The sequence below is a fragment of the Bradyrhizobium sp. LA6.8 genome (assembly GCF_040547935.1).
In the GTDB taxonomy this organism is placed as follows: Bacteria; Pseudomonadota; Alphaproteobacteria; order Rhizobiales; family Xanthobacteraceae; genus Bradyrhizobium; species Bradyrhizobium barranii.
On record NZ_JBEPQQ010000005.1, the window covers coordinates 1 to 456712 of the forward strand.

Sequence of the window (456712 nt, forward strand, 5' to 3'; positions counted from 1 at the left end):
AGGGCGACAACTACAGATCTTGGCAGGCAATTGCCGCGACCAGGGCATTCGCTCATGACGTCTTCAGCCTCAAGAGCCCATAACGCAACAGGCCCACAGGGGGAGAAGGAAGAAAGCGTAACTCACCTGAAAATATGCAGCGCCGCGTATTGCAGCAGCATGATCGCCTTGGCGTCGATGATGCGGCCGTCCGCGATCATCGCCAAGGCCTCGTCGATCGAGAGCTCCAGCACCTCGATGTCCTCGCCTTCGTGCTCGAGGCCGCCGCCGTCGCTGACCCGCATCTCCGGCTCGTATTCGGCGACGAAGAAATGCAGCTTCTCGGTGATGGCGCCGGGGCTCATGAAGGCCTCGAACACCTTGTGGACGTGGTGCAGGCGATAGCCGGTCTCTTCCTCGGCCTCGGCGCGGATGCGCACCTCGGGGGAGGCGTCGTCGAGCACGCCGGCGGCCGCTTCGATCAGGAGATCGTCGTAGCCGCGGATAAAGGCCGGCAAACGGAACTGGCGCACCAGGATCACCGTACGCCGTGCGCGATTATACGGCAGCACGGCGGCGGCGTTGTCGCGCTCATAGGTTTCCCGGTGCTGCGTCTGCCACTCGCCATTGGCGCGCCGGTACTCGAACGTCGTGGTCTTCAGCGTGGTCCAGCCGTCCGAGAGCACGCGGACGTCCTTGATGCGGACGCGGTCGGAAATGGTCATTGCTGTTTTCCGGCTACGTTGTGGAAGCGCGGCCGTCGAGCCACTTCTGGAACATCACCGAGGTGGATTCCTCGAAACCCAGCGACTGATAGAACGCATTGGCTTGCGCGTTCTCGCGGCGGACCAGCAGTTGCAGCTTCAAAACGCCGGACTGGCGCAGCCAGTCCTCGGCCGCGGCCATGATGACGCGACCATAGCCGCGTTTGCGCCCATCGGGATCGACCGCGACGTAATAGACCCAGCCGCGATGGCCGTCATGGCCGACCATGGCGGTGGCGACGATCGTGCCGCCATCGCGGCCGATCAGCACGGTGGAATTGTCGCGCCGCCGCGCCAGCGCGATGTCGGCATGCGGATCGTTCCAGGGCCGCGTCAGGCCGCAGCGCTGCCACAGCGCGACGACGGGCTCGACATCGGCGTCGGTGATCGCATCGATCGTAAGGGAGACGCTCACAGCACCTTCCCCGGATTCATGATGCCGAGCGGATCGAGCATCGCCTTGATCGCCCGCATCAGCTCGATCGCGGTCTTGTCCTTCACCTCCGGCAGTTCGTCGCGCTTGAGCACGCCGATGCCGTGCTCGGCCGAGATCGAGCCGCCCATGCGCAGCACGATCTCGAACACGACCGCGTTCATCTCGTGCCAGCGCGCCAGGTAATCCGCGGTGTTGGCACCGATGGGCTCACTGACATTGTAGTGCAGATTGCCGTCGCCGAGATGGCCGAACGGCACTGGCCGCGCGCCGGGGATCAGTTTCACCACGGCGGCATTGGCCTCGTCGATGAAGGCGGGCACGGCGGCGACCGGCACGGAGATGTCATGCTTGATCGAGCCGCCCTCCGGCTTCTGCGCCGACGACATCTCCTCGCGCAGCTTCCAGAAGCCGTTGCGCTGGGTGAGGTTGGCCGCGATCACGGCGTCGTCGACGATCTCGTCTTCCATGGCGCGCGTCAGGATCGTCTCCAGCGGCGTGCGGGCATCGTCGCCGGGCGAGGACAATTCCATCAGCACGTACCAGGGATGTTTTGCTTCGAGCGGATCGCGCACGTCGATGCCGTGGCGGACCGAGAAGTCGACCGCCATCTCCGACAGCAGCTCGAAGCTCGTCAGCGCGTTCGCAGCTTCGCCCTGCGCGATGGTCAGCAGCTTCAGCGCCGCGGCCGGGGATTTCAGCCCGACGAAGGCGGTCTCGACCGCCCGCGGCTTCGGAAACAGCTTGAGCGTGGCCGCGGTGATGATGCCGAGCGTGCCTTCCGCGCCGATGAAGAGGTTGTGCAGATTGTAGCCGGTGTTGTCCTTCTTCAGCTTCGACAGCACGTTGAGCACGCGACCGTCGGCGAGCACCACCTCGAGCCCCAGCGCCATCTCGCGCGCGACGCCATAGGCGAGCGCGGCGGTGCCGCCGGCATTGGTCGAGAGATTGCCGCCGATGGTGCAGCTGCCTTCCGCGCCGAGCGAGAGCGGAAACAGCCGGTCCACGTCAGCCGCCTTCTGCTGCGCGACCTGGAGCACGACGCCGGCCTCGCAGGTCATGGTGTTGGAGGCGGTGTCGACCTCGCGGATCTTGTCGAGCCGGCGCAGCGACACCACCACTTCGCCGTTGTGCGGCGTCTGGCCGCCGACGAGCCCGGTGTTGCCGCCCTGCGGCACCAGCGCGATTCTGTGCGCCGAGGCGAGCTTGCAGATCGCCGAGACTTCCGCGGTCGAGCCCGGGCGCAGCACCAGCGGCGAGCGGCCGTGAAACAGGTTGCGCTCCTCGGTGACGTAAGCCTCGATGTCGGCCGCGTCGGTGATCGCGTGGCGGTCGCCGACGATCTTGCGGAATTGTTCGATCAACTCGGGCGCAAGCGGAGGGGTGGCTGGCTTATTGACGTTCATGCTCTTGTCTCTTCTTCGCTCTTATCTCTTGCGCATGATCTTATCGGAAAACCGCTGCACACTTTTCCGGATCATGCGCTATCGGGCGACCGCGGCCCGGCGCAGCCGGTCGTTGATGGCCTCGCCAAGTCCTTCTTCCGGCACCGCCATCACCGCGATCGCTCGCGGGCTCTTCGCATCGAGGGCGCGAAGATAGCCGAACAGATTGGTGGCGGCTTCATCGAGATCAGCCGCGGGCGACAAATTCATGACAGCGGCGGCGGCCTCCAGGCCCGGCAGGCGATCGGGGCCGAACGCGAGCAGCGCTTCGCCCGCGGCCACGTCGCGCGCATTGAGCCGCACGCTGGCGCGCGGGGCGTAATGCGAGGCCAGCATGCCCGGCGCCAGCGGCTGGCTGTCGTCGCTCTCGGCCTCTACAGGTGGCCGCGCCAGCGGCGCGCCGAGCACGGCCTCGATCCGCTCGCGCGACAGCCCGCCGGGGCGCAGCAGCATCGGGGCGTCGAAACAGCCGACGATGGTCGATTCGACGCCGACCGTAACAGGCCCGCCGTCCACGATCAGGTCGATCCGCCCGGCAAGGTCGCTCTCGACATGGGCGGCCAGCGTCGGCGAGACATGGCCGGAGATGTTGGCGGACGGCGCCACCACGGCCCCACCGAAGGCGTGCAGGATCGCCTCCGCCACCGGATGGGCGGGAATCCGGATCGCGACCGTGTCGAGCCCGGCGGTGGCCAGCTCAGCCACCGGACAGTCGTCCGTTTTCGGCACCACCAGCGTCAGCGGCCCCGGCCAGAACGCCTCCGCAAGCCTCAACGCACGCGCGTCGAACCGCCCGATCCGGCGCGCGGCCGAGAGGTCGGCGACATGGGCGATCAGCGGATTGAAGGCCGGCCGCCCCTTGGCGGCGTAAAGATGGGCGATCGCGGTGGCATTGGCTGCGTCCGCCCCGAGCCCGTAGACCGTCTCGGTCGGAAACGCGACCAGCCCGCCGGCGGCCAAAATCCGGGCGGCAGCTTCCGCGCCGGCCTGGCCGGCCGGTAAAATCAGCGTTTCAAGACCCGTTTTCACAGGGACAAAATTCCTCATGCCGGCCGCTTGCGGTGCGTCAAACCCGACGCTATAAGCCGCCTTCTTGTCGGAGTGTGGCTCAGCCCGGTAGAGCACTGCGTTCGGGACGCAGGGGTCGCAGGTTCGAATCCTGCCACTCCGACCATTCTTCCAAAAGTCGACGTTTTCCAGAGGCTTGGCGGACCGGCCGCCAGCGCCTCGGGAGCGCCTTTTTGCAACGATTTTCGGGGCGGGTCCACGGCCGATTTGGCCGGGCAGGGGCATCTGCCGCGGCGGCATGGCTCTACATTCGCCGGCCGATGGTCCGATGCTGGACAGTAGGTCAGTAGACTACCGCCGCGCCACCAGCACGCCCACCAGGAACGCCACCATCAGTGCCGGCAGTGGCGCCTCGCGCACCATGCCGCGAATGATGTCCGGCCAGTGCTGCTCCGGGACGAGGCTTGGAGACCTGACTTCAGCCATCGGTGTCATGCCCCAGTCCGAGGCAAGTTCGGCGATCTCGCTCGAGGCCAAACGCACGTCGTCGCGGACACGGAAGATGGCGGCGTCGGATCGCTCGCGCGGCGCCAGCGCCATCAGCGTCGCGACAGCAGTGCGCAACGTCATCTCACCAAAACCTTGCAGCCTCACCGACTCCTCGGGATCGGATGTCATGCAAAATCCCTCACAGCGCGAAGTGGTGCGCGATGGTGAATGCCGCCGTCGCGCACAGGACCAGCGTGGACACCGCGCCGGCCGCCCCGCGCGCGAGATGGGCTCGCGTCAGGTGCCTGGTCATGATTCTGCTCCATGCTCAGCATGGCAATGGCGTCGAGGAAGGTTGGTTCCTTGCGCGTCGCTCGAATCGCCCGAAGCTCTACTTCCGCAAGAGCTCGCTCAAGGCCGCCGTCGCCTCGGCGCAGCGGATGTCGTCGATCTCGCGCGACAGGCTCAGCGCGCTGGATCTCAGTTCTTCGAGCCTCCAGCTCGCCGGATGCTGGCTTTCGAGCTGACCGAGACGCTTGTTCAGGTCATCCAGTCTCGATTGGAGCTGCCCGATGCTGGCGGCCCCATTCACTTTCCAAACGCGCTGTGCACGCATCGTAGTTCCCCTGCTAGTCTCACGGCGTTGTGAGCGGGGTTCGTGGCTGGAATGGGAGTTTCTTTTGTCCGGCTTCAGACGGTGGGGAACCGTTGCAAAAGGGCAACGCGGGTTCCTGCGCGTTGACCGGCGCGGACAGGGCTATCGCCCATCGCCCGCGCCCTTCTGTAGATGCCGTCGCGGTGCCTGGTCGGGCCCGGCACGATCCGCGTCAGGCGGCGCTCGGCCACTCGGTTGATCGCTTTTCGATGCGGCTTTCCAGGATCGCGATGCTCACCTGGAGATTGTCGCGCCGGGCTCTCAGGTTCTGCGCGAGCATCGGGTAGGCGAGATTGTTTGGATCGGAGATTCCGGCCCTCCGCTCTTCCTCCTGAATGTCGGCGTCGAGCATTTGCGTGCGCCAACGCAGATCGGAGATCAGGACGTGGAGCTGTGTCGGGATGGTCGCTTCGAAACGGGACGTCGATTGCATGGGATCGCCTCACTATGAAACAGACCCACTGCGGGTCTGAGGGATTGGCGGGCGAGCAGCAAGGAGAGTGCCAGCGCGTCCGCTGAGGGCGAAGGCCTGCCGGGCGGCCGAAGCGGTGACACTCTCCCCTTCGTCATTCCGGGGCGATGTGCAGCATTGAGCCCGGAATCCATCGGGCCGCAGTTGCGCGGCGACATGGGATCTCAGATGCGCAATTGCGCATCATAGCTCGCCGCTTCGCCGCGCTCCGGAATGACGGTGGCATGCCCGGGTGTTTCGCTTTGCTGTCAACCCAATCGCGCCAAATATTCCACTTTACCGAAATTCGGAAATGGCGTATGTGTAGCCCATCCCGGCTCATTCGGCTCGTAATGTTTGGCTGGCTATTCCCGAACGAAAATGTGGGACTTAACCTTCCATTCGCCGTTGGACTGGTGTTCGTAAAGCTTAACGGTGCTTCCGGACAGCTTGGTTGTTTCCTCGCCTTTGACCAAGGAAGCTTTGAAGCGGGAGGTCACGTATGCGTAGTCCCCCATTGGCAAAACCTCAACAAGTTCAAGCTTGTGATTTCTGACGCTCGTTCCCCTTTTGGCAAAGAAGTCGCGTATCGCAGTCGCACCCGAAACGGGCGGTGCGCCGGGCGGGATTAGACTGGCATCGGTGGCATACATTGGCAGCAAGGCATCGAAATTTGGATCGTTGATCGCTGCATCCCATTGCGCATTGAGTTTCGTCATGTCCTCAGTGAGCGGGTCCGCCCGCGCATGGCCGATAGTGACGAACAACAGCACCAGCAGCAGCGATAAGCTTTTGCTCATGACTTTGCCCTCTTTGATCTGATCGTGTCCGCCAGTCGGGCGCGCCTATGCGACGCGCACGCTGGTGATCTATGAATGGCTGGTTCTGAAGATCGCGCCTGCCAATGGCACCAAGGCTGCAATTTGAAGAGAAGCGGAGAGTTCGGCGTTTCTCCGTTTTGTGGGCAGCAGCTTCCGGCAAGCAAAGAGCGTGACGGTGCGGGGAGGCTACACGGTTCTCAGAATAATGCCTACGGTTGTTTTGGGTCAGAAAGCCAGCGAATGTCGGCCCCGAACGCGGCATCGTCGATGGCTCGCACCGTGTCGTGGTGATGACGTGATGTCCGCGATGGCTGGCGGCGACCGTCGAAGGATGGGCGGTCCCTCCGCTATCGGTCGTCAGGGTCCTTCAGAGGGCAAAAAGAAACGCGGGGACCGCGCGACCGCATCTATTGAGAATATCTGGTGCGAGAAAACACGTGGTTGCAGTTGCAGGGGACGCCGGAACGTTCGCTATGCGCCGATAGCGAGCAGCCAGCGCTTTGCAGCGAAATGACGCGATGGGCCCAAAGGTGACACTGAAGAAAAGCCGCCAAGCGAGGCGGACTTAGACCGGCGTCTCCCGGCGGACTGGCGGTAAGAGTGCCAACGCAATGTAGGGGAGTGGATAAAACAATCCGCCCCAGATGAACCAGGCGGCCCTAGAGCGTCCCCTCTGTTCGGCATAGTTCGCAGTATAGTGCCCGCACGCAGAGATGAGGCTGAGATAAAGGATTGCAGCAACAATTAACGGAAACATGGGCCGGCTCCGATCACTGCTACGAATAAACATAAGGGATTTGGGTCACGGGGCAATACACGCCCTCGTCAACGAATGAGTTCAAGACCGCATGGCAAGGTCCGGTTAGGCGCAATCGCGCCCAAGGTCGACCAGCAGCAAATCTGGATATGGTCCGCTCTGCCGCCGGAAGCGAAAGTGAGCTATCCCGCCGCGATGCAGCAGGAATGACGCTGATGACCGAAACCGTCGCGCCCGTCGCCAAGCCTGTTCCTCGACCGCGATCCAGAAGCGTCGAGACCGTCAGCGCGTCGGCGCTGGCGCAGCACCTCGATTGCAGCCGGACCTACATCGGCAAGCTCGAAGCCGAAGGCGTAATCCAGCGGCAAGGTGACGGCTTCCCGCTCGATCAGAGCCGCGTCGCTTATCTGCGATACCTGCGGCGCGAGCGGCGGCAATCGTCGCGCAGTGAAGCCGATGCTGCGCACGGCGCGGCAATGACAGCGTGTTTGCGAGAACGCTGCAATCTCCTCATGCTGTTGCCGAAAGGCAACTGATTTATTGTTTCTTCGTTGAACTGTTCCATTTTGCGTTTACGCCGCAACAAACAGTTTTAGATTTGCGGTCTCCGGGCTGGGGCGTGTTTTACGACAGCGAATTTTCGAACCCGGAGGCTTTTCGAAATGATTTTGGAATTCCTCGCAATTTTTTCTCTCGTTCAGTTCGCCAACATAATTTCGCGACTGATCGGTCAGCGGAATGACGTACTCTCCTACGTTTCAAGATCAGGTCCTCACCGGTAAGTGTGGCTAAAGCGGCATTGCTGGCACCGTTTTGATGGCATCTATCCTGCACGGTGCGCGACGTAGCGATCTTGCGACCCGGCGCGCCATCGAGCGTGTGTGTTCGAGGTGCGCACAGAGATTGCCAAGGTCTAACAGGAGATGGCCGACAAGTGAGGTGAGCCGCCACTGGATGACGACACATGATGACCGCCGCTCAAGTCGCGACACAGGTCCTACGTCGCCTCCGTTGTGCCGGCGTGCCGGCACGCCATCCACCGCAATCTGTAGCGGCGTGCTTGTCCATCGTAGGCCGGGTGGAGTTGTTTGCTATTTCTGCTCCCCGCGATACTCTGACAATCGGCTGGGGGCCTTAGAATGTTCGATGTGTATCTTAACACCAGGCGAGATCTGTTGGTTGTGCGAAATGGTTTGCCAATTCCGCTTTCCGACGCGTCAGGCAGATGGCATAAGAAGAAAAAAGTAGCGAGCGTCAGTGAGAACATTAAGCTCGCCGTTCAGCGACAAGGCTACTACCTCCGCAAGCTAACGGACTTTAAAAAGCGTTAGCCCGCGAAACGCATGTGCAACCTCTACAGCATCGCGACGAACCAAGCTGCGTCGCCGCACTGTTTCGCGTCGCCAACCGATACGTCGGCAACCTCGCACCGATGCCCGGCGTGTTTCCCGACTATCCTGCGCCGGTCGTCCGCAACACAGACGCAGGATGGTGTTGATGCGGTGGGGCATGCCGCCGCCACTTCGCACAGGCGTGCTGCCAGTCACGCCCCGCTGACCCCGGCCGTCGGGCAAAACACCGGGTCATTCCGATCTGCGCCGGTGTCAAGTTGCGCTTGCAAGAATATTCCACTTTACCGAAATTCGGAATTGGCGTATGTGTCACCCATCCCGGCTCACCAAGAGGGGCGATCTTGTGTCGTCATTGTCGAGAGCTGGGCTTGCGGTGGACGCGGCAGCGTCGGGCGCGAGAGGTCAAGGGCAGGGCGGATTGCTCTCCGTGAGCCCAAAACTTCGTGCTGGATGGGCGGCGCTGTCAGGTTCGTCTCGTCTGTAAGTTTCCGGCTCCGTCGACAGGGCTGGAAAAACTGCGACGAAATGGCGGGCCGTGCGTACGGCAAAACCGTGTGGTCCTGGCCGTCGTTGCTACGGTCAAGTGCTTTGCGAATGCGGCAGTCGCGTCAACCGGCGCGGTGTCGGTGACTTTCGCTAGCGTGAGGGAGACCAGAAGGAATTCGGCTCCCGGGAGAGCACGGCATAAGCCGTCCAACCACTGCGCAGGGAAGGCCGAGTGATTGGCACCACCTGTATGCTGCTGTGCGGTTTCCTTGCGCTACCTTTCGCGCAGCGGACCGCGGGTGCGAGGTCAGCACCCGGCCTTCCCTGCGCCCTCTTGGCTTCGAGGGTGGAGAGATCAAGCAAAGCTCGGGCGAAATGCGCTGCGAGGATGCGAAGGTGTGTCTGCAACACGCGCTGTCATCGCCCGGCTTGACCGGGCGATCCAGCATTCCAGAGACGGGTGTGATTGAGCCGAGAGGCCGCGGCGTACTGGATTCCCCGCTTGCCGCCTACGCTAAAGCTTCGGCGGCCCTGGACCTCAGCCCCGGCGAAGCCTTGGCGTAGCCGGGTCGCGGGGAATGACGGTGGTACTTGGAGGACGACGCCGATGCCCCCTTGCTCCGTCATTGCGAGCGCAGCGAAGCAATCCAGAGCCTTTCCGCGGAGGGATTCTGGATTGCTTCCGCCTTCGCTGAAGCTTCGGCGGACAAGTCGCTACGCTCGCAATGACGATGGGGAGAGAGCGTGCCCTCCATCCACCCCCATTCACAGCCACGTGCCTTGATTCGGGAACAATCATTCCCTATTATCCCGCAATGCAAAAAGCCGCGCGCCGTCCCCAGCCTGCTGCCCGTCCACCCGGCCGTCCCCGGGAATTCGACATGGACACTGCGCTCGACCGCGCCGTACGCGTATTTTGCGAGCGGGGCTATCATGCCACCTCGATCGGCGACCTGACCGCCGCGATGCGGCTTGCCACCGGCAGCGTCTACAAGGCGTTTCGCGACAAGCAGGCCGTGTTCCTGGCCGCTTTCGAGCGCTATGCCGCGGTGCGCCGGGAGCAGACCCGCAGCGCGGCCGCGCGCGGCGCCAACGGTCGCGAGCGACTGCGCCATATGTTGCTGTCCTATGTCGAGCACTCCCAGGGGATCGAGGGCCGTCGCGGCTGCATCGTGGTCGGCGGCGCGGTCGAGCTCGCCGCGCTCGATCCGGACGTCCGCGCCCGCGTCAACGCCCAGCTCGAGACCAACGAGACCTTCATCGCCGGCCTCATTCGCGAGGGCCAGGCCGATGGCTCGATTCCCGCCCATGTTGCGACCGACGACACCGCGCGGCTGATGATCTGCATCACGCAGGGAATGCGCGTCGTCGGCAAGGCGCGCCTGCCGCTCGACGGCGAGCGCCTGGTCGGCGTCGCGATGAAACTGCTCGCCTGAATTTGTGTCCTATTAGGGAATGATCATTCCCGATATCTGGAGTCTGTTGGAATGACGATGAATGCCACGATCGAGACCGCACCCGGGCCGGATGAGGTGTCGCAACGACTGACCTTCGTGCTTGCCGCGGCCTGTGGCATGGTCGCCGCCAACATCTACTACGCCCAGCCGCTGATCGCCCCGATCAGCGCCGCGCTCGGCCTCTCGCATGCGGCGGCCGGGCTGATCGTCACCATGACGCAGATCGGCTACGGCGTGGGGCTTCTCTTCATCGTGCCGCTCGGCGACCTCATCGAGAACCGCGCGCTGATCTGCTCCGTCATCACGCTCGGCGCGGCTTCGCTGCTGGCCGCCGCGTTCACCACCCACGCGCTGCCGTTCCTGATCGCCGCGCTGTTCATCGGCCTCGGCTCGGTCGCCGTGCAGATCATCATTCCCTATGCGGCACACCTTGCACCGGAAGCCATTCGCGGCCGCGTCGTCGGCAATGTCTCGACCGGATTGATGCTGGGCATCATGCTGGCGCGACCGGTGTCGAGCTTCATCACGGCAGCGCTGTCATGGCACGCGGTGTTCTTCATCTCCGCCGCGCTGATGATCGTGCTCGCGGCGGTGCTGTGGACGACGCTGCCGAAGCGCAAGCCGGTCGCGCGCATGCATTACGGCACGCTGCTGCTGTCGATGCCGCACCTGGCCCGGACCACGCCGCTGCTCCGGCGCCGCGCGCTCTATCAGGCGAGCCTGTTCGGTGCCTTCACCCTGTTCTGGACGGTGGCGCCACTCCAGCTCGCCAGCGAATTCGGCTTCTCCCAGCGCGGCATCGCGCTGTTCGCGCTGGCCGGCGTCGCCGGCGTGTTCGCCGCGCCAATCGCGGGACGGCTCGCCGATCGCGGCCATAGCCGCATCGCGACGCTGGTCGCCATGCTGCTCGCGGCCGCCGGCTTCCTGGTGACCTATATCGGTGCGGCCGGCTCGACGCTGAATCTCGCCTGCTTGGTCGTGGCCGCGATCGCCATCGATATCGGTGTCCAGGGGAACGTCGTGCTGGGCTTCCGCGCCATCTTCGCGCTCGGGCATGAGCACCGCAGCCGTCTCAACGGCCTCTATATGGCGACGTTCTTCGCCGCCGGAGCTGCCGGCTCTGCGGTCGGCGCCTGGGCTTTCGCGCAAGGCGGCTGGACGTTGGCGTCGGCCATTGGCCTTGCTCTGCCCGTCGCGGGCCTGCTCTATGCGGCGACAGAGTAGCGGTACGATCGTGCCCGCGGCCGTTTACCAAGCCCTGGATACGCAGCCCAGCACCGTGCGATTTCCGTCTCGCGGTTTCCCTGCGGCTGTAGTACTTTGGTCGCAAGCGAGCCCGGTTAACGGGCGGCAGGGGGAGGCTGATGAGGCGTGCGGGACTGGTTGGCGTACCGCGAGTACGGCCATGGTCGTGGCAGGCGTTTCTGCTCGGATTTGTCGTCGTCGCCATGTCGGCAGCGCTTCAAGGCGTCTGCGTCGCACTCGGCGCAAAGCTCTATTTCGCGGCGTTCCTGCCCAGCCTGTTCGTGCTTGGAATCGTCGCGGGCGCGCCGGCGGCGGTGTTCGCCGCGCTGCTCACCGTTCCGCTGGTGTGGTGGGCGTTCATCCCGCCATTCTTCCAGTTCATGCCGCTCTCCAGCGCGGGCGCGGATTCCATCAACCTGTTCTGCCTGCTCGCGGTGCTCTTGATCGGCCTTGCCGATCTCTGCCGCGAGACGATGGCAATGATCAGCCGCGGCGGGCTGAAGCCCTCGGGCGAGAGCACGGCAACGAATTCGCAATAAATCCGCCTCATGCGGAAGCGGCGCGTTGCGCCAGCGCAACAGTCCGGCAACCATCCGCGAGCTTGGTGCGCGCCGCTAACTTTTCGAAAAAGATTTGGACGCAATTTCTCCCCCGGGAATGACGAGGGAGTTTTTGAACATGAACGGTCACGCCATCTTTGAGAACGTGCGCCGCTATCGCGGCATCGCATCGCTCTATCGCCAGACCGCTGCATTCCGCCCGGGCCAGAGCTGGTCGCTTCTGGAGCAGGCGAGCGAGTGGGAAGCGCGGGCGCTGTCGGAGCTGGAAGCCTATTTCGCCGCGCGCGCGGATTACGCCGCCGTCCAGCGCGCTGCCTGATCGTTAACCATCAGAGGTATTCGGATCGATGACGAACGGCGCGAACGACACGCGATGGGACGCAGACGTTCGCGCCATAGCCGTCAGAACCGGTAGCTCGCCTGGACCCTCACGGTGCGGCCCTGGCCGGGCGAGATGTTGTTGTTGCCGTCGGCGGACGCCCAATAGCCGCGGTTGAAGATGTTCTCGACCGTGAGCTGCGCCCGCCAGTTGGCATCGATCGTGGCGTAGACGCCGGCATCGAAGCGCACGAAGCTCGGCAGTCTCACCGTGTCATCCGACGATGCAAAGGAATCGCCGAAATAGATGATGCCGAGCGCGGCCGCCCACATCGGCGTGAACTGGTACTTGTTCCACCAGGCGAACTGATTGTACGGCACGAGCTGCACGCGATTGCCCGGCACCACGGTCGCCGACGTCGCGCTGGTGATCTTCGCATCGGTATAGGCATAACCGAGCGTGGACTGCCATTGCTCGGTGACGTAGCCGACGAGGCTCGCCTCGAAGCCGCGCGTCAGCGTGCTGCCGGAGGGCAGGAAGAAGCCGGGATTGTTGCCGTCGGCGATCGGCTGGTTGGTGCGGTTGAGATTGTAGATCGCGGTCGAGAACAGCAGCCTCGGATTGATGTTCCACTTCATGCCGACCTCGGTGTTCTCGAACTTCTGCGGCTGCAGGATCAGCGTGCCGTCGTTGAGCGAGGAGAACTGGTCGCCGGAGGCGGGCAAATAGGAGATGCTGTAGGCGGTGTAGACCGACATCGTCTCCATCGGCTTGAGGAGGACGGCCGCTTGCGGCGAGACCAGATTGTCGGTGCGGTTGCGGTTGAGGTTGGTGTTCATGTCCAGCGCCGACATCTCGAAGCGGTCGAACCGCGTGCCCACGATGAGCTGGAGCGCGCGCGAGAACTCGATGGTGTCGCGCAGGTAGCCGGACTCGACGTTCAACGCATATTTGCTGTTCGAATCCGGTGTCGTGACGCCATCGGTGTTGGTGCCGGTGAAGTGGTGGACGAAGGTGACCGGTCCGAAATAGGTCGGAGCGAACGGGTTCTGCACGATGGTGTTGGTGCCGTTCGGGAAGACGCCGGTGTTGCGGATGTCGACACCGGTCTGGCGGCCGAACTCGGTGCCGAAGCCCACCGTGTGCGCGATCGGCCCGGTCCAGCCCTTGTAGGTGAAGTCGGTCTGGTTGAAGACGTTGTCGCGGTTGGTCGTGTGCTGATAGGCGCCAAGGTTGACCGCGGTGTCGGCTGCGTTGACGGCGCCGGCGAGCGGCCCGCCGGTCGGATAGACGTTCTGGTAGAACTTCTGGTAGTCGGCCGCCATCGTGCCGTTGCGCACCGACAGTCCGTTCTGGAAGTCGTGCTCGATGATCGCCATGCCGGTCTGCACCGTGGCTTGCGCGGTATTGAGGCGGGGGCTGCCGAAGAATGTCTGGAGATTGCCGTTCGGCGCAAACGGCGTCGTCGGATTGAATCGCGTGACGCCGCCGGGAAGGCCCTGCGAGGGATTGCCGCGATCGGCGGTGCGGCCGTCGTGGTAATATTCGTAGGACAGCTTGATCTTGGTGAAGTCGTCGGGCTTCAGCGTAACGGTCGGGTTGATGCCGTAGCGTTCGAGATGGTTGAAGTCGCGGAACGCATCGCTGCCCTCGTAGAACACGTTCAGCCGTGCTGCCACGTTGTCGTTGACGGCTTGGCCCGCGTCGAGCGAGACGCGGCGGTCGCCCCACGAGCCCGTCTGCCCCGTCGCCTGGTAGATGCGGGTGCCATCGGCCTCCTTGAGGGTGCGGTTGAGCACGCCGCCGCCAGCGCCGCGGCCGAAGGTCAGGGCGCTCGGGCCCTTCAGCACCTCGATGCTTTGCGCGTTGTACAGGTCGCGGAAATATTGCACGTCGTCACGAAAGCCGTTGACGAAGAAGTTGGCGCTGGAATCGACGCCGCGGATGACGAGCTCGTCGCGATTGCCTTCGCCCTGGTGGACGGCGACGCTCGGAACGTAGCGGGTGACATCGGTCAAGCCCTGATAATTCTGGTCGCGGATCTGCTGCTGGGTGATGACGGAAAGCGATTGCGGGATGTTGACGATGGGCGTGTTCGACTTGGTGGCGACGGAGGTGCTGTTGGTGAAATAGCCGACGGTGCCGGTGCGCGCGTCCTGCGATGGCATGAAGGGCTGTGGCGCGGCGGTCGTCCCTGGCCGCCGTGCCGTTTGCGTCCGGCGGCTCCGCGTGCCGCTCGACCGGCGTACGGCCGAAGCGGGATTGGTACGGCGCTGTGCGTCCGGCGCGGTCACGGTGACGGATGGAATCGTCACGCCTTGTGCGGGCGTGGATTGCGCAAAGGCCTGCGGACTTGCGAAGAACGCAGCTGACGTCATCAGCGCGGTCAACACGCCTCCGATACCCGAAAAATTGCGCTTGGACATGTAGCTTGCGGCAGACAAAAGCTCTCCCGCGGCGGCGATGTGGCTCATCGCGCCCTCCCTGACTCTTTCAAAACTCGCCCGGATTCCCCATTGCACGGCCGGATGCGGGGCAAGGAGCATCCGTGCACGCGAAGTCACTGTGTGCATGAACAAAGTGACCGTGCGGCCATTCCGCGCAGGATGATTTGAATCGTTCGAAACTTGTCGGGTTCCAGGCGATCACATGTTTCTGCGCGCCGGCAGGGCCCGTGGCGACTACGGAGTTATCTCGGCGCCCGCGTGTGCTAGCACCGGACCGATCGAGATCTCCTAAGTCGGCCGGGACCAGCGATGACCACCTTCAACCGTGTCTTCACGACGGAGCGTCTGCTCCAGATCATCGTCATTCTGGCGGCGACGGTTGCGATGAAGCTGATGGGGTGAGTATTGGCGGGCTATTGCCCGCCGAACTCGGGCACGTCGGGCAAATAGTTCGAGCCCTCGGAGCCCAGGAAATCGAACATCGCCTGCGCCGGTGGCAGCAGCACCTTGTCGCTGCGGCGGATCACGTACCATTGCCGGACGATCGGAAGGCCGGCGACATCGAGCACGATGAGGCGGCCTTCGGCGAGCTCATGCGCCACCGTGTGGGCCGAGATGAAGGCGATGCCGAGCCCGGCGATGACGGCCTGCTTGATGGTCTCGTTGCTGCTCATCTCCATGCCGATGATCGGCTCGAGATCCGATCTCTGGAACATGCCTTCCATCAGCGTGCGCGTCCCTGATCCCGGCTCGCGGGTGAGGAAGGTCTCGTGCACGAGGTCGGTCAGGTTGAGGCCGGAATCCTTCCCCAGCCAGTGTCCCTTGCGCGCGACGATGATGTGCGGATTGCGCCCGAGCTGACGCACGTCGACGCTGACGTCGGCCGGTGGCCGACCCATCACGGCGAAATCGAGATCGTAGCCGTGCATGGCCTCGCGGATCTCCTCGCGATTGCCGATCGTGAGCTTGATCTCGATCTTCGGATGCCGCTTCGAGAACGCCGCGATCGCATGCGGCACGAAGTATTTCGCGGTCGACACCGCGCCGAGATGCACCGTGCCGCCGGTCCGTCCAGCGAGCAGATCGAGCGCGCCCTGGCAGTCCATGATCGCGGCCTCGACGCGTTCGGCGAGCGCCAGCACCTCCTTGCCTGCCTCCGTCAGCAGCATGCCGTCGCCGGTCCGCTGCACCAGTGGCAGGCCGGCGAGGTCCTGAAGCTGCCGAAGCTGCTGGGTGACGGCTGGCTGGGTCAGGCCGAGCTGGCTCGAGGCCGCGGTGACGCTGCCCTTCGCTGAGAGCGCCGCAAGCGAGCGCAGCTGCCGGATCGTCAGATGCCGGAGCTGGGCCGCCGCGTGGCTGGGGCCATTATAAGAAAATTCTTTGGCACTCATTATGAATAGAAATTTTCCTTATTAAGCCGCCCCTGTCAATCTCCTCGTGTTGGGACCGACCGCACCGACCTCCAGCGGGGAGGGAACTGGATGCGGCGCCCGCAAGGGGATGGACGCAGATGACCGGGCAACTCAGGTTGGACGACCACCTTCAACGGTATTCCGAGACGGCGCCGCATGCGCTGGCCGTGGCAGCCGCAGTCGACGCCATCGCGGCGGCAGCGATCGAGATCGCCGACCTCATCGCCACCGGCGATTTTGCGGACGCGTCGGGCCTGACCACCGGCCGCAACAGCGACGGTGATCTCCAGCGCGATCTCGACCTCCAGGCGGATGCGATCCTGCGCCGCTGTCTCAGCAGGCTGCCGATCGCAGCGCTCGCGTCGGAGGAGATGCGCGAGCCGCAAATCGGCGACCGCGAGGCAAAAATCTGCGTCGCGATCGATCCGCTCGACGGCTCCTCCAACATCGACATCAACATGACCGTCGGCACGATCTTCTCGATCCTGCCTGCCCCGGATGACCTGGCTCTCGCCTTCCATCAGCGCGGCTCGGCGCAGCTTGCCGCGGGGTTCGTCACCTATGGGCCGCAGACCTCACTGGTGCTCACGCTCGGCGACGGCGTCGACATCTTCACGCTCGACCGCAGGGCGGGCTGCTTCCGCCTCGCGCGCAGCGCCGTGCAGATCTCCGAGATGTGCGAAGAATTCGCGATCAATGCGTCGAACCGCCGCCACTGGGATACGCCGGTCCGCGCCTTCGTCGACGAATGTCTTGCCGGCGTCGAAGGGCCCGCCAACCACAATTTCAACATGCGCTGGATCGGTTCGCTGGTTGCGGAGGCCTACCGAATACTCACCCGCGGCGGCGTGTTCCTCTATCCCTCGGACGCGCGCCCCGGCTATGGCGACGGCCGCCTGCGCCTCACCTACGAGGCGCACCCGATGGCCATGATCATCGAACAGGCCGGCGGCTCCGCCACGACCGGGCGCGAGCGCATCCTCGAGCTATCGGCGCAGAGCCTGCACCAGCGCGTGCCGCTGATCATGGGCTCGAGCAACGAGGTGCAGCGCGTCGAGGAACTGCATTGCGATCCGCTGCTGGTCGCCAGCATCTCCGCACCGCTGTTCGCGCGGCGCGGCTTCTTCCGGCTGTGAGCGAGGCGACCCATGTCCAGGAAGCATCCGATCATCTCCATCACCGGCTCCTCCGGCGCCGGCACCACCTCGGTCAAGAAGACGTTCGAGCAGATCTTCTTCCGCGAGAAGGTCAACGCCGTCTACATCGAGGGCGACGCCTTCCATCGCTATGATCGTGCCGAGATGCGCACGCAGATGGCGAAGGAGGCCGAACGCGGCAACAAGCATTTCAGCCATTTCAGCCCCGAGACCAACCTGTTCGAGGAGCTGGAGCGTGCCTTCCGCGACTATGGCGAGACCGGCACCGCGACGACGCGGCACTATGTCCATGATGCCGAGGAGTCCGCACTGCACGGTACGGCGCCCGGGACCTTTACCGAATGGGAGCGGCTGCCGGAAAACTCGGACCTGTTGTTCTACGAGGGCCTGCACGGCGCCGTCGTCACCGACAAGGTCAATGTCGCGCGCTACGCCGATCTCAAGATCGGCGTCGTGCCGGTCATCAATCTCGAATGGATCCAGAAGCTGCACCGCGACCGCAGCGCCCGCGGCTATTCGACCGAGGCCGTCACCGACACCATCCTGCGGCGGATGCCCGACTACATCCACTACATCTGCCCGCAATTCACCGAGACCGACATCAACTTCCAGCGCGTGCCGACGGTGGACACCTCCAATCCGTTCATCGCGCGCTGGATCCCGACGCCGGACGAATCGATGGTCGTGATCCGCTTCAAGAATCCGCGCGGCATCGACTTTCCCTATCTGCTGTCGATGCTTCCGCACAGCTGGATGTCCCGCGCGAACTCCATCGTGTGTCCCGGCGCGAAGCTCGATCTGGCGATGCAGCTGATCCTGACGCCGCTGATCATGCAGCTGATCGAGCGCAAGCGAAATCTGAAGTGAACAGGGAGAGAATCCGATGAACATCTCCGTCCACGCTGAAGCCGACATCACGGCAGTCACACACGGCGATCTCGCCAATGCCGTCCGCTTCCTCGCGGTCGATGCGATCGAGACCTCGCAGTCCGGCCATCCCGGCCTGCCCATGGGCATGGCCGATGTCGCAACCGTGCTGTTCTCGCGGTTCCTCAAGTTCGACTCCGCGCATCCCAACTGGCCGGATCGCGACCGCTTCGTGCTGTCGGCGGGGCACGGTTCGATGCTGCTCTATGCGCTGCTGCATCTCACCGGCGGCGACGTCAGCCTGGACGACATCAAGGCGTTCCGGCAGTGGGGCTCGAAGACGCCGGGCCATCCGGAATACGGCCACACGCCGGGTGTCGAGACCACGACCGGCCCGCTGGGGCAGGGGATCGCGACCGCGGTCGGCATGGCGCTCGCCGAGCGCATGGCCAATGCAGGGCACGGCGACGGCCTGGTCGATCACTTCACCTATGTGATCGCGGGCGACGGCTGCCTGATGGAAGGCATCAGCCAGGAGGCGATCTCGCTCGCCGGTCATCTCCAGCTCGGCCGGTTGATCGTGCTGTTCGACGACAACGGCATCTCCATCGACGGGCCGACCTCACTGGCTACTTCCGATGATCAGCTCGCGCGCTTCGCGGCGTCCGGCTGGTCGGTCCGCCGTGTCGACGGCCACGACCCCGAAGCGGTTGCGCAGGCGATTGCCGAAGAGCGTGAGAGCACAAAACCGTCGCTGATCGCCTGCCGCACCATCATCGGCTATGGCGCGCCGGACCGTCAGGGCACCGAGAAGGCGCACGGTGCGCCGCTCGGCACCGAACAAACGGCGGCGGCGCGGCGGACGCTCGGCTGGGACTATCAGCCTTTCGTGGTCCCGATCCCGATCCTCAAGGCATGGCGGATGATCGGACAGCGCGGGCAGGTCGAGCGTCTTGCCTGGCTCGACCGCTACGAATGCGCGACGGCCGCGCAGCGCGAGCTGTTCATCGAGGGCAAGGCCGTTGCCCTGCCGGAGGCCTATGCCCAGGCCTCGGCGAAATTGCGCGAGCGCTTTGCCAGCGAGCGTCCGAAGCTGGCGACGCGGCAAGCCTCGCAGCAGGTGCTCGACGGCATCGCCGGGACAATTCCCGGACTGGTCGGCGGCTCGGCGGACCTGACGCATTCGAACCTCACGCATGCCAAAGCGCAGACTCCGGTGGCGCGTGGTGCGTTCGCCGGCGGCTACATCCACTACGGAATTCGCGAGCACGGCATGGCCGCCGCGATGAATGGCCTCGCATTGCATGGCGGATTCATCCCCTATGGCGGCACCTTTCTCGCCTTCTCCGACTACAGCCGGCCGGCGATCCGTCTTGCGGCGTTGATGCGGCTGCGCGTCATCCATGTGATGACCCACGACTCCATCGGTCTTGGCGAGGACGGTCCCACGCATCAGCCCGTCGAGCATCTCGCGGCGCTACGCGTCATCCCGAATCTTCTGGTGTTCCGCCCCGCCGACGCGGTCGAGACGCTGGAAGCCTGGGACTGCGCGCTTGAGGCGGAAGATCGCCCCTCCGTGCTGTGTCTGTCGCGTCAGGCGCTGCCGACATTCCGCAGCGACGTGCGCGGCAGGAACCGTGTCGCGCGCGGCGCCTACCTCATCGTCTCGCCGGACGGCGGTCGCGACGTCACGTTGATGGCGACCGGCTCCGAAGTCTCGATCGCGCTGGAAGCCGCTCGCCTGCTCGCGACGGAACATATCCGCGCTGCTGTGGTCTCCGCGCCATGCTTCGCGCTGTTCGAGGAACAGCCGGAGGACTACCGCGCCTGTGTGCTCGGCACCGCCCCGCGCGTCGGCATCGAGGCCGCCGTAGTCGGCGATTGGCATCGCTGGATCGGCACTGACGGCGAGTTCGTCGGCATGCGGGGCTTCGGCGCCTCTGCGCCGGCGTCCGTGCTCTACCGCGAATTCGGCATCACGCCGCAAAGCGTTGCCGAAGCCGCCCGGCGGACGATCACCCGCGCCGGCAAGCCATAACAGGAGGAACTTTCGTGGCCCGTATCACCCTTCGTCAGCTGCTCGATCACGCCGCCAACCACGGCTACGCGGTGCCGGCGTTCAACATCAACAACATGGAGCAGGGTATTGCGATCATGCAGGCCGCGGCCGAGGTCGATGCGCCCGTGATCATCCAGGCCTCGCGCGGCGCACGCAGCTATGCCGGCGATCTCATGCTCTCGCACATGATCGACGCGCTGGAGCGGACCTATCCGGACATTCCGCTCTGCATGCACCAGGACCACGGCAATGACGAGGCGACCTGCGCCTCCGCCATCGCCCACGGCTTCACCTCGGTCATGATGGACGGCTCGCTCAAGGCCGACGCCAAGACCGCCGCCGATTACGACTACAATGTCGACATCACCCGCCGCGTCGTCGATCTCGCGCATTGGGTGGGCGCCTCCGTCGAAGGCGAGCTCGGCGTGCTCGGCTCGCTCGAGCATGGCGGCGGCGAGCAGGAGGACGGCCACGGCGTCGAGGGCAAGGTCAGCCACGACCAGCTCCTCACCGATCCCGACCAGGCCGTCGACTTCGTCCGCGCCACCAAGGTCGATGCGCTCGCGATCGCGATGGGCACGTCTCATGGCGCCTACAAGTTCAGCCGCAAGCCTGATGGCGACATCCTGGCGATGCGGGTGGTCGAGGAGATTCACCGCCGCCTGCCGAACACGCATCTTGTGATGCACGGCTCCTCTTCGGTGCCGCAGCCGCTCCAGGACATGTTCAACCAGTTCGGCGGCGAGATGCCGCAGACCTGGGGCGTGCCGGTCGAGGAGATCGTCCGCGGCATCAAGAGCGGCGTGCGAAAGGTCAACATCGACACCGACTGTCGCCTCGCGATGACCGCGGTGTTCCGCAAGGTCGCCGCGCAAACGCGCTCCGAGTTCGATCCGCGCAAATTCCTCAAGCCTGCGATGGATGCGATGCGCGAGCTCTGCCGCGATCGCTTCGAGCAGTTCGGCACCGCGGGCCACGCCAGCAAGATCAAGGTCATTCCCTTGAGCGAGATGGCGCGGCGCTATCGCGCCGGCGAGCTCGATCCGCGCATCGGCGCCCGCGAGTCGGTCGCCGCCTAATCATTCAGAGAGAGAAGAGCAGGAGAGAGCCATGAATGCACACGCAGGAACCGTCCGGGGCAAAGAGCGCTATCGATCGGGCACGATGGAATACGCGCGCATGGGCTATTGGGAGCCCGACTACACGCCGAAGGACACCGATGTCATCGCGCTGTTCCGCGTGACGCCGCAGGAGGGCGTGGACCCCATCGAGGCGTCAGCGGCGGTTGCCGGCGAATCCTCGACCGCGACCTGGACGGTGGTGTGGACCGATCGCCTGACCGCTGCGGAGAAGTATCGCGCCAAGTGCTACCGTGTCGATCCGGTGCCCGGCACGCTGGGCTCGTACTTCGCCTACATCGCCTATGACCTCGACCTGTTCGAGCCCGGCTCGATCGCCAACCTGTCGGCTTCGATCATCGGCAACGTGTTCGGCTTCAAGCCGCTGAAGGCGCTGCGTCTGGAGGACATGCGCTTCCCGGTCGCCTATGTGAAGACGTTCCAGGGGCCGGCGACCGGCATCGTGGTCGAGCGTGAGCGGCTTGACAAGTTCGGCCGGCCGTTGCTGGGCGCGACGGTGAAGCCGAAGCTCGGCTTGTCCGGGCGCAACTATGGCCGCGTGGTTTACGAGGCGCTCAAGGGCGGGCTCGACTTCACCAAGGACGACGAGAACATCAACTCGCAGCCCTTCATGCATTGGCGTGACCGCTTCCTCTATTGCATGGAGGCCGTGAATCGCGCGCAGGCGGCCTCCGGCGAGGTGAAGGGCACCTACCTAAACATCACCGCGGGGACGATGGAGGACATGTACGAGCGCGCAGAGTTCGCGAAAGAGCTCGGGTCGTGCATCGTCATGATCGATCTCGTGATCGGCTACACCGCGATCCAGTCCATGGCGAAATGGGCACGGCGCAACGACATGATCCTGCATCTGCATCGCGCCGGTCACTCGACCTATACGCGGCAGAAGAGTCACGGGGTGTCGTTCCGCGTCATCGCGAAGTGGATGCGGCTCGCCGGCGTCGACCACATCCATGCCGGCACGGTGGTCGGCAAACTCGAAGGCGATCCCAACACCACGCGCGGCTACTACGACGTCTGCCGCGAAGACTTCAACCCGACAAAGCTCGAGCATGGCCTGTTCTTCGACCAGTCCTGGGCGAGCCTGAACAAGATGATGCCGGTCGCCTCCGGCGGCATCCATGCCGGCCAGATGCACCAGCTGCTCGATCTCCTTGGCGAGGACGTCGTGCTGCAATTCGGCGGCGGCACCATCGGCCATCCCATGGGCATTGCGGCTGGCGCGATCGCCAACCGCGTGGCGCTGGAGGCGATGATCCTCGCCCGCAACGAGGGGCGCGACTACGTCCATGAAGGTCCGGAGATCCTGGCCAGGGCGGCTGAGACCTGCACGCCGCTGAAGGCTGCGCTCGAGGTCTGGAAGGACGTCACCTTCAACTATGAATCCACCGACACGCCGGACTTCGTGCCGACCGCGCTGGAAACCGTTTGAGGAGTTTTGACATGAAACTGACCCAAGGCTGCTTCTCGTTCCTGCCTGATCTGACCGACGACCAGATCACCAAGCAGGTGCAGTATTGCCTGGCCAATGGCTGGGCGGTGAATATCGAGTTCACCGACGATCCGCATCCCCGCAACACGTATTGGGAGATGTGGGGCCTGCCGATGTTCGACCTCCAGGACGCCGCCGGCGTGATGATGGAGCTCGCCGAGTGCCGCAGGGTCTACGGCGACCGCTACATCCGCATCAGTGGATTCGACTCCAGCCATGGCTGGGAATCGGTGCGGATCTCGTTCCTCGTCAACCGCCCGCCGCAGGAAGCCGAGTTCGACCTGGTGCGGCAGGAGGTGGGCGGACGTGCGATCCGCTACACCACCGTGCGCCGGCCGGCCGCGCACGCGTCGACCTAGTTACTCCTCTCCGCGCGGAGCACTCCCTGCTCCGTTTCCTTGGCGGACCACTGCTTCGCCGCTCCCCCCGCGGCGAAGCTCTTTTCTTCGAGGTGCCGATGCTTGATGTCCCTCATGCGACGACCGCTGAAACGAGCGAGACCAGCTTCGATCTCCGCAAGGAGGCCGAGGCGGCCGGAATCACTGACACGCTGCAACAGCTCGAGCAGGAGCTGATCGGCCTCCGGCCGGTCAAGAACCGCGTGCGCCAGATCGCGTCACTGCTGCTGATCGAACGCATCCGCCAGCGTGCGGGACTGGCATCGTCGCCACCGACGCTGCACATGTCGTTCACCGGTAATCCCGGCACGGGCAAGACCACGGTGGCGCTGCGTATGGCGAAGATCCTGCACGGTCTCGGTTTCGTGCGGCGCGGGCAGGTGATCTCGGTGACGCGCGACGATCTCGTCGGCCAGTATATCGGCCATACCGCGCCGAAGACGAAGGAGATCTTGAAGAAGGCGATGGGCGGCGTGTTGTTCATCGACGAGGCCTACTATCTCCACCGGCCCGACAACGAGCGCGATTACGGCCAGGAGGCGATCGAGATCCTGCTCCAGGTGATGGAGAACCAACGCGAGGACCTCGTCGTGATCCTCGCCGGCTATGGCGAGCGAATGACGAGCTTCTTTGCCTCCAACCCGGGCTTCCGTTCGCGCATCGCCCATCACATCGACTTCCCGGACTATGCGGAAGCCGAGCTTCTGGTCATCGCCGAGCTGATGCTGAAGGAGCGAGGATACCGCTTCTCGGCTGCGGCACGCGAGGCCTTCGAGAAATACATCGAACTGCGCCGGACCCAGCCGTTCTTCTCCAATGCGCGCTCGATCCGCAATGCGGTCGACCGCATCCGCCTGCGGCAGGCCGACCGCCTCGTGTCTGATCTCAACCGGATGCTCGATGTCGCCGATCTCGAGACGATCGATCCGACGGATGTCCTTGCGAGCCGCGTTTTCAGCGGTGGTGCGGACGCGCAGAGGAGTGCGACGCCATGACGGGAGAAATCCTCATCGCGCCTTCGATCCTGGCCGCCGATTTCGCGCGCCTCGGGGAGGAGATCAGGGCAATTGATGCCGCCGGCGCCGACTGGATCCACTGTGACGTCATGGACGGACATTTCGTGCCGAACATCAGCTATGGCGCCGACGTCATCAAGGCGATCCGGCCGGCGACGGCGAAGATCTTTGACGTGCATCTGATGATCGCGCCTGTCGATCCCTATCTGGAGGCATTCGCAAAAGCAGGCGCCGACGTCATCACGGTCCATGCCGAGGCCGGCCCGCATCTGGACCGCTCGCTCCAGGCCATCCGTGCGCTCGGCAAGAAGGCTGGCGTCAGCCTGTGTCCGGCGACGCCGGAAGCTGCGATCGAATACGTGCTTGATCGTCTCGACCTCGTGCTGGTGATGACGGTCAATCCCGGCTTCGGCGGCCAGTCCTTCCTCGACTCCCAGATCGAGAAGATCAGGCGCATTCGAAGCATGATCGGCGACCGGCCGATCCGGCTCGAGGTCGATGGCGGCATCACGCGCGACAATGCCGCCGCCGTGGCTGCCGCGGGCGCCGACACCCTCGTGGCAGGATCGGCCGTGTTCCGCGGCAAGGGCAGCGCCGATTATGCCGGCAACATCGCCGCCATCCGCGCTGCTGCGGAAGCCGGCAGGGTTCCGAAGCTGCAACATGGTTCGGCGCAGACGATCCGGGCCGGCGAGACCGCGCTCACCCGGTAGAATACTGCATACAGGCGTGGCAGAGCCGGCGTCGCGCTGGTTGTGCTATGGCGTGCCACTTCCGTCCGGGGTTCTACAGGGCACGCTGCACGGCGCAGCGGGCCTTCCGCGCGCGAGAGTTCTGCGCAGAAATGCAAGGCAATCTCATCGGGTGGCCAGAATCGATCGAACGGTATCTTGATCTGATCGGCATCTCCGTCGCGCGCCAGCACTACGCCTGGCCAATGAGTTCCACGTGGAGTCCTCCGATAGGAACTAATGGGGGCCTGCGCGTTTCCCAGACGTTAACCCAGCTTGCGCGGGGCGCTTCGCATGCAGTAAATGTTTTGCATAACCGCCATCGGCCTGACGTAAATCAGGGCAATAAGCTCAGTGAATGCGAGGGAGGGTCTCATGGAGAACGTACGTCGCTACCGGGCCCTGGCGTCTCTCTGTCGTCAGCAGGCGGCCTATCGGCCGCTCCAGAACTGGCAACTCCTTGGCCAAGCCGAACATTTCGAATATCTCGCCGAGATTGCGCTGAAGGCGCATTTCGATGCGTGCAATGCGCAGCCCGAGGACGACGCCATCGCCACCGCGCCATTTGAGACCCCCGCCGCGGCGTGAGCGCGTCGGTCCGTTGCGGATCATCTCTCGATCAATGCGACATCAGCGTCGGGACCGTCATGGCTTCCAGCATGGCGCGGGTGACGCCGCCGAGGAAGCGTTCCTGTAGCCTTGAGTGGCCGTAGCCGCCCATGACCAGGAGATCGAGGCTCTCGTCGGCGGCCTGCGACAGGATGGTCGGCTGGATGTCGGCGCGCGCCGCTGACAGGCTGACCGTGCGGGTCGACAACCCGCGCCGGCCGAGGTGTCTTGCCAGATGGCTTGCCGAGACTTCGTCGGGAACCGCGTCGGCTTCGTTGATCGTGATGATCACGATCTCCTCGGCGCGGGCCAGGAAGGGAGCGGCGTCGCGCATCGCGCGGGCGGCGAGGCGGCTGCCATCCCAGCAGATGCCGATCCGGTTCGCCCTGAATGACCCACGAAAGGTGTAGGGCAGGAACAGCACCGGTCCGCCCGCCTGGAACAGGATCTCGCCGGGCATATCATTGTCGAATGAGCCTTGCGCCGGATCGGGCTGCAGCACGATGCTGAGATCGTGGAGCCGCGCCATCTCGCCGAGCGAGCCGGCTGCGTCCGCCGGGATTGCGCCGAGCGGGTGGCAGGTGCAGGAGATGCCGGCGTTCGTGGCTTCGCTCCGAAATATCGCCAACGCGGCCTCGGCACGCTCCACCGCGCGCTCGCGCTCCATCTCGAATACCGCCGCTACGGCGGCACCGCCATCCAGGACGTAGGCAGTGCTGCTCGCGACGTACCCGACGGCGACCGCGTCGACGTGTGCGTTGAGTCTCGCCGCGAGCGAAATCGAGCCGTCGATCACCGCGCTCATCGGGCGCTCGGTCGGGATGTGGACGAGAATGTCTTTGTACATGGCGCGCCTCCGGTGGACATCATCCAGTGGCCGCAGTCTATCACGGCGCACGGGGCCTGCGTTGAGCCGCATCAAATGTGCAGCCCTGATTTTCGCGGCACCTTTGCCAAGATTTAATCGGACGGACGGGACGCCGTAAGGTGACGATGTCCATGTTGGTTGCAAGGCGACTTACCCAACATGGACATTTCGACATGAACGATCACGTCAATTCCGACACCACCACGTCCCGCAAGATCTTGAAGCCGCGCCGGCTTGCGCTGCTGGGCACCGTGGCCGCGCTTGGCGTGGCCGTGCTCGCTGCCTCTCCCGCCTCTTCGCAGTTCGGTCTGAATTCCTTCATCGGGCCGGCCCAGGCGGCGGAAGCCGCCGCGACGCCGCCGGGCTTCGGCGATCTCGTCAGCAAGGTCAAACCCGCCGTCATCTCGGTGCGGGTCAGGATCGACCAGGACAATGACAAGAGCGCGATGCTGCAACAGAACCGGATGGATTCGGACGAGGATTCGCCGTTCGACCAGTTTTCGCGGCAGTTCGGCTTCCGCGGCCAGGGTGGCATGAACGGCATGCCGCGCCAGCGCCACCAGATGATCACGGGCGAGGGGTCCGGCTTCTTCATCTCCGCCGACGGCTATGCGGTGACCAACAACCACGTCGTCGATCACGCCGAGTCGCTGCAGGTGACCATGGATGACGGCACGAGCTACACCGCGAAGGTGGTCGGCACCGATCCGAAGACCGATCTCGCGCTGATCAAGGTCGATGGCAAGAGGGACTTCCCGTTCGTCAAATTCTCCGACCAGAAGCCGCGGATCGGTGACTGGGTGGTCGCGGTCGGCAATCCCTTCGGCCTCGGCGGCACCGTGACCGCCGGCATCGTCTCGGCCAACGGTCGCGACATCGGCAACGGTCCCTATGACGACTTCATCCAGATCGACGCGCCGATCAACAAGGGCAATTCCGGCGGTCCGGCCTTCGACATGAACGGCAATGTGATCGGCGTGAACACCGCGATCTTCTCACCCTCCGGCGGTTCGGTCGGTATCGGCTTCGACATTCCGGCTTCGACCGCGAAGCTGGTCGTCGCGCAGCTGAAGGACAAGGGCTCGGTCACCCGCGGCTGGCTCGGCGTGCAGGTGCAGCCGGTGAGCGCCGAGATCGCCGACAGCCTCGGCCTCAAGGAGGCGCGCGGCGCGATCGTGGACAATCCGCAGGACGGCAGCCCCGCGGCGAAGGCCGGCATCGAGGCGGGCGACGTCATCACCGCCGTTAACGGTACCGCGATCAAGGACTCCCGCGATCTCGCCCGCACCATTGCCACCCTGGCGCCGGGCACCTCCGTGAAGCTCGACGTCTTCCACAAAGGCGCGAGCAAGACGGTGACACTCGCCCTCGGCGAGTTGCCGAACGAGCGGCAGGCCAAGGCCGGCGAGGGCAAAGCGCAGCCGAACACCGGCACGCCGCGCCTCGGTCTCAGCCTGGCGCCGGCAGGCGACGTCCAGGGCGCGGGCCAAAAGGGCGTCGTCGTGACCGAGGTCGATCCGCAGGGACCCGCCGCGCAGCGCGGCATCCAGACCGGCGACGTCATTCTCAACGTCGGCGGTAAGGCCGTTGCCAATGTCGGTGACGTCCGCTCCGAGCTGGCGCAGGCCAAATCATCCGGCAAGAACAGCGTGCTGTTGCAGGTGAAGAGCCAGGAAGCGACGCGGTTCGTCGCGGTGCCGCTGGCCTAAGCCTCGGGCTTTCGGCGGCAAACTCAAAAGGCGGCCCGCGGGCCGCCTTTTTCGTGCGCGTCTGGAAGATTCCCACAGGTGCCGATAACATTCTCGTTAACGGCAGCGTTGATGACGGGTTCGTCCGAAAAAGCCGCGTTCGCTCGTCACAGTTGGGAATCACGTGTTGGGCTTTGGCGTCAATGAAGACGCCCAGGCGAATTGCAGGAGTGGAACTTCGAACGCCCGGCCTTCTTGTGGAACCGGTGGTTCGCATTTGATCGGTGCCGACATGGATCGATTGAAGCTCTCGCTGAGGTGTGCGCTGCTTGTGGCGCCGCTTGTCCTGACGACCGGAAGCGCCTTGGGGCGCGACGATGGCCGCTACGCCAACTCGCCGCTAAAACCCTGGTTCGACAGTTTGCGCAGCCATCTCGGGCCCTGCTGCTCGGATGCAGATGGCTTTGCTGTATCCGACCCCGATTGGGAATCGCACGATGGGCACTATCGCGTGCGGCTCGACGGGCAGTGGGTGGACGTGCCTGATGAGGCCGTCATCACCGAGCCAAACCGGGCTGGCCACACCATGGTGTGGCCGGTGAAGACTGCGTTCGGGATTTCGATCCGCTGCTTCATGCCGGGGAGCATGATCTGACGCGGGTGGGCGTTACCGCTTGCTGGATTTGCGCTTCGCGGTCTTCTTCGCTTTCTTGGCCGTCTTCTTGGCCGTCTTCTTCTTGGAGGTCTTTCGCTTCGACGCCTTCTTCGGGACCTTCTTGCCCTTCGCGCGCGCTTCCGACAGGCCGATTGCGATCGCCTGCTTGCGACTCTTCACGCGTCCGCCACGACCGCCGGGGCCGCTTTTCGCGGTGCCCTTCTTATAACGGCGCATCTCGCGCTCGACATCACTGCTGGCGCTGCGTGAGTAGCGGCGTTTCTTTGCCTTGCGTGCCATCAACTCTCTCCCTTGGCCCGGGAAAGAACCGCATCACTGACCCTACGTTCCAAATGCGCTGGCCGCGCTCCTCAGAAGGAGTTCGCCAACTCGATCTCGTCTTCCAGCGCTCGAATGCGGCGCGCAGCCTCAGTCGAGGACAAAGCCCGATCGTATTGAGTGGGCTGATAGGCCTCCTCGCTCAGACGCTTCAGCCTCAGCCCCTGCGCTCGCGTCATCTGCTCCGTGAGGAAAACCCTGGCGTCGTATTTACCCTGAACCTGCATCTGGCCTCTCCGTTCTCAAATCGTGACTTGACTATATGTTCTTATTTTGTTCTAACAAGTCATGGACAACAGAATTAATGAAATTCGACGCAAAATCAGTGCCTTGAGGCTCGAAATGGCCGACATCGAGGTGGCTGTGCGCGACCTCGTCGATCGCGACCGCGACTGCACAGAAAAGGCCCTGGCGCAGATGGATCTGCGCCGGAAAATCAACCTGCTGATCGGCGAATGGAAGGCGGCCGGTGGCGGCGATGTCCTGCCTGACGTCCGCGAGCGGGTACGCCTTCGTCCTGCAACGACATCCGGTAGTCCGCTGCGCGTGATCGCGCGCCGCTGAGAATTTTGGGAGCGTGCGGTGGAGGAAGACCCGGACACGTACCGGATTCTAAAACTGCGCGCCGAAATTCTCGAACTCGGCTCCGTCATCCGGCAATTGCAGCGCGAGGGTCTCGACGATGCCGCAGCCCAGCTCCTGATCGCACGCAAACGTGCACAGCTCGAGCATCTCGTGAAGGCGAATGCTGCGGGACGGCCGCTTTAGCGATCTGATGCTGGAAGGATTCCCAATCCAGCTCCAGGCTCCAGCTCCAAAGCGAAAGGCCCCGCGTCACCGCGAGGCCTTTGATTGTCGGCGCCGGAGCTCACTTGGTGTTGCTCATGCCGCCCTTGTTGTTCGTCATGGTGCCGCCTTGGTCGGAGCCGGGGCCAGAACCACCTTGACCGGAGGGATCAGCGCCCTTGGAGGACTTGGTGTTGGCGCCCGTGGTCTGCGACGAGGACATCGCGGATCCATGCTTGGCCTTATGCGACTTGGCCTGCACGGCGAACGGAGCGGCGGCGAGGCCAGTTGCCAACATCACGGTAAGAGCGAGCTTGGTGGTTTTCATGCGCGGGAACTCCCTGAGTTGAATTGACGCAGGCAGCCAACCGCCATTCGCTGCAGGAGTTCCGCACGAAAGCGCCCGGTGCGCGTCACGCGCGCTTCAAAATTCCTTGTCCTCGGCGAGGATGAACACGAGGCCCGTGAGCGTCGCGCCGATCGCGAACGTCGTCACCAGTGTGATGATGAAGACCATGGCGGCCGAATGTCCGCCGTGGCTCAGCAAATTTGCGACCGCCGGATTGAACAGGACGAGGGCGAGCCCGAAGACAAGGCCGAGGGCTGCGCCCATCATCGCATGCGTCATCAGCTTGATGACGCCGGTCGGAGAGATGAGGCTCGGCGACTTTTTCCCGCGCATGGAACCGCCTCGCGGTGTGGCATAAAACGCGCACGACGATTGCGGGTTCCATTGTCATGACGATTTTGTCATTCCCCGCTTCATCCGACGTTCATGGCGGTCTTGCGAGGATGAATGCCATCAACACGGGAACATTCGATATGGGTAAGGTCGTCTTTCTCTATCGCTCGCTGGCCTATCGCAACGCGGCTGCGGACATGCTGCGCAAGGCGCGCAAGCTGCCGCGCGGCGCCGAGCGGAGCGCAGCCCGCCGTTACGCGCGGGCGCTGCGCGAGCTTTCGCAAACGGAAGCCTGGCTGGAAGGACGTGTCGCTGACGAACCGCAGGCGATGCAGAGCATGAGGGTCGCCGCGGCGCGCTAGATCATGATCGGTTCTGAGTGAATCAGGGCCGAAGCTCCAGATTCCTATCTTTACGCGCGAACCGGAGCCCACTTCGCTCGCAAACGCGCTAGCCTGAGGCCCGCTGAAGGGGTTCGGACGGAGCCACGTCGAACTTGCTCGCGGCCGGCGGCGCTACGGTCTTCCGCGTCAGCGGCACCTCAAGGCGGCACAACAGGCCTTCGGCACGCCAGTTGAATTCCGCCTGTCCGCCGAGTTGCGATTCCACACTGGCAAGCAGGCTCCGCGTGCCGAAGCCCCGGGATTTCGGCGTCCTCACCAGCGGGCCGCCGGTTTCGTCCCAGGTCAGTGTGAGGTGGTCGTCCTCGACTTGCCAGCCGATCGCGAGCCGCCCCGACCGCGTCGAGAGCGCGCCATATTTCGCCGAGTTGGTGAAAAGCTCGTGCAGCGCCAGCGCCAGCGTCTGCGCTGTCGCCGGCGCCAGCTGAACTTCCGGACCGGCCAGCTTGATCTGGCCGCCGAGCGAGTAGGGCGCGAGCTCCTCGTCGATCAGCCTCGAGAGTTCGGCGCCCTGCCAGCTCGACAGCGACAGGATCGTGTGTACGCGCGCCAGCGCGTTGATGCGCCCCTCGACGGCGTTGACGTAAGCCTTGACCTCGTCGGCGCGGGTGAGGCGCACGATCGATTGCGCCAGCGCCAGCGCGTTCTTGGCGCGATGATCCACCTCGCGCGCCAGCAGGTTTTGTCTCTCTTCTGCGCGTTTGCGTTCGGTGATGTCCACGGTGACGCCGCTCACGCGCACCACGCGGCCGCCCTGGTCCACCGTCGCGGCCGCCGTGCCGACGCACCAGCGCACCTCGCCATCGGGCCGGCTGACGCGAAACTCGCCTTCATAGGCGTGCGCGCCGGTATTGAACGCGGCAATCGCCTGGCTGAACTGGTCGACGTCATCAGGGTGCAGCAGCGCCTGGATGTTGGCTGAGGTGACATTGAAGGTCTCCGGCGTCACGCCGAAGATGCGGTACTGGCCTTCGTCCCACATCCAGTCGCCGTTGACCCAGTCCCAGTCCCACGATCCCATCTTGCCGGCGGCGATAGCCATGCTGCGCCGCTCTTCGCTCTCGCGCAGCTTTGCGGTGGAATTCTCCAGCTCGGCCGTGCGTGCGCGAACGCGGTCCTCGAGCTCCCGGTTCAGCCGTTCGAGCTCGCGCGTCTTGCGGTAGAGTTCGGCAAACACCTTGATCTTGGCGCGCAGCACCTCCGGCACCACAGGCACCGGCACGTAATCGACCGCGCCCATCTCGTAGCCGCGCAACCGGTCGATGTCGCTCACCTGGATCGCGGAGATGAAGATCATCGCGGTCTTCTGGAAGCGCGGATGCTCCCGGATCATCGCGGCCAGCTCGAATCCGTCGAGCTCGGGCATGCAGACGTCGACCAGGATCACCGCGATCTCGGTCTTGAGCAGCACCTCCAGCGCCTCGCGGCCCGATGATGCGATCACGAGGTTCTCGCCGAGTTCCTTCAGGATCACCTCGTAGGCGAGCAGCTTGGCCGGCTGGTCGTCGACGAGGAGGATGTTGACCTTTTCGTGGTCCATTCGCGGATCCAAACTCAGCGGTGCAGCCACATGCGGATTGCAAGCAGCAATTGATCGGTGTTGACGGGTTTGGCGAGGTAGTCGGACGCGCCTGCTTCCAGGCATTTCTCACGGTCGCCCTTCATCGCCTTGGCTGTCAGCGCGATGATCGGAAGGCGGGCGAAGGCCGGATTTTCGCGAATGACGCCGATGGTCTGATAGCCATCCATCTGCGGCATCATGATGTCCATCAGCACGATGGCGATCTCCGGATTGGATTCGACCAGCGTCACCGCCTCGCGGCCGGTCGTGGCCGTCAGCACCTTCATGCCCCGACGTTCCAAGACGCTCGACAGCGCGAAGATGTTGCGGGCGTCGTCGTCGACGAGCAGGGCGGTCTTGCCAATCAGGTCTTCGTCGGAACTGTTCAGCTTCTCCAGCATGCGCTGCTTCTCGACCGGCAGTTCCGTGATCACGCGATGCAGGAACAAGGCGGTCTCGTCGAGCAGGCGCTCCGGCGATTCCACGCCCTTGACCACGATGCTGCGCGCCATGGTGTGGAGTTCCGCATCTTCCTCCGCCGAGAGCTCGCGGCCGGTGAAGACCACCACCGGAACGTTCGACAGGCTCTCGTCGTTGCGGATCTGGTCCAGCACCTCGAAGCCGCTCATGTCGGGCAGCCGCAGGTCGAGCACCACGCAATCGCAGGGTGCCTCGCGCAGTGTCGAGAGCGCGCCGGCGCCGGTATCCGTCGTCACGATCTCGATGTCGTCGTGATGCAGCAGCTCGCGGATCGAGAGCTGCTCGGCCTCGTTGTCCTCGACGATCAGGAGCCGCTTGCGCCGCGGCCGCGCATATTCCTTGATCTGCGTCAGCGCGGCTGAGACGCCCTCGGTCGTGGTCGGCTTGTTGACGAAGGAGAAGGCGCCGCGGGCCAGCGCATGCTGGCGGTCCTCGTCGAGCGTGATGATCTGCACGGGGATGTGGCGGGTCAGCGGATTGTGCTTGAGCTGGCTCAGCACCGTCCAGCCCAGCATATCAGGCAGGAACACGTCGAGCGAAACGGCCCGCGGCTGATACTGCTTGGCAAGCTCCAGCGCCTCCGCGCCGCGCGCGGCGACCAGAACCTTGAAGCCCTTGTCGCGGGCGAGATCGACCAGCACGCGGGCATAATGCGGATCGTCCTCGACGATGAGCAGGATGGTGTCGCCGGGCTCGAGATTGAGCCTGTCGTCGGCAATCTGCTCGATGACGCGCTGCTGCTCGGGTGCGGCCGCTTGCAGCGCCGGTGGCTGACTGTACTGCTGCGGCGCGGGCGCACGCGGCGCGAGCGTCGGGCCGGAATATTTCAGCGGCAGATAGAGCGTGAAGGCCGAGCCCTTGCCGGGCGCGCTACGCAGATGGATCTCGCCGCCGAGCAGGCTCGCGAGCTCGCGGCTGATCGCAAGTCCGAGACCGGTGCCGCCGTATTTGCGGCTGGTGCCGGCGTCCGCCTGCTGGAACGCCTCGAAGATCAGCTTCTGCTTCTCCAGGGGAATGCCGATGCCGGTGTCCGTCACTTCGAACGCGATCACCGCCGGCGCGGAGTTCAGCACCGGATGATCCGTACCCCAGCCGCCGACCGCGGCGACGACCTTCAGGCGCACCTCGCCCTCGGCGGTGAACTTGAAGGCGTTGGAAAGCAGGTTCTTGAGGACCTGCTGCAGGCGCTTGGAGTCGGTGACGATGCTGCGGGCCAGGTTCGGGTCGACGTCGATCTTGAACGACAGGTTGCGGTTTTCCGCCTCGTGCCGGAACGGCCGCCCGACGGTCTCGAGCAGGTTCGCAGTCAGAATCTCCTCGGCGTCGACCGTCACCGTGCCGGATTCGATCTTGGAGAGATCCAGGATGTCGCTGATAAGGTTGAGCAGGTCGGTGCCGGCGCCATGGATGGTGCGGGCGAACTCGACCTGCTTGGCCGAGAGGTTGCCATCCGGATTGTCGGTGAGCTGCTGTCCCAGGATCAGGATCGAGTTCAGCGGCGTGCGCAGCTCGTGGCTCATATTGGCGAGGAATTCGGACTTGTACTTCGAGGTCAGCGCGAGCTCAGTCGCCTTTTCCTCCAGTGCGCGGCGGGCCTGCTCGATTTCCTGGTTCTTGCGCTCGACCTCGACGTTGCGCTCGGCGAGCTGCTGCGCCTTCTGCTCGAGCTGGTCGTTGGTCTGCTGCAATTCGCGCTGCTGGGTCTGAAGCTCGCCGGCAAGCTGCTGCGACTGCTTGAGCAGGCCTTCGGTCTGCATCGTCGCCTCGATCGAGTTGAGCACGATGCCGATGGAGTCGGTAAGCTGCTCGAGGAATGTCATCTGCGAGGTCGTGAACGAGGTCAGCGAGGCGAGCTCGATCACCGCCTTGACCTGGCCTTCGAACAGCACCGGCAGCACGACAAGGTTCTTTGGCGCGACGCGGAACAGCGCCGAGTTGATCGGCACCACGTCGGATGGAATGTCGGCGATGACGCGCGGGCGTCTGTCGAGGGCGCATTGGCCAATCAGGCCGTCGCCGAGCGGGAGCACGCGCTGATAGGGATAGACGCCGTCGCCGGCATAGGAGGCGAGCAGCAGGAGCCGCGGACTATCCTCGTTCTCGACCTGGTAGATCACGCCGGTATGGGCGTTCACCAGGGGTGACAATTCGGTCAGCAGCAGCCGGCCGACGGTGGTGAGATCGCGCTGACCCTGGAGCATGTTGGTGAATTTGGCGAGGTTGGTCTTCAGCCAGTCCTGCTCGGTGTTCACGTCCGTCGTGAGACGGAGGTTCGTGATCATCGTGTTGATGTTGTCTTTCAGCTCGGCGACTTCGCCGCGGGCGTCGACCTGGATTGACCGCGTCAGGTCGCCCTTGGTCACGGCGGTCGCGACTTCCGCGATCGCGCGCACCTGCGAGGTGAGGTTCGCCGCGAGCAGGTTGACGTTGCCGGTTAGATCCTTCCAGGTGCCGGCGGCACCGGGCACGTCGGCCTGGCCGCCCAGCCGTCCCTCGACGCCGACCTCGCGCGCCACCGACGTCACCTGATCGGCGAAGGTCGCGAGCGTCTCGGTCATGTTGTTGATGGTGTCGGCGAGCGCCGCGACCTCGCCCTTGGATTTCACGGTGAGATTTTGTTTCAAATCACCGTTCGCAACTGCGGTCACCACCTTGACGATGCCGCGGACCTGCTCGGTCAGGTTCGCCGCCATGAAGTTGACGGTGTCGGTGAGGTCCTTCCAGGTGCCGGCCACACCGGGCACCTGGGCCTGGCCGCCGAGCTCGCCTTCGGTGCCGACTTCACGCGCGACGCGGGTGACTTCGCCGGCAAACGCGTTGAGCTGGTCCACCATGGTGTTGATGGTATTCTTCAGCTCGAGGATTTCGCCCTTCACGTCCACGGTGATCTTGCGGGACAAGTCGCCGCGCGCGACGGCGGTGGTGACCTCGGCGATGTTGCGGACCTGCGTCGTGAGGTTCGCGGCCAGCAAATTGACGTTGTCGGTGAGATCCTTCCAGGTGCCGCCGACGCCGGGCACGACGGCTTGACCGCCGAGCCGGCCCTCGGTGCCGACCTCGCGCGCCACGCGCGTCACTTCGGCGGCGAAGGAGCGGAGCTGCTCCACCATCGTGTTCAACGTGTCCTTCAACAGAAGGATTTCGCCGCGCACGTCCACCGTGATCTTCTTCGACAGGTCGCCGCCGGCGATGGCGGTCGCGACCTCGGCGATGTTGCGGACCTGGGCCGTCAGGTTCGAGGCCATGAAGTTGACGTTGTCGGTGAGGTCCTTCCAGGTGCCGGCAACGCCGGGCACCTCAGCCTGGCCGCCGAGCTTGCCCTCGGTGCCGACCTCGCGCGCCACGCGCGTCACTTCGCCGGCAAAGCCGTTGAGCTGGTCCACCATGGTGTTGATGGTGTTCTTCAGCTCGAGGATTTCGCCCTTCACGTCCACGGTGATCTTGCGCGACAAGTCGCCGCGCGCCACGGCGGTGGTGACTTCGGCGATGTTGCGGACCTGTGCGGTCAGGTTGCCCGCCATCGAGTTGACGCTGTCGGTGAGGTCCTTCCAGGTGCCGGCGACGCCGGGCACGTTGGCCTGGCCGCCGAGCCGGCCTTCGGTGCCGACCTCGCGCGCCACGCGCGTCACCTCGCCCGCGAAGCGGTTGAGCTGGTCGACCATCGTGTTCAGCGTGTCCTTGAGCTGAAGGATCTCGCCGCGGACGTCCACCGTGATCTTGCGCGACAGGTCGCCGCCGGCGATGGCGGTTGCGACCTCGGCGATGTTGCGGACCTGGGCGGTGAGGTTGCCCGCCATCGAGTTGACGTTGTCGGTCAGGTCCTTCCAGGTCCCGGCGACGCCGGTCACCTGGGCCTGGCCGCCGAGCTTGCCTTCGGTGCCGACCTCGCGCGCGACGCGGGTGACTTCGCCGGCGAAGGCGTTGAGCTGGTCCACCATGGTGTTGAGTGTTTCCTTCAGCTGAAGGATTTCGCCCGACACGTTCACGGTGATCTTCTTCGACAAGTCGCCCTTCGCAACGGCGGTCGCGACCTCGGCGATGTTACGGACCTGGCCGGTCAGGTTCGAGGCCATCGAGTTGACCGAGTCCGTCAAGTCCTTCCAGGTACCGGCGACGCCGCGCACTTGGGCCTGGCCGCCGAGCTTGCCTTCGGTGCCGACCTCGCGCGCGACGCGGGTCACTTCGCCGGCGAAGGCGTTGAGCTGGTCCACCATCGTGTTGATGGTGTCTTTCAGCTCCAGGATTTCGCCGCGCACGTCCACGGTGATCTTCTTCGACAGATCGCCGCCCGCGACCGCCGTCGTCACCTCGGCGATGTTGCGGACCTGTGCGGTCAGGTTCGACGCCATCGAGTTGACGCTCTCGGTGAGGTCCTTCCAGGTGCCGGCGACGCCGAGCACGTTGGCCTGGCCGCCGAGCCGTCCCTCGGTGCCGACCTCGCGCGCGACGCGCGTCACTTCGCCGGCAAACGCATTGAGCTGGTCCACCATGGTGTTGAGCGTTTCCTTCAGCTGAAGGATCTCGCCCGAGACGGTCACCGTGATCTTCTTCGACAAGTCGCCGCCGGCGATGGCGGTCGCGACGTCGGCGATGTTGCGGACCTGCGCGGTCAGGTTCGACGCCATGAAGTTGACGTTGTCGGTGAGGTCCTTCCAGGTGCCGGCCACACCGGGCACCTGGGCCTGGCCGCCGAGCTTGCCCTCGGTGCCGACTTCGCGCGCGACGCGCGTCACTTCGGAGGCGAAGGAGTTGAGCTGGTCCACCATGGTGTTGATGGTGTCCTTCAGCTCCAGGATCTCGCCGCGGACGTCCACCGTGATCTTGCGCGACAGGTCGCCGCGCGCCACGGCGGTCGTCACGTTGGCGATGTTGCGGACCTGGGCGGTGAGGTTGCCGCACATCGCGTTCACGGAGTCGGTCAGGTCCTTCCAGGTGCCGGCGACGCCGGGCACGATCGCCTGGCCGCCGAGCTTGCCGTCGGTGCCGACCTCGCGCGCCACGCGCGTCACTTCGGAGGCGAAGGAGCGCAGCTGGTCCACCATCGTGTTGATGGCTTCCTTGAGCTGAAGGATCTCGCCGCGGACGTCGACGGTGATCTTCTTGGACAAGTCGCCGTTGGCGACCGCGATCGTCACCTCGGCGATGTTACGAACCTGGTTGGTCAGGTTGTTCGCCATCGAGTTGACGCTCTCGGTCAGATCCTTCCAGACGCCGGTCACCTCAGGCACCTGGGCCTGGCCGCCGAGCTTGCCTTCGGTGCCGACCTCGCGCGCCACGCGCGTCACCTCGGAGGTGAACACGCCGAGCTGTTTGATCATGGTGTTGACGATGGTCGCCGACTGCAGGAATTCACCGCGCAGCGGGCGGCCATCGACGTCCAGCTTGACGGTCTGGAGCAGGTCGCCTTGCGCCACCGCGGCGACTGCGCGCGTCACTTCGCGCGTCGGCCACAGGAGGTCGTCGATCAGCGTGTTGACGGAGCCTTCCATGTCGGCCCAGGAGCCGCTGGCGAGGCCGAACTTCACGCGCTGGCGGGTCTTGCCCTCGCGCCCCACGACCTGACCGACCAGCTCGAGCTGCTGCGCCATGCGCTGGTTGGCGGCGATGATTTCATTAAAAGTGTCGGCGATCTTGCCGTCGATGCCGAGATAGTCCCCGCTCATCCGCACCGAAAAATCGCCGCTGCGCATCGCCTGCAAGGCGAGCAGCAATTCCGGCCGCGAATCCGGGTCCGACATACCGTTGGTTTTTGGCTTTGGGACGCGACGACCGGAGCGTGATGCAGTTCCGGGATCGAGGTCGCTCATACTGATTCCCCCGCGGCGTCGGCCGAATCCAAGGCGTGACGCAGTTGTCAAAATAGACCGTCAGCCAAATTCGAAATCAAGCGCCAACGTTGCAGCGCTTGGAATTGGAACCTGCCGTGCTCAGCCCGGCCAAAATAACGGTGAGGAGTGACGATGGTTCCATCCCGCTCAGGAAAAAGCCGGCCGGCCGCTGCACCAGAGCTCCGAGCCGTCCTAGGAGAGGGGGCTGGCGCGCCCAGCGGGCGCGGGGCTGTGACTGGCGACCCTGCCGCAAGCTCCGCCACGTCACGCGCTGATTCGCTGACCACGGGGACCGCGACCAGCGGCCGGAGAGCCAGCAGCATCATCCGGAAGACAAATAGGGCTGCTATTTGTCTGCCATGGTGCGCTCCGCATCTCTCACCTGCGTGCGCAGCATCGGCAATTGCTCGCGCGCGAAGGCGGCGAGCGCAGGATTGTCGGGCGCTTTCAGATAGCGCTCGAGCAGGCTGATGGCGGATTCGTAATCGGGGATTTGCGCGGCATAGAAGCTTCTGACGTAAGTTGGTCCATCCGCATTTTCGGGCTCGACGAGGCTTGCGCTCACTGACGTCGTCTTGCCGGCGTGCGGCTCCGCACCGATCGCGTCCTGAATCTGCTTCAGGGTTTTGTCGCGCTTGCCCGCCTCCTCGGCGCGCAGGGCCGCGAGATTTTTCACCTCCGCATTGCCTTTCAGGTCGGTGCTCTCCAGCAGGCCCTGCTGGAAACGGCTGAAGGCGTAGAGGCCGGTGATGACATCGGTTGCGGTCGGCACGCGGTCGCCGGCCGTTCGCTCACCCATATTGTCGGCGAACGCCGAGGTGCTGATGAAAGCCAGGGTGATCGCGACGAGAATCCTCATGCATCTCCAATGACCGATGGCGTGCGAAGTTCCCTCGCGTTACGATCCGGTAAGGGCGATTGCGGAGCGGGAGTTCCGTTCCCACATCTTCTGTATGAAACAGTCTGACATCTTCAGGGATAACGCCGACAACTGCCTTCAGCTCGCCGAGCGCGCGGGAGGGCAGCCCACCCACAAGCGTTATTTGCGCATGGCGGATGCCTGGACGGCATTGGCGAACGAGCAGGACTGGCTGGACGGTGAAATCCCGCCCGTAAAGGTCCGCGTCCTCCGAACGCAGGATGCGTGAGCGCTCTCATCTCTGTGAATCTGCATGTGAGACTGCTCACGGAATGCAAGCAACCAATCCAGGATCATCCACGAACTGTCGATCGCGTTGATTTTGATTCCAGAAGGAGGTTTTGCGATGGCTCCACGTCTGGCTCTTCTTTCGCTCATTCTCGCCTTTGGCGTCTCGGTCGCGTTCGCGACAGTGACGACGGTGCGGCAGGTGCATCTGGAGAATGCATCGGCGGCAATCCACGCCACGCATAGTTAGCGCTGCGGGCCTCGCGCGCTGGAACATTCGTTGTGCCGGCGCGTAAGCGCTTCAGGACATCTGGAGAGGCGAGAGGACATCATGGCGCATTCCGACCACGGCATCGTCAAGGACAAGCGGGCGGAAGATCAACCGCGCGACAAGCAGCGCGCGCAAACCGTGCACAAGACGGATTCGAAGGGCTCGCCGTCGCGCGAAGCGACGCGCGATCCCAAGCTCAACGACAACACCAAGACACCGGGCTCCGGCGTGATGCCGGACGATTCCGGCGACGCGCCGACCGGCTAGTTCTCGCGAGGAACGAATCCCTTCGCGACGAGTCGACGGATTGCTTCCGGCTGTCATGCCCCCGGTGCGCCGGAAGCAATCTCCAAGGACGGCCCTGGCACCCACTGTGCCGGGGTCGTTTTTGCTTGGGGGAGACTCAATCCTCGGTGTCGCCCTCGGGCTTCGCGGGCGCGTGTCCTTCGGGACCGCGACCAAAGACACCAAACTCGCTTGATTTGATGCCTGCCGACGGGTCGATGCTCGTCTCGATGCCCGCGGCTGCGAGCCCGAATTTGAGGAGCTCGCGGACCGCCGCAGCGCGCGTCGGCATGCGGTGCTTGAATCGGAAATCATCGACGGCGGCCAGCTCTTCCGGCGAGAGCATGACCTGGAGGCGCTCGGCGCGAAGGTCATTCATGGTCGATCACGCAAAGTGAGTAAGTTGAGTAGTTTGCTCAACGAACGAGTTTGGTGCGAGTTCCACAAGAGTCGGAAAAATCGCCAGATGAGTAAAAATATCCAGTAAAATCAACAAGTTATTATTGAAACAAGTCTGGCAGTGGCGCATTCTTTCGGTAGAGAGGGAGAACAGGCCATGACGGAGGAAGTCAGGTTACCCCGCAAGCTTTCCGAAGAGCCCGAGCCGCCCAAACCGGTGCGTCCGAGTCACCAGAAGGTCATCGAGCAAGTCGAGCGCTGGGCCAACAGCTCGGGGCTGCAACCACCGAGGACGGAAGATGCGAAGACGATCTGAGCCCCACACGTTCGAACAACGTCTCAAGGCAGAGCAGCTGCGGCTCGAGCACGAACTGTCGGGCTTGCCGGATGGACAGCAGCGCGATTCTGTTATGGCGCGCATCGATCAGCTTCAGGCCGCTGCCGCGATGCATGATTTCCTGATGCTACGGGAGGCCGCCGCCGCTCGCTGATCGCCCCTGGCGTCCGCGCTCCGTGCGGCGAGAGGTGATGCGAAGCTCTCGCCTCTCGGTTTGGCGGGTATTTGAAACTCAGAGAACCGCTCGTTCCTGACGCGAGCACCGGAACATGCGCCGGAACGTTCGCTCGCCGACCCGGTTGGTCCACACGTTGGCCGAGTGGAGAATTGGAATGCTGAAACAAGGCGAGTTGGACCGCAGCGAGATGGACAGGTTGATCGGCAGCGACAAGGTCGAGGGAACATCGGTCTATGGCGCCGATCGCAACAAGATCGGTTCGATCGAACGCGTGATGATCGACAAGGTCAGCGGCAAGGTGTCCTACGCCGTGCTCGGTTTCGGCGGCTTCCTGGGCCTCGGCAACGATCACTATCCGCTGCCCTGGCAGTCGCTCAAATACGATACGGAGCTCGGCGGCTATGTCACCGGGATCACCGCCAAGACGCTCGAAGGCGCGCCGAAATACGGTGAACGCAGCGATTGGAACTGGGGTGACGACGCGGCAGTCCGCGGCATCAACTCGTACTACGGCGTTCCCTTCGCGTAAGCCCCAACGGAAAGCGATCCGATGAGCAAGGAACGGCCCACCGACTGGATGCCCCGGTCGAGCCGGGGCACGACACCTTTTGCTTGGCGCACTCTACCTCACCGCCTCCTTCCGCCCCGGCCCCGCATGCACATGCACCTGTTTCGCATGCAGCGGCTCACCGCATTCCGAGCAGACCATCACGGGGTCGAACTCCTTGCCGCAAGTCTTGTGCTGGTGCAGCAGCGGGCGGCCGCGCTCGTCGCCCATGTGGGTGTCGCCCCAATGCACCATCGCCATGATGATCGGGTAGAGGTCGAGGCCCTTCTGCGTCAGGATGTATTCGTAGCGCTTGGGCGCCTCGGAATAGGGGACGCGGCGCAGGATGCCGAACCGCACCAGCTTCTTCAAACGCTCCGAGAGCAGGTGCCGCGTGATCTGGAGCGAGGACTGAAATCCCTCGAACCGGCGCACGCGTAAAAAACATTCGCGCAGGATCAGAAGCGTCCAGCGGTCGCCGACCACGGCGACGGTGCGGGAGAGCGAGCAGGGCTCTTCATCCAGCGTGTCCCACTTCATGTCGCGATCTCCGGCAAAGGGTAGTAAGTCAGAAAAAGGAACTGACTTGAATGATCAGCGCTATTCTTGCTGCAGGCTACCATTCACCCCCGTAGTTTGACAGTTCTATTTTAGAACTATAGCCTCCGGCCCAATCACATGCCGTTCTCACCGGAGGAGGTGACCTTGCCCAAGCGAAACGCGACAGCCGCCGTGATCGGGGCCGGCGATTTCATCGGCTCCGAGATCGCCAAGAAATTTTCCGCGGAAGGTTTCACGGTCTTCGCCGGCCGCCGCAACGGCGACAAGCTGGCGCCGCTGGTGAAGGACATCGAGGCCGCCGGCGGCGAGATTCACGCGCGCTCGCTCGATGCACGCAAAGAGGAGGAGGTCATCTCCTTCCTCAATGACGCCGACCAGCACGCGACGCTCGAAGTCTGCATCTTCAACGTCGGCGCCAACGTCAATTTCCCGATCCTCGACACCACCGAGCGCGTGTTCCGGAAAGTGTGGGAGATGGCCTGCTATTCCGGCTTCCTCGCCGGCCGCGAAGCGGCACGGCTGATGCTGCCGCGTGGTGGCGGCAACATCTTCTTCACCGGCGCGACGGCGAGCCTGCGCGGCGGCAGCGGCTTTGCTGCCTTTGCCAGCGCAAAATTCGGACTGCGCGCGGTGGCGCAGGCGATGGCGCGCGAGCTCGGGCCGAACAACATCCACGTCGCCCATCTCATCATCGATTCCGGCGTCGACACCGAGTGGGTGCGGCAGCGCCGGCTCGAAGCGCTCGGGGCGAATGCGCTTGATAATCCCGATCTTCTGATGCCGCCGTCGTCCGTCGCGGATGCCTATTGGCAGCTCTATCAGCAGCCGAAGAGTGCCTGGACCTTCGAGATGGAGATCCGTCCCTTCGGAGAGAAATGGTGACCGCGGAGCAAGACTGCGGCTAGACTGATCCCAATACAAACTGAAATCCGGGAGGCCCCTACGTGAAGACCGCGATCACCGAACTGTTCGGCATCGAGCACCCGATCATCCAGGGTGGCATGCATTTCGTCGGCTTTGCCGAACTCGCCGCTGCCGTCTCCAATGCCGGCGGGCTCGGCATCATCACGGGTCTCACGCAGAAGACGCCGGAATTGCTCGCGAAGGAAATCGCGCGCTGTCGCGACATGACCGACAAGCCGTTCGGCGTGAACCTCACCTTCCTGCCGACCTTCTCGGCGCCGCCTTATCCGGAGTACATCGCGGCCATCGTCGAAGGTGGCATCAAGGCGGTGGAGACGGCGGGGCGCAGTCCAGAGCAATACATGCCTGCGCTGAAGGCCGCCGGCATCAAGGTGATCCACAAATGCACGTCCGTGCGCCACTCCCTGAAGGCCGAGCGCATCGGCTGCGACGCCGTCAGCGTCGACGGCTTTGAGTGCGGCGGCCATCCCGGCGAGGACGACATTCCCAACATGATCCTGCTGCCGCGCGCGGCGGAGGAATTGAAGATCCCGTTCGTCGCCTCCGGCGGGATGGCGGACGGGCGCAGCCTCGTCGCGGCGCTGTCGCTGGGTGCGGCCGGCATGAACATGGGCACGCGCTTCATCGCCACCAAGGAAGCACCGGTGCATCAGAACGTGAAGAACGCGCTTGTTGCGGCAACCGAGCTCGACACCCGCCTGATCATGCGCGCTCTGCGCAACACCGAGCGCGTGCTGAAGAACGCCAACGTCGATCGTCTGCTCGAGATCGAGCGCGAGAAGGGCGCCAAGCTGAGCATCGACGACATCCACGACCAGGTCGCGGGCGTCTATCCGAAGATCATGCTGGACGGCCAGATGGACGCGGGTGCCTGGAGCTGCGGCATGGTCGCAGGGCTGATCCACGACATCCCCTCCTGCAAGGAGCTCGTCGATCGCATCATGGATGAGGCGGAAGAGATCATCCGCAGCCGCCTGATGGGGTTCCTGGAAGGGACGGGTGCGGCGCGAAAGGTCGCCTGACACCGCCAAACTTCTTAACCACGGCGGCACTTGGCCGCTGGAATTGCGCGTGACGCCTCCTAAATAGGAGTAAATTACCCCTTGAAATAAGTGATTTCAGGAGGCGTCCGTGGTCCTGAAGAGCGTTCCTTTTGCAGTTGCCGTTGCCCTCGTGCTCGCATGGGGCGGCATTGCGCGCGCTGACGACTACAAGCCTGACGAATATCTCGGTCTCGATCTCTCCAAGGCGGTGCTGTCTCCGAAGCGGCTCGGGCCCGAGACACAGTTCGCCCCGGTTGCGTTGGAGGCGAAGGGAGGCAACGAGGCGCAGGCGCGGGCCGAACCCATCGACGTGCCGAAGAAAGTTGCCGTCCGGCGCGTGCACGTGGCCGAACCGAAGGTTGCTCATGCCAAGAGCGTCCAGCCACGCGGCGCAGCGCGCACCAAGCTTGCACATCGTCACGGCAATCCGCTGGACGCGCAGGCGATGGACACCCGCATCCAGACCTGGCCGTGCCGCACCGGCGGCATTTGCGACTGGAAGCGCTAGCCGGGTCTGTCGCGTCATCCCCACGTCGCAAAACCGTAGGCGTGGAGTCAAGAAACCATCAGGATAGGAGTCAAGGAGCGCAGGCACCTTCCGTCGCGATTCGACGAAGGTTTCCTGAATGGCAACGCTCCGCGCCTCGCGCGCATGGACCCGGCGGCAGTTCCTGGTCCGTTCGACTTCAAGCCTCGCCGTTGCCGCGCTCGGCTCACTCGCAAAGCCATCCATCAGCCGCGCCGCCGATCGCCCGCAAATCGCAGGTGGCATTCAGTCCGGCGATGTCTCGGATGGCTCCGCCGTGATCTGGGCGCGCGCCGACCGGCCCGCGCGGATGCAGGTGGAATGCGCGACCGTCGAGAGTTTCAAGACGATCATGGCGTCAGCTTCGCGCGACGCGCTGCCCGATGCCGACTTCACCGCAAAACTGCTGCTGAACGATCTGCCGTCCGGGCAGGACATGTTCTATCGCGTGCGTTTCCACGACATCGCCACCGGCATTGCCGGCGAAAGCCGCGTCGGCCGTTTCCGCACCGCGCCGGCCGCGGGGCAGTCGATCTCGTTCGTGTGGTCGGGCGACGTCGCGGGGCAGGGCTGGGGCATCGACATCTCGCGCGGCGGCTATCGCAGCTATCGCACCATGCTCGAGAATCGCCCGGACTTCTTCATCCACTCGGGCGATCACATCTACGCCGACTGCACGATTCCCTCCGAGCAGAAGCTGCCGAATGGCGAGACCTGGCGCAATCTGGTGACCGAGGAGAAAGCCGAGGCCGCGCACACGCTGGCGCAATTCCGCGGCAACTACAAATACAACCATCTCGACGAGCATTTTCGCGCCTTCCACGCGGAGGTGCCGATGTTCGCACAGTGGGACGACCACGAGGTCACCAACGACTGGTCGCCGACCGGCAGCTACGACGACGCCGGCTATGAGGACGACGGCACGCCGCGCCTGGTCTCGCGCGCTCGTCGCGCCTTCTTCGATTTCATGCCGATCCGCGACGTCGGCGCGCGACAGGGCCGGGTCTATCGCAAGATCGCTTACGGTCCGCTGCTCGACGTCTTCATGATCGACATGCGCAGCTACCGTGACGACAGTTGGAACAAGGGCGAGGACCATCGCGGCTGGATTCTCGGTGCCGAGCAGCTCGCATGGCTGAAGCGGGAGCTCGCCGCGTCGCGCGCGACCTGGAAGGTGATCGCCGCCGACCTGCCGATCGGCCTCGTCAGTCTCGATGCCGTCGCGCTCGGCAACGGAGCGCCCGATCGGCGTGAGCACGAAATCGCCGATCTCCTCAGCTCCATCAAGCGCGCGGGCGTGCGCAACATCGTCTGGCTCACCGCCGACATGCACTACACTGCCGCGCATTATTACGATCCGAACAAGGCGCAATTCCAGGATTTTGAGCCGTTCTGGGAGTTCGTCTCCGGCCCGCTCCATGCCGGCACCTGGGGTCCGGGCGAGCTCGACAATACGTTTGGCCCGGTCGCGATGTACCAGAACGGCTGCAGCGAGGCGCAGGGGGAGAACCTCGCGCCGTGCTTCGGCCTGCAGTTCTTCGGCAGGGTCGATATCGACGGTGCGAGCGGCGTGATGACCGTGACCTTGAAAGACGTCGACAACCGCGACCTCTGGTCGGTCGACATCGTGCCGCAGCCGCAGGCGCGCCCGGCCGTGGTCGCGCAGCATTCGTGAGTGGGCAACTCTCTCCGTCGTCATGGCCGGGCTTGACCCGGCCATCCATGCCCTGCTGCTCGGCCCTGAGAACGTGGACGCCCGGGCATAGGCGAGCGGAAGCGACGCCGTCCTTCGGACGGCTATGCCCGGGCATGACGGTGGGGACGGATCGCGCATCCCAGCACTAACCCGATCTTGATTGGCCGCCTCGCGTCTCCTGCGCTATAGTCTCTATTCCCGCCACCTCTTTTCCATCACCGAAGAGTCTTCCCTCGCGGCCCCACCGCGTGTTCGGCGGCTGAAATACGTCAGGAGTTAGCTCATGGATCATCTGAAGACACAGGGCATCAGCATGCCCAAGCTCGGCCTCGGCACTTTCCGCATGCAGGGCGATGCCTGCCGCGCGGCGGTCGAGAGCGCGTTGTCGATCGGCTATCGCCATATCGACACCGCCGAGATGTACGCCAATGAAGAACCGATCGGTGCCGCGCTCGCCGCGGCCCGGCTGCCGCGCGGCGAGCTGCATGTCACGACCAAGGTCTGGCACGAGAATCTCAGCCCCGATGCGATCCGCCGTGCCTTCGACGCCAGCCTGACCAAGCTCCGGCTCGACCATGTCGATCTCTACCTTGTGCACTGGCCGTCGAAATCCGCGAACTGGGGCGCGGTGTTCGAGACCCTGATGAAGCTGAAGGAGGAGGGGCGTACGCGGGCGATCGGCGTTGCCAATTTCACCACGGCGCTGCTCAAGACCGTGGTCGAGGACATCAAGGCCCCGATCGCCTGCAACCAGATCGAATATCACGCCATGCTCGATCAATCGAAGGTGCTGGCCTATCTCAACGCTAGGTCGATCCCGCTGGTCGCCTATTGCCCGCTCGCGCAAGGACGCATCGCGTCAGATCCGGTGCTGGCCGAGATCGGCGCTAAGCACAACGTGACCGCCGCGCAGGTCGCGCTGAAGTGGCTGCTCGACCAGGACGGTGTCGCTGCGATCCCGAAGGCCTCGCGCCGCGAGAGCCAGCAGGCCAATCTCGATGCGCTGAAGATCACGCTCGACGATGCCGACCGTAAGAAGATCGCGGCGTTGCCCAAGGACAAGCGTTGCGTCAATCCAGGCTTTGCGCCGGTGTGGGATTAAAACTCGACGCTGAACGCACCGCCCTTACCCTCTCCCCTTGCGGGAAAGGGTGGCTCGCCGCGTAGCGGCGAGACGGGTGAGGGGTCTCCATCCGCGAGTCCAATTCTCATTGAATGCGCTGAAGCAACCCCTCATCCGGCGCTTCGCGCCACCTTCTCCCACAAGGGGAGAAGGAAGAAAGAGCGCAAAGAAATGGCCCCGCGAGGGGCCATTTCCATAATGCGTTACGCATTAATCCCAATGGTGACGGTGACCGCGCTTGACCACGACGACCCGGTCGTGATGGTGCCAACCGCGATGCCAGCCGTGGTCGCGATGCTCGCGCATTTCGGCGCGGGCGCCGTAGCCATGATGGTAGCCGTTCTTGATCACCACCGTTTCGGCATTCGCCATCGTCGGTGCAACGATCGCGAGCGCGCCGAGAGCCGCAACCACATAACCGAGCTTCTTCATGATGTCCTCCTCCAATTCAATGCACATGAGAACGGCGCATGTGTGCGAACGTTCCGGAGGAACTGGAAGAGAATTCTGAATGGATGTTCAGACAGAGCATGATCCGGAAAAGTGTGAAGCGGTTTTCCGAGCGATCATGCTCAAACGTGATGCTCAATCGCAGCGTTGCTGTGAAGGTGTCGGCGCGCCTGTCGCGACGTATTTGCCGTCCCTGATCGTGTACACACCGCGCTCGCTGCGATTGTAGATCGCGCGCAGGCTGCCATCCTTCGCCAGCAGCAGCCCGAATTCACGCGCCTGGTGCAGCGAGGGGAAGTAAACCATCACATTGAGCAGGCCCTCGGCTTCGACCGTGGCGGACAACACTTCGTTCTCGTCCCTGGCCTCGCCGAAATCGCGCCGGTACATCACCCGGCCGTCTTTCCTGATCTCGTAAGTCAACAGCGAGCCCTTGTCGCGGTCCGGCCTAGCCGCGCAATCGACCGCCCATGAGCCGAGCAGGCCCCATTGCTCGACCGTCGCCGCAAGCGTCTCGGCGCCGGCCGCTGGCGTGAACGCAATCCACAGCATCGCCGCCGCGACCCAGCAGCCCAGACAACGCGTCATGTCCTGAAAAACCCCACCTCGAACAAGTCCAAGTGTAGCATCCCGCGCGCGATCGTCTACGCGAGCTGGCAATCGCGCGCGAATTTGATCCGCGTCAATGAGGCCGGTCGTATCAAGGGTAGGATGGCGCTCCCGAAGGCGAAGTTGGTGAGAGCGATGCTGAATCAAGTCGTGGATTTCGCGGGCGAGGTACTGCCGGGGAGCTGTGCCGTGCCGCCTTATTCCGAGACCGCGTTCCTGGCCGAGCTGGGCGAGCGCTTGAGGTCCTCGCGCGCGCGGTGCGAGCTGTCGCGCCGGGAGCTGGCCCGCCGCTCCGGGATTTCCGAGCGCTACATCGCCCAGATCGAGGCCGGCAAGGGCAACGTCTCGATCGTCCTGTTGCTGCGGCTGGCCTCCGCGATCCACGGCAGCCAGCCTCAGGTGGCCTAGAGCGAGCCTTAGGCCCGCTTCTCCACATTGGCGCTGCGGGCCGGCACGCCGAACTCCTTGCGGCAGACCTCGGCCAGCACGGCGACGCCCTCACGGATCTGCTGATGCGAGGGGCTCGCAAAGCACAGCCTGAGCCGCGAGCTGGAATGGGGCTTGTTGGTCGACCATTCCGGCCCCGGATTGATCGACACGCCGGCGGCGAGCGCGGCTTGATAGAGCTTTAGCGTATCGACCTGGTCGGGCAGCTTCACCCACAGGAAGATGCCGCCTTTGGGCTCCTCGAACTCGGCCGCCGTCCCGAACTGCTCGTTCAGCGCCTCCATCAGCGTATCGAGCTTGGTGCGCAGCGCCTTCGTCAACGCGGGCACGTGGGTCGAGAAATGCGGCTTGCAATAGGCGGCCAGCACCATCTGCTCCAGCGCGCCGGAGCCTGCATCCGTCTTCAGCGCCAGCATCCGCGACATCACATCCCAGGGCGCGACGATGAAGCCGACGCGCAGCGCCGGTGCGATCGATTTCGAGAACGAGCCGATATGGATCACGCCGCCGTTCGGGCTCATCGCGTAGATGGCCGGTGGCCGCTGCCCCGACCAGACGAGATCGGCGTAGCAATCGTCCTCGAAGATGGGCACGCCATATTCGGCCGCGAGCCGCACCAGTTCAGCGCGACGACTTTCCGGCATGATGCTGCCGGTCGGATTCTGCACGGTCGGGATGGTGTAGATGTATTTCGGCCGGATGCCGCGGCTCTTCAAATCGGCCAGCGTCGAGGCCAGCACGTCCATGCGCATGCCGTCCTTGTCGAGAGGGATGCCGACGACGCTGACGCCGAGCCGCGCCAGGCGGGTCAACGAGCCCTGATAGCTGTCCTGCTCGAAGATCACGGTATCGCCGCGCGTCAGCAGCGTCGCGTTGACGAGGTCGAGTGCCTGGAGCGAGCCGGAGACGATCAGGAGGTCGTCGACCGTGCAGTTGATGCCGGCGTCGCGCTTCAGTTTTGTCACCAGGAATTCGCGCAAGGGCAGGTAGCCCTGCGGCCCGTGCGCCAGCCCGTAAGTGGCAAGCGAGCGACCTTCCTTTTGCAGGGCGGAATTGGTCGCCTCGATCAGGCCGTCGAGCGGCAACTGCTCGGAGTCGTTGTTACCGCCGACGAAACTGTACTTGGCGAGGCCCGTCCAGCGCGCGGAAGGGGCCGGCAGCCCTGCGGGAAACAGGGGCGCGAAATCGAAGCTGGACGTCATGGGAGCGTTCCTCGTTTTGTTCTTGTTGAGCGGCCGGCCTTGCGCCGGCCTGCCTTACTTCTTGCCGGCCGTCCTCGTCGGACGACCCTGGCTGATGAAAGCGTAATGCGCATTGGCGACGCCGCCAACCATCAAGGCTTCGACCACGGGCTCGGCGATCTCGCCTGTTGCGGCCCAGTCGACGAGGAAATTGGCCCCGGTCCCGCCGCGCACGTCGTCGGTCGGAATGAAGATCGAGACGGTGGCCAGAGGCTTCAGCGCCACCTGACCCTTCAGGTAGGTCTCGACCTGCTTGCCTGCGGTGTCGAAATAGGCGATGCGTTTGACCACCAGCGGCTGGGTCTCGGAGGCGTTGTGAACGCTCAGCGTCACCGAGAAGTCGACACGTAGTTTGCCTTGGCTCATCGCGACGCTGGAATAGGCGGGCACATAGAACCCGCCGGAGACGGCGAGTTCCTCCTTCGGCAGTGTGGTGAGCGAATCGGCAAAGTTTTGTTCGATATTGACCTTGGATTGCGCGGCTGCGGGCGCGGCAGAGGCGAGGGGACATAGCAGCATTGCTGCGAAAAGCCCTGCTCGCATGTGACGAATTGCTCGCTTGCCGCGCCGCAACCTGGCCCTAGGGTGCGGCAAAACGGACCAATTTGGTATGCACGAACTCATTCGCGACATCACTCTCTGTATTCTGTTTGCCTGGATGCTGGGCCTGCTCGCCCATTTCTCCCGGCAGCCGCTGATCCTGGCCTACCTTATCGCCGGCTTCTGCATAGGTCCATTCGGTGCGGGCTGGGTCAAATCGCAGGAATCGATCAGCGTCATCTCCGAGCTCGGCCTGATCTTCATGCTGTTCATGATCGGGCTCGAGATCGACCTGAAGAAGATCGTGCGGGCGGGAAAGGTGATCCTGTTCGCGGCGGGCGGCCAGCTCATCGGCGGCTGCCTGCTCGGGGTGCTGTTCTTCGTCGGTATCGGCTTGTCGCTCGGCGGTGGGCATTTCGATGCGGTCTATCTCTGCGTCGCCTGCGCGCTGTCGAGCACCGTGATCATCGTCAAGGTGCTCTACGAGAAACGCGAGCTCGACACGCTGCCCGGCCGCATCACGCTCGGCGTGCTGGTGCTCCAGGACATCTTCGCCATCCTGTTCCTGGCGGTGCAGCCGAGCCTCGCCAATCTCGAGGTCAGCGTCATCCTGCTGTCGATCGGCCGTGTCGCGGTGCTGGTCGCCGCCGCACTGCTGGTCAGCCGCTACGTGCTGCCGCGCCTATTCCATCAGATTGCCCGCCGCCCCGAGCTGATCCTGCTTGGCGCGCTCGCCTGGTGCTTCCTCGTCGCCGAGACCGCGGAGCGGCTCTCACTCTCGCGCGAGATGGGTGCGCTGATCGCCGGCGTTTCGCTCTCGACCTTCCCTTACGCCCTCGACGTCACCGCCAAGGTCACCACGCTCCGCGACTTCTTCATCACGCTGTTCTTTGTCGCGCTCGGCATGACCATTCCCGTGCCGGGCCTCTCCGTGATCGGGCTTGCCTTGATGATTGCGGCGTTCACGGTGGTGAGCCGCCTCGTCACCACCTTCGCCCCGCTCTACCTGATGAAGCAGGGCCTGCGCGCCAGCCTGTTGCCGGCCCTTAACCTCGCGCAGATCTCCGAGTTCTCGCTGGTGGTGATCCAGACCGGCGTCGCCGACCATCACATCGCGGCCGAAACGGCGAACGCAGCCTCCTTCGCCTTCGTGGTGCTGGCGGTGCTCTCGACCTTCGTGATGACCCGCAGCGACGAGATCACCCGCTGGGCGATCGGCCCCCTGAAGCGGATCGGCCTGCGCGACCTCGACCATGGCAACGGCCATGCCGAGGAGGGGCACGAGGGCGGCCATGGCGAGGCCCGCCGCATCGTCATCCTCGGCTTTTTCCGTGCGGCGAGCGCGCTGCTGGCCGAGATCGAACGGCAGGCGCCGGTTTTGCTCGAGCAGATCACCGTGATCGACTTCAATCCCAATGTGTACAAGACGCTGCTGTCGCGCGGCCTGCACGTGATTTATGGCGACATCAGCAGCGCCGACACGCTGCTCCATGCCGGCGTCGGCACGTCCGAGATGATCATCCTCAGCGTGCCGGACGCCCTTCTCAAGGGCGCCAGCAACGAGAAGCTGGTCCGCCACGTCCGCACCCTCAATCCGACCGCCATGATCGTGGCCACGGCCGATCTCTTGTCGGATGTGGGCGAGCTCTACGCGGCCGGCGCCAGCTACGTCACCGTGACCCGGCTCAGCGACGCTCATGAGCTGTTTACCGTGATCGAAGCCGCCCAGGCCGGGCTGCTGCCCGACAAGCGGGCCGAACTCGATGTCCGGCTCGGCGAGCGGCGCGAAGTGCTGCCCTGAAGGCGGCGCGGCCGCTTTCCGTCCGGGCCGTGTGCGCCTATATCCTTGGTATCTTCGGTGCAAGCCTCAGACCCGCGGGCCGGCCCGCCATCAGGCATATGCTGTTGCGTCCAGGACACTAGCGCTTGGGGCCAAGTCCGGCTAAGGCGTCCGGCTAAGCCTCCCGGCCATAACCGATAGAGATTGGGAAATGCCCGATAACGTTCAGGAAGTCTTGCAGGCCTTTGCCCGGGGTGAGCTCGTGGTCGTCACCGACGACGAGGACCGCGAGGGAGAGGGCGATCTGATCGTCGCAGCCTCGCTCTGCACCGCCGAGAAGATGGCGTTCATCATCCGCCATACCTCCGGCATCGTCTGTGCGCCCGTGACGACCGAGGACGCGCGCCGCCTCCGGCTCGATCCGATGGTGGCCCACAACGATTCCGCGCACACTACTGCATTCACGGTCTCGATCGATTACAAGCCCGACGGCGGCACCGGCATCTCGGCCGAAGAGCGCGCCTCGTGCTGCCGCGCGCTGTCCAATCCCAATGTCGGCGCCAACGATTTTGCCCGCCCGGGCCACATCTTCCCGCTGATCGCCAAGGACGGCGGCGTGCTGCTGCGCTCCGGCCATACGGAGGCTGCGGTGGACCTCTGCAAGCTCTCCGGCCTGCCGCCGGTCGGTGTCATCAGCGAGCTGATGAACGACGACGGCAGCGTGATGAAGGGCGAGCAGGTTGCGCAGTTCGCCGCCAGGCACAAGCTCAAGCATGTCACCATCGCCGACATGATCGCCTACCGCCAGGTGCGCGAGAAGTTGATCGAGCGGGTCTCGACCTTCGTCACCGACAGCCCAATCGGGCCGCTTCAGGGCTATGCCTACCGCTCGCCGTTCGATTCCATCGCCCACGTCGCGTTCGTCTATAACGGCGTCGGCGACGGCAAGAACGTGCTGACGCGCTTCCACAAGCCCAACATCGTCAAGGACATCTTCACCGGCCACAAGCGCATGGCGGCGGTGCTCGAGCACTTCAAGAAGTCCGGCCGTGGCGTCTTGGTTTACCTGCGTGACGGCGCCGCCGGTGTCCCCGTTGCTCCGCTGCCCGATGAGAGCGCGAGCGAGGCGGACCGCAACCGCCAGTGGCGCGAGGTCGGTGTCGGCGCGCAGATCCTGCGCGACCTCGGCGTCACCTCGATCCGCCACCTCACCTCTTCGGTGCACGACTACAAGGGCCTGTCAGGCTTCGGCATCGAGATCGTCGCCAACGAGCAGCTTGAAAGCTAGCGCTGTCATTCCGGGGGCGCGCGCTGCGCATCCCCGGGGTTCACGCAGAGCCATCCATCTGCAACGCAATTGCACTTGTTGCCGCGGCGCTTTACTTTGTCGGGCAAATTTTGACGGAACCAGACGAAAGGACGTTTCATGAGCGTGCGCCCTCAGACCAAGGACAAGCCGGCTGCGGCTTCTTTCCAATGGGACGATCCGTTCCTGCTCGACGAGCAGCTCACCGAAGACGAGCGCATGGTGCGCGACACCGCGCGCGCCTATGCCCAGGACAAGCTGCTGCCGCGCGTCACCAAAGCCTATCTCGAGGAGAAGACCGACCGCGAGATCTTCAACGAGATGGGCGAGCTCGGCCTGATCGGCATTACGCTGCCTGAGGAATATGGCTGTGCCAATGCGAGCTACGTCGCCTACGGCCTGGTCGCGCGCGAGATCGAGCGGGTCGATTCCGGCTATCGCTCGATGAATTCGGTGCAGTCCTCGCTGGTGATGTACCCGATCTACGCCTATGGCGACGAGAACCAGCGCAAGAAGTACCTGCCGAAGCTCGCTAGCGGCGAGTGGGTCGGCTGCTTCGGCCTCACCGAGCCCGACGCCGGCTCCGATCCGGCCGGCATGAAGACCCGCGCCGAGAAGGTCTCGGACGGCTATCGCCTGACCGGCAGCAAGATGTGGATCTCGAACGCGCCGATCGCCGACGTCTTCGTGGTCTGGGCCAAGTCGGCCGAGCACGACAACCAGATTCGCGGCTTCGTGCTGGAAAAGGGCATGAAGGGCCTCTCCGCCCCGAAGATCGGCGGCAAGCTGTCGCTGCGCGCCTCGATCACCGGTGAGGTCGTGATGGACGGCGTCGTGGTTCCCGAGGACGCACTGCTGCCCAACGTGTCTGGCCTCAAGGGCCCGTTCGGCTGCCTCAACCGCGCCCGCTACGGTATCTCCTGGGGTGCGCTCGGCGCCGCCGAGGACTGCATGCACCGCGCCCGCCAGTACACGCTCGACCGCAAGCAGTTCGGCAAGCCGCTCGCCGCGACCCAGCTCGTGCAGAAGAAGCTGGCGGACATGGAAACCGAGATCGCGCTGGGCCTCCAGGGTTCGCTTCGCGTCGGCCGTCTGATGGACGAAGGCAAGTTTGCCCCCGAGATGATCTCGATCATCAAGCGCAACAATTGCGGCAAGGCCCTCGATATTGCCCGCGTCGCGCGCGACATGCACGGCGGCAACGGCATCTCGGCCGAGTACCACGTGATGCGCCACGTCCATAACCTCGAGACCGTCAACACCTACGAGGGGACGCACGACGTCCACGCCCTGATCCTGGGACGTGCGATCACGGGCATCCAGGCGTTTTTCTAGTCGCAGCGTTCTTCGGCCGCGGCTAGTTTGCTCCGCTGTCATCGCCCGCGAAAGCGGGCGATCCAGTATCCCAGAGACCTCGCCTTCGCCTCAGGCGCCGCGGCGTACTGGATACCCCGCTTTCGCGGGGTATGACGGCGAGGGTTGGGGCTGCAGTGCACAGGAAGTCCCATGTCCGACAACGACGACATCCCGTTCAACCGCAACTTTCCGCTCAAAGCCGGTGTCGTCGAGGAAGTCCGTCCCGGCGTGCGGCGCGTGCTCTGTAACAATCCGAGCCCGTTCACCTTCACCGGCACGGTCAGCTACATCGTAGGCCAAGGCAACGTCGCGATCATCGATCCCGGCCCGGACGACGAGGCGCATGCGGCGGCGCTGCTCGCTGCCGTGCGCGGCGAGACGGTGAGCCATATCTTCGTCACCCACACCCATCGCGACCATTCGCCGAACACCGCGCGGATCAAGCAGGCGACCGGCGCGCCTGTCTATGCCCAAGGCCCGCACCGTGCCTCGCGCCCGCGCTTCGAGAGCGAGAAGCACAATCCGGAGTCCGGCGCCGACCGCGATTTCGCGCCCGATATCAGGATCGCCCATGGCGACGTCGTCGAGGGTGCCGGCTGGCGTCTGGAGGCCGTGGCGACGCCCGGCCACACCGCCAATCATCTCGCCTTCGCCTGGCCCGAACGGAAATTCAACTTCGTCGGCGATCACGTGATGGGCTGGTCGACCTCGATCGTGGCGCCGCCCGACGGCTCGATGATCGACTACATGGAATCTCTCGACCGCCTCGCCGCGCGCGAGGAGGATCTGTATTTCTCCGGCCACGGCCCGGAGATCCCGGACGGCCAGCGCTTCGTGCGCTTCCTGATCCGCCACCGCAAGGCGCGCGAAGCCTCGATCCTGCACCGCCTGGCCAAGGGCGAGGCCGATATCCCGACCATGGTGCGCGCGATCTATATCGGCATCGATCCCAGGCTGACGACGGCCGCCGGCTATTCGGTCCTGGCGCATCTGGAAGATCTGGTCGCGCGCGGCGTGGTGGCGACGGATGGCGATCCCGTGATCGGCGGTACGTATCGAATGGCGGGGGCCTAGCTTCTCGTCATTCCGGGCTGGATGCTGCGCATCGTCCTGGAATGACAGCAAGGCTACTTCTTCACCGTCTTCGCCGGTGCCTTCGGCGGCGCGACCGGCGTCTTCTTCACCGGTTTCAGCGCGTCGGCGTCGGCGGCGGTGTTGAGATCGTCGATGAATTTTTTGACGCGCGCGGCGTTGCTGCCGAGATCACTGTCGAAATAGCGCGACGCCGAGCGGATATCGACGCGGGAATCGTCACCATCGGGCACGACCCGGATCGAGATGTCCTCGCGGAACCCCATGATCGGCGTCCGTGCCACCGCCTCGATGCGGCCGATACGGCGCGGCGGTTGCGGCTCGCGCTCGTCGATGACGAGCCATTTGCGCTTGATGACGAGCTGGCGCGCGATCGCATAGGCCCGATCGACCGGGATCTCCAGCTCGATCGGCTCGATGTCCGGGTAGAACTGGCGCTGCTGCTCGGCCGAATAGAGGCCGGCATAGACCGCGGTGTTGGTGCCATCGCCGGTGCGCAGATGCGCGAGCGCGTCGAAGCGCGGCGGGTCGATCGGGTTGGTGGTGATGTCGTAGATCGGCGGCAGCTTGCGGTATTGCAGGGCGAGATAAGCGGGATAAGCGAGGATCGCGCCGTTGATGAGGAAGGCGAGCAGGATGCGCCCCATGCCGCGCGAGCCGTTCTGCCAGATCGCGGCAAAGCCCGCGAGCCCAAACAGGATCGAGAGGCCGGCGATCGCGAGCCCGCCGAAGAACGTCATCAGCGCCGGCCTCATCTCCAGGAAGTCGAAGCGGACGATGATGATCGAGACCACCACCACCACCACCGCGAACACGGCCAGATTACGCGCCCAGCTCGCGAGGCTGGACACGGGCTCCGACTGATAGGGAGCGGAAAACCTGCGGGCCATCGGGTGAAGCTCTGCCGGGGTTTTGGGCGATGTCGGCCGATTTGGCGCGACGATGGGCCGTTGAGACCACGGCCCGGGGGCAAATTCAAGGGTTCCGCATGCGCCCCGACCGTCATGCCCGGGCATAGCCGTCCGAAGGACGGCGTCGCTTTCGCTCGCCTATGCCCGGGCATCCACGTTCTCCGTGCCGCGGGGCAGGGCGTGGATGGCCGGGACAAGCCCGGCCATGACGTTGTGGAGGCTTCAATGCGTCGAGCGCTCACGCCCTCCAGGGGAGGCGGTACCGAGGGTTAAGCCGCCGCGTTCGGGAAACGGTAGTCCTTGAACTGGTCGCGCAGTGCGGTCTTCAGGATCTTGCCGGTCGCGGTGTGCGGAATGCCTTCGACGAAGGCGACGTCGTCGGGCATCCACCATTTGGCGATCTTGCCGTCCATGAACTTCAGGATGTCCTCGCGGCTGGCCTGCTGGCCCTGCTTGAGCTGCACGATCAGCAGCGGACGCTCGTCCCATTTGGGATGATAGATGCCGATGACGGCGGCCTCCGCCACGGCGGGATGGCCGACCGCGAGGTTTTCGAGGTCGATCGAGGAGATCCACTCGCCGCCGGACTTGATCACGTCCTTGGAGCGGTCGGTGATCCGCATGTAGCCGGCCTCGTCGATGGTCGCGACGTCACCGGTGTCGAAGAAGCCCTCCTCGTCGAGGATGTTGCTGTCGACGCGGTAATAGGCCTTGGCGACGGCGGGGCCGGAGACCTTGAGACGGCCGAAGGTCTTGCCGTCCCAGGGCAGCTCCTTGCCGGCGTCGTCGGTGATCTTCATCTCCACCGCAAAGGGCGCATAGCCCTGCATCTGCAGCACGTCGAGCCGCGCCTCACCGGTCGCATTCTGGAACGGCGGCTTCAGCGCCGCGACGCTGCCGATCGGGCTCATCTCGGTCATGCCCCAGGCGTGGCGCACGTTCGAGCCCATGTCGAGGAAGGCCTTGATCATCGAGCGCGGCATCGCCGAGCCGCCGCAGATCACCATCTTCAGAGCCGGCAGCTTCAGATTGTTGGCCGCCATGTGCTGCAGCAGCATCAGCCACACCGTGGGCACGCCCGCCGTGTGCGTCACCTTCTCGGTCGAGAGCAGCTCGTAGACGGAGGCGCCGTCGAGCTTGGCGCCGGGCATGACCAGCTTGGTGCCTTGCGAGGGGGCCGAGAAGGCGATGCCCCAGCTATTGGCATGGAACAGCGGCACCACCGGCAGCATTGTCTCGGACGCGCTGGTGCCGAGCGCATCGACATTGTTCGCCATCAGCGCGTGCAGCACGTTGGAGCGATGCGAATACAGAACACCCTTCGGATCGCCCGTGGTGCCGGATGTGTAGCACATCGCGGCGGCCGTGTTCTCGTCAAAGTCCTTCCATTCGAATTTGCCGTCGGCCTCCGCGATCCAGTCCTCGTAGGCGACCACATTCTTCAGCGTGGTCTCAGGCAAATGCGCCTTGTCGGTGAGCACGACGTAGCGTTCCACGCTTGGCAGCTTGTCGGCGATCTTCTCCAGGACCGGAACGAAGGTGAGGTCGGTCATCACGATGCGGTCCTGCGCATGGTTGATGATCCAGGCGATCTGCTCGGGGAAAAGGCGGGGATTGACGGTATGGCAGATGGCGCCGATCCCCATGATGCCGTACCAAACCTCGAGATGGCGCCAGGTGTTCCAGGCGATCGTTGCGACACGGTCACCGAGCTTGATGCCGTCTCGCTCCAGCACCTGCGAGACCTTGAGCGCCCGCTTGTGGATTTCGCCGTAGGTGGTGCGATGGATCGGTCCCTCGACCGATCGCGTAACGACCTCCTGCTTGCCATGAATCTTGGCGGCGTGTTCGATGATCCGGTGGCAGAGCAGGGGCCAATCTTGCATCAAACCAAGCATTCAGACATTCCTCCGAGGTGGGCTGGACTTTTTATAGCTCTCAGCGCTGGGCCAAAGAATTGTCATGAGTTTTAGCCTGCCGGACTTTCGCCGCAAATGGTCTTGTCGCGGCTATATGTCCGCGGGCGCGGCAATGGTTACCGCTGCGCTCGGGCTGTCGCTTGTGCTGGCGGAGCGGGCAGAAGCGCGAAAATATGCTGCGCCGCTGGATATCTTTGGCCTCGGGACACCACGGCCACGTACGAAGGTGCACTCCGCCAGGATACCGCTACCAAAGCCCCGTCCGGAGGAGGCCCCCCAAGCAACGGACGAGGCCGCGCCGGAGGCAGAGGGGAAGCCTTCCGCAGACAAGCCCAGTGCCAACAAGCCCGCCGAGGCTGCGCCGCCGCCCGAGAAGCAGCTCTCGGCCTGCCGGCTGGCGCTGACCGAGGAGATCGCCGTCGCGCCGTCCATTCCCGATATCCGCGGCCCCGGCGCCTGCGGCGGCGAGGATCTGGTGCGGCTGGAGGCGATCGTGCTGCCGGACAAGCGCAAGGTGGCGGTCAAGCCGGCGGCGATCCTCCGCTGCACCATGGCCTCCGCGATCGCCGATTGGGTGCGCAAGGACATGGTGCCGCTGGCGGCGAGCCTCGGCTCGACCATCAGCGACCTCGACAATTTCGACAGCTTCGAATGCCGAGGCCGTAACCGCATCGCCGGCGCGATGCTGTCCGAGCACGGCAAGGCCAACGCGCTCGACGTCCGCGCCATCAAGCTCGCCAACGGGCGGTCGATCGGCCTGACCGACCGCGGCATGCCGCGCGATGTGCGCGAGCGCGTGCTGCATTCAGTCTGCGCGCGCTTTTCCACCGTGCTCGGTCCGGGCTCGGACTGGTATCACGAGGACCACATCCATCTCGACCTGGCGCAGCGGCGCAACGACTACCGGATTTGTCAGTGGAACGTCTGGGATCCCCTGCCGCAGGTCGCCCCGTTGCTGCCGGCGGGACGGCCCGAGGAGGCGCCGCCGCGCGAGGTCGCGGCCAGGCCTGAGGCCAAGGATGGAGCCAAGGACGGAGCTGATGACGAGCCGGCGCAGAAATCCCCTGCGCCCGCGGACAAGTCGGCCGCCGATGGCACCAAAGCCGAGCCGCACAAGCCGGCAACAAAAAAGCGCCGGTAAAACCGGCGCCTTTGAATATCCGAGAGCAGGAAGCGATCAGTAGCTGCCCGCCTGACCCGTCTGGCTGCCGCCGAGCGCGAGGCGCGAATTGTAGGGCGAGTCGCCATGCTTCGGCTCGAGCACCACGACGATGGTGCCGACCTTGACGCGGCCATAGAGGTCGATCGCGTCTTCGTTGGTCAGACGGATGCAGCCCGACGAGATCGAGGCGCCGATATATTCCGGCTGGTTGGTGCCGTGAATGCGGAACAGCGTGTCCTTGCCGCCGGAGTAGAGATACATCGCGCGGGAGCCCATCGGATTGTCCGGACCCGGTGCAACGTAGGTCGGCACGCCCAGTCGCGAAATCTCGCCCGGGGTCGGATGCCAGGCCGGCCACTCGGTCATGCTGCCAACCTTGGCAATGCCCGACCATGCCATGGCTTCTTCGCCGACGGTGATGCCGTAGCGGATCGCCTTGCCGCCATCCATCACCCAGTAGAGGTAATGGTTGTCGGAATCGACCACGATCGAGCCCGGCGATTCCTTGCGGTGGTAATCGACGATGGCGCGGCGGAACGGCTCGGCAACCGGGGTGTTCTCGTACCGGACCTTGGCGAGGAGTTCCTTGTCCTTCGGCTTGAAGGCCTTGGTGTCGGTCGCTTCAAAATGTGTGGCCTGCATGCAGCCCGACAGCATCAGGCCAGCGGCCAAAATACCCAGCATAACTTTCAGCGACGACATGATTAGGTTCCAATCGACAACAACAAGCTTTCGCGGGGCTTGAGACGCGCCCAAACCACGACTCCGTTGGGCCCTATTATCGTTGAAATCTGCCACAATTCCAGCGTTTCGGACCTTTTCCCGCGCTGCAAGAGCCGAGCTGTGGCTTTTTTGCCGCAAGTTTTGCGCTCTTGTGCTGGTTTTTAGGCAAAGCACGCCCGACTGTCGATTCCGTGCCACGGTTGGGCCACGGCGCCGCCACAAATGCAAACGCTCCGTTAATGTGCTTGTCATCATGAACTTGTCAGAATCGCGCTAAGGGCTGTCAGTCTGTCGCAGGCCCCTGCTGGAGTTGTGCATGTTTTCTGTGTTCGTTCCCTCCGACTCCTCCCTCAAGAAAGCGGTCGTCGAGGACCTCGCGGCGGTACCGGAGCACGCCGTGTGGATCGACCTGGTCAACCCGACCGCGGCTGAGGACAAGGCGGTGGAGCGGCTCTCGGGCATTGCGATCCCGACCCGGGAGGACATGCAGGAGATCGAGATTTCAAGCCGCCTCTATATCGAGAACAGCGCGCGCTACATGACGGCGACGCTGATGTGCCAGTCCGACACCGACATGCCCCGGACCACGGCTGTGACCTTCATTCTCGGCGACCATCGCCTGGTGACGGTGCGCTACGACCAGCCCAAGCCGTTTGCGCTGGTCGAGGCCAAGCTGGCCCGTTCCTGCACGCCCGCGATCACCGGCGAGATGGTGCTGATGGAACTGCTGGACGCCGTGATCGACCGCTGCGCCGACATCCTGGAGCGCTGCGGCGCCGAGATCGACCAGGTCTCGCACGACATCTTCGAGCCCGAGAGCGAGCGCCACGGCCACGCCAAGCAATATTCCCAGATCCTGATCTCGATCGGCCGCAAGGGCGATCTGACCTCGAAGGTTCGCGAAAGCCTGGTGTCGATCGGCCGCGTGGTCACCTTCCTCTCCGCGGTGGTGGAGGGCGTGAAATGGTCGAAGGACATGCGCGAGCAGCTCAAGACCATGCAGCGCGACGTCGCCTCGCTGACCGACCACGCCTCCTATCTCTCCAGCAAGATCACCTTCGTGCTCGACGCCATGCTCGGCGTCGTCAATCTCGAGCAGAACAACATCATCAAGCTGTTTTCGGTCATGGCCGTTGTCCTGATGCCGCCGACGCTGATCGCCTCGATCTACGGCATGAATTTCAAGGCGATGCCGGAACTCGAATGGGTCCACGGCTATCCGATGGCGCTGGTGATGATGCTCGCCGCCGCGATCGTCCCGTACTGGCTCTTCAAGTGGAAGAAGTGGCTTTGATACCTACCGAGACCTTACGCCGTTCAACGAGACACGGTGGTTGGTGTCGCAGAATAGAGCGGGATTGAGGCCGCGCCGTGATGTGTGCCCGCCGCCCCAATTCCTCCGGTAAAATTTGAGCGGTGGGCTGAACGTTTGCGCGAAACTTGTCTGCGATAAGCAGCATGTTAGCCGCGAGGAACAGCCATGGTTGAAAAACACATAACGTCGCCCCGCAACGTCATCGATCTGGCGAATTATCGTCAGGTCCTGGCGAGCGGCAAGGCGTCGTCGATGTCGGCACGCATGTGCCGGCACTGTGGTGCTCCGCTGCTCGACGGTGAGAACGACGACGACTGCTCGACTGCGTTCAGCACGGCCGCTCCGCGGCTGCGCGATCGGTCGCGTCGGATTCGAGTCGATTGAGGAACGGAAGGGTAAAGGCGATCCAGGTCCTGCGGCGGCGTTGTCTGGATCGCCTTGCTTCCCGCCCTTCGAGCGGGCAAATCATCTAGCGCTTCACGATCTGGGCCGTCGAGACGACGGTCTCGGCGATGGCACCGTCGCGACTGAAGGGAGCGAGATGCTGCCCGACATCGCGCAGCATCGCGTCGGCATTTTCGCCAAGCGCTTCCGGCGATGACGACGAGTAGGTGAGGGTGCGGCGTGTCAGATCCTGCACACTGATTGTGTGGCTGGTCTCAACCGTGACGAGCTCGGTGGGCTGAAAGGCGCTGCCGCGAAAGAACGCCGGCAAGTCGCGATGGGTGCGCGTGCCCATGCCTGCCTCCTCCCAGAGCTTGGTCGGTGACCAGCGGCGGCGGACGTCGTTGTAGCCGTCAAGCCACGGGTTGCGGCCGTCGGTGGCCGAGAATGAGGCGCAGATCAGAATTGCGCCATCGCGCGCGACCAGTCGATCGAGCCGCGCAAGCGTCGGCTCACGATCCATCCAATGCAGCGCGCGGCCGATGGTCACGACGTCGAATGCGCCGATGTCGGGGCTAAGCGTCTCGACCTTGCCTTCGATCAGCGTGAGCGCGTAGGCTGCGCTCGCAGCCGCGCGTCGCGCTGCATCGAGCATGGCAGGTTCAGGATCGACGCCGACAACGCGGCCGACGTAAGGAGCGAAGCCGAGCGCCAGGAGTCCGGGTCCGGTGCCGAGGTCTATCAGGCTGCTCTGTTTGGTAAGACCAAGCTTGTGCGCGACGCTGCGAAAGAATTCGCTCGGGTAGGGCGGCCGCAAATGCTCGTAGAGTGACGCAGTGCTCGCGAACCGGCCCATGCTTCGCCTGCCTGGCCTTACACGTGCTGGCCGCCGTTGATGTGGATCTCGGCGCCGTTGACGTAAGAGCTGGTGTCCGTGCACAGCACGTAGATGATCTTGGCGACCTCGTCGGGCGTGCCGAGACGGTGCATCGGGATCTGCTGGTCGACGATCTTCTCGGTGCCCGGCGACAGGATCGAGGTGTCGATCTCGCCCGGCGCGATGGCGTTGACGCGGACGCCGACGCGGCCGAAATCGGAGGCCATTTCGCGCGTCAGGGATGCAAGCGCGGCTTTCGATGTGGCATAGGCGGCGCCCGCAAAGGGATGCACGCGCGAGCCCGCAATCGAGGTGACGTTCACGACCGAGCCCCTGGCCGCCTTCAACTCCTCGATCAATCCCCGCGCGATCATGATCGGCGCGAAGAAATTGACGTGGAAGACGTGCGTCCAGGTGTCGAGGTCGGTGTCGACCGAGCCAAGCCGCGAGCCGCCCGGACCCTTTGGCGAGATCGCGGCGTTGTTGACGAGCGCATGCAGCATGCCGCCTTCGAGCCGGTTGCGGATGTCGGTGATCGCGCGCGCGGTGTCCAGGGGGTTGCCGAGGTCGACCTGGATGTGATCCTCGGGCCCGGCGTCCCACGGACAATCCTCGGGGAAGGGATGCCGCGAGCAGGTGATGACGCGCCAGCCCGCCGACGAGAAGCGGATCACGGTGGCGTGGCCGATGCCGCGGCTCGCTCCGGTCAGGAGCAGCGTGCGGCGCGGCGCATTGGACGAATGCGGCATGGACATCTTTCAGGTCGGCCTAAGCTCAGGGATACATCCGCGTCTTGGACCATGGCTGGCCGGCCGCGTCACGGCGAAATTCGATACGGTCGTGCAGGCGGAACGGGCGGTCGTGCCAGAACTCGATACGCGAGGGCGTGATGCGCCAGCCGCTCCAGCCCGGCGGCCGCGGCACCTCGCCGATGATGTGCTTGGCCGCGACTTTGGCGATGGCTTGTTCGAAGGCGAAGCGGCTTTCCAGCGCCTCGGACTGCTTGCTCGCCCAGGCACCGATCTGCGCCTGCTTGGGGCGGGTGGCGAAGTAAGCGTCGGCCTCGGCGTCGGTCACTGGCGTCACGTTGCCGCGGATGCGGACCTGACGGCGCAGCGACTTCCAGTGAAAAAGTAACGCCGCCTTAGGATTTGCGGCGAGTTCGCGGCCCTTCTGGCTCGCGATGTGGCTGTAGAAGACGAAACCGTCGGCATCGAAGCCCTTCATCAGCACCATGCGCACGTCTGGCAGCCCGTCGGGGTCGACGGTTGCGAGCGCCATGGCGTTCGGATCGTTCGGCTCGCTCTTGATCGCCTCGTTCAGCCAGGCCTCGAACAGCGCAAATGGCTCGTCGGCGGCGGTGAAATCACCGGATGTTAAGGGTGTCTGGTGTTTCATCGAGGTCGTGTCGGTCATGTCCGGAGTCCGAATTGCGTCCCGCGGCCCAAAACGCGTTGTTGTCCGCTACCGCCCTATATAGGGCATGGGGACGCGTTGGCCTATCGGCGATCCGGCCGTCCGGCTTTGTCATGACAATGATTCTGATCGGGCTCGGCTCTGGCGGCTGCAGCTTTTCCCGCAACGACACCAGCGCCTACGCCAAGGCCGACGACAGCGACCTGACCGGCTCGATCGCGCGGCCGGCAAAGGACGCCCCGCCGACCGACACCGATCTTGCCTTCGCCCGTAACGCCGCCTCCGACGTGCTGAGCAAGGGCGACAAGGATTCCAGCCAGCACTGGGAAAATCCGGAAACCGGAGCGCGCGGCTCGGTGACGCCGATCGCGCAGTCCTATGCCGCCGAGGACGGCCGCAAGTGCCGGGACTTCCTGGCGAGCTACGTCAATGGCAGCACCGAAAGCTGGCTCCAGGGCGCCGGCTGCCAAAGCAGCCGTGGCCGTTGGGAGATTCATACGCTAAAGCCGTGGCGGAGCTAGGAATCGGCTCCGCGGCTAGTTGCAAAAATGCCACTCGCCTCCCACATGACCAGCAGATGGGGCGGGGAGCCCTTTGAACAATTCGATTTCTCTTGAAGGAGACGTGACGGATGCGCGACCCCTATGAGGTCTTGGGGGTGCCGCGGAGCGCCAACGCTGCCGCGATCAAGAGCGCCTATCGCAAGCTTGCCAAGAAGCACCATCCCGACAGCAACAAGGATGACCCCAAGGCCGCCGAGCGCTTCTCCGAGATCAATTCGGCGAACGAGATCATCGGCGACGAGGACAAGCGCAAGCAGTTCGACCGCGGCGAGATCGACGCCGACGGCAAGCCGCGCTTCCAGGGTTTTCCGGGCGGCGGCGGGCCACGCGGCCGTGCAGGTCCCGGCGGGTTCGAAAGCTATACGTTCCGCAGTGGCGGCGCGGGCCCTGGTCAGGGCGGCGGCGCGTTCGAGGACATCCTCAACAGCATGTTCGGCGGGACGCGTGGTGCGCGGCCCGGGGCCGGCGGTGCCGGGCAGTTCGAATTCGACACCGGCGGGATCGGCCTCGATCTCGACGTCAATGTCGCCATGTCCGTCTCGCTGGAAGAATCGGTCAAGGGCGGCGAGAAGCGCGTCCGGCTGCCGACGGGCAAGGAGCTCAACGTCAAGATTCCGGCCGGCGTCACCGAGGGCCAGCAGATCCGGTTGCGGGGGCAGGGCGAGAGCGCTCAGGGCCATCCGCCGGGCGATCTCCTGATCACGATCAGCATCGCGCCGCACCCGTACTTCAAGATCGAGGGCGCCGACCTCAGGATCGACCTACCGGTCACGCTCTACGAGGCGGTGCTCGGCGGCAAGGTCCGCGTGCCGACCCTCGGCAATGCCGTGGAACTGTCGGTCCCGAAAAACACCTCCAGCGGCCGGACCTTCCGCCTCAAGGGCAAGGGATTGCCAAAAACTGGCGGAACCGGGGATCTCTTCGTCACCATCAGGATTATGCTACCGGACGGGAACGACGCCGAGCTTGAGGCATTGATGGAGAAGTGGCGGGACCAACACCCCTACAATCCACGTAGCGGGCTTGGCTAAAGTATGATCCGGACCGGTGGGCGCGTGAGCGCGAGGCGTTCATTTGGCGTTCAGCGGCTTTCCGAAAAGATCATGCGCAGAGAAAACTGCTGAAGCGTGAGCCATCGCGCTTTAGGGCGAAGTCGCAACTGAAGGGGGTTCTCCCAACGGTCCAGAGCATCTCTCGACAGATGATGCTCGTCATATGCCTGAGGCGTGAGAGCGCCTCCCGGCCCATGTGGTTCGACGTGTCGGCTGTCCGGCGGGGCAGTCGATAATAGGTGCGGCCTCGAGAGGGGGACCAGCGCGGTACCAAAAACCCCAATCGAGGCCGCCCGCGTCGATCGGCGGATCGAACGCTACTCATTTTCTCGTGAGCATCCGGTGCGATAATGAGACGCACCCATGTCTTGATTCCAAATTTTCAATGTCGGAATCGAGGCACCGCCTTCAAGCGGTTGCTCAGGTACCGTTTTTCTCGGCTTGGTCGTAGACCGCCTGCGCGACCTTGGTCAGGCGATCGCGATCGCTGCCGCCGCTGACGACGTAGCCGACGCCGCGCTCGGCCCAGAACAGTGCGCCGTCCTTGTCGGCTTTGGCGTAGCGCATCTGAGTCGCACCGGCCTCGGTCTTGGCGGTGTAGATCGTGTACCGCTCGCCCGAGGCGCCCTCATACATCAGGAACGACGCCGGACCGTTCGGCCCCGGCAAGAGCCGGCCGCCGACGAGCTTCAGCCCGCTTGCCTCCAGGTTCGGCGCGAACACGGTCCAGCCGCAGCGCCTGGTCAGCCAGGCCTGGAGATGGTCGCGCTCGTTGCCGCCGACCTCGACCGGGTGGCGAACCTCGACGACATAGAGGCGGTGGGCGTCGAGCGCGTCCGCCGTAAAGCTCTGGAAGGTCGAGGGGGCGTTGGCGGCGCCATGCGCCACCCAACCGGCGGTGCCGCCGGCCACGAAGGCGACCAGCACAGCCGCCGCGGCGCCATAGAACCATTGCCGGGGACGGCGCTCCAGCCGCTCGAGCTCCAGCCGGGCCGGCACCGGCTCCTGGACGACAGAGTCGTAACGCGCGTGAAGCATCTCGGCCATGGCGCGCCAGGACTGCACGCGTCCGGCATCGTCAGGGTGTGCGGCAAGCCAGGCCTCGACGTCGGCGCGGCGCTCGGCCGGCAGCTCGCCGTCGACATAGGCGTGCAGCTCGTCTTCGGTAATGGGAATATTATGGTCGTTCATATCGATCGTCTCTGGCTCTGCGGCCCAAAATGTCTTTCGCGGTTCAACTGCGCTGCTTCCCGCTCCATGCAGGCGAAGCGACCTGCGCGATGCATCAACACTGCCATCACTTCACCCGCTTGAGCGCCGGGCGCTCACCTTCCAGCGATGCTTTAACGTGGGCTCTCGCCCGCGCCAGGCGCGACATCACGGTGCCGATCGGCACGCCCTGGATGTCGGCGACCTCGCGGTAGCTCATGCCCTCCAGCATCACCAGCAGAAGCACCGAGCGCTGCTCCTCGACCAGCGTCGCCAGCGCCTTCTCGATGTCGCGCCCTTCGGCCTCGGTCCCGCTGGCATCCGGATTGTTCTCCGTCAGCTGCGTGAATTGCGGGCGCCTTGCCAGCGAGCGCCGCCGGTTCTTGTTGAGATTGGTCAGGATCGTATAGAGCCAGCTCCTGACATCGCCTCCGAGGAACAGGCGCTCCGAACGCAGCGCCCGCACCAGCGTATCCTGCACCAGGTCGTCGGCCGCATCCGCATCGCGCGTGAGCGCGCGGGCGTAGCGGCGCAACGCCGGGATCATGGCTTCCACACTCTGGCGAAACGCACTCATGCCGTCTTGACGTCCTGGTGTCCGGCGCGAGCGCCTCAATCATCATAACACCCGAACGGAACGGCTATTCCGGCGCTTGAAACAGCGTTAACGCCGCGTATTAGGACTGTACCGCGAAGGAGGGCTGGTGTACCTCCAGACCTCAACGAGAGCTCGACGGGACGTTAGCAAATGGCGCAGAATTCAGGTCTGATGCAGGGCAAGCGCGGGGTGATCCTCGGCCTTGCCAACAACCGCTCGATCGCCTGGGGCATCGCCAAGGCATGCCACGCAGCCGGCGCCGAGCTCGCCTTCACCTATCAGGGCGATGCGCTCAAGAAGCGCGTCGAGCCGCTCGCCGCCGAGATCGGCGGCCTCGTGCTCGGCCATTGCGACGTCACCGATGCCGCGACCATCGACGCCGCTTTCGCAGTGCTGAAGGAGAAGTGGGGCAAGATCGACTTCCTGGTGCATGCGATCGCCTACGGCGAGCAGCTCGACGGCCGCTACGTCGACACCACGCCGGAGAATTTCTCCAAGTCGATGCTGATCTCCTGCTACTCGTTCACGGCCGTGGCGCAGCGCGCCGAGAAGCTGATGACCGATGGCGGCTCGCTCATCACGCTCAGCTATTACGGCGCCGAGAAGTGGATGCCGCACTACAACGTGATGGGCGTGGCGAAGGCTGCGCTGGAGGCCAGCGTGCGCTATCTCGCCGCCGATCTCGGCGAGAAGAACATCCGCGTCAACGCGATCTCGGCCGGCCCGATCAAGACGCTCGCGGCGTCCGGCATCGGCGACTTCCGCTATATCCTGAAGTGGAACGAGAACAACGCGCCGATGCGACGCAACGTCTCGATCGAAGACGTCGGCGGCAGCGCGCTGTATTTCCTCTCCGACCTCGCGCGCGGCGTCACTGGCGAGGTGCATCACGTCGATTCCGGCTATCACGTGCTCGGCATGAAGCGCCCGGACGCGCCGGACATCTCGTTCGGCGGCAAGGACTAGCTCATAAATCTGGAATGCCCGTGCCCACGATCTATTATCTTCGCCACGGTGAGACCGAGTGGAATGCGCTCGGGAGGCTTCAGGGCACCAAGGACGTTCCGCTGAACGCGCGTGGACGCGGTCAGGCCGTGCAGGCCGGCGGGGTGCTGGCGGATCTCTTCAAGCGCGACGGCAAGGACAAGGCGGCGTTACCCTACGTGTCGAGCCCGCTCGGGCGTGCACGGCAGACCATGGAACTCGCGCGCGGTAAGCTCGAGCTGCCGCTGGCGGACTACGCGCTCGACGATCGCCTGCGCGAGATCGGCTACGGCAGCTGGGAAGGGCTGACGCTGGCCGAGAGCGAGGCGGCCGATCCGGACGTCTATGCCAGGCGCCTCGCCGACAAATGGACGGTCGGCCCCGCGGACGGGGAGACCTACGCTGATGTGCAGGTCCGCGTGCGGGCCTGGTACGACGAGCTCCGGACCGACACCGTCGCGGTCGCCCATGGCGGGACTTGCCGGGCCCTGATGGTTTCGCTCGGCCTTGAAACGCCGGCCAGCGCCGCCGAGCTCTATATCGAGCAGGGCGCCGTCTACGTGTTTCGGGACGGGCGGCTGGAGAAGTATAGTTAAGGGCGCCGCCCCGTTCTCCGCCGTCATGCCCGGGCTTGTCCCGGGCATCCACGGACTTTTTGCTTCGGGCGGTCAAGAACGTGGATGGCCGGGACAAGCCCGGCCATGACGACTGTGGCGCGTATTTGACCCCAATTTCAGGGCGCGTTACGACACAAGTCAGAACTGACTTACAGGCTAGCGATGTCCTTCAACACCTTCGGCCACATGTTCCGCGTCACCACCTTCGGCGAGAGCCATGGGGTGGCGATCGGCTGCGTGGTCGATGGCTGCCCGCCGATGATCCCGCTCACCGAGGCCGATATCCAGCAGGACCTCGACCGCCGCCGGCCCGGCCAATCGCGCTTCACCACCCAGCGCCAGGAGCCGGACCAAGTGAAAATCCTGTCCGGCGTGATGGCGCATCCGGAGACCGGCGTGCAGGTGACGACGGGCACCCCGATCGGCCTGCTGATCGAGAACACCGACCAGCGCTCGAAGGACTATTCCGAGATCAAGGACAAGTTTCGGCCCGGCCACGCCGACTTCACCTATGAGGCCAAATACGGCCTGCGCGACTATCGCGGCGGCGGCCGCTCCTCGGCGCGCGAGACCGCGATGCGCGTCGCCGCCGGTGCGATTGCGCGAAAAGTGCTGCCCGACGTCAAGGTGCGCGGCGCGCTGGTGCAGATCGGCCCGCACAAGATCGACCGCGATAAATGGGACTGGGACGAGATTGCGAAAAATCCGTTCTTCTGTCCGGACAAGGACAAGGCCGCCTTCTTCGAGACGTATCTCGACGGCATCCGCAAGAGCGGCTCGTCGATCGGCGCGGTGATCGAGGTCGTCGCCGAAGGCGTGCCGGCAGGCTTAGGTGCCCCGATCTACGCAAAACTCGATTCTGATCTCGCGGGCGCGATGATGACCATCAACGCCGTGAAGGGCGTCGAGATCGGCGCCGGCTTTGGCGCGGCCGAGCTCACCGGCGAAGAGAACGCCGACGAGATGCGTACCGGCAATGACGGCACGCGCTTCCTCTCTAACCATGCCGGCGGTGTTCTGGGCGGCATCTCTACCGGACAGCCGGTGGTGGTGCGCTTCGCGGTGAAGCCGACCTCGTCGATCCTCCAGCCGCGCCTCACTGTCGATCGCAAGGGCGCCGACACCGAGATCTTCACTAAGGGCCGCCACGACCCCTGCGTCGGCATCCGCGCCGTCCCGGTCGGCGAAGCCATGATGGCCTGCGTGCTGGCCGATCATTTCATTCGGGATCGCGGGCAGGTTGGACGCTAGCGCACGGTCCTATCGTCGCGGTACCAGCCCACCGCGCAGCTTGACGTCCCCACAACTTCGTCCGCAAATGCGGACATGCAAAACTCCGAGATCCAGCGCATCACCAACTGGCTGATCGACGGTGCGAGGTCGTCCGGGACCCCTTCCGAGATGATCGCCGAGGTCTGCGAGCATCTGGTCGCGGCCGGCCTGCCGCTGTCGCGGTTCGGCATCTTCATTCGTACGCTGCATCCGGAAATCTTCGGCCGCAATTTCATTTGGCGGGAAGGTCAGAAGGTCGAGATCGGCACCGTCGATTTCGAGATCCTGGACACGCCCGAATTCGCCCGGAGCCCGCTCCGGATCGTGTTCGAGGAGGGGCTCGAGGTGCGGGGACGGATGGACGATCCGGACAGCAAGCGGTTTCCGTTCCTCGACGACATGCGCGCCGAAGGCGTGACCGACTACCTCGCGATGCCGATGCACTATCTCGACGGCTCGATCCACGCGACGAGCTGGGTCACGCGGCATCCCGGCGGCTTCAGCGACAACGACATCGCGGCAATCCGCTCCATCGTGACACCGCTCGCGCGCGTCGCCGAGATCATCAGTCTGCGCCGCACCGCCGAGATGCTGCTCGACACCTATGTCGGCAACCGTGCCGGCGCGCGTATCCTCGGCGGCCAGATCCGCCGCGGCCACAACGACACCATGCAGGCCGCGATCTGGCTCTCGGATCTGCGCGGCTTCACCGCACTATCGGACCGGCTGCCGGCCGAGACCGTGGTCGAGATCCTCAACCAGTATTTCGACTGCCAGGTCACCGCGATCCGGGGCCATGGCGGCGAGGTGCTGAAATTCATGGGCGACGGCCTGCTCGCGGTGTTCCCGATCGACGAATATATCGGCGATGCCGCGCATGTCTGCGCGCGCGTGCTGGAGGCCGCGCGCGAATCCCGCGCCAGCGTCGAGGCACTCGCCTTTCCGGTCGGCGACGTCGTCGAGCGCTTCCGCTTCGGCGTCGCACTCCACGTTGGCAACATCCTCTACGGCAATATCGGCGGCGGCAATCGCCTCGACTTCACCTGCATCGGCCCCGCCGTCAATCTCGCGGCGCGACTGGAGAAGATCACGGGCCGGCTGGGGCGGACCGTCGTGGTCTCGGAAGTCTTCGCGAACGCCTGCCGCCATGACTGGCGCGAGCTCGGCGAATTTCCGATCGCCGGATTTTCCAAGGCGCAGCGCGTGTATGGGCTCGCCGAAGAGACGCCGGTGGTGATGGCCTGAATCGCGATGAGGTGAAGATCATTCATCGCCGCAAGATGAAGCCCTATTCCTCGGGCTCCGTCGTGAACAGCAGCGGATAGCCCTTGGCGCGGCCGGCGTCGGTGGCGCGGGTGGCCTTGGTTTCGGCGACGTCCCTGGTGAACACGGCAACCACGCAGGCGCCCAGCTTGTGCGCGGTGATCATGACCTTGTAGGCCTGATCCTCGGTCATGCGGAACTCGGCCTTGAGGATCATCGTGACGAATTCGCGTGGCGTGAAGTCGTCGTTGATCAGGATGACCTTGTGCAGCTTGGGCCGCTCGACCTTGGTCTTCGTCCTGGTTTTAGGCTTGGTAACGGTGTCGTTCATTCCGCCTCCCGGAAACGGCGGGCTCGGTTCAGCCGCGGTGCTCAGTGTGCGGTCCTCTCACCATATTGCAGGACCTGCACCTTCTCCAAGGTGATCAGGCCGCTCGACATCATGCCATCCAGGATGGGCAGGAATGCGTTGATGCTGTCCTCGCTGTCGACGATCTCGATCAGCAGCGGCAGGTCTTCCGACAGCCGTAGGATCTTCGAGGTGTGTAGCCGGCTCGACTTGCCGAACCCCATCGGGCCGCGCAGCACGGTGGCGCCCGCGAGATGCCGCTCGCGCGCTGTCGTGACGATTGCTTCGTAAAGCGGCTTGCCGCCGAAATGGTCGCTCTCGCCGATGAAGATCCGGAGCGAAACAGCCTGATTGGGGATTTGCATGGTCAGCTCCTCGTCAAGCGGTTGTAGCGGCTTGCCATCATATGACCGAGCCACACAGACACCAGCCAGCAGATGACGGATGCCGCGATATAGGCGAGTGCCGTGTATTTCATGCCGCCGTGGAACAGGCGGAAGGTCTCCAGGCTGAAGGCCGAGAAGGTGGTGTAGCCGCCGCAAAACCCGGTCATGACGAATTGCCGGTGCTCGGGCCGCGCCAGCATGCGGCCGTCGGGGCCGGTCAGCGTTGCGTAGAAGCCGATGATCAGCGATCCCGTGGCATTGATGAACAGCGTCGCGACGGGGAAGCCCGGGCCGGTGTCGAGCACGAGGGAGACGAAATAGCGCGCGAGGCCGCCAAGGACGCTGCCGAAGGAAACCCAGGCATAGAGCATCGCGCTGCGCCAGCGGTCGGTGGAGGAGGGAACGGTCATCCGCCTCTAGCCTCCAAGACCGTCAGCGAGGACAAAGCCGCAACTGACGGCGGCAAGGCAAAGCCCGACCGAGAGCGCGACATTGCCGAGCGCATGCATCGGCTCGCCGTTGCGCGCGAGCGTCAGCGTCTGCAGGCTGAACGAGGACACCGTGGTGTAGCAGCCGAGGAACCCGGTCACCGCGAACAGCCAGGGATTGGGGGAGGCGAACACCGAGCCGGGATGGGTTGCCAGCGCGCCGAAAATGCCGATCAGGAAGGCGCCGGTGATGTTGATGGTCATGGTGCCCCAGGGAAAGGTCTCTCCCAGCCGCCGCGCGATCGCGCCCGAGACGAAATAGCGCGCGCAGCCGCCGAGAACGCTGCCGACCACGATTGCGATCACTCCGCTCAACACGACGAACGCCCCTCCATCATCATTTGTCCTCCGCTGCCAGACCATTGCCGACGGCGAGCAGCCCTGCGAGCGCGACCAGCGCGAAGCCGAGCCCGGCCAAAAACGTGCCCGCCGGACCGTAGGCATCCCACAGCGCGCCGGCGATCACGCTTGCGGCCAGCAAGGCCAGTCCCGTGAACAGGTTGAAATAGCCGAATGCGGTGCCGCGCAGGCTCGGCGGCGCGGCGTCGGCGACGAGGGCCGACAGCAGGCCTTGGGTCAATCCCATATGCAGCCCCCACAGAACGACGCCGAGCGCGAGGCCCGCGAGGTTCGGCAGCAGCGCGAGCGCGAGGTCGGCGGCCGCGAGGAAGACGAGGCCGAGCGCGAGCAGGCCGGTCCGGTTGATCCGGTCCGACAGCACGCCGGCCGGATAGGCCGACAGGGCATAGACCACGTTCATCAGTACCAGCACCGCCGGCACCCACATCGCAGAGAGGCCGATGTTCTGCGCGCGAAGGATCAAAAAGGCCTCGCTGAAGCGCGCGAGCGTGAACACCACGCCGACCGCGACGACGCGCCAGTACACCGATCCGAGCTGCCGCATGGCGGAGGTGTTCAGCGGATTCTTCGTAGTCTCCCGGCTTGGGTCCGGCTCCGGCTCGCTCACCGCGAATGCGATCAGGCCGAAAGACAGGAAGGCCGGCAGCACCGCCACCCAGAAGACAAGGGCAAAATTATCTGCCGTCCACCACATCAGGCCGATCGCCACGAGCGGTCCGACGAATGCGCCGATGGTGTCGAGCGACTGCCGCAGGCCGAAGCTCGCGCCGCGCAGACCCGCAGGTGCGATATCGGCGATCAGCGCATCGCGCGGTGCGCCGCGAATACCCTTGCCGACGCGGTCGATGAAGCGCGCGGCAATCAGCCAACCGACGCTGGGGGCAAGCGGGAACAGCGGTTTTGTCAGCGCGGCTAGGCCGTAGCCGAGCGCCGCGAGGAGCTTGCGCCGGCCGAGCCAGTCGGACAATGCGCCGGAGAAGATCTTCGTGATCGAGGCGGTCGCCTCCGCAATGCCCTCGATGAAGCCGACCGTGAGCGTGGAGGCCCCGAGCACGGTGACGAGATAGACCGGCAGCAGCGCGTGGATCATCTCGGAGGAGACGTCCATCAGCATCGAGACGAAGCCGAGCACCCAGATCCCCCTGGGCAGCCCCGCACGCGCAGCATTCGGTGTCGTCGTCGTCACGCCCTGACCTTCGCCTTCAGGCAACAAAAAACCCGCCATCGGCGGGTTTGTCCATGCTCCCGCCAAAGGCCGAGGCTTTGAGATTGCCCCTCCTCGAGCAGGAGTCATCAGCCCACTACGGTCACAGGCCGACGGGCGGTTGTCGGGGGACTCCATCCCCATCTGTACATCCAACCTAGCATGGAAATCGCACCGGACAAGTGGGCGGGGAAGGTCTGTCTTCGGCTCGATGCTGCTGGACGCTCCGGAATGATGGCGTGAGCGATCGCGCATGTCCCCGTGGCGCAAGCGCGGCAACACGGCGGCAGCTTTGCGTGACGTGCGCATTCCCAACTCGCGAATTCCTAACCGGAATGTGAAGCGCAAGCGATCTTCGGACTTTGCGGCAAGGCGATTGCATGTCACCATCGCGTCATACGACGGGAGACTGCGATGCGCATGCTGTTCTCGATCGGGGCTGTGCTGGTGGCCGGCGTGCTCGCCGGAGGGGACGTCGCGGGCATCGCGGCACCAGGGCCCAAATTTGAACCGAGCAAGAGTTCGCCACAACGGCTAGCGGCCGATCGGGACGCGCAGACGGTCGATGTCGAGCTGGTCCTCGCGGTCGACGTGTCCTACTCCATGGACATGGACGAACTCGCAATCCAGCGCGAAGGCTATGCGCAGGCGATCCAGTCGAAGGAATTCCTCCAGGCGCTGAAGCTCGGGCCGAATGGCCGGATCGCGGTGACTTACTTCGAATGGGCCGCTTCCAGCGATCAGAAGATCATCATCCCGTGGCGTCTGGTCGACGGACCGGAGACGGCGGACGCGGTCGCCGCCGAGATCTTGAAGACGCCGATCCGGCGCGCCTCGCGCACCTCGATCTCCGGAGCGATCACGTTCGCGATGCCGTTGTTCGACGAGGATCCCTATCGCGGCTTGCGCCGCGTGATCGACATTTCCGGTGACGGCCCCAACAACAATGGCGGCCCGGTCACGGCGGCGCGCGACGCCGCGCTCGAGAAGGGCATCGTCATCAACGGCCTGCCGATCATGGTCAAGGAGCCGTCCTATTCGACCATGGATATCGACAATCTCGACTACTACTACGAGGACTGCGTCATCGGCGGTCCCGGCTCCTTCGTCATCACGATCAAGGATCGCGACAAGTTCAAGGAGGCGATCCGCACCAAGCTCCTGATGGAGGTCGCGGGCCGCATGCCGGAGCGCCCCGTGAGGCGCGTTGCCGACAAGGAGCCACGGGTCAGCTGCTTGATCGGCGAGAAGATCTGGTCGGACCGCTGGGGGCGCTGATCCGCACCACCCCGAATGAGACCTTTTGCCCTGTCCCGCCCGCGGTCGAATTTAACCACGCGTTAACTGCTGCGTGGCCCTAATCGGCCTGCTTCCCGTTGTTTCCGGATAAAGTTCTGACTTCGCCGTCCGGCGCGTGAACAGAAGCGGGTCTGTCAGACAAATCCGCCGAGCAATCCAATGGCCATCGTCACATCGAGCACCAGCCAGATTTCGCCCGCCAACGAGCGGGTGTATCACCAGAGCAGTCTGGTGGGTGACTGGAAGGGCAATTGGGCAGGCAACAACCAGGCCGTCGGCTTCAAGGTCGTGAACATCCGCGGGGCCAGGGCCCAGATCGAGTACACCCATAACGGGCACACCGAGCGCGGTATCGGCGAGGTCAATGGTGCAACCATAAGCTACGGCAACGTCACGGTCGGCACCAAGGACGGCAAGAACCTGGTGCTCCTGTTCTCCTCGGGCGTTGGCAAGCAGAGCGCGACTTTGCAGAAACAGGCGCCGGCAGGTTCCGACAGCATCCTCATGGGAAGCTGGGGCGGCTATTCTGCCGACATCGGCAAGAGCGCGAGCTTTCGCGTGCTGGCCATCAACGGCAAGGAGGCGACGGTCAGCGTCACCACCGACGGTATCACCCGCCAGGGCACCGGCTACGTCTACAGGAACGTCATCATGTTCGGGCAGTCGCAGATATCGACCGACAACGGACAAAACGGCAAGATCATCTACCAGGTCGGCTCCAAATCCTTCACTGTGCCGGTGACGAAATATCCGCCTGCGGATTCGTCGTCCTCGGTGGACAGGACGGCCTGAACGTCAGCCTCCCTGGGCGGCCGGCGGCCCCCTCACCATTTCGGCGCCCGCTTCTCCACGAACGCCCTCAAACCCTCCTGCGCTTCGTCCGACGTCGCGACATTGCAGAAATCGTCCACTGCACTTGCGATGCTGCGCCGGTAATCGAGATCGATCTGGCGCATGAAGGCGGCGCGGCCCATCCGCAGCACGGCGGCCGACTTGCTGGCGAATTGCGCCGCGAGCTTCAGCACCTCGGCCTCGAGCCCGGCATCGTCGACGACGCGGTTCACCACGCCGAGCTCGCGCGCCTCCGCGGCGGTGAAGACGCGGCCGGTGAACAGCAGCTCGAAAGCGCGATGACGTCCGACGATGCGCGGCAGATGCGCGTAGTGGATCGCGGGAATGACGCCGACGTCGATCTCGGGATAGCCGAACGTCGCGCTCTCGGCTGCCAGCACCACGTCGCAGGACACCGCCATGGTCATGCCGCCGCCGCGCGCCGCACCACCGACCGCGGCGATCGACGGTTTTCCGAGCCCGTACTGGGCGTCGTAAAGGTCGATATAGAGCGACTGGAGGAATTCGCGGATCTCGGCGCCGGATTTGCCAAGCAGGATGTCGAGGTCGAGGCCGGCCGAAAAGCGCTTGGCGATCGCGCTCGCCAGCACGACAACGCGAGCTTCCGGATCGTTCGCTGCGCGACGCAGGGCCGCGACCACCGCACGGATGACCTCGAGGCTCAGGGCATTGACAGGCGGGCGGCGCAGCGTGATGCGGGCGATGTTGCCTGCGCGTTCGTAGGCGACTGGATTGTCAGATGTCACCGGGTTCTCCATGCTTTCGGGAAACGTGCGGCATCGATCGCGGTGGTGGCGCGGTTATTTCGCGACGAGCGGCGGCAGCAGCGGCGGGATGCTGTCGTTCGGCGCTTCCGCCTTGTCCGGGCGACAGCTTACGGTGCGGCTTGGGCCGTGCAAGACCTCCAGCGCGCATGCTAGGCTGCGTGCAGGAGATTGCTTGCCGGATGGAGGGACCAATGACCGACGAACACCCGATGATGGCCGGCTCCGCCACCGTCTTCGTCGTGTCCGACATCACAGCCAGCCTCGCCTATTACCGCGATGTGCTCGGCTTCGAGGTCACCTTCGAATACGGTCAGCCTCCGTCCTACGCCTGCCTCTGCCGCGAGGAGGTCGGCCTGCATCTGCTTGCGGCGGGGGTAACGAAGCGGTTGCCCGGGCACGGCGGCATCTGCATCTTCGTCAGGGACGTCGATCAGATCTATGCCGAACTATCGGGACGCGGCGCCAGGCTGCTGAACCGGCCGGAGGACCGTGACTATCGCATGCGAGATTTCGACGTCGTCGATGCCGACGGCAATCAGCTCACGTTCGGCATGGGGACGGACGACGCGGCCTGACATCGCCGGCCGCGCGCGTCCGCCGTTGCATCAGATCCGGGCCTCCAGGATCAGGTTGAAGGGTGTTTCGGCGGCGCGGCGGAAGCGCGACAGGCCGCCTTCGCTGGCGACCTTGCGCAGCCTTGCCTCGCCGGCTTGAGCGCCCAGCGCGAGGCCGACCTCCTGATCGAGCGAGGCCGGCGTGCAGATCATGGTGGACGCCGCATAGTAGACCCGCCCGACAGGATTGAGGTTGTCTTCGAGGCGGTCGCCTGCGAACGGCTCGACCAGCATGCAGGTGCCGTCCTTGGCCATGGTCTCGCGCACGTGACTGATGGCACCGACGGGATCGCCCATGTCGTGCAGGCAATCGAAGAAGCAGACGAGATCGTAGCCCTCGGCCGGATAGGTCTTCGCCGAGTGAACCGCGAAGCTGACACGATCGCCCAGCTTCGCCTCAGTGGCCGCCTTTCGTGCGGCCGCAATCGAGCCCTCGTGATAGTCGAAGCCGTAGAAGCGGGAATTCGGGAAGGCCTCCGCCATCAGCCGGGTCGAGACGCCGTGCCCGCAGCCGACGTCGGCGACCTTGGCGCCGCGCTTCAGCTTGTCCACGACGCCTTCGAGCGCGGGCAGCCACTCCTGCACCAGATGATGCATGTAGCCGGTACGGAAGAACCGGGCGGTGCCGCAGAACAGGCACTCGCTGCGACGATTCCAGCCGACGCCCTTGCCGGTCTTGAATGCGTCCGTAATTTTCGGCTCGTCGAGGAACGCCGCGGCAATGACATTGCCGACCGCGCCGAGGAAGACCGGGCTGTCATCATCGGCAAGCGCCATCGCCTGCTCAGGCAGCATAGAGAACTTGCCGGAAGTGGAATCGTATTCGACGTAACCAGAAGCCGCCTGGCTCGCCAGCCACTCGCGGACGTAGCGTTCGTTCGTTCCGGTGGCGCTTGCGAGTTCGGCAGAGTTCATGGGTCCCTTGGCGGCGAGGGCGCGGTAGAGGCCGAGCTTGTCGCCCAGCAGGACCAGCGATGCGTTCATCGCCGCACCGACCTCGGTGATCATCTTGCCCATAAAGGCATTCAACCTGTCGGAATCGACCTCCATGACAGCCTCCATGTTGTGTCTGGCATTTTCAAAGGTCTGCGCAATTGCGTCTTGCCGGACTGCCCCGGCCGATCAGGATCGAAGCGACGGCTCGCGTTCGCGCGTCCTCTATGTGGGTCAATCCGTCGCGCAGGAGGTTCAACACGTCAGGATAACGTAATTTTGGAACTCGATGGCGCGACCACCGGCATCGCGTCACTGGTATTCGCGTGATCCCCGGCATATAATTTCCGCTCTTTTTGACGGTTACCTGAATGTCCAGCCTTGCACGTTCCTGCGGTCTCGCAACTCTCTTCGTGGTGCTCTGCCTCGGCGGAGCGCCGGCTCATGCGCAAGTCGCGCCCCTGCAATATTGGATCCCGGGCGGGCCTTTCGGCTTTGGCGGCAGCGCCAGCCAGAGCTCCGATGGCTACGGCAATTTTCCGAGCTTCAAGGGTGGCGATGCCAACGCAGGCTATGATTTTCGTCCCGGTTTCTTCGTCGGAAGCGAACGCGGCAATCTAGGCCTGGGCGGCCTCAGCCAGCCTGCGCCAGCCGGCAATTTCAGCGCGCTCTCTTATGATGGCACGCAGTTCGGTTACAACTACAAGACCGCGGGCGGCATGCCCGTCACGTTCTTTGCCGGTTTCGACACGTTGAAATACAATGGCGGCATCGGCAGCTCGCTCGCCCCGCTCACCTCCAGCGCCTCGCCCGGCTACGGCGCTTTCGCGGGTGTCGAGTTCAAGCCGACCTCCAACCTCAGCCTGTCGTTCGGCGCCGGTTTCACCCAGCAGCAATCGGGACGCATGGACAGCGACATCAATTCGTCAATGCTGCCCGGCGAGTCGCCGGCGTTGGGCGGCTTGCGGCGTTGAGCGGTCACGCGTCCGTTTCGCCGCCCGCTTGACCGCGGCCGCGTTGGCCTACGACAAGCCCGCCACCAGCGGGCGTTGCAGGTGCTTCGCCATCAGCTCTGCCGCTTCGGCGTAACGCCGCGTTTCCAGAACCTCGAGCAGGCGCAAATGCTCGCGCACGTGCCGCCGCATGCCGTCGCGGTCGGCGAAGCTGCGATAGGCGAACAGGCGTCTGATCGAATTCACGCGCCTGAGCGATTCAAGAAAGAAGGGATTGCCGGCGCCGCGAATGATCTCCTCATGGAATTCGCAACCGGAAAGAAAGACCTCGCCGATCGTCATCTTCTCGAGCTCGCCTTCGAACACGCGCAGCTGACGCTCGCGCAAGCGTGCAATCACCTCCTGCGGCAGCGCAAAGCCGGGCTGCGCGATTGCCGCAGGTTCGATCACCGCGCGAAACGCCATGGCCTTGGCGTGAGCTTCGGGGTTCGAGACCGTCTCCGCGAAGCGCCAGCCATAGCCCGGCAGGCGTGCAATCCAGCCCTCGGCAGCGATCCGGTCAAGCAGCCGCTGCAACTCGGCCCGGCTGAGGCCATAGCGGCGCATCAGCTCCGCCTCGGTGACGTCAGCCGGCAGCCGGCTTGCGAGCACGTCGCCTGCGATGGACGTATAAACCTGCTCGCTGCGCCTGACCGCCGCGAGGGCCGGCTGGGCTGCGCCGCTGGTCGGATGCTTGGCCAGCACGAACCCGCGATGCGGCTCGCCGCGTGCGAGCCCTGCCGCTTCCAGAGCCTTGAGGCCGAGCCGGATCGGCGCGCGTGAAAGATCGAGCGCGTCGGCAAGCCTTTGTTCGATCAAGCGATCGCCAGCCTTCATGCCTTCGCGTCGGGCGAGCGCCATGATCAGCCCGGCGAGGTGCTCGGCGCGCTCGGAACCGCCTTTGCTTGAAGCGGGCGGTCGGGAATTGTCGGAGGCGGTCATTGCAGTGCACGCGGATTTTGAGCTTGACAGACTGTCCCACGGATTGTTCTTTTACGCAATAATATACAATCGAACCAGGGAGAGCCTGATGGCGCATGCGCCGGATGTCCTGATTTGCGAGGTCGGCCCCCGCGATGGGCTGCAAAACCTGGACGTGTTCGTTCCCACCGAAGCCAAATGCGCGCTGATCGATACGATCGCCGCCGCCGGCATGCGCGAGATCGACGCGGGATCCTTCGTGCCGCCAAAGGTCGTGCCGCAATTCGCCGATGTCGACGCGGTGATGGCGCACGCGCTCGCGCACAGGACCGCGACCATCGGTGCACTTGTGCCGAACGTGAAGGGCGCCGAGCGCGCCATCGCCGCCGGTGTCGACGCCATCTACTTCGTCATCTCCGCCAGCGAGACGCACAACCGCGCCAATGTGCGCCGCTCGATCGAAGAGCAGCTCGACGGGTTTCGCGCGGTCCGTGCCGCGATCGACGCCTGTCCGGCGGGCCGGCGGCCGCATCTGATGGGCGCGATCGCCACCTCCTTCGGCTGCTCGCTGGAAGGCGAGGTGAGCGAAGCCGCCGTGTGCCGGGTCGCGCGCGCCTTTGCCGAGGCCGGTGCCGACGAGATCGGGCTCGCCGACACCGTCGGCTATGCCACCCCGAAACTGATCAGGCAGATCGTCGAAGCCGTCAGGCGCGAAGTCGGATCGCAGATGACGCTGCGGCTGCATCTGCACGACACGCTCGGTGCGGGCCTCGCCAATGCCGTCGCCGGCCTCGAAGCCGGCATCCGGCGTTTCGACGCCGCGGTATCAGGACTTGGCGGCTGTCCTTTCGCGCCAGGTGCCCGCGGCAACATCGTCACCGAGGATCTCGTGTTCATGCTGGAGCGCATGGGACTTTCGACCGGCATCGACCTCGATCGCCTGATGCAAACGCGCGAGATTCTGGCCCGCCATATCCCGGCACAACATCTGACCGGGCACCTGCACGAGGCCGGCATTCCCAAGGTGCTGCGGAGGGCGGCATGACGGCGGCGGCGCCCGAGGCGGCAACGGAGCTGCGTCCGCTGGCCGGCCTTCGTGTCATCGAGTTCAGCCAGATGGTGATGGGGCCGAGCTGCGGTTTGATCCTCGCCGATCTCGGCGCCGACGTGATCAAGGTCGAGCCGCCCAAGGGCGACCGCACCCGCTATTTCAAGGGACCGGCTGCCGGCTTCTTCGCCACCTACAGCCGCAACAAGCGCAGCATTGCGCTGGATACGTCGACCGCGGAAGGCCAGACCATCGCGCGGCGGCTGATCGAGAGCAGCGACGTCCTGATCGAGAATTTCCGACCCGGTCTGCTGAAGCGGATCGGTCTCGACTACGAGTCGGTTGCCGCTTTTGCGCCACGCCTGATCTACTGCTCGCTCAAGGGCTATTTGCCCGGCCCCTACGAGAATCGCCTCGCGCTCGACGAGGTCGTGCAGATGATGGGCGGCCTTGCCTACATGACCGGCCTGCCGGACCGGCCGATGCGCGCCGGCGCCTCGGTCAACGACATCATGGGCGGCATGTTCGGCGTGATCGCGATCCAGGCTGCGCTGGCCGAGCGGCAGCGTACCGGCCGCGGTCGCTACATCCAGAGCGCGCTCTACGAGAACAACGTGTTCCTGATGGCGCAGGCCATGATGTGCGAGGTGGTCAGCGGCCAGCCCTCGATCCCCTATTCGATCAAGGACAGCCCCTGGCCGGTCTACGATCTCTTCGACACCAGGGACGGCTCGAAGCTGTTCGTCACCATCGTCGGCGAAGAGCAGTGGGAGGCGTTCTGCCGCGCCTTCGATCGCGAATCCTGGCTTGCCGATCCGCGCTTCGCGACGAGCAACGACCGTGTCGACCATCGCGGCTGGCTGATCCCGGAGATCGCGAAGATCTTCAAGCAATGGGACAAGGCCGATCTCGCGGCACGCCTCGAGCAGCTCGATCTGCCCTACGCGCCGGTGAACAAGCCCGGCGATCTCTTCGACGACCCGCATCTGAACCAGTCGGGCGGGCTGACCAACATTCACCTGCCTGATGGCGGCGAGGCAAAAACGCCGCTGTTGCCGATCTCCATCGACGGCCGCCGCCTGCCCAACCGCTACGATCCGCCGCAGATCGGCGAGCAGACGCGCGAGATCCTGAGCGAGATCGGCGTTTCGTCGAGCGAAATCGAAGCGCTGCGAAAGGCAGGAACCATCCGGATCGCGCCTGAGCCGTCCTGACGAACGGATCGATCAAACAAGAATCAAGGGAGGAGCAGATGAACATCACCAGGCGCCAGGCGCTGATCGCGGGCTCCACATTGGCCGGCGCATCGATCCTGCCCGGGCAGCTCCGCGCCGAGACCAAGCAGGTATCGCTCGCCTTCGGGCCGGTGTCGCCGGTCTACGCCATCGGCATGATTGCCGAGCTGAAGGGTTACTTCAGGGACGAAGGTCTCGACTCCAAGCTCGTCACCGGTAACGCCGGCACGTTCGGCCGTCAGACGCTGGCGGCGGGACAAGCCCTGTTCGCGCATGGCGATGCCAGCCATCCGCTCCAGCTCAGTGCGCGCGGCAAGCCCTGCAAGATCCTGCTCGCGACCGAGATGGTGTGCTCCTACGCCAACATCGTGGTCCGGCAGGACCTTTACGACGGCGGTATCAATTCGGTCGAGAAGCTCGCCGAGCATAAACGGCCTGACGGCGCCAAGCCGATCGTCGCGGCCACCGCGATCGGGTCGGGCACCTGGGTGTTCGGCACCTATGTGTTCGAAACGCGCGGGCTCGGCGACAGGGTGAACTGGGTCGCCGGCGGCGGACCCAACACGATGTTTCCGTCGCTGCAGACCAAGCAGTTCGACGCCATCATGGCGCCGCCAAGCTGGATCGTCGAGGTCGAGAAGAAGGGCTTTGGCAGGACGATCTACGACACCTCCAAGCCCGGCGTATTCGAGAAGGATTTCGGCGGGACGCTGCCCGTGCTCGTGATCTACACGCTCCAGGACACGGTCGAGCAGGACAAGGCGATGGTGCAGGCCTATGTGAACGCGATCCACCGCGCGATGGCTTTCGTGAAGGCGACGCCGCTGGCGGACGTGCAGGCACTGGTCACGCCGAAATATTTCTCGGGCATCGACCCCGATGCGGTCAGCGCCGAGCTCGGCTTCGACAAATCGACCTGGGCCTATGACGGCGTCATCGACACGTCCTCGTTCGAACGCGGCGCCAAGCCCTGGTACCGCAAGGGAACGGATATTCCCGAGACGAAATACGAGGATGTCGTCGACATCAGCTTCCTCCAGGCGGCGAGGGCGAAATACAAATGATCGCTGCGCCAGGCCCGGGATTCGCGCTCGCGCGAGACGAGGTTGAGAGAGCGGAGGCGCGAACCCGCATCGCGGTGCGAGGTCTCGCCAAGCGTTTCAACGCGTCCGGCCGCGAGTTCGTGGCGGTCGATGACGTTTCCTTCGAGGTCAAGCAGGGCGAGTTCGTCGCGCTGCTCGGTCCGTCCGGCTGCGGCAAGAGCACCATCCTCAACATGGTCGCGGGGCTATTGCCCCGCTCGGGCGGACGCATCCTGATCGATGAGGACGCGGTTGAGCCCGGCAAGGTCAACCCCAGGGTCGGCTATGTCTTCCAGCGCGACACGCTGTTTCCCTGGCGAACCGTGGAGCGGAACATCGGCTATGGGCTGGAGATCGCGGGGCTGCGAAAGGCCGAGCGCGCCGGGCGTGTCGCTTCGGCCGTCGAGAAGGCCGGGCTCTCCGGCTTTGCACAGAGCTTCCCCAGCACGCTGTCCGGCGGCATGCGCCAGCGCGTCGCCTTGATGCGCACGCTGATCATGGAGCCCGAGATCCTGCTGATGGACGAGCCGTTCGGCGCGCTCGACACCCACACCAAGCTCGAGATGCACAAGACGCTGCTGGAGATATGGGAACGCGAGCGGCAGACCGTGCTGTTCGTGACCCACGATCTCGGCGAGGCCTTGACCTTGGCGAGCCGCATCATCCTGCTCTCGGCGCGGCCCGGGAGGCTCAAGGAAGATTTCGACGTCGCCATCCCGCGGCCGCGCGATCCCGTGGACGTGCGCGAGACCGCCGAATTCGGCCGCCTCTACTCTCACATCTGGCATTCCCTCGGCGAAGAATTCCGCCGCACCAGGGCCGAATGATCATGTCCAACAGCCGTAGCGCCGTCCTGTTCTGGCAAGTGGCCATTCTCGTGGTGGTTCTCGTCGTCTGGCAGTGGGGCTTCGAATGGAGCAAGGCGCTGTTGCCGAAGGCCTATGTGCCGAAAATCCTCGATCCGTATTTCGTCGCCAAGCCGTCGTTGATCTGGCAGAGCTTCCTGCGGCTTGGCTGCTTTGCCGATCCCGCCGGCTTCGCCGCCTGCATCAACGGCAACGACAACAATCTGTGGCTCGCCACGCTCGTCACGCTGAAGAACACCTGGTGGGGGTTTCTTTTCGGGTCCGCGAGCGGAATCGCGGCCGGCCTGGTCCTCGGCCGTTCGGACTTCCTTGCCCGCGTGTTCGGGCCCTATGTCGTGGCGCTCAACTCGATACCGCGCATCGCGCTGGTGCCGCTCGTCATCCTGATCTTCGGCCTCGGCGATCTCTCCAAGATCGCCACTGCCTGGCTCGTCGTGTTCTTCGTGGTGTTCTTCAACACCTTCGAGGGAACGCGTGCGGTCGACCGCGACCAGATCGCTGCCGCCCGTCTGCTCGGCGCCAGCGAACTCACCGTGCTGCGCACGGTGGTAATCCCCTCCGCACTGGCCTGGGTGTTCGCGTCGCTGTTGCCGGCCGTGTCTTTCGCGCTGATCGGCGTCATCGTCGGCGAATTCATCGGCGCCGAGCGCGGGCTCGGCAAGCTCATCATCGAAGCCGAGGCGCGCGCCAATGCCAGCGAGATGATGGTCGCCATCTTCGTCATGATGTTCGTCGGAATCCTGTTGGCGATCGCGGTGCGCTCGCTGCAGTCCTACCTGCTGCGATGGCAGCCGCAATTCGAACCGTCGGCATAGCAGTCTGGAAGGGTTCGGACGGTGAGCGGCAGGTAGCGCGTCAGCGCGTGAACCGCGCCACCAATTCCACATGCGGCGTGTGGCGGAACTGATCGACCGGGACCACGGTCTCGATCCTGTAGCCGCCGTCGATGAGGAGCCGGGCGTCGCGAGCGAAGGTTGCGGCGTTGCAGGACACCGCGATCACGACGGGGACCTTGCTCGCAGCGAGTTTCAGCGCCTGCGCCTGCGCGCCCTGGCGCGGCGGGTCGAACACCACGGCGTCGAAGTCGCGCAGCTCCGGCGGCACCAGCGGGCGGCGGAACAGGTCGCGCGGTTCGGCCTTGATCGGCTTCAGCCCGGGTGTGCGCGCAGCCTTCACAAGCGCCGCGACGGCGCCGGCGTCGTTGTCATAGGCGGTGACGCGCGCCTTCTCGGCGAGCCTCAAGGCAAACGGGCCGACGCCGCAGAAGAGGTCGAGAACCTCCTTGGCCTTGCCGACGCGCTCGGCGACGAGCGACGCCAGCGTCTCCTCGCCCGCGACCGTTGCCTGCAGGAACGAGCCGGGCGGCAGTGTCACCTCGGCGCGGCCCATTCGCACCGTCGGAGGCAGGCGTTGCAGCACCAGCTCGCCGTGCCGCGTCAGCCGCGCCAGCCGATGCTGCTCGGCGACGCGCGAAAGCGCCGTGACCAGCGGCGTCGGCAGCGGACCAGAGCCGCGCACGTCGACATCGAGGCCGTTGGCGGTCGCGGTGACCTGGATGTCCAGCGGCTTCGTCACCGCCATTCTGGACGTCAGGGATTCGGCAAGCGCCCAGGCGGCATCGAGCGCACCCTCGAGCCCGGGATCGAGGATCGGGCAGCGATGGATCGGGATGACGTCGTGCGAGCTAGCGGCCGAGAATCCGACCTTGAGGACGTCATGCGTGCCGAACCGGCCGTGCAGCGTGACGCGCCTGCGGCCGGCCCCATGGGCATCGACCAGCGGCGCCACCTCGCAGTCGATTCCGGCCTGGGCCAGCGTCTCGGCCACGATGCCGCGCTTCCAGGCGTGGTACGGCTCAGCCGCCCAGTGCTGGATGGCGCAGCCGCCGCAGATGCCGAAATGCGGACAGAACGGCGCGATGCGATCGGGGCTGGCGACATCGACCGCGAGCAGCTTGCGGCGGTCGGGATGGTTGCCGGCGACGTGGTCGACCTCAACGGTTTCGCCGCCAAGCGTGTAGGGCACATAGACGGCATCGCCCGCAGCGAGCGAGACGCCGTCGCCGCGATGGCCGACGTGATCGATCCTCACGCGCTCAACCACGGCGCGCGCCCAGGAAGAATTCGATATTGCCGTCACCGCCCGTGATCGGGGAGGGGAACACCTCGATGTCGGTGCAGCCGAGCGAGGCGGCGAAGACCGCGATGTCGTCGCAGATCTGCTGATGCACGGCGGCGTCGCGGATGATGCCCTTCTTGTTGTGCTTTCGATCGGCCTCGAACTGCGGCTTGATCAGTGCCAGCAGGCTCATCGGCGCCGCTGCCAGTGACAGCGCCACGGGCAGCACCGTCTTGAGCGAGATGAAGCTGACGTCGATGACGACGACGTCGGGCCGCGCTGGCAACCGTTTGCCGTCGTAGCTGCGGATGTCGGTCTCCTCCATCGACACGATCTTGGGATGGTTGCGCAGCGAGGGATGCAACTGGCTGGTGCCGACATCGATGGCGAACACCAGGCTGGCGCCGTTCGCCAGCAGCACCTCGGTGAAACCGCCGGTGGAGGCGCCGACATCGAGGCAGACATGGTCCTCGATCTCGATGGGGTAGCGCTCCAGCGCGCCTGCGAGCTTGACGCCGCCGCGCGAGACATAGGGATGCGCAGGCTCGGCCTGGATCACCGCGTCCTCGGCGATCGTCTCCGAGGGTTTGGCGACCTGCTTGTCGTCGGCGGTGACGAGCCCGGCCTCGATCGCCGCGCGCGCCCGCGCCCGGCTCTCGAACAAGCCGCGTTCGACCAGCAGAACATCCGCACGCTTGCGGGCAGGGGACATCGGATCTCCGGAGGCGACTGAAGCGTCGAAGCGTCTATGTAGCGATCAATCGCGCGGCCGCCATCCGGACGCAAGTCTCGAACGCGGCCAGATCGTGCCAGACGTCGATCGGCATCTGCGCCGGCGTCACCAGCGGGCAGCCGTGCAGCTCCAGCGCATGGATCATCATGAGGTTGTCGACGAGGCCAAAATCCTCGACCGTCAGCCCCTGTGCATCGACCAGCCGTCCGTCCTCGGAGGTCACGTCAATGAAGCGGCCGACGCGGTCGGCATAGATGGCGCCGTCGTTGGAATAGGCCAGGCAAAACTTGCGGCGGCCGGCCATGTAGCCGAGCTCGTAGACGGTGCCGGGGTCGGCGCCGGCACCGCGGAACGGGGTGAGGTTGGCGATGATGGCATCGGCTTCGTCCATCATCGCCTCGTTGCCGCAAAAGATCTGCCGCGAGGCGTCGGGCGAGGTGAGATCGATGGCGTTGTCGAGGGGATAGAGGCCGGTGAGCCCATGCGCAGCGCAGATCACGGCCTTTTGCCGGCCGATCTCAACCGCATCCGGCAGGAACACGTCGGGCCCTGCCAGATAGATTTTCATGAAGGTCGCGCTGGTTCGCGAAGGTCGAAGCTCGCCGTCAGGCGAGCTTGACCGTCTCGGTCTTGACGTCCTTGCCCAGCGCCTCGAACACCTTGGCGACGATGCCCTTGGCGTCGAGACCGGCACGGCCGTACATCGCGGCCGGCGTGTCGTGGTCCTGGAACACGTCGGGCAGCACCATCGAGCGGAACTTGACCATGCCGCCGTCGAGCGCGCCCTGATCGGTCAGGTACTGCGCGACATGCGAGCCGAAGCCGCCGACCGAACCTTCCTCGATCGTGATCAGGATCTCGTGGTCGCGGGCGAGCTTGAGAACCAGCTCGGTGTCGAGCGGCTTCATGAAGCGCGCATCGGCGATCGAGGTGGAGAGGCCGTGGGCGGCGAGTTCGTCGGCCGCCTTCTCGCATTCGGCGAGGCGCGTACCGAAGGAGAGCAAGGCGATCTTGCTGCCCTGGCGAATCATGCGGCCCTTGCCGACCTCGAGCGGAACGCCGACTTCGGGCATCTCGATGCCGCGGCCTTCGCCGCGCGGATAGCGCAGCGAGCTCGGACGGTCGTCGATCGCGACCTGGGTCGCCACCATGTGCACGAGCTCGGCTTCGTCGGCCGCGGCCATGATCACCATGTTCGGCAGGCAGCCGAGATAGGCGTTGTCGAACGAGCCGGCATGCGTCGCGCCGTCGGCGCCGACGAGGCCGGCGCGGTCGATGGCGAAGCGGACGGGCAGGTTCTGGATCGCGACGTCATGCACGATCTGGTCGTAGCCGCGCTGCAGGAAGGTCGAGTAGATCGCGCAGAACGGCTTGTAGCCCTCGCTCGCAAGACCGGCGGCGAACGTCACCGCGTGCTGCTCGGCGATGCCGACGTCGAAGGTGCGGTCCGGGAAGGCCTTGTTGAAGATGTCGACGCCGGTACCGGACGGCATCGCCGCGGTGATGGCGACGATCTTGTCGTCCTTCTGCGCTTCCTTGACGAGGCTCTGGCCGAACACGTTCTGGTAGGCCGGCGCATTCGGCTTGGCCTTGGCCTGGGTGCCGGTCGCGACGTCGAACTTGACGACCGCGTGATACTTGTCGGCGGACGCTTCCGCCGGGCCGTAGCCCTTGCCCTTCTGCGTCACGACGTGGACCAGGATCGGGCCGGTCTCCATGTCGCGCACGTTCTTCAGCACGGGCAGCAGATGGTCGAGGTTATGACCATCGATCGGGCCGACGTAATAGAAGCCGAGCTCCTCGAACAGCGTGCCGCCGTCCATCATGAAGCCGCGCGAATATTCCTCGACGCGGTTGGCGCGGTTGGCGATGATCTTGGGCAGGCGCTTGTTGATCTGCTTGGCCGCATCGCGCAGCGTGCGATAGGTCTTGCCGGAGTAGAGGCGCGACAGATAGGCACTCATGGCGCCGACCGGCGGCGCGATCGACATGTCGTTGTCGTTGAGGATCACGATAAGGCGCGAGTTCATGGCGCCGGCGTTGTTCATGGCTTCATAGGCCATGCCGGCTGACATCGCGCCGTCACCGATGACGGCGATAACGTTGTTCTTGCCGCCGGAAAGGTCGCGCGCGACCGCCATGCCGAGGCCGGCGGAAATCGAGGTCGAGGAATGCGCCGCGCCGAACGGATCGTAATCGCTCTCGCTGCGCTTGGTGAAGCCGGACAGGCCGCCGCCGGTGCGCAGCGTGCGGATGCGGTCGCGCCGGCCGGTGAGGATCTTGTGCGGATAGGCCTGATGGCCGACGTCCCAGATCAGCCGGTCGCGCGGCGTGTCGAAGACATAGTGGATCGCGGTGGTGAGCTCGACCACGCCGAGGCCGGCGCCGAAGTGACCGCCGGTCACCGAGACGGCATCGATGGTCTCTTGCCGCAGCTCGTCGGCGACCTGGCGAACCTGCTCGATCTTGAGCTTGCGCAGGTCATCCGGCGTATGGATGGTGTCGAGAAGCGGCGTTTTACTGTATGCGTTCACGGCGATTTCCAATTTGTCAGCGCCGGAAGATCGTTCCGGTGCGCGATGGGTTTGCACAATATCGGCGCAGCGCGAGTCCTTAAACCGTCGGAGCCACCTGCATGGGGCACGGCCCCGTCTTCAAGCTTAGGTGAGCTTAGGTGCGCTCCGGTTCAGTCCCTGTGATCCCTGTCACTTAGATCGGCTTCGTCCGTCCCAGCCAATTTCATTAGCAGTTTGAAGCGCTTGTCGTCGGTAATTTGTGCCCACGCAAGGCTTGCAAAAAGCCACACTCCGCGCAGCTTTACACCAAAGCTTGGGCCAAAGCCAACCCGCAGGGTCGTTTAGGGGTATGCACCTGCAACCCGCGGGCCAGCTTGGTTAATCCTGGCGCCGGCGGATGGGTTCCAGTCTTGCCCGGTTCCTCGCCTGCATTTTGGGCGAGAGGAAGGCCGTTTTGGCCAGATTCGCGAGCCCGAGAGGCCCTGGCCGGGGGAACTCTTCGATGTCAGTGCCTGGCCGCCGAGGGCTGTAAGCCCAAACAGCGGCGTGCGATCATGAAAAACTGCAGATGGCCGATGCTTGAGGCGGGCGGCTTGAAACGGGGACCTTACTGCACGTCGAGCGGTGCGGTGCCGGTGGCCTGGCCGCTGGCATCGGTGGTGATCTTGTCGACGCGTGCCTCGGCTTGGCGCAGCAATTCCTCGCAGCGGCGCTTCAGCGCCTCGCCGCGCTCGTAGATCGTCACGGATTCCTCGAGCGGCACCTTGCCGTCCTCGAGCCGCTTCACGATGGTTTCGAGCTCCTCGATGGCGCGTTCGAAGGTGAGCCTGGAGACGTCGACTTGGGTATTTTCGGCCATATCCGTTTCCGATTGCCCGCTTCACGTGAGAAAAAGCGCAGTTTTGCGGGCGTAATGTGGCGGGTGCGTCAAGCGCCCATCAGGGCGCCGACATGCGCCGTAACAGATTCTTTCAATCCTTGCAGGTCATAGCCGCCCTCGAGCACCGAAACAATGCGGCCCCCTGCGGACTTGTCGGCAAGGTCCATCAGCTTGCGCGTGACCCAGGTGTAGTCCTCCGCGCGCAAATTCAGCGAGGCCAGCGGATCGCGGTAATGCGCATCGAAGCCCGCGGAGATGACGAGAAGCTCGGGGCTGAATTTTTCGAGGCGCGGCAGGATCAGTTGCTCGAACGCGGCGCGGAATTCTGGTCCGCCGTCTTCGGAAGCGAGCGGCGCATTGACGATGGTGTCGTGGTCGCCGCGCTCGCCCTTCGCGCCGGTACCCGGAAACAGCGGCATCTGATGCGTCGAGCAGTACATCACGGTCTGATCGGACCAGAAGATGTCCTGCGTGCCGTTGCCGTGATGCACGTCGAAATCGACGATGGCGGCGCGCTGGATGCCGTATTTGCGCTGCGCATGACGCGCGGCGATCGCGGCATTGTCGAAGAAGCAGAAGCCCATCGGCTTGCCGATCTCGGCGTGATGTCCGGGCGGGCGCACCGCGACGAAGGCGTTGCGATGCTCGCCATTCATCACCGCTTCGGTCGCAGCCACCGCGCCGCCGACGCCGCGCATCACCGCTTCCCACGTGCCTGGTGACATCGAGGTGTCGCCGTCGATATAGACCTGACCGCTGGTCGGCGCGATGTGGCGCAGCTCGGTGACGTAATGCTCGTTGTGGCACAGCGTCACGAGATCGAGATCGCCTTCCGGTGCCAGGTCGCGCGCCAGGAACTGGAAGCGTTCCTGCGACAGCGCTTCCTCCACCGCCCGCAGGCGGTCGGGCCTTTCAGGGTGTCCTGGCGGCGTGACGTGGTCGAGGCAGGCCTTGTGGGAGAGGAGAAGCGTGCTCATCAGGTCGGCCTCACAGGGAACGGGCTCTTGACGTCGCTTGGCGCATCCCGAGCCAAAACGCAAATGCAAAACGCAATCTAAGCGCTTGGGCGGGGATGGCAAAGGGTGGTTCCGGACAAGTCCGTTTGATCCGGATCAATTCACGCGCAGGATGCGCGTGGGCGGCAGCGGACCGATCGGTCCGTGTGCCCTGAAGAAGGCGAACAGCGCGTCCGCATCGTAGGCGCCATATTGCTGCGCTGTGCCTTGTTTGGCGGCCGTAAAACCGTCGCCGCCGACGGCGAGGTAATCGTTGACGGTGACGCGGTAGCCGCTCCCGGGCTCGATCGGCTTGCCGTTGAGCGTCATCTTCTCAAGGCTGATTCGCTCGCCGAACGGTTTCGTCGCATCCCAGGTGTAGCTGAATCCGTTCGAGACCTGGAGAATCCGCGGGCGCTTCGGATCGAGCCATTGCTGCTCCAGCATGTCCTTGAGCTGGCTGCCCCTGAGCGTCATCGTAACGAGGCGATTGCGGAACGGCTGGCTCGCGAACAGTTCGCCGAACGACACCGCGCCGTTCTCCTTCGGAACAATGTCGGTGCGGATGCCGCCGGGATTGGTGAGCGCGATGACAGCGCTGCCATCCTTGGCGTCCTTCGTCGCGGCGAGCTGCGCGTCCGCGATGACGTCGCCGAGCGCGCTCTCGCCGGCCTCGTTCGGCACGCGCGACAGCGTCTGCGTCACCGATCCGGCCGGGCGATTCGCAATCGGTGCCGACAGCTTGTCATAGGCTTCGATCAGGGCGGTCTGTTCGGGATCCTTCGCCAGCGAGGCATTGGCAACGATGACGTTCTCGGCTTTGGCGCTGACGATGTCGCGGGTTACGGGATCGAGCTTGAGGTCGATCGCGGTGACCAGCGTGCCGTATTTGTCGCCGCTGGTGACGAGCCGCCCGTCGATGTCGCAGACATAGGCGCGGTGGGTGTGGCCGCTGACGACGACGTCGACGGCGCGGTCGAATTTCTTGACGATGTCGACGATCGGCCCCGTAATGGCAGGGCATTCATTGTAGTCGCCCGAGGGCTCGCCACCCTGGTGGATCAACACCACGATCGCCTCGACGCCACGCGCCTTCAGCTGCGGCACCAGCGCGTTCACCGTCTCGGCCTCGTCGCGGAATTCGAGCCCGGCAATGCCTGAGGGCGAGACGATGCCCGCGGTCTCTTTCAAGGTCAGGCCGATGAAGGCGACGGGGATGCCCTCGAACTCCCTGATCTCGTAGGGCGGCAGCACGCTCTTGCCGGTCGCGGTCTCGACCGTGGAAGCCGCGAGATAATGGAATTTGGCGCCCATGAAGGGATGCGGCCCCTGGCAGCCATCGACCGGATGACAACCGCCGTTCTGCATCCGCAAGAGCTCGGTCTTGCCCTCGTCGAACTCGTGATTGCCGACCGAGGTGATCGCAAGTCCCATCATCGAGAGCGCCTCGACCGAGGGCTCGTCGTGAAACATTGCCGACAGGAACGGGCTCGCGCCGATCAGGTCGCCGGCGGCAACGAAGATCGTGTTTGTGTGCCCCTCGCGCAGCTGCTTGACCAGCGTCGCCATGTACTCCGCGCCGCCGGCCGCGACCGTCACCTTCTTGCTCTTGTCCTCGGGATCCCCGATCCGGATGCCGCCCGGCGGCGGACGCAGATTGCCGTGGAAATCGTTGATCGCGAGAATGCGCAGCTCGACGGGCGCGGCGGTCTGGGCCGAGGCGGGGAGGGTGGCGAGAGCGAGTGTAAGGACGGTCAGGCGGAGAAAATGTCGCATGGAGCCAGATTAGTCGTTCCGCGCGAAGATTTCACGAAGCTTTCTTCCTTCTCCCCTTGCGGGAGAAGGTGGCGCGAAGCGCCGGATGAGGGGTTGTCTCCGCGAGGTTAGATGTGAGTTCGAGGAGAGAGGGGAAGACCGCCCTACCTCTTCTTCCGGTTTGCAAACGCCTTGAACGCGGCAATCGCCTCGTCCGACTTCAACCGCTCGCCGAACAGATGGGCCTCCTGGTCGATGCGGCGGGTGAGCTCCTCGGGCGCGGCGCGCAGCAGCTTGCGCGAGGCCGCGACCGCCTCGGCCGGCAGCCGGCAGATATCGCGCGCCACCTTGCGCGCCTCGACCTCGGTATGTCCCGGCGAGACCACGGTGTTGACGAAGCCTGCCGCGTGCGCCTCCGCGGCGGTGAAAGTCCGCCCCATCACCAGCATCGCGAAGGCGCGCTGGTAGCCCATCGTGTTCGGCATCAGGAGGCTGGCCGCGCCGACCGGAACGAGCCCGAGATGGATATAGGGCGCGGAGAAGGTTGCGGCGTTCGAGGCGAGCACGTAGTCGCAATGAAACAGCATCACGGTGCCCATGCCGATCGAGGCGCCATCGACGGCCGCGATGATCGGCTTGACGTTGAGGGCGAGCGAATAGAGAAATTTTGCGCCGTCCGACAGCGTCTCGGAATTCGGTTCGGCCTGCAAGAAGTCGTCGATGTCGTCGCCGGCGGTGAACACGCCGGAGCCGCCGGTGATGATCATGCAGCGGATGTCGGGATTGTTCTGCGCGGTGTCGATCGCGCGGCTCATCTCGCGATACATGTCCTGCGTGATCGCGTTCTTCTTGCTCGGGCGGCGCAGGGTGATGACGCGCGTTCCGCGCTCTTCGGTGACGACGATATTGCCATTCGGCATGAGAGCCCCCTGCGGTCGCCGCGACGCTTGCCTTGGCGAGTCTCGCAAGCCTCAGCCTACATCATCTTGCAGGCGTGCCAATCCGCCCGCTCGACCTTTTCGAGAACGTCCCCGTGAGTCCGCCGCATGGCGCGCTGTCGTTTTTCTGATCGGGAACCGCACCGCACCGGATCATGCCGGTTGTATTGCTTCGCACATGCAGTTGCGCATTGCAACAAATGGCTACAATGTTTCATTTGAAAAACCGGGGGTTGTAGGGCACGATTGCCCAATGCCGTTCCATTTGGCCGATTGCTCGATTGATGATTGCCGCAGCGGGCGTTGACGAATCCTCGCTGCGTTATCGCGGCTGGCGCGTCGTGCTGGCCTGTTTCCTGATGGCCTTCTTCATGTTCGGCTTCGGCCTCTATGGCCAGGGCGTCTATCTCGCCGAACTCCAGCGCGCCCATGGCTGGCCGGGCACGCTGGTCTCCGCGGCGAGCACCTTCTCGTTTCTCCTCACCTCCGTGCTCGTCATCTTCACCGACGATCTGCTCGCCCGCATCGGGCTGCGCGCGCTGATCCTGAGCGGCCTGTCGGCGCTCGGCGCCTCGACCGTGCTGCTGGCGCTGATGCAGACGCCCTGGCAGCTTTATCTCGCCTATGCGCTGATGTCGGTCGGCTGGACCGGCATGGGCACCGTGGTGATCGCCACCGTGCTGAACGCCTGGTTCGAACGGCGCCGCGGGCTCGCGCTCAGCCTCGCCTTCAACGGCGCGACCTGCGGCGGCATCGTCCTCGTTCCGCTGTTGTTGTCGCTGACCGGCAGCATCGGCTTCCAGTCCGCCATGCTTGCCGCCACGATGGCGATGGTGGTGCTGGTGCTGCCGGTGGTCGTCATTTTCATCGGCTGGCCGACGCAGATATCGCCGGCATCGGGCGGCCGCTCGTCCGCTGGCATGGCCGCGCCGGCCCATTCCCGCAAGACGCTGCTCGCCAACGCGGCGTTCTGGACCATGGTGCTGCCGATCGCGATCGCCCTGCTGGCACAGATGGGATTCATCATCCACCAGGTGACGTTCCTCGAGCCGCTGATCGGGCGTTATGCCGCAGGCCTTGCGGTCACCATCATGGCGGCGATGGCGGTGGTCGGCCGCCTGTCGCTCGGCCTGTTCGTCGACCGGCTCGATCCGCGGCTCGCCTGCGCGGCGTCGATGACGAGCCAGGCGGCGGCGCTGTTCGTGCTTCTCCAAAGCACGAACCCGACCGTGCTGCTCGTCTGCTGCGCCGTCTACGGCTTCTCGATCGGCAACATGATCACGTTCCCGCCTTTGATCATCCAGCGCGAGATCGGTGCTGCCGCCTTTGCCGCCGCAATGGGACTGGGCACGTCGATCAGCGGCGTCGTCAGCGCCTTCGGCCCCGGCATCATCGGCCTCGTGCGGAGCTTCACCGGCAACTACACGATCGCGTTTGCGATATGTGTGATGCTGGATCTCGTGGCGGCGGGAATCGTGCTGTGGCGGCCGGGGAGAAGGGCGAAGCTCGCAGCTTCGTAGCCACCCTTACCCCAGCAACACCGCATCCGCCGCCGCGACCGACTCCGCGCTCTCCGTCACCGTGCGCTCCAGCGCGCCGGCCTGCACCGTGATGTTCTCGGCGAAGAAGCGCGCGAGCGAGACGTAGCGCGCGGCGTCGGTGTTGCCGTCGGACTTGGCGGCGAGCGCCTCGGAGGCCAGCATGCAACCGCCGAGCGTCGAGCCGAACTGTTGCAGATACGGCGTCGCGCCGGCGAGCGCCTCGTTCGGCGCAGATGCTACGCGTTCAAGCAGCCACTTGCTGGTGCGCGTCAGCGCGTCCAGCGCCTCGCGCAGCTTGATACCTGTGGTGCCGAAAGCGGGATCGTTGGAGGCTTCGACCTGCTTCACGGTGGCCGAGAGCTCGTCGAGCAGCGCCCACACCGCAGCGCCGCCATTGGCCGCGAGCTTGCGGGTGACGAGATCGATCGCTTGAATGCCGTTGGTGCCCTCGTAGATCGCGGTGATGCGCGCATCGCGATAATGCTGCGCGGCGCCGGTCTCCTCGATGAAGCCCATGCCGCCGTGCACCTGCACGCCGAGATAGGCGACCTCGTTGCCGATATCGGTGGAATAGCCCTTGGCCATCGGCGTCAGCAGCGCCGCGCGCGCGGCGGCGTCCGCGCGGACCTTCGGATCCTTGGCGCGCGTGGAGACGTCGATCGCGACCGCGGTCGCATAGCAGATGGTGCGTGCGGCCGCAGTCTGCGCCCGCATCCGCATCAGCATGCGCTTGACGTCGGGATGCACGAAGATCGCGTCCGAGCCGTCGCCCGTCTTGCCGATGGCGCGGCCCTGCTTGCGCTCCTGCGCATACGCCAGCGCCTGCTGGTAGGCGCGATCGGCGACGCCGACGCCCTCCAGCCCGACGCCGAGGCGGGCCTGGTTCATCATCGTGAACATGCAGCGCATGCCCTGGTTCTCTTCGCCGACGAGGAAGCCGATCGCGCCGCCATGATCGCCCATGGTCATGGTGCAGGTGGGGGAAGCATGCATGCCGAGCTTGTGCTCGACGCCCGATGCATAGATGTCATTGCGCGCGCCGAGCGAGCCGTCGGCATTGACCATGAACTTCGGCACGAGGAACAGCGAGATCCCCTTGGTGCCGGCGGGCGCATCGGGCAGGCGCGCCAGCACGAAATGCACGATGTTGTCGGTCATGTCGTGCTCGCCATAGGTGATGAAGATCTTCGTCCCCTTGATGCGATAGGTGCCGTCGGCCTGCTTCTCGGCGCGGGTGCGCAGTGCGCCGACGTCGGAGCCGGCCTGCGGCTCGGTGAGCTGCATCGTGCCGGTCCATTCGCCGGAGACGAGCTTTTCCAGATAGATCTTTTTCAGCTCGTCGCTGCCATGCGCATCCAGCGCCTCCATTGCTGACGCCGTGAGCAGCGGGCAGAGGCCGAAGGCGACGTTGGAGGCGCTCCAGATCTCGGTGCAGGCGGCGTTGATCGCGATCGGCAGGCCCTGGCCGCCGAAATCCTCGGGGCCGGAGACCGCGTTCCAGCCGCCCTCGGTCCAGCGCTTGTAGGCGTCCGGCCAGCCCGGCGCAGTCGTGACCTTGCCATCGCTGAGCTTGATGCCGTGCTCGTCGCCGACCTGGTTGAGCGGCGCCAGCACGTCGGTTGCGAACTTGCCGGCTTCCTCCAGCACGGCGCTCACGATGTCGCCGTCGAAATCGCCGTAATGGCCGGCCTCCACGGCAGCCTTGAGGCCGGCGCCATGGTTGAGCGACAGCAGCATGTCTGAGATCGGCGCGCGGTAGGTCATGGCTCACTCCCGTGGACAGGTATTGGCGCCGTATTCCCATGAAACGGGGGAGGTCTCAACTGCCCGAACGCCGGGACTGCGCCGGCCCGGAACGGCGCCGCCGCCGGGCCTATAATAAAGGGTGGCACGGCCAGCGCCGGCCCCGGTCCTGGACCTCAGGTATTTTGCCCCTCCAGGCGGTTGAAATGCCGCGCCGCTCCCTATAGACCGGCTGCGACCAGCGGGAATCTGCGGTAGCCGGTTCTTCCGCCCGTTCCCTGGTCGCCTGTTGGGGCGTAGCCAAGCGGTAAGGCAGCGGATTTTGATTCCGCCATTCGGAGGTTCGATCCCTCCCGCCCCAGCCAATTGATATTGCTTATCAAATCGACGTCATAGTTGCCCCATTTGGAGAACGATGGCGCTGTCCGCTGGAGACGTTGCTGTTTTTGTTCGCCACCATTCACTCAGAACATCTTCCAGAAACTCGAGATCAGTTACCCGGACGGTGTTCGCGAATTTCGCACAACGATCGCGCGGGTCGCTGAAGACAAGCTGACCACCTGTAGGACTGAGCGCAGTACGAGTGACTGTCGTACCTTGTGACAGGATCGCATCAACTGCCGCCGCGCTGAGCGAGTGAGTCATTTCAGCGGAGCCAACTAGCTGTTGGCTTGAGCCGATAGCGCGGGTGAGCCGAGAGGACTACCACTGAAAATTTATTGCAGCGACGATCAACAGCCCGAAGAAGATCACGAGGCTGGTCGTCACTTAATTTTCGTGGGCAGTTGTAATCCGATTCCAGAGTAGCCATTTACGGTTTAGCGCAGCCGGGTCGCTTTCAGCATCTGTTCCCGTTGTGCGAACTTGATCGGACCCAACCATGATCGAGTTTCCAAATTATAGTCGTTCATATGACCGAACGCGGCACGCCGTGCGTTTTTGGGGATACGATAGCGCGTTAGAGGCATCGTTCTTCATAGAGGAAGACGCGCTGAGGCGACTTCAACCGGACGCTCACCCAAATAATGAATCCGGTTTCCTGAACGCATTCGATTCCAATCGTGATGTGATATGTGCCGCCGCTGCCAGGGTGTACGTCCGCGGCAGCAGGGGGTCTTACGATCTGGTCGCCGCCAATTTTTGAGACGAAGCCTCACGTCTTGATGGAAGCGGAAGACTTCGTTTACGGCACGTGCTTCATTACGACTGCCAATCCAGAAATAATCACAAAAGCCAGGGAGGATCGCATGAAATTCCGTCCGCTCCATGACCGCGTCGTGGTCAAGCGCATAGAGGCCGAAGACAAGACAGCCGGTGGCATCATCATTCCGGACACCGCCAAGGAGAAGCCCTCCCAGGGCGAAGTCGTCGCCGTCGGCCCCGGTGGCCGCGACGAAGCCGGCAAGCTGATTCCGATCGACCTGAAGGTCGGCGACCGCGTGCTGTTCGGCAAGTGGTCCGGCACTGAAGTCAAGATCGACGGCGTCGACCTGCTGATCATGAAGGAAAGCGACATCATGGGCGTCCTCACGGATCTGCCGGCCACCAAGAAGAAGGCCGCGTAAGCGCCAGCCGGTTTTCCTTACCCTGAGGATTCGGCGTAGCCGGGTTCTCGAAGGATGAGGCCCGCAATTCAAATCTCATCCCTCAAGAGCTCGCCAGTTGCGCGGCCTTTGGGATCTGACCAGTTGAAAACGGAGATCGCCATGTCAGCCAAAGAAGTCAAATTCGGCGTCGATGCCCGCGACCGCATGTTGCGCGGCGTCGAAATTCTCAACAACGCGGTAAAGGTGACGCTCGGTCCGAAGGGCCGCAACGTTGTCCTCGACAAGTCGTTCGGCGCTCCCCGCATCACCAAGGATGGCGTCACCGTCGCCAAGGAGATCGAGCTCGAAGAGAAGTTCGAGAACATGGGCGCACAGATGGTGCGCGAAGTCGCTTCGAAGTCCGCGGACGCGGCCGGCGACGGCACCACCACCGCCACCGTGCTCGCGGCTGCGATCGTGAAGGAAGGCGCCAAGGCGGTTGCCGCCGGCATGAACCCGATGGACCTCAAGCGCGGCATCGACTTGGCAGTGGACGCCGTCGTCGCCGACCTCGTCAAGAACTCCAAGAAGGTCACCTCGAACGAGGAGATCGCCCAGGTCGGCACCATCTCGGCCAACGGCGATGCGGAGATTGGCAAGTTCCTCTCCGACGCCATGAAGAAGGTCGGCAACGAGGGCGTCATTACGGTTGAAGAAGCCAAATCGCTCGAGACCGAGCTCGAAGTCGTCGAAGGCATGCAGTTCGACCGCGGCTACATCTCGCCCTACTTCGTCACCAACGCCGACAAGATGCGCGTTGAAATGGACGACGCCTATATCCTGATCTACGAGAAAAAGCTCTCCAGCCTGAACGAACTGCTGCCGCTCCTGGAAGCAGTCGTACAGAGCGGCAAGCCGCTCGTTATCATCGCCGAAGACGTGGAAGGCGAGGCGCTCGCCACCCTGGTCGTGAACCGCCTCCGTGGCGGCCTGAAGGTCGCGGCCGTCAAGGCTCCGGGCTTCGGCGATCGCCGCAAGGCCATGCTGCAGGACATCGCGATCCTGGCCGGCGGCCAGGCGATCTCGGAAGATCTCGGCATCAAGCTCGAGAACGTCACGCTCAACATGCTCGGTCGCGCCAAGAAGGTGATGATCGACAAGGAGAACACCACGATCGTCAACGGCGCCGGCAAGAAGGCCGACATCGAGGCGCGCGTGGCCCAGATCAAGGCGCAGATCGAGGAGACCACCTCGGACTACGACCGTGAGAAACTCCAGGAGCGTCTCGCCAAGCTCGCAGGCGGCGTCGCGGTGATCCGCGTCGGCGGCGCGACCGAGGTCGAGGTGAAGGAGCGCAAGGATCGCGTCGATGACGCGATGCATGCGACCCGCGCGGCGGTCGAGGAAGGCATCGTCCCGGGCGGCGGCGTCGCCCTGCTCCGTGCCTCCGAACATCTCAAGGGGCTGCGCACCAAGAACGACGACCAGAAGACCGGCGTCGAGATCGTGCGCAAGGCGCTGTCGGCTCCCGCTCGCCAGATCGCGATCAACGCCGGTGAAGACGGCTCGGTGATCGTCGGCAAGATCCTGGAAAAGGAACAGTACGCCTACGGCTTCGACTCACAGACGGGTGAGTACGGCAACTTGGTCGCCAAAGGCATCATCGACCCGACCAAGGTGGTTCGTGTGGCGATCCAGAACGCGGCCTCGGTCGCGGCTCTCCTGATCACCACCGAAGCCATGGTGGCCGAGGTGCCGAAGAGGAACGCCGGCGGCGGCGCGCCTGCGGGTGGCGGCGGCATGGGAGGCATGGGCGGTATGGATTTCTAGGTCAACCCGCTCATGGCCGAACGGCAGACAAGGAAAGGGATGGCCGATTCCTTGCTTCATTTGGAAATAGCGCAGTCCGCTGCCTGTTAAAGAGAGATCGGGCAGCGACGGCGGCACGGTGAGGTCGTTGGCGATTGACGATCAACTCGGCGGTCGCAGCTTGCTGCTGTTTGATGATGGGACCGCTGAGGCTTGCCGTTCCTTCGCTTCGTAATATTCGGCCGAGAACTTGATGGACCATCGCGCGAAGAACGAACGCAATTCCTGAGTGGGCTTCTCGACGCCGAGATGCTCTGCGACATGTGCCTCACGCAACCACCGCACCGCCGATGTGAGGCCGGCAATGCGCTCGAGCCTCTCGACCGCCGCGGTCCCGGCGATCTCTGCCTGCCGATAGCGAAGGCCGACTTTTCTGATCACATGCACGCGCTTGATGATGTCGTAGCCCTTGAAGACGAGCTGAACGAGCGGGTGTTTTCTGGCCTGCGGCCAGGCTGCCGGATAGACCGGTAGCACCAGAAGCTTGCTCTTCGCGATGACCGTTGCGAGCGGATGTAGGAGTTGCATCCAGGCTGGCCAGGATGTGACCTTGGCAAACAATACCGCGTGCATCGCCGTTGCCGCACCGAAAGAGATCGGCAGCCAAAGGACCGCGCACAGGATCACGAGCAATGCGGCATTCGGCGTGAGATGCCGGCATGTTCTGAACACCCATGCCATGCCGCCTTCAAAGGCATCATGCACAGCGTGTTCGAACGCCCGATAGCTGATCTTCCGCCGGAACCACAACCAGTTTCGCCGAATCGATCTACCCCACTGTCGACGCTTCGACGCGGACAGGGGAAGCAAGCGCACCGCGCCATTGATGACAGTTACGATGACATCGCCGACAACCCGGGCCGCGAACAGCGGCAGCCAGACAATCTGCATTGCAAAAGGGAAGGCGTAGTCAAGCATCCGCATCAAGATCGCAAGAACGAAACGCAGGATCTTGTTCGTGGCGAGCGCAACAACAACAAGTGGGATGATAATCACATCGTCGAGCGCACCGCGAAAGCGGCTTTCCTCGGTCCATGCCGGGTGACGACCATCGGTCACGGTGCACCGTCCGGGCTGAGTGCCGGCTCAGACTAGCACATTGCGCGCTCGAGGGGGGCCTCAGGTACCAGTCGGTGGGCGACAGCGAGCACTCCGCATAAGGGGCCAGTTCGCATGACCCGCGTTAACCCTGTCTCTGATCTTGTCCCGTCGCCGCGACGGCTGGTTCGGTTCTGCCGCCAAGCCGCCTTATTGGATCTCTGCAATTGGTCTCCGATTTTCGGGAGCTTATTTTTCGGCAGGCTTTGAACGAGGCGTCTCGTTCGGGAAGCGTGAAATCAGATGAAAGCGGCTCTCATCCTCGTTGGCTTCAGTACACTCGCGGTGATGGAGCTTGAGACGGCGCCGCGCATGACCAAGCCCGTGAACGCGCCGCCCGTTCAGGCGGCCGTCGGGTTACGCGTCTCAGCCGATACGCTGACGACGGCAGACCGGCTCGGGACCCCGCACATGCACATGCAATTTGAAGCGCCTCCGCAGCCGGTCTCCTTGAGTGAACCGATGCCTCCGCCGGATCAAACGGCGAATGTTGCGCCAGAGCCTTTGAAGATCATCGCGCCACGCCAGCGCACCGCAAGCGGGAGAAAATTCGCGGTCATGCTGCCCAGACCTCGGCCCGTGCAGGAAACGTCCAAGGCATTTGCGAATGCCAAGCGCGCCAAGCCAGTCGCGGAGGTCAAGCCCTGCCGGTCAGGTGTCTTCGATGGCCTGTTCAAGGCATTGAACCTGTCAACGGGATGTCAGAGCTAGCCCCAAGATACCTCTCTATCAGCGATATCGTTTCCGCCACGCCGGGTTCACGCGGCCACGGTATCAATCGAGCGGCGGATCACCTGGCGCACCTCCGCGTTCGACAGGAACAGGTCGTGGTTGATAACGCCCCAGCCTGCCTCGGACGCATCGACCACGCGCACCCCGAGCCCTTCGATGGCGGTCTTCTCGGCAGCGCCGACCCGTGTCATCCCACCGGCGATTTGCCCCGACAACGCCAGCGCGCGGTCGTTCGTTGCGGCGATGACGGTGATCTTGCGCGAAAGCGGACCGATGCGGTTGATCGACGACGAGAACACGTCCATGTCGATGTCCGGCGCGGCGAACACCACGGCCCCGATCTTGCCCGCAACGGCGTCACCGGATCGCGCATAGAGCTGGCGCAGGCTTTCGAGCGTGAGCATGGTTCCCATGCTGTGCGCGACGATGTGGACGCGGCCGGCGCTTGAACTCGTCACGACAGATTGCAGCACGCGTTCGAAGCCATCGCGGGACCACATTGCGCTGTCGCGGTCATAGGCGTAGTCGAACAGTCCAGCCTTCGAGGGCCAGGAGAATACCATCGTCTGGCCGCGGAACCTGATGCCATCGGAGAGATGCGCAGCATCGAGCGCAGCTGTCTCGAACGTCTGCTTGAAGCCGTGCACGTAGATCAGGACATCTGGTCCGCCGCCGGCCTGCGCGACAAGACTGCCGACATCGCCCGATACCGGCTCGACCCCATCAAGACGCCAATCGTCAAGTCCCGCTGCAGCCAGAGAAAAACGGCTGTCACCAGGCGCCACAAGCTTCGCTCGTGCGACGGTCATCGTAGAAGCCCGCTCCGGCCCGAACCACGGCTTCGACCGGCCGCCGTTCACTGGCTTACGCGTCGTTACGACGAGCAACGTAGGGTCGACCGAGAGCGATGAAGCGTCGTAGCGTGCGCCGGTAGCACCCAGGCTGGCGCATCCGCCCAGCGCGACAACGCAGGCTGAGGACGCAAGCCCGCCAAGGAGCGCACGGCGGGACGCAATCACTTCGTGTTGCACTAAACGTCGGATGATCACGCAGAACCTTTGGGAACTGCCCCCTGGAGGAGCCCGCCCCCTGCGCGCGTTCCTGAAGGATGATGGCGGCGAGAATAAGGGCGGGGCGCCCCACGCCGCTTGTTCCAAATGCGGATTGAAATCGTCGAACAATCAAACAGGTTTTGGTTCCGCCATGCGGAGGTTCGATCCCTCACTGGCCTAGTCAGGTCGCAACCCGACGGATGCGCCGGGCTGCCAGCCGGATCCGGCGAACTCAGGACTTCGTGGGGCTTCGGACCGCCACGCCGGGATCGATCGTCTGCGACGGAAGGCGGCGTTCGGCGGGGCGCGCGACCAGCAGATAGAGAACCAGAGCGAGCAGCGAGGTTGCCGCCATCACCGCGGTCATCGACAACGCGGTCCGTCCGTCGAAGCGAAGTGCGACCAGCCCGCTCGATATTGCGCCGGCGGTGAGCTGAATGCTTCCGGCGGCGGCGCTGACGGCGCCCGCGATCTCCGGGAGACGCTGCATCGTCGCGCTCATCACGTTCGGCACGCTGAACCCGAAGCCGAGTGCGACCGCCATCAGCAGCGCAACCACGAGTGACGTGGGCATCCACCCGGCCAACGTCATCGCGAGCAGGGCGGTGCTGGCGGCGGCCGACAGCGTCAGCCCGGTTGCGAGCATGCGGGCGGACTCTACGCCGCGCCGGCCGAGCTGGCCGTCGAGAAAGGCGCCGACCATGACGGCCCCCGAGCATGCGCTGAAGATCAGGCCATATTGCTCCGGGCGCAGTCCGATGGCGCCGACGAAGAACAGCGAGGCGCCGGTGACGTAGGCAAACACGGTCGCGCCGCCCGCGGCGCCGACCAGGATGAAAGGCAACGACACCGGATGCGTCAGCACCTGGCGGTAGCTGTCGATGACAGCAGAAAGCCCCAGGCGGCCGGCGCGGTCGGTCGTCGCAGTCTCCGCGAAGCGAAACATCACCACGACCAGCAGCATGAGACCGATCCCCGCCTGGGCGGCATAGATCGATCGCCAGCCGGCGATCGCCAGCAGGGCGGCGCCGGCCGTCGGTGCGATCACGGTCGCGACATTGACCGTGACCATGACGTTGGCGATCTTGCCTCGCGCGGCGTTGCCGTCGAAGAGATCGCGAATGATGGCAAAGGTCGTTGCGGTGGCGGCGGCGCCGATGCCCTGGACGAAGCGGCCCAGCAACAGAACCGGCAGCGAGGACGCTTTCGCGCAGGCAAGGCTTGCTGCGACGAACAGTACGAGGCCGAATGCCAGAATCGGCTTGCGGCCCAGGCGGTCGGAGATAGGTCCGTAGATCAGCGGCGCGGTGGCGAGGCTGAGCATGAAGGCGCTCATGGTCAGCCCGACATCCGACGCGCTCGCGTCGAGCGTCGCGCCGGTCGCTGCCAGCGCCGGCAGATTGATGTCGATGCCGGAATAGGGCACGGCCGCCAGAAAACCGATCAGCAGTGTGAAGGCGAAGGATGCGGGGTCGATTTGCATGGACAGATTTCCGGTTCCGGCTTGGTCGATGTGCATGAGGTGATGGAGGCGCGGTCGCCCGCCCTCCATCGCCGCGTTCGCGATTACGCGCGCCGTTCGGCGCGCCGCCCCCGGGTTGCCGCCATCGCTCCGGTGTGCGAGCTCTCGTCGGCCACGAGCTCGCCGATGACCCGGAGGATTTCGGCCCGCGTGTCGATCCCGGCAAATTCGTCCGCGATCTGCGAGGCTCGCGACTGGAAGCGGGATTGATCGAGCACCGTCCGCACCGCGTCGCGCAGCGCCTTCGGTGTCGGCTCGTTGGTCGCGAGGTTGATGCCGACCCCGGACCATGCGACCCGCGCGTTGACGTCGGCCTTGTCTTCGGTCAGCCCCGCGGTGACCAGCGGGATGCCGAAGCTCATGGCCTGGTTGACGCTGCCATAGCCGCCGTTGGTGACGAGCACGTCGACGTTCGGCAGCAGCCATTCGAACGGCAGATAGCTGGCGATGCGCGCGTTCGACGGGATCTTGCCGGGGATGGCGTCAATCGGGCGGCCGCCTGCCGTCACGATCACCAGGATGTCTTCCTCGTCCGCGAGGGCCGCCAGCGTCGGGGCAACCAGCAGATTGAAATTGTGATTGGCCACCGTTCCCTGCGTCACCAGAACGATCTTGCGCGATCCGTCGAGCTCTTCGGCCCAGGACGGCGGCGGAACCTGGTTGGCGATGATCGGCGGGGTGCCGACGAAATGCACTGAGGGCGGAATCTCGCGAGGAAATTCGAAGCTTGGCACCGACAATTGCAGATAGGCATCCCCGAGAGCGACCACGGAATGGAAGAGCGGCATCGCGATCGGCCCGACCCCGAGAGACTTCAACGCCCGGTTCAGGCGCATCGACACCGGCTGATCGACTGCCGCATCAAATTCCCGCGCCATGGCCGCATAGCGATCGCGCTCCTCGTCGGTCTTTGCCGGCGGCAGACCGAGGAAATTGGGCCCGCCGTCCTCGCGCGCCCAATGCAGAAACGAGGTCCCGCAGAGCGCGATGGGAGGCCGCTGCGAGCGCGGTCCGAGCAGCATCGGCAGCACACCGAACAGCATGTCGTCGGCGACAATGATGTCGGCGGGGAATTGCCGCAGGATTTGCAGCAGCCCCTGGTGCTGAGCCGGAATGGCGTCGACGAAGATGCGCTCGCAAGCAACACGGAACCACTCCAGTCCCGGCGGAATGGTCTTGAGTTCGGGGAATCGCGAGAAGACGTCGTTCGGATCGAAGTCCGCGTCCTCGGGAAGGGGAAAGAACTTCACGCCGCTGGCTTCGACGCGGGCACGAAAGGCGGTGCCCGTCAGGAAAGCGATCTCGTGACCATCGCCACGCAGGATTTGCGTGATCGCCAGCATCGGATTGAGATGACCCGTCGCAGGTGTCGAAGCGATAAGAATCTTCATGTGAGTTGACCTCTTGATGATCGATGCACGGTCGCCCCAGAGCGTCCGGTCGAGTGAGAGGCAATTGAAGCGATCGCCGTTACGCCAAGACTTCCGGCGGCAGCGAAAATGGTTACGGCGGCAACGCATCGTGGCGCTGCCAAGGCCGGGCAAAAAGGCCGGTGCAAAAACCGGTGACATCGCGCCGGAAGCCGATAACTCGCACAGGATTACAATTGTAACGCGAGCGGCGGGCGATGAAACGGCACGGAAACACCGCGCTGTTAATCCGGCAGACCTCCGCATGGCACACCTTCGCAGATATTGGCGCGTTGGCGTCGGCCGAAATTCATTTTTGACGATCCGGATGTCGCGCGGCATCGGTCGCGCCCAATTCATTGAGGACTGGCATGGAAAATATTGTCGCCCTGATTGCGATGGTTGCGTTCATCGCGTTTCTGGCCTGGCTGGGCGTTCGCGCCTCCCGGACGAAATCTGCTCTGGCGAAGTGGAGCGGCATGGTGCTGACGGCCATGCTGGCCATCTCAGTGTTCGGCGTTGCCGCTTTGACCGCGGTCGGTATCGTCCGGCAACACGTCCGTTCTGCACCGGTCCCGGATGTGAAGATCGAGGCGACACCGGACCAGATTGCCCGAGGCATGGCCGTGGCCGACGGCTTTTGCGCCGCATGTCACTCGCAGACCGGGACGCTGACCGGCGGCGGCGACGTGGCCAAGGATCTCCCGATTCCCATCGGCTCGTTCGTGCCGGCCAATCTCACGCCCGCCGGCGTCTTGAAGAATTGGTCCGATGCCGAGATCTTTCGTGCCATTCGCAATGGGATCGACGCGAGGGGGCGCTGGCTGGCGATCATGTCCTTCACCAATGCCGGCCGGCTCAGTGACGACGACACCAAGGCGGTGATCGCCTACATCCGCAGCCTGCCCGCGAGCGGTACGCAGACCCCGGATCCGCCGGATCGCTTCAGCCTGCTGGGCATCGTGATGCTGGGCGCCGGACTGTTGCCGGATGCGAAGCCCGTCTTCACCGGCGTGATCACCGCGCCGCCGAAGGCGCCGACGGCGCTCTATGGCAAGTACCTGCTGTCCTATCAGGATTGTCGCGAATGCCACGGCAGGGATCTCGGCGGCGGCGTGCCGGGACAATTGCCGCCGCTCGGACCGGACCTCGGTATCGTCAAGAACTGGAGCCTTGCGCAATTCGTCGACACCATGCGCACAGGCGTTGATCCGAACGGGCATCGGCTCGGCGAGCAGATGCCGTGGCGGCCGATCGGGCGGATGGATGACGACGATCTCGCCGCGATCTACCAGTACCTGTTGGCTCTGCCGGGCTCCTGATGATTCCGTGAAGCCCGCAAACGATCGCGCCCTGCGGGGGCGGGCAACAGCCTGCGCAGCACATCGCAGTCGCTGAACGACAGCGCAGGCCCCAGGCTTCCTATCGCCCCAAAGTAGTAAGCGTTGGGATCACAATTATTCACGTATGCGACATCCGGCGGAATTAGCCGCAGAATTACCCTGTTGCGACGTCATCACGGCATCATAGATAGGCTCAGTGTGTGCCGATGGCCTCGGATATTACATTCTATTTTGAGCGATTCCAATTCGGACGACATCAATATCATTTCACCACAGCCGGACGTTGACGTTCGCAATTCTTAAGTACAGCTCACTCGGCGGACGGCGAATTTTGAGAGTATGGAATGCTTGCAGATATTGGCCACATCGTCGTCGTCGATGACGATCCGACGTTAAGGCAAATGGTGATCAAATATCTCGAGGAGCACAATATCCCGACAAGGGCGGCCTCCAACAGATCGGAATTGAACCACTATCTCGATGGCAGCCAGCCGAGCCTGATCATCCTCGATCTTCGGCTTGGTCAGGATGACGGTCTGGACCTGTTGAGGGAAATTCGGTCGCATTCCGACGTGCCGGTCATCATCACGACGGGCCATCGCCCCGACGAGATCGATCGCATCGTCGGGCTCGAGCTCGGCGCCGACGACTACATCATCAAGCCGTTCTCCCTGAGGGAGCTGCTGGCGCGCGTCCGCGCGGTGTTGCGGCGGCAGGAGATGGGACGGGCCGCGCGCGCCCGCGATCCCGAGCGCGGGGGCTATCGCTTCAGCGGCTGGAAGCTCGAACGCCGCAGCCGAAAGCTGACCGATCCCGACGAAGCGCCGGTGCCGTTGAGCAAGGGAGAATATGCGCTGCTGCTGGCCTTTCTGGAGGCGCCGCAGCGTCCCCTGACCCGCGAGCATCTGCTGCAGGCGACCCGTATCCATGAGGATATTTTCGATCGCAGCATCGACGTCCAGGTGCTGCGGCTGCGGCGCAAGCTGGAGACCGATCCGAGCGCGCCGCGCGTCATTCAGACCGAGCGCGGCGTCGGCTATGTCTTCGCGGTGCCGGTCGATCCGTTCTAGAAGCAATTGGCGGATTGCAATTGTAGCCAATTTGCCGATGGCGGTGACCTTGGCGTAACAGCGGGCCGTCAGATTGCCTCCCACCAACAGCGTGTGGGAGATTTACGATGGAGAAGTATTCTCACAGTGTGAGCCGCGTTGCCTTGCCGGGTCACATGGAACTCGACAGGGCGAACTGGGTCGCACGATCTGACGGTCGCGGCATGGTCCGTCTCGGTGCGGTTGCCGCGAGGCATCGCGCGCCGGACATCGCTTCGCCTCCGGACGTGCCGCCTGCCGGGCAGGATCAGCCCGTCACCACATTCTGGTGGGCGGTCTTCGCCTCCTTGATGGAAGGCTTTGCCCTTTACGGGGCGGCCTTGCATCCGACCGCAGCCGCGCCGGTTCAGGCGATGCTGGAGGCCACGAGAGATTGCCGGTCGCCCTCGGTGGGGCGCGAGCCCGCGGAGAAGAGTGGCAACGATGGAGCCGACAACAATGGGAATGACAACAATGGGAATATCGTCAGGTTCGATCGCGCCGAGCCACGCGATGCGCGACTGGAGCGGAGCTGGAATCGGCTGGGGTCGCTCGGCGCGACCCTGGGGACTCTGATGGACCTGCCTGCGTACTGGCGTCGGGAACGTGAGATCAGGAAGGCCGTCGCTGCGTTGATGGAGTTCGATGACCGGACCTTGCGGGACCTCGGGATTTCCGGCAGGTCGGACATCGAGCGGGTGGTGAGGTACTGCCGTGATTGCTGACACCATCGCCCGGAGCATGTGGCGGCCACCTTCGCGAAATCATCCAGCTTCGATCAAAATTCCTTGAGCAGCCGCGACAATTCTCGCTTCACCCCCACATTGCTGGGCGTGCAGCAGTTCGCCAGATTTCTCGGGGCCGGACGAGGTGCCGGCCTTCGACGTTGCGCGATCGTGATTTGCGCACTGGTGCCGTGCTCTCTGAAGGTCTCTCCGGCACCGTCGCAGTCGCCGTCTGCCTTCGTGTCGGTCCGCAAGGATGAGCCCATCACGCCCATTCCGGCACCGCCGGCAATCAATCCGCTGAAGGTCAAGCTCGGCGAACGACTGTTCTCCGATCGCAGGCTGTCGCACGACAATTCACGCAGTTGCGAATCGTGTCACGATATCGCGACGAACGGCGCGAGCCCGAGGCAGCACGATGTCGGCCCCGACGGGGCGGCGATCACGCTCAACACGCTCACCGTCTTCAATGCGGCGCTCAGCTTTCGCTTCGGCTGGGAAGGAAAATTACGCAACATCGAAGCCGATACCAGGGCATCGCTGGAAAGCCCGCGCACCATGGCGAGCAGCTCGGTCGAGATCGCAGAGAAGCTCAATGCCGATCCCGACATGCGCGAGAGCTTCTTCGCGGCTTACGGCCATCGCCCGGAGCGCGGCGATGTCGTCGACGCGCTCGCGAACTTCCAGCGCACGCTGGTCACGCCGGGCGGCAAGTTCGATCGTTGGCTGGCGGGTGACGCCGCGGCGCTGTCGGAGGACGAGCTGGGCGGCTACCAATTGTTCAAATCGCTGGGCTGCGCGTCCTGCCATCAGGGCGTCAATGTCGGCGGCAATCTGTTCCAGCGCCACGGCATATTCCACCCGCTCGCATCGCCCGAGCCGAAAATTCTGCGCGTGCCGAGCCTGCGCAACGTCGCGACCACGCCGCCGTATTTCCATGACGGCAGCGCGCCGACGCTCGATGACGCGGTTCGCAAGATGGCCTTTGCCCAATTGAACGCCACGTTGACGGAGAAGCAGGTCAAGGCGCTCGTCGCCTTTCTGAACAGTCTGACCGGCACCTATCGCGGCGCGACTGTCGGAGGCTCCCCATGAAATTTGCCCCCGCCGTGATCGGCGTAACCTGCGTGCTGGCCCTGCTGACCTGGCTGTTGTTGAACGGGCTGAACTTCAATTCGGTGCGTTACGACCGTCAGCTCCAGGCGCTTGGCGACTTCACCCGCTTCGAACGCGCGATGACCAGGGAAGTGCTGACCGCGCGCGTCGGCCTGTCGCGCAACTATGACAAGCTGGTGCAGATGACCGATGCCTATGACGACGCCCTGACGCGGCTGCGCGAAACGCCGGGTCTCAATGCCGAAGAGACCAGGGCCATCGATGTGCTGTCGGCACGCGCCCTCCGGCAGGAGGACCTGGTCGAACGGTTCAAGAGCCGCAACGCGCTGCTCCAGAACTCCTTTGCCTATTTCGGTCTGTTCAGCGACAAGCTGGCCGAGTCGGATCAGCGGGCGCTGGTCACGGCCGCCTCCGCATTGGCGGCAGCGATGCTGCGCCTGACGCTCGATACGTCGGACGTCGTGGCGCGTCAGGTCCAGGATCGGTTGGAAGAGCTATCGCTCGTGCAAACGCCGCCGCAGGACACGGATTCGGTCCGCGCGTTGCTGATGCACGGGCAGATGCTGCATGACCTTCTGCCCGACATCGACACGATCGTGAAGACGCTCGTCGCCGAATCGAACAACCGCGAGCAGGATGCCGTATTGGCATTGATCACCAGGCGTCAGCTCGCTTCTCGGGCGTCGGCGCGCCGGGTACGCCTGTTGCAGTTCATGACGTCGCTGTTGCTGCTCTGCGGTGTGGTCTATTTCGGATTGCTATTGCACCGGCGCGCGGTCACGCTGCGCCGCCGTGCGGCGTTCGAGCACGTCATGGCCGGCATCTCGATGCGGTTCATCGATTCGAGCCGCGAGAGGATCACCGCCGACGTCGAGACCGCGCTGCAACAGCTCGCCGGATGCATCGGTGCGGATCGCGCCTATTTCGTCGGCGTGACCGGAACGACGACAAGCACCTATCGGTGGTCCCGCGACGGGATCGCATTCGAGCCGGGTTGGCCGGATCGCGCGCTGAGCCTCGCGCCACGCTTCGACGGCGGCGAAGGCGGTATCGTTTATATTCCCAAGGTCAAGGCCGCCCATCCCGACGACACGATGAACCTGCTCGAGGACGCCGGCGTCGGTGGCTGGCTGTGCGTGACGGCGGTCAGGGGACATCGCGATGAAATCCTCGGCTTCGATACCGTGCCGGCCGGGGCGCTCGCATACTGGTCCGAAGTCTCGTTGTTTCGCATGGCGTTCGACGCCATCGGCAACGCGATCCGCCGAGTGCGGCTCGAAGGCGAGAAGGAGCGCTTGCAGGCGAGCCTGCAACAGGCACGCCGCATGGAAACCCTCGGCACCTTTGCCAGCGGTATCGCCCACAACTTCAACAATATCGTCGGCGCGATTCTCGGCTATGCCGAGATCGCCGAGGCGCGAATCCGGTCGGGAGGCCGGCCGGCCGGCAGCCTTGCGGAGATCCGCCGTGCCGGCGAGCGGGCGCGAGAACTGGTCGAACAGATTCTCGGCTTCGGCCGCCGCGGCGAGGGCAGGCGGGAGCGTGTCTGCGTCAGGACCCTGATCGACGAAACCAGATCGCTGCTGGCGGCTTCGTTGCCTTCGCACGTCCAGTTCGAGGTGAACGAGTCGGCCGAAGAGGCCACCGTGATGGGCGAGCCCGCCCAGTTGCAGCAGGTGATCCTGAATCTTTGCAACAATGCGGCTCAGGCGATGACGGAGCCGGGTTGCATCGAACTCGGCATCAAGGTGCGCGATCTTCAACAGCCATTGTCGATCGGCCGCAGTGAGGTCGGCCCCGGCCGCTTCACCGTGATTTCCGTCACCGATCCGGGGCCGGGAATGGACGAGGCGACGCTGGAGCGGATCTTCGAGCCCTTCTTCACGACGCGTCCGGACGGCAACGGCATCGGGCTCGCAACCGTTCGCGAGATCGCGGAGCAATATGGCGGCGCCGTCGCCGTGCAGAGCGAGCCCGATGCGGGCACGCGCTTCGACGTCTGGCTGCCATCCGGCGACCCCGACGAGGTGGTGCCGGTTCAGCACAGCCCCGATCTTGCGTTCCGTGGCGCGGGCGAGACGGTGCTGGTGCTCGACACCGACCGCCGTCGCCTGTTGCGCCATGAGGAAATCCTCGCGGCGCTGGGTTATGAGCCGGTCGGGTTCACCAGGCTGGCGGAGGCGATCACTGCCTGCCGCGCCGCGCAAACGCGTTTCGATGCGGCGCTGGTGTGTCACATGCCCGGAGGCTCCTCGATCGAGCTGGCGGCGGCATTGCACGCGGCGGCGCCGACCTTGCCGATGATTCTGGCGAGCCCATCGACGCGCGAGCTGGCGGTGCCGTCGCTGGAGACGTCAGGGATCACCGAGCTCGTTCATCACCCGCTGATATCGGCGGAGCTCGCCGGCGTCCTGGCGCGGAGCGTCGCCTCGTCGGCCGCGCGACGACGTGTAAGGCGCGCAGCCGCGGCGCGGTAGAGCGTTTTCGAGCGAAGCGGATACCGGCTTCGCGCGAAGAAAGCGCGTCAAAACAGGAATCCAGAGCTGGCGCACGACAATCGGCGATCGCGGTTGCAATGGTAACGCGATGTCGCCGCGGGCGAAATGGTCGAGTAGCCGGGACCTCCTATCCATCGCATGCGCATCGTCGCAACGTCACCGCGATAGGAGAATGATGATGTCAATCAGACTTGGCGTGACCGTCGTCGCAGCTACGTTTCTGTTCGGATCGGTTTCCAGTCTCAGGGCTGCCGGAGGCGCAAGCGCGCCTGTGACCATGTCCTCGCCTGGCAGTGTGGACGCAATGAAGTTCGCGGACCTGTCCCGGCAGGCTCCCATCGGTCACCGGCAGCCGCGACGCAGCGACGTGCCCGGGTCGACGCAAGCCTCGCCCCAGGACGCGGAGCTGCAGCGGCTCGACAGGGAGATCGACCGCCGGCTGATCATCTGCCGTGGCTGCTGATGGCCGACCGAGGTCATGGATCGCGCGCGCCGCCAGGCGCGCGTTCGCCGCTCCCTATCCCTCGTATTGATCCGGCCCCATCGCCCAGAGCGACTGATCGTGGCCGAATGCGTAATTGCGGTTGTTGATCGCCGGATTGCGATTGACCATCGGCCGCATGAACATCGGATGGGTCGCGCTGCGGACCTCGTGCTCGACCGTGAAGAGATGCCTGCCGCTGTCGAGATCGACGATGTCGCAGAAGCGGTACTGGTATTGATTGTCCTCGCGCGAGATCAGGTCGCGCGCCAGGAGTTTGCGGTAAGGGCCGGAGAAGTCGGTGATGTACATCTGCACGTGGTGGCCGTCGTAGTCGCCCTGGGGCCTATCGGTCTCGCGGAACAACAGATGCTGGTCGCGGCCGGTCTTCACGGCGGCGACCTGGCCGTCGCCGTTTCGCAAGCTTGCGGGCATGCCCATGATCTCGGGGTAGAAGGCGCAAATCGCCTTCGTGGTGCCTTCCGGCACGTCGAACTCGACATAGGGAATCCCGAGCGCGATGCGCCCGAAGCGCGCGGCGTCCGGCTCGTAGCAGCGCAGTCGGTTGCCCCACGGACAGGTCGCCTCGACATGATCGTTGTGCTCGGCGAATGCGAACGCCGTGCCCTCGAGCTTCTTCGCGACTGACGCGAGCCGCGCCAGCAGCGCCTCACGGCCCTCGATGACCAGTCCGACATGGCCGCGCAGCACCTGCGGCCTGCCGCTCGGCAGGTGAAACTGGCTCCGTCCGGCATTGATCCACATGTTGGTGTCGGACACCATCAGGTAGGGATCGCGGGTCAGTCCAAGCCCGGTCACGTAGAACAGCGTGGCGAGGCGCTGGTCCGGGACCTGGATGTTGACGTGCTCGAAATGGATCGCGTTGCCGAGATCTTCTGCGGATCGATCGAATTGTTGCGGCATGGATGTGCTCTGGCTGGGGGGACTGAGAGGTCGATACTAGAGCAGAATTTCCGCCAGCCGAAACAGTCAGGCGATCACATCTTGGGGGCAGGGGCATGATGTCCTCTGCCGCCTTGCCGTGGCAGCCAGTCCCTGTAATCTGGCCAGAACATACGAATATGGGAAGGGATCGATGGGAGGAGTTTTGGAGGGCGTGCGCGTCCTCGATTTCGGGCGCTATATCGCAGGGCCCTATTGCGCGACCTTGCTGGCCGAATTCGGCGCCGAGGTCATCCGCGTGGAAAAGCGCGACGGCAGTGAAGACCGCTTCGTGGCGCCGGTCGGCGAGGGCGGCGAAGGCGCGCTGTTTCTTCAGGTCAACCGCAACAAGAAGTGCATCACGCTCGATCCGATGAAGCCGGAAGGGCAGGAGGTGATGCGCCGCCTGATCGCGACCGCAGACGTCGTCGTCGCCAATCTGCCGCCGCAGACCCTGCGCGCGATGAAGCTCGACTACGACTCGCTGAAGGCGATCAAGCCCGACATCATCCTGACGACCGCCACCGCGTTCGGCGGGCCGGGGCCATGGTCCGACCGCGTCGGCTTCGACGGTGTCGGCCAAGTCATGTCGGGCTCGGTCTACATGACCGGTGCCGGCGACCCGCCATATCGGGCCGCGGTGAACTGGGTCGATTTCGGCACGGCGCTGCATTGCGCGTTCGGGACGCTCGCGGCGCTGATGGAGCGCGCGAAATCCGGGCGCGGGCAGATCGTCGAGGGCGCGTTGCTTGCGACCGCGCTGTCCTTCACCAATGCCACGCTGATCGAGCAGGCGGTCATCAACGTCAACCGTGTTCCGACCGGCAATCTCGGCCAGACTGCAGCGCCGGCCGACATCTACCGCACAAAGGACGGCTGGGTGCTGTGCCAGGTCACGGGGCATCCGCTGTTCAAACGCTGGGCGAAGCTGATGGGTGAGGAGGACCAGTGGCTGAATGATCCGCGCTTTGCCGACGACATCAGCCGCGGCAACAACGGCCCCGTCATCAGCGCGCGGATGGCGCGCTGGTGCGCCGAGCGCACCACGCAGGAGGCTGTCGACACTCTGGGCAAGGCCATGATTCCGACCGGGCCCGTGCTGAGCCCGCAACAGGCGCTGGACCATCCGCATATTCGCGCCGCCGGCTTCATGCAGGAGGTCGAATATCCCGGCCTGCCGAAGCGCGCACCTGTCGCCCGCGCTGCCGTCCGGCTGTCGGAAACGCCCGGCGAGATCGCATCGCGTCCGCCGACGCTCGGCGAGCATACTGACCTCGTCCTGACGGAGCTTGGCTACGACGTGGCCGCGATCGCGGCGCTTCGGCAGGGCGGGATCGTCTAGGAAGCGCGGGCGCCTCACACCAGGAGATTTTCATTGAGGACTCCGGTGGTCGTCAATACCATGGCAAGGTATTGATCGATCAAGCGTTCGACCGACGTGGCGGGGATGGTGGCAGGTTCAAAGAGAGCGCGTGGAGGCAGCGGCCGCGTCAAGCTCGAGGAGGTCGCCCGCAAGGCCAATGTCTCGACCGCGACCGTCTCGCGCGCCTTCAACGAACCCGACAAGGTTTCCGAAGAAGTCAGGCAGCGGGTCAAGGACGCCGCACGCGCGCTGAACTGGATTCCCAATGCTGCCGGACGGGCGCTGGCTTCGCGCCGGACGCATATCGCCGGCGCCATCATCCCGACCCTGGACGACGAAATCTTCGCCCACCAGATCGGCGGCATGCAGACCGTCTTCAGCGAACGCGGCTTCACGCTGTTCCTGGGCTGCTCGAACTATGATCCGGACGAGGGCTTGCGGCAGGCCGAAGCGATGCTTGCGCGCGGTGTGGAAGCAATTGCCGTGGTCGGTGAAAATCATCCCCCCGAGCTCTTTGACGCGTTTAACTCGCGCGGCATTCCCTATGTCGTGACATACTCCTACAACAAGCTGTCACCGCATCCGTGCATCGGCTTTGACAATCGCGCCGCGTTCAGCCGCATGACGGAGCATCTGCTGTCGCTCGGCCATCGCCGGTTTGCCGCCATCTTCCAGCCGGACACCAACAACGACCGCGTCAAGGAAAGGCTTCGCGGCGTCAGCGAAGCGCTCGCGGCCGCGGGTTTGGAAATCGCGGCACAGGATCTGATGATGGGTCCCTCGACGCTGGAGTTCGGCGCGGCCAGCTTTGCCGGATTGATGACGCAAGCCGTCGACATCCGGCCGACCGCGATCGTTTGTGGCAACGACAATCTGGCGCTCGGTGCGTTGATGGCTGCGCGGGAATGCGGCCTGGACGCGCCCGGGGATTTTTCGATCACCGGCTTCGATGATCTTGCGATTTCATCGCGCTTTTCTCCGGGGCTTACGACGATGAAGGTCGACAATCAGGAGATCGGCGTCCTCGCGGCCAACGAGCTTCTCGCCGTGATCGCGGGCCGGCAAGCGCAGGCGCAGTCCCGCGAAGTCGTGCCTGTTCTGAAAATCCGCGACAGCGCAGGTCACGCCAGGGGCGCCTGATCCCGCAGAGAGCGGTCGTCTCTTCGATAGCGCGCCTGGTCCCGCCAAGAGGGCGGCTTCCGTCTCAAAGGGTCGCTTGACTCCTCATATGTAAGCGCTTACATAGCCGCGTTTTAAACGCCATGAGAGCAACCGGCGGGCCCCTCGCCGGATGAGACGGAGAGGAAACGACAATGCGGAATAGCGTTTTGCGGTGGGCGAGAAACTGTTCGATGGCGGTTTCGCTGCTCTTGCCGATGATGGGAACGGCGAGCCCGGCAGCGGCCGAGGAGAAGCTCGTCGTCTGGTGGAACAAGGGCTACTACAAGGCCGAGGAAGACGCGCTGCTCGCCGTCATCAAGAAGTTCGAGGCCAAGACCGGGGTCAAGGTCGAGCTGTCGCAATATGCGACGCAGGACATGATGCCGAAGCTGGTGGCGGCGCTCGATGCCGGCAGTCCGCCCGACGTCACCTATGCGGACACCTACCATTTCCAGGGCGCCGGCAAGTGGGCCTCCGAGGGCAAGCTGGTCGATCTCGGCTCCGTGCTCGCACCGATCAAGGGCGAGTTCTCTCCGCAGTCGCTCGAAACGGTCATGCTGTACAACGACAAGACCAAGGCGAAGGCCTATTACGCCTTCCCGCTGAAGCAGGCGACGCTGCATCTGCACTATTGGAAGGACATGCTGGAGGAGGGAGGTCTCAAGGAGACCGACATCCCGAAGGACTGGAAGGGCTATTGGTCGTTCTGGTGTGACAAGGCGCAACCGGCGGTGCGCAAGGCGTCCGGCAAGCGCATCTACGGCGTCGGCCATCCGATGGGCGTCGACGCCACCGACAGCTTCATCTCGTTCCTGGTGTTCATGGACGCCTACAACGTCGTGCTGGTCGACGACAACGGCAAGCTCCTGGTCGACGATCCCAAGGTGAAGGCGGGCCTCGTCGCCGCCATGACGGACTATGTCGAGTTCGCCGCGAAAGGCTGCACGCCGCAATCGGCGACGAGCTGGAAGGATCCCGACAACAACGTCGCCTTCCACAACAAGACGACGATCATGACGCACAATTCGACGGTTTCGCTCCCCGGCAAATGGCTCGACGATGCCGGCAACGAGACGCTCACCGCCGAGCAGCGCGATGAAGCCAAGAAGAACTATAATGACCGCATCCGCACCATGGTCTGGCCCAACAAGCCGGATGGCACGCCGGTGCACACCCGCGCCTCCGTGGTGGTCGGCCTGATCTTCGAGCAGGCCAAGAACAAGGACCGGGCCAAGGAGTTCGTCTCGTTCCTGCTGCGCGACGAGAACCTCCAGCCCTATGTCGAAGGCGCGCTCGGCCGCTGGTTCCCGGTCAAGACGGCCGCGCAGAAGTCCGCCTTCTGGGACGGCGACGTTCATCGCCGCGCCGTGCGCGACCAGTTCTTCGCCGGCGTCGGCGGCTACGAGATGAGCAAGAACTACAAGTTCACCACCCTCAACAACGAGAACGTCTGGATGAAGGCCGTGAACGCCATCGTCACCAACAAGGTGCCGGTCGACAAGGCCGTCGACGACATGATCGCGCGCATCAAGGAAGTGGCCGGCAACTGACCGCCGGCCCGAACAGCTACGCTCACGCGTTGCAAGACGCGTGAGCGGCAGGCTCCTGCCTGTCAACGATTTCAACGCCTGGGAGCCGATTTGTGACCGCAACCATCAAGGGCATCATTCCGGTGATGCTGACGCCGTTCACTGAAGCCGACGCGATCGACTATGCGGGCCTCGAAAACCTCGTCGAATGGTACATCGCCAATGGCGCGGATGCGCTGTTCGCCGTTGCCCAGTCGAGCGAGATGCAGTTTTTGAGCCTCGAGGAGCGCATCGCGCTGGCGCGCTTCGTCGTGCGGCAGGCGGCGGGCCGGGTGCCTGTCATCGCGTCAGGCCACGTCAGTGAATCCCGCGACGATCAAGTGACCGAGCTGACCTCCATCGCCGCGACCGGCGTGGACGGATTGGTGCTGGTGACGAACCGGTTCGATCCGAAGGGGCAGGGCGGCACGGTCTTCATGGACAATCTGCGCCATCTGCTCGATGCGCTGCCCGCTGATCTTCCGCTCGGCCTCTACGAATGTCCCGCGCCGTTCCGGCGGCTCATGTCCGACGACGAGCTGGCGTTCTGCGCCGAGAGCGGGCGCTTCGCGATCCTCAAGGACGTGTCCTGCGACCTCGAGACCGTGAAGCGTCGCGTGGCGCTGACGAAAAACTCCTCGCTCGCCATCGTCAACGCCAATGCGGCGATCGCCTTCGACGCCATCAGAAGCGGATCCGCCGGCTTCACCGGCGTGTTCACGAACTTCCATCCCGATCTCTACAAATGGCTGTTGACCGACAGCGCGCGGCATCCGGCGCTGGCGGACGATCTCTCCGTCTATCTCGCGCTCGCGGCGATGGCCGAGCCGATGGGATATCCCAAGCTGGCCAAGCTGTACCATCAGAGGCTCGGCACGTTCGCCTGCGCCCACAGCCGGACCATCGATTTCGACATCCGTGAGCGCTTCTGGGCGCTCGATGCACTGCTCGACAAGATCATGCAGGGGCAGGCGAGCTTCCGCGCAAGGATCGCGGCCACGCGCTGATGGCGGCCGTTGCCATCTCGATGATGTGAGGGTAACCGCCGCGCGAGGGCTCGCCCTCGTGCAATTGCGGGCCGACCGTGATTGCGGCCGTGCGCCTAGAGCGAGCTGCCGCCGCAGATGACGAGTTGCTGTCCGGTGATGGCGGCCGCTTCCGTCGAGAGCAGGAAGGCCACGGCGGCTGCGACTTCCTCCGGGCGGATGAAGCGGCCGATCGGCGGCAGCTTTGGCGTGACATTGGCGCGCGAGGGATCCTTCAGCATCGGCGTCTCGGTTGCGGCGGGGGCAACGACGTTGACGGTGATGCCGCGAGGTGCGAGCTCGAGCGCCCAGGACCGCGCCAGCGCGACCAGCGCCGCCTTGGTCGCGGCATATTGCCCGCGGCCCGCGGCGCCCGACGCAGTGCGGCTGCCTATGAAGACGATGCGTCCGCCGTTCGGCAGGCGCGGCGCCAGCGCATTGGCGAGGCGCCCGGCGACGTCGACATGCAGCCGCCACATCGCCGCGCCGTCGTCATGGTCGAGCGATCCGAGCGCACCGACCTTGAGCAGGCCCGCGGCATGAACCAGCGCGGTCGGCGTGAAGCCTGCCAAGGCGTCGGCAATGCTGTCGACATCATCGAGGTCGAGCGACAAATGATCGAACGCCGGATGGTCGAACGTCGCAAGGCGGCGGCTGATCCCGGTGACGCGCCAGCCGTCGCGCAGCAGTTGCTCGACGATCGCCGCACCAATCCCCGAGCTTGCGCCCGTCACCAGCGCGTGAGGCCTCTGGTCCATGACCTCAGCCCCGCGTGGTGCGCTTCACCCATGGCTCGGTCACGCGCACATATTTGATCGCGCGGCGATGGAAGGTGAAGGCCATGTGGATCGCCCCGTCGGCGGTCTCCTTGACCGAAGGATAGGACAGTTCGCGATTGGTCTGATCGCGTGAATTGTTGGTCATGCAAAAGCCGTCACCGGTTTCGACGTTGCGCTTGCTCCACGTCCGCCCGCCGTCGCCGGTGACGGCCAGCGTCATCGGCGCCCGCGGCGCGCCCCAGAACGCGGTGCGTTCATCCGTTCTTTTGCCGTCGCCGGCGAGCACCGGCGGCAAATCGTCCTCGATCTCGTCATAGAGCGAGAGGCGGCGCCCGGTCGCATCCCTGGCGCTGGAGTCGTTGAAGACCAGCGCGAGATGACCGTTGCCGAGCCGCGTGACCTGGATCGAGGAGTTGTTGTTGGGCAGCACGGTCCGGACCGGCGCCGACCAGGTGCGGCCGTGATCGGTGGACCGGCTCTGATAGATGTTGTCCGCCCAGCGGCTGCGGTAAAGGGCAATCAGCGAGCCGTCGTCGAGGCGCGCGATGCACATATGCACGCAGCCGCGGCTGCCGGGGACGTCGACGTCGCGCCAGGTCGCGCCGGAATCGGACGAGATCTTCACCGCGCTGGTGTCCTCGTCGCCGTTCCACTTCCGTCCCGGCGTGCTGTGGCAATAGAACACGGGCAGCAGCCAGTCGCCATTGTCGAGCACGACGATCGGCTGCCGGATGAAGGTGCCGCGGCCGCGCTGCTCGGGAAACAGCGTCTCGATTGGGCCCCAGCTCCTGCCGTTGTCGCGGGAAAGGCGGCGGCGGATCAGCGCGGTGTCCTGGTTGCCCGCCAGCTGCGCCGTCCACATCAGCCACAGCGTGCCGTCAGGTGCGGGAAACAGCACCGGGTTCTGCTCCGAACGTCCCTTGTCGTCGGACAGCTTTTCGGCGGGAGACCACTGTGTCGCGCCGCGCGCGAGGCGCGAAAAATAGACCGAGATGTCCGACATGCCCTCCTGCGTGCCGCCGAACCAGACGCAGGCCAGATCGCCGTTCGCGAGCGGCATCAGATTGGCGGCGTGGTTCTGCACGCAAGGCGAGGGAATGAAAGCGTCGGACCGGTCGGGATCGCCGGCGGCCGGGCGAACGACGCCGTCGGCGGCGATCCCGATGTCGGTGGTCACGATCCCGGTATCGATGATCATGTCGAAGTCCTTTCCATCAATGCATTTGGCTGCGGCGTCGTGGCGGCGGCCGGAGCGCGGCCCATCACCAGGCGCTCGACCGCCATCACCACCAGCGGTGTCGCGGCCGCGACATACATGTTGTCGATGCCGAAGGGGTTTCCGAGCATGTACCAGGCCGTCGTCGAGATCGCGGCGCCGATCAGGCCCGCGGTGGCGCCGCGGTTGCTGGCAAACAGCGGCAGATAGAATCCCATCATCGCGATGATGGTGATCGACAGGCGCAGCGCGCGCGTGAAGAACGACAGCTTGAGGATTTCCGGGATGAAGAAGACGAAGACCAGCGGCGCGATGCCGATTGCCACCGAGAACAGGCGGGTCATCTTCAGCTCCCGTTCCGGCGTCGGCTTCCAGTAGGGGACGTAGAAGTCGCGCACCACCAGCGAGGCGATCGCGAGCGCTACCGTGCAGACGCTGACGAAGATCGAGGCGACGAGCGAGGTCGTCACGAAAGCCGAGGCCAGCGGGGGCATCTTCTCCAAAAACACCGGCAGCGCGTAGAGGCTGTTCATGTCGGGATAGAGGAATTTCGCCGCGACGCCGATCAGGGCGAGCAGGAATCCGAGCGGCAGGCAGAACGCCGCCGCATAGAAGGTGGCCCTGCGCGCGTCGTCGGCGCTCGGCGTCGAGGAGATCGCCTGCACGATGAACTGGGTCGAGAAGATCGCGCCGACGGTGCCGAAGGTCCAGGCGAAGATGGTCGCAAAGCCGATCTTGCCGTCCCAGCTGAAGTAATAGGCGGGCAGCTTGGCCTGGATCGGCGCGATGCCGCCGGTCAGCGACATCGCAACCGAGAATATGATGACGATACCGACGACCTTGATGGCGCTGTGCAGGATCGTCACCCAGGCGACGCCCTTCAGCCCGCCGAACACGTAGTAGAAGGTGCTGACCACGGCGATGATGCACATCGCAACAGGCATGCTGACATGCAGTGCGGTGGCGATTGCGGCCGCGCCGCTCACATAGTTGCCGACGTTCACGAGCAGCAGCGCGTAGATCATGATCACCGACACCGTGAGCATGGTCGACTTGCCGTATTTCTGCGCGATCGCCGCCGAGATGGTGTATTCGCCGGAACTGTAGAGCTTCTTCACCATCAGGAACCCGAACAGCAGGAAGCCGATCGAGGCGCCGAGCACGGCCCACCCCGCCGCTATGCCCGACTGAAACGCTTCCTGCGCCGTGCCGACGGTCGATTTGGCGCCGACGAATTCGGACATCATCAGCACGCCGACGACCACCGCCGGCATCGCGCGTGCGCCCGTCATGAACTGATCGCTGGTCCTGCTGCGCAGCCTGAACGTGAGCCAGGACGTGAAGGCGATGTAGGCGACGATCATCGCGACGATGAGCGTGCTGTCGCCATTGAGGATGGCTTGCATCGATGACGTTTCCTCTGGTGGTGCGGATGCGGCGTTGTGAGCCCGCTTGGTCCCGCTGCAGTTTGTTCGGAATGCGAACAATTGTTCTTTAATTTCATTATTCCTGCCCGCACGTCCCGCGTCAAGCGCGCGCAGCGGTGCGGTGCTGCAACGCGCCCGGTCGGGCAGTCATCGCCGCTGCATGTTCAAAGGGTTGCAGGCCAAAGAAAAAGTGTCGGTGGGACAGTGCGGCGGGACGGTCGGCGCACGGCCGACGTCATGCGCAGGGAATCCGAGGTCCTGCCGTTCCGGGGTCAGTTCGACTTCAGCGCCACCTTGGCGACCTCGGCCATCCAGCTCGAGGCGACCGGCAAAATCGCGTCGTTGAAATCGTAGCGCGGGCCGTGCAGCTCGGCGCCGTCGCGCAATTCACCGTTGCCGATCCAGGCGAAGGCGCCGGGGCACTGCTTGAGGAAGAAGGCGAAATCCTCGCCGGCCATGCTCGGCGCGAGATCGCGTCGCACCTCGGTCTGCACCCTCTCCGCGGCAAGGCGCGCCAGGCCCGCCTCGGCAGGCGTGTTGACCACCACGCCGACGCCCATGACGATTTCGGGCGTGACCTTGACGCCGAAGGTCGTTGCAATGCCTGCGCAGACCTCTCCGATCCGCGCCAGGATGACGTCCTTCACCGCGTCGCGATGATACCGCAACGTGCCGCCGATGGTGACGCGTCCCGCGATCTGGTTGCGCGCCGTGCCGCCTTCGAGCGTACACAGCGAGAGCACGGCGGTGTCGAGCGGATCGATGCTGCGCGACACGACCGATTGCAGCGCCACGATCAGGTGTCCCGCCGCCATGACGGGATCGCGGGTCAGATGCGGCATGCCGGCATGTCCGGCATGGCCGTCGATCGTGATGCTGACGCGTCCGCCGGAGGCCATCACGACGCCGTCGTGGACCGCGATGGTGCCGGCTGCGAGCCCCGGCCAGTTGTGGAAGCCGAACACCCGCGTCATCGGAAAGCGGTCGAACAGGCCCGCCCCGACCATCGCGCGCGCGCCGCCAAGGCCTTCCTCGGCCGGCTGGAAGATGAAGTCGACGGTGCCGCTCCAGCCGGTGTCGGCCACCAGCAGCGCGGCCGCGCCGAGCAGCGAGGCGGTGTGCCCGTCATGACCGCAGGCATGCATCACGCCTGATGTCGTCGAGGCGTAGGGCAGGCCGGTGTCCTCGGTGATCGGCAGCGCATCCATGTCGGCGCGCAGGCCGACGCGGCCCTGCGCCGCCCCTCGCGTCAGCGTCGCAACGACGCCGTGGCCGCCGATGCCCGCTTCGAAGGGAATGCCGAGCTCGGTGAGCTTCTCCTGCACGAAGGCCGAGGTGGCCTTCTCGTGGAGGCCCAGTTCCGGGTGCGCATGCAGATGCCGGCGCCACTGGGTCAGTTTCTGGTGCAGCTCGGGGGGCAAGGCGGGGATCTTTCGTAAGGAGGGCCGGCTAATGCCAGCATAGCCGAATATTGAGCCGACCCGTCAAGCGCCTGCGAGTGTCTCGCGTGCAGCAACATCGTCATGGCCGGGCATAGCCGTCCGAAGGACGGCGTCGCTTCCGCTCGCCATAGCCGTCCGAAGGACGGCGTCGCTTCCGCTCGCCTATGACCCGGCCATCCACGTCTTGCTTCGGCCATGACGGATTGCCCTACGGCGAGAGCTTCGCCAGTCCTTTCCAGTCGAAGCTGATGCCATGGCCCGGCCGGTCCGGCGCCAGCGCCTTGCCGTCCGCGAGCACCAGCGGGTGCTCGATATACTTGTCCAGCCCGAAACCATGCGCTTCCAGATACGAGCGGTTCGGGCAGGCCGCGAGCAAATGCACCGTGATGTCGTGCGCGCCGTGGCTGGTGACCGGGAGATTGAACGCCTCCGCGAGCCGCGCGATCTTCATGAACGCACTCACGCCGCCGCAATTGGTGACGTCAGGCTCGGGGTAGGATACCGCGCCGGCGACGATGTAGTTCTTGAACTCCCACAGCGAGCGCAAATTCTCGCCGGCCGCGATCGGCACGCCGCCGGCCTGCATGATGCGGGCATGGCCCGCGACGTCGTCGGGGATAACAGGCTCCTCGAGCCAGGTGAGGTCGTAGGGGACGAATGCGCGGGCGGCGCGGATCGCGTCCTCCACCGTCCATTTCATGTTGGCGTCCGCCATCAGCGGAAAGCCGTCGCCGAGATGTTTGCGCATGGCCGCGACGCGCGCGACGTCGGATTTGAGATCGGGCCGGCCGACCTTCATTTTGATGGCGCAAAAGCCCTTGGCGAGATTGCCGTCGGTCTGCGCGAGCAGCGCCTCGACGGAGAGATCGAGGTCGATGCCGCCGGCATAGCAAGGCACGTGCGCATCGAAGCCGCCGAGCAGGCGGAACAGCGGCAATTTCGCGCGCCGCGCCTTCAGGTCCCACAACGCGATGTCGAGCGCGGACAGCGCCAAGACCGCCGGTCCGCCGCGCCCGCCATAATGCAGGCCCCACCAGACGTGATGCCAGATCGCCTCGGTGTCGTCGGCCTCGCGTCCCTCCACGAGCGGCGGAATCTCGCGTTTGAGGATGTCCGCAGTCGCCCCGCCATTGCGCCCGACCGTGTAGGTGTAGCCGACGCCTTCGGCGCCGTCGGCATCGCGGATGCGGCAGGTGATCAGCTCGAACGCCGCGATCTCGCCATGCGTTGAGTCGGACAGCGTGACGGGGAGGGGAATCCGGTAGAATCCGGTCTCGATTGTCGAGATGCGTGCCATGTTTCCTTCCTGCTTTTCCTTGCAGGCTAGGCCGGCAGGCATCGGCGGGCAACCGCGGGCGATGCAGGGCAGTTCTGTAGGATGGGTAGAGCGCAGCGAAACCCATCATCTTCATGATCGCGGCGATGGGTTTCGCTGCGCTCTCCCCATCCTGCGGACGACGTCATGCGAAGAAACGACGCAGCTCCGCCGCGACGCGAATTGGGTCGCCTTCGTTGTCTGCGGCGATGTGTCCGGCGCCCTTGAATTCAACGCGCGTCGCGTTCGGCAGGATCGCAGCGAGAGCATCGAGAGCGGTGGCGAGATAGCCCTGGCTCCGATCGCCGCCAAGCAGCAGCGTTTCCGTGCTCAAGCTCCTGAAGCAGTCAAGATCGCCGGCTTTCTCCGCAATCAGCTCGATGTCGTAGTGGACCGTGGGGATGAGCGTGGCCAGAGGCGGCCCGTTGCCAACGGCCGCGTTGGGACGGAGCCGCATCAACATGGCGAAGAACGATTTAAGGACAGGCGCAGGGAGCCTTGTCATGATCTCGTTGTCGCCGGTGCCTTTGAGCACGGCAACAAGGGCGCCCGGCAGATCCCCCTTCGCCAGGGCCGCCTCATAGCCAGCGGCCCAGTAGCGCGGCTGGACCCCGCCGAATTCGAGCGGCGGCTCGTAAAGCGTGAGGCGCGCGATCGCCGGATTGGCGAGCGCGGTGTGCATGGCAACCAAGGCTCCGGCGCTCAATGCAAACACATTTCGTGCGCCCGTCTCGGCGAGAAGCCGGCCGAGATCATCGATCTCGGTCGCCATGCAGTGGTCGGGCCGGAACGGTCCGCTCAGACCACGACCGCGCCGGTCCGGGATGAGAATGGTGAAGCGGTCGGCCAGCGCTGCGCCAAGGTCAGTAAAGCTCGCTGCGCTCTGCAGCGCGCCATGGAGCAGCACCAGTCCGGGGCCTGAGCCCAGTTGCCGATATCCAATGACGGTGCCGTCATTGGCGACAAATGATCTCTCCGAGCTCACGCGCGACGCGCCTCAGCGCATCGTCGCGAGCTGCACGGCCAGCGCGCAGGCGCGGTCGTATTCGTCGAGATTGATCCACTCGTCGATCGTGTGCGCCTCGTTCTGGCCGGCGCCGAAGGTCACGGTGGGAACGCCGTGGCGGACCATCCAGTTGGCATCGAGGCCGCCATTGGCGGTGCGGACGTTCGGGGTGCCGCCGACCGCGGACACTGCCTCGACCGCCCGTTTGACGACGGGAAGGTTGTCCTTCATGCGGAACGGAAAATAGTCAGTCTCGGCCTTGAACTTGACCTTGCCGGATTTGCCCTGCGCGTTCGTCACCTTCTTGGCGGCCTTCTCGAACGCGGCCTTGTAGGCCTTGGTGATCTCCTTGAAGAACTTTCCGTCGTGGCTGCGGCTCTCGCCGCGCACATGGACGTAGTCGGTGACGACGTTGGTGGCATCGCCCGCCGGGCGGCCCTCGCCGCCGGTGACGGGGCCGACATTGCTGGTGCCTTGGCTCTTGCCCTTCACCACCTTGCCGAACCAGCCGCCGGCCTTCACCTCGGCGAGCGCGAGCGCCATGATCATGGTCGAGGAGATGCCGCGCTCCGGTGCAACGCCGGCATGCGAGGCGCGGCCGAAGATCTCGACATTCCAGCGGTCCGCGCCGACGGCGCCGATGATGACGTTGGAGGCCGAGCCGCCGTCATAGTTGAAGGCCATCGCCGGCGAGCCGAGCTCGTCGAGCTTGACGTGGCGCGCGCCGTAGAGCCCGCTCTCCTCGCGCACGCAGAACAGCAGCGTGATCGGGGGATGATCGAGCTTCTGCTTGGCGAGCTCGGCAGCCAGCGTCACCAGCACGCCGCAGCCGCAGCGATTGTCGCCGCCGAGCGCGGTCTTGGCCTCGTTGACGATTCTGCGGCCGGATTTCTTCGGCTTAGCGCCGGCGCACAGCGGCACGGTGTCCATGTGGGTCATGAACATGATGCGCGGCTGGTTATGCAGCGCGCCGCGGCCGGGCAGGTCGACGATCAGGTTGCCGGTCTCGGTCGGGACGGGAATGCGGGTGTTGGCATCGTCGAGCCGGATCGCCTTGGCCGGCACGCCGCTTTCCTTCAGCGCGGCGGTGAGCTCACGCCCGATCGCCGCCTCCTGTCCGGTGACGCCCTCGACGGAGAGGAAGCGCATGAGGCGGTCGGTGGCGGCTTTGGTATCGACAGGCATGAGATGGTCCTTTGATGCACGGTACGCGTCAGCATCCTTCGCTGCGCCGTGTTTCGCAAGGCCTCTCGGACAGTCCGGTGAGTTTTAGGGCGGGGCAGGGACGACCGCATCAAAGCCACGGCGGCTGCATGCGGCGGCGCGCCGAACACGACGCGCCGCCGACGCTTTCGGCACACCAATCAGTATCGCGCGACGAGCGGGGCGACAGCCGTGTTGAATCGCCAATTCACGCCGAGCATGACGGTTTGCATGTTCTGCCGGACGCTGGCCGGGAAGAAGGGAGTGCCGGCGCAGCCGGGATTGCCGGAGCAGTTCAGGGTGTAGCCGTTCGTGCCAAAGTCGAAATAATTGTATTCGGCCTTCAACGACAGGTTTGGCAGCAGCGCATATTCGAGGCCGGCACCGACGACGAATCCCGTCACATCGCGCGAACCCTTGAAATCAGCCGTGAATCCGGCGAAATCGGTCTCCGTCATCTGATGGTTGAAGTGGGCGAAGGCGGCGCCGCCCTTGGCGTAGAACAGCACGCGATCGAAGGCGTAGCCGATGCGGCCTGTCGCGGTGGCGACGCGATCGAGCCGGGTCGTCAGCTGGAAGCCGAAGCCGCCGCCCGGAGTCAGTGTCGTGGCGGTATCCTTCATGTCGGCCCAATCGAACTGGCCTTCGATGCCGACCACCAGGGAGCCGACCTGATAGTCGCAGCCGCCCTGCACACCGGCGAGCCAGCCGCTGTTGTGATCGGCATTGAACGTCGTCCCGGCGATGGGCTGCTGCTCGTTGACCCCGCGGCCGCCGCCGCCATTGCCGCCGACATAGCAACCGGTCCAGGAGAAGGCCGGGGCCGCAGGCGCAGCCTTGTACGGCATCGACACGTCCGCCGCCATGGCCGAGGTCAACGTCGAAACGGCCAGCGCAATGGCGCTGAAAAGGGTTTTGGTGGTCATGCGAGGATCTTCCTTCAACTAACGGCAATGGCGCCTGAGGCGCATCGTGCGTGTCGGCATCGCACAGGCCAGCGACTTCATCTGGTGAGTTGTCCGACTTCGCGATCCGGTCACAATATCCGGCGAGTCACGCGGCGGCTGTAACCACCGGGTCACAGTGGAAATAACGGCCACTGCAGGTTGCGACTGTTCACAGAGGCTGGCGCGACAGGAAGAATCGGGAGCATCCGCTGCGCCACGCTGTCGTGCGAGGCTGCTTCACGCAGTGCGCGTATAGGCCAGGAAGATCAGCGCGCCCAGAAGTAGCGCCGCCGCCATGAACAGCAGCACCGCCGGCAGCCCCGCGAACGCCGCCACCGCGCCCGTCATCGACTGCATCAGGGCGGCGCCGAGGAAGAAGGCGAGGTTGATCGCCGCGAGCGCCTTGCCCGCGGTTTGCGCATCGACCAGCTGCCGCGACATGCCGAACAGCAGCGGCTGGGCGGAGGTCGCAAGGCCGATGAGCACGAACAGCACGAGATCATATTGCGGCGGCATCACGGGAACGCCGAACAGGATCGAGACCGCATAATGCGGCGCCCCCAGCGCCATCAGCGCCAGCAGCAGCGCGCCGACCATATGCGTGCCCGCCACCAGCTCACGGCGGCGACTGAGCCTGCGGTCGATCATGCCGATGCACAGCGGACCTGCGATCATCGCCAGCGTGAACGCGCCGAGCTGGTTGCCGGCCTCGACCCGAGTCAGTCCCTTGATCTCCATCAGCCAAGGTCCGCCCCACAGGCCGCGCAGCACCAGCGAGGTCGCAAGCGACACCAGCGCCAGCGCGATCAGGCCACGCAGGGGGCGCGAGAGTCCGAGCCTGAGCACCTCGATCATCTGCGACAGCGGCGAGGACTCGTCCTTGTGCTCGGCCGGCTGCCTCGGCACCAGCAAGAACACCGCGAGCGCGACGAGGACGCCGCCGAGCGCGGAGATCCAGAATCCGGCGCGCCAGCCGTAATGATCGACCACGAAGGCGAGCGGGCTCGACGACAGCAGCATGCCGATATTGCCGATCGAGAGGATCGCGCCGGACCACAGCCCGAACCGCGCCGCCGACAATTGCTTGGCCGCCAGCGTCATCGGGCACATCAGCATGCCTGACGTCGCGATGCCGAGCATCACCTGCCCGACCGCAAAACTTTCCGGCCCCGTCGCGAATCCCGACGCGATGGCGCCGATCACAGTTCCCATAAGCAGGCTCAGCGACACCGGCCGCACGCCAAAGCGATCCATCGCCGCGCCGACCGGAATCTGCGCAGCGGCAAAAGCAAAGGGATAGACCGAGGTGAGGCTCGCCAGCGCCTGCGGCTCCATGTGGAAATCCGCCGCCATCAGGTCGAGGCTGACGGCGGGAATGGTGCGCAGCAAGGTCGAGAGCATGTGCCCGCAGGCGAGCGCAAGCAGCGCAAAGATCAGCGCGCGGGTGCTATCTCCCGCGTTATCAGTGGCAACCGCACTCATCAGCGTCCCGTCCCGGCGAGGGTTTCGGCCGGGTTACACGATTGGCGGGACGGTGCCAATGGGGTCTTCCGGACCTTCGTTCCTCGTTGAAGGCAAGCCGGACATCGCTGACATCCGTGCGAACGCCGGTTGGCCGACACGCTTGCCGCTGAAACTGCGATTCGTCGTTACATCGTCAGTTGATGACGAGCACTGTTCAATTCCTGCATTCCGATTTGTCGAAGCAAAGGTTCGATTGCTCGAGTCTGGAAAAGTCCTCTGTTGCGATGAATACGAGAAGTCCGAGCAGAACCATTGCCGCGATGTTGGAACGCATGCTGGGGCGGTTCTCGACAGCTGGGCGATGGTGTTCGAACTTCGAGAGGTCGAGCATGCGCAAGATGTTGTCGGGCCGTGCATCATCAACCGGATCTCTGCCGCCTCCCGATCGCGTTCGAAACGGTACGACATTTCCCCGGTGGTTCGGTTGATCAGCCTTCATCCCGCGCCTCGTTCCCATCAAGCAGCGCTTGCTGAGTTTCAATGATAAGGCCTGACTTGAGGCGAGCGATCCTGAAATTCGCGATCGCCGGCGCAATTCAGCGTGATGCCGCGGTGACCTCTCACGTCTCTCCATTTCGTTTCTGTTTGTTTCTGCCTGTCCTTCGTTGGACGGCTTTGATCGAGCGACTGCGTTTTGCGGCGAGCGAACATGAAAATTTGTACAGATTTTCGCACGCGATCGTCATTTTGACGCTGGGATTTTGTCCGCGATACTTCCAATCCGAGGCGGCGGTTTCACCTGCAATCAGTCGGGTCACCCGTAGGCAGGTACAAACAGTTAGAGGGCCATCAATTTGTCAACGCGACCGAAGCTCAGCGTTGCGCTGTTTGGAATCCTTGCAATAGCCGCGGTGGCCTATGGCGTATGGTATGAGCTCCTCGGGGGCGTCAAGCCAGCCGCAGCGGCCGCCCAAAGCGCTGCCAGTCAGGCCGCGGCGAAGATTCCCGTCACCTCGTTCGTAGTGAAGAAGGCCGACTTTCCCGTGCGCGCCTACGGTCTCGGAGTCGTCTCGCCGTTCAAGACGGTGACGGTCAAGAGCCGCGTCGACGGTCAGATCATCAAGGTGTTCTTCAAACAGGGGCAGATGGTGAAGGAGGGCGATCCACTTCTGGAGATCGATCAACGCCCCTTTACCGCGGCTCTCGAGCAGGCAGTGGCGAAGAAGGCCCAGGACGAGGCCAATCTGAGGAACGACCGGTTGAACCTGGAGCGCTTTCAGAAGCTCGCGAAGCAGCAATTCGAGACCCAGCAAAATCTAGATACCCAGCAGGCCCTGGTCGATCAGATGATCGCGCAGGTGAAGGGCGACGAGGCCGCCATCGACAATGCGCAGACCAATCTCGGCTACACCTCGATCAAGGCGCCGATCAGCGGACGAACGGGTTTCCGGCTGGTTGACCCCGGCAACATCGTGCATGCCGCGGATACGACGGGGATCGTCACCATCGCCCAGCTTCAGCCGATCGCCGTGCAGTTCACGGAGCCTGAAGAGCAATTGCAGGCCATCGACAAGGCCTTTGACGCCGGTGAGGTGCCCGTCGAGGCGCTGACCTCGGACGGAACCAGGACACTGTCGCAAGGCAGGCTCGTGGTCATGGACAATTCGGTGAACCAGGCCACCGGGACCATCAGCCTGAAAGCGCGCTTCGACAACAAGGACAATGCGCTGTGGCCCGGCCTGTCGGTCACCACGCGGATGCTGATCGATACGCGCAAGGACGTCATCGTCGTGCCGCAGGATGGCGTGCAGCACGGGCCGTCGGGTCTGTTCGCCTACGTGATAGGCGACAATGGCAAGGTCAGCGCGAGGCCGATCAAGGTCAGTCAGAGCGGCGATGCAAATGCCGTGGTCTCCGAAGGGCTGAACGTCGGAGACAGGATCGTGGTGGCCGGACAGTCACGCCTGTTCGATGGCGCGTTGGTCGAGGAAGCGCCTGCGGCTGCGCCGATGGCGGATGCAAGCGCCACTGCCACTCAGGCCACGAGCGGAACCAAGAGCGGAACCAAGACCACCGGATCGGCTGACTGACATGGCTGGCGGTATCTCGGCTCCCTTCATTCGCCTCCCCATCGCGACGTCGCTGCTGATGGTCGGCATCGTCTTCGTCGGGATCATCGCCTACCCGCAATTGCCGGTGGCGCCGCTGCCGGAAGTCGACTTCCCCACCATCCAGGTCTCCGCCAACCTTCCGGGCGCGGATCCGGAAACGATGGCGTCATCGGTGGCGCAACCGCTTGAATCGCAATTTGCGCTCATTCCCGGCGTTTCGGAGATGACGTCGCAGAGCCAGACCAGCTCGACCCAGATCGTTCTGCAGTTCGATCTCTCGCGCAACATCGATGGCGCCGGCTCCGACGTGCTCGCCGCCATCAATGCGGCGAGCGGGCAATTGCCCAAGAACATGCCGACCCCGCCGACCTACCGAAAGGTCAATCCGGCCGACTCACCCATTCTCACGCTCGGTGCCACCTCGACGACGCTGCCGATGACGCAGGTGTCCGACGAGACCTACACCAAGCTCGCGCAGGCGATCAGCCATATCAGCGGCGTCGGCCAGGTCAGTGTCGGTGGACAGCAGGCGCCGTCGATCCGTGTCCAGATCGATCCCGCCAAGCTGGTCGCCAAGGGCCTGTCGCTGGAGGACGTGCGCACCCCGCTCTCGGTGATCACCGTCAACAATCCCAAGGGAACCCTTAACGGCGACACCCGCACTTACACCGTCTATGCCAACGACCAGTTCACCAAGGCCGAGGCCTGGAACGACATCGTTATCGCCTATCGGAACGGCAGTCCCGTCCGTGTCGGCGACATCGGCCATGCCGTGAGTGCACCGCTGGACAATACCCAGTACGGCTGGGTTGACGGCAAGCCCGGCGTCTTCCTGGTCATCTTCAAGCAGCCGGGCGCCAACGTCATCGACACCGTCGACAGCGTCATGAAGCAGCTGCCGCACCTGCAGGCGGGTATCTCGCCGGCCATCAAGGTCTCGGTGCTATCGGACCGCACGCAGACGATCCGCGCGGCGGTGAAGGACGTGCAGTTCACGCTGCTGCTGACGATCGGCCTCGTCGTGATGGTGATCTTCGTCTTCCTGCGCAGCGTCTGGGCCACCATCATTCCGTCGATCACGGTGCCGCTTGCGTTGCTGGGCGCCTGCGCGCTGATGTGGATCGCCGGCTACAGCCTCGATAATCTGTCCCTGATGGCGCTCACCATCGCGGTCGGCTTCGTGGTCGACGATGCCATCGTGATGCTGGAGAACATCACCCGCTACATCGAGGAGGGCGAGACGCCGATGGCCGCCGCGCTCAAGGGCGCGAGCGAAATCGGGTTCACGATCATCTCGATCTCCGTTTCGCTGATCGCGGTCTTGATTCCGCTATTGCTGATGAGCGGCATCATCGGCCGCCTGTTCCGCGAATTTTCGGTGACGCTCGCGATGACGATCGCCGTGTCGGCCCTGGTATCGCTGACGTTGACGCCGATGATGGCGTCGCGCTTCCTCAAATCGCACGACGAGGAGCATCACGGCAGGCTCTATATGCTCAGCGAGCGGATGTTCCAGGCCCTCGTGAACGGCTACGAGCGCGGCCTCGACCTCGTGCTGCGTTTCCGCTTCATCACCTTGATGGTGTTCTTCGCGACGATCGCGCTGACGGTCTATCTCTTCGTGATCATCCCCAAAGGGTTCTTTCCGCAGCAGGATACCGGGCTGATCACCGGAATCGTCGAAACGTCGCAGGACGTGTCGATCGCCGATATGGCGAAGCACATGCAGGAGATCGGCGCGATCGTGCTGAAGGACCCTGCGATCGACCACATGGCGATGCGGATGGGCGGAAGCGGCAATACGCTCAACGACGGCACGATGTACATTACGTTGAAGCCGCGGGATGAACGCACCGACTCGGCTGACCAGGTCATCCGTCGTCTGCAGGTCCAGACGGCGAAGGTCCAGGGCGCGCGGCTCTACCTCCAGTCGGCGCAGGACGTACGTGTCGGCGGCCGGGCCTCCCGGACGCAATTTCAGTTCACGCTGCAGTCGACCGATATGGACCAGCTCAACACATGGGCCCCGAAGCTGCTCGCGAAGATGAAGGAGATGCCCGAGCTTCGCGACGTCGCGTCCGACCAGCAGACGTCGGGCACGACGCTGACGCTGTCGATCGACCGCAATCAGGCCGCTCGTTTCGGGATCACGCCCGACGTGATCGACGCGACCCTGTATGACGCATTCGGGCAGCGGGAAATCGCGACTTATTTCACCCAATTGTCCACCTACTATGTCGTCCTCGAGGTGCTGCCCTCGCTCCAGAAGAATCCGTCCACGCTGGAGCAGATCTACCTCCGCTCACCGACGACGGGGGGAGAGGTGCCGCTGTCGGCGTTCACCAAGTGGACCACGGCTCCGGTGCGGCCGTTGGCCATCAATCACCAGGGCCAGTTTCCCGCGGTGACGATCTCCTTCAATCTCGCGCCCAACGTCGCGCTCGGCCAGGCGACGCAGGCGATCGACGCGATGGAAAAGCAGATGAACGTGCCGGCCGCGATCACCTCGACTTTCGCAGGCACGGCGAAGGCATTCCAGGAGTCTCTCTCCTCCGTGCCTTTGCTGATCGTGGCGGCGCTGATCGTGGTCTATCTCATTCTCGGCGTGCTCTACGAGAGCTACATTCACCCCTTGACGATCCTGTCGACCCTGCCGTCGGCCGGTGTCGGTGCTCTGGCGACGCTCCTCATCTTCCATTTCGACTTCAGTTTGATCGGGTTGATCGGCCTCGTCCTGCTGATCGGCATCGTCAAGAAGAACGGCATCATGCTGGTCGACTTCGCGATCGCGGCGGAGCGGGATCAGGGCCTGTCGCCGGTTGAGGCCATTCGCCGGGCCTGCCTGCTGCGCTTCCGTCCGATTCTGATGACCACGATGGCGGCGGTGCTCGGCGGCGTGCCGCTGATGCTCGGCCACGGGACCGGTTCGGAGCTGCGTCAACCGCTCGGCTACGCCATGGTCGGCGGTCTCTTGGTCAGCCAGGTCCTGACGCTCTTCACCACGCCGGTTGTCTATCTTTATCTGGACCGTGTCTCGCAATGGTTCAGTCCGAAACCACACGCAGGAAGCGATCCTCAGGAAGAGGACGTTGTCGACGACGGCGATCTGGACGTCGTCGAAAAGCTGGACCCGAAGAAATCAAGGGTCTTTGCGGCGGAGTGACTGTTTGACATCCGCGCCGACGACGGCGAGCGCGGCGCGTCCGGCTGAATCCGTCGAAAATGACCGCGCCCTCGACCACGCCTCGCACCATCGCCTCTCGACCTTTGGGCGTCAAAGGCGCATTCTTGTGGACGTTCATCTGGTCTCTCCTTGGAATACTGAAGCTTCGCAACCTCGGCTTCCTCGGTTCAGAGCAGATGGAAAACCTCCTGAGAGACCAAACCTAGCCCACCGCAAACGAGAAACTCGATCGCAGTCATTCTATCTGCCACCGCTAATTTCCCGCTGCCGGACATCTGGCTCATGTATGCATGGCCAACGTGCGGCGGCTAACCATGCGCAAATTCGGACTGGTTGTACCTGATTTTCGTGATTGTCGGACCGTTTGACGATCAGCATTTCAGCTTCCGTCTGACTGTCTCCCCTGCATCACGCCACCGCCTGGGCAATGAAGTTGCGGACGATCTTCGAGGTCTCGCCACGCCGGAACGCCAGAGCCAAGCGCACGATTGGAGCGTCCCCTTTGACCTCACGATAGGTGACGCCGGTTACATGAAGCTGGCGCATTGCCGCCGGCACGAGCGAAAAGCCAAGCTCAGCTGCCACCAGGCTGACGACAGAGCTGATCTGCGGCGCGGACTGCCCGAGGGTCGGCTCGAAGCCCGCCCGCCGACAGGCCGCGATGACTGTGTCAACCCAGGCCGATCCGCGCGGCGTCAGAATGAGCGGATCCCCCTTCAGCCTGATAAGATCGATTTCAGTCGACTTCGCCACCGGATGGCTTGCGGGCAATACGACGAGCATCGGCTCGTTGGAGAGACGCCGAAACTGTAGATCGTCCTCGCCCTCAGGCGTTTCCATCGACGATCGCAACCGCTGCCTGGCTCGTGGAAACCATGTCGCCAGTTTGAATGGCAAGATGCGTCACGAAACCATCAACGGGCGCCACGACTTTGGTGCGGCCCAAGCGCCATTCGGCGAGAAGACGTGCAGCGTGGGCCGATGAGACGGCAGCCTTATCCAGGCTGAGAGTCTCGTTCTCCTTCTGCAAGGCAGCTTCGGCAGCATGTTGCTGGGCCGCGCTTTGCTCCTCGGTGGTACGAGTCGTGTCGAGGGCCTGCGCGGAGATCGTACCGGACTGGGCAAGCGGCGTGTCACGGCGGAGGTTTGCCGCGGCGAGCCTCTCGGCAGCACCCGCCGCTTCCTTCTGCGCCTGCAGAACCTGCAACTGCGCCCGGTCGACCGGCAGCTGAGCCTCAGTTCGCGCCTCCTCCGCGCGCGCTTGCACTGCGGCCAATCTGAACGGAACCGGATCGATGGTAAAGAGGAGGGTTCCCCGCTTCACCCATTCGTTGTCTTTCACAAGAACCGCTGCGATCGGACCCGTAACTTCCGGCGTGATCGACAGCCCAGCGCACAGTGGCCGATGCCATCATGTCGGGGCCGCGGGTAGCATTCCTGCAATGCTACCGTTGAGCCGTTAAACTGCAAGGATACGCCCACCAATCGATTATGTCCGTTCCCGGCCGGTAGCTGACCTCCGCGTCGGGCACCGCAATGACCGGCTTAGCGGAAAGAGGCCTTGTCCGACAAAGCGCTGTCAAAAAAGATTGATGGGCGAAATCGCTTGCAGCCAAGCCGAATACTAGACGATCGGTCTAATTTATGGCACCTCGGAAAGGCGCGGTGAAATCAGCTTTGGTTGGGGCTCGGTCGCTACCGAGCGCTGACTGGTTGATGAGGGAATCTTCAACAAACATCGTCCGACCATATCTTCATGGTTGGGTGGATTTCAGCATGAGAGGTCACGCATGTTTCGCAGTATCGCGCTTGGAATGATGATCACTCTCGCAATGGCTCTAACCGCGCCGGTGGCCATTGCGCAGCAAAAGCACCACGTCAGCTATGATACGCCGGCAACTCAGACGGTATACACCCAACAACACGTCATCGACGTTGGCGACATTCCGGGACATCAAGCTCGGCTCTTCGAAATTCGGCGGACCTATGGTGACGATGCCCCCCTCATCAACGGATCGAGGTTGAAGGAGCAGTGGACACGCGGCATGTCGGACTACATCGACAACAACGGTCCGGCTCTCATCTACAACGTTTGGATACTGGAGAACGGGGAGAAGTTTTTTGTCAGGACATCTCTGGTCGCTCAAAGCAGTGGAGATGGGAAACTTACGAACATGACATCGGGCGTCATTACCGGTGGCACGGGTAGCCTCGCCAGAATGCGTGGCATCATCAGCAGTCATGGCCCGTCCGAGCCGAAGGCCGGCACCAATGCAAATCAGACGGACATCGACTATTGGATGGAGTGAGAAGGCCTTCGCGATAGGCGATGGAGCGGTGAAAAAGTTGCCGGTCCATCATGTCCGTTCTGACACGGCGTGTCGTGATCAAAAAATGCTCGAAACCAGCCGCTATCCCCTATGGAGAATTCCCATGCCGCACCGTCGAAACGGGCGAATTGTGATGTTCTTGTTTTGCTTGTTCAGCCTGATCTCTACGGCGCGGCCAGTGAGCGCAGAAGTTACCCGGATCGAGTTCACGTCGAAGCAGCCTTACGGCACATTTCGCGCCGGCGACTATGTGATCTGGCAGGGCAAGATCCGCGGCGATCTATCGCCGCAAGAAGCCATCCCTGGGATCAACAAGGCGCCGCGCAATGAACGCGGGCGCGTCGACTACGCGGCGAAGGTCATTCTCATGATGCCGGCGGCTCCGCGCGGGGAAAACGGCGCGTTGCTGGTGGACGTACCCAACCGCGGGCAAGTCTGGGCCGAGGCGATCTACAACTCGCCACGCGACGTGCGGTTTCTCCCGGGCACGCTGGAGCAGGGCACCGGCTTTCTTCAAGACCATGGTTTCGCGGTTGCGGAGGTATTTTGGGAGCTTGGACAGAGTGCGGACCTGCCTTCGTTCGCTGACGCCGATGGCAAGACACGGTTCGTCGAGGGAGTGGGCTTTGCGATCGTCCGCGATGCCGCGGATTTCTTCGCGCATGCAGCTTCTGACAAGGGTGGAACGCCCAACCCGCTCAAGGGAGCGATCAACCGCGTGCTCGCGAGCGGCAGGTCGCAGGATGGACGATTCCTGAAGACCTTTCTCCTGAACGGCTTCAACATGATGGGCAACCGGCGCGTCTTCGACGGAATGCATGTGTTCGTCTCGGCCGCTGGCCTTCTACCGATCCTGCAGACGGGCCTTGGACCAATGTCGAGCGCCGAGGGGGCTCCAACATTCGACAACCCGGATTTTCCCGGCGTGAATGACGGACCGCTCACGATCGGGGAGATCACGGCCAAGGTCGAGGCGCGCGGCGAGGTGCCTCCGAGGATGATACTCGTGAGCTCCACCACGGACTACTATTCGCTGCGCGCTTCGCTTGGCCGCACGGGCGCGTCCGGAACCGCGGATCAGCCACTGCCCGCCAATGTGCGGATGTACGATATCGCGGGAGGCCCGCATATACCCGCCCCCAAGGCACCGGCCTGCACACTGACGCCAGGCCGCCTCGATTGGTCGCCGCTGTCGCGGGCCCTCCTGCTGCACCTTGATGCCTGGGTAAGCCGCGGCACCAAGCCGCCCGCCAGCGAGCTGATGTCGCTTGAAGCCGCGGGCGGCGAGCCACCTGCGCTGCGCGCCCCGACTCGGCTTTCCGCCGCAGTGATACAAGTGCCAAAGCGCGATCAGGACGGCAATGCGCTCGGCGGCGTGCGGCTGCCGGATGTCGCGGTGCCGACCGGCACCAATGGCGCCCAGAACCAGCCGCAGACATTCACCTGCATGCTGATCGGGTCCTTCTCGCCATTCGCAGCGACGAAAGCGGAACGAGAGCGTACCGGTGACGCCCGCCCGTCGATCGAAGAGCGCTATCACGGCCGCGACGATTACGTGAACCGGATCCGGATCGCCGCCCAGGATCTGCTAGCGCGTGGGTTTCTGCTGCCGGAAGACGCGGCAGTGATCGTTCAGGAAGCCGCGTCGACTAACCTGTTCGCGCCCGCACCAACGAATGCCGAGCCACGTTGAGTGAGCCAAGCCGGAGCCTAGGCCTACCACCGAACTGGTGGATGGAGTGAGAGGGTTTCCGCCACCTGCAGAACGCCGCATCACGGGCAGTTTGCTTCTTCTAGACGATCGGTCTATTACGATCTGCATGAGCAAGACGCTGCCTCGCCGCCGTCGCGGGCGACCTCCTAAGGAACTTGCCGGCACCAGCGCGACCCGTGACGCGCTTGTCCGTGCAGGTGTCGTTATGCTGACGGAGAAGGGCTATTCCGCGACGGGGATCGAGGAAGTCTTGCGGAGCGTCGACGTGCCAAAGGGGTCGTTCTACCACTACTTTCCGAGCAAAGAGGCATTTGGAGCGGAGCTGATCGACAGCTACGCTGGCTACTTTTCGCGGAAGCTCGACAGCTTCTTCCTGAACCAGCAGCATTCCCCGCTCGAAAGGCTCAGAAGTTTTACCGACGATGCTACGTCCGCCATGAAGCGCTTCCGTTATGCGCGAGGCTGTTTGGTGGGCAATCTTGGGCAGGAGATGAGCGTACTTCCACAATCATTTCGCCAGCAGCTGTTCGATGTGTTCATCGACTGGCAGCAGCGCACTGCCAAGTGCTTGAGAGCTGCCCAGGCTACTGGTGCAATCTCTTCCAACCAAGATTGCGACTGGCTTGCCGAGTTCTTCTGGATCGGTTGGGAGGGCGCGGTTCTTCGCGCCAAACTCGAACGCCGTTCCGAACCGCTTCATTCCTTCTCGAAGGGCTTTTTCAAGCTCCTCGGTGAATGAGTCGTTTTTCGTGTAGATGGCCGAAGGCACAATCCACCACACTATCTCCGCGCCATCATTTCAACCGACTTGATCAGCCGCTCGCGCTCGGCCGCGAGAGCCTGTCGATCTAGAACATCCCGTTGAGCTGATCGATCTCATGCTCGTGGCAAACGGCGCTAAGGTTGCGATTCTTGGTTTTGCAAGCGCATCCCCGAGTTGATCTGAATAAATGTCGCCTTCTGGCCCATCGCGACCCCTTTCACTGCCGCAAGAACCTGGTCGCTATTGGGGCAAAGCAGACGTAGCCTTCGTCGCATCACGCCGCGGGGTATATGGGTACACGGCCTAGCCCAGCTCTTGCAGCAGCTTCCGCGTCTCGCCCAGCAGCGCCCGTATCGCCCTTCGTTCTGCGATCCGGTCTTGCGTGAATAGCCCATGCTTCCGCGCATTCTGATTTCCCCTTGGCGCGCCTGATCTCGCGGCGCTGCCATGCATGCGACAGCGGGTCTTGCCGTGCACCGCCGGCGCGAGGCAGGCGGTGCCGCTGCGTGTCCTGGCGCCGCAGCGCGGACTCGCCAGCATCGCAGCCATGTTGCGGGGGTGGTCGCCGCTCATGCGCTGGCGCCTTGTGCGGCATCGACCAGTTCATGTTCGTCTTCGGCGGCTTCGTGAGGCGAGATCGATCCTGCTCCCATCGGCGTGTCCGCGACGCCTTGCTCCGTTACGATCATTCCAGCGTGCTGTACGGCGTGGCTCGCGGTGGCTCCCGCGCCATCCTGCACCGTCAGACTCTCCACCGTGATCGCCCGCTCGCCATTGTTGCGGTACCGGTTGAGCGCCTCGACCTGGGCCGGAAAGATTCGCGCCAGCTTGGCGAGCGCGCGTGAGGCGCTGTCCTGCCGCGCGATGTCGTCGGCGAAGGCGAGGCGATGGGCGCAGCGCATCGCCAGGACGTGAATGGAGACCATCTGCGCCGCCAGCATGGCCTCGATGGAGTCCCTCGGCGCGATGCTCTTCATCATCGAGATCATGAAGGCGAGATTGGCCTCGTCCGGCTTCTGCGCAATCACGCTGGCTTTCACCAATTGCTTCAAGATGCCGTGCAGCGCATCGCGGTCGACGGCACCGAGCGCGTCGGCCAGCAGCCGTTCGCCGGTTTCCGGGTCGGGATGGTCGATGGCAATGCGCCGTCTGTAGAGTTTGATGCGTGGGCTCGCAGCCGGGTCGCTGCGATCGGTTGCCGCAACCGGTGGCGTGGTGTGGCGATTTGGAGATGTCGTCATGTGTCGTGTCCTTTGCCGGCGCAGGTGCGCGAACGACCGCTCGCGTGCTATGCGCGACTACCAATTTCGAGATGTCGATGAGAGGCTTACGCGCGATCGCGGCGAGGCGCCCGAGGAGCGGGCGGCTTGGACGCTGGCGATTGTTGCGATGATGCCATCATGCCGGTGTTTTGCCCGACGTGTCAAAACTGCATTTCGTGGTATCCGAAGGTGCTTGTCCTGCGCAAGTCCTTGTCCTGACAGGGGCCGGCTACTGTGCATGGGGTTGTTTTCGCATTTTTTGTTTGGATGCGGCTCTCGCGTGCCGCGCGACGGAATGACGGCGCGCAAACGCGATTGCGAAATCCGGCGCGACCGCTAATCATGATCTCCAGAGGCGCCGCACCATGCAAAAGCGGCAGCGCGGGTCCGGGGAGAGAACGAATGCAACGAACGCTTCGCCTGCTGGCGATTGTCGCCGGATTGTGCGTGACGACCGAGGCTCTCGCGCAGAAATATCCGACGCGTCCGGTCAAGATCATGGTCGGCTTCAGCGCGGGCGGCCCGGTCGATGTGGTCGCGCGCATCGTCGGCGACCGGCTGAGCAACAAGCTCGGCCAGCCCTTCGTGGTCGAGAACCGCGCCGGCGCCAACGGCATGATCGCAGCCGAGGGCGTGGCGCGCGCCGACGCGGACGGCTACACCATCCTCGCCTGCAACTCGTCCACGATCACGCTCAACAAGACGCTGTTCAAGGACGCCCGCTACGATCCGCAAGGGGACTTTGCGCCGCTCACCACCGTCATCTCGGCGCCGCTCGTTCTCGTGGTCAATCCCGAGAATCCCAAGACGGCCAACATCAACACCGTCGCCGATCTGGTCGCGGCGGCGAAGGCCGCGCCCGGCGCGCTCGCTTACGGCTCGGGCGGCAACGGCAACCTCGCTCATCTCGCCATGGAGCTGCTCAGCCAGAAGGCCGGCATCAAGCTGATCCACGTGCCCTATCGCGGCGGCGCGGCATCCGAGGTCGGCATCCTCGCGCAGGAGGTTCTGGCAGTGTTCGATCCCTTGTCCGCCGTCCCGCTGGTGAAGGCCGGCAAGCTGCGCGCGCTCGCGGTGTCATCGGCCGAGCGGCTGCCGGCGCTGCCTGAGGTGCCGACCGTCGCGGAGGCCGGCTATCCCGGCTTCGACATCTCGTTCTGGGTCGGCTTCTTCATGCCGAAGGCCGTGCCCGCGCCGATCCGCGAGACGCTGCACCGTGAGATCGTCGCCGCCGCCAGGGATCCGGCGGTGCAGGAGCGGCTGGAGTCGCAAGGCGTCGTCAGCGTGCTCAGCCCGGCCGACTATGCCGCGAAGATCGCGAAGGAGACGACGGAGCTTGCCGAGGTCGTCGCGGCCGCGAACATCAAGGCGGAGTAGGAGGCGTCGCGGCGAGAGGATCTGCTTGCGGTAGCGGATCAGCGCTCGCTCGATGCAAGGCGGATGGCGCGGGCCTTCGCGCCGGTCGTCTTCCTCGATGCGCCGACGGAATCCTCATTAAAGCAGCAGGGAAAACCGGCCGCGAAGCGGGCTTCGAGCTAGTCCTTGGGAAAGTCTTTGCGCATCGCGATCTCGGCGGCGTCGCCGGGCGACAGCACGGTCTGCTCGAACGCCGCTTGCGGCTTCGTCATGATGTCGTAGAGCGAGATGCCCTTGATCGGCTTATCCATGAGCACGCGAACGCAGTCGGCGAGCGTGCCGTTGTAGACGAGATAGGGCGGACCCCGGTCCTTCTGTCTCTCGCCTTTCAGCGACGGCCACTTCTTCAGTTCGGCCGGCGCGTCATAGGCGATCGGCGATTCCTCTTTGAACATGCGCTTGGCCTCGGGCGGCGTGGAAAGCCGAAAGTCCTAGTGCCGCCGGGTAAACGCACGTTAAAGAATTAGTTAAAATCAGCCGGCAACGAAGGCGAGCAGGGTGCCGTTGGCCTTGGCCGGCGGCACGCAGATCGCGGCCCCGCTGCGCAACGCAGCCGGACCCAGCGCCTTCTCGGTCGCCGCGAGATCGCCGCTGACGAGCACCAGCGCCGCGCCGCCGCGCGCGGAAAGACCGGTGAGCGGCACGCCGGGATAGCGTTTGCCGAGCTGCTCCAGCGTCAGATAGACGAAGTCGGCGCGGTCGCCGCCGGACGGCACGGCGACTGCACCGTCGGCTTCCGCCTTCGGTTCGCGGTCGATCAGGCGGCCGAGATGCGCCGCTTCCTGCGCGGGCTCGGGCGTTGCGATCAGCGTCTGCCTGATCCGCTTCGCCGCATTGGCGTGCTTCATCAATTCAGGGATCCACACGGTCTCGCGGGTCTTGTGCTGGCAGGCGAAGATGCGCACGCCGCCGGGCGCCTCCGCGGTCGGCCACATGAAGGTGCGGAACTTTGCCGCCGAGATCGTGCCATCGGGCAGCGTCACCGGCCGTTCGAAATCGGTCGGGCCGATCGGCGTCAGGCCGCGCGCACGGATCTCCTCGGCGCCGGCCGCGCTGTCGACCGCCGTGAAGGCGATGCGCTCGATGCCCTCGCCGTGCCTGTCGACGAAGGCGCGGGCCGGTGCGTTGTGCTCGGTCGCCACCAGCACGCCGAGCAGCTCCATATAGTCGGGGTCGAACATGATGGTGTAATTGCCGGTGCCCATATGCGCGCTGTGGGTGCCGCGCGGCGACAGGGTGAAACCGAGCTGCCTGTAGTTTTCGGCGGCCTTGTCGAGGTCCCGAACCATGACCACGGCGTGGTCGATACCGATGATGTTCTTGAGGGCCACTGTTCTTTCCCCGCAGCAAATGCGAACTTGGATCTGGACCGCGCCAGCGGCCGCTGGCCCTGTCTACGCCGGATAGGCGATCAAGTCATTTTCAAATCGGGGGCGGATGCGGAATTTCATTTCGCGAAATGCGGTATCGACGCGTGATGGCGTCACTGCGTCTGCTCGATATAGGCGGCGAGGATGGCGCGCTCCTCGCTGGTCATGTCGGTGATGTTGCCCGGCGGCATCGCATTGGACCACGCCGCCACGCGGCCGATCAGGCGGATGTTGCGATGGATGTGCTCGGGCGCGTCGAGCAAGATGCCCTTGGGCGCGGTCACGATGCCGGCCCAGACCGGCTCGGCCGCGTGGCACATGCTGCAACGGGACATCACGATCTCCTCGACATTGGCGCGCGTCGGCTGTGCCGACAGCGCGCCCGTCTTGACCTCGCGTGGGCCTGCCGCGGAGAGCAGGAGGATCGCGATCACGCCCAACGCGGCGACACCCCACACCCACCACGGCGATTTGCGCCCCGCGTGCCGTTCGTTGAAGAAGTGGCGGATCACGGGGCCGAGCGCCAGAATGATCGCGACGATGATCCAGTTGAAGCGCGTCGCGTAGAGCAGAGGATAGTGATTGCTGATCATCAGCACGACGACGGGCAGGGTCAGGTAGTTGTTGTGAACCGAGCGCTCCTTGCTGGCCTTGCCGAGCTTCGGATCGGGCGCCTGGCCCGCGATCAGGCTGGCCACGATCTTCTTCTGGTTCGGGATGATCAATGCGAACACGTTGGCGACCATGATGGTGCCGATGATCGCCCCGATCTGGTTGAAGGCGCCGCGACCGCTCAGGACGTGGGTGAAGGCGTAAGTGAGCGCGACCAGGAACAGATAGCCGCCGATGGCAAAGGGCAGCTCGCGCTGCGCAAGCCCGGTGCGGCAGGCCGCTTCATAGAGCAGCCATGCCAGCGCCAGGCTGCAGAAGCTGAACAGCCCGGCCTGGATCGGTGAGAGGTCGAGAATCGACTTGTCGACCAGGAACAGGTCGGCATCGAGATAGTACACCACCACCATCAGCGCGAAGCCGGACAGCCAGGTGGTGTAGGCCTCCCATTTGAACCAGGTCAGCTCCTCCGGCATCTGGCTCGGAGCCACCAGATATTTCATGATCCGGTAGAAGCCGCCGCCATGGACCTGCCAGGCTTCGCACTGCACGCCGTCCGGCAGGTCAGTCTTTGGCTTCAGGCTGAGATCGAGGGCGATGAAGTAGAAGGAACTGCCGATCCAGGCGATCGCCGCGACCACGTGCAGCCAGCGCAGCAGCAGGCTCGCCCATTCCGATATGATGGATCCCCACATGATCACCCCATCAATTGCGACCTGGATGCCGCAGCTTTGATGACCGCAACCGGCGGTCGCGCCCTTACAATGTGTCGCACCGATCTGCCGCATTTTCCAGTACGATGGGCTCCGGCTGATGCACATCGTGCGGGCATGAGCTGACGTGGGATTCGGCAGGTGTTTGTACTGCCGCAGAACATTTGCGGACCTATAAGCGTCGACGTTCAGGACGCGCAGGCTGGGAGGAAGACGACGTGAAAAGCAGGATTTCGTCCGCAGCAGCGGCTGCGGGATTGCTGGTCGCGCTTGCTGCCAGCGCGCAGGCCGAGCCGGTTCTGCAAGGCAAGGACGCCTATGGCGATTGGCAGGCCGACAAGCCCGGCACGGTCAGGTTGATCCGGCCGCAGGACCTCGTCAGGCCCGGCGCGACACGGTCGGTTGCGAGCACCGCGCGTGTGGCGTCGCGACCGCCGGAGGCCACGCCACGTGTGCCGGCGGGTTTCAAGATCGAGCTGTTCGCCGAAGGCTTGCGCGCGCCGCGCATTGTGAGGGTCGCGCCGAACGGCGATGTCTTCGTCGCGGAGACGCGGGCCGACGCCATCCGCGTGCTGCGCGCCGGGGATGGCGGCAAGGCCGCGACCAACGAGGTGTTTGCCAGCGGATTGAGACGGCCGTTCGGCATCGCCTTCTTTCCGAACGGCGACAATCCGCAATGGGTCTATATCGCCAACACCGACAGCGTCGTCCGGTTTCCCTATCAGGCCGGCGATCTCAAGGCGCGCGGCAGGGCGGAGACGATCGTGGCAAGCCTGCCGCAGGACGGCAGCCATTCCACCCGCGACATCGTCTTCACGCCCGACAACAAGCGCATGCTGGTCTCGGTCGGCTCGCTCAGCAACGTCGCCGAGGGCATGGGGACGCCGCCGGGCGGGTTGGATGGCTGGTCGAAGACGCAGCCGCTCGGCGCGGCGTGGGCCAGTGAGCTCGAGCGCGCCACCGTGATGGCCTTCACGCCTGACGGCAAGGACCGGAAGATTTATGCCACCGGCATCCGCAATTGCGTCGGTCTTGCGATCGAGCCGCAGAGCGGGCTGCCCTGGTGCTCGACCAATGAGCGCGACGGGCTCGGCGACGATCTCGTGCCCGATTACGTCACCAGCGTGAAGGAGGGCGCGTTCTACGGCTGGCCGTGGTTCTATATCGGCGGCAACGAAGATCCGCGTCACGCCGGCGCGCGGCCGGATCTCAAGGACAAGGTGACGGTGCCCGACGTGCTGATCCAGCCGCACTCGGCTTCGCTCGGCATGACTTTCTATCAGGGCACGCAGTTTCCGTCCGACTATCAAGGCGATGCCTTCGCCGCTGAGCACGGCTCCTGGAACCGCTCCAAGCGCACCGGCTACAAGGTGATCCGTATCAGGATGAAGGACGGCAAGCCCACCGGCGAGTACGAGGATTTCGTCACGGGGTTTGTCGTGAGTGACACGGAGGTCTGGGGAAGGCCGGTTGGTGTCGCCGTGGCGAAGGATGGATCGCTGCTGGTGTCGGAGGACGGCAATGGCACCATCTGGCGGGCGACGCGCGCACCGCAGTGACGCTGTTTCCCTCCCCCTCCAGGGGAGGGTAAGCAGCGCGCTCGAATTACCCCCGTCTCACACTCGCGCCACCATCCACCGGCAGCGTCACGCCCGTGATGAAATTCGCCTCGTCCGACGCCAAGAACAGCGCGGCATTCGCGACGTCCCAGCCGGTGCCCATCTTCCTGCGCAGCGGCACCTTGCTGTCGCGCTCGGCTTCGACCTCGGCGCGGGTCTTGTGCCACTCGCGGGCGCGGGTGTCGACGGCCATCGGCGTGTTCATCAGGCCGGGCAGGATGACGTTGGCACGGATGCCGTATTCGGCGTTCTGGTAGGCGAGCTGCTCGGTGAAGGCGATCATGGCCGACTTCGTCGCCTTGTAGGCGACGTAAGGATAGGTCGTGATCGCGGCCATCGAGGAGATGTTGACGATGGCGCCGCTTCCTTGCGCGCGCATGACCGGGATCACTTCCTTCGCTGCCAGAATACAGCTCTTCAGATTGATGGCGACGACACGGTCGAACGCCTCCTCGGTGATTTGAAGCAGCTCGGCATCGCCACCGGACAGGCTGACGCCGACATTGTTGTGCAGCACGTCGATGCGGCCCCAGCGCGCCAGCGCATCCGCGACCATCGCCTTGATGTCCGCGGATTTGGTCACGTCGGCCTTGAAAGCCGCAGCGGTGCCTTGCTCCGCTGCGATCAGATCGACGGTTTCCTGCGCCGATTCCAGGTGGTGGTCGACGCACAGCACTTTGGCACCCTCGCGCGCGAAGGTCAGCGCGGTGGCGCGGCCGTTGCCCATGCCTTCACCGGGGCTCTGGCCGGCGCCGACGACGATCGCGACCTTGTCCTTCAAGCGCATGTCACTTCACTCCCGGGATCGGGTACTGCTGGAGCACCTCTTTGTAATACGGTTCGTTGTCGATCTTCATGGTGGCGAGCACGCGCACCATGCCGCAATAGAAGGCGATGGTGAGCACGAGGTCGACCATGTGCTCGTCGGAGAGATCTCTCTTGATCTCTGCGAAGGTCGCGTCCGACATCGCGAGCTCGCGCACCATCTCGCGGGCGCCTTTCAGGATCGCTTGTGCCAGCGGCTCCAGCGTCGACGGCTTGCCTTCGGTCTCCGCCATCAGGCCTGCGATGTCCTCGTCTGTGACGCCGAACTCCTTGCCGATCTTCACATGGTGGGTGAATTCGTATTCCGACTTCTCCATCCAGCCGACCTGGAGGATCGCGAGCTCCCGCAGCCGCGGGTCGAGCTTGCTCTTGAAGCGAATATAGCTGCCGATGCCGTTGAAGGCGCGCGCCATCTCCGGCGAGTTGACCAGCAGCTTGTGCAGGTTGGTGTTGCGCTTGAGCATGTCGCGATAGTCGGGCGCGACCTGGTCGGCCTCGAGATAGGGCAGGCGGGCCATCCGTGTTCCTTTCAGTGTTCCTGTGATTCACGTTCCGGCGCTTGCAGCGTCACGCCGCCGTCGACCACCAGCACCTGGCCGGTGATATAGCGCGCGAAGTCGCTGAGCAGGAATTTGACGGCGTGGCCGACATCCCAGCCGGTGCCTTCGGTCTTGAGCAGGGAGGCCCTGGCGCGGTTGGCGCGCGCCTGTTCGCTCATGCCGCGGGCATAGACCATCGGCGTGTACATCGGTCCGGGGCAGATGCAGTTGACGCGGATGTTGTCGCGGCCGTGATCGACCGCCATGGCGCGCGTGAGACCGATGATGGCGGCCTTCGACGTCGTGTAGGTCGTGAGCCCGCGCGGCCTGAGCGCCGAGATCGAGGAGATATTGACGATCGCGCCGCCCTTGGCGGTCTTGATCATCGCGGGGATCGCGTGCTTGGAGAGCAGGAACATGGTCTCGACGTTGACCTGCATGACGCGGCGATACTGCTCGGGCGTCTCGTCGACCACGCTGCCGCGGCTGCCGATGCCGACATTGTTGTCGAGGAAATCGAGCCGGCTCCAGCGGTCGAGCGCGGCCTCGACCAGTGTCTTGCAATCGGCTTCGCTGGTGATGTCGCCGCCATGCGCTGATGCCGTGCCGCCCTCGGCCATGATCATCTCCACGGTGCGCTCGGCGAGCTTGAGGTCGCGATCGGCCACCAGCACTTTCGCGCCGGCGCGGGCCAACAGAATTGCTGCAGCGCGGCCGTTGCCGATGCCGTCGCCAGCGGCGCCACCGCCGCTGATCAGCGCCACCTTGCCGGCGAGGCCGGCATCGTCCTCGGGGCCCTGCATGTCGTTTCATCCCAATTATTTTCGTGCAGATTAGCAATCGCCCTGACAGGAGAGAAGGCCGATGGTCCCGCGCAGATGTCATTGACATCGCATGGAATTGCATGCCGCCGGGCGGCACGGCGCGCGATTAAGCGGGCATATCACGGAACCGTTCTGCCGAGCTTGCGTTTGTTGCGGGGGCTTTTCCGCGCTAGGCTCTCGCTTGGGGTTTCCCAATCGTCAGTGGCTTGCCGATGAATCTGCTCGATCCACAAGGGCCGGTGGCTGCCGCCAACAGCACCATCCTGGTCGATTCCGTCTTCATCATGCTCGTGATCGTGGTGCCGACCATTTTCGCGATCTTGGCCTTTGCGTTCTGGTTTCGCGCGTCCAATCCGAGAGCACGTTACCAGCCTGACTTCGTCTATTCCGGCCGCGTCGAGATGGTGGTGTGGGCGATCCCAGCGCTCACCGTGATCCTGCTCGGCGGCGTCGCCTGGATCGGCTCGCACCAGCTCGATCCCGCCGCGCCCGTGCCGGGCACCGGCAGTCCGGTCCGCATCCAGGCGGTCTCGCTCGACTGGAAATGGCTCTTCATCTATCCGGACCAGCGCATCGCCACCGTCAACACGCTGACGGTGCCGGCCGGTGCCGAGCTGAATTTCCAGCTGACGTCGTCGAGCGTGATGAACGTGTTCTTCATCCCGCAGCTTGGCAGCATGATCTACACCATGAACGGCATGGTGACGAAGCTGAACCTGCGTGCCGACAATGAGGGCAAGCTGCAGGGTCTGTCGGCGCATTTCTCCGGCGACGGCTTTCCCGACATGATGTTCGACGTCAACGTGATCTCGCCGCTCGCCTTCCCGGGTTGGGTCGCGACCATTGCGAAGACCGATGCCGTGCTGAACGAGGAGAGCTACACGAAGCTGATGCAGCAGGGCATCGAGAAGAACAGGCTGACCTTTCGCCTGGACGATCCCCGTCTGTTCGACCTGATCGCAACCCAGCACATTCCGCCAGGGCCCGGCCCGGAGCTGCTCTCCGATGCCGGCAGGCCGCACAGTGGAGGTCACGATGCTCGGTAAGCTCGATTGGTCGGCGATCCCGTTCGACCAGCCGATACCCCTCGTCGCGGGTGCCGTGGTGCTGGTCGCGATCCTCGGCGTGCTGATCTGGGTCGTCGTGAAAGGGCATTTGCCGTATCTATGGCACGAATGGATCACCAGCGTCGATCACAAGCGCATCGGCGTGATGTACATCCTGCTCGCTTCGGTGATGCTGCTGCGCGGCGGCAGCGACGCCATCATGATGCGGCTCCAGCAAGCGGTCGCTTACCAGTCACAAGGCTATCTCCCGCCGGAGCACTACAACCAGATCTTCTCGGCGCACGGCACCATCATGATCTTCTTCACGGCGATGCCGTTCGTGATCGGGCTGATGAACCTGATCGTGCCGCTTCAACTCGGCGTGCGCGACGTTGCTTTCCCAACGCTGAATTCGGTCGGCTTCTGGCTGACAGCGACCGGCGCGCTGCTGGTCAATATCTCGCTCGTGGTCGGCGAGTTCGCGCGCACCGGCTGGCTGGCTTTTCCGCCGCTGTCGGAACTGTCCTATTCGCCGGGCGTCGGCGTCGACTACTACGCCTGGTCTCTCCAGATCTCCGGCGTCGGCACCCTGGTCGCCGGCATCAACCTCGTCACCACCGTGCTGAAGCTGCGCACCAAGGGCATGAACTATCTGCGCATGCCGATGTTCTGCTGGACCACGCTGGCCTCCAACCTGCTCATCGTCGCCGCCTTTCCGATCCTCACCGCCACGCTCGCGATGCTGCTGCTCGACCGTTACCTCGGCTTCCACTTCTTCACCAATGAAGCCGGCGGCAACGTCATGATGTTCATGAACCTGATCTGGGCCTGGGGGCACCCGGAGGTCTATATCCTCGTATTGCCGGCCTTCGGCATCTTCTCCGAGGTGGTGTCGACCTTCTCAGGCAAGGCGCTGTTCGGCTATCGCTCGATGGTGCTCGCGACCATGGCGATCTGCGTCATCTCCTTCATGGTCTGGCTGCACCATTTCTTCACGATGGGCGCTGGCCCCGACGTCAACGCCATCTTCGGCATCGCCAGCATGATCATCGCGATACCGACGGGCGTGAAGATCTACAACTGGCTGTTCACGATGTATGGCGGCCGCATCCGTTTTGCGACGCCGATGCTGTGGGCGGTCGGGTTCATGGTCACCTTCATCATCGGCGGGCTGACGGGCGTGCTGGTCGCGGTGCCCCCGGCCGACTTCATGCTCCACAACAGCATGTTCCTGGTGGCGCACTTCCACAACGTCATCATCGGCGGCGTGCTGTTCGGCGCCTTCGCCGGCTTCGAGTACTGGTTCCCGAAGGCGTTCGGCTTTCGTCTCGACGAGCGCTGGGGCAAGGCCGCGTTCTGGTTCACCTTCCTCGGCTTCTACGTCACCTTCATTCCGCTCTATATCGCCGGCATGCTCGGCATGACCCGGCGCATGCAGCACTACGACGTCGCGGCCTGGCGGCCATGGATGTTTGTGGCCGCCGCCGGCATGGCGGTGCTGTCGATCGGCGTGATCTGCCAGATCGTGCAGCTCGTGGTCAGCATCCGCAACCGCGAGGCCCTGCGCGACCGCACCGGCGATCCCTGGGACGGCCGTTCGCTGGAATGGGCGACCTCGTCGCCGCCGCCCGTGTTCAACTTCGCCTTCTATCCGGATGTGCGCGGCGAGGATGCTTATTGGGATCAGAAGGCCCATGCCAAGCAGCAGCAGCTCGAGCATGATCGGCCGGAGTATCAGGATATCGAGATGCCCAGGAACTCGCCGACCGGATTCGTCTGCGCGTTCTTCGCCACTATCATGGGCTTCGCCCTGATCTGGCACATCTGGTGGATGGTGATCCTGGGCGGCATCGGCGCATTCGCGACCTTCGTCGTGTTCGCCTGGCGCGACCATGACGAATACGTCATTCCGGCCGACGAGGTCGCAGCGATCGATCGCATCAATCTCGAGGAACGGCGCAGCCTCGTCAGCATGGCGGGAGCGCTCTGATGTCGATGACGGCGACCGCCGGCCGCGCGCATGCCGACCCCCACCATATCGGGCTCGTCGTCGAGCATCCAGGCCCGGCATCGAAGCGCATCGTGACCGCCTACGGCTTCTGGGTCTTCCTGCTCTCCGATATCGTGATGTTCTCCTGCTTCTTCGCGGCCTATGCGGTGCTGTCCGGCCAGACCGCCGGCGGCCCCAGCGGATCGGAGATTTTCGAGCAGCGCAACGTCGCGATCGAGACGGTCTGCCTGCTGCTGTCGAGCTTCACCTGCGGCATGGCCAGCATTGCCGCCGACGTGCGCAACCGGTTCTGGTTCTATTTCGGCATGACCGTGACCTGCGTGCTCGGACTGATCTTTCTCACCATCGAGTTCCGCGAATTCGCTAATCTCGTCGCACGCGGCTATGGCCCGTCGCGCAGCGCGTTCCTGACCTCGTTCTTCTCGCTGGTCGGATGCCACGGCCTGCACGTCTCCGCCGGCGTGCTCTGGCTGCTCACCATGATGGCCCAGGTGTTTGCAAAGGGCTTTCGCGCCGACGTCCTGCGCCGGATGATGTGCTTTGCGCTGTTCTGGCATGCGCTTGACATCGTCTGGGTCGGGGTCTTCTCCGTCGTCTACCTGCTTGGGAGTGCCGTATGAGCGATCAGACGCATGTGCGGACCGGACACGATCTCGCACCGGGCGAGGAAGAGCAGCACAGCGTCGGCGAGCGGGTGCTCGGCTATGTCGTTGGGCTCGGCCTGGCGCTGCTGCTCACGGCAACCTCGTTCTTCATCGCCGGCACCGACCTGGTCTGGCAGCCGTCCATCCCCGTCGCTCTGATCGTGCTGGCGATCGCGCAGATGGGCGTGCACCTCGTGTTCTTCCTGCACATCACGACGGGGCCCGATAATACCAACAACGTGCTGGCGCTCGCCTTCGGCCTTCTGGTCGTCTTCCTGGTCGTCGGCGGCACCGTCTGGATCATGGGGCATCTCAATGCGAACATGCCGCCGATGGACCAGATTATGCCGATGCGGAAATAGGGCGCACAAAAAAGAAGAGCCGCTTGTTGTGACAAGCGGCCCAAGTCTAGGGAGGAAACGCCCGAGCAAAGCAATCGGACCGAAGCCGGATTGCTGCCAAGGAACGCTCGCGCAAAGCGCTTGCGTACATATTAGATGTAGCAACCACCGAGAGAGTTCAATTCCGGATCAATACTGTCTCCGGCTACCGCTCACATGCTCGTGACGGGCTTCTTCATTTCGGCCGGCGGCAATTGTAGGCCTTGCGGAAGCCGGCGGCCTGCGCGTCGTCCTCCGAGCAGAACCAGCGGTCCGGCTTGGTGGTTGCGGGATAGCTCGGGCAGCCCCTTAAGTGATAGATGCCGATATTGCCGGTGACGCGTGCGCGCACGGCGAGCTTGCCCTTGATGCTGCAACTCGGCGGCATGGTCAGCTCCTCCGGAAACAGCGCCGCGCGGATTTCCTTGTCGCGGTCGGCGCGGCAGGCGGCGCCGAGCAGCGTGCCGTCCTTCTTGCCCATGCGGAATTCTTGCGGTGCAACAAAGCAGCCCTTCCAGATGCCGGCTGACGCGGTTTTGGCATCGGCCGCGGCAGCCTTGACGTTCGCCTTGATCGGCTCGCGGGCGATGGCATAGCCAAGCTTGACCAGCTGCTCGTTCAACGAGACCTTGTCGCCCTCGGCGGTGCAGATCGCCCGGTGCCGTTTGCCGAAGCTCTTTTCCGGCCCGACATCGTCACAGCGCACGCTGCGTTTGTTGATCAGCTTCGCCAGCTGGTCGCGGGCCTCGATGCCGCAGGTCCAGGGATCGGCGTGATCGTCGATGCAGACCTGGTCCAATTCGGGCGCGTCGACGCCGTCGAGGCGGTAGGTGACGTCGCCGAGCTGGATCGAATTGGCGTCCCGGACGGTCGCGGCCGCCGTCAGCGCGGAGGCCGGCCCGGACGAGGCCAGAAACCCGGACAGAGCGAGACACGAAACAAGCGCGAAGGCGCGGGCGGCGGCAAATGAATTCCTAAAGGACATAACGTCTCGCTATCGATTGCTCTGGCGCCTCGTTCCTAGCATCCGGAAGTCGCGATACCAATGGTCTGCGCCCTGCGAAGTGCGACATTCGCGCGCCAGCCTTTACTGACTGGCCGGTCTGCCCCTATCGTTCGGCACGATCAAAACCTGCGTAGACCGAATCGCCCTTGAAGCGGCGAGGGCGGGAGGAAGAAATTTCGATGAAAGACCCCGTGGACGTCCTGATCATCGGCGCCGGCGCTTCAGGTGCCGCGATCGCGTGGTCGCTGGCCGAGACCAAGATGCACGTCCTTTGCCTGGAGCAGGGCGGCTGGATGAACCCGGCGGAATATCCCAGCACGGGCCGCGACTGGGAGGCCAAGTTCTACGGGGAGTGGTCGTCGAGCCCGAATGTCCGCGGCCGGCCCGAGGACTATCCGATCAACGACGACAATTCGCCGATCAAGGTCGTCAACTACAACGCGGTCGGCGGCTCGACGGTGATGTACACCGCGCACTGGCCGCGGCTGCATCCCTCCGATTTCAAGGTGAAGACGCTCGACGGCGTCGCCGACGACTGGCCGATCGACTACGACGCGCTGACGCCGTTCTTCGAAGAGAACGACCGCATCATGGGCACGTCAGGCCTGTCGGGCGATCCGCTGTCGCCGCTGACGCATCCGCCGATGCCGCAGCAGCCGATGGGATTGTCCGGCGCCATCATCGGCAAGGCCATGAACAAGCTTGGCTGGCACTGGTGGCCGTCGGACACGACGGTTGCGACCACCGACTATGAGGGCCGCGCGCGTTGCATCAATCTCGGCCATTGCACGCCGGCCTGCGCGCAAGGCGCAAAATCCTCGACCGACATTACCTATTGGCCGCACGCGATCCGTGCCGGCGTCGAGCTGCGCACGCATTGCCGGGTGCGCGAGATCACCACCGACGAGAACGGCATGGCCTCGGGCGTGGTCTATTACGACAAGGACGGCGTCGAGCAGTTCCAGCCGGCGCATGTCGTCATCATCGCCTGCAACGGCGTCGGCACGCCCCGGCTGCTGCTCAACTCGGCATCCAACCGCTTCCCGCACGGTCTTGCCAATTCGTCGGGCCTCGTCGGCAAGAACCTGATGTTCCATCCCTATGCGCAGATCTACGGCTATGTGAAGGAGCCGACCGACAGCAACCGCGCGCCGCCGACCTGCCTGTGGAGCAAGGAGTGGTACGACACCGACCTGTCGCGCGGCTTCGTGCGCGGCTACGGCGTTCAGTTCGTGCGCGGGGCAGGGCCGGTGTTCGAGGCTGTCGTGAGCGAGCAGAGGGGAATTTTGCCGTGGGGCGCGGATCATCACCGCGTCTTCCGCAAGCTCAACGGCCATCGGCTGGGATTCTCCGCGATCTGCGAGGACCTGCCGGAGGAGCACAATCGCGTCACGCTCGATCCTGTCTTGAAGGACAGCCACGGTATTCCCGCGCCGAGGATCGACTACACCATCAGCGAGAACAGCCGGAAGATGATGGAGCATGCGCTCGCCCGCGGCCGCGAGGTTCTGGAAATGGCGGGGGCGACCGACATTTGCGTCAACTCGCCGATCCCGTGGGGCGGCTGGCATCTGCTCGGCACCGCGCGGATGGGCACCGACCCCGAAAAATCCGTCGTCAACGAATGGGGCCGCACGCACGACGTGAAAAATCTCTTCATCGTCGACGGCAGCATCTTCGTCACATCGGGCGGCGTCAACCCGACGTCCACCATCCAGGCCCTCGCGCTCTACATCGCCGACCAGATGAAGCAGCGCCTCGCAAACTTGTTCGACTGAGGCCGTCATGTCCGCTGACAATCAACTCAACCGCGCCCAACGCGACGACCTCCGCACCATTGCTGCGATGATCGTGCCCGCCAGCGACGAGTACAAGGTGCCCGGCGCCGACGACCCTGCGATCCAGGCCGATATCCTTGCGACCCTCGGCCGCGACGCCAAATTGGTGGCGGCGGCGCTGGACCATCTGGCCCGGCTCGCAGGGCAACCGCTCGCCGAGCTCGATGCCGCCAGGCGCGATGCGGTGGCGCAGGAGTTCCGCAGCTCCGGCGGCGCCGCCGCCGCAACGCTCGTCCGCGTCGTCCTGCAATGCTACTACCGCGACGACCGGGTGCTGCGCTCGCTCGGGCTGGAGCTGCGCGCACCGTTCCCCAAGGGGTACGCGCTCCCGGACGGCGACTGGTCGCTGCTCGACCCGGTCAAGGCGAGGGCGGGCACGCTGCGGCGCGCGCCCTAGCCATCTTGGTAGTCAAGCGCTGGCAGCCCAGCCTTGCGCCCCAGGCGGGTCCCTTGCGCTGGCAGGAACAGGCCACCATCTGTGTGAGCCTCAAGGACTCTTGCCATGCTGGATTTTACCTCAGACATCGTCGATGACGCCGCGTCATCGCGAGCGACAGCGTCTGCTCCGGTCGACGACCGGGCCCTGCTGGACGCCTATTCCAATGCCGTGATCGACGTGACCGACCGTGTCGGTCCCGCCGTCGTGCGCGTCGAGACCGGGCCAAAGGTGCCGAACGGCCGCGAGCGCGGCGGGCTCGGCTCCGGCATCGTGATCTCGCCGGACGGGCTCGTGCTCACCAACAGCCACGTGGTCGGTTCCTCCAAGGAGATCCGGCTGCGGGACGTCGAGGGTAACGTCGGTGAGGCCCGGGTGCTCGGCGTCGATCCCGACACCGATCTGGCGCTGCTCCGCGCCAACGGCGTGCGCGACTTGCCCTATGCCGCGCTCGGCAACTCCAAGACCCTGCGGCGCGGCCAGCTCGTGATCGCGATCGGCAATCCGCTTGGCTTCGAGTCGACCGTGACCGCCGGCGTGGTTTCGGCGCTGGGGCGCTCGATCCGCTCGGTGAGCGGCCGCACCATCGAGGACGTGATCCAGACCGATGCTGCGCTCAACCCCGGCAATTCCGGCGGTCCGCTGGTGTCGTCGAATGCCGAGGTGATCGGCATCAACACCGCCATCATCAACGGCGCGCAAGGCATCTGCTTCGCGGTCGCCAGCAACACCGCGCAGTTCGTGCTGTCGGAGATCATCCGCCACGGCTATGTCCGCCGCGCCTATGTCGGCGTCGCCGGGCAGACTGCACCGGTGCCGCGCCGGCACGCGGTGCTGGCCGGCGTCGACAACAAGATGGGCGCGCTCTTGATGCAGATCGAGCCGGACGGACCGGCGGCGAAGGCGGGCCTGTTGCCCGGCGACGTCGTCATCAAGCTTGATGGTGTCGAGATCAACGGCGTCGACGATCTGATCCGGGTGCTCGACCGCGACCGGATCGGCCGGCGGCTCGCCATGGACGTGCTGCGGCTCGGCCGCTTGCGGGCGATCGATATCGACCCGATCGAACGCAAGCCGGCGCGCTAGCGTTGGTGCCTCCGGGCGAGGTATGACGGTGTCATGCCTCGTTCCCGGACCGTTGCCGCATGATGCCGGCGCATGAGACCTACGATGTCATCGTCGTCGGCGCCGGTGCCGGTGGCATGACGGCCGCGGCCGTTGCCGCCGCTGAAGGCTTGCGCGTGCTGGTGATCGAGAAGACGGCGTACGTCGGCGGCACCACCGCCTGGTGCGACGGCATGGTCTGGATCCCCGCCAATCCCAAGATGAAGGACGTCGGGCTGTCCGACAGCATCACGGACGCGGTCCGGTATCTGTCGAGCACGGTGCCGGAGCCTGCCAATGCCGGCTTGCGCGCCGCCTTCCTCGCGCGCGGGCCGGAGGCGGTCGCCTATCTCGAAGCCAACACGGAAGTGCGCCTCCAGCCGGTGAAAGCCTGTCCGGACTGTTATCCGGAGCGGCTGGGCGCGACATCAGGCGGGCGCGTGCTGGAGCCGGTCGCGTTCGACGGCACCCGGCTCGGCGCGCTTTTCGCGCGGCTGCGCGCGCCGCTGCCGGAGCTCACGCTGTTCGGCGGGATGATGGTCGATCGCCTCGGCATCCCGCATCTGCGCCGGGCCGGAAAATCGTTGCGTTCGACCCTGCGCGCGGCGCGGCTGGTTTCCGAATACGCGTTGCAGCGGCTGCGCAATCGGCGCGGCACGACGCTGCATCTCGGCAACGCGCTCGCGGCGCGGCTCTATGCCTCGCTGCTGGCGCGGCAGGTCGAGATGCTCTTCTGCGCCGATGTCGAGGACCTGTCGATGCAGGGCGATCGCGTCGGCGGCGTTGTCATCCGCCACGGCTCCCGTGACCGCCTGATCACCGCGCGCCGCGGCGTGGTGGTCGCGACCGGCGGCTTTTCGCACGACGCTGTGTTGCGCAAACGCTTCTTCCCCGCCGCGGCCGGTTTCGTCTCGGCGGCCAGCACCGCTGTCACTGGCGACGGGCTCCGGCTTGCAACCACGGCCGGTGCCGCGCTCAACACGGAGGCGACGAGTCCGGCCTATTGGGTGTCGGCCTCGCTGTTCCGTCGCGACGATGGCAGCCGAGGCGTTTTTCCGCATACCGTGACCGACCGCGCCAAGCCCGGCGTGATCGCCATCAACGCGGCCGGCCGTCGCTTCGTCAACGAGGCGCAGTCCCACCATGAGTTCGTGCTGGCGATGTTGCGCGACGGCAATGGCGAGCCGGACCGGCCGTTTTATCTCGTCTGCGACCGTCAGTTCCTGTGGAGCTACGGCCTCGGTCGCATCAAGCCGTTTACGCTCAACCTCCGGCGCTATGTGGTGAGCGGCGAGTTGCTCAAGGCTCCCGACATCGCGCAGCTCGCGGCGAAGATCGGCGTCAATCCGTCTGTGCTCACGGCGACGATCGCAGGTTACAACGTTGATGCGAAGCAGGGCCGCGATCCCGAATTTGGCCGCGGCAGCACCATCTATCAGCGCCACCTCGGCGATGCCACGCACAAGCCCAATCCTTGCGTCGCGCCGATCCTCCGCGCGTCGTTTTTCGCGATGCGCATCCATCCGGCCGATCTCGGCACCGCCATCGGCATGAAGGTGGATGCCCAGGCGCGCGTGCTGCGCGAGGACGGCACGCCGGTCGCGGGTCTCTACGCCTGCGGCAACGACATGGGCTCGATCATGAACGGGAACTATCCGGGGCCGGGGATCATGCTCGGGCCGGCGCTGACGTTCGGGTATATCGCGGGGCGGCATCTGGCGGAGGGTGGTGCGGCGCGTGAGACGGCTGCCGGCGTGTCAGCTTCGGTCTAGCCGCTACCTCCACCGTCATGCCCCGCGAAGGCGGGGCATCCAGTACGCCGCGGCCTATCGATTCAACCACAACCGCCTCGGAGTACTGGATCGCCCGCCTTCGCGGGCGATGACACCGAGAATGAGGCGACAGCTCCCCCGCTACTCCGCCGCCGCCGCAAAGCGGCTGTTCTCCAGCTCGGCCTCCAGTCGCGCTGTCTCGGCCGCCGCGAGCTTGATGTTGGCTTCCTTGACGTGGCCGAAGCCGCGGATCGTCTCGGGCACGCGGGCGAGTCGCGCCAGCAGCGGGATCTGCTCCGCCTTCAGCCCGGACATCCGCTGATCGATCATGCCGACATAATCCGCGACCAGCTTCCGCTCGGTCCGGCGCTCCTCGGTGCGGCCGAACGGGTCGAACGGGCCGCCGCGCAGGAACTTCAGCTTGGCGAGCAGGCGGAAGGCGTGGATCATCCAGCCGCCGAACTCCTTCTTCTGAAGATGTCCGGTCGTTTTGTCGCGCTGCGCGAAGATCGGCGGGGCGAGGTGGTATTTCAGCGTGAAGTCGCCGTCGAACTTCTCGGATACCTTCTTGGCAAAGCTGCCGTCGGTGTAGAGCCGCGCCACCTCGTACTCGTCCTTGTAGGACATCAGCTTGAACAGGTTCTTGGCGACCGCCTCGGTCAGCTCCGTGGATGCGGGCGAAGCGGCCATCTCCGCCTTGCGCACCTTGGCGACGGCCGTGCGGTAGCGGTCGGCGTAGGCCTTGTCCTGATAGCCGGTCAGGAATTCGGCGCGGGTCGCAATGACGTCCTCGAGCGACTTCGTCGGCGCGGATGCCCGGCTCTTGAACTGCAGTACGCTGCGGACGCGCGACATATCGTGAGCGGCCAGGCGTCCCCAGGTGAAGGCGAGCTTGTTCATCTCGATCGCCGCGCCGTTGATCTCGATGGCGCGGAGCAGGGCCTCCAGCGACAGCGGGATCGCGCCCTTCTGGAAAGCGAAGCCAAGCATGAAGGGATTGGTCGCGATGCTGTCACCCATCAGGGCCGAGGCAATACCTGTCGCATCGATGATGTCGAGGTTCGTGTCGCCGACGGCGTCACGCAGCACGGTCTGCATCGTGCCCATCTCGAAGTCGAGATCGGGATTTTGCACGAAGCTCGCGGTCGGTTGTAGGTCGGCATTGATGTAGGCTTTGGTCACACCGCGTTCGGCACGGCTGAGCGCGGAGGGACCTGCCGAGACGATCATGTCGCAGCCGAGAATGACGTCGGCGCCGCCGGTGGTGATGCGGACGGCAGAGATATCCTCCGGCCTCCGTGCGATGCGGACATGGCTCATCACCGCGCCGTTCTTCTGCGACAGGCCGGTGAAGTCGAGCGCCGAGCAGCCGCGGCCGTCGACATGGGCCGCCATGCCGAGCAGCGCGCCGATGGTGATGACGCCGGTGCCGCCGATGCCGGTGACGAGGATGTTGTACGGCGTCTCGAGCTCGCGGGCAGGAGGCAGCGGCAGGTCGGCGAACAACTGTCCGGAATCGACCGCCGACGTCTTCATCCGCTTCAGGCTGCCGCCATGCACGGTGACAAAGCTCGGGCAAAAACCTTCGACGCAGGAAAAGTCCTTGTTGCAGTTCGACTGGTCGATCTGGCGCTTGCGGCCGAACTCCGTCTCCAGCGGCTGCACCGAGACGCAGTTGGAGGCCTGCGAGCAGTCGCCGCAGCCTTCGCAGACCAGCTCGTTGATGAAGGCGCGCTTTGCCGGATCGGGATAGAGCCCGCGCTTGCGGCGGCGGCGCTTTTCGGCGGCGCAGGTCTGGTCGTAGATCACGACCGTGAGGCCCTTGATGTCACGCAGCTCGCGCTGCACGGCATCGAGTTCGCGGCGGTGATGGATGGTCGCGCCCTGCGGGAAGTAGTTGCCCTCAGGGTACTTGCTCGGGTCGTCGGAGACGATCGCGAGGCGCTTGACCCCCTCGGCCCAGACCTGGTGCGCAATCTGCGCGACGTTGAAGGCGCCTTCGGCCGGCTGGCCGCCGGTCATCGCGACCGCGTCGTTGTAGAGGATCTTGTAGGTGATGTTGATGCCTGCGGCCGATGCCGCGCGCAGCGCAAGCAGGCCGGAATGGGTGTAGGTGCCGTCGCCGAGGTTCTGAAAAATGTGCTTCTCGGTGGTGAAGGGCGACTGGCCGATCCAGTTCACGCCCTCGGCGCCCATATGCGAGATCAGATCGGTACGGCGGGTCGGCATGCTCAAGGCCATGCCGTGGCAGCCGATGCCGGCCATGGCGCGGCTGCCCTCGGGCACGCGCGTCGAGGAGTTGTGCGGGCAGCCTGAGCAGAAGAACGGCGTACGCGCGAGCTTGATCTGCGTGCTTGATGTGACGGGATTGTCGAAGGCCTCGAGCCGGGCAAGACGCTGCTCCAGCACCGGGCTGTGATGCCCGAGCTTGCGCAAGCGCGCCACCAGTGCGCCCGCGACGATGGTCGGCGTCAGCTCGCCTTCGCTCGGCAGCAGCGGCGCGCCGCGCTCGTCGCGTTTTCCGGTGACCGTCGGCCGCCTGGAGGCATCGATATTGTAGAGGATGCGCATCAGCTGGTCTTCGATGAAGCCGCGCTTCTCCTCGACCACGAGCACATCCTGAAGGTCTTCCGCGAAACGCTTGGCGCCGCTTTCCTCCAGCGGCCAGGTCAGTGCGACCTTGTAGATGCGCAGGCCCAGGTCCTGCGCGTCCTTGTCGGTGATGCCCAAATCGGCCAGCGCCTGGCGCAGATCGAGATAGGCCTTGCCGGTCGCGAGAATGCCGAGCCGTGCCGGCTTGGAATCGAGCACGATGCGGTCGAGCTGGTTGGCGCGGGCGAAGGCCTGTACCGCGGCCATCTTCGGGCCGAACAGCCGCCTCTCGGCGTCCAGTGGCGGATCGGGCCAGCGGATGTTGAGGCCACCGGGCGGCATCTCGAAATCATCGGGAAGCTTGATCTGGATGCGCGCGGGATCGCTATAGATCGAAGCCGAGCTCTCCACGGTCTCGCTGATTGCCTTGAAGCCGACCCAGCAGCCGGAGAAACGCGAAAGCGCAAAACCGTAGAGGCCGAGGTCGAGATAATCCTGGAGCGTCGCCGGATTGATCACGGGGATCAGCGCCGCCGCGAACACCTGCTCGCTCTGATGCGCCAACGTCGAGGACTGGCAGCCATGGTCATCGCCGGCGAGCGCGAGCACGCCGCCATTGAGCGAGGTGCCGGCCGCATTCGCATGTTTGAGCGCGTCGACCGAGCGGTCGACGCCGGGGCCCTTGCCGTACCAGATGCCGAACACGCCATCGACCTTGGCGCCGGGGAACAGGCCGACCTGCTGGCTGCCCCAGACGGCGGTCGCCGCCAGGTCCTCGTTCAAGCCGGGGACGAAGGCGATGTCGTGCTGCTGGAGGTGCGACTTCGCGCGCCACAGCGCGTGGTCGTACATGCCGAGCGGGGAACCGCGATAGCCCGAGATGAAGCCGCCGGTGTTGAGGCCCTGAAGCCGGTCGCGTTCGCGCTGCAACATGGGCAACCGAACCAGTGCCTGCGTGCCGGACAGGAAGATCCGCTTCGATTCGAGCCGGTATTTGTCGTCCAGCTCGACCTGCATCAGCGTCATTTCAGGAGTCCTCGTCTCTCGTTCGGCGTGGGGGTTTGCGCTGCGGGAGGGATAGCGGCGGCGCGACGCGAATTGTGACAGTCAAGAGCATGGGCCGGCGAAGTCAATACGGCTAGCCGCATCCGTGGCGCTCCTGCTAGTCATGGCTGCCTGTGGAGGACACCATGGCTGCAAACGCATTCGACACCGAGATTACAGAGACGGCCGAGGCGCTGATTGGCCCGTGGCGCCAGCCGCGCCAGATGCTGCACGCGCAAGTCTACGACGCGCACGCCTCGATCCACGACGATGCCACGGCGCAGAAGCTCGGCTTCAAGGGCGGCACCATCGAAGGCCCGACGCATTTCAGCCAGTTCGCCCCGCTCGGCGCGCGGCTGTGGGGGCAGGCCTGGTTCGAGAACGGTTGCCTGTCCGCGCATTACCGCAACGCCTGCTTCGAAGGCGAGGAGGTGCAGGCGATGCTATCGAAGCCGCTGCCCGGCACGAGCCAGTGCCAGATCCAGATGGTCAAGCGCGACGGCACCGAGGTGCTACGGGGCACGGCCTCGGTCGGCGAACCGCACGCGGCAACCGCGCTCGAGGCGCGCCTCACCGAGCTCAAGCCGCTCGCCTATCCCGTGATCCTGCGCGATGTGAAGGTGGCGCAGACGAGCAAACGGCAGGCGGTGCGGATGGCGTTCGACCAGAACATGGGCGACCTCTATCCGTTCTCTCTCCGGCAGAAGCTCGCCGTCATCACCGAGAACTCGCCATATTATTCAGGCGCCGACAATCCGTGGGGGAAGGCCATCATCCCGATGGAGATGTTGAGCGTACTCTTCCAGTACCGCTCCAAGGACGATCCGCTGCCGGCGAAGGGACCGGCCGTCGGCCTGTTCGCCGACCAGGAGATCAGGCTGATCAAGGGACCGCTCTTCGTCGATGAGGAGTACGAAATCGAGCGTGAGGTTGTCGCGCTCTCCGGCAGCCGCCGCACCGAGAGTGCCTGGATTAGAACGCGCGTGTTCGGCAAGACGGGCGCGGTGGTGGCCACCATGCTGCTCAACATGGCGACGCTGAAGGATTCGTATGCGCCGTATGAGATGGAGTATCGGCAGCTGTACGGCGCGGGGCGGTAGAGGCAAGGCGTTGCCACACACTCCCTCGTCATTCCGGGGCGCGCGTCGCGCGAGCCCGGAATCCATTTCACCTCTCGTGCTGCAGCCCGATGGATTCCGGGCTCGACGCTTCGCGTCGCCCCGGAATGACGACGGAGAGCGCTCATCCTTTAAGCAAATGCACGTCGCAAAGTCGTCGCACAGCGAATAAGCAGGCGCGTGCTTTTCCGATAACATTCTGACAGCGCAGCAAATTTCCTCGCGCGGTCCTCTCGATCTCAATTGTACACAATGGCACGGCGCTTGCAGAACTCCCGGCGAAGAGAGTTCTCGCGGGGGCCTTGAGTCATGTTGAACTCAACCAAGCCGAAACTGGGCGTCATCAGCGCCGAGCCCGAGCCGATCAGGCTCGACTGGCCTGCCACCGCGCTTCTCATCATCGACATGCAGCGCGATTTCATGGAGCCCGGCGGCTTCGGCGAGACGCTTGGCAACGATGTCAGCCAGCTCGCGCGCGCGGTGAAGCCGATCGGCGCGGTGCTGAAGGCGGCGCGTGACACCGGCATGCTGGTGATCCACACGCGCGAGGGGCATCTGCCCGATCTGTCCGACGCGCCGCCCGCAAAAGTCGAGCGCGGCGCGCCGTCCTTGCGCATCGGCGATCCCGGCCCGATGGGGCGCATTCTCATTCGCGGCGAGGCCGGCCACGACATCATTCCCGAGCTTTATCCGCTCGACAGCGAGGTCGTGATCGACAAGCCGGGCAAGGGCGCGTTCTACGCCACCGAGCTCACGGATGTGCTGGAGAAATACGGCATCGAGAACTTGCTCGTCTGCGGCGTCACGACGGAAGTGTGCGTCAACACCACCGTGCGCGAGGCCAATGACCGCGGCTATCGCTGCGTCGTCATCTCGGACGGCTGCGCATCCTACTTCCCGGAATTTCACGAGATGGGCCTGAAGATGATCAAGGCCCAGGGCGGCATCTTCGGCTGGGTCGCGGACTCAGCCGCAGTCTTGGAGGCAATGAAGACTTCGACCACACAGGGGTAGCATCATGAGCACATTGACAGGGACGGCCGGCAAATCTGATCTGAGCAAGTCCGAGTTCAAGCCGGCACTATGGACATCGGGCGACTGGAACGCGTTCTTCGGCTTCGGCACCAACATCCTCGTCAACATGCTGGTGCTCACGGGCCTGCTGCGCTTCGTCCTGAAGATGCCTGATAGTCTCGTGTTCGGCCGCATCCTGCCCGCGCTCGGGCTGATGATGTGTCTCTCCACCTTCTACTACGCGTATCTCGCCTATCGGCTGGCGCAGAAGACGGGCCGCAACGATGTCTGCGCACTGCCCTCGGGCGTCAGCGTACCGCACATGTTCATCGTCACCTTCGTGATCATGCTGCCGATCACGATCATGACCGGTGACCCGCTCAAGGGCTGGTCGGCCGGCCTCGTCTGGGTGTTCTTCCAGAGCTTTATCCTGATGATCGGCGGCTTCATCGCACCGTTCATCCGCAAGATCACGCCGCGCGCGGCGCTGCTCGGCACGCTCGCCGGCGTCTCCGTCACCTTCATCTCGATGCGTCCTGCCTTAGAGATGTACATGACGCCGCAGATCGGCCTGGTCTGCTTCGCCATCATCCTGGTGAGCTGGTTCGGCGGCGTGAAATATTGGCGCGGCATTCCCGCGGGCCTTGTCGCCATCGCGGTCGGCATGGTCATCGCCTGGGGCTCGAACCTGTTCGGGCTCGGCCTCGGTGGGTTGAGCGTCAAGGGAGTCGGCGACGCTTTCGCGAATTTCGGCTTCTCGGTGCCGATCCCGGCGGTGGGCTATGTCTTCTCGGGCTTCGAGTTCCTCGGCATCATCCTGGTTACCGCCATTCCCTTCGGCATCTACGACCTCGTCGAGGCCATGGACAATGTCGAGAGCGCGGAAGCGGCCGGCGACGAATATCCGACCACGCGGGTGCTGACCGCCGACGGCGTCGTCAGCCTGATCGGCTGCCTGATGGGCAACCCCTTCATCAACGCCGTCTATATCGGTCATCCCGGCTGGAAGGCGATGGGCGGCCGCATCGGCTATTCGGCTGCGACCGGCATCATGGTGGTGGTGCTGGCCTGGTTCGGTATCATCTCGGTGCTGCTGGCGCTCGTGCCCGTCGTCGCGATCTCGCCGATCCTGCTCTATATCGGCATGCTGATCGGCGCGCAGGCGTTCCAGACCACACCGGTCAAGCACGCGCCCGCGATCGTGCTGGCGCTGACGCCGCATCTTGCCGCCTGGGCCAAGCTCCAGATCGACACGATGCTCGGTTCGACCATGATGGCAGCGACCAGTGTCGGAGGACTCGCCGCCGACAAGGCCGACGCGGTCAAGGCCGCGGCGATCGCAGCATTGCCGCAGCAGGGCGTGTTCTATCACGGGTTAGAGGTGATGGGCGGTGGCTCCATCCTCGGCGGCCTCATCCTCGGTGCGATCGGCGTCTTCATCATCGAGCGCGATTTCGAGAAGGCCTCGGCCTTCGCGCTGGTCGGTGCGGTGCTCACCTACTTCGGCTTCATGCACGGCGAAGCCGTGGGCATCGGCGGTGGCTTCGGCGTCACGCCCGCGGTGGCGTTCGCCTACGCGGTGATGGCGGCGGGACTGTTCGCGGCCAGCAGGCTCGGCACCACCGAGCACTACGCCGCCCATCCGGAGATGCACGCCGCGCCGGCGGAGTAGGCATCGGCCAGTATTGATCGCCGCCGGGTGGCACCATGTCGCCCGGCTGCGTTTTTTCAGGCGACGCCCAGATCGGACAGGATATCGGCCCCGGCACGAACCTCGTGACTGGATCCCCGGAAATCCTCGCCAACGGGCTCGCAGGCGCCACCCAGATGCCGTGCAAAGAACGCCTCGGCAATTGCGAGATAGGAGAGCTGGTTCGGCGGCCTCTGGAATCCGTGCCCCTCATCGGGATAGACGATGTAGGTCACGGGAATGCCTTTCGCCTGCATAGCCGCTGCGATGGTGTCGCTTTCCGCGATCTTGCAGCGAACGTCGTTGGCGCCATGAAAGATCAGCATGGGCTTCTTGATGTTGTCGACCTTGTTGATCGGTGAACGTTCGGCGAGCAGCTTACGGCCTTCCTCGGTGCGGGGATCGCCGTAGCTGCGATACATGAATTCCGCAAAGCCGGCCCAATAGGGTGGCATCGACTCCAGCAGGGTTTGCAGGTTGGAGATGCCGACGACCGGCACGGAACAGCAGAAGACGTCCGGCGTGAAGGTTGCGCCGACGAACGAGGCCAGGCCGCCGTAGGACAGGCCGAAAATCGCGACTTTGTCCTTTTGCGCGATGCCTTCGGCGATCGCCCAATCGACCATGTCGATGAGATCGTCGTGCATCTTTCGCGCATGCTCTTTCTCGCTCGCCGCGACAAACGCCTTGCCGAAGCCCGTCGATCCCCGATAGTTGACCGAAAGCACGGCGTAGCCGCGATCGGCCAGCCATTGGTGATCCCTGCGATAGCCGTAGATATCCCGTCCCCACGGACCGCCGTGGACGATGAGGACCATCGGCAGTGGCCGAGGCGGGCGATCGCCATCGATGTCGGCGGGCAGCGTGAGGTACGAGACGAGGGGCAGGCCGTCGCGCGATTTGCCTTGCACTTCCTGCATCGAAGCGAGGCGGTAGGGCTTCAGCTCGGGGCGCGCCGAAAACAGCTCGGTGATGGTCTGCTTGTCGCGGTCAAGGAGATGATATGTGATGGGTTGATCTGGCGCGTGGCTCGCCACGATCCATCGGCGGCCATCGTCGCTTTGGCTCTCAACATAAAACGCGTGGTCGCGTAGTCGCGCCTTGATCAGATCAAGCTCGTCCGCAATCGCAGGTGTCAAAGCCGTCCATTCCTGCTGACCGGGATCGATGCAGACCGCTTCGGGTTCGAGTGTCCGGGTGTTGAATATGGCTCCCGTCACATCGGCGCGGTCGCTTGCGAACAAGACACGTTCGTCACCCGTCGACCAGTTGATGCTTAGCAGGGCCGACTTGTCGTGCGTGACGCTTGAAGTCATATGGAGGTAGTTGCCCTCCGCGTCGAAATTCCAGGGCCGGGTGCTGATGTAGGCCTCGTATGAGGTATCGCGCCAATGCGTGACCTCGCCGTCGTCAATACGCCAGAGCCGTGTGCCTCCGTCAGGCGCGTTGCTGTGCGCGTAGCGCGGCTTCAACTGCCAGTCGAGCCCGACGTAATGGAACTCCTGGCGATTTTCCCAAATCAGGCTGCGTTCGCCGGTTGCGAGGTCGAGCACGTAGACATCGTGCCAGCGCGGGTCGCGATCGTTGAGGCTGACTGCAATCTTGTCAGGAACCATGTGCGACCAGTGCGTCGGCATCGCTCGGACATTGGCAAAGGGCGTGAGATCCCGGAGCTCTGAACTGCGAGGATCGACGACGAACAGGCGCAGATTCTCATCGCCGTTCTCGTCGTTGAGAAACATGATGTAGCGGCTGTCCGGGCTCCAACTCTGCCAGTTGATTGGTCGGCCCGTGGTGCGTGTCACGGGCCGGCCCGCCGCAATGCTGTCGACCGGAGAAACCCAGACGTTCAGAACGTCATCGACAGGGCGAGCCAGGACAGCCATTGCCCATCTGGTGACGACTTGGCGCCGACGTAGGTCGGATTGCCAAACAGTTTTCGGCGCGGAATCAGAGGGCGAGCTGACATGTGGCGTCTCGTACGCAGGCGCGACTTCCATCACGCATCGTAGTGCTACGGTATGTAGCATATACGCGCGAGAACCTTGCGTCAACTCCAAGTAGAGCGCGTGCTCGTGGCGCGGGAAGCGCGCAAGAGTGCGCTCCCCAGAGGATTGAGATTGGCGCAGCTACCCGCCCTTGACCGCGCCCGCGGTCAGCCCGGCCACGATCTGCCGCTGGGCGAACACTGTGAGCAGCAGCACCGGGAGGGTGACGATCAGCGCGGCGGCGGCCAGGGGGCCCCAGCTCAACTGGTCGAACGAGATCATGTTGTAGACGGCGACGGGCAGCGTGCGCGTCTCGCGTCCGGCCAGCACGATGCCGAACACAAAGTTGTTCCAGGAGAAGATCACGGCGAGGATGAAGGCGACCGCGATTCCGGGCTTGGCGATCGGCAGGGCGACATGGCGAAAGACCTGCCAGCGCGTGGCGCCGTCGATGAGAGCGGCTTCTTCCAATTCCAGCGGCGTGGTCTCGAAATAGCCGATCATGATCCAGATCACGATCGGCACCGTCACGACGAGATGGATGATGATCTGCGGCACCAGCGTGCCGAGCAATCCCAGCCATTGGAACAGCAGGAACAGCGGGATCAAATAGGACAGGCCGGGCGTGATGCGCGCGATCAGGATCACGATCGCGGATTTGTGCGCGGCCATGCGCGCGATGCCGTAGCCGGCGGGAACGCCGACGAGCAGGGCCAGCGTGGTCGAGCCACCGGTGACGATCAGGCTGTTGACGAAATAGGTCAGGAAGCGGTTGGAAGCGAGCACGTCGGCATAGTTCTTCCAGGCGATGCGATCGGGGATGAACACCGGCGGGTAGGCGGCATTGTCGACCTCGAACTTGAGCGACAGCGACGCCATCCAGAGGAAGAACAAGATCGCCGGCGAGACGATGACGAACACCGAGAGCCACAGACCGATCCTGCCAATGACCTGACGTAGGTTGATTTGACTCTGGTTCATGCGCCGCTCGCAATTTCGGTCCACAGCATGCGCTGGCGGGCATAGAGCATCACGGCCGCGAGGGCGACGATGAGGAGGAAGAACACCACCGCGATCGCCGAGCCGTAGCCGAGGTCGTAATAGGTGAAGGCGACGCTGTAGAGATAGATGTTGATCGTCTCCGACGCCGAGCCCGGTCCTCCCTGCGTGATCGCGAAGATGATGTCGAAACTCTTCACGGCGTCGATCATGCGGATCATGCCGGCGATGAACAGGAACGGCATGATCAGCGGCAGCGTGATGAAGCGGAACACCTGCCAGAAGCTGGCGCCGTCGATCTGCGCGCTTTCATAGGGCTCGGTCGGGATGGCGGCGAGGCCGCCGAGCACGATCAGCATGACCAGCGGCGTCCATTGCCAGGTCTCGACCAGCACGAGCGAGGGAATGACGGTTGCGGGGTGGAAGACCCAGAGCTGCGCGGGGATCCCGACCAGCGACAAGAGGTAGTTCAGCACGCCGAGCTGCGGGTGGAACATCATGGTCCAGACCAGCGCGATCGCGACGGGGGTTGCCATCATCGGCATGATGAAAATACCGCGCAGAAAGCCGCGGCCGGCGAATTTCTGGTGAAACACGACGGCTGAGGCCGTGCCGAGGATCAGGGGCAGCGCCACCGACAGCACGGTGTAGACCAAGGTGTGGCCCACTGCCTCGAGGAAGCGCGGATCGCTCGTCAGCCGCAGATAGTTGGAGAACCCGACGAAGGTGGTCGGCGAGCCGACCTTCCATTCGTTCAGGCTCATCCAGATCGTGAAGGCCCACGGAAAAATGATGATCGCGACCACGACGACCAGCGTCGGCACCACGAATGGCCAGTAGGACGGCGGCCGCAATTCCTTCTCCGGCGCGGCATCGGACCGTGCCGCGGCCGGAGTCGATTGTGTCAACGCACTCACGCTTTTTCGCTGCGCTCCAGGATCGGCCGGTACTGATCGTGAGCCTTCTTCAACTCGGTCGCGGGATCGGCGCCCGATAGTGTCGAGGTGAGGGCCGCGCCGACGAGATCGCGGAATTCGGCGACCGGGATCACGACGGGAAGGCCGAGCTTGCTGATCTTGGCGGAATCGATCACCGACTGCAGCCACTCCTTGGGCATCTTCACGCCGTTCTGGACCTCGGGATCGCCGAGGATCGAGTTGCGGAACGGCACGCCGCCGCCGGCCTGCAACAGCCGCGCGCCCTGCTGCTTCGAGACCGCCCACTGGCAGAGCAGATAGGCGGCTTCCTTGTTTTTGCTCGCCGCGGCAATGCCGATGCCGTCGCCATAGGTGGCCGAATATTGCCCCTTCGGTCCGGCCGGCACGACGGTGTAGCCGACCTTGCCTACGACGCGCGAGGCGGCGGGGTCCTCCAGGGGCGGCGCCCAGCCGACGCCGTCGATCCACATCGCCGAACGTCCTTGCGTGAACGAGGCCATCGACTCCATCCAGTTGAAGCCGGCGACGCCTGGCGGGGCGACCTTCGTCAGCAGCGTCTGGTAGAGCTTGGTCGCGGCTACAGCCTCTGGACCGTCGGTCAGGATGTTGCCCTTGGCGTCGAGGAATTCGCCGCCATAGTTGAGGAAGAAGTTGGTCCACAACGTCATGTTGGCGTTGCGCAGGCCCCGTCCAACGAAACCGTAGGTGCCTTCCTTGGTGTCGGTCAGTTTTTCGGCGGCCGCGACCATCTCGTCGAGGGTCTTGGGGACGGCGACGCCCTTCTTCTGGAACAGCTCCTTGTTGTAGTAGAGGATGAAGTAATCGACCGACCAGGGCAGCGACAGCATCTGGCCCTTGTCGTTCTTGGCGTATTGCAGGCCGGCGGCCGAGAAATCGCTCTCGACGAGATCGGGCGCCGTCAGCGTCGGATCCTTCATGAAGGGCGTCATGTCGGCCAGCCAGCCGCCCTTCTCGAACTGCCGCTTCTGCACGTGATAGCTGAGATGGACGACGTCAAAGCTCGGCCGGCCTGAGGTCAGCTCGATCACCACTTTCTGGCGCTGCTGCTGCTCCGGGATCTGTTCGGATTCCACCTGGATGCCGGTGAGCTCGGTGAACTCCTTGATGTTTTTTTGCAGGTTGTCGCCGCGCGGACCCTTGGCGAGGATCACCTCCAGCTTGGTCCCGGCGTATTTCTTCCAGTTGACCTCGGCGCGTGCCGGTAGTCCGGTCAGGCTGAGCGCGCCAGCCGCGGCGGTCCCCGTCAACAGCGTGCGGCGCGAGATGTTATGGTTGGCCACGTCAAATCCCTCCCTCTGATTGATTTTCTTTGGGAGGGATACTAACGGCCGTGCCACGTCTGCCTAGTCCTAATCTGGGGACTCAGGGACGCACGGCAGGCGTCTCCATCGGCAGGCCGCGCGCCCGCGACATCAGGTAGAGTTCAAGCGCGACCAGCTCGGGCGCGCCGTAATCATAGGCCTGGGCGCGTACGCCGGTCATGCAACTGCGCAACCTTCGCTCGATCGACCCCAGCGTCTGCCACTCCAGGCGGTAGAGCGGATAGCCGGTCGGCTGTCCTTGCGTGATCGGCGCGCCCGCAAGACGCTTGTCGAAATTGTCGTCGTGGCAGTTGGTGCAGGCGAGGTTGAGCTGGCCCTCGCGCCGCATGAAGAGGTCGCGGCCCTGCGCCACGAAAGGCTTCAGTTCCGGATCATCGCCAGCCGTGATCGCGACGCCGCGGGACTGGTGGGCGATGAAGGCGGACAGCGCCAGGAGGTCACGGCTCTCGTAGGGCAGCGCCGGCGCCTGCTGATGATTGGCGCGGCAGAGGTTGATGCGCTGGTCGAGGGTGACGGGGCGCGCCAGCGCCTTGTCGAAGGCCGGATAGCGCGCCGCGACGCCCTTCATGCTGGTCGTTGCATCGCCGTGGCAGTCCGCACAGGCCTTGTCAGCGCTGCCGGCCTTCTTCGCCCAGAGCGCCCCGCCGTCGAGCACGAAAAGCATGCCCGGATTGGACGTGTCGTCATCCTGCATCGCGCGCGTGTCCGGCCCCATGAACGAATAGCCGGAGCGGCGCGCGTCCGGCGGAATCTCGCCGGCGAGCAGGGCAGGGGCCGCGGCCAACAATGTTGCCGCCGCTATCGCGCGCCAAAAGATCATTCGACCGTGATCGAGGCCGATGCGGTCGACGAATAGCCGTTGTCGCCGATCCATTCGAATTCGAACTTGCCGCTCTCCTTCGCGACCGTGAAGAAGGAGAGATATGGGTTGGCCGCGATCGCCGGAAACAGGTCGGCGCGGAAAACTTCGGTGCCATTGTAGCGGCACGTAAAGCTCGTGATGATGTCGCGCGGCACCAGCGCGCCGTCCGCGGTGTGGCGGAAGCCCGTTTCCATGATGTGCGAGGTCAGCGTGCGGATCTCGATGATATCGCCGCGTTTGGCTTTTGCCGGAACGTTGATGAGCGCGGCCATCAGTTCATCTCCTCGGTACAGGCGGCCAGCGTCACGACGACGTCGGCGGTGACCTGCCAGAACGTGTCATCGGACATGCGTGCGATTGCCACCACCTTCTGGGTGTCGGCGAGCCGGATCCGGGTCGAGATCTGGGCGCGGCCGGAGGCGGGGTTGAGATAGAAATTGCCGATGTTCGGCTGCGGGTTCTTCTCGTTGAAGACGTGGATGCTCTTGACGTAGTCGTTTGCCGTCATCGGGCTTGCGACGCTTACCGTCATCGGCACCGTGTTGCCGTTCTCGACCAGCGGCGGAATGTCGAGCTTGATCTTGCCGGTGCGAATCTGGGCTTCGCCGACGACGTTGCGGATCGCGGTGCTGAGCATCGCGGGCGTCGCTTCCAGCGGTCGCAGCGTGACGATCGGGATCGTCCCGGCGACCGTCGCGCCGCCTGCAATACTCAGGAATTGTCGTCGCGTGGTTGGCATGAAGCTAGTTCCGAAGCGTTACAAGAAAGGCCACGATGTCTTCGATCTCCGCGGCGGATAATATCGGCTTGCCGGCAAAATTGCGCCCGACCCGGACCAGCCCGTGGTTGCGATAATAGGACGGCATGATGGTCTGCGGGTTGTAGCGCGATGCATCGACCAACCGCAGCCGCAACTGGCCAGCCGACCACCAGTTCCCGGTGCCGGTGAGATCGGGTGCGAGGTCACCCTGGAACCGCGCCTCCGGGAACGGACCGGAATGGCAGAGGATGCAGGTCGTGGTGCGCGCCACCACCAGCGCGCGTCCGCGCGCGGCATCGCCCGGCGTGCCCGTGAGCGGCTCCGGGATGGTGTCACCGATGATCTTGTAGGGCACGAGCTCGTCGGCTCTTGCGCCACAAGCCAGGGCAACGCCGGCGGCGATCAGCGCTGCGATATGAAGGAATGCTCTAGCCAAAGGTGTCCGCCGTGATGGTTTGAAACCAGCGCTCGGCTTCAGCCGCCTCGCGGGCGCGGAGCTCGCGTGGTGCATCGACCGGGCTAGTCGCGCCGCCTTCGACCTCGGCAAAGATGTCACCCCTGGGCTGGTAGTTGCCGGCGAGCGAGAAGCCGTAGCCGGGCGCGGCCGTTGTATAGCAGACGCCGGTCAGCCGCGGCGTCTCCGGCGCGCGGCCCGCGAACAGGTTGAGGATGGCGGCGGCGCAGGCCTTGCCCTGTGCGCTCGCGGCCGACGCCGATTTGGGAATGCCGCCGCCGAGGCAGGCATCGCCGATGACATGGATGTTCGGGACGAGCTTCGACTCGAAGGTCACGGGATCGATCGGGCACCAGCCGGTCGCATCCGCCGCGCCCGCGATCTCGGCGATGCGGCCGGCGCGTTGCGGCGGGATGACGTTGGCGACATCAGGCGTGTAGTTGCCGAACTCGGTGATGATGGTCCTTGTCGAAGGATCGACCGAGGTGACGCGACCACCCTGCGACAGCGCGATGCGCTCGATCATGTCGCCGTAGAGCTCCTTCCACGCCTTCTCGAACAGCCGCTGCTGCGAAAAATTGTCCTTGGCATCGAGGACCAGGACCTTCGAGCGCGGCTTCTTCGTCTTCAGGTAATGCGCGATCAGGCTGGCGCGTTCGTAGGGCGCGGGCGGGCAGCGCGAGGGATTGGCCGGGATCGCGATGGCGACCGTGCCGCCGTCCGCCATTGCCTCCAGCTGCCTGCGCAGCAGCAGCGTCTGCGCGCCGGCCTTCCAGGCATGCGGCATTTTTTCGGATGCCGCTTCGTCATAGCCGGGCAGCGCCTCGAAATGGAAGTCGATGCCAGGGGAGAGCACGAGACGATCATAGGGCAGCGCGACGCCGTCGGTCGTCACGACGCTGCGCCGCTGCGGCTCGATTGTGGTCACGGCCTCGCCGATCACGGTGATGCCCTCGGCGGCCAGCTTGTCATAGTCGAATTGCTGCGCGTCGATCTCACGCAGGCCCGCAATCACCTCGTTGCTGAAGGGGCAGGAGGTGAAGACCGCGTTCGGTTCGATCAGGATGATTTGCAGGTTTTCCTGCGCGCGTTTCAGCGCGCGGGCGCAGGCCGCGCCGCCGAACCCGCCGCCGACCACGACGATACGTGCTGCCGATTGCGCACGCGGGACCGATGGCCGCGCCAGCGTTGCGGCGGCCGCGGTGATGCCGAGCACGGCATTCCGCCGTGTCACCGGGCGCGTGGTCATCAGGATCATCCAGGCAAAAATGCCGCGGCGGCCGTTGCAGCCGCCGCGGCGTTTCTCAGGCGAAGGTGATGTTCTGGTCGCGCAGCGGCACCGAGCGGATGCGCTTGCCCGTCGCCGCGAAATAGGCGTTGAGCACCGCCGGCGCCGCGACGCCGATGGTCGGCTCGCCGACGCCGCCCCAGAACCCGCCGCTCGGCACCATCACCGATTCCACCTTCGGCATCTCGTTGATGCGCATCGAGTTGTAGGTGTCGAAGTTGGTTTGCTCGATCTTGCCGTCCTTGACGGTGCAGCCGCCGTAGAACAACGCGGACAGGCCATAGACGAAGGAGCCGGCGATCTGCCGCTCCACCTGCGCCGGATTGACGACGTAGCCGGGATCGGTGGAGGCGACGATGCGATGCACCTTGATCTTGTTGCCGTCGGTCACCGAGATTTCGGCGGCGCCGGCGACATAGCTGCCATAGCCCATGACCTGCGCGATGCCGCGATAGACGCCCTGCGGCGCCGGCTTGTCCCAGCCGATCTTCTCGGCCACGGCATTGAGCACCGCCAGATGCTTGGGATGGTTGCCCATCAGCTTGCGGCGGAATTCGAGCGGGTCCTGACCTGCGGCCTGGGCCAGCTCGTCCATGAAGCATTCCATGTAGATCGCGTTGTGATTGACGTTCACGCCGCGCCAGAAGCCGGGCGGAACGTGCGGATTGCGCATCGCATGCTCGATCAGGAGGTTCGGCACCGAATAGCCGAACGCGGCTTCGCCGGACTGGGCGACGCCCTGGAATGCGGCCGGATCCATGCCGTTCTGCAGCGCTTCGGGGCGCAGCGAGAACAGGATCGATTGCCCGGACAGGCGATAGTGCAGCGCCACCAGATTGTTGTTGGCGTCGAACGCGCCGGTCATCTTGCACTGGGTGATCGGGTGATACCTGCCGTGCGCCATATCCTCTTCGCGCGACCACAACAGCTTGATCGGCGTGCCCGGCATCTGCTTGGCGATCATGACCGCCTGGCGGACGTAGTCGGTCTGGCCGCGCCGACCGAAGCCGCCGCCGGGCATCACCTTGTACATGTCGCACTTCTCCGCCGGCAGGCCGGAGGCTTCCAGCACCGCCGCGAAGACGGCCTCGCCGTTCTGCGTGCCGCACCAGACCTCGCATTTGTCGGCCGTGTAGAGCGCAGTGGCGTTCATCGGCTCCATCGTGGCGTGGTTCTGGTAGGGGTAGTTGTAGACGGCTTCGACTTTCTTCGCTGCGCCGGCAATCGCGGCTTTGACGTCGCCGTTCTTGTTGCCGACATAGGCCGGCTGCGAATCGTCGAGGCCCTCAGCCAGCCACTTCGCGATCGACTCGCTGGAGACCTTGGCATTCTCGCCCTCGTCCCAGACGATCGGCAGCGCTTCCAGCGCGGTCTTGGCGTGCCACCAGGTGTCGGCAACGACCGCAACCGCGGTGTCGCCGACCTTGACGACCTTCTTGACGCCTTTCATGCCGGTGACCTTGGCTTCGTCATAGCTCTTCAGCTTGCCGCCAAACACCGGGCAGTCCTTGATCGCGGCGTTCAGCATGCCCGGCAGCTTGACGTCGATGCCGTAGGTCATCGTGCCGGTGGTCTTATCGGCGGTGTCGAGGCGCAACAGGCCCTTGCCCGCGATGGTCCAGTCCTTGGGATCCTTGAGCTTGACGTCGGCCGGCGGCGTCAGCTTCGCGGCGGCTTCGGCGACCTTGCCGTAAGTTGTCGTCTTGCCCGACGCCTTGTGGGTGATGACGCCCTTGGCGACGGTGCATTCGGAGGCCGGCACCTTCCATTCGTTCGCGGCGGCCTCGATCAGCATCACGCGCGCGGTGGCGCCGCCCTTGCGGACATAGTCTTGCGACGAGCGGATGCCGCGGCTGCCGCCGGTCGAGAAATCACCCCAGACGCGCTTGCGGGCGACGCTCTGGCCGGGGGTCGGATATTCGGTCGTGACCTTCGACCAGTCGCATTCGAGTTCCTCGGCGACCAGCTGGGCGAGGCCGGTGAGCGAGCCTTGGCCCATCTCGGAGCGGGCGATGCGGATCACGACGGTGTCATCGGGCTTGACCACGACCCAGGCGTTGACTTCCGGCGAGCCGTCGGCCGCGCGGACCACGGCGGGGCCACCGAAGGGGAGATCGAGCCCGATGGCGAGGCCGGTGCCGACAGCGGCGGTGCCGATGACGAAGGCGCGACGGTTCATCTTGGGAGAAACATGCTTGTTCATGGGGCGGCTCCTCAGGCGCTGGCGATCGTGTGGATCGCTTCGCGCACCTGCTGGAAGGTGCCGCAGCGGCAGATATTGGTGATGGCCTCGTCGATATCGGCGTCGGTCGGCTTCGGCTTTTCGGCGAGGAGTGCGGCCACCGCCATGATCATGCCGCTCTGGCAATAGCCACATTGCGGAACGTCCTTGGCGATCCAGGCTGCCTGCACCTTGTGCAGCGTGTCGCCGGATGCGAGCCCCTCGATCGTCGTGATCTTCTTGCCTTCGGCCTCGCTGACCGAAATCCCGCAGGAACGGATGGCGACGCCGTCCATGTGAACGGTGCAGGCGCCGCATTGCGCAATGCCGCAGCCATATTTGGTGCCGGTCAGGCCGGCATTCTCACGGATCGCCCAGAGCAGCGGCGTATCCGGCTCGACGTCGAGCGTGAAGGTTTTTCCGTTGATTGTTAGGTTTGCCATCGCAAGTCCCCTGATTGGCCCAATCCACCGATCGGACTCAGGGCGCAATGTGTCTGGCAAATTGGAACTGTTCAAATCAATAGTCCGAGGGGTGGCCAACAGCGAGGCTGGCATGCGCGGGGAAGAATGTCGGGCGCGCGGTGTTGCGTTGTGAACGGCGGTACAAATCCGCAGCCTTTGGTCGTATCGAATTCGTTTGACTATCTGAGGGTATTGTACAACCTTTGGTTTGATGGATCATTAGTCCATCCTAAGGGAGAATCTCCATGGGCCGCATCGTCACGATCGATCTCGAAAAAGTTCTCGCGTCAGGTAACGATCTCAAAGCCAAGTCACCGTCCGGACTCACCACCCACGCCGATTTGCTCAGCCTTGCCAGCGACGTCAGCAAGGACCCGGTCTCCTATCTGAGCAGCGTTGGCGTACAGCTCGACGACCAGACGGCGTCGATGCTGCGGAACAAGCTGGCCACGCGTAGCGGCGGCGTACAGGCCGGTACGATCCATATCGACATCCTCTGATCCCGCATCTGCAGATCATGATGGCCGGCTGACCGGTTCGCCGGGCAGCCGGGATATGAGGTCGTCGGCCATGGCGTTCGGCGCACAATTTTTATCCGATTTCCGCGCGGCCAGGGTGACGCCTACCAATCTCGTTCTGAACGTCACTCTGAAATGCCCGCTCAAATGTTCGCATTGCTGCTTTTCATCTGACATGTTTCACGGCGGGCACCTGTCCGCCGCGGACGTTCATCGTTGCATTCAGCAGGCCGCACAGATCCCGTCGATGGAGATCATCCATTTCGTCGGGGGAGATCCGATGCTGCATGCGGACATCGTTGCCGACGCCGTGGCACTGGCCGCGTCGCTGGGCTTGCGCGCGGGTATCACCACGAGCGCGTTCTGGGCCAAGTCGCCCGCGCGGGCAACGGCGGCCGTTCGGCAATTGCGCGCGGCCGGGCTCACCGAAATGACGTTGTCTTACGACGATCCCCACGCCGAGTTCGTGCCGCTGAATTTCATTGCCAACGCGGTCGCCGCTGCGCGCGAATGCGGCCTGCTGCTTCGGATCGCCGTGGTGGTCGAGGCGGGTTCGAAGATCACCGCCGCCAGCCTGCGCGCCGATCTCGGCCTTCAGGACGAGCCCGGCATCAACATCTATGAGACCGTCGCCAACTCGACCGGTCGCGGCGAGGGCACGGACGAGGACACGCAGGCGGGGCGCGTTCGCCATGCCTCGGCCTATCGCGGTCCCTGCGAGTCCGTTCTCCACACGGTCACGGTCGACCACGAGGGTGGCATCCGGCCCTGCTGTGGCGTGCTTCCCCATTACGACTCGCTGAAGGTCGGCCACATCGCGAAGGAAGGGATCGAAGCCGCGATGCAGGCGGCCGCGGACGATCCGCTCTACAGATGGATCAGGCTGGAGGGACCCGTCGCCATCCTCGCCGCCGTCACGGCCGCCGATCCCGTGCCGATGCGCGTCGAGGATTTCGACGGCATCTGCACCGCCTGCGATCGCATCTTTCGCTCGCCAGAGCTGCTGGCGCGCGTGCGCGAGGCCGCCGAGGCGCGCCGCGGCCAGATCGAAACCTGCGAGATCCTGCTGGACGGGCAAGCCGCATCGGCCAACCTCGTGGCCGCACAATGAGCGTTGATGTCCTCTTCTGCTCGGCGCCGGTGATGTCGGTGGTGCGGCCGTCGGCGGCGCTCGGTCTGTTGCAGGCGCTGCTGCGGCAGAAGGGCATTCGGGCCGAGACGCTCTATCTGAACCTGCTCTTCGCCGACCGCATCGGGCTCGATCTGAACGAGCAGCTTGCGGAGAGGCTGCCGAGCCACCTCCTCGCCGGCGATTGGCTGTTCGGCGATTGCCTGGGCACGCGGCCCGGACGGCCGCAGGCGCAGCGCCACCTCAGCGAGCTCAGCGCCGCCATCGAGCGCAAGGGGCTGGACCAGCTCTACGAGATCCGCCGCAACCTGATTCCGGCCTTCGTGGCGGAAGCGGCCGACCGACTGCTAGAACGCACCCCCAAGATCATCGGTTTCACCTCGATGTTCGAGCAGACGGCCGCTTCGCTCGCGATCGCGGCCGCGGTCAAGGCGCGCGATCCGTCCGTCGTGGTCTGTTTCGGCGGCGCCAATTGCCATGGGCCGATGGGCGCGGTGCTGCTGAAGAACTTTGCGCAGATCGACTATGTTTTCAACGGCGAGGCCGATACCGTGTTCGGGCCGGCCGTCGAGGCGATCCTGCGCGGCGAAGTGCCCTGCGGCCTCCCGGGATGCCTGTCCCGCGACCAGCCGGCTGCTGGCGCAGCAGCCGGTCCGACCGCGATGGATGCGCTGCCGATCCCCGACTACGCCGACTATTTCGCCCAACTGCCCTGGATGTCTGAAGCCGCGCGCGTGCGTCCCTCGATTCCGTTCGAGTCCTCGCGCGGTTGCTGGTGGGGACAAAAGCATCACTGCACCTTCTGCGGCCTCAACGGCGAGGGCATGGCGTTCCGGGCCAAGTCGGCGCCGCGCGTGCTCAGCGAGATCGAGACGCTGCATGCGGAGTTCGGCATCGGGCGCTTTGCCGCGACCGACAACATCCTGGGCATGTCCCATATCGACGGCGTGCTGGGCAGGCTCGCCGAACGCCCGGCGCACGGCTTTCGCTTCTTCTACGAGATCAAGGCCAATATGGACGAGGCGCAACTCGAGAAGCTGGCGCTCGCGGGGACGGTCTGGTTGCAGCCCGGCATCGAGAGCCTGTCGGATCCGGTGCTGCATCTCATGCGCAAGGGCGTGAGCGCGCTGCTCAACCTGCGCCTGCTGCGCAATTGCCGCGAACTTGGCGTCGGGCTGGTCTGGTCGATCCTGTACGGATTTCCCGGCGAGCCCCGCGACGCCTACGACGCCGTCGCCAAGATGGTCCCGCTGCTCGAACATCTTCAGCCGCCGGTCGGCTGCGGCCGTATCCGGCTCGACAGGTTCAGCCCCAATTTCGAGCGTGCCGCCGAGATCGGATTCCGCAATGTCACGCCGATGCCGGCCTATGGCGCGATCTACAATGTCCCCGACGAGGATCTTTTCGACCTCGCTTATTTCTTCGAGGGCGACGCGCCCGATGCCGCGCGCGAGCAGGATCTGGTGTCGCTCAAGGCCGCGAGTGCGGCCTGGCGCGCGCGCTGGTTCGACCAGCCCTTTGCGCCGCAGTTGACGATGACGGCGGTTGGCACGGCGCATCTCGTCAGCGACACCCGGGCATGTGCGCTCCAGCCGTTCTATTGTCCGACACCGGCCGAGATCGCCGTGCTCAATCTGCTGCGCAACCCCTGCACGCGACCGAGCGTCATTGAACAGCTGGCCGATCGTTTGGATGCGGCATCAGTCGAGGCCGCACTGGATGCGATTCTGGCGCGACGGTTTGCGATCGAGATCGACGGCAGAGTGTTGTCGCTCGTCACCGCGGCCGGCCGCGAGATTTTTGACGCCGACGCGCGCGCCGAATTTCCACTCGGATTCGTCCTGCCACGCGAGCGTATAGCGCTGCCGGAAGAAGTCGGGTTGCACGCGGCCTTGACGAACGCCCGCTACGAGCCGGCTGACCTCGAACGGGTGCAGCCATGACCGTCGAAGTCCGCCCCCTTGGCGACAAATGCAACATCAAGTGCCGCTACTGCTATCAGGAGGGCATCCGCACCGCCGGCAACGTGCCGACGCGTTACGATCTCGATGCGATCATGGCGACGCTGGACAGATTGGCGGAGCCCTTCAGCCTGTTCGGCGGCGAGATCATGCTGACGCGCCGGCCCGATCTCGAACGCCTGATGCAGCTTGGCTTCGACCGCCATGGCGGCGTCGGCATGCAGACCAACGGCACGCTGATCGAGGAGCGCGACATCGCGCTCTTCAGGAAATACCACGTGCGCATCGGCATCTCGATCGACGGGCCGGGACCGCTCAACGATGCCCGCTGGGCCGGCAGCCTGCCGGCGACGCGGCGTGCCACCGCGCGCATCGAGGCGGCAATCGAGACGCTGTGCCGGGAGGGCATGCCGCCGAACGTGATCGTGACGCTCAATCGGATGAACGCCGCGCCGGCTCGGCTCGGCGTGCTGTGCGAGTGGATCGGGTTTCTCGGCGGCCTCGGCGTGCGCAAGCTGCGCCTGCACCTGCTGGAGCAGGACGAAACGCAAGGGGGCGAGGGTCTCGCACTCACCGCGCAGGAGAACCTTGCGGCCTTGAGGCGACTGCGCCGGCTCGAACAGGAGCTGCCGTCGGTCCAATTCGACATCTTCGCCGAGATGGCCGCGATGCTCAGGGGCAATGACGCGCAGACCTCTTGCGTCTTCCACGCCTGCGATCCCTATGCGACCCGCGCCGTGGTGGGCGTCGAGAGCGATGGCCGGCTCGGCAATTGCGGCCGCACCAACAAGGATGGTGTGACCCATCTGCGTGCCGGCCGCGAGGCCTTCGAGCGCCAGCTCTCGCTTTACCGGACGCCGCAGGCCGATGGCGGATGCGAGGGTTGCCGGTTCTTCCTCGCGTGCAAGGGCAATTGTCCGGGCACCGCGATCGACGGCGACTGGCGGATGCGCTCGATCGATTGCCCGGTGTGGTTCGGCCTGTTCGAGGACATCGAGACCGAGCTTCAGGCGAACGACGAGGTCGCGATCAGCCGGTCGGAACGCCGGTCCGATCTCGAAGCGAAGATGATCGCCGCCTGGTCGATCGGTGACAATCCGACCCTGCATTCATTGCTCCAGCAGGCGGACGCACCATGACGTCCGCCTGGCCGACCTGCTGGCTGACCTGGCCCCGTCCTCCGCTCGCGGCCGCGCCGCGGGAGCCAGCCGTCGCCAAGGCAGCGACGCAGCGCATCAGCTTCACCGGCCCGCAGGCGCGCGCGCTCTGGCAGCCGCGTCTGGATCGCCTCAGGCATGCGGCGCTAGCGATCGAATTCGAGATGGTGCGCCGGAAGCGCATTCCGGCCACGCTGGTGTGGACTGGCTATGATGGCATCGCCGCCCTGACCGAGCGGGCGCGCGCGACCGGCCTGGAGGCCAAGCCGGTCAAGGCGTCGCTCGGCTATGCCGCCGACTGGCCGCTCGAGGCATCGATCGCGGAACCGAAGCGGCTGCTCGACTATGCGTTCCTGATCGGCGCTGCGCCGCTCGACACATCGATCGCTGAGCCGGCGGCGGACGGCCTGGAGCAGGCGACGATACGGTTCGGCTATCCCGCATGCTGCGCAAGATCCTGGGCGGACTATCTTGGGCGCGGCGGAAGCGATCCGTTGGCCGGCATCCTCGCATGCGCGGACAAGGCGGCCGTGCCTGTCCATATCGCACTCGCGGTTCTTGGACTGGGGCCGGTGAGACACGCGCCTTGTTCTGCGGACTGTTCCGCTACGCGCGATCTTTCACGTGGGTTCATCGATCTCGGCCGCCAGCTGGGATTGGCCGAGGAAATGAGTTGGCTGGAAGAGATGGCGGATTGGACGGTGGGTGCGTCGCTGGTCAATGGCGTTGCCGAGATTGCGACGGCCACCTTCCGCTGCACATGGCTGTCGGACGAGGGCACACCGTCGCATCGGCGGCCTCGTCAACGCGCGGCGGCGCACCTGGACAAGCGAAAGGCCGCAGCGGTCGAGCCCGCGGACAGCGCCGATATCCTCACCGAACTCGGCGGCGGATTTGAAGCGGCCGGTTTCGAAAACCCCTTCGCCATGCGCTCGCGCTTCAGCACGGTGGTCTGGGAGCAGACCGCTGCGCTGCGCCGCGCGGGATCGGCCGTGCATATCGGATGCGGCGATGGCTTGCTGCTGGAATTGATCGCGCAGGCGAGGCCAAAGCTGAGATTATACGGCACCGAGGAAAATGCCGCGCTAGCTGAAGCCGCGCGCCGGCGCCTGGGTGCGTCATTGCCCGTGCTCGGCGGGACCAGCATCGCGGCGATCGCGGCGCTGTCGCGTCTTGCACCAGATGGCATCGACCTCGCTTTCGTCGATCCGGAACGGCTTGGCGGCCGCGAAGCGCTTGCCGCTGTCCGCGCGATCGCGAAATCAGTGATCGTGATCGGCACCGACCGATCGCTGCACCGGCTTGGGGATATGGACACGCTTGCGGCATCGATGGGATTTGCCTTGCTGCCTGGACGCGCAGGGCGGGTCTCCGCGGCCCTCTCGGCGACGAGTGGTCGCCCGCACTGACCGGTTCGAAGGAGAGATCGCCATGGACGCGACGTCGATTGACTGGGAACGCACGGCACGACCGCAGGCCGACGGCTACGATACCGCCGTCGCCCTCGACCTGATCGACACCGAGCCGACGCCGTGGCGGCCGCTGCCGCCGCAGCGTCCCCCGGTGAACGGTGCGCCGGCCATTGCGGATGGCAGGGTTGCCCTGCGCACGGAGGATCCGCTGCTGCCGGCGCCGCGGTTTGTCCCGGACGCGCAAGCCGTCCCTGCGCTGGAGCAGGCGCTGCATTACGTCCGCCGCTGGCCGCTCGCTGCGAAACAATGGCCTGATATCGTGCACACCATCCAGTGCTATCACGACACCGAGCAGCCGACCGAAGGGCCCGGCCGGCTCGGCTCGGCCAGCCACTCGGTCGACGCGCGGTTCGGCGTCATCGGCCTCACGGTCAATTGCCCGCTCGCGACCGCGCAGGCGATCGTCCATGAAATGGCCCATCACAAGCTCCGGGCATTCGGCGTCGCCAACGAGAATGCGATCCGGATCATCAGCAATCCGCAGGACGAGCTCTATCCCAGCCCGATCGTGGTCGACCGGCCGCGTCCAATGACCGCAGTGCTGCACGCGCAATATTCGTTCATCCACGTCACCCAGCTCGACGTGCACATGCTGGAGCAGGAAGACGACCCGCAGGTTCGCAGCGACATCCGCGCCCTGCTCGCGCGCAATGCGTCGCGGATGGAGCAGGGGTTCGAGACGCTGCGGCAGCACGCCCGCACCGATGCGGCCGGCCGGGCGTTTCTCGGCGCGTTCTTCGCCTGGTGCAGCGACGTCCTGGCGAGCAGCCGGAAGATGCTTGCCAGCGAGCGCGGCTGATTGCCCGCTCTGCCCAGGACCGGGTTCCAGCCCTAAACGCCAGCTACGCGGTTTGAGGCGACTTTCGGCTGTGAGTGCCGGTTCCACGGCCGATCGGCGCTGCATTGCGGCGACAGTTTGTCCTTTTTACCGGGGTGCAAGACGAACGCGCTCTGGTACACTGGGACGAAGCAAAAAGGGATTCCATGAACGTACCGCAGCGCTGCAACGTATTGATGCTCTATCCGCTGTTCTTGGCGGAGTCGTTCTGGAGCTTTGGCGAATCCTGCGAGCTGATGGGTGTGAAGCGACCCGCGGCCCCACTCGGCCTGATCACGGTGGCCGCGATGCTGCCGAAGGACTGGACGGTCCGGCTGATCGACTGCAACACCCAGCCCCTTGGTGACGAGGATCTCACCTGGGCCGACGTCGTGTTCACCGGCGGCATGCTGCCGCAGCAGGCCGATACGCTGCGCCTGATCGAACTCTGCCGCGCCGCCGGCAAGCCGGTGGTCGTCGGCGGACCCGATCCCACCTCCAGCCCGCACATCTACGAGAAGGCCGACTTCCGGGTGCTCGGCGAGGCCGAGAGCGTCATCGACGAGTTCATCGCGGCCTGGGAAAGCGGGGCCCGCTCCGGCGTCTTCACTGCGCCGAAATTCCAGGCCGACGTGACAAAGACGCCGGTGCCACGCTTCGATCTCCTGAAGTTCGAGGACTATCTCTACCTCGGTGTGCAGTATTCGCGCGGCTGTCCGTTCACCTGCGAGTTCTGCGACATCATCGAGCTCTACGGCCGTGTGCCGCGCACCAAGACGGTCGAGCAGATGTTCGTCGAGCTCGAGACGCTCTACCGGATGGGCTACCGCGGCCATCTCGACTTCGTCGACGACAATTTCATCGGCAACAAGAAGTCGCTGCGGCAGTTCCTGCCCCAGCTCGCCGAATGGCAGCGCGCGCACGGCTATCCCTTCGAATTGTCCACCGAGGCCTCGGTCAACCTGGCCGACGATCCCGAGCTATTGGAGCTGATGGGCGCGGCCAATTTCTTCGGCATCTTCGTTGGCATCGAAAGTCCGGACCCTGCAACGCTGGTCGCGATGCGGAAGAAGCAGAACACGCGGCGCAACATCGCCGAGAGCATCCACAAGATCTATGCCGCCGGCATGCTCGTCACCGCGGGCTTCATCGTCGGCTTCGACACCGAGAAGGTCTCGATGGCGGAAGCGATGATCGATTTCATCGAGGAGGCCGCGATTCCCGTCGCCATGGTCGGCCTGCTCTATGCGTTGCCGAACACGCAGCTCACGCGCCGACTCGAGCGTGAAGGCCGGCTGCATCCGGGCCACGATCTGGCGCCGACCATCGGCGCCGATCAGTGCACGGACGGCATCAACTTCGATCCGGTCCGCCCGTTGCGCGACATCCTGACGGACTACAAGCGGGTGCTGGAGCACATCTACAGCCCCGCCGCCTACGCAGGACGCGTCGACCGCCTGATGACGCTGCTCGACCGATCCAGGCAGCGCCCCGAGCTCGCCGAGGGCGACATCCGCTCGCGGGTCGGGGCGATGGAGACGGTGCACCGCGTTGTCACCGCCCTTCCCGAAGCGCGCGGGCCGCTGTGGCAGACCTTCATGAACTGCGCCAAGCGCGACACGTCATCGGCACGGATCGCGGTGCAGATGATTGCCGCCTATGCGCATCTCGGGCCGTTCTCGCGCAAGGTCATCGAAGCCATCGACGGGCGCCTCGCTGCGCTCGATGACGAGACGGGCATCCCGACCGCTGCGACGCTCGACACCACCGCAGCCCGGCACCTGGCCTGAAGGCTTACTTCACCGCCAGCCGCAAGAAGCTCATGACGCTGCCGAGCGCGGCAAAGCCGGCGCCGAGGGCCAGCGCGACGGTTGCGCCGTCGTGGCCGGCAAGCGCAAAGCAGAGGGCGGCGAGCGCCGCGCCCGTGGTCTGGCCCGTCAGGCGTGCGGTCGCGACGATGCCGGAGGCGCTGCCGCTGCGGTGCGGCGGCGCGCTCGACATCACCGCCTTCATGTTCGGTGCCTGGAAGAAGCCGAACCCCATGCCGCAGATCACCATCCGCCAGATGATGTCGGGAATGGCAGGATTGGACGGGAGCATCGCGAGCAATGCCATGCCGAGGCCGAGCAGCACGAGCCCGATGCCGCCGAGCAGGCCGACGGCATGGCGGTCGGAGAGGCGCCCCGCGATCGGCGCCATGATGCCGACCACCAGCGGCCAGGGTGTCATGAAGAAGCCGGTCTCGACCTGCGAACGCCCGAGCACGTCCTCGAAATAGAACGGCAGCGAGACGAAGGCGAGGCCCTGCACGGCGAACGAGCACACCGCGGTCGCTGCCGACAGCGCGAACATCGGCCGGCTGAACAGGTCGATCGGCAGCATCGGCGCGGGATGGTCGGCATGCCGGCGCGTCAGGATGAAGCCGAGTGCGAGGGCCGTGATCAGCTCAATGCCCACGACGACGGGCGACAGATTGTGCGCGGCGCTGCCGATGCCCGTGATGAACAGGCCGAGGCAGGCAGACGCCAGGACCGCGCCGAGGAAGTCGAAGCCGTGATCGGCGCGCGGCGTCTTCGGCAGCATTGCATAGCCGATGCCGATCGCGACAAGACCGAACGGGATGTTGACCGCGAACAGCCACGGCCACGGGCCGACTGCGAGAATGGCGGAGGCGATCGATGGACCGATGGTGAAGGCGGTCGCGACCACGAGCGCGTTGTGGCCAAAACCGCGGCCGAGCATCCGGCCGGGATAGACGAAGCGCACCAGCGCCGTGTTGACGCTCATGATGCCGCTGGCCCCCAGGCCCTGCAGCGTGCGCGCGACCAGCAGGCTGTCCAGCGACCACGCCACCGCACAGAACAGCGAGGCGATGGTGAACAGGATCAGGCCGCCGAGATAGATGCGCTGGTGCCCGACGATCTCGCCGAGCGCACCGAGCGGCAGCAAAGTGGCCACCAGCGCGATCTGGTAGACGTTGACCACCCAGACCGATTGCTCCGGCGTGACGTGCAAATCGGCGGCAATGGCTGGCAGCGCGATATTGGCGATCGCGGTGTCGAGGGAGGCCATCGCCAGCGCGGTGAAGATGGCGGCGATCGCCCAGCGCCGCTGCGTGGCCGGAAGGCCGTCGGCAATGGGATGGTCGGGCTCGCGCGCGGCGGCAGGTAACGTGATTGTCATTGCCTGGCGCGTTGCTCCGGCGGCGTGGTGAAAGTGGACTTTCGGCATGTACTACGCCGATGGCCGCTTCCACAGGCATATGCTTGCATGCTGTGTATGCGCGAAGGTCAGGCGATGCGGCCGGCGGCTGGCGTATGATCGCGCCAGCTGCTGCAATCTTGGGGGATCACCATGCAAATCGTCGTTCTGCCCGGTGACGGCATCGGACCGGAGATCACGACCGCGACATCGGGCGTGCTGCGCGCGGCCTCCGAGCGATTCCAGCTCAATCTGCGCCTCGAGGAGCACGCGGTCGGGCATGCGAGCCTGAAACGGTTCGGCACGACGGTACGCCCCGAGCTGCTCGACATCGTCCGCGCCGCCGACGGCCTGATCCTGGGGCCAACCGCGACCTTCGACTTCAAGGACGAGGCGCATGGCGAGATCAACCCGTCCAGGCACTTTCGCAAGAGCCTCGACCTCTACGCCAATGTCCGGCCCGCGCGCACCTATGCGGGGCGGCCCGGCCGGCTCGGCGAGTTCGACCTCGTCGTCGTGCGCGAGAACACCGAAGGGTTCTACGCCGACCGCAACATGGAACAGGGCAATGGCGAGATGCTGGTCACGCCTGACGTCGTGATCTCGCTGCGCCGGATCACGCGCCTCTGCTGCGAGCGTATCGCGCACGCCGCCTGCCGTCTGGCAATGAAGCGGCGAAGACATCTGACCATCGTGCACAAGGCCAATGTGCTCAAGCTCGGCGACGGCATGTTCCTCGACATCTGCCGCGCGGCGGCGAAGGGCTATCCCGGCCTCGAAGTCGACGACATCCTCGTCGACGCCATGATGGCGCATGTCGTGCGCAATCCCGATCGCTTCGACGTCATCGTCGCCACCAACATGTTCGGCGACATCCTGTCCGATCTCACGGCCGAGCTCTCCGGCAGCCTCGGCCTCGGCGGCTCGCTCAATGTCGGCGATCGCTACGCCATGGCGCAGGCGGCGCACGGCTCGGCGCCTGACATCGCGGGGCAGGACGTTGCCAATCCGGTCTCGCTGATCCTCTCGACGGCGTTGCTGCTGGCCTGGCATGGTGAGAAGAGCGGCGCCGTGCGCTACGAGGAAGCCGCGCGTGCGATCGAAGCCGCGGTGGCGAAGGCGCTTCGCGAGGGCCGGGCGACGCGCGACGTCGGCGGCAAGCTCGGCACGATCGCGGCCGGTGCTGCGATCGCGGAGATCTTGCAGGCGGAGTGAGAGGTGCTGCGTGTCCTTCCGCTTTTTTGGGGGGCAACACAAAAACTCGAAAAACAACCCCATGCACAGTAGAAGGCTCCTTGATCGATAAGGGATTTTCGGAGCGCGTCGCGACGACCTTCGTGACAGTGATCACGTTGACCCGTCGGGCAAAACACTGGCATGATGCTATCGTGCCAGCGGTCGGGGACAAGGGCGCATTCTCATCATGCGCGACGTCCGCTTCCTGACGTCCAGTGGCCCGTCTCCTCTGGCCCGCTTGAGCCAGATCAAGACTCACCCCGCGGCGCCGCCGGACCTTTCCATCAACGCATCCATGGAAAGGGCGGCCCATATGACAACCCTGCTCAGGGAAATCCGGGATACACCCCTGCTCTGGATGCTGGTCTTCGTGCCCATCGTGCTGGTGGCGGAGGCGGTCGCCCCGCATTCCCACACGCTGCTGTTCGTGCTCGCCGTGCTTGCGATCGTGCCGCTGGCGGCGCTGCTCAGTCACGCCACCGAAGCGGTCGCCGCCAGAACCGGCGATGCCGTGGGTGGGCTGCTCAACGCAACGCTCGGCAATCTGACGGAGCTGATCATCGCCATCACGGCGCTGCGGGCAGGCGAGTACATGCTGGTGAAGGCCTCGATTGCCGGCGCGATCGTCACCAACGCGACATTCATGCTCGGCGCCTGCCTGCTGCTCGGCGGCCTGCGCTACCACGTGCAGGAGTACAACCGCGCCGGCGCGCGCCTGTCGTCCGGCCTGTTGCTGATGGCGACAGTCGCCCTGCTGGCCCCCTCGGCAGTCGCCGACCTCGAGCATTTGCCGCAGGACGGAAGCGTCATTCACAAGCTTAGCGTCGGCATTTCAGTCCTGCTGATCGCGGCTTACGCGCTTGGCCTGTGGTTCTCGCTCGGGACGCACAAGGAATTGTTCGCAAGCGCCGATCACGGCGAGCAGGAGGAAGCGCACTGGCCGATCGGGCTAGCCGTTGGGACGCTGCTGGCCGTCACCGTGCTGGTGGCGCTGGTGAGCGAGATCTTCGTGGAATCGGTGCAGAAGGCGGCGGAAACCTTCGGCATGAGTCCGGCTTTCGTCGGGTTCATCATCGTTTCGCTGGTTGGCGCCGCTGCCGAATTTGCAGTTGCCCTTGCCGCTGCGCGCAAGGACCGCCTCGACATGGTCGTCAGCATTGCGCTCGGCAGCGCCTCCCAGATCGCGCTGTTCGTTGCACCCGCGCTCGTGCTGCTCAGCTATGTCGTGGGACCGACGCCAATGAACCTTCAGTTCTGGCCTGGCGCCGTCACCATGGTGATGATCGCAACGGTCACGGCGACCTTCATCACCACCAGTGGACGCTCGGCATGGTTCGTCGGCGCCCTGATGATTTTCATTTATGCGGTGTTCGCGCTGACGCTGTATGTCGTCCCACCGGCGGGCGAGGGATGAGGTGCACTCGCCCGCCGGCACAGGGGTGAATTGGCCCATCGGAGAATGGCGGCCCGTGGCGAGCCATCCTCCGAAGCGGCGAATACGTTTCCCGCTAGTAGGCCCAGTAGCTGCCGGTGGGCGGGCAATTGTCGCCGCCGTAGCCATAGCCGTAGTTGCCGCCGCCATAACCGTAATACGATGCGGCCGGGTAGCCGTTGCCATAGGCGGGATAACCGCCATAGTAGCCACCGTAGTACCCGCCATAGCCGCCGTAATAGGCGCTCCGCGCGATTGCGCCGCCGACGACCGCGCCGGCGACCACACCGTAACCGAGGCCGCGATAGCCGTAGCCGCCGCCGCGCCAGCCGCCGACCCAGCGCACTTCGGTGGTGGTCTGATCGACCATCGATTTCATCGTCGAAAGATGCGTCGGGATCGGCCCGGCCTGAGCGATTGTGCCTGATAGCAGGGCGCCGGCTCCGGCGAGAACGAAGGTACGCAGGGAATTCGAGGATGTCATGATCGATCATCTCCTTGGCTTACGGGCGGCGCTTTCTGCGCGGCCGTACCCATTCCGGGATGGCAATGCCGCGGCGGGTTTGATCCAGATCAAGCGTCGACGGCGTATCCGGCCTGGACCTCGACGGGATCAATGTGCGATGCCGTCGGTAAGCACGCGCAGGCTCGTGGCGGGCGACTACTTCAAGTCGACCGTATCTTCCGCGATGATTTCTTCGTCGAATCCGGTCGTCCGCAACACGCGTACTGCGGCACGTTTGGCGCCGGCGAACTGATTGCGATCGACGTCCACCTCGGGGGTGGGACGACTCACTGCGATCGTGTCCCACGTCGACCTGTTGTCCGGCTTGACCTGGACCGAGTAGGTTACGCCGGCGACGGGCTGCAATCCGCCGAGCTGGTCGATCTTCAATGGTCGCCGGCTGGCTGCCGCAGCCCCGGCGAGCTCAAGTCCGAAGGTGGCGCCTGCAGCCGGCCCGGGAGGTGCCGCCCCGGCCTCGTACCTGCTGATCTCCTTCCCCTTGAGCTGGAGGCTTACCGACTTCATGCCGCTCACCCGCGGAAGGTCCGCCTGAATCAGACCGACTTCGTTCGGCCGGTCGGGTTCAGCAGATGACCGGCGGATCACGACTGGCTCACGGTAGACTTCCTTGCCGGTGCCGTCGTAAGCCACGAGTTCCACATCCTTGTCGGTGGCGGCGTCCGACGCGATGGTGGAGACCGACGGGTTCACATACATGATCTTGCCGTCACCAGCGGTCTTGTTGATGGTGGCGACGACGTGAACGAATGATCCGGTCTTGATTTCGGTCTTCATCGGATCCTCCTAGGCGACCGGCGGACCGAGGGCGTCCTCTTCCAAAAGCCGGGTCATTATCGCCTGGTAAGTGTACGCCGATAGCCACTGGTTGTCTGCATAGGTCATCACGTCATGATATGTGAGCCCCGGCAACGCAGCGGCCGGCAAGCCGAGTTCGTGATCCCCGGTGTCGACACCGACATATTTGTTGTCCGGCTTGCTGATACAGCCGTTCTCATAAGGGAATGTCGGATCGCTCGCGTCCTGCGCGGCGGGGGGAAATCCCGGATGAAACCGGCCGAACGTATGTCCGAGTTCGTGAGCACCGTACCAGTCGGCGTATGACGCGTCGCGATCGCCGGCAAAGCCGTTCGGCACGCCCGCGGGTCCGGAAGCGACGGTGTCCGGCTGGGGCGTGCCCGGAATGGCGAACGCCTTTCCTCGCATGAAGTTGTTGGACGCGTTATCGTCGACGAGACCGTAATAGTGCGTGCGCGGGTCGACGCCGCTGCTCACCTCGCGGCTTCGCAGCGCGGCGATCTGGGCATTGGCGAGATCGACCGTCGAGTCGTCGAACGGTGCGGCAAAATCCGCGTCCACCACCATGTGGGACCATTCGAGCGCGGCGACAGGATAGGCGCGGTTGAGAAACGACTTGAGATACGAAAAGTGGACCGCAGCGGGGGTGACGGTCGTCGTGCCCGCCCTGTATCGAAGACCGATCACCCGGATGCGCAGCGGCGGCGCCGCCGTGAATGTGACGGGCGCGATGTTGAACGCCGCCGCCGGAAGGTCGCCGCCTCCGGGCTGAAAGATGCGGCTGATGCGCAAGCTGAGTGTGCCCGCGCCGATGGCCGCGGCCGGCAGGCGGAAGTTCAGGCTCTTGTCGATGTCTTCCCGCTGTTCGCGGAGACTGAAGGGCGAGCCCGGGTCCACCCGAAGCGAGTTGAGGGCCGGGACGAACGTGTCGCCTCCGCCGCTCCGGCTCCACGCAATTTCCGCGGCGATCTGACCGGGCTGCGACACCGAAGTCGGCTCAAGATAGAGGCGAACGAGCGTCGCCTTATCGGCGACCAGCGGCACCGAATTCGTCACGTCCTGAACACACTGGACGATCTCGACGCCGCGCACCTGCACGCCGGTCTGCGGCTGAGCAAGGCCGAGCGGGCGGCGCTTGCGAGGTTTGAGTCTGGGAACGCCCGAGCCGCGATGCACGCACATCATGCACATGGTGTTGTTCCGGCTTTGATGACCCGTAACGCGAGCTTCGCTTTGTCGCGTGGACTTTAGGTCTACGTTGATACTATACTACTCGCTATAATTGAACAAAGCCAACCCTGCGGATCGGTCATTTGGACGCAGCGCGGTTGACATAGCCTGTTGTCGGAGCCGGTCGCGAAAGGCCCCCGTACAGCAAGTTCTGCGGCGAATTATTTGCGCGGAGGACGTTCGATGCTGCATCGCTTTCAGTCGCGTGGGCTCGGCGCGGCAGCTGCTCCGCAGAGCACCGCGCCGCCACGTTCGGAGTTCGAGCCGATCGAGGACATCCGCGCCTCGTTCATCGACAAATTCCAGAGGCGGCGGATCGAGGCCGGCGAGAAACCCGCCGCCGCGAGGCGCAGCCTGAACGGACAGCCGATGGACGAGCCGGACCATCCGCGCTGATGGCCTCGCGGCAAGTCTCGTGCGACGCCTCCGTTTTTGGACAATCCCTTTTGATATCGAGGTCAGACGATGATCGATCCAAACGCAATTGCAGCGCTGAAAGTCTATCCGCCCATCGGCGTCGCCCGCGTTGGCAACGCGCAAGGCGCCGGCGACTACGTCATCGGCCCCGAGATGATCGGCGGTGCGTCGACCTTGCCCAGCACGACGCCGGAACAGCCGGCTCGCTTTGTCGAGGACTTTCGCACCGCGAATGGAGAGATCAAGCGGCAAGCCGCGCGCTTCCGCATCTACGCCCACATGAAGGACGGCAGCGTGCAGGAGGTGACCGCTGCATCCGCGAAGATCGAGTGGCGCGTCTGCATCGCAAACCTCAAGGCCGGCTGGTACGAGTTCAACCAGGCAATGGACCTCGGCCCGCTGAGCCAGAACGCGTTGCAGCGAAATCGCGAGCTGGTTTTGCCGGACGCCAGGTGGAAGCTCGACATCACGCCAACCCCGCGAAGCATCGCGGGGCAGGGGGCTGGCCCGATCAGGCTGGACGATGGCGCGTTCTGGGCTTCGCCGGTCTATCTCGGCGAGCTTCGTACCGATGAGGAGGGGCGGCTGATCTTCCTCGGCGGCAATGGAGTTTCGCGGCCTTTCCGCAAAGGGACCCGGCCCCTGACTTTCGCCAACAATCCAGGTTGGCACGATGACGTCAGCGACGGGCCGGTGCGGGCGCAAGTGACATTTGCGGGGCATGCACCGATCGATGCGGAGCCCGGCTATGTCTGCGTTACGCCGCCGAATTACGCGCCGGGGCTGTTCGGTCTCGTCACGATGGACGACGTGGTGCGGGAAGTGTTCTACGACAAGGGCTGGATTCCACGACCGGTCAAGACCTCGTTCGTCAACGACGTGCAACCAATCTTTCAGCGCCTGACCGGACTGCAATGGGTCAACCACGGGCTCTTCGTCGTTCATGGTTTTGGCTCGCCGCTCGACGCGCAGAATGCGCAAGTCCTCGCCAAGCTCAACGACGCGTCTGCTGCGAATGCGGCGTGGCGCGCGGCCGTGCTGGCGTTGTTTCGCGATCCAGGCGCGAGCGGCGCACTGATCGAAGATCAGATAGCGCAGGTGTTCGGCGATGCGGTCGACCAATTCTTCGAAGGTCCGCCGAAGCCTTCGAATTCGCTGCTTGCCGTGACGAAGACCCAGTACGCGCACCTCAAGCGCTGGGCTGCTGGAACATTCGACGCCGACGGGCCGTCGCACCAGCCGCCGCAGGCGCAGGACTTCGATGCCCTGCCTCCCGAGGTCCAGGTCAAGCATCTCGAGCGCGCATCCTTGCACGATTGTCTCGGCGGCCCGTTCCATCCCGCGATGGAGATGACATGGGTGATGCGGATTCCGCTGATGTGGACATCGGCGTATCGGCTGAAGGTCCTGGCCGGTGAGCAACCAGCGCGGCAGGACTTCGGGGGGACTCTCACGCCGGCGGTCTGCACCGGCGCGAACGGCCCACACGACGGTGTTGCCGCAGGCTGCCTCACCCGTTTCCTCGGCGTGCCCTGGCAGACCGATCATACCTCGTGCAATTCGGCCGCCGACTACTTCCCGTCGACGTTCCTGTCGATGCCGACGTTCTGGGGACCGCGTGCCCCGGATCAGGTTCTGGCAGACGGAAACTATCTGCGTGCGGCCGCCATCGCGCCTCTCGGCCAGGCGACGCAACAGCAGACCTTCAAGCACCTGATGAACCGGGTCGACTGGTTGCGCGACATCCGCGGCAACGATTACTATGACCGCCTGTCGAACATGATTGCGGAATGGTCCGAGCTCGGCATGGTGTTGCCGGTGAAGAACGCGCCTGCATCTCTGCCGGTGCAGGATCTGCGGGTCGAGCAGGGACGCCGCGACAACAGCGGGCCGATCGATGTCACGGCCGATCCGAAGTACCACGCGGTCGAAGACATGGAGAGCCTTTTCTTGCCGCAGACGACAGCGGGCCTGGCGCAGCGGCGCGGCGCACGCAAGACGGCTCCCCCGCCGAAGCGGACCTATCGCCCGGGCGAGATCTGACCTTGGACGTGCTGCGCACCGACTGTCTCGTGGTCGGCGCGGGGCCCGCCGGCCTGACCGCCGCACGCCTGCTGGCCCTTAGGGGCCGCACGGTTATTGTCGCAGATTCCGGCGTCACGCCGACGACGCGGCTTGAGCTCCTTGCCCCGGCCTCGCTCGCCACTGTTGCGGCGGTAGGACTTGATCATCTGCTCGACGATCCGGCGATCGCCCGAGCCTGTCTCGGGATTCGGCGAACTCACCGTTCGGGCGCGTCGGACTACGAGGACTTTCTGCGTCATCCCTGCCGCGTCGGGTATGTGGTCGATCGCGTCCGTTTCGACGAGCGCCTTCGCGACGAGGCTGTCGCCGTCGGGGTTACGTTTTGCGGGCTGCGCGCAATCGGCGTCACGCCGGACCGCGGCGTTATCTGTCGTGCGAGTGATAGCGCTGGGGCGAAGCTCGTCCTTGCGGAGATCGTTGTCGATGCAACGGGGCGCGCCGCCGCGATTGCGCGGCGCCGGGGCGCGCGCGTGGCCGTCCGGGATCGCATGGTCGCCGAACTGGTCGAGGATGCGGCTGATGGCGCGCCGGCCGGTTCCGCATCGTGGCTCGAATACAGCAGCGATGGACCGACCTGGTCTTACCGCATCCGTGGGCCGCGAGGGCGTGTGCAGACTTGGCGCATTCGCAGATCCGGCACACCGGCTGGAGATGCGCTGCTCAGCGTGGACGCGTCCGCTTGCCTCCTCTCGGAGGCCGCGGGCGAAGGTTGGATTGCAGTGGGCGATGCGGCGATGGCGTTCGATCCGATTGCCTCTCAGGGCCTGTTCAACGCATTGTCGTCCGCTTTGGTCGCGACGGGTGCGCTGTTGTCGGCCGATCGGCTGAGCCCGACCTCGGCGCGATTGTATTCCGACGCGGTCGCCACAACATTCCTTCACTGCGAAGCAGGCCGTAGCAGCGTCTATGGCACCATGCCGCGTCCTCCGGCGCCGCAGTCATGGGCCGATCCGGCAAAAACGATCGCGCAATGAAGCATGATTTCGCAGGCCGATCGGGCTCCGAAGCCCGCTCTACGCTTTTCGGGATGATCCTCTAACCCTGCAGCCGGGGAACGAGACGTGTCGCGTTCCGATGGCCGATCGCATCGAGATCGTCTGTCGAGAGGCCAAGCTTCTGCAACTGCGCGAACTGGCCAAGGCTGAAGTACGGATAGTCGCTGCCATAGGTGATCTGCGAGGCGGGCACGAGCTTGAGCAGCGCGGCCATGGACGGCGCGAAAGTCGCATTCGCGGTGTCGTAGTGAAGCCGGCGTAGCTCGCCTTCGATCCCGTCCGGCGCAAACTCCTTCAGGTCGGGCCGCGCCCCATAGAACGAATTGATGCGCCCGGCCATCATCGGAATCGTGCCGCCGGCGTGCGAGAATAGCCATTTGATATCGCGATGGCGGGCAAATGCGCCGCTGAGCAGAAGGCTCGTCACGGTGCGTGTGGTGTCGTGCGGGACTTCGATCACCGCTGGAAACGTTCCGACGCTGAGCGCGCTACAGCAACTCGCGACCAGCGGATGCACATAAACGACCGCCTTGCGACGGTTCAGCTCCTCGAACACCGGCCTGTAGGCGGCATTGCCGAGCCATTTGTCGCCGTAGCTGCTTTGCAGCCCGATCCCATCCGCCTTCAGCGTGTCGAACGCATATTCGATCTCCCTAAGCGTGGCATCGACGTCCTGCATCGACAAGGTCGCGAACAGGCCGAAACGGCCCGGATGGTCGCGCATCATGTCCGCCGCGTACTCGTTGCAGGCGCGCGCGAGCCGGCCGGCTTCCGCCGGCCCGAGGTCGAACCACACGCCAGGCGTGGAGGCGACCGACAGGATGCCTGTACGTATGCCATTGCGGTCCATGTCCTCGACGAGCTTCTCGCGGGTCCAGGCCACCTGGCCGGGAAAGTGCGGCTGCTTGCGTGCGTCTTCGTAGCCAAGCCAAAGCTTTTGATACTCAGGCGGATAGAAATGAAGATGGGTATCGATCAGCACGGGCTTGGTCTGTCCGTGTACCGCAACGGCGGGGATGGCCGAGGCAAGGCCAAGCGCACCGACGCCCGCGAGGAAGCCGCGGCGCGACGAGGGCGGGCCGTAGCAGGTGGGGCAGGCGTGATGCCCTCGAGATTTTTGATCCCATTTGTTCATGTTGCACGTCTCCCGTGACGAACTGGCAAAGCCAAGGCCTGTGGTGCTTCTATCGGCAGAACGTTTCGTCCCTCCGCTGTCTGTGGTGCGGCCGCAGCGGGGCAATGATTGTTGGGGATTGGAATACGCCGATTTTTCGTCGCCGAACGATGCCTCGCGTCACGCCTGTGCATCGCCGCCGCAACTTTGTGTGAACGCCTCTCCAATTCTCCCGCGAGATGCTCCCTGATGTCGCGAGGTTGACCCGTCGGGCGAAACACTGGCAAAATGCGATGGCGGCGAAGATTTGCGATGACCGCAATCACTTTCAGTGAGTGGATCGATGAAGTCTGACAGGGATGGCATCAACCTCGCGGCCAAGCCAAGCGGAACGGGTTGCGTGGAATGCTCGGCTGCTGGCGGATGGTGGTTTCATCTTCGCAGATGTGTCGAATGCGGTCACATCGGCTGCTGTGATACGTCACCCAATCAGCATGCAACGAAGCATAACGCGGCGACGGGTCACCCGATCATCACGAGCTTCGAGCCGGGCGAACGGTGGTTTTACGACTATCGCACGGGACAGCCCTTCGCGGGCCCGAAGCTGCAAGGCCCGCACGCGCATCCGTTGGACCAGCCGGTGCCCGGGCCGGACGGCGCGGTGCCTCCGGACTGGCAATCGCTGCTGCATGAATAGGTCGCAGCCTCTGGCAACTGGTCCATAGCCGACGAGCGCGTTTAGCAGCGGGGCTGCTTCCGGGCATCGCGCGTGAACTCACGGGCGGACGTCTTGCGCGAACTCTCGGCACCCGTGAATCCCCCATTGGAACCCTCACTGGTGTCCGTGGCGCCGGATCAGCGACATTGCAAATGCAACGCGATCCTCGCGAAGATGAAATTCTCACGCAACGTAGCATCGAGATATTGCCCTCCCGACGTTCTGCAGGAGCCTCATTGCGCGAGAGGACTACAGATCGTTTGCGTCGATCGCCGCCGCCTCAGCCGGGCCTTCGCGGATATCGAAAGGAGAACGCCTGTGCAGCCTGCTCTCGACCATCCTGCTTCCACGCCATATTGTTCTATGCCTTCACCACCGACCGACATCGAGGTCACGAGAAGGGATGACGGCACCCTGATATTGCGATCGCGGATTGTGCTCGCTGGAGTGAGCGGGACGATTTGCGCATACCTTCCCCACTGGGCTCAGGAAACGCCGGACCGCGTCTTTCTCGCGCAACGAACCCGCGACAATGCATGGCAGTCGATCAGCTATGGCGAATTCTGGTCTCGAGTGCGCTCGGTCGGGCAGGCGCTGATTGATCGGGGTGGCTCAGCGGGCGATACGCTGGCCATCCTGTCCGGTAATTCGATCGAGAATGCGGTGATCCAGTTCGCCGCGATGTCGATCGGTCTGCAGGTTGCGCCGATCTCGCCAAGCTACAGTCTTCTGCCAGGTGGCCTCAGCCGCATCGAAGACATCGCGAAGGTCCTCACGCCGAAGTTTGTGTTTGCCCAGAAGGCGGATCCCTTCGTGCAAGCCCGTGCCATCCCCGGCTTTGCGCAGGCCGAATGGATAACGGCGGAAGAGGCGGCAGATACCACGCCGCTGTCGGAGCTATCCGCCGCGACACCGGGTCACGCGTTTGAGGCGGCGTTCGCAGCACTCGGACCGGAGACCGTCGGCAGAATCCTGTTCACGTCGGGATCGACCGGCTCTCCCAAGGGAGTGATCAATACCCATCGCATGATGTCGAGCGTGCTGCAGATGGCCGCTCAGGTCACGCCGGTCTCGCAGCCCCTGGTTCAGATCGAATGGCTGCCCTGGCATCATACCATGGGCTGCAACGTCATCCTGAATGGGATTCTGAAGAACGGCGGCTCTCTCTATATCGACGATGGCCGACCGACGCCCGAAGCGTTTCATCGAACAATCGCCAATCTGCACGACGTTTCTCCGACGGCCTCATTCAATGTCCCAGCCGGTTACGCGTTGTTATGTGCCGCGCTCGGCGAGGATCCAGACCTGAGGCGGAAGTTCTTCCATCGCATCGACAGAATGATTTTCGGGGGCGCGGCGATCCCGGCGTCCGTAATGGCAACGCTTCAGGAATATGCAATCGAAGTCCGCGGCGAGCGAGTTCCGATTTTGGCCGGATACGGTGCCACGGAAGCCGGGCCGACCATCTGCGTGTCTTATCGACCGTGCGAAGCGCCGGGAGAGATCGGATTGCCGGCACCCGGCATCGAACTCAAGCTGGTTCCGGCGATGGACGGTTACGAGGCGCGGGTCCGTGGCCCGAACGTCATGCCCGGTTATCTCGGATTACCCGAATTGTCCGCAGCGGCATTCGACGAAGAGGGCTTCTATCGGGTAGGCGACGCGGTCTCGTTCATCGATCCCGCCGATCTCTGCCGCGGCCTGAGGTTTTCCGGGCGTCTCTCGGAGAATTTCAAAATGATGACAGGCACGTGGGTGCTCGTCGGCGAGCTGCGTGCCGCCATCCTGAACCGGATGGGCGGCGTGCTGCAGGATCTGGTCATTGGAGGCGAGGGCCGCGATTCTCTCGTCGCGCTGGTATGGCTCAATCCGGACCGTGCAAGGCGACATGCTAACGGCGCAGCAGGCGCGGATTCCGGTGACACCCTTTCATTGGATTCCGGCGTTCGCGCATACGTCCATCGGGTCTTGACCGAGCATAACCTGGCGGCAGCGACCAACGCGCGGATAGCGGCCGTTGCCATCCAGATCCAGCCGCTGTCGCTCGCGGCAGGCGAGACAACGGACAAGGGCTACATCAATCAGCGCGGGGTCCTGAAGAACCGTTCCGCCATTCTCGACAGTCTCTATAGCGGAGCAGCCTCGCCGCACATCATCCGGTTTGCCTCTCATCCACGCGCGTTGTCGACGGCAGGAAATGCAGTCACGTCGACTGATGCATGACCAGAGAGCCCGGCCGCCGACCTTCCGAGCGTGTTTCTTAAAGGGACCGCCTCTGCGTCATTGACGGCGGCGACGCCAGTAGATGTGGACGAGTGTGCGGCGAACGCCGCAACCCCAACGCGCCGCCGCGGCGATGCCGCAGCCGGCCCTGCCTTTCATTCAACCCGCGAAGCCCAAATTCTCACCATTGGCCTCGGCCTGCTCATTTCGGCGGCTTGGAATATGTATAGACATGCGGTCCATCATCGCGGCCGCAACATCACGTCAGTCAACACCGAGGTCGGCCCCGATGTGATCCTGATGGACGAACCGTTCGGCGCTCTCGATGCCCAGACCCGTATGGTGATGCAAAGCGATCTCCAGACGTTGTCGATGGAAGCCGGCGCCACCGCTAGGTCCAAAGTCAGAGCGCAAAATAGACGGTCATCGCTGTAACGATCAGGCCCAGCACAACGGCGAGCACCAGTTCTGTCTTGATGCCGCCGGCGGAATGAGATTGTGCATCGTCAATCATTCGGCCAGTCCTGATGAAGCGAAAGAGCGAAATCACGATGATTGCGATCCCGATCGCGATCAGCGCGAGGCCGTCATAGTGACTGAACGCTCCCGTGAAGCGATCGAATTGCAGTCGGGACCCGATCTCCGTCCTGTTGGCTTCAGCGATAGTTCGGACGAAGAGGTTGAATTTCTCGACGACAAAGCCAAACGCGATGATTGCGATGCCCGTCCTGACCCAGGCGAGAAAAGTCCGCTCGTTTGCCGCGTGGTCTGAGTATCTCTCAATCATCGAGACCTCTCTGGTTGCTGTCGATGGGGTTCGTCGCGCGCTATTCCCGCAGGAGCGGAGCGGCGGGGCGCACTGTATGCGAAGCCAGCCCACGCCCTCAGAACTGATACCGCCGCAGCCCCCCATCCACCGGGATCACCGTCCCCGTGATGTACCGCGCCACCGGCGAGGCCAAAAACACCGCGAGCGCCGCGAGGTCCTCCGGCTCGCCCCAATAGCCGACCGGGATTTCTTCCTCGGCAAAGCGCTCGCGATAATCCGGCGGATAGTTGCGGCGGATCTGTTCGCTCATGATGCGGCCGGGCGGGATGCAGTTGATGGTGATGCCGTGCTCGCCGATCTCGCGCGACAGGCCCTTGGCCCAGGCGTGCACGGCGGCCTTTGCGGCGAAGGCAGCGTTCAGGCCCTCCGGCTCGGACTTGCCGGTGATGTTGACGATGCGGCCCCATTTGCGCTCGATCATCTGCGGCAGCAGCGCGTGCGCGATGCGGCGGTAGCTGGTGAAGTTCAGCGCGATCGCCTCGTCCCATTTGCTGTCGGGCGCATCGACCGGCAGCGGGCGGCTGCCGCCGGCATTGTTGATGAGGATGTCGACATGGCCGAGCTCCTTTTGGGCAAAGGCCGCGATGTTCTCCGCGGCGTCCTTGGCCATCACGTCCTGCTCGAACGGCGTGATCAGGCCGGAGCCGACTTCTTTCACCAGCTCGGCAAGGAGATCAGTGCGCCGCGCCACGCCGACGACGCGGACGCCTTCGGCAGCCAGACCCTTGGCGATGGCGCGGCCGATGCCGATGCTCGCCCCTGTCACGACTGCGGTTTTCGATTTGAGCCCGAGGTCCATGGTCACACGCTCTCTTGTTTGCTTTTTGCTTCTTGTCGTTCGTTTCCTGCCCGTCCCGCGGGCTTCGCGAATTGCCTGAGCGGGACGAGCAGTGGTAACCAAGAGCCTCGACGAAGGAAACACGAAAAAGAAAAGGCGTTGAGCAATGGTCTGGGATCCGCAGCAATACCTGAAATTCTCCGGCCATCGGCTTCGGCCCGCCGTCGACCTGTTGATGCGGATTCCGGATTTCGCCCCGCGCGCGATCGCCGATCTCGGGGCAGGGGCCGGCAACGTGACAAAACTGATCAAGGAACGCTGGCCGGACGCGACCGTGACCGGTGTCGAGGGCTCGGCCGAGATGGTGGCCGCCGGCCGCAAGGCGGCGCCGGATGTGGAATGGTCGCACGAGGACCTCGGCCATTGGCGCCCCGCCAGGCAATACGATTTGATCTATTCCAATGCCGCACTGCACTGGCTGCCCAATCATGCGGCGCTGTTTCCGTCGGTCATGGAGAAGGTGACGCCCGGCGGCATGCTTGCGGTGCAGATGCCGCGCAACTTCCTCGCGCCATCGCATGTGCTGATCGGCGAGACGGCGCTGAACGGTCCGTGGCGGTCAAAGGTCGAGCATCTCGTCACCCCGCCGCCGGTCGAAGGGCCGGCCTTCTATCATGATTTGCTCGCGCCGCTTTCCCAGAACGTTGACATCTGGGAGACCGAATATCTGCAGGTGCTCGAAGGCGACAATCCCGTGAAGGAATGGACCAAGGGGACCTGGCTGACGCGTTATCTCGACATCCTGCAGGGCGATGAGAAGGCCGCGTTTGAGGCCGCCTATGGCGAGCGGGTGGCGAAGGCCTATCCGAAGAATGCGGCGGGGCAGACGCTGTTTCCGTTCCGGCGTCTGTTCATGGTCGCCCAGCGCAAGAGCTGATCGCACTGCCGCAATGCGACATATACCGTTCGCAACCCGGGACCGGGAGCGGGTCCCGGGTTGCGCGGACAACAGCCATCAAGCTAGCTTGCCTGCGGCAAATTGGGCTTAGGTCTAGTTGTTCGGGTGGTGGATTGCTGCCACTACTGGGCTGCAAACCGGGCTGCAAAACAAAAAGAACCCGGCTTTAGAGGTTGTTGGGAGGTTACTTCATGCGCAAGCTGCTTCTTGCGGTCGCCGCCGCAGCTATTCTCGTGGCCCCAGCCGTGGCACAGGCCCAGAGCCCGATCGTCATCAAGTTCAGCCACGTCGTCGCCAACGACACCCCGAAGGGCAAGGGCGCGCTGAAGTTCAAGGAACTCGCCGAGAAGTACACCGACGGCAAGGTCAAGATCGAAGTCTATCCGAACTCCTCGCTCTACAAGGACAAGGAGGAGATCGAGGCGCTCCAGCTCGGTTCGGTGCAGATGCTGGCACCCTCGACCGCGAAATTCGCGCCGCTCGGCATCAAGGAATTCGAGGCGCTCGACCTGCCCTGGCTGTTCAAGGACGACGAAACCTATTCCAACGCGATGAAGGGCACGATCGGCAAGTGGCTGTTCCAGAAGCTCGAAGCCAAGGGCATCACGGGGCTCGCCTATTGGGACAACGGCTTCCACATGGTGTCGTCGAACCGCGCGTTGATGAAGCCTGAGGATTTCAAGGGCCTGAAATTCCGCATCTCCGGATCGAAGATCGCCGACCAGTATTTCCGCCTGATGGGCTCGATCCCGCAGATCATGGCGTTCTCCGAAGTCTACCAGGCGCTCCAGACCGGCGTGGTCGACGGCTGCGAGAACACCGCGTCGAACTACCTGACCCAGAAGTTCTACGAGGTGCAGAAGGACATCACCGTGTCCTACCACGCGCATCTGCAATATGCGGTCATCGTCAACTCGAAATTCTGGTCCGGCCTGCCGCCCGACATCCGCACCCAGCTCGAAAAGGCGATGGTGGATGCAACCGAGTACACCAACCAGATCGCGCACCAGGAGAACGAGGACGCGCTGGCCGAGATCAAGAAGGCGGGCAAGACCAAGCTGCATTATCTGACTGACGCCGACCGCAAGGCGTGGCAGGAAGCGATGCGGCCGACTTATACATGGGCAAAGGGCCGGGTCGGGCAGGAGGTGCTCGATCTCGTCGCCAAGGAACTCGACGTCAAGATGAACTGACGCGTTTTCCGCAAGGACAATACGAACGGTCGGGAGTGTGCGCACTTCCGGCCGTTTCGCATCGATAGGGGGACTTTGATTTGCTTCGCGTGCTCAATCAGGCGCTCAACCATCTCGAAGAATGGCTGATCGCGACGCTCATCGCGGCTGCAACCGGCCTGATCTTCATCGCCGTGGTGCACCGTTACGGCGCAGGCGAATCGATCGTCCTCTCCAGATGGGCGGCCGCGCACGGGATGAGCTGGCTCGCGACGCTGTCGATGGCGGTGTTCACCTTCCTGTCCGAGCTCGACCTGTCCTGGGCGCAGGAGCTCTGCATCTACATGTTCATCTGGATGGCCAAGTTCGGCGCGGCCTATGGCGTGCGAACCGGCATCCATGTCGGCGTCGACCTGCTCGTCAACCGCCTGCCCGAACATTCGCGCAAGCACGTGATCCTGTTCTCGCTGCTCTGCGGCGCGCTCTTCACCGGCATGATCGCCGCCTTCGGCGCCTCCTTCGTCTCCGAGATGTTCAAGACCGGCCAGCAGTCCAATGACCTGGAAGCGCCGATGTGGTTCGTCTATCTGGCGATCCCGCTCGGCTCCGGCCTGATGTGCTTCCGCTTCCTGCAGGTCTGTTGGTCCTACTACTGGACCGGCCATCTGCCGCATCATGACGAGAGCCATGTCGAAGGCGTGGAGGCTGACGTCTCGCCCGCGCTGCATCCGCAGCCCGCCGGCGCGGCGACCAGGGCCGCCGCGCGAAAAGTGTCGCCGCTCGGCGTCATCCTGATCATGGCGCCGATCCTGATCTTCGCAATGTGTCTCGCCGAGAAGTTCGGCGTGGTGGTGCTGCCGCACTGGATGCGTGCCGCGACCGTGTTCGCGCTGCTGATCGCGCTGATGCTGACCGGCATCCCGGTCTCGATCGCGCTCGGCCTCACCGTGATGACGTTCCTGTTCACGCTGACCACGGTGCCGATCGAAGCCGTCTCGATGAAGCTCTTCACCGGCATCGAGGGGTTCGAGATCATGGCGATCCCGTTCTTCATCCTCGCCGGCAACTTCCTCACCCATGGCGGCGTCGCGCGCCGCATGATCAATTTCGCGACCTCGCTGATCGGCCACTGGCACGGCGGTCTCGGCCTTGCCGGCATCGTCGCCTGCGCGATGTTCGCGCTGGTGTGCGGCTCGAGCGTCGCCACCGTGGCGGCGATCGGCGCCATCGTGCTGCCGGAGATGGTGCGGCACGGCTATCCCATGCATTTCGGCGCCGGCATCATCACCGTTGCCGGCTCGCTCGGCATCCTGATGCTGCCGTCGATACCGAAGATCGTCTATGCGGTCTCCACCAATACCTCGATCGGCGCGCTGTTCGTCGCGGGCCTGCTGCCGGGCATCATGCTGACGACGATGCTCTGCATCGTCACCTGGTGGCTCGCACGCAAGCGCGACTATCCACGCCTGCCGAAGGCGAGCTGGGGCGAGACCGTCCGCACCTTCCGCGAGAGCATCTGGGGATTGATGCTGGTCGTCATCATCATCGGCGGCATCTACAGCGGCCTGTTCACCGCGACCGAGGCGGCTGCGATGGCTGCGGTCTACTCCTTCGTCATCGCGGTGTTCGTCTACAAGGCGATCAAGATCGTGGACGTGCCGCGGGTGCTGCTGCGCGCCGCCAACACCAGCGCGATGCTGCTCTATATCGTCACCAACGCGGTGCTGTTCTCCTTCGTGCTCTCCAACGAGAACCTGCCGGCGACCTTGGCCGACTGGATCGCGGCGCAGAATCTCGGTTGGGTCGGCTTCCTGCTGGTCGTCAACATCCTCCTGCTGCTCGCCGGCAACTTCATGGAGCCGAACTCGATCATCCTGATCATGGCGCCGATCCTGGCGCCGGCGGCCAAGAAGCTCGGCATCGACCTCGTGCATTTCGGCATCGTGATGGACGTCAACATGGAGGTCGGCCTCTGCCATCCGCCTGTCGGGTTAAATCTCTATGTCGCCTCGATGATAGCGCGCATGCGAATAACCGAGCTCGCGGTCGCCGTGTTGCCGTGGCTCATCACCATGCTCGGCTTCCTCGTCATCGTGACCTACTGGCCGGATCTGACGCTGTGGCTGCCGCGGGTGCTGGGGATGCATTAGCCTATGCACCACCGGGACATGGCTAACGCGCGGTAAATCCGCGCGCTCAAATGCCATCGCTGCGCTGGGAACCCATTTTTACGGGTCTGCGGTAGAAGCATGCCAGCGGAATGGGGCTGGCATGTTCTTCAACAGAATGGAATCCGGACGGGCGTCGATTTCGGACGCCGTCTATATGGAAGTGATCACGGGCCTTCACGGCACGACGATGCCCACCATTCTTGCGGCCGCCTGCCAGGTGATGGTCGGTGCGATCACGACCTATGAGACCGGCGACATCGTGACGGCCGGCCTGACGGTCGCCGGCGTCTTGGTGGCGATTGTCCGTCTGTTCGAGATCTTCGCATTCCGTCGTCGCCTCGCGCGTCTGCCGCAGCTCGGCCGGGCCGAGGCTGTGCGCTGGGAGCGGCGCTATGTCGCCGGCACCGTCGTCACGGCCTTGGTGCTCGGCGTGTTTGCCGCGCGCAGCATCGTGCTGGGTGATGCGCTCTGTTCCGTGATGGCGATCGGCATCGGCTTCGGCTTTGGCGCCGGCGTGGTGGCACGGCTGGCGCTGCGTCCCGTCGCGGCGCTGCTCGATCTCGCCGCTATTGCCGCGCCTGCTGCGATCGTGACCTTCATGCAACCAGATCTCCGCCATGTCGGGCTCGGGCTCCTCATCCTGATGTATGTGGCCGCCAGTTTCGAGATGGTGCGGCTGAGCTTCAATGCCTCGATCAACCAGATCACGCTCAAGCGGCAGTTCGAGCAGCTGTCGCGCCTGGACCCGATGACCGGCGTGTCCAATCGTTCGGTGCTGGCCACGGACCTGCCGCAGATGCTGGCGGCCGGGATGATTGCCGTCCATACGCTCGATCTCGACCGCTTCAAGGAGGCGAACGACCGGTTCGGCCATCCCGTCGGTGACGCACTGCTGAAGCAGGTCGCCGGGCGGCTCAAGGCGCTCGCCGCGCAGGATGACCTCGTGGTCCGGATGGGCGGCGACGAGTTCGTCCTGGTGCAGCGCGCGGCGGCTGATGCGGAAGCGATCGCGCAGCGCATCGTGCAGTCGATCAGCGCGGCCTATGACATCGACGGACAAATGATCGAGCTCGGCGTCAGCGTCGGCGTTGCCGTCGCGCCGGACGACGGGCGCACCGCAGAAGCGCTGCTGTCGCGCTCCGACAAGGCGCTCTATCGGGCCAAGCAGGAACGCGGCGGTTATGTGCTGGCGCGGGACTTGCGGATGGAGGATGCGACCGCATCGGGCCAGACCTTGGCGGAAGAGCTCGCTGCGTAAGCCACGCGAACGGTGCACCCTCTACCCTTGTGGGAGAGGGTGGCTCGCCGCGCAGCGGCGAGGCGGGTGAGGGGTTTCTCTCCGTACAAACAGTCTTGCGGGCGGAGATATACCCCTCATCCGGCGCTTCGCGCCACCTTCTCCCACAAGGGGAGAAGGGAAGAGGCATCTCGCTCGATTTCGGCAGTCTCCTCCGATAGCAATCACCCGCGAGATGCGGTTAGATGTTCGCACAGGCCGGGAGGAAACAAGAATGACCAGCAACGAGCCGAAGGACGCAACACCCTCCGTCATCGCGCAGCAAGCAGCGATGCTGAATGCGCTGCCGTTTTCCGACACGCGGGATTTCGACGACGCCGCGCGTGGCTTCCTTGGTACGATTGAGAATGCGGAGATCGCCAACCCGCAGGGGCGGACGGTGTGGAGCCTGAAGCCCTATGGCTTCCTCTCCAGCGAGACGGCGCCGCCGACCGTCAATCCGAGCTTGTGGCGACAGGCGCGGCTCAACATGCATCACGGCCTGTTCGAGGTGGTGCCCGGGGTCTACCAGGTGCGCGGGCTCGACATCGCCAACATGACGCTGATCGAGGGCGACAGCGGTGTCATCGTCGTGGACACGCTGACGTCGATCGAGGGCGCACGTGCCGCGCTCGATCTCTATTTCAGGCATCGTGGCCAGAAGCCGGTCGCCGCCGTCATTTTCACCCACACCCATACCGACCATTGGGGCGGCGCGCGCGGCGTGCTGGAGGAGGACGCGCTGGCAACCGGCGCCGTGCCGATCATCGCGCCGAATCTGTTCATGGAGCATGCCGTCTCCGAGAACATCATCGCGGGGCCGGCGATGCTGCGGCGGGCACAATACCAGTTCGGGCCGTTCCTCGCCAAAGGCGTGCGGGGGCAGGTCGACAACGGGCTCGGCAAGTCGATGGCGGCGGGCGCCGTGGCGCTGCTGCGCCCAACCGATCTGATCATGGCGACCGGTGACCGGCGCGTCATCGACGGCGTCGAATTCGAATTCCAGATGGCGCCGAACAGCGAAGCGCCGGCGGAGATGCACTTCTTCATCCCGCGCTACAAGCTGCTGAACCTCGCCGAGAACTGCACGCACAATTTCCACAATCTGCTGCCGTTCCGCGGCGCCGACGTGCGCGATGCGCTGGCGTGGTCGAAGTACCTCAACGAGGCCTTGCGGCTCTGGGACGGCAAGGCGGAGGCGATGTGCGGCCAGCATCACTGGCCGGTGTGGGGCCGCGAGCGCATCGGCACGATGATCCGGCAGCAGCGCGATCTCTACAAGTTCGCGCATGACCAGACCATCCGCCTGATGAACCACGGCCTCACCGCCGCCGAGATCGCCGAGACGATCCAGTTACCCAAGAGCCTGGAGGGTGCCTGGCATGGCCGCGGCTATTACGGCCATATCCGGCATAACGTGAAGGCGATCTACCAGAAGTATCTCGGCTGGTACGATGCCAACCCGGTCAATCTCGATCCGCTGCCGCCGGTGGAGTCCGGCAAGAAGTATGTCGAGTACATGGGCGGCGCTGAGGCCATCCTCGCACGCGCACGCAAGGACTTCGACAAGGGCGAGTTTCGCTTCGTCGCGCAGGCGCTCGGCCATCTCGTCTTCGCGGAGCCGGAGAATGAAGCGGCGCGTGCGTTGCTCGCGGATACGCTCGAGCAGCTCGGTTATGCCGCCGAGAGCTCGACCTGGCGCAACGCCTATCTGTTCGGCGCGCAGGAGCTGCGTCAGGGCATGCCAAAAACGCCACCGCGTCCGCCGATGCCGCGCGAGACGCTGGCGGCGCTACGCACCGAGCAGCTCTGGGATGTGCTCGGCATTCGGCTCAACGGCCCCAAGGCAGAGGGCAAGCACATCGTGCTGAACTGGAGCTTTTCCGATACCGGCGAGATCTTTGCGCTCAATTTGGAGAATTGCGCGCTGACTTATACGGAGGGCGTACAGGCGGAAAATGCGGATGCGAGCTTCACGCTCGCGCGCGCAACGCTCGATGAGGTCATCGCGAAACTGACGAGCTTTCCGGAAGCGGTCGCCGCCGGCAAGATCAAGCTCACGGGCAACCCGATGCGGCTTGCCGAGCTGATGGGCCTGATGGATGAGTTTCCGCGGATGTTCGAGATCGTCGAGCCGAAGCGGGCGGTGGTGGTGTAGGGCATCGTTCGCCACGTTCTCGCTGGCATCGCCCTCCGCACTCTCGCTGTCATCGCCCGGCTTGACCGGGCGATCCAGTATTCCAGAGACCGCAGTGCTTGAGCCGAGAAGCCGCGGAGTACTGGATGCCCCGGTCAAGCCGGGGCATGACAGTGTGTCGTGAGGTGAAAGCGGCCCTTACTCCGCGCTGCTCACCAGCTTGATCCGCGGCGCCTGCGCTTCCGTCAGGCTGCGATAGGCCGCGAGATAATCCAGCGCCATCCGCCGCGCGGTAAAGCGCTTCTCGAACTGCTTGCGGATGGCCGCGCGATCGAGTTGCGGCAGGCGCTTGACGACGCCGGCGGCGCTGATGATGTCCTCGACCACGAAGCCGGTGAGGCCCTCGTCGATGATCTCGGGCACCGAGCCGCGATTGAAGGCGACGACCGGCGTGCCGCAGGCCATCGCTTCGATCATCACGAGGCCAAACGGCTCCGGCCAGTCGATCGGCAGCAGGAGGCCGAGCGCGCCGCTCAGGAAGTCGGATTTCTCGTGGTCGCCGATCTCGCCGATGAAGTCGACCAGCGGATTGTTCTGGATCATAGGCCTGATCAGCTCGTCGTAATAGTCCTGGTCGGCGCGATCGACCTTGGCCGCGATCTTCAGCGGGATGCCGCAATGCATCGCGATCTTGATGGCGCGGTCAACGCCCTTCTCTGGCGCGATGCGGCCGAGCACGGCGAGATATTCCTGCTTCGCCGGCTTCGGCGTCAGCAAGTTCTCCGGCAGGCCATGGTGGATCGTCGTCACCCAGTTCGCCTGCGGCACGGGCCTGCGCTGCGCGTTCGAGATCGAGATGACAGGCATTTTCGAGAAGGTGTTGAACACGGGCTGATGCTCCGGCAGGTCGAGCCGGCCGTGCAGCGTGGTCACGAACGGGGTCGGCTGCCGGTGGAACAGGGACCACGGATAGTAATCGAGATGGAAATGGAGGAAGTCGAACTCCTCGTCGTCACATTTCTGCCGCACGCGCTCCAGGAGCACCATATGCAGCGCGTTGGGATCACGCACGGAACCGTCGAGGCGAAGCGCCCGCGGCCAAAGTGCGTCCAGCTTCGCCGACGTCTGCGAGTCACCGCTGGCGAACAGCGTGACATCGTGTCCAAGGGCAACCAACTCCTCCGTCAACCAGTGCACCACCCGCTCGGTGCCGCCATACAGCTTGGGTGGAACAGCCTCAGTCAACGGAGCTACCTGCGCGATGCGCATCTCGCCATCTCCTCTGTGATCATGGAAGTAAAACCCCCGCCGTGTCTCGGCACCGGCATGCCAGACGAGGGAACGTTCTCGCAATTGCGAAGTTCCTTCAACGAACGTTACTTCTTCGACACACTTCAGTCGGCCGCGATGCTGCCATCTCCTCTTCTCACATCGTCCGCATCCGCATGTCGTGATGGCCCGGCCCGGGAACCGAGGCGAAGCGGTCGATGTTCAATCGGCTAATAGAAAAATCGAAATCAATACGACGGGGTCGCAGTCACATGGATCATCTTTCTGGTTACGCGCGCAGGCCATTTGCCTTTGTCTTGCGCTATCTGCGACGACGGCCGGCATCGCATCTCGTGATCCTGACCGCTGTCGTTGCAGCCGTTGCCTGTTCCGTGGGCACGCAATACGGCGTCAAATCCCTGGTCGACAGCCTGTCCGCGGGAACTTCGCACGGTGGCAGCGTATGGCTGGCATTCATTTTACTCATGTCGCTGATCGCAGCTGATAATTTCCTGTGGCGGATCGCGAGCTGGACCGCGAGCTTCACCTTCGTTCGTGTCACGGGCGATTTACGCCGTGACATATTTCGTCATCTGACGGGACACGCGCCGAGCTATTTCTCGGATCGCATGCCGGGCATGCTGACGAGCCGTATCACCGCGACCTCAAACGCGGTGTTCACGGTCGAGAACATGTTCGTCTGGAATGTGTTGCCGCCGTGCATTGCCACAATTGCGGCCATCGGTCTGATTGGAACCGTCAGTCCCTATATGGCACTCGGCCTGATCGTGGTCGCGGGCGGTATGGTGATAGCGATGTTCCATTTGGCCGCAGCCGGCAAGCCGCTGCATGACGACTTTGCCGACAAGGCCGCCGTCGTCGACGGCGAGATGATCGACGTCATCAGCAACATGCCGCTGGTCCGCGCCTTCTGCGGCATCGGCCATGAGCACGAGCGGTTCGACGCGACGGTAAACCGGGAACTGACCGCGCGTGGCCGTAGCCTGCGTTATCTGGAAAAGCTGCGGCTCACGCATGCCGGCGTGACGGTCGTCCTGACGGTGGCGCTGATGGCCTGGGCGATCACGCTCTGGCAGCAGGGCGAGGCAACCACCGGCGATGTCGTGCTGGTCTGTACGCTCGGCCTCTCCATCCTCAATGCGACGCGCGACCTCGCGGTGGCGCTGGTCGATGTCACCCAGCACGTCGCGCGCCTGACCGAGGCGATCGCGACCTTGCTCGTGCCGCATGAATTGCGCGATCATCCCGAGGCCGAGCCGCTGATGAAGAGCGGCGCCGCGATCGCGTACAACAACGTCACCTTCGGCTATCCCGGCGGCGAAAAAATCTTTGAACGGTTCAGCCTGCGGCTTCAGCCCGGCCAGCGCGTCGGCCTGGTCGGCCAGTCGGGCGGAGGGAAATCGACCCTGTTCACGTTGCTGCAGCGGTTCTACGATGTCGATGAAGGCAGCGTGACCGTCGATGGCCAGGATATTTCCAAGGTGACCCAGCTGAGCCTGCGTGAGGCCATCTCGGTCGTGCCGCAGGATATCTCGCTGTTCCACCGCTCCATCCGCGAGAACATCCGCTACGGCCGTCCAAACGCGACCGACGACGAGGTGCTGCGCGCGGCGATCGCGGCGCGCTGCGATTTCATCGACAGCCTGCCGGAAGGTCTCGACACCATGGTCGGCGACCGCGGTGTCAAGATGTCCGGCGGCCAGCGCCAGCGCATCGCGATCGCGCGTGCCTTCCTGAAGGACGCGCCGATCCTGCTGCTGGACGAAGCGACCGCCGCGCTCGACAGCGAATCCGAGGAGGCGATCCGCGAGGCGCTGTCGCGCCTGATGCGCGGCCGCACCGTGATCGCGATCGCGCACCGGCTGGCGACGCTGCGCAATTTCGATCGCGTCCTGGTGCTGAAGAATGGCAAGATCATCGAGGACGGCGCGCCCGACCGCTTGATGCAGGGCCACGGCCCCTACCGTGAGCTGGTGACGCAGGAGATGAGCCGGCTGGCGAAGTTCGCCGCGTAAGTCCAACAGTTGCGTTTGCGTTGGTCGCGTTCGAAAAACTGGCCGCAGGGGAGCAGCTCATGGCAGCCGAAGCCGTAACCCAGATCATCTCGGTAACGCAGACGGAGGAGGCCGTCGCGGAGCAGGCGTTCTACATTCCGATGACGGGGCCCGCCGCGCGGCCCCGTCGGTCGCTCAAGCACGACGACACCTTCATCGTGCTGGACAGCCATGGCGACATCGGCGCTTCCGCCGGCGGGCCGGACGGCCTGTTCAATTGCGACACACGCTATCTGGCGCGGCTGGAGCTCGTGCTCGACGATCTCCAGCCGCTGCTGCTCGGCTCGAATCTTCGCGATGACAATTCGGCCCTGACCGTCGATCTCACCAATCCCGATATCTATCGGCAGGGCCGCATCGTGCTGCAGAAAGATCTGCTGCACATCGTGCGCACGATCTTCCTGTGGCGCGGCACGGCCTATCAGCGCATCGGCGTGCAGAACCATGGCGACCGTCGCGCCAGCCCGGAGCTGACGCTGCTGTTCGACAGCGACTTTGCCGATCTGTTCGAGGTGCGCGGCGAGCGGCGCCCGCACCGCGGGACCGGCACCAGCAAGTTGCTCGGACCGACCGACGTGCTGTTCCACTATCGCGGCCTTGACGATGCCGTGCGTACCACCGGCCTGCATTTCGACCCGCGTCCGACGCGGCTGTCGGTGAATGCCGCGACCTGGCAGCTCGACCTGGACCCGCACCAGTCGAAATCCCTGTTCGTGGCGGTGTCCTGCAACCGGCCGATCGCGGAGAAGCCCGCGCGCTTTTTCAGGGGTCTGCTCGCCCATCGCCGCGAGATGCGCCAGTCGACGACGGGCATGGCCAGCATCGAGACGTCGAACAACATCTTCAACGAGGTGCTGTGCCAGGCCATGGCCGACCTCAACATGCTGATGACGGAGACGCCGCAGGGGCGTTATCCCTATGCCGGCATTCCCTGGTACTCGACGACGTTCGGCCGCGACGGCCTGATCACCGCGCTCCAGATGCTGTGGATCGATCCGCGGGTCGCGAAGGGCGTGCTGCGGCGGCTCGCGCATTTTCAGGCAGAGACGGTCGATCCGTTGAACGATGCCGCGCCCGGAAAGATTTTGCATGAGATGCGTGGCGGCGAGATGGCTGCGCTTCGCGAGGTGCCGTTCGCGCAATATTACGGCAGCGTGGATTCGACCGCCTTGTTCGTGCTGCTCGCCGGAAGCTATTTCGAGCGCACCGGCGACGAAAAGACCCTGACCGAGCTGTGGCCGGCGATCGAGGCGGGGCTGGCCTGGATCGACGGCCCGGGCGACCCCGACAGGGACGGCTTCGTCGAATACCAGCGCGCCACCGAAAAGGGCCTCGCCAACCAGGGCTGGAAGGACTCGTATGACGCGATCTTCCATGCCGATGGCCAGCTTGCGGAAGGCAATCTCGCCCTTGCCGAGGTGCAGGGTTACGTCTTTGCCGCCAAGCAGCTCGCCGCACGTTGCGCGCTGCGGCTCGGCAAGCTGGACCTCGCCAAAAAGCTCGAGGCCGAGGCCAAGGCGCTGGCCGAGCGGTTCGAGAAGGCATTCTGGTGCGAGGAGCTCGGTACCTATGCGCTCGCGCTCGACGGCAAGAAGCGGCCCTGCAAGGTGCGGACATCCAATGCCGGGCAGGTGCTGTTCAGCGGCATGATCCGCGAGGACCGCGCACGTCTCGTCGCCGCCGATCTGATGGCGCCGCACTTCTTCTCGGGCTGGGGCATCCGCACGGTCGCGCAAGGCGAGGTGCGCTACAATCCAATGTCCTATCATGACGGCTCGATCTGGCCGCACGACAATGCGCTGATCGCGCTCGGGCTCGCGCGCTACGGGCTCAAGCATTCGGTGGCGCATGTCTTCAAGGGCCTGTTCGACGCCGCGACCTACATGGACCTGCGGCGGCTGCCCGAATTGTTCTGCGGCTTCCGGCGCGAGAAGCGGCGCGGCCCGACGCTCTATCCGGTCGCCTGCGCGCCGCAGGCCTGGGCCAGCGCGACGCCATTCACGCTGCTGGAGGCCGCGCTCGGCATCGAGTTCGACGTCGCGCGCGGCGAGATTCGCCTGCGCAATCCGCATCTGCCGGCGTTCCTGAACGAGGTGATCCTGCGCGATCTGCGATTGGGCAATTCCAGCGTGGATCTGCGCGTCAGCCGTCACGGCGACGACGTCGCGCTGGAGGTCTTGCGCACGCGCGGCCAGATCCAGGTTTCGATCGTGCTGGCGCGCTAGCGGCGCCTGCGAGGAGGGTTTTATGCGTACCGCCGGATGGTTGGTTCTGAGCGCGGCGATCGTCGCGGGATTGACGGTCGCCGCATCGCGTGCCGCGGAGGAACCGCCCGCGGGCCCAACGACGCCCCCCAGCGAAACGAACGCGCCGGCCGCGGTGCAGCCGCCGGCCTCCACCGTGCCGGTCACGCCGAAGGACGCCGCGCCGCCGCCATCCGTGACCATCATCGGTGCGAGCGACGCCCATGGCGTGCTCGGCCGGGACGTGCGCAGCGCAGCCGACGAGGATATGGGCCGCATTGTCGACATCATCGTCGACCGCGCCGGCCGTGTGCGCGCCGCCGTGATTGATTTCGGCGGTTTCCTCGGCGTCGGCAGCCGCAAGATCGTGGTGGACTGGAACGCGATGCGGTTCGGCAAGATTGCCAACAAGAAGGACAGCATCACGCTGGAATTGACCAAGGCGCAGGTCGCAGCCGCGCCGGAATACAAGGAAGACACGCCGATGGTGGTGCTCGGCGCGTCCGGCAGCCTGCAGCCGCTGCAAGCGATTCAGTGAGGCGCGGGGAGGGATGGCCGCCGGTGCTGTTGTCGAGGAAGCGGAACCACGCAGATCGCGATAGCCGCGTTGAACGGTACAAGGTTGCCGCGCCGCCGCCTGCGGGCCTTCCGGCGCCGTCGCGCCAGAGCCTGCGCGGCCTCGACTGGTTCATCTTCTTCCTCGCCGACGTTCAGACCGGGTTCGGTCCCTTCATCGCGGTCTACCTCACGACGCAGAAATGGACTCAGGTCGAGATCGGCCTCGTGCTGTCGATCGGTGGCATCGTCGCGCTGATCGGACAGATGCCCGGTGGCGCGATCATCGATGCCGCGAAGTCCGAGCGGCTGGTCGCAGCGCTTGCGATAGCGACCATCGGCTTCTGCGCGCTCGCCTATGCGGCGATGCCGATCTTCCCCGTGGTGGTTGCTGCGGCCACGCTGCATGCGGCGGCGAGCTGCGTGCTGGGGCCGGCGATCGCGGCGATCAGCCTCGGCCTGGTCGGTCCGCTTGCGATCGGCGAGCGGCTCGGCCGCAATGCGCGCTTTGCGTCCCTCGGCAACGGCGTCGCCGCCGCCGTGATGGGCACGGCCGGCTATCTCCTGTCGAGCCGCTCGGTGTTCCTCGTCACCTTCCTGCTCGCGATTCCGACCCTGATCGCGCTGTCGCGGATCCGCGAGGAGGAAGTCGACATCGCGCGCTGTCACGGCGAGATGCCGCGCGAGGCGCCGGTTCCAGGCGACACCAATCTCTGGCACCTGATCCGGCAACGCCCGCTCATCGTCTTCGCGCTGAGCGTGCTGCTGCTGCAATTGGCGAACGCCGCGATGATGCCGCTGATGGCGAGCGCGGTAACGGCGCGGTCGAGCCAGTGGGCGACGGTGCTCGTCGCCTTCTGCATCGTCGTGCCGCAGGCGATCGTCGCGCTGCTGTCGCCGACGGTCGGGCGCAAGGCGCAGCTCTGGGGCCGGCGCCCGCTGCTGCTGATCGGATTCGCTGCGCTGACGATCCGGGGCCTTCTGTTTGCGACCGTGCGCGATCCCTATCTGCTGGTCGCGGTGCAGGTGTTCGACGGCATCACGGCGGCGGTGTTTGCGGTGATGATCCCGCTGATCGTGGCCGACGTCGCCTTCGGCAGCGGCCATTTCAATCTGGCGCAAGGCATCGTCGGGACCGCGACCGGCATCGGGGCGTCGTTGAGCACGGCGCTTGGCGGCTATGTCAGCGACAAGTTCGGCAATGCTACCGCGTTCATCGGGCTGTCCGGCGTTGCCGCGACCGGGCTTCTGCTGATCCTCTTTGTGATGCCGGAAACCCGGCGCACCGGCATGATCGCGCCGAAAAAAATGGCCGGCTGAACGAATTCAGCCGGCCAAAGCGGGTGGGGAGGAAGACAGAAGTCAGGCGTCGAGATTGTGCAGGCGCTGACGGTTGCGCAGCACGATCTGGCGGGCGCCGGAAAATCCCAAAATGCCCTGGGCGTGAAGCTGCGACAGCGCGCGCGACACGGTTTCCAGCGTGAGTCCGAGATAGTCGCCGATGTCGCGGCGGCACATCGGCAGTGCCATCATGCCGGCTACCGCGAGGCGGCGGTCCATCTCGAGCAGGAAGGTTGCAACGCGCTCCATCGCGGTCTTGCGTCCGAGCAGCAGCATGTGGTCCTCGGCGTGACGTAGTTCGCCGGCGGTCATGGCCCAGAGCTTGCGGGCGACCTGCACGTCGGTGCCGGCGGCTTTCTCCAGGCTCGCGCGCTTTACCAGGCGCACGGTCGTGTCGATGATGGCTTCAGCGGCGAGGCGGTGGCTGGGACCGGATTCAAGGCCGAACACGTCTCCGGGGAGATGGAAGGAGCCGATCTGGCGGCGGCCGTCGGAGAGCAGCTTGTAGCTGCGCACCGCGCCGGTGATGACCTGGTAGACATATTCGGCCGGCTCGTCCTCGCCGTAGATCTCCTCGTCCTTGCGGTAGGAGAACTCGGTGGCGACGAGGCCGACATGGCCGGCGATCGCGCCGAACTGGTCGGAGACGGGATGGGCAGGAGCAATCTTGCCACGAACTTGCGTGTTGATCGCCTGGGTGTTGAGCGTCTCGGTCAGCATCTGCGCCATCTCCGTTGTGATGACGCTTTGGTACGCGGGTTCGGGCGCTTCGAAAATTTCGCGAGATATCTTAAGGGGGTTTACCTACGTAGAACCCCGTAGGTCAGTTGCCGCGGCCGCCCTGGATGGCGTGGCGGATGCACTTGACCAGGGTTTCGTCGAGAAGCGGCTTCAAAATCACGTCCTTGACGCCTGCGGCTAGCGCCCGGGCCGAGATATTCCCATCGGGATAGCCGGTGATCAGGATCACGGGCGTGCCCTCGTCGGACTGGCGCAACCGGCCGGCCAGCTCGATGCCGTTGATGTCGGGCATCTTGTAGTCGATCACGTAGCAGTCTGCCCCCTGCGCACCACTGGCATTCAGCAGGGCCGTGGCATTCCTGAAGGTCCGCACGGCAAAGCCGTCGGTTTCCAGCAGGAATTGCAGGGATCCCAGCACGGCGGCATCGTCGTCGACCACGTAGACGGTGGGCTTTGCGGATGACGTCACTGGAAGCCGCTGTTGGTGCGAGCCGATCTCGATCATCCCCTTTGGCTAGCACGGCCCGGGAGAATGATTTTGACTTGCCTCAATCCTTCAACATCCCAGCGCGCATCGCCAGCCGGACCAGCTCCGAGAGGCTGTTGGCCTGCATCTTGGTCATGACGTTGGCCCGGTAGACCTCGATGGTGCGGGGGCTGATGTCGTATTCACGGGCGATCAGCTTGTTGGAGAGGCCCGCGATCAGCCCTTCCATGACCTGGCGCTCGCGCGGGCTGAGGGAGGCGACGCGGGCGGCGATGTCCTGCGAGATCGCCTCGCTCTTCGCCGCCGGCTCCGCCTGGCGGATCGCCGTCTCGATCATGGTGGTGAGGCGGTCGTCCTCGAACGGCTTCTCGAGAAAGTCGACCGCCCCCAACTTCATCGCCTCGACCGCGAGCGGCACGTCGCCATGGCCGGTCATGATCAGGATCGGGAACGGGCTTTGCTGCGCCTTCATCCGCTTCAACAGCTCGATCCCGTCGATTCCAGGCATGCGCACGTCCGAGACGACGCAGCCGAAGGCGAGGCCGGGCAGGACATCGAGGAAGGCTTGCGCATCGTCAAACAGGGTGACGCCGAAGCCGGAGGAATCCAGCAGGAAGTTCAGTGAGTCCCGCATCGCCTCGTCGTCATCGATGACGTAGACATGTCCCTTGGTCGTCATGGATCAATTCTCATCGGCTGCCGGGAGAGTGAAGCGGAATGTCGCGCCGCCTGACGGGTTGCTCTCGGCCCACATGCGTCCGCCGTGAGCCTCGATGATCGAGCGGCTGATGGACAGTCCCACGCCCATGCCGGTTTCCTTGGTGGTGAAGAAGGTCTGGAACAGGTTGGGAATGACGTCGCCCTGGAATCCGGAGCCGGTGTCGGACACCTCGACCTCGATCATGTCGTCGCCGACGCGGGTGTTGGCGACGACGAGCTCGCGCTGCGGCGACTGCGCCATCGCTTCCAGCGCGTTGCGGAACAGATTGACCAGCACCTGCTGGATCTGCACGCGGTCGGCGAGCACGAGATCGGCGTCCGGATCGAGGCTGAAGCGGAGCTGCACGTTCTGCTCGCGCGCGCCGGCAAGCCCGAGCGCGCCGGCCTCCTCGATCAGCTTGGACAGGCTCTCGACCCGCTTCTCGGACTCGCCGCGGGAGACGAAGTCGCGCAGGCGGCGGATGATCTGGCCGGCGCGCAAGGCCTGCTCCGCGGCGCGATCCATCGCACTTTCGATCTTCGGCGTGTTGGGGTCGGTGCTGCCGGCCAGCAGCCGCCGCGATCCCTTCATGTAATTGCTGATCGCCGCCAGCGGCTGGTTGATCTCGTGGGCGAGCGCCGAGGCCATCTCGCCCATCGCGGTCAGCCGCGAGACGTGGACGAGCTCGGACTGCAATTCCTGGAGCCGCGCCTGGGTCTGCTGGTGCTCGGTGAGGTCGCGGACGAAGCCCGTGAAATAGGGCTCGCCGCCGGATTGCATCTCGCCGATCGACAGGTGCATCGGAAAGGTCGTGCCGTCGCGGCGCTTGCCGGTCACGATGCGGCCGATGCCGATGATGTGCGGATCGTTCGTCCTGCGATAGCGCGCGATATAGCTGTCGTGGCGAGTGCGGTCGGGCTCCGGCATCAGGATGCTGACGTTCTGGCCGATCGCCTCCTGCTCGGACCAGCCGAACAGGCGTTCGGCGGCGGTGCTGAACAGTTGCATGATGCCGCGGCCGTCGATGACGATCATGGCGTCGGGAATGGTGTGAAGGATCGAGCGGAGATGGGTCTCACGCGTGCGCAGGGCTTCCTCGACCTGCTTCTCCTCGTCGATATCGAGGAAGATGCCGCTGAGATGGCGCGCGACGCCGGATTCGTCTCGAATCAAGCCGGCGCGGGCCCTGATCCATTTGCCTCGGCCGGAGTTGCCGGAAATCCTGAAGGAGACGTCGAAGCCGCCGCCATGCTCGGAGACCTGCTTGATCGCGTTCTCGACGCGCGCGCGGTCGCCGGGCTCGAGACGCGACAGGAAGAGGTCGTAGCTTGCCGGCTGGCCCCGCTCGATACCGAGCAGCATCCTCGCGGTTTCCGACCACTCCAGCTCGCGCGTCGTGAGGTCGAGATCCCAGGTGCCGACGCCGAATCCCTCGATCCGGACCCGGAAATGCTCGCCGCGACTGTCGTCTGGCGGATGCGTTACGCGGGTCGGCGACAATCGATGACTCCCATCTTCGCGCGGCGGGCGTGGTGCCGCGAACATGACCGCAATTTCGCCCATGGACCGGCCCGAGGCAAGTTCGGATGTCTGATTCCATTGGCGGATTTCCCGCAAGGTCGCGCCCGGCGATTTGATCTACCTCATCCTGCCCCGTCACGGCGAGGCTAGATTTCGCGCCAGTTCATAGCTGAGCGGAGAATCCCAATGACTTACGCGACCGTGATGGTCAGCCTGGCGCTCGACCAGTCCAACGAGGCGCGCCTTCAGGTCGCGGGCGAGCTCGCCGAGCGATTCGAGGCGGCCATTATTGGGGTTGCCGCAGGGCAGTTCGCGCCGCCACTCTATTTCACCGACGGCGCTGAAGCCCAGAGCCTGATCGATCAGGAGGAAGCCTCGATCAGGAAGCGCCTTGCCGATCTGGAGGCGCAATTCCGCGCCGCCACCAGGGCGCGCGGCGGCCGCGTGGAGTGGCGCGGCGCCATGGATTTTCCGGCGCGCTTCGTGCTGGCGCAGGCACGATGTGCCGACATCATCGTCAGCGGCGGCCAGAGCCCGGCCTTCTCCGACGCGTTCGCGCTCGCGAGTCCCAAGGACCTGGTGATGCAGGCCGGCCGCCCGCTTCTCGTCGTTCCCGATAAGATCAACTGGCTCGATCTGCGCAGCGTGCTGGTGGCGTGGAAGGACACGCCGGAGGCGCGGCGCGCGGTGGCCGACGCGCTGCCGATGCTGCGCAAGGCGAGGGACGTCACCATCGTCGAAATCCCGGAGCGCGACGACGACCGTTCGGCGGTGATGGCCGGCGTCACCGACGTTGCCGCCTGGCTCGCCCGTCACGGCGTCACCGCGAGCGCACGCGTCTCGGAGGCCGTGCGGAGCGCAACCGCTGCCGCGCAGTTGGAGCAGGCCGCCGGCGACGTCGGGGCCGGCCTGATCGTGGCGGGCGCTTATGGTCATTCGCGCTTTCGCGAGCTGATCCTCGGCGGCGTCACCGAATATCTGGTCACCCAATCCGCCCGCAGCGTGCTGCTGTCGCACTGACGGCCGCCCGACCCAAAAGCTAATCGAGGAGGACGCGCCGTGTACAAGTTTCTTGAGCAGACCGTGGACGGCTATATGACGCGCAACGTCAGGACAGCGCGGCGCGACCAGGACCTGCTCGCGCTCAGCGAGATGTTCGAGCGTGACGATTTCAACTCCTATCCGGTCGAGGACGACGGGCAGGTCGTCGGCATCGTCACCAAGTTCGACATCCTGAAGTGTTTCGCGTTCTCGCCGAGCCAGATGCTGCCGCACTATCGCGACCTGATGAGCCGCAGGATCGGCGACGTCATGACGCCCGAGTTCATCTATGTCAGCCCCGACACGCGGCTGACGCGCGTGCTCCAGATCATGGTCGAGCACCGCATCAGGAGCATCATCGTGCTCGACGGCGCCGAGAAGCTGGTCGGAATCATCGCCCGCGAGGACGTGATCAAGGCGCTGAAGGCGACGGCGCAGGAGTGACTTCTTCCTTCTCCCCTCATGTCCGCCGAAGCCTTGGCGAAGGCGGATGTGGGAGAAGGTGGCGCGAAGCGCCGGATGAGGGGTTCTCTCCACCGAAAGACTCTCCGTGCGGAGCCAACCCCTCACCCAAGTGAGTGCGCGGCACCGTCCTCGCTGCCCTCTCCCACAAGGGGAGAGGGCACTTCAACTGGCGGGCGCCGCATCACTCACCCGAATAGAAATCCACCTGTCTTGATTTCAATCAATTCGCCGCGAGGTCGAATGTGGTTTCTGGCGGCGTGTTCTTTCAGAGAGAATCCGCATGAGCCAGCCCTCCATCTCCAAATCGATGACATCAGGTGAAAGCGGCCTGGCTATCGTGTTCGCAGTCACCGCCTTCCTTTGCGTGATCGCCTCGGCCAAGGCGCTCGATTCGGCCTTTGCCTTCCATGCCGCGCTCAGCGCTGTGGCAAGCCTCGCTGTGGTCTTTGGCATCATCAACCGCTACTTCGACCGTCCGGCGGCGCTGCCGCCGGCGGAGATCAACGGCCGCCCCAACTATAATATGGGTCCGATCAAGTTCACCGCCGTCATGGCGATGTTCTGGGGCATTGCCGGCTTCCTCGTCGGCCTCATCATCGCCTCGCAGCTGGCGTGGCCCGCACTGAACTTCGATCTGCCCTGGACCAGCTTCGGCCGGCTGCGTCCGCTGCACACCTCCGCGGTGATCTTCGCCTTCGGCGGCAACGTGCTGATCGGCACGTCGCTCTATGTCGTGCAGAAGTCCTGCCGGGTGCGCCTTGCGGGCGACCTCGCGCCCTGGTTCGTCGTGATCGGCTACAATTTCTTCATCCTGGTCGCCGGCACCGGCTATCTGCTCGGTGTCACCCAGTCGAAGGAATATGCCGAGCCGGAATGGTATGCCGACCTCTGGCTCACCATCGTCTGGGTCGCCTATCTGCTGGTCTTCCTTGCCACGATCATCAAGCGCAAGGAGCCGCACATCTTCGTCGCGAACTGGTTCTATCTCGCCTTCATCGTGACGATCGCGGTCCTGCATCTCGGCAACAATCCCGCGCTCCCCGTCTCGGTGTTCGGCTCGAAATCCTATGTCGCCTGGGGCGGCATCCAGGACGCGATGTTCCAGTGGTGGTACGGCCACAACGCAGTCGGCTTCTTCCTGACCGCCGGCTTCCTCGCCATCATGTACTACTTCATCCCGAAGCGCGCGGAGCGGCCGATCTATTCCTACCGGCTGTCGATCATCCACTTCTGGGCGCTGATCTTCCTCTACATCTGGGCCGGCCCGCACCATCTGCACTACACGGCGCTGCCCGACTGGACGCAGACGCTCGGCATGACCTTCTCGATCATGCTGTGGATGCCCTCCTGGGGCGGCATGATCAACGGCCTGATGACGCTGTCGGGCGCCTGGGACAAGCTGCGCACCGATCCCGTGCTGCGCATGCTGGTCGTCTCCGTCGCCTTCTACGGCATGTCGACCTTCGAAGGCCCGATGATGTCGATCAAGGTGGTGAACTCGCTCAGCCACTACACCGACTGGACCATCGGCCACGTGCATTCCGGCGCGCTCGGCTGGGTCGGCTTCGTCTCCTTCGGCGCGCTCTACTGCCTGGTGCCGTGGGTGTGGAATCGCAAGGGCCTCTACAGTCTGAAGCTCGTCAACTGGCACTTCTGGATCGCGACCCTCGGCATCGTTCTCTACATCTCGGCGATGTGGGTGTCCGGCATCCTGCAGGGCCTGATGTGGCGCGCCTACACCTCGCTCGGCTTCCTCGAATATTCCTTCATCGAGAGCGTCGAGGCGATGCATCCCTTCTACATCATCCGCGCCGCCGGCGGCGGGCTGTTCCTGATCGGCGCGCTGATCATGGCCTACAATCTCTGGATGACCGTTCTCGTCGGCGAAGTGGAAGTCCAGATGCCCGTCGCGCTTCAGCCGGCGGAATGAGGAGCCTTCCATGTCGTTCTGGACACGCCACCAAATCTTCGAAAAGAACTCGATCGTCCTGATCGTCGGCATTTTGCTGGTGATTGCGATCGGCGGTCTCGTCGAGATCACTCCGCTGTTCTACCTCAAGAGCACGATCGAGGCGGTCGACGGCGTCAGGCCCTATACGCCGCTGGAGCTCGCGGGCCGCAACGTTTATGTTCGCGAAGGCTGCTATCTCTGCCATTCGCAGATGATCCGCCCGCTGCGCGACGAGGTCGAGCGCTACGGCCACTTCTCGCTCGCCGCCGAGAGCATGTACGACCACCCGTTCCAGTGGGGCTCGAAGCGCACCGGTCCCGATCTCGCGCGCGTCGGCGCCAAATATTCCGACGACTGGCACGTGACCCATCTGACCAACCCGCGCGCAATCGTGCCGCAGTCGGTGATGCCGGGCTATCCGTTCCTGAGCCAGACCGAAGTCGATCCCGATACGATCGCCGACCACATGAAGACGCTCAAGGCCATCGGCACGCCCTACACCGACGACCAGATCGCGAACGCAGGCGCCGATCTGAAGGCCCAGGCCGATCCCGACAATGCCGGCTCCGACGCCTTCGGCAAGCGCTACGCCAAGGCCGTCGTGCGCAATTTCGACGGCAAGGCCGGCACGCCGACCGAGATGGACGCGCTGATCGCGTACCTGCAGATGCTCGGCACGCTGGTCGACTTCAAGCTCTACAACGAGAAAGCCAATCTTCGCTGAGAAGGCATCACCGATGAAAGCCATCCTGACACTCGACAATCTCGCGTCCGGTCTGGTGACCACGATCTGGACGCCGGTGTTCGTCGCGATCTTTCTCGCGATCATCGCCTACGCATTATGGCCCCGCAACAAGGCCGCTTTCGACGAAGCGGCGCGCCTGCCGTTGCGAGAGGAGTAAGAGATCATGACCGATCATCATGGCGACATCGATTCCGTCACCGGCAAGTCCACGACCGGACATGAGTGGGACGGCATCAAGGAGCTCAACACGCCGCTGCCGCGCTGGTGGGTGATCTCATTCTACCTCACCATCGTCTGGGCGATCGGCTACTGGATCGTCTATCCGGCCTGGCCGCTGATCTCCAGCAATACCACGGGCCTGTTCGGCTATTCCTCGCGTGCCGACGTCGCGGTCGAGCTCGCCAACCTCGAGAAGGTCCGGGGTGACAAGATGGCGGCGCTGGGCGCCGCTTCGCTCACCGACATCGAGAAGGACCCGGCCTTGCTGGCGCTTGCGCGGGCCAAGGGCAAGACCGTGTTCGGCGACAATTGCGCGCCATGCCACGGCTCCGGCGGCGCCGGCGCAAAGGGCTTTCCGAATCTCAACGACGACGACTGGCTGTGGGGCGGCACGCTCGACCAGATCATGCAGACCATCCAGTTCGGCGCGCGTTCCGGCCATGCCAAGGCGCATGAGGGCCAGATGCTCGCCTTCGGCAAGGACGGCGTGCTGAAGGGCGACGAGATCGTCACGGTCGCCAACTACGTGCGGTCGCTGTCGGGCCTCTCGACCCGCAAGGGCTTTGATGCCGCCAAGGGCGAGAAGATTTTTGCGGAGAATTGCGTCGCCTGCCACGGCGACGGCGGCAAGGGCAACCCCGAGATGGGCGCTCCGAACCTGACCGACAAGATCTGGCTCTACGGCTCGGACGAAGCGAGCCTGGTCGAGACCATCAGCCTGGGCCGCGCCGGTGTGATGCCGGCCTGGGAAGGGCGGCTCGATCCCGCCACCATCAAGGCGATGGCGGTCTACGTCCACTCGCTGGGCGGTGGAAAATAGCCTGCTCGCGACATGCGGGGGCGAACATAAAGTGCCCCCGCTTGAGCTGGATCAACTGACGCGCTCGCGTTGGGTTTAGGTTCAATCGCACCTTTTCGAGAAGCTTCTTGGCGATGAACAAGACCGTGAACCCGAACGACCTCACATCGAACGATGACGACGGGCCGCTCTACGTAGCCCAGAAGAAGGTGTATCCCCAGAGCATCTCCGGCACGTTCCGCCGAATCAAATGGGGGCTGATGGCGTTCTGCCTCGGCGTCTACTACTTCCTGCCGTTCGTGCGCTGGAATCGCGGCCTCGGCGCTCCCAGCCAGGCGGTGCTGATCGATCTTCCCAACAGCCGTTTCTACTTCTTTTTCATCGAGCTGTGGCCGCAGGAGATCTATTACTTCACCGGCCTGTTGATCGTCGCCGCGGTGGCGCTGTTCCTGATGAACTCGGTCGGCGGCCGCATCTGGTGCGGCTATCTCTGCCCGCAGACGGTGTGGACCGATCTGTTCTATGCGGTCGAGCGGCTGGTCGAGGGCGACCGGCGCGAGCGGATGAAGAAGGACAAGTCGTCCGATCCGATGAAGCTGGAGCGCATCTCCGAGATCGTGCTCAAGCATTCGATCTGGCTCCTGATTGCCTGGTGGACCGGCGGCGCCTGGGTGCTCTATTTCAACGATGCGCCGACGCTGGTGAAGGAGCTCGTCACCTTCCAGGCGCCGATGATCGCCTATATCTGGATCGGCATCCTGACGGCGACGACCTATGTGCTCGCCGGCTTCATGCGCGAGCAGGTCTGCACCTATATGTGCCCGTGGCCGCGCATCCAGGCGGCGCTCACCGACGAATGGGCGCTCAACGTCACCTATCGCTACGACCGCGGCGAGAAGCGCACCTCGGTGAAGAAGGCGGCCGAGCTGCGCGCGCTCGGGCAGCAGGTCGGCGATTGCGTCGACTGCTATCAATGCGTCGCGGTCTGCCCGACCGGCATTGACATCCGCAACGGGCCGCAGCTCGAATGCATCCAGTGCGGCCTCTGCATCGATGCCTGCGACAATGTGATGACCAAGATCGGCCGGCCGAAGCGGCTGATCGGCTACGACAACGACATCAACATCCAGCGCCGCCGGGAAGGCAAGGCGCCGGTCTACCGCATCGTCCGGGCCCGCACCGTCGCCTACAGCGCGATCATCGCGGCGGTCGGCGGCATCATGATCTACACGCTCGCGACCCGCAGCCTGCTCGACGTCAACGTGCTGCACGACCGCAACCCGGTCGCGGTCAGGCTCAGCGACGGTTCGATCCGCAATGCCTATACGGTCCGGCTGCTGAACAAGAGCGGCTATGACCGCGTCATCGCGATCGACGCCAACGGTCCGGCCAACCTGACCACGCATGTCGTCGGCATCGATTCCGTGACGCCGGATAGGCCGATGATCGTGATCCCGCGCGACTCCACCAGCGAGCTGCGCCTGCTCGTCACTGCGCCGGCGGAAAGCAATCAGGAAAAGTCGGTTCCTGTTCGCTTCCACGTCACCGACATCGGGCTCGGCGAGGTCGCCACCGCCACCGATAATTTCGTCTCGCCCTAGGATCAGGAGACTGCCATGGCCACCAAGCCGCTGACCGGAACAAAAGTGTTCCTGATGCTGGTCGCCTTCTTCGGGCTCGTGATCGGCGTCAACGTGACCATGATGAAGCTCGCGATCGCGACGCTGCCCGGCACCGACGTCGACAGCCCCTATGCCGCGGGTCTCACCTATGACCGCGAGATCTCGGCAGCACAGGACCAGGCCGCGCGCAACTGGAAGGTCAACGCCCATATCGAGCGCCGCGCCGATGGCGCTGCCTCGCTTCAGGTCGAGGCGCGCGATGCGAGCGGCCAGCCGGTGAGCGGGTTAAAATTCGGCGGACGTCTGGAGCGGCCGACCGACAAGCGCGCCGATCTCGCAGTCGAACTGTCCGAAGCCGGCATCGGCGTCTATCGCGGTAATGCCGTGTCGGTTGCGCCGGGGCAGTGGGATCTCGTGATCGAGGGCGAGGCGCGCGGCACGCGCGTGTTCATGTCGCGCAACCGCGTGATCCTGAACTGAGGGAATTCGTCATGCAGGTCACGCGGGATTTTTCTCATTACGTCCGGGCCGCGGGCGATGGTATCAAGCACATCGATCTCGCGGTCGAGGGGGTTCACTGTGCCGGCTGCATGACCAAGATCGAGCGCGGACTGTCGGCCATCCCCGATGTCACGCTGGCGCGCGTGAATCTCACCGACCGCCGCGTCGCGCTGGAATGGAAGCAGGGCACGCTCGATCCTGCCCGCTTCATCGACCGGCTCGAGGAGCTCGGCTACAAGGCCTATCCTTACGAGACCGAGAGCGCGGAAGCGACGGAAGTGGCGGAATCGCGCTTCCTGCTGCGCTGCCTCGGCGTCGCCGCGTTCGCCACCATGAACGTGATGATGCTGTCGATCCCGGTCTGGTCCGGCAACGTCTCGGACATGCTGCCGGAGCAGCGCGACTTTTTCCACTGGCTGTCGGCGCTGATCGCGCTGCCGGCGGCGGCCTATGCCGGTCAGCCGTTCTTCCGCTCGGCCTGGCGCGCGCTCTCGAACAAGACCACCAACATGGACGTGCCGATCTCGATCGGCGTGTGCCTGGCGCTCGGCATGTCCGTGGTCGAGACCATCAACCACGCCGAGCACGCCTATTTCGACGCGGCGATCATGCTGCTCACGTTTCTTTTGGTCGGCCGCTTCCTCGACCAGAACATGCGGCGGCGAACCCGCGCAGTCGCCGGCAATCTCGCCGCCTTGAAAGCGGAGACGGCCGCAAAATTCGTCGGTCCCGACGAAATCTCGCACGTGCCGGTCGCAGCGATCCATCCCGGCGACATCGTGCTGCTGCGGCCCGGCGAGCGTTGCGCCGTCGACGGCACCGTGATCGAGGGACGCTCTGAGATCGACCAGAGCCTGATCACCGGCGAGACGCTCTATGTCACGGCGGAGCAGGGCACGGCGGTCTATGCGGGCTCCATGAACATCTCCGGCACGCTGCGGGTGCGGGTCTCGGCGGCGTCGGAGGCGACGCTGCTCGCCGAGATCACGCGGCTGCTCGACAACGCGCTGCAGGCGCGCTCGCGCTACATGCGGCTCGCAGATCGCGCCTCGCGGCTCTACGCGCCAGTCGTGCATGCGACCGCGCTGATCACCATTTTGGGCTGGGTCATCGCGGGTGCAGGCTGGCACGATGCGATCGTGACCGGCGTGGCCGTGCTGATCATCACCTGTCCCTGCGCGCTCGGGCTTGCGATCCCGACCGTGCAGACGGTGGCCTCGGGCGCGATGTTCAAAGCTGGCGTGCTGCTCAATTCCGGCGACGCCATCGAGCGGCTGGCCGAAGCCGATCACGTCATCTTCGACAAGACCGGCACGCTGACGCTGCCCGATCTCGAAGTGATGAACGCGGCCGATATTCCCGCCGACATTTTTGCACTTGCCGGCCGGCTCGCGCTGTCGAGCCATCATCCGGTCGCCGCCGCGGTCGCGCAGGCCGCCGGTGCCAGATCGCCTGTTATCGGCGCGGTCGAGGAGGCCGGGCAGGGCGTGCGCGCTGTGGTGGACGGTGTCGAGCTTCGCCTAGGCCGTCCGTCCTTTTGCGGCGCCGAGGCGATGGTCGGCGGGGCAACGCTCGATCCTGAGGCCTCCATCGTGGCTTTCAGCAAGGGCAGCGAGAAGTTCATCCTCTCGGTGCGCCAGGGTCTGCGCCCGGACGCGCAAGCCGTGATCGCGGCGCTGAAGGCGCGCAACATCGGCATCGAGATTCTCTCCGGCGATCGCGAGCCCGCGGTGATCGCGGCGGCGCATGCGCTGGGCATCGCCGAATGGCGCGCCGGCGTCACGCCGGCCGACAAGATCGCGCGGATCGAGGAGTTGAAGCGGCGCGGCGCCAAAGTGCTGATGGTCGGCGACGGCATGAACGACGCGCCCTCGCTGGCGGCGGCCCATGTCTCGATGTCGCCGATCTCGGCCGCGCATCTCAGCCAGGCGACCGCCGATCTCGTCTTCCTCGGCCGGCCGCTGGCACCTAGCGTCGCCGCCATCGATTCCGCGCGCAAGGCGCTGCACCTGATGCGGCAGAACCTCTGGCTGGCGATCGGCTATAACGTCCTCGCCGTGCCGGTGGCAATCAGCGGCGTGGTGACGCCCCTGATTGCAGCGGCGGCCATGAGCGGGTCGTCGATCCTGGTGATGCTGAATTCGTTGCGGGCGCGCAATGCGTCACGGGAGATCGTGTGATGGAAATCCTGGTGATCCTGGTGCCGCTGGCGCTGATGCTCGGCGGTGCGGGTCTCGTCGCCTTCCTCTGGTCACTCCGCAGCGGCCAATATGACGATCTCGACGGCGCGGCCTGGCGCGCCATCGCCGACGACGAGCCGCCGCAGGACGCCCCAGCCAAGCGTTAACCGTTGGTTCCGCGCTGCCCTTTTCGGACATGGTCGCTGGACGGCCGGCGGTCGCCGGGCGTAACAATGCCGGAGGATTTTGCGTAGAAGCGACGGGGCAGGCTCTCCGGAGCAGGAGCGTGACGAGCATGCAGAAAAATGTCGGAGTGTGCGGGCCTAACGATCTGCCGGGACAGGTCGTGCTGGTGCTGCAAGGCGGCGGTGCGCTCGGCTCCTATCAGGCGGGCGTCTACCAGGCCCTGCACGAGGCCGGGATCGAGCCGGACTGGGTCATCGGCACCTCGATCGGCGCCATCAACGGGAGCCTGATCGCCGGTAATGCGCCGGAGAACAGGCTCGCGCGCCTGAAGGAGTTCTGGAAGCGGATGGAGCAGAATCCGGTTTGGGCTCTGGGTGGCGCCTTTCCCGACTTCAGCGAGAAGCTCGCCTATTTGTCGACTGTCACCAACGGCATTCCCGGCTTCTTCCGGCCCAACCCGCTGGCGCATGCGGGAGATTCCTTTCCACTCGGCGCCGATCACGCCGGCTTCTATTCGACCGCGCCACTGGAAAAGACGCTGAGCGAGCTGGTCGATTTCGATCTGGCCAATCGCTGCGCGCCGCGACTGACGGTCGGTGCGGCTCATGTCGGCACCAGCGAAATGCGCTATTTCGACAGCCGCGACGGCGAACTGACGGTGAAGCATGTCATGGCTTCGGGCGCGCTGCCGCCGGCCTTCCCGGCAGTGCGCATCGATGGCGACCTTTATTGGGACGGCGGCATCCTGTCGAACACGCCGACGGAGGCCGTATTCGACGACAATCCACGCAGGGATTCGCTGATCTTCTCCGTGCATCTGTGGAATCCTGTCGGCGCCGAGCCGACCACGATGGCGGAGGTCTTGAACCGCCATAAGGACGTGCAGTACTCCAGCCGCATCGCGAGCCAGATCGTGCGGCAGCAGCAGGCCCATCGCCTGCGTCACGTCATCAACCAGCTTGCCGCGCGGTTGCCCGAGAACGAGCGCAACGATCCCGCGGTGAGGGAATTGATGAGCTACGGCTGTCCGACCCGCATGCATGTGGTGCGACTGCTGGCGCCGCAGCTCGATCGCGAAACCCATACCAAGGATATCGACTTCAGTCCGTCAGGCATTACGCGGCGCTGGCATGCGGGCTACGCCCACACGAGGTCGGTGCTGGCGCGAAAGCCGTGGATCGGTGAATTCGATCCGCTCGCCGGCGTGGTGCTGCACGAGCATTTGGACGAGATGCCGATGGCGGCGGAGTAGGGCCGCGTCCGCTTTCATCGAATTGCCACAGGCCCTGCGGATCGTGCGCCGTCGGCAACCGAAAGGCCTTGCAGTTGGTAACCGGGAACGATCTGGAATTGGCCCTCGATCAGGTCCGCGCCGACGCCGCGGGACCGGTTGCCGGCGTGTTCGGTCCTGACACGGTGACGTGGCAGATCGACCGGGAGGCCGTCATCTTTCTCGGCGCCGGCCGCGCGCTGTTGTTGCAGCTGGCGCATCCCTGGGTCGCTGCCGCCATCGCGGAGCATTCACGAACCCTTGCCGATCCGATCGGCCGCTTCCATCGCACCTTCGACATCGTCTTTGCCATGGTGTTTGGCTCGCTCGACCGGGCGCAGTTGTCGTCCCGGCAATTGCATCGGCGCCACAGCATGATCGTCGGCGAGATGCCCGAGGCCGTCGGTCCGTTCGCGGCAGGCTCGCGCTACTGCGCCAATGACATTCCGTCGCTGCGCTGGGTTCATGCGACGCTGGTCGAGACCGCGGTGATGGCGCATGATCTGGTGCTCCCGCCGCTCTCGGCGGAGGAGCGCGAGCGCTACTGGAGCGAGAGCCGGATGTTCGGCGCCTTGTTCGGATTGACGGCCGACGATTTGCCCGCGGACTGGTCCGGCTTTTCGGCCTACACTGCGGCGATGGCGCAGTCGGACACGCTGACCGTCAGCCCGGCGGCGCGCGAGATCGCCGCGCAGATCCTTGGCGGCGCCCGTCCGTGGTTGCGGCCACCGCGATGGTATCGCGCGCTCACCGCGAGTTTGTTGCCGGAGCGCCTGCGAGCGGGCTTCGGGTTTGAATTCGACGAGCGCGACAAGCGGGCAGCCGACAATGCGCTGAGATGGATCAGGCGCGTCTATCCGAAATTGCCGGACCGGCTGCGCTATGTCGGTCCCTACCAGGAAGCGCAGGCACGGCTGCGGGGCGAGCCGCAGCCCGACTGGATGACCCGGTGTCTCAATCGCGCCTGGATCGGGCGGCCGCAAATGGATGTGCGCGGGAAGGGGTGAGGTTCTCCACTCTTAGGGTGACGGGTGATAGAGTGGCGCGCACTCTCTCCACATCGTCATTGCGAGCACAGCGAAGCAATCCAGACTATCGACGCGGAGACAGTCTGGATTTGCTACGTCGCTTCGCTCCTCGCAATGACGGAGTCCGGAGTGGCGCCTCGACCTCACACCGACGCCAGCCTCCTATACAGCGCGCTATAACTGCCGGCCGAGATGCTCCAGGAGAACGAACGTCCCATCGCGCTGCGACGCATGGAGTCGAGCTGGTCATGTGCCACGAAAGCTGAGAAGGCGCGGCGGACCCCGCCGAGGAAGGATTCGTGCGAGGGTTTTGAGAACAGAAAGCCGGTCTCGCCGTCGGTGATAGTCTCGGCCAAGCCGCCGGTCTGGTGACCGATCGGCAGCGAGCCGAAACGCTGGGCGTACATCTGGCTGAGGCCGCACGGTTCGAAGCGCGACGGCATCAATGTGAAATCGCTGCCCGCGAAGATGCGACGCGCCTGGGCGTCGTTGAAGCCGATCGTGACCCCGATCGCGTCGGGGCGGCGGCGATGCGCGTCGATCAGCGCCTGCTCGAGCGCCGGCTCGCCGGAGCCGGTGACCACGATCTGCCCGCCGGCATCGATGATCTCGTCGGCGGCCGACAGCACGAGGTCGATGCCCTTCTGGTGCACGAGGCGTGCGACGATCGCGAACATCGGGCCGCGCGACACCGCGAGCCCGAACTGCTTGCGCACGTAATCCGCATTGGCCTTCTTGCCGACCCAGTCGCCGGCGCCGAATTGCTGGGCGAGCTGGGAGCAGGAGCGAGGGTCCCAGCTCTCGTCGATGCCGTTGAGGATGCCGGTGAGCTCGGCCGCGTCGGAGCGGACACGAAGCAGGCCTTCGAGGCCGCAGCCGAATTCTTCCGTCGTGATCTCGCGTGCATAGGTGCCGCTGACGGTGGTGAGGTGCGAGGCATAGACCAGCCCGGCCTTGAGGAAGGAAAGCTGGTCGTAGAACTCGACGCCGTCGATATGGAAGGAGCTCTCGGGGACGCCGATCCGCCGCAGCGAGTCCTTCGGGAAGAGTCCCTGGTAGGCGAGGTTGTGGATGGTCAGGATCGACGGCAGCTTGGCGCCGCGCCAGGCGAGGTAGGCCGGCACGAGCGAGGCCTGCCAGTCGTTGGCATGGATCAGGTCTGCTGCCCAATTCTTGTCCAGCTTGCCCATGGCCAGCTCAGCGGCTGCCGAGGCAAAGCGCGCAAAGCGGATGTCGTTGTCCGGCCAGTCGTGTCCGGACTCGTCGCCATAGGGATTGCCGGGCCGGTCGTAGAGTTGTGAGCACAACAGCACATAGACCGGCAGCCCGTCCTTGGTCGCAGCCCGCCCGAGCGAGCAGGCCGGCATCTCCGCAAACCCCGGGCAGCGGCCAACGATCTGAATATGCGTGAGTTGTTCGATGATGTCGCGATAGCCGGGCAACATGACCCGGATATCGGCGAGAGGGCGAAGCGCCCTGGGAAGTGCAGCGGAAACGGCGCCGAGTCCGCCAACGCGGACGAAATCGTCCATCTCGGTTGTGACGAACAAGACCCTCAAGAACAGCTGCCCTCTTCCGATCCCGTTTATTGCTATGCAAGAACGGGTCCAGTTGTCCTGGAATTCCCAAGCCCGCCCGTGAGACGCGTCCGTTCGGTAAAGACTTTCCTACTCACCCGCCGCCCTCTAGGGTCGGCGCATCAACAAGAGAGAACTTCGATAGTTCCTAAGAGGCCGAGGGGGCGTAAGCAGGCATGCCGTTAGCAGATAAGCATGAGGGGACGACGACAAAGGCCTTCGCGGGCCTCAGGGTCCTGGATTTTTCGACCACCATCGCCGGTCCCCATTGTGCGCGGATGCTTGCCGACATGGGCGCCGAGGTCATCAAGATCGAGACCGATGGCGGCGAGACGATGCGGACCCGGCCGCCGCTGCGCATGGGGTGCAGCACCGTATTCGGCCAGCTCAACGTCGGCAAGAAGAGCGTCGTGCTCGATCTCAAATCCGAGGAGGGCAAGGAGGCGGTGCGCCGGCTCGCCGCGACCGCGGACATCCTGGTCGAGAACTTTCGCCCCGGCGTGATGCACCGGCTGCGGCTGGACTATGACCGCCTGCGCCCGGTCAATCCGAAGCTGATCTATTGCTCGATCTCGGGCTACGGCCAGACCGGTCCCTCGGCCGAGCTGCCGGCCTACGCGCCGGTAATCCATGCGGCCTCCGGCTACGACATGGCGCATCTCGCCTATCAGCCCGGCCGCAGCCGGCCGGATTATTGCGGCATCTACCATGCCGACGTCGTCACCGGCACTTACGGTTTCGGCGCGATTGCGTCGGCGCTCTATCAGCGCACTGTGACCGGGCAGGGCCAGCACATCGACGTCTCGATGCTGGAATCGATGCTGACCTTGACGGTGATCGAGCTGCAGAGCTCGCAATTCGCGGTGAAGCCACCGCCGCGTCCGATGTTCGGCCCGACCGAGACGGCCAATGGCTATGTCATGATCACGGTCGCCAGCGAGAAGACGTTCCAGTGCCTGATGGGTGTGATCGGCCGCTCCGAATGGATTTCCGATCCGCGCTTCTCCACCTACGCCGCGCGCCGCGAGAACTGGGCTGATATGATGGACGGCGTTGAGGCCTGGTCGCGGCCGCTCACGACCGACGCGTGTCTTGTCGCGCTTGGCGCGGCCGGTGTGCCGGCCTCGGCCTATCGCACCGTGTCCGAGGCGCTGGCCGATCCGCAACTCGCGCACCGGCAGGCGCTCTCGTCCGTCGAGGACGAGGGTGGCTCGTTCCAGGTGCTCAATCTGCCGTTCCGGATGTCGGGCGCCGACACCACGCCCGCCAAGACCATGGCCGTGCTCGGCGAGCACACGGACGCATTGCGCGAGGAGATCGGCCTCGCCGGCGATGCGCCAATTCCGTCAGGCAAAACGGCTGCGACAAACTGAGCGCATCGCAGCACCACTACAGCGTTTGATCTCTCGCGTGTTCCTCTTGCCGTGGCGAGCATTTATCGCCAAGCTCGCCTCCGAGTCATTCAACGATCCGAAACATCGGACGAGGGATCCCGGGAGGAACCATGACGAACCTTGCTGCCGCGGCGCGCAAACACGCGCCGATTTTCCTTGTTGCGGCATTTTCTCTACTTCCGCCGGCCGAGCCGGCACAGGCGCAGAAGGCGGGCGGCAGCATCACCGTCGGTCAGGAGCTGGAGATTACGGGCTTCGATCCGCTCAAGGTCGGGGTCTACGACACCTCGACCTTCACCGCTGCGGCCGCGATCTTCGACACGCTCACCACGCTCGACGAGAAGGGCGAAGCCGCGCCAAAGCTGGCAGTATCCTGGACCCATTCGGACGATTACAAGAGCTGGACCTTCAAGCTGCGCCAGGGCGTGAAATTCCACGACGGCACGCCGTTCAATGCGCAAGCCTTCAAGGAGAACTTCGATCGGCAGAAGGACCCCGCCAACAAGTGCCGCTGCGCCTTCTACATCACCAACGTCAAGGAGGTGCTGGCGCCCGACGAATATACTGTCGTCTACAATCTCACCGATCCTTCCGTGAATTTGCCGGCGACGAACACCATCCAGAGCCAGAACAACGTCGTGCATTCGCCGACGGCGTGGAAGACCAAGGGCGACGACTACAATCGCAATCCCGTCGGCACCGGTCCCTACATCCTGAAATCATGGACGGCCGGCGATCGCATGGTTCTGGAGAAGAACCCGGGCTACTGGGACAAGGGCCGTCCCTATCTCGACCGCATCATCCTGAAGCCGCTGCCCGACGCGCAATCGCGTTTCGCCTCGCTGCAATCGGGCGAGGCCGACATCATCTGGGACGACGAGAACGACGCCGACAACATCATGAAGGCGCAGAAGGACTCCAAGCTCACCGTGCACACCTACAAGGGCTCGGGCGCGCAGGTCTATGCCTTCAACACCAAGGTGGCGCCGTTCGACGACGTCCGCGTGCGGCAGGCGCTGGTGATGGCGATCGACCGTCCAAAGATGTCGCAGGCGATCAGCAACGGCCTGAGCCGGCCCGCGACCAATCCCTACGGCGACGGCTCCTGGGTCAAGTGCAAGGACGACGGCGCGCTGCCGTTCGATGTCGAGAAGGCCAAGGCACTGATCAAGGACTATGGCAAGCCGGTCGAGTTCAAGACGATGGTGACCGCGACGCCCCGCGGCCGCATGATCGGCCAGGTGCTCCAGCAATTCTGGAAGCGCGCCGGCGCCAACATGGAGATCGAGCAGGTCGACCAGGCCACCATTCCGCCACGCGCGTTCATGCGTCAGTTCCAGCTCATACCCTGGCGCATCGTCGACCTCGCCGATCCCGATCCGCAGATGTATGCGAACTTCCGCAGCGGCAGCCCGCTGGCGCTGGCCAACTTCGCCGACCCGGAGCTCGACCGGCTGCTCGACCATTCCCGCGTCACCGCCGACCCCGCCGCGCGTATCGAGGACTATTGCGCGATCAGCCGCCTCATCAACAAGGAGGCAGTCTGGTTCTGGACCTTCCAGAACACCTATTACGCGCTGTCGAGCGCCAAGCTGAAGGGCTTTCCGAAAATCTACAACGGCGTGATCGACGTCTCGACCACCTGGCTGGAATGACCGCGCGATGCTGAACTTCGTCGTGCGGCGGCTCCTTGCCATCCTGCCGGTGCTGCTCGCCGTCTCGCTGCTCACCTTCCTGATCGCCGCGTTGCTGCCGGGCGACCTTGCCTATGTCATCCTCGGCGATCAGGCGACGCCGGAGAATGTCGCGGCGCTGCGCCGTGACATGGGGCTCGACCAGCCGCTGTGGTGGCGTTATCTGAGCTGGCTCGGTCATGTCCTGCAGGGCGATCTCGGCCGCTCCTTCCGCACCGGGCAGACGGTGTTGCAGGCGGTAGCCGAGCGCATTCCGGTCTCGCTCGAGCTGATGCTGATGGCCGAATTCATCGGGCTCCTGATCGGCGTGCCGCTCGCGATCGCCTGCGCTGCGCGCGCCGGTGGCGCCTTCGACCGCTTCATGACCGGCAGCGCCTTCGCCATGCTGTCGATGCCGTCCTTCCTGATGGCGATTTTGTTAATCTATCTGTTCGCGGTCGAGCTGCGCTGGCTGCCGGCGACAGGCTATGTGCCGTTCACCGAGGAGCCGCTGGCCAATCTACGCTTCTTCGTGCTGCCGGCGCTGACGCTGGCGCTGGCGGAATGGCCTGGAATCATGCGGGTGCTGCGCTCCGACATGATCGCGACCCTGCAGGAGGACTATATCGCGCTCGCCAAGGCCAAAGGCCTCAAGCCCGCGCGCATCCTGTTCGTGCATGCGCTCAAGCCATCGTCGCTGACCCTGGTGACGGTCACGGGCATCAACATCGGTCGCCTGCTGGGCGGCACGCTGATCGTGGAATCGATCTTCGCGCTGCCGGGCATCGGCCGCTTGCTGGTTGGCGCGATCTACACCCGCGACCTCGTCATCCTCCAGGGCGTGGTGCTGCTGGTCGCCTGCGGCTTCGTCATCGTCAATTTCATCGTCGACATGCTTTACGCCGTGCTCGATCCGAGGATCCGCCATGGCCACGCTTGAGCTGTCGATGCAGGACGCGGTGGTCTCCGAGCCGGTTCGGCGCCGGCGCAAGCTCGGCCTGTTGTTCTGGTTCGCGAGCGCCTGGCTCGCGATTGTCCTGACGCTCGCGATCCTGGCGCCGGTGCTGCCGCTGCAGAATCCTGTAGACATGGACATGCTGGAGCGCCGCGCCGCGTTCTCCGGGGAACACTGGCTCGGCACCGACGGGCTCGGCCGCGACGAATTTGCCCGCCTGATCTTTGGCGCGCGGGTGTCGCTGACGGTCGGGCTGATCGCGCCGATGATCGGCCTTGCGCTCGGCGGCGCGCTTGGTCTCCTCGCCGGCTATTTCCGCGGCCGGTTCGAGACGCTGGTGGTCGGCAGTATGGACGTGCTGCTGGCCTTTCCGCCGCTGATCTTCGCGCTCGCGGTGACCGCCTATCTCGGCCAGTCGATTCCCAACCTCACCCTGATCCTCGGCGTGCTCGGCATTCCCGCCTTCATGCGCGTGGCGCGCGCGGCCACGCTGACGCTGGCGCGGCGCGAGTTCGTGATCGCGGCCGAGGCGCTCGGCGCCAGCCATGCGCGCATCCTTCTGCGCGAGCTGCTGCCGAACGTGATCCTGCCGCTGCTGGCGTTCTTCCTGCTCGGCGTCGCCGTCACGATCGTGGTCGAGGGCGCGCTGTCCTTCCTCGGGCTCGGCGTGCCGCCGCCCATGGCGAGCTGGGGCAGCATGATCGGCGAGGGGCGCGACAGCCTCGATGTCGCGCCGCGGCTGGCCTTCCTGCCGGCAACGGCGCTGTTCTTGACGGTGCTGGCCTTCAACCTGGTCGGCGACACCTTGCGGGCCCTGACCGACCCGCGTCAGGGGGCGCTGTGAGCGCGCCGCTTCTGACCATCGAGGACGTGGCGGTCGAACTGCCGACCCCGCGCGGCAATTTGCGCGCCGTGGATCATGTCGATCTGTCGCTGGAGGCGGGCCGCACACTCGGCATCGTCGGCGAATCCGGCTGCGGCAAGACCATGCTATCGCGCGCGGTGCTTCAGCTCTTGCCGAAGAAGGCGAAGCTGACCGGACGCGTGATGTTCGACGGCCAGGATCTGGTGCGGCTCGACTCCGAGCGTCTGCGGCGCCTGCGCGGGCGCGACCTCGCGGTCGTGTTCCAGGACCCCATGACCTCGCTCAACCCGGTGCTGACCATCGGCACCCAGCTGATGGAGACGATCCAGGAGCATCTCGAACTGGATGCGCCGGCGGCGCGGAAGCGCAGCATCGAGCTGCTCGCCGCCGTCGGCATTCCGGCGCCGGAGCAGCGGCTCGCGCAATATCCGCATCAATGTTCCGGCGGCATGCGCCAGCGCATCGCGATTGCGATCGCGCTGTCCTGCGAGCCGAAACTGTTGATCGCGGACGAGCCGACCACGGCGCTCGACGTCACGATCCAGGCGCAGATCCTCGATCTGCTGGCGCGCGAGCAGCGCCGCCGCCACATGGCGATGATCATCATCACCCACGATCTCGGCGTCGTCGCCGGCCGCGCCGACGAGGTCGCGGTGATGTATGCGGGCAGGGTGGTCGAGCGCGCGCCGACGCAGGCGTTGTTCAAGCGCATGCACATGCCCTACACCGAGGCGCTGCTGGCGGCGATCCCGAAGCTGGAGACCGCGCCGCATACGCCGCTGCCCGCCATCTCCGGCCGTCCGCCCGATCCGACCCGGCCGCTGAGGGGCTGCTCGTTTGCGCCACGCTGCCGCTATGCCGTGGGGCGCTGTCACGAGGCCAAGCCCGAATTGAAGGGCGCGGAGATGCCTGATCATCTCTATGCCTGCTTCCATCCCATCCAGATGACGGAGGGGATTGGCGCATGATGCAGTTTGCCATGCCCGCTGAGCCGCTCCTGAAGGTCGACAATCTCGTCGTCGAATATGGTCTCGGCAACAAGACGGTGCACGCGGTCTCCGGCGTCAGCCTCCAGGTCGCGCGCGGCGAGACGCTGGGGCTGGTCGGCGAATCCGGCTGCGGCAAGTCGACGCTGGGGCGCGCGGTGCTGCAATTGCGCCGCGCCAAGTCCGGCCGCGTGCTGTTCGACGGCGAGGACCTCACCGCGATGGAAGGCGAGGCGCTGCGCAAGATGCGCCGCCGCGTGCAACTGATCTTCCAGGACCCGATCGCCTCGCTCAATCCACGCCGGCGCATCGGCGACATCGTCGCCGAGCCGCTCATCATCGCCGGCGTCAAGGATGCCGCCGAGCGCAAGCGGCGCGTTCACGAGGTGCTGTCCGCGGTCGGGCTCGACCCTGATATCGTGGCGGGCCGTCTGCCGCACGAATTCTCCGGCGGCCAGTGCCAGCGCATCTGCATCGCGCGATCGCTGGTGCTCAACCCCGAATTCATCGTCTGCGACGAGCCGGTCTCGGCGCTCGACGTCTCCATCCGCGCGCAGATCCTTAATCTGCTCGAGGAGATGAAGGCGCGCTTCGGCCTGACGCTGCTGTTCATCGCGCATGACCTCGCGGTGGTGAAAGCGGTCAGCGACCGCGTCGCGGTGATGTATCTCGGCCGCCTCTGCGAGGTCGGGCCGTCGGAGCAATTGTTCGCAAAGCCCGCGCATCCCTACACGGACCTGCTGTTGCAGGCGATCCCGGTGCCCGATCCGGACGTGCGTCCCGTCGAGAGTGTGGCGGCCGGCGAGCCACCATCGCCGATTGCGCCGCCGTCCGGCTGCCGTTTCCGCACCCGCTGCCCGCGGGCCGACCAGCGATGCAGCGCGGAGATACCGGAGTTGCGCGAGGTCGCACCCGGCCAGTTCGCGGCTTGCCACCATCCGCTGGCCTAAACTAAGACCGCTCCCGGGTTTGTTTCGTCCCGCCGGGCATGGCATGGTGGCGACGACAAGAAGTATGCCGGGAGGACGCCGATGAAGAGTTTCAAGGTTGCCGATTTCAAGGCGCCGCTGCAGGAGTTCGACGAGGCCACGCCGCAGCCGTCGGGCACGCAGGTGCTGATCAAGGTGAAGGCCGCCGGCGTCTGCCACAGCGACCTCCACATCTGGGAAGGCGGCTACGATCTCGGCCACGGCCGCAAGCCGCTGTCGCTGAAGGATCGCGGCATCAATCTGCCGCTGACCATGGGCCATGAGACGGTCGGCGAAATCGCAGCCTTCGGCCCCGACGTGAAGCCGACCGACCAGGGCGATCTCAGGCTCGGCGATGTTGGCCTCGTCTATCCCTGGATCGGCTGCGGCAAGTGCGCCACGTGCCTGGCCGGTGACGAGAACATGTGCCTGACGCCGCGCTCGCTCGGCGTCTATTGCGACGGCGGCTACTCCGACCACATGCTGGTGCCGCATCCCCGCTATCTGCTCAACCTGAAGGGGCTCGATCCCGCCTCGGCGGCGCCCTACGCCTGCTCTGGCGTCACCACCTACAGCGCGCTGAAGAAGGTCGAGCAGCATTTTGACACGCCGATCGTGATGTTCGGCGCCGGCGGCCTCGGCCTGATGGCGCTGTCGCTGCTGAAGGCAATGGGCGGCAAGGGCGCGATCATGGTCGACATCGACGCCAGGAAGCGCGAGGCCGCCGAAAAGGCCGGCGCGCTCGCGACCGTCGATCCCAAGGCGCCGGATGCGCTGGAGCAGCTTGCCAAAAAGGCGGGCGGGCCGATCCGCGCCGTGATCGATCTCGTCGGCAATGCCGCGACCACGCAACTCGGCTTCGACTGCCTGACCAAGGGCGGCAAGCTCGTCATCGTCGGCCTGTTCGGCGGCGGCGCGACCTGGGCGCTGCCGCTGATCCCGATCAAGGCGGTGACGATCCAGGGCAGCTATGTCGGCAATCTGCGCGAGACGCAGGAACTGCTCGACCTCGTGCGCGCGAAGAACGTGCCGCCGATCCCGGTGACGCGCCAGCCGCTCAACAAGGCCAATGACGCGCTGGTGCAATTGCAGCAGGGCGCGGTGGTCGGTCGCACGGTGCTGACGCCGTAGCCTCACTCTCTCCGTCGTCATTGCGAGCGAAGCGAAGCAATCCAGAAATCCCTCCGCGGACACAGTCTGGATTGCTTCGTCGCTTCGCTCCTCGCAATGACGAGCCACACCTTTCTTCACGCAGAGAACCCCCATGTCCGCAAACAACGCCTTCCACATTGCCGTGCTCGCCGGTGACGGCATCGGTCCCGAAGTCATGGCACCGGCCATCGAAGTCCTGCGCAAGATCGAGGCGAAGTCCGGCCTGAGCTTCCGCTTCACCGGGGCGCCGGCCGGCGCCAACAATTATCTCGCGACCGGCAAGTCGATGCCCGATTCCACCATCAAGCTCTGCGAGGAGGCCGACGCGATCCTGCTCGGCGCCTGCGGCCTGCCGTCGGTGCGCTACCCCGATAATACCGAGATCGCGCCGCAGATCGAGCTGCGGTTCATCTTCGATCTCTATGCCGGCGTGCGCCCGGCGCGGCTCATTCCGGGCGTGCCGAGCCCGATCGTCGGCGCCGACCAGCGCGGCATCGATCTCGTCGTGATCCGCGAATCCACCGAAGGCCTGTTCGCCTCGATGGGCAAGGGCGTCGTCACCCATGAGGACGCGCGCGAGACCATGGTGATCACGCGCAAGACCTCCGAACGCCTGTTCGAGTTCTCGTTTCGGCTCGCCGAGCGGCGCAAGGCGCGCGGCAAGCCGGGGATGCTGACCTGCGTCGACAAGGCGAACGTGTTCAAGGCCTTTGCGTTCTTCCGCGGTATCTTCGACGAGATCGAGAAGAAGCATCCGAACGTGAAGACCGACCGGCTCTATGTCGATGCCTGCTCGGCTATGCTGGTGAAGCGTCCCTGGGATTTCGACGTGATGGTGATGGAGAACATGTTCGGCGACATCGTCTCCGACATCACCGCGAGCCTGATCGGTGGCCTCGGCATGGCGCCGTCCGCCGACATCGGCGACAAATATGCGGTGTTCCAGCCCTGCCACGGCACCGCACCCGACATCATGGGGCAGGGCAAGGCCAATCCGACCGGCATGATCCTGTCGGCGGCGATGATGCTGGACTGGCTCGCCGACAAGCACGGCGTCGAGAGCGCGGCGGAAGCCGGCGAGCAGATCGAGCGTGCAGTGGACCAGATCTACGCCGGCGGCATCAAGCCGATGGAGTTCGGCGGCAGCAACGGCACGGCTGACATTACGAAAGCGGTGCTCGCTGCGCTGTAGTTACCGCAGGCGGTCGATATCGGAGGAGCCGGACGTCAATGAGCAATCCGGTTCCCGAGCACTATCGGCACCTCAGGACCTTCGCCTTCGGCGACAATCCCGCGCTCGCGGATGAATTGGTCGAACTCGTCGTCAAGGGCGTCAAGACCGCGACTTGCAGCACAGAGGACGAACCGAACACGTCGACGCCCGGTGAACTCTGGGTCGTGCTTGACGGACGGGGAGAACCGCGCTGCGTCATTGAATCCGTCGAGATCACCTATCGGCGCTTTAATGAAGTCGATGCCACCTTTGCGCACGATGAGGGCGAAGGCGATCGAAGCCTCGCCTATTGGCGCAGCGCCCATCGGACCTATTTCGGTCGGCTCGGACGATTCAGCGAGGACATGATGCTGATGTGCGAGCGCTTTCGCCTGATCGAGGTGTTTGGTGATCTACGGCCTGTCGGACCATAGCTAATGTTCAGATGGCCCCGCAAAGCGAGAGCATCGCAAGGATGACCAGTGCAAGTCCCGAGCTCATTGTCTTCGATTCGGACGGCGTCCTGGTCGATAGTGAGATTATTGCCCTGACCGTCCTGGTCCGAACAGCATCTGAGGAAGGCGTAACGATCAGCGTGGAGGACGCTATACGTTCTTTCCGAGGGGTAAAGATGGCGGATTGCGTGCGCGAAATTGAGCGTCGGCTAGGCCGCGGCGTCCGAGACACTTTCGTTGCTGACGTTCGACAAGCAACCGCGCTGGCTTTTGATGCCGAACTGAAGCCTGTCGAAGGAATCCATGCAGCGTTAGCCGAGATTACCGTTCCCGTTTGCGTAGCGTCTAACGGACCCATGTCGAAGCTCACGCATGCACTCGGGTTGACGAAACTGCTGGGGCACTTTGAAGGACGTATCTTTAGTGCGTATGAGGTTGGTTCGTGGAAGCCAGACCCCGGCCTGTTTCTGCATGCCGCACAAACGTTGGGTGTTCACCCTTCACGTTGCGTCGTTATTGAGGACTCCTTGTCCGGGATTCGCGCGGCAAAGGCCGCGGGAATGAGAGTCTTGGGGTTTACCGGCGGTGATCCGGGAGTTGAGCCAGAGTTAGCAGCCTTCTGCGATGAGTTCTTTCATCGGATGAGCGACCTTCCGGCTTTGTTGCGTATCGAATGATTGCAGCGCTCGCAAAGGCGCGACCTCTGTTATGAGGCCCAACAACGGACACCGCCAACGAGTTCATGACGTGGATCTCGACCCCAGATTGGCCCAAGGTAAAATGGGAGCGAAGAAAGCTAGAAGGAAGTTGATTGCATGCGTTTGCTCTTCGTCTTTGTACTCGCAACAATACTGCCGGCCGCCGCTTATGCGGAAGTAAGAACATGTTTCGACGCAATTGACGAACAAAACATGCGAAATGCGATGGGGACAGGACCGGATGCGATCGAAAGGGCTGTGAAATTCTTTTCCGAGCTGTATGGGGAGCTACCCCAGTCAGAGAAACGAATTCCCGACGGGATCCTTCTACGTTGGATAGTTCCGAAGCAGCCGGGGCTGGCAACAACCTTCGCGCGCTACATCACAATCAACATGGCGCGCGAGCCGTCGGCATCTTGTACGACTACTTTCTAGTCACGGCGGGGTTGTTTTCGTGATTTTTGCTGGCGCGGCCGGCCGCCGAGGCTACTTGCCCGTAAACTGCGGCTTGCGCTTTTCCATGAAGGCCTGCCGGCCCTCGCGAAAATCCGCGCTGTCCATGCAGGCGTGACCGATCGCCGTGATCGCCTCCAGGTCGCGCTGGCTCTCATCCTTCAACACCTGCGCGATGGTGATCTTGGCGGCCTTGATCGCGAGTGGGGCGTTCTCTGAGATGGTCTGCGCGATCGTCATCGTCTCACCCCACAACTCGTCGATCGGGAACAAGCGCTCGACGAGGCCAATGCGCAGCGCCTCGGCGGAATCGATCCGCATGCCCGTGTACATCAGAAGCCGTGCCCAGGACGGACCGACCAGCGACACCAGATGTTTCAAGCCGTCATAGCCGTAGGCGATGCCGAGTTTTGCCGCGGGAATGCCGAACTGGCTGCCATGTGCGGCGAGGCGGATGTCGGCGAGCATCGCGACCTGCATGCCGCCGCCGAGGCAAAAGCCCTCGATGCAGGCGATGGTCGGCTTGGGATAGTCGGCGAGCAGCGCGCGCTGGGCGGCGCTGCGCTTGGCATATTCCTCGGACGCCGCCGCGTTGTGGCGGGTCTTCTCGAACTGGCTGATGTCGGCGCCGGAGACGAATGCCTTGCCGCCGGCGCCGCGCAGGATCACGACGCGCACCGTCTCGTCATCGCGCAGGCTCGTCAGCGCCTCGCCAAATCCCTCCCACATCTCCAGCGACATCGCGTTGCGCTTGTCGGGATTGTTGAAGGTGATCACGCCGACGCCGTCGATGACCTGCTTGAGGATCTTGCCGTCGGCATGGGGTGTTTCGGTCGTGCTGGAAATGTCAGGCATTGCGCGCTCGCTTGTCGTAGGTCAGGCGCAATGTGCGGCCGGGGCGCGGCCCGGGTCAACCGTGACGAGGGAAGCGGCTTTGCATCCGCCTGCTCCGCGATTGCATGGCGCGAGAAGCGGTTATTCCTTGAGCATGATCGTTTCGGAAAACCGCTGCGCACTTTTCCGGATCATGCTCTACTGCGTTACGTGCATGTGCGCGGTCAGGGGATGGCTGCCGGCATTGCTGAAGAACGCGGCCTCTTCGGCGGTGGCCTCCAGCAACTGCTCATCCTGACTATAGACGTCGTTGCGGAACTGGACGGTCTGGTCCCTGGTCATCCATGCGGTGAGGTAGATCCAGGCCACCGGCACCTTCTTCGCCATGGCGACCTCGAGGTGCTGGCCGCTCGCAATCTCCGTATCGATCGCGGCGCGGCTCCATTTCGGCTGGTCCTTCAGCAGCCAGGCGGCGAGATCGCGCACATTGTCGACGCGCGAGCAGCCATGGGAATCGAAGCGGTAGTCGTCGCTGAACAGGTTGCGCTGGTTGGTGTCGTGCATATAGACCGAATAGGCGTTCGGCATGTCGATCTTCACCGCGCCGAGCGCGTTGAAGGTGCCGTTGTGCTGGCGCACGGTGAAGTTCGGCGTGTGCGTGCCCGACCAGTCGACCGAATGCGGATCGATCGGGTTGTCGTGGCCGTCGAGCACCTCCATGTGCATGCGCGACAAATAAGTCGGATCTTTCCGCATATGCGCCGAGATCTCGGTCTTGGCGATCGATGATGGCACCGTCCAGGTCGGATTGAGCACGACGCTGGTGATCTGGGCCGTCAGGGTCGGCGAGGGCTTTTCGGTCTTGCCGACGATGACGCGATAGCGCCGCACCACCACATCGTTCTCGACCGCTTCGGCAAACGCGGCGGGGATGTTGACCACGACATAGCGCTGGCCGAAGCCGAAATTCATGTTCTCGAGCCGCTGGAGCGAAGCCTCCAGCTGCCGGATGCGCTTCTGCACGGAGACATTCATCGCCGCGAGCGTGCGCGGCGTCACCGTGCCGGTCGGCGCCAGTCCATGGCGGGCCTGGAAGCGCTTCACGGCGTCGGCGAGATCTTGGTCGAAGGCGCCGGTCGCCTTGTCGGCGGCGAGATCGCCGGAGACGATCAGACGCTTGCGCAGCAGCTCGTCGCTGGCGCCCTGGACGCCGAGGGCGAACTTCGCATCGGCAGGGATCGTCGGCCAGCCGCCACGCACGGCAAGATCGGAGTAGCTGAGTGCGGCATCCTTGATGCGCTGGGCCGAGCCCTCGTCATAGGTTGGCTCATGCGTCAGCGCGAGTGCCGCAGCGGAGCGGCTCTCCGCCGTCGAAGCGGGCGCGGCAGCCTTCGGCGCGGCAGCATGGGCCGGGTTCGCCGCGGCCGGCACTGTACCGGCCGCCGTTGCCGGCCTGGGGTTTGCCTGTCCCGTGGTTTCGGTTTGCGCCAGCGCGGAGGCGCTCGCGAGCACGCCGACGGCAACGATCATCGCATGGCGTTTCGACATGTGTCCCATTTTCCCCACGAGGACGAGGCCCGGACGGCGCTCGCATTGGCAATTCCCGCTCGCCGCGCCGCGTGCGCCGATTCGCAAAAATCGGCGGGAAGCTAGAGCCCCGGAGTTGAGGTCCCATTAAGCACGGCAGTCGAAAGCCCGCGCGTTCGAGGCGGGGCGTCTCGATTGGGTCGCGGCAGGGGCGGGATGGGTTCGCGAAATCCGCGGCGATGGCGGGTAAATTGCCAGGAAACCCGTAGCAAGAAACCCGCAGCTAGAAATCCGCAAGAAAAAAGGGCGGCTTGGCCGCCCCGAAAGGAGAGCCGCGCGCAAGCGCGCGGACTGGGTCTCGTTCAATCCGGCCGCGCCCCCGTGACGCGGCGGATTGAACATCGGCCGTCCAGGTCAGAGCCCGATCGGCTCAGGCCTCGTTCGCTGCGATCGATTCCATCAGCGAGACGAGCTGACGCTGCACCGTCTGGTCCTTGATCTTGCTGTAGGCGCGCAGCAGGCGGAGGCTGAAGGCGGAATCGAGGAAGAGCAGGCTCTCGACTTCGCGCGCCTTGTTGTCGCCGTCATAGAAGAAGGTCACGGGCACATCGAGGGCGGTGGCGATCTGCTGAAGCCGAGCCGCGCCGACGCGATTGACGCCCTTCTCGTATTTCTGGACCTGCTGGAAGCTCACGCCGAGCTTCTCGCCGAGCTCGGCCTGCGAGATCTTCATCTCGACGCGCCGCAGACGGATCCGCTTGCCAAGCTCAATGTCCGGCTTGCCGGCGCTGCGCTGCTTCATTCTTTTCGCCGCTGCTTTCATACTCTCACCTTTGTTCTTCGGTTGAAAATCCCCCGAAGAGCTGGGTCAGGGGTTCGCCCATATACTCGTCCTTGAATTCATGCGGATGCACGAACTCTTCCTTAAACCACGGGAATCGCGCCGGATTGAAAGCCTCGATCAGCCAGTCAATCATGTGCCGAACGCGTGGAATCCGGCCGCTACCAGGGTGGTAGGACAACCAGATATCCAGCGGCCTGTTCAGCTCGACCTCCAGTGGAATCAACTTCCCGCCAAGCGCAATGGCGTAGCTCGGGAATACGCCGATGCCGGCGCCATTCGCGACCGCCCAATAATTGGCGCTTGAGACGTTGGTCTTCATGACCAGCAGGTCACGTTCCGGAACGCCTGGGAAGAAGCTCTCGAAGGTTTCCTTGGCGGCAAGCTGGTCGGCGAATTGCAGCACCAGGCGGTGCTTGATCAATTCGAGCGCCGAGCGCGGCGTGCCGTGTTTCTCAAGGTATTTTTCCGAAGCCCAGAACATCAGGTGCATGCGGCCGAGCCGCACCAGCTTGACGTCGAGCGCGGAGGGACGCGACAGATGGATGGCGACGTCGGCCTCGTGACGAGAGACATCGGCCGAGCGCATCGCGCAATGCAGGTCGACCAGGATCTTCGGATAGGCCTGCTGGAATTCGACCAGCCGCGGGGCGAGCCAGAACGTCCCGAGACCCTCGGTGACGGCCACACGAACTTCGCCGGACAGGGCGTTGGCTGTCGAATCGCTGGTGCGCAGCACGTCGAAGGCGGCCGCCTCCATGCGCTCGACGGCGGAGACCACCAGTGCACCTTCATCGGTCAGATGCGTGCCGTGGACGTCGCGGGTGAACAGGGTGGTGCCGGTCTGGCGCTCGAAATCATCAATCCGGCGGCGGACGGCGTTGATCGACAGCGACAGGCGTTCAGACGCCGAGCGAAAACTGCCGCATCGAACGACTTCCAGGAATATGCGGGCCGCATCCCAATCGGAGAGGCCGCTGATGTTGATCTTTGGGCGTTCCTCCTGTGGAACGCCCCTTTCCGCCAAGGAGTGCATACAAGTCCCTTCGGGTTGCTAAACTGGCAGAATTGGGCGCAAACCACAACCACTGCGGGTTGGGGAACGGCGACTTTTGAACGCCATCGTTACTGCCTCGTGGGCGGTATCCGAGTGTTACTAAGGCTGAGAATCGAATCGGCCGACCAACGTTGGAATGAGGGGTGTGGCGTGAGTTCCGTTGCGAGCCCTGAAATGGCTGCAGGATTGTCGGCGCTTTCCGTTACGGAAGTCCTTGCGCGCGAGCTGTCGCCGCGCGGAATGGGTCGATCATCCGGTGCCGCGCGTTCGACTCCCGGCCACGACGATAATGGCGTCCCGCGCAGCGGGTCGATGTTCGCGGGAGCCACGGTTTCCCGGCAAAATCATACTGAAATCATGTTCGGAGGCGTCGGCGCCTCGTGTTATTCTCGGTATCTCATGGGGGCCGAGGGGATTTCCACAAACACGTCTCGCAGGCCGAACTAACGGAAAGAACGCCGGTGTCGCATTCAGACGAACAGTTGCAGTCGGTGCTGGAAACGCTTGAGGAGTGCCGCAAGGTTCTCAACGAGAGCAATAACCGCGAGTCGGCCGAGCTGCTGTCTATCGTCATCCTCGACGTGCGGATGAAGCTCAAAGGAATTGACAGTGCCGATCTCAAGGCGCTGTGCGACGAAATGTTGCGGAGCGCTGGAAGCGAACCGCAGCCCCCCTCCAAGCAGACGCAGGACCAGCCCCGGCGTCCGCTGCTCCGCGTGGTGAAGTAGCCGCGCCGCCGAGTCTCGCTTTTTGGCGAGGTTTGTGCGCGTCCCGATGCCGCATCTGTGATCGCAGACGGCATCGGGAGGAGCCTGGTTTCGTGCGCCTCTGTTGTGCGCATTCCCCGGCATCGGCTACACCAGAGCCGGTTCGGCTCACGCCCGCGCGCATTCCCGGTGCGCGGCCAAAGAGCCTGAGATGGCTCCGACTGCATCATGCAAAATGTCTCGATCCCGGCGGCCCTGATTGCCGGCCTCGTCAGCTTCCTCTCTCCTTGCGTTCTGCCCCTGGTTCCGCCCTATCTGATCTATCTCACGGGCGCCACGATCGAGCATGTCGAGAACAAGGAGCCGGCCTCGGCGTCCAAGCGCGCCATCATGATGTCGGCGCTCCTGTTCGTGCTCGGCTTCTCCACGGTGTTCGTGGCGCTCGGCGCCAGCGCTTCGCTGATCGGCGGGCTGATTCGTGCCTGGTCGGCCGAGCTGTCGATCCTCGCCGGCATCGTCATCATCATCATGGGCCTGCACTTCCTGGGACTGACGCGGATCGGCCTTTTGATGCGCGAGGGGCGCCTGACCGCGCCCAAGCCTGTCGGCCTGTGGGGCGCCTATGTGATGGGCCTCGCCTTCGCCTTCGGCTGGACGCCCTGCATCGGCCCGATCCTCGCCGCGATCCTCTCGATCGCCGCGGCGGAGGCGACGGTGACGAAGGGGGCGGGCCTGCTCGCAGTCTATTCGGCCGGCCTCGGCATTCCCTTCCTGATCGCCGCCCTGATGATCGAGCAGTTCTCGAAGCTGTTCGCGCGCATGAAGGGCCAGCTCGTCAATGTCGAGCGCGCCATGGGCGTCCTGATGGTGATCACTGGCATCGGCTTCCTCACCGGCACGGTCTCGAATGTCAGCATCTGGCTGCTCGAGACGTTTCCGGCGCTGCAGACGATCGGTTAGCTCACGCGGTCGGTACGGTAGTCAGGTCAAACCGGACATGCGCGACGATGCCGGTCGCGCCGCTCCGGTTCTGATGCATCAGCCTGAAGCCGTGCCGGTCGGCGGTGGATTTGGCGATCGCAAGACCAAGCCCGGTCCCCTCGACGCCCTGGGGCGCAGCCCTGAAGAAGCGGTCGTAGATGAACGGTATTGCGTCTTCGGGAATGCCTGGGCCGTCGTCGACGATCTCCAGCACGCAAATCTTGCCGTCATTGACGACCCTGAGTTCCACGGAGCCGCCTGAACCTGAATAGCGAATAGCGTTATCCAGCAGGATGGCGATGAGCTTGGCGATCGCGTCGCGATCGCCGAGCAACCTGCACGGTGTCTCCGCCGTCATCGCGAGCTGGACGTCGCGCGCCTCAGCCAGCGGATAGAAGTCGGCCAGCAACGACGTCGCGAGCGCGGCAAGATCGATGTCGTCGCGCTTCTGGATCGAGGCGCCTTCCGTTCTGGCCATTTCGAGCAACTGGCTCGCCAGATGCGATGCGCGCCGCACGCCGTCCCGAAGTTCGTCGGCAAGCTCGCGAGTCTGTCCGGACAGATCCGCGGCGATCAGGTTTTCCGCTTGAATCTGGAGCGCGGCCAGAGGTGTCCTCAGTTCGTGCGCGGCGTCCGCCACGAAGCGGCGCTGCGCGTCGAGTGCCGACCGGTGACGATCGACGAGCTTGTCGATGGCAACGATCAGCGGAGCCACTTCCGCCGGTACGCCCACCGGACGCAGGGGCTCCTGCGCATCGACGCTCCGCTGGCCGATTTCGGCCGACAGCCGTTGCAGACCGCCCATCGTGCGGCTGATCGACCAACCCAGAACGGCCCAGACCAGCGGGATGGCGAGCAGCAGCGGAAGCGCGGCGCCTGTCGCCGCGTGCAGCGCGATCTCGTGCCTGGCGCTCCACGCCTGCGCGATCTGGATATCGTGCTGCGCGTGGCTCCAGCGATAGACGCGCCAATCCTGCCCGTCGGCGGTCACGTCGGACAATCCCGGCACTGATTGCCACGGAATATCGATCGGAGGACCCGCCCGATGCACCAGCGCGCCGGAGCGATCCCAGATGCGGACGACCAACTGATCCTCGTCTTCGCTTTCGAGCAGCGGACCCGCATCGTTGCGGTCACCTGGACCGACATTGACGGCGATCTCCTGCAACTGCGCGTCGAGGAACTTGTTCATCTCATAGGCGACCAGGCCGAACGATGTTGCCGTCGCCAGGAGGCCTATGGCGGCCAGCAACAGCGTCGCACGCGTGATGATCGTCTTGCGAAGAGAGTTCATGATCCGGACTTCGTGACCATCCAACCGGCACCGCGGATGTTCCGGATGACGTCCTTGCCATACCGCTTGCGCAAGCCGTGGATGACGACGTCAACGGCGTTGCTCTGCACCTCGTCGCCCCAGCCGTAGATCCGGCTCTCGATCTGGCCTCGCGACAGAATGGTTCCGGGACGCTCCATCAGGGCGTACATCACCGAGAACTCCCGCGCGGAAAGCGTCGATTGGATGCCGCGGAAGGTCGCCACATGGGTCGATGGATCGAGCGTGATCTCCTTGCTGCTCATCAGCGAATTGGAGCGGTCGTTGACCCTGCGCATGACCGCGCGGATGCGCGCGAGCAGGGCGCGCAACTCGAACGGCTTGACGATGAAGTCGTCGGCGCCGAGATCGAGTCCCGCGACCGTGTCCTCGACCCGGTCGCGGGCCGTGATCACCAGGATGGGCGAAGCCTTCCTGCTGCGCGCAGCCTTGAGAATCTCGAAGCCAGTCATGCCGGGCAGTCCGATATCGAGCAGCGTGATCGCGTGCTCGGCGCGTTGTAGCGCGGCGTAGCCGTCCTGTCCGTCGCGGGTCCAGTCCACGGTCATTCCGTTTCGCTTCAATCCGCGGACGAGCGCCTTGCCGAACATCGGATCGTCTTCGATCAGCAGGAGGCGCATTGATTCAGGGAAATTCGCTGTGTTGGAGGGGCGGCGCGTCGCAGCACCAAACGCCACATTCGACACCGTGGCCAAATGGTCAACCGCCTGCGCCTCAATTTAGAACTCTTACAAATTTGGGCGTGAGCGTAGAGAGGCTCGACCTATTCTAAATCCGATCTAATCCTCATCTAATTCTTCGCATTGCAGATGCGCCCCGGTTCGGGACCGCGAAGCCGTCTTTCAGAGCGGCACGCGAAGCTTTTGGGGCGTTGCAGATGGCATTGGGTTGTTGGGGTGGCCGTAAGGCGTTGCGTGGTTTTCTGCTGTCGACGACGGCAGCGCTGTCATTCAGTGGCGGGCTGACGATGCAGGCGAGCCCGGCCTCCGCACAGCAGCGGCAGGCGGCGGGAGCCTTGCCGTCAGTCGTCGTTTCCGCTCCGCAGCAGCGCGCCCGCCGGGCGCAGACCGCGACCGCCTCGCGCGCAGCGCGATCGAATCGCCGGACGGCCACCGTCGCACCGGTCGAGAAGAAGCCGCCGAGCGTCAACAATCAGGACGCGCGTACCGGCCAGAAGGGCTATGTCACGCGGAGCATGACCAGCGCGACGAAGACCAATACGGCTCTCCTCAACGTGCCGCAGTCGGTGACGGTGCTGACGAAGGATTTCATCAGGGACCAGGCCTTCACCTCGATCGGCGAGGCGACCCGCTATGTGCCCGGCGTGATCTATCATCAGGGCGAATCGCATCGCGATGACCTCGTCATCCGCGGCCAGCGCAGCAACGCCGACTTCTACACCAACGGCATCCGCGACGACGTCCAGTATTTTCGCGACTTCTACAACATTCAGCGGCTCGAGGTCCTGAAGGGGCCGAACGCGATGATCTTCGGCCGCGGCGGCGGCGGTGGCGTCGTCAACCGCGTACTCAAGGAGGCCGACGGTACGACCATTCGCGAGGTGACGGTCGGCGGCAATTCCTATCCCGGCGCCCGCGTGACCACCGACGTCGGCCAGGCGATCAACGAGAACTGGGCCTTCCGCCTCAACGCGATGTACGAAAATACGCAGAGCTATCGCGATTTCGTCAACCTCGAACGCTGGGCGATCAATCCTACCGCGACCTTTGCGCCGAACGACACCACGACGGTCAAGCTGAGCTACGAGCATCTGCACGACCGGCGTACCGTCGATCGCGGCATCCCCTCGCAGATCCGCCCCGGAAACGCCTTCCCGCGCTATCCCTACGATACGTCGTCGTCTGCGTTCTTCGGCAATCCCAACCTCAACTATGCGCTCGCCGACGTGGATATCGGAACTGCTGTCGTCGAGCACGATTTCGAGAACGGGTGGACGATCAAGAATTCGTCGCAGATCGCCAACTACGACAAGTTCTACCAGAACATCTATCCGGGCGGAGGAGCCAATTCCGGTGCCGTCAATGCCGCCGGAACCTCGAGCAATCTGCAAGCATATAACAACGAGACCGACCGGACGAATTACTTCAACCAGACCGATCTCACCTACAAGTTCGGGATCGGCCCAATTCGTCACACCGTCGTCTTCGGTGCCGAGGTGGGCCGTCAGAACGGCCTGAACTACCGGCAGAGCGGGCTCTTCAATGGCGTCTCGTCGACCATCACCATCGATCCGAGGAATCCGACGTCGTACGTTCCGGTCACTTTCGCCAATAATGGGGGTACCGATGCCAACAACACCTACAAGCTCAATCTCGGCGCCGTCTACGTCCAGGACCAGGTCGAGATCACGCGCTATCTGGAGCTGATCGGCGGCCTGCGGTTCGATCACTTCGACCTGACGTCGCGAGACCGTCGCACATTCGTCGAGCTCAACCGGGTCGATGATCTGGTGTCGCCACGCGCCGGTGTCGTGTTCAAGCCGCTCGAAAACCTGTCGATCTACGGTAGCTACAGCATCTCGTATCTGCCGAGCGCCGGCGACCAGTTCAGCGCTCTCACACCGGGCCTGGCCATCGCAGCGCCCGAGAAGTTCGTGAACAAGGAAGTCGGGCTCAAATACGACATCTTCCCGTTCCTGCAGTTCGCTACGGCGATCTACGAACTGGACCGGACCAATCAGCGCTTTGCCGATCCCAACAATGCGGGATTCTTCATTCTGAGCGGAGCCACCAAGACCCGCGGCCTCGAAGCGTCTCTGACAGGCTATGTGACGGACGCCTGGCAAATCACGGGCGGCTACGCTTACACGGATGCGCGGATCACCAGTAACAACTCCGCGACCATTGTCGCCGGCAACCGCGTGGGACTTGTGCCGTACAATACCTTTTCCCTCTGGAACAGGTATCAGTTCACGGAGCAGTGGGCCGCGGGCCTCGGTGTGATCCACTACTCGAACTTCTTCGCATCGTCCGACGACACCGTGCTGATTCCGGAGTTCACGCGGGTGGACGCCGCCGTGTTCTTCAGGCTCAACGAGACCTGGCGCGCCCAGCTCAACATCGAAAATCTCCTCGACCGGAAGTACTATTCGACCGCGGACGGGAATAACAACATCACGCCGGGGTCTCCACGTGTGTTCAGATTGTCAGCCACGGCGAACTTCTGATGGTGTTGAGATGACACGCGCGAGTGGCCGGGCTGAAGGCAGGTCGACGACACGCAAGAGCAATCGCGCCGCACAGGCGGCGCGACAGCGCTGCTTCGTGCTGGAGATCAACCAGAGACCGGTTCTGGCGTTCTCGGCCAGCTCACTGCGATCCGCCCGGGCGCGCGTGCAGGAGGCCTGGTTCGTCGAGGAATTGGCGAGCATGCGTTCAGGTGGGCGTCCTCTCCTGTGCCCGGATCATGTCCGACAGGTCAGGCTCGCGCTTCCGGCCGAGATTGCCGCGGTGGAACTTGGACGCGGCCTCGATGAGGCGCGCGGCGAGGACGCCAAATATGGCTTCGCGTTTCTCGTTCCGATCGACGTGCCGCCGAATTAACGGCGTCGAGCGCTTTTTCTATTGAACCGCAAAGCGCGCGAGCGCCTCGCGGTCGATATCGATGCCCAGTCCCGGTCCGTCGGGAACGCGCACGACACCTTTCTCGTGCTCGATCGGCTCCTTCAAAATCGCCTGCCGGATCGGATGCTCGGTGCGATCGAATTCCAGCATCGGCTCGATCGGCGCAAGCGAGGTCGGCGTATGCGACGGCAGCACGGCGAGAAGCTGCAGCGAGGCCGCGATCGCGATCCCGGTGCCCCAGACATGCGGATTGTAGCGGATGCCGAACGCCTCGCTCATGTCGGCGATCTTCTTGCATTCGGAGAGGCCACCGGCCGCGCAGGTGTCGGGCTGGGCGATGTCCAGCGCATGCGATGCGAACAGGTCGCGGAAGCCGAAGCGCGTGAACTCGCACTCGCCGCCGGCGATGGGAATCGTCAGCGCGGATCGCACCGCGCGATATCCCGCGACGTCCTCCGGCGGCACCGGCTCCTCGAACCAGCCGATGTCGTAGCGCTCGATCATGCGGCCGAGCCGGATCGCCGCCACTGCATCATAGGCGTGGTTCGCATCGACCATCAGCGCGACATCCGGGCCGATCGCCTCGCGCACCGCGCGTGTGACTGCGGCATCCTCGGCGATGCCGAAGCCGACCTTCAGCTTCACGGCGCGAAAACCTTCCGCGGCGTAGCCGGCCGCTTCCTCCGGCAGGTATTTGAGCGGATCGCCTGATTTGCGCCGGTAGAGCCCGGTCGCATAGGCCGCTATCTCCTTGCGCGCGGCGCCGCCGAGAAGCTGATGCGCTGGCACGCCGAAATGCTTGCCCTTGATGTCCCACAACGCGATATCGATGCCGCTCAGGCCCTGGATCACGACGCCCTTCTGGCCGTGATCGCGCAAGCGTGCGTAGACCATCTGCCACAGCACATCGGTGCGCAGCGGATCCTCGCCGATCAGCAAGGGCGCGATGCTCTGCACCACCGCCGCCGTCATCCGCGCCGGCCCGTAGCATTCGCCCCAGCCGGACAGGCCGTCATCCGTCTCGATCTCGACCAGCATCGCGGTGCGCGTGTCGTACCAGGCGCGCGAATAGGCGAACGGCTGCGAGAGCTTTGCTTCGAGGATGTGCGTGCGCACCTTGGTGATCTTCATCGCCGATGTTCCTTCAATCCGTTCACCGCGCCTCGTCCAGCACGCACGTCACCGTGCAGGCGACGCCGCGCGGCAGGAAGTCGACGGTCGCCTCGCCGCCGAGCTGGTCGCGCGCGCTGCGCTCGATCAGGCGCGAGCCGAAACCGCGCTGCACCGGCTCCGTCACCGGCGGTCCGCCGATCTCACTCCAGATCAGCCGCAGCCGGGGCTTCGGCGTGTCGGCGATGACCTCCCAGTCCAGCGTGACCCGGCCGGTCTCGTTCGACAGCGCGCCGTATTTCGCGGCGTTGGTGGCGATCTCGTGCACGATCATCGACAGCACCACGGCGAGCCGCGGCGACAGCGGCACGGTGGGGCCGGCCATGCGGATGCGACCGGGATTGCTCAGCAGGAACGGCTGGAGCACGCGCGCGATCACATCCCTCAGCTCCGAGCCCGCCCATTTCTCCTGGCTCAGGAGATTATGCGCCTCGGCGAGCGCACCGAGCCGTCCCTCGAACTTGGTCCGCTCGTCCCGGCTTGAACTTCGGAAGGTCTGCACCGCGATCGCCTGCATCAAGGCCAGCGTGTTCTTGACGCGATGGTTGAGCTCCTCGATCAGCAGATTGTGCAACATCTCGCCGCGCGCGATCGTGGTCGCCATCCGCACGGCGAAGGTCAGGCCGGTCAGCAGCAGGATGCCGCCGATCAGGCTGGTGATCGCGATGTCGCGCCAGAGCGGGGCGATCAGCGAGTTCTCGGCGACACCGGCCACGACCGTCCAGCCGGTCAGCCGCGATCTCGTATAGGCGGAGGACAGCGCGACGCCGTCGAGCGAAACGGTAGAGAGGGTCGCCTCCGGCGTCCGGGCCATCGCATCGTTCAGTGCGCCGGAGGCCTGCTTGCCGAACGTCTCGGCCGGATTGGGCGCGCGCGCGAACACGCGACCCTTGGTGTCCAGCAGCGACACCGTCCATTGATCGTTCGGCCGCTGCTGCTCGACCAGTTTCTGGAAGGTCGCGATCGGCGGACTGAAGGAGAGCGCGTAGACGACCTCATCGTTGCGCAGCACGGGAACCTCGACGGTCACGATCGGCCGGTTCTTGGTCGAGCCGGTGAACAGGTCGGAATATTGCGGCGACTTGCTCGCAAATACCCGCTCAACGATCTCGCGATTGTTGCGGGGCGGCAGGTTTGTCGTTTCACTCGTGACGGTCGAGAACAGCTGGTGCCCGCTCCCGTCCGCCACCAGCAGGACGCTGTCCTCGCCATATTGGCTGATGAACCCGGTTGCCAGCCGGCGGAAGTCGTCGAAGTCGCCGCCTTGCAGGGCGTTGCTGAGCGCCAGCACCTGCAAGCCGCCGGTCATCCGCTGCACTTCGGAATCGAGCACGAGGCGCATGCTTCGCACCGTCTCCAGCACGCGTCGTGTCGCGTCGCTGCGGTCCTGGCGGTAGTTGGAATAGGCAATACCCACTGCAAAGACGATCAGCGGCAACATCGTTCCCGTGACCAGAAGAGCGAGCCGGACCGGCAAGGTGAGCTTTGACAAACGCGGGCGTCCCGGTTCCAGCGCAGCGGCGCCGGATTATGATTTTGGGGAGACCATACGGGTGAGACTTGCACCGCGCCACGATTTTCGCGTCCGGCGAGCACGTCAGAGCGGGATTTTGCAGCGCGGTCGCGGGCGTCAAGTCGCGCACCGAGGCTGAAAGCGGCATGAAGACCGTCAAGGTCTGCACGTCCAACTGAGGAGGATGACGCAGTTCTGATTTTGTGGGCCGTGCCCGCCGTTCTGGTGCTCGGCGGCGGAATTTATCTGATCGGCCATAAGCACTAGGCAATGACAGGCCCTCGCGATCGATCGCGAGGGCCCGTTCTCGTTGAGACGTAGCTCAGAGATTGCTCTCGGTGATCGCCGCATAGACCATGCTGCGCAGTTCGCGCCGGAGCGGATAGGCGCTCGACGGCAGCACCTGCGTCATGAAGATGGTGATCAGCTCTTCGGCCGGGTCGATCCAGAACGAGGTCGTGGCCGCGCCGCCCCAATTATATTCGCCCGGGCTGCCGGCGATCAGCGTCTCCGCCGGCCGCATGGTCACGGCGAAGCCGAGGCCGAAGCCGATGCCGTTATAGGTGGCTTCGGAGAACAGCGAACGCGATACCTCCGGCAGCGCGCGGCCGCCCGGAATGTGGTTGCTCGTCATCAGCGCGAGCGTCTTCGGCCCGAGCAGGCGGACGCCGCCCAGCTCGCCGCCATTGAGCAGCGCGCGGCAGAAGGTGAGATAGTCGGCGACCGTCGAGCATAGTCCGCCGCCGCCCGAGATGAACGAGGGCGGGGACAGGAACGAGCTCTTGGTCGGGTCGTCCTGGAGCGTCAGGCCCTCGCGGCGCTGGCCGGCATGGAAGGTCATGCCTCCACCGGGATCAGCTGAATAGCAGGCCGCGAAACGGTGCGCCTTGGCGGCCGGCACGTGAAAATCAGTGTCGGTCATGCCGAGCGGATCGAGGATGCGCGTTTTAAGGAACTGCTCGAAGGGAATCCCGGAGATCTTTCCGACGAGATAGCCGAGCACGTCGGTCGCCACCGAGTAGTTCCAGGATTCGCCCGGCGAGAATTCCAGCGGAATCTTTGCCAGCGCCTCGATCATGGTCTGGAGCGTGCCGGCTTTCTCGACCTCGCCGATCTTTTCAGTGCGATAGGCGGCATCGACGTTGGAGCGCTGCTGGAAGCCGTAGGTGAGACCGGCGGTGTGCCGCAGCAGATCGACGATCAGCATCGGCCGGGACGGCGGCCGGGTCAGGAAGGCCGGCGCGGTGCCGGCGACGAACACGCCGAGATCCTTCCATTCCGGGATGTATTTGGCGACGGGCTCGTCGATCGCGACGAGGCCTTGCTCGACCAGCATCATGAAGGCGACGCTGGTGAGCGGCTTGGTCATGGAATAGATGCGGTAGATGGTGTCGTCCTTGACCGGCGCCTTGCGCTCGACGTCGGCAAAGCCCTGCACCGAGCTGTGGGCGACCTTGCCGCGGCGGTAGACCAGCAGGTGCGTGCCCGGAAAGCGGCCGGCATCGATGTAGCGGCTCTTCAGATGCGCATCGACGCGGTCGAGCGCAGCCTTGGACATGCCCACGGATTCGGGCGAGGCGGGGGTAGGGGCGAGCATCAGTTCCTCCGGGGCGTTTTGTCGGAAAGTTGATAGCGAAATGGCGGCCCCATTCCAAGCCGGTTGCGCTTAACGCGGCCGGGCCTGCTGGTGTAGGCTGCGCTCTGGAACGCCTCCAAGGAGCCCATCCGGGCCAACGAGAAAATTCAGGGCAAACGCATCATGACCCAGTTCAACGAGACCGAACTCACTGAAGCCGTCGTCAAAAGCTTCGACAATACGCCGAATCCTCGGGCAAAATTCCTGCTCCAGGAATTGGTGAAGTCGCTGCACGATTACGTGAGCAAGACCGGTCTCACCTTCGAGGAATGGGAATACGCCATCGATTTCCTGACCCGCACCGGCCACAAATGCACCGACACAAGGCAGGAGTTCATCCTGCTGTCCGACGTGCTCGGGGTCTCCATGCTGGTCGACGCGGTCAACCACAGGGATCGCGAGGGCGCCACCCAGACCACGGTGCTCGGCCCGTTCTATGTCGGCGAGCACAAGGTCACGGCCCACGGCACCGACATTTCGCCGAACAATCAGACCGGCGAGCGGATGTTCGTGCAGAGCCGCGTCACCGACCTCAAGGGCAAGCCGCTTGCGGGCGTTCCCGTCGACGTCTGGCATGCCGACGATGACGGCTTCTACGATTCACAGAAGCCGAACTACGACGAGGTCGGCGCTTCGGCGCGGGCGCGCTTCATCACCGACGCCGACGGCCGCTTCTTCTTCCGCACCATTTTGCCTTGCAGCTATCCGATCCCGACCGATGGCCCGGTCGGCGAGATGATCATGCAGACCAAGCGGCATCCGATGCGGCCGGCGCATGTGCACTTCCTGGTCAATGCCAAGGGCTACGAGCCGCTGATCACGCACGTCTTCATGGATGGCGACAAATATCTCGATTCCGACGTGGTGTTCGGGGTCAAGGACGACCTCGTCGCCAAGGTCGAGCCGCGCAACGATCCCGCGATGCCCGACGGCTCCAAGGCAAACGGGCAGTGGCACCTGATGACTTACGAATTTCACCTCAAGCCCGGCGGCGGCATGGCGCCGAAGCCGCTGGGGGTGAAGGCGGAGGAGCCGGCGTGAGGGCTCGCAGCTGGAGCGCACATTCGGCCGCTCGGTAGTCAGGGCGCGTGCGACGTCCGCTGTGCTTCTGGTAGCTGCGCAACAGCGGACCTCACTGGATGTCCGAGTTGGGCCAACAACAAACATAATGCGAACATAAAGAGACGCGAGGCGAGCCGGCCTTAACGCCCCCGGAGCGTCCCGATCAAGCAGGACGGATACCGCCTGTTCGTGCAGCGCGTGGGTTCACATGCCACTCCCTCCGCCACCGCCGCCGCCACCACCAGCTTGTCTGGACGCTTCGAGATTTCTGTCTAAACGACTGGGTTCATTAGGCGCGTAACCGAAAGCTCCCGGATAGCCCTTCTTCGATCCCATTGTTTGCAGCTCATGCAGCGGAGCGTAGCCGGGGACGCCCGGGTGATGTCTCTTAGAGATCTTATGCTGCAGACCAAGTGCTTTTCCTGGTACACCCTGCGCAAGCGCGGCTGGTGCGGCGGCGATGAGAGCGGCGGCACAAAGTGCGATGATCGTTGTCTTCACTTTTCGGTCCTCCCTCCTTGAAACAAAAGAGCCCGCGTTGCGGATTCAACGCCGTCGCGACGGCATAGTCGAGCGCAAAAACGTCTAGCCGCAATCAACCTTTAAACCCGGCTAATCGCGCGATGTTTGGGCTATTTGGCCGATGTCGCATATGGGTCACCAGCGGCAATGCTCTGACGAACGATAATGGTTCCACTTGGCCGCTAGAAGTGGACGTCTGCGCCCTTCTGCGCCCTATCGCCCGTGCAGCAGCGCCAGCAGCACGACGACTGCGCAAGCAAGCGCTGCCGTGGTCAGCTTCCAGAACATCAGCGGGCTGCGCTCTAAGAGCGGCGTGATCCGTGTGTCGAGATAGGCCGGATTGGGCGTGCGAAGCTCGAAGACGAATTCGGACAGATCTTCGTGCCGCTTGTAGGGATCGGGATGGAGCGCGCGCCTGAGCGCGCCGTCGACCCAGGCCGGCACGTTGCGGTCGTCGTCGGCCGGACGATACTGAAGTCTCCGCGCGTCCGCCTTGCGCCGGATCCTGGCGATTTGGGTGCCATAGGGAAGCTTTCCCGTCAGCATCTGGTAACAGATCACGGCCAGCGAAAACATGTCGGAGCGCGGCGAGCCGCCTTGCCCAAGAAAATACTCCGGCGCCGTGTACTGGACCGTTCCCAGGATGTCGTCGGCCTCGTCTCGCGGCGCCGCCTCCGCGACGCCCGCGACCCTGACCGATCCGAAGTCGATGATCTTCGCGGTGCCCGTCTTGTCGATCAGGATGTTGTCGGGCCTGAGGTCCTGATGCAGCATTTCCATGCGGTGGAAGGCGCGCAGCCCCGCGGCGATCTGCTCGACCAGCCCACGGACGGTTTCGAGATCGGGGCGCGGATTGTCGGTCATCCACTGCTTCAACGTCTGCCCTTCGACGAACTCGGTCGCGACGTAGAGGTAGCTGCGCCGTCGCGATTGTGACAGCGGCTTCAGCACGTGCGGGCTGTCGATCCTGCGCGCGATCCACTCCTCCATTAGGAAGCGCTTGAGATAGGCGGCATTGTCGCGCAAATCGATCGACGGCAGCTTGAGCGCGACCGGCGCCTCGGTCTCCACATCGACGGCAAGATAGATATGACTGCGGCTGCTGCCGTGGATTTCCCGGATGATCCTGTAGCCGTCGAAGACCGCTCGCGGCTCCGGCAACGGAGGAAGCGGCAGCTGTGAAGTCTGATTGAAGATGCCGGCCGGCTCGCGCTGCGTCACCGCGTCGATGCGCAGGATCTGGACGGTGATGTTGTCGTCGCTGCCACGCCGATAGGCTTCCTCGACGATCGCCTTTGCCGCGCCGTCGAGCTCGGCTGCGTACTCGCCGAGTGTGCTGGTGATGAAACGCTGGTCGACGAATTCGTAGGCACCGTCGGTCGCCAGGACAAAGGTATCGCCGGCCTCGATCTCGACCGTCTGGTAGTCGATCTCAAGCTGCGGATTGATGCCGAGCGCGCGGCCGAGATAGGTCTGCTCCGACGACACGATGATCCGATGATCGTCGGTCAGCTGCTCGAGCGCCTTGCCGGCGACGCGGTAGACGCGACAGTCGCCGACATGGAAGATGTGCGCGGTGGTCGCCTTGATGACCATGGCGGTCAGGGTGCAGACATAGCCCTTGTCGCGGTCATAGGCATATTGGCTCTTGCGCGTCTGCGCGTGCAGCCAGGAATTGGTCGCGTCCAGCACGCGGCGGGCGGAGGTCTTCACCGTCCAGGATTCCGACGTGCAGTAATAGTCCATCAGGAAGCTCTTGACCGCCGACTCGCTGGCGATCTGGCTCACCGTGCTGCTGGAGATGCCGTCGGCGAGAACGGCCGCGATGCCCTTCAGGCTGAGCAGCGGCTCTTCCGGAATCAGGACGCCGTGAAAATCCTGATTGATGGGCTTGCGCCCCTTGTCGGAGTGCTGGCCGACAGAGATCAGGAGTCCGCGGGTCATCGTCATCACCAGGCGAAGGGAGCCTCACCCTGGTCGGGCGAGGCTCCTCTGTCGAGACGTATCAGGCCGCAACGCGGGTCGGTGCAGCCTTGCCGGCCTGACGCTTCGGCTTGGTCATGACGTGGGTGGCGTAGAGGGTCATGCCGGTGAAGGCGAGGCCGCCCACGAGGTTGCCGAGCACGGTCGGGATCTCGTTCCAGATCAGATAATCCATGATCGAGAATTTGGCATGGAGCATCAGGCCGGACGGGAACAGGAACATGTTCACGACGGAATGCTCGAACACCATGTAGAAGAACAGCATGATGGGCATCCACATCGCGATGACCTTGCCGGGGACCGAGGTCGAGATCATGGCGCCGACGACGCCGGTCGAGACCATCCAGTTGCACAGCATGCCGCGCATGAACAGCGTCGCCATGCCGGCCGCGCCGTGCGCGGCATAGCCGAGCGTTCGGCCTTCGCCGATGTTTCCAATGGCCGCTCCGACCTTGTCGGGGTCTTGCGTGAAGCCGAACGTCGTCACGAAGGCCATCATGAAGGCGACGGTGAAGGCGCCGGCGAAGTTGCCGACGAAGACGAGGCCCCAGTTACGCAGCACGCCGCCAAGCGTGACGCCGGGACGCTTGTCGATCAGGGCGAGCGGCGAGAGCACGAACACGCCGGTGAGCAGATCGAAGCCGAGCAGGTACAGCATGATGAAGCCGACCGGAAACAGTATCGCGCCGATCAGCGGCTGGCCGGTGTTCACGTTGATGGTGATGGCGAACCATGCGCCGAGTGCGAGGATGGCGCCGGCCATGAAGGCGCGGATGGCAGTATCCCGGGTGGACATGAAGATCTTGGACTCGCCCGCATCCACCATCTTGGTGACGAATTCCGAAGGCGCGAGATACGACATCAATGGTTCCTTTTGCTTCGTAAGTTAGATCGACACGCCCGAGAGAGCGCAGCTGAACATCATTGGCCGTGCGGACAGCTCTGCCGCGCACGAGGGCTATGGAAGGTCTGGAAGCCTTGGGAATCGCGTCACGAGGACTGAGCCGGGAGGGCCGCGAAGCAGTTGAGCTTCCGGGATGCAGCCGCCAGAGGCTGCAACAATGCGGCAAGCCGCAGTCTTCGTTGACGGCGGTGAAGAAGCAAGTTGCGTGCCGTGTGGGTGTGTTGGAAAAGGTTAGCGATATCAGCAGGATGCTGCGCGCGTTGATCTGACTTTTGCGGCCGTGCGGCCTTTTGCTTGGGCGGCTGCATAAGATTTGTGCGGTGCACAAGGAATGAGCAATCCGCAAATTCCGCGTGCGCAGCAAGCCTGCGACAGTCTGGCGCGGCATCAATAACCTATTAATTTTTCGACGTTTTTCGGAGTGGCGGGCTTGGCATGAAGCTTGAATCATTCAAGCCGACGCCATTGAAGCCGTCCCGCGAGACTTCTCATCCGATTTGCCGACGCCACCAGACGGGGGTCTTCCCCGCCATGCGTTCGCATGCGCCTTTTTCTGGCGTCACGGACGGACGGGCTGCTCGCGAGCACTGACGCCATCAATTCTGCAACGATGCAAAGGACGACACTGCCTATGACCAAGCGCACCCGCCAGCCCTCGGGCCTGAGCCGCCGTCAATTGTTGAAGGCCGCCGGCAGCACCGCCGCTCTTCTCGCCGCCGCCAAGCTGAATTTCCCCGCCGGCGCCTTCGCGCAGGACGCAGGCCCCGAGGTCAAGGGCGCCAAGCTAGGCTTCATCGCGTTGAGCGATGCCGGTCCGCTCTTCGTCGCCAAGGACAAGGGCCTGTTCGCCAAATACGGCGTGCCCGACACCGACGTGCAGAAGCAGGCCTCATGGGGCACCACGCGCGACAATCTCGTGCTCGGCTCGGAGGGGAACGGCATCGACGGCGCGCACATCCTGACCCCGATGCCGTACCTGATTTCCGCCGGCAAGGTGACGCAGAACAACCAGCCGACCCCGATGTACATCCTGGCGCGGCTCAATCTCGATGCGCAGTGCATCTCGGTCGCCAAGGAATATGCCGACCTCAAGGTCGGTGCCGACGCGTCGGTGTTGAAGGCGGCGTTCGAGAAGAAGAAGGCCGATGGCAAGTCGGCCAAGGTCGCGATGACCTTCCCGGGCGGCACACATGACCTCTGGGTCCGCTATTGGCTCGCCGCCGGCGGCATCGATCCCGACAAGGACGTCGAGACCATCACCGTGCCGCCGCCGCAGATGGTGGCGAACATGAAGGTCGGCACCATGGACGCGTTCTGCGTCGGCGAGCCCTGGCCCGGGCAGCTCGTGCATCAGGGCATCGGCTACACCGCCGTCAACACCGGCGAGATCTGGAGCAAGCATCCCGAAAAGTCGCTCGGCATGCGCGCGGCCTGGGTCGACAAGAACCCGAAGGCTGCCAAGGCGATCCTGATGGCCGTGATGGAGGCGCAGCAATGGGCCGACAAGATGGAGAACAAGGAAGAGCTCGCGACCATTATGGCGAAACGGCAGTGGATCAACTGCCCGGTCGAGGACATCGCCGATCGCGCCAAGGGCAAGTTCGACTACGGCAATGCCGGCAAGGTGGTCGAGAACTCACCGCACATCATGAAGTACTGGCGCGACTTCGCCTCCTATCCGTTCCAGAGCCATGATCTCTGGTTCATGACCGAGGACATCCGGTGGGGCAAATATGAAGCTTCCTTCGACAGCAAGGCGCTGATCGGCAAGGTCAACCGCGAGGACATGTGGCGCGATGCGGCCAAGACGCTCGGCGTCGCGGCTTCCGAGATCCCGGCCTCCACCTCGCGCGGCAAGGAGACCTTCTTCGACGGCAAGGTGTTCGATCCCGAAAATCCGGCGGCCTATCTGAAATCGCTCGCGATCAAGCGCGTCGAAGTCTGATGGAGCCAGCGGCCGCCCTTGGGCGGCCGCATCTTCCTTGAGCTGGAGAGAGATTGCGATGAACATGCCTGCCACGAAAATGGACATTGAGACTGCGACCCCTGCGGGCACCGCCGCGCCGGTCGTCGCGATGACGCCGAAGCGCCCGCCGCGCAGCGAAGCCTACGCGCGGATGGCAAGGGAGACCGCCGTGCGCGTGATTCCGCCGCTGGTCGTGATCGCGCTGTTGACGCTGGTGTGGGAGCTGGTGTGCCGCCGCGCCGGCTCGGCGCTGCCGCCGCCGTCGCGGGTGTTCAAGGACACCAAGGAACTGATCCTCGATCCGTTCTTCGATCATGGTGGCATCGACAAGGGCCTGTTCTGGCATCTCTCCGCCAGCCTACAGCGCGTCGCGCTCGGCTATTCGCTGTCTGCGATCGCCGGCATCGCGCTCGGCGTGCTGGTGGGGCAATCGGTGTGGGCGATGCGCGGGCTCGATCCGCTGTTCCAGGTGCTGCGCACCATCCCGCCGCTGGCCTGGCTGCCGCTCTCGCTCGCGGCGTTCCGCGACGGCCAGCCATCGGCGATCTTCGTCATCTTCATCACCTCGATCTGGCCGATCATCATCAACACCGCGGTCGGCATCCGCAACATCCCGCAGGACTACCGCAACGTCGCCGCGGTGGTGCAGCTCAATCCGCTCGAGTTCTTCGGCAAGATCATGATCCCGGCGGCGGCGCCCTACATCTTCACGGGCCTGCGCATCGGCATCGGCCTGTCCTGGCTCGCCATCATCGCGGCTGAAATGCTGATCGGCGGCGTCGGCATCGGCTTCTTCATCTGGGACGCCTGGAATTCCTCGCATATCAGCGAGATCATTCTGGCGCTGTTCTATGTCGGCATCGTCGGCTTCGTGCTCGACCGCCTGATCGCGGGCCTCGGCAAGATCGTCACCCGCGGCACGGCGCAGAACTGAGGGAGAAGGGCACATGACCGCCTATCTGAAGCTCGACCATATCGACAAGGTCTTTACCCGCGGCGCCGCCAGCACGGAGGTGCTGAAGGACATCAACCTGACGATCGAGAAGGGCGAATACGTCTCGATCATCGGCCATTCCGGCTGCGGCAAGTCGACTCTGCTCAACATCATCGCAGGCCTGACCGGCGCCACCACCGGCGGCGTGCTGCTCGAGAACCGCGAGGTCAACTCGCCGGGGCCCGATCGCGCGGTAGTGTTCCAGAACCACAGCCTGCTGCCGTGGCTGTCCGTCTACGAGAACGTCAAGCTCGGCGTCGACAAGGTCTTTGCCAGGACCAAGTCCCGCGCCGAACGCGACGCCTGGGTCATGCATAATCTCAACCTGGTGCAGATGGCCCACGCCAGGGACAAGCGTCCCTCGGAAATCTCCGGCGGCATGAAGCAGCGCGTCGGCATCGCCCGTGCGCTGGCGATGGAACCGAAGGTGCTGCTGCTCGACGAGCCGTTCGGCGCGCTCGACGCGCTGACCCGCGCGCATCTGCAGGACTCGGTGATGGCGCTGCATCAGAAGCTCGGTAACACCATTTTGATGATCACGCACGACGTCGACGAGGCGGTGCTGCTATCCGATCGCATCGTCATGATGACGAACGGGCCGAGCGCGCGCATCGGCGAAGTGCTGGAGGTGCCGCTCGCACGTCCCCGCAAGCGCCTCGATCTTGCGACCAACTCCACCTATTTGAAGTGCCGCCACCGCGTGCTCGAGTTCCTCTACGAGCGTCATCGCTTCGTCGAGGCCGCGTAAACCAAGGTTTAACGTGGATGATAAGCGCGCCTAAATAATCGACACCTCGCTCAATCCTTGTGCGCCGCACAAGGATTGAGCGAACCGCTAAATTTGCGAGCGAAATACGCCTGCAAGAACTTCGGGCAATGCGAACAAGCCCCTGAATTCCCTGTATTTCCCGAACGCGCGCAATTGGCACGGAAATTGAAATACCTTTTCCGACGCCAACGACGACGTCCCTCAACATCATCAATCAGCATCGTGAACTCGCCACCGGGGCATGGCCTCGGCGCGCGCCTCCGCGTGGAGGCTGAGCCTGCAACGACGCAGCGGTGAGCCAAGAAGGGATTATCAATGACGACGAATCCGACTCGAAATCCGACGTGGATTTCTGATTGGCGCCCCGAAGACGAGGCGTTCTGGAATGCGGGCGGCAAAGTGATCGCCCGGCGTAACCTGATCTGGTCGATCGTGGCCGAGCATATCGGCTTCTCCGTCTGGCTGATCTGGAGCATCGTCACCACCAAGCTGCCGCAGGCGGGCTTCCACTACACCACCGACCAGCTGTTCCAGCTCGTCGCGGTGCCCGGGCTGATCGGCGCATTGATGCGCTTCCCCTATACGTTCGCGGTCACGACCTTCGGCGGCCGCAACTGGACCATTTTCAGCGCCGCTGTCCTGTTCATCCCGACGCTGTCGCTCGCCTATTTCGTCAGCCAGCCCGATACGCCGTTCTGGCTGATGCTGCTGATTGCATCGACCGCGGGTCTCGGTGGCGGCAATTTCGCCTCCAGCATGACCAACATCTCCTTCTTCTTCCCTGACCGGATGAAGGGATGGGCGCTGGGGCTGAACGCGGCCGGCGGCAATATCGGCGTCTCCAGCGTGCAGCTCTTGACCCCGATCCTGATGACGCTCGCGGTGATCAACCTGTTCCAGGCGTCCCCCGTCGACGGCATCTTCCTTCAGAACGCCGGCCTGATGTGGGTGCTGCCGATCGCGATCGCGGTGTTCGGCGCGGTATTCTTCATGAACAACCTGACCACGGCCAAGTCGTCGATCAAGAACCAGCTTGCCGTGGTCAAGCGCAAGCACACCTGGATCATGGCGTATCTCTATATCGGCACGTTCGGATCCTTCATCGGCTACTCGGCGGCGTTCCCGCTGCTGATCAAGACCCAGTTTCCGGCGATCTCGATCTCGATCGCGTTCCTCGGGCCGCTGGTCGGTTCGCTGTCGCGACCGCTCGGCGGCTTGCTCGCCGACAAGATCGGCGGCTCCATCCTCACCTTCTGGAACTTCATCGCGATGGCGGGCGCCACCGTCGGCGTGCTCTACTTCGTCGGGCACAAGGACTTCACCGGCTTCCTTGCGATGTTCCTGATCCTGTTCGTGACGACGGGCATCGGCAACGGCTCGACCTACCGCATGATCCCCTCGATCTTCCGCGAGCAGAACCTGTTCAGGGTGCGCGGCAAGGGCGATGCGGCGCGCGCGGCGGCGTTGAAGACCGCGAGCATCGAGAGCGGTGCGGCGGTCGGCTTCATCGGTGCGATCGGCGCGGTCGGCGGCTATCTGATCCCGACCGGTTTCGGCAAGTCGATCGCCCTGACCGGCGGTCCGTCGCTCGCGCTCGCGATCTATCTCGCTTTCTACGCCTCCTGCCTCGGACTGACCTGGTGGTTCTACCTGCGTCGCAGCCCGCAGGGTGAGGGCGCGTCAAGCCTCGCGGAAGCGCGAGTCTGAGTTTGGCACGAATGTCGCTTCTCCCCGTACGCGGGGAGAAGACTCTCTGATGACGTTTGACCCATGAACCTTGTTCGCAACGGCGCGGACAAAGGCAGACCGAAACAGACAGGAGAACATCATGACTTCAGAACAGATCACCCTCGTCCAGCAGAGCTTTTCCAAGGTCGCGCCGATTTCAGAGGCGGCCGCGGTGCTGTTCTACGATCGGCTGTTTGAGGTGGCGCCGTCCGTGCGCGCGATGTTTCCCGAGGACATGACCGAGCAGCGCAAGAAGCTGATGGGCATGCTCGCTGCCGTCGTCGGCGGCCTGTCGAAGCTCGAGACGATTCTTCCCGCGGCCTCGGCGCTCGCCAAGCGTCACGTCGCCTATGGCGCCAAGGCCGAGCACTATCCGGTGGTCGGCGCGACCTTGCTCTGGACCCTCGAGAAGGGCCTCGGCGAGGCCTGGACGCCCGAACTCGCCACGGCCTGGACCGACGCTTATGGCGTCCTGTCCGGCTACATGATTTCCGAGGCCTACGGCGCACAGGCGCAGGCCGCCGAATAGGAGATGCCTTGTGAGTGAACCGCTGGTCATCGTCGGTAACGGTATGGCGGCCGCGCGTCTGGTCGACGAGCTCGCCAAGACCTCGCTCGGCCGCTACGCGGTCGCGGTGATCGGCGAAGAGCCGCGGCTCGCTTACAATCGCGTGCTGCTCTCCTCCGTGCTGGCCGGCGAGACCGGCTCGCACGAGATCGAGCTGAGGCCGGCGGACTGGTGGCGCCATCGCGGCGTCACCGTGCGCTACGGCTACCGCGTCACCGAGATCGACACCGGCCGCCGCGAGCTCAAGATCGAAGGTGAAGAGAGTGTCGAATATTCCAAGCTCGTGCTCGCCACCGGCTCGACGCCGCTGCGGCTCAACGTCCCCGGCGCCGATCTCACCGGGGTGCACACCTTTCGCGATACGCGCGACGTCGATCTGCTGCTGACGCTCGCTGCAGCGAAGAAGCGCGTCGTCGTGGTCGGCGGTGGCCTGCTCGGGCTCGAAGCGGCCTATGGCCTTGCGAAAGCCGGCGCGCCGGTGACGCTGCTGCACCTGATGGACCGGCTGATGGAGCGCCAGCTCGACCTACCGGCGGCGGACCTGCTGAAGACGCTGGTCGAGCGCAAGGGTATCCGCATCCTGCTGAACGCCTCCACCGCCCGCATTCACGGCGACGGCCATGTCGAAGCCGTCGAGCTTGCCGACGGCACGCGCATCGAGGCGGATGCCGTGATCTTCGCCGCCGGCATCAGGCCGAATGTGGCGCTTGCTAAAGAGGCGGGCATCGCGGTCAACCGCGGTATCGTCGTCAATGACGAGATGCAGACGGCCTCGCCCGACATCTACGCGCTGGGCGAATGTGCCGAGCATCGCGGCACCTGCTACGGCCTGGTCGAGCCCGCTTACGAGCAGGCGCGCGTGCTGGCGCGGCATCTCGCCGGACGTCCCGCCGCCTATCAGGGCAGCGTGGTCTCGACCAATCTGAAGGTGTCCGGCGTCAGCGTCTTCTCCGCCGGCGACTTCATGGGCGGGGACGGCAGCGAGAGCCTCGTGCTGTCAGACCGCAGGCGCGGCACCTACAAGAAGCTCGTCATCGCCGACGGGCGGCTCACCGGTGCGGTCCTGATCGGCGATACCGTCGATGCGCTCTGGTATCTCGAGCTGATCCGCAATCGCGACAAGGTGGCGGCGATCCGCACCGACATGATGTTCGGCCGCGCGCTGGCGCGTCCCTCCAAGGCGGCTTGATAAGGCAGCTCGATATGACGGCGATCGATCCCACGCTCCGCGCCACCAAGACGACCTGTCCCTATTGCGGCGTCGGCTGCGGCGTGCTGGCGACACCCGACGGCAACGGTGGCGCGGCGATCGCGGGCGACCCTGATCATCCCGCCAATTTCGGCCGGCTGTGCTCGAAGGGCTCCGCGCTCGGCGAGACTATCGGGCTGGAGAGCCGGCTGCTCTATCCGATGATCCGCTGCAAGGGCGTGCTGGAGCGTGTCGCCTGGAGCGATGCGCTCGACCACGTCGCCCATCGCATGCAGCACATCGTGGCGCGCGACGGCGCCGATGCGGTCGCGTTCTATCTCTCGGGCCAGCTCCTGACCGAGGACTATTACGTCGCCAACAAGCTGATGAAGGGCTTTGTCGGCACGGCGAATGTCGATACCAATTCGCGGCTCTGCATGTCGTCCTCGGTCGCCGGCCACCGCCGCGCCTTCGGTGCCGACACCGTGCCCGGCTGCTACGAGGATCTCGACCAGGCTGATTTGCTCGTCTTCGTCGGCTCGAATGCGGCCTGGTGCCATCCCGTGCTGTTCCAGCGCATGCTGAAGAACAGGCAGGAGCGCGGCGCGCGCATGATCGTGATCGATCCGCGCCGGACCGACACGGCCAGCGACGTCGATCTGTTCCTCGGCCTCAAGCCCGGTACCGACACCGCCTTGTTCTCCGGCCTGTTCGTCCATCTCGCCGACAGCGGCGCGCTCGACCAGGATTACATCGCGCAGAACACGTCTGGCTTCGATGACGCGCTGGCGCGCGCGCGCAACATCGCCGGCAGTGTCACCGCGACCGCGCTGGCGACGGGCCTGTCCGAACAGGACGTCGCCGCCTTCTTCAAGATATTCCGCGACACCGAGCGCGTCGTCACGCTCTATTCGCAGGGCGTCAACCAGTCGGCGCAGGGCACCGACAAGGTCAACGCGATCCTGAACTGCCATCTCGCCACAGGGCGCATCGGCAAGCCGGGCGCCTCGCCGTTCTCGCTCACCGGCCAGCCCAACGCGATGGGCGGCCGCGAGGTCGGCGGCCTCGCCAACCAGCTCGCCGCGCATATGAACTTCACCCCGCCCGACATCGATCGTGTCAGGCGGTTCTGGAAGGCGCCGCGCATCGCCACCCATGAAGGGTTGAAGGCGGTGCAGCTGTTCGAGGCGATCAACCGCGGCGAGGTCAAGGCGCTGTGGGTGATGGGCACCAACCCGGCGGTGTCATTGCCGGACGCGGACGTCGTGCGTGAGGCGCTGAAGAAGCTCGAGCTGTTCGTGGTCTCCGAGAACGTGCTCTCCAACGACACCGTCGAGGCGGGGCCGCATGTGCTGCTGCCGGCGCTCGCCTGGGGCGAGAAGTCGGGCACGGTGACCAACTCTGAACGCCGCATCTCGCGCCAGCGCTCGTTCCTGCCGGCGCCGGGCGAGGCGCGCCCGGACTGGTGGATTCTGAGCGAGACCGCAAAGCGGCTCGGCTTCGGCGACAGCTTCAACTACAAATCCGCCGCCGATATTTTCCGCGAGCATGCCGCGCTCTCTGCTTTCGAGAACGACGGCAGCCGCGATTTCGACATCGGCGCGCTGACCGCGCTCTCGGACGAGGCCTTCGACGCCTTGAAGCCGGTGCAGTGGCCGGCGCGCGAAGGCGAGGCGGCCGGCGAGCGCTTCTTCGCGAACGGCGGCTTCTTCACCAATGACGGCAAAGGCCGCTTCGTCGCGCCGGAGGTGCCGTCACTGCGCGGCGAGACCGGCCCGTCGCGCCCGCTGCGGCTCAACACCGGACGTATTCGCGACCAGTGGCACACCATGACGCGCACGGGTCTCAGCCAGCGTCTCGGCGCGCATCTGCCGGAGCCGTTCGTCGAGATCCACCCGGATGATGCCAGCAAACACGGCATCGCGCATGACGGCTACGCCCGCATCACCACCGATTACGGCCAGTGCATCCTGAAGGTCGTCGTCAGCGACCGTCAGCAGCGCGGCACGCTGTTCGCGCCGATCCACTGGAGCGCGATGAACGCCTCGCACGGCCGCGTCGGGGCGCTCGTGCAGTCCTTCACCGATCCGTTCTCAGGCCAGCCGGAGTCGAAAGCCACGCCGGCGGCGATCGCGCCTTACGAATACGTCTTCCGCGGTTTTGCGCTGTCGCGCAAACAGCTCGATCTGCCGCCGAACCTGATGTGGACGCGTGTCACGGTTGCGGGTGGCTTCGGCTATCTCTTCGCCGACAATGCGGATCTGTCGCGCTGGCCGGCCTGGCTCGACGGCGTCGCTGGCGAGGACGTCGCCGACTATCGCGACTTCGGCGGCGGCGTTTATCGTGCGGCCTCGTTCGCGGGCGACCGCATCGAGACCTGCCTGTTCGTCGGCCCCGCGCATGATGCCGGCGACTGGGAGGTGGTGAAGAGCCTGTTCGTGGCCGATCACGTCACCGACGAGCAGCGCCGCATGCTGCTGTCAGGCAAATCGACGGAGGGCGCGGCCTCGACCGGCCCCATCGTCTGCGCCTGCTTCGGCGTCGGCCGCGGCACCATCTGCGACACCATCGCGAGCGGCGCGCGCACGGCGGCCGAGATCGGCGCCAAGCTCAAGGCCGGCACCAATTGCGGGTCATGTATCCCCGAGCTGAAGCGGCTGATCGCGACGACGGAAGTGGCGCCGGCGAAGCAGGCGAAGGTCGCGAGCGCGGTAGGGTAGGGGCGACGTTCTCGGTCGCCGCCGTAGACTCCGCTGTCATCGCCCGGCTTGACCGGGCGATCCAGTACGCCGAGACACCTGTGACAATGCGGTGAGGCCGCGGCGTACTGGATTCCCCGCTTTCGCGGGGAATGACGGTGAGGGCGTGGCGCCATGCCCCCGCCCCAATCGACGCGCCCGCGATTGTGCCCTATGTTGCCGCGCTCCTCCATCAGCAGCACCCATAACAACAATGATGTACCTGGAAACGCCGCCGCGCCTGATCGAAACCAAGATCTTCTCCGCCATGCCGGACCAATTCCGCCGCAAGGGCGTGCGGACCGATTGGGCCGATGCCAACCGGCCGGGTGTGCCGACCGATAGTTTCATCGAAGGGCCGTCGTTCGACAAGGACGGCAACCTCTACATCGTCGACATTCCCTTCGGCCGCATCTTCCGCATCGCGCCTGATGGCGCGTGGTCGCTCGTGATCGAGTACGACGGCTGGCCGAACGGATTGAAGATCGCCGCCGACGGCCGCATCCTCGTGGCCGACTACATGCACGGCATCATGGAGCTCGACGCCGGGGCAGGGCGCATCAGGCCCATCCTGACCGCGCGCAATTCAGAATCGTTCCGTGGCTGCAACGATCTGCATCTCGCCTCCAACGGCGACATCTTGTTCACCGATCAGGGCCAGACCGGCCTGCACGACGCAAGCGGCCGCGTCTATCGCCTGACGCCGAGTGGCCGGCTCGATTGCCTTGTTGACACCGGCATCAGCCCGAACGGCCTGGTGCTCGACCCCGGCGAAACCGTGCTGTTCGTCGCCATGACCCGCGACAATGCGGTGTGGCGGTTGCCGTTCATGAAGGACGGCAGCGTGTCGAAGGTCGGCCGCTTCTGCTCGCTGTTCGGCACCAGCGGTCCTGATGGCATGACCATGGACGCGGCTGGTCGCCTGTTCGTCGGCCACGCCTCGCTCGGCCACGTCTTCGTGTTCGCGCCGAACGGAGAGCTGATCGCGCGGATCAAGTCGTGCGCGGGTCCGAGCTGCACCAATGTCGCCATCGGTGGCGTCAAGAAAGATCGGCTCTATATCACGGAGTCAGGGACCAGCAGCGTGCTGGTTGCGGATATCAGCGGATTGTAGTTCTTCGCCTCTCCCCGCTTGCGGGGGCCCCGTGAGGACGGGGAGAGGGAGAATGAACAGCGGAGAACGAACATGAACACAAAACCCTTCGGCAAGACCGGCGCGAACGTCTCCGTCATCGGGCAGGGCACCTGGTATCTCGACCATGGCGACCGCAAGCGCGCGATCGCGGCGCTTCAGCGCGGGCTCGATCTCGGCATGACCCACATCGACACCGCCGAGATGTATGGCGATGCCGAGCTCGTCATCGCCGATGCGATCGCAGGCCGCCGCGATGAAGTGTTCCTGGTTTCAAAGGTGCTACCGAGCAACGCCTCGCGCGGCGGCACCATCACGGCGTGCGAACGCTCGCTGAAGCGGCTGAAGACCGATCGTCTCGACTGCTATCTGCTGCACTGGCGCGGTTCCTATCCGCTCGAAGACACGGTTGCCGCGTTCGAGGAGTTGGTGAAGGCCGGCAAGATCAAATCCTGGGGCGTCTCCAATTTCGACGCCGACGATCTCGACGAAATTCTCGACGTCTCCGGCGAAGGCCGCATCGCGTGCAATCAAGTGCTTTATCATTTGAAGGAGCGCGCGATCGAGCATGCGGTGATCCCGTGGTGCGAGAAGCGTGGCGTTGCTGTCGTTGCATACTCTCCGTTCGGCCACGACGATTTTCCCGCAAGCAACAGCAAGGGAGGCGCGGTGCTGGCACGCATCGCGGAGGCGCGTCGTGTGACACCGCGGCAGGTCGCGCTGAGCTTCCTCACCCGTGCAACTACGGTGTTCGCGATCCCGAAGGCGTCGTCCGCGGAACATGCCGGCGAGAATGCGGCGGCCGGCGATCTCGTGCTGACGAAAGAGGAGATTTCGGCGCTCGATGCGGCGTTTCCGCGCGGTCCGAAGCCGCGCAGTCTGCCCATGTTGTAGTGCACAAACGCCTATTATTAATGGAGTATTGACGCGCGGGGTCGTCAGCGCATATCGGCATCCTGTTTTCGGAAGTTGTGAAAGCGGCGCATTTGTCGTTTTTTACGATCGTTCCCGAATCGTCGTTTTCCCAGGTTCCAGCCGTGACACCGCCGCCCGCCGCAGCCGCAAGGCTCGACAGTATTCCTATGCCCGTGCCGGAGAAGAAGCAGGAGGCTCGCCGCGCGCCTGCGCGCGTCGATCATCCCTTCAAGGGCATCGCGCTGGTGCTGCTGTCGACGGTATTCCTCGGCTGCTCCGACGTCACCGCAAAGTATCTGTCGACGAGCCTGCCGTCGATCGAGATCACCTGGATCCGTTTCGTCACGTTCGCGCTGATGTTCACGCCGGTGATGCTGCCGGGCTCGCCGCTGCATGCGATGCGCACCGATCGCCTCGGCCTGCAATTGATGCGCGGCGTCGCGCTGCTCGGCTCCTCGCTGTTCTTCATCACCGGTCTCCGTTTCCTCCCCATCGCGGAAGCCTCGGCCACCGGCTTCGTCTCGCCGCTGTTCGTCACCGCGCTGTCGATCATCTTCCTGAGCGAGAAGGTCGGCATGCGCCGCTGGATCGCGACCGCGATCGGTCTCATCGGCGTGATGATCATCCTGCGTCCGGGCTCCAATGCGTTTCACGCCGCTGCGTTCTTCCCGATCATCTCGGCATTCTGCTGGGCCGCTGCGCTGATCCTGACGCGCATGATGAGCGGGCGCGAAGCCGTCCTCACCACCATGGCCTATTCGGCGCTCACGGGTGTTGCGATCCTCAGCCTGATGGTGCCGTTCGTCTGGGTGACGCCGAGCTGGGCCGCGATCGGGCTCGGCATCGTGATCGGCGTCGCGTCCACCGTGGGCCAGTGGATCATCGTGCTGGCCTATCGCTACGGCGATGCCTCGGTGCTGGCGCCGTTCTCGTACACGCAGTTGCTGTGGGTCAGCATTCTGGGCTTCTTCCTGTTCGGCGAAGTGCCTGACGTCTGGACCGTCACTGGTGCTGCCTTCATCGTCGCCAGCGGTCTCTACATCGCCCATCGCGAGCGCATCCGCCGCGCCCAGCTGCTGGTGCTGGAAGAGCGTTCCCCGAACCCCTGACGCAAGTTCGCGCGTCCTGCTTCGTGCTATCAACGGCTCCAACAACACGGGAGGAGCCGGATGCGCGCTGCGATTTTCAGGAACGGTGAGATTGTCGTCGACCGGATGGTCGAGCCGAAGCCGGGCCCCGGCCAGGTGCTGGTCAGGACGCTCGCCTGCGGCATCTGCGGCTCCGACCTTCACGCGCGCCTGCATGCTCCCCGCATGGTGGAGATGGCGAAGAAGACCGGCCGCAAGCCGATGGATCTTGCCCGCGACGTCGTGTTCGGCCATGAGTTCTGCTGTGAGATCGTCGATTATGGTCCCGGAACCGCACGCAAGCTCAAGTCCGGCACCCGTGTCTGCTCACTGCCGGCGCTCGTAACGCCGCAGGGCATCGAGGGCATCGGCTATTCCAATGACAATATCGGCGGCTACGCCGAGGCGATGCTGCTCAGCGAGCCGCTGCTGCTGGAGGTGCCCAATGGCCTCGCGCCGGAACATGCGGCGCTGACCGAGCCGCTTGCCGTCGGTGTCCACGCCGTGGCGAAAGCCAACATCCGGGGCGGCGAGGTACCGCTCGTGATCGGCTGCGGCCCGGTTGGGCTCGCGGTGATCGCAGCGCTGAGGATCAAGGGTCTGCATCCGATCGTCGCTGCCGACTATTCGCCGGCGCGGCGTGCGCTCGCGGCAAGGCTCGGGGCCGATATCGTCGTCGATCCCAAGGTGTCGCAGCCCTATGCGACCTGGGCCGAGCACGCGCAGATGTCGGACGCCGAGAAGGCGGCGCGGCCGCCGTTGCAGGCCATGCTGCCGGCACTGAAGCCCGCGATCATATTCGAATGCGTCGGCGTGCCCGGCCTGTTGCAGCAGGTGTTCGAGGGCGCCCCGCGTGATGCGCGCATCGTGGTGGTCGGCGTCTGCATGGAGACCGACAGGAGCGAACCCATGCTCGGCATCATGAAGGAGCTCAACGTACAATATGTGCTCGGCTACACGCCGGATGAGTTCGCGGCGTCACTGCGCCTGATCGCGGAAGGGCAGGTGGATGCGGCCGCGATGGTCACCGCCGAGGTCGGCCTCGACGGCGTCGCAAAGGCCTTCGCCGACCTCGCCAATCCGGAGGCGCATACCAAGATCATCGTGCAGCCGTGGAAATAGGGAACGGCTGAAGCACGCCGCCGTCGGGGTTCGCCGCGACGTCGGCATCGCTCATCTGGGCGATCACGGCCCGGCGATCGACGATCGCCTGATGGAATTGCGCCAGCACGAGACCGAAGGCGGTGAGGTCGCCGTCTTCGATGGCGCCGTCCTCGTGACAGGCCAGCGTCTCGCGCAGGATGTCGTCGGCTGCGCTCTGCATCGCCGCGAGATCGTCGAGCGACGTCGCCTCCCGCACGCTGGAGATCGCCGTCAGCAACCGGTCGCGATGCAGCGCGTTCTCGCTGCGCTCCTCGCGCCGCAGATAGTGCCGCAGCCACGCGGCCACTGAGCCGAGGCCCGAGAGCAGCAGCACCACGCCCCAGATGTAGTCGCTGTACTTGTCCATGAAGCTGCGCTCGTTGCCGTCGATATAGGCGGCAGCTCCCGGATGGGCCGGCAGCGCGGCGTCTTTGTCGGTGTCAGGCTTCTGGATGTGACTGGCGCCTGGCAAGTCCTTCACGAGCGACTGACGGACCGTAAACAGCTCGCGGGTGAAGGTAGCGACCGTGTCCTCCGACAATGAAGCGGGCGCGACGATCAGATGATTGACGGCGATGGTGTCGATCTTGTCGTCCGGCCGCTGCGGCGTCGTGGAAAATGCGCTCGCGGGAATTTCCTCGGATTCGTAGAGCGGATGCCGCTCGGCGATGGCGTCGGAGACGTCGACGGACAGGAACTTGGGCTCGCCGCGCAGGCGTGCGGTGGTGGCGATCGTGCTTGCGATCGCCTTGTCGTCGAGTGCGCCCACCATCATGAAGGCGTCGAGCGTTGAGTCCTGGGCCATCTCGGAGATGCGGTCGATACCGAACTGTGCGATCGTGACCTTCTGCGGATTGACGCCTGACGCGGCGAGGATGACACGGAGCAGATTGAGATTGGCATCGCCAAGGCCGACGACACCGATGCGGCGCCCCGTGAGGGAGGCGATCTCCATGATCTTCGGCCTGGCGGCACCCTTGCGCGCCGCTGGCGCCCACAACACCACGAAATTCCGCCGCAGGATCGCCACCGAATTGGTGTCGGCCGGCATGGCGAAGTCGCCGCGAGCCACCGCAAGGTCGGCCTTGCCGGCGCCGAGCAGATTGAGGCTTTGCAGTGTGCCGTCGGTCTCGATCGGCACGAGCCGCACCGCGCCACCCCTGGCGTCGAACGCCTTCGCCACAGCCGCAATCAGCGCCTGGTCGTCACTGCCGGCCGGCCCGACCGCGATGCGCAGCGTCGCCGGCTGCCAGACCCAGTAGGCGAGGGCAAGAGCGACCGTGAGCACCGAGAGCACGCTTGCGAGCGCGAGCCACGGGCCAAAGCGATTGCGGCGGCGAGACGACGCCTCTCTCCTCACGCTCAGATCGCTCGGCACGGGCATCTCGCTTTCCTCATCGGCAAGCTCGCCCGACGGCAGGCGCGGCGGGTGCCGTCAGTATTTCGAAGGCACGTACATCTCTGGCGGAATCGGTCCGCGGTGGTAGTCGGGGTTGCGGACGCGCGGCGGCAGCACCACGGGCACGCGGGCGACCTCCTGGTACGGCATCTGGCTGAGCAGATGCGCGATGCAGTTGAGGCGGGCGCGCTTCTTGTCGACGGCGTCGACGATCCACCATGGCGAGTCCGGCAGATGCGTGTGCTCCAGCATCGTCTCCTTGGCCTTGGTGTACGCCTCCCAGCGGCTGCGCGCCTCGACGTCCATCGGGCTCAGCTTCCACTGCTTCAGCGGATCCCTGATGCGCATGCTGAAGCGGAACTGCCGCTCGTCGTCGGTGATCGAGAACCAGTATTTGACCAGAGTGATGCCGGAGCGGATCAGCATCCGCTCGAACTCGGGCACCGTCTTGAAGAATTCCTGGTACTCGTGCTCGGAGCAGAAGCCCATCACGCGCTCGACGCCGGCGCGGTTGTACCAGCTGCGGTCGAACAGCACGATCTCGCCGCCGGCCGGCAAATGCGACACGTAGCGCTGGAAATACCATTGCGTGCGCTCGCGCTCGCTCGGGGCGGGGAGCGCCGCGACACGGCAGATGCGGGGATTGAGCCGCTGGGTGATGCGCTTGATGACGCCGCCCTTGCCGGCTGAATCGCGGCCCTCGAACAGCACCACGACCTTCTTCTTCTCGCTCTGTACCCAGTCCTGGAGCTTGACCAGTTCGCCCTGGAGGCGGAGCAATTCCCGGAAATAGAGCCTGCGATCCACCGTCGGGCGGAGCGCGTCCGTCTCGTCCAGCAGCTCGTCGAGCCTGCTGTCATCGAGCTCCATCTCCAGCTCTTCGTCGAGATCGTCGGTCATTTCCCGGATGATGCGCTCGCGTTTGGCCATTTCAGGGGTGCGGTCGGATGCGGTCATGGGTCCTTCTTTCGGCAGGGTGCCTGTCGCCCGTGACCATCGGCGGGGTTTATTGCGCCCATGTGACACCGGTTCCGAAATAGCCCGGCGGGGCCGTCAGACCGGCAGGGCGATCGAATATTTGACCTGGCTCAGCGCAAAGCTCGACTCGATCGAGGCAATGCCGTCGAGCCGGGTCAGCTTGGTCTTGAGAAAGGTCTCGTAGGAGGCGAGGTCGGCCGCCACCACGCGCAGGAGATAGTCGCGGTTGCCGGTCATCAGATAGCACTCCAGCACCTCGTCCCATTTCGAGATCGCGCGCGCGAAACGATTCAGATCCTCCTCCTTCTGCCGCGCGAGCTTGATCGAGATGAAGACGCTGACGTGCAGCCCCAGCGCCTTCTGGTCGACGGTGGCGATGTAGCGGCTGATGACCCCGCGCTCCTCCAGCAGCTTGACCCGGCGATGGCAGGGCGACACCGAGAGCCCGACCTTGTCGGCGAGTTCCTGCATTGTCAGCCGGCTGTCGTTCTGGAGCAAAGCGAGGATTTTCCGGTCGATGGCGTCGAGGTCTGGCATTGGGATGAAACCTGTCTGAAGTGCTGATCCATTGGTAAAGTATCCCAATATTTGAGATTATGGCGCGAAAAATTGAGAAGTTTGGCGCCGCCCGCAGGCGTATCATCGTCCGACCTGTTTCCGGGAGCCATTGCCATGCCCGTTGATACCGCCCGTCTGGACACATTGACCGCGCTGGCCCGCAAGGCGCTGTGGCTGTCGTCATGGACCATCCATCACGCCAACCACATCCGCGCCAACGCGGACGGGCTCAAGGTCGGGGGACACCAGGCCTCGTCCGCCTCGCTCGCGACCATCATGTCGGCGCTGTATTTTAGCGTCCTGCGCCCTGAGGATCGCGTCGCGGTGAAGCCGCATGCGAGCCCGGTGTTCCATGCCATCCAGTATCTGTTCGGCCGGCAGACCCGCGAGAAGCTGGAGAACTTTCGCGGGTTCAAGGGCGCGCAGTCCTATCCCTCGCGCACCAAGGATGTCGACGACGTCGATTTCTCCACCGGCTCCGTCGGCCTCGGCGTCGCGCAGACGCTGTTTGCCTCGCTGGTGCAGGACTACGTCAAGGCGCATGGCTGGATGAAGGATCGCCGCGAGGGGCGGATGATTGCCCTCGTTGGCGATGCCGAGATGGACGAGGGCAACATTTTCGAAGCGCTCGCCGAAGGCTGGAAGCACGGCCTGCGCAACACCTGGTGGGTGGTCGACTATAACAGGCAGTCGCTCGACGCCGTCGTGCGCGAAGGGCTCTGGGAAAAATTCGAGACCATGTTCCGCAATTTCGGGTGGGACGTGGTGATCGTGAAATATGGCCGCTTGATGCGCGAAGCCTTTGCCGAGCCCGGTGGCGAGGCGCTTAAAGCTTGGATCGACAATTGCCCGAACGCGCTCTACGCGGCGCTGTGCTTCCAGGGTGGTGCCGCCTTCCGCAAGCATCTGCACGATGAGATCGGCGACCAGGGCCCGATCACCAAGCTGATCGACAGGCGCAGCGACGAGCAGCTGCTGGCGCTGATGTCGAACCTCGGCGGCCACGACATGGCGAGCATGCTGGAGGCGTTCGAGTCCATCGACCACGATCGCCCGGTCTGCTTCATCGCCTACACCATCAAGGGCGTCGGCCTGCCGTTCCAGGGCCACAAGGACAACCACGCCGGCCTGATGACGGTCACGCAGATGGAGAAATATCGCGAGAGCCAGAACATTCGTGCGGGCCACGAATGGGACAAGTACGAGGGCCTCGCGCAGGACGCCGCCGAGCTCGACGCCTTTCTCGCGCGCGTGCCGTTCAACCAGGACGGCCGTCGGCTGACCGCGCCTGTTATCGAGGTGCCCCAGCAGCTGGCGTTCAAGCCGTCGCCGCAGATGTCGACCCAGCAGGGCTTTGGCCTCGTGCTGAACGAGATCGCGCGCGGCGACAGCGAGCTGGCCAGACGCATCGTCACGACCTCGCCCGACGTCACGGTCTCGACCAATCTCGGTCCGTGGGTGAACCGGCGCGGCCTGTTCGCGCGCGGCGAGAAGGCGGACTTATTCCGCAGCGAGAAAATTCCCTCCACGTTCAATTGGGACTTCTCACCCAAGGGGCAGCATCTCGAGCTCGGCATCGCCGAGATGAACCTGTTCATCATGCTCTCGGCGCTGGGCCTGTCGCACCAGATCAATGGCGAACGGCTCTTGCCGGTCGGCACGCTCTACGATCCCTTCATCGAGCGCGGCCTCGATGCGCTGAACTACGCCTGCTACCAGGATGCGCGCTTCATGGTGGCAGCGACGCCCTCGGGCATCACGCTGGCGCCGGAAGGCGGCGCGCACCAGTCGATCGCGACGCCGTTGATCGGCATGGCGCAGGACGGGCTCGCCTCGTTCGAACCAGCTTTCGTCGACGAGCTCGCCGTGATCATGGCTTGGGGCTTCAATCACATGCAGCGCGATCCGGGCGAGGGCGGCTCGGTCTATTTGCGGCTCTCGACGCGCAGCATCGAGCAGGCGCAGCGGATCATGACGCCGGAGCTTGCGCAGGGCATTACCGACGGCGCCTATTGGCTGCGCAAGCCGGGGCCCAATGCCGAACTCGTGATCGCCTATACCGGCGCGGTCGCGCCCGAAGCGATCGAGGCGACCGGCTTCATCGGCGAGAGCCGCCGCGACATCGGCCTGCTCGCGATCACCTCGGCGGATCGCCTGCATGCGGGTTGGACCGCGGCGCGGAAATTGCGGCGCGATCGACGGGGTGTGCAGCATCTCAGCCACATCGAAAAGCTGCTCGCGCCGCTGCCGCGCGACTGCGGCATCGTGACCGTGATCGACGGCCATCCCTCCGCGCTCGGCTGGCTCGGCAGCGTCCGCGGTCATCGCGTCGAGGCGCTCGGCGTCGAGCAGTTCGGCCAGACCGGCACGATCGCGGACCTCTACCGCCATTATGGCATCGATGCGAATGCGATCATCGATGCGGCGGAAAGCCTCACCACCGGCGCACCGGTGCTGCATCGGAAGATGGCGGTGTAGTTGAGGTAACTGCCCTGTCATTCCGGGGCGACGCGTAGCGTCGACCCCGGAATCCATACTCCCGATCGTGGTTATGGATTCCGGGCCCGCGCCAAGTGGCGCGTCCCGGAATGACACCTGAGGGAGCCTTGCCTCGTTCCCGCCATCGGCTCATATATCCTCCGTCCGCCGCAACGCTGGCCCCGCATATGGCGGGTTCAATTGCCGGCGCTTTCGTGCAAGGATGCCTGCCGAAACGCCCCCTCCAAGCCCCCAAGAAGAGGTTAACGATGGTCAATCGCATGCAATTCTACATCGACGGCGCCTGGGTCGATCCCGCCGTCAAGAAGTCCACCGCCGTGGTCAATCCCGCGACGGAAGAGGCGATGTACGAGGTTGCGCTGGGCTCCAAGGCTGACGTCGACAAGGCCGTCACTGCTGCCAAGCGCGCCTTTGCAACTTTCTCCCAGACCAGCCGCGAGGAGCGCGTCGCGCTGCTCACGAAAGTCATCGAGGTCTACAAGGGCCGGCTCAAGGAGATCGGCGCCGCCGTCTCCGACGAGATGGGCGCGCCGCTGCCGATGGCGGAGAAGCTCCAGGCCGGCGCCGGCCTCGGCCACCTCATGACCACGCTCGACGTGCTCAAGAACTATCATTTCGAGGAACCGGTCGGCACCGCCATGGTGCTGCGCGAGCCGGTCGGCGTGGTCGGCATGATCACGCCCTGGAACTGGCCGCTGAACCAGATCGCCTGCAAGGTTGCGCCTGCGCTCGCCGCCGGCTGCACCATGATCCTGAAGCCGTCGGAGTTCACCCCAACCTCGGCGTTGATCTTCGCGGAAATCCTCCATGAAGCCGGCGTGCCGAAGGGCGTGTTCAACCTCGTCAACGGCCTCGGCCCCGAGGTCGGCGCCGCCATGAGCGAGCATCCTGATATCGACATGATCTCGTTCACCGGCTCGACCCGCGCCGGCATTGACGTCGCCAAGCGCGCAGCGCCGACCGTGAAGCGCGTCAGCCAGGAGCTCGGCGGCAAGTCGCCGAACGTCATCCTCGAAGGTGCCGACCTGACCAAGGCGGTGACCGGCGGCGTGATGCACATGTTCAACAACTCCGGCCAGTCCTGCAACGCACCCTCGCGCATGATCGTGCCGCTGTCGAAGATGAAGGAAGTCGCTGCGATCGCGAAGGCTGTCGCCGACAAGACCAAGGCCGGTGATCCCCGCGCTGAAGGCACTACCATTGGTCCGGTCGTCAACCGCGGCCAGTGGGACAAGATCCAGGGCCTCATCAAGAAGGGCATCGACGAGGGCGCAACGCTCGTCGCCGGCGGCCCGGGCTTGCCCGAGGGTGTCAACAAGGGCTTCTACGTCCGTCCGACCATCTTCGCCGACGTCACCCCCGACATGACGATCGCCCGTGAAGAGATCTTCGGACCGGTGCTGACCATCATCGGCGCCAAGGACGAGTCTGAGGCCGTGCAGATCGCCAACGACACGCCGTACGGCCTCGCCGGCTACGTCTCGGGCGCCTCGGTGGAGGACGCCAAGCGCGTCGGCCGCCAGATCCGCGCCGGTAACGTCAACCTCCAGGGCGTGCCCAACGACCGCACCGCGCCGTTCGGCGGCTACAAGCAGTCGGGCAACGGCCGCGAGTGGGGCAAGTACGGCCTCGAGGACTTCCTCGAAGTGAAGGCCGTTGCGGGCTTCAACGCGGCGTAAGCTTACGTCGAGAACCAACATGACGCCGGAGCGGGAAACCGCTCCGGCGTTCTTCGTTTGCTCCGTCGTCATTGCGAGGAGCGCAGCGACGAAGCAATCCAGACTGTCTCCACGGAAAGACTCTGGATTGCTTCGCTTCGCTCGCAATGACGGAGGAGAGATCTCGTAGGGTGGGCAAAGGAGCGTAGCGACGTGCCCACCATCACGAGCTGGCAAGGAATGGTGGGCACGCTTTCGCTTTGCCCACCCTACGAGACCGTCGCTGCGGAACGCCTATCCCCCGACCGCGCCTTGCGTGTTCACATACAGCGCGTAGATCGACTGGCTTGCCGCCATGAACAGGCGGTTGCGCTTGACGCCGCCGAAGCAGAGATTGGCGCAGCGCTCGGGCAGCGCGATGCGGCCGATCATGACGCCGTCGGGCGCGAATACCACGACGCCGTCGAGCTCGGGATCGCCCATGCCCCAGCCGCACCAGAGATTGCCGTCGATGTCGCAGCGCATGCCGTCCGGCGTGCCCGGGCCGGCATCGATGTGGACGCGCTTGTTGGAGATGGTGGTGCCGTCGGGCGAGACATCATAGGCGAGGATCTTTCGGTTCGGCACGCCGCGCGATTCCACGACATACAGAATCCTCTCGTCGGGCGAGAAGCACAGCCCGTTCGGACCGAGCACGCCCTCGGCAACGATGGTCGCTTTGCCGGTCTCGGGATCGAGCCGATAGACGTTCGGCTCGATCTCGGGCTCGGCCTTGTAGCCTTCGTAATTGCCGAGCAGGCCGAAGGTCGGATCGGTGAACCAGATCGAGCCGTCGGACTTCACCACCACGTCGTTCGGCGAGTTCAGCGGCTTGCCGTTGAAGGAGTCCATCAGCACCGTGATCTCGCCGTCATATTCGGTGCGCACCACGCGGCGGCCGCCATGCTCGCAGGTGACGAGCCGGCCCTGACGATCCCTGGTGTTGCCGTTGGCGAAATTCGAGGGCTTTCGGAAAACCGAGACGGTTCCAGTCTCCTCCTCCCACTTGATGATGCGCTGGTTCGGGATGTCGCTGCACAGGAGATAGCGGCCGTCGCCGAACCACACCGGACCCTCGGCCCAGCGCAGGCCGGTCGCCAGCCGCTCCACTGCCGACAGCTTTAGCCAGTATTTTTCGAAGCGGGGGTCCAGTGCTTTTATCGCCGGATCGGGGTAGTAGGTCGCCGGCCGCCAGCCTTGAGTGTGGGACGATGCATCGTTCATGTGCAGGTCTCTTTGTTGCGTTCCCTCTGTCCAAGTCTGCTAGCATCAGTTATCTACGGCCGCAAATCGGTCACCACAGGCGAGGGAAGACATGCCGCGTATTTTGATGACGGGAGCTTCGGGCGGAATCGGCACGAGCCTGCGAAAACTGCTGCCGCCGATCTATCCGGATCTCCTGCTCTCCGACATCAAGCCGCCCGCCGATCTCGGCGCGAACGAACAATTCAAGGCGGCGGATCTCGCCGATCTCGCGCAGTGCGAGGCGATCTGCGAGGGCGTCGACGGCATCATCCATTTCGGCGGCTATTCGGTCGAAGGCACCTGGGACCAAATCCTCCAGGCCAACATCATCGGCGGCTACAATCTGTTCGAGGCCGCCTACCGCAAGGGTGTCAAGCGCGTGGTGTTCGCCTCGTCCAACCACGCCGTCGGCTTCTATCCCCGCCACCACAAGATCGGGGCCGACGTCACCCCGCGCCCCGACGGGCGTTATGGCGTCAGCAAGGTGTTCGGCGAGGCCGTCGGTGCGCTCTACGCCGACAAGCACGGCCTGAAGGTGACCTGCCTGCGCATCGGCAATTTCGGCGACATGCCGCTCGACCAGCGCCGGCTCTCGATCTGGCTGAAACCCGACGACCTCGTGCAGCTCTGCCGCATCGGGCTCGAACATCCCGACATCCATTTCGAGGTCTTCTACGGCGCCTCCCTCAACGAGCGCGCCTGGTGGGACAACCACCGCGCCTACGAATTCGGCTATCGCCCGACGGGGCGCGCCGAGGATTTCCGCGAGCACGCGATGGCCGAGCAGGCCAAGCTGAAGCCGGATCCGGTCGGCGACCACTACCAGGGCGGCGCGTTCTGCAGCAACGAGTTCGACGGCGATGCGAGCCGGATCATTGATTGGAATAAGCGCTGAAATGCCATGCCCCCTCTCCACAGTTATGAGGTGAGGGGGCCTCTCCGCGGCACTCGCGCCGGCATGCAGCCTAGTCCATGCCTTCATCGGGAATGTTCAATACGGTGCCACACGCTTTGCAATGCACCGCGTCGACATCGTGGCGCTGCAGGGCGCAAACCGGACAGGGGAAGCGTACCTTGGAGGGCGCGAGCAGTGCCTTGGCGAGATTCAGGAAAAGGGTCACGCCAAAGATCATGATGACGACGGTGATCAGGCGGCCGACGGTCCCGGGCAAGGTGATGTCGCCGAAGCCGGTCGTGGTCAGTGCGGTGACCGTGAAGTAGAGCGCGTCGGCATAGTTGGCGATCTGATGATTGTGAGACTTCTGCGTCTCGTAGACGATCCCGGTCATTACGAAAATGAACACGCCGAGGTTCACGACGGCAAAAACGACTTCCTCGTTTCGCCGGAAGAAGGGGCTGTCGACCCGGAGGCGCGCCACCATCTGGTAGTCGCGCAGCAGCCGCAATGTTCGAAATGCGCGCAGGAAGCCGCCGGCCTCTCCGGCGAGCGGCGCAAGGAACGAGATGATGACGACGATGTCGGTCCAGGTCGAAAGCCGCGCCAGGTCGTGCAGCGGCTGACGGCTGATGATCATCCGTGCGGCGAAGTCCGCAAGGATCAGCACGCCGAACACCACATCGAGCGACTCGACGGCCCGGTTGCGAGGCAGGAACGAGGTCGCGATGATGAACAGAACCGTGACGATGTCGAGCGCAAGCAGGGCGTATCGGAATTTTATGCAGCCGAACGTGTCGCCTTCGTAAAGTTGCCGGATCCTGCCCTTCAGGGCCTCGAATGGGACGGCGACGGCGTCGAGCGGCCCATGTCCCTTCGTACTGTTGCGATAAAATGCCATGGTCAGCGACCGCCGCGCCTATCTCGGTAGCCTACGCTTCCGAAGGATCGAGCATTTCGCCAATCTTGTTGACGGCGACATTGATCGACATGCCCAAATAGTCGCCGGGATCGCCGAACCACGACCCAGTCAGCGGCACGGCCTGGCCCGGATGCCGCGCAATGGCCACCGGAATGAGGTCGAAGCCGGCGCTCAAGCTGTTGGTTGGATCGTAATCCAGCCAGCCGGCGCCGGGCAGGAATACCTGCACCCATGCGTGGGTTGCGCCGGAGCCGGTCATGCCCACGGCGCCGCCATCGAGCGCCGCATCATAGAGATAACCGCTGACGAAGCGTGCGGCAAAGCCGAGCCGGCGCAACGTCTCGATCATCAGCCAGGCGAAGTCCCGGCAGGTGCCCGATTTTGTGCGCAGCGTTTCGCCGGGTGACTGTGTGCCTTCGGCATCTCTGCCGCGATAGCTGAAGTCGGTCCGAAACTTGCCGAGCATTCGGCGCAGCACGTCGGCGGTCCGATCCTGATCGCCGGCGACGAAGCTCTTGGTCCACGCCGCATGGCTGCCGTCTGCATCGTCGGCATGCGGGCGCAGGTAACCGGCAAGGTCGGTCCATTCGTCCGGGGTGTACTGCACGGGGACCTCCTCGGCCCGGGGCTCCAGCGGAAATGTCTCCAGACCCTTGATGCCGAAATAGACTCCACGAACCCTAAACGTGAATGTCAGCTCGCTGCCGCGTTCGCTGAAGTCCATCACCGTGACGGCATTGGAGCGGGAGTCGGTGACCCAATGCACCTTCGACGGCAGGCTGGTAGCAGCGGACCAGCGAAGCAGCCGGGTCGCGGCGCCGCGCCGCGGCAGGAACATCGCCCGGTGCGTGCCGAACGTCACCGGCTTTGCATAGCGGTAGGTCGTGGTGTGCGTGATCTCGCCTATGATCGCCATGCATTGATCCGCTTCGCGTTGCGGAGCGCATTGAGCGCCTTCCCGCGCAAGAGAGAGCAGGCGCCAGCTTTCGGCCCGGCCGCTTCCACCCATTGATCTAGATCAACGTCGTTCCCGGGATCGTCTGGCCCATCAAGCGATCAGGCATTCCTTCAGACGTTGATGTGCAAACCGACCGAATGGAGCGATGGACATGGGTATCCTTTGGACGATCATCATTGGATTTATCGTCGGCGTGGTCGCGAAATTCATCATGCCCGGCGACAAGTCCGAGCCCACGGGGTTCATCCTGACGACGGTCTTGGGAATCGTCGGCGCGTTCGTCGCGACCTGGCTCGGTCAAGCCGTGGGCTGGTATCATTTCGGAGAGGCCGCCGGCTTCATCGGCAGCGTGGTCGGAGCCATCATCCTCCTCTTCCTGTACGGCCTTGTCATGGGTCGTCAGGGGCGCGCTTGAAAATCACGCTATCAGCCGTCGCGATGCTCGCGATGATCGTGACAGGACCATTGCAAGCCGCAACGCTCAGCGACGCCGAGGCGACGTTTCTCGACCAGCTCGTCACCGCATCGGTGGTGCTGGAGCAGCGATGCATCGGCTACGAGGTCGATGGCGCCGGCGGCGTTCAACTCGGCGCCCGGCTTCTCGGTAGTCCTGAGGCGGCGATGGCCATGATCGACGCCTATGCTGCAGCCATCAAGGCCCGCGACGGCGAGACCTACGATCCCGGTAAATTCCGCCCCGAGGTGCGTGAGGCGGCCGGCAAAACGTTCAGGCGCGTCCGGACGGACTTGATCAAGAACCCGACAAGGGGCTGCGCTGACTACGGCGATGCCAGCGTGGACCGCGGATTGCTGAGGCGGTACTGAACGCGAACAAGCTCTGATTGAGAAGGACCTGTCACTCGCGTCATGCTATCGTCTGTTCCGGGACGTGCATTGCCGTCCCAGGCAACAAGAACAGGGAGGATGGCTATGAAGACGTTAGCGATGTCAGCGTTGATCCTTGCTACCTTGTCGATCGCGCCGGTGAGCGCCGCACCGATCGGTCCCGCGGCTCACCTGAACCCAAACCAAGGTCCGGGATGCTCGCTCTCCGGCGGCGCGGTTGCGAGTTGCAAGAACGTCCTCAACTTCAAGTCCTACTACGAGTGCCGCAGTAACCGCATGGAGCGAGGCTGGACGGGCGTTGAGAGCGGCTACTACTGCCGGGCTCTCGACCTCAAATAAGAGCGCGGGTCAGTTCAGAATTTTGGGAGGCCGCCTGCGTTGGCGGCCTCTTCTATCGCGATGAGTGTCAGGCACGCATCCCGATCGCCGGACGAAATGGCGGGCCGTCCCAGGGCTGCGGTGCGGCGGCATAGCGGTCGAAGCGCATTGTGTGGCTGGCGAGCCCCTGGCTCAACACGCGCAGGCTGTTCGCATAGCCGAACATCGCTATGAGCGGTACCGTCGCATCGATCGCGACCGTGTCATCGTCGACGACCCTGGAGTGGGCGGTCCCACGCCGTGATGTCAGGTCGTCAACGATCGATTGTGCGAACGGCGTCGGTGTCACCACTTCGACCTTCATGATCGGTTCAAGCAAGACCGATTCCGCCGTTTGCAGGGCCTTGCGGAAGGCGGCATTGGCCGCGATCTCGAAGGCGAGCGGTGAAGAATCGACGTCGTGATACTTGCCGTCGATCAGCTGGACCCTGAGGTCCACCACCGGAAAGCCCGCAATCACGCCGCAGGCCAGTACGCTTTCGAGCCCTTTCTCGATCCCGGGCATATATTTGTTCGGTAGCGCATCCACACCAATCTTGCGTTCAAGCTGGTATCCCTCGCCAGGCTCATTCGGCTCGATGGCAAGCTTGACGGCGGCAAACTCCCCCTTAGGCCCGTAGATCTTTTTGTGAGTGTATTCCGCTTCCGCACGTTTGGTCGGATGCTCGAGAAATGCCACCTGCAGGGCACCAATATTGACGGCTATTCCAGAGGTCCGGTTGAGGGCGTCGATCGCGCTCTCGATGTGGGTTTCGCTCGTTCCCTTCAGGATGATCTGAGCAGAGTCTTGATCGACCGACACGGCGAGCGCTCCGTCCTTGGCGGTGAGCTTCAAGAGCGCAGCAACGAGCTTCTCATGATCGGCCCTGGACTTCGCTTCGATGGCGACGTCAACAAGCAGGGGTGGCGTGCTCACATCATGCGGCATTGTAAGACCTGTAGCGTTGCCTTGGTCTAGCGTCAGCTCTCCTCACCCGCAATCCTCGCCAGATAATCCGACTTGCTGAACTGCATGTGATCCACACACAGCTGCGCCAGCGCCCAGCTGTCGCGGCCCTTCAACAGCTCGATCATCAGCTCGTGCTGGCGCCGCGATTGCGCAAGTCCCTCGCGGTCGGCGAGGTTCTTGGCGCGCATCGGCAGCGTCAGGCTCATGTAGTCCTGGAGCGAGCGGACGAGATAGGGATTGCCGCAGGCCGAGAACAGCGCGAGGTGAAAGGCGTCGTTGGCCTCGTGAATGCCGCGCAAATCCTGCACATCTGCCTTCGCGCAATATTGCCGTTGCAGCCCAGTCAGCTCGTTGATCAGGGCTTGCGGTGCAGGCAGGGGGATCATCAGCGCGGCCTGCCGCGTCAGCATCTCGCGGACCTCGTAGATCTGCCGGACTTCCTCGGCCGAGTAGAACCGCACGGTGGCGCCGACGTTCTTCTCGCGGCGGACGATGCCGCGGCGCTCCGCATCCACCAAGGCCTGCCGCACGAAGTGCCGGGACGTGCCGTAGCGCGACATCAACGCGTCCTCGGTGAGGCGCGCACCCGGCGGCAGGCGGCCGAAGATGATGTCCTCTTCCAGCCGCGCGACGACGTCGTCCGGATCGTCGCGCCGGACCGGCATGGCGTCTGCGGTGCGAATGTCGGACATGCCCTCAGCCTCCGGCATCTGCCGGTTCGTCTTGTGGAGCAGGGCGAGGTCGGATTGTCAATAATTTGTGTCCGCAGGCAGCGTCTGGAGCCAGAAAGCGCGGCGATCCGGCCCAATCTTATTGACAATCAGGGGGCAGGCTGTAGCACAATGGCAAGCGAGAAGGAGCGGTATGATGACGAGTGGTTTGCGCAAGGGTCTGACGAGCTATGGCGATGCCGGCTTCTCGCTGTTCCTGCGCAAGGCGTTCATCAAGGCCATGGGCTATTCCGACGACGCGCTGGAGCGCCCGATCGTCGGCATCACCAACACCTATAGCGACTACAATCCCTGCCACGGCAACGTCCCGCAGATCATCGAGGCCGCCAAGCGCGGCGTGATGCTGTCGGGCGCGATGCCGTTCGTGTTTCCGACCATTTCGATCGCCGAGAGCTTTGCGCATCCGACCTCGATGTATCTGCGCAATCTGATGGCGATGGACACCGAGGAGATGATCCGGGCCCAGCCGATGGATTCGGTGATCGTGATCGGCGGCTGCGACAAGACCCTTCCTGCGCAGGTCATGGCCGCGATCAGCGCCGATTTGCCGACCGTGGTCATTCCCGTCGGTCCGATGGTGGTCGGTCATCACAAGGGCGAGGTGCTCGGTGCCTGCACCGATTGCCGCCGTCTCTGGGGCAAATATCGCGCCGGCGAAATGGACGATGCCGAGATCGAGGCGGTCAATGGCCGCCTCGCGCCGTCGGTCGGCACCTGCATGGTGATGGGCACGGCCTCGACCATGGCCTGCATGATCGAAGCCATGGGCCTGTCCCTGCCGATGAGCGCGACGATTCCCGCGCCGCACGCCGAACGCTTTCGCCTGGCCGAAGCGAGCGGCAGGGTTGCCGCCGAGATGGCCAAGACCAAGGGGCCGAAGCCGAGCGAATTGCTGACGCCGGCGTCTTTCAAGAATGCGCAGGTCGTGCTCCAGGCGATCGGCGGCTCGACCAACGGCCTGATCCATTTGACGGCAATGGCGCACCGCTCGCCCCACCGCCTCGATCTCGAGGTGTTCGACCAGATTGGCCGCGAAGTGCCGGTGCTGGTCGACCTCAAGCCGTCGGGCGAACACTACATGGAGCATTTCCACCACGCCGGTGGCGTGCCGAAATTGCTGGCGCAGCTCGGCGATCTCGTCGATCTCGACGCGAGGACCATCAGCGGCCAGACGCTGCGCGATGTCGTTGCGAATGCTGAGGACGTGCCGGGTCAGGATGCGATCCGTCCGCGCGACAATCCGATCAAGAAGGAAGGCGGCCTTGCCGTCCTGCACGGCAATCTCGCCCCGCGCGGTGCCGTCATCAAGCAGTCGGCCGCGAGCCCCAAGCTGTTGCAGCACACCGGGCGCGCGGTGGTGTTCGAATCCGTCGAGGACATGACCTTGCGGGTCGACCATCCCGATCTCGACGTGAACTCCGACGACGTGCTGGTGCTGCGCAACGCCGGCCCCAAGGGCGCGCCCGGCATGCCCGAGGCGGGTTATCTGCCGATCCCGAAGAAGCTCGCGCGCGGCGGCACCAAGGATATGGTGCGCATTTCGGATGCGCGCATGAGCGGCACCGCGTTCGGCACCATCGTGCTTCACATCACGCCGGAATCCGCCGTCGGCGGACCGCTCGCGCTGGTGAAGAACGGCGACATGATCCAGCTGGATGTTGCCAAGCGCAGCATCGAGCTGCTGGTCGATGCCGCCGAGCTGGAGCGTCGGCGCGCCGCATTGAAGCCGGCCGCAGCACCCGACGAGGCGCGGCGCGGCTACGCCTGGCTGTTCAACGAGACCATCATGCAGGCCGACGAGGGCTGCGACTTCGATTTCATGCAGAGGACTGGGAAGCAGACTGAGAAGGGGTGACGAACCACCCGAACCAGCGCTCAGACCGCACAAGCGGCGGGCGATAAAACAGGGGGAAACGATGATTGCACGATCCATGCGTGGGTTGGTGGCGATGGCCGCCGTACTTTTCGTCACCGGGGCCGGGGCACAGGAGGTGAAGCATTATCGCTTTGCCTACGATCAGCCGCGCAACACCGGCTATTCCATCGCGGGCGACCTCTTTGCCGATAAGCTCAAGGAATTGAGCAAGGGCACCATGATCATCGACCAGTATCCGGGCGCGCAACTCGGGCAGGAGCCGCAAGTGCTCCAGCTCGTGAAGGCCGGCGACATCGAATTCGCCATCATCTCCTCGGCCAACACCGCGACGATCTCGCCGCAGGCCGGCGTGATGTCGCTGCACTTCCTGTTCCGCGACGAGAGCCACGTGATCAAGGGGCTGGCCGATCCCCGCGTGTTCGAAGCGCTCAAGACCATGATCGACGAGACGACGCAGGGCCTGCACGTGATTGCGACCGGTTCGCAGGGTGTGCGCCACATGTACTCCAAGAAGGAGATCCACAATGTCGGCGACATCAAGGGGCTGAAGATCCGCGTCCAGGCGACCGCGACCGAGGACATGATGTTCCCGGCCTATGGCGCCCAGACCGTGCATATGCCGTTCGGCAGCGTCTACACGAGCTTGCAAACCGGTGTCGTCGACGTCGCCGAGAACAGCATCAACGTCTACCTCGTCAACAAGCACTACGAGGTCGCCCCGGTCCTCAACATCACCGAGCACGAGGCCAACAACGCGCTGGTGTTCGTCTCCGACAAGCTCTGGCAGAGCCTGTCGGCGGAGCAGAAGGGGTGGGTGCAGGCGGCGGCCAACGAGGTCAGCACGAAAGAGCCCGCGAAGGCGTTCGACCTCGAGCGCACGGCGGCCGACAAGCTGAAGAAGATGGGCGTGAAGATCGTCGACAACGTCGACAAGAAGAGCTTCACGGTGATCGCCGATCCCTATCTCGACAAGCTCGCCAAGGAGCTCGGCCCGCATGCCGAGAAGATCAAGAATTTGATCCGGTCGGTGAACTAGTTCCAGCAAAGTCGTCATGCCCGGGCAGAAGCGCGAAGCGCGCCTTCGCGCCAGATGTCCCGAGCATCTACGTTCTTCCTTCGAGCCCGCACCAAGTGCGTGGATGGCCGGGACAAGCCCGGCCATGACGGAAAGCTGCAGCCGGGAGCAACAATGCCCATCGCCGACAAACTGCTCGTTCAACGCCAGCGTCACCTCAAGTGGCGCTGGCTCGACCGGCTCGAGCTTGCGCTGATGATCCTCTGCGGCGTGCTCTGCTTCGGCTTCTCGCTGTCGGTCACCGCCGACATCGTCACGCGCACCATTGGCCATCCCTGGCTGTGGCTTCAGGAAGTCACCTCGACGCTGTTCATCTATGCGATCTTCGTCGGGACCGCGGTCGCGACCCGGCGCAACGATCACCTCTATCTCACCGCGATCTCCGAAGCGATGCACGGCACGGCGCGGCTGATCGTCGAAGTGATCATTCGTCTCGTCGTGCTCGGCGTCGCCTTCTGCCTGGTCTGGTACGGCTATCAGAACTATCTTCGCGGCTTCGGCAGCTTTCGCTTGCCGTCGGGCACCCCGATCGCCTCGCTCTATGCGATCATTCCGCTGTCCGGCGTGCTGATCGGCCTGTTCACCATCGAGCAGCTCGTCAACGGCTTGCGCAACGGCTTTGACCATCACGAGCCGCCCGAAGAGGACGGAGCGCCCGTCATCACGGACGTGCAGATGAGGGCGCAGCCGTGAGCGCACCCGTTGTCCTCGCGTTGATGTCGATCTGCTTCCTGTCGTTCGGCTATCTCGGCGTGCCCGTGCCGTTCTCGCTGATGGCCGGCGTCTTCATCGGTGCGATCCTGTCGGATGTCTCGCTGGCCGCGATCATCCAGAAGATCTTTGACGGCGTGGACTCCGAGGCGCTGCTGGCGATTCCGTTCTTCCTGCTGGTCGGCGAGCTCATGAGCTCGGCCAATGTGGTGGTACGAATAGCCAATTTGTCGGTGTCGCTGGTCGGGCACATCAGGGGCGGGTTGTCGCAGGTCGTCGTTGTCTTCAGCATGTTCTTCTCGGAAATGTCGGGCTCGACCACCGCCGACGTCGCCGTGATGAGCCGTGCGCTGGGCGGCCCGATGAAGCGCGAGGGCTATGAGCCCGCCTTCATTGCGGCGATCATCGCGTCCGCCTCGACCATCGCCGCGCTGGTGCCGCCGAGCATCACGGCGGTGGTCTATGGCGCGGTCGGCAACGTCTCGATCGCCGGCCTATTCATGGCGGGCGTGGTGCCGGGCCTGATGATCGGCTTTGGCCTGATGATCTACTGCTATTTCTTCGGCCCTTCCGGCCTGCGCAAGCCCCGCGCGCCGCTGCGGCAGGTGGTGTTCGCCGCGGGTGACGCCGCCCTGCCGCTGATGATCCCTGTCATTTTGCTCGGCGGCATCCTCACCGGCTGGTTCACGCCGACGGAAGCCGGCGTCGTTGCGGTGGTCTGGATTGTCGTCGTCGTGATCCCCGCGCTGAACCGCGGGCATATCAAAAAGATCCCATATGATTTCTGCCTTGCAGGCCTGATCTTCTCGCTGCCGCTGATCACGATCGGCGCCGCCAATGCCTTCGGCTGGATGCTCGCTTACTTACGCGGTGCGAGTTACATCGCCGACATGATCACCTCGATTGCCGGCAACGATCCGCATCTGATCATGCTGCTGATGGTTCTGCTCTTCACCGTGGTCGGCGACTTCATCGAGCCAGTGCCGACCATCATCATCTTCATGCCGCTGGTCAACGCGCTGACCGAGGCCGGCGACATCAACGCCGTGCACATGGGCGTGGTGCTGATCGCCACGCTCGCCTTTGGCCTGATCACGCCGCCATACGGCCTGGTGCTGCTGATGGCCTCGAAATTCGTCGGCATCAGTTTTGCCAAGGCCTTACGCGCCGCCTTGCCGATCTATGTGGTGTTCCTGGCCACGATCGCGTTCGCGATCTATTTCCCGAGCGTGGTGCTGTGGCTGCCGCAGAAAGTGCTGCCGGAATCGGTCGGCTGCTTCAAGTCGCCGGCGGGGACAGGCTACATCTGTCCTAAGTGACGAGCTGCTCGACGCGCCATTGCTCGCCTTCACGGAGGTAGCGAAACGGCGTGCCGTGGCTGTTCTTGAAATAGCTGCCGCACAGTGACTTCGCCATTCCCTGCATCACCGCGTCGTGGCAGACGAACAGGAAGTCGTCGTCAGGATGACGGTCGAGCCATGCGGAGACGCAAGCCAGCGACCGATCGGTCATGGCGTCCCAGTTTTCGCCGTCGGCGGGCAGGATCGAGACGAGGCCCGTCGCTGAGTTGACGCCGTGCTTGATCATGAGCTCGCGGACAGGGAGGCCCTCAAAGCTTCCGAAATCGAACTCGATGATGCCGTCGTCGATCGAGAGCGGCGCCGAAATGGCGTCCGCGATGATCTTGGCCGTTCGCGCCGCGCGCACCAGCGGGCTCGCGACGATGCGGCTGATGCCGGTACCGCGCAACATGTCCGCGGCCTCGTGCGCCTGCGCAAGGCCGTCCGCGTTCAGCGGGTTGTCGGTTCGTCCCTGAAACAGCCCCTGCCTATTCCAGTCGGTCGCGCCGTGGCGCAGGCCGCAGAACGAGCGCGCCGGTGCCGGCACGCTCACTTGCCCTTGCTCGTGAATTTCTTCACAGCGACGCGGAAATCCTCCGTGTTCATCGCCATGATGATCTTGTGTTCCTCGGCATCGAGCTGCTGCTTCACCGGCGTGGTCGCGGCCTGGTAGACCAGCGACTTGGTGCCGGCGATCGCCGCCGGCGGATTCTGCGCCAGGCGCTCGGCGAGTTTTCGCGTGGCCGCCTTCAACTCTGCGGCGGGGACGACCTTCGCAACCAGGCCCCATTCATAGGCCTGCTGCGCGGTAAAATTGTCCTCCGACAGGAAGATCTGGAGCGCACGTCGCGATCCGACCGTACCGACGATTCCGACCGTCGAGCCGCCGTCCGGCGACACCCCGATCTTGGCATAGGCCGGCGTGAACTTGGCATCCTCCGCAGCGATGCAGAGATCGGTGACGAAGGCGAGGCCCATGCCGGCGCCGGCCGCCGAGCCGTGCACGCTGGACAGCGAAATCTTCGGCATGCGCCGGATCATCTCGATGAAGGCGTGATAGTGCTTCAGCAGCTCGCCGACGACCGGCGTGACCGTGCCGGTTTCGGCCGCAGCGCCGATCGTCTGCAGATCGCCGCCGGCCGAGAAGGCGCGGCCTTCTCCTTCGAGCACGACGACCCTGATGTCGTCGGCGCCTTCGAGATAGGCCGCGAGCTGTTCGAGCTTCTGCGCAATTGCAAGGTTGATCGAGTTGAACGCGGCGGGGCGGTTGAGCGTGATGGTTGCGATCGGGCCGTCGATCCGCAGCTGGGCGGGATCGTCGGGTTTTGAGACGGGAGCTGGCATCTGGAATATCCCCGGCATGAGGTCGTTGCTGCAACTAAATCGCAGAAGGTCGGGGGTGACAATCCCCGCATGCCGCTCTTGCGCAGGACGGAATGATGGGCTCAAATGGGGCCGCCTTCGTTTAGGAACGGACACGAGCGCCGGCTCCTCCTGGGCAAGCCAAGCCAATATCAGCGAGAGAGGAGACGGCATGGGTGACGCTCGTGTCTCCGGAAATGGGCTGTTCCAATGACGGGTGGTCCGGTGATCATTGTCGGTGCCGGCCATGGCGGCTACCAGGTCGCGGCATCCCTGCGCCAGGCGGGCTTTTCCGATCGCGTCTGCTTGCTCAACGACGAGGCGCATCTGCCTTATCAGCGGCCGCCGCTGTCCAAGGCCTATATCAAGGGCTCGGCCGGGCCGGAGAGCCTGATGTTCCGGCCGGAGAAATTCTACCAGGATCAGAAGATCGAGCTGATCGCAGGCCGCGCGGTGTCGATCGATCGCGCCGGCCACAAGGTGCATCTCGCATCCGGCGAGACGCTGCCTTACAGCCACCTCGTGCTGGCCACGGGTGCGCGCAACCGGCTGCTTGATTTGCCGAATGCGAATTTGCCCGACGTGAAATACTTGCGCATCCTCGACGACAGCGAGGCGCTGCGACAGATCATGCCGTCGAAGTCGCGTGTCGTGGTGATCGGCGCCGGCTTCATCGGCCTCGAATTCGCGGCCACCGCGCGGATCAAGGGCCTCGAGGTGGACGTGCTCGAACTCGCCCCGCGCGTGATGGCGCGCGCGGTGACGGCGGAGGTCTCGGAGTATTTTCAGGCGCGGCATCGCGAGGCCGGCATCCGCATTCACCTCGGTGTGCAGGCAACCTCGATCGAGGCTGAGGGCGGCAAGGTCACCGGCGTTTCCTTGAGCGACGGAAGGCATCTGCCGGCCGACCTCGTCGTGGTCGGTGTCGGCGTGCTGCCGAACATCGAGCTTGCGGCGGAGGCGGGGCTTGCCGTCGCCGCCGGCATCATCGTCGACGAATATCTCTCGACGTCCGATCCTGACATCTCCGCGATCGGCGACTGCGCGCTGTTCGCCAGTCCGCGCTTCGGCGGATCGCAGCGGCTGGAGTCGGTGCAGAACGCCACCGATCACGCCCGCTGCCTCGCGGCGCGGCTGACCGGCGACCGCAAGGCCTACGACAGCCATCCCTGGTTCTGGAGCGACCAGGGCGACGACAAGCTCCAGATGGCGGGGCTGACCACCGGCTATGACCGCGTCGTGCTGCGCGGCGATCCCGCGAAGAAAGCGTTCTCGGCGTTCTGCTACAAGGGCGACAGACTGCTCGGCATCGAGTCGGTCAACCGTGCCGGCGACCACATGTTCGGCCGCCGCCTGTTCGGACTGGAGCGCTCGATCACGCCGGAGCAGGCCGCGGATGAAGGCTTCGACCTGAAGAGCGCGCTGGCCTGATCAGCCGGCATTGACGACGGCGGCGACTTCCGCGGCCGTCGGCATCGACGGCCCGGCGCCCATCCGCTGCACGCTGATCGAGGCGGCCGCGTTGGCGAAAGCGAGCGCGGCACGGAGGGACACGCCCTCCGCCAGCTGCGCCGCAAGCGCGCCGACGAAGCAGTCGCCCGCGCCGGTGGTGTCGACCGCCTTCACTGCGCGGCCGGACACCGTGAATTCCTCGCGGCCGGCGAGCGCGAGCACGCCTCGCTTGCCGAGCGTCACGCAGATGGTCTGGTCCTCGCGCGCCTGAAGTTGCCGCGCGACGTCGATGATTGTTGCGGCCTCGTCGCCGTCGGAAAGCTCCACGCCCGCGAGGAAGCCGAGCTCGGTCTCGTTCAGCACGAGGATGTCGACGAGCGCCAGCAGCTCGGCGGACATCTTTTGCGCCGGTGCCGGGTTGAGCAGCGTCGTGGCGCCGGCGCTGCGGGCGCGCTGGAAGAAGGCGGCAATCGTCGGCAGCGGAATCTCGAACTGGCTGACGGCCACATCGCCCTTCGCCAGCGGAACGTTCGCGACATCGTCGGCGCCGACCAGCGCATTGCTGCCGGGGATGACGACGATGGTGTTGTCGGAGGCCGCGACCGTGATGATCGCGGTGCCGCTATGCGTGTCGGCGTCCCGAACAGAGCCGAGCTCGATGCCCTGCGCACCGAGGAACATCCGCAACTCAGCGCCAAATGAATCCTTGCCAAGCCGGCCGATCAGCGTGGTCTTCGTACCGAGTCGCGACGCCGCGACGGCCTGGTTCGCGCCCTTGCCGCCAGGAAAATACAGCACCTGCCGGCCGGCGACGGTCTCGCCGACCTTGGGATGGCGATCGGCGGTCGCCACCACATCCATGTTGATGCTGCCGGCGATAAAGACGCGCCCCATGATATGCCCTTACAAAATCCTAGACCCTGACTTCGAACTCGTGCCTGACTTTGGCGATGTCCACAAGGGTCGGCAGCCCGGCCTCGTTGCCGAGGCGCTGGATCTTGAAGGTCGAGGCGGCGCGGGCAAAATCAAAATGCTCGCGCCAGCTTTTGCCGGGATGGGCGAGGTAGGAATAGACATAGGCGCCGTGGAAGACGTCGCCTGCGCCGTTGGTGTCGATCACGCGCTCGCGCGGGATCGGCATCGCCGGCATGACCTCGACCGCACCCGTCTCATTGTACCAGAGCAGGCCCTTCTCACCCATGGTGACGCCGCCGATCTTGCAGCCGCGGCTCTTGAGGTAGTCGAGCATCTTCTCGGGCGTCAGGTCCATCTGCTCACACAGGCGTTCGGCGACGATGGCGACGTCGATGAATGCGAGCAGCTCATGCGTGTTGGTGCGCAGGCCGCCGCCGTCGAGCGAGGTCAGGATTCCGGCCTCGCGGCAGACCTTTGCATAGTGGATCGCGGCATCGGGCTGATGGCCGTCGATGTGCAGGGCGCGACAGCCACCGAGATTGAGCATCGGGAACGGATGGATGTGCTCGTCATCGCGGCAGCGGACGATGGCGCGCTTACCGTCCTTGGGCATGATGAAGGACAGCGAGGACTGGTTCACCTTCCGCCCGTGCAGCGAGATCGCGTATTTCGCGCACATGTCCTGGAACATCCGCCCCAGCCAGTCATTGGCCGCCGTGGCGATGAGGTCGGGCACGATGCCGAGCTTGGCGCAGCAGAACGCCGCCGTCACCGCGTTGCCGCCGAAGGAGACCGCGTAGTCCGTTGCCACGTGCTTTTCGTCGCCGGTCGGCATGTGGTCGGTGATGAAGACGACGTCGATATAGGTCTGACCGATAAAGAGAGCCTGCATTGGTTGTCCGTGATGCGCTGGGTGGTCCCGGCCGGCGAGCTTACTCTAACACCGGTTCCGCTCTGTGGACGCTGAAATTATTCGCAAATCTGCCGCCCGAGCGCTTGAGGTCGGCATGGGGCCGGAATACGACCATCACCGGTCCATGCCAAGCCCGGACAAACGCCGTCCTTCGGAATGGTTCCAGGTCGATCAAGGGGAGAATGATGATCACCGGCCTCGATCACGTCGTCGCCCTGGTGAGGGATATCGGTGCGGCCAAGGCGGCGTATCAGACGCTGCTCGGGCGTGCGCCGGCCTGGCAGAATTCCGGCGAGGGCGCCGACCGCGTGCTGTTCACGCTTGCGAACATGACGATCGAGCTGATGGCGCCGAGCGGCTTTAACGTTGCGGCGGACCGGATCCGCGCGCTGCTCGACGACCGCGAGGGCGTGCTCGCCAGCCTGTGCTTTCGTGTCGCAGACATGGGCAAGATGCACCGGCGGCTGGAACGGGTGGCCTTGAGGCCGGATCCGGTCGCCGAGGTCGAAAGCAGCGACGTCGCGAGCGGCGCAGCCCTGCACTGGAAACGCACGCGTGCCGCAACCGAATTGACGCGCGGCGTGCGCATGTTCTTCCTCGAGCTCGCCGAGGAGCGGCCGCTGTCGGCTGCGACCGACATCGCGCCGATCGACGGGCTCGACCACGTCGTGGTCACCACCGAGGATTCCGACCGCGCCGCTGCGCTCTATGGCGCGCGGCTCGGCCTTGATCTCGCACTGGACCGTTCGCACCAGGATTGGGGCCAGCTGATGTTCTTCCGCTGCGGCGACCTCATCGTCGAAGTGGTGCGCCGTCCCGTGGCGGGCGGGGATTCCCTGCATGACCGTCTCTGGGGCCTGAGCTGGCGGGTCGCCGACATCGACGCCACCCGCGCCCGCCTGCTCGCCGCCGGCCTCGACGTCACCGAGGTGCGCAACGGCCGCAAGCCGGGCACGCGGATCATGACGGTGAGGAACGGCACCTGCGGCATCCAGACCGTGCTGCTGGAGCGCTCGCCGAAGCCGGTGGATTGAAGGGGCGGCCTCCCCGTTCGTCATTGCGAGGAGCTCTTGCGACGAAGCAATCCAGGCTGTCTCCGCGGTGGCAGTCTGGATTGCTTCGCTGCGCTCGCAATGACGAAACTATGCGGCGGGCCTCGCGCATGATAAATGCGATCTGGACGATCACCCAGCGGGCACCCGGTTTGGCGAAAGCAACGGCAAAGCGAACTCTGAAATGGCAGCGCGACCCCGAGGGGATGCGGCTGCGCATTCTCGAAGCTGCCAAGCAGGAGTTTTCGGCGCACGGGCTCGCGGGCGCGCGTGTCGACCGCATCGCGGCGAAGGCCGGCGCCAACAAGCGCATGCTCTACTACCACGTCGGCAACAAGGACGAGCTCTATCTCGCGGTGCTCGAAGGCGCCTATGACAAGATCCGCAGCGAGGAGCGGGGGCTGGATCTTGAGCATCTCGATCCGCCCGAAGCGATCCGGCGCCTGATCGAGTTCACCTGGAGCTACTTCCTGCGCAACCCGGAATTCCTGTCGCTGCTCCAGACCGAGAATCTCGCGCGCGCAAAGCACCTCAAGCGCTCGACCAAGGTCAAGTCGATGCACTCGCCCTTCGTCGAGATGATCCGCACCGTGGTGCGGCGCGGCGTCGACAGCGGCGATTTCCAGGTCGCGGTCGATCCGGTGCAGCTCTACATCTCGATCGCGGGGCTCTGCTTCTTCTATCTCTCCAATTCGGCCACGTTGAGCGTGATCTTCGGCCGCGATCTGCTGGCCAAGGACGCCAAGGACGAGCGGCTTTCGCACATGGTCGGCCTCGTGCTGGCCGCGCTGACGGGCCGATCGACCGCGCTGTTCGAGATCGCCAAGGCGCCGAAGTCGCGCAGCGCGGTGGCGCAGACGGTTTAGCGGCCTAGTCCGCGCTTTGGTGGACTAATCGTCCGTCGTTTCCTCAATCTCCGCCGTCATTGCCCGCGAAGGCGGGCAATCCAGTATTCCAGAGACGGTTGAGATTGAACCGAGAAGCCGCGGCGTACTGGATTCCCCGCCTTCGCGGGGAATGACACCGAGGGTGAGGCGGTCTCGTGCCCCGGACGTAGCGCAGCAGCGCGTCCGGGACACGAGCGGACGTGAGGAACCGGCATAAAACGTCACAGGGAAAGCTCTGGACAGTATTTATCCAACGAGTTAATTTCTCCCCGAACGAAGAAGAATTCCGGGAGTGAGACGTGGCTGAGTTGAAGCCGCAAGGCGCGGTGTCCAAGATGCTGAATGCGGCCTGGGTCCGGCCGTTTTTGTTCCTGGTCTTCATCGTCGTCGCCTGGGATCTTGCGATCCGCCTGTTCAGGATCCCCGCCTATCAGATCCCGGCGCCGGCCGACGTCGTCGCGGTGCTGCGCACCGAATGGCCGGAATTGCTGCGCCAGTCCTGGCCGACCACCTATGCCACCGTCTGCGGCTTCCTGCTGTCGGCGCTGTTCGGCATCCCCGTTGCGATGCTGATCGCGGGGTCGAAGACAGTGGAGAGCTATGTCTATCCGCTGCTGGTGTTCTCGCAATCCGTGCCGAAGATCGCGATCGCGCCGCTGTTCGTGGTGTGGTTTGGCTTCGGCATCATTCCAAAAGTGATTTCGGCGTTCCTGCTCGGCTTTTTCCCGGTGGTGGTCTCGGCTGTGCAGGGCTTCAAGTCGGTCGACCCTGACATGGTCGATCTCGCGCGCGCCATGCAGGGCAGCCGGTTCCGGGTTTTCCTCGCGGTGAATCTGCCGCATGCGCTGCCGGCGATCTTCTCCGGCCTCAAAGTGTCGGTGACGCTTGCCGTAGTCGGCGCCGTCGTCGGCGAGTTCGTCGGCTCCAATTCCGGCATCGGCTACGTTATGCAGCGCTCGATCGGCACGTTCGATCTGCCGACGATGTTCGCGGCGCTGGTGATCCTGGCGCTGCTCGGGGTGATCCTGTTCTGGATCGTGGACCGGATCGAGAAGCTGGTCATTCCCTGGCATGTCAGCCAGCGCGAAGACGTGATTTTCGCCTCGTAACAAAACTAAGGCAACGAACGGCCATCAACGGCCGACGCAACAAGGGCAAGGGAGAGAAACATGAAGCGGTGGATAGGAGCTGTCTCGGCTGCGCTGATGGTGTTTGCGGCGATGCCCGCGCAGGCAGCCGACAAGGTCGTGCTGATGCTGAACTGGTACGTCTATGGCGAGCACGCGCCGTTCTACTACGGCAAAGCCAAGGGCATTTACGCGGCCGAGGGCATCGACCTCGAAATCCAGGAAGGCCGCGGCTCGGCTGCGACCACGCAGGCCGTCGCCGCCAAGACCGCCGATTTCGGCTATGTCGACGTCCCCACCATGATGCGCGCCGCGATCAAGGGCGCGCCCGTCGTCGCGACCGGCGTGCTGCTGCAGACCAGCCCGATGTCCGCCATGGGCTTTGCAGACAAGAACATCAAGAAGCCGGAGGACATCAAGGGCAAGACGGTGGCGATCACGCCGGCCGATTCCATGACCCAGATCTGGCCGCTGTTCCTGAAGAAGACCGGCCTGAAGGAGAGCGATTTCCAGACGGTCGCCGGCGACGGCCAGACCAAGCTCAACGCCGTCATCAACGGCCAGGCCGATCTGCTGCTCGGCTACGTCATGGACCAGTCGATGAAGATCAAGGACGCCACCGGCAAGGACGTGTTCCCGATCAAGTTCGCCGACTACGGCATCAACATGGTCTCCTCCGGCATCATAGCCAACTCTGACTATGTGAAGGCCAATGCCGACCTCGTCCGCCGCTTCATGTCGGCGACGACCAAGGCGGTCGAAGCTGCCGAGAAGGAGTCGAAGGCGGCTGCGCAATCGATCCTTGATGCCAACCCCAAGGGCGGCAAGATCGACACGCTGACGCAGGGCTTTGAGCTGACCATCCCGCTCTACCGGACCGCGGAGACCAAGAGCAAGCGGCCGTTCCAGGTCACCGACCAGAACATGACGGACTCCGTCAATCTGATGGTCGAATATGGCGGACTGGATGCCAAGGCCAAGGAGAACCCGAAGGCCTTCTACACCAACGATTATCTGCCGAAGAGCGGATCGTGAAGCAAGCCGCAGCCGTGGGCGAAACCGTGCAGCAGGCCGCGCATCTGAGACTGGTGAGCGACCGGGCTGCCGGCGATGCGTCGGGCATCAAGCTGTCCGGCGTGTCGAAGACCTACCGGACGCGCGACGGCGACGTGCCGTCGCTGCGTCCGCTCGATTTCCACATCAACGACGGCGAGTTCTTCGTCGTGGTCGGCCCAAGCGGCTGCGGCAAGTCCACGCTGCTCAAGCTGATCTCGGGGTTGCTGCCGCCGACATCAGGCGAAGTGCTGGTCGAGGGTGAGAAGGTCACGAAGCCGCACGGCAATGTCGGCATCGTCTTCCAGAACGCGCTGCTGCTACCCTGGCGCAACATCCTCGCGAACGTGATGCTGCCGATCGACATGAAGCGGCTGCCGCGACAACACTATCTCGATCGCGCCAAGGCGCTGCTGAAGCTGGTCGGCCTCGAAGGTTTCGAGAAGAAGCTACCCTGGCAGCTCTCGGGCGGCATGCAGCAGCGCGCCTCGATCTGCCGTGCGCTGGTGCACGATCCCAAGATCATGCTGATGGACGAGCCGTTCGGCGCGCTCGATGCGCTGACGCGCGAGCGCATGAATGTCGAGTTGATGCGGATCCAGCGCGAGACCAGGAAGACGGTGCTCCTGATCACGCATTCGATTCCCGAGGCCGTGTTCCTCGCCGACCGCGTGCTGGTCATGACCGAGCGTCCCGGTGCGATCGCTGCGATCTACGACGTGCCGCTGCCGCGCCCGCGGTCGCTCGATGTGATGGCCGATCCTGTCTTCACCGAGCTCGTGCAACGCATCCGCAAGCATTTTTTCTCGCAAGGTTCGCTGGATTAAAGTCATGGCGCCGCGCCTGAAGCTGCGAGACATCGCGTTCTTTGAACGTCCCGTGCATTTTGCGCGGCCGTTCCGCTTTGGCGCGATCACGATCAACGCGACGCCGCAGCTGTTCGTGCGGGTCGAGATCGAGGTCGAGGGCAGGGGAGCTGCGGTCGGCGCCAGTGCCGAGCTGCTGGTGCCAAAATGGTTCGACAAGCGGCCGGAGCTATCGCCGGCGCAAACGGTCGACGGCCTGCGGCGTTCGCTGGAGATTGCGCGGGGCCTTTATCTTGCGCGGACTGGGTTTTTGACGGCGTTCGATCTGCATGCCTCGTGCATCGGCGCGCAGGTCGCGACTTGCGCGAAAAAGAATATTCCGGCGCTTGCGGCGGCTTATGGCCCGGCGGAGATCGACAAGGCGATCCTCGACGCACTACTGCGTGCCATGGACACCAACTTCTTCGATGGGATGGCCGGCAACGTCGCGGGCATCGATGCGCGACTTTCTCCTGATCTGAAGGAAACGGATATCGCGCAGTTTCTCGCGGGCCGAAAGCCGCTGCCGCGCGTTGCCATCAGGCACACCGTGGGCCTCGACGATACCGTCGAAGGTGAGGGCGGTGTTGCCGATGCACGCGAGAACGCCGGTGCCAATTATTTCAAGCTGAAGCTATCAGGGGATTTCGCGGCTGATGCAGCCCGGTTGACGCGTATTGGCAAGGAGCTCGATACGCTGGGGCGTGACTACAAGGTGACGCTTGACGCCAACGAGCAGTATGCCGATCTCTCCGCACTGCATGCGCTGACCGACCGGCTCGACCACGATGCAGCGTTACGACCGATCGCGTCACGGCTGCTCTATGTCGAGCAGCCGATGCCGCGTGACATGACCCGGCAGTCGCCGCTCGGCTCGCTCGCCGCGCATGGCTTCATCATCGACGAGGCCGACGATTCCTACGATGCCTTCCCGGCGGCGCGTGCGCTCGGCTATTGCGGCATTTCCTCGAAATCTTGCAAGGGCCTCTACAAGTCCATCGTCAACGCGATGCGCGCGGCGAAATGGAGCGCGGGCGGCGCGCGGTTCTTCGTGACCGGCGAGGACCTGACCTGCCAGGCGGGCCTCGCCGTGCAGCAAGATCTCGCGCTCGGTGCCTTCATCGGCGTGACCCATGCCGAACGCAATGGCCACCACTATGTCGACGGCTTCGGCGAGACGCCGACCGCTGAAGCGCAGACTTTCGCGCTCGCGCATCCCGATCTCTATGCCGATGCCGGGCAGGGCATCCGCCTCTCCATTCACAACGGCGATCTCCTGACGGGATCGCTTCATGCAACGGGCTTTGCGACGTCGGTCCATCCGGACTGGTCGGCGCTCCGCCCGCTCGAACAGCCAAAATCACCTTGGGAGTAATTGGCATGACCACCCAACGCCTCGGCCTCATCATGAACGGCGTCACCGGCCGCATGGGGCTCAACCAGCATCTGATCCGTTCGATCGTCGCGATCCGCGAGCAGGGCGGCGTTCGGCTGAAGAACGGCGACCGCGTGATGCCCGATCCGATCCTGGTTGGCCGCAGCGCCGACAAGGTCGAAGCCCTTGCCAAGCGCTACAACATCACGCGCTGGACCACCGACCTTGATGCGGCGCTCGCCGACAAGAACGACATCATGTTCTTCGACGCCGCAACCACGCAGGCGCGGCCCGGCCTTCTGACCCAGGCCATCAATGCCGGCAAACACGTCTATTGCGAGAAGCCGATCGCGACGAATTTCGAAGAGGCGCTCGAGGTCGTCAAGCTCGCCAACGCAAAGGGCGTCAAGCATGGCACGGTGCAGGACAAGCTGTTCCTGCCTGGCCTGAAGAAGATCGCCTTCCTGCGCGACTCCGGCTTCTTCGGCCGCATCCTCTCGGTGCGCGGCGAGTTCGGCTATTGGGTGTTCGAAGGCGGTTGGCAGGAGGCGCAGCGGCCGTCCTGGAACTACCGCGACGAGGACGGTGGCGGCATCATCCTCGACATGGTCTGCCACTGGCGCTACGTGCTCGACAACCTGTTCGGCAATGTCCAGAGCGTGGTCTGCATCGGCAACACCGACATCCCCGAGCGTTTTGACGAGCAGGGCAAGAAGTACAAGGCGACCGCGGATGATTCCGCCTACGCGACCTTCCAGCTCGAGGGCGGCGTCATCGCCCACATCAACATGTCCTGGGTGACGCGCGTCTATCGCGACGACCTCGTCACCTTCCAGGTCGACGGCACACACGGCTCGGCGGTCGCGGGCCTGTCGGATTGCATGATCCAGGCGCGGCAGGCAACGCCCCGGCCGGTGTGGAATCCCGACGAGAAGCGGCTGCACGACTTCTACGGCGACTGGCAGAAGCTGCCTGACAACGTCACCTACGACAACGGCTTCAAGGAGCAGTGGGAGATGTTCATCCGCCACGTCTACGAGGACTCGCCCTACAAGTTCACGCTGCTCGAAGGCGTCAAGGGCGTGCAGCTCGCCGAATGCGCGCTGAAGAGCTGGAAGGAGCGGCGCTGGATCGACGTCGCCCCGATCAAGGCCTGAGGTCTATTGGATAAGTCTCGATGTCTGTTGAGCCGTCATTGCGAGCGAAGCGAAGCAATCCAGAATGTCTCCGCGGCGAGAGCCTGGATCGCTTCGTCGCTTCGCTCCTCGCAATGACGGGGAGAGGTCTGAAATCATGAACAAGCCCGTCCTGCCGATGTCGTCATTGTCGCTCAAGCTGCCGAAGGCGGATCGTTCGATCGAGACCTACCGGCTCGCGGCGTCGCGAACGTTCCCCGCGAAGCTCGAAGGACCTTTGAACCGCATCGCGTTCTCGGCCGTGCACACGGTTGTCGATCCCTTTGCGGACAACGATCCCTGGCTCTCCGCCGCAGTCGACTGGGACAAGACCATCGCCTTCCGCGAGCACGTCTGGGACCTCGGCCTCGGCGTCGCCGAAGCCATGGACACCGCGCAGCGCGGCATGGGGTTGGACTGGCCGACTTCGCTGGAGCTGATCACCCGCTCGGTCGGCGCCGCCAAGCGGCGCAATGCGCTGGTGTTCTCCGGCGCGGGTACGGATCATCTTGCGGTCGAGGATGCCAAGAGCCTTGATGATGTGATCCGCGCCTATGAGGAGCAGCTCTCGGCCGTTGAGAAGGTCGGCGGCCGCATCATCCTGATGGCGTCGCGTGCTCTCGCAAAACTCGGCCGCAGCGCCGACGATTACGCCAAGGTCTACAACCGCGTGCTGTCGCAGGTCCGCGAGCCCGTGATCATCCACTGGCTCGGCGATATGTTCGATCCGGCCCTGACGGGATACTGGGGCACCAAGGACCTCGGCAAGGCGATGGACGTTGCGGTAGCCATCATCAACAACAACGCCGCCAAAGTCGACGGCGTAAAAGTCTCGCTGCTCGACAAGCAGCGCGAGATCGACATGCGCCGTCGTCTCGACAAGCGCATCAAGATGTACACGGGCGACGATTTTAATTACGCGGAGCTGATCGCCGGGGATAGCCAAGGCTTTTCGCACGCACTGCTCGGCATCTTCGATGCCATCGCGCCGGCGGCGTCCTACGCGCTGTCGCGGCTCGCGGCTGGCGACGAAGCAGGCTTCCACGACGTGCTGGGGCCGACGGTGCCGCTGTCGCGTCATATCTTCAAGGCGCCGACGCGCTTCTACAAGACCGGCGTGGTGTTCATGGCCTATCTCAACGGCCACCAGGATCATTTCACCATGGTCGGGGGCCAGGAGAGCGCGCGCTCGATGCTGCATCTGGCCGAGCTGTTCCGTCTTGCCGATCAGGCCGGCCTGCTCGCTAATCCGGAACTGGCGACACAGCGGATGAAGACCGTGCTGGCCTCGCACGGACTGGACTCCTGATGCGCGATTTCTCGTCCGACCATCGCTGGCTGTCCCTCAACACGGCGACGGTCCGCAAGCAGGGTGACCTCGTCGAGATCATCGACGCCTGTGCGAAGCACGGCATCCGCGCCATCGATCCCTGGCGCGACCAGGTCGCTTCCGTCGGTCTCGACCGCGCCGCACGCGCGGTGCGCGACGCCGGCCTCGAGCTGTCGGGCTATTGCCGTGGCGGCATGTTCACCTCGGACGCATCGCGTCGGGGGGAAGTGCGCGACGACAATCGCCGCTGCGTGGATGAGGCCAAGGCGCTGGGCGCGCCCTGCATCGTTCTCGTCGTTGGCGGTCTGCCGCAATATTCGCGGCCGGGCAGTGAGGCGTCCAAGGACATCGTCGCAGCGCGCGGTCAGGTCGAGGAGGCTCTCGCCGAGATGCTCGACTATGCCAGACAGGCAAAGCTGCCGCTGGCGATCGAGCCCTTGCATCCGGCCTATGCAGCCGACCGCGCTTGCGTGAACACGACGAAACAGGCGCTCGACATCTGCGATCGGCTCGACCCCGGCCGCAGCGGCATGCTGGGCGTCGCGCTCGACGTCTATCACATCTGGTGGGATCCGGGGCTGATGGCCCAGATTGCGCGTGCCGGCAAGGATCGCCTGCTCGCGTTCCATGTCTGCGACTGGCTGGTGCCGACCAGGGACATCCTCAATGACCGCGGCATGATGGGCGACGGCGTCATCGACATCAAATCGGCGCGCGCCGCGGTCGAGGCGGAGGGGTTTGCCGGCTACTCGGAGATCGAGATCTTCTCCAACGACTGGTGGAGCAAGCCGATGGACGAGGTGCTGCGCACGTGCATCGAACGGCACCGGACGGTGGTGTAGATCCCACCAGCGCCGTCCTTACGGGCTTGCGACTTGTTGCCGCGTGTTGAAGCGCGCCTTCCGCTTGGCGGCACCGAAGCGGGGGTTCGAGCGATTCAACGAGCCGGTTGGAGTACCACCAACGAGAGGTGGACAGCCGTCAGCTTTCAGGCAGAATGATATCATCCCGATGCCGCAGCCTCGCCACGGTCTGCGCCAGATCGGATGCGGTAATCAGTGGCATCAACGATCGGCAGGCACGGCGGATGTACCCACGCCTGATGATCTTGGATGGCCCCGACGTGCAATCGTCGGGGCCATTGTTGTGATCGGCGGGGCAACGCTAGCGACTTTTGCCGGAGGCCCCGGCGTGTTCCAGCCCCAGGCCAGTTCTATTATGGCGATAAGGAAAGACCGCCCGAAGGCGGTCTTGCAGTCCAATGTGCCGGGCCAAAATAGTTTCGGGATCAAACCTTGTCCGGCCCGGTCTGATCGCCAGCTAACCACTATCGCGGGAAGCCCGCTGACAATTAAGATTTCAGTCCTGAAATGGAATGCACCTGCGACTTTGGAACCCGTCGTCCGACGCGAGTCTTGTTGCGTGCCTGCGTACAGCGCTGGCCGAAGGGGCTGCGGCGCTGAGAGCTCGACTAGCTCTCAGGGCTGGAGCTGCTCACGTCGGTGAAAAGTCAGACGATTGCGCTATCATCGATTGACCGTCAAACACCGGACTATCACTCGTCAATTCAATCTGCGAAATTGTGACAACATAAATGCGCTTGTAAACAAGCTGGCGCGAAGGGAGGTTCGCAGTGGAGGCAGTGGAGAGAGTGCAGCGCTTGCGTGCGATGGGTTCGCTGTGCCGCCAACAGGCCGCGTACAACAGCATGAACAAATGGAAGCTGCTCGCAGAAGCAGAATACTGGGACCACCTGGCCGATCTTGAGTTGTCTGCTCACTCCCAGCAATGCAGCGCCATCAGCTCGGATGAGAAAGAGCGACCTCAAGCGATCCCAACCGCGAATGACGCTGGACCGAAGACGATTTCCGTCGCGTGAGGTCAAGACGAGGCGGTTGTTTGCATTCCGTGCCACCGCACGTCTCGCAGAGAGAAGCGGCCCGGATACGCATGTTCTGGTCGAACTGTGGAGCAGGGCGATGATGGCACCCCGCGTCGCTCGGCCGTTATCAAATTGCAACGAGAGAATGCGACGCTGCCGTCACGGGCCTGCGAGCTGTTGCAGCGTGTTGAAGCGCGCCTTCTGCTCGCTGCTCAGCGTGGCATAGAACTCGTCCAGGGCGGGCTCGACCAGCTTGGCGGCCTGAAGCATGGCCTCGAGCCGGTGCTGCATCGCCTCCAGTCGTCCGACCGGCGTCAGCGGCACATCGTTCGGACAGGCCGCCTGTAGGCCCTCAACGCCCTTCGCTGTCGCTTCGCTGAGGCGGTCGAGCGCTTCCTTCTGCTTGCCCGCGGGGTGGAGGACAGCCTCGATCCTCTGGATCGGCAACTGGGTCAGGCCGGACTTCGGATCGCCGCAGCCTTCGGCACTGGCTTCCCGGGCATTGGCTTCCTGCTGCCGAGGCGAGCGGTCGCCGATGTTGGGGCCGAGCGCGTTGAAGCGGGCCTGCTGCTCGTCACTGAGCGAGTTGTAGAAAGTCTCCAGTGCCGGTCGCACGATCTTGACCGCATCCAGTGTCGCGCTGACGCGGTTCATCATCGCCCGCAAGCGGCCAGGCGGCGTCAGTGCATAAGTCTCCGCGCAGGAGTCCTTGAACACACCGGCAGCGTTGGCCGCCGCGGTCTTCAACGCGTCGAGCAGCGCGCGTTGCTCCGCCGTCGGCCGCACCGCCCGCGTGATATCGTCAAGCGGCCAGGCGGTGACGCCCTTGTCCGGTGTACCGCACAATTGCTGCAGCGTTTGCGAGCTCGCGCTGGCGCGCTGGCGCGCGCGGGTGCCGCCGCCGGCTTGCGGATAGTCATTCGGGTTGGTGCTGGCATAGGCGGAATAGGGGCTGTCATCGCCCCAGAACACGGTGTCGACGAAGTTGTCATACGCGTACGCCCAATAGCCGGGCTCGTAAGCATAGGACCAGAACGTGTAGTCAAAAATGTCGGAATAGGCGTAAGGCCAGAACACGGGCCCAAGCCATGCCACGAACACCGCGGGATGGCGGTGTCGCCAGGCCTGCCGGGGAGCCCAGCCGCTGTGGCGGGCGACAAGGGCCGCCTGGGTTTGCGCAGTCGCCCGCTCGCGGAAGTGCGCGGCAAACCGGCCGCGCGCGGCGGCAGCCGCTGCGGCTGTTGCAGCGGGGGCCTGCAGTCCCAGCCTCTGCTGGCGCGCCAGATCGATTTGCTGCGCCCGTTGCTCGCGCTGCAGCAGATGGTTCTGCGCCTGCAGTGCGCGTTCTTGTGTTCGTTGCGCGCGTGCGCCTTCCGGTTTTTGCGACTGCAGGGTCTGCACACGCTGCTGGAGGCGATCGATGCGGGTCTGGCGCTCCGTGGTCTGGCGCGACAGCACCTCGCGCTGTCGCTGCTCGACGTGCTGCTCACGCTGTTGGACGCGCTGCTCGCGCTCCAGCAGCCTATTTTGCGACTGCAGCAACCGCTGCTGCTCGCGTTGCGCTCTTGCGCCTTCCGGCTTTTGCGACTGCAATGTCTGCACACGCTGCTGCAAGTGGTCGATGCGGCCCTGGCGTTCCGAGGCCTGGCGCGACAGCGTCTCGCGCGGCTGTTCCCGCCGCTCGCTCACGGTCGGCGGCGCGCTGGGGTGTGAGGGGGCGGCAATATGCGGCGTCGGCGGCGGTGCCATCGCCGGACGTTGCGGAGCTGCCGGAGCGCGGTGGAATTCAGGTCGCGGTGCCGCCACGTGCGGGGCAGCTCGCTGCGGCGGTGCCGCGAAGTGCGGGGCCGGGCGCGGCGGCGGGGAGGCCATGCGAGGCGCCGGATTCGGCGCCATGGCCGGCCGCTGCGGCATGGCCGGGGGATGAAATGCCGGCGCGGCAGGACGCGCCATCGCAGGTGGCGCCGCCGGTCGGGCCATCGCGGGCGGCGCTGCCGGTCGGGCAGCCGCTCCCGGTGGTCCACCCCGATGGTCCTGGGCGGACGCTCCGACGCTCGCCGCCAGCATCGAGACACCGACCCAAAACGCCGAAAGGCACACAGCACGCGGAAGCATGATCGCAACTCCACGCTCGTCCCAGTCGCCCGGAACCGTTCAACGCGCAGGCGGCGAAATCGTTCGTTGTTGACTGTCAGCGGCCTTGCGGTCTTCCGACGCAGGCAGACCTCACGCGAAATCCTGCGTCAGGGTGGCAGCGATTCTCTCCAAGGCCCAATCAACCTGGTCACTGGTAATCACCAGCGGCGGGGCGAAGCGGATCGTGTGCTCGTGGGTATCCTTGGCGAGGATACCTTCGGTCTGCAGAGCCTCACAGTAGCGGCGCGCACGGCCGGCTTCAGGGTTGAGCTCGACCGCCAGCATCAGTCCTCGTCCGCGCACGTCGCGCACGGTGTTGGCGCGGATGCTTCTGAGGCCTTTCAGGAAGCGTTCACCTTGCACCGCAGCGTTCTCGATCATTCCTTCCTCGACGAGAACGCGGAGCGCGGCCCGCGCCACCGCGCAGGCGAGCGGATTGCCACCGAATGTTGAGCCATGCTGACCTGGTTTCAGCGTGCCGAGGACCTCGTTGTTGGAAAGCACGGCCGAGACGGGATAGAAGCCGCCGGACAAAGCTTTGCCGAGCAGCGTCACATCCGCCTCGATGCCCTCGTGCTGTTCCGCAAGCAGCTTGCCGGTGCGGCCGAGTCCAGTCTGGATCTCGTCGAGGATCAGCATCACGTCGTGCGCCGTGCAGAGCTCGCGCACCCCCGTGAAATAGCCTGCCGGTGGAATGATGACGCCGGCTTCGCCCTGGATGGGTTCGACCAGGAAGGCGACGGTGTTCGGCGTGATGGCGTCTTCCAGCGCGGCAAGATCGCCGAAGGGAATGATCTTGAAGCCCGGCGCGAAGGGACCGAAATGTTCGCGCGTGGCCGCGTCGGTCGAGAAGCCGACGATACCGAGGGTGCGTCCATGGAAATTGTTGGCGCAGACGATGATCTCGGCTTGCCCGTCGGGCACCCCCTTCACCTCATAGCCCCATTTGCGCACGGACTTGATCGCGCTCTCAACGGCTTCGGCCCCGCTGTTCATCGGCAGCACCTTGTGAGAGCCGGTGAGTTCCGCGATCTCCTCGTAGAAGGGAGCGAGCTGGTCGTTGTGGAATGCACGCGAGGTCAGGGTCAATCGGCCGGCCTGCTCGACCATGGCGGCCAGGATTTTCGGGTGGCAATGGCCCTGGTTGACCGCCGAATAGGCGGAGAGGCAATCCAGATATCGGTTGCCCTGGGTGTCCCAAACGAAGACGCCTTCGCCGCGCGACAGGACAACGCCAAGCGGCTCGTAATTGCGGGCGCCGAAGCGCGCCTCCCTCGAGATGAAATCAGCGACTGGCGGACTACTCATTCGTCATTCCAGCTCACGTGCCTTGCGCATTCTAACAGATAATGCGTGGCTCGTTCGAAATGATGCCCGCTGGCCTCAACCTATGGAGCAGGGCACGCTCAGGAAGCCGCGGAACCGCACCCGCCCGCCCCGCACCGGATGGCGGCTCACGGCATAGTTCGGGAAGCGCGCCAGGAAGCGCGAGATCGCAATCGCGCCTTCGAGCCGCGCCAGCGCCATGCCGGCGCATTGATGCGCGCCGGTGGCGAAGGCGAGATGCCGGTTCGGCGTGCGCGCGATGTCGAAGCGTTCGGGCTCCGGAAACTGGGCGGGATCGCGGTTGGCCGCCCCGATGCACAGCGTCACCGACGTGCCGGCGTCGAGCATGACGCCGCCGAGCTCGATCTTCTCTGTCGTCATGCGGTTGCCGAGCTGGTTCGAGCTCTCGTAGCGCAGTATCTCCTCGACGGCAGTCTTGATCATGTCGGAGTTTTCGATCAGCCGCTGCTTCTGGTCCGGATTCCGGTGCAGCGCGACGAGGCCGTTGCCGATCAGATTGGTGGTGGTCTCGTGCCCGGCATTGAGCAGGAAGATGCAGTTGTGCAGCAGCTCCTTCTCGGTCAGCCGCTCGCCGTTCTCCTCGCCGTTGCCTTCTCCCTGGATCAGGCGCGTCAGCACGTCACGCTCGGGATTGCCCGGCTTTTGGCGCCTGCGCGCGACCAGGGTTTCGAGATAGGCGAGGAAGTCCTTTACCGCCTTGTTGCCGCGCGCAGCCACTTCGGGCGACACCACCGGCTCGAGTGCACCGAGGATCGCCAGCGACCAGTTGCGCAGCGGCTCGCGTTCGTCGTGGGGAACGTCGAGCAGATTGCCGATCACTTCGATGGGGATCGACGCGGCGAAGTCGTCGATCAGCTCGCAAGCCCCCTGGGCAGCGATGGCATCGAGCAGGTCGTCGACCAGCTTGACGATATCAGGCTCCATCCCCGCGATCGCGCGCGGCGATAGCGCGCCCATGATCAGGCGGCGCACGCGGGTGTGGGCGGGCGGGTCGTTGAAGACGAGGCTCGTGGTGTGGTGCTCGTAAAGCGGGGTGTCGCCGTATTTCGGCGCGAACTCGCGCTTCTTGTCCGAACTGAACGACTTTGTGTTCTTGTAAGTGGTGACGAGATCGTCATAGCGGGTCAGGAACACAGTGCCGTTCGGGAGGCGCTTGACCGGCTCGTTTTCCCGCAGTGCACGATAAGTCGGGTAGGGATCGTCGTAGAATTCGGGTGTCAGCTTCTCCAGATCGAAATTGGCCGCCAGTTCTTTCGCACTTGCGTACATCGCCGCCATACTCGCCGGTTGAGACCGATATGCTGTTTTCGCTCTTTCGAGCGGCTCGGCTTACCGTCTACAGTCGTGTCGTAATTTGCAAGCCGACCGGACAGGAAAATGCACGCCCGCGCTGACGCTGCCGACACGGCCCCGAATTGGCCGGACGATATTTTCGCGACATTGCAACGCTTCGACGTCCGGCAGGTGCCTTACGTGCCCGACGCCGGCCATTCGAAGTTGATTCAGCGCGTGCTGGCCTCAACCACGATGCGCGGCATTCCGCTGACGACGGAGGAGGAGGGCGTCGCGCTCCTGGCTGGGGCCTGGACCGGCGGACAGCGTGGCGTGCTTCTGATGCAGTCGAGCGGCGTCGGCAATTGCATCAACATGCTGTCGCTGATCCCGATCCTGCGCTTTCCGTTCCTCACGCTCGTGACCATGCGCGGCGAGTGGGGCGAGTTCAATCCGTGGCAGGTGCCGATGGGATCGACCACGCAGGGCGTGTTCGAGCTCTCGGGCGTCCAGGTGCTGCGCGCGTCCAATGCGGCCGAGGTGCCGGCGGTGCTGGAGGCGGCCGCAGCGCAGGCCTACAACGCGCTCACGCCCACCGCCGTCCTGCTGTCGCAGCGCCTGATCGGCGCCAAGGTTTTCACCAAATGAGCAAGGCCAATCTCCTCGACCGCCGTCAGGTGGTGTCCACCCTGCTTGCGAACCGCAAGGACGTGGTTGCGATCGGCGGCCTCGGGGCCTCCACCAACGACATGTGTGCCGCCGGCGACCACGCGCGCAACTTCTACCTGTGGGGCGGCATGGGCGGCGCGGCGATGATCGGGCTTGGCTTGGCGCTGGCGCAACCAAAACTGCCGGTGCTGGTCATCACCGGCGACGGCGAGATGCTGATGGGGATGGGGAGCCTTGCCACCATCGGCCTGCAGAAGCCGTCCAATCTCTCGATCGTGGTGCTCGACAACGAGGCCTATGGCGAGACCGGCGGCCAGACCAGCCACACCTCCGCGGCTGCCGACCTCGTCGGCGTCGCCAGGGCCTGCGGCATCGGGGACGCCCGCGCGATCTCGACCATGGCCGAGGTCGAGGCCTTCACCAAAGCCGTTCACGACGTCTCGGCGGGGCCGCGATTTGCCAATGTGAAGATCGACAGCGCCAGCCTGGAACGGATTCTCCCAGTCCGGGACGGCACTTACATCGTCAACCGGATCCGTGGCGATCTCGGCTTCCAGCCGATCTAGCCCCGCTTGGCTCCGTCCTGAGCAACGTTCCGGGCCCTCCGGGCCGGGAAGTGTGGCCATTTTCCAACAAGTTTGCACCCACGTAGGTTGCGCCGCAGCATTCTGCTTGACTTTTGCGTGGGTGAGTGCTTACTCACTAACATGAGCTCACTGCGAATGACGAGCGACCTGAGGCGTCAATTGATCCTCGGTGCCGCAAAACGCTGCTTTGCCCGACACGGCTATACCGGCACCACGACCAAGAGCGTGGCGGCCGCCGCAGCCATTTCCGAGGCGCTGCTGTTCAAGCATTTCCCGTCCAAGGCGGCGCTCTACGCCGAGATCCTCAGCGACGAATGCGAAGCCGATCCGGCACTGATGGACCTGCTCGAGCGGGAGCCCTCGACGGCCACGCTGGTCGAGTTGATCCGCGGCATGGTCCAGCATTTCCTCCACATCGCCGACGGGCCTGATCAGGAAGAGGCGCAGCGCCTGCGACTGATGGCCACCAGCCATCTGGATGACGGCGAATTCGCCCGTCTGCTATATGCCAAGATCGAGAAGCTGATCGGGGCGGTCTTCCTCGCCTCGCTCGAGCGCGCGGTTGCCAGCGGTGACGCGCGGCCGTTCAGCGGTGATCCGCTCAACCTGTTCTGGTTCGCGCATCATTCGGTGATGATGGCTGCGCTGACCAGGCTGCCGGCCACGCCCTGCCTCGTCTACGGCAAGGCGAACGATCTGGAGCGGCAGCTCTGTGAGTTTCTCCTGAGGGGTATCGGACTTAACGACGCCGCAATTGCTTCGCATTTGGGCCGCGATCAGGCCGCGGATGCGGGCAAGACGGCGATTGCAGAAAGCGCATGACATGAACATCGTAACCGAACACAAGATTTCGGGCGAACCGATCGACACCAAGGCTCCCAAGCGTCCGGTTAGGCCGGTGCTGTGGTTCATCATCGTCGGCACGCTCCTGGGCGTGCTCGTTGGCGGCCTCGTCTGGTTCAATTACTTCCGCGGCCAGATGATCAAGCAGTTCTTCGCCAACAACAAGCCGCCGCCGACCGCAGTCAGCGCGGCCGAGGCGAAGTCCGAGGTGGTGCCGAACCTGCTCACCGCAGTCGGTGGCCTTGCCGCCGTGCACCAGGTCGACGTCAGCGCCGACGTCAACGGCCGCGTCACCGAGATCAAGTTCGAGCCGGGTACGCATGTCGATGCCGGCACGCCACTGGTGCAGTTCTTCGACATGCCGGAGCAGGGCGACCTCGCCAACTACAAGGCGCAGGCAACCGTCGCACAGCTCTCGCTCGACCGCGCCAAGCAGCTGGCATCGCGCCAGTTCGGCCCGCAGGCGACCGTCGATAACGCGCAGGCCGCCTACGATCAGGCGCTGGCCGGCATCGCCAAGACCGAGGCGGTGATCTCGCAGAAGCTGGTGCGTGCGCCGTTCTCCGGCGATCTCGGCGTCCGCAAGGTCGAAGTCGGCCAGTACCTGACGGCCGGCACGGCGATCGTATCGCTGACCGACCTGTCGGAGCTGTGGGCCAACTTCACGGTAACCGAAAAGGACTCGGGCAACCTCAAGGTCGGCCAGCCGGTCCGGCTCAAGGTTGACGCCTATCCGGGCCGCACCTTCGACGGCAAGATCACCACGATCGAGCCGCAGGTCGCGGCCGACACCCGCAATATCCGCGTGCAGGCGACGGTCGCCAATCCGGAGAAGATCCTGAAGCCGGGCATGTTCGTGACCACGACGGTGGTGCTGCCGGCGAAGCCGGCCGTGATCACCGTGCCGGAAACGGCGGTCGATTACACGCTGTACGGCGACTCCGTGTTCGTGATCACCGAGAAGAAGGAAGAGGACGGCAAGACCAGCCTCTCCGCGGTGCGCACGTTCGTGCAGACCGGCAGCCGGGTCGACGGTCGCGTCGAAATCATCAAGGGCGTGAAGGTGGGCGACAAGGTCGTCGCTGTCGGCCAGCTCAAGCTGCAATCGGGCGCCCCAGTTGCGATCTCGACCGATCCGGCGCCGCAGATCCCGGCGCAGCCGCCGCGCTACTGATCCAATACATCCAGGTGATCCGGCCTCGCCGGGTCACTTTTCTTGAGACAAAGAAATCGAGATCGCTGCGATGCGCTTTACCGATATTTTCATCAAGCGACCGGTCCTGTCGGTCGTCGTCAGTCTGCTGATCCTGCTGATCGGCCTGCGCGCGGCGATGGTGCTGCCGATCCGGCAATATCCGAAGCTGTCGAACACGGTCATCAACATCACGACCGTCTATCCCGGCGCGTCCGCAGACCTGATCCAGGGCTTCATCACGACGCCGATCGAGCAGGCGGTCGCCTCGGCCGAAGGCGTCGACTACATGACCTCGTCCTCGGTGCTCGGCACCTCGACGATCCAGGTCTACATCAAGCTGAACTTCGATCCGAACCAGGCGCTCACCGAGGTGCTCGCCAAGACCAACTCGGTCAAGTACCTGATTCCAAAGGAATCCAACGACCCGATCGTCACCAAGACCACCGGCCAGACCACGGCCGTGATGTATCTCGGCTTCTCCTCCGAGGAGCTGTCGGGCTCGGCGATATCAGACTATCTGACGCGTGTGGTGCAGCCGGTGCTGTCGACGGTCGACGGCGTGGCCTCGGCCGACATTCTGGGCGGCCAGACCTTTGCGATGCGGCTGTGGCTCGATCCCATGAAGATGGCCGGCCGCAACGTGTCGCCGGCCGATGTCGCCGCCGCGATCGCCGCCAACAACTTCCAGTCCGCAGCGGGGCAGACCAAGGGCTATCTGATCGTTTCCAACATCTCGACGAACACCAGCCTGACTGACGTCAACCAGTTCAGGAAGATGATCGTCAAGGCCAAGGACGGCGGCTTTGTGCGGATGGAGGACATCGCCACAGTCGAGCTCGCCGCCCAAAGCACGGATGCCAGCGTCGCCTTCAATGGCGAGCATGCGATCTTCATTGGCGTGAACGCGACGCCGCAGGGCAACCCGCTGACGCTGGTCAAGGGCGTGCGCGCGCTGTTCCCCGAACTCGAGCGCAATCTTCCGCCGTCGATGAAGATGAAGGTCGCCTACGACTCGACCAAGTTCATCCAGTCTTCGATCGACGAGGTGGAGAAGACGCTGGGTGAAGCCGTGATCATCGTGATCGTGGTCATCTTCCTGTTCCTGGCCTCGCTCCGTTCGGTCATCATTCCCGTCGTCACCATTCCGCTGTCGATGATCGGCGTCTGCACCTTGATGCTGGCGTTGGGTTTCAGCTTCAACCTTCTGACCCTGCTCGCGATGGTGCTCGCGATCGGCCTCGTGGTCGACGACGCCATTGTCGTGGTGGAGAACATCCATCGCCATCTGGAGGAGGGGAAGACGCCGGTTCAGTCGGCGCTGGAAGGCGCGCGCGAAATCGTTGGGCCGGTCATCTCCATGACCATCACGCTCGCGGCGGTGTACGCGCCGATCGGCTTCCTCGGCGGCCTGACCGGTTCGCTGTTCCGCGAATTCGCCTTCACGCTCGCGGGCTCGGTGATCGTGTCAGGTGTGATCGCGCTGACGCTGTCGCCGATGATGTGCTCTATTCTGCTCAAGAATACCGAAGAGGGCCGCTTCGCCAAGCTGGTCAACAAGGTGTTCGGCGCTTTGACGCGCTGGTATGGGCGCAGGCTCGACCGCTCGCTCGATTACAAGGCGATCACCGGTCTGTTCGCGGTGACGATCCTCGGGCTGGTCGGCTTCCTCTACATGCACACCTCGAAGGAGCTGGCGCCTGAGGAGGACCAGGGCATCGTGTTCGCGGTGACCAAGGCGCCGAAATACGCCAACATCGACTATGTCGATTTCTACGGCGAGAAGCTCGACGAGAAATTCCAGAAGTTCCCCGAAACCGATCTGCGCTTCGTGCTGAACGGCATCAACGGCCCGCAGGGCGGCATCGCCGGCATGCTGCTGAAGTCGTGGGACGAGCGCAAGCGCTCGTCGATCCAGTTGAAGCCGCTGGTGCAGGCCGAGCTTTCCAAGATCGAGGGCGTGCAGGCTTTCGCGTTCAACCTGCCGCCGTTGCCGGGTGGCCCCGGCGGTCTGCCGGTTCAGATGGTGATCAATTCCACCGCGGGCTTCCAGACGGTCTATGAGCAGATGGAGAAGCTGAAGGACGCCGCGCGCAAGAGCGGCATGTTCATCGTCTCCGACAGCGACCTCGCCTACAACCAGCCGAACGTGGAGGTCACGATCGACCGCACCAAGGCGCAGGATCTCGGCGTTAACATGCAGAACCTCGGCTCTACGCTCGCGGTGCTGCTCGGTGGCAACTACATCAACCGCTTCAATCTGGAGGGCCGGTCCTACCAGGTGATCCCACAGGTGCCGCGCAGCAGCCGGCTCTCGCCGGAATCGCTCGGCGGCTATTATGTGACGACCAACACGGGCCAGCAGCTCCCGCTGTCGACCGTGGTCTCGGTCAGGACCAAGACTGATCCGAATTCGCTGACGCATTACAATCAGCTCAATTCGGCGACGTTCTCGGCTGTGCCGATGCCCGGCGTGACGGTCGGATCGGCGGTCGACTTCCTCGAAGGCGAGGCCAAGAAGCTGCCGGCCGGCTTCAGCCACGATTATCTCGCGGACTCCAGGCAATACGTGCAGGAGGGCAACCAGCTTGCGATCACCTTCGGTTTTGCGTTGATCATCATCTTCCTGGTGCTGGCGGCGCAGTTCGAGAGCCTGCGTGACCCGTTCGTGATCATGATCTCGGTGCCGATGGCGATCGTCGGCGCGCTGATCCCGCTGTTCTTTGGCATGGCGACCATGAACATCTACACCCAGGTCGGTCTGCTGACCCTGGTCGGCCTGATCACCAAGCACGGCATCCTGATGGTGGAGTTCGCCAACGAGCTCCAGGTCAACGAGCGGCTCGACCGCCGCTCGGCCATCGAGATGTCGGCCCGCATTCGTCTCCGGCCGATCCTGATGACCACGGCCGCGATGGTGACCGGCCTGATCCCGCTCCTGACTGCGTCCGGCGCGGGCGCGGCCAGCCGCTTCTCGATCGGTCTCGTGGTGGTCGCCGGCATGTCGATCGGTACGCTGTTCACGCTGTTCGTGCTGCCCGCAGTCTACGTCGTGCTGGCAACCGACCACCGCGCGGCGGCCGATTCCGAGCGGAACAAGGAGGTCAACGATCTCGACCTCAATTCCAAGGCGCTGCGACCGACCTGAGCCGCAGGTCAGCGAACCAGAAGGGCGGCAGCGGCATCCGTTGCCGCCCTTTTCGTTTGCCCCGCAGCCTGCGGACGCCGTTAGGCTTAGGGGGAGCCCTTTCCGCGTTGGCGAGAGACAAGTTCCGGCCTTCTTGCTAGATTCGCCGGGATGAGCATCTCCCTCCACCCCGACACCCCGCAAGCCAGGACAGCGCCGAGCGCGGCCGCGGCTGGCGTTGTGCCCGGCGAGGCGGCGGGGCGCGGGATCCGGACCCGGCTTTTCACCAAATATGTCGCGCTGTTCGTGGCCGTCGTCGCCATTGCGCTGCTGGCCAACGGGCTGTTCGAGGTCTTCTTCTATTATCGCGAGCACAAGGCCGCGCTGATCCGGGTCCAGCATGAGCAGGCCGAGGCAGCGGCGGCCAAGATCGGCCAGTTCGTCAAGGAGATCGAGAGCCAGCTCGGCTGGACCACGCAGCTGCCCTGGTCGGCGGGCTCGATCGAGCAGCGCCGGTTCGACGCGCAACGGCTGCTGCGCCAGGTGCCCGCGGTCACAGAGCTCGCCCAGGTGGATGCGACCGGCAAGGAGCGCTTGCGGGTCTCGCGGCTGGCCATGGACGCGATCGACAGCGGGATCGACCTGTCGGCCGACCCGAAGTTCACCGAGGCGGTCGCGCACAAGGTCTATTACGGCCCGGTCTATTTCCGCAGGGAGTCCGAGCCCTACATGACGCTCGCGCTGGCCGGCGCGCGCAAGGATGCCGGCGTCAGCATCGCGGAGGTCAATCTCAAGCTGATCTGGGACGTCGTGTCCCAGATCAAGGTCGGCGAACACGGGCACGCCTATGTGGTCGGCCCGGAGGGACGCCTGATCGCGCATCCCGACATCAGCCTGGTGCTGCGCAACACCGACATGTCGGGCCTCGCGCAGGTGCGCGCCGCGCAGGCTGGAGGCGGCACCCTGTCCGACGCGCTCCCCGAAGCGCGCAATATCCAGGGGCAGAAGGTGCTGACCACATCGGCCCCGATCGAGCCGCTGCATTGGACCATGCTCGTCGAGCTGCCGGTCGAGGAGGCCTATGCGGCGCTCTATGCTTCGCTGCAGCGGCTGGCGATCGTGCTGCTCGCAGCGTCGATCTTCGCGGTGCTCGCCGGGATTTTCCTCGCACGCCGCATGGTCGGACCGATCCAGGCCCTGCGCAGCGGCGCCGAGCGGATCGGCGGCGGCGATTTCTCGCAGCGCATCTCGATCAAGACCGGCGACGAGCTTGAAGGACTCGCCGACCAGTTCAACGACATGGGCGCGCGGTTGCAAGAATCCTATGCGGATTTGGAAAACAAGGTCGAGCGGCGGACGGCTGAATTGTCCGAAACGCTCGAGCAACAGACGGCGACTTCTGAGGTGCTGGAGGTCATCAGTTCCTCTCCGGGCGAACTCGCTCCCGTGTTCTACAAAATGCTCGAAAATGCGACGCGGGTCTGTGGCGCAAGTTTCGGCGTCATGAATCTCTGGGACGGTGAAAGCTTCACGATTGCGGCGGATTACAATGTGCCGGCTGCGTTCGCTGCTTCGCGAAAAGATGTGGAAATCCGACCTCGTCCGAACAGCGCGCTCGCCGAGGTCGTCAGGACCCGTGAGGTCGTCCACGTTCACGATGTGCGAAACACACCTGCCTATCTTGCTGGTGGGCCTGCCGTTCGCGCGATCTCAGACGTCGCCGGCGCCCGTACGATCGTCATCGTGCCGATGCTGAAGGAGAACGAGCTGATTGGCACGATCGCGGTCTATCGCAAGGAGGTCCGTCCGTTCGCCGACAAGCAGATCGCACTGGTTGAGAATTTCACCAAACAGGCTGTGATTGCGATCGAGAACGCTCGACTACTCAAGCAGCTTCGTGAGCGTACCACGGAGCTGTCGCAGTCGCTCGACAATCTGCGTACCGCGCAGGATCGCCTGATCCAGACCGAGAAGCTCGCCTCCCTCGGCCAGCTCACGGCGGGGATCGCCCACGAGATCAAGAACCCGCTCAATTTCGTCAACAATTTCTCCTCGGTCTCGACCGAGCTGATCGATGAACTCAACCAGGCCCTGCAATCGGCTTCGCTCGACGGCAAGACGAAGGAGGAGGTCGAGGAGCTGACCGGCATGCTCAGGAGCAATCTGGAAAAGGTGGTGCAGCACGGCAAGCGCGCCGATTCCATCGTCAGGAACATGCTGCTGCATTCGCGCGCGGGTTCCGGCGAGCATCGTCCCAGCGATATCAATGCCATCGTCGAGGAAAGCCTCAATCTCGCCTATCACGGCGCGCGCGCGGAACGGCCCGCCTTCAACGTCACGCTCGAGCGCGAGTTCGATCCCGGGGCCGGGATGGTCGATGTCTATCCGCAGGAGATCGCGCGCGTCTTGCTCAATTTGATCTCGAACGGCTTCTATGCTGCGGCCAAGCGCAAGGAGAGCGCGACGGACGGCTTCGAGCCCACCTTGAACGCGGCCACCAAAAACCTCGGCGACAAGGTCGAGATCCGGATCCGCGACAACGGCACAGGGATTCCGCCCGAGGTGAAGGCGAAACTGTTCAATCCGTTCTTCACCACCAAGCCGGCCGGCGAGGGCACCGGGCTTGGCCTGTCCATGAGTCATGACATCGTCGTGAAACAGCACGGCGGCACGATCGACGTGAACACCGAGCCCGGTGTATTCACCGAATTCATCATCACGCTGCCGCGCCAGATGGCGGCGGACGATACTCCCGGAGGCAAGAATTGAACGTTTACATCCTGGTCGTCGATGACGAGCCCGACGTCGAGGCGCTCTTCCGGCAGCAGTTCCGGCGCGACCTGCGCGCCGGACGCTTCCAGATGGAATTCGCGCCGTCCGCGTCCGATGCGCTCAGGCTCGCCTCCGAGGTGCGCGACCCCTCGTTGATCCTGATCCTGTCCGACATCAACATGCCCGGCATGAGCGGGCTCGACATGCTGCCCAAGGTGCGCGCCGAGCATCCGGACGTTCCCGTCATCATGATCACGGCCTATGGTGACGCCGAGACGCGCCGGAAGGCGATCGAGCGTGGCGCCATCGGGCTCCTCACCAAGCCGATCGATTTTGCGCTGCTGCGGCAGGAGATCGACACGAGGCTCGAGCAAGCCGCATGACTTCGACCATCCTCTTCGTCGATGACGAGCCAGACCTCGAGGCGCTGATCCTGCAAAAGTTTCGCAGGCAGATCCGCGACGGGCTCGTCGACATCATGTTTGCACGCGACGGCGTCGAGGCGCTGGAATCCCTCGAGCAGAACCCGCATGTCGACATGGTGGTCTCCGACATCAACATGCCGCGCATGGATGGGCTGTCGCTGCTGGCGAAGCTCCAGGAGGCCGAGGACAAGAAGTCGACTATCATCGTCTCGGCCTATGGCGACATGAGCAACATCCGCACCGCCATGAACCGCGGCGCGTTCGACTTCCTCACCAAACCGATCGACTTCGCCGACCTGGAAGCCACGATCGAGAAGACCATTCGTCATATCGAGATGCTGCGCGAGGTGCGGCGCCGTCAGATGGAGGCGGAGCGGGCCCATGCCGCGCTATCGCGCCATTTCTCGCCCGAACTCGCCAAGCGTCTGGTGGCTGGCGGCGAGGGTGAGGGGATCGAGGTGCAGTGGCGCGATGTCGCGACCATCTTCACGGATATCACCGGGTTCACCTCCCTGGTCGAGAGCGCGCCGCCCGAGACGCTGGGCGCGCTCCTCAACGAATATGTTGGCGGGATGACCGAAGCCATCTTCGCGCATGAGGGGACGGTCGCAAAAATCATCGGCGATGCGATCCAGGTGCTCTTCAATGCGCCCGGCGATCAGCCGGACTATGCGACGCGTGCGGTCGCCTGCGCCCATGACCTCGATGCCTGGGCGCAGGATTTCTGCGCGCGCCAGAGGGCCGTGGGCGTGAATTTCGGCACCACCCGCATCGGCATTCACGCCGGGCCGGCTCTGGTCGGCAATTTCGGAGGCAACCGCTTCTTCGACTACACCGCGTATGGAGACACCATCAACATCGCGGCGCGACTGGAGGCCGCCAACAAGCATCTGGGAACACGCATCTGCGCCAGTGCCAGCGTCGCCAAGGCGGCGGAGCATTTTCAAGGCCGTCCCGTCGGCGATCTGATGCTGCGCGGACGCAGCGAACCGCTGCGTGCGTTCGAACCGTTGCCGCAGGAAAAATTCGAAGCGCCAAGGACGGCGCAATATTCCGAGGCCTTTGCCAAGATGGAGGCCGGCGACGTCGCGGCCATGCCGGCCTTTGCCGCGCTGGTCGGGATGCATGCCGACGATTCCCTGGCCGGCTTTCACCTGAAGCGCCTGCTCAACGGCGCCAAGGGTGTCCGCATGAAACTGGAATAGGAGTTCGACATGATTGGTGATTTCTCCGCCGGCAACTATCGTTTCATTCCGTCCGTGTTCCAGTATTCGGCGGGTGCTGCCGCTGACGACGGCTACGAGATCGAGCGCGTCCGCTTCGACCGCCTGGTGCCGCTGGCCGAGGGATTTGCGCTCGCGGCGAAGTATATCCGGGAAGCAGGGCGGCCGCTGACGGCGTTCTGTGCCTGCGAGTTGCGCTCACCGGCGGCCTTCAGCGAGGAAGGCTTTCGCGCATTCAATTTGCATTATGTGAAGACGCTGTCGGAATGGGGCATCTTCGACGGCACCACCAATCCGGTGGCGCGCAGCAATGTCTGTCCGGAGTTCGATCCGCCATCCGAACCGTCGTTCTATGCCTTCTCCTTCACGCGTCCGACGACATCGAAGGCGCCGTCCTTCGTGATCGCCGGTGGCGCCGAGGCGCGCGAGGGCGGCGGGACCTATGTCGAGCGCACGGTGCGCTACCGCGACCTCAGTCCGGAGGGCCTCCGCGAGAAGGTGCGGTTCACCACGACGTCGCAGATGGAGAACCGGATGACGGCCTTCGGCTTTGGCTGGAAGGACACCACCGGCGTGCAGGCCTATTCCGTGCACGATTTCCACCACGCGCTGGTCGACGAGCTGGTCCGCCACGGCGCGCTGCGCTCCGGCCTGACCTGGCATTTCGCCCGTCCGCCGGTGGTCGACCTCGAATACGAGATGGATTGCCGTCGCGTGCTGCGCGAGACCGTGATCTAGCGCTGGCGCGGGTCGAGCGCGTCGCGCAGGCCGTCGCCGAGCAGGTTCAGCGACAGCACCACGAGGAAGATCGCAAGGCCTGGCCAGATCGCCATCCACGGCGCCTGGGTCAGGAAGCGCTGCGCCGCGTTGAGCATGCTGCCCCAGGACGGTGCGGGCGGCTGCTGGCCGAGGCCGAGGAAGGACAGCGCGGCTTCGGCGATGATGGCGGCGGCGATCGACAGTGTGGCCTGCACCAGCAGCGCCGGCAGGATGTTCGGCAGGATGTGCGAGACGGCTATCCGCCACGGCGGATTGCCGAGCGCGCGCGCCGCCTCGACATAGTCTTCGGCCTTGACGCTCAGGACCTGACCGCGCGTCAGACGGATGAAGATCGGCGTCGCCGAGATGCCGATCGCGATCATGGCGTTGCCGAGGCTGGGACCGAGGAAGGCGGCCAGCGCAATCGCCAGGATCAGGAACGGGCAGGCCAACATTGCATCGGTGATCCGGCTGATCAGCGCGTCGACAAATCCGCCGCGATAGCCGGCGAGGAGGCCAAGAGGGACGCCGATCCCGAGCGCAATCGCGACCGAGATCAGACCCGCCATCAGGGAGGCCCGCGCGCCGTAGATGACGCGGCTGAGGATGTCGCGGCCGAGATCGTCGGTGCCGAACCAGTGGGCGGCGGTGGGCGGCTTGCGCACCAGGCTCCAGCTCGTGGCAATGGGATCATAGGGCACGACCAGCGGCGCAAGGGCCGCAAGCAGGATGAAGGCCGTGATCACGACAAGCCCGAAGACCGCGGCCTTGCGCTTGAACAGGCGCCGCCGCGCACGGCGGGCCGGGCTGTCCAGCTCGTAGGCCTGGGTGGCGGAACTGGCTGGCAGTGCGGCGTCGGTCATCGTCTAACCTCGCAGCCGCGGATTGACGAGGACATAGGCGACGTCGGCAACGAGATTCAGTGTGATGTAGACTGTGGCCGTCACCAGCACCACGCCCTGCACCACCGCATAGTCACGGTTGAAGACGGCATCCACGATCAGCTTGCCGAAGCCGGGAATGGAGAAGATCTGCTCGGTCAGCACCGCGCCCGACAACAGCGTGCCGAGCTCGAGCGCACCGAGGGTGATGATCGGCGTGAGCGCGTTGCGCATCGCATGCTTGAGGATCACCGAGCGCTCGGAGAGACCTTTCGCGCGCGCGGTGCGGACATAGTCGCTCTCCAGAACCTGGAGCATGGCGCTGCGCGTGTGCCGCATCAGGACCGCCGAAATTGCGTTGCCGAGCACGAAGGCCGGCATGATGGTGGCTGCCAGGCTCGCGCGCCAGTCCTCGGTCAGCGGCACATAGCCTGAGGCCGGCAGCCAGCCCAGGTGAATCGAGAACAGGAAGATCATGAGGATTCCGAGCCAGAAATTCGGCGTCGAGATACCCCACAGCGCGAACAGGTTGGCACCATAGTCCCAAACCGTGCCCTTCTTCACCGCGGAGATGATGCCGGCAGGAATGCCGATGAGGAACGCGATCAGGATCGCCATCGAGCCGAGCTGGAGCGTCACCGGCAGCTTCTGTGCGATCAGCTCGCGCACCGGCATCTTGTTGCGCAGCGACTCGCCGAAATTGCCTGAGAGAACGCCCTTGAGCCAATAGACGTACTGCACGGGGATCGGCTGATCCAGCTTGTACTGCTGGCGGATCTGTTCGATCACGGCGGGATCGCGCTCCTCGCCGGCCATCACCAGCGCGGGATCGCCCGGCAGCAATTGCTGGAGCGAGAAGATCAGCACCGACACGAAGAACAGTGTCGGCACGATCTGTGCGATGCGGCGGGCGAGGAAGTTCAGCATGGCTCCACGCGTTTCCCGAGTGATGCCGCGATCACTTGAACTTCAGCCCGACCACGCGCACGAGGCCATCAGGCATCTGCCGGTAGCCCTCGAGCTTCTTCGTATGCGCGATCAGGAGCGTACGATGATAGATGTAGATGATCGGCAGGTCGTCGAGCAGGATCTTGGTCAGCTTCCCGTAGATCGCCTTGCGCTCCTCGACATTGGACGTCGCCCGTCCGTCTTCCATCAGCTTGTCGGCTTCGGGGTTCGAATACACGCCGTCGTTCTGCGGAGCCTTGCTGCGCATGAAGATGTAGGAATTGCCGTCCGGGTCGATGCGTCCGCTCCAGTTGATCTGGAACACCTGGAACTCGCCGGCCTGCGCCTGCTTGAAGGTGGTCGCGAATTCGACGACGCGGACCTTGATGTCGAAGCCTGCTTCGGCGGCCATGGACTGCACGACCTGGGCGACGGCCTCGTACTCGGTGCCCTTTGGTACCATGTAGTCGACGGTGACGGGCAGGCTGACACCGGCTTCCTTCAACAGCGCCTTGGCCTTGGCGATGTCGCGACCCGGAATGGGGAAAGCCTTCTGATAGTATGGATGCGTCGGGCTGACCCATTGATTGCCCGGCGTGAACTCGCCGTTGAATACGACCTGGTTGATGGCCTCGCGATCGATTGACAGGCTGAGTGCCTGGCGTACCTTCGCGGATTGGCTGAGTGGCCCCTTGGTCTTGTCGTTGCCGATGTTGATCGTCAGGCCCTGATAGCCGAGCTCGGGCGCCGTCGACAGCACCAGCTTGGGATCGGCGCGCACGTCCTTGATGTCGGTGGCCAGCACGCGCTCGATCAGATCGAGCCCGCCGGACTTGAGGTTGGCAAGGCGCACGGTGGCGTCGACAATCGGCAGGAACACGACGCGGTCGATATGGATGTTGTCCTTGTTCCAATAGTCGGCAAACCTCTCGAACACCATGCGGTCCTGCTGGACGCGCTCGACGAATTTGTAGGGGCCGGCGCAGACCGGATGCAGGCCGAACTTGTCGCCCGCCTCCTTCGCCGCCTTCGGCGAGACCATCATGCCGGAGCGGTCGGTGAGCTGGGCGATCAAGGGCGAGTAGGGCGTCTTGAGCACCAGCTTGATGGTCAGGGGATCGACCACCTCGACATGGTCGACGCTGGCAAGCTCGGACTTCCGGAACGAGGTCGGCAGCGTCATGTGACGCTCGATCGAGAACTTTGCGGCTTCGGCGTCCAGCGGCTCGCCGTCATGGAATTTGACGTTGGGCCGGAGCTTGATCGTCATCTCCTTGCCGTCGGCCGAAGTCTCGTAGGACAGCGCGAGCTGCGGCACGATGTTGAGCTTCTCGTCGATGTCGAACAGCTTGTCGCAGAAGGCGGAGAAGACGATGCGGCCGACATAGGTGCGGCCGATGCTGGGATCGAGGATGTCGGGGTCTTCGGCGATGCCGATGCGAAGCGTGGTCTGAGCCTGGGCTGCGCCCGCGAGCGACGTCAGCACAGCCGACGCCAGGATTGTCAAACGCATGAAACTCATCGCTCTCAACCTCTGTTTTGCGGCTATGCCGGGTCCGTTCCCAATGAACTAACCCCGCTGCCGCGGACTGCTTCCGGGCTGCCGCTGAAGGCGGCGACCAATTTTTCAAGGACCGGCGAAAAGCCGCCGTCGGACGGGACGATCGCCGCGGAGGACGGCAGTTCCGACGTTCGGTGACAGGCCGTTGCATGTCCGATGCCATCCGGCACCAGCTGCGGCATTTCACTGCGGCAGCGGTCGACGACGTAGGGGCAGCGGGTGTGGAAGCGGCATCCCGGCGGCGGATTGAGCGCGCTCGGGATCTCCCCCTGCAGCACAATCCGGCTGCGCTTTGCCCGCGGTTTAGGCATGGGGATCGCGGACAGCAGCGCACGGCTGTAGGGATGGCGGGGTGCCGCGAACAGGGCGTCCGCCTCGGCTGTCTCGACGATCTGGCCGAGATTCATCACGGCGACATGGTCGGCGATGTGCTTGACCACAGCCAGATCGTGCGAGACGAAGATGTAGGCCAGCCCAAGCCGGTCCTGCAGCTCGCGCAGGAGGTTGAGGATCTGCGAGCGGATCGAGACGTCCAGCGCCGAGACCGGCTCATCGCAGATGATCAGTTTTGGTTCGACCGCGAGCGCGCGGGCAATGGCGATGCGCTGGCGCTGGCCGCCGGAGAATTCGTGCGGATAGCGCCGTTCGAGCCGCGGCTCGAGACCGACCAGCCGCAGGATTTCCGCGACGCGCTCGCGGCGTTGCGCCGGCGGTACCAGATCGTGCAGTGCCAGCGGCTCGGTGAGAATCTGGCCGACCGTCATGCGCGGATTGAGCGAGGCGTAGGGGTCCTGGAAGATGATCTGCGCTTCGCGGCGGAAGGCGCGGAGCGCCCCGGCGTCCAGCGAGAGCAGGTCACGGCCGGCGAAACGCACCGTGCCCGCGTCCGGTTCGATCAGCCGCAGCACCAGGCGACTGACGGTGGATTTGCCGCAACCGGATTCGCCGACCAGGGCCAGCGTCTTGCCGGCTTCGAGAGAGAAGCTGACGCCATCGACCGCTTTGACATGCCCCAGTGCCCGGCCGAACAGCGAGCGCCCGGCGACAAAATGCTTGACCAGGCCTTCGACCTCGAGAAGCGCCATCACGACACCAGAAGTTCGAGCGGTGCGCGGATGCAGCGCGAGAGGTGGCCGGGGCTGACCTCGACCAGCGGTGGCGGTGCCTTGGTGCAGGCGTCCAGCACGAAGGGGCAGCGCGCGGCGAAACGGCAGCCGCCGGGTGGCTGCGCCATGTTCGGCACCATGCCCTCGATCGTGGCCAGTTGCTCGGCGCGACGATCGAGCCGCGGGATCGAGCCCAGCAGGCCGACGGTGTAGGGATGCTGCGGCATGGCGAACAGCTCGTCGACCGGCGCGCGCTCGACGATCTCGCCGGCATACATCACCGCGACCTCGTCGCAGACTTCGGCGACGACACCGAGATCGTGGGTGATCAGGATGATGGCGGCGCCGCTCGCCGCCTTCAGTTCGCGCATCAGCTCCAAAATCTGCGCCTGCAGGGTGACGTCGAGCGCGGTGGTCGGCTCGTCTGCGATCAGCAGCCGCGGATCGCAGGCCAGTGCCATCGCGATCATCACGCGCTGGCGCATGCCGCCGGAGAGCTTGTGCGGGTATTCGTCGATCCGCCGCTCCGGCGAGGGGATGTGGACGCGGCGCAGCAACTCGATGGCCCGCTCGCGCGCGCTGCGCCGCGAGCCGCCGCGATGGCGCAGAATGGTCTCGATGATCTGGTCGCCGATGGTGAAGCTCGGGTTGAGCGACGTCATCGGCTCCTGAAAAATCATCGCCAGCCGGTTGCCGCGGAGGTCGCGCAGCGTCTGGTCAGGAGTCTTCAGCAAGTCAAAGCCGTCGAAGCGGATTGCGCCCGAGATCTCCGCGCTTTGCTTCGGCAGCAATCCCATGATCGCCAGCGACGTCACGCTCTTGCCGCAACCGGATTCGCCGACGAGGCCGAGCGTCGCGCCATTGGCGACGCTGAGATCGACGCTGTCGACGGCGTGGGTCACGCGGCCGTCGTCGCCGTGGAAGCGGATGCGCAGATCCTTGATCTCGATGAGAGGACTTGCGCTCATGATTGCCTTGCTCGGCTCGCAGCGATGCTGGCGTCGATGACGCTGCGATCGGTGTTGCCTGCCGGGTTCTGCCGCGTCGGCATGGAAGAGCGGAAATGTACCCAGAGTTCCTGACTGACGCGCTCCAGCCGTTCGAGTTCGCCCAGCGGATCGAGATGATCGTCGGCGCGAATGTCCAGCGCCGGCCATTCCTCCTCGCCGTGGATCAGGAGCGCAGCGGATTGCTTGCCGCGCTTGTCGCCGCCGGCGGCCTCGCCCGCGCGCATGGCGGCAAGCAGGCGGCGCGGGAAGGGTAGGCTGTCATTGGCGATATAGGTCTTCGCGGTCTCGTCGAGCACGTCGGCGCCGGCAAGCATGTTGCCGGCAATGGAGAAGCCGCTGCCGGCGATGTGCCCGCACCAGTCGACGCAGTCGCGCCCGGTATGCGCGGCGATCGCGCCGCTGGCGTCCATGATGTGGATCTGGCGGCTCTCGCGGCCGTCGTCGGTCGCGAGCTGGGTGGCGAGAACGTCATGCGCGTTCAGGCCCTCGCGCAGCAGCTTGACGCCGTCGATGCCATAATAGGGATTGACGAAGGCCTGGGTCGCGATGGCGCCGAGACCGGCCGCGATGTAGGGCACGCGCGCGCCGACGGCGAAGAAGCGGGTAGCTACAGCGATGCCGAACTGGCCGGTGGCAGGGTCTCGCGCGATGATCGACCAGGTCATGTGCTGCCTTCAGCGCCCTGCGGCGTAGCCCTGCATGCCACGCGGGTTGGCGGCGGCGCGGCGGCGCACCCCGACGCGCGAGGCCGCGGTGAGGCGACCTTCCGACCAGTCGGGGCCGACCTCGACAATGTGTCCGCGCTCGCGAAGATTCTCGATCGTCGCCTTCGGCACGCGGTTCTCGACCACGAGCACACCGGGGCGTGCGGTGCGCGGCCAGAACGAGATCGGAAAATGCTCGGAGTGCCAGGCCGGCGCGTCGATCGCTTCCTGGAGATTGAGGTTGCAATGGACGTGCCGTAGGAAGAACTGTGTGATCCACTGATCCTGCTGGTCGCCGCCGGGCGAGCCCCAGGCGAGGTACGGCTCGCCGTCGCGTAGCGCCATGGTCGGCGACAGCGTCGTGCGCGGCCGCTTGCCTGGCGCCAGCGCGGCGGGATGGTCTTCCTCCAGCCAGAACATCTGGGCGCGGCTGCCGAGGCAGAAGCCGAGCTCCGGAATGATCGGTGAGGATTGCAGCCAGCCGCCCGATGGCGTCGAGGACACCATGTTGCCGGCCTTGTCGATGATGTCGAAATGCACGGTGTCGCCGCGCACTTCGCCGAAACGCCCGACTGTCGGCTCGCCCGCGCCAAGCGCGCCGACCGCCTCGCGCTGCCCCTCGGCGCGGCGCAGCTTGACCACGCCGCCAAAACCTTCGACCGAACCGGGGAGGAAGTCGAGCGATGCCTTCTCTGAGATCAGTTTGCGGCGTTCGTCGTTATAGGCATCCGACAGCAGCGTCGCGATCGGGATCTCGCTGAATTTGGGATCGCCGTAGAACTTTTCGCGGTCGGCAAACGCGAGCTTGGCGCATTCGATCTGGAGGTGGATGAATTCCGGCCCGGTCGGATCTAGCCCGTCGAGCGTAAAGCCCTTGAGCAGCGCGAGCTGCTGGAGCGTCACCGGACCCTGGCTCCAGACGCCGGCCTTGCAGACGGTGTAGCGGCCATAGTCATAGGTGAGCGGTGCCTCGATCGTCGGCTGCCAGCGCGCCATGTCGTCGGCCGAGAGCACGCCGCGATGCGGCGAGCCGCTGACATCCATCACTTCCTGGGTGCGGCAGAACTTGTCGATGGCTTCCGCAACGAAACCTTGCGACCAGGCCTTTCGCGCGCGCTCGATCTCGGCGTCGCGGTCACCGCCGCCGCTCTCGGCTTCGCTGAGAATGCGGGCGTAGGTCGCAGCCAGCGTCTTGTTGGTGAAGAGCGTGCCGGGCCTCGGCACTTCGCCATTGGGCAGATAGACCGCGGCCGACGTCGGCCAATGCTTGCGGAACAGCTGCTCGACGGTCTGGATCGTGGCGCAGGCGCGCTCGACCAGCGGATAGCCGTCACGCGCATAGGAGATCGCCGGCTCCAGCACGTCGCGCACGCGCATCGTGCCGTAGTCGCGCAGCAGCATCATCCAGGATTCGAACGTGCCGGGGACGCAGGCCGCGAGCAGGCCGGTGCCCGGCACCATGTCGAGGCCTTCGCTCTTGTAATGCGCGATGGTGGCGCGCGCCGGCGCCGGGCCCTGGCCGCAGATCACCTCGGTGCGTGCGCGTTTGACGTCATGCACGATGATGGGCACGTCTCCGCCGGGGCCGTTCAAATGCGGTTCGACAACCTGGAGCGTGAACGCCGTGGCGACGCCGGCATCGAAGGCGTTGCCGCCCTTTTCCAGGATGGCCATGCCGACAGCGGTCGCGATCCAGTGTGTGGTGGCGACGACCCCGAATGTGCCCTCGATCTCGGGGCGCGTCGTGAAGGGATCGGGATTGACGTTGCTGGCCATGGGATTTCGCTACCTTATTTGTCGCGCGCGCAATTGATCACAGGCGATGCCGTGCCGCCAATGCGTGGACCGCATGGCACGCGCGCGTCACGCCGGGACCGGCGCGGTGTTCACCGCATGGCAGGCGACGCCGGCGATCAGTTCCGGGGCTTCCTTGCGGCAGAGATCGAACGCCAGCGGGCAGCGCGGATTGAAGGCGCAGCCGGGCGGCGGATTGATCGGATTCGGGATCTCGCCCTTCACCGGAATACGCTGGCGGCCCGACATTGCGAGATCGGGCACGGCGCCCAGCAGCATCTTGGTGTAGGGCATGCGCGGTCGGGCGAACAGCTCGCGTCCCTCCGCGATCTCGACGATGCGGCCGAGATACATCACGCCGACGCGGCTCGCCATGTGGCGGACCACGGCGAGGTTGTGGCTGATGAACATGTAGGTCAGGCCGAACTTGTCCTGGAGGTCGCGCATCAGGTTCAGGATCTGCGCCTGCACGGAGACGTCGAGCGCCGAGGTCGGCTCGTCGCAAACGATGAACTCCGCATCGGAGGCGAGCGCTCGCGCGATCGCGATGCGCTGGCGCTGGCCGCCGGAGAATTCGTGTGGAAATTTCAACCGGTCGTCGGGATGCAGCCCGACAAGGCTGAGCAGTTCGCCGACGCGCGCCTGGATGTCGCGCTCGCCCTGGATCAGGTCGAAGGCGCGGATCGGCTCGGAGATGATGGCATCGACCCGGAAGCGCGGGTTCAGGCTCGCATAGGGGTCTTGAAAGATCATCTGGATGCGGCGGCGCAGTTTTCGCCGCGCCTGCGCCTGCCGTGGATCGGTCATCGAGATGCCGTCGATCAGCACGTTGCCGGAACTCGGCGGCAACAGGCCGACGACCATTCGCGCCACCGTGGTCTTGCCCGAGCCGGACTCGCCGACCAGCGCAAAGGTCTCGCCCTTCCTGATGTCGAAGCTAACGTGATCGACAGCCTTGAGATATTCGAGATGCCCGCCTTCGAGCACGCGGTTGAGCCAGGGTTTTGAGACGTCGAAGACGCGGCGCAGATTTGTGGCCTGGACGAAGGGCGTGCTCATGCCGCGCTCTCCGCAGGCACGGTGTCGTAGAGATGGCAGGCAACGGACTGTGTGCCGCGCGATAGTGGCTCCGGCCGTTCAACCCGGCAGCGATCGAAGGCGAAGGCGCAGCGCGGATTGAACGAGCAGCCGCGCGGGATCGCCGACAGGCGCGGCATGGAGCCGGGGATCTGCACCAGGCGCTTGTCGTCCCCGGCAAGCGTCGGGATCGCGCCCATCAGGCCCTTGGCGTAAGGGTGCAGCGGATTCCTGACGACGTCCTGTACCGGGCCGATCTCGGCGACGCGGCCGGCATACATCACCGCGACCCGGTCGGAGGTCTCCGCGATCACGCCCATGTCGTGCGTCACCAGCATCACGGCGGTGCCGTGATCGCGCCCGAGCCGCTTGATCAGCGAGATGATCTGCGCCTGCACGGAGACGTCGAGCGCGGTGGTCGGCTCGTCCGCGATGATCAGCTCGGGCTCGGCGCAGATCGCCAGCGCAATCACGACGCGCTGGCGCATGCCGCCGGAGAATTCGTGGGGATAGCCGTCGATGCGCTTTTCCGGCGCGGGAATGCCGACCTCGGCGAGCAGGTCGATGGCGCGGCGGCGGGCGGCCGTCTCGGACAGGTTCAGGTGGGTTTTGATCGTCTCGATGATCTGGTCGCCAACGCGGTACAGCGGATTGAGCGAGGTGAGGGGATCCTGGAAGATCATGCCGATCCGTTTTCCCCGGATGCGGCGTATCTGCTCGGCGGGCAAATTGTCGATGCGCTGGCCGGCGAGACGAATCTCGCCGCCGGCGATGCGACCGGGCGGATCGATCAGGCCGATCACCGCCAGGCCGGTGACGGACTTGCCGGCGCCGGATTCGCCGACCACGCCGAGCACCTCGCCCTTGGCGATGTCGAACGAGACGCCGTCGATCGCGCGCAGCGTGCCGCGGCGAGAGGCGAACTCGACCTGAAGATTGCGCACGGAGAGAACGGGTTCGGTCATGGGCGAGGCGTTTTCATCGAAGCTTTGCTCATCGAAGTTTCGGGTTGAGCGCGTCGCGCAGCCAGTCGCCGAGCAGGTTGATCGACAGGATCAGCGCGGCGAGCGCAAGCCCGGGGAAGGCGACGATCCACCATTCGCCCGCGAACAGATAGTTGTTGCCGATGCGGATCAGCGTCCCGAGCGACGGCATGGTGTCGGGCAGGCCGACACCGAGGAAGGACAGGGTCGCCTCGGTGATGATGGCAAGCGCGAGGTTGATGGTGGCGATGACCAGGATCGGTCCCATCGTGTTGGGCAGTACGTGTCGCAGCATGATCTTTGGCGCGGGCAGGCCGATCAGCTGCGCTGCGGCCACGTAATCCTTGTTCTTCTCGACCATCACGGAACCGCGCACCGTCCGGGCATATCCGACCCAGAAACTAAGCCCGATCGAGATCACCAGCACCACCAGCATGCTGTTGGCATCCAGCCGGTTGCCGAGGATCGATTTCGCGATGCCGTTGACCAGCAGCGCGATCAGAATGGCGGGGAAGGTCAGCTGCACGTCGGCGATCCGCATGATCACGCCGTCGACCGCGCCCCCGAAATAGCCGGCGGTCAGGCCGAGTGCGATTCCGAGCGCGCCGGCGAAGACCACGCCGGCGACGCCGACGGCGAGCGAGATGCGCAAGCCATAGAGGATGGCGGAGAACACGTCGCGGCCCTGCTCGTCGGTGCCGAGCAGGAACGGGCTCTGGCCGTCGGCGGTCCAGAGCGGTGAGATCCGCGAGTTCATCAATTGCAGCTGCGCCGGATCGAACGGGTTCTGCACCGCGAGTGCCGATGCAAAGATCGCGAGCAGGAAGAACAGCACGGTAATGGCCGCCGCCACCATGGTCAGCTTGGAGCGGCGGAACGAATAGAAAATGTCGCTGTCGAGCGCGCGGCTGAGCCAGCTGCGGGCGGCATGCGTCGGCAGCGTGCTCTGCTTGTCGGAATTTGAGGCGACTACGTCGGACATGGAGGCTGCCTCATGCGGCGCGGCCGATGGTCGAGCGCAGGCGCGGATCGACCACGGTGTAGAGGATGTCGACCACCAGATTGATGGTGACGAAAATCAGAGAGACCATCAGCAGGTAGGCGGCCATAATCGGGATATCGACGTTTTGCACGGCCTGCACGAACAGAAGTCCCATGCCGGGCCATTGGAATACGGTTTCGGTGATGATCGAAAATGCAATAACCGAGCCAAACTGTAGTCCGGCCACCGTGATGACGGGAATGAGCGTGTTCTTCAGTGCGTGGCCGAAATGGATGGCACGGGTGGTCAGCCCGCGGGCCCGAGCGAAGCGAATATAGTCGGTCCGAAGCACTTCCAGCATTTCCGCGCGCACCAGCCGCATGATCAGGGTCATCTGGAACAGGCCGAGCGTGATCGAGGGCATGATCAGCGCCTTCAGGCCCGACAGCGTGAGCAGCCCCGTCGTCCACCAGCCGAGCTTGACCACCTCGCCGCGACCGAACGAGGGCAACCAGCCCAATGTCACCGCGAACAGATAGATCAGGAGAATGCCGATCAGGAAAGTCGGCAACGAGATGCCGATCAGCGAAACCGCCTGGAATAATTTGGCGAGCACGGTGTCGCGTTTGAGCGCCGAATAGACGCCCATCAGGATGCCGAACACCATTGCGAATACGGTCGCGCAGATCGCCAGTTCCAGCGTCGCGGGCATGCGCTCCATCAACAGCGTAGAGACCGGCTGACGGAACTGATAGGAGACGCCGAATTTGAACTGCGCGGCGTTGCCGAAATAGCGGACGAACTGCACCGGCACGGGATCATCGAGGCCGAGCGATTTGCGCACGGCTTCGCGTTCGGCCGCCGACGTATCGATCGAGACGATCTGGTTGACCGGGTCGCCGGCGAAGCGGAACATCGAGAACGCGATGATGCCGACGGCGAACATGACGCCGATGGCCTGAAGGGCGCGGCGAAGAGTGAAAGCGAGCATGCCTTCCACTATCCTTGGGTGTGCGTTTGGCTGACGTCTTTGTCAGCCGGAAAAGGAAAGGTCCCGGAAGCCTGACGCTGCCGGGACCTCGTGTTCAACTGTCGCTATTCCTTCTTGGTCGCCCAGTGGAACATGACCAGATTGTCGGCGCGCTGCGGCAGGTTGACCTTCTTTGATACGCCCCAGGCCAGCGCCTGCTGGTGCAGCGGGATGTAGGACCAGTCCTTGTTGCCGATTTCGTAGGCCTGCTTGATCAGCTGGTTGCGCTTGGCGGTGTCGGTTTCGACCAGCACCTTGTCGGTGATGGCGTCGAACTCCTTGTTGCAGTAACCGCCGAGATTGGCTTCGCCGCGCGAGGATTTGGCATCGTCGCGGCAGCCCATGATGTCAAAGAGCACGTTGTGGGAATCCATCGTGCTCGGCGTCCAGCCCAGCATGTAGAACGAGGTCTGGTAGCCGCCTTGCTTCAACACCTTGGCGAAGTATTGCGCCTTGGGCTGCGCCAGCAGATTGATCTTGACGCCGATGCGGGCGAGCATGCCGACGACGGCCTGGCAGATCGCGGCGTCGTTGACGTAGCGATCGTTCGGGCAATCCATGGTGACCTCGAAGCCGTCGGGGTAGCCGGCCTCGGTCAGGAGCTTCTTGGCGCCTTCAGGGTCGAATTTCGGCCGGGTGAACTCCTTGGACAGCAGGAACAATTCCGGAGCGATCATCAACGCCGACGGCGTCGACAGCCCGCGCATCACGCGCGTCTTGATCAGCTCGATGTCGATCGCCTTGTAGAAGGCCTCGCGGACGCGGATGTCCTTGAATGGGTTCTTGCCCTTGATGCTGGAGTAGAGCAACTCGTCGCGGATCTGATCGAAGCCGATGAAGATGGTGCGCAGCTCCGCCCCCTTCAGCACCTGGGCGTTAGGGCTCGAATCGACGCGGGAGATGTCCTGGATCGGCACCGGCTCGATGACGTCGACTTCGCCCGACAGCAGCGCGGCGACGCGGGTGGCGTCGGAGGCGATCGGGGTGAAGATGATCTCCTTGAGGTTACCTTCGACCTTGCCCCAGTAATTGGGGTTGGCCTTGAACACCGTCTTCACGCCGGGCTGGTGGCTTTCGATGGTGAAGGGACCGGTGCCGTTTTCGTGGAGCGAGGCGTAGCTCGGCGTGGTCGCCGCCACCGGCGTCGGGTCGACGACGTTGTTCTCCTCGGCCCATTTCTTGTCCATGATGTACCAGACATCCCACGCGTTATGCAGGATGGGATTGGGCGAGGGCAGGACGAAATCGACGGTGTAGTCGTCGACCTTGATCACCTTGACGTCCGGAGCAAGGCGGGTCTGCATGTTGGACCCCTTCTTGCGGACGCGATCGGCCGAGAACAGCACGTCGTCGGCGGTGAAGGGATCGCCGTTGTGGAATTTCACGCCTTTGCGCAAATGGAAGCGCCAGCGGGTCGGCTCCGGGGTTTCCCAGCTTTCCGCCAGCGCCGGGATGATCTTGAGGTCCTTGTCGCGCGCGGTGAGGCCTTGATAGACGTGACCGAGATGGGCGTGAGTGGTGCTCTCGTTGAGGGTATAGGGATCGAGCGACTTCAGGTCACCCTGGTTGGCATAACGTAGCGTCTGGCTCGACGCCGACGAGACCGTCAACGCAAGCGTACCGGCGAGCGTCGCCGCAAACAGAGTTCGACCGACTGACATTCTTGACCCTCTCCACTCTGCCGCGCCGTGATTTTTGATTGTTCGGCGGGCGTCCCAATCCATGTTGCCCAGAGTTCACGACCCGTGCAAGCGCCATTCCAGCAAGGAACGCGCCAAGTTGCGCCGCTGTGCAGCAATGCTGGCCGACAATCTGGCGGCGAGGGGTTCGCGGGCGATATTCGACTTTCGATCGGTGAAGTCCCCGGCCGCGGGGCCCTCGTGCCCCGCCGGGCGCCGAGGAAGCGGGCTCATGGCGGGCGCGATTTCATTGACCATATCCGCCGATCGCGGAAGCAAGGTCGGCCGCCAGCCTCAGGTCGCTTGCGTTGCATACCGTCTCGCGGCGATACTGCGACAGGCCGCTCGAATCTCATCTGGAGGGGACATGAAAGTTAACATCGAAATTGACTGCACCCCCCTTGAAGCCCGCCAGTTCTTCGGACTACCCGACGTGATGCCGATGCAGACCGCCGTGATGGACAAGTTGCAACAGCAGATGATGTCCAACATCGACAAGGTCTCGCCGGAATCGCTGATCCAGAGCTGGTTCACCTTCGATCCGAAGATCGCGGAGCGGTTTCAGGACATGTTCGTCACCATGGCCGGCCTCGGCAGCCCGCGCAGCGGCGACAAGAAGAAATAAATGCCGCCCGGGCCGGACGAGCCGCAGGTGTCGGGCCGGCTTCGTCCGCCGAGCCTCGGCATGCTGCTGGCCGAAGCGCGTGGACTGTTCGAATTCAACGCCAGCCTGATGCTGTCGCCGCTCCTGATGCGCGCGCCCAGGGGCGACGGCCATCCGGTGCTGGCACTGCCGGGCTTTCTTGCCAGCGATCTCTCGATGGCACCGATGCGGCGCTATCTTAGCGAACTCGGCTATGAGGCGCATGCCTGGCGGATGGGTCGCAATCTCGGTGGGCTGGGGCGGACGAGGGAAGCCTTGCGGACGCGCCTCGTCGAAATCCACGCCACGAGCGGACGCAAGGTCAGCCTGGTCGGTTGGAGTCTCGGCGGCGTCTATGCCCGCGATCTCGCGCTCCAGGCGCCCGAGATGGTCCGTTATGTCGTCACGCTCGGCAGCCCGTTTGCCAACGACGTGCGGGCGACCAACGCCACGCGGCTGTACGAAGCGCTGTCCGGCGACCGTGTCGAGGACTTTGCCGAACTGCGCGAGGCGATCGCCGGCGATCTGCCGGTGCCGGCGACGTCGATCTACTCGCGCGCCGACGGTATCGTGAACTGGCGAACCTGCTTGTTGCGGCCCTCCGACCGTGCCGAGAACATCGAGGTGCATCTGGCGAGCCATATCGGGCTCGGTGTGAACCCCGCGGCGCTGTGGGCCGTGGCGGACCGCCTGGCGCAACCGGAGGGGGAATTCTGGCCCTTTGACCGGGCAGGGCCGTTTGCCATTGCATATGCCCCGCCGGAACGGGCAGTATCGGCCTGACGAGAAGCGCCGGCAAAGGCGCCCGTCAAAACGAGCGGAGGGAACTATGGCTGACGGTAAGAAGCTGTCGTCGCTGGACGCATCATTTCTCTATCTGGAAACGCCGGAGATGCCGATGCATGTCGGCAGCATGGCGATCTTTCGCCTGCCTGACGACTACAAGGGCGACTTCTTCGAAGACTTCAAGGCGATGATCGTCTCGCGCCTGCACATCGCGCCGATCCTGAAGGCACGGCTGGAGAAGGCGCCGCTTGATATCGATCATCCCTCCTGGGTCGAGGACGACCAATTCGACATCGACCGCCACATCTTCCGCGCCAGCCTGCCGCAGCCGCGCGACCGCGCCACGCTCGAACGGATCGTCGGCTGGATGCACGCCAAGCTCTTGAACCGCGCCCGGCCGCTCTGGGAGTTCTACGTGTTCGAGGGCATGAAGGACAACGAGGTCGGGCTCTATTCCAAGATGCACCATGCCGCCATCGACGGCGGCGCCGGGGCGGCGCTGACCAACATGATCTACGATATCTCGCCCACCCCCCGGAAGGTCGATCCGCCGACGGCGGGCAGCAAGCCCGGACAGGAGCCGCGCGACATCGCCGCCAACCTGCTCGATTCCTATCAGCAGCTCTTCACCCAGCCGCTCGATGCCTCGGCCGCCGCGAAGAACCTGCAATTGCCGCGCACGGGCAAGAGCGACATCGGTTCGATCCTGTTCGACAATGCGATGTACCAGATCGAGAGCGCGGTGCGCTTCGCCGGCAACATCCCGACCATGGTGAAGAGCGTCTCCGACGTGCTCGGCAAAATCTCCGATCCGAAATCCCGGGAAAGCCTCGCCAGCATGGTGTCGCCGCCGACCATGCTGAACAAGACGATTTCCTCGGAACGCAGCTTTGCCGGCGTCTCGATCTCGCTGTCGCGTTCAAAGGCGCTCGCCAAGCAGGCCGGCGGCAAGCTCAACGACGTGGTGCTGGCGCTCGCCTCCGGCGTGGTCCGGCGCTACCTCCAGCAATATGGCACGCTGCCGGCGAAATCGCTGACCGCCGCCGTGCCGATCTCGCTGCGTGAGGAAGGCAACACCGAAGCCAACAACCAGGTGTTCGGCATGATCTGCTCGATCGCGACCAATATCGACGATCCCAAGGCGCGGCTGGAGGCGATCATCGCGCAGTCGACCAAGTCCAAGGAGATGTCGCATCCGTTGCGGGCTCTGATGCCGCAGATTTCCAACATCTCGATGCTGGGTGCGCCGATGATGGTGCAGGTTCTGGCGCTGCTCTACAGCCGCTCGAACCTGTCGGATGTGCTGCCGCCGGCGGCCAACATCACGGTGTCCAACGTGCCGGGGCCGCGGCAGACGCTCTATGCCGCCGGCGCGGAGCTGTTGCACATCTTCCCGGTGTCGATCTCGACCCATGGACAGGCGCTCAACATCACCGTGCAGAGCTATCGCGACCAGCTCGACTTCGGCTTCATCGTCGGCGCCAACATCATTCCGCACGTGCAGGTGATGTGCGACATGCTGCCGGAGGAGTTCGCCGCGCTGGAAGCGGCCTACGCGCCGCCGGCGGCCGACGTCAAGGGCGCCGCAGAGTAGGAATATTGCGATGATTGAAATGCCACCGCTCAAGTTCGTGCAGACGAACGGAATCCGCATGGGCTACTACGAGGCGGGCCCGGTCAGCGACAAGCCGCCGATCGTGCTGTGCCACGGCTGGCCGGAACTCGCCTTCTCCTGGCGTCACCAGATCAAGGCGCTGAGCGAGGCCGGCATCCGGGTGATCGCGCCGGACCAGCGCGGCTATGGCGCGACCGACCGGCCCGAGCCGGTCGAGGCCTACGACATCGAACATCTGACCGGCGACCTCGTCGGGCTCCTCGATCACCTCCAGATCGACAAGGCAATCTTCGTCGGTCACGACTGGGGCGGCTTCATCGTCTGGCAAATGCCGTTGCGGCACATGGACCGGGTTGCGGGGGTGGTCGGCATCAACACGCCTCATACCAACCGTGCCTGGGCCGATCCGATCGAACTGCTGCGCGCGCGCTTCGGCGACAAGATGTACATCGTGCAATTCCAGGATCCGGCGCGCGAACCCGACAGGATCTTTGGCAGTCGCGTCGAGCAGACATTCGATGCGTTCATGCGCAAGCCGGCGCCGCGCCCGCCCGATGCGCCGGCAGAGGAAGTGATTGCCGGCGTGGGCGCTTCGCCGCGGGTCAATCTGGCGTTTCCGCAGATGATTGCGGCTTACGACGCGAAGCACGATCCGCGCACGCCGATCCTGTCGCCGGAAGAGAAAAAGGTGTTCGTCGACAATTTCACCAGAACGGGCTTCACCGGCGGCATCAACTGGTACCGCAACATGTCGCGCAACTGGACGCGCACCGAAGGGCTCGATCATACGGTGCGCGTGCCGTCGCTGATGATCATGGCCGAGAACGACGCGGTGTTGCCGCCGTCTTCCGCCGATGGCATGGACAAGCTGATTCCCGATCTCGAAAAATATCTGGTCCGCGACAGCGGCCATTGGACGCAGCAGGAGAAGCCGGAAGAGGTCAGCGCCAAGTTGATCGAATGGCGTAGAAGGCGGTTTGGCTAACGCTCGTCGTTGCGAACGCGTCATTGTGAGGAGCGAAGCGACGAAGCAATCCAGACTGCCTCCGCGGATATATTCTGGATTGCTTCGCTTCGCTCGCAATGACGACATTGAGGCAGGGGGACTACATTTCGATGTCATCCAAGAACCGTCTGGACCCGATTCCGCAGCCGCCGACCAAGCCGGTGGTCGGCAACATGCTGTCGCTGGATTCGGCCGCGCCGGTGCAGCACCTGACCCGGCTTGCCAAGGAGCTTGGGCCGATCTTCTGGCTCGACATGATGGGCTCGCCGATCGTCGTCGTCTCCGGCCACGATCTCGTCGACGAGCTCTCCGACGAGAAGTGCTTCGACAAGACGGTGCGCGGTGCGCTGCGCCGTGTGCGAGCGGTCGGCGGTGACGGCCTGTTCACGGCCGACACCCGCGAGCCGAACTGGAGCAAGGCGCACAACATCCTGCTTCAGCCGTTCGGCAACCGCGCCATGCAGTCCTATCACCCGAGCATGGTCGATATCGCCGAGCAGCTCGTCAACAAATGGGAGCGGCTCAACGCCGACGACGAGATCGACGTCGTCCATGACATGACCGCGCTGACGCTGGACACGATCGGCCTGTGCGGCTTCGAGTACCGCTTCAATTCCTTCTATCGGCGCGACTACCATCCCTTCGTCGAGTCGCTGGTGCGCTCGCTCGAAACCATCATGATGACGCGCGGCCTGCCGTTCGAGCAGCTCTGGATGCAGAAGCGCCGGAAGACGCTCGCCGAAGACGTCGCCTTCATGAACAAGATGGTCGACGAGATCATCGCCGAGCGCCGCAAGAGCGCGGAAGGGATCGACGATAAGAAAGACATGCTCGCCGCGATGATGACAGGCGTCGACCGCTCGACCGGCGAGCAGCTTGACGACATCAACATCCGCTACCAGATCAACACGTTCCTGATCGCGGGCCACGAGACCACCAGCGGCCTGCTGTCCTACACGCTCTACGCTCTGCTCAAGCACCCGGACATTCTCAAGAAGGCCTATGACGAGGTCGACCGCGTCTTCGGCCCCGACGTCAACGCGAAGCCGACCTACCAGCAGGTGACGCAGCTCACCTACATCACGCAGATCCTCAAGGAAGCTCTGCGGCTGTGGCCGCCGGCGCCGGCCTACGGCATCTCGCCGCTGAACGACGAGACCATCGGCGGCGGCAACTACAGGCTCAGGAAGGGCACCTTCATCACCATCCTGGTGACGGCGCTGCATCGCGATCCCTCGGTCTGGGGTCCGAATCCGGACGCCTTCGATCCCGAGAATTTCAGCCGCGAGGCGGAGGCCAAGCGGCCGATCAACGCCTGGAAGCCGTTCGGCAACGGCCAGCGCGCCTGCATCGGCCGCGGTTTTGCGATGCACGAGGCGGCACTCGCGCTCGGCATGATCCTCCAGCGCTTCAAGCTGATCGACCATCAGCGCTATCAGATGCATCTGAAAGAAACGCTGACCATGAAGCCCGAGGGCTTCAAGATCAAGGTACGTCCGCGCGCCGATCGCGAGCGCGGTGCTTATGGCGGGCCGATCGCAGCTGCAGTTTCAGCGCCGAGAGCACCGCGTCAGCCGACGACGCGGCCGGGCCACAACACGCCGATGCTGGTGCTGTACGGCTCCAACCTCGGCACGGCCGAGGAGCTTGCGACGCGCATGGCCGACCTTGCCGAGATCAACGGCTTTGCCGTGCATCTCGGGCCGCTCGACGATTACGTCGGCAAGCTGCCGCAGGAGGGCGGCGTGCTGATCATCTGCGCCTCCTATAACGGCGCGCCGCCTGACAATGCGACGCAATTCGTCAAATGGCTCGGCGACGATCTGCCGAAGGATGCCTTTGCCAATGTGCGCTACGCCGTGTTCGGCTGCGGCAACAGCGATTGGGCGGCAACCTATCAATCGGTGCCGCGCTTCATCGACGAGCAATTGTCGAAGCATGGTGCGCGCGCGGTCTATCCGCGCGGCGAAGGCGATGCGCGCAGCGATCTCGACGGCCAGTTCCAGAAATGGTTCCCTGCGGCCGCGCAGGTTGCCACCAAGGAATTCGGCATCGACTGGAATTTCACCCGCACCGCAGAGGACGATCCGCTCTATGCGATCGAGCCGGTGGCGGTGACCGCCGTCAACACCATCGTGGCCCAGGGCGGTGCTGTCGCGATGAAGGTGCTGGTCAATGACGAGCTTCAGAACAAGTCCGGCGCCAATCCGTCGGAGCGTTCGACGCGCCATATCGAGGTGCAGCTGCCGTCCAACATCACCTACCGGGTCGGCGATCATCTGAGTGTGGTCCCGCGCAATGATCCGACGCTGGTGGATTCGGTTGCCCGTCGCTTCGGCTTCCTGCCGGCGGACCAGATCAGGCTTCAGGTCGCCGAAGGCCGGCGCGCGCAGCTGCCGGTCGGCAATGCCGTCTCGGTCGGACGCCTGCTCAGCGAGTTCGTCGAGTTGCAGCAGGTGGCGACACGGAAGCAGATCCAGATCATGGCCGAGCACACCCGCTGCCCGGTCACCAAGCCTAAGCTGCTGGCCTTCGTTGGCGAGGAGGCCGAGCCGCTCGAGCGCTATCGCACCGAGATTCTGGCCAGGCGCAAATCGGTGTTCGACATGTTGCTCGAATATCCGGCCTGCGAGTTGCCGTTCCACGTTTACCTGGAAATGCTCTCGCTGCTGGCGCCGCGTTATTACTCGATCTCCTCTTCGCCGTCGGTCGACCCGGCGCGATGCAGCGTCACGGTCGGCGTGGTCGAAGGGCCGGCTGCCTCCGGGCGCGGTGTCTACAAAGGCATCTGCTCGAATTATCTCTCCAACCGGCGTGCGGGCGATGCGATCTATGCCACCGTGCGCGAGACCAAGGCCGGCTTCCGGCTCCCGGATGAGTCATCGGTCCCGATCATCATGATCGGCCCGGGCACCGGGCTTGCGCCGTTCCGCGGCTTCCTCCAGGAGCGCGCTGCGCGCAAGGCGAAGGGCGCCGCGCTCGGTCCGGCCATGCTGTTCTTCGGCTGCCGCCATCCCGACCAGGATTTTCTCTACGCGGATGAGCTGAAGGGGATGGCGGCAAGTGGCGTCACGGAGCTGTTCACCGCGTTCTCGCGCGCGGACGGACCGAAGACCTATGTGCAGCACATGCTTGCGGCGCAGAAGGACAGGGTCTGGCCGCTAATCGAGCAGGGCGCAATCATCTATGTCTGCGGCGACGGCGGCAAGATGGAGCCCGATGTAAAGGCCGCGCTCGTCGCGATCCATCGCGAGAAGAGTGGCAGCGATGCCGCCACGGCTGCGCGCTGGATCGAGGAGATGGGCGCGAAGAACCGGTATGTGCTGGACGTCTGGGCAGGAGGGTGATTGTTCGCCCGATCGTGCTAAAGCTCTCGCATGATTCCCTGGGAAAAGATCGACACCGCCAAAATCCCCGGCTCGGATGAAGAGCTCCGCCTGATGCGGCGGGGCAAGGAGTTTTCCATCAAGCTCGGCACCAACGAGCTGATGAACAACCGCCTGTCGGGCTCTGAGGCCGCGCTCGCGACACTGGCGGCGAAGCAGATTGAGAAGGTCGCAAAGCCCGTTGTCCTCATCGGAGGCCTCGGGATGGGCTTTACGCTGCGCGCGGCGCTCACTGTGCTCGGGAGCAAGGCGAAGATCGTGGTCTCCGAGCTCGTGCCGGCGGTGGTCGCCTGGGCGCGCGGCCCGATGGCCGAGGTCTTCGGCGACAGTCTCGATGATGTCAGGGTGAAGATCCGGGAAACCGATGTCGGCGAGATCATCCGCGCGCAGCGGTCGGCCTTCGACGCCATTCTGCTCGACGTCGACAACGGGCCGGAGGGGCTGACCCGGAAGGGCAATAACGCACTCTACAATGCGAGCGGGTTGAAAGCGGCGAAGGTGGCGCTGCGGCCGGGCGGCGTGCTCGCCGTCTGGTCGTCGGGACCCAACCCGGCCTTCACCAAGCGCCTCGGTAGCGCCGGCTTCGATGTGCACGAAGTCAATGTCCGCGCCACCGGACGAGGCGGCGGCGCGCGCCATGTGATCTGGATCGCGCGGAAGAGCTAGGCGGCGATTTGTAGCCCGGATGGAGCGAAGCGAAATCCGGGGCGGTCGATCCGCAAAGAGTGGTCCCGGATTACGCTGCGCTCCATCCGGGCTACGGCTCTAGAACATCGTATTGTTGTTCGCCGGATTTTCCGGGATGTCCTGAACGACGTCCCAGTGTTCGACGATCTTGCCGTTCTCCAGCTTGAAGATATCCACGATCGCGCGGCCCCTGCTGCCGGGCTCGCGAACGGAGTGAACGTGCAGGATGACGAAGTCGCCGTCGACGAATGAGCGCTTGATCTCGCTGTGCGAGTTAGGGAACTTTTCGCGCAGGAAGCTGATGAACTTTCGAAAACCGTCCGGACCATCGGGCGCATTCGGATTGTGCTGGACATAACGGTTGCCGACATAGGCGAGGGCCGCATCGGCGTCCTTCTGATTGAGGCCCTTCTCGTAGAAGGCCAGCACGGCGGCGCGGTTGGCTTCTTCCTGCGCGCTGGCGGCCAGCGCAGCGCCGTTGCCGAGGGACAGCATGAGAATGGAAGCCGCAATCATTGCGACGGACCGGACGATGAGATGCATGTGAGCTCCGAGAGGCCGCAGCCTCTGTCTTGCGATTGAGGAAGGCCTGTATAGCTTTCGCCCCGGCTCGCGTTAAGAGAGTAACCGGAAGCTCACATGGTCACCGCGAGGAGACCGGTCGCGTCTACGCCGCCTGCGCCGCCGCCCCATGAGCGTGCTTGTCGATGGCGCGGATGATGTCGGGCCAGAAGCGCATCGGCAGCGCATGGCCCATGCCGTCGATCATCAATAGCTTTGCGCCGGGAATCGACTCTGCGGTGTCCTTGCCGCCTTCGGGCCGCACCAGCGGATCGACGGTGCCGTGAATGACCAGCGTCGGTGTTTTCACGCCACGCAGCCGCTCCTTGCGGCTGCCGGAGGCGAGTACGGCGCGGAGCTGCCGGCCGACGCCGGCCGGATTGAGGCCGCGTGCGAAGACGCGCTCGGCACGATCGGGGTCGAGCGCTTCCTCTTCCGGAAAGGACCCGGCGCGCAGCACCTTCCAGGTCTCGCCGAAGCGGACGATGAACTCCTCCTTGCTGCGTGGCGGCGGTGCCATCAGCATCGCGGAGGCCTCGCGTGTCGGCGGCGGCACACGCGGATTGCCTGTCGTCGACATGATCGAGGTCAGCGAGCGCACGCGCTCTGGAAACGACAGCGTCACCTCCTGCGCGATCATGCCGCCCATCGAGGCACCAACCAGATGCGCGGACTTGATGCCGAGCGCATCCATCAGGCCGACCGTGTCCTTCGCCATGTCGATCAGCTTGTAGGTCGCGGCGACGGGAATCCTCAGAAAGCGCAGCTTCAACAGCTCGAGCGGCGTCAGGCGTTTGCCGCCCGTCAGATGGCTCGACTTGCCGATGTCGCGATTGTCGAAGCGGATCACGCGAAAGCCATGCACGGCGAGCTGCTCGCAGAACGCATCGTCCCAGTGGATCATCTGCGCCCCGAGCCCCATGATCAGCAGCAGCGGCTCGGCGTTGTCGTTGCCGAAGATCTCGTAGCAGATGTCGATGCCGTTGGCGCGGATGGTCTGGGGCGGCTGATGGGTGGTCACGGGCGCGTTCCCTCCTGCTGATCGATGCTGTATCGCACGGTTTGCCGCCGCAAAGAAGCCGTGTGCGCCGCACCGCGCGACCTGCCGGTTGACCGCTCCCTCGCAACGGTGTGGTATGGCGAAAAAAGAAGGGCATCGCAGCTCTCGATATCAGGAGGACGCCGATGACCGACAAGACCAATGACCCCGTCGCCATGTGGCAGAAGATGGTTGGTGAGATGGAGAAGGGGTTCAACTCCTTCGCCAACCAGGCCATGTCGTCGCCCGAGTTTTCACAGGCGATGAACCGCGCGGGAGGGGTTGCTGCAGGTGCTCAGAAGCAACTCGGCGAGCTCATGGAAAAATATCTGGTCTCCATGAACCTGCCCAGCCGCGATCAGGTCACTGGCCTTGCCGAAAGGTTGCAAGCCATCGAAGGCCAGATCGGTGAGATCAAGTGGATGCTGAGCCAGATGGCGGCACGTTCCGGCGTATCTCAGGGCTCCGATACGGCATTGCGACCGCCGCGCACCAGGCGCCCGCCGTCCGAGGGCGGAGAGCAGACATGAATGCAGCCACCGGACTAGATCTCGCATCGATCCCGGATCGCATCCAGTCCGAGGTGCAGCGCGCCATCCAGCGCAGCATCAAGGGCGTCGAATATTTCTCGACTTCGGGCCCTTCGCTCGGCTCGACGCCGAAGGACGTGCTGCATTCGCGCGGCACCATGAGCCTCTATCACTACCGGCCGATGTCCGACGAGATCTACCGCGTGCCGGTCTTGATCGTGATGGCGACCACCAATCGCGGCTACATCCTCGATCTCGTGCCTGGTCAGAGCTTCATCGAGTTCCTGCTCAAGCGCGGCTACGACGTCTACATGCTGGACTGGAGCGCGCCGCGGCCGGAGGAGAAGAGCCTGCGCATGGAGGACTACGTCCTCGACTTCATCCCGGATTGCGTCCGCCGCGTGCAGGCCGATTCCGGCGAGCAGGACGTCTCGGTGATCGGCTATTGCTTCGGCGGCGTGCTGTCGCTGCTCTACGGCTCGATCCACAAGGACGGGCCGATGAAGAATTTGATCTGCTTCACCACCCCGATCGATTTCCGCGAGATGAAGCTGTTCTCCAATTTCTCCGACCGCCGCTATTTCGACGTCGATCGCCTCGTCGACAGCGTCGGCAACGTGCCGCCGGAGATGATCCTGTCCTCGTTCGAGATGCTGCGCCCGGCCTCGCGCACGGTGAGCCAGATCCAGCTTTGGGAAAACATCTGGAACGATGAGTTCGTGAAATCGTATCGCATGTTCGACCGCTGGGCGACCGACACGCTGCCGCTTGCGGGCGAGTATTTCCGCACGATCACCAAGGATCTGATGTGGGACAACAAACTGTTCAACGACACTATGTCGGTCGGCGGCCGCGCGGCGAAGCTCGAAGACATCAAGGTGCCGTTCCTGCATGCGGTCGCCGAGCACGATCACATCGTGCCGTATGACGCCGCAAAACACCTGATCGCGAAGATCGGATCCGATGACAAGGAGGAGGTGATGCTGAAGGGCGGTCACGTCTCGCTTGTTGCCGGCGCCAACGCTGTGAAACGGCTGTGGCCGAAACTGGATTCCTGGCTGGGGAAGAGATCGACATGAGTGAGCAGCGTTCCTATCCGCGTCAGGTCAAGACCGACGCTGGCGATATCGAGATCCGCCTGATGTCGCCTGCGGACGAGGCCGCGATGCTGGCCTTCGGCAAGGGCCTGCCGACCCATGATCTGTTGTTCCTGCCGCGCAACATCAGCGAGCCGAAGGTGCTCTCGGCCTGGGTCAAGGAGATCGAGCGCGGCGCGATTACCAGCCTGCTCGCGGTCAGGGACGCCAAGGTCGTCGGCTGCGGCACGCTGGTGCGCGATCCGCACTCCTGGTCGCCCCATGTCGGCGAGATCCGGATGGTTGTTTCCCTCGACGTGCGCGGGAAGGGGGTGGGGCGGGCGCTGTCGCAGGAGACCTTTGCGCTCGCGCTCGGCGCAGGCCTGGAAAAGCTTTCGGTCCAGATGACGGTCGACCAGCAGGCGGCGATCGCCCTGTTCGAGAGCCTCGGCTTCAAGGCCGAGGCGCTGCTGCGGGACCATGTCCGGGACGTCGACGGCAAGACCCACGACATTGTCGTGCTCGGGCACAATATTGCGCAGGTGCAGGCCCAAATGGAGGCCTATGGGCTGCCGGGTGCAGTCCAGCATTAGGGGCGGCCGGCTCGTTATCCGGGAACCCGTCTGGCCAGGGAGGCGGCAAATTGCCTTCCATTAAGGCTGTTCACGATTTCGTGATATCGCAGTGCAATACGAATGTTGCATCGCACCATTAATTATGTCATATAAGCCGTGCCCCGGGCCAATGAGGACGGGGTGAGCCCATAGCTCAACCCAATGAGGATGGAGAGAACCCCATGACCACCGAAACCAACACTGCCTTCGAGGGCTTCAAGGACGCTTTCAAGAACATCCAGAACCTGGAAGTTCCCGAGGCCGCCCGCGAGTTCGTCAAGAAGTCCGCCAACACCGCCAAGGACCGTGCTGCCGAGGTGTTCGCTGGCTCCGAGCGCGTGACCGCCGCCGTCGAGAACGCGGTGACCGAGTCCGTCACCGAGGCCGGCAAGATCAGCCGCAACATCCAGCAGGCGATCTACGAGGACGCCGAGGCGTTCTTCTCGGGCATCGACAAGCTCGCGTCCGCCAAGTCGATCAGCGAAGCCGTCGAGATCCAGTCGAGCCTGCTCCGCGCCCGCGGCGAAGTTTTCGTCTCGCGCGCCAAGGCGACCGCCGACTATGTCGGCAAGCTCGCGGCCAACGGTGCGAAGTCCGCTCAGGACAATTTTGCCAAGGTCTACACCAAGACCGCTTGATACGGCATCTTGAGTACAAACTGAAATTTGAGGCCCGCTTCGGCGGGCCTTTGTTTTTGCGCTGCCGTCATTGCGAGCGAGGCGAAGCATACAGTCCGTCGACGTGGAAAGACTCTGGATTGCTTCGCTTCGCTCGCAATGACGAGTAGGGTGATGCAGTGATGACCCCACCCGCCACCTTCTCCTTCAACAGCCCCGGTGACGCCGAACGCGCGGCGGAGCTTCGCCGCATCAAGGCACTGGCGACGCTGGTGCTGGCCTCGACGCTTGCCCTGTTCGTCGTCGCGAAATGGCTTCTGCCAGTGCATCCCGTGTTCGGCTTCATCGCGGCCTTCGCGGAAGCTGCGACCATCGGCGGGCTCGCCGACTGGTACGCGGTGGTCGCGCTGTTCAAGCGGCCGCTCGGCCTGCCGATCCCGCACACCGCGATCATCCAGAGCAATCAGGCCCGCATCGCCGACAAGCTCGGCGAGTTCATCCAAGTGCATTTCCTCGAGGCCGGCCCGGTCGAGGCCAAGCTGAGGGAGATCGATTTCGGCTCCTTCGTTGCCGACTGGCTGCGCGACCGCAAGCGCAGCGATGATCTCGCGCGCTTCGCACTGCGCCTGCTGCCGGAGGCCGTCTCCGCGACGGAAAGCTCGGGTCTGATGACCTTCATCATTCGCCGCATGTCCTCGCAGCTCCAGGCGATCGACCTTGCGCCGCTCGCGGCCGGCACGCTGCGCGGCTTCGTCGCGGAAGGGCGGCATCAAATCCTGTTCGACGACCTGCTGCGCGTGATGCACGAGACGCTGAACCAGACCGAGACGATGGCGATGATCCGCGAGAAGGTGCGCGCGGAGTTGCCGACCCTGCTCAGGCTCTATCGCGCCGACAAGTTTCTGGTGAACAAGATCGTGGCGTCCGCCACCGCTTTCTTCAACGAGGTGCGCAGCGATCCCAAACATCCGTTTCGCGGCGAATTCGATCGCATGGTGCTGGGCTTCGTCGATCGGCTCGGCACCGATCAGGCCTATATCGATCGTATCGACGGATTGAAGCGCGATCTGCTCGCCCGGCCCGAGCTTGCCGATCTCGCCCGCACCGTCTGGGCCAACACGCGCTCCTTCATCGAGCGCAGCGCGAGCGGCGAGACGCAGGTGCTGCAGCATCATCTCGCCGGGATGTTCGTCGCCGCGGGCGAGGCGCTCGCCGGCGATGCCGAGCTCCGCGGCGAGATCAACAAGGGTCTGGTGGCGGTGCTGCGCAGCTTCGTTGCGGATCAGAAGAGCGGTGTCTCGACCTTCATTTCCGACCAGGTCAAGGCGTGGGATATGGCGCAGCTGATTTCGCTGATTGAAATCAACATCGGCCGCGACCTGCAATACATCCGCTTCAACGGTTCGTTGATCGGCGGGCTCGCAGGTCTTGCGCTCTACTCCGTAGAATTCCTGCTTCGATGGTTGTGACTTTTGCGTCACGGACGCTGGCATTCACGCGCCGGCCTATTGTCGCCTTGGGCTTCACCCGCTTGAATGTCCGGAACCGGCCGCCTAGCTGATTCATGCTGCGTTGCGGAACGTTCGAGAAGCCGGACTGTTGGAATTCGTACCCATTTGCCGGCATCGCAACCGGTAGCCTTTTCAGCAATTCTGCCCAGGGGACCATTGATGACCGCTACTGCCCAGACGCTGCGTCCGCCGTCCCGTACCTTGATGTTCCTGGAAGGGCGCGCGATCCACGAGTTCGGTGCATTCCTCGGCGCGCTGCCGCTGCTGAGCCTCGCGCCCCGCGGCGATGGGCATCCGGTGCTGGTGTTCCCGGGCCTCGTGGCCTCCGACGCGTCGACGCGCGCGCTACGCTCGTTTCTGACCAGCAAGGGCTACGCGGCAAGCGGCTGGCGCCAGGGCCGTAACTACGGCCTGCGCGAGGGCGTGCAGCATGCGATGGTCGATCTCGTGCAGGAGCTCAGCGACAAGCATGGCTGCAAGATCAGCCTGGTCGGCTGGAGCCTCGGCGGCCTCTATGCGCGCCAGCTCGCCAAGATGATGCCGGCGCGCGTGCGCCAGGTGATCACGCTCGGCAGCCCCTTCGCGGGCGACCCCCGTTCGACCAATGCCTGGCGCGTCTATGAATGGGCGAGCGGGCGGAAGTCCGACGAGGTCGATCCGCAGTTCGGCGGCGAGCTCGCCGTCCCGCCACCGATGCCGACCACCGCCATCTTCAGCCGCACCGACGGCGTCTGCGCCTGGCAGGGCTGTATGGAGAAGACGGGCGCGCAGACCGAGAGCATCGAGGTCGAGAGCAGCCATTGCGGCATGGGCCATCATCCCGCCGCCGTCTATGCGGTCGCCGACCGCCTCGCGCAGAAGGAAGGCCAGTGGCGGCCGTTCGACCGCAGCGGCTGGCGCAGCATGGTCTATCCCGATCCGCATCGGTAAGCGCGGCCTGCATGGTTCGAGACGCGCGGCTTTGCCGCGCTCCTCACCATGAGGACTGAGAGCTAGTGATGCCGCGCGAAAGTGATCAGACCTCATCCTGAGGAGGCGCGAAGCGCCGTCTCGAAGGATCGAGCCCGGCTCTCGCTTTGATTGTCGTCTCCGTCCATTGTCGCAGCCGCACCAAACGCGCTATGCCTCGGGCATGGCGCATCCATTGTCCCGCATCATCGACCAGCTCAAGCGTGAGCCGTCACGCACGGGCTCCATCGTCATCACCGTGTTCGGCGACGCCATCGTGCCGCGCGGCGGCTCGGTGTGGCTCGGCACGCTGCTGGAGTTCTTCGAGAGTCTGGACATCGATGCCGGAGTGGTGCGCACCGCGATGTCGCGCCTTGCTGCCGATGGCTGGCTGATGCGCGAAAAGGTTGGCCGTAACAGTTTTTATCGCCTGGCCGACAAGGGAAGTCAGACCTTTGAGGCTGCCACGCGCCACATCTACGATCCGCCATCGTCGGACTGGACCGGGCGCTTCGAGCTGCTCCTGATCGGCAACGGCGAGGATCGCGACGTCTCGCGCGAAGCGCTACGCAACGCCGGCTTCGGCAGTCCGCTGCCTGGCGTGTGGGTCGCGCCATCAGGCGTGCCAGTGCCGGACGAGGCTGCCGGAGCGATCCGTCTTGAAGTCTCGGCTGAGGATGACAGTGGCCGCCGTCTGCTCAGCGCGAGCTGGCCGCTGGACCGCACCGCTGACGCCTATCTGAAATTCATGAAGACGTTCGAGCCGCTCCGTGCCGCTATCGCGCGCGGTGCGGATCTGTCCGAGGCGGACGCCTTCACCGCGCGCATCCTGCTGATCCACTACTACCGCCGCGTCGTGTTGCGCGATCCGCTGCTGCCCGAGAGCCTGCTGCCCGGCGACTGGCCTGGCAGGGCAGCACGTGAAGTCTGCCGCGAGGTCTATCGCGCGCTGCTTGCGCCTTCGGAACAATGGCTTGATAGCCATGGAACCAATGAGAAGGGGCCACTGCCGCCGGCTCGAAAGCTCCTGGAGCGGAGGTTCGAGGCCTGATTTATATGTTACAGAAATATATTGCATAAAGTAATTTTTGTTATATATTTCCTCCCAATAAACGGGAGGATGCGCATGTATACCCAGGCGCTGAATACGGCCGAGACCGACGATCGCGGTCTCGAGGATGCGGCGAAGGCTGCGCAGTTCCAGGCTCGCATCGATGCCGAGGAGCGCATCGAGCCGAACGACTGGATGCCGGCGGCCTATCGCAAGACGCTCACCCGCCAGATCTCCCAGCACGCCCATTCCGAAATCGTCGGCATGCTGCCTGAGGGCAACTGGATCACGCGCGCGCCGACCTTGCGCCGCAAGGCGGCGCTGCTGGCCAAGGTACAGGACGAGTGCGGCCACGGGCTCTATCTCTATGCCGCCGCCGAGACGCTCGGCACGTCGCGCGAAGAGCTGGTCGACGCCATGCTCGCCGGCAAGGCCAAATATTCCTCGATCTTCAACTATCCGACGCTGACCTGGGCCGACATCGGCACGATCGGCTGGCTGGTCGACGGCGCTGCGATCATGAACCAGATCCCGCTGTGTCGCTGCTCCTATGGCCCGTACGCACGCGCGATGATCCGCGTCTGCAAGGAGGAGTCCTTCCACCAGCGCCAGGGCTACGAGATCATGCTGACGCTGTGCCGCGGCTCGGATGAGCAGAAGGCGATGGCACAGGATGCGCTGAACAGGTGGTGGTGGCCGGTGCTGATGATGTTCGGCCCGCCTGATGCCACGAGCCAGCACAGCGACACGTCGACGAAGTGGAAGATCAAGCGCTTCTCCAATGACGAGCTGCGCCAGAAGTTCGTCGATGCCACCGTGCCGCAGGCGCAATATCTCGGCCTCGCCATCCCCGATCCCGGCATGACGCAGGACGCCGAAGGCCACTGGCGCTACAGCGAGATCGACTGGACCGAATTCAAGCAGGTGCTTGCCGGCAACGGCCCGTGCAACCGCGATCGGCTTGCCGCGCGTCGCAAGGCGCACGATGAGGGCGCCTGGGTGCGTGAGGCGGCAGCCAGCTATGCTGCAAAGCGCGGGCAGCGTCAGACCGCACAAGCCGCGGAATAAGGAGATCACGATGGCCACGCCGAACACGCCGCTGTGGGAAGTCTTCATTCGCAGCCGCAACGGGCTCGCGCACAAGCATGTCGGCTCTCTGCATGCGAACGACGCCACCATGGCGCTGCAGGCCGCGCGCGACATCTACACCCGCCGCGGCGAGGGCCTGTCGATCTGGGTCGTGCCGTCGACCGCGATCACCGCGAGCGATCCCGCCGAGAAGGGCATGATGTTCGAGCCGGCGGAATCGAAGATCTACCGGCATCCGACCTTCTATGAGGTGCCTGAGGAAGTGGGGCATATGTGATGCTTGTGGCCAACATTCAGGTCTCCGAAACACCGCTGGTGCTCTACGCGCTGCGCCGCGCAGACGATGCGCTGATTCTCGGTCATCGTCTGTCGGAATGGTGCGGATATGCGCCGATGCTGGAAGAGGACATGGCGCTCTCCAACATCGCGCTCGATCTCATCGGCCAGGCGCGTGAGCTCTACACATACGCCGCCAAGGCCGAAGGCAAGGACAACAACGAAGACAAGCTCGCCTACCTGCGCGACGTCAGGCAGTACCGCAACCTGCTGCTGGTCGAACAGCCGAATGGCGACTTTGCCCAGACCCTGGTGCGGCAGTTCTTCTATTCCGCCTTCGCGGACCTTTATTGGCGCGCAATGATGGCCTCGCGTGATCCGACGCTCGCGGCCATTGCCGCCAAGTCCGAGAAGGAGAGCGCTTATCATCTGCGCCATGCCTCGGAATGGATCATTCGGCTCGGCGACGGCACCGGTGAGAGTCACGCCAGGGCGCAGGCCGCGATCGACCACCTCTGGGCCTTCACCGGTGAGATGTTCGCCGTCGATGACGGAGAGCGCGCCCTGATCCATGCCGGTATCGCGATTGATCCCGGCAGCTTGCGCGGTCGCTGGCTGACGACGCTCTCCGATGTCGTCAGCGAAGCAACACTCACACTGCCGCAAAACGACTGGATGCAGCAAGGTGGGCGTTCCGGCCGCCACAGCGAGCATCTCGGCCATCTCCTGTCCGAGCTGCAATCGATGCAACGCACCTTCCCGGGGCAGACATGGTGACGGTGCTTGAACGCGACGGCGAGCTGCGCCGGCGCGCCTGGGATGCCGCGGCGGGCGTCGTTGACCCGGAAATCCCGGTGCTGACCATCGCCGATCTCGGCGTGCTCCGTGATGTCGTGCTCGACGGCGATCATGTCGAGGTCGCGATCACCCCGACCTATTCGGGCTGCCCTGCGATGAACATGATCGCGCTCGAAATCGAGCTTGCGTTGGAACGCGCCGGTTTTCGCCAGCCGAAAGTGCGCACCGTGCTGTCGCCGGCATGGACCACCGACTGGATGAGCGAGGAGGGCCGCCGCAAGCTGCACGCCTACGGCATCGCGCCACCGCAGGCGTCAAGCTCACGCCGCGCGCTGTTCGGCGAACAGGCCATTGCGTGCCCGCAATGCGGCTCTGACAAGACCGAGCTGCTGTCCGAATTCGGCTCGACCTCCTGCAAGGCGCTGTGGCGCTGCAAGGCCTGCCGCGAACCCTTCGATTATTTCAAGTGTCATTGATCATGTCCGCAGCCGCACCGCGCTTTCATCGCCTGACCGTCAACGACCTCCGCCGCGAGGCGGCCGACGCCGTGTCGATGACCTTCGCGGTCCCCGGCGAACTCGCGGGCGATTACGCTTTCGCGCCCGGCCAGTACCTCACGCTCCGCACCATGCTCGATGGCGAGGAAGTCCGGCGCTCCTATTCGATCTGCTCGGGTCCTGACGATGGCGAGATCCGCATTGCCGTGAAGAAGATTGACGGCGGAGCATTTTCGAACTGGGCAGCGGATGAACTCAAATGCGGCGACGTGCTCGACGTCATGACGCCGACCGGACGCTTCGGCGTGATCCCGCCGGCAGATAGCGGACGCATCCATGTCGGCTTTGCCGCAGGCTCCGGCATCACGCCGATCCTGTCGATCGTCAAGGGCGTGCTCGCGCGCGAGGCGGACAGCCGCTTCTTCCTGTTCTACGGCAACCGCGCCACCGACAACATCATGTTCCTGGAGGCACTCGAGGAGCTCAAGGACCGCTTCATCGATCGCCTCTCGATCTTCCACGTCATCTCCGGCGAGGAGCAGGACATCCCGATCCTGCATGGCCGGCTCGATGGCGACAAGGTGAGGGTGTTGCTACGCTCCCTGGTGCCGGCCGCGAGTGTCGACCATGTCTTCATTTGCGGTCCATCCGGCATGAGCGAGGAGATCGAGGCCACTTGCAGGGATCTCGGCATCGCGGAGGAGCGCATCCACGTGGAGCGCTTCGTCTCCGAATTCGGCGGCAAGCCGCGACCGAAGAAGATCGTTGCACCCGACGCGCCGCCGAAGGCGATCGCCTCGCTGATCATCGACGGCAAGCGCCGCGACGTGCCGGTCGCCGAGGATGAGGCGATCCTCGATGCCGCGCTGCGCGCCGGTGTCGATCTGCCCTTCGCCTGCAAGGGCGGCATGTGCTCGACCTGCCGCGCCAAGCTGGTCGAGGGCGAGGCGCCGATGGACATCAACTATTCGCTGGAGCCCTGGGAGTTGAAGGCCGGCTTCGTCCTGACCTGCCAGGCAAAGCCGTCGTCGGAGCGGGTCGTCGTCGATTACGATCACGTTTGACAGTTATGGCCAGGCAGCAGAGCATTATGGCCAAACACTTGGCCCGGAGAAGCGCGTGAACGTCAAAGCCAACCTGTCGCCCGAGGATATTGCCCGCGCCTGCGCCGACGCGATGTGGGCGGAGGATGATGCCTCCAAGGGTCTCGGCATGGAGATCGTCGAGATCGGTCCGGGCTTCGCGACATTGGCGATGAATGTGCGGCCGGACATGGTCAACGGCCAGCGCATCGCCCATGGCGGCTTCATCTTCACGCTGGCCGATTCCGCCTTCGCCTTTGCCTGCAATTCGCACAATGAACGTGTCGTGGCGGCACAGGGCCAGATCACCTTCATCAAGCCGGGCAAGCTTGGTGACCGCCTCGTTGCAAAAGCGCGCGAGGTCAGCCGTAGCGGACGCTCAGGCATCTACGACGTGCGCGTGACAGCCGGCGACACCGTCATCGCGGAATTCCGGGGGCATTCGCGTGTCATTCCCGGCACGTGGCTGCCGACGCAAGATCAATAAAAAGAACCAACCAATAAAAAGAACCAACCAATGTGGGGAAACGAGCATGGCTCTGACGAGGCTCAAGGAAGGTGGCAACGCCTATCGTGCCGAGATGGACGCGCATGAGCGCGCGTCACGTGACGAGATCATGGCGCTGCAAAAGCAGCGGCTGGCCTGGTCGCTGAAGCATGCCTACGACAACGTCGCGCATTACCGCCAGGCCTTCGACAAGGCCGGCGTGCATCCGTCCGACTTTCGCGAACTCTCCGATCTCGCGAAATTCCCGTTCACGGTGAAGACGGATCTGCGCGACAATTATCCCTTCAACATGTTCGCCGTGCCGCGCGAAAAGCTGGTGCGCGTGCATGCCTCCTCCGGCACCACGGGAAAGCCGATCGTGGTGGGCTATACGCAACGCGACATCGATACCTGGTCGGAGGTGATGGCGCGCTCGATCCGCGCCGCCGGCGGCCGCACGGGCATGATCATCCACAACGCCTATGGCTACGGCCTGTTTACCGGCGGATTGGGCGTGCACTACGGCGCCGAAAAACTTGGTTGCACCGTGGTGCCGATCTCCGGCGGCATGACCGAGCGGCAGGTGCAGCTCATCAACGATTTCCGGCCCGACATCATCACGGTGACGCCGAGCTACATGCTGGCGATCCTCGACGAGTTCAAGCGCCAGAAGCTCGACCCGCGCCAATGCTCGCTCAAGGTCGGCATCTTCGGCGCCGAGCCCTGGACCAACGCGATGCGCGGCGAGATCGAGGACGCCTTCGACATGGACGCGACCGACATCTATGGTCTCTCTGAAGTGATCGGCCCCGGCGTCGCGCAGGAATGCATCGAGACCAAGGACGGTCTGCACATCTGGGAGGACCATTTTTATCCCGAGGTGATCGACCCGGAGACCGGCGCGGTGCTGCCGGATGGCGCGAAGGGCGAGCTGGTCTTCACCTCGCTGACCAAGGAAGCCTTCCCGGTGATCCGCTATCGCACCCGTGACCTGACGCGGCTGCTGCCGGGCACGGCGCGGCCGGGCATGCGGCGGATGGAGAAGGTGACGGGCCGCTCCGACGACATGATCATCCTGCGCGGCGTCAATCTGTTTCCGACCCAGATCGAGGAGGTGTTGCTTGCGACCGACTGGTGCGGCGGGCATTTCATTCTTGAACTCACCCGCGAAGGCCGCATGGACGAGCTGACCATCATTGCCGAGGCGCGCCCGGAGAGCTGGGACGGCCGGGGGCTCGTCGATCACGCCGACCGCATTTCGACCCACATCAAGAACACCATCGGAATCAGCTCCAACGTGCGTGTGGTCGCCCCCGCCACGCTGGAGCGCTCGCTGGGCAAGGCCAAGCGCCTCTACGACAAGCGGCCGAAGGACTAGCTGTCGCTCCTCATGGTGAGGAGCGCCGAAGGCGCGTCTCGAACCATGAAGGCCCGGATGCTGCAGCGCGGGCCTGTATCCTTCGAGACGCCGCTCGCGCGACTCCTCAGGACGAGGGGAGGCGGTTGACTTGACCGGTCCCAAAGGCGACAAGGCCCGCGAGAAATCGTGGGTCTTTCGATGTCACCAGCCGATCGCAAAACCGTCGAAGCGCGCTGCGTCCGCCTCAATGCCAAGGCCGATAATGCTGCGGCGATCGCGCCGCTGATCGAGCATCATATGCTCGCGCGCGGTCCGAAGGATCTCCTGATCGAGATAAGGGCCGCCGCCGTCAACCCGTCCGATGTGAAGGCTGCGACCGGGCTGATGCCCTATGCGGTCTTCCCCCGTACGCCCGGCCGCGATTATGCCGGCGTGGTGATTGACGGGCCGGCCGATACGATCGGCCGCGAGGTGTTCGGCTCCTCCGGCGATCTCGGCATCCGCCGCGACGGCACCCACGCCAGCCATCTCGTCGTCGAAGCCGACGCCGTGGTGGAGAAGCCGAAGACGGTGTCCTGGGAGGAGGCCGCCGGCATCGGCGTGCCCTTCGTCACCGCAATGGAAGGCTTTCGCCGCGCCGGCATTCCGAAGCCCGGCGAAACGGTGCTGGTGTTCGGCGTCAACGGCAAGGTCGGTCAGGCCGCGGTCCAGATCGCGACCTGGCAGGGCGCGCGCGTCATCGGCGTGGTGCGCAAGGCGGAAGCCTACGAGGGCCATGCCAACGCAGCCATCGAGGTGATTGACGCCTCGGCGACCGATGTCGCCACGCGCGTGCGCGAACTGACCGGCGGCAAGGGGGCCGACATCGTCTTCAACACCGTCGGCGATCCCTATTTCCAGGCCGCGCACAAGTCGCTCGGATTGCGCGGCCGCCAGATCCTGATCGCCGCGATCGACCGCATCGTGCAGTTCAACATCCTCGAATTCTACCGCGGGCAACATACCTATGTCGGCATCGACACGCTCGGGCTGTCCTCGGCCGCGACCGGCGCGGTGCTGCGCGACCTCGGCCCCGGCTTTGCGAGCGGTCACCTGAAGCCATTCCCGATCAACGCGAATGCCATCTATCCGCTGGAGCGCGCCAAGGAGGCCTATGTCGCGGTCGCCGGTTCGTCGCGGGATCGCGTGATCCTGAAGCCTTGACCATGGACTCGTCCACCCAACTCGTCATCCTTGCCGGGCTCACCATCGGGCTCATCTATGGCGCCGTCGGACTGCTCAGCGGGTTCTGCCTGATGAGCAGCATGCGCGGCTGGCTGGCCGAAGGAGACGGGCGGCTGGTGCGGACCTTTGCGATGGCGATTGCTGTTGCGGTTGCTGCGAGCCAATTCCTTGCCGGTAGCGGCATGGTCGATCTCGGCAAGTCGATCTATCTGCAACAATCCTTCTCAGTGCCAGTGCTGTTCCTCGGCGGCCTGTTGTTCGGCTACGGTATGGTGCTGTCGAACGGTTGCGGCTCGCGGGCGCTGGTGCTGCTCGGCCGCGGCAATCTCCGCTCCTTCGTCGTCGTGATCGTGCTCGCCATCGCCGCGCAGATGACGCTCAAGGGCCTGATCGCGCCGGCGCGCATTGCGCTGGTTCAGGCCTCGCAAACGACCGTCAACGCCAATTCGCTGCCGTCACTCTTGGCGACGCTCGGTCCCGGTGAAGCGGTCTCGCGCGCGCTGGCCGCTGCTGCAATCGTCGTTGCGCTGATCCTGTTTGCGTTCGCGCACCCGGCGTTCCGGCGTTCGCCCGGCCAGATTGCAGCCGGTGTCGTCGTCGGCCTCCTGGTCGCCAGCGGCTGGTTCGTCACCGGCTATCTCGGCGCCGACGATTTCAATCCGGTCCCGGTGACGTCGCTGACCTTCGTCGCGCCGATCGCCGATAGCCTGCAATACGCCATGCTCTCGACCGGTCTGACGCTCAACTTCGGCATCGCCACCGTGGCCGGCGTTCTCGTCGGCAGTCTCGTCACCGCACTCGCTACGGGCCGCTTTCACCTCGAAGGTTATTCCTCGCCGCGCCACATGCTGCGGTCTGCCGGTGGCGCCGCGCTGATGGGGATCGGTGGCGTGATGGCGTTCGGCTGCTCGATCGGGCAGGGGCTCACCGGCGTATCGACGCTTGCTCTGGGCTCGTTCGTCGCGGTCGCCGGCATCCTGCTCGGCACGTCGGCCGGCCTGCGCGGTGCACTGCGGGTTCAGCCGCTCGCGGTGGCTTGACCGCGCAGCAGCCGGTCGCCCAGCGTCGCGAGACCGATGCCGGTGACGATCAGTCCGGCCGCGACGGCAAGGCTCATGTCGATCGGCTCACCCAGCAGGATCGCAGCACTGGCGATACCGACGAGCGGCGTCCCGGTGGTGCCGAGCGACGTCGTCAGGGCCGAGATGCTCTTGTTGACCATCGACATCGCCCAATAGGCCAGCGCCGTTCCGATCAGCCCCGAATACAGGAACAGCAGCACGAGCTTCCACGACCATTCCGTGTGCGGCAGGCCATCCGTGACCACCGCCGATCCGGTCAGCACGATGGTTGCCACGAGCACCTGCCAGATCAGGAGCTGGAGCGGCGACGCGATCCAGCGATGCGCGCGGATATAGATGATGTTCGCAGCCCATGAGATCGCGGCCAGGATGACCATGCCGGCGCCGAGTACGACGTTGCCATTGATCCAGTCGATCGATGCCGGGTTCAGGATCACGGCAAGGCCGACCAGTCCGAGCAGGGCGCCGGCGAGTTTCGGCGCGGTCAGCGTATCTTTCGCCAGCAGAGGCGCGGCGATCGCGACCCAGAGCGGCGTGGTGTAGCCGAGCACGATGGCCTTGCTTGCGGGCAGGAAGCGCACACCGGCCGCAACCAGAACCGAGAACACCGTCATGTGCAGCAGCGCGACGCTCAGGATCACCGGAATGTCGCGCCGCTCCGGGATCATCAGGTTGTTGCTCAGCCCGAGGATCACGAACAATCCGGCCAGCGCGATCCAGCTCCGGATCGCCGAAGTCCATAGTGGCGGAAGGAACTGGACGAGTTGCTTCGTCACCGACCAGTTCACGCCCCAGGCCAGCACGACGATCAGGAACAGGCCGACGGCCGCGCGGGAGGAGAGGGAGTTCATCGCAAAATCCTTGAAGCAGTCCAGTCCGGCCGATAGCATCCGGAGTGGCACCTGAAAAAGTGCCAGATCGGAAAGGAATAAGGTGCCAGTTTTGGAAGGTGTGATCTCCGCCCTGATCGAGCTGAAGCGGACCGACGACGAGGGGCTGACGGCGCAACTGACGAGCCAGCTGCGAGACCTGATCGCGACCGGTCGGCTCGGCAAAGGCCGCGCGCTGCCGTCGAGCCGCCGGCTCGCGAGCGACCTCGGCGTCTCGCGCAACACCGTCACTTATGCCTTCGAGCAGCTCGCCGCCGAGGGATATCTCGAAGCGTCGCACGGTCGTCGTCCCATGGTCACGGTCGACGGCGGCCGTAACGAAGGGACAGGCGCCGTCGCACCGAGCGTCCGCTCTGGCAAGCCGCGGCTCTCGCCCTGGGCGTCGAAGCTCAAGCAGACCGACTGGCCGATGTCCTATCAGGCGCCACTGAAACCCCTGCGTCCGGGGCATGGAGATGCGCGGGAGTTTCCGCATGAAGTGTGGGCCCGCTGCCTGCGCCGCAGCGCGGTGCGCGCAGGCAAGCGCGAGCTTGGACCGGTCAACCGGACGCGCCTGCGCCAGGCGCTGGCGCATTATCTGGCCGCCAGCAGGGGCGTCCGTGCCACCGTAGACCAGATCCTGATCCTGCCGAGCGCGCAGGCCGCTCTGACCCTGATTGCGGCTGCGCTCATCACGCCCGGCGACGATGTTTGGGTCGAGGACCCCGGCTATCCCGGCGCTGCGGCGGCCTTCCGCGCCTCCGGCGCGCGCGTGATGGGGATGAAGCTGGATGAGCAGGGCATGCAGCGGATGCCGGGCATGACCGCGCCAAAGCTCATCTTCATGACGCCCTCGCATCAACATCCGACCGGGCGGCTGATGTCGCTCGCGCGCCGCACCGAATTCCTGGGCATGAGCAGGCCGGGCGAGACCTGGATCGTCGAAGACGATTACGATGGCGAATTCCATTATGACAGCCGGCCGGTGCCGGCCTTGCAGGGGTTAGACGCCCATGGCCGCGTGTTCTATGTCGGAACGTTTTCGAAGGCGATGACGTCGGATATCCGGCTCGGCTATGTCGTCGCGCCACCAGGGCTGGTCGGCACCCTGGAAATCGCACAGCGGCACATCGGGCTGATCGCCTCCAGCCACATCCAGGAAGCGCTGGCGGAGTTTATCGCCGACGGGCATTTTCTCGCGCATCTGCGTCGGATGCGGCGGCTCTATCACGCGCGCCGCGATCACCTTGTCGAGGGACTGCAGCGCCATCTGGGCGAAGTTCTCTCCGCCGAAGTGCCCTCGGGCGGCATCCAGCTGGTCGCCCGCCTCAAGCGCGGTCGCGCCGATCAGGCGGCGGTGCAAAGGCTGGTCGAGGCAGGCGTCGAAACGCGGGCCTTGTCCAGTCTGGCGCTCGGCCGTCCACGCGACCATGGCCTGCTGCTCGGCTTCGCGGCCTGGCGCGAGAATGAGATCAGCGCGGCGGTGCGGACGATGGCGTCGTGCTTCTAGAGCATGATCCGGAAAAGTGTGAAGCGGTTTTCCGAAAAGATCATGCTTAAACAATAACGCGCTAGTCCACGGCCTTCGTAACGATGCGGATCTCCGAGGTCAGCGTCCGGTGCACCGGACACTTGTCGGCGATCTCCATCAGCTTCTTGCGCTGCTCCGCATCGAGCGCGCCGTCGATCGCGATGTCGCGTTCGATCTGGTCGAGCATGCCATCGCGCGTCTCGCACTCCGCGCAGTCCTTGGCGTAGATTTTCGAGTGCTTCAGCGTGACCGTGACGCGATCCAGCGGCAGCGATTTGCGATCGGCATAGAGGCGCATGGTCATGGAGGTGCAGGCACCAAGGCCGGCCAGCAGGAAGTCATAGGGGCCGGGGCCGGCATCCTCTCCGCCGGCCGCGATCGGCTCGTCCGCCACCAGATGATGCGGGCCGACGGTGATGAGCTGGTTGAATTTGCTCTTGCGGGTCTCCTGCACGACCACTTTGCGCGGCTCCTCCGCGAGATCCATCGCCTTCGCGGGCTTCGCGGTGTCGATGTAGCGGCTGGCCCAGGCCGCGATTACGTCGGCCGCGTAGAGGGCGTCGGCTGGCTTGGTCAGGAGATGATCGGCGTGGTCGAGCGAGACGAAGCTCTTGGGGTGCCTGGCCGCAACGAAAATCTTGGTCGCATTGTCGATGCCGACGGTGTCGTCGACAGGTGACTGCATCACCAGCAGGGCCTTGTGCAGGCCGGTGATGTCCTTCATCAGTTCTTGCTCGGCGATGTCGTCGAGAAATTCGCGCTTGATCCGGAACGGGCGACCCGCGAGCGAGACCTCGACTTCGCCCTGTGCGCGGATGCTGTCGAGATGCGCGCTGAACAGACCGGTGACGTGAGCGGGATCGGACGGCGCCGCGATGGTCACGACAGCCTTGGCTTCCGGAATCCTTCCGGCCGCGGCGAGGATCGCGGCACCGCCGAGGCTGTGGCCGATCAGGATCGACGGCGCCGTGCGGACCTGGCGCAGATGATCGGCGGCGCGCAAGAGGTCGGCGACGTTGGAGGAGAACGTCGAATTGGCGAAATCGCCTTCGCTGGAGCCGAGCCCGGTGAAGTCGAAGCGCAGCACCGCAATGCCCTTGGCGGCGAGCGCTACCGAGATGCGTTTTGCTGCCAGCGTGTCCTTGCCGCAGGTGAAGCAGTGCGCGAACAGCGCGTAGGCCGCGGGCTCGCCATCGGGCAGCTCCAGCGCGGCGGCTAGTTGATGGCCACCTTCGCCGGTGAATTGAAAGCGTTCGGTCGGCATGGGCTTCCCCCGTCCTTGCTTGAACCTAGTCGGCTGAATAACGCTGCTCGGCCCAGGGATCGCCGCGGTTATGATAGCCGCGGACTTCCCAGAAGCCCGGCGCGTCCTCGGTCAGGAATTCGATGGCCTGAAGCCATTTGGCACTCTTCCAGAAATACAGATGCGGCACGACGAGCCGTACCGGGCCGCCGTGCTCTTCGGTCAGCGGCTGACCCGACCAGCTGTGGGCGAGCAGGGCGTCCTCGGCGGCAAAGTCTTCCAGCGTGAGGTTGGTGGTGTAGCCGTCATGGGAATGCAGGACCACGAAGCGCGCATCCTCGCGCGGCTGGCAAGCTGCGAGCAGCTCGCGCGTCGCAAGCCCTTCCCATTGATTGTCGTAGCGCGACCAGGTCGTCACGCAGTGAATGTCGGAGGTGATCTGCGCCTGCTTCTGCGCCGCGAATTCGGCGAAGGTCCAGAACACGGGGGTCTCGATCGCACCGTAAACGTCGAGCCGCCAGCGCTCGCGCGAAACCGGCGGCACGACTCCGAGATCGAGCACCGGCCAGTCCTTGATGAGATGCTGGCCCGGCGGTAGCCGCTGATCCTCCGGTCGCGTAACGCGGCCGGTGAGGAAGCGGCCTTCGCGCGCCCATTTCTCCTTGGTGCGCGTCAGCTTGCTGTCGGGCGGCTCGTTGTCGTCGGCCATGAGCTACTCGTGGCGATGCATCGCAGAGGCGTGCTTGGTGTCACGCATGGTGGAATAGATGATCAGCGACAGGCAGATGACGCCGGCGAGATAGTAATAGAACCACTCCTCATGCCCGATGCTCTTGAAATAGAGCGCGATCGCCGGTGCCGTGCCGCCGAAGATCGAGACCGTGATGGCGTAGGGCAGGCCGACGCCGAGGGCGCGGACATTGGTCGGGAACAGCTCGGCCTTCACCACGGCGTTGATCGAGGTGTAACCGGCGACGAACAGCCAGGCGCAGCAGATCAGGATGAAGGCCATGAACGGCGACTTGGTCTCCTTCAGCGTCATCAGCAGCGGCACGGTCGCGAGCGTACCCGCGACGCCGAAGAAGATCAGCAGCGGTTTGCGGCCGATCTTGTCGGAGATCGCGCCGTAGATCGGCTGCAGGATGGTCGCGAAGATCAGCGTGCCGAAGATCACGAAAGTGGTCTGGTCCTCGGTCAGGCCGACCGAGAGCTTGACGAACGTCTGCATGTAGGTGGTGAAGGTGTAGAACGCCGCGGTGCCGCCGGCCGTGAGGCCCACTACCAGCAGCAACTCGCGCGGGTAGCGTAGCAGATTGGCCAGCGAGCCGGTCGGCTTCACCACCTTCTTGGCTTCCTCGAAGGCCTCAGTCTCGTGCAGATTGCGTCTCATCACTGCGGCAAAGATCGCCAGCGCCGCGCCGATCGCAAACGGGATGCGCCAGCCCCAGGCTCTGAGCTCCTCCGGCGTGAGGAAGACCTTTTGCAGGAGCAGCAGCACAATGATCGCGGTGAGCTGGCCGCCGATCAACGTGACGTATTGAAAGCTCGAATAGAAGCCGCGATGCTTGGGATCGGCAACCTCGCTGAGATAGGTCGCGCTGGCACCATATTCGCCGCCGAGGCTCAGGCCTTCGATGACGCGGGCGAGTGCCAGGATCACCGGCGCGGCGAAACCGATGGTCGCATAGGTCGGCGTCAGCGCGATGATCAGCGAGCCGAAGCACATGAAGACGACGGATAACGTCAGCGAGATACGCCGGCCGAAATGATCCGCGATGTAGCCGAACAGCCAGCCGCCCAAGGGGCGCATCAGGAAGGTCGCCGCGAACACCACGGCGACGTTCAATTGCTGGACGACGGGGTCGTTGCCAGGGAAGAAGGCCGGAGCGAAATAGAGCGCGAACGCCGTATAGGCGTAAAAATCGTACCACTCGACGAGATTGCCGATCGAGCCGATGAAGATCGCCTTGATCCGCCGTTTGGCGTCGGCGATGTCGATGTCGATATCGATGTGATCAGAGGCCGGTAGGGTTGCTTGCTCTGTCACGTCCGGCCTCTCTCCGTTGGTCTTGGAAAGGCCTACATCGCCTTTCCGAACAGAAATGGCAACTGGCGGGGGCCTCTCACCGTGCCCTGTGACCAGGTCACCGTGCCTGCCGGATCGAGGGAGAAGTCCGGGATCCGCTTCAGCCATTCCTCCAGCGCAACCTGCATCTCCATGCGTGCAAGGTTGGAACCGACGCAGCGGTGGATGCCGAGGCCGAAGGCGGCATGGCGATTCTCCCGGCGGTCGATCACGACTTTGTCAGCGTCCGGAAACATCTTGGGGTCGCGGTTGGCGGCCGGGAACGACAGCAGCACCATGTTGCCCGCCTTGACCGGGCAGCCCGAGATCGTGGTCTCCTTGACCACCTCGCGGGCCATGGTCACCGGCGAATAGGCCCGCAGCAGCTCCTCCACGGCGATCGGGATCAGCCCGGGCTCGGCGATCAGCCGTTCGCGGTCGGCCGGCGTCCGGGCGAGATGCCAGAGCGAGGAGCCGATCGCACTCCAGGTGGTGTCGATGCCGGCGATCAGGAGCAGCCGCAGCGAACCCAGCACATGGGACTCTTCCAGGGGCTGGCCTTCCTTGTCCTTGGCATTCATCAGATAGGAAATCAGATCGTCAGTCGGCTTCGATCTGCGCTCCTCGATATGCGTCCTGAAATAGGCGCTCATCTCCTGCACGGCCTGGAGCAGCTTGCTCTCGTCCTTGATGCCGAGCTCGAGGATCATGTGGATCCAGTCGATGAACAGATCGCTGTCGCTCTCGGGAATGCCGAGCATGTGGGCGATGGCCTGAACCGGAATATATTTGCTGTAGCGCGCTGCGGCATCGACCTTGCCATCGGCGATGAACCCGTCGATCAGCTCGTTGCAGATCGCGCGCATCCGCGGTTCCAGCTTCTTCATCGCGTCCGGAGTGAAAGGCGGCAACAGCAATTGCTTGGCTGGCTTGTGCACGGGCGGGTCGGAGGTGATCGGCGGAGCGGCGTTCCTGGCGACTTCGGGCCGAACGTCACGGACGATGATGCGGCGCGAGGAGAAATGCTCGGTGTCGTTGGCGATCTCGCGCACCGCCTCATAAGTCGTCGGCATGTAGCAGCCGAGGAAGCGCTTTGTATGCACCACCGGGCTCGCGGAGCGAAGCTCCTCCCAGATCGAGAACGGATCCTCCGTCCATTGCGGATCGGTGTGGTCGAAATCGTTGACCCAGTCGGTGACGGGCGGGTGGGCGACAGGCTGGCTGACGTCGGACATGGCAGGAAATCCCTCGGGGCTCGTGTTCGCTAAAAGCACGCAAGCGGGCAGGGGCCGCGCTACTCCTCGATCACATCGATCGCAATTTCCGGGCAGTTGGATTTGGCAAGCCAGGCCTTGTCTTCGAGGCCGGGCGGCACGGTGCCGTCCCCGGCCTCGTGGGCGTTGCCGTATTCGTCGAGCTCGAACAGCTCCGGTGCGAGCGCCTTGCAGCGTGCGTGGCCCTGGCATTTGTCGGGATCGACGTGAACCCTCAGTCGCTCTGTCATGGCGGCTTCCTCGGTCGTGTGCGCGGGGCCCGAAGGCCGCGCGATCCTCATGTCAATTTTATCGGCGGCATTTGCCGCCGCTTTAAGTTATATGCTATTACATTCGCGGCGGGCTTCCCCTGTCAAGCGCAAACTTATAGTGGACAGTCTAGCGATTACTGCGAAACCGTCAGCAAATGGTGCGAAAGTTTCCAACTGCGATAGCAGGATGTTCCCGCCGAATCCGGCGCGTTGCCTCGACGCTGGGCTATCGCCCCGATATTGGCAGCCTGACCTTCCTCAGCCGCTGATGGTGTCGGCCAACAACTGCCATTGAACGGACGTCATTTTTCAGTGAGCGCCGCCAAATCCACGGCTTCAAGCTACGGTCGAGGCCGTTTTCGCCACCTCGAAGGGCTTTCTGCGTGCACACGCATTGGCGTCTGCATCGCAGACATAACAACAGCCGGCGATTTTAGGAGCCGCCCAGCTAGTCTGGAGTTGGAGCAACATGTGAAGCGGTTCACAGGGACCTCGGGCGGTTTGGACTAACCTCATTGCGGAAGTGGCGGCGCAAATCTCTTATTTGAAGGAGATTGCAGTGAGCATCCGAGCAAAGGGGCGAGCGATGGCTCTGCGACGCACGCAGCCGCTCTCCCGCCTGGCGATCGCGGTGGCCGCATTCGCGATATTAGCGGCATCATTTGCTAGCGCGAGGGCGCCAAAAGACAATCCCTCACAGCAATTGCAGTCGCTGGTTACAGAAGTGGGGGAAGCCGTTAAGGCGGGCGACGCCAGCAGGGGCATCCTACCGGCTCAGCAAGCGCTGCGACTGGCGCGCCAGGAATTCGGTAATCGGGCTCCGCAGACTCTGGCAATCCTCATCTCTCTAGCGCAGCTTTACCAACTAGGCGGTCGCTCCGACGAGGCGGAGCCGCTGTTCCGGGAAGCAGCATCGTACTTCCGGGAAGCGGTGCAGGCCAGCCGCAAGAAGCTAGGGCCTCGCCATCCACAGACGCTGATCACCATCATCAGCCTCGCTCAGGTCCAGCAAGCCTGGAACCACTACCGCGACGCGGAACCGCTCTTCCGGGAAGCGTTGCAGGCCAGCCGCGAGACGCTGGGCCCGCGCCATCCACAAACGCTGATCAGCATTGACGGCCTCGCTCAGGTCTACAACGCCTTGGGCCGCTATGACGAGGCGGAACCTCTCTACCGGGAGGCGCTGAAGGCCAGGCGCGAGATGCTCGGCGCCCGTCATCCGGACACCCTAGGCAGCCTCAATGCATTAGCTTCATTTTACCGGGATCGCGGTCGCTACGAACAGGCGGAGCCGTTCTACCTGGAAGCGTTGCAGGCGAGCCGCGAGACGCTGGGCCCGCGCCATCCACAAACGCTGAATAGCATCGACGCGCTCGCTCATGTCTACCAATACTGGGGTCACTGGGAGCAAGCGGAACCACTTTACCAAGAAGTGCTCCGGGCCAACCGCGAGACGCTGGGGCCTCACAATGCGAATACGCTGTCCGCCCTCGATCACTTGGCTGATTTCTACGTATACGCGAGCCACCTTGAGGAAGCTAAACCGCTCTATCAGGAAGTACTGCAGGAACGCCGCAACGTCCTCGGCGCCCGTCATCCAGACACGGTGAGCAGCCTCAGTCGCCTCGCTATGCTTTACCAAACCATGGGTAGCCCCCCCGAAGCGGAGCCGCTCTTTCGGGAGGCGCTGCAGGTAAGCCGCGAGACGTCCGGGCCTCGCCATCAACAGACGGTGACAGCCCTCGTCGGTCTCGGTTTTGTTTTACAATCCGAAGGCCATTTTGGTGAGGCTGAACCGTACTACCGGGAGGCGCTGCAGTCGAGCCGCGAGGCGTTCGGGCCCCGTGACCTTAGCACGCTGACCAGCCTAAACCGCCTCGCTGAACTTTATTTGGATGAGGGGCGCTACAGCGAGGCGGAACAGCTCTACGGTGAGGCGCTGCAGGCGAGCCGCGAAGCGTTCGGACCGCGTCATCTTAGTACTGTACTCAGCCTCAGAACCCTGGCATCTCTTTACCAAGATCAGCGCCGCTACGACGAGGCGGAGCCGCTCTTCCAGGAAGCCCTGCAGGCGAGCCGCGAGATGCTCGGACGCCGCCATGTGGCCACCCTGGTCGATCTCCACAACCTCGCTCTGCTCTACAAGGACCAGCGCCGCTATCGCGAGGCGGAGCCGCTCTTTCTCGAAACGCTGCAGGTAAGTCGCGAGTTGCAGGGGCCGCGCCATCCGAATACCCTGAACAGCCTCAAGGCACTGGCTGATCTCTACCAAGCCGAGGGTCGCTACGAGGAGTCAGAGAAGCTCTATCTGGAGGCGCTTCAGACGAGCCTCGAGGTGCTCGGGCCAGGCCATCCGGATACACTCAGGATCCAGCTCAGTTCAGCGTTCCTTCTGGTCAATCAGGGCCGAAGGGAAGAGGCTGTGAAGAAGCTGCAGCAGATGGAGCCCCATCTACTCGGCTGGATCGGACAGGAGTACAGCACCGAGACCGACGCGGTCCGCCGTCGTCTCGTCTCCTCGCAAGCGCCCTTTCAGGACGCGGTGCTGAACCTGGCGATTGCACAGAACAGCGGCGAAGCTCGCCGCGTCGCCGGCAACGTAATATTGCGCTTCAAGCTCCTGCAGAGCGAGGAAGAATCGTATTTGGCTCGTATAACTCGCAGCTCTCAGGACCCACGGGTGCGGACGCTGGCGGGCGAGGTCGCGAAGCTGCGTGCCGCTCTTGTCACTGCGGCGCAGGCCGAGCCTGGCGCGTTCGATAAGGCGCTGCAAGCGCTGGACGAAAAGCAACGCGAGCTTGGCAAGTTCAGTCGCCCGTACGAGGACCATCTGCGTGTCCTGAACGCGAATCTCGAAGATGTGCGCGCGGCGGTTCCGCCCCGCGCCGTGCTTATCGAGTTTCGCCAATTTCGGCCGGTCGACTTCCGCACGGGGACACCAGACAAACCGCGGTTCGCGGCGATGCTGCTGGCCGGCTCCGACGCTCCGGTGGTGGCCGATCTCGGCCCGATCCCTGATATGCCTCAGCTGACGACGGCGCTGACCGATGAAGCCGCGGCGACATTGTACCGACAGCTGTTCGCGCCGTTCGAGCAACACCTTGCTTCAGCCTCGACGGTTTATGTCGCCCCCGATGGGATCCTGAACCTTGTACCGTTTGCGCAGCTCAAACTGGCCGATGGTCGCTACTGGGGCGAGCGGCAGGAGGTGCGGCTGCTACAGAGCGGCCGGGATCTGCTGCGTGCCGATCCTGACAAGCGGGCACGCGGGCTGGTTGCACTGGGCGGCATCGACTTTGGCGCCGCCGCTGCCGAAACAAGAAATCAGAGCAGTGTTGTCTACACCGCAGTCAATTCGGGCGCGGTCAGCCGCGCCGCCGGAAGTTTTGGCAACGGCTTTCCGCAACTCGCTGCCAGCAGCGAGGAAGCGATGGGGGTCAAGGAGTGGTATCAGCGGCTGCGCAAGGACGAACCGGCCGAACTCTGGTCCGGCATGGAGGCCAGCAAGTTAAGGCTAATGGCAATGACGTCGCCCCCGCGGGTTCTGCACCTCGCCACCCACGGCATCTATCTCGCAAATGAGACGCGCGACCCGATGCTGCAATCAGGTATCGCGCTCGCGGGCGCCAACCGCGGGCTCGCGGCCAAGAGCGCGGATGGGATTTTGTTCGCGCTCGAAGCGCAGGGGCTCAACCTCGAGGGCAACGAATTGGTGGTACTTTCAGCCTGCGAGACGGCCAAGGGCCGCCTCGACTATTCGGAAGGTGTCTATGGCCTGGTGCGGGCGCTGCGCACTGCCGGTGCCCGTAACGTGCTTGTGACGCTGTGGCCGCTCAACGACGGCGAGGCGCGAGACTTCATGATCGCGTTTTACAAGACTTGGCTGAGCCAGGCGCGCAGCGATCCCGCCAAGGCGCTACGTGACATCCAGCTTTCCTATCTCAAGGACGACAAACTCAAAGATCCCCGCATATGGGCGCCATACATCCTCATCGAGTGAGACAGCCATCCTTTGCAGCCGCGCCGCTAGCGGTTTCGACGATCCGTAGGCTCTTGTTTCCGAGAGCATCGTCGCTGGCCGAGCCAGTCTGCATAAAACCCACTTAACTACGCGCAATTATTGGCGACATGAAGGGCGCCAACAACAAAGGAATTAAATCGAAATCCCATTCTGATTGTGATCCCATTCACGCCGGCCGGCGCGAAATGTGCTACTCTTTCTTTCTGTGATCGTCCGAAGCGTCGTCCGGCCCCTATGGAGCAGGAGATGACGACCCGACCTTCGATACAACGACGAGATATGGTCGCCCAGCCCGGCGGTGGGGTAGTCGTCGAAAGCGGTGCACGTCGAACGCGACTTTTACCGCCACGCTGTGCCCAACCTGCTGCGCGCGGCAGTAAGCATCCCCTGATCACCGTTCGATCAACCGCCTGCAGCGAGCGTCTGCTGATCTGGCGGCCGGTTGCTGTCCGCTGCTGTTGCACAATCAGATGCGACCGTTTCTGCTGTGCCTATTCAAGAGGGCACGGAGGCCGACCTTCTGGTCGTGATTGTACTTTGGGATCAGATGAGCTGGTCCGTGTGCTGCAGAGTACTGTTGCAAAGTGACAAGAGGAGCTAGCGATGGCGCATAGATCGAGGTGGTCCCGCCTGTGCTGGCTTGCATGCACAGTGGCGCTCGCAATGATGGTAGTCTCGTCGTCCAGCGCGCAATGGGCCGATGTCTCGCAGCAATGGCAGTCGTTGAACGCGCAGGCGAGCATGGCGCATCAGGCCGGCGACTTTTCAAAGGAAATTGCGCTGGCTGAAAAAGCGCTCGCCCTGGCGCGACGGGCATTCGGCGATCGGGACCCGCGGACCCTAAACAACCTCAACAGTGTAGCAATGCTTTACAATCTTCAGGGCCGCTACGACAAAGCGGAGCCGCTGTTTCAGGAAGCACTGGAGAAGAGGCGCGAGGTGCTTGGCCCTCGCCATCCCGATTCCCTCGTCAGCCTCCACAACCTCGCCAACCTCTACGAGAACCAGGGCCGGTACGACGCGGCAGAGTCGCGGTATCAGGAAGCGCTGCAGGGGAAGCGAGAGGTGCTCGGGACCTATCATCCGAGCACTCTGAACAGCCTCAACAGTCTGGCAACTCTCTACAAGGCGCAGGGACGCTATGGCGAGGCGGAACCGCTACTCCGAGAAGCGCTGCAGAGGAGGGGTGCGGCGCTTGGTCCCCGCCATCCGGACACCCTGAACAGCTTCAACAATCTGGCTGGCCTGTACCAAGCTCAGGGCCGCTACGGCGAAGCGGAATCACTGTTCGAGGAAGCACTGCAGGGGAGGCGCGAAGTGCTCGGGCCTCGCCATCCGGACACCCTCCTGAGCCTCAACAACCTAGCCATGCTCTATCTTGATCAGGGTCGCTACGGCGAAGCGGAACCGCTGTTTCAGGACGCACTGGAGAAGAGGCGGGAGGTGCTCGGCCCCCACCATCCACAGACTCTTGTGAGCCAGGACAACCTGGCCGGTCTTTACCAGGCCAGGGGTCGCTATGGCGAGGCGGAACGGCTGTTGCAAGACACTCTGGACGGGAGGCGCGAGGTGCTTGGACCTCACCATCCAGACACCCTGCTCACCCAAAACAACCTGGCAGCTCTCTACGGCGATCAGGGTCGCTACGACGAAGCGGAACCGCTTTTTCAGGAAGTATCAAAGGCGGCTCACGACGCGCTCGGACCCCGCCATCCAATCACCCTCCTGAGCCTCCACAACTTGGCGGGTCTCGACGAGGACAAAGGCAACTACGAGGAAGCGGAGCAGAAATATCACGAGGTAGTGGAGGCAAGCCGCCAGGCGCTCGGGCCTCACCATCCAAATACGCTTAAGAGCCTTAACAGCTTGGCCACTGTTCATTACCTCCAAAGCCGCTACACCGAGGCGGAACCGCAGTATCAGGAGGTACTACAGGCAAGGCGTGAGGTGCTTGGGCTCCACCATCCGGACACACTAACCAGCGTCAACAATCTGGCCGCTCTCTACACCTCTTTGGGGCGCCATGGGGACGCGGATACGCTGTATCAAGCAGTGCTGAAAGTGGCCCGTAAGGCGCTTGGGCCTCACCATCCAAATACTTTGCTAGTCCAGCTCAATATGACGACCCCTCTGATTAACTCGGGCCGTTCGGGCGAGGCGGTACGGATGCTGCAGGAGATGGAGCCGCATCTGCTCGACTGGATTGGCCAGGAAGTCAATAGCACCAACGCCGGCGCCGTGCGCCGCCAGCTCGTGTCATCGCGTGCCAACTTCCAGAATGTCGTACTGACCCTGGCGACGGAACAGCCTGGCGGTCGCGATGCCCGCCAGCTTGCAGGCACCGTGATGTTGCGCTTCAAGCTACTTCAGGGGGAGGAGGAAGCCTATCTGGCGCGACTGGCCCGGCTGTCGGCGGATCCACGGGTGCGGGCGCTGGCCGACGAGGTCGGCAGGCAGCGCTTGTCGCTGGTGGGCGTGTGGCGAAGCGCGTTGTCGGGCGCGGCGCGAGGCGCCTCCAACACGTACGACGAGGCGCTGCGGGCATGGGAGACCAAGCAACGTGCGCTCGGCGAGCTCAGTCGCGACTACAACGACCATCTACGCGTTTTGACCGCCAACTTTGATGATCTGCGAAAGGCTTTGCCAGTCGGCGCGGCGCTGGTCGAGTTCCGCGAATTCCAGCTGGTTGATTTTCGAAGAGGAAGGCTGGATGAGGAGCCGCACTTCGCGGCACTGTTGCTGGCCGGCTCCGATGAGCCGGTGGTGGTCGATCTTGGCCCAAAATCGGAGCTTGGTCGGTCGACGGCAGAGCTCACGGATGCCGCGGCAGCGGCGCTATACCAAAAGCTGTTCGGCCGGTTCGAGGATAAGCTTGCCGGCGCGACGTCGGTCTATATTGCGCCCGACGGGCTTCTCAATCGTATCCCGTTCGCGCGGCTGAGGCTTGCCGACGGTCGTTACTGGGCGGAGCGGCAGCAGCTGCGCCTGCTGCAGAGCGGGCGCGATCTGCTGCGCCCCGATCCCGATATGCCGGCGCGCGGTTTATTGGCGCTTGGTGACATCGATTTCGGCCCACTGCCCGAAGTAGGAAAGCCAGACAGCATTCCTGTTGCAGACCGCAAGGATGCGGTAGCCCTCGCAGCGAGAACGCTCCGTGACTTCAAAAAGCTGCCAGCCAGCGGTGAGGAGGTGGTCCGAGTCAAGGAGTGGTATCAGCTGGGGCGCAAGGACGAGCCGGCGGACACCTGGCTGGGCGCAGACGCCAGCAAGGCCAGGCTGATGGCTCTGGAATCACCGCCGCGGGTCCTGCATTTGGCGACCCACGGCTTCTATCTCCCGAACGAGCCCGAGCAGATGCTTCCGTCGGCTGTCGCACTGGCGGGGACCACCGGCTCGAGCGCGGTGCGCGAGCCAATGCTGCTATCTGGTGTCGCGCTTGCAGGAGCCAACCGCGAGCTCGGAGGCGAGGGCACCGACGGCATCCTTTTCGCGCTCGAAGCGCAGGGGCTGAACCTCGAAGGTAGCGAACTCGTGGTGCTCTCGGCCTGCGATACGGCCCAGGGCGGCCTCGACTATTCCGAAGGTGTTTATGGCCTGGTGCGGGCTCTGCGGACCGCCGGTGCGCGCAACGTGCTGGTGACGCTATGGCCACTCAACGACGGCGAGGCGCGCGACTTCATGATCAAGTTTTACAAGACTTGGTTGAGCCAGGCGCGCAGCGATCCCGCCAAGGCGCTACGTGAAATCCAGCTTTCCTATCTCAAGGACGACAAACTTAAAGATCCCCGCATCTGGGCTCCATACATCCTCATCGAGTGACGGCCATGCCGAAAACAGCAGCGATTACGGTGATGATCCTCGCGCTTGTCGGGGCCACGTGTCAAACAGCGCGCGCCGATGAATGCTTCTGTGCGCACAATTCGAAGAGCGGTGCGACCCTGCGCGGCTGTGAGGTTTTCAAGGCGCCGACTGATTTCTATTCGACCGCGGTGTGTACCGATCCCGAAACAGGCAAGCGCTCGCAACAAATCCTGTATTCGGACTGGACGAGCATCGAAGATGGTGCCGATGGATGTCGTCCTTGCCAACGTGCTCGCCAAAGCAATTCGGATGTGCCGCGAGGGCAAGTGCCACCGTCGACCCCACCCAATCTTCCATCCGCGCCCCTATTCGCGGCGCGCGCGGTGCAGGGAGTGTACTGGAACACGTTTTTCACTCGCGGCACCGAGAAGGATGCCAAGCTCAACGCTAAGACAAATGCTTCTTATACTATGGTTCTTGACCTTTCCGCCTATAATTACCGTCAGATACGGGCGACAAATGCCGCTGGCACGGAGGTTTCTCCAGCAGTTCAACGTTATCTTGCTAACGCGCCGCAGGAACCAGTCGAGCTGAAAATACGGCCTGTGCCGGTGACGCCGCAGATATTGATCGACGACCTACCCGTCAAGTCGATGACGATCGATCGCAAAAAATTGCTTCGGCAACAAAACCGTAGCGCCACTGCTGAGAACAGGCTCATTGCCAGCTTTCGAAGCGGGAAGATGGAGGTCGCGGACTTTTCCAGCGCGATCGCAGCAGGTCACGTTCCATTCCAGGTCCGCCTAAAGGATGCCACGACAGCCGGCTGCGCGGTGATTGCTTTCACGATTTGGGACGTCCACAACAATCCGATCGATCATCTCCTCCAAACCGTTGCGATCGCAGACGGAACAACCGTGCCCAATTGCACGATTAATGGCGAGGAGGCACTAAAAGGCGGTTTCGGGACATTGCTTGATCCCGCCTTCGGAGTTGGCCCGGGCAGCGACGAAGAGCGCCCAATCCGAGCCGCACTTCATGTGTTTGAAATCAAGACAACTCAAGCCCAGAAGCAGAGCTTCGCCATCTTCATCGACAAAACACAATACTCCGCGCCGCCGGCGGGTCGGCCCGATGGAGAGCGCGGCGTGTACGCGTGGCGACTCGGTCATTGGCTCAGCGACTATATAGGCGAGCCAAATGGGTTACCGTTTCAAATAGATCTGGCGTGGAAGGCCGCCGACAGAGGAAGCACCGCCGCCTATGCACAAGTCGCCAATGAGCTTGCGACCAAGATTTTCGGTGCTGAGCCAGGCGACGAGGCAAAGGCGGACGGTGCTAAGGCGGCGCTCAAAGCTATCTCTGAAGCTGAGTTTGCACCGGTGGTGTTGGCTCGGCTGGTCGGATCCGAGAACCAAAAGCTCTACATGCCCCTCGGCCTGATCGCTGGAGCTGGCAACACGCGAGGTGTGTCGAGGCCGATTACGGTGTTGCAGCCATTGCCGGAGGAACGTTATGGCCCGGGACGTTGTATTCGAACTTGGTCTTTCGGAGTCTCGCGCGATACAAAGGATTTGGTTGATGCCCGGACACAAGCGGATTTAGCCAAACTAAACGCGGCACAACCCGCAACTGGCGAGGCTTGGTTGACCAGAAATAGCAGCCTACGAGAGTATTTGTCGACGAGCGCTAGCAGTTCCGACACGGCCGGGGAGGGTCTCGTATTGCTGGCACACCATGATGGCCAGGGGATCTATATCGAAACCGCCGAAGAGCGTGTTCTGCCGGGAGAATTGCGGCGGAAATACTCCCGCGGCAGTATCGCACTGCTGGCATCCTGCGCGACCGGCAGCCCATCCAGCGATTTGTCGATCCTGACCAAGCTTAACAGTAACGGCATGGACGCAATGATTGTATCGCCCTTCAAGGTTCGCCTGGACTATGGCGCGCGGCTCGCCCTGGAATTTACCAACATAGTAATGGCTCACCGCCGAAACGGCACGACACCGACGCTGGCGCAGATTTTCAGTGAAGCGACTGCCGCCACCACCCATCACTTTGCCAACCGAGACCGTCAACAACGTTTGGAGGATATGGCATTAGAATTCGTCCTCGTTGGTGATCCCTATGTCAGGTTGTGTCCGCCATGAAAAACGAACTTGGAGCGCAAATCAGCTCGTTTAGGCGCAAGGCACTGGCCATGGTCGCTGTCATTGCCGTATGCGCATCGCTTTCGGGGGGCGAAAGCGCGTCCGCGCAGGAACGCACCATGCCTAATCCAGGGGCTGATGCGTCGACAACGCCGTTCGCGCAGCCGCCGGGCTCGCCGCAGCAACGATTCCTGGCATTCATCAGCGATCTTCATTTCGGTCTTGGTCGGCAAGCAAACGGGGGGTGGTCCCCGGAAGAGGATTTCCGTTGGTCAAGCGCACTGGCTAGATTTCTAGAAGAACTTGGCAGACGAAGCGCCAATCAAGTCGACCTCGTGATTGTCGGAGATTTTCTTGAATTGTGGCAGCCACCGGCAGGCATTGCGTGCGATGGTAATAACGCCGATACTGGTTGCACCATTCCCGAGATGGTGCGCATCGTTGAGACCGTGGTCGCGGCCCACGCCAATGACTTCGCGCGCCTGCGCGAGTTTTCGAAGCGCGGTGAGAACCGGATTCACATCATTCCAGGCAATCACGACTCGGCACTGCTTCTCTCGGCCGTCTGGAAGCCGGTTGGCGTTGCTTTGGACGTCGGCAGCGGCCGTATCAATCGGGTGACAACAGGCGTGTGGAAATCGCCTGATGGAAAAGTTGTCGCCGAGCACGGTCACCAAATTGGCAGCGATGTGAACCGCTATCCCGATTGGCCTGCCATCACGTACGAGAGTGGGGGAAGCACTTTTCTCGTGCGGCCCTGGGGTGAACGCTTCGTGCAACGCGTATTCAATTCGCAAGAAGGCGAATACGAAATCATTGACAACATTGCTCCGGAAACCGTCGGAGTGAAGTACCGGATCGCGGATCGCGGCTATCTCAAGTCGACTGGCGATTTTGCACGGTTCATCGCCTTCAACCTGTTTGAGACCTCGTTTGCGCAAAAAATGGAGGCACTTGGGGGCGACTCCAATACGGCCAGCAACGACCGCGAGCGCTGGAATCTTGGGATCGCGCGCGAGGAAATCGGCTTCAAGCTCTTCCTTGAGGCCCTTGGTGCGGGCGACCCGTTGCGCGCGGAGATTACGGGAAACGATACATCGTCGCAGGCGCTAAGGAATGAGTTGAGTGCCCTCGCCCGAGACAAGACAAGACTATCTGATGACGACGTACGTGCGCTTTGCGATCAACTGACTCTGCGCGATAGCTCCCAGAAGTGTAGCGTCGGGGCAGCGGGCGCGGTGAGAGAAGCCCAGCTAGTGCCGCGGCGGCACGTCATGCGGGACCACGTGGCTGGTCACCTACACACTGACGAGCGAATACGCATCTTCGTTTATGGGCACACGCACGCGCTAGAAGTCGGTTGGCCGGTGACGATTGAGCAGGGTAAAGAGGTAATGGTGCACAATACGGGCGCGTTCCAGCGCACTATTGATGAGAACGGCTTCCTCGTCCGCGTTCGCGAAAAACGTCTCCCGGCCAGTGAGGCATTGCGTGCTGTCAAACTGGAGGACTTGCCGCCATGCTATTCGGCTGTGTTTGTGGTCTATCAATCGGGCATCCCGGCGTCAAAAACTTGGAGATGGCATATGCCGGAGAACGGGATCGGAAGCCTAGTTGAGCCAGGCGACGAACGCTGTAACTGAGACAACCCAGCCGTTCAAATGGGTGTCGAAGGCGGCATGATGGAACTTCGACAGTGGTATGCCGTTGGGCACCACTGGTTGGCCAATCCGCTGGCTACGATGTGGGCGGCGTCTAGGAGCGGCGACTCCGGCAGTCCGGACAACGCGCAGCGGCCGCTACGCCGCCTAAGCCTTTCTCTTGCGCCGGGCCGAGCGCGGCAAATCGAAATCCCATTCCATTTGTGATCCCATTCACGCAGTGTGCTAGTTTTTCACTTTGTGAAGCGTCGTCCGGCCCCTAGGGAGAGCAGATGACGATGCGACTTTCGATGCGACGGCGAGATATGGTCGCGCACCTCGGCGGCGGAGTAATCGCCGTTAAATCTCACAGCAGAGGAGGGCGAGTGATGGCGCGTCAACCCAGGTGCCTCCGTCTGTGCTGGATTGCATGGGCAGCGATGCTCGTGATCATGGTGGTCTCGCCGACAGGCGCGCAATTCCTACCGGTCGATGGCCCGCAGCAATGGCGATCGCTGACTGCGCAGGCAGTGGAGGCGTATCAGGCCGGTGACTATTTAAAAGGGATTGCGCCAGCTGAAAAGGCGCTCGCACTGGCTCGACAGACATTCGGTGATCGGGATCCGCGGACCATGATCAGCCTCAACAACCTGGCCCTTCTCTACCAAGCGCAGGGCCGCTACGGCGATGCGGAGCCGCTGCATCAGGAAGCACTGCAGGCTAGGCGCGAGGCGCGCGGGCCCCGCCATCCGGACACCGTGAGCAGCCTCAACAACCTCGCCCTTCTATACAGAGCTGAGGGCCGCTACGGCGAGGCGGAACCACTGTACCAGGAAGCACTGCAGGCGAGCCGCGAGGTGCTCGGGCCCCGCCATCCGGACACCCTCACCGGCCTCAACAACCTGGCCGGTCTCTACTACGCCCAAGGCCGCTACGGCGAGGCGGAATCGCTCTTTCTGGAAGCACTGCAGGCGAGGCGCGAGGTGCGCGGGCCTCGCCATCCAGACACTCTGACCAGCCTCAACAACCTGGCCCTTCTCTACCAGGCCCAGGGCCGCTACGGCGAGGGAGAGCCCCTGTACAAGGAAGCGCTCCAGGCGAGCCGCGAGGTGCGCGGGCCTCGTCATCCGGACACCGTGAGGAGCCTCAACAACCTGGCCCTTCTCTACCAGGCCCAGGGCCGCTACGGCGAGGCGGAACCATTGTACCAGGAAGCACTGCAGGCGAGCCGCGAGGTGCGCGGGCCTCGCCATCCACAGACACTGACCAGCCTCAATAACCTGGCCCTTCTCTACCAGGCCCAGGGCCGCTACGGCGAGGCGGAACCGCTGCATCAGGAAGCGCTGCAGGCAAGCCGCGCGATGCTCGGGCCCCGCCATCCGGACACCGTGAGCAGCCTCAACAACCTAGCCTATCTCCACCACGTCCAGGGCCGCTACGGCGAAGCGGAACCGCTCTATCGGGATGCTCTGCAGGCGAGCCGCGAGGTGCTCGGGCCCCGCCATCCGGACACCCTTACCAGGCTCAACAACCTGGCTGCGCTCTACGAGGCCCAGGGCCGCTACAGCGAGGCGGAGCCGCTGCATCAGGAAGCACTGCAGGCCGCGAGGTCCGCGGGCCCCGCCATCCATACACCCTGAGCAGCCTCAACAATCTGGCCTTTCTTTACCAGGCCCAGGGCCGCTACGGCGAGGCCGAACCGCTGTTTTGGGAAACACTGCAGGCGAGGCGCGCGGTGCTCGGGCCCCGCCATCCGGACACGCTGGTCAGTCTCAACAACCTGGCCTTTCTCTACGATGCTCAGGGCCGGTACAGCGAGGCGGAGCCGCTGTACCAGGAGGCACTCCACGCGAGCCGCGAGGCGCTCGGGCCCCGCCATCCAACTACTTTGCGAACCCAGCTCAATATGACGGGCCTCCTCGTCAACTCGGGCCATTCGAACGAGGCGGTAGGGATGCTGCAGCAGATGGAGCGGCATCTGCTCGGCTGGATCGGCCAGGAACTCTACAGCACCGAGGCCGGCGCCGTGCGCCGCCACCTCGTATCTTCGCAGGCGACGTTCCAGGACGTGGTGCTAACCCTGGCGACGACACAGCGCAGTGGCGATGCGAGCCGGCTCGCCGGCACCGTGATGTTGCGCTTCAAGCTCCTTCAGGGGGAGGAGGAAGCCTATCTGGCGCGTCTGACCCGCCGGTTGCAGGATCCGCGGGTGCGGACGCTGGCGGACGAGGTCGGCAAGTTGCGCTCAACGTTGGCGGCTGTGGCGCGGGGTGCCCCCGAGACGTTCGAGAAGGCGCTGCAGGCGCTTGAGGCCAAGCAGCTGGCGCTCGCCGGGGTCAGCCGCGACTACGAGCACCATTTGCGCGTCTTGACCGCCAACCTCGACGATCTGCGGGCAGTGCTGCCGGCCGGCGCCGTTCTCATCGAGTTCCGTCAATTCCGGCCTGTTGATTTTCGCACCAAACAGTCGGACGAACCACGTTTCGCGGCACTGTTGCTGGCCGGCTTCGACGAGCCGGTGGTGGCCGATCTCGGCCCGGTCTCAAAGCTTGGTCAGCCGACGGTAGAACTCACGGACGCGGCGGCGGCGGCGCTGTACCAAAAGCTGTTCGCTCGCTTCGAGGATAAACTCGCCGCTGCCACCACGGTCTATGTCGCGCCCGACGGAATTCTCAATCTCGTCCCGTTCGCGTGGCTGAAGCTTGCCGACGGCCGCTACTTGGGTGAGCGGCAGCAGCTGCGCCTGCTGCAGAGCGGCCGCGATCTGCTGCGCCCCGATCCTGACAAGCTAGCGCGCGGTTTGCTGGCGCTTGGGGGCATCGACTTCGGCGCTGCGGCCGCAGAAGGAAAGCCTGACAGCGTCGTGCTCGTTGTTTCCGCAGACCGTAAGGGTGCGCTCGCCCGCGCCGCCGGAACGGTCCAGGATGGCTTCAAGCAGCTTCCGGCCAGCGGTGACGAGGCGGTCCAGGTCAAAGAATGGTATCAGCGGCTGCGCAAGGACGAGCCGGCGGACGTCTGGCTGGGCGCGGACGCCAGCAAGGCCCGATTGATGGCGCTGAAAACGCCGCCGCGGATTCTGCACTTGGCCACCCATGGCTTCTTCCTGCCGAGCGAGGCGCGCGAGCCGATGCTGCTGTCGGGTGTAGCGCTCGCAGGTGCCAACCGCGAGCTCGAAGGCAAAGGAGCAGAAGGTATCCTGTTCGCGCTCGAAGCGCAGGGGCTCAATCTCGACAATACCGAACTGGTGGTGCTCTCGGCCTGCAATACGGCCCAAGGCAGCCTCGACTATTCGGAGGGGGTCTACGGGCTGGTACGGGCGCTGCGGACCGCCGGTGCTCGCAATGTGCTGGTGACGTTATGGCCCCTCAACGACGGCGAGGCGCGCGATTTCATGATCAAGTTTTATAAGACTTGGCTGACCCAGACACGCAGCGACCCCGCCAAGGCGTTGCGCGACACACAGCTGTCCTATCAAAAAAAAGACGAGCTCAACGATCCCCGCATTTGGGCGCCATACATCCTCATCGAGTGAGGGCGATTCCGAGAATAGCAGCAATGACCATGATAATCCTTGGGCTTGTCGGGCCCCTGGGTCATGTGGCTCGCGCTGATGAATGCTTCTGTGCAATCCATTCGAGCAGCGGTGCGATCCTGCGCGGCTGTGAGTAAGCGCCGACCTACTTCTATTCGACCGCGGTGTGTACCGATCCCGAAACAGGCAAGCGATCTGAGCAAGTCATGTACTCGGGCTGGACGCGCATCGAGGCTGGTGCCGATAAATGTCGGCCCTTCCAACGTGCTCGCCCAAACAATTCGGATGTGCAGCGAGCAGCCGAGCGGGTGCCCAGTTGTTCCCATCCAGCACCGCTGTTTGCTGCGCGCGCGGTATGCCGTCCGCTCGGACCACGGTGGCAATCTCATGCGCGGTCGCAACCTTGGCCCAACGCCGGCCAAGAGTGCGCTCGGCGAAAGCGGCGCGCAAGGGTTACCTGTGCCATAAAATGCGAAACATCTCATCGATGTTCTGCCGCCATGGCGGCTCGTAACCATTCCGACTGCGAGAAGTTCTGTAATGATCACAGTGGGCCAAAACCGCCGAAAACGCCAGAACGGCCGCTGACTTCGCGAGCAGGTTATTGGGTGGCGGACGGGTAGCGCTATGCGATGCACAAAAAGGACATCTGCGAGCGGGAGTTCAGCTCAAGCGCGTTGAAAGATTCCGTAGGCACCCTTGTGAAAGACGAGCGGATTGCAGGCAGCCTCCTCGCCTGAGAGTACTTCACCCAAAATGATATCGTGGTCGCCCGCCTTGTGGATCGCGGTGACGCGGCAACAGAGTTGAGCGGCCGCACCCTCGAGCAGCGGCAGGCCGTCGGCACTGAACGCGACAGCGACGTCCTCGAACCGGTTTCTCTGCTTGCCCGTGAAGCGGGCTGAGAGATGGGATTGATGTTGGCCGAGAATGTTCACCGAAAACAGTCTGCGTTTGCGGATTGCCGTTCCCGTCGCGCTGCCTTCGTTGGTGCAGAACAATAGCATGCACGGCTTAAGTGATACCGATGTCAGCGAGTTGATGGTTGCGCCGAACCGCTTGCCCGCCCATTCGGTCGCGATGATGGCGACGCCGGTTGGGAATGCGCCCATCACCGAGCGGAAGTGCTTCGGATCGATGGTCTGTATGTTCATGTCACCACCGCTTCTCTAGGTGCCGTCGGAGCAACCATGATTGCCCCGGCATCGTCGATCATTTTCGCATCATGTGATAGCTGAACTCACCGGGATCGGTGAGGTCGGGAACCTTCCAGCCGTCGAGGTCGTATTCGGCCATGCAGTCCTCGGCAAAGCCCTTGAAGCGATCGGCATTGCCTGAGGCCTGCGCGCCGAATAGGCAATAGCGGCGGATCTCTTCGGTCGAGCCGCCGTAGTTGATCTCATAGAGCTCATGGCGCCCGCCGAACTCGCTGCCGATACAATCCCACAACAGCTTGAGCAATTTCACACGCTCCTCGGCCTTGTAGCCATTGGAGCCGCGCAGATAACGATCAAGATAGGGGCGGATCTCTTCGTTCTTGAAATCGCTGGAGTGGCTATTGAGGTAGATCAGACCGGAGGCAACGGTCTGCTCGATCAGATATTTGACCTTGGTGTAGGCCATGGTGGCGATGATCTGATAGGCGTTGCCGGGGTCCATGTTCGGCAGCACATAGTCGCCGATCCACGGCTTGGGATCGCGAACCATTGCATCCGAGAGGCTCCAGAACAGGTTTCGCCAGGCGATGACCTCGCCGACATTGGCCTGGACGCCGCGATAATCCTTGGTGCCGGCGGCCTCCGTTGCCTTCAACAGCAGGCCGCTGATGAAGTCGAGCTTGACCGCAAGCCGCGTGCAGCCGTGCACGACGAAACGCGGCAGGAAACCAGTTCGCGGGAAGAAGTTGTTGGCCTTCTCGATGTCGCCATAGACGAAGACATTCTCCCAGGGCACCAACACCTTGTCCATGATGAACACGGCATCGTTCTCGTCGAGACGGCTCGAGATCGGATAGTCGAACGGACTACCCATCACGCTCGCGCTCATTTCGTAGGAGGTGCGACAGATGAATTTCACGCCTTGCGCGTTGGTCGGCACCATGAATACCGCGGCGAACTTCTTGTCCTGGAGCGGAATGAGGCCGTGATGCGCGACGAAGGTGTAGTTGGTCAGCACCGATCCTGTCGCGACCACCTTGGCGCCCGACACAATGATACCCGCGTCGGTCTCCTTCTCGATATGGCAGCAGACGTCGGCGACTTCGTTCGGCGGACGGTCACGATCAACCGGTGGATGGATGATCGCATGGTTGATGAACGGCACGCGCTCCTGGCTGAACTTGTACCAGCGCTTGGCATTGTCCTGGTAGGGTTCGTAGAAATCGGAATTCGCGCCGAGGGTCGCCAGGAACGCGGCCTTGTAATCCGGTGCCCGTCCCATCCATCCATAGGTGATCTTGGCCCATTCGGCGATCGCATCACGCCCGGCGATCAGGTCGTCCATCGACTTCGGCGCCTTGAAGAAGGCGTGCGTCATGCCGCCATTTCCGGTGTCGGTCGGCAGCAGTAGCTTGTGCTTGCGCTTGTCGTCGTGCAGCGCGTCGTAGAGGCGGGCGATCATGCGCGCGGTGTTGCGGAACGCCGGATGAGTGGTGACGTCTTTGACCCGCTCACCATAGATGTAGACGGTGCGATCATCGCGCAGCGATTCCAGATATTCCTGGCCGGTTTGCGGACGGGTGACTTTGACGTTGCCGATGTGCTCCGGCGAGATTGCCGCGTTCCGCTGCGCCTTGCCTGCCATCGCGTGATCTCCCTGATTGTTCCGTGATGTTCGATTATCGAACAAGTGTCCGTATTCCGAACTTGCCGCAACGATACGGCCGCGTTCATCGATTGGCAAGCGCGGGGCTAGCTCAGAAGGTCATCGATGAGATCTGCTCGGCGATCCGGTTGAGTTCGGGGAGAAAATGCTCCCTCATTTCGTTTCGCGTCGTACGGGTCGAGTGGGTCGACAGGTTGATGGCGCCGACGACCTGTCCGCTGCGATCGAGCACCGGCACGGCCAGCGCCCGCAGGCCGCGCTCGAGCTCTTCGTCGACAATCGAAAAGCGCTGGGCGCGATCGGCCCGGATGCGATCGAACAGGGCCTGTAGGTCGGTGATGGTTTGTGGCGTGTAGGCCTCGATGCGTTGCGACTTCAAACGCCGCCAGATCTCGGCTTCATCGAGATAGCCGAGCAGGATTCGCCCCAAGGCGGTGTGCAGCGCTGGCAGCCGGCTGCCGACCGAGAGGGCCGCCGACATGATGCGGCGGGCCGGCACCCGCGCGACATAGACGATGTCAATGCCTTGCAGGATCGCGGCCGAGCTGGATTCGCCGAGCCGTTCGCTGATCTCGCGCATCAAGGGCGTCGCACGATCGATCCAGCTCTGCGTCGAGAGGTAGGCGAAGCCGAGATCGAGGATCCGCGGCGACGGCGAAAACGTCCGGCCGTCCTGTTCGACATAACCGAGCTGGGTGAGGGTCCGCAGTACGCGGCGCGCCGTCGCCCGCGACAGATCGGCAACCTGGGCCGCCTCTGACAGGGTCATGGTCGGCCGCTGCTTGCCAAATGCGCCAAGCACCGCGAGGCCCTTGGCGAGCGTCGTCATGAATTCCTTGTCCTCGGGATCGCCGGTGCGTGACTTGGAAGGTTGCGTCATGAGGCGGCCTGTTGACTCCTTCAGGGCTCTGGCAGAGACTGGTCGACATACGAACCAATGTTCGAATATCGAACGCCGGCGCGTGTGTCAATCGATCGCACGATACGAATCCGGCGCATCCAGAGGGGAGGACGCGCAGATGACCCGCCAAGAGATCGGTTCGACTCATCGCCATTCGATCGACCGCCGCACGCTCCTCAAATACTCCGCCGCTACAGGCGCTGCGCTATCGATGGGAGCGGCGTCGCCGGCGATCGCGCAGACGCGTGCGATCAAGCTCGGCTATGTCTCGCCGCTCACCGGACCGCTCGCAGCCTTTGCCGAAGCCGACAATTTCATCATCGCCAATTTCAAGGAAGCGACCAAGACGGGCATCAAGATCGGCAATGCCACTGTGCCGGTCGAGGTCGTCGTAAAAGACAGCCAGTCGAATCCGAACCGCGCCGCATCGGTCGCAAAAGATCTGATCGTCCAAGACAAGATCGACCTGATGCTGGTCGCCTCGACGCCGGAAACGACGAACCCGGTCTCCACCCAATGCGAGATCGAGGAGGTGCCGTGCATCTCGACGGTGGCGCCATGGCAGCCCTGGTTCATCGGCCGTCAGGCCGATCCCGCCGGCGGGCCGAGCGCCTGGAAAGGCTTCAACTACACCTATCATTTTTTCTGGGGGCTCGAGGACGTGATCGCCGTCTTCACCAACATGTGGGGCCAGGTCGCGACCAACAAATCCGTCGGCGGGTTGTTTCCGAACGACGGCGACGGCAACGCCTGGGGTGACAAGGTCGTTGGCTTCCCGCCGGTACTGGATAAGGGCGGTTACAGGCTCATCGATCCCGGCCGCTATCAAAATCTCACCGATAATTTCTCCGCCCAGATCGGTGCGTTCAAGTCGGCCAAATGCGAGATCATCACCGGTGTGGTGCTGCCGCCGGATTTCACGACGTTCTGGAAGCAGTCTCTTCAACAGGGGTTCAAGCCGAAGGTCGCCTCCATCGGCAAGGCAATCCTATTTCCGGTCGCCGTCGAGGCGCTGGGCAGGGACGGCCATAACCTGTCCTCGGAGGTCTGGTGGTCACCGAGCCATCCCTTCAAGTCGTCACTGAACGGTATGAGCGCCAAGGATCTCGCGGGTGCCTATCAGGCCGCGACCGGGAAGCTGTGGACGCAGCCGATCGGCTTCATCCACGCGCTGTTGGAAGTCGCCGTCGACGTGCTGAAGCGCGCGCCCGATCGTGACCCCAAAGCGATCGCTGCGACCATCGCTGCGACCAATCTCGACACGGTCGTCGGCAAGGTGCAATGGGGCAGTGCAAATCTGCCGCCTTTCGCCGCCAAGAACGTCGCCAAGACTCCGCTCGTCGGCGGCCAGTGGCGGTTCACGGACGGCAAATATGATATCGTCATCACCGACAACAAGACGGCGCCGGCGATCCCCGTCGGAGGCCAGATGGAGGCGATCGCCTGATCCGAGCGACGCGTTGACATCTCATGCTGCTGGAAGTTGCCGGCCTGAAGAAAAACTTCGGCTTGATCACCGTCGCAGATGATCTTGATCTCCACGTCGGGTCGGGTGAGGCGGTCGGCATCATCGGACCCAACGGCGCGGGCAAGACCACGCTCTTCAACCTGATCGCCGGCGGCCTCTCGCCAACCGCCGGCAGCATTCGCTTCGACGGCAACGACCTCCTGGGCCTGCCGCCGCAACGGCGCTGCCGGGCCGGCCTCGGCCGCACCCACCAGATTCCTCAGCCATTCGAAAAACTCACCGTGCTTGAGAACCTCCTGGTCGGCGCGGTCTATGGCAGCCGCAGGACCGAGCGTGAGGCTGCACAGTCCTGTGGAGAAATACTCGAGCAGCTTGGCTTGCTCAGGCGAGCCAACGTGCTGGCGGGTTCGTTGACCCTGCTCGAACGCAAGCGACTGGAAATGGCGCGCGCCCTTGCGACCGCGCCAAAACTTCTGCTACTCGACGAAATTGCCGGTGGTCTGACCGAAGGCGAATGCGCCGAGCTCGTCGTCACCATTCACGACATCCGCAAGACCGGCGTCTCGATCCTTTGGATCGAGCATGTCGTGCATGCGTTATTTGCCGTGATCGATCGCCTGGTCGTGCTCAATTTCGGCCGCAAGATCGCGGACGGCGCGCCGAAGGAGGTGATGCAACGGCCCGACGTGCATCAGATCTATATCGGCATCGAGGCCTGACGCATGCCGCTCCTGGAAACATGCGAGCTCACGGCCTTCTACGGCGACTTCCAGGCGCTCTACGGCATCGATGCCATGCTGGAAAAGGGCGAGACCATTGCCATCATCGGCGCCAATGGCGCGGGAAAGTCGACCTTCCTGAAAGCCGTCGCGGGGCTCATTCAAGGCTCCGCCAACAGCGTCGTGCTCGATGGCGTGCCGATTGGTGCACGGCCCGCGTCCGAGATCGTCAAGCGCGGCATCGCGCTCGTGCCGGAGGGGCGGCGGCTGTTTCCCTCGCTTACCGTGGAGGAGAATCTTCTGATTGGCAGCTATGGCCATAAGAAAACCGGGCCCTGGACTCTCGATCGTGTCTATTCGCTGTTTCCAATCCTGAAGGAACGACGCGCCTCGGCGACGCCGACCTTGTCGGGCGGACAGCAACAGATGGCTGCGATCGGCCGCGCCCTGATGTCCAATCCGCGCATCCTCTTGTGCGACGAGATCAGCCTGGGGCTCGCACCGATCATCATCGCCGACATCTACGCAAGCCTTCCGCAGATCAAGGCGGAGGGCACCAGTGTCGTGCTTGTCGAGCAGGACATCGTGCAGACGATGAAGGTCGCCGATCGCGTCTACTGCTTCCAGGAGGGGCGCCTGTCGCTCACTGGTCGCCCACGCGAGCTGACGCGTGAGCAGATCCACCGCGCCTATTTTGGATCATGACATGACTGGCTGGCTCGACGCACTGATCCAGGGCGTGCTGCTCGGCGGCCTCTATGCCCTGTTTGCCACAGGACTGTCGCTGATGTTCGGCGTGATGCGGCTGGTCAATCTCGCCCATGGCGACCTCATCGTGCTCGCTGCCTTCACGATTCTTGTTGTCGCAAGCAAGCTCGGCCTCGATCCTTTCATCGCAGTTCTGGTCGCGATCCCGGTCCTGTTCGTCACAGGCTTCGCACTTCAGCACGTATTGTTGAACCGCGCACTCGGACGCGATTTGCTTCCGCCGCTGCTTGTCACCTTCGGTCTCTCGATCATCATCCAGAACGGGTTGTTGCAAATTTTTTCCGCTGACAGCCAGCGCTTGCGCTCGGGTGCGATCGAGACCGCCTCGATCCCGCTCGGCGGCGGCATCGCGGTCGGCGTCGTGCCGCTCTTGACGTTCGTGTCCGCGGTCGCCGTGATCCTGTTTCTCAATCTCATCTTCTACCGGACCCCGGTTGGCCGCGCCTTTCGCGCCACCTCCGACGATCTCGAAGTCGCGCAGCTCATGGGCGTCGATGTCAATCGCATCTTTGCTGTCGCAATGGGGCTTGCCTTCGTCGTGATCGCGATCGCCGCCCTCTACCTCGGCCTGCGGGCCAATTTCGATCCGACCATCGGCCCGGCACGGCTGCTCTATGCTTTCGAAGCCGTGATCATCGGCGGTCTCGGCAGTTTTTGGGGCACGCTCGCCGGCGGCATCGTGCTCGGGCTTGCTCAGACCATCGGTGCTCACATCGATCCCGAGTGGCAGATACTCGCCGGACATCTCGCATTCCTCGTGGTGCTGGCGGTGCGGCCGCGCGGACTGTTTCCGCGCGCACAGGATTGAATGCGATGGATGACGCCGCAGCTGGATCGACGCCGGCGTTCCGCATCGAGACGGCAGGCGGTTCCCCGCGCACGACTGCGGCGGGTGCCCTGATCCTTCTGCTCGCGCTGGTGCTGCTGCCGATCTTTGCGGGCCGCAACCTGATCCAGGACCTGATCTTTCTTTTCTATATGCTGGCGATGGCGCAGTGCTGGAATCTGCTGGCGGGCTATACCGGCCTGATCTCGGTGGGCCAGCAGGCTTTTGTCGGTCTCGGCGGCTACCTCCTGTTCGCGCTCACGCTCATCGCCGGCCTGAATCCCTTGCTGGCGATTCCGCTAGTGGGGCTCGCGTCCGCGCTGTTCGCGCTGCCGACCGCGTTGATCGTGTTTCGCCTGCGCGGCGCCTATTTCGCGATCGGCACCTGGGTCGTAGCCGAGGTCTATCGTCTCGTCTTCGCCCAGTTCAAGCCGCTCGGCGGTGGCACCGGAACATCGCTCACGCCGTCGGTCACGTCATCCGTGCTCGGCATCGAATGGGTCAAGACGTGGCTCGACGTGCGTATCCCGGCGGCGCGCGACATTGTCTCCTATTGGATAGCGCTGGCCCTGTTGGCCGGCACGCTCGCGGCGGTTTATTTCATTCTTAGATCGCGCCGCGGCCTGGCACTCGGTGCGATCCGCGATCACGAGGCCGCCGCCGCAGGCCTCGGCGTCGACATCTATCGGATCAAACTCGCCGTCTATGTCGCGACTGCCGCCATGACCGGCATGATCGGTGCGCTGATTTATCTCCAGAAGGCACGCATCTCACCGGATGCCGCCTTTTCGGTGCTGGACTGGACCGCCTATGTCATCTTCATCGTCGTCATTGGCGGCATCGGCACGATGGAAGGCCCTGTCATCGGCGCCATCATCTTCTATCTGCTGCAGCGCTATCTCGCCGATTTCGGCGCGTCCTATCTCATCATCCTGGGTACGCTCGGCATTATCATCATGCTGTTCGCGCCAAAAGGCATCTGGGGTCTGGTTGCCGAGCATTACGATCTGACGCTGTTTCCGACACGGCGCCGACTGATTGTCGGTGACCGCGGTGACCGCTAGATGTCCCTAGAGGCGGATTTGATGTCGCTTCCATTGTTCGTTACGCCGGTTCTCTTTGCGAGCTATGCTCCGCCGAGGATAGTCATCTGGCGCCGATATGAGGTTGCTTCTCTCGCGTCGGCATCGAAATTGGTTTGATCCAGCCAATCAGCGGAATACAACGTTCAAGGTCGGCCTCAGCGCCGGATCTGTCCCGCCTTATGCCCGGATGGAAAATCGGTCGAATGCCGTCAAGGTCTGCAAACGCGGCTCCACGTCCCGGAGATAGATCTCGGTCTTGAGAAACGCGATTTCATCATCCAGCTTGCTTTCGTCGACGTCGACGTACCACGACCGCGGCCTGCCATCGCTTCCGTCGCTCCAACGGTAGCCTCGACGTCTTAGAGCGTCTTTGAGCTCGAAAGGCGACTGCTCGGCCCACACTCGCATCGTCTTTTTGCGAGCCTGCTCGAGCAGGACGGCAAGCGCCGGTGCGCCGGTCGGCAGTTCGAGCGCGAGAATCTCCAGGAGGGCATGGCAATCGTCGACGGCTCTATGAGCCTGGTGAAAGAAGCCAGCGCCGTTCAGGAGGTAGCCCAGGCGCGAACCCTCGAAGCCGTGCTTCCGCCACTCCACCTCTGTCGCCGAGCAGCCCCAGGCCTTCCGTTGGAATACAGGCCAGTAACGCTCCGCGAATTTGCGATCGAAGCTCGCATTGTGGGCAATAACGATGACGGCGTCGTCCGCGAATGACGAGACGGCCGCTTCGTCGATCCGCTGCCCAGTGACCATCTCGTTCGTGATCCCCGTGGACGAGCTTTACTTCGGCGTTCGGCTCACAAGTGAGGAAGCCAAAGACGTCGGCTGTAACCTCGCCTTCCTTCGCCTTGCGCACTGAAGTCCAGTTCGTCCAGATGCCTCCGAATGCGAGCAGCGGGCGGCTCTCATCCGTAGCAAACCACGCGGGCACCTTCTTGCCGTCGATGGTGTCGTATTCGCTGAAGCTGGTGAACGGCACCAGACAGCGATTGTCTGGGCCGAGCCACCGCTTCCAATGCTTGCTGCTGGTGTTGCGGATGTTGGTCGTGCCACTGTCCGGCTCCAGCCGCAGCAGCTCCTTGAAGTCCACCGTCTTGCCTTTGGCTTCAAGTTTCTCTGCGCGTTTCCTGGTCGCATCCATGAGCGCCTGCGCCGAAGAAGGCATGCCCCAACGTGCCATGACGAGCTCGCGTCCCTCGGCCCCGTTGCGAACGATCGGCGCTGGGTAGTCCGGGAAGATGCCCGGCATCGACGGCAGGTTTCCAACGCGGCTGTTCAGCGCCCCGAACAAGCGGCGGATCGCATCTGCGTTTTTGGTCATCGAATAGAGATTGCACACGATCAGGTCTCCGGAACGGCCTGGCGGGAGCGCGATGCCAGTTGCAGAAGGGTGGCTGAGGGCCGGCGGCCGGCCTTGCTACATTTGCTGCAACGAAGGCGGCTCGCCAAGTCATGGACGAATGTGGTCGGTGGATGGCGCAGCGCCGCGAGGTCGACGTCTCGCCGGGTTTTGCACCGCGAGCACTCGATCTCAAGCCAGGCGTAACCGCCGTTGATGGCCTGATCGACGGTCGGCGATGGGTCGATCGGTCCTCCGTCGGCCCACATCTTCTCATTCCACGATTCGCAGAGCAGCTTGTCGGCCTGCCGGATGAGGGTCTCGCCCTTGGCGCGGGCTTCGGCAGACTGGCCAGCGAGAATCGTCGTCATCGTGCGCGCTCTCCCCAATTCCTTGGTGAGCGCCTTGCGGTCGCCGCCGCTGAGCGGCGTCGGGTGATGCTTCGGTGCCATGGCAGCATCCAGTTCTGGCCGCGCCGGCGACTACTCGAACGCAGGCCAGCAGCCGTCTTCCTCGTGGCGCCCGGTCCGCTGCGTGCAGGTATGGTCCAAGACTCGCCGCCCGACGTCCTTCCAGAGCGCCTCCCGACCATAGAGGCAGACGGCATCGACCTTCTGAATCTCGACGACCTTGGCGCAGCGCCGGCACCCCACCCTCAGAATATGTTGAGGAATTTGGCTCAGCGGCAGCGCTCCTCCAGATGGGCCCGACCGGCTCTCTGCGCGAGGGTCGTCCTAGAGCGCCTGCCAGTATTCCGGCGGCAGATCAGCTTCCGGAGCCAATCCGGGCTCCCGAGGCACGTTTCTACCGGCGAAAGCGGCCATCTTATCCATCTCCTTCAGGTTCGGCATGAGCCAGCTCGCGGGTCGGTCCGTCATGCCTCAATAGAACATAACAGGAACAAAAGAGTCGATAGCCGGCGTGAAAAATATCCTCTTGGAGCCCGTCCATGCTGTCGGAACCATGCCCTCCCGTTCGTCTTGAATCCGAGCCGTCCCGAGCTGGAGTTCTGCGTAACATGGCCCCGAGAGCCAACTGGAAAGGCTTCTTGCGTCTGTCGCTCGTCACCTGTCCGGTGGCTCTCTACCCGGCGACATCGGAATCCGAAAAGATCTCGTTCAATCAGCTCAATCGAGCGACCGGTCACCGGATCAAATACGTGAAGGTCGACGCCGATACCGGTGACGAGGTCGCGAACGAGGACATCGTCAAGGGCTACGAACTCGACAAGGGACAGTACATCGAGGTCACCAAGGAGGAACTCGATGAACTGGCGTTGGAGTCGACCCGGACCATCGAAATCGATGAGTTCGTCGACAGGTCCGATATCGACCCGCGCTACTTGATCCGACCCTACTATCTGACGCCGGATGGCAAGATCGGCCACGACGCCTTCGCAGTGATCCGCGAGACCATCCGCGAAATGGACAAGGTCGCGATCGGCCGAGTCGTGCTGACAAACCGCGAGCACATCATCGCCCTCGAACCTATGGATAAGGGGCTCGTTGGCACGCTGCTCCGCTATCCATATGAGGTGCGCAATGAGCAGGAGTATTTCGACGAGATCCAGGACGTCAAAGTCACCAAGGACATGCTCGATCTCGCAAGGCACATCGTCAACCAGAAGACCGGCACGTTCGACCCAGGGAAATTCGAGGATCACTACGAGACCGCGCTCGTTGACCTGATCAACCAGAGGCGGGCAGGCAAGACCATCCGCCCGAAGGAGCGGCCCAAAGGCGAAAACGTGGTCGATCTGATGGAGGCGCTGCGGCAGAGCGTCGGTCGGGAGGCTGCGCCGGCGAAGGCAGTAAAGCCCGCAAAGAAGCCGCGCAAGGCGGCGGCGGGCCAGAAAGAGATGCTGATGACGATCCAAGGCAAGAAGCCGGTGAAGGAAGCTGCGGCGAAGAAACCCGTGACGGGTCAGCGGCGGAAGTCGGCTTAGGCGGTTGATGTCCGGGGCACCGCGGTGCATCAGGAAGCCGCGGCCCAACGCGCGATAAAGTGCTTCGAACGGACGCTTCGATGACCTTCACCATCGGCATCATCTCGGATACGCACGGCCTGCTCAGGCCGGAGGCCCTTTGCATGCTGGCCCATGTCGACCACATCATTCACGGCGGCGACATCGGCGATCCCGAGATCATCACCGCGCTGCGGAGAATTGCCCCTGTCACGGCGATCAGAGGGAACGTGGACACGGGCGAGTGGGCCACCGAATTTGCCGGGACCGAGTTCGTGCGGCTCGCCGGACGTTTATTCTACGTTCTGCACGACCTCAACACCCTGCAGGTCGACCCCGTAGCTGAGGGCATTGATGTCATTGTTTCGGGCCACTCCCACGTGCCGAAGATCAATACCGTAGACGGCTTGCTCTACCTGAATCCCGGCAGTGCTGGGCGCCGACGCTTCAAGCTACCGATCACGCTTGCGCGCCTCGAAATCGCTGCCGACGGTCTGAAACCAATCATCCACGATCTGGATGTTGGATAGGCCGCGCCGCCGCACGTCCAGTCAGGCAAAGCTTTCGGAGCCGTTTCGGCCACTGAGCCACAGGCCGCGTCCATAGGCAGCGCCAGATGGGGAGATCGAGCTGAGGCTCGACATCGTCGTTCACCAGCGTTTGCAGCGATGACAGCGACACGCCCAGAAGGCGAACCGACTTCGGGAAGGGCATCTCGGCCTGCAGCAGGCTATCGCCAAACTCTCCAAGTTGTCCCGGCTCGGCCGCGCAGAAGAGGATCGTCCCACAGGAACTGTCTGGACGCGACGATGGTCGTTCATTGGAGCGTATTGGATCACACCGCCGCTTGGGATGTTGATCGTCGAGCGCGAGGAGGCGTGGGCGAGGTTAGCTCGTCGTCAATGAACTCCATGCGATCCTTACCCCAGAACATTTGCTCTCCGACAAAGAAGGTCGGCACGCCAAACACGCCGCGTTCAAGTCCCCGGTCGGTTTCTGCGATTAGTTCGTCCTTGATCTCATCGCTCTCGACCAATCGCTCAAATTCAGCCGGATCTACGCCCAGCTCGACAGCGATCGGCGTGAGCCCGGCAAGCTCCCCGACGGACGCGTCGTTTCGCTCCCAATAGGCCGCAAAGATCTTCTCCATGAATTCCCATTCCTTGCCCAGGCGGCGCATCGCAAGCGCACCTCGCAGGGCCGGACTCGTCTTCATCGGGAATTTCGTAGGCATTTGGAAAGGCAGATTGTAGCGCCTGGCCCACCTCATCAGATCGATTTTGCGTGAGCGCAGCTTGACTTTTGGTTCCTCCATCAGGACGTAATTCTGTTTTCGAAAAACGTATCCGAGATTAAAGGGGTGGGGTACCACCGTTGCATCGTGCTTCTTCGCAACGGGCTTGATCAGATGGAGGGCAAAATAGCTGTTGGTGCTACCGAGGTCCCAATAGAATTCAATGATCTTTCCCACGAGGGTGTCTCCGCTTGCTTATCTTGTCGCTTTATCGTCTGAGGGAATCTCAGACCCGGCGAACTGTTTGTTTCCAAAGAGATTGTCCCACGCAGCTCCTGTCGGCGGCTTCTTGTTCTTTTCAAACCGTTCCTTCAGTACCGCCAGACCGCGTTGCACAGCAGGACGCGCCCGAACTTCGGTGTACCACCGCTGTACCGAGGGATAGCTCTCGAGCTCCTGCCCCTGAAACTTGTGGGATCGCAGCCATGGATAGGTCGCCATATCGGCTATGGAGTATTCGCCGGCGAGGTACTCGCTTTCTGAGAGTCGCCGTTCCAGAACGCGGTACAGCCGCGCCGCTTCCGAGGTAAAGCGATCTACGGCGTAGGGGATTTTTTCCTTCGCGTACTCTCTGAAGTGGTGCGCCTGGCCAAGCATCGGTGCCATACTCGCGGCCTGGAATGAGAGCCACTGCAGCACCTCGTAACGTTCCTTCACGTTGGCCGGCATAAAGCGGAAGCCGCTTTTTTCAGCCAGGTACATCATGATCGCGGCAGACTCGAACAGCGCGTATGGTGTTCCGTCCGGGCCGCTTGGGTCGACGATCGCCGGAATCTTGTTGTTCGGGCTGATCTTCAGGAATTCCGCGCTGAACTGCTCCCCTTTGCCGATATGCACGGCTTCAACTTCATAGGGAAGCCCGAGCTCTTCGAGCAGAATCGAGATCTTGTACCCGTTCGGGGTCGGCCAGAAATAGAGCTTGATCAATCCAGGCTCCTCCATTCGTGTTCTGCCGGCACGTTAGGCACCAGGATTGGCACAGTCCAAGACGATGAACGACATAATTCAGTCGTGAAACGACTTGGCGACATGCGGTCTGACAGGTCGCAAGTCGTCTTGATCAAGTTGCCGTCCGTATTGGACCAGGCCGCGGTCGCGACCTATGCCTAGGCAATCACATGCTGCGAACGGGAGCGCTAGAAATGACCACGAGCGGTGCCTTGCCAATGCTTTCGGGCCTCAAGGTCATTGACATCACGCAGTTCGTCGCCGGCCCGACGGCATCGCGCGTCCTTGCGGAGCTGGGGGCGGACGTCATCAAGGTGGAACTTGCGCCCTACGGCGATCGATCGCGTGTCCAGGGTGTGAAGCCAAAGGAGGCGCCCGAGAACGCAGCTCCCTACAGCACCTACTTTTTTCAGCATAACCATTCCAAGCGCGGAATCGCGCTGGATTTCAAGAACGAGCGCGCACGGGAGATTCTGAAGGGCATGATCTCGAAGGCTGATGTTCTCGTTGAGAACTTCAGCCCAGGTGTGATGGCCCGTGCAGGGTTGTCGTATGAGGAGCTCAAGAGGCTGAACCCTGGTTTGGTAATGTGCTCCATTTCTTTTGCTGGTCAGACTGGCGAATTGAGCGAGAAGCCCGGATATGACTACATCGGACAGGCATACGCCGGGGTCACGGGGATGATCGGCGAGGCCGATGGCAGTCCGGCCCTGGTCACCATGGCAATTGGGGATGTGTCAACGGGCATGTCGGCTGCGTTGGCAATTGTCACGGCGCTGTTCCACCGCGAGCGGACCGGCGAGGGGCAGCATGTCGAGAGCTCCCTGCTGGACACCTACTTCCACATGCATGAAGCAAGCATTCCAAGAGTGTCGAAACTAGGCAATGAATATGTTCAGCGGCGCACGGGATCGCAGCATCCGGACGGCGGTCCCACGGGCATCTTCAAATGTGGAGACGGCAAGTACATAACCTTGATGTCTCTGGCGCATCAGTGGCCGCAGCTGGTTCAGGCTCTTGAATTGCCCGAGCTGCTGGACGATCCCCGCTTTGCGAGCGCGAGTGCCAGGCGAAAGAACAATGATCAACTAAAGGATATTCTTGAAGGCTGGCTTGCGTCGGTCGGTCCGCGCGACGAATGTCTTAAGAGGCTGGAAAAGCGCCGGATCCCCGTCGCGCCGGTGCTGGATCTGAATGACGTGATCGAGCTCGATCATCTGAAGTCACGGAAGACAGTGCGAACGGCAATTGACCCCCTGTTGGGCGAGTTCAAGATACCTGGAATGCCTGTCCGTTTTTCGAGCTGGCAACCCCCATCGCGTCTCGCGGCGGCGCGGCTTGGCGAGCACAACGCCGACGTGCTTCGGGAATATGGCCTGTCGGACGCCGAGATTGCCGACCTGCATGACAAGAAGATCTTTGTCAGGGATAAAGCGCTCGGCTAACGAGGCCTGCGTGTACGCCGGACCTTTTCGATGGCTTCCGTGGCGTCGCCACCCGACGCGGGGGCCGATGTCTTTGGCCTCAGCCGTGAAGCTTGCTGGAACAGGTGCCGGACGAGAGAAGACCGATCGTCCCAGCGTTTGGCGAGCCACACCGCGGTCTGAGCCTTGGGATCCCGGAGCGGTAAAAACTTCAGGCCGTCCAGTGAAAGTCGCCTGAGGGATTCGGGCAAGACCGAAATACCCATTCCCGCCGCGACCAGGCCCATCATCGTCGGCGTTGCATTTGCCTCCTGCACTACGTTTGGAGTGAAGCCGGCGTCCCTGCATAAGTCGACTATCTTTTGATAGAGCCCGCTGCCGATTGATTTGGCGTAAAGCACCATCGGCTCTGGCGCCAGGTCGGCCACGGTCAGGTCGTCCGGCCTTGAGGCCAATGGATGGTCCAGTCGCATGACGGCCATCAGTCGTTCGCGTGCAATCTCGATCGACTGGATCGAGGCAGGCTTGGGCTGCAGTGGCCGGACAAAGCCGAGGTCGAGGCGACCATCAAGAATTGCGTCCACCTGCTGATAAGTTGGCATCTCCTGAAGGACGAGGTCGACGTCAGCGTGCTTCGTTCGGAAGTCGAAAATGAGCTTCTGAAATCCTTCGACGAACGGTGCAGATCCGAAAAAGCCGATCTTGACCTCGCCCAGCTGACCGCGATGGATCCGCTCGGCTCGCACCGCCGCGTTCTCCACGCGTTCGAGGACTTCATGGGCTTCTTTCAGGAAGAGCTTGCCGGCATTCGTCAGTTCTACGCGTCTGTTCGATCGCTCGAAAAGGCGGGCACCTATCTCCCGCTCCAGCGCGAGAATCTGCTGGCTCAGCGGGGGCTGCGAGATACCGAGGCGGTTTGCTGCTTTACCGAAATGAAGGTCTTCGGCAACCGCGACAAAATAGCGTAAGTGCCTCAATTCGATGTTCATCCGAACAACGTATCAGAAAAATCAGTATCTCAAAGGAGGATACAGCATTCGTTGTACATATCGAACGTGAGCTAATTGGTATTGGACGCTTGAGGGCCCTCTCGCGAAAGTGACCGCGTTGTGTTTGAGGGGTGAGCAGTGGTCTCCGAAGAAAGGCTTTCCAACGCGTCGAGCGTTGCCGAAGGAAAGAAGCCGCCCATTCTTCGCGGCGTTCGCGTCCTCGATCTCAGCCGGTTCTTGTCCGGGCCGCAAGCTACCCTGTTCCTGGCCGGAATGGGCGCGGAGGTCATCAAGATTGATGAGCCGCGGGGAGGTGACCCGACCTTCACGGCGCCTCCATATTTCGGGCCTCACGGGGTCGCGCTCGACCGTCGGTCGTCGGAGGATCTCGGAATCGCCTATCTGAAGAGAGCGCGAGGGAAGAAGTCGATAAGTCTGGACCTTAAAAGTGCCGAGGGCCGCGAGGTCTTCCTTAAGCTCGTTCGAGAAGCCGACGTACTCGTGGAGAATTTCAAGGTTGGGGTCACAGCGCGGCTTAACATTGAGTACGAGACGCTTCGCGCCACCAATCCTCAGCTGATCTACTGCTCGATCACTGGTTATGGATCCACGGGGCCTGAGCGTCACCGCAAGGCGTTCGATTTGATGGTGCAGGCTGCAACCGGCATGATGAGCATCACGGGCGATCCTGCCGGACAGCCGAGCAAAACCGGTGCATCCTTGTCCGACGGCATTGCGGGAACATTCGCTCTCGCCGGCATTCTTGGTGCCCTTTACCAAAGGCACGAAACGGGTCTCGGGCAATTCATCGATGTGTCGATGGCGGACTGCCTGCTTTCCCTCATTTTCGACGAGCCCTTCGACTGTTATGGCGATCTCGGGCTCGCCCATCGCCAGGGCAACCGTATCGCAAGGTTCTCGCCGTTCAACACGTATCGAGCGGCGGACGGGGCGGTAGCCATCGGCGCCGGAACAGGCGCCGACTGGACCAGGCTGCTGAAGACCATGCAGCGCGCGGACCTTCTTGGTGTGCCCGAATTCATGGATCCCGGTTGGCGTATCGAGAATAACGCGCAGGTTGATGCGGTCGTAGGACAGTGGGCGGCATGTCTTCCAGTTGACGAGATCATCAGGCTCCTGGACGAGGCAGACATTACATGCGGTCCGATCAGGACAATTGAGGATGTAGTCGCCTGGGATCAGTTGCGGGTGCGAGGCATGCTGAAGCCGGTTCGCAATCCACATGTGCCGGGAGCCGAAGGCCCGCTCGCCGCGGGGTTCCCCCTGAAATTCAGCGAAGCGGATGCTACGCACGACCCGCGCGTACCGGTGCCGCGCGAGCACAACGCTGAAATCTACGAAGGGCTCCTCAAGTTGTCGAGGGAGCAACTTGCAGGATTAACCAGGGCGGGGATCGTCTAGTTCAGGATCGACAACGCCGAAGAAGTTGAGAACAAAAGTCGAAAGGGGAAGCGCATGGCGAGATCGATATCGGACCCGGAAAGTTGCTTCTCAAAGGCAGCTCGGCGCGTTCTCGCCCCAGATAGATCCATGCCGTCGACGCGATGTCAGCAGCAGGGATACTGGAGCGGGATATTGAGGATAATGCCCTCGGCGCTCGTATCATTGTGCCTCGTCGTGGAGGCGGCCGCTGCGCAATCATATCCGAGCCGCGCGATTACAATGATAGTCCCTTATGCGGCAGGGGGACCAACGGACACCGTTGCGCGAGTTGTCGCCGACGCGATGGGCCGCGATCTGGGACAACGAGTGATCGTCGAGAACGTCGCTGGGGCAGGAGGCACGATCGGGACGACGAGGGCGGCAAGATCGGATCCGGGCGGATACACGCTGCTTCTCAATCATATCGGAATGGCAACCGCGCCGACCCTCTATCCCGGATCCGTCGACCCACTTGCATCTTTCGAATTCGTTGGACTGGTTGCAGATGTGCCGATGACGATTGTGGCCCGACGGTCGTTTCCTCCGAACTCTCTGAAGGAGTTGATTGACTACACTGCCGAGCAAGGGGAGAGGATTACGTACGCGCATGCGGGAGCCGGAACGGCATCGCATATCTGCGGCGTCCTGTTTGCATCTGAAACGGGAGCCCGGCCGATCACCATTCCTTATAAGGGGACCGGACCCGCAATGATCGACCTGCTCGGTGGACAAGTCGATTTCATGTGCGATCAAACGACCAATACGACCAATCAGATTCAGTCGGGAGAGATCAAAGCTTATGCAGTGACCACCTCACGTCGGATACCCGCGTTGTCCAACGTTCCGACCGTCACCGAAGCAGGTCTCGCTAAGATGGAACTGACGGTATGGCATGGAATCTACGCTCCCAGGGGAACGCCACCCGAGGTGACACAAAGGCTCACGTCGGCGCTAAAGACTGCTCTCCTCTCCAGTGCTGTTGTCGAGCGATTTCGCCAGCTCAGCGCGCTCCCGGTTCGAGCGGAGAACGCTTCACCGGATGCCCTCAAGGCGAAGCTTACAGCGGAGATCCAGCGCTGGAAGCCCATGCTCGATAAAGAGGCGGCTAGATGACGGACAGGTGCGCCGCAGGGCCTTGGCGGGTCGTCTAGCGCCGCTCAAACGACGAATAAAAACGTAACCAAAGACGCAAGAGGAAACATAAGTGATCACGCGAAGAGGTTTCGCGGTCGGGATAGCTGCGGCCGCAATTTCATCCCCGTTTGTCCAATCTGCACGAGCGTCCGATGCTCAACGGCTGAGATGCTCTCTCGACTCGCCTTTGCACCATGCGAGGACGACGGCGATCACCGACTTCTTTCAGTCTCTTGAGATGCGCTCAGAAGGGCGGATTAAAGGCGAGGTATTCCACAGTGGCCAGCTGTTCTCCGATGCAGATGTTGTCAAGGCATTGGTACAAGGGCAAGTCGAGATGGCCGTTCCAGGCACATGGATATTGACCTCGGTTCTTTCGGATGCAGATTTCCTGAATCTCCCCTCGCTCTATGGGCGCGACATCGGCGCAATACATCGTCTCGTCGACGGTAAGGCCGGAGAGAATCTCAATCGGCAGATCGGAAAGAAACTCAGGTCGGAGGTCGTCGGCCAATGGTTGGATCTTGGCTTCTTTAACTGGTACACGACGCGGCGCCCGCTGAGCTCTCGCATCGTTGAATGGTGCCAAGATCCGTAACTCAGGCGGCGTGGGTCAGGCTTGGCGAGCCCGGTTCGTGGGGGCAATTCCGAATACGACGCCGCTCCCGAACGTGCCGCTCGCGTTGTCTCAGGGAACTTTCGACGGTATTGCGACAACGAACGAGACTGTCGCCAGCATGAAGCTGTGGGATGCCGGGATTCGCTTTGCGCTCGAGGACCATCAGTTCCTCGGCGTTTACGTTCCCATCGTGAGCAACGCCTTTGCTGATAAACTCTCGGCTGCGGATAGAGAACTTTTCAAGACAGTGTGGGCGGAAAAGATAGGGCAGTATCGTACCGATATGGCCGAAGCCCAGGCTGCGGCCCACGAAACGCTTGTCAAGAACGGCGTTTCCATTGTTACGCCGTCCACAGCGGACAACGATGCCGCGCGTGCGAAGATGATGGAGCATCACAGCGAAGTAGCCGCCGCATTGAAGATTTCGCCGGAATTTCTCCAACTCGTTATGGCCGAAATCAATGAAAAGTAGTCGTGATTGGGTTGCGTTGGCTCGCGTCGAAAAATGGTGCAGCTGGCTGGAGCAGGTGGTTGTCGGGGGGCTGGGACTGGCCGCTCTGGCGTTCGGCGTCATCCAGGTGATCGGTCGTTATGTCACTCCGCACCACGCCATGTCCTACGCCGAGGAGGCGATCGTATATCTCCTCGTGTGGGCGGTCATGATTACCTCGAGCCAGCTGGTCCGGCGCAACGCGCATGTGAGATCAGATCTCGTGTTGCGTCTGCTTTCGCAGGGTCAGCAACGCGTGCTCGAGATATTTAACTGTGTCGTCGCGCTGTTATTCCTGATCGGTCTCTCCTGGTTTGGATGGCAGGTGGTGGAGACATCCCTGCTGCTCGACGAACGCAGCTCGAGCGTGCTGCAATTCCCCATGTGGGTTTACTATGCAGCTCTGCCCACCGCGGGCGTGCTGATGACGGTCAGATATCTGGTGCGGCTGGTCACTTTCCTGTTCTTCTACGAGAGCTCGCTCCTGAGCGCTGGACATATCCCCCAGCATGAATCCACTCTGCTTGCCGGCGACGGCGAAATCCAAGCGGTTCGAACCTGATGCCCGTCGCTGTATTCTTCGTCACGTTTTTCGGTCTGCTCGCGTCGGGTCTTCCGATCTTTCTGGTCCTCGGCATCTGCGCGGCTGCTCTATTCGCGATTTCGTCTCAGCCGCTGATCGGAACGGCGCAGCTGATCGTGGATCATCTGAACTCGCCAACCTTGATGTCGCTCCCATTATTCGTGATGGCCGCGACATTCATGCGGGTGGGAGGTGTCGCGCAGGCGCTGGTCAACCTTGCGGTGGCGTGGTTGGGGGGATTTCGGGGGTCACTCGGAATCGTTACGGTCGTTTCGTGCACGCTCTTTGCCGCTATCTGCGGATCGAGCGTCGCAACGGCGCTGGCTATGGGAACGATCCTGCTACCCGCGATGATCGAGCGCGGTTATCCGCGGTCGTTTGCTCTGGGCGTAATCGGCGCCTCGGGGACAATCGGAATTGTGGTACCGCCAAGCCTCGCGCTGATTCTTTACGGGATCGTCGCAGACCAATCCGTACCTCGGCTGTTCGTGGCGGGAATTTTGCCGGGCCTGCTGCAGGCTGCGGCCTTTATTCTCTGGGTCATGTATGACGCCAGGCGTCGCAATTTTCCAACAGAGCCGGCCATACCCTTTCGGGACCGGGTCCGAATGACCCTTCACGCCGTTCCCGCACTGACGGTGCCGGCGATCGTCGTGGTGGGCATCTATGGTGGCCTCGTGACAGTTACGGAAGCAGCCGCCTTGTCCGCGGTGACGGCCATGGCCGTTTCGCTCCTCTACTATCGGGGGTTTCGTTGGGATCAGACTCTTTCAGTGGTCGCGGAGGCGATGCGTAGTGCAGCCGCGATCATGTTGATCGTCGCCAGTGCGTTGGCTTTCGGTCATTGGGTAGCGGAATCGGGCCTGCCTGACCGGTTGGTTACCTTCACCCTTTCCAAAGGATTCTCGACCTGGGAGTTTCTACTGGTCATAAACATCCTGCTGCTCGTGCTTGGATGCTTTCTCGAGGTGATGGCGACGCTCTTGCTCATTCTGCCAATACTGGCTCCCGTGCTGAAGCCGTTGGGTGTGGACCCGATCCATTTTGCGATCATTTTTACCCACAATATGGAGATCGGACTGATTCATCCTCCGGTCGGACTTAATCTATTTGTGCTGGCGACGATCTCAAACGCTCCGGTCGGCGAGGTGATCAGGGGAATATTGCCATTCCTGATCCTTTTGTTGATTGTTCTTGCGATTATCACCTACCTTCCGTCCTTAACGATGTTCTTGCCCAACTACATATTTGGTTGAGGACGGGTGCTGGAGCGGTAGCAGGGACTTGCCAGCTACAATGCAGAGGACGGCACGTGACCGTGGTGCGGCGGCAGGGCTCTCTATAGAGTCGTGGTGTGGAACGGGTTTTGCTCGAGCTGTGGACGTCTCATTGCGGCATCGCCTGGATCGGGCTGCCCGGGCAGCATGGATATTGCCTCGGCTCTCTGGTTGTGTCGCAACCCGACGACGCGAACTCAACGATTCCAAGTTCGGCGGCAGGCCGGACTGGCCATCCATTGATCGCATCATCTATCCGATTGTTTCGCCAGGTTTGCGAGTTAAGCGGGAAGGGCGGTAGAGTTAGCGCAAAGCAGGAACGAGCTTATTCGCGCTTACGCCTTACCAGCTACATCGGTCACGCGCTGACCGCAGCGAAAGTGTCAGCACTGCAAGACTGGTCCAGACCCTGGGATTAACTGGACATTCGGCGCTTGCGGCTCTGCTTATGAGTTCGTCGCGGATAACGGTTCGTCGACTGCCACATCCCGACACCTGTCCGAGCCTCCCATTCGTCGTTGAATGCACGGCTACCTGCGCGTGTACGCCGCTATCCCGCTCTTCGCCGGCACATCGTCTTCGGCCAGAGTGGGGGCTCTGGATGGGCGTGAAGCGTGGCAGGCAGTTCGACTGCTCCGCGCGCCTTCGGACTTCACTTCAATCGCCTGGCAAGTCCCATCGCATTCGGGTGTGCTGAACTCATCGCGGAATGCCTGTCCGCGCCGAACGTCCAGGTGATGGCTCAGGCAGTCTTCCAGCCTATCGAACATGAGTTAACGCGTATTGGACTGTTGATGCGGCCAGGGTGACAGTGATGCCACGTTCTGACGTCGATGCCATCGTTTACGCGACGCAGCTCAACCGCGCGCAATGTGGATCAGCTCAGCAACTCATGATCGGAATGCTGGCTTTATCCTCGACAACGTGGGCGCCGGGAAGGCCGCAATAGAGGCCGTCGCCTTCGGGCGAGCTCGGTGTTCCTCCCTGGCTCTGTGTTCCTCCCTGACTGTCCCGCCTCTGAAGAGGCGGGACTTTTTTTCAAAAGTACCTCGTCCATAAGGCCATGACATCATCCAGGGGCGGTCAAAGAGCTGAGGGAATGCTCTCGGCTCTTCTTCTGCACGACACCTATTCCGGAGTTCGGCCCGAATGCTGATCAGTGGGTCGCGACCGGTGCACGTATCGTGACCAACTCCTCCGCTGCCGTGGGGTGCACGGCGAAGGTGGCGTCAAAATCAGCCTTGGTCGCATTCATTTTCACCGCAATTGCGATCCCCTGAATGATTTCGGCGGCGTTGTCACCAACGATGTGACAACCGAGCACGCGGTCGCTCACACCGTCGACCACGAGCTTCATCAGCACGCGGGTGTCGCGGCCGGACATCGTCGCCTTGATCGGGCGAAAGTCGGTCTTGTAGATGTCGACGCGGCCGAACTGCGCCCGCGCCTGTTCCTCCGTGAGGCCGACGGTGCCGACCTCGGGCTGCGAGAACACTGCGCTCGGGATCGACGCATGATCGACCTGCACGGGCCGCTTGCCGAACACGGTATCGGCGAAGGCATGACCCCCGCGGATCGCGACCGGGGTCAGATTGGTGCGGTGGGTGACATCGCCGACCGCATAGATGTTGTCGACCGAAGTCTTCGACCAGTCATCGACTTGGATTCCGCAATTGGCTGGATTGATGGCGACGCCGGCGGCCTCGAGCCCGAGATGGGCGACATTGGGATGCCGGCCGATCGCGAACAGCACCTGGTCGGAGGCGATGCTCGAACCATCAGACAGATGCGTGGTGAGGTCACGGCCGTGCTTGTCGACCTTCGCCACCGTGCAGCCGGTGATGATGGTGATGCCCTTCTTCTGCATCTCGGCGCGCACATGCTTGCGCACGTCCTCGTCGAAGCCGCGGAGGATGTTCTCGCCGCGGTAAATCACGGTCACATCGGAGCCATAGCCATTGAAGATGCAGGCGAATTCCAGCGCGATGTAGCCGCCGCCCTGAATCACGATCCGCTTGGGCAACTCCTTGAGGTGAAACGCCTCGTTCGACGAGATTACGTGCTCGATGCCGGGAACGGCCGGTCCATGATTGGGCGCGCCGCCAGTCGCGATCAAGATGTATTTCGCGGTGACCTTCTCGCCGGTGGTGAGGCGGACCGTGTGGGAATCCTCCAGCACCGCGCGGGTCTTCGCGATCGTGACGCCGGACTTCTCGACATTGTTGGTGTAGGCGAGCTCGAGGCGAGCGATCTCCTTGTCCTTGTTGGCGATCAGAGTCGTCCAGTCGAACGAGACCTGACGAATGGTCCAGCCAAAACCTGCGGCATCCTCGATCTCGTCAAGGACATGACTGCCGATCACGAACAGCTTCTTCGGCACGCAGCCGCGGATCACACAAGTGCCGCCTATGCGGTACTCTTCGGCGATCATAACCCTGGCACCATAGCCGGCGGCGACGCGGGCGGCGCGTACCCCACCGGATCCACCGCCAATGACGAACAAATCGGTATCGAAATTAACCATGAGAACCTCCAGCGTTGAGTGAAGATGGCCTCCGGATCAAGTGATCGAATTTCCGGAGACATTGTTTTGACGGACCTCGGAGTGTCAGGTCGCTCCGGAATTGCCTCCGAGAGGGAAGTCGAATGCAAACCCGCAAATCCGGTCACCGCGCCACAATTGTTGAGGCAAGCGACGGCACCTGGGGCGTGAGCGAAGACGCGAATGACGTTGCCAGGAATCATGACCTCGTCAGGCTTGTCCGCGCGGCGCTATGGCCGAGACGCGTTAGTCCAGGACGGGCGGTAACTCGATGAAGATGACTTGCTAAAAGCCAAAAATCTAAGTCGTTAGACGTCTGAAATGTGTCTTTGATCGTCTTGGAATGCCGGTGCTGCCTGGCCTACGGTTCATCCTACAGAGAACGGTATCGGCAGTTCGCATAGCGATGTCGAGCTGGATTGCATCTAGCCAATAGCAGAGAAGCTGAAAATGGACCGACCGTCGCGACTGGGACATTCGTTGTCTGAGGCTGGTGCCGGGCTCGAGGTCAGGTCGCACATTCAGTGGGATGACCCGTTCCTGCTTGAGCGGCAGCTCACTGAAGACGAGCGAATGATCCGCGACACCGCGCGGGCGTATGCGCAGGAAAAGCTGCTACCTCGTGTAACCGAGGCCTATCTGGACGAGAACACTGATCGGGAGATATTCCGGGAGATGGGGGAGCTAGGGTTAATCGGTGTCACATTTCCGGAAGAGTATTGTTGTGCCGATGCCGGATATGTGTCCTACGGGCTGGTGGCTCGCGAGATCGAGCGTGTCGATTCCGGCTATCGCTCGATGAACAGTGTGCAGTCGTCGCTCGTGATGTATCCGATCTATGCCTATGGCAACGAGTTTCAACGAACCAAGTATCTCCCGAGGCTCGCGACGGGTGAATGGGTCGGCTGCTTCGGGCTGACGGAACCTGACGCGGGATCCGATCCGGGCGGGATGAAGACGCGTGCCGAAAAAGTCTCGGATGGCTACCGGCTGATCGGCTCGAAGATGTGGATCTCGAACTCTCCCATCGCGGATGTCTTCGTCGTCTGGGCGAAGTCGGCGGCTCACGACAATCAGATTCGCGGGTTTATCCTCGAGAAGGGGATGGCGGGCCTTTCAGCACCGAAGATCAAGGGCAAGCTCTCGCTTCGTGCCTCGATTACAGGCGAGATCGTGATGGACGGCGTGGTGGTTCCCGAATGCGCGCTTTTGCCCAACGTCTCCGGTCTCAAGGGGCCTTTCGGCTGTCTCAACCGGGCGCGCTACGGCATCTCGTGGGGTGCGATGGGGGCTGCGGAAGACTGCTTTCATCGTGCGAGGCAATACGTCCTTGACCGCAAACAGTTCGGCCGGCCGCTCGCGGCCACTCAACTGGTGCAGAAGAAACTCGCCGATATGCAAACTGAAATTGCGTTAGGTTTGCAGGCGTCCTTGCAGGTGGGGCGCCTGATGGATTCGGGGCAGATGGCCCCGGAGATGATCTCCATTGTCAAACGCAACAATTGCGGCAAGGCACTCGACATTGCGCGCGTTGCCCGCGACATGCACGGTGGCAACGGGATCTCCAGCGAATTCCAGGTCATGCGTCATGCCCAGAATCTGGAGACGGTGAACACCTACGAAGGCACCCACGACGTGCATGCGCTCATTCTGGGGCGCGCTATCACAGGTCTTCAGGCCTTTTCGTGAATAGCCTGACGGGACCGTCTGCTAACCATTTGGGATCTGAAGGATGACACCAGGCAAACGGGAGATAGCTAGCGAAAGCGTGTCGGGTAAGCCAGCGAGCGTCTAAACCGTGTGGCGCTGCTCGCGTTGCACCAAAAAATTATCACCTCGGCGTCCTTTCCGGTGATTAAACGAGGGGAGAAGCTCGTCATGAAGAATACGTTACGCGGCGCGGATGTTGTTGCACAGTCGCTGCAGCGTTTGGGTTGCAAAAGAATATTCACCCTATCGGGCAACCATATCATGTCGGTCTTCGACGCGGTTCTGGAGACGGACATCGAATTGGTACATGTCAGACATGAAGCGGCGGCAGTCCACATGGCTGACGGATGGGGACGCCTTACCGGGACTCCTGGCATCGCAATGGTAACCGGCGGCCCGGGACATGTGAACGCTGTAGGAGCTCTTTTCGCAGCGCGCGCGGCGGAGTCGCCGATGGTGCTGCTCTCAGGGCACGCTGCCACGTGGGAACTGGGGCGAGGTGGCTTCCAGGAGCTTCGACAGGCAGAAATGGCCGCGCCGGTCACCAAAGCCTCGTGGACCGCAACGTCCACAGCTACGCTCGGCCAGGACATCGCAAGGGCGATACGGATTGCAAGGGAGGGCCGGCCTGGCCCGGTACATATCAGTGTGCCTTCCGACCTGCTTGATGAGGTGATAGACGCGAGCGCGATCTCATGGCCGCAAGTGCAAGCAGAAGTGGCGGCGCCAGACCTTCCGCCGGCAATCGCCGACAGCGTGATCGCTGCCATCCACTCGGCCAGACGACCGATCATCTTTGCGCCACCTCAACTCTCGAACGCTGGCGGTCGGGCTCTTCTTTCCGATCTGGAGGCGGCAACAAATGCGCCAGTCGTCATACTGGAAAGTCCACGAGGGCTTGCCGATGCCGGTCTCGGCGCCTTTCAGGACTTGATCACCAAAGTCGATCTGGTGGTGCTCCTGGGTAAAGCGCTTGACTTTACTACGCGTTGGGCAGCCGCGCCTGACTATCGGAGCGGCGTGCGCTTGATCGCCATCGACCCCGAGGCGGCGCTGGCGGAGCGCGCCATGAAGGAAGCAGGCGATCGGCTCATCGTCGGGTGCGTGGCGGACGTCAAACTCGCAGCAAGGACGATTATCGCACGGGCCGCATTCTCGGAGCCTCGCGGCAAGGAGTGGCTCAGGGAAGCTCGCGCGGCGATCGACAATCGGCCCGCTGAATGGGCTTCCGTCGTTTCCTCGAAGCCGGGCCGGTTGCATCCGGCGGAGCTTTTACGCACGTTGCGACCTTACGTCGAACGCTGCGATGATGCAGTCCTCGTCTGCGACGGCGGCGAGATCGGTCAGTGGGCGCAGAGCATCCTGCCGTTGCGCCAGAGAATGATTAATGGAGTGTCCGGGTCAATCGGAAGTTCGCTGCCACTGGCTCTATCGGCCCGCTACTTTGAACAGAACGCGCCAATATTCGTCGTACTCGGCGACGGAACGATCGGCTTCCATCTGGCAGAGTTTGAGACCGCAGTCAGGCGGAGTTTGCCGTTTGTTGCCATAGTAGGCAATGACGCGTGTTGGAATGCCGAGAGCCAGATTCAATTCAGAACTTACGGCGCTGACCGGATGCATGGTTGCGATCTGACGCCCGCACGCTACGACCTTGTTGTGGCAGCGCTAGGTGGTCATGGAGAATTCGTGGAACGAATGGAGGATCTGGCCGCTGCAATCGAGCGCGCGCTTGAGAGCGGCAAACCCGCTTGCATCAACGTCATGATCGAAAGCGTAGGGGCGCCGAATATTCGATTGACTGAGAACGATCGGCTGCGTTGAGACGCCTTCATCGCCGCTGGAAATGTCAGTGCCCGAATTTGCGGAACGGTACATTGCCTGGTGATGACGGGCAGCTATTCAACCGCGAGCGGTGCATGTCCCTTTCGAGATCCGGGTGGGCTCGTAAGGTCCTATGCACGACACTTGGAAAGGGCACGGGGGCCACTTTGTCGTCGGCGACGCCATGACCTTGCGGCAATCGGGCGCCGGTTAACGCAGGACAATTGCAGGCAGGAAATGTCGTAGTCGCGCTTGGCCCGTGGTCACCCGAGCTCTTGAAGCGGTTCGGATATCGTTTGTCCATGCTACGAAAGCGCGGCTATCACAGGTATTTCACAACCGAAGGCACACTCAATCTTCCTTTGGCTGACGTGGCGAGCGCTGCCTTGATGGCTCCAATGAAGGCGGGTCTCCGGATTGCCACTGGAGCCGAGTTTGTTGAATTCGGCTCATGTGCGACACCCGTCCAGCTTCAGCGTGCTGAATCAGGTGCACGCGAAATTCTGCCATTGGGACAGCCCATCGAGCATGAACCCTGGCATGGATACCGGCCTTGCGCCTTCCGGACATGCTGCCAGTGGTCGGACGGGCTCCCCCGGCATCGGGGGATGTGGTTTAACATCGGTCACGGCCACCAGGGGTTTACGCTGGGGCTGACAACCGCAGAACTCCTGGCTGAGCTCTTCGCCGGAACACCACGAGACGTGGATCTATTGGAAAAACTCTCCCCGAGGAGGTTGCCTGGAATATGAGCTGGCCTTTCTTTGCCGGGGCAGACCTGTTCACGCCACCGCCTGGGCAATGAAGTTGCGGACGATCTTCGAGGTCTCGCCACGCCGGAACGCCAGAGCCAAGCGCACGATTGGAGCGTCACCTTTGACCTCACGATAGGTGACGCCGGTTACATGAAGCTGGCGCATTGACGCCGGCACGAGCGAAAAGCCAAGCTCAGCTGCCACCAGGCTGACGACAGAGCTGATCTGCGGCGCGGACTGCCCGAGGGTCGGCTCGAAGCCCGCCCGCCGACAGGCCGCGATGACTGTGTCAACCCAGGCCGATCCGGGCGGCGTCAGAATGAGCGGATCCCCCTTCAGCCTGATAAGATCGATTTCAGTCGACTTCGCCACCGGATGGCTTGCGGGCAATACGACGAGCATCGGCTCGTTGGAGAGACGCCGAAACTGCAGATCGTCCTCGCCCTCATCGGGGCGCAGGAACACCGCGTCCAGCTCTCCTTCCCGAAGGCCCGCAAGGAGGCGGGATGTGCTTGCTTCCTCCAGCGTCAGATCCACATCGGGATAAGCTCGGCGAAACGATCGGATTGTCGAGGTAACAACGGGATTAAATGGTGCCGAGTTGGTAAAGCCGACCCGCAGCGAACCGATTTGACCCCGCGCAGCCCTCTGCGCGGCGCGAATGGAGCGCTCCGCCTGCACCGGAATGACCCGCACGTTTTCCAGAAACGCGCGCCCTGCCTCTGTCAGTTCAGCACCCTGCGGAATGCGATGGAAGAGCGCAGCCCCTACTTCGGCCTCAAGATCCTTGATCTGCTGGCTCAACGGCGGCTGCCCGATTCCAACGCGCGCAGCGGCGCGTGTGAAGTTTTGCTCCTCGGCGACCGCGAGGAAATAACGGATGTGGCGAAGTTCCATGTCAGTGCCAAAAGCTATCGAGATCGTTCCTCTTATATATTTGACTGCACGACGACTGAAATCAAATATCCCTCATCCGGAGCCCGATTGACCGGGACGATCGAAATTGGATCAGAGCGTAAATGTCAGCCCTGAAAGGCAAGTCCATCCCTGAGCCGGCGGCCAGGAACAAAGAGCCAGGTCTTCCGGTTGCTGCACCTCCGCTTTCCGCGACAGCCGAGCTCGATCGATCGCCCGTCTTGTCGCGGCGCCAGCGCGCTTTGCTGTTCCTCCTTGCCATTGCAGCGGCTGTTCTGGCCTGGTGGATATCCAGCTATCTGTTCGCCTATACGGACGACGCATACGTCACGTCCGATGTGCTGTCGATCACGCCGGAAGTTACGGGTCCGATCGCAGCGGTTCTTGTGAAAGACAACGAATGGGTGAAGCGGGGAACGCTCCTCTTTACCATCGATCCGGTTCCGTTCAGATTAGCTGTAGAGCAAGCGCGCGCGGAGGAGGCGCGAACTGAAGCTCAGCTGCCGGTCGACCGGGCGCAGTTGCAGGTTCTGCAGGCGCAGAAGGAAGCGGCGGGTGCTGCCGAGAGGCTCGCCGCGGCAAACCTGCGGCGTGACACGCCGCTTGCCCGGTCTGGTACGATCTCCGCGCAGGCCCTCGACACGACTCGTACTACCGAGGAGCAAAGCGCGGCCCAGCAACATGCCGCCGAAGCCGCCTTGCAGAAGGAGAACGAGACTCTCAGCCTGGATAAGGCTGCCGTCTCATCAGCCCACGCTGCCCGTCTTCTCGCCGAATGGCGCTTGGGCTGCACCAAAGTCGTGGCGCCCGTTGATGGTTTCGTGACGCATCTTGCCATTCAAACTGGCGACATGGTTTCCACGAGCCAGGCAGCGGTTGCGATCGTCGATGGAAACGCCTGGCGCGTCGTTGCCAATTACAAGGAATATTATCTACGACACCTCCATCCCGGCGGCCTCGCCTGGATCTGGCTCGACAGCCATCCCTGGCATCTTTATCGCGCGCGCATCCAAGGTCTGGCGCACGGCATTAGTCGCCAGCAAGGAAGCGAGACACTTGTCCCTTACGTATCTCCAACGGTGAACTGGATTCGCCTGCAACGACGGATTCCAGTTCGATTCACGCTGCTCGAATCTCCTGGGAGCGACCAACTTTTCATGGGTGTCGACGCCCGCGTCCTGGTCATCTACTGATTGGGAGAATCCTGACGATGCCGCTCCTGATATCGGCACTGCGACCCATACCGCAAGCTCTGGTGCGTGAGCTCAAATCGCTCGAGCTTCGCGGCCCGCGCGCCAGAGAGGCAGCAAAACGTGTGCTGTCGGTGTTGGTCGCTGTCGCAACGTCATCCGTTCTCAACCTTGATGATCTCTCCTGGGCGGCGTTCAGCGGCTACATGGTGATGCGTGGCAGCATCGTCGAGACGTTCCGGCGGGGACTCATGCGCATCATTGGCACTGCTGGTGGAGCACTGCTCGGACTTTTGGTGGCGCCCGGAACTGCGAATGACCCTTTGCTCTTGATGGTTTTCCTCCTCCTTGTGTCATGGATCGGTACCTTTCAGTCGCTTGCGACCAACTACAGTTACGCGTGGCTGTTCTTTGGCCTTACCGCCGGGATGGTAACCACCGAGGCGCTCGCCTCGCCAGACTTTGTGGTGCATTTCGCAGCCACGCGGGTGGCGGAGATTACGGTCGGAACGTGCACATGCCTTATCGTTGCAAGCCTGTATTCGGATACGTCGGACCGCAGGGAAGAACATGCTCAAGACAGACTCTGGTGCGGACGCCTGCATGATTTGTTGAATGAGAATTGGCTGCGAGGCCATTGGCTGCTGCTCGAGCACAGTACGCGCGCGGCGCTGGCCGTCGCCCTGCTTCCCTTCATCTGGCGGTGGTTCGGCATTGAGGAATTCTCACAAACTGCGGTCACATCGTACGTCATCATGATCGTCCCGTCGGCCGCGGTGGGGAAACGCCGATACGCCACGATCTACGAGAGGATAGCCCACAGGACGCTCGGCTGCCTGCTTGGTAGCGCGGCCGCTCTTGTCTCTATTGGCCTGTTCGGCACAGGACTTCCGGTAACCGTGCTCACGCTCGCAGCCGGCGTCTGGATCGGCTTCCAGATCCAGACAGGAAAGGAGATCAACTATCTCGGAACGCAGTTCACGCTCGGGCTTCTCATCACCCTTGTTCAGGGACCAGCTCCGATCACAGATATTACCCCCGGGCTAGAGCGTCTGGTTGGCATCGTGATCGGCTCCGCCGTGCTGTGTCTGACGACCCTCGTTTGGCCTTTGGTTCAAGACCAGTAGCATCTCGGCGGAGACTAGCTGCTGTCTTACCGATCTCAGCCGGCCATTCGTCGTATGGTCGTCAAGTGGCCGGACATCGCGAATGCGATCGTGGATCACCGCATTTCATATCGAGGCCGGCCACGCCTCGATCGGATTCGGCGCAGCCGCGCCGCAAGACTGCGGAGCTCATGGGGCCTTTGAGGGTTTGGATCTCGATGCCTTCATCTACGCGGGTGCTGATCCCGGACGCGCTGCGACTACACGGGATTGTGCTTCGGACCGGTTGTGCCTGGTCCTCGCCACCGCCGGTACAAGGGACGGGATGAGACTGAGGTCGACGCACTCGTCATCTCCCTCGATCGCAATCAGTGCTCGAGCTGGTGCAGGTCAGCAAGCCGATCAAATAATGCTGCGGCAAATAGGTCTGGAACTGGCGCATCGGGTGATGTCGCCGTGTCGGGGCACCGCGGACTCTCGCGAGTCCGTCAGCTCGGCAGCTTTAGGGGCACGGCCTAGATTGCGCCATCCACGATGACTTCTATGAGCTCCGGTCCGCGTCGTTCGATCGCCGAAGCCAGAATGCTCCGAAATTGATCGCCTTCGCTGACGCGAGTGGCGCGAACACCCAACGACCGGGCGAGACCCGTGAAGTCGACGGATGGCTCGCGGAAATCCATGCCGACAAAATGGTTGGTTCCATGGAACGCCTGCAGGCGCTGCTTGATGATCCGGTATCCTCCATTGTTCAAGAGCACAACGGTGAGTGGCAGGTTGTGGTGCGCGGCCGTCCAGAGCGATTGTATCGAATACATCGCGCTTCCGTCTCCCGAATAGCAGACCACTGGTCTCTCGGGATTTGCGAGACTGGCTCCGACAGAGGCTGGAAGTCCCCATCCGATGCCTCCGGAGGCCATTTGGTGGTAGCCGTATCGGTCGCGGTGACCTTTCAAGGCCGCCATGTAGCGCGACGACGTCAGGCCTTCGTCGACCAGGATCGCGTTCGCGGGGAGGGCATCGACAACCTGAAGTGCCAACCAGTCGGGATCGATCGGAACGGCGTCCTTTCGTCGCGAGATGTCCTGTACAAGCCTGTCGCGGTTCGCCGACCAGTTCACTGACTTCAGGCTTTCGATACGATCTGAAGCAAGCGTGGTCAGAGGCGCCCCTCCCGTTACCTCGATCGCGGGCACAAGAACGCGCAGGGTTTCTCGCACGTCGGCTTTCAGGGCGATCTCGGCTGGGAAGTTCTTCGCAAGATCGTTATCAACCAGGCCAATTTGGATAATCGGCATTCCGCGAGGCAGAGGTTCGTGCGCGCTGTGGACCGACATCCGAACCGGGTCCGAACCGAGCACGATCAGCAGATCATGCGCTCCAAGTATCTTGGTAGTCTGCTGCTGATCGCGCGGCAACGCTCCCATAAAGCAAGGGTGGTCAGAAAGGAAATGGGCGCCATAGGCGATGGTCTGCTGATAGACCGGGCAGCCAAGTCGCGATGCGAACAGGGCGGCTTCGTCGAGAGCATCACTCTTCACGATCTCGTCGCCGACCACGACGACCGGGCGGTGCGCCGATAGTATCCGTTGAACAAGCGCGTCCAGCGCCTCCCTGGAGGGGGCAACCCGTGTATCGACGCGCGTTGACTGACCGGGCTCGATGTGGGTCTCCGCATTGAGGATATCACCAGGTAGCGAAATGAAGACCGGTCCGGTAGGCGGCGTCGTGGCGATCTTGGCTGCGCGGCGCACGATACGCGGAAGATCTTCGAGTCGCGTCACCTCTATTGCCCATTTGACGAGAGGTTCGGCCATCTGGACCAGCGGACCGTAGAGAAGCGGCTCCATGAGCCCATGCCCCTGTTCCTGCTGTCCCGCGGTCAGGATCATTGGCGTACCGGTGAACCTGGCATTGTATAGCGAACCCATGGCGTTGCCGAGGCCGGGGGCGACGTGAACGTTGCAGGCAACCAGTTGCCCCGAGGCCCGGCTAAAACCGTCGGCCATCGCGACGACCAGACTTTCCTGCATCGCCATCACATAGGTCAGCTCCGGATGGTCCTTCAGCGCATGCATGACCGGCAATTCGGTGGTTCCCGGATTGCCGAACAGATGCGTAATTCCTTCATCCTTCAGCAGGGACAGGAAGGCGGAGCGACCGGTCGTGCGATTCATGATCCTGGTTCTTTCTGTTCATGGCCTGCCGCAATGCGTCGTCATCGTCAGAGATCGGTGGGTGGCAGGCGAAAAAAGAGCCCCGGCTTTTTCAAGACGGGGCCCAAGTCTGGGAGGAAAGTTACTTGCCGAGCCAGACTTTTGGGGCCTGCAAGGCGACCTGAGCGGCGCGGGACTCGACCTCCGCCTGGGTGATCGAGCTGACAGGATGATCGATGACAACAGGGATCAGTCCTTGCATACCGAGGGCCGTACGCGTGAGCTCGGTCTCACGTTCGAACTCGGTCGTGATGATGGCGGCCGCCGGAATGCCGAGCTTCTCGAGGGCGACGGAATCCCGGACACAGCAGGAGCAGCAGGAGCCACAGTCACCGATCGCGGTCAGGACGAGATCGTTGTTCGCGGCGATCTCGGCGATCATTTCCGGCGCCGCATCCTTCGAGAAGCTGTGCTTCACGTAGTAGTTCACCTTGGCGAAATTCACGCTCTTCTCGAGGGCGGCGGTTGACGTGCGCAGGATCTTGTTCGCGTTCCACTTTGAATTGTCCAGAATCGCAAGCCGGAGACCGTCAAGCTTCTTCGCCCGGGCGGCGATCGGCGTATTCGCGGACTCCACGATGCCGCGAGGATCGAACACGCGAACCGAATTGGCGTCTGTTACCTTCATCAACATTTCAATTTCCTCCTTCTCGTTTTACAGCGCGCACACGCCGTCGGTGCAGCCGTCGTCTACCGGACCCGACGCGGGATTGATGGGCTTGAGGACCGGCGTGCTCATGTGGCCCCAGCCGGGAATGAATGCAGAGAAACGACCGGCGTGCCCACCCATGATGAACAGGTGGATGTTGTCGGCCGAAGGGACGATCGGGATGCGGCTGTCGGGATCCCGCTTCAGCCACCTGGGCAGGTTGCGGTTGTAGACCTGGCCGTAGCGATGATCGCGGGAGATTGCCCTGAAGGCGTTGCCAGAGTTCATCCAGAGATAATGGCGGATGTCAGAGCGGGTCCAGCCCGCCTTGGCGATCGTCCTGGCATGCTCGAGACCCAGTACGACTGTGCAGTGTCCACCCAGAACCGCGGAGTTGGAGGCGATCGTGCTCATCGCCGAGCACATCGTATCCAGAATGCCCTCCGGGTCGTTGCATTGGTGGTCGGTGACGCTGTGTGGCGCTTCGGCCGCGATCGCGAATACGGTCGAATCCGTGGGGCTGAACCCATGCTCGACGTGATACGGCGCGAATGGGCTGTCGGTCTCGTTCTCCGCAACGCAGTAACTATACTTGCCCGGATGGCCGAGCGTGCTCTTGTCGAAATCCGGCGGCCAGCCGCCGCCGACGTTCAGCATGATCAGGCGGACGGCCCGGCCCATCGTCGCATTGGCGCGATTGCCGGATCCGAAGACATTGGGACCGCCGTTCATCCCGACCTCGGCCGCGAGCGGTCCGTTGACGACGATGAGCGGCGACGCGACGTGGGTGGTCGCCTGGACGCCGTTCAGGTTGAAAGCACGGTCGGTGAGCGCCAGCATGGCAGCGCGGACAATGGAAGCATATTCGGGACGGCAACCCGCCATCACCATGTTGATCGCGAGGATCTCCCGTGTGAGAGCACCCCAGCGCGGCGCGACCTTGCATTCGACAAATTGGGGATCGCCGCCCAGGGCGGCTACGACCGCATCGATCTTGTCCTGGGTGGGAGGAACGACGGGAAGGCCATCAGACCAGCCGCGTTCGAAGTAAAGCTCGATGAGATCAGTGCTGGTCGGGACGGTCTCGACGGCAGCGGATGCGCTGCCCTGTTCCACTGTCTGAAGTGCCATTTTCTCGCTCCGGCTGTTTCAACCCGGAGCTCACCCTAGGCTCAATCCATTCTATGCCAAGAAAATCCTGATAGCCATGATTGATACGAGATCGGTATAAATGAGCGCTACGGCTTGTTCCAGGACGACCGCAGGAGTGACATCAATCCGGCCGCAGCGGGAGACAGTTCCCTTTCCCTGAGGGTTATGACCCCAAGGTCGCGTGCGAGAGGCCGTCCTCGAACGGGCACGGCGCTCAGCTCCTTTCCGAGAAAGCTTGCAACTCCGCTCTTCGGAGCAATGGCAAGCCCGATCCCCGCTCTCACGAAGCCAAGCATCGTGGCGAACTGGGATACCGTGACGACGTGGTTCAAGGTTAGTCCGATCGACGAAGCCGCGCTGTCGATGACACGCCTCGTTCTGGAATCGCTCGGAAGCGAGACCAGGGGCGCACCTTTCAAGTCGGACAGAGCAAGGCTCTTCTTCTTCGCCAGTTCGTGATGGCGCGGAAGTACGACCGTGAACTCCTCCTTGCCGAGCGGGACTGACATGAATGGATCCGGAAGATCATCGAGATAAGTGATGCCGAAGTCCGCGGCACCGCTGCGCACGTCTTCCATGACCGCGCCATGAACACCATCCCGGACATGCAGTTCGATACCTGGATGGTCGAGACGATATGCTGAAACGAGTCCCGGCAGCTTTCCGTTCGCGACCGACATGATGCTTGAGATGATGACCTGACCTCTCCTCTGGTCGGACAGCTCACGCATGCTGCGGATGGTGATCTTCAAATCGTTCAGCATACGTGCCGCGACGCCGACAAACTCCTTGCCCGCGGCAGTAATCTGCACCGAGCGAGTGCTGCGATCGAACAGCTTGAGTCCGAGCACTTCCTCTACGTGCTTGACCGTGCGCGTGACGGCGGGCTGGGAGGTCTTCAACAGCGCAGCCGCAGCAATGAAGCTGCCATATTCGGCAAGCGCCAAAACCGTCTCAAGTTGACGCGAGGTGAGATCGGGGAGGCCGGAGCTGCTCATTTGATTTATGCCTGTTTTGCAATTATCGATGGTATCAGAATTTCATTGATATAACCACCCATTCGTTGGACCGTCGTCGCACCAGCAGCTTGGAGCGATAGATGGGTCAATTGGAACGAGCACCGCGTCCAAGCACGTCCTATCCCCAATTTCGATGGGACGATGCTTTCCTGCTTGAGCAGCAGCTCACGGAAGCCGAGCGGATGATCCGGGATACGGCGCGCGCCTATGCCCAGGAAAAGTTGTTGCCGCGCGCAACCGAGGCCTACCTCAATGAAGAGACGGACCGCGAGATCTTTCGCGAGATGGGTGAACTCGGCCTGATCGGCGTCACCTTCCCGGAGGAGTACGGCTGCGCAGATGCGGGCTACGTGTCGTATGGCTTGGTGGCGCGCGAGATCGAGCGGGTGGACTCAGGCTATCGCTCGATGAACAGCGTCCAGTCCTCACTCGTGATGTACCCGATCTATGCGTACGGCGATGATGCGCAACGGAAGAAGTTCCTGCCGAAACTTGCCTCGGGCGAGTGGGTCGGCTGCTTCGGGCTGACGGAACCTGACGCGGGATCCGATCCGGGCGGGATGAAGACGCGTGCCGAAAAAGTCTCGGATGGCTACCGGCTGATCGGCTCGAAAATGTGGATCTCGAACTCTCCCATCGCGGATGTCTTCGTCGTCTGGGCGAAGTCGGCGGCTCACGACAATCAGATTCGCGGGTTTATCCTCGAGAAGGGGACGGCGGGCCTTTCAGCACCGAAGATCAAGGGCAAGCTCTCGCTTCGTGCCTCGATTACAGGCGAGATCGTCATGGACGGCGTGGTGGTTCCTGAATGCGCGCTTTTGCCCAACGTCTCCGGTCTCAAGGGGCCTTTCGGCTGTCTCAACCGGGCGCGCTACGGCATCTCGTGGGGCGCGATGGGGGCTGCGGAAGACTGCTTTCATCGTGCGAGGCAATACGTCCTTGACCGCAAACAGTTCGGCCGGCCGCTCGCGGCCACTCAACTGGTGCAGAAGAAACTCGCCGATATGCAAACTGAAATTGCGTTAGGTTTGCAGGCGTCCTTGCAGGTGGGGCGCCTGATGGATTCGGGCCAGATGGCCCCGGAGATGATCTCCATTGTCAAACGCAACAATTGCGGCAAGGCACTCGACATTGCGCGCGTTGCCCGCGACATGCACGGTGGCAACGGGATCTCCAGCGAATTCCAGGTCATGCGTCACGCCCAGAATCTGGAGACGGTGAACACCTACGAAGGCACCCACGACGTGCATGCGCTCATTCTGGGGCGCGCTATCACCGGCATCCAGGCATTTTCGTGAGGCGACCATGAAACCGTGCCTGAGCGGGTTGCGTGTTCTCGATCTGAGCCGAATTCTCGCCGGTCCATGGGCAACCCAGCTGCTCGCTGATCTCGGCGCGGAGGTCATCAAGATCGAACGACCGGGCGAGGGGGACGATACTCGCGGCTGGGGGCCGCCTTTCGTCACGGGGGACGGCGAGGATGATCATTTCAGTGCCTATTATCTCGCGGCAAATCGGGGCAAGAAGTCGGTCTGCATCGACTTCAGCAAACCGGAAGGACGCCAGATCGTCTGCACGCTGGCGCGATCTTGCGATGTGGTGGTCGAAAACTTCAAGGTCGGTGGCCTGAAGCGGCTCGGACTTGATTACGAAGCCCTCTCACAGATCAATCCGAAACTGATCTATTGTTCAATCTCCGGCTTCGGGCAGACGGGCCCGTACAAGGACAAGCCCGGCTACGATTTGCTGGTGCAGGCCATGGGCGGGCTCATGAGCATCACCGGCGCGGCCGACGGTGAGCCAATGAAGGTCGGGGTCGCCGTCGCAGACATCTTCACGGGGCTGTATGCGACGGTTGCGATCCTTGCGGCCCTTAACGAGCGCCGGACCAGCGACGTAGGTCAGCATATTGATCTTGCGCTTCTCGACGTCCAGATCGCGACACTCGCCAATCAGGGAATGAACTTCCTGGCTTCCGGCAAGGCGCCGGCGCGGCACGGCAACGCTCATCCAAACATCGTGCCGTATCAGGCTTTCGCCACATCCGACGGCCACATCGTTGTCGCAGTCGGCAACGACGCACAGTTCGCACGCCTTGTGACAATTCTCGGTGTCCCCGAACTCTCCAGGGATCCGCGTTTCCAAAGAAACGCGGATCGGGTGAGAAATCGCAAAGAGCTGATCGCGATCGTGGCCGGCAAGATTCGGTCGTGGGCGAAGATGGAGCTTCTCCAGGCTCTCGATGACGAGAAGATCCCGGCCGGGCCGATCAACGAAATGCACGAAGTGTTTTCTGACCCGCACGTCGTGGCGCGGGGCCTCGTCGTGGAACAGAGCCTGTTCGCCGGAGGGCCGTCGACGAGAATGATCGGCAATCCGATCCGGTTCTCGCGGACCCCGATCGAGTACGGCCAGGCGCCGCCGCGACTCGGATCTCACACCACCGAAGTCGTACAGGGCGATCTCGCGATGCCGGAGTCCGAACTCAACCGGTTGGTGGAGCAGGGGATCATCTCAAGCAGCAACGCCTGAACCCGCCAGAGAAGCGGAAGCGTAGAACAAATAGAAGTGAGGAGAAATGACAAGGATCGAGATTTCGCGTCGCAAGGCGCTCGGCGCTATAGCCGGCGTGTTGGCGCTACCGGCCCTCGCAAGAGCCCAGTCGGCCGCCGAAGTTCGCGCCATTATCCAGTATGGCGTCTCGTATCTCCCGTTGATGTTGATCGAAGAGGAGAAGCTTCTCGGTGCGGCACTCGCCGAGTTGGGAGAGCCGCGTGCCGAGTTGAAGCTCCAGAGGGTTAGCGGCTCGACGGCCGTCAACGAGGGACTCCTCGCCGGGACAGCGGACGTGGGCGTGATGGGAGTCCCATCGCTGCTGATCATCGCAGAGAAGACACGTGGTGGCGTCAAGGGACTGGCCAGTTGCTCGTCGTTCCCCATGGTGCTCAACACGGTCGTCGACCGGATAAAGACGATTGCGGACTTCTCCCCGCAAGACCGCATTGCAACGCCGGCCAACACCTCGCCCCAGAATCTCTGCCTTCGCATGGCCGCGGAGAAGTTTTTGGGCGATCCGAAGAAGCTGGACACCAATGTTGTGGCGCTGCCGCATCCGGATGCGATGTCCGCCATGCTGGCGGGCACCGAAGTGTCGGCCCACTTCACCAACGCGCCGTTTGCCCAGTTTGAAGCTGACGACAAGCGGGTGCACAGGGTGTTGAGCTCCGAGGATATCCTCGGCAAGTCATCGACCTTCGTTCTGCTCGCGGCGAACGCACGCTTCGTCGACAGGAATCCGAAGGTCTCATTGGCGATGGTGACCGCCATGGACGCCGCGATGAACCGGATCAAGGAAGATCCCGCCAGGGCGGCGGCGCTTTATCTCAGGCTCGAGCCATCGAAATCCATGAACGTGGAGTACGTCGAACGCATCCTGCGGGATCCCGAGAATGTGTTCAGCGTGTCGCCCGGCGGCGTCATGACGTACGCGGATTTCATGCAGAGAACCGGCCAGATCAAGTCAAGGCCGGCCAAATGGCAGGACATTTTCTTTCCGTTCATCCAGGAAAGACAGGGAAGCTGACGATGAACATGATCAATCAGCCCCAGATCAAGCAGGCGTACGGCGCGAGCGACGCGAAACCCGTATTGAGCCTGAAGAACGTGACGCTGCGCTATCGGACGGACGCGAGCATCGTCACGGCGGCCTATGATGTGAGCTTCGACGTATATCGGGGCGACAGGTTCATCCTGCTGGGCGCCTCCGGTTGCGGCAAGTCTTCGTTGCTCAAAGCGGTCGGCGGCTTTCTCGCTCCCGCGGCCGGAGAGATCAAGCTCGATGGTCGCGTCGTCGATGCGCCGGGCCCGGACAGAATGATGGTCTTCCAGGAGTTTGACCAATTGCTGCCGTGGAAGACGATCCTCGAGAACGTCGCTTACCCCATGCAGAAGTCCAGGAAATGGCCTTCCGCCGAAATTCTGGACCGGGCGCGGCTCTTTACCGCCAAGGTCGGTCTGGAAAAATTTGGAAACGCATATCCGCACACGCTTTCCGGAGGCATGAAGCAGCGGGTCGCGATCGCGCGGGCGATGGCGATGGAGCCGAAGATCCTTCTGATGGACGAGCCGTTCGCCGCACTCGACGCCTTGACCAGACGAAAGATGCAGGACGACCTTCTCGAACTCTGGAGCGGAACGCATTCGACTATTCTGTTCGTCACGCACTCCATCGAAGAGGCCGTGATCGTCGGGTCGCGCATTCTGGTGCTGACCCCGCATCCGGGCCAGGTTCGCGCCGAAATCAATGCGCATCAATTCGCCTTCGCCGATCTCGGAAACGCGGATTTCGGAAGCCTTTGTTCCCGCATCCATCACATGCTCTTCACGCCCTGTCCGCGGCATCCGAAAGGACGGTAAACATGGCCACAATCGAACAGAAAGCGGCTCCGGCCTTCGTGCTTCCCCCGGTTCGCGATGAGTTCGAACTCCAGAGCGTCATCGAGCCCTCGGCGGATGTGGAATGTCCTCTTCCGTTGCACGAGCGCATCCTGCAAAGCACGCTTGTCCGTCGACTCGTCGTGGTCGGGCTCCTTGCCGCTGCGTGGGAGGGGTACGCCACCTACTTGGACAATCCGCTGATGATGCCGCGCCTTTCCGAGGTCGTCGTCGCGTTGGTGTCATCGCTGGTTTCCGGCGGCCTCGCGATGCGCATTCTGCTGACCATGAAAGTCCTTGTGATCGGTTATGCGGCCGGAATCACGGCCGCGGCGACGATTACGATCCTGGCGTCCACGACGCGCTTCGGTAGCGACGTATTGTCGACACTCACCTCAATGTTCAATCCGCTGCCCGCGGTCGCGCTGCTCCCGCTTGCGCTGCTCTGGTTCGGCCTTGGCATGGGCAGCCTCGTCTTCGTGATCATAAACTCCGTACTATGGGCGGTTGCGTTGAGCACGCACACCGGGTTCCAGTCGGTCAGCGAAACGCTTCGGATGGCGGGCCGCTGCTTCGGCCTGAGAGGCCTTTCTCTCGTAGCCGAGATCCTGATACCTGCGGCGCTTCCGTCCATCCTGGCTGGCCTCAAGATCGGCTGGGCCTTCGCATGGCGCACCTTGATCGCCGCCGAGCTAGTCTTCGGCGTCAGCTCGGGGCAGGGCGGTCTTGGCTGGTTCATCTACGAGAATCGCAACAACCTTGAGACCGCGAACGTATTTGCCGGGCTTCTGTGCGTCATTCTGATCGGCCTCTTCGTCGAGAGCGTGATCTTCCGGACGATCGAGCGCAAGACGGTCCGGCGTTGGGGAATGCAGAAGTTCTAGTCAAAACGAGGACGAAAAAAATGACCGAGCACCGGACGGACGTCATCATCCTGGGCGCAGGCCCGGCCGGATACACGGCTGCGATCTACACCGCGCGCGCCAGCCGTCGGCCGATACTCCTGACCGGCATGCAGCCGGGAGGACAGTTGGTGACGACTACTGACGTCGAGAACTATCCCGGGTTTGCTAACGTCATCCAGGGGCCATGGCTCGTCGAGCAGATGCAGGCGCAAGCCGAGCACATGGGAACGCGCATCATGTACGATCTCATCGTGTCGATCGAGACCAGGTCTCGCCCTTTCCGTCTGATCGGCGACAGCGGTGACCACTATATCTGCGACGCATTGATCTACGCGACCGGCGCGCAGGCCAAATGGCTGGGTATTCCCTCCGAGGATACATTCCGGGGATTTGGAGTGTCGGCTTGCGCCACATGCGACGGCTTCTTCTTCCGTGGCAAGCGGGTGGCAATCGTTGGCGGTGGAAATACCGCCGTAGAGGAAGCGCTGTATCTCGCCAATATTGCCAGCTCGGTTACCTTGATCCACAGGCGCGACACGCTGCGCGCGGAACGCATTCTTCAAGAGCGCCTGTTTGCGCATCCCACGATCAACATACGCTGGAATAGCGAGGTGGAGTCGATTGTAGGCGAGAGTAACCCCACGAAGGTCGATGGTGTGGTCGTGAAGGACTGCACGAGCGGAACCGCGGATCGTATCGCGGTCGATGGCGTCTTCATCGCCATCGGCCATGCACCGGCAAGCGCCTTGCTGGATGGCAAGGTCGAATTGCATCCTGATGGGTATATCAAGGTGAAGCCGGGTACGACGACTACAAGCATACCTGGCCTGTTCGCGGCCGGCGATGTCGCGGACGGCATCTACCGGCAGGCGGTGACGGCCGCGGGATTAGGTTGCATGGCTGCGCTGGAGGCTGACCGTTTCCTCACGATTCACGCGAGCTCGAACGTTGAGCCGCGAAAAGAAGCGATCGTCGCATAAACTCGCAACGCTTTGGATTGGGGTCCAAGATTCCGCGCCTGGCCGCCAGTTCTGCCGCGACTCCCTTGTATGCGAAGTTCGTGGTGGAGCTGCAGAGGTGCGGCTTCGAGGGGGACTGCTTGGTCGGATATGGCGAACGACTGGCGCTTTCTACCGATAACTCGATTTATCAGCGTCTGCCTCAGGCGATCGTCTTTCGACGACGAGGAGACCCTGCGCAAGGAGGAGAATCGATCAGACGGAGGCTGACGCACTCGTCGCATCCCGCGGTCACCAAGTGGTGGATCGGCTCTCGTTTGTCGCGGGCCAAAAGGGACGAAATTATTGAATCAACCCTTGTTACCGCGTCATCGAGCGGCGCCGCCGGGCTGTACAGGGTGCTTCAGTGGTGGGCGGCGTGGCGTAGTCAACAGGTGTTCCAATATGAGTGTGTTCACCTCGGCCGCGCGGTTGATCGGCGACATGTGGTCGGCATAGGGTATCGTGCGGTGTCGAGCGACAGGCATTGCGTTGGCAAGAAGCTGGGTTATCGCGCGCGACGGCGCCGGCGAGTGCGTGCCGCACAGAATGAGTGTAGGGACGTCAATCTCCGCATAGGCCGTAAGCGGCGTGTCATTATCTTCAATGAGACTCCAGAAGTGATGTGCAACGTGGACGGCGACCTGCGCAAACTGGGTTTTCTTCTCGTCTGGCAGCATGTCCCAACTATCGACACCGCCCCAGTAGACTATGAAGGTTTTCATGGCCCTCAGGTAGTCGCCGCAAATGACTTCGCGGCTGACGGCTTCCGCTACTGCCCGGATCTCATCGATGTATCGTGGGTCCAGCTCATTCAGAACATGAAAGCAGCTCGGCTCGACAAGCGTGAGCGAAAGCAAGCGGTCAGGGTGGCTCAACGCAAACTGGAGCGCGACAGCACCACCATAGGAATGGCCGACGAGATGGAAGGGAGCACCATCGGGGCAAACGTCCTGAATGGCTCTCGCCTGCTCCGAAAGATGTAGCGGACCGGAGCCATGCCAGCGGTGCTGATTGCCGTGCCCCCAAAGATCGATTGGTCGGGGCTCGAAGCCGACGAGTTGCTCCGAGAGCGATCTCCATTGCCGTGCGGAGCTCGCCGAGCAAGGAACCAGGACAACACGCTCACCGCCGGCCGGCTTTTCCATCAGTATCACGTCCTCATCTTTGGTTTGGTTTGGTCCGTTTGGTTGGCGTCTACAATGATAAGCAGAGTACGCTACAGAAGAGTTGCAGCCATCGGGACCTGCGTTACTCGTGTAACGAAGGAGTGGGATGTACGGCCGCAGCGCCTTGATCGAATCGGCGACCATCGCGGTTCTGACCGAGCCCTCGTGGCGACGAGCCGTTCAGCCTTGAATTGGGGGCAAATTCCCGTCCATCCCAACTTCTCACAAGGGTACGTCCATAGTGAATAATCAGACTCGAGAAACGACCAGCTGCAGGTCTCAGAAGGGGAGTGACGCCCCGCGTCATCGCATGCGCGCGCGAGATCGTTTCGGTCTGCCGCGCTCTTTCGCATGGCAGGCCGCTTTTGTCGGCGTCCTTCGAAGGGCAGCGCGACGGATCGTGAAATCTGTATCGATGTTACCGGTTGCCGCGGCCAGAGCTGCAGATAACTGCGCTCAATGACTCATCGACGGGAATCACAGTGGCAGTTTGCGAGACTTCGTATCGTTGATTCGGCGAAAGGCGATTGTCGTTCCGCCAGCGGTTTGGCGCCGCTGGGTGGCCAGCAAAGTAGCCCGGCTAGATTACGGGCGTAACAAGGTCGGATGCGCGGAAATCGTTGGGTAACATGACCTCTGGATTACTGAGCCAGCTCGCGCATGAAGAAGTGGAGAAACGCAATGGAAATCGATGAAGAACGTCTCAATTCCTTCATGGGAAAGATGATCGGTGACGTCGGCGCCGCAATGAACGCGTCGCTTATGCTGATTGGAGACAAGCTTGGGCTTTACAAGGCCCTCGCGCGGGGCGGCGAAATGAATCCCGCTGCGTTGGCTCAGGCGATTGGCACGGCGGAGCGTTACGTCCGTGAATGGCTGTCGGCGCAGGCCGATTCAGGCTATGTCGAATACAACTCCGCATCGTGCAAGTTCTCGATGCTACCAGAACAGATTCTGGCGCTCGCTGACGAGGATAGCCCTGTCTTCGTGGGGGCGGTCGGGAACCTCGTGTCGGCCACTTTCCTTGATGAGCCCATGATCTTGGATGCCTTCAAGACCGACCGGGGAGTCGGCTGGAATAGGCGCAGCGAATGTCTGTTCTGCGGAACGGCGCGCTTCTTCCGCACGGGCTACAAGCATCATCTTGTGAAGGAATGGCTGCCCGCGCTTGATGGAGTAGTCGACAGGCTCGAACGCGGTGCCAAGGTCGCCGACGTCGGGTGCGGCCACGGGGGTTCGACCCGGTTGATGGCTGAGGCGTTCCCGAAGTCCATCTTTTTCGGCTTCGATTACCATGAGGGCTCGGTCCAGGCCGCGCGCGAATTGACCAGAGAGGAAGGGCTACGGATCGCGTATATTTCGAACCGCAATCTGCCAAGACGCTTCCCTGAAATGGCTATGACCTGGTGTGTTTCTTTGATTGCCTGCACGACATGGGCGATCCGGTTGGCGCGCTCATGCACACCCGCTCAACGCTTGCTGATGACGGCACCTGTCTCTTGATCGAGCCTTTTGCCAACGATCGACCAGAGGACAATTTTAATCCGGTCGGGCGCTTGTATTACGCGGCATCGACCATGATCTGCACACCGGCGTCGCTGGACCAGGAGGTCGGTCTTGCTCTCGGCGCCCAGGCCGGCGAGGCGAGGTTGCGGGAGGTCGCCCGTCAGGGGGGCTTCTCGCGCTTCCGTCGCGCCGCTGAGACGCCCTTTTACCTGATCCTTGAGGCGCGGCCGTAGGACTGCCGCGACCCGGATCTCACACCACCGAAGTCGTACAGGGCGACCTCGCGATGCCGGAGTCCGAACTCAACCGGTTGGTGGAGCAGGGGATCATCTCAAGCAGCAGCGCCCGTACCCACCAGAGAAGCGAAAGCGTAGACATTAGAAATAGGGAAACATGCCAAGGAATAAAATTTCGCGTCGCAAGGCGTTTCGCGCTATGGCCGGCGCGATGGCGCTGCCAGCCCTCGCAAGAGCCCAGTCGGCCGCCGAAGTTCGCGCCATTATCCAGTATGGCGTCTCGTATCTCCCGTTGATGTTGATCGAGGAGGAGAAGCTTCTCGGCGCTGCTCTTGCCGAGCAGGGGGAGCCGCGCGCCGAGTTGAAGCTCCAGAGGGTTAGCGGCGCGACGGCCGTCAACGAGGGACTCCTCGCTGGGACAGCGGACATGGGCGTGATGGGAGTCCCATCGCTGCTGATCATCGCAGAGAAGACACGTGGTGGCGTCAAGGGACTGGCCAGTTGCTCGTCGTTCCCCATGGTGCTCAACACGGTCGTCGACCGGATAAAGACGATTGCGGACTTCTCCCCGCAAGACCGCATTGCAACGCCGGCCAACACCTCGCCCCAGAATCTCTGCCTTCGCATGGCCGCGGAGAAGTTTTTGGGCGATCCGAAGAAGCTGGACACCAATGTTGTGGCGCTGCCGCATCCGGATGCGATGTCCGCCATGCTGGCGGGCACCGAAGTATCAGCGCATTTCACCAACGCGCCATTTGCCCAGTTTGAAGCTGACGACAAGCGGGTGCACAGGGTGTTGAGCTCCGAGGATATCCTCGGCAAGTCATCGACCTTCGTTCTGCTCGCGGCGAACGCACGCTTCGTCGACAGGAATCCGAAGGTCTCATTGGCGATGGTGACCGCCATGGACGCCGCGATGAACCGGATCAAGGAAGATCCCGCCAGGGCGGCGGCGCTTTATCTCAGGCTCGAGCCATCGAAATCCATGAACGTGGAGTACGTCGAACGCATCCTGCGGGATCCCGAGAATGTGTTCAGCGTGTCGCCCGGCGGCGTCATGACATACGCGGATTTCATGCAGAGAACCGGCCAGATCAAGTCAAGGCCGGCCAAATGGCAGGACATTTTCTTTCCGTTCATCCAGGAAAGACAGGGGAACTGACGTCCAACGCCGGTGCCAGAGGGCCCGAGAGCATCGGCAAGCTCTTCGCTGTCGCGATTTCAAATCCCAATTCCGTTTCGGTCCTTAAGAGCGATATTGGGCTGTGACGTTTCGATCCAATACCGACGATGGTTCGATCGAGATCGATCGCGACGTGTGAAATCGTTTCGCCAAGTCGTCTCACATCTGAAGTATGTCTTTGATCGTCTTGGACTGCGAGGATGGGTCGACCTATCGTCTCTATCAAGAAGGGAGAACGACTCTTGGTCAGTCTCCAGTCGGGCCGATACCGAGCAGCTGTTTCGATCTTGGACCGGCAGTCCGGGTTGTTGTACTGACCGGCCGGGAAGTCGCCGCCAGACGGTCGGCCGCTCTGGCGCCCACCTGCCGAGGATCGAGCTTCTACAACATCGACCGGAGTCTGTGGGACCGCCGCTTTACATGGACGGTATGCTTCTCACCTGCCTTCACGCGAGTCTGAGCAGACCTGGAGAGCTCGCCGACGGACGCTTACAGACCTGCAAGCACCTCCGGTCCCGACGGCGAAGGCGACTTCTTTGGCACAAGGGTAGACCATGGACATGTCACGGCAACACGAACTCGCTGTCCTTCTCGCGAAGCTCCGCCGCGAGGGACGACAGCAGAGTGGCCTGGACGAGAGCCTTGTTCCTCCTGATAAGGAGACGGCGTACCGGATCGCCCGAATGGTGGAAGAAGCGCTCGGTTGGGAGGTTGCGGGCTGGAAGATCGCGGCGATGAACAGAAGGCTGCAACAACAGTTGCGGACGGACGCGCCCATCTACGGGCGCGTCTTCGGCACTCTTAAGTCGTCGCCGGCGACGGTCGAACACGCAAGGCAGTGCAGTCCGATTCCGGAGGTCGAATACCAGGCCCGCCTGGGTGCAGACCTTCCGCCGCGAGAGAAGCCTTACTCGATGGAGGAAGTGACGGAGGCCGTTGTCTCCCTGCATCCAGGCATCGAACTTTCGGAATGCCGCTTTGTGCATGATGGCGCCTTTCCGCCGCTGACGGCGATCCTCGCCGATGGTGCGGGCTCGGGCGCCATCGTCTTCGGACCTCCGATCGAAGATTGGCGCAGGCGAGACGTAGCAAATCAGGAGGTCGTCCTCACGTGCAACGGCACGCAGCGCCGGAAGGGGATTGCAGCGGAAGCGCTGGATCATCCCATGGTGCCACTGACATGGCTCGCGAACGAACTGTCGCGTACTGGAATTGGCCTGAAGGCCAGCCAGATGATCAGCACCGGTACGCTAACGGGCATGCTACGGCCGAAGCCAGGCGAGACCTACGTGGCCGACTTCGGCCCGTTCAACAAGGTGGCGGTGACCTATGCGTGACCATCCCGATCCAAATCACCGATGACGAACAGAGGTCTTCCGTGAGGCCTACAGCAAGATCGCCTTTCTTCGCTAGGTCCAGGCACTGTCCCGAACGGGGCGCAGTTCAACGTCAGTGCTAAAAGCTACCAAGGAAGAGCCCCAAAGATATTGGACGGCGCGTTTGTCGGGATCAAATATCAATTATCCAGCGCCAGTTGACCTCGACCAATGAGATTGAACCTGAATTCGAGTGCCCAGCCTGAAACGCAAGTCCTTGTGCCGATGCATGGGGACCCGATCGCCGATATTACCCCTGGGCTGGAGCGTCCACTTGGCATCGCCATCGGCTCCCGACAGCATCGCCCGCCCAATCAACGTTGCGAACGCGCAGCCCAACAATCAAGGGGGGCGACCGTCAATCCCATCTTCACCTGGGTACGCCTGGCCCAACGCATTCCGATTCGCATCCATATCGATGAAGTTCCCACGGGCATTGTGCTTACGGCTGGCATGACTGCGGCAGTACAAGTTGAGCCGCGCAGCGGCCGGCCGATAGGTTCGCTGGGCGTAGAATGCTCTAGCAATTACGCCTGCTGCGCTCCGGTCAGAGCGCCATCGATCCTTTGAAGGGGCAGTTCGACGTGGCGGCAAGAGAATGTGATGATCAGCCGAGGACCGAGAACATCGGCCACATCATCGTGGTCGACGATGATCCGGAGATACGCCAGATGCTGACCCGATACCTCGAAGATTACTTTGTGTCGGTGAAAGCTGCGTCAAGCCGGGCCGAATTGACCCGTCATCTTGAATGCTCCGAGCCCGGCCTGATCATTCTCGATCTCCGGCTCGGTCAGGACGATGGTCTCGATATCCTGAGGGACATTCGTTCGGATTCGGATATTCCGGTCATTATCATCACCGGCCATCATCCCGACGAAATCGACCGGATCGTCGGCCTCGAGCTCGGTGCGGATGACTATCTCCTGAAGCCGTTCAGCCTGCGAGAATTGCTTGCTCGCATTCGCGCGGTGCTGCGACGTCAGGAAATGGGACAAGCCGACCGGATCCGCCATCCAGAGCGGGGAGGATATAGATTTCATGGCTGGCGACTCGAGCGTCGCAGACGCAGGCTCGTCGACGCCAACGAAAAGTCGGTTGCTTTGAGCAAGGGCGAGTATGCGCTGTTGCTGGCTTTTCTTGAGTCACCGCAGCGACCGCTTTCGCGCGAGTATCTGCTGCGGGCGACACGGGTCCATGAGGATATTTTCGATCGCAGTATCGACGTGCAGATCTTGCGGTTGCGGCGGAAGCTGGAAGTCGATCCGGACGCGCCGCGGGTAATCCAGACCGAGCGCGGCGTCGGTTATGTTTTCGCGCTGCCAGTCGGGCGTTTCTAAAGCATAGTTATGGCGTTGACTTGCGCTGGTGCTATCGTCGCGCCGGCTATTTTTGTGGACAAGATCCTTAGGGGGCACACCCGGGCTGATGGGGTTTGCACCTCTACAAGCCAAGACGATCGAATGTAATGATATCGAGACCGCGCTAGAGGCGTGGGATTGGCTCAGACGAAGCCGAGTTGGTTCGATTTGAGATCGATGACACGCCCCATGCCATCCAAGCATGTTACGAACGCGTGGTTAGATGGCACGCAGCGCGTGTCGCGGGGGATATGGAGCGAAGGCAATAGTGGTAAACCTTGCAGGAATCCATCCTCGCTTCAGACGCAAACTTGGTTTTGCCGGTATTGCGGCTAAGCTGCTCTCCGCTATGCCCAGAAAGACCCAGCCTCGTAGAGTTGGTTTTCGTTTAGCCAGAGGAGTGCCTGACGAAGACTCAATGGGACCAGTCGCTCCCTACCAAGAGGCGGTGGGGCTCCATCTGTTAGATAGAGCATAAAGCCATCCGGTCGGGCAAGAGATCATGCTTCGTGCAAGGTTGAGCGGACACGTCTCGCGAGGTCGGCTAAGCTGAAGGGCTTGTCGATAACAGGAAATTCGCCAACGGCATCATTTCGTTGCAGCATGCCCTCGGCGTAACCCGAGGTGAGCAGGATCTTGATATCCTTGCGTAGCCGCCTCGCTTCGCGGGCTAGCTCAATGCCGTTTATTCCGTTTGGCATCACGATATCGCTGAACAGAAGTTCGAACGGTTGGTCACTCTGGAGGGTCCGAAGCGCTTCTGCGCCATTGTGGGCACAGGAAACCTGATAGCCGAATGTGGACAGCATTGCCGAAGTGACGTTCAGGAGATCATCGTTGTCTTCGACGACTAAAACTCTCTCCGAGCCCGCGGGCAGTGCGTGCGTCTCGGTGGCATGCGGTTTGGTGTCGCGCTCCCGTCTGCTTGCAGGCAGATATAGCGTGATCGTGGTACCTGCTCCCGGTGCACTCTGCACAGCTATATGTCCTCCGGATTGTCGGACAAAGCCATAGACCATGCTGAGCCCGAGCCCCGTACCCTTACCAAGCTCTTTGGTCGTGAAGAAAGGCTCAAACACCCGATCCTGCACTTCGCGAGGCATTCCGCTGCCGTTATCTGTGACGGACAGGCGAACGTACGATCCTGGAGAACATTCAGGCATGCCCAATTCCACCACAGTGTTCTGCGTCTCGATGCGGAGAACACCTCTTTCCGCCATGGCGTCCCGAGCATTCAGGGCGAGGTTAAGCAGAGCGGTCTCCAGCAGAGCAGGATCGACATGGCACAGCCACAGCTTCTCATCCGTCTGCAGCCGGACTTCGCAGCCGTCCCCGACCGCCTGTTGAATGAGCCCTTGAAACTCGAAAATGAGCTCGTTTGCATCGACCAACTCCGGCCTTAGTGCCTGTCGCCGCGAGAAGGCGAGTAGTTGGGCCGTCAGCTTTGCACCCCGATCAGTAGCGCGTCGCGCGGCCTCGGCACACCGACCGATTGTGCCAGGATCCGTCGTGCTTTCGATGAGCTCAAGGTTCGCGGAAATGACGGTAAGGAGGTTATTGAAGTCATGAGCAACGCCGCCGGTAAGCTGGCCGACCGACTCCATCTTTTGACTCTGATGGAGTTGCTCTTCCATCGAACGCCGTGCCTCAAGGGCGTGCTTGTGTTCGGTGATATCCCGTAGGAAGACCGCCAAGCCCTGACTCGATGGGAACGCGCTTATTGTGTACCAGATTTGAGTGCGTTGACAAAACGTCTCGAGAAAGATCGGTCGTTGCTCCGACGCCGCCTCACGAATTTGCTTCAGGAGGACGAGATCGGCGGTGGCGGGAAAGGCTTCCGCAAGGGGCAGGCCGATGACATCTCGGTCATGGGCCAGTCGCAGCTTGGCAGGTCCGTTGAGATAACTCACCGACCAGTCTCGATCGACTATGATCACGCCGTCGGTGGTACTCTCGAAGATCATCGTGATCCGAGCTGCATCTTCCTCTGCTTTCTCCTTTGCTTCGGACAATTCATGCTCACGCTGGTCCAGCGCGTCTGCCATCGTATTGAATGCCTCGGCCACTCTTGCTATTTCTGACGTACCGTGGATGTCCACACGCTGGTCGAATTTGCCGAAGCGCCATTGATTGGCGGCATCGACGAGCTTCCCGAGCGGGCGATGGATAAATCGACGGGCGCTTAACGATGTCAGGATCAGAACCAGTGCCGTGCTCAGCACGATCTGAAGGATCCCCCTCTGAGTACCGCGTTGGATCTCGGCGAATGCCCGGGCCTTGTCCAGGCCAAAGCCGATGAGAAGCCCTCCGGAAACATCTTTCAGCGTCGAGTAGCCCACGATCCGTTCAACGCCATCGCGGTCAACGAGATCGGCCGTGGTGCGATCGTTGCGGCTTAGATCATGGTCCCTAGCCATCTTGCGGCCGACAAACCGGGCATTGTCGGGGTAGTGGGCAAGGTATGTGCCATTCCGGTCGACGACGGCAAGCGCGGCACCAGGCGGAACATTCCGCCGATTGAGGGAGTCGGCCAGCCAATCCAGGCCGAGAGCGGCTATAACGACACCGCCGACGCGGTCATCATCGCCGAAGAACGGCAGGGCGAAATGAAGGACGTTCCGGCCGGTCTGGCGGCCAATCGCGAACTGGCCGACTGTAAATTCACCGGTTCTCAGGACATCCGCAAAGTAGGGTCTACCTGCCGCGGTCGAGGGCTTGTGGTCGTCGGTTGCATCGCAGAACGAGTTGCCATTTCTGTCGACCACGATGAAACTGATGAACCCCGGATATCGTTGCTTAATCTTGGTGAGGTAAGCATTGCATCCCGCGGCGTCCTTTGCCTTTATCGCAGGAAGTTCCGACAAGGCAATCAGCGCCTGGTGAATTCCCTGGACGATCTGCCGTTGCTCAGCAGCGGCGAGTTCGGCGAGGTTGAGAGCCTGACCCTGCACCTCAATCTGGCGAGTTCGACGCAGGTCGAATTCATTGTAGATCAGAAGCGCGATCGCGGGCAGCAACGCGACAACGATCAGCACATGTAACCGCAGCAGGAGAGTCACCTCTCATCGTGCTCCATCCTGGCGTCCGGGCTAGTTGAAAACAATGTCGCATCTGTCTGGGTCGACGGCCCAACGGTGTCGCTGACGCATCCGTTGTCCCATCCGCTCTGCGTCATCACAGCTACGCCTGTCCCGCTTCATGCAAGCCTCCTTGGTATTTATTGCAAAATCGCTACGCCGTGTTACGGCTCTGTTTCAGTCTTGGAAAACCCGGTTACGCGGGCAACGGGCCCCCGGATCCAGCAAATCTCTGAATCGATGCTGGCAGTCTCGTGGTTGACCGTGCTTCGGCGAGCAGATCGCGCGCTCACCCCGGTCCCTGAAGGGTAGCGATTGGAACTACTTCGGTCGATGAGGTGACGCGGGCTCCGATTTGACATGAAAATGTCATGCGCGTGTCATTCGTGTGTCATGTGCAAACTAGCCAAGGTGCCAGAAGGGTGCGTGTGGAATGTCCTTGTCGCTGCGCGTCCTAGTGAGTGCTCCGGAGCGCACTTCTAGATGCAGCAGAACTGTCGGCTGCTCGAGCCAACATCTATATGGCTCGTACACGAATTGGATTCTTGGCGAGCAGCCCACAAGCAAGAGAGCAAGCATGAGCGTCCGCGAAGGCACTGCACTCATCAGAACAGACACGGCGCAAATGCTCGTCCCCACCAGTTCTCCTTATCGACGGCGATCCCGGTATTCGGCGGTCACTGGCCAGCTTCTTCGAGGCGCACAACATGCCGGTCCGTGCTGTCCCAGACTGGCGCACAAGCCGCCAGGATTTCGAGGCAAGCAATCTAAGCCTGATCGTCCTTGATCTGCCATTGGGAGGCGATGATCGCCTCCGGCCTTTGCGCGAGATACGATCCCGCTCCGACCTGCCGATTATCGTGACGACCGATCATCAATGCGACGAGAGTGATCGCGTAATCGCGCTGGAAATGGGAGCCGATGACCACCTGGCAAAGCCATTCGGCATGAGGGAGCTTCTCGCCCGCGTACGCGCCGTGCTCAGGCGCAGGAAAATGGGAAAACTGGCTCGCGCGCGTGACCCCGAACGGGGAGGATTTAGGTTCGGTGGATGGCAGCTTTATAGACGCGCGCTGCACCTTGCTGGCCCCGAGGGCAATACCGTGCTGCTGACCAAAGGCGAGTACGCGGCCCAGACCGGAATTGGCCGCACCGGGCACATGTTTGCCTTCGAGCGCGACGGCGTAGTGCCGGACATTCTTACGCTGTCGAAGACGCTCGGTGCCGGCCTGCCGCTCGCCGCTGTCATGACGACCCAGGCCATCGAGCAAACCGCGTTCGAGCGCGGCTTCCTGTTCTACACCACGCATGTCTCCGATCCCTTGCCCGCCGCGATCGGCGTGACGGTGCTCGACGTGGTCGCGCGCGACGGGCTGGTCGCGCAGGCGACCGCCAGGGGCAACAGGCTCCGGGATGGATTGCTGTCGTTGCAACAAAGGTTCGAATGCGTCGGCGACGTCAGAGGCCGCGGGCTTCTGCTCGGTCTTGAAATCGTCGTCGACCGGCAGTCGAAGGCGCCGGGCTTCGAACTCGGCGCGCGGATCATGGAGGAAACCATGCGTCGTGGTCTCAGCATGAATATCGTCAAGCTGCCCAGCATGGGCGGGGTGTTCCGAATCGCGCCGCCGCTCACGGTGTCCGAGGCCGAAATCGATCGCGGTCTTGAGATCATGTCGGAGGCGATCCAGGCAGCGGCGAGCGGTCGTTGATCGCGGGGAAGCCTGAACAGGTGCAACTCGCCAGGACATATGGGCGTCCGACGCTATTCTCGCGGCACGGCATGGTCGTTGCCGCGCATCCGCTTGCGGCGCAGGCTGGTGCACGGCTCCTGATCCAGGGCGGCAACGCTTTCGATGCGGCCGTTGCCACCGCGGCCGCCCTCAATGTGGTCGAACCGTTCATGTCGGGCCTTGCCGGGTTTGGACTGGCCACGATCTGGGTCGCAAGCGAGAAGCGCGTTCGCGTGCTCGACTTCGCGCCGCCGACGCCCGCGAGCTTCCCGGTCGGCAGATACACCAGCCGCCTCGAGCTCGAGCGCGGCGCGCAGGCGGCCTCAACGCCCGGAAATCTCGCGGGCTGGTGTGAGCTGCTCTCGCGCTTTGGACGCAAATCGCTTCCCGATGTCCTGGCTCCGGCGATGACGCTGGCGCGCGACGGCTTTGCTCTTTCGGATTTCGGTCGCGATGAGATCAACGAGCAAGTGCCGCTGCTCGAGCCCTGGCCGGAGTTACACAGCGCGCTGGTCAAGAACTACCTGCCGGACGGCATACCGGTGAAGCTCGGCAGCATCATCCCTCAGCCTGAACTCGCGCGGACGCTTGCGGAGATCTCCGAATTGGGGCCGGAGCATCTGTATGGCGGCAAGCTCGGCCGGCGGATCATAGACTATCTCCGTACGCTCGGCGGCAGCCTGACACTGGCCGATTTCGTTTCCGTCAAGCCGCATTGGCTCGATACCCTGACCGTGTCGTATCGAGGGCTCGAGCTTCACGTCCCGGCGTCGCAATGCGGCGGTTTCCAACTGGCTCTGACCCTCAAAATTTTTGAAGGTTACGACCTTGGGCGCCTGCCGAAGGACGGCGCGGATCATCTCGACACGGTCTATCGCGCGATCCGTCTTGCAGCCCGCGAGCGGATCGCACACGGCAATCTGGGACTGGATCAAGCAGCCGGCGCCTTGTCCGACACGGTGATCGCGCGGCTGCGGCAGCGCGTGAGCGACGGCCAGCCGATCACTGGCCCCACCGAGCAATGGATGCCGCAAGATCGTGCCGATCCCGGGCATACCACCTCGTTCTCGATCGCAGACGCCGAGGGCAATCTGATCTGCATCACGCAGAGTCTCGGCAGCCCGTTCGGCAGCGGCGTTGTGGTGCCCGGGACCGGCGTTTGCCTCAACAATCATCTCCATTGGGCTGATGTGCAGCCGGGAAGCCCCAACCTGGCCAAACCAGGCGACGCATTGCCGATGACCATGGCGCCATCGCTCGCGACGCGGAGCAACCGTCCGGTGCTCGCGCTGGGTACGCCCGGCAGCTACGGCATCCCGCAAACCCAGGCTCAGGCTTTCGTGCAGTATGTCGAGTTCGGCCTTCCGCTGCAGCAGGCTATCGAGGCGCCGCGTGCGCGGCTTTGGGATGGCCGCTTCATTCAAGCGGAGAACCGCATCGCGCCGGAAACGATCGCCGAACTGAAAGGCCGCGGCCACGAGATCGAGATCCTGGACACCGGGTGGACCATGCTCTGCGGCGGCATGCAGGCCATCGCGCTCGATCCGGAAACCGGAGTGATGACGGGTGCCGCCGATCCGAGGCGGGACGGGTATGTCGTCGCCCTGTGAACGGGACGCAATCAGAAGGGAAATTCGCTTTTTGATTTTTCGCTCGACGGCCGGAGGAGCCCCGGAGATGCGATAGCGCCCCTCTTCGTCGGCCATCGCGTCATTCGGATTCACGACCCGCCAGCGCCTCCTTGCACTTGGCTGCGAAGGCGTTGAGGTACGAGCCGATCTCGCTCGCCAGTGCATCGGACCGATCGACATTTTGCAGGCTCATGTTCAGTGCGTAGACCGGAAGCCCGTCGAGCACGATGGGCGTTGCGACGGCAAGAACGGCAGGCTGCCACGACACCGCGCAATAGCCGTCGCGTTCGACGGAGCTGATCGATGTCCTGACGTCCGCAAGCAGCGCCTTCGTGGCCGCATCGCTGCGCCGTTTGAACAGTCTTAGCAATCGCTCGCGCTCGGCCCCGGCAATGCCGGCCAGATAGGCACGACCGAGCGACGTCAACTCCATCGGCACCTGCTGCCCGGCGACCACGTTGCGCAGCGCCGCGCGGGGGCTGTAGCGGATCGATTCGAGGTAGACCATCATGGTTCGATCCGCGGTCGCAAGCCCCACGTTGAGCCGGCGCTTCGCCGATTCTGCCCGCATCATCGCGCCGATCGCGTTGAGCACGGGTGATCCTGTCCGCATCGCGTGACCGATACTGATGACGGACGCGGCCAGGCGGTAGGCCCTTTCGGTGCGGACCTGGTCGAGCATCCCGGAATTGACCAGCGTTCGTGTCAGCCGGCTGACCGTCGATCGCGGCAATCCGGTTCGTTCCGCAATCTCGCCGTTGCCCAGCGTGTCGACGCCGGGCCGGAAAGCCCGAAGGATTTCGATGCCCCTTTCGAGCGACCGGTTGCCATCAACCCCGCCCGCATATCTGCGCGCCCGCACCACATCCAGCCTCCCGCGGCATTTCCACTCAGTGGAATTAGGGGGATGTTCCGGAGGTTGCAAGCCGCTATAGGCACCGGGAAGAAGAACTCCAACCACGGAGCTTGCCATGTCCTATCAGCTCATCGAGTTTTCCGTCGACGCCGGTGTCGCGACGATCGCATTCAACCGGCCGGAACGGCGCAATGCCATGAGCGACGACATGCGCACCGAGTTCGTCAGTGCGCTCGAAACCGTCTCCCGCGACAGGGCGATCAAGGCCCTGGTGCTGACCGGGCGCGGCAACGCCTTCTGCGCCGGCGGCGATATCAGCGGAATGAAGCGCCGGCTCGAAGCGCCGCAGGGCGAAGTCGCATTCAACGGATGGAGCCGTCAGCAGGGCGTGCACCACGTGCAGTCGTTCCTGCTGGGCCTGCCGAAACCGACGATTGCCGCCGTCAACGGCGCCGCGGCGGGCCTCGGTGCGGACACCGCGCTTGCCTGCGACTTCGTCATGGCAACGGAACGATCGAAATTCACCTGGTCCTACATCAAGCGAGGCCTGATACCCGACGGCGGCGGCCTGTATTTCCTGCCTCGCCGGGTCGGGCTTGCGAAGGCAAAGGAGCTGATTTTCACCGGGCGCGTCGTCGAGGCCGATGAAGCGCTCTCGCTCGGCATCGTCGATCGCAAGGTGGCCTCGACCGAGCTGCTGCCGGCGGCGCGGGCCTGGGCGACTGAGCTGGCGCAGGGATCTCCCACCGCGCTGGCGCTAGGCAAGAAGATCCTGAACGAGACCTTCGAGCACTCCGCGCATGACATCTTCAGTCTCGGCAGCCAGGCGCAGGCCATCTGCTACACCAGCGCGGAGCATCGGGACGCCGTGACGGCGTTCCTCGCGCAATCCTCGTCGAAGGATTGAGCGATGGATGCCATCGAACGCCTGATCCGGCCGCACAGCGTCGCAATCATCGGTGCATCGGCGGACCCGACCAAGACGGCGGGGCGACCGGTCTCTTATCTCCAGAAGCACGGCTTTGCGGGCGAGATCTATCCCGTCAATCCGAAGGTCGCGGAAATCGGCGGTCTGGCCTGCTACGCCGACGTCGCTTCGCTGCCTGATGTGCCTGATGTCGGCATCGTCCTGCTCGGTGCCGAGCGTGCGCATATCGCGGTGCGCGAATTGTCGGAGCGGGGCGCGGCCGCGGCAATCGTTCTTGCCAGCGGCTTCACCGAAACCGGGGCAGAAGGCGCCGAACGCCAGAAGCAGCTCATGGAAGCCGCCGGATCCATGCGCCTGCTCGGGCCGAACACGATCGGCCTGGTGAATCTCACCGACAATATCGTGCTTTCGGCATCCGGCGCGCTGGCGATGGATCACTTCCCGACCGGCGCGATCGGGCTGGTCTCGCAAAGCGGGGGCATTCTCGGGGCCTTGTTGTCGCGCGCCGCCGCGCGCGGGGTGGGGCTGTCGAAGCTGGTGTCGACCAGCAACGAAGCCGATCTCGAGCTCGCTGATTTCATCGACTTTCTTGCCGACGACAGCGCGACCAGGGTCATTGCGCTCTATATCGAGGCGATCCGCAATCCGGCTCGCTTTCGCCAGGCGGTCCTCAAGGCGCGACGCGCCGGCAAACCCGTCGTCGCCTTCAAGATCGGGCGATCGGAGGCGGGTGCACAGGCGGCCGTCTCGCACACCGGGGCGCTTGCGGGCTCCGACCGCATGTACGACGCCTTGTTCGGGCAGCTCGGCGTGATCCGCGCCAAGACGTTCGATGACCTGCTCGACATTCCCGCGGCCCTTGCGGCGGGACGGAAGCTGTCCGGCAGGCGTGTGGCGATCCTGACCTCGACCGGCGGCGCCGGCACAATCGTGTCCGACAGTCTCGGCGTCGCCGGCTTTGCGACACCCGCTCCCGACACTGAGACGGCCGCGCAATTGCGCGCCTTGCAGTCGGGATCGCACGCCACGCTCGATCGTAATCCGATCGACGTGACGCTGGCCGGTCTGCAGCCGGATCTGCTTCGCGCCGCAATCCGCATCCTGCTCGCAAGTCCCTCCTACGATGCGCTCACCATCATTGTCGGCTCGTCAGCCGTGGGATCGCCGACTCTGATGGCCGATGCCATCCACGACTGCCTGCCGATGAGTGACAAGCCCGTCATTGCCTATGTGAGTCCCTACGCGCCCGACGTGGTCTCCGTCCTCACTCGGCGAGGCGTCCCGGCCTATACGTCCGCCGAGAGCTGCGCCGCTGCGCTCGATGGGCTCTTGCAGGCCGGACTGCCGGAACAGGTCCAGACATCCGGCTCGATCGAGACGACGGCCGATATCAGCGACTTCCCGGCGGGATCGCTGGACGAGGCACAGGCCAAGGCCCTGTTCGCCCGTTTCGGCGTTCCGATCGTGGCGGAGAAGGTGGTCGCAACATCAGGCGAAGCGGAACAGGCGGCGCGCGACCTCGGTGGCCGGGTCGTGCTGAAGATTCTCTCGCGCGAGATTGCGCACAAAAGCGATGTCGGCGGCGTCGCGGTCAACCTGACTGCCGAGACGATTGGCGGCCGCCTGAGCGTGATGGCGGAGGAGGTCGCGGCCAGGACCGGGAAGCGAGCCGAACGGTTCCTGGTTCAGCAGATGATCTCGGGCGGCGTTGAAATCATTCTCGGGATGCATCGCGATCCCCTGGGCACCGCGATCCTTCTCGGAATGGGCGGCGTCACCGCCGAACTGCTCAAGGACACGACGATGCGTCTGCTTCCACCTGAAGGCGGCCTCGGTCTGACCGAGGCCCGCGCGATGGCGCGCGATCTCGTCACATGGCCGTTGCTGGACGGTTTTCGGGGACGGCCGAAATGCGATGTCGAAGCGCTTGCAGGAACGATCGTCGCTTTCTCGCGCATGGTTGCGCAACTCGGCGACCGCCTCGCCGAAGCCGAAATCAACCCGGTGTTTGTGCTGCCGGCGAGCCAGGGCGTGAAGGCGGCCGACGGATTGGTTGTTCTCAATGTCTGAACGAAATCGGATGGAGCTCCAGATGGCCATTGGCGAAATCATCAATCACGACGGCGTTCGCGGGAAGGGCTTCGCCGCGCGGCGATGGCTGAACCTCGCCCTCCTCGCCTATGCCGCCTCGCCGGTGGTCGCGGGACTGGGAGTGGCGCCGGCGCGCGCCGAATATCCCGAAAAGATCATCAAGATCGTGGTGCCCTTCGCGGCCGGTGGCGGGACCGACATCATCGCGCGAACGACAGCGCAGGACATCCAAACGGACCTCGGCAAATCCGTCATCATCGAGAACAAGCCGGGCGCCGGTACCATCATCGGAACCCAGACTGTGGCCACGAGCGAGCCCGACGGCTATTCGCTGTTGATGGCGACCTTCGCACACGCGGTCAACCCGAGCCTGTACAACAAGCTGCCGTTCGATCCGCACAAGGATTTCGCGGCGGTCTCGCTGATCGCGCGATCCTTCAATATCGTTGTCGTCAACCCCACATCCAAGATCAACTCGATCGCCGATTTGATCGCCGAGGCGAAGGCCAATCCGGGCAAGCTCAATTTCGGTACGTTCGGCACCGGCACTTCGGCTCATCTCGCTGGCGAGCTGTTCAATGCGATGGCGAAGGTCAAGATGACGGCGGTGCCCTACAAGGGCGCGGCGCCTGCGATCAGCGATCTCCTGGGTGGGCAGATCGACGTGATGTTTACCACCGTGGCAAGCGCGGCCTCGCTGGTGGCGGCGGGCCAGCTCCGGGCGCTGGCGGTCACCTCCGCCGAGCGTTCGACCGCGTTTCCGCAGTTGCCGACCGTCGCGGAGGCGGGGGTGCCCGGCTACGCCGCCGAGTCGTGGTACGGATTGTACGCTCCGGCCAAGACAACCGGTCCCGTGATTGCACGCTTGAATCAGGCGGTCGCAAAGGCCGTTCAGTCCGGTGGCTTCAAGCAACTCGAGGCGAACGAAGGCCTCATCATGGTTGGGGGCTCTCCGGAAGGGCTCGATCGCTATGTCGGGCAGGAAGAGGACCGCTGGCGCAAGCTGGTCAAGGACGCGAACATCGAGGTGCAATAAGTAGCCGGTTGATGAGCTGAATCAGTGTGCTCTCCAACTCTTCAGGAGAGCTGATGGTGATGCCTTCCTTGTAATACGGCTCGACCGGATGGCCGATGCCTATCGCCGCAAGTCTGATGTCGCCGGCCTGCTCGATCTCGACGGTGACGCGACGCAAATGGTGGTTCAGATAGCCGTCGCCATTCGCTTGCAATGTGGAATCGTCGACCGGCGCACCGTCGGACAGCACGATCAGATGTTTCCGCCTTTCTTCGCGCCGGCGTAAACGCCACGCGGCCCATTCGATGGCCTCGCCGTCGATATTCTCCTTGACGAGGTCTGGCCGCAGCATCGCGGCGCAGTGTCGCGCGCTCAACGTCTCGCCGGCGCCGCAATAGATGATGTGCAGCAGGTCGTTCAATCGCCCGGGATGGGGGCGGCTGGCGGTCGCTCAGCCATTTTTTCCGGCTCCGGCCGCCCTTCCAGCGCGCGGTCATGAAACCGAATCGGCTTTCGGCGGATCGGGCGCACGCTCGTCGCTGTGCGCCCGCAAGGGAACCGGCTGGTCGGTTCTCGACCCGTCGTCAGAGCGGGTCGCGGATCAACGGCGGGGTGGAGCAATGGATGCCGCCGCCGCCGAGTGCGACCTTGTCGTAAGCGACGACGCGGGTGGTCACGCCGGCCTTGGCGAATTTCTCCATGGTCCGCGGCGAAATTCCTTCCGGCACGATCACGTGCCCGGGACGAACCGCAAGGCAATTGATCACCCAATTCTGGTCGTCGGGGCAGACCTCGATCTGGCGGATCTTCAATTCCTTGAGCTTTTCGAGGAACCAGAACGGCAGCAGCGTCGGGTTCACGAACGCGGTGTCGCGATCGATCATCACGAACATGCCGTCGATGTGCAGACGGTATCCGGTGAGGTGAACGCGCAGCAGCTCGAGGCCCTGGGTGCGCAGCACGTCCTCGAGCTGGCGCGCGCCTTCTTCGTCGACCCGGCTCGACAGCCCGACAACGGCCAACTTGGGCGTGATGAAGGCAAAGCTGCCGCCTTCCATCAGGCCGACGTCGGAAATCGTCCGTAGGATCGGCATTCCGAGATTGGCCAGCGTCCGGGTCACCGGCAGCTCCTCGCCGCGGCGGATCGGCGGGCCGAGGCGTGTGACGATGGCGCCGCCGCCCACGGCGATGACACTGTCATGGGTATAGACGCTCTTCATCTTTCCTGGTGCGGCGCGCGCATCCAAACGTCGCGCTCCTCGTCGGTCGTCAGGATCACCGGCATCGCCCTGGATGGATCGGCTCGACCACCGCGTTGGGCGATGTCGTGAGAAACCCGTAGACCTGATGCGGCCCCGGCACCGGCTTCGACTTCGTGCCGCGATCACCGCTGAACG

General features: G+C 63.8%; 407 protein-coding genes, 2 tRNA genes, 9 pseudogenes and 1 riboswitch (1 of these 419 cut by a window edge). Of the genes and pseudogenes, 250 read left to right on the plus strand and 168 right to left on the minus strand.

The window, feature by feature from the left end; genetic code table 11:
* Nucleotides 1–122: 122 nt before the first annotated feature.
* The 4 genes from ABIA90_RS23765 to ABIA90_RS23780 form a co-directional block, all read right to left on the minus strand.
* Entirely contained in the window at nucleotides 123–704 is a 582-nt protein-coding gene (locus ABIA90_RS23765) for an NUDIX hydrolase (protein WP_166086634.1), read from the minus strand.
* A gap of 13 nt (nucleotides 705–717) precedes the next feature.
* Nucleotides 718–1158 (minus strand): GNAT family acetyltransferase, encoded by a 441-nt coding sequence (locus ABIA90_RS23770; protein ID WP_354119936.1) that lies wholly within the window; start codon nucleotides 1156–1158, stop codon nucleotides 718–720.
* Nucleotides 1155–2582: an FAD-binding oxidoreductase gene (locus ABIA90_RS23775; RefSeq protein ID WP_354119935.1), complete on the minus strand. Its 1428-nt coding sequence runs from the start codon at nucleotides 2580–2582 to the stop codon at nucleotides 1155–1157. The genes ABIA90_RS23770 and ABIA90_RS23775 overlap by 4 nt, the downstream gene beginning before the upstream one ends.
* Before the next feature lie 78 nt (nucleotides 2583–2660).
* Nucleotides 2661–3650, minus strand: a complete 990-nt coding sequence (locus ABIA90_RS23780) for an L-threonylcarbamoyladenylate synthase (protein ID WP_354119934.1) — start codon at nucleotides 3648–3650, stop codon at nucleotides 2661–2663.
* 68 nt (nucleotides 3651–3718) lie between these two features.
* Here ABIA90_RS23780 and ABIA90_RS23785 point away from each other — a divergent pair.
* A tRNA-Pro gene (locus ABIA90_RS23785) sits at nucleotides 3719–3795 on the plus strand.
* A 185-nt stretch (nucleotides 3796–3980) separates the two neighbouring features.
* Here the strand turns inward: ABIA90_RS23785 and ABIA90_RS23790 are convergent.
* Complete coding sequence (locus tag ABIA90_RS23790; RefSeq protein WP_354119933.1) at nucleotides 3981–4307, minus strand: hypothetical protein; 327 nt, start codon at nucleotides 4305–4307, stop codon at nucleotides 3981–3983.
* Between the two features lie 122 nt (nucleotides 4308–4429).
* Here ABIA90_RS23790 and ABIA90_RS23795 point away from each other — a divergent pair, with 122 nt between their 5' ends.
* On the plus strand, nucleotides 4430–4645 hold the full coding sequence (locus tag ABIA90_RS23795) for a hypothetical protein (RefSeq protein WP_354119932.1): 216 nt from the start codon (nucleotides 4430–4432) through the stop codon (nucleotides 4643–4645).
* A gap of 300 nt (nucleotides 4646–4945) precedes the next feature.
* Here the strand turns inward: ABIA90_RS23795 and ABIA90_RS23800 are convergent, their stop codons facing one another.
* Together ABIA90_RS23800 and ABIA90_RS23805 are read right to left on the minus strand one after the other, a co-directional pair.
* Nucleotides 4946–5125, minus strand: coding sequence for a hypothetical protein (locus ABIA90_RS23800; protein WP_371496182.1), 180 nt, complete (start codon nucleotides 5123–5125; stop codon nucleotides 4946–4948).
* 464 nt (nucleotides 5126–5589) lie between these two features.
* Complete coding sequence (locus ABIA90_RS23805; protein WP_354119931.1) at nucleotides 5590–6024, minus strand: YybH family protein; 435 nt, start codon at nucleotides 6022–6024, stop codon at nucleotides 5590–5592.
* A gap of 984 nt (nucleotides 6025–7008) precedes the next feature.
* Between ABIA90_RS23805 and ABIA90_RS23810 the strand changes: the two genes are divergently transcribed.
* The 6 genes and pseudogenes from ABIA90_RS23810 to ABIA90_RS23835 all read left to right on the plus strand — a co-directional run bounded on the left by ABIA90_RS23810 (nucleotide 7009) and on the right by ABIA90_RS23835 (nucleotide 12221).
* Nucleotides 7009–7338, plus strand: coding sequence for a hypothetical protein (locus tag ABIA90_RS23810; protein ID WP_354119930.1), 330 nt, complete (start codon nucleotides 7009–7011; stop codon nucleotides 7336–7338).
* 807 nt (nucleotides 7339–8145) lie between these two features.
* Nucleotides 8146–8350: pseudogene (locus ABIA90_RS23815) on the plus strand (SOS response-associated peptidase); the annotation flags it as partial.
* Between the two features lie 1105 nt (nucleotides 8351–9455).
* Nucleotides 9456–10076: a TetR/AcrR family transcriptional regulator gene (locus tag ABIA90_RS23820; protein WP_502916654.1), complete on the plus strand. Its 621-nt coding sequence runs from the start codon at nucleotides 9456–9458 to the stop codon at nucleotides 10074–10076.
* A 51-nt stretch (nucleotides 10077–10127) separates the two neighbouring features.
* Nucleotides 10128–11321 (plus strand): MFS transporter, encoded by a 1194-nt coding sequence (locus tag ABIA90_RS23825; protein ID WP_354119929.1) that lies wholly within the window; start codon nucleotides 10128–10130, stop codon nucleotides 11319–11321.
* Nucleotides 11322–11461: 140 nt separating this feature from the next.
* Nucleotides 11462–11881 carry a DUF4118 domain-containing protein gene (locus ABIA90_RS23830; RefSeq protein ID WP_354119928.1) on the plus strand — a complete coding sequence of 140 codons (420 nt, stop codon included), beginning with the start codon at nucleotides 11462–11464 and terminating at the stop codon, nucleotides 11879–11881.
* 139 nt (nucleotides 11882–12020) lie between these two features.
* Nucleotides 12021–12221 carry a hypothetical protein gene (locus ABIA90_RS23835; RefSeq protein WP_014497279.1) on the plus strand — a complete coding sequence of 67 codons (201 nt, stop codon included), beginning with the start codon at nucleotides 12021–12023 and terminating at the stop codon, nucleotides 12219–12221.
* Between the two features lie 83 nt (nucleotides 12222–12304).
* On the opposite strand, the gene ABIA90_RS23840 is transcribed toward ABIA90_RS23835, so the two are convergent.
* Both ABIA90_RS23840 and ABIA90_RS23845 read right to left on the minus strand, forming a co-directional pair.
* Nucleotides 12305–14695, minus strand: a complete 2391-nt coding sequence (locus ABIA90_RS23840) for a TonB-dependent receptor (protein ID WP_354119927.1) — start codon at nucleotides 14693–14695, stop codon at nucleotides 12305–12307.
* Nucleotides 14696–15081: 386 nt separating this feature from the next.
* Nucleotides 15082–16059 carry a LysR family transcriptional regulator gene (locus tag ABIA90_RS23845; RefSeq protein WP_166350459.1) on the minus strand — a complete coding sequence of 326 codons (978 nt, stop codon included), beginning with the start codon at nucleotides 16057–16059 and terminating at the stop codon, nucleotides 15082–15084.
* 119 nt (nucleotides 16060–16178) lie between these two features.
* On the opposite strand from ABIA90_RS23845, the gene ABIA90_RS23850 reads away from it, so the two are divergent.
* From ABIA90_RS23850 to ABIA90_RS23890, 9 genes are all read left to right on the plus strand, one after another.
* Nucleotides 16179–17216, plus strand: a complete 1038-nt coding sequence (locus tag ABIA90_RS23850) for a class 1 fructose-bisphosphatase (RefSeq protein WP_354119926.1) — start codon at nucleotides 16179–16181, stop codon at nucleotides 17214–17216.
* Between the two features lie 12 nt (nucleotides 17217–17228).
* Nucleotides 17229–18104 (plus strand): phosphoribulokinase, encoded by an 876-nt coding sequence (locus ABIA90_RS23855; protein WP_071916089.1) that lies wholly within the window; start codon nucleotides 17229–17231, stop codon nucleotides 18102–18104.
* A gap of 16 nt (nucleotides 18105–18120) precedes the next feature.
* Nucleotides 18121–20142, plus strand: a complete 2022-nt coding sequence (tkt, locus tag ABIA90_RS23860) for a transketolase (RefSeq protein WP_354119925.1) — start codon at nucleotides 18121–18123, stop codon at nucleotides 20140–20142.
* Nucleotides 20143–20156: 14 nt separating this feature from the next.
* Nucleotides 20157–21242, plus strand: a complete 1086-nt coding sequence (gene fba / locus ABIA90_RS23865) for a class II fructose-bisphosphate aldolase (protein ID WP_063984963.1) — start codon at nucleotides 20157–20159, stop codon at nucleotides 21240–21242.
* Between the two features lie 31 nt (nucleotides 21243–21273).
* On the plus strand, nucleotides 21274–22734 hold the full coding sequence (locus tag ABIA90_RS23870) for a form I ribulose bisphosphate carboxylase large subunit (RefSeq protein WP_354119924.1): 1461 nt from the start codon (nucleotides 21274–21276) through the stop codon (nucleotides 22732–22734).
* A gap of 11 nt (nucleotides 22735–22745) precedes the next feature.
* Nucleotides 22746–23153, plus strand: coding sequence for a ribulose bisphosphate carboxylase small subunit (locus tag ABIA90_RS23875; RefSeq protein WP_063984961.1), 408 nt, complete (start codon nucleotides 22746–22748; stop codon nucleotides 23151–23153).
* A gap of 98 nt (nucleotides 23154–23251) precedes the next feature.
* Nucleotides 23252–24187 carry a CbbX protein gene (gene cbbX, locus ABIA90_RS23880; protein WP_354119923.1) on the plus strand — a complete coding sequence of 312 codons (936 nt, stop codon included), beginning with the start codon at nucleotides 23252–23254 and terminating at the stop codon, nucleotides 24185–24187.
* Complete coding sequence (gene rpe, locus ABIA90_RS23885; protein ID WP_354119922.1) at nucleotides 24184–24921, plus strand: ribulose-phosphate 3-epimerase; 738 nt, start codon at nucleotides 24184–24186, stop codon at nucleotides 24919–24921. Before cbbX ends, rpe begins: the two co-directional genes overlap by 4 nt.
* A 393-nt stretch (nucleotides 24922–25314) precedes the next feature.
* Nucleotides 25315–25527 (plus strand): hypothetical protein, encoded by a 213-nt coding sequence (locus ABIA90_RS23890; RefSeq protein WP_028148245.1) that lies wholly within the window; start codon nucleotides 25315–25317, stop codon nucleotides 25525–25527.
* A 31-nt stretch (nucleotides 25528–25558) separates the two neighbouring features.
* Here ABIA90_RS23890 and ABIA90_RS23895 read toward each other — a convergent pair whose 3' ends face one another.
* Nucleotides 25559–26395, minus strand: a complete 837-nt coding sequence (locus ABIA90_RS23895; RefSeq protein ID WP_354119921.1) for a universal stress protein — start codon at nucleotides 26393–26395, stop codon at nucleotides 25559–25561.
* Between the two features lie 194 nt (nucleotides 26396–26589).
* Here ABIA90_RS23895 and ABIA90_RS23900 point away from each other — a divergent pair, with 194 nt between their 5' ends.
* Together ABIA90_RS23900 and ABIA90_RS23905 are read left to right on the plus strand one after the other, a co-directional pair.
* On the plus strand, nucleotides 26590–28125 hold the full coding sequence (locus ABIA90_RS23900; RefSeq protein WP_354119920.1) for a Do family serine endopeptidase: 1536 nt from the start codon (nucleotides 26590–26592) through the stop codon (nucleotides 28123–28125).
* A gap of 271 nt (nucleotides 28126–28396) precedes the next feature.
* Nucleotides 28397–28759: a hypothetical protein gene (locus ABIA90_RS23905; protein ID WP_028148242.1), complete on the plus strand. Its 363-nt coding sequence runs from the start codon at nucleotides 28397–28399 to the stop codon at nucleotides 28757–28759.
* A gap of 12 nt (nucleotides 28760–28771) precedes the next feature.
* Here ABIA90_RS23905 and ABIA90_RS23910 read toward each other — a convergent pair whose 3' ends face one another.
* Both ABIA90_RS23910 and ABIA90_RS23915 read right to left on the minus strand, forming a co-directional pair.
* The gene (locus tag ABIA90_RS23910; RefSeq protein ID WP_247314174.1) at nucleotides 28772–29059 is read right to left on the minus strand and encodes a DUF6496 domain-containing protein; all 288 of its coding nucleotides are present in this window, start codon (nucleotides 29057–29059) and stop codon (nucleotides 28772–28774) included.
* Between the two features lie 71 nt (nucleotides 29060–29130).
* On the minus strand, nucleotides 29131–29325 hold the full coding sequence (locus tag ABIA90_RS23915; protein ID WP_028148240.1) for a DUF3072 domain-containing protein: 195 nt from the start codon (nucleotides 29323–29325) through the stop codon (nucleotides 29131–29133).
* A gap of 115 nt (nucleotides 29326–29440) precedes the next feature.
* On the opposite strand from ABIA90_RS23915, the gene ABIA90_RS23920 reads away from it, so the two are divergent.
* Entirely contained in the window at nucleotides 29441–29662 is a 222-nt protein-coding gene (locus ABIA90_RS23920; RefSeq protein WP_166350477.1) for a hypothetical protein, read from the plus strand.
* 18 nt (nucleotides 29663–29680) lie between these two features.
* Nucleotides 29681–29866, plus strand: a complete 186-nt coding sequence (locus tag ABIA90_RS23925; RefSeq protein ID WP_354119919.1) for a hypothetical protein — start codon at nucleotides 29681–29683, stop codon at nucleotides 29864–29866.
* A gap of 100 nt (nucleotides 29867–29966) precedes the next feature.
* Here the strand turns inward: ABIA90_RS23925 and ABIA90_RS23930 are convergent, their stop codons facing one another.
* The gene (locus ABIA90_RS23930) at nucleotides 29967–30212 is read right to left on the minus strand and encodes a hypothetical protein (RefSeq protein WP_063984953.1); all 246 of its coding nucleotides are present in this window, start codon (nucleotides 30210–30212) and stop codon (nucleotides 29967–29969) included.
* Between the two features lie 96 nt (nucleotides 30213–30308).
* Complete coding sequence (locus tag ABIA90_RS23935; RefSeq protein WP_071916079.1) at nucleotides 30309–30566, minus strand: hypothetical protein; 258 nt, start codon at nucleotides 30564–30566, stop codon at nucleotides 30309–30311.
* Between the two features lie 56 nt (nucleotides 30567–30622).
* On the opposite strand from ABIA90_RS23935, the gene ABIA90_RS23940 reads away from it, so the two are divergent.
* Entirely contained in the window at nucleotides 30623–30928 is a 306-nt protein-coding gene (locus ABIA90_RS23940; RefSeq protein WP_354119918.1) for a hypothetical protein, read from the plus strand.
* Nucleotides 30929–31016: 88 nt separating this feature from the next.
* Here ABIA90_RS23940 and ABIA90_RS23945 read toward each other — a convergent pair whose 3' ends face one another.
* From ABIA90_RS23945 to ABIA90_RS23955, 3 genes are all read right to left on the minus strand, one after another.
* On the minus strand, nucleotides 31017–32507 hold the full coding sequence (locus tag ABIA90_RS23945; protein WP_354119917.1) for an HWE histidine kinase domain-containing protein: 1491 nt from the start codon (nucleotides 32505–32507) through the stop codon (nucleotides 31017–31019).
* 14 nt (nucleotides 32508–32521) lie between these two features.
* On the minus strand, nucleotides 32522–38815 hold the full coding sequence (locus ABIA90_RS23950) for a HAMP domain-containing protein (RefSeq protein ID WP_354119916.1): 6294 nt from the start codon (nucleotides 38813–38815) through the stop codon (nucleotides 32522–32524).
* Between the two features lie 367 nt (nucleotides 38816–39182).
* On the minus strand, nucleotides 39183–39695 hold the full coding sequence (locus tag ABIA90_RS23955; protein WP_354119915.1) for a DUF4142 domain-containing protein: 513 nt from the start codon (nucleotides 39693–39695) through the stop codon (nucleotides 39183–39185).
* 94 nt (nucleotides 39696–39789) lie between these two features.
* Between ABIA90_RS23955 and ABIA90_RS23960 the strand changes: the two genes are divergently transcribed.
* The 3 genes from ABIA90_RS23960 (at nucleotide 39790) to ABIA90_RS23970 (ending at nucleotide 40521) form a co-directional block, all read left to right on the plus strand.
* A complete protein-coding gene (locus ABIA90_RS23960) occupies nucleotides 39790–39984 on the plus strand; it encodes a hypothetical protein (RefSeq protein WP_354119958.1) in 195 nt (64 codons plus the stop codon).
* Nucleotides 39985–40101: 117 nt separating this feature from the next.
* Nucleotides 40102–40233 (plus strand): hypothetical protein, encoded by a 132-nt coding sequence (locus ABIA90_RS23965; RefSeq protein ID WP_256376429.1) that lies wholly within the window; start codon nucleotides 40102–40104, stop codon nucleotides 40231–40233.
* Nucleotides 40234–40314: 81 nt separating this feature from the next.
* Nucleotides 40315–40521, plus strand: coding sequence for a hypothetical protein (locus ABIA90_RS23970; RefSeq protein ID WP_063984948.1), 207 nt, complete (start codon nucleotides 40315–40317; stop codon nucleotides 40519–40521).
* 136 nt (nucleotides 40522–40657) lie between these two features.
* Here ABIA90_RS23970 and ABIA90_RS23975 read toward each other — a convergent pair whose 3' ends face one another.
* Nucleotides 40658–40918: a hypothetical protein gene (locus ABIA90_RS23975; protein ID WP_028148230.1), complete on the minus strand. Its 261-nt coding sequence runs from the start codon at nucleotides 40916–40918 to the stop codon at nucleotides 40658–40660.
* A gap of 177 nt (nucleotides 40919–41095) precedes the next feature.
* On the opposite strand from ABIA90_RS23975, the gene ABIA90_RS23980 reads away from it, so the two are divergent.
* The 3 genes from ABIA90_RS23980 to ABIA90_RS23990 all read left to right on the plus strand — a co-directional run bounded on the left by ABIA90_RS23980 (nucleotide 41096) and on the right by ABIA90_RS23990 (nucleotide 41982).
* Nucleotides 41096–41254, plus strand: a complete 159-nt coding sequence (locus tag ABIA90_RS23980) for a hypothetical protein (protein ID WP_354119914.1) — start codon at nucleotides 41096–41098, stop codon at nucleotides 41252–41254.
* Entirely contained in the window at nucleotides 41238–41429 is a 192-nt protein-coding gene (locus ABIA90_RS23985) for a hypothetical protein (RefSeq protein ID WP_354119913.1), read from the plus strand. Before ABIA90_RS23980 ends, ABIA90_RS23985 begins: the two co-directional genes overlap by 17 nt.
* Nucleotides 41430–41607: 178 nt before the next feature.
* A complete protein-coding gene (locus ABIA90_RS23990) occupies nucleotides 41608–41982 on the plus strand; it encodes a PRC-barrel domain-containing protein (RefSeq protein WP_063984947.1) in 375 nt (124 codons plus the stop codon).
* A 93-nt stretch (nucleotides 41983–42075) separates the two neighbouring features.
* On the opposite strand, the gene ABIA90_RS23995 is transcribed toward ABIA90_RS23990, so the two are convergent.
* Nucleotides 42076–42540 carry a winged helix-turn-helix transcriptional regulator gene (locus ABIA90_RS23995; RefSeq protein ID WP_247314158.1) on the minus strand — a complete coding sequence of 155 codons (465 nt, stop codon included), beginning with the start codon at nucleotides 42538–42540 and terminating at the stop codon, nucleotides 42076–42078.
* Nucleotides 42541–42705: 165 nt separating this feature from the next.
* Here ABIA90_RS23995 and ABIA90_RS24000 point away from each other — a divergent pair, with 165 nt between their 5' ends.
* The 5 genes from ABIA90_RS24000 (at nucleotide 42706) to ABIA90_RS24020 (ending at nucleotide 47852) form a co-directional block, all read left to right on the plus strand.
* Complete coding sequence (locus tag ABIA90_RS24000) at nucleotides 42706–43443, plus strand: SDR family oxidoreductase (protein WP_354119912.1); 738 nt, start codon at nucleotides 42706–42708, stop codon at nucleotides 43441–43443.
* Between the two features lie 62 nt (nucleotides 43444–43505).
* On the plus strand, nucleotides 43506–44507 hold the full coding sequence (locus ABIA90_RS24005) for an NAD(P)H-dependent flavin oxidoreductase (RefSeq protein ID WP_354119911.1): 1002 nt from the start codon (nucleotides 43506–43508) through the stop codon (nucleotides 44505–44507).
* 109 nt (nucleotides 44508–44616) lie between these two features.
* Entirely contained in the window at nucleotides 44617–45036 is a 420-nt protein-coding gene (locus tag ABIA90_RS24010; protein ID WP_354119910.1) for a hypothetical protein, read from the plus strand.
* 118 nt (nucleotides 45037–45154) lie between these two features.
* Complete coding sequence (locus ABIA90_RS24015; RefSeq protein WP_354119909.1) at nucleotides 45155–46729, plus strand: alkaline phosphatase D family protein; 1575 nt, start codon at nucleotides 45155–45157, stop codon at nucleotides 46727–46729.
* A gap of 304 nt (nucleotides 46730–47033) precedes the next feature.
* Entirely contained in the window at nucleotides 47034–47852 is an 819-nt protein-coding gene (locus ABIA90_RS24020; RefSeq protein WP_354119908.1) for an aldo/keto reductase, read from the plus strand.
* A 231-nt stretch (nucleotides 47853–48083) separates the two neighbouring features.
* On the opposite strand, the gene ABIA90_RS24025 is transcribed toward ABIA90_RS24020, so the two are convergent.
* Nucleotides 48084–48305, minus strand: coding sequence for a hypothetical protein (locus ABIA90_RS24025; RefSeq protein WP_071917652.1), 222 nt, complete (start codon nucleotides 48303–48305; stop codon nucleotides 48084–48086).
* Nucleotides 48306–48458: 153 nt separating this feature from the next.
* Nucleotides 48459–48911 (minus strand): hypothetical protein, encoded by a 453-nt coding sequence (locus ABIA90_RS24030; RefSeq protein ID WP_354119907.1) that lies wholly within the window; start codon nucleotides 48909–48911, stop codon nucleotides 48459–48461.
* A 156-nt stretch (nucleotides 48912–49067) separates the two neighbouring features.
* On the opposite strand from ABIA90_RS24030, the gene ABIA90_RS24035 reads away from it, so the two are divergent.
* A complete protein-coding gene (locus tag ABIA90_RS24035) occupies nucleotides 49068–49340 on the plus strand; it encodes a helix-turn-helix domain-containing protein (RefSeq protein WP_014497240.1) in 273 nt (90 codons plus the stop codon).
* Nucleotides 49341–49348: 8 nt separating this feature from the next.
* On the opposite strand, the gene ABIA90_RS24040 is transcribed toward ABIA90_RS24035, so the two are convergent.
* A complete protein-coding gene (locus tag ABIA90_RS24040) occupies nucleotides 49349–50581 on the minus strand; it encodes an aminotransferase-like domain-containing protein (RefSeq protein ID WP_354119906.1) in 1233 nt (410 codons plus the stop codon).
* Between the two features lie 54 nt (nucleotides 50582–50635).
* Nucleotides 50636–51163 (minus strand): DUF3124 domain-containing protein, encoded by a 528-nt coding sequence (locus ABIA90_RS24045; protein WP_028170153.1) that lies wholly within the window; start codon nucleotides 51161–51163, stop codon nucleotides 50636–50638.
* A 67-nt stretch (nucleotides 51164–51230) separates the two neighbouring features.
* On the opposite strand from ABIA90_RS24045, the gene ABIA90_RS24050 reads away from it, so the two are divergent.
* The 4 genes from ABIA90_RS24050 (at nucleotide 51231) to ABIA90_RS24065 (ending at nucleotide 56676) form a co-directional block, all read left to right on the plus strand.
* Complete coding sequence (locus ABIA90_RS24050) at nucleotides 51231–52961, plus strand: cation:proton antiporter domain-containing protein (RefSeq protein ID WP_354119905.1); 1731 nt, start codon at nucleotides 51231–51233, stop codon at nucleotides 52959–52961.
* A 190-nt stretch (nucleotides 52962–53151) separates the two neighbouring features.
* Nucleotides 53152–54228, plus strand: coding sequence for a 3,4-dihydroxy-2-butanone-4-phosphate synthase (gene ribB / locus ABIA90_RS24055; RefSeq protein WP_063984938.1), 1077 nt, complete (start codon nucleotides 53152–53154; stop codon nucleotides 54226–54228).
* A 138-nt stretch (nucleotides 54229–54366) separates the two neighbouring features.
* On the plus strand, nucleotides 54367–55581 hold the full coding sequence (locus ABIA90_RS24060; RefSeq protein ID WP_354119904.1) for an acyl-CoA dehydrogenase: 1215 nt from the start codon (nucleotides 54367–54369) through the stop codon (nucleotides 55579–55581).
* 171 nt (nucleotides 55582–55752) lie between these two features.
* Nucleotides 55753–56676 carry an MBL fold metallo-hydrolase gene (locus ABIA90_RS24065; RefSeq protein WP_354119903.1) on the plus strand — a complete coding sequence of 308 codons (924 nt, stop codon included), beginning with the start codon at nucleotides 55753–55755 and terminating at the stop codon, nucleotides 56674–56676.
* Nucleotides 56677–56729: 53 nt separating this feature from the next.
* Here ABIA90_RS24065 and ABIA90_RS24070 read toward each other — a convergent pair whose 3' ends face one another.
* Both ABIA90_RS24070 and ABIA90_RS24075 read right to left on the minus strand, forming a co-directional pair.
* Nucleotides 56730–57584 carry a DUF1499 domain-containing protein gene (locus ABIA90_RS24070; protein ID WP_166353705.1) on the minus strand — a complete coding sequence of 285 codons (855 nt, stop codon included), beginning with the start codon at nucleotides 57582–57584 and terminating at the stop codon, nucleotides 56730–56732.
* A gap of 290 nt (nucleotides 57585–57874) precedes the next feature.
* The gene (locus ABIA90_RS24075; RefSeq protein ID WP_063984935.1) at nucleotides 57875–59503 is read right to left on the minus strand and encodes a fatty-acid--CoA ligase; all 1629 of its coding nucleotides are present in this window, start codon (nucleotides 59501–59503) and stop codon (nucleotides 57875–57877) included.
* Between the two features lie 64 nt (nucleotides 59504–59567).
* Between ABIA90_RS24075 and ABIA90_RS24080 the strand changes: the two genes are divergently transcribed.
* Nucleotides 59568–60665: an extensin family protein gene (locus tag ABIA90_RS24080; RefSeq protein ID WP_354119902.1), complete on the plus strand. Its 1098-nt coding sequence runs from the start codon at nucleotides 59568–59570 to the stop codon at nucleotides 60663–60665.
* Nucleotides 60666–60701: 36 nt separating this feature from the next.
* Here ABIA90_RS24080 and ABIA90_RS24085 read toward each other — a convergent pair whose 3' ends face one another.
* Nucleotides 60702–61388 (minus strand): L,D-transpeptidase, encoded by a 687-nt coding sequence (locus tag ABIA90_RS24085; protein WP_063984933.1) that lies wholly within the window; start codon nucleotides 61386–61388, stop codon nucleotides 60702–60704.
* 337 nt (nucleotides 61389–61725) lie between these two features.
* Here ABIA90_RS24085 and ABIA90_RS24090 point away from each other — a divergent pair, with 337 nt between their 5' ends.
* Together ABIA90_RS24090 and ABIA90_RS24095 are read left to right on the plus strand one after the other, a co-directional pair.
* Nucleotides 61726–62703 (plus strand): magnesium transporter CorA family protein, encoded by a 978-nt coding sequence (locus ABIA90_RS24090; protein WP_085401296.1) that lies wholly within the window; start codon nucleotides 61726–61728, stop codon nucleotides 62701–62703.
* 186 nt (nucleotides 62704–62889) lie between these two features.
* Nucleotides 62890–63108, plus strand: coding sequence for a hypothetical protein (locus ABIA90_RS24095; RefSeq protein WP_028148212.1), 219 nt, complete (start codon nucleotides 62890–62892; stop codon nucleotides 63106–63108).
* Nucleotides 63109–63193: 85 nt separating this feature from the next.
* Here ABIA90_RS24095 and ABIA90_RS24100 read toward each other — a convergent pair whose 3' ends face one another.
* From ABIA90_RS24100 to pdxH, 3 genes are read right to left on the minus strand one after another with little or no spacing between them, the layout of a single operon-like run.
* A complete protein-coding gene (locus ABIA90_RS24100) occupies nucleotides 63194–63964 on the minus strand; it encodes a class I SAM-dependent methyltransferase (RefSeq protein ID WP_354119901.1) in 771 nt (256 codons plus the stop codon).
* Between the two features lie 17 nt (nucleotides 63965–63981).
* Nucleotides 63982–64734 (minus strand): SDR family NAD(P)-dependent oxidoreductase, encoded by a 753-nt coding sequence (locus ABIA90_RS24105; RefSeq protein WP_063984930.1) that lies wholly within the window; start codon nucleotides 64732–64734, stop codon nucleotides 63982–63984.
* A gap of 25 nt (nucleotides 64735–64759) precedes the next feature.
* A complete protein-coding gene (gene pdxH, locus ABIA90_RS24110; RefSeq protein WP_085401293.1) occupies nucleotides 64760–65401 on the minus strand; it encodes a pyridoxamine 5'-phosphate oxidase in 642 nt (213 codons plus the stop codon).
* A gap of 113 nt (nucleotides 65402–65514) precedes the next feature.
* Here pdxH and ABIA90_RS24115 point away from each other — a divergent pair, with 113 nt between their 5' ends.
* Both ABIA90_RS24115 and ABIA90_RS24120 read left to right on the plus strand, forming a co-directional pair.
* A complete protein-coding gene (locus ABIA90_RS24115; protein ID WP_028158074.1) occupies nucleotides 65515–65922 on the plus strand; it encodes an RT0821/Lpp0805 family surface protein in 408 nt (135 codons plus the stop codon).
* 110 nt (nucleotides 65923–66032) lie between these two features.
* Nucleotides 66033–66995, plus strand: a complete 963-nt coding sequence (locus ABIA90_RS24120) for a DnaJ C-terminal domain-containing protein (protein ID WP_354119900.1) — start codon at nucleotides 66033–66035, stop codon at nucleotides 66993–66995.
* A gap of 441 nt (nucleotides 66996–67436) precedes the next feature.
* Here ABIA90_RS24120 and ABIA90_RS24125 read toward each other — a convergent pair whose 3' ends face one another.
* Entirely contained in the window at nucleotides 67437–68207 is a 771-nt protein-coding gene (locus ABIA90_RS24125) for an anti-sigma factor family protein (RefSeq protein ID WP_354119899.1), read from the minus strand.
* A 106-nt stretch (nucleotides 68208–68313) separates the two neighbouring features.
* Entirely contained in the window at nucleotides 68314–68802 is a 489-nt protein-coding gene (locus tag ABIA90_RS24130) for a sigma-70 family RNA polymerase sigma factor (protein ID WP_014497222.1), read from the minus strand.
* A 171-nt stretch (nucleotides 68803–68973) separates the two neighbouring features.
* Here ABIA90_RS24130 and fabI point away from each other — a divergent pair, with 171 nt between their 5' ends.
* From fabI to ABIA90_RS24150, 4 genes are all read left to right on the plus strand, one after another.
* Nucleotides 68974–69789: an enoyl-ACP reductase FabI gene (fabI, locus tag ABIA90_RS24135; RefSeq protein WP_166087769.1), complete on the plus strand. Its 816-nt coding sequence runs from the start codon at nucleotides 68974–68976 to the stop codon at nucleotides 69787–69789.
* A gap of 14 nt (nucleotides 69790–69803) precedes the next feature.
* On the plus strand, nucleotides 69804–70403 hold the full coding sequence (locus ABIA90_RS24140; protein WP_354119898.1) for a histidine phosphatase family protein: 600 nt from the start codon (nucleotides 69804–69806) through the stop codon (nucleotides 70401–70403).
* 183 nt (nucleotides 70404–70586) lie between these two features.
* Complete coding sequence (aroC, locus tag ABIA90_RS24145) at nucleotides 70587–71675, plus strand: chorismate synthase (protein ID WP_071916063.1); 1089 nt, start codon at nucleotides 70587–70589, stop codon at nucleotides 71673–71675.
* Nucleotides 71676–71750: 75 nt separating this feature from the next.
* Nucleotides 71751–72941, plus strand: a complete 1191-nt coding sequence (locus ABIA90_RS24150; protein ID WP_354119897.1) for an adenylate/guanylate cyclase domain-containing protein — start codon at nucleotides 71751–71753, stop codon at nucleotides 72939–72941.
* Between the two features lie 43 nt (nucleotides 72942–72984).
* On the opposite strand, the gene clpS is transcribed toward ABIA90_RS24150, so the two are convergent.
* The 5 genes from clpS to ABIA90_RS24175 are packed head-to-tail and all read right to left on the minus strand — an operon-like array spanning nucleotide 72985 to nucleotide 75767.
* Nucleotides 72985–73290: an ATP-dependent Clp protease adapter ClpS gene (gene clpS / locus ABIA90_RS24155; RefSeq protein ID WP_014497217.1), complete on the minus strand. Its 306-nt coding sequence runs from the start codon at nucleotides 73288–73290 to the stop codon at nucleotides 72985–72987.
* 41 nt (nucleotides 73291–73331) lie between these two features.
* Nucleotides 73332–73673 carry a DUF190 domain-containing protein gene (locus ABIA90_RS24160; RefSeq protein ID WP_354119896.1) on the minus strand — a complete coding sequence of 114 codons (342 nt, stop codon included), beginning with the start codon at nucleotides 73671–73673 and terminating at the stop codon, nucleotides 73332–73334.
* A 2-nt stretch (nucleotides 73674–73675) separates the two neighbouring features.
* Nucleotides 73676–74104 carry a fluoride efflux transporter CrcB gene (gene crcB / locus ABIA90_RS24165; RefSeq protein WP_247314118.1) on the minus strand — a complete coding sequence of 143 codons (429 nt, stop codon included), beginning with the start codon at nucleotides 74102–74104 and terminating at the stop codon, nucleotides 73676–73678.
* A gap of 6 nt (nucleotides 74105–74110) precedes the next feature.
* Nucleotides 74111–74545: a fluoride efflux transporter CrcB gene (gene crcB / locus ABIA90_RS24170; protein ID WP_354119895.1), complete on the minus strand. Its 435-nt coding sequence runs from the start codon at nucleotides 74543–74545 to the stop codon at nucleotides 74111–74113.
* On the minus strand, nucleotides 74520–75767 hold the full coding sequence (locus ABIA90_RS24175; protein WP_502916653.1) for an MFS transporter: 1248 nt from the start codon (nucleotides 75765–75767) through the stop codon (nucleotides 74520–74522). The genes crcB (ABIA90_RS24170) and ABIA90_RS24175 overlap by 26 nt, the downstream gene beginning before the upstream one ends.
* 52 nt (nucleotides 75768–75819) lie before the next feature.
* Nucleotides 75820–75897: riboswitch (Fluoride riboswitch) on the minus strand.
* A gap of 263 nt (nucleotides 75898–76160) precedes the next feature.
* On the opposite strand from ABIA90_RS24175, the gene ABIA90_RS24180 reads away from it, so the two are divergent.
* Together ABIA90_RS24180 and ABIA90_RS24185 are read left to right on the plus strand one after the other, a co-directional pair.
* A complete protein-coding gene (locus tag ABIA90_RS24180; protein ID WP_063984919.1) occupies nucleotides 76161–77024 on the plus strand; it encodes a DUF1194 domain-containing protein in 864 nt (287 codons plus the stop codon).
* A 180-nt stretch (nucleotides 77025–77204) separates the two neighbouring features.
* Complete coding sequence (locus ABIA90_RS24185; RefSeq protein ID WP_071916058.1) at nucleotides 77205–77837, plus strand: hypothetical protein; 633 nt, start codon at nucleotides 77205–77207, stop codon at nucleotides 77835–77837.
* Nucleotides 77838–77869: 32 nt separating this feature from the next.
* On the opposite strand, the gene ABIA90_RS24190 is transcribed toward ABIA90_RS24185, so the two are convergent.
* Entirely contained in the window at nucleotides 77870–78643 is a 774-nt protein-coding gene (locus tag ABIA90_RS24190) for an enoyl-CoA hydratase/isomerase family protein (RefSeq protein ID WP_354119894.1), read from the minus strand.
* 212 nt (nucleotides 78644–78855) lie between these two features.
* Between ABIA90_RS24190 and ABIA90_RS24195 the strand changes: the two genes are divergently transcribed.
* Entirely contained in the window at nucleotides 78856–79239 is a 384-nt protein-coding gene (locus ABIA90_RS24195; protein ID WP_354119893.1) for a bleomycin resistance protein, read from the plus strand.
* Between the two features lie 30 nt (nucleotides 79240–79269).
* On the opposite strand, the gene ABIA90_RS24200 is transcribed toward ABIA90_RS24195, so the two are convergent.
* Complete coding sequence (locus tag ABIA90_RS24200; RefSeq protein ID WP_166350537.1) at nucleotides 79270–80328, minus strand: class I SAM-dependent methyltransferase; 1059 nt, start codon at nucleotides 80326–80328, stop codon at nucleotides 79270–79272.
* A 254-nt stretch (nucleotides 80329–80582) separates the two neighbouring features.
* Here ABIA90_RS24200 and ABIA90_RS24205 point away from each other — a divergent pair, with 254 nt between their 5' ends.
* Nucleotides 80583–81185, plus strand: a complete 603-nt coding sequence (locus ABIA90_RS24205; RefSeq protein ID WP_354119892.1) for a hypothetical protein — start codon at nucleotides 80583–80585, stop codon at nucleotides 81183–81185.
* 48 nt (nucleotides 81186–81233) lie between these two features.
* Here the strand turns inward: ABIA90_RS24205 and ABIA90_RS24210 are convergent, their stop codons facing one another.
* The gene (locus tag ABIA90_RS24210) at nucleotides 81234–82145 is read right to left on the minus strand and encodes a GntR family transcriptional regulator (RefSeq protein WP_081369470.1); all 912 of its coding nucleotides are present in this window, start codon (nucleotides 82143–82145) and stop codon (nucleotides 81234–81236) included.
* A gap of 88 nt (nucleotides 82146–82233) precedes the next feature.
* Between ABIA90_RS24210 and ABIA90_RS24215 the strand changes: the two genes are divergently transcribed.
* From ABIA90_RS24215 to ABIA90_RS24235, 5 genes are read left to right on the plus strand one after another with little or no spacing between them, the layout of a single operon-like run.
* Nucleotides 82234–83169: a hydroxymethylglutaryl-CoA lyase gene (locus ABIA90_RS24215; RefSeq protein WP_354119891.1), complete on the plus strand. Its 936-nt coding sequence runs from the start codon at nucleotides 82234–82236 to the stop codon at nucleotides 83167–83169.
* Nucleotides 83166–84386 carry a CaiB/BaiF CoA transferase family protein gene (locus ABIA90_RS24220; protein ID WP_354119890.1) on the plus strand — a complete coding sequence of 407 codons (1221 nt, stop codon included), beginning with the start codon at nucleotides 83166–83168 and terminating at the stop codon, nucleotides 84384–84386. Before ABIA90_RS24215 ends, ABIA90_RS24220 begins: the two co-directional genes overlap by 4 nt.
* 38 nt (nucleotides 84387–84424) lie before the next feature.
* Nucleotides 84425–85471: an ABC transporter substrate-binding protein gene (locus ABIA90_RS24225; protein WP_354119889.1), complete on the plus strand. Its 1047-nt coding sequence runs from the start codon at nucleotides 84425–84427 to the stop codon at nucleotides 85469–85471.
* Nucleotides 85468–86316, plus strand: a complete 849-nt coding sequence (locus ABIA90_RS24230) for an ABC transporter ATP-binding protein (protein ID WP_354119888.1) — start codon at nucleotides 85468–85470, stop codon at nucleotides 86314–86316. Before ABIA90_RS24225 ends, ABIA90_RS24230 begins: the two co-directional genes overlap by 4 nt.
* 2 nt (nucleotides 86317–86318) lie before the next feature.
* Nucleotides 86319–87170, plus strand: a complete 852-nt coding sequence (locus ABIA90_RS24235; protein ID WP_063986589.1) for an ABC transporter permease — start codon at nucleotides 86319–86321, stop codon at nucleotides 87168–87170.
* Nucleotides 87171–87210: 40 nt separating this feature from the next.
* Here ABIA90_RS24235 and ABIA90_RS24240 read toward each other — a convergent pair whose 3' ends face one another.
* From ABIA90_RS24240 to ABIA90_RS24275, 8 genes are all read right to left on the minus strand, one after another.
* Entirely contained in the window at nucleotides 87211–88458 is a 1248-nt protein-coding gene (locus ABIA90_RS24240) for a class I SAM-dependent RNA methyltransferase (protein WP_354119887.1), read from the minus strand.
* Nucleotides 88451–89185 carry a TlyA family RNA methyltransferase gene (locus ABIA90_RS24245; protein ID WP_354119886.1) on the minus strand — a complete coding sequence of 245 codons (735 nt, stop codon included), beginning with the start codon at nucleotides 89183–89185 and terminating at the stop codon, nucleotides 88451–88453. Before ABIA90_RS24245 ends, ABIA90_RS24240 begins: the two co-directional genes overlap by 8 nt.
* A 34-nt stretch (nucleotides 89186–89219) precedes the next feature.
* Nucleotides 89220–89774, minus strand: a complete 555-nt coding sequence (locus ABIA90_RS24250) for a nucleoside 2-deoxyribosyltransferase (protein WP_354119885.1) — start codon at nucleotides 89772–89774, stop codon at nucleotides 89220–89222.
* 37 nt (nucleotides 89775–89811) lie between these two features.
* On the minus strand, nucleotides 89812–91740 hold the full coding sequence (gene dxs / locus ABIA90_RS24255) for a 1-deoxy-D-xylulose-5-phosphate synthase (protein WP_028148183.1): 1929 nt from the start codon (nucleotides 91738–91740) through the stop codon (nucleotides 89812–89814).
* A gap of 589 nt (nucleotides 91741–92329) precedes the next feature.
* On the minus strand, nucleotides 92330–92581 hold the full coding sequence (locus tag ABIA90_RS24260) for an exodeoxyribonuclease VII small subunit (RefSeq protein ID WP_008132970.1): 252 nt from the start codon (nucleotides 92579–92581) through the stop codon (nucleotides 92330–92332).
* A 68-nt stretch (nucleotides 92582–92649) separates the two neighbouring features.
* Nucleotides 92650–93579, minus strand: coding sequence for a histone deacetylase family protein (locus ABIA90_RS24265; protein ID WP_085401274.1), 930 nt, complete (start codon nucleotides 93577–93579; stop codon nucleotides 92650–92652).
* Nucleotides 93580–93714: 135 nt separating this feature from the next.
* Nucleotides 93715–95373 carry a bifunctional metallophosphatase/5'-nucleotidase gene (locus ABIA90_RS24270; RefSeq protein WP_354119884.1) on the minus strand — a complete coding sequence of 553 codons (1659 nt, stop codon included), beginning with the start codon at nucleotides 95371–95373 and terminating at the stop codon, nucleotides 93715–93717.
* Nucleotides 95374–95516: 143 nt separating this feature from the next.
* The gene (locus ABIA90_RS24275) at nucleotides 95517–96272 is read right to left on the minus strand and encodes an enoyl-CoA hydratase-related protein (RefSeq protein WP_166088224.1); all 756 of its coding nucleotides are present in this window, start codon (nucleotides 96270–96272) and stop codon (nucleotides 95517–95519) included.
* 302 nt (nucleotides 96273–96574) lie between these two features.
* Here ABIA90_RS24275 and ABIA90_RS24280 point away from each other — a divergent pair, with 302 nt between their 5' ends.
* On the plus strand, nucleotides 96575–97810 hold the full coding sequence (locus tag ABIA90_RS24280) for an MFS transporter (protein ID WP_354119883.1): 1236 nt from the start codon (nucleotides 96575–96577) through the stop codon (nucleotides 97808–97810).
* A gap of 6 nt (nucleotides 97811–97816) precedes the next feature.
* Here ABIA90_RS24280 and ABIA90_RS24285 read toward each other — a convergent pair whose 3' ends face one another.
* Complete coding sequence (locus tag ABIA90_RS24285) at nucleotides 97817–99595, minus strand: acyl-CoA dehydrogenase family protein (RefSeq protein WP_354119882.1); 1779 nt, start codon at nucleotides 99593–99595, stop codon at nucleotides 97817–97819.
* 269 nt (nucleotides 99596–99864) lie between these two features.
* Here ABIA90_RS24285 and ABIA90_RS24290 point away from each other — a divergent pair.
* From ABIA90_RS24290 to groL, 4 genes are all read left to right on the plus strand, one after another.
* Nucleotides 99865–99939 (plus strand) — tRNA-Gln (locus ABIA90_RS24290).
* 515 nt (nucleotides 99940–100454) lie between these two features.
* Nucleotides 100455–100718, plus strand: coding sequence for a DUF1488 family protein (locus ABIA90_RS24295; protein WP_247314081.1), 264 nt, complete (start codon nucleotides 100455–100457; stop codon nucleotides 100716–100718).
* 103 nt (nucleotides 100719–100821) lie between these two features.
* Nucleotides 100822–101139 carry a co-chaperone GroES gene (locus tag ABIA90_RS24300; protein WP_354119881.1) on the plus strand — a complete coding sequence of 106 codons (318 nt, stop codon included), beginning with the start codon at nucleotides 100822–100824 and terminating at the stop codon, nucleotides 101137–101139.
* Between the two features lie 141 nt (nucleotides 101140–101280).
* Nucleotides 101281–102930, plus strand: coding sequence for a chaperonin GroEL (gene groL, locus ABIA90_RS24305; RefSeq protein WP_071917644.1), 1650 nt, complete (start codon nucleotides 101281–101283; stop codon nucleotides 102928–102930).
* 141 nt (nucleotides 102931–103071) lie between these two features.
* Here the strand turns inward: groL and ABIA90_RS24310 are convergent, their stop codons facing one another.
* Nucleotides 103072–104028 carry a hypothetical protein gene (locus ABIA90_RS24310; RefSeq protein WP_354119880.1) on the minus strand — a complete coding sequence of 319 codons (957 nt, stop codon included), beginning with the start codon at nucleotides 104026–104028 and terminating at the stop codon, nucleotides 103072–103074.
* Between the two features lie 282 nt (nucleotides 104029–104310).
* Here ABIA90_RS24310 and ABIA90_RS24315 point away from each other — a divergent pair, with 282 nt between their 5' ends.
* Entirely contained in the window at nucleotides 104311–104778 is a 468-nt protein-coding gene (locus ABIA90_RS24315) for a hypothetical protein (RefSeq protein WP_354119879.1), read from the plus strand.
* Nucleotides 104779–104825: 47 nt separating this feature from the next.
* Here the strand turns inward: ABIA90_RS24315 and ABIA90_RS24320 are convergent, their stop codons facing one another.
* The 3 genes from ABIA90_RS24320 to ABIA90_RS24330 form a co-directional block, all read right to left on the minus strand.
* A complete protein-coding gene (locus ABIA90_RS24320) occupies nucleotides 104826–105848 on the minus strand; it encodes an alpha/beta hydrolase (protein WP_166105597.1) in 1023 nt (340 codons plus the stop codon).
* Nucleotides 105849–106083: 235 nt separating this feature from the next.
* Nucleotides 106084–107334, minus strand: a complete 1251-nt coding sequence (locus tag ABIA90_RS24325; RefSeq protein WP_354119878.1) for a Bcr/CflA family efflux MFS transporter — start codon at nucleotides 107332–107334, stop codon at nucleotides 106084–106086.
* 83 nt (nucleotides 107335–107417) lie between these two features.
* The gene (locus ABIA90_RS24330; protein ID WP_354119877.1) at nucleotides 107418–108764 is read right to left on the minus strand and encodes a nucleotide disphospho-sugar-binding domain-containing protein; all 1347 of its coding nucleotides are present in this window, start codon (nucleotides 108762–108764) and stop codon (nucleotides 107418–107420) included.
* 389 nt (nucleotides 108765–109153) lie between these two features.
* Here ABIA90_RS24330 and ABIA90_RS24335 point away from each other — a divergent pair, with 389 nt between their 5' ends.
* The 6 genes from ABIA90_RS24335 (at nucleotide 109154) to ABIA90_RS24360 (ending at nucleotide 116015) form a co-directional block, all read left to right on the plus strand.
* Nucleotides 109154–110104, plus strand: a complete 951-nt coding sequence (locus ABIA90_RS24335; protein WP_354119876.1) for a c-type cytochrome — start codon at nucleotides 109154–109156, stop codon at nucleotides 110102–110104.
* Between the two features lie 365 nt (nucleotides 110105–110469).
* Complete coding sequence (locus ABIA90_RS24340; protein ID WP_014497160.1) at nucleotides 110470–111195, plus strand: response regulator; 726 nt, start codon at nucleotides 110470–110472, stop codon at nucleotides 111193–111195.
* A 107-nt stretch (nucleotides 111196–111302) separates the two neighbouring features.
* Entirely contained in the window at nucleotides 111303–111938 is a 636-nt protein-coding gene (locus ABIA90_RS24345; protein WP_354119875.1) for a DUF1127 domain-containing protein, read from the plus strand.
* 186 nt (nucleotides 111939–112124) lie between these two features.
* Complete coding sequence (locus tag ABIA90_RS24350; protein ID WP_354119874.1) at nucleotides 112125–113033, plus strand: cytochrome-c peroxidase; 909 nt, start codon at nucleotides 112125–112127, stop codon at nucleotides 113031–113033.
* Nucleotides 113030–115531 carry a two-component system VirA-like sensor kinase gene (locus tag ABIA90_RS24355; protein ID WP_354119873.1) on the plus strand — a complete coding sequence of 834 codons (2502 nt, stop codon included), beginning with the start codon at nucleotides 113030–113032 and terminating at the stop codon, nucleotides 115529–115531. The genes ABIA90_RS24350 and ABIA90_RS24355 overlap by 4 nt, the downstream gene beginning before the upstream one ends.
* A gap of 199 nt (nucleotides 115532–115730) precedes the next feature.
* Nucleotides 115731–116015, plus strand: a complete 285-nt coding sequence (locus ABIA90_RS24360; protein WP_135215059.1) for a hypothetical protein — start codon at nucleotides 115731–115733, stop codon at nucleotides 116013–116015.
* 54 nt (nucleotides 116016–116069) lie between these two features.
* Here the strand turns inward: ABIA90_RS24360 and ABIA90_RS24365 are convergent, their stop codons facing one another.
* Entirely contained in the window at nucleotides 116070–116957 is an 888-nt protein-coding gene (locus ABIA90_RS24365) for a VOC family protein (RefSeq protein WP_166088393.1), read from the minus strand.
* A gap of 172 nt (nucleotides 116958–117129) precedes the next feature.
* On the opposite strand from ABIA90_RS24365, the gene ABIA90_RS24370 reads away from it, so the two are divergent.
* The 4 genes from ABIA90_RS24370 to ABIA90_RS24385 all read left to right on the plus strand — a co-directional run bounded on the left by ABIA90_RS24370 (nucleotide 117130) and on the right by ABIA90_RS24385 (nucleotide 122074).
* Nucleotides 117130–118317: a CaiB/BaiF CoA transferase family protein gene (locus tag ABIA90_RS24370; protein ID WP_354119872.1), complete on the plus strand. Its 1188-nt coding sequence runs from the start codon at nucleotides 117130–117132 to the stop codon at nucleotides 118315–118317.
* A gap of 105 nt (nucleotides 118318–118422) precedes the next feature.
* Nucleotides 118423–119478, plus strand: coding sequence for a LacI family DNA-binding transcriptional regulator (locus ABIA90_RS24375; protein WP_085404530.1), 1056 nt, complete (start codon nucleotides 118423–118425; stop codon nucleotides 119476–119478).
* Nucleotides 119479–119690: 212 nt separating this feature from the next.
* Entirely contained in the window at nucleotides 119691–121049 is a 1359-nt protein-coding gene (locus tag ABIA90_RS24380) for an ABC transporter substrate-binding protein (protein WP_085404529.1), read from the plus strand.
* Nucleotides 121050–121141: 92 nt separating this feature from the next.
* Nucleotides 121142–122074 carry a dihydrodipicolinate synthase family protein gene (locus ABIA90_RS24385; RefSeq protein WP_354119871.1) on the plus strand — a complete coding sequence of 311 codons (933 nt, stop codon included), beginning with the start codon at nucleotides 121142–121144 and terminating at the stop codon, nucleotides 122072–122074.
* Nucleotides 122075–122169: 95 nt separating this feature from the next.
* On the opposite strand, the gene ABIA90_RS24390 is transcribed toward ABIA90_RS24385, so the two are convergent.
* The 9 genes from ABIA90_RS24390 to ABIA90_RS24430 form a co-directional block, all read right to left on the minus strand.
* Nucleotides 122170–122850 (minus strand): SDR family NAD(P)-dependent oxidoreductase, encoded by a 681-nt coding sequence (locus ABIA90_RS24390; protein ID WP_354119870.1) that lies wholly within the window; start codon nucleotides 122848–122850, stop codon nucleotides 122170–122172.
* Nucleotides 122851–122854: 4 nt separating this feature from the next.
* Nucleotides 122855–124069, minus strand: coding sequence for a sialidase family protein (locus ABIA90_RS24395; RefSeq protein WP_354119869.1), 1215 nt, complete (start codon nucleotides 124067–124069; stop codon nucleotides 122855–122857).
* Entirely contained in the window at nucleotides 124066–125493 is a 1428-nt protein-coding gene (locus ABIA90_RS24400; protein WP_166088480.1) for a sodium:solute symporter family protein, read from the minus strand. Before ABIA90_RS24400 ends, ABIA90_RS24395 begins: the two co-directional genes overlap by 4 nt.
* Nucleotides 125494–125786: 293 nt before the next feature.
* A complete protein-coding gene (locus ABIA90_RS24405) occupies nucleotides 125787–126935 on the minus strand; it encodes an amidohydrolase (RefSeq protein ID WP_085404523.1) in 1149 nt (382 codons plus the stop codon).
* A 229-nt stretch (nucleotides 126936–127164) separates the two neighbouring features.
* Nucleotides 127165–128253, minus strand: coding sequence for a mandelate racemase/muconate lactonizing enzyme family protein (locus tag ABIA90_RS24410; RefSeq protein WP_063986583.1), 1089 nt, complete (start codon nucleotides 128251–128253; stop codon nucleotides 127165–127167).
* 163 nt (nucleotides 128254–128416) lie between these two features.
* Entirely contained in the window at nucleotides 128417–129178 is a 762-nt protein-coding gene (locus tag ABIA90_RS24415; protein ID WP_354119868.1) for an alpha/beta fold hydrolase, read from the minus strand.
* Between the two features lie 90 nt (nucleotides 129179–129268).
* Nucleotides 129269–130462, minus strand: a complete 1194-nt coding sequence (locus tag ABIA90_RS24420) for a M20/M25/M40 family metallo-hydrolase (RefSeq protein ID WP_354119867.1) — start codon at nucleotides 130460–130462, stop codon at nucleotides 129269–129271.
* A gap of 179 nt (nucleotides 130463–130641) precedes the next feature.
* Nucleotides 130642–131406, minus strand: a complete 765-nt coding sequence (locus ABIA90_RS24425; protein ID WP_354119866.1) for an outer membrane protein — start codon at nucleotides 131404–131406, stop codon at nucleotides 130642–130644.
* Between the two features lie 258 nt (nucleotides 131407–131664).
* Nucleotides 131665–132909: an MFS transporter gene (locus tag ABIA90_RS24430; RefSeq protein WP_354119865.1), complete on the minus strand. Its 1245-nt coding sequence runs from the start codon at nucleotides 132907–132909 to the stop codon at nucleotides 131665–131667.
* 58 nt (nucleotides 132910–132967) lie between these two features.
* Between ABIA90_RS24430 and ABIA90_RS24435 the strand changes: the two genes are divergently transcribed.
* From ABIA90_RS24435 to ABIA90_RS24445, 3 genes are all read left to right on the plus strand, one after another.
* Nucleotides 132968–133435, plus strand: coding sequence for a hypothetical protein (locus ABIA90_RS24435; RefSeq protein WP_354119864.1), 468 nt, complete (start codon nucleotides 132968–132970; stop codon nucleotides 133433–133435).
* A 310-nt stretch (nucleotides 133436–133745) separates the two neighbouring features.
* Entirely contained in the window at nucleotides 133746–134981 is a 1236-nt protein-coding gene (locus ABIA90_RS24440; RefSeq protein ID WP_354119863.1) for an efflux RND transporter periplasmic adaptor subunit, read from the plus strand.
* 1 nt (nucleotide 134982) lies between these two features.
* The gene (locus tag ABIA90_RS24445; RefSeq protein WP_354119862.1) at nucleotides 134983–138165 is read left to right on the plus strand and encodes an efflux RND transporter permease subunit; all 3183 of its coding nucleotides are present in this window, start codon (nucleotides 134983–134985) and stop codon (nucleotides 138163–138165) included.
* Nucleotides 138166–138594: 429 nt separating this feature from the next.
* Here the strand turns inward: ABIA90_RS24445 and ABIA90_RS24450 are convergent, their stop codons facing one another.
* Nucleotides 138595–139026, minus strand: a complete 432-nt coding sequence (locus ABIA90_RS24450) for a LysR substrate-binding domain-containing protein (protein WP_354119861.1) — start codon at nucleotides 139024–139026, stop codon at nucleotides 138595–138597.
* Nucleotides 139013–139528, minus strand: coding sequence for an HlyD family secretion protein (locus ABIA90_RS24455; protein ID WP_502916652.1), 516 nt, complete (start codon nucleotides 139526–139528; stop codon nucleotides 139013–139015). The genes ABIA90_RS24450 and ABIA90_RS24455 overlap by 14 nt, the downstream gene beginning before the upstream one ends.
* A gap of 448 nt (nucleotides 139529–139976) precedes the next feature.
* On the opposite strand from ABIA90_RS24455, the gene ABIA90_RS24460 reads away from it, so the two are divergent.
* The 3 genes from ABIA90_RS24460 (at nucleotide 139977) to acuR (ending at nucleotide 142969) form a co-directional block, all read left to right on the plus strand.
* Nucleotides 139977–140495: a hypothetical protein gene (locus ABIA90_RS24460; RefSeq protein ID WP_085404515.1), complete on the plus strand. Its 519-nt coding sequence runs from the start codon at nucleotides 139977–139979 to the stop codon at nucleotides 140493–140495.
* 124 nt (nucleotides 140496–140619) lie between these two features.
* Nucleotides 140620–142209, plus strand: coding sequence for an alpha/beta hydrolase domain-containing protein (locus ABIA90_RS24465; protein ID WP_354075362.1), 1590 nt, complete (start codon nucleotides 140620–140622; stop codon nucleotides 142207–142209).
* A 127-nt stretch (nucleotides 142210–142336) separates the two neighbouring features.
* Nucleotides 142337–142969 carry an acrylate utilization transcriptional regulator AcuR gene (gene acuR / locus ABIA90_RS24470; protein ID WP_354119859.1) on the plus strand — a complete coding sequence of 211 codons (633 nt, stop codon included), beginning with the start codon at nucleotides 142337–142339 and terminating at the stop codon, nucleotides 142967–142969.
* A 327-nt stretch (nucleotides 142970–143296) separates the two neighbouring features.
* On the opposite strand, the gene ABIA90_RS24480 is transcribed toward acuR, so the two are convergent.
* Together ABIA90_RS24480 and ABIA90_RS24485 are read right to left on the minus strand one after the other, a co-directional pair.
* A complete protein-coding gene (locus ABIA90_RS24480; RefSeq protein ID WP_354122477.1) occupies nucleotides 143297–143566 on the minus strand; it encodes an HGGxSTG domain-containing protein in 270 nt (89 codons plus the stop codon).
* Nucleotides 143563–144234: a hypothetical protein gene (locus ABIA90_RS24485; RefSeq protein WP_354119858.1), complete on the minus strand. Its 672-nt coding sequence runs from the start codon at nucleotides 144232–144234 to the stop codon at nucleotides 143563–143565. Before ABIA90_RS24485 ends, ABIA90_RS24480 begins: the two co-directional genes overlap by 4 nt.
* A 423-nt stretch (nucleotides 144235–144657) precedes the next feature.
* On the opposite strand from ABIA90_RS24485, the gene ABIA90_RS24490 reads away from it, so the two are divergent.
* Nucleotides 144658–145632 carry a Bug family tripartite tricarboxylate transporter substrate binding protein gene (locus ABIA90_RS24490; RefSeq protein ID WP_354119857.1) on the plus strand — a complete coding sequence of 325 codons (975 nt, stop codon included), beginning with the start codon at nucleotides 144658–144660 and terminating at the stop codon, nucleotides 145630–145632.
* 158 nt (nucleotides 145633–145790) lie between these two features.
* Here the strand turns inward: ABIA90_RS24490 and ABIA90_RS24495 are convergent, their stop codons facing one another.
* The 3 genes from ABIA90_RS24495 to ABIA90_RS24505 all read right to left on the minus strand — a co-directional run bounded on the left by ABIA90_RS24495 (nucleotide 145791) and on the right by ABIA90_RS24505 (nucleotide 148345).
* Nucleotides 145791–146066, minus strand: coding sequence for a hypothetical protein (locus ABIA90_RS24495; protein WP_063984872.1), 276 nt, complete (start codon nucleotides 146064–146066; stop codon nucleotides 145791–145793).
* A 78-nt stretch (nucleotides 146067–146144) separates the two neighbouring features.
* Nucleotides 146145–147002 carry a VOC family protein gene (locus tag ABIA90_RS24500; RefSeq protein ID WP_354119856.1) on the minus strand — a complete coding sequence of 286 codons (858 nt, stop codon included), beginning with the start codon at nucleotides 147000–147002 and terminating at the stop codon, nucleotides 146145–146147.
* 152 nt (nucleotides 147003–147154) lie between these two features.
* Nucleotides 147155–148345 carry a urate hydroxylase PuuD gene (locus tag ABIA90_RS24505; RefSeq protein ID WP_354119855.1) on the minus strand — a complete coding sequence of 397 codons (1191 nt, stop codon included), beginning with the start codon at nucleotides 148343–148345 and terminating at the stop codon, nucleotides 147155–147157.
* Nucleotides 148346–148581: 236 nt separating this feature from the next.
* On the opposite strand from ABIA90_RS24505, the gene ABIA90_RS24510 reads away from it, so the two are divergent.
* Nucleotides 148582–149922: a PQQ-dependent sugar dehydrogenase gene (locus ABIA90_RS24510; protein WP_354119854.1), complete on the plus strand. Its 1341-nt coding sequence runs from the start codon at nucleotides 148582–148584 to the stop codon at nucleotides 149920–149922.
* A 46-nt stretch (nucleotides 149923–149968) separates the two neighbouring features.
* On the opposite strand, the gene ABIA90_RS24515 is transcribed toward ABIA90_RS24510, so the two are convergent.
* From ABIA90_RS24515 to ABIA90_RS24525, 3 genes are read right to left on the minus strand one after another with little or no spacing between them, the layout of a single operon-like run.
* Complete coding sequence (locus ABIA90_RS24515) at nucleotides 149969–150769, minus strand: SDR family NAD(P)-dependent oxidoreductase (RefSeq protein ID WP_354119853.1); 801 nt, start codon at nucleotides 150767–150769, stop codon at nucleotides 149969–149971.
* A gap of 1 nt (nucleotide 150770) precedes the next feature.
* A complete protein-coding gene (locus ABIA90_RS24520; protein WP_354119852.1) occupies nucleotides 150771–151325 on the minus strand; it encodes a carboxymuconolactone decarboxylase family protein in 555 nt (184 codons plus the stop codon).
* A gap of 11 nt (nucleotides 151326–151336) precedes the next feature.
* Entirely contained in the window at nucleotides 151337–152149 is an 813-nt protein-coding gene (locus tag ABIA90_RS24525) for an SDR family NAD(P)-dependent oxidoreductase (protein ID WP_354119851.1), read from the minus strand.
* Nucleotides 152150–152382: 233 nt separating this feature from the next.
* On the opposite strand from ABIA90_RS24525, the gene ABIA90_RS24530 reads away from it, so the two are divergent.
* Genes ABIA90_RS24530 through cyoD form a run of 4 tightly spaced genes read left to right on the plus strand, consistent with a single transcriptional unit; the run spans nucleotide 152383 to nucleotide 156233 of the window.
* Nucleotides 152383–153216 (plus strand): cytochrome ubiquinol oxidase subunit II family protein, encoded by an 834-nt coding sequence (locus tag ABIA90_RS24530; RefSeq protein ID WP_354119850.1) that lies wholly within the window; start codon nucleotides 152383–152385, stop codon nucleotides 153214–153216.
* The gene (gene cyoB / locus ABIA90_RS24535) at nucleotides 153206–155206 is read left to right on the plus strand and encodes a cytochrome o ubiquinol oxidase subunit I (RefSeq protein WP_208073439.1); all 2001 of its coding nucleotides are present in this window, start codon (nucleotides 153206–153208) and stop codon (nucleotides 155204–155206) included. Before ABIA90_RS24530 ends, cyoB begins: the two co-directional genes overlap by 11 nt.
* Nucleotides 155206–155847 (plus strand): cytochrome (ubi)quinol oxidase subunit III, encoded by a 642-nt coding sequence (locus tag ABIA90_RS24540; protein ID WP_354119849.1) that lies wholly within the window; start codon nucleotides 155206–155208, stop codon nucleotides 155845–155847. The genes cyoB and ABIA90_RS24540 overlap by 1 nt, the downstream gene beginning before the upstream one ends.
* A complete protein-coding gene (gene cyoD / locus ABIA90_RS24545; protein ID WP_028150137.1) occupies nucleotides 155844–156233 on the plus strand; it encodes a cytochrome o ubiquinol oxidase subunit IV in 390 nt (129 codons plus the stop codon). The genes ABIA90_RS24540 and cyoD overlap by 4 nt, the downstream gene beginning before the upstream one ends.
* Before the next feature lie 214 nt (nucleotides 156234–156447).
* Here cyoD and ABIA90_RS24550 read toward each other — a convergent pair whose 3' ends face one another.
* Nucleotides 156448–157236, minus strand: a complete 789-nt coding sequence (locus tag ABIA90_RS24550; protein WP_354119848.1) for a thermonuclease family protein — start codon at nucleotides 157234–157236, stop codon at nucleotides 156448–156450.
* A gap of 200 nt (nucleotides 157237–157436) precedes the next feature.
* On the opposite strand from ABIA90_RS24550, the gene ABIA90_RS24555 reads away from it, so the two are divergent.
* The 4 genes from ABIA90_RS24555 to ABIA90_RS24570 all read left to right on the plus strand — a co-directional run bounded on the left by ABIA90_RS24555 (nucleotide 157437) and on the right by ABIA90_RS24570 (nucleotide 162407).
* Nucleotides 157437–159035: a GMC family oxidoreductase gene (locus tag ABIA90_RS24555; RefSeq protein WP_354119847.1), complete on the plus strand. Its 1599-nt coding sequence runs from the start codon at nucleotides 157437–157439 to the stop codon at nucleotides 159033–159035.
* Nucleotides 159036–159042: 7 nt separating this feature from the next.
* Nucleotides 159043–159492, plus strand: a complete 450-nt coding sequence (locus tag ABIA90_RS24560) for a hypothetical protein (protein WP_354119846.1) — start codon at nucleotides 159043–159045, stop codon at nucleotides 159490–159492.
* A gap of 105 nt (nucleotides 159493–159597) precedes the next feature.
* Entirely contained in the window at nucleotides 159598–160617 is a 1020-nt protein-coding gene (locus tag ABIA90_RS24565; protein ID WP_354119845.1) for a S1C family serine protease, read from the plus strand.
* A gap of 59 nt (nucleotides 160618–160676) precedes the next feature.
* On the plus strand, nucleotides 160677–162407 hold the full coding sequence (locus ABIA90_RS24570) for an FAD-dependent oxidoreductase (protein WP_354119844.1): 1731 nt from the start codon (nucleotides 160677–160679) through the stop codon (nucleotides 162405–162407).
* 141 nt (nucleotides 162408–162548) lie between these two features.
* Here ABIA90_RS24570 and ABIA90_RS24575 read toward each other — a convergent pair whose 3' ends face one another.
* Complete coding sequence (locus ABIA90_RS24575; RefSeq protein WP_354119843.1) at nucleotides 162549–166025, minus strand: indolepyruvate ferredoxin oxidoreductase family protein; 3477 nt, start codon at nucleotides 166023–166025, stop codon at nucleotides 162549–162551.
* A 164-nt stretch (nucleotides 166026–166189) separates the two neighbouring features.
* On the opposite strand from ABIA90_RS24575, the gene ABIA90_RS24580 reads away from it, so the two are divergent.
* From ABIA90_RS24580 to ABIA90_RS24590, 3 genes are all read left to right on the plus strand, one after another.
* A complete protein-coding gene (locus tag ABIA90_RS24580; RefSeq protein WP_354119842.1) occupies nucleotides 166190–167143 on the plus strand; it encodes a hypothetical protein in 954 nt (317 codons plus the stop codon).
* A gap of 327 nt (nucleotides 167144–167470) precedes the next feature.
* Nucleotides 167471–168175, plus strand: a complete 705-nt coding sequence (locus ABIA90_RS24585) for a cysteine hydrolase family protein (RefSeq protein WP_354119841.1) — start codon at nucleotides 167471–167473, stop codon at nucleotides 168173–168175.
* Nucleotides 168176–168179: 4 nt separating this feature from the next.
* On the plus strand, nucleotides 168180–169847 hold the full coding sequence (locus ABIA90_RS24590; protein WP_354119840.1) for a regulator: 1668 nt from the start codon (nucleotides 168180–168182) through the stop codon (nucleotides 169845–169847).
* A gap of 56 nt (nucleotides 169848–169903) precedes the next feature.
* On the opposite strand, the gene ABIA90_RS24595 is transcribed toward ABIA90_RS24590, so the two are convergent.
* The 11 genes from ABIA90_RS24595 to ABIA90_RS24645 form a co-directional block, all read right to left on the minus strand.
* Entirely contained in the window at nucleotides 169904–171751 is a 1848-nt protein-coding gene (locus tag ABIA90_RS24595) for a S9 family peptidase (RefSeq protein ID WP_354119839.1), read from the minus strand.
* Nucleotides 171752–171994: 243 nt separating this feature from the next.
* Nucleotides 171995–172834: a carbohydrate ABC transporter permease gene (locus ABIA90_RS24600; protein ID WP_502916651.1), complete on the minus strand. Its 840-nt coding sequence runs from the start codon at nucleotides 172832–172834 to the stop codon at nucleotides 171995–171997.
* Nucleotides 172831–173769 (minus strand): carbohydrate ABC transporter permease, encoded by a 939-nt coding sequence (locus tag ABIA90_RS24605; protein WP_354119838.1) that lies wholly within the window; start codon nucleotides 173767–173769, stop codon nucleotides 172831–172833. Before ABIA90_RS24605 ends, ABIA90_RS24600 begins: the two co-directional genes overlap by 4 nt.
* Nucleotides 173766–175091 (minus strand): ABC transporter substrate-binding protein, encoded by a 1326-nt coding sequence (locus ABIA90_RS24610; protein WP_354119837.1) that lies wholly within the window; start codon nucleotides 175089–175091, stop codon nucleotides 173766–173768. Before ABIA90_RS24610 ends, ABIA90_RS24605 begins: the two co-directional genes overlap by 4 nt.
* Before the next feature lie 82 nt (nucleotides 175092–175173).
* Nucleotides 175174–175953, minus strand: coding sequence for a sulfur oxidation c-type cytochrome SoxA (gene soxA, locus ABIA90_RS24615; RefSeq protein ID WP_354119836.1), 780 nt, complete (start codon nucleotides 175951–175953; stop codon nucleotides 175174–175176).
* A complete protein-coding gene (gene soxZ / locus ABIA90_RS24620) occupies nucleotides 175950–176267 on the minus strand; it encodes a thiosulfate oxidation carrier complex protein SoxZ (RefSeq protein ID WP_354119835.1) in 318 nt (105 codons plus the stop codon). The genes soxA and soxZ overlap by 4 nt, the downstream gene beginning before the upstream one ends.
* A complete protein-coding gene (locus ABIA90_RS24625; protein WP_354119834.1) occupies nucleotides 176267–176734 on the minus strand; it encodes a SoxY-related AACIE arm protein in 468 nt (155 codons plus the stop codon). Before ABIA90_RS24625 ends, soxZ begins: the two co-directional genes overlap by 1 nt.
* 4 nt (nucleotides 176735–176738) lie before the next feature.
* Nucleotides 176739–177191 carry a sulfur oxidation c-type cytochrome SoxX gene (gene soxX, locus ABIA90_RS24630; RefSeq protein WP_354119833.1) on the minus strand — a complete coding sequence of 151 codons (453 nt, stop codon included), beginning with the start codon at nucleotides 177189–177191 and terminating at the stop codon, nucleotides 176739–176741.
* Nucleotides 177184–178467 carry an FCSD flavin-binding domain-containing protein gene (locus ABIA90_RS24635; RefSeq protein ID WP_354119832.1) on the minus strand — a complete coding sequence of 428 codons (1284 nt, stop codon included), beginning with the start codon at nucleotides 178465–178467 and terminating at the stop codon, nucleotides 177184–177186. The genes soxX and ABIA90_RS24635 overlap by 8 nt, the downstream gene beginning before the upstream one ends.
* Nucleotides 178468–178513: 46 nt before the next feature.
* Nucleotides 178514–180700: a xanthine dehydrogenase family protein molybdopterin-binding subunit gene (locus ABIA90_RS24640; protein WP_354119831.1), complete on the minus strand. Its 2187-nt coding sequence runs from the start codon at nucleotides 180698–180700 to the stop codon at nucleotides 178514–178516.
* Between the two features lie 11 nt (nucleotides 180701–180711).
* Nucleotides 180712–181161 (minus strand): (2Fe-2S)-binding protein, encoded by a 450-nt coding sequence (locus ABIA90_RS24645; RefSeq protein WP_028156974.1) that lies wholly within the window; start codon nucleotides 181159–181161, stop codon nucleotides 180712–180714.
* A 266-nt stretch (nucleotides 181162–181427) separates the two neighbouring features.
* On the opposite strand from ABIA90_RS24645, the gene ABIA90_RS24650 reads away from it, so the two are divergent.
* The 7 genes from ABIA90_RS24650 (at nucleotide 181428) to ABIA90_RS24680 (ending at nucleotide 190026) form a co-directional block, all read left to right on the plus strand.
* A complete protein-coding gene (locus ABIA90_RS24650) occupies nucleotides 181428–181682 on the plus strand; it encodes a hypothetical protein (protein WP_028150121.1) in 255 nt (84 codons plus the stop codon).
* A gap of 70 nt (nucleotides 181683–181752) precedes the next feature.
* Nucleotides 181753–182811, plus strand: coding sequence for a radical SAM/SPASM domain-containing protein (locus ABIA90_RS24655; RefSeq protein ID WP_354122478.1), 1059 nt, complete (start codon nucleotides 181753–181755; stop codon nucleotides 182809–182811).
* A complete protein-coding gene (locus ABIA90_RS24660) occupies nucleotides 182808–184772 on the plus strand; it encodes a RiPP maturation radical SAM C-methyltransferase (RefSeq protein ID WP_354119829.1) in 1965 nt (654 codons plus the stop codon). Before ABIA90_RS24655 ends, ABIA90_RS24660 begins: the two co-directional genes overlap by 4 nt.
* Nucleotides 184769–185929, plus strand: coding sequence for a radical SAM protein (locus ABIA90_RS24665; protein ID WP_354119828.1), 1161 nt, complete (start codon nucleotides 184769–184771; stop codon nucleotides 185927–185929). Before ABIA90_RS24660 ends, ABIA90_RS24665 begins: the two co-directional genes overlap by 4 nt.
* Complete coding sequence (locus ABIA90_RS24670; protein WP_354119827.1) at nucleotides 185926–187356, plus strand: hypothetical protein; 1431 nt, start codon at nucleotides 185926–185928, stop codon at nucleotides 187354–187356. Before ABIA90_RS24665 ends, ABIA90_RS24670 begins: the two co-directional genes overlap by 4 nt.
* Nucleotides 187357–187378: 22 nt before the next feature.
* Nucleotides 187379–188218, plus strand: a complete 840-nt coding sequence (locus ABIA90_RS24675; protein ID WP_354119826.1) for an aKG-HExxH-type peptide beta-hydroxylase — start codon at nucleotides 187379–187381, stop codon at nucleotides 188216–188218.
* A gap of 185 nt (nucleotides 188219–188403) precedes the next feature.
* Complete coding sequence (locus ABIA90_RS24680) at nucleotides 188404–190026, plus strand: B12-binding domain-containing radical SAM protein (protein ID WP_354119825.1); 1623 nt, start codon at nucleotides 188404–188406, stop codon at nucleotides 190024–190026.
* Between the two features lie 4 nt (nucleotides 190027–190030).
* Here the strand turns inward: ABIA90_RS24680 and ABIA90_RS24685 are convergent, their stop codons facing one another.
* Complete coding sequence (locus tag ABIA90_RS24685; protein ID WP_354119824.1) at nucleotides 190031–191419, minus strand: MFS transporter; 1389 nt, start codon at nucleotides 191417–191419, stop codon at nucleotides 190031–190033.
* A gap of 171 nt (nucleotides 191420–191590) precedes the next feature.
* On the opposite strand from ABIA90_RS24685, the gene ABIA90_RS24690 reads away from it, so the two are divergent.
* Complete coding sequence (locus ABIA90_RS24690; protein WP_354119823.1) at nucleotides 191591–192652, plus strand: isocitrate/isopropylmalate dehydrogenase family protein; 1062 nt, start codon at nucleotides 191591–191593, stop codon at nucleotides 192650–192652.
* Nucleotides 192653–192986: 334 nt separating this feature from the next.
* Nucleotides 192987–194087, plus strand: coding sequence for a calcium/proton exchanger (cax, locus tag ABIA90_RS24695; protein ID WP_354119822.1), 1101 nt, complete (start codon nucleotides 192987–192989; stop codon nucleotides 194085–194087).
* 94 nt (nucleotides 194088–194181) lie between these two features.
* Here cax and ABIA90_RS24700 read toward each other — a convergent pair whose 3' ends face one another.
* From ABIA90_RS24700 to ABIA90_RS24710, 3 genes are all read right to left on the minus strand, one after another.
* Nucleotides 194182–194589 (minus strand): hypothetical protein, encoded by a 408-nt coding sequence (locus ABIA90_RS24700; RefSeq protein WP_354119821.1) that lies wholly within the window; start codon nucleotides 194587–194589, stop codon nucleotides 194182–194184.
* Nucleotides 194590–194766: 177 nt separating this feature from the next.
* Complete coding sequence (locus ABIA90_RS24705; protein ID WP_354119820.1) at nucleotides 194767–195405, minus strand: hypothetical protein; 639 nt, start codon at nucleotides 195403–195405, stop codon at nucleotides 194767–194769.
* A gap of 9 nt (nucleotides 195406–195414) precedes the next feature.
* A complete protein-coding gene (locus tag ABIA90_RS24710) occupies nucleotides 195415–196608 on the minus strand; it encodes a zinc metalloprotease (RefSeq protein WP_354119819.1) in 1194 nt (397 codons plus the stop codon).
* A 231-nt stretch (nucleotides 196609–196839) separates the two neighbouring features.
* On the opposite strand from ABIA90_RS24710, the gene ABIA90_RS24715 reads away from it, so the two are divergent.
* The 3 genes from ABIA90_RS24715 to ABIA90_RS24725 all read left to right on the plus strand — a co-directional run bounded on the left by ABIA90_RS24715 (nucleotide 196840) and on the right by ABIA90_RS24725 (nucleotide 200132).
* Nucleotides 196840–197052 (plus strand): hypothetical protein, encoded by a 213-nt coding sequence (locus tag ABIA90_RS24715; protein WP_354119818.1) that lies wholly within the window; start codon nucleotides 196840–196842, stop codon nucleotides 197050–197052.
* A gap of 69 nt (nucleotides 197053–197121) precedes the next feature.
* Complete coding sequence (locus ABIA90_RS24720) at nucleotides 197122–199116, plus strand: LodA/GoxA family CTQ-dependent oxidase (RefSeq protein ID WP_354119817.1); 1995 nt, start codon at nucleotides 197122–197124, stop codon at nucleotides 199114–199116.
* Nucleotides 199117–199124: 8 nt separating this feature from the next.
* On the plus strand, nucleotides 199125–200132 hold the full coding sequence (locus tag ABIA90_RS24725) for an NAD(P)/FAD-dependent oxidoreductase (protein WP_354119954.1): 1008 nt from the start codon (nucleotides 199125–199127) through the stop codon (nucleotides 200130–200132).
* A 61-nt stretch (nucleotides 200133–200193) separates the two neighbouring features.
* On the opposite strand, the gene ABIA90_RS24730 is transcribed toward ABIA90_RS24725, so the two are convergent.
* Nucleotides 200194–201288, minus strand: a complete 1095-nt coding sequence (locus ABIA90_RS24730; protein WP_354119816.1) for an amidohydrolase family protein — start codon at nucleotides 201286–201288, stop codon at nucleotides 200194–200196.
* 322 nt (nucleotides 201289–201610) lie between these two features.
* Here ABIA90_RS24730 and ABIA90_RS24735 point away from each other — a divergent pair, with 322 nt between their 5' ends.
* From ABIA90_RS24735 to ABIA90_RS24745, 3 genes are all read left to right on the plus strand, one after another.
* Complete coding sequence (locus ABIA90_RS24735) at nucleotides 201611–201964, plus strand: UBP-type zinc finger domain-containing protein (protein ID WP_166350696.1); 354 nt, start codon at nucleotides 201611–201613, stop codon at nucleotides 201962–201964.
* A 468-nt stretch (nucleotides 201965–202432) separates the two neighbouring features.
* Nucleotides 202433–204208, plus strand: a complete 1776-nt coding sequence (locus ABIA90_RS24740; protein WP_354119815.1) for an AMP-binding protein — start codon at nucleotides 202433–202435, stop codon at nucleotides 204206–204208.
* Nucleotides 204209–204268: 60 nt separating this feature from the next.
* Entirely contained in the window at nucleotides 204269–204643 is a 375-nt protein-coding gene (locus ABIA90_RS24745) for a hypothetical protein (protein ID WP_247307729.1), read from the plus strand.
* Here the strand turns inward: ABIA90_RS24745 and ABIA90_RS24750 are convergent.
* Both ABIA90_RS24750 and ABIA90_RS24755 read right to left on the minus strand, forming a co-directional pair.
* On the minus strand, nucleotides 204612–204995 hold the full coding sequence (locus tag ABIA90_RS24750; RefSeq protein WP_028150113.1) for a YidH family protein: 384 nt from the start codon (nucleotides 204993–204995) through the stop codon (nucleotides 204612–204614). The genes ABIA90_RS24745 and ABIA90_RS24750 overlap by 32 nt on opposite strands.
* A gap of 97 nt (nucleotides 204996–205092) precedes the next feature.
* Nucleotides 205093–205836, minus strand: coding sequence for an SDR family NAD(P)-dependent oxidoreductase (locus ABIA90_RS24755; RefSeq protein WP_028150112.1), 744 nt, complete (start codon nucleotides 205834–205836; stop codon nucleotides 205093–205095).
* 145 nt (nucleotides 205837–205981) lie between these two features.
* Here ABIA90_RS24755 and ABIA90_RS24760 point away from each other — a divergent pair, with 145 nt between their 5' ends.
* From ABIA90_RS24760 to ABIA90_RS24785, 6 genes and pseudogenes are all read left to right on the plus strand, one after another.
* Nucleotides 205982–206752 carry a methyltransferase domain-containing protein gene (locus ABIA90_RS24760; protein ID WP_354119814.1) on the plus strand — a complete coding sequence of 257 codons (771 nt, stop codon included), beginning with the start codon at nucleotides 205982–205984 and terminating at the stop codon, nucleotides 206750–206752.
* A gap of 212 nt (nucleotides 206753–206964) precedes the next feature.
* Nucleotides 206965–207966 carry a DctP family TRAP transporter solute-binding subunit gene (locus ABIA90_RS24765; RefSeq protein WP_354119813.1) on the plus strand — a complete coding sequence of 334 codons (1002 nt, stop codon included), beginning with the start codon at nucleotides 206965–206967 and terminating at the stop codon, nucleotides 207964–207966.
* 260 nt (nucleotides 207967–208226) lie between these two features.
* Nucleotides 208227–208574: pseudogene (locus ABIA90_RS24770) on the plus strand (TRAP transporter small permease); the annotation flags it as partial.
* 237 nt (nucleotides 208575–208811) lie between these two features.
* Nucleotides 208812–210095, plus strand: a complete 1284-nt coding sequence (locus tag ABIA90_RS24775; protein ID WP_321576422.1) for a TRAP transporter large permease — start codon at nucleotides 208812–208814, stop codon at nucleotides 210093–210095.
* Nucleotides 210096–210216: 121 nt separating this feature from the next.
* Nucleotides 210217–211374 carry a diguanylate cyclase domain-containing protein gene (locus ABIA90_RS24780; RefSeq protein WP_354119812.1) on the plus strand — a complete coding sequence of 386 codons (1158 nt, stop codon included), beginning with the start codon at nucleotides 210217–210219 and terminating at the stop codon, nucleotides 211372–211374.
* Nucleotides 211375–211627: 253 nt separating this feature from the next.
* Nucleotides 211628–213550, plus strand: a complete 1923-nt coding sequence (locus tag ABIA90_RS24785; RefSeq protein ID WP_354119811.1) for an alkyl/aryl-sulfatase — start codon at nucleotides 211628–211630, stop codon at nucleotides 213548–213550.
* 177 nt (nucleotides 213551–213727) lie between these two features.
* On the opposite strand, the gene ABIA90_RS24790 is transcribed toward ABIA90_RS24785, so the two are convergent.
* The gene (locus ABIA90_RS24790; RefSeq protein WP_071915974.1) at nucleotides 213728–214798 is read right to left on the minus strand and encodes a glycosyltransferase family 4 protein; all 1071 of its coding nucleotides are present in this window, start codon (nucleotides 214796–214798) and stop codon (nucleotides 213728–213730) included.
* A gap of 272 nt (nucleotides 214799–215070) precedes the next feature.
* On the opposite strand from ABIA90_RS24790, the gene ABIA90_RS24795 reads away from it, so the two are divergent.
* Genes ABIA90_RS24795 through ABIA90_RS24810 form a run of 4 tightly spaced genes read left to right on the plus strand, consistent with a single transcriptional unit; the run spans nucleotide 215071 to nucleotide 220991 of the window.
* The gene (locus ABIA90_RS24795; protein ID WP_028150105.1) at nucleotides 215071–216834 is read left to right on the plus strand and encodes an ABC transporter ATP-binding protein; all 1764 of its coding nucleotides are present in this window, start codon (nucleotides 215071–215073) and stop codon (nucleotides 216832–216834) included.
* 59 nt (nucleotides 216835–216893) lie between these two features.
* Nucleotides 216894–219098, plus strand: coding sequence for an amylo-alpha-1,6-glucosidase (locus ABIA90_RS24800; protein WP_354119810.1), 2205 nt, complete (start codon nucleotides 216894–216896; stop codon nucleotides 219096–219098).
* A gap of 22 nt (nucleotides 219099–219120) precedes the next feature.
* Entirely contained in the window at nucleotides 219121–219654 is a 534-nt protein-coding gene (locus ABIA90_RS24805; RefSeq protein ID WP_354119809.1) for a PRC-barrel domain-containing protein, read from the plus strand.
* Between the two features lie 23 nt (nucleotides 219655–219677).
* Nucleotides 219678–220991, plus strand: coding sequence for an MFS transporter (locus ABIA90_RS24810; RefSeq protein WP_166089383.1), 1314 nt, complete (start codon nucleotides 219678–219680; stop codon nucleotides 220989–220991).
* A 42-nt stretch (nucleotides 220992–221033) separates the two neighbouring features.
* Here the strand turns inward: ABIA90_RS24810 and ABIA90_RS24815 are convergent, their stop codons facing one another.
* The 4 genes from ABIA90_RS24815 to fixL form a co-directional block, all read right to left on the minus strand.
* Nucleotides 221034–221732, minus strand: coding sequence for a helix-turn-helix domain-containing protein (locus tag ABIA90_RS24815; protein WP_166089393.1), 699 nt, complete (start codon nucleotides 221730–221732; stop codon nucleotides 221034–221036).
* A gap of 103 nt (nucleotides 221733–221835) precedes the next feature.
* Nucleotides 221836–222258, minus strand: coding sequence for a response regulator (locus ABIA90_RS24820; RefSeq protein ID WP_354119808.1), 423 nt, complete (start codon nucleotides 222256–222258; stop codon nucleotides 221836–221838).
* Between the two features lie 43 nt (nucleotides 222259–222301).
* Nucleotides 222302–222919 carry a response regulator FixJ gene (gene fixJ / locus ABIA90_RS24825; protein WP_071915970.1) on the minus strand — a complete coding sequence of 206 codons (618 nt, stop codon included), beginning with the start codon at nucleotides 222917–222919 and terminating at the stop codon, nucleotides 222302–222304.
* Nucleotides 222920–222922: 3 nt separating this feature from the next.
* Entirely contained in the window at nucleotides 222923–224440 is a 1518-nt protein-coding gene (fixL, locus tag ABIA90_RS24830; protein ID WP_354119807.1) for a sensor protein FixL, read from the minus strand.
* A 207-nt stretch (nucleotides 224441–224647) separates the two neighbouring features.
* On the opposite strand from fixL, the gene ABIA90_RS24835 reads away from it, so the two are divergent.
* The 12 genes from ABIA90_RS24835 to ABIA90_RS24890 all read left to right on the plus strand — a co-directional run bounded on the left by ABIA90_RS24835 (nucleotide 224648) and on the right by ABIA90_RS24890 (nucleotide 236447).
* A complete protein-coding gene (locus tag ABIA90_RS24835; RefSeq protein WP_354119806.1) occupies nucleotides 224648–225481 on the plus strand; it encodes a universal stress protein in 834 nt (277 codons plus the stop codon).
* Nucleotides 225482–225520: 39 nt separating this feature from the next.
* Nucleotides 225521–225946 carry a CBS domain-containing protein gene (locus ABIA90_RS24840; RefSeq protein WP_354119805.1) on the plus strand — a complete coding sequence of 142 codons (426 nt, stop codon included), beginning with the start codon at nucleotides 225521–225523 and terminating at the stop codon, nucleotides 225944–225946.
* A gap of 301 nt (nucleotides 225947–226247) precedes the next feature.
* Complete coding sequence (gene ccoN / locus ABIA90_RS24845) at nucleotides 226248–227897, plus strand: cytochrome-c oxidase, cbb3-type subunit I (RefSeq protein WP_354119804.1); 1650 nt, start codon at nucleotides 226248–226250, stop codon at nucleotides 227895–227897.
* A gap of 10 nt (nucleotides 227898–227907) precedes the next feature.
* Nucleotides 227908–228642, plus strand: a complete 735-nt coding sequence (gene ccoO / locus ABIA90_RS24850; RefSeq protein WP_014497065.1) for a cytochrome-c oxidase, cbb3-type subunit II — start codon at nucleotides 227908–227910, stop codon at nucleotides 228640–228642.
* A 13-nt stretch (nucleotides 228643–228655) separates the two neighbouring features.
* The gene (locus ABIA90_RS24855; protein ID WP_014497064.1) at nucleotides 228656–228820 is read left to right on the plus strand and encodes a CcoQ/FixQ family Cbb3-type cytochrome c oxidase assembly chaperone; all 165 of its coding nucleotides are present in this window, start codon (nucleotides 228656–228658) and stop codon (nucleotides 228818–228820) included.
* A 6-nt stretch (nucleotides 228821–228826) separates the two neighbouring features.
* On the plus strand, nucleotides 228827–229702 hold the full coding sequence (gene ccoP, locus ABIA90_RS24860) for a cytochrome-c oxidase, cbb3-type subunit III (protein WP_354119803.1): 876 nt from the start codon (nucleotides 228827–228829) through the stop codon (nucleotides 229700–229702).
* A gap of 113 nt (nucleotides 229703–229815) precedes the next feature.
* Nucleotides 229816–231282, plus strand: coding sequence for a cytochrome c oxidase accessory protein CcoG (gene ccoG, locus ABIA90_RS24865; RefSeq protein WP_354119802.1), 1467 nt, complete (start codon nucleotides 229816–229818; stop codon nucleotides 231280–231282).
* A 15-nt stretch (nucleotides 231283–231297) separates the two neighbouring features.
* Complete coding sequence (locus ABIA90_RS24870; protein ID WP_354119801.1) at nucleotides 231298–231783, plus strand: FixH family protein; 486 nt, start codon at nucleotides 231298–231300, stop codon at nucleotides 231781–231783.
* Between the two features lie 11 nt (nucleotides 231784–231794).
* Nucleotides 231795–233984, plus strand: coding sequence for a cation-translocating P-type ATPase (locus ABIA90_RS24875; protein WP_354119800.1), 2190 nt, complete (start codon nucleotides 231795–231797; stop codon nucleotides 233982–233984).
* Nucleotides 233984–234151 carry a cbb3-type cytochrome oxidase assembly protein CcoS gene (gene ccoS / locus ABIA90_RS24880; protein ID WP_063984819.1) on the plus strand — a complete coding sequence of 56 codons (168 nt, stop codon included), beginning with the start codon at nucleotides 233984–233986 and terminating at the stop codon, nucleotides 234149–234151. The genes ABIA90_RS24875 and ccoS overlap by 1 nt, the downstream gene beginning before the upstream one ends.
* A gap of 128 nt (nucleotides 234152–234279) precedes the next feature.
* Nucleotides 234280–235422 (plus strand): DUF3734 domain-containing protein, encoded by a 1143-nt coding sequence (locus ABIA90_RS24885; RefSeq protein WP_354119799.1) that lies wholly within the window; start codon nucleotides 234280–234282, stop codon nucleotides 235420–235422.
* A 74-nt stretch (nucleotides 235423–235496) separates the two neighbouring features.
* Nucleotides 235497–236447, plus strand: coding sequence for an oxygenase MpaB family protein (locus ABIA90_RS24890; protein WP_354119953.1), 951 nt, complete (start codon nucleotides 235497–235499; stop codon nucleotides 236445–236447).
* Nucleotides 236448–236611: 164 nt separating this feature from the next.
* Here the strand turns inward: ABIA90_RS24890 and glgA are convergent, their stop codons facing one another.
* Complete coding sequence (glgA, locus tag ABIA90_RS24895) at nucleotides 236612–238027, minus strand: glycogen synthase GlgA (RefSeq protein WP_354119798.1); 1416 nt, start codon at nucleotides 238025–238027, stop codon at nucleotides 236612–236614.
* 194 nt (nucleotides 238028–238221) lie between these two features.
* Here glgA and ABIA90_RS24900 point away from each other — a divergent pair, with 194 nt between their 5' ends.
* The 11 genes from ABIA90_RS24900 to ABIA90_RS24950 all read left to right on the plus strand — a co-directional run bounded on the left by ABIA90_RS24900 (nucleotide 238222) and on the right by ABIA90_RS24950 (nucleotide 248839).
* Nucleotides 238222–239418, plus strand: a complete 1197-nt coding sequence (locus ABIA90_RS24900; RefSeq protein ID WP_354119797.1) for a CaiB/BaiF CoA transferase family protein — start codon at nucleotides 238222–238224, stop codon at nucleotides 239416–239418.
* A 131-nt stretch (nucleotides 239419–239549) separates the two neighbouring features.
* Entirely contained in the window at nucleotides 239550–241094 is a 1545-nt protein-coding gene (locus ABIA90_RS24905; protein ID WP_354119796.1) for an ABC transporter substrate-binding protein, read from the plus strand.
* Nucleotides 241095–241101: 7 nt separating this feature from the next.
* On the plus strand, nucleotides 241102–242052 hold the full coding sequence (locus ABIA90_RS24910; RefSeq protein WP_166350742.1) for an ABC transporter permease: 951 nt from the start codon (nucleotides 241102–241104) through the stop codon (nucleotides 242050–242052).
* Entirely contained in the window at nucleotides 242039–242911 is an 873-nt protein-coding gene (locus ABIA90_RS24915) for an ABC transporter permease (RefSeq protein ID WP_166350744.1), read from the plus strand. Before ABIA90_RS24910 ends, ABIA90_RS24915 begins: the two co-directional genes overlap by 14 nt.
* Entirely contained in the window at nucleotides 242908–243900 is a 993-nt protein-coding gene (locus ABIA90_RS24920; protein ID WP_166350746.1) for an ABC transporter ATP-binding protein, read from the plus strand. The genes ABIA90_RS24915 and ABIA90_RS24920 overlap by 4 nt, the downstream gene beginning before the upstream one ends.
* Nucleotides 243897–244868, plus strand: a complete 972-nt coding sequence (locus tag ABIA90_RS24925; protein WP_354119795.1) for an ABC transporter ATP-binding protein — start codon at nucleotides 243897–243899, stop codon at nucleotides 244866–244868. Before ABIA90_RS24920 ends, ABIA90_RS24925 begins: the two co-directional genes overlap by 4 nt.
* 81 nt (nucleotides 244869–244949) lie before the next feature.
* On the plus strand, nucleotides 244950–246017 hold the full coding sequence (locus ABIA90_RS24930; protein WP_166089648.1) for an alcohol dehydrogenase: 1068 nt from the start codon (nucleotides 244950–244952) through the stop codon (nucleotides 246015–246017).
* Nucleotides 246018–246150: 133 nt separating this feature from the next.
* Nucleotides 246151–247230: an isocitrate/isopropylmalate dehydrogenase family protein gene (locus ABIA90_RS24935; protein WP_354119794.1), complete on the plus strand. Its 1080-nt coding sequence runs from the start codon at nucleotides 246151–246153 to the stop codon at nucleotides 247228–247230.
* Between the two features lie 38 nt (nucleotides 247231–247268).
* Nucleotides 247269–247685, plus strand: coding sequence for an ASCH domain-containing protein (locus tag ABIA90_RS24940; RefSeq protein ID WP_354119793.1), 417 nt, complete (start codon nucleotides 247269–247271; stop codon nucleotides 247683–247685).
* Nucleotides 247686–247726: 41 nt separating this feature from the next.
* The gene (locus ABIA90_RS24945) at nucleotides 247727–248383 is read left to right on the plus strand and encodes an HAD family hydrolase (protein ID WP_354119792.1); all 657 of its coding nucleotides are present in this window, start codon (nucleotides 247727–247729) and stop codon (nucleotides 248381–248383) included.
* Nucleotides 248384–248521: 138 nt separating this feature from the next.
* On the plus strand, nucleotides 248522–248839 hold the full coding sequence (locus tag ABIA90_RS24950; protein WP_354119791.1) for a hypothetical protein: 318 nt from the start codon (nucleotides 248522–248524) through the stop codon (nucleotides 248837–248839).
* Nucleotides 248840–248890: 51 nt separating this feature from the next.
* Here ABIA90_RS24950 and ABIA90_RS24955 read toward each other — a convergent pair whose 3' ends face one another.
* The 4 genes from ABIA90_RS24955 to ABIA90_RS24970 all read right to left on the minus strand — a co-directional run bounded on the left by ABIA90_RS24955 (nucleotide 248891) and on the right by ABIA90_RS24970 (nucleotide 253095).
* Entirely contained in the window at nucleotides 248891–249712 is an 822-nt protein-coding gene (locus tag ABIA90_RS24955; protein ID WP_354119790.1) for an enoyl-CoA hydratase, read from the minus strand.
* A 177-nt stretch (nucleotides 249713–249889) separates the two neighbouring features.
* Complete coding sequence (locus ABIA90_RS24960) at nucleotides 249890–251239, minus strand: L,D-transpeptidase family protein (protein WP_354119789.1); 1350 nt, start codon at nucleotides 251237–251239, stop codon at nucleotides 249890–249892.
* A gap of 409 nt (nucleotides 251240–251648) precedes the next feature.
* A complete protein-coding gene (locus ABIA90_RS24965; RefSeq protein WP_014497036.1) occupies nucleotides 251649–252020 on the minus strand; it encodes a helix-turn-helix domain-containing protein in 372 nt (123 codons plus the stop codon).
* Between the two features lie 25 nt (nucleotides 252021–252045).
* Complete coding sequence (locus ABIA90_RS24970) at nucleotides 252046–253095, minus strand: LysR family transcriptional regulator (protein ID WP_038943246.1); 1050 nt, start codon at nucleotides 253093–253095, stop codon at nucleotides 252046–252048.
* 482 nt (nucleotides 253096–253577) lie between these two features.
* On the opposite strand from ABIA90_RS24970, the gene ABIA90_RS24975 reads away from it, so the two are divergent.
* Nucleotides 253578–253844 (plus strand): hypothetical protein, encoded by a 267-nt coding sequence (locus tag ABIA90_RS24975; RefSeq protein ID WP_028152051.1) that lies wholly within the window; start codon nucleotides 253578–253580, stop codon nucleotides 253842–253844.
* 207 nt (nucleotides 253845–254051) lie between these two features.
* On the plus strand, nucleotides 254052–254783 hold the full coding sequence (locus tag ABIA90_RS24980) for a cytochrome c biogenesis CcdA family protein (protein WP_085404442.1): 732 nt from the start codon (nucleotides 254052–254054) through the stop codon (nucleotides 254781–254783).
* Between the two features lies 1 nt (nucleotide 254784).
* Here the strand turns inward: ABIA90_RS24980 and ABIA90_RS24985 are convergent, their stop codons facing one another.
* Together ABIA90_RS24985 and ABIA90_RS24990 are read right to left on the minus strand one after the other, a co-directional pair.
* Nucleotides 254785–256098, minus strand: a complete 1314-nt coding sequence (locus tag ABIA90_RS24985; RefSeq protein WP_354119788.1) for an ATP-binding protein — start codon at nucleotides 256096–256098, stop codon at nucleotides 254785–254787.
* Nucleotides 256095–256757 carry a response regulator transcription factor gene (locus ABIA90_RS24990; protein ID WP_354119787.1) on the minus strand — a complete coding sequence of 221 codons (663 nt, stop codon included), beginning with the start codon at nucleotides 256755–256757 and terminating at the stop codon, nucleotides 256095–256097. The genes ABIA90_RS24985 and ABIA90_RS24990 overlap by 4 nt, the downstream gene beginning before the upstream one ends.
* Before the next feature lie 257 nt (nucleotides 256758–257014).
* Here ABIA90_RS24990 and ABIA90_RS24995 point away from each other — a divergent pair, with 257 nt between their 5' ends.
* Together ABIA90_RS24995 and ABIA90_RS25000 are read left to right on the plus strand one after the other, a co-directional pair.
* Nucleotides 257015–259324: a TonB-dependent receptor gene (locus ABIA90_RS24995; protein WP_354119786.1), complete on the plus strand. Its 2310-nt coding sequence runs from the start codon at nucleotides 257015–257017 to the stop codon at nucleotides 259322–259324.
* 10 nt (nucleotides 259325–259334) lie between these two features.
* Nucleotides 259335–259700 (plus strand): hypothetical protein, encoded by a 366-nt coding sequence (locus ABIA90_RS25000; RefSeq protein ID WP_354119785.1) that lies wholly within the window; start codon nucleotides 259335–259337, stop codon nucleotides 259698–259700.
* Between the two features lie 18 nt (nucleotides 259701–259718).
* Here the strand turns inward: ABIA90_RS25000 and ABIA90_RS25005 are convergent, their stop codons facing one another.
* The 3 genes from ABIA90_RS25005 to ABIA90_RS25015 form a co-directional block, all read right to left on the minus strand.
* The gene (locus ABIA90_RS25005) at nucleotides 259719–260852 is read right to left on the minus strand and encodes a mandelate racemase/muconate lactonizing enzyme family protein (RefSeq protein ID WP_354119784.1); all 1134 of its coding nucleotides are present in this window, start codon (nucleotides 260850–260852) and stop codon (nucleotides 259719–259721) included.
* Nucleotides 260853–260874: 22 nt separating this feature from the next.
* Entirely contained in the window at nucleotides 260875–262332 is a 1458-nt protein-coding gene (locus tag ABIA90_RS25010; protein ID WP_354119952.1) for a sensor histidine kinase, read from the minus strand.
* A gap of 394 nt (nucleotides 262333–262726) precedes the next feature.
* The gene (locus ABIA90_RS25015; protein WP_354119783.1) at nucleotides 262727–264001 is read right to left on the minus strand and encodes a serine hydrolase domain-containing protein; all 1275 of its coding nucleotides are present in this window, start codon (nucleotides 263999–264001) and stop codon (nucleotides 262727–262729) included.
* 162 nt (nucleotides 264002–264163) lie between these two features.
* Between ABIA90_RS25015 and ABIA90_RS25020 the strand changes: the two genes are divergently transcribed.
* Entirely contained in the window at nucleotides 264164–265081 is a 918-nt protein-coding gene (locus ABIA90_RS25020) for an intradiol ring-cleavage dioxygenase (protein ID WP_166089780.1), read from the plus strand.
* Between the two features lie 225 nt (nucleotides 265082–265306).
* Here the strand turns inward: ABIA90_RS25020 and ABIA90_RS25025 are convergent, their stop codons facing one another.
* The 3 genes from ABIA90_RS25025 to ABIA90_RS25035 all read right to left on the minus strand — a co-directional run bounded on the left by ABIA90_RS25025 (nucleotide 265307) and on the right by ABIA90_RS25035 (nucleotide 268469).
* On the minus strand, nucleotides 265307–265603 hold the full coding sequence (locus ABIA90_RS25025) for a hypothetical protein (protein ID WP_144030840.1): 297 nt from the start codon (nucleotides 265601–265603) through the stop codon (nucleotides 265307–265309).
* 234 nt (nucleotides 265604–265837) lie between these two features.
* On the minus strand, nucleotides 265838–267574 hold the full coding sequence (locus ABIA90_RS25030; protein WP_354119951.1) for a bifunctional protein-serine/threonine kinase/phosphatase: 1737 nt from the start codon (nucleotides 267572–267574) through the stop codon (nucleotides 265838–265840).
* A 55-nt stretch (nucleotides 267575–267629) separates the two neighbouring features.
* A complete protein-coding gene (locus tag ABIA90_RS25035; protein ID WP_028146778.1) occupies nucleotides 267630–268469 on the minus strand; it encodes a formate/nitrite transporter family protein in 840 nt (279 codons plus the stop codon).
* A gap of 673 nt (nucleotides 268470–269142) precedes the next feature.
* Here ABIA90_RS25035 and ABIA90_RS25040 point away from each other — a divergent pair.
* The 11 genes from ABIA90_RS25040 (at nucleotide 269143) to ABIA90_RS25090 (ending at nucleotide 282759) form a co-directional block, all read left to right on the plus strand.
* A complete protein-coding gene (locus tag ABIA90_RS25040; protein ID WP_063984796.1) occupies nucleotides 269143–270456 on the plus strand; it encodes a CmpA/NrtA family ABC transporter substrate-binding protein in 1314 nt (437 codons plus the stop codon).
* 58 nt (nucleotides 270457–270514) lie between these two features.
* Nucleotides 270515–271411 carry a nitrate ABC transporter permease gene (ntrB, locus tag ABIA90_RS25045; RefSeq protein WP_354119782.1) on the plus strand — a complete coding sequence of 299 codons (897 nt, stop codon included), beginning with the start codon at nucleotides 270515–270517 and terminating at the stop codon, nucleotides 271409–271411.
* A 13-nt stretch (nucleotides 271412–271424) separates the two neighbouring features.
* On the plus strand, nucleotides 271425–272219 hold the full coding sequence (locus ABIA90_RS25050; RefSeq protein WP_166350773.1) for an ABC transporter ATP-binding protein: 795 nt from the start codon (nucleotides 271425–271427) through the stop codon (nucleotides 272217–272219).
* Nucleotides 272220–272555: 336 nt separating this feature from the next.
* Nucleotides 272556–273947: an MFS transporter gene (locus tag ABIA90_RS25055; protein ID WP_354119781.1), complete on the plus strand. Its 1392-nt coding sequence runs from the start codon at nucleotides 272556–272558 to the stop codon at nucleotides 273945–273947.
* 121 nt (nucleotides 273948–274068) lie between these two features.
* Nucleotides 274069–274497, plus strand: a complete 429-nt coding sequence (locus ABIA90_RS25060) for a globin family protein (RefSeq protein WP_063986572.1) — start codon at nucleotides 274069–274071, stop codon at nucleotides 274495–274497.
* 10 nt (nucleotides 274498–274507) lie between these two features.
* Nucleotides 274508–275725, plus strand: coding sequence for an NAD(P)/FAD-dependent oxidoreductase (locus ABIA90_RS25065; protein ID WP_071915934.1), 1218 nt, complete (start codon nucleotides 274508–274510; stop codon nucleotides 275723–275725).
* 14 nt (nucleotides 275726–275739) lie between these two features.
* Nucleotides 275740–278445, plus strand: coding sequence for a molybdopterin-dependent oxidoreductase (locus tag ABIA90_RS25070; protein ID WP_354119780.1), 2706 nt, complete (start codon nucleotides 275740–275742; stop codon nucleotides 278443–278445).
* A gap of 235 nt (nucleotides 278446–278680) precedes the next feature.
* On the plus strand, nucleotides 278681–279577 hold the full coding sequence (locus tag ABIA90_RS25075) for an SMP-30/gluconolactonase/LRE family protein (RefSeq protein WP_354119950.1): 897 nt from the start codon (nucleotides 278681–278683) through the stop codon (nucleotides 279575–279577).
* A gap of 72 nt (nucleotides 279578–279649) precedes the next feature.
* Nucleotides 279650–280489 carry an aldo/keto reductase gene (locus ABIA90_RS25080; protein WP_354119779.1) on the plus strand — a complete coding sequence of 280 codons (840 nt, stop codon included), beginning with the start codon at nucleotides 279650–279652 and terminating at the stop codon, nucleotides 280487–280489.
* Nucleotides 280490–280677: 188 nt separating this feature from the next.
* The gene (locus ABIA90_RS25085; protein ID WP_354119949.1) at nucleotides 280678–281619 is read left to right on the plus strand and encodes a DMT family transporter; all 942 of its coding nucleotides are present in this window, start codon (nucleotides 280678–280680) and stop codon (nucleotides 281617–281619) included.
* A gap of 60 nt (nucleotides 281620–281679) precedes the next feature.
* Nucleotides 281680–282759, plus strand: a complete 1080-nt coding sequence (locus ABIA90_RS25090; protein WP_354119778.1) for a zinc-binding dehydrogenase — start codon at nucleotides 281680–281682, stop codon at nucleotides 282757–282759.
* Here ABIA90_RS25090 and ABIA90_RS25095 read toward each other — a convergent pair.
* From ABIA90_RS25095 to ABIA90_RS25105, 3 genes are all read right to left on the minus strand, one after another.
* Nucleotides 282737–284164 (minus strand): TAXI family TRAP transporter solute-binding subunit, encoded by a 1428-nt coding sequence (locus ABIA90_RS25095; protein ID WP_354119777.1) that lies wholly within the window; start codon nucleotides 284162–284164, stop codon nucleotides 282737–282739. The genes ABIA90_RS25090 and ABIA90_RS25095 overlap by 23 nt on opposite strands.
* Before the next feature lie 51 nt (nucleotides 284165–284215).
* On the minus strand, nucleotides 284216–285136 hold the full coding sequence (gene ppk2, locus ABIA90_RS25100) for a polyphosphate kinase 2 (RefSeq protein ID WP_354119776.1): 921 nt from the start codon (nucleotides 285134–285136) through the stop codon (nucleotides 284216–284218).
* A gap of 96 nt (nucleotides 285137–285232) precedes the next feature.
* Complete coding sequence (locus ABIA90_RS25105; protein WP_014497003.1) at nucleotides 285233–285694, minus strand: Lrp/AsnC family transcriptional regulator; 462 nt, start codon at nucleotides 285692–285694, stop codon at nucleotides 285233–285235.
* 135 nt (nucleotides 285695–285829) lie between these two features.
* Between ABIA90_RS25105 and ABIA90_RS25110 the strand changes: the two genes are divergently transcribed.
* Together ABIA90_RS25110 and ABIA90_RS25115 are read left to right on the plus strand one after the other, a co-directional pair.
* Nucleotides 285830–288193, plus strand: a complete 2364-nt coding sequence (locus ABIA90_RS25110) for a thiamine pyrophosphate-binding protein (protein ID WP_354119775.1) — start codon at nucleotides 285830–285832, stop codon at nucleotides 288191–288193.
* A gap of 269 nt (nucleotides 288194–288462) precedes the next feature.
* The gene (locus ABIA90_RS25115; protein WP_354119774.1) at nucleotides 288463–289893 is read left to right on the plus strand and encodes an aldehyde dehydrogenase family protein; all 1431 of its coding nucleotides are present in this window, start codon (nucleotides 288463–288465) and stop codon (nucleotides 289891–289893) included.
* A 273-nt stretch (nucleotides 289894–290166) separates the two neighbouring features.
* On the opposite strand, the gene ABIA90_RS25120 is transcribed toward ABIA90_RS25115, so the two are convergent.
* On the minus strand, nucleotides 290167–291135 hold the full coding sequence (locus ABIA90_RS25120; protein WP_354119773.1) for an SMP-30/gluconolactonase/LRE family protein: 969 nt from the start codon (nucleotides 291133–291135) through the stop codon (nucleotides 290167–290169).
* Nucleotides 291136–291226: 91 nt separating this feature from the next.
* Here ABIA90_RS25120 and ABIA90_RS25125 point away from each other — a divergent pair, with 91 nt between their 5' ends.
* Nucleotides 291227–292051, plus strand: coding sequence for an NAD-dependent epimerase/dehydratase family protein (locus ABIA90_RS25125; RefSeq protein WP_041955853.1), 825 nt, complete (start codon nucleotides 291227–291229; stop codon nucleotides 292049–292051).
* Between the two features lie 70 nt (nucleotides 292052–292121).
* On the opposite strand, the gene ABIA90_RS25130 is transcribed toward ABIA90_RS25125, so the two are convergent.
* Nucleotides 292122–292952 carry a potassium channel family protein gene (locus ABIA90_RS25130; protein ID WP_354119772.1) on the minus strand — a complete coding sequence of 277 codons (831 nt, stop codon included), beginning with the start codon at nucleotides 292950–292952 and terminating at the stop codon, nucleotides 292122–292124.
* 31 nt (nucleotides 292953–292983) lie between these two features.
* Nucleotides 292984–293889 (minus strand): transglutaminase family protein, encoded by a 906-nt coding sequence (locus ABIA90_RS25135; RefSeq protein ID WP_354119771.1) that lies wholly within the window; start codon nucleotides 293887–293889, stop codon nucleotides 292984–292986.
* Between the two features lie 193 nt (nucleotides 293890–294082).
* Between ABIA90_RS25135 and ABIA90_RS25140 the strand changes: the two genes are divergently transcribed.
* The 3 genes from ABIA90_RS25140 to ABIA90_RS25150 all read left to right on the plus strand — a co-directional run bounded on the left by ABIA90_RS25140 (nucleotide 294083) and on the right by ABIA90_RS25150 (nucleotide 295116).
* Nucleotides 294083–294346 (plus strand): GlsB/YeaQ/YmgE family stress response membrane protein, encoded by a 264-nt coding sequence (locus ABIA90_RS25140; protein WP_063986569.1) that lies wholly within the window; start codon nucleotides 294083–294085, stop codon nucleotides 294344–294346.
* A 23-nt stretch (nucleotides 294347–294369) separates the two neighbouring features.
* Complete coding sequence (locus ABIA90_RS25145; RefSeq protein ID WP_502916650.1) at nucleotides 294370–294756, plus strand: hypothetical protein; 387 nt, start codon at nucleotides 294370–294372, stop codon at nucleotides 294754–294756.
* A gap of 105 nt (nucleotides 294757–294861) precedes the next feature.
* Nucleotides 294862–295116, plus strand: a complete 255-nt coding sequence (locus ABIA90_RS25150; protein ID WP_354119769.1) for a hypothetical protein — start codon at nucleotides 294862–294864, stop codon at nucleotides 295114–295116.
* A gap of 67 nt (nucleotides 295117–295183) precedes the next feature.
* Here the strand turns inward: ABIA90_RS25150 and ABIA90_RS25155 are convergent, their stop codons facing one another.
* Both ABIA90_RS25155 and ABIA90_RS25160 read right to left on the minus strand, forming a co-directional pair.
* Nucleotides 295184–296083, minus strand: coding sequence for a translation factor GTPase family protein (locus tag ABIA90_RS25155; RefSeq protein ID WP_354119768.1), 900 nt, complete (start codon nucleotides 296081–296083; stop codon nucleotides 295184–295186).
* Between the two features lie 32 nt (nucleotides 296084–296115).
* A complete protein-coding gene (locus tag ABIA90_RS25160) occupies nucleotides 296116–296796 on the minus strand; it encodes a GntR family transcriptional regulator (RefSeq protein ID WP_354119767.1) in 681 nt (226 codons plus the stop codon).
* Between the two features lie 175 nt (nucleotides 296797–296971).
* Between ABIA90_RS25160 and ABIA90_RS25165 the strand changes: the two genes are divergently transcribed.
* From ABIA90_RS25165 to ABIA90_RS25180, 4 genes are all read left to right on the plus strand, one after another.
* Nucleotides 296972–298690: an IlvD/Edd family dehydratase gene (locus ABIA90_RS25165; protein ID WP_354119766.1), complete on the plus strand. Its 1719-nt coding sequence runs from the start codon at nucleotides 296972–296974 to the stop codon at nucleotides 298688–298690.
* A gap of 61 nt (nucleotides 298691–298751) precedes the next feature.
* Nucleotides 298752–299747: a TRAP transporter substrate-binding protein gene (locus ABIA90_RS25170; protein ID WP_354119765.1), complete on the plus strand. Its 996-nt coding sequence runs from the start codon at nucleotides 298752–298754 to the stop codon at nucleotides 299745–299747.
* A 153-nt stretch (nucleotides 299748–299900) separates the two neighbouring features.
* On the plus strand, nucleotides 299901–300479 hold the full coding sequence (locus ABIA90_RS25175; RefSeq protein WP_354119764.1) for a TRAP transporter small permease: 579 nt from the start codon (nucleotides 299901–299903) through the stop codon (nucleotides 300477–300479).
* Nucleotides 300476–301816 carry a TRAP transporter large permease gene (locus ABIA90_RS25180; RefSeq protein ID WP_063984775.1) on the plus strand — a complete coding sequence of 447 codons (1341 nt, stop codon included), beginning with the start codon at nucleotides 300476–300478 and terminating at the stop codon, nucleotides 301814–301816. Before ABIA90_RS25175 ends, ABIA90_RS25180 begins: the two co-directional genes overlap by 4 nt.
* On the opposite strand, the gene ABIA90_RS25185 is transcribed toward ABIA90_RS25180, so the two are convergent.
* Nucleotides 301809–302390 (minus strand): histidine phosphatase family protein, encoded by a 582-nt coding sequence (locus ABIA90_RS25185; protein ID WP_354119763.1) that lies wholly within the window; start codon nucleotides 302388–302390, stop codon nucleotides 301809–301811. The two genes, ABIA90_RS25180 and ABIA90_RS25185, sit on opposite strands and share 8 nt — an antisense overlap.
* The gene (locus ABIA90_RS25190; RefSeq protein WP_354119762.1) at nucleotides 302387–303181 is read right to left on the minus strand and encodes an enoyl-CoA hydratase/isomerase family protein; all 795 of its coding nucleotides are present in this window, start codon (nucleotides 303179–303181) and stop codon (nucleotides 302387–302389) included. The genes ABIA90_RS25185 and ABIA90_RS25190 overlap by 4 nt, the downstream gene beginning before the upstream one ends.
* Nucleotides 303182–303409: 228 nt before the next feature.
* Here ABIA90_RS25190 and ABIA90_RS25195 point away from each other — a divergent pair, with 228 nt between their 5' ends.
* Nucleotides 303410–304630, plus strand: coding sequence for an NAD(P)/FAD-dependent oxidoreductase (locus tag ABIA90_RS25195; RefSeq protein WP_354119761.1), 1221 nt, complete (start codon nucleotides 303410–303412; stop codon nucleotides 304628–304630).
* On the opposite strand, the gene ABIA90_RS25200 is transcribed toward ABIA90_RS25195, so the two are convergent.
* Together ABIA90_RS25200 and ABIA90_RS25205 are read right to left on the minus strand one after the other, a co-directional pair.
* On the minus strand, nucleotides 304631–305545 hold the full coding sequence (locus tag ABIA90_RS25200) for a ribokinase (protein ID WP_354119760.1): 915 nt from the start codon (nucleotides 305543–305545) through the stop codon (nucleotides 304631–304633). It lies immediately after the preceding gene.
* Between the two features lie 19 nt (nucleotides 305546–305564).
* Nucleotides 305565–306458 carry a sugar kinase gene (locus ABIA90_RS25205; protein ID WP_014496984.1) on the minus strand — a complete coding sequence of 298 codons (894 nt, stop codon included), beginning with the start codon at nucleotides 306456–306458 and terminating at the stop codon, nucleotides 305565–305567.
* Nucleotides 306459–306664: 206 nt separating this feature from the next.
* Between ABIA90_RS25205 and ABIA90_RS25210 the strand changes: the two genes are divergently transcribed.
* From ABIA90_RS25210 to ABIA90_RS25255, 10 genes are all read left to right on the plus strand, one after another.
* Nucleotides 306665–307513, plus strand: coding sequence for a VOC family protein (locus tag ABIA90_RS25210; protein ID WP_354119948.1), 849 nt, complete (start codon nucleotides 306665–306667; stop codon nucleotides 307511–307513).
* Nucleotides 307514–307641: 128 nt separating this feature from the next.
* Nucleotides 307642–308397, plus strand: a complete 756-nt coding sequence (locus ABIA90_RS25215; protein WP_354119759.1) for a TetR/AcrR family transcriptional regulator — start codon at nucleotides 307642–307644, stop codon at nucleotides 308395–308397.
* Between the two features lie 320 nt (nucleotides 308398–308717).
* The gene (locus tag ABIA90_RS25220; RefSeq protein ID WP_354119758.1) at nucleotides 308718–309527 is read left to right on the plus strand and encodes an ABC transporter permease; all 810 of its coding nucleotides are present in this window, start codon (nucleotides 308718–308720) and stop codon (nucleotides 309525–309527) included.
* A 60-nt stretch (nucleotides 309528–309587) separates the two neighbouring features.
* Nucleotides 309588–310580 (plus strand): ABC transporter substrate-binding protein, encoded by a 993-nt coding sequence (locus tag ABIA90_RS25225; protein ID WP_354119757.1) that lies wholly within the window; start codon nucleotides 309588–309590, stop codon nucleotides 310578–310580.
* Nucleotides 310577–311425, plus strand: coding sequence for an ABC transporter ATP-binding protein (locus ABIA90_RS25230; protein WP_354119756.1), 849 nt, complete (start codon nucleotides 310577–310579; stop codon nucleotides 311423–311425). Before ABIA90_RS25225 ends, ABIA90_RS25230 begins: the two co-directional genes overlap by 4 nt.
* A gap of 4 nt (nucleotides 311426–311429) precedes the next feature.
* On the plus strand, nucleotides 311430–312818 hold the full coding sequence (locus ABIA90_RS25235) for a hypothetical protein (RefSeq protein ID WP_354119755.1): 1389 nt from the start codon (nucleotides 311430–311432) through the stop codon (nucleotides 312816–312818).
* 5 nt (nucleotides 312819–312823) lie between these two features.
* On the plus strand, nucleotides 312824–313975 hold the full coding sequence (locus ABIA90_RS25240) for a Gfo/Idh/MocA family protein (protein WP_354119754.1): 1152 nt from the start codon (nucleotides 312824–312826) through the stop codon (nucleotides 313973–313975).
* A 136-nt stretch (nucleotides 313976–314111) separates the two neighbouring features.
* Nucleotides 314112–315302: a dihydrodipicolinate synthase family protein gene (locus ABIA90_RS25245; RefSeq protein ID WP_354119753.1), complete on the plus strand. Its 1191-nt coding sequence runs from the start codon at nucleotides 314112–314114 to the stop codon at nucleotides 315300–315302.
* Nucleotides 315302–316165, plus strand: coding sequence for a sugar phosphate isomerase/epimerase family protein (locus ABIA90_RS25250; RefSeq protein WP_354119752.1), 864 nt, complete (start codon nucleotides 315302–315304; stop codon nucleotides 316163–316165). Before ABIA90_RS25245 ends, ABIA90_RS25250 begins: the two co-directional genes overlap by 1 nt.
* A gap of 791 nt (nucleotides 316166–316956) precedes the next feature.
* Complete coding sequence (locus tag ABIA90_RS25255) at nucleotides 316957–317202, plus strand: hypothetical protein (protein ID WP_354119751.1); 246 nt, start codon at nucleotides 316957–316959, stop codon at nucleotides 317200–317202.
* A 162-nt stretch (nucleotides 317203–317364) separates the two neighbouring features.
* Here ABIA90_RS25255 and ABIA90_RS25260 read toward each other — a convergent pair whose 3' ends face one another.
* The 3 genes from ABIA90_RS25260 to ABIA90_RS25270 all read right to left on the minus strand — a co-directional run bounded on the left by ABIA90_RS25260 (nucleotide 317365) and on the right by ABIA90_RS25270 (nucleotide 321957).
* The gene (locus ABIA90_RS25260; protein WP_354122479.1) at nucleotides 317365–318954 is read right to left on the minus strand and encodes a Spy/CpxP family protein refolding chaperone; all 1590 of its coding nucleotides are present in this window, start codon (nucleotides 318952–318954) and stop codon (nucleotides 317365–317367) included.
* Between the two features lie 477 nt (nucleotides 318955–319431).
* Nucleotides 319432–320649 (minus strand): ornithine--oxo-acid transaminase, encoded by a 1218-nt coding sequence (gene rocD, locus ABIA90_RS25265; RefSeq protein WP_085404402.1) that lies wholly within the window; start codon nucleotides 320647–320649, stop codon nucleotides 319432–319434.
* Nucleotides 320650–320724: 75 nt separating this feature from the next.
* A complete protein-coding gene (locus ABIA90_RS25270) occupies nucleotides 320725–321957 on the minus strand; it encodes a cytochrome P450 (RefSeq protein WP_354119749.1) in 1233 nt (410 codons plus the stop codon).
* Between the two features lie 108 nt (nucleotides 321958–322065).
* On the opposite strand from ABIA90_RS25270, the gene ABIA90_RS25275 reads away from it, so the two are divergent.
* The 9 genes from ABIA90_RS25275 to cnbZ all read left to right on the plus strand — a co-directional run bounded on the left by ABIA90_RS25275 (nucleotide 322066) and on the right by cnbZ (nucleotide 333536).
* Nucleotides 322066–322608 carry a phosphonopyruvate decarboxylase gene (locus ABIA90_RS25275; protein WP_166350840.1) on the plus strand — a complete coding sequence of 181 codons (543 nt, stop codon included), beginning with the start codon at nucleotides 322066–322068 and terminating at the stop codon, nucleotides 322606–322608.
* Nucleotides 322605–323195: a thiamine pyrophosphate-dependent enzyme gene (locus ABIA90_RS25280; RefSeq protein ID WP_354119748.1), complete on the plus strand. Its 591-nt coding sequence runs from the start codon at nucleotides 322605–322607 to the stop codon at nucleotides 323193–323195. Before ABIA90_RS25275 ends, ABIA90_RS25280 begins: the two co-directional genes overlap by 4 nt.
* A gap of 141 nt (nucleotides 323196–323336) precedes the next feature.
* Entirely contained in the window at nucleotides 323337–324038 is a 702-nt protein-coding gene (locus ABIA90_RS25285) for a TetR/AcrR family transcriptional regulator (protein ID WP_071915901.1), read from the plus strand.
* 1 nt (nucleotide 324039) lies between these two features.
* Complete coding sequence (locus ABIA90_RS25290; protein ID WP_354119747.1) at nucleotides 324040–325233, plus strand: efflux RND transporter periplasmic adaptor subunit; 1194 nt, start codon at nucleotides 324040–324042, stop codon at nucleotides 325231–325233.
* Nucleotides 325234–325303: 70 nt separating this feature from the next.
* Nucleotides 325304–328399: a MexW/MexI family multidrug efflux RND transporter permease subunit gene (locus ABIA90_RS25295; RefSeq protein WP_071915899.1), complete on the plus strand. Its 3096-nt coding sequence runs from the start codon at nucleotides 325304–325306 to the stop codon at nucleotides 328397–328399.
* Nucleotides 328400–328549: 150 nt separating this feature from the next.
* Nucleotides 328550–331147, plus strand: a complete 2598-nt coding sequence (locus ABIA90_RS25300; protein ID WP_354119746.1) for a sensor histidine kinase — start codon at nucleotides 328550–328552, stop codon at nucleotides 331145–331147.
* Nucleotides 331144–331533, plus strand: a complete 390-nt coding sequence (locus ABIA90_RS25305; protein ID WP_014496960.1) for a response regulator — start codon at nucleotides 331144–331146, stop codon at nucleotides 331531–331533. The genes ABIA90_RS25300 and ABIA90_RS25305 overlap by 4 nt, the downstream gene beginning before the upstream one ends.
* The gene (locus ABIA90_RS25310) at nucleotides 331530–332780 is read left to right on the plus strand and encodes an adenylate/guanylate cyclase domain-containing protein (RefSeq protein ID WP_354119745.1); all 1251 of its coding nucleotides are present in this window, start codon (nucleotides 331530–331532) and stop codon (nucleotides 332778–332780) included. Before ABIA90_RS25305 ends, ABIA90_RS25310 begins: the two co-directional genes overlap by 4 nt.
* A gap of 9 nt (nucleotides 332781–332789) precedes the next feature.
* Nucleotides 332790–333536, plus strand: a complete 747-nt coding sequence (gene cnbZ / locus ABIA90_RS25315; protein WP_354119744.1) for a 2-amino-5-chloromuconate deaminase CnbZ — start codon at nucleotides 332790–332792, stop codon at nucleotides 333534–333536.
* On the opposite strand, the gene ABIA90_RS25320 is transcribed toward cnbZ, so the two are convergent.
* The 12 genes from ABIA90_RS25320 to ABIA90_RS25375 all read right to left on the minus strand — a co-directional run bounded on the left by ABIA90_RS25320 (nucleotide 333533) and on the right by ABIA90_RS25375 (nucleotide 347294).
* A complete protein-coding gene (locus ABIA90_RS25320; protein ID WP_354119743.1) occupies nucleotides 333533–334420 on the minus strand; it encodes an ABC transporter permease in 888 nt (295 codons plus the stop codon). The two genes, cnbZ and ABIA90_RS25320, sit on opposite strands and share 4 nt — an antisense overlap.
* Before the next feature lie 3 nt (nucleotides 334421–334423).
* The gene (locus ABIA90_RS25325; protein ID WP_354119742.1) at nucleotides 334424–335365 is read right to left on the minus strand and encodes an ABC transporter permease; all 942 of its coding nucleotides are present in this window, start codon (nucleotides 335363–335365) and stop codon (nucleotides 334424–334426) included.
* A 31-nt stretch (nucleotides 335366–335396) separates the two neighbouring features.
* A complete protein-coding gene (locus ABIA90_RS25330; protein WP_354119741.1) occupies nucleotides 335397–336908 on the minus strand; it encodes an ABC transporter substrate-binding protein in 1512 nt (503 codons plus the stop codon).
* Nucleotides 336909–336931: 23 nt separating this feature from the next.
* Nucleotides 336932–338032, minus strand: a complete 1101-nt coding sequence (locus ABIA90_RS25335; RefSeq protein WP_354119740.1) for an ABC transporter ATP-binding protein — start codon at nucleotides 338030–338032, stop codon at nucleotides 336932–336934.
* A complete protein-coding gene (locus tag ABIA90_RS25340; RefSeq protein WP_354119739.1) occupies nucleotides 338032–339021 on the minus strand; it encodes an ABC transporter ATP-binding protein in 990 nt (329 codons plus the stop codon). The genes ABIA90_RS25335 and ABIA90_RS25340 overlap by 1 nt, the downstream gene beginning before the upstream one ends.
* Entirely contained in the window at nucleotides 339018–339728 is a 711-nt protein-coding gene (locus tag ABIA90_RS25345) for a DUF1028 domain-containing protein (protein WP_354119738.1), read from the minus strand. Before ABIA90_RS25345 ends, ABIA90_RS25340 begins: the two co-directional genes overlap by 4 nt.
* A 9-nt stretch (nucleotides 339729–339737) precedes the next feature.
* Entirely contained in the window at nucleotides 339738–341543 is a 1806-nt protein-coding gene (locus tag ABIA90_RS25350; protein ID WP_354119737.1) for a gamma-glutamyltransferase family protein, read from the minus strand.
* 87 nt (nucleotides 341544–341630) lie between these two features.
* Complete coding sequence (locus ABIA90_RS25355) at nucleotides 341631–342620, minus strand: ABC transporter ATP-binding protein (protein ID WP_085404388.1); 990 nt, start codon at nucleotides 342618–342620, stop codon at nucleotides 341631–341633.
* On the minus strand, nucleotides 342617–343603 hold the full coding sequence (locus tag ABIA90_RS25360) for an ABC transporter ATP-binding protein (protein ID WP_085404387.1): 987 nt from the start codon (nucleotides 343601–343603) through the stop codon (nucleotides 342617–342619). Before ABIA90_RS25360 ends, ABIA90_RS25355 begins: the two co-directional genes overlap by 4 nt.
* A gap of 28 nt (nucleotides 343604–343631) precedes the next feature.
* Nucleotides 343632–344603, minus strand: coding sequence for an ABC transporter permease (locus ABIA90_RS25365; protein ID WP_354119736.1), 972 nt, complete (start codon nucleotides 344601–344603; stop codon nucleotides 343632–343634).
* Nucleotides 344604–344613: 10 nt separating this feature from the next.
* On the minus strand, nucleotides 344614–345594 hold the full coding sequence (locus ABIA90_RS25370) for an ABC transporter permease (protein ID WP_063984746.1): 981 nt from the start codon (nucleotides 345592–345594) through the stop codon (nucleotides 344614–344616).
* A 104-nt stretch (nucleotides 345595–345698) separates the two neighbouring features.
* Nucleotides 345699–347294 carry an ABC transporter substrate-binding protein gene (locus ABIA90_RS25375; RefSeq protein WP_354119735.1) on the minus strand — a complete coding sequence of 532 codons (1596 nt, stop codon included), beginning with the start codon at nucleotides 347292–347294 and terminating at the stop codon, nucleotides 345699–345701.
* Nucleotides 347295–347679: 385 nt separating this feature from the next.
* Between ABIA90_RS25375 and ABIA90_RS25380 the strand changes: the two genes are divergently transcribed.
* The 6 genes from ABIA90_RS25380 (at nucleotide 347680) to ABIA90_RS25405 (ending at nucleotide 355414) form a co-directional block, all read left to right on the plus strand.
* Nucleotides 347680–347937 (plus strand): DUF6489 family protein, encoded by a 258-nt coding sequence (locus ABIA90_RS25380; protein ID WP_071915885.1) that lies wholly within the window; start codon nucleotides 347680–347682, stop codon nucleotides 347935–347937.
* Nucleotides 347938–348738: an esterase/lipase family protein gene (locus ABIA90_RS25385; RefSeq protein WP_071915884.1), complete on the plus strand. Its 801-nt coding sequence runs from the start codon at nucleotides 347938–347940 to the stop codon at nucleotides 348736–348738.
* A 46-nt stretch (nucleotides 348739–348784) separates the two neighbouring features.
* Complete coding sequence (locus ABIA90_RS25390; RefSeq protein WP_028157105.1) at nucleotides 348785–350335, plus strand: WS/DGAT/MGAT family O-acyltransferase; 1551 nt, start codon at nucleotides 348785–348787, stop codon at nucleotides 350333–350335.
* A gap of 10 nt (nucleotides 350336–350345) precedes the next feature.
* The gene (locus ABIA90_RS25395) at nucleotides 350346–351341 is read left to right on the plus strand and encodes an alpha/beta fold hydrolase (RefSeq protein WP_354119734.1); all 996 of its coding nucleotides are present in this window, start codon (nucleotides 350346–350348) and stop codon (nucleotides 351339–351341) included.
* Between the two features lie 131 nt (nucleotides 351342–351472).
* On the plus strand, nucleotides 351473–354709 hold the full coding sequence (locus ABIA90_RS25400; RefSeq protein ID WP_354119733.1) for a bifunctional cytochrome P450/NADPH--P450 reductase: 3237 nt from the start codon (nucleotides 351473–351475) through the stop codon (nucleotides 354707–354709).
* 30 nt (nucleotides 354710–354739) lie between these two features.
* The gene (locus ABIA90_RS25405) at nucleotides 354740–355414 is read left to right on the plus strand and encodes a spermine/spermidine synthase domain-containing protein (protein ID WP_354119732.1); all 675 of its coding nucleotides are present in this window, start codon (nucleotides 354740–354742) and stop codon (nucleotides 355412–355414) included.
* Nucleotides 355415–355513: 99 nt separating this feature from the next.
* On the opposite strand, the gene ABIA90_RS25410 is transcribed toward ABIA90_RS25405, so the two are convergent.
* Entirely contained in the window at nucleotides 355514–355978 is a 465-nt protein-coding gene (locus tag ABIA90_RS25410; protein ID WP_354119731.1) for a nuclear transport factor 2 family protein, read from the minus strand.
* 124 nt (nucleotides 355979–356102) lie between these two features.
* On the minus strand, nucleotides 356103–357017 hold the full coding sequence (locus ABIA90_RS25415) for an alpha/beta fold hydrolase (RefSeq protein ID WP_063984738.1): 915 nt from the start codon (nucleotides 357015–357017) through the stop codon (nucleotides 356103–356105).
* A 164-nt stretch (nucleotides 357018–357181) separates the two neighbouring features.
* Between ABIA90_RS25415 and ABIA90_RS25420 the strand changes: the two genes are divergently transcribed.
* The 16 genes from ABIA90_RS25420 (at nucleotide 357182) to ABIA90_RS25495 (ending at nucleotide 371235) form a co-directional block, all read left to right on the plus strand.
* Entirely contained in the window at nucleotides 357182–357565 is a 384-nt protein-coding gene (locus ABIA90_RS25420; protein WP_085404378.1) for a hypothetical protein, read from the plus strand.
* A complete protein-coding gene (locus tag ABIA90_RS25425; protein ID WP_166350882.1) occupies nucleotides 357562–358644 on the plus strand; it encodes a PHA/PHB synthase family protein in 1083 nt (360 codons plus the stop codon). Before ABIA90_RS25420 ends, ABIA90_RS25425 begins: the two co-directional genes overlap by 4 nt.
* Nucleotides 358641–359234: a GNAT family N-acetyltransferase gene (locus ABIA90_RS25430; protein ID WP_063984735.1), complete on the plus strand. Its 594-nt coding sequence runs from the start codon at nucleotides 358641–358643 to the stop codon at nucleotides 359232–359234. Before ABIA90_RS25425 ends, ABIA90_RS25430 begins: the two co-directional genes overlap by 4 nt.
* 203 nt (nucleotides 359235–359437) lie before the next feature.
* A complete protein-coding gene (locus ABIA90_RS25435; protein ID WP_071915875.1) occupies nucleotides 359438–359893 on the plus strand; it encodes a phasin in 456 nt (151 codons plus the stop codon).
* A gap of 161 nt (nucleotides 359894–360054) precedes the next feature.
* Nucleotides 360055–361341 (plus strand): DUF445 domain-containing protein, encoded by a 1287-nt coding sequence (locus tag ABIA90_RS25440; RefSeq protein WP_354119730.1) that lies wholly within the window; start codon nucleotides 360055–360057, stop codon nucleotides 361339–361341.
* Between the two features lie 201 nt (nucleotides 361342–361542).
* Nucleotides 361543–362313 (plus strand): esterase/lipase family protein, encoded by a 771-nt coding sequence (locus ABIA90_RS25445; protein WP_354119729.1) that lies wholly within the window; start codon nucleotides 361543–361545, stop codon nucleotides 362311–362313.
* Nucleotides 362314–362515: 202 nt separating this feature from the next.
* Entirely contained in the window at nucleotides 362516–363382 is an 867-nt protein-coding gene (gene paaX, locus ABIA90_RS25450) for a phenylacetic acid degradation operon negative regulatory protein PaaX (RefSeq protein ID WP_354119728.1), read from the plus strand.
* Nucleotides 363383–363457: 75 nt separating this feature from the next.
* Entirely contained in the window at nucleotides 363458–364450 is a 993-nt protein-coding gene (paaA, locus tag ABIA90_RS25455; protein ID WP_354119727.1) for a 1,2-phenylacetyl-CoA epoxidase subunit PaaA, read from the plus strand.
* A gap of 10 nt (nucleotides 364451–364460) precedes the next feature.
* Nucleotides 364461–364748, plus strand: a complete 288-nt coding sequence (gene paaB / locus ABIA90_RS25460; RefSeq protein WP_014496929.1) for a 1,2-phenylacetyl-CoA epoxidase subunit PaaB — start codon at nucleotides 364461–364463, stop codon at nucleotides 364746–364748.
* On the plus strand, nucleotides 364748–365524 hold the full coding sequence (gene paaC / locus ABIA90_RS25465) for a 1,2-phenylacetyl-CoA epoxidase subunit PaaC (RefSeq protein WP_354119726.1): 777 nt from the start codon (nucleotides 364748–364750) through the stop codon (nucleotides 365522–365524). The genes paaB and paaC overlap by 1 nt, the downstream gene beginning before the upstream one ends.
* Nucleotides 365518–366021: a 1,2-phenylacetyl-CoA epoxidase subunit PaaD gene (gene paaD, locus ABIA90_RS25470; protein ID WP_354119725.1), complete on the plus strand. Its 504-nt coding sequence runs from the start codon at nucleotides 365518–365520 to the stop codon at nucleotides 366019–366021. The genes paaC and paaD overlap by 7 nt, the downstream gene beginning before the upstream one ends.
* Nucleotides 366022–366023: 2 nt before the next feature.
* On the plus strand, nucleotides 366024–367106 hold the full coding sequence (gene paaE, locus ABIA90_RS25475) for a 1,2-phenylacetyl-CoA epoxidase subunit PaaE (protein ID WP_354119724.1): 1083 nt from the start codon (nucleotides 366024–366026) through the stop codon (nucleotides 367104–367106).
* A gap of 55 nt (nucleotides 367107–367161) precedes the next feature.
* Nucleotides 367162–367611 carry a hydroxyphenylacetyl-CoA thioesterase PaaI gene (paaI, locus tag ABIA90_RS25480; protein ID WP_354119723.1) on the plus strand — a complete coding sequence of 150 codons (450 nt, stop codon included), beginning with the start codon at nucleotides 367162–367164 and terminating at the stop codon, nucleotides 367609–367611.
* Between the two features lie 46 nt (nucleotides 367612–367657).
* On the plus strand, nucleotides 367658–368989 hold the full coding sequence (gene paaK, locus ABIA90_RS25485; RefSeq protein ID WP_247308059.1) for a phenylacetate--CoA ligase PaaK: 1332 nt from the start codon (nucleotides 367658–367660) through the stop codon (nucleotides 368987–368989).
* A gap of 180 nt (nucleotides 368990–369169) precedes the next feature.
* Nucleotides 369170–370174, plus strand: a complete 1005-nt coding sequence (locus tag ABIA90_RS25490; RefSeq protein ID WP_354119722.1) for a quinone oxidoreductase family protein — start codon at nucleotides 369170–369172, stop codon at nucleotides 370172–370174.
* Between the two features lie 2 nt (nucleotides 370175–370176).
* Nucleotides 370177–371235 (plus strand): YeeE/YedE family protein, encoded by a 1059-nt coding sequence (locus tag ABIA90_RS25495; RefSeq protein ID WP_354119721.1) that lies wholly within the window; start codon nucleotides 370177–370179, stop codon nucleotides 371233–371235.
* Here ABIA90_RS25495 and ABIA90_RS25500 read toward each other — a convergent pair.
* Nucleotides 371214–372128, minus strand: a complete 915-nt coding sequence (locus ABIA90_RS25500) for a DMT family transporter (protein ID WP_354119720.1) — start codon at nucleotides 372126–372128, stop codon at nucleotides 371214–371216. The genes ABIA90_RS25495 and ABIA90_RS25500 overlap by 22 nt on opposite strands.
* A gap of 82 nt (nucleotides 372129–372210) precedes the next feature.
* On the opposite strand from ABIA90_RS25500, the gene pdxR reads away from it, so the two are divergent.
* Nucleotides 372211–373656, plus strand: coding sequence for a MocR-like pyridoxine biosynthesis transcription factor PdxR (gene pdxR, locus ABIA90_RS25505; protein ID WP_354119719.1), 1446 nt, complete (start codon nucleotides 372211–372213; stop codon nucleotides 373654–373656).
* Between the two features lie 61 nt (nucleotides 373657–373717).
* Here pdxR and ABIA90_RS25510 read toward each other — a convergent pair whose 3' ends face one another.
* Genes ABIA90_RS25510 through ABIA90_RS25530 form a run of 5 tightly spaced genes read right to left on the minus strand, consistent with a single transcriptional unit; the run spans nucleotide 373718 to nucleotide 378489 of the window.
* Nucleotides 373718–374941: a bifunctional alpha/beta hydrolase/OsmC family protein gene (locus ABIA90_RS25510; protein WP_354119718.1), complete on the minus strand. Its 1224-nt coding sequence runs from the start codon at nucleotides 374939–374941 to the stop codon at nucleotides 373718–373720.
* Between the two features lie 25 nt (nucleotides 374942–374966).
* Entirely contained in the window at nucleotides 374967–375629 is a 663-nt protein-coding gene (locus ABIA90_RS25515; protein ID WP_354119717.1) for a sulfite oxidase-like oxidoreductase, read from the minus strand.
* Between the two features lie 3 nt (nucleotides 375630–375632).
* A complete protein-coding gene (locus ABIA90_RS25520) occupies nucleotides 375633–376967 on the minus strand; it encodes an MFS transporter (RefSeq protein WP_085403954.1) in 1335 nt (444 codons plus the stop codon).
* Nucleotides 376968–376999: 32 nt separating this feature from the next.
* The gene (locus ABIA90_RS25525) at nucleotides 377000–378220 is read right to left on the minus strand and encodes a cytochrome P450 (protein ID WP_354119716.1); all 1221 of its coding nucleotides are present in this window, start codon (nucleotides 378218–378220) and stop codon (nucleotides 377000–377002) included.
* Nucleotides 378221–378279: 59 nt separating this feature from the next.
* Entirely contained in the window at nucleotides 378280–378489 is a 210-nt protein-coding gene (locus tag ABIA90_RS25530; protein WP_007607931.1) for a ferredoxin, read from the minus strand.
* A 580-nt stretch (nucleotides 378490–379069) separates the two neighbouring features.
* On the opposite strand from ABIA90_RS25530, the gene ABIA90_RS25535 reads away from it, so the two are divergent.
* From ABIA90_RS25535 to ABIA90_RS25560, 6 genes are all read left to right on the plus strand, one after another.
* Entirely contained in the window at nucleotides 379070–382510 is a 3441-nt protein-coding gene (locus ABIA90_RS25535; RefSeq protein ID WP_354119715.1) for a tetratricopeptide repeat protein, read from the plus strand.
* Nucleotides 382511–383194: 684 nt separating this feature from the next.
* Complete coding sequence (locus ABIA90_RS25540; protein ID WP_354119714.1) at nucleotides 383195–386350, plus strand: tetratricopeptide repeat protein; 3156 nt, start codon at nucleotides 383195–383197, stop codon at nucleotides 386348–386350.
* 5 nt (nucleotides 386351–386355) lie between these two features.
* Nucleotides 386356–388482 (plus strand): hypothetical protein, encoded by a 2127-nt coding sequence (locus ABIA90_RS25545; RefSeq protein WP_259258673.1) that lies wholly within the window; start codon nucleotides 386356–386358, stop codon nucleotides 388480–388482.
* The gene (locus ABIA90_RS25550; protein WP_354119713.1) at nucleotides 388479–390125 is read left to right on the plus strand and encodes a metallophosphoesterase; all 1647 of its coding nucleotides are present in this window, start codon (nucleotides 388479–388481) and stop codon (nucleotides 390123–390125) included. Before ABIA90_RS25545 ends, ABIA90_RS25550 begins: the two co-directional genes overlap by 4 nt.
* A 437-nt stretch (nucleotides 390126–390562) precedes the next feature.
* Nucleotides 390563–391762: a tetratricopeptide repeat protein gene (locus ABIA90_RS25555; RefSeq protein ID WP_354119712.1), complete on the plus strand. Its 1200-nt coding sequence runs from the start codon at nucleotides 390563–390565 to the stop codon at nucleotides 391760–391762.
* A 14-nt stretch (nucleotides 391763–391776) separates the two neighbouring features.
* Entirely contained in the window at nucleotides 391777–393654 is a 1878-nt protein-coding gene (locus ABIA90_RS25560) for a CHAT domain-containing tetratricopeptide repeat protein (protein WP_354122486.1), read from the plus strand.
* 668 nt (nucleotides 393655–394322) lie between these two features.
* Here ABIA90_RS25560 and ABIA90_RS25565 read toward each other — a convergent pair.
* From ABIA90_RS25565 to ABIA90_RS25575, 3 genes are all read right to left on the minus strand, one after another.
* A complete protein-coding gene (locus ABIA90_RS25565; RefSeq protein WP_354119946.1) occupies nucleotides 394323–394766 on the minus strand; it encodes a flavin reductase family protein in 444 nt (147 codons plus the stop codon).
* Nucleotides 394767–394866: 100 nt separating this feature from the next.
* Nucleotides 394867–396456 (minus strand): 4-hydroxyphenylacetate 3-hydroxylase N-terminal domain-containing protein, encoded by a 1590-nt coding sequence (locus tag ABIA90_RS25570; protein WP_354119711.1) that lies wholly within the window; start codon nucleotides 396454–396456, stop codon nucleotides 394867–394869.
* A 112-nt stretch (nucleotides 396457–396568) separates the two neighbouring features.
* Nucleotides 396569–397357: an IclR family transcriptional regulator domain-containing protein gene (locus ABIA90_RS25575; RefSeq protein WP_259258668.1), complete on the minus strand. Its 789-nt coding sequence runs from the start codon at nucleotides 397355–397357 to the stop codon at nucleotides 396569–396571.
* Between the two features lie 139 nt (nucleotides 397358–397496).
* On the opposite strand from ABIA90_RS25575, the gene ABIA90_RS25580 reads away from it, so the two are divergent.
* The 5 genes from ABIA90_RS25580 to ABIA90_RS25600 are packed head-to-tail and all read left to right on the plus strand — an operon-like array spanning nucleotide 397497 to nucleotide 402223.
* Complete coding sequence (locus tag ABIA90_RS25580; protein WP_259258667.1) at nucleotides 397497–398825, plus strand: ABC transporter substrate-binding protein; 1329 nt, start codon at nucleotides 397497–397499, stop codon at nucleotides 398823–398825.
* Between the two features lie 23 nt (nucleotides 398826–398848).
* A complete protein-coding gene (locus ABIA90_RS25585) occupies nucleotides 398849–399565 on the plus strand; it encodes an ABC transporter ATP-binding protein (protein WP_354119710.1) in 717 nt (238 codons plus the stop codon).
* A gap of 3 nt (nucleotides 399566–399568) precedes the next feature.
* Nucleotides 399569–400270, plus strand: coding sequence for an ABC transporter ATP-binding protein (locus ABIA90_RS25590; RefSeq protein WP_354119709.1), 702 nt, complete (start codon nucleotides 399569–399571; stop codon nucleotides 400268–400270).
* Nucleotide 400271: 1 nt separating this feature from the next.
* Complete coding sequence (locus tag ABIA90_RS25595; protein ID WP_259258664.1) at nucleotides 400272–401141, plus strand: branched-chain amino acid ABC transporter permease; 870 nt, start codon at nucleotides 400272–400274, stop codon at nucleotides 401139–401141.
* Nucleotides 401142–401146: 5 nt separating this feature from the next.
* Complete coding sequence (locus tag ABIA90_RS25600; protein ID WP_259258663.1) at nucleotides 401147–402223, plus strand: branched-chain amino acid ABC transporter permease; 1077 nt, start codon at nucleotides 401147–401149, stop codon at nucleotides 402221–402223.
* 198 nt (nucleotides 402224–402421) lie between these two features.
* Here ABIA90_RS25600 and ABIA90_RS25605 read toward each other — a convergent pair whose 3' ends face one another.
* From ABIA90_RS25605 to ABIA90_RS25620, 4 genes and pseudogenes are all read right to left on the minus strand, one after another.
* On the minus strand, nucleotides 402422–402994 hold the full coding sequence (locus ABIA90_RS25605; RefSeq protein WP_354119708.1) for a 3'-5' exonuclease: 573 nt from the start codon (nucleotides 402992–402994) through the stop codon (nucleotides 402422–402424).
* Nucleotides 402995–403010: 16 nt separating this feature from the next.
* Nucleotides 403011–403580: pseudogene (locus ABIA90_RS25610) on the minus strand (SOS response-associated peptidase); the annotation flags it as partial.
* A 2-nt stretch (nucleotides 403581–403582) separates the two neighbouring features.
* Nucleotides 403583–404032 carry a hypothetical protein gene (locus ABIA90_RS25615; RefSeq protein ID WP_354119706.1) on the minus strand — a complete coding sequence of 150 codons (450 nt, stop codon included), beginning with the start codon at nucleotides 404030–404032 and terminating at the stop codon, nucleotides 403583–403585.
* 30 nt (nucleotides 404033–404062) lie between these two features.
* A pseudogene (locus ABIA90_RS25620) lies at nucleotides 404063–404458 on the minus strand (hypothetical protein).
* A gap of 140 nt (nucleotides 404459–404598) precedes the next feature.
* Between ABIA90_RS25620 and ku the strand changes: the two are divergent.
* Together ku and ABIA90_RS25630 are read left to right on the plus strand one after the other, a co-directional pair.
* A complete protein-coding gene (ku, locus tag ABIA90_RS25625; protein WP_354119705.1) occupies nucleotides 404599–405525 on the plus strand; it encodes a non-homologous end joining protein Ku in 927 nt (308 codons plus the stop codon).
* Nucleotides 405526–405605: 80 nt separating this feature from the next.
* Nucleotides 405606–406073: a metallophosphoesterase family protein gene (locus tag ABIA90_RS25630; RefSeq protein ID WP_354119704.1), complete on the plus strand. Its 468-nt coding sequence runs from the start codon at nucleotides 405606–405608 to the stop codon at nucleotides 406071–406073.
* 85 nt (nucleotides 406074–406158) lie between these two features.
* Here ABIA90_RS25630 and ABIA90_RS25635 read toward each other — a convergent pair.
* The 3 genes and pseudogenes from ABIA90_RS25635 to ABIA90_RS25645 form a co-directional block, all read right to left on the minus strand.
* Nucleotides 406159–406272: pseudogene (locus tag ABIA90_RS25635) on the minus strand (DNA polymerase IV); the annotation flags it as partial.
* Between the two features lie 106 nt (nucleotides 406273–406378).
* Nucleotides 406379–407014, minus strand: a complete 636-nt coding sequence (locus ABIA90_RS25640; RefSeq protein ID WP_283017360.1) for a 2-hydroxychromene-2-carboxylate isomerase — start codon at nucleotides 407012–407014, stop codon at nucleotides 406379–406381.
* An 18-nt stretch (nucleotides 407015–407032) separates the two neighbouring features.
* A complete protein-coding gene (locus ABIA90_RS25645) occupies nucleotides 407033–407764 on the minus strand; it encodes a glutathione S-transferase family protein (RefSeq protein WP_354119703.1) in 732 nt (243 codons plus the stop codon).
* 215 nt (nucleotides 407765–407979) lie between these two features.
* On the opposite strand from ABIA90_RS25645, the gene ABIA90_RS25650 reads away from it, so the two are divergent.
* On the plus strand, nucleotides 407980–409230 hold the full coding sequence (locus ABIA90_RS25650) for a CaiB/BaiF CoA transferase family protein (protein WP_354119702.1): 1251 nt from the start codon (nucleotides 407980–407982) through the stop codon (nucleotides 409228–409230).
* On the opposite strand, the gene ABIA90_RS25655 is transcribed toward ABIA90_RS25650, so the two are convergent.
* Nucleotides 409227–410198: a LysR substrate-binding domain-containing protein gene (locus ABIA90_RS25655; RefSeq protein ID WP_354119701.1), complete on the minus strand. Its 972-nt coding sequence runs from the start codon at nucleotides 410196–410198 to the stop codon at nucleotides 409227–409229. The genes ABIA90_RS25650 and ABIA90_RS25655 overlap by 4 nt on opposite strands.
* Before the next feature lie 138 nt (nucleotides 410199–410336).
* Here ABIA90_RS25655 and ABIA90_RS25660 point away from each other — a divergent pair, with 138 nt between their 5' ends.
* The 6 genes from ABIA90_RS25660 to ABIA90_RS25685 all read left to right on the plus strand — a co-directional run bounded on the left by ABIA90_RS25660 (nucleotide 410337) and on the right by ABIA90_RS25685 (nucleotide 415723).
* Complete coding sequence (locus tag ABIA90_RS25660) at nucleotides 410337–411620, plus strand: CaiB/BaiF CoA transferase family protein (RefSeq protein WP_354119700.1); 1284 nt, start codon at nucleotides 410337–410339, stop codon at nucleotides 411618–411620.
* A gap of 183 nt (nucleotides 411621–411803) precedes the next feature.
* Nucleotides 411804–412754 carry a tripartite tricarboxylate transporter substrate-binding protein gene (locus ABIA90_RS25665; RefSeq protein WP_354119698.1) on the plus strand — a complete coding sequence of 317 codons (951 nt, stop codon included), beginning with the start codon at nucleotides 411804–411806 and terminating at the stop codon, nucleotides 412752–412754.
* A 91-nt stretch (nucleotides 412755–412845) separates the two neighbouring features.
* Nucleotides 412846–413373, plus strand: a complete 528-nt coding sequence (locus tag ABIA90_RS25670) for a type 2 periplasmic-binding domain-containing protein (RefSeq protein WP_354119697.1) — start codon at nucleotides 412846–412848, stop codon at nucleotides 413371–413373.
* Between the two features lie 10 nt (nucleotides 413374–413383).
* Entirely contained in the window at nucleotides 413384–413866 is a 483-nt protein-coding gene (locus ABIA90_RS25675) for a type 2 periplasmic-binding domain-containing protein (RefSeq protein ID WP_354119945.1), read from the plus strand.
* A 16-nt stretch (nucleotides 413867–413882) separates the two neighbouring features.
* Nucleotides 413883–414446 (plus strand): TRAP transporter small permease, encoded by a 564-nt coding sequence (locus ABIA90_RS25680; RefSeq protein ID WP_354119696.1) that lies wholly within the window; start codon nucleotides 413883–413885, stop codon nucleotides 414444–414446.
* Nucleotides 414446–415723 (plus strand): TRAP transporter large permease, encoded by a 1278-nt coding sequence (locus ABIA90_RS25685; RefSeq protein ID WP_354119695.1) that lies wholly within the window; start codon nucleotides 414446–414448, stop codon nucleotides 415721–415723. Before ABIA90_RS25680 ends, ABIA90_RS25685 begins: the two co-directional genes overlap by 1 nt.
* Nucleotides 415724–416900: 1177 nt before the next feature.
* Here ABIA90_RS25685 and gor read toward each other — a convergent pair.
* The gene (gor, locus tag ABIA90_RS25690) at nucleotides 416901–418268 is read right to left on the minus strand and encodes a glutathione-disulfide reductase (RefSeq protein ID WP_354119694.1); all 1368 of its coding nucleotides are present in this window, start codon (nucleotides 418266–418268) and stop codon (nucleotides 416901–416903) included.
* Between the two features lie 468 nt (nucleotides 418269–418736).
* Here gor and ABIA90_RS25695 point away from each other — a divergent pair, with 468 nt between their 5' ends.
* The 3 genes from ABIA90_RS25695 (at nucleotide 418737) to ABIA90_RS25705 (ending at nucleotide 422572) form a co-directional block, all read left to right on the plus strand.
* Nucleotides 418737–419975 (plus strand): acyl-CoA dehydrogenase, encoded by a 1239-nt coding sequence (locus tag ABIA90_RS25695; protein ID WP_354119693.1) that lies wholly within the window; start codon nucleotides 418737–418739, stop codon nucleotides 419973–419975.
* Between the two features lie 111 nt (nucleotides 419976–420086).
* On the plus strand, nucleotides 420087–421820 hold the full coding sequence (locus tag ABIA90_RS25700) for a thiamine pyrophosphate-binding protein (RefSeq protein WP_354119692.1): 1734 nt from the start codon (nucleotides 420087–420089) through the stop codon (nucleotides 421818–421820).
* A 224-nt stretch (nucleotides 421821–422044) separates the two neighbouring features.
* Nucleotides 422045–422572, plus strand: coding sequence for an NAD(P)/FAD-dependent oxidoreductase (locus ABIA90_RS25705; RefSeq protein ID WP_354119691.1), 528 nt, complete (start codon nucleotides 422045–422047; stop codon nucleotides 422570–422572).
* A gap of 30 nt (nucleotides 422573–422602) precedes the next feature.
* On the opposite strand, the gene ABIA90_RS25710 is transcribed toward ABIA90_RS25705, so the two are convergent.
* Entirely contained in the window at nucleotides 422603–423472 is an 870-nt protein-coding gene (locus ABIA90_RS25710) for a LysR family transcriptional regulator (RefSeq protein ID WP_354119690.1), read from the minus strand.
* A 122-nt stretch (nucleotides 423473–423594) separates the two neighbouring features.
* Here ABIA90_RS25710 and ABIA90_RS25715 point away from each other — a divergent pair, with 122 nt between their 5' ends.
* Together ABIA90_RS25715 and ABIA90_RS25720 are read left to right on the plus strand one after the other, a co-directional pair.
* Nucleotides 423595–424683, plus strand: a complete 1089-nt coding sequence (locus ABIA90_RS25715; RefSeq protein WP_354119689.1) for an HlyD family secretion protein — start codon at nucleotides 423595–423597, stop codon at nucleotides 424681–424683.
* A gap of 17 nt (nucleotides 424684–424700) precedes the next feature.
* The gene (locus tag ABIA90_RS25720) at nucleotides 424701–425807 is read left to right on the plus strand and encodes an FUSC family protein (RefSeq protein ID WP_354119688.1); all 1107 of its coding nucleotides are present in this window, start codon (nucleotides 424701–424703) and stop codon (nucleotides 425805–425807) included.
* A 494-nt stretch (nucleotides 425808–426301) separates the two neighbouring features.
* Here ABIA90_RS25720 and ABIA90_RS25725 read toward each other — a convergent pair whose 3' ends face one another.
* The 4 genes from ABIA90_RS25725 to ABIA90_RS25740 all read right to left on the minus strand — a co-directional run bounded on the left by ABIA90_RS25725 (nucleotide 426302) and on the right by ABIA90_RS25740 (nucleotide 430798).
* Entirely contained in the window at nucleotides 426302–427963 is a 1662-nt protein-coding gene (locus ABIA90_RS25725; RefSeq protein ID WP_354119944.1) for a thiamine pyrophosphate-binding protein, read from the minus strand.
* A gap of 118 nt (nucleotides 427964–428081) precedes the next feature.
* A complete protein-coding gene (locus tag ABIA90_RS25730; protein WP_354119687.1) occupies nucleotides 428082–428633 on the minus strand; it encodes a UGSC family (seleno)protein in 552 nt (183 codons plus the stop codon).
* Between the two features lie 21 nt (nucleotides 428634–428654).
* Nucleotides 428655–429779: a hypothetical protein gene (locus ABIA90_RS25735; RefSeq protein WP_354122480.1), complete on the minus strand. Its 1125-nt coding sequence runs from the start codon at nucleotides 429777–429779 to the stop codon at nucleotides 428655–428657.
* Nucleotides 429780–429886: 107 nt separating this feature from the next.
* The gene (locus ABIA90_RS25740) at nucleotides 429887–430798 is read right to left on the minus strand and encodes a LysR family transcriptional regulator (RefSeq protein WP_354119685.1); all 912 of its coding nucleotides are present in this window, start codon (nucleotides 430796–430798) and stop codon (nucleotides 429887–429889) included.
* A 101-nt stretch (nucleotides 430799–430899) separates the two neighbouring features.
* On the opposite strand from ABIA90_RS25740, the gene ABIA90_RS25745 reads away from it, so the two are divergent.
* The 6 genes from ABIA90_RS25745 to trxB all read left to right on the plus strand — a co-directional run bounded on the left by ABIA90_RS25745 (nucleotide 430900) and on the right by trxB (nucleotide 437138).
* Entirely contained in the window at nucleotides 430900–432117 is a 1218-nt protein-coding gene (locus tag ABIA90_RS25745) for an acyl-CoA dehydrogenase (protein WP_354119684.1), read from the plus strand.
* 7 nt (nucleotides 432118–432124) lie between these two features.
* Entirely contained in the window at nucleotides 432125–433351 is a 1227-nt protein-coding gene (locus ABIA90_RS25750) for a CaiB/BaiF CoA transferase family protein (protein WP_354122481.1), read from the plus strand.
* 184 nt (nucleotides 433352–433535) lie between these two features.
* The gene (locus ABIA90_RS25755) at nucleotides 433536–434402 is read left to right on the plus strand and encodes an ABC transporter substrate-binding protein (protein ID WP_354122482.1); all 867 of its coding nucleotides are present in this window, start codon (nucleotides 433536–433538) and stop codon (nucleotides 434400–434402) included.
* 8 nt (nucleotides 434403–434410) lie between these two features.
* Complete coding sequence (locus ABIA90_RS25760) at nucleotides 434411–435235, plus strand: ABC transporter ATP-binding protein (protein WP_479711474.1); 825 nt, start codon at nucleotides 434411–434413, stop codon at nucleotides 435233–435235.
* Nucleotides 435236–435237: 2 nt separating this feature from the next.
* Nucleotides 435238–436137 carry an ABC transporter permease gene (locus ABIA90_RS25765; protein WP_354119680.1) on the plus strand — a complete coding sequence of 300 codons (900 nt, stop codon included), beginning with the start codon at nucleotides 435238–435240 and terminating at the stop codon, nucleotides 436135–436137.
* Between the two features lie 20 nt (nucleotides 436138–436157).
* On the plus strand, nucleotides 436158–437138 hold the full coding sequence (trxB, locus tag ABIA90_RS25770; RefSeq protein WP_354119679.1) for a thioredoxin-disulfide reductase: 981 nt from the start codon (nucleotides 436158–436160) through the stop codon (nucleotides 437136–437138).
* A gap of 347 nt (nucleotides 437139–437485) precedes the next feature.
* Here trxB and ABIA90_RS25775 read toward each other — a convergent pair whose 3' ends face one another.
* Complete coding sequence (locus tag ABIA90_RS25775) at nucleotides 437486–438304, minus strand: alpha/beta fold hydrolase (protein ID WP_354119678.1); 819 nt, start codon at nucleotides 438302–438304, stop codon at nucleotides 437486–437488.
* A gap of 702 nt (nucleotides 438305–439006) precedes the next feature.
* On the opposite strand from ABIA90_RS25775, the pseudogene ABIA90_RS25780 reads away from it, so the two are divergent.
* The 5 genes and pseudogenes from ABIA90_RS25780 (at nucleotide 439007) to ABIA90_RS25795 (ending at nucleotide 443966) form a co-directional block, all read left to right on the plus strand.
* Nucleotides 439007–440064, plus strand: a pseudogene (locus ABIA90_RS25780) (class I SAM-dependent methyltransferase).
* A 202-nt stretch (nucleotides 440065–440266) separates the two neighbouring features.
* Complete coding sequence (locus ABIA90_RS25785; RefSeq protein WP_354122483.1) at nucleotides 440267–441229, plus strand: ABC transporter substrate-binding protein; 963 nt, start codon at nucleotides 440267–440269, stop codon at nucleotides 441227–441229.
* Nucleotides 441230–441804: 575 nt separating this feature from the next.
* Nucleotides 441805–442587 (plus strand): 2-keto-4-pentenoate hydratase, encoded by a 783-nt coding sequence (locus ABIA90_RS25790; RefSeq protein WP_038944236.1) that lies wholly within the window; start codon nucleotides 441805–441807, stop codon nucleotides 442585–442587.
* A gap of 264 nt (nucleotides 442588–442851) precedes the next feature.
* Nucleotides 442852–443196: a hypothetical protein gene (locus ABIA90_RS45620; protein ID WP_502917996.1), complete on the plus strand. Its 345-nt coding sequence runs from the start codon at nucleotides 442852–442854 to the stop codon at nucleotides 443194–443196.
* Between the two features lie 14 nt (nucleotides 443197–443210).
* Nucleotides 443211–443966: a response regulator gene (locus ABIA90_RS25795; RefSeq protein ID WP_354119943.1), complete on the plus strand. Its 756-nt coding sequence runs from the start codon at nucleotides 443211–443213 to the stop codon at nucleotides 443964–443966.
* Between the two features lie 521 nt (nucleotides 443967–444487).
* On the opposite strand, the gene ABIA90_RS25800 is transcribed toward ABIA90_RS25795, so the two are convergent.
* The gene (locus ABIA90_RS25800; RefSeq protein WP_354119676.1) at nucleotides 444488–447046 is read right to left on the minus strand and encodes an ATP-binding protein; all 2559 of its coding nucleotides are present in this window, start codon (nucleotides 447044–447046) and stop codon (nucleotides 444488–444490) included.
* A 698-nt stretch (nucleotides 447047–447744) separates the two neighbouring features.
* On the opposite strand from ABIA90_RS25800, the pseudogene ABIA90_RS25805 reads away from it, so the two are divergent.
* The 3 genes and pseudogenes from ABIA90_RS25805 to ABIA90_RS25815 form a co-directional block, all read left to right on the plus strand.
* A pseudogene (locus tag ABIA90_RS25805) lies at nucleotides 447745–447978 on the plus strand (response regulator); the annotation flags it as partial.
* 216 nt (nucleotides 447979–448194) lie between these two features.
* Nucleotides 448195–448773, plus strand: a pseudogene (locus ABIA90_RS25810) (aminotransferase class III-fold pyridoxal phosphate-dependent enzyme); the annotation flags it as partial.
* A 20-nt stretch (nucleotides 448774–448793) separates the two neighbouring features.
* Nucleotides 448794–450404: a gamma-glutamyltransferase family protein gene (locus ABIA90_RS25815; protein WP_354119675.1), complete on the plus strand. Its 1611-nt coding sequence runs from the start codon at nucleotides 448794–448796 to the stop codon at nucleotides 450402–450404.
* Nucleotides 450405–450504: 100 nt separating this feature from the next.
* Here the strand turns inward: ABIA90_RS25815 and ABIA90_RS25820 are convergent, their stop codons facing one another.
* Nucleotides 450505–451290 carry an IclR family transcriptional regulator gene (locus tag ABIA90_RS25820; protein WP_247344921.1) on the minus strand — a complete coding sequence of 262 codons (786 nt, stop codon included), beginning with the start codon at nucleotides 451288–451290 and terminating at the stop codon, nucleotides 450505–450507.
* Between the two features lie 106 nt (nucleotides 451291–451396).
* On the opposite strand from ABIA90_RS25820, the gene ABIA90_RS25825 reads away from it, so the two are divergent.
* From ABIA90_RS25825 to ABIA90_RS25835, 3 genes are read left to right on the plus strand one after another with little or no spacing between them, the layout of a single operon-like run.
* Complete coding sequence (locus ABIA90_RS25825; protein ID WP_247344925.1) at nucleotides 451397–452188, plus strand: enoyl-CoA hydratase/isomerase family protein; 792 nt, start codon at nucleotides 451397–451399, stop codon at nucleotides 452186–452188.
* Between the two features lie 3 nt (nucleotides 452189–452191).
* Nucleotides 452192–454279, plus strand: a complete 2088-nt coding sequence (locus ABIA90_RS25830) for an acetate--CoA ligase family protein (protein WP_354119674.1) — start codon at nucleotides 452192–452194, stop codon at nucleotides 454277–454279.
* A 22-nt stretch (nucleotides 454280–454301) separates the two neighbouring features.
* Nucleotides 454302–455336, plus strand: a complete 1035-nt coding sequence (locus tag ABIA90_RS25835; RefSeq protein WP_354119673.1) for a tripartite tricarboxylate transporter substrate binding protein — start codon at nucleotides 454302–454304, stop codon at nucleotides 455334–455336.
* Here the strand turns inward: ABIA90_RS25835 and ABIA90_RS25840 are convergent.
* From ABIA90_RS25840 to ABIA90_RS25850, 3 genes and pseudogenes are all read right to left on the minus strand, one after another.
* Nucleotides 455308–455736 carry a cobaltochelatase CobT-related protein gene (locus ABIA90_RS25840; protein ID WP_354119672.1) on the minus strand — a complete coding sequence of 143 codons (429 nt, stop codon included), beginning with the start codon at nucleotides 455734–455736 and terminating at the stop codon, nucleotides 455308–455310. The genes ABIA90_RS25835 and ABIA90_RS25840 overlap by 29 nt on opposite strands.
* 163 nt (nucleotides 455737–455899) lie before the next feature.
* Nucleotides 455900–456535 (minus strand): dimethylarginine dimethylaminohydrolase family protein, encoded by a 636-nt coding sequence (locus ABIA90_RS25845; RefSeq protein ID WP_354119671.1) that lies wholly within the window; start codon nucleotides 456533–456535, stop codon nucleotides 455900–455902.
* Nucleotides 456536–456537: 2 nt separating this feature from the next.
* Nucleotides 456538–456712, minus strand: a pseudogene (locus tag ABIA90_RS25850) (SOS response-associated peptidase family protein); its annotated part runs 67 nt beyond the window's last position; the annotation flags it as partial.

Bases quoted from the DNA above. Each gene is read 5' to 3' on its own strand.
- ABIA90_RS23765 (WP_166086634.1), bottom strand. From the start codon at position 704: ATGACCATTTCCGACCGCGTCCGCATCAAGGACGTCCGCGTGCTCTCG.
- ABIA90_RS23775 (WP_354119935.1), bottom strand. From the start codon at position 2,582: ATGAACGTCAATAAGCCAGCCACCCCTCCGCTTGCGCCCGAGTTGATC.
- ABIA90_RS23790 (WP_354119933.1), bottom strand. From the start codon at position 4,307: ATGACATCCGATCCCGAGGAGTCGGTGAGGCTGCAAGGTTTTGGTGAG.
- ABIA90_RS23795 (WP_354119932.1), top strand. From the start codon at position 4,430: ATGATTCTGCTCCATGCTCAGCATGGCAATGGCGTCGAGGAAGGTTGG.
- ABIA90_RS23800 (WP_371496182.1), bottom strand. From the start codon at position 5,125: ATGCTCGACGCCGACATTCAGGAGGAAGAGCGGAGGGCCGGAATCTCC.
- ABIA90_RS23805 (WP_354119931.1), bottom strand. From the start codon at position 6,024: ATGAGCAAAAGCTTATCGCTGCTGCTGGTGCTGTTGTTCGTCACTATC.
- ABIA90_RS23810 (WP_354119930.1), top strand. From the start codon at position 7,009: ATGACGCTGATGACCGAAACCGTCGCGCCCGTCGCCAAGCCTGTTCCT.
- ABIA90_RS23820 (WP_502916654.1), top strand. From the start codon at position 9,456: ATGCAAAAAGCCGCGCGCCGTCCCCAGCCTGCTGCCCGTCCACCCGGC.
- ABIA90_RS23825 (WP_354119929.1), top strand. From the start codon at position 10,128: ATGACGATGAATGCCACGATCGAGACCGCACCCGGGCCGGATGAGGTG.
- ABIA90_RS23830 (WP_354119928.1), top strand. From the start codon at position 11,462: ATGAGGCGTGCGGGACTGGTTGGCGTACCGCGAGTACGGCCATGGTCG.
- ABIA90_RS23835 (WP_014497279.1), top strand. From the start codon at position 12,021: ATGAACGGTCACGCCATCTTTGAGAACGTGCGCCGCTATCGCGGCATC.
- ABIA90_RS23840 (WP_354119927.1), bottom strand. From the start codon at position 14,695: ATGAGCCACATCGCCGCCGCGGGAGAGCTTTTGTCTGCCGCAAGCTAC.
- ABIA90_RS23845 (WP_166350459.1), bottom strand. From the start codon at position 16,059: ATGAGTGCCAAAGAATTTTCTTATAATGGCCCCAGCCACGCGGCGGCC.
- ABIA90_RS23850 (WP_354119926.1), top strand. From the start codon at position 16,179: ATGACCGGGCAACTCAGGTTGGACGACCACCTTCAACGGTATTCCGAG.
- ABIA90_RS23855 (WP_071916089.1), top strand. From the start codon at position 17,229: ATGTCCAGGAAGCATCCGATCATCTCCATCACCGGCTCCTCCGGCGCC.
- tkt (WP_354119925.1), top strand. From the start codon at position 18,121: ATGAACATCTCCGTCCACGCTGAAGCCGACATCACGGCAGTCACACAC.
- ABIA90_RS23870 (WP_354119924.1), top strand. From the start codon at position 21,274: ATGAATGCACACGCAGGAACCGTCCGGGGCAAAGAGCGCTATCGATCG.
- ABIA90_RS23875 (WP_063984961.1), top strand. From the start codon at position 22,746: ATGAAACTGACCCAAGGCTGCTTCTCGTTCCTGCCTGATCTGACCGAC.
- cbbX (WP_354119923.1), top strand. From the start codon at position 23,252: ATGCTTGATGTCCCTCATGCGACGACCGCTGAAACGAGCGAGACCAGC.
- rpe (WP_354119922.1), top strand. From the start codon at position 24,184: ATGACGGGAGAAATCCTCATCGCGCCTTCGATCCTGGCCGCCGATTTC.
- ABIA90_RS23890 (WP_028148245.1), top strand. From the start codon at position 25,315: ATGGAGAACGTACGTCGCTACCGGGCCCTGGCGTCTCTCTGTCGTCAG.
- ABIA90_RS23895 (WP_354119921.1), bottom strand. From the start codon at position 26,395: ATGTACAAAGACATTCTCGTCCACATCCCGACCGAGCGCCCGATGAGC.
- ABIA90_RS23900 (WP_354119920.1), top strand. From the start codon at position 26,590: ATGAACGATCACGTCAATTCCGACACCACCACGTCCCGCAAGATCTTG.
- ABIA90_RS23905 (WP_028148242.1), top strand. From the start codon at position 28,397: ATGGATCGATTGAAGCTCTCGCTGAGGTGTGCGCTGCTTGTGGCGCCG.
- ABIA90_RS23910 (WP_247314174.1), bottom strand. From the start codon at position 29,059: ATGGCACGCAAGGCAAAGAAACGCCGCTACTCACGCAGCGCCAGCAGT.
- ABIA90_RS23915 (WP_028148240.1), bottom strand. From the start codon at position 29,325: ATGCAGGTTCAGGGTAAATACGACGCCAGGGTTTTCCTCACGGAGCAG.
- ABIA90_RS23920 (WP_166350477.1), top strand. From the start codon at position 29,441: ATGGCCGACATCGAGGTGGCTGTGCGCGACCTCGTCGATCGCGACCGC.
- ABIA90_RS23930 (WP_063984953.1), bottom strand. From the start codon at position 30,212: ATGAAAACCACCAAGCTCGCTCTTACCGTGATGTTGGCAACTGGCCTC.
- ABIA90_RS23935 (WP_071916079.1), bottom strand. From the start codon at position 30,566: ATGCGCGGGAAAAAGTCGCCGAGCCTCATCTCTCCGACCGGCGTCATC.
- ABIA90_RS23940 (WP_354119918.1), top strand. From the start codon at position 30,623: ATGACGATTTTGTCATTCCCCGCTTCATCCGACGTTCATGGCGGTCTT.
- ABIA90_RS23945 (WP_354119917.1), bottom strand. From the start codon at position 32,507: ATGGACCACGAAAAGGTCAACATCCTCCTCGTCGACGACCAGCCGGCC.
- ABIA90_RS23950 (WP_354119916.1), bottom strand. From the start codon at position 38,815: ATGAGCGACCTCGATCCCGGAACTGCATCACGCTCCGGTCGTCGCGTC.
- ABIA90_RS23955 (WP_354119915.1), bottom strand. From the start codon at position 39,695: ATGAGGATTCTCGTCGCGATCACCCTGGCTTTCATCAGCACCTCGGCG.
- ABIA90_RS23960 (WP_354119958.1), top strand. From the start codon at position 39,790: ATGAAACAGTCTGACATCTTCAGGGATAACGCCGACAACTGCCTTCAG.
- ABIA90_RS23965 (WP_256376429.1), top strand. From the start codon at position 40,102: ATGGCTCCACGTCTGGCTCTTCTTTCGCTCATTCTCGCCTTTGGCGTC.
- ABIA90_RS23970 (WP_063984948.1), top strand. From the start codon at position 40,315: ATGGCGCATTCCGACCACGGCATCGTCAAGGACAAGCGGGCGGAAGAT.
- ABIA90_RS23975 (WP_028148230.1), bottom strand. From the start codon at position 40,918: ATGAATGACCTTCGCGCCGAGCGCCTCCAGGTCATGCTCTCGCCGGAA.
- ABIA90_RS23980 (WP_354119914.1), top strand. From the start codon at position 41,096: ATGACGGAGGAAGTCAGGTTACCCCGCAAGCTTTCCGAAGAGCCCGAG.
- ABIA90_RS23985 (WP_354119913.1), top strand. From the start codon at position 41,238: ATGCGAAGACGATCTGAGCCCCACACGTTCGAACAACGTCTCAAGGCA.
- ABIA90_RS23990 (WP_063984947.1), top strand. From the start codon at position 41,608: ATGCTGAAACAAGGCGAGTTGGACCGCAGCGAGATGGACAGGTTGATC.
- ABIA90_RS23995 (WP_247314158.1), bottom strand. From the start codon at position 42,540: ATGAAGTGGGACACGCTGGATGAAGAGCCCTGCTCGCTCTCCCGCACC.
- ABIA90_RS24015 (WP_354119909.1), top strand. From the start codon at position 45,155: ATGGCAACGCTCCGCGCCTCGCGCGCATGGACCCGGCGGCAGTTCCTG.
- ABIA90_RS24020 (WP_354119908.1), top strand. From the start codon at position 47,034: ATGGATCATCTGAAGACACAGGGCATCAGCATGCCCAAGCTCGGCCTC.
- ABIA90_RS24025 (WP_071917652.1), bottom strand. From the start codon at position 48,305: ATGAAGAAGCTCGGTTATGTGGTTGCGGCTCTCGGCGCGCTCGCGATC.
- ABIA90_RS24030 (WP_354119907.1), bottom strand. From the start codon at position 48,911: ATGACGCGTTGTCTGGGCTGCTGGGTCGCGGCGGCGATGCTGTGGATT.
- ABIA90_RS24035 (WP_014497240.1), top strand. From the start codon at position 49,068: ATGCTGAATCAAGTCGTGGATTTCGCGGGCGAGGTACTGCCGGGGAGC.
- ABIA90_RS24040 (WP_354119906.1), bottom strand. From the start codon at position 50,581: ATGACGTCCAGCTTCGATTTCGCGCCCCTGTTTCCCGCAGGGCTGCCG.
- ABIA90_RS24045 (WP_028170153.1), bottom strand. From the start codon at position 51,163: ATGCGAGCAGGGCTTTTCGCAGCAATGCTGCTATGTCCCCTCGCCTCT.
- ABIA90_RS24050 (WP_354119905.1), top strand. From the start codon at position 51,231: ATGCACGAACTCATTCGCGACATCACTCTCTGTATTCTGTTTGCCTGG.
- ribB (WP_063984938.1), top strand. From the start codon at position 53,152: ATGCCCGATAACGTTCAGGAAGTCTTGCAGGCCTTTGCCCGGGGTGAG.
- ABIA90_RS24060 (WP_354119904.1), top strand. From the start codon at position 54,367: ATGAGCGTGCGCCCTCAGACCAAGGACAAGCCGGCTGCGGCTTCTTTC.
- ABIA90_RS24065 (WP_354119903.1), top strand. From the start codon at position 55,753: ATGTCCGACAACGACGACATCCCGTTCAACCGCAACTTTCCGCTCAAA.
- ABIA90_RS24070 (WP_166353705.1), bottom strand. From the start codon at position 57,584: ATGGCCCGCAGGTTTTCCGCTCCCTATCAGTCGGAGCCCGTGTCCAGC.
- ABIA90_RS24075 (WP_063984935.1), bottom strand. From the start codon at position 59,503: ATGCTTGGTTTGATGCAAGATTGGCCCCTGCTCTGCCACCGGATCATC.
- ABIA90_RS24080 (WP_354119902.1), top strand. From the start codon at position 59,568: ATGAGTTTTAGCCTGCCGGACTTTCGCCGCAAATGGTCTTGTCGCGGC.
- ABIA90_RS24085 (WP_063984933.1), bottom strand. From the start codon at position 61,388: ATGTCGTCGCTGAAAGTTATGCTGGGTATTTTGGCCGCTGGCCTGATG.
- ABIA90_RS24090 (WP_085401296.1), top strand. From the start codon at position 61,726: ATGTTTTCTGTGTTCGTTCCCTCCGACTCCTCCCTCAAGAAAGCGGTC.
- ABIA90_RS24095 (WP_028148212.1), top strand. From the start codon at position 62,890: ATGGTTGAAAAACACATAACGTCGCCCCGCAACGTCATCGATCTGGCG.
- ABIA90_RS24100 (WP_354119901.1), bottom strand. From the start codon at position 63,964: ATGGGCCGGTTCGCGAGCACTGCGTCACTCTACGAGCATTTGCGGCCG.
- ABIA90_RS24105 (WP_063984930.1), bottom strand. From the start codon at position 64,734: ATGCCGCATTCGTCCAATGCGCCGCGCCGCACGCTGCTCCTGACCGGA.
- pdxH (WP_085401293.1), bottom strand. From the start codon at position 65,401: ATGACCGACACGACCTCGATGAAACACCAGACACCCTTAACATCCGGT.
- ABIA90_RS24115 (WP_028158074.1), top strand. From the start codon at position 65,515: ATGACAATGATTCTGATCGGGCTCGGCTCTGGCGGCTGCAGCTTTTCC.
- ABIA90_RS24120 (WP_354119900.1), top strand. From the start codon at position 66,033: ATGCGCGACCCCTATGAGGTCTTGGGGGTGCCGCGGAGCGCCAACGCT.
- ABIA90_RS24125 (WP_354119899.1), bottom strand. From the start codon at position 68,207: ATGAACGACCATAATATTCCCATTACCGAAGACGAGCTGCACGCCTAT.
- ABIA90_RS24130 (WP_014497222.1), bottom strand. From the start codon at position 68,802: ATGAGTGCGTTTCGCCAGAGTGTGGAAGCCATGATCCCGGCGTTGCGC.
- fabI (WP_166087769.1), top strand. From the start codon at position 68,974: ATGGCGCAGAATTCAGGTCTGATGCAGGGCAAGCGCGGGGTGATCCTC.
- ABIA90_RS24140 (WP_354119898.1), top strand. From the start codon at position 69,804: ATGCCCGTGCCCACGATCTATTATCTTCGCCACGGTGAGACCGAGTGG.
- aroC (WP_071916063.1), top strand. From the start codon at position 70,587: ATGTCCTTCAACACCTTCGGCCACATGTTCCGCGTCACCACCTTCGGC.
- ABIA90_RS24150 (WP_354119897.1), top strand. From the start codon at position 71,751: ATGCAAAACTCCGAGATCCAGCGCATCACCAACTGGCTGATCGACGGT.
- clpS (WP_014497217.1), bottom strand. From the start codon at position 73,290: ATGAACGACACCGTTACCAAGCCTAAAACCAGGACGAAGACCAAGGTC.
- ABIA90_RS24160 (WP_354119896.1), bottom strand. From the start codon at position 73,673: ATGCAAATCCCCAATCAGGCTGTTTCGCTCCGGATCTTCATCGGCGAG.
- crcB (WP_247314118.1), bottom strand. From the start codon at position 74,104: ATGACCGTTCCCTCCTCCACCGACCGCTGGCGCAGCGCGATGCTCTAT.
- crcB (WP_354119895.1), bottom strand. From the start codon at position 74,545: ATGGTCTGGCAGCGGAGGACAAATGATGATGGAGGGGCGTTCGTCGTG.
- ABIA90_RS24175 (WP_502916653.1), bottom strand. From the start codon at position 75,767: ATGGCGGGTTTTTTGTTGCCTGAAGGCGAAGGTCAGGGCGTGACGACG.
- ABIA90_RS24180 (WP_063984919.1), top strand. From the start codon at position 76,161: ATGCGCATGCTGTTCTCGATCGGGGCTGTGCTGGTGGCCGGCGTGCTC.
- ABIA90_RS24185 (WP_071916058.1), top strand. From the start codon at position 77,205: ATGGCCATCGTCACATCGAGCACCAGCCAGATTTCGCCCGCCAACGAG.
- ABIA90_RS24195 (WP_354119893.1), top strand. From the start codon at position 78,856: ATGACCGACGAACACCCGATGATGGCCGGCTCCGCCACCGTCTTCGTC.
- ABIA90_RS24200 (WP_166350537.1), bottom strand. From the start codon at position 80,328: ATGGAGGTCGATTCCGACAGGTTGAATGCCTTTATGGGCAAGATGATC.
- ABIA90_RS24205 (WP_354119892.1), top strand. From the start codon at position 80,583: ATGTCCAGCCTTGCACGTTCCTGCGGTCTCGCAACTCTCTTCGTGGTG.
- ABIA90_RS24210 (WP_081369470.1), bottom strand. From the start codon at position 82,145: ATGACCGCCTCCGACAATTCCCGACCGCCCGCTTCAAGCAAAGGCGGT.
- ABIA90_RS24215 (WP_354119891.1), top strand. From the start codon at position 82,234: ATGGCGCATGCGCCGGATGTCCTGATTTGCGAGGTCGGCCCCCGCGAT.
- ABIA90_RS24220 (WP_354119890.1), top strand. From the start codon at position 83,166: ATGACGGCGGCGGCGCCCGAGGCGGCAACGGAGCTGCGTCCGCTGGCC.
- ABIA90_RS24225 (WP_354119889.1), top strand. From the start codon at position 84,425: ATGAACATCACCAGGCGCCAGGCGCTGATCGCGGGCTCCACATTGGCC.
- ABIA90_RS24230 (WP_354119888.1), top strand. From the start codon at position 85,468: ATGATCGCTGCGCCAGGCCCGGGATTCGCGCTCGCGCGAGACGAGGTT.
- ABIA90_RS24235 (WP_063986589.1), top strand. From the start codon at position 86,319: ATGTCCAACAGCCGTAGCGCCGTCCTGTTCTGGCAAGTGGCCATTCTC.
- ABIA90_RS24245 (WP_354119886.1), bottom strand. From the start codon at position 89,185: ATGTCCCCTGCCCGCAAGCGTGCGGATGTTCTGCTGGTCGAACGCGGC.
- ABIA90_RS24250 (WP_354119885.1), bottom strand. From the start codon at position 89,774: ATGAAAATCTATCTGGCAGGGCCCGACGTGTTCCTGCCGGATGCGGTT.
- ABIA90_RS24260 (WP_008132970.1), bottom strand. From the start codon at position 92,581: ATGGCCGAAAATACCCAAGTCGACGTCTCCAGGCTCACCTTCGAACGC.
- ABIA90_RS24265 (WP_085401274.1), bottom strand. From the start codon at position 93,579: ATGAGCACGCTTCTCCTCTCCCACAAGGCCTGCCTCGACCACGTCACG.
- ABIA90_RS24270 (WP_354119884.1), bottom strand. From the start codon at position 95,373: ATGCGACATTTTCTCCGCCTGACCGTCCTTACACTCGCTCTCGCCACC.
- ABIA90_RS24275 (WP_166088224.1), bottom strand. From the start codon at position 96,272: ATGCCGAATGGCAATATCGTCGTCACCGAAGAGCGCGGAACGCGCGTC.
- ABIA90_RS24280 (WP_354119883.1), top strand. From the start codon at position 96,575: ATGATTGCCGCAGCGGGCGTTGACGAATCCTCGCTGCGTTATCGCGGC.
- ABIA90_RS24285 (WP_354119882.1), bottom strand. From the start codon at position 99,595: ATGACCTACCGCGCGCCGATCTCAGACATGCTGCTGTCGCTCAACCAT.
- ABIA90_RS24295 (WP_247314081.1), top strand. From the start codon at position 100,455: ATGATCGAGTTTCCAAATTATAGTCGTTCATATGACCGAACGCGGCAC.
- ABIA90_RS24300 (WP_354119881.1), top strand. From the start codon at position 100,822: ATGAAATTCCGTCCGCTCCATGACCGCGTCGTGGTCAAGCGCATAGAG.
- groL (WP_071917644.1), top strand. From the start codon at position 101,281: ATGTCAGCCAAAGAAGTCAAATTCGGCGTCGATGCCCGCGACCGCATG.
- ABIA90_RS24315 (WP_354119879.1), top strand. From the start codon at position 104,311: ATGAAAGCGGCTCTCATCCTCGTTGGCTTCAGTACACTCGCGGTGATG.
- ABIA90_RS24325 (WP_354119878.1), bottom strand. From the start codon at position 107,334: ATGCAAATCGACCCCGCATCCTTCGCCTTCACACTGCTGATCGGTTTT.
- ABIA90_RS24330 (WP_354119877.1), bottom strand. From the start codon at position 108,764: ATGAAGATTCTTATCGCTTCGACACCTGCGACGGGTCATCTCAATCCG.
- ABIA90_RS24335 (WP_354119876.1), top strand. From the start codon at position 109,154: ATGGAAAATATTGTCGCCCTGATTGCGATGGTTGCGTTCATCGCGTTT.
- ABIA90_RS24340 (WP_014497160.1), top strand. From the start codon at position 110,470: ATGCTTGCAGATATTGGCCACATCGTCGTCGTCGATGACGATCCGACG.
- ABIA90_RS24345 (WP_354119875.1), top strand. From the start codon at position 111,303: ATGGAGAAGTATTCTCACAGTGTGAGCCGCGTTGCCTTGCCGGGTCAC.
- ABIA90_RS24355 (WP_354119873.1), top strand. From the start codon at position 113,030: ATGAAATTTGCCCCCGCCGTGATCGGCGTAACCTGCGTGCTGGCCCTG.
- ABIA90_RS24360 (WP_135215059.1), top strand. From the start codon at position 115,731: ATGTCAATCAGACTTGGCGTGACCGTCGTCGCAGCTACGTTTCTGTTC.
- ABIA90_RS24365 (WP_166088393.1), bottom strand. From the start codon at position 116,957: ATGCCGCAACAATTCGATCGATCCGCAGAAGATCTCGGCAACGCGATC.
- ABIA90_RS24370 (WP_354119872.1), top strand. From the start codon at position 117,130: ATGGGAGGAGTTTTGGAGGGCGTGCGCGTCCTCGATTTCGGGCGCTAT.
- ABIA90_RS24375 (WP_085404530.1), top strand. From the start codon at position 118,423: ATGGTGGCAGGTTCAAAGAGAGCGCGTGGAGGCAGCGGCCGCGTCAAG.
- ABIA90_RS24380 (WP_085404529.1), top strand. From the start codon at position 119,691: ATGGCGGTTTCGCTGCTCTTGCCGATGATGGGAACGGCGAGCCCGGCA.
- ABIA90_RS24390 (WP_354119870.1), bottom strand. From the start codon at position 122,850: ATGGACCAGAGGCCTCACGCGCTGGTGACGGGCGCAAGCTCGGGGATT.
- ABIA90_RS24395 (WP_354119869.1), bottom strand. From the start codon at position 124,069: ATGATCATCGATACCGGGATCGTGACCACCGACATCGGGATCGCCGCC.
- ABIA90_RS24400 (WP_166088480.1), bottom strand. From the start codon at position 125,493: ATGCAAGCCATCCTCAATGGCGACAGCACGCTCATCGTCGCGATGATC.
- ABIA90_RS24410 (WP_063986583.1), bottom strand. From the start codon at position 128,253: ATGGCACGCATCTCGACAATCGAGACCGGATTCTACCGGATTCCCCTC.
- ABIA90_RS24420 (WP_354119867.1), bottom strand. From the start codon at position 130,462: ATGCCTGTCGATACCAAAGCCGCCACCGACCGCCTCATGCGCTTCCTC.
- ABIA90_RS24425 (WP_354119866.1), bottom strand. From the start codon at position 131,406: ATGACCACCAAAACCCTTTTCAGCGCCATTGCGCTGGCCGTTTCGACG.
- ABIA90_RS24430 (WP_354119865.1), bottom strand. From the start codon at position 132,909: ATGAGTGCGGTTGCCACTGATAACGCGGGAGATAGCACCCGCGCGCTG.
- ABIA90_RS24435 (WP_354119864.1), top strand. From the start codon at position 132,968: ATGGGGTCTTCCGGACCTTCGTTCCTCGTTGAAGGCAAGCCGGACATC.
- ABIA90_RS24445 (WP_354119862.1), top strand. From the start codon at position 134,983: ATGGCTGGCGGTATCTCGGCTCCCTTCATTCGCCTCCCCATCGCGACG.
- ABIA90_RS24450 (WP_354119861.1), bottom strand. From the start codon at position 139,026: ATGGAAACGCCTGAGGGCGAGGACGATCTACAGTTTCGGCGTCTCTCC.
- ABIA90_RS24460 (WP_085404515.1), top strand. From the start codon at position 139,977: ATGTTTCGCAGTATCGCGCTTGGAATGATGATCACTCTCGCAATGGCT.
- ABIA90_RS24465 (WP_354075362.1), top strand. From the start codon at position 140,620: ATGCCGCACCGTCGAAACGGGCGAATTGTGATGTTCTTGTTTTGCTTG.
- acuR (WP_354119859.1), top strand. From the start codon at position 142,337: ATGAGCAAGACGCTGCCTCGCCGCCGTCGCGGGCGACCTCCTAAGGAA.
- ABIA90_RS24480 (WP_354122477.1), bottom strand. From the start codon at position 143,566: ATGAGCGGCGACCACCCCCGCAACATGGCTGCGATGCTGGCGAGTCCG.
- ABIA90_RS24485 (WP_354119858.1), bottom strand. From the start codon at position 144,234: ATGACGACATCTCCAAATCGCCACACCACGCCACCGGTTGCGGCAACC.
- ABIA90_RS24490 (WP_354119857.1), top strand. From the start codon at position 144,658: ATGCAACGAACGCTTCGCCTGCTGGCGATTGTCGCCGGATTGTGCGTG.
- ABIA90_RS24495 (WP_063984872.1), bottom strand. From the start codon at position 146,066: ATGTTCAAAGAGGAATCGCCGATCGCCTATGACGCGCCGGCCGAACTG.
- ABIA90_RS24505 (WP_354119855.1), bottom strand. From the start codon at position 148,345: ATGTGGGGATCCATCATATCGGAATGGGCGAGCCTGCTGCTGCGCTGG.
- ABIA90_RS24515 (WP_354119853.1), bottom strand. From the start codon at position 150,769: ATGCGCTTGAAGGACAAGGTCGCGATCGTCGTCGGCGCCGGCCAGAGC.
- ABIA90_RS24520 (WP_354119852.1), bottom strand. From the start codon at position 151,325: ATGGCCCGCCTGCCCTATCTCGAGGCCGACCAGGTCGCGCCCGACTAT.
- ABIA90_RS24525 (WP_354119851.1), bottom strand. From the start codon at position 152,149: ATGCAGGGCCCCGAGGACGATGCCGGCCTCGCCGGCAAGGTGGCGCTG.
- ABIA90_RS24530 (WP_354119850.1), top strand. From the start codon at position 152,383: ATGAATCTGCTCGATCCACAAGGGCCGGTGGCTGCCGCCAACAGCACC.
- cyoB (WP_208073439.1), top strand. From the start codon at position 153,206: ATGCTCGGTAAGCTCGATTGGTCGGCGATCCCGTTCGACCAGCCGATA.
- ABIA90_RS24540 (WP_354119849.1), top strand. From the start codon at position 155,206: ATGTCGATGACGGCGACCGCCGGCCGCGCGCATGCCGACCCCCACCAT.
- cyoD (WP_028150137.1), top strand. From the start codon at position 155,844: ATGAGCGATCAGACGCATGTGCGGACCGGACACGATCTCGCACCGGGC.
- ABIA90_RS24550 (WP_354119848.1), bottom strand. From the start codon at position 157,236: ATGTCCTTTAGGAATTCATTTGCCGCCGCCCGCGCCTTCGCGCTTGTT.
- ABIA90_RS24555 (WP_354119847.1), top strand. From the start codon at position 157,437: ATGAAAGACCCCGTGGACGTCCTGATCATCGGCGCCGGCGCTTCAGGT.
- ABIA90_RS24560 (WP_354119846.1), top strand. From the start codon at position 159,043: ATGTCCGCTGACAATCAACTCAACCGCGCCCAACGCGACGACCTCCGC.
- ABIA90_RS24565 (WP_354119845.1), top strand. From the start codon at position 159,598: ATGCTGGATTTTACCTCAGACATCGTCGATGACGCCGCGTCATCGCGA.
- ABIA90_RS24570 (WP_354119844.1), top strand. From the start codon at position 160,677: ATGATGCCGGCGCATGAGACCTACGATGTCATCGTCGTCGGCGCCGGT.
- ABIA90_RS24575 (WP_354119843.1), bottom strand. From the start codon at position 166,025: ATGACGCTGATGCAGGTCGAGCTGGACGACAAATACCGGCTCGAATCG.
- ABIA90_RS24580 (WP_354119842.1), top strand. From the start codon at position 166,190: ATGGCTGCAAACGCATTCGACACCGAGATTACAGAGACGGCCGAGGCG.
- ABIA90_RS24585 (WP_354119841.1), top strand. From the start codon at position 167,471: ATGTTGAACTCAACCAAGCCGAAACTGGGCGTCATCAGCGCCGAGCCC.
- ABIA90_RS24590 (WP_354119840.1), top strand. From the start codon at position 168,180: ATGAGCACATTGACAGGGACGGCCGGCAAATCTGATCTGAGCAAGTCC.
- ABIA90_RS24595 (WP_354119839.1), bottom strand. From the start codon at position 171,751: ATGGCTGTCCTGGCTCGCCCTGTCGATGACGTTCTGAACGTCTGGGTT.
- ABIA90_RS24600 (WP_502916651.1), bottom strand. From the start codon at position 172,834: ATGAACCAGAGTCAAATCAACCTACGTCAGGTCATTGGCAGGATCGGT.
- soxA (WP_354119836.1), bottom strand. From the start codon at position 175,953: ATGATCTTTTGGCGCGCGATAGCGGCGGCAACATTGTTGGCCGCGGCC.
- soxZ (WP_354119835.1), bottom strand. From the start codon at position 176,267: ATGGCCGCGCTCATCAACGTTCCGGCAAAAGCCAAACGCGGCGATATC.
- ABIA90_RS24625 (WP_354119834.1), bottom strand. From the start codon at position 176,734: ATGCCAACCACGCGACGACAATTCCTGAGTATTGCAGGCGGCGCGACG.
- ABIA90_RS24635 (WP_354119832.1), bottom strand. From the start codon at position 178,467: ATGATCCTGATGACCACGCGCCCGGTGACACGGCGGAATGCCGTGCTC.
- ABIA90_RS24640 (WP_354119831.1), bottom strand. From the start codon at position 180,700: ATGAACAAGCATGTTTCTCCCAAGATGAACCGTCGCGCCTTCGTCATC.
- ABIA90_RS24645 (WP_028156974.1), bottom strand. From the start codon at position 181,161: ATGGCAAACCTAACAATCAACGGAAAAACCTTCACGCTCGACGTCGAG.
- ABIA90_RS24650 (WP_028150121.1), top strand. From the start codon at position 181,428: ATGGGCCGCATCGTCACGATCGATCTCGAAAAAGTTCTCGCGTCAGGT.
- ABIA90_RS24655 (WP_354122478.1), top strand. From the start codon at position 181,753: ATGGCGTTCGGCGCACAATTTTTATCCGATTTCCGCGCGGCCAGGGTG.
- ABIA90_RS24660 (WP_354119829.1), top strand. From the start codon at position 182,808: ATGAGCGTTGATGTCCTCTTCTGCTCGGCGCCGGTGATGTCGGTGGTG.
- ABIA90_RS24665 (WP_354119828.1), top strand. From the start codon at position 184,769: ATGACCGTCGAAGTCCGCCCCCTTGGCGACAAATGCAACATCAAGTGC.
- ABIA90_RS24670 (WP_354119827.1), top strand. From the start codon at position 185,926: ATGACGTCCGCCTGGCCGACCTGCTGGCTGACCTGGCCCCGTCCTCCG.
- ABIA90_RS24675 (WP_354119826.1), top strand. From the start codon at position 187,379: ATGGACGCGACGTCGATTGACTGGGAACGCACGGCACGACCGCAGGCC.
- ABIA90_RS24680 (WP_354119825.1), top strand. From the start codon at position 188,404: ATGAACGTACCGCAGCGCTGCAACGTATTGATGCTCTATCCGCTGTTC.
- ABIA90_RS24685 (WP_354119824.1), bottom strand. From the start codon at position 191,419: ATGACAATCACGTTACCTGCCGCCGCGCGCGAGCCCGACCATCCCATT.
- ABIA90_RS24690 (WP_354119823.1), top strand. From the start codon at position 191,591: ATGCAAATCGTCGTTCTGCCCGGTGACGGCATCGGACCGGAGATCACG.
- cax (WP_354119822.1), top strand. From the start codon at position 192,987: ATGACAACCCTGCTCAGGGAAATCCGGGATACACCCCTGCTCTGGATG.
- ABIA90_RS24700 (WP_354119821.1), bottom strand. From the start codon at position 194,589: ATGACATCCTCGAATTCCCTGCGTACCTTCGTTCTCGCCGGAGCCGGC.
- ABIA90_RS24705 (WP_354119820.1), bottom strand. From the start codon at position 195,405: ATGAAGACCGAAATCAAGACCGGATCATTCGTTCACGTCGTCGCCACC.
- ABIA90_RS24710 (WP_354119819.1), bottom strand. From the start codon at position 196,608: ATGTGCGTGCATCGCGGCTCGGGCGTTCCCAGACTCAAACCTCGCAAG.
- ABIA90_RS24715 (WP_354119818.1), top strand. From the start codon at position 196,840: ATGCTGCATCGCTTTCAGTCGCGTGGGCTCGGCGCGGCAGCTGCTCCG.
- ABIA90_RS24720 (WP_354119817.1), top strand. From the start codon at position 197,122: ATGATCGATCCAAACGCAATTGCAGCGCTGAAAGTCTATCCGCCCATC.
- ABIA90_RS24730 (WP_354119816.1), bottom strand. From the start codon at position 201,288: ATGAACAAATGGGATCAAAAATCTCGAGGGCATCACGCCTGCCCCACC.
- ABIA90_RS24735 (WP_166350696.1), top strand. From the start codon at position 201,611: ATGAAGTCTGACAGGGATGGCATCAACCTCGCGGCCAAGCCAAGCGGA.
- ABIA90_RS24750 (WP_028150113.1), bottom strand. From the start codon at position 204,995: ATGATTGAGAGATACTCAGACCACGCGGCAAACGAGCGGACTTTTCTC.
- ABIA90_RS24755 (WP_028150112.1), bottom strand. From the start codon at position 205,836: ATGGACCTCGGGCTCAAATCGAAAACCGCAGTCGTGACAGGGGCGAGC.
- ABIA90_RS24760 (WP_354119814.1), top strand. From the start codon at position 205,982: ATGGTCTGGGATCCGCAGCAATACCTGAAATTCTCCGGCCATCGGCTT.
- ABIA90_RS24765 (WP_354119813.1), top strand. From the start codon at position 206,965: ATGCGCAAGCTGCTTCTTGCGGTCGCCGCCGCAGCTATTCTCGTGGCC.
- ABIA90_RS24775 (WP_321576422.1), top strand. From the start codon at position 208,812: ATGCGTGCCGCGACCGTGTTCGCGCTGCTGATCGCGCTGATGCTGACC.
- ABIA90_RS24780 (WP_354119812.1), top strand. From the start codon at position 210,217: ATGTTCTTCAACAGAATGGAATCCGGACGGGCGTCGATTTCGGACGCC.
- ABIA90_RS24785 (WP_354119811.1), top strand. From the start codon at position 211,628: ATGACCAGCAACGAGCCGAAGGACGCAACACCCTCCGTCATCGCGCAG.
- ABIA90_RS24790 (WP_071915974.1), bottom strand. From the start codon at position 214,798: ATGCGCATCGCGCAGGTAGCTCCGTTGACTGAGGCTGTTCCACCCAAG.
- ABIA90_RS24795 (WP_028150105.1), top strand. From the start codon at position 215,071: ATGGATCATCTTTCTGGTTACGCGCGCAGGCCATTTGCCTTTGTCTTG.
- ABIA90_RS24800 (WP_354119810.1), top strand. From the start codon at position 216,894: ATGGCAGCCGAAGCCGTAACCCAGATCATCTCGGTAACGCAGACGGAG.
- ABIA90_RS24805 (WP_354119809.1), top strand. From the start codon at position 219,121: ATGCGTACCGCCGGATGGTTGGTTCTGAGCGCGGCGATCGTCGCGGGA.
- ABIA90_RS24815 (WP_166089393.1), bottom strand. From the start codon at position 221,732: ATGCTGACCGAGACGCTCAACACCCAGGCGATCAACACGCAAGTTCGT.
- ABIA90_RS24820 (WP_354119808.1), bottom strand. From the start codon at position 222,258: ATGATCGAGATCGGCTCGCACCAACAGCGGCTTCCAGTGACGTCATCC.
- fixJ (WP_071915970.1), bottom strand. From the start codon at position 222,919: ATGACGACCAAGGGACATGTCTACGTCATCGATGACGACGAGGCGATG.
- ABIA90_RS24835 (WP_354119806.1), top strand. From the start codon at position 224,648: ATGACTTACGCGACCGTGATGGTCAGCCTGGCGCTCGACCAGTCCAAC.
- ccoN (WP_354119804.1), top strand. From the start codon at position 226,248: ATGAGCCAGCCCTCCATCTCCAAATCGATGACATCAGGTGAAAGCGGC.
- ccoO (WP_014497065.1), top strand. From the start codon at position 227,908: ATGTCGTTCTGGACACGCCACCAAATCTTCGAAAAGAACTCGATCGTC.
- ABIA90_RS24855 (WP_014497064.1), top strand. From the start codon at position 228,656: ATGAAAGCCATCCTGACACTCGACAATCTCGCGTCCGGTCTGGTGACC.
- ccoP (WP_354119803.1), top strand. From the start codon at position 228,827: ATGACCGATCATCATGGCGACATCGATTCCGTCACCGGCAAGTCCACG.
- ccoG (WP_354119802.1), top strand. From the start codon at position 229,816: ATGAACAAGACCGTGAACCCGAACGACCTCACATCGAACGATGACGAC.
- ABIA90_RS24870 (WP_354119801.1), top strand. From the start codon at position 231,298: ATGGCCACCAAGCCGCTGACCGGAACAAAAGTGTTCCTGATGCTGGTC.
- ABIA90_RS24875 (WP_354119800.1), top strand. From the start codon at position 231,795: ATGCAGGTCACGCGGGATTTTTCTCATTACGTCCGGGCCGCGGGCGAT.
- ccoS (WP_063984819.1), top strand. From the start codon at position 233,984: ATGGAAATCCTGGTGATCCTGGTGCCGCTGGCGCTGATGCTCGGCGGT.
- ABIA90_RS24885 (WP_354119799.1), top strand. From the start codon at position 234,280: ATGCAGAAAAATGTCGGAGTGTGCGGGCCTAACGATCTGCCGGGACAG.
- ABIA90_RS24900 (WP_354119797.1), top strand. From the start codon at position 238,222: ATGCCGTTAGCAGATAAGCATGAGGGGACGACGACAAAGGCCTTCGCG.
- ABIA90_RS24905 (WP_354119796.1), top strand. From the start codon at position 239,550: ATGACGAACCTTGCTGCCGCGGCGCGCAAACACGCGCCGATTTTCCTT.
- ABIA90_RS24910 (WP_166350742.1), top strand. From the start codon at position 241,102: ATGCTGAACTTCGTCGTGCGGCGGCTCCTTGCCATCCTGCCGGTGCTG.
- ABIA90_RS24915 (WP_166350744.1), top strand. From the start codon at position 242,039: ATGGCCACGCTTGAGCTGTCGATGCAGGACGCGGTGGTCTCCGAGCCG.
- ABIA90_RS24925 (WP_354119795.1), top strand. From the start codon at position 243,897: ATGATGCAGTTTGCCATGCCCGCTGAGCCGCTCCTGAAGGTCGACAAT.
- ABIA90_RS24930 (WP_166089648.1), top strand. From the start codon at position 244,950: ATGAAGAGTTTCAAGGTTGCCGATTTCAAGGCGCCGCTGCAGGAGTTC.
- ABIA90_RS24935 (WP_354119794.1), top strand. From the start codon at position 246,151: ATGTCCGCAAACAACGCCTTCCACATTGCCGTGCTCGCCGGTGACGGC.
- ABIA90_RS24940 (WP_354119793.1), top strand. From the start codon at position 247,269: ATGAGCAATCCGGTTCCCGAGCACTATCGGCACCTCAGGACCTTCGCC.
- ABIA90_RS24945 (WP_354119792.1), top strand. From the start codon at position 247,727: ATGACCAGTGCAAGTCCCGAGCTCATTGTCTTCGATTCGGACGGCGTC.
- ABIA90_RS24950 (WP_354119791.1), top strand. From the start codon at position 248,522: ATGCGTTTGCTCTTCGTCTTTGTACTCGCAACAATACTGCCGGCCGCC.
- ABIA90_RS24955 (WP_354119790.1), bottom strand. From the start codon at position 249,712: ATGCCTGACATTTCCAGCACGACCGAAACACCCCATGCCGACGGCAAG.
- ABIA90_RS24960 (WP_354119789.1), bottom strand. From the start codon at position 251,239: ATGTCGAAACGCCATGCGATGATCGTTGCCGTCGGCGTGCTCGCGAGC.
- ABIA90_RS24965 (WP_014497036.1), bottom strand. From the start codon at position 252,020: ATGAAGCAGCGCAGCGCCGGCAAGCCGGACATTGAGCTTGGCAAGCGG.
- ABIA90_RS24970 (WP_038943246.1), bottom strand. From the start codon at position 253,095: ATGCACTCCTTGGCGGAAAGGGGCGTTCCACAGGAGGAACGCCCAAAG.
- ABIA90_RS24980 (WP_085404442.1), top strand. From the start codon at position 254,052: ATGCAAAATGTCTCGATCCCGGCGGCCCTGATTGCCGGCCTCGTCAGC.
- ABIA90_RS24985 (WP_354119788.1), bottom strand. From the start codon at position 256,098: ATGAACTCTCTTCGCAAGACGATCATCACGCGTGCGACGCTGTTGCTG.
- ABIA90_RS24990 (WP_354119787.1), bottom strand. From the start codon at position 256,757: ATGCGCCTCCTGCTGATCGAAGACGATCCGATGTTCGGCAAGGCGCTC.
- ABIA90_RS24995 (WP_354119786.1), top strand. From the start codon at position 257,015: ATGGCATTGGGTTGTTGGGGTGGCCGTAAGGCGTTGCGTGGTTTTCTG.
- ABIA90_RS25000 (WP_354119785.1), top strand. From the start codon at position 259,335: ATGACACGCGCGAGTGGCCGGGCTGAAGGCAGGTCGACGACACGCAAG.
- ABIA90_RS25005 (WP_354119784.1), bottom strand. From the start codon at position 260,852: ATGAAGATCACCAAGGTGCGCACGCACATCCTCGAAGCAAAGCTCTCG.
- ABIA90_RS25010 (WP_354119952.1), bottom strand. From the start codon at position 262,332: ATGTTGCCGCTGATCGTCTTTGCAGTGGGTATTGCCTATTCCAACTAC.
- ABIA90_RS25015 (WP_354119783.1), bottom strand. From the start codon at position 264,001: ATGCTCGCCCCTACCCCCGCCTCGCCCGAATCCGTGGGCATGTCCAAG.
- ABIA90_RS25020 (WP_166089780.1), top strand. From the start codon at position 264,164: ATGACCCAGTTCAACGAGACCGAACTCACTGAAGCCGTCGTCAAAAGC.
- ABIA90_RS25030 (WP_354119951.1), bottom strand. From the start codon at position 267,574: ATGACGATGACCCGCGGACTCCTGATCTCTGTCGGCCAGCACTCCGAC.
- ABIA90_RS25035 (WP_028146778.1), bottom strand. From the start codon at position 268,469: ATGTCGTATCTCGCGCCTTCGGAATTCGTCACCAAGATGGTGGATGCG.
- ABIA90_RS25040 (WP_063984796.1), top strand. From the start codon at position 269,143: ATGACCAAGCGCACCCGCCAGCCCTCGGGCCTGAGCCGCCGTCAATTG.
- ntrB (WP_354119782.1), top strand. From the start codon at position 270,515: ATGAACATGCCTGCCACGAAAATGGACATTGAGACTGCGACCCCTGCG.
- ABIA90_RS25050 (WP_166350773.1), top strand. From the start codon at position 271,425: ATGACCGCCTATCTGAAGCTCGACCATATCGACAAGGTCTTTACCCGC.
- ABIA90_RS25055 (WP_354119781.1), top strand. From the start codon at position 272,556: ATGACGACGAATCCGACTCGAAATCCGACGTGGATTTCTGATTGGCGC.
- ABIA90_RS25060 (WP_063986572.1), top strand. From the start codon at position 274,069: ATGACTTCAGAACAGATCACCCTCGTCCAGCAGAGCTTTTCCAAGGTC.
- ABIA90_RS25070 (WP_354119780.1), top strand. From the start codon at position 275,740: ATGACGGCGATCGATCCCACGCTCCGCGCCACCAAGACGACCTGTCCC.
- ABIA90_RS25075 (WP_354119950.1), top strand. From the start codon at position 278,681: ATGTACCTGGAAACGCCGCCGCGCCTGATCGAAACCAAGATCTTCTCC.
- ABIA90_RS25080 (WP_354119779.1), top strand. From the start codon at position 279,650: ATGAACACAAAACCCTTCGGCAAGACCGGCGCGAACGTCTCCGTCATC.
- ABIA90_RS25085 (WP_354119949.1), top strand. From the start codon at position 280,678: ATGCCCGTGCCGGAGAAGAAGCAGGAGGCTCGCCGCGCGCCTGCGCGC.
- ABIA90_RS25090 (WP_354119778.1), top strand. From the start codon at position 281,680: ATGCGCGCTGCGATTTTCAGGAACGGTGAGATTGTCGTCGACCGGATG.
- ABIA90_RS25095 (WP_354119777.1), bottom strand. From the start codon at position 284,164: ATGCCCGTGCCGAGCGATCTGAGCGTGAGGAGAGAGGCGTCGTCTCGC.
- ppk2 (WP_354119776.1), bottom strand. From the start codon at position 285,136: ATGACCGCATCCGACCGCACCCCTGAAATGGCCAAACGCGAGCGCATC.
- ABIA90_RS25105 (WP_014497003.1), bottom strand. From the start codon at position 285,694: ATGCCAGACCTCGACGCCATCGACCGGAAAATCCTCGCTTTGCTCCAG.
- ABIA90_RS25110 (WP_354119775.1), top strand. From the start codon at position 285,830: ATGCCCGTTGATACCGCCCGTCTGGACACATTGACCGCGCTGGCCCGC.
- ABIA90_RS25115 (WP_354119774.1), top strand. From the start codon at position 288,463: ATGGTCAATCGCATGCAATTCTACATCGACGGCGCCTGGGTCGATCCC.
- ABIA90_RS25120 (WP_354119773.1), bottom strand. From the start codon at position 291,135: ATGAACGATGCATCGTCCCACACTCAAGGCTGGCGGCCGGCGACCTAC.
- ABIA90_RS25125 (WP_041955853.1), top strand. From the start codon at position 291,227: ATGCCGCGTATTTTGATGACGGGAGCTTCGGGCGGAATCGGCACGAGC.
- ABIA90_RS25130 (WP_354119772.1), bottom strand. From the start codon at position 292,952: ATGGCATTTTATCGCAACAGTACGAAGGGACATGGGCCGCTCGACGCC.
- ABIA90_RS25135 (WP_354119771.1), bottom strand. From the start codon at position 293,889: ATGGCGATCATAGGCGAGATCACGCACACCACGACCTACCGCTATGCA.
- ABIA90_RS25140 (WP_063986569.1), top strand. From the start codon at position 294,083: ATGGGTATCCTTTGGACGATCATCATTGGATTTATCGTCGGCGTGGTC.
- ABIA90_RS25145 (WP_502916650.1), top strand. From the start codon at position 294,370: ATGCTCGCGATGATCGTGACAGGACCATTGCAAGCCGCAACGCTCAGC.
- ABIA90_RS25150 (WP_354119769.1), top strand. From the start codon at position 294,862: ATGAAGACGTTAGCGATGTCAGCGTTGATCCTTGCTACCTTGTCGATC.
- ABIA90_RS25155 (WP_354119768.1), bottom strand. From the start codon at position 296,083: ATGCCGCATGATGTGAGCACGCCACCCCTGCTTGTTGACGTCGCCATC.
- ABIA90_RS25160 (WP_354119767.1), bottom strand. From the start codon at position 296,796: ATGTCCGACATTCGCACCGCAGACGCCATGCCGGTCCGGCGCGACGAT.
- ABIA90_RS25165 (WP_354119766.1), top strand. From the start codon at position 296,972: ATGACGAGTGGTTTGCGCAAGGGTCTGACGAGCTATGGCGATGCCGGC.
- ABIA90_RS25170 (WP_354119765.1), top strand. From the start codon at position 298,752: ATGATTGCACGATCCATGCGTGGGTTGGTGGCGATGGCCGCCGTACTT.
- ABIA90_RS25175 (WP_354119764.1), top strand. From the start codon at position 299,901: ATGCCCATCGCCGACAAACTGCTCGTTCAACGCCAGCGTCACCTCAAG.
- ABIA90_RS25190 (WP_354119762.1), bottom strand. From the start codon at position 303,181: ATGCCAGCTCCCGTCTCAAAACCCGACGATCCCGCCCAGCTGCGGATC.
- ABIA90_RS25195 (WP_354119761.1), top strand. From the start codon at position 303,410: ATGACGGGTGGTCCGGTGATCATTGTCGGTGCCGGCCATGGCGGCTAC.
- ABIA90_RS25200 (WP_354119760.1), bottom strand. From the start codon at position 305,545: ATGGGGCGCGTCTTTATCGCCGGCAGCATCAACATGGATGTGGTGGCG.
- ABIA90_RS25205 (WP_014496984.1), bottom strand. From the start codon at position 306,458: ATGCAGGCTCTCTTTATCGGTCAGACCTATATCGACGTCGTCTTCATC.
- ABIA90_RS25210 (WP_354119948.1), top strand. From the start codon at position 306,665: ATGATCACCGGCCTCGATCACGTCGTCGCCCTGGTGAGGGATATCGGT.
- ABIA90_RS25215 (WP_354119759.1), top strand. From the start codon at position 307,642: ATGATAAATGCGATCTGGACGATCACCCAGCGGGCACCCGGTTTGGCG.
- ABIA90_RS25225 (WP_354119757.1), top strand. From the start codon at position 309,588: ATGAAGCGGTGGATAGGAGCTGTCTCGGCTGCGCTGATGGTGTTTGCG.
- ABIA90_RS25235 (WP_354119755.1), top strand. From the start codon at position 311,430: ATGGCGCCGCGCCTGAAGCTGCGAGACATCGCGTTCTTTGAACGTCCC.
- ABIA90_RS25240 (WP_354119754.1), top strand. From the start codon at position 312,824: ATGACCACCCAACGCCTCGGCCTCATCATGAACGGCGTCACCGGCCGC.
- ABIA90_RS25245 (WP_354119753.1), top strand. From the start codon at position 314,112: ATGAACAAGCCCGTCCTGCCGATGTCGTCATTGTCGCTCAAGCTGCCG.
- ABIA90_RS25250 (WP_354119752.1), top strand. From the start codon at position 315,302: ATGCGCGATTTCTCGTCCGACCATCGCTGGCTGTCCCTCAACACGGCG.
- ABIA90_RS25260 (WP_354122479.1), bottom strand. From the start codon at position 318,954: ATGGCACCGCCGCCGACGCCGCATATTGCCGCCCCCTCACACCCCAGC.
- rocD (WP_085404402.1), bottom strand. From the start codon at position 320,649: ATGAGTAGTCCGCCAGTCGCTGATTTCATCTCGAGGGAGGCGCGCTTC.
- ABIA90_RS25270 (WP_354119749.1), bottom strand. From the start codon at position 321,957: ATGTACGCAAGTGCGAAAGAACTGGCGGCCAATTTCGATCTGGAGAAG.
- ABIA90_RS25275 (WP_166350840.1), top strand. From the start codon at position 322,066: ATGCACGCCCGCGCTGACGCTGCCGACACGGCCCCGAATTGGCCGGAC.
- ABIA90_RS25280 (WP_354119748.1), top strand. From the start codon at position 322,605: ATGAGCAAGGCCAATCTCCTCGACCGCCGTCAGGTGGTGTCCACCCTG.
- ABIA90_RS25285 (WP_071915901.1), top strand. From the start codon at position 323,337: ATGAGCTCACTGCGAATGACGAGCGACCTGAGGCGTCAATTGATCCTC.
- ABIA90_RS25290 (WP_354119747.1), top strand. From the start codon at position 324,040: ATGAACATCGTAACCGAACACAAGATTTCGGGCGAACCGATCGACACC.
- ABIA90_RS25295 (WP_071915899.1), top strand. From the start codon at position 325,304: ATGCGCTTTACCGATATTTTCATCAAGCGACCGGTCCTGTCGGTCGTC.
- ABIA90_RS25300 (WP_354119746.1), top strand. From the start codon at position 328,550: ATGAGCATCTCCCTCCACCCCGACACCCCGCAAGCCAGGACAGCGCCG.
- ABIA90_RS25310 (WP_354119745.1), top strand. From the start codon at position 331,530: ATGACTTCGACCATCCTCTTCGTCGATGACGAGCCAGACCTCGAGGCG.
- cnbZ (WP_354119744.1), top strand. From the start codon at position 332,790: ATGATTGGTGATTTCTCCGCCGGCAACTATCGTTTCATTCCGTCCGTG.
- ABIA90_RS25320 (WP_354119743.1), bottom strand. From the start codon at position 334,420: ATGACCGACGCCGCACTGCCAGCCAGTTCCGCCACCCAGGCCTACGAG.
- ABIA90_RS25325 (WP_354119742.1), bottom strand. From the start codon at position 335,365: ATGCTGAACTTCCTCGCCCGCCGCATCGCACAGATCGTGCCGACACTG.
- ABIA90_RS25330 (WP_354119741.1), bottom strand. From the start codon at position 336,908: ATGAGTTTCATGCGTTTGACAATCCTGGCGTCGGCTGTGCTGACGTCG.
- ABIA90_RS25335 (WP_354119740.1), bottom strand. From the start codon at position 338,032: ATGGCGCTTCTCGAGGTCGAAGGCCTGGTCAAGCATTTTGTCGCCGGG.
- ABIA90_RS25340 (WP_354119739.1), bottom strand. From the start codon at position 339,021: ATGAGCGCAAGTCCTCTCATCGAGATCAAGGATCTGCGCATCCGCTTC.
- ABIA90_RS25345 (WP_354119738.1), bottom strand. From the start codon at position 339,728: ATGACCTGGTCGATCATCGCGCGAGACCCTGCCACCGGCCAGTTCGGC.
- ABIA90_RS25350 (WP_354119737.1), bottom strand. From the start codon at position 341,543: ATGGCCAGCAACGTCAATCCCGATCCCTTCACGACGCGCCCCGAGATC.
- ABIA90_RS25355 (WP_085404388.1), bottom strand. From the start codon at position 342,620: ATGAGCACGCCCTTCGTCCAGGCCACAAATCTGCGCCGCGTCTTCGAC.
- ABIA90_RS25360 (WP_085404387.1), bottom strand. From the start codon at position 343,603: ATGACCGAACCCGTTCTCTCCGTGCGCAATCTTCAGGTCGAGTTCGCC.
- ABIA90_RS25365 (WP_354119736.1), bottom strand. From the start codon at position 344,603: ATGTCCGACGTAGTCGCCTCAAATTCCGACAAGCAGAGCACGCTGCCG.
- ABIA90_RS25370 (WP_063984746.1), bottom strand. From the start codon at position 345,594: ATGCTCGCTTTCACTCTTCGCCGCGCCCTTCAGGCCATCGGCGTCATG.
- ABIA90_RS25375 (WP_354119735.1), bottom strand. From the start codon at position 347,294: ATGTCAGTCGGTCGAACTCTGTTTGCGGCGACGCTCGCCGGTACGCTT.
- ABIA90_RS25380 (WP_071915885.1), top strand. From the start codon at position 347,680: ATGAAAGTTAACATCGAAATTGACTGCACCCCCCTTGAAGCCCGCCAG.
- ABIA90_RS25385 (WP_071915884.1), top strand. From the start codon at position 347,938: ATGCCGCCCGGGCCGGACGAGCCGCAGGTGTCGGGCCGGCTTCGTCCG.
- ABIA90_RS25390 (WP_028157105.1), top strand. From the start codon at position 348,785: ATGGCTGACGGTAAGAAGCTGTCGTCGCTGGACGCATCATTTCTCTAT.
- ABIA90_RS25395 (WP_354119734.1), top strand. From the start codon at position 350,346: ATGATTGAAATGCCACCGCTCAAGTTCGTGCAGACGAACGGAATCCGC.
- ABIA90_RS25400 (WP_354119733.1), top strand. From the start codon at position 351,473: ATGTCATCCAAGAACCGTCTGGACCCGATTCCGCAGCCGCCGACCAAG.
- ABIA90_RS25405 (WP_354119732.1), top strand. From the start codon at position 354,740: ATGATTCCCTGGGAAAAGATCGACACCGCCAAAATCCCCGGCTCGGAT.
- ABIA90_RS25410 (WP_354119731.1), bottom strand. From the start codon at position 355,978: ATGCATCTCATCGTCCGGTCCGTCGCAATGATTGCGGCTTCCATTCTC.
- ABIA90_RS25420 (WP_085404378.1), top strand. From the start codon at position 357,182: ATGACCGACAAGACCAATGACCCCGTCGCCATGTGGCAGAAGATGGTT.
- ABIA90_RS25425 (WP_166350882.1), top strand. From the start codon at position 357,562: ATGAATGCAGCCACCGGACTAGATCTCGCATCGATCCCGGATCGCATC.
- ABIA90_RS25430 (WP_063984735.1), top strand. From the start codon at position 358,641: ATGAGTGAGCAGCGTTCCTATCCGCGTCAGGTCAAGACCGACGCTGGC.
- ABIA90_RS25435 (WP_071915875.1), top strand. From the start codon at position 359,438: ATGACCACCGAAACCAACACTGCCTTCGAGGGCTTCAAGGACGCTTTC.
- ABIA90_RS25440 (WP_354119730.1), top strand. From the start codon at position 360,055: ATGACCCCACCCGCCACCTTCTCCTTCAACAGCCCCGGTGACGCCGAA.
- ABIA90_RS25445 (WP_354119729.1), top strand. From the start codon at position 361,543: ATGACCGCTACTGCCCAGACGCTGCGTCCGCCGTCCCGTACCTTGATG.
- paaX (WP_354119728.1), top strand. From the start codon at position 362,516: ATGGCGCATCCATTGTCCCGCATCATCGACCAGCTCAAGCGTGAGCCG.
- paaA (WP_354119727.1), top strand. From the start codon at position 363,458: ATGTATACCCAGGCGCTGAATACGGCCGAGACCGACGATCGCGGTCTC.
- paaB (WP_014496929.1), top strand. From the start codon at position 364,461: ATGGCCACGCCGAACACGCCGCTGTGGGAAGTCTTCATTCGCAGCCGC.
- paaC (WP_354119726.1), top strand. From the start codon at position 364,748: ATGCTTGTGGCCAACATTCAGGTCTCCGAAACACCGCTGGTGCTCTAC.
- paaD (WP_354119725.1), top strand. From the start codon at position 365,518: ATGGTGACGGTGCTTGAACGCGACGGCGAGCTGCGCCGGCGCGCCTGG.
- paaE (WP_354119724.1), top strand. From the start codon at position 366,024: ATGTCCGCAGCCGCACCGCGCTTTCATCGCCTGACCGTCAACGACCTC.
- paaK (WP_247308059.1), top strand. From the start codon at position 367,658: ATGGCTCTGACGAGGCTCAAGGAAGGTGGCAACGCCTATCGTGCCGAG.
- ABIA90_RS25490 (WP_354119722.1), top strand. From the start codon at position 369,170: ATGTCACCAGCCGATCGCAAAACCGTCGAAGCGCGCTGCGTCCGCCTC.
- ABIA90_RS25495 (WP_354119721.1), top strand. From the start codon at position 370,177: ATGGACTCGTCCACCCAACTCGTCATCCTTGCCGGGCTCACCATCGGG.
- ABIA90_RS25500 (WP_354119720.1), bottom strand. From the start codon at position 372,128: ATGAACTCCCTCTCCTCCCGCGCGGCCGTCGGCCTGTTCCTGATCGTC.
- ABIA90_RS25510 (WP_354119718.1), bottom strand. From the start codon at position 374,941: ATGCCGACCGAACGCTTTCAATTCACCGGCGAAGGTGGCCATCAACTA.
- ABIA90_RS25515 (WP_354119717.1), bottom strand. From the start codon at position 375,629: ATGGCCGACGACAACGAGCCGCCCGACAGCAAGCTGACGCGCACCAAG.
- ABIA90_RS25525 (WP_354119716.1), bottom strand. From the start codon at position 378,220: ATGTCCGACGTCAGCCAGCCTGTCGCCCACCCGCCCGTCACCGACTGG.
- ABIA90_RS25530 (WP_007607931.1), bottom strand. From the start codon at position 378,489: ATGACAGAGCGACTGAGGGTTCACGTCGATCCCGACAAATGCCAGGGC.
- ABIA90_RS25540 (WP_354119714.1), top strand. From the start codon at position 383,195: ATGATGGTAGTCTCGTCGTCCAGCGCGCAATGGGCCGATGTCTCGCAG.
- ABIA90_RS25545 (WP_259258673.1), top strand. From the start codon at position 386,356: ATGCCGAAAACAGCAGCGATTACGGTGATGATCCTCGCGCTTGTCGGG.
- ABIA90_RS25550 (WP_354119713.1), top strand. From the start codon at position 388,479: ATGAAAAACGAACTTGGAGCGCAAATCAGCTCGTTTAGGCGCAAGGCA.
- ABIA90_RS25555 (WP_354119712.1), top strand. From the start codon at position 390,563: ATGCTCGTGATCATGGTGGTCTCGCCGACAGGCGCGCAATTCCTACCG.
- ABIA90_RS25565 (WP_354119946.1), bottom strand. From the start codon at position 394,766: ATGGGCGCATTCCCAACCGGCGTCGCCATCATCGCGACCGAATGGGCG.
- ABIA90_RS25570 (WP_354119711.1), bottom strand. From the start codon at position 396,456: ATGGCAGGCAAGGCGCAGCGGAACGCGGCAATCTCGCCGGAGCACATC.
- ABIA90_RS25575 (WP_259258668.1), bottom strand. From the start codon at position 397,357: ATGACGCAACCTTCCAAGTCACGCACCGGCGATCCCGAGGACAAGGAA.
- ABIA90_RS25580 (WP_259258667.1), top strand. From the start codon at position 397,497: ATGACCCGCCAAGAGATCGGTTCGACTCATCGCCATTCGATCGACCGC.
- ABIA90_RS25585 (WP_354119710.1), top strand. From the start codon at position 398,849: ATGCTGCTGGAAGTTGCCGGCCTGAAGAAAAACTTCGGCTTGATCACC.
- ABIA90_RS25590 (WP_354119709.1), top strand. From the start codon at position 399,569: ATGCCGCTCCTGGAAACATGCGAGCTCACGGCCTTCTACGGCGACTTC.
- ABIA90_RS25595 (WP_259258664.1), top strand. From the start codon at position 400,272: ATGACTGGCTGGCTCGACGCACTGATCCAGGGCGTGCTGCTCGGCGGC.
- ABIA90_RS25600 (WP_259258663.1), top strand. From the start codon at position 401,147: ATGGATGACGCCGCAGCTGGATCGACGCCGGCGTTCCGCATCGAGACG.
- ABIA90_RS25605 (WP_354119708.1), bottom strand. From the start codon at position 402,994: ATGGTCACTGGGCAGCGGATCGACGAAGCGGCCGTCTCGTCATTCGCG.
- ABIA90_RS25615 (WP_354119706.1), bottom strand. From the start codon at position 404,032: ATGGCACCGAAGCATCACCCGACGCCGCTCAGCGGCGGCGACCGCAAG.
- ku (WP_354119705.1), top strand. From the start codon at position 404,599: ATGGCCCCGAGAGCCAACTGGAAAGGCTTCTTGCGTCTGTCGCTCGTC.
- ABIA90_RS25630 (WP_354119704.1), top strand. From the start codon at position 405,606: ATGACCTTCACCATCGGCATCATCTCGGATACGCACGGCCTGCTCAGG.
- ABIA90_RS25650 (WP_354119702.1), top strand. From the start codon at position 407,980: ATGACCACGAGCGGTGCCTTGCCAATGCTTTCGGGCCTCAAGGTCATT.
- ABIA90_RS25655 (WP_354119701.1), bottom strand. From the start codon at position 410,198: ATGAACATCGAATTGAGGCACTTACGCTATTTTGTCGCGGTTGCCGAA.
- ABIA90_RS25665 (WP_354119698.1), top strand. From the start codon at position 411,804: ATGCCCTCGGCGCTCGTATCATTGTGCCTCGTCGTGGAGGCGGCCGCT.
- ABIA90_RS25685 (WP_354119695.1), top strand. From the start codon at position 414,446: ATGCCCGTCGCTGTATTCTTCGTCACGTTTTTCGGTCTGCTCGCGTCG.
- gor (WP_354119694.1), bottom strand. From the start codon at position 418,268: ATGGTTAATTTCGATACCGATTTGTTCGTCATTGGCGGTGGATCCGGT.
- ABIA90_RS25695 (WP_354119693.1), top strand. From the start codon at position 418,737: ATGGACCGACCGTCGCGACTGGGACATTCGTTGTCTGAGGCTGGTGCC.
- ABIA90_RS25710 (WP_354119690.1), bottom strand. From the start codon at position 423,472: ATGGAACTTCGCCACATCCGTTATTTCCTCGCGGTCGCCGAGGAGCAA.
- ABIA90_RS25715 (WP_354119689.1), top strand. From the start codon at position 423,595: ATGTCAGCCCTGAAAGGCAAGTCCATCCCTGAGCCGGCGGCCAGGAAC.
- ABIA90_RS25720 (WP_354119688.1), top strand. From the start codon at position 424,701: ATGCCGCTCCTGATATCGGCACTGCGACCCATACCGCAAGCTCTGGTG.
- ABIA90_RS25730 (WP_354119687.1), bottom strand. From the start codon at position 428,633: ATGTTGATGAAGGTAACAGACGCCAATTCGGTTCGCGTGTTCGATCCT.
- ABIA90_RS25735 (WP_354122480.1), bottom strand. From the start codon at position 429,779: ATGGCACTTCAGACAGTGGAACAGGGCAGCGCATCCGCTGCCGTCGAG.
- ABIA90_RS25740 (WP_354119685.1), bottom strand. From the start codon at position 430,798: ATGAGCAGCTCCGGCCTCCCCGATCTCACCTCGCGTCAACTTGAGACG.
- ABIA90_RS25745 (WP_354119684.1), top strand. From the start codon at position 430,900: ATGGGTCAATTGGAACGAGCACCGCGTCCAAGCACGTCCTATCCCCAA.
- ABIA90_RS25750 (WP_354122481.1), top strand. From the start codon at position 432,125: ATGAAACCGTGCCTGAGCGGGTTGCGTGTTCTCGATCTGAGCCGAATT.
- ABIA90_RS25755 (WP_354122482.1), top strand. From the start codon at position 433,536: ATGTTGATCGAAGAGGAGAAGCTTCTCGGTGCGGCACTCGCCGAGTTG.
- ABIA90_RS25760 (WP_479711474.1), top strand. From the start codon at position 434,411: ATGATCAATCAGCCCCAGATCAAGCAGGCGTACGGCGCGAGCGACGCG.
- ABIA90_RS25765 (WP_354119680.1), top strand. From the start codon at position 435,238: ATGGCCACAATCGAACAGAAAGCGGCTCCGGCCTTCGTGCTTCCCCCG.
- trxB (WP_354119679.1), top strand. From the start codon at position 436,158: ATGACCGAGCACCGGACGGACGTCATCATCCTGGGCGCAGGCCCGGCC.
- ABIA90_RS25775 (WP_354119678.1), bottom strand. From the start codon at position 438,304: ATGGAAAAGCCGGCCGGCGGTGAGCGTGTTGTCCTGGTTCCTTGCTCG.
- ABIA90_RS25785 (WP_354122483.1), top strand. From the start codon at position 440,267: ATGGCCGGCGCGATGGCGCTGCCAGCCCTCGCAAGAGCCCAGTCGGCC.
- ABIA90_RS25790 (WP_038944236.1), top strand. From the start codon at position 441,805: ATGGACATGTCACGGCAACACGAACTCGCTGTCCTTCTCGCGAAGCTC.
- ABIA90_RS45620 (WP_502917996.1), top strand. From the start codon at position 442,852: ATGCATGGGGACCCGATCGCCGATATTACCCCTGGGCTGGAGCGTCCA.
- ABIA90_RS25825 (WP_247344925.1), top strand. From the start codon at position 451,397: ATGTCCTATCAGCTCATCGAGTTTTCCGTCGACGCCGGTGTCGCGACG.
- ABIA90_RS25830 (WP_354119674.1), top strand. From the start codon at position 452,192: ATGGATGCCATCGAACGCCTGATCCGGCCGCACAGCGTCGCAATCATC.
- ABIA90_RS25835 (WP_354119673.1), top strand. From the start codon at position 454,302: ATGGCCATTGGCGAAATCATCAATCACGACGGCGTTCGCGGGAAGGGC.
- ABIA90_RS25845 (WP_354119671.1), bottom strand. From the start codon at position 456,535: ATGAAGAGCGTCTATACCCATGACAGTGTCATCGCCGTGGGCGGCGGC.